Source organism: Pseudomonas sp. W4I3, assembly GCF_030816195.1.
GTDB lineage: Bacteria > Pseudomonadota > Gammaproteobacteria > Pseudomonadales > Pseudomonadaceae > Aquipseudomonas.
Window position 1 is genome coordinate 173,015 of record NZ_JAUSXS010000001.1, and the last position, 457,807, is coordinate 630,821.

A 457,807-nucleotide genomic window follows, 5' to 3' on the forward strand; every position below is an offset into this window, starting at 1 on the left:
GTGCAGTCGATGTTCGCCATCGCCGCTGGCCTGGTGTTCTTTATCAACCGCACCACCCGCTACACCCTGGCCACGGCGGCGATCACCTTGATGGTGCTGTTCTGCTTCAACCAGGTGGGCGATGGTTACGGGCTGTTCCTGCCACGTCTGTTCGATACCCTGCTTGGTAGCCTGATCGCGGGCCTGGCGGTGTTCCTGTTCCTGCCTGACTGGCAAGGTCGGCGCCTGAACAAGGTGCTGGCCAACACCCTGACCTGCAACAGCATCTACCTGCGCCAGATCATGCAGCAGTACGCCGCTGGCAAGAGCGACGACCTGGCCTACCGCCTGGCCCGGCGCAACGCGCATAACGCCGATGCGGCGCTGTCCACCACCCTGGCGAATATGCTGATGGAGCCTGGGCATTTCCGTAAGGAGGCGGATGTGGGCTTCCGGTTCCTGGTGTTGTCGCACACCCTGCTCAGCTATTTGTCGGGCCTTGGCGCGCACCGCGACACCCAGCTACCGGCCGAAGTGCGTGAGCAGTTGATCGAAGAAGCGGGCAACAGCCTGGCGGCGAGTATCGATGAAATCGCCACGGGTCTTGCCAACAAGCAGCCGATTGCGATCCAGAGTGATGACGAGGAAGCCCTGGCGGCGCAGCTTGAGCAGATGCCGGATGAGATCGATGAAGGCCAGCGGCTGGTGCAAACGCAATTGGCGTTGATCTGTCGGCAGTTGGGGCCATTGCGGACGTTGGCGGCGCATCTGATCAAGGATACCGGTGCGGCTTAGGCCGCTATCGAGGGCAAGCCCCCTCCCACATTGATCGCATTCCAATGTGGGAGGGGGCTTGCTCCCGATGAGGCCCACAAGAGCACTACATCCCATGCGCCTTGAGCAATTTCGCATAACTGCCATCCGCTTTCATCCCGGCGATCTCCCGATCAAAGTCGGCAACGATCTGCGCATGTTCCGGGTTTTTCAGGCTGACCAGGATATGCAGGCTGTTCTCGCTCAGCGGCTTGCCCAGAAACTCCACGGCATTGCGCACCCTGGGCGACTCTCGCGCCAGGTAGTAGCGCGCCACGTATTCATCCTCCAGCGTCAGCCGCACCCGCTTCGCCACCAGCATACGCACGGCCATGGCGAAGTTATGCACCGGGACTTTCTGTAACTGCGCATCCTGGTCGAACGCCGTCGAATAGGCATAACCGCGCACCACGGCGATGCTTTCATCCTGCAGCTGTTCCAGCGCCTGAAAATCGATAGCGTCGTCGCGACGCTTGATAAAGCGCACACGGTTGACCAAATACTGCGCGGAAAACTGGCCCAGCTGTGTGCGCGCGTCGTCGTACCAGGCGTTGACCAGCACATCGTAGTGACCGTCCCCCACGCCCTTCAGCGCCCGCGCCCAAGGCACTTGCTCAAAATCGCTGGCGTACCCCGCCCGAGCCAGCGCGGTGCTGACGATATCCGTGGCCAGCCCGCCGTTGACCAAGGTGATATCGGTAAACGGTGGCCAGCCATCCGCGACCAGACGCAAACGCTGCGCCCATACCGGTTGAGCCAGCAACAACACTGCAATCAAAGCAACGGCACGAGCATATCGCGGCATGCTTAAATTCCTTGGCGGCAGGCGATGGCCTGATAACAGTAGCTCATCAATGAGCCTGCATTGCTTATTACACAAAGAAGTCAGGCGCGCATGCACTCAATGATGGCAAATTGACGCCATTCACAAATTTTCCGGTTTTAGACAGCGGCGCCCGTCGCGCTTACTATCCCTGACAAGCCTTAAACAAGAGCGCACATCATGACGGTTGATTGGGTCTGCAAACACCACGACGACTTGGGCAAGGATCAGCTTTACGCCCTCCTGCGCCTGCGCGGCGAGGTGTTCGTCGTTGAACAGAAATGCGTTTACCAGGACATTGACGGGCAAGACCTGTCAGGCGATACCCACCACTTGATGGCCTGGCAAGACAATGAACTGGTGGCCTACCTGCGCCTGCTGGACCCGGAGTCACAGGGCGGCGATGTGGTGATCGGCCGGGTGATCGTCGCGCCATCGGCGCGCGGCACCGGCTTGGGACACCTGATGATGGAAGAGACCCTCAGGCAGATCGAGAAGATCTGGCCCGACACACCGATTTTTCTGTCGGCCCAGGCGCACTTGCAGGGATATTACGGGCGATATGGATTTGTAGTGGCCGGAGAGGAATACCTGGAAGACGATATTCCGCATATTGGTATGCGGCGGGCTTGAGGGCCTCATCGGGGGCAAGCCCCCTCCCACACTGTTGATTTGTGAACACCGTCAAATGTGGGAGGGGGCTTGCCCCCGATGGCGCCAGTCCAGCCAGCCCCTGCCTCAGGGATAACCCAACACCTGCTTGATCGCCGCAAGATTCGCCTCGATCCACCGCCGGTCAATCGCGCCCCAATCACGAATCCGATAACGCCCGGCATGGTTGCGCGCACCGTCTTGCTGCTCGAACTCACATAGGATATCCAGGTCGGCCAATGCCGCAATGGTGTCCTGCGCCGTGCGCCGGGGCATGCCGGTGGCATCGGTCAACGCCGGGACGCTGCTGGCCAGCCCGCTGTCGATCAAGTAGGCCACATACAGGCGGCGGTAAAAGCTGCTCTTGGTTTTGCTCACATCCATGGTCAATCGCCTTGTGATTAGGGCTTGCCCTGCAAATCGCGCCAGGTGAGGTACACCCGCAGGTCGAATTCCACCTGATGGTAGCCCGGCATCATGTGTTCGCAGAGTTTATAGAACGCCTTGTTGTGGTCCGATTCCTTGAAGTGCGCCAGCTCGTGCACCACGATCATGCGCAAAAACTCCGGGGCGGCTTCCTTGAACAGCGCGGCGATGCGGATCTCTTTCTTGGACTTGAGATTGCCGCCCTGCACCCGCGAAATCGTGGTGTGCAAACCCAGCGCGCGGTGGGTCAGGTCCAGGCGGTTATCGAACAGCACCTTGTCGATCGACGGCGCATTGCGCAGGTGCTCCTGCTTCAGGGCCAGGGCGTAGCTGTACAGCGCCTTGTCGCTCTGCACGGCGTGCCGTTCGGGATAGCGCTGCTCCAGGTAGGCGCCCAACTGGTCCTTGGCGATCAGTTGGCGCACTTGCTCCTGAAGCGCAGCGGGATAAGCCTGGAGGTATTTCAACGCGGTCATGGGATCTGCAACGTGGCTCGAACGGGCGCCAGTGTAGCGAATTCACAGCGCGTGAGGGTGCGACCAACCGACCACGTCCTCGGCCATCAGCGGTGCCGCCGCCCAGGCGCCCTGGATAAACGCGCAACCATTGGCCTTGAGCCACTGCGCCTGTTCAAAGGTTTGCACGCCCTCCGCGATCACCAGCACACCAAAATGCCCGCACAGTTCGATGATGCTGCGTGCCATCGCGGCATCCCGTGGCGAGCCTGGCAGGCGGGCCACCAACTGTGGATCAAGCTTGAGCGTGTCGAACGCCAGGTCGCGCAAATGGGCAAGGGAACAGCGACCGCAGCCAAAGTCATCCAGGGCGATACGCACTCCAAGTTCGCGCAGCAGCTTCAGTTGCTTGACCGATTCCTCAAGATTGCTCATCAGGCAATCTTCACCGATTTCCACTTCCAATTGCCGCCCCTGCAACCCGTGTCGTTCGAGTACGTCGCGCAGTTGGCTGGCCAGGTTAGGCATATTGAACTGGCTGCTGCTCAGGCTCACGCTCAGCACCAGCTCGTCATCGAAAGCCGCCTGCCAGGCCTGGCGCTGGGCAGCGACCTGCTGATAAATCCAGGAGCTTAACTGGTTGATCAACCGCGCCTCTTCCAGCAACGGCAGAAACAAACCCGGCGGCACGTCGCCAACGCTCGGATGCTGCCAGCGCAGCAGCGCCTCGACGCCGCGCAGGCGTCCATCCTCCAGCGACACCTGAGGCTGGTACACCAGGGTGAACTCCTTGTTCTGAATCGCGCTGCGCACGCTGTCTTCCAGCATCAGGCGTGAGCGGGCGCGACCGTTCATTTCCTGGTCGTAATAGCGATACTGCTGACGGCCAGCGCGCTTGGCTTCGTACATGGCGATGTCCGCCGCGCGCAGCAGGCCGTTGAGGTCCGAGCCACAGTCCGGGAAGGTCGCAATACCGATGCTGGCCCCCAGCATCACCTCCAAACCGTCGACCTGCTGGCACACAGACACCCGTTCGATCAGTTTTTCCGCGATCTTCGCCGCTTGCTCCGGAAACTCCAACTCCAGCAATGCGGTGAACTCATCCCCACCCATGCGCCCCAGCACGTCGTACGAACGCAAACACGCCTGCATCTGCTCAGACACCCAGCGCAGCACGCGATCACCGGCGTCGTGGCCCAAGGTGTCGTTGACGCGCTTGAAGCCATCCAGATCCAGGTACAGCAACACCAGCGACTGCTCATTACGCTCGCTGCGCAACAACATGTTCTCCACGGTCTGGTGGAAGCCGCGGCGATTCAGCAGCCCGGTCAACGGATCGGTCACCGCCTGGAACTCCAGCTGCTGGTGCAAATGACGCACCTCGGACATGTCCAGCACCGTCACCACCATTGCCTTCTGCTCGGCTGGCAGGGGCGCGCAGGACAACGCCACCGGCACCTGCTGACCGCGACTTGAGCGCAAAATGGCGTCGTGCAAACGCCATGTTTCACCTTTTCGATAGGCCTCATACATCGGAAATCCCAACCAGGCCGGCACATGGGGCTTTTGCAGGAAGCTCAGGAAACTCTCGCCCTGCAGCTCCGCCATCGTGGCATTGAGCAGCCTTGAAATAGCCGGGTTGGCGTACTCAATCACGCTGCCCTCGCCCACCACCAGGATGCCTTCGGCCGCGTTGTCCAACACCGACGCATTGAAGGCCCGGGCGAGCTCCAGGTCATGGCTCAGCCGTTGCAGGGCGCGGCGATTACGCTGGTGCTCCAGCAGCGCCTGCACTTTGGGCCTGAGGATATGCGGGTCGAAGGGCTTGAACAGATAGTCGATGGCACCGCTGGCATAGCCTTTGAGCACAGCGTCGGACGACTGCGCATCGGCCGTGAGAAAAATGATCGGCGTCATGCTCGTACGCTGGCTCCCGCGCATCAGGCGTGCCACCTCGAAGCCATCCATACCGGGCATCCGCACGTCCAGCAACACCAGGTCGACGTCGTGAACCAGCAACAGTTCCAGGGCTTCCAGGCCGGAAGCGGCGGTGATGACGCGCCAGTCTTCACGCTGCAACACTGCACACAGGCTGACGAGGTTTTCCGGGTAGTCGTCGACCACCAGGAGAACTGAACCGTCGCCGAGGTTTGGAGCGCAATCCATGCTACGTCTCTTCCTTAAGGAACTGCACCGGTCACTTCGGGTACTCAAAACCGGACAAATAATGAGGCTTCACTCTAGCCCCGGTTATAAAAAAGCAGAAGTAACCTAGATGCCATCATTGCGCCAAAGCCTGGGAAGCCGACTAACGGTCAGGCTCTGCAGCCCCCGCCCCACGGGCAATATGGCTTTTTGGCATTCTTCTGACGCCAATAAATTGCCAACCAGTATTTAACAATTTGGTTAACACCACCTATAAAGAACCTGTGCAGCCCTCGGGCTAAAGCTTTCACCCCTCGCCATAAGGCCAACACCATGATCGACCTTTCCACCTGGAACCTGAGCATTCCGGTCGGCTCCCCGCCCACGACCATCGAAACCCCCAAGCTGCTCAGCGGCTTCAATGACCAGTATTTCCAGGCCGAAGGCAGCGATGTGCAGTTCTGGACACCCGTGACCGGCACCCGCACCGAAAACGCCATCTACCCGCGCAGCGAATTGCGCGAAACTTACGCCGACGGACGCCTGCGCAACTGGACCTACCCCGAAGCCGACAACTTCCTGCGCGCCACCTTGACGGTCCACCAAGTGCCCTCCAGCGGCAAGATCGTGATCGGCCAGATCCACGCCTACGACAGCCAGAAACCGCTGATCAAGCTGGAATACCAATTCAAGGAGAAAACCCAGACCGGCAACATCGTCGCCAAAGTACGCATGCGCCCGGACGAATCCGAGAGCCAGGTGATCACCGTCGCCTCCAACGTGCCGCTGGAGAAGAGCTTCACCTATGTGATCAACCTCAACAAAGCCGGGCTACTGAGCGTGTATGCCGCAGACCGAGAGTGGAACGAACGCATCGGCGCGGCATGGGCCGACAAGCCGCTGTATTTCAAGGCGGGGGTGTATGTGCAGGACAACAGCGGGGACAGCAAGGAAGGCGCACGGGTGACGTTTGCGAAGCTGGATATTGATCACGAGTAAAATCGTGAGTAGGCAAGTTCCGATGAATGCCAGGACCGCTCCCACGCCTTGAACCCACGCAGTCCACCTGTGGGAGGGGGCTTGCTCCCGATAGCGGTGGGTCAGTTGCCCAAGTTGTAGCTGATACACCGCAATCGGGAGCAAGCCCCCTCCCACATTTTGAGCGTGCAGCGAAAATACGACCCGATATGCTTGCCGACGGTCGTCTTTGTTAAGGCGGCTGTGTGTGGGAGGCCTTCGGGTCTGCCGGGGCTTAACTCCTCGGTCTGCGAACCCGCGTAAAGCTGCCACCCCGTCGCTTCTATCCCTGCGCCGAAACCACCACTGACTACCCCATGCTGTTGTCGACAGCGACGCCCCTCTGCTCAATCTCCACGCCTGCCTGCGCGAGCGCCTCTACGCCGCCCTCGAGCATCTCAACCTGATTGCCTGCTCCAGCCTGCCGGATTTTGCCGAGCGCGACCTGAACAATGTGGCCAATACCGCACGCATTCTGGTGCAGGACGTAAGTGATGTGTTCCGAGTCATAGAGCACCGTGGTTTCGACACAACTCACTGATCATTCCCACGAGCACGAAAAAGCCCGTATCGCTGCGGGCTTCTTTTTAAACGCTTTAGGTTTAGCTCACCTTAGTGCTCAACTCACTTTCAACCAGGTGCCTTCCGGTGGCCAGATCCACGCCTACGACAGCTAGAAACCGCTGACTTCCAATGACCGCATCTTCTGGGCCATGCCAAGTTTGGTTTTGAATCTCTAAGGACAAATAAGCAAGTGAAAAACTTAGGTTTTCAATTTCTTCGGTGACCGCACCTCTTATTTCGAAATTAATAATGCGCACGACCTTGCAAATGCATCCTCAAGAGAAATATTTATTAAGTACCCAAGAAGTGTTTTGTAATACTATAATTTTTTTGCCTATGATAATTTTTTTACACATGGAGTAACAACTGAAAAATCGGCTCCGTAATAGACATTGTAGAAAGAAACGTGCCGTATTTATCCGACGCCAGTGACGTCTGATAAACACCCACGCTACTTTAGATAAATAGTTCAACACTTGACAGAACAATATTCCCGCAAAAAAATCGAATAAACAGTCAACTTTATTAAAACAAACCTTAATTTAAAACAGTCCTTAGCAAATACATACGCTCCCGTCGCTATAGAAAAAATCGCGCTAATGCTATTCCAAAAAACGATATAAAACTGTCAAAAGTAACAGAGCCCTAAAACAAAATCGTTTGATAAAATTTTTTACGGCGACGAAAGGAGTATTCCACGAAAGCCGCACTCAACTTTCACTTGGGAAAAATATCATGGCCAACCACGAACCCGCACTTGAAGCTAGCTACAAGTTCACAACTGATAGCCTAAATCAATACTCGATAAGGATTACGTTTGCTGATTACGATACAGGAAAAATTGAAGGAACCCTGGAACATGGCGGTTTTCCTTTTATATCAGCAAGCTTCCATAGAGAACGTGCACCCTCCACGAAATCCTCTTTGACCTTTAGAGTAAATTACGACCTATGGGATAGTGGAAAAGAGGATTTAACAGAACGGACCGGAACACTAAACCTTACCGCCGACGATCGCTCCTACAACAATCTTTATGGCACATTGACAGAGGACGGAGGCACACCAATAGAAGTAACCCTTTCAAAGCGGTAGCTTTGATGTTGATAAGAGTGTAGCCAAGCATCATGAATACAACGATGAGCGCTTCGGCGCCCGTCACCCGTTTTATAATGGCTGCGTGCGGGAGTCTTCGCGTCTGCGGGGCTCGTCGTATCCTTTGTTTGCGCCCCACATACGACTATCACCTAATTCGTTTCGCAGCGAATAGTGGAGCCCTTTGCAGATACGAGGAATACTTTCCATCCCCATCCCCTAACAACTACCACCCCGCCGCTCCAGCCCCTGCACGGAAACCGCCACCGACTACCCCGTGTTGTTAGTCGACAGAGACGCCCCTCTGCCCGATCTCCACGCCGACCTGGGCGAGCGCCTCAACGCCGCCCTTGAACACTCAAACTGATGGCCTGTTCCAGCCTGTCGGATTTTATCGAGCGCGACCTGAACAACGTGGCCAATACCGCACGCATTCTGGTGCAGAACTTGAGTGATGTGTTCCGAGTGATTGAACACCGTGGTTTCGACAAACCCATTGATCATCCCGTGACGCTTTACGCCATCTCGCGCAAGGCTTGAAACCGTTAGCGATAGCGGGACGCGGAGCGTCCCAGGCGGCATTCCCACGCAGAGCGTAGGAACGATCGCTCACGAAAAAGCCCGCATTGCTGCGGGCTTCTTTTTAAACGCTTTAGGCTCAGTTGACCTTTGCGTTCAACTCACCTTTCAAATACCGCTGATACATCGCTTCCAACGAGATCGGCTTGATCTTCGAAGCATTACCGGCAGTACCAAACGCTTCATAACGTGCAATACATACATCACGCATCGCGGTCACGGTGGCGCCGAAGAACTTGCGCGGATCGAACTCGCTCGGGTTGGTGGCCATCAGGCGACGCATCGCACCGGTGGAGGCCAGGCGCAGGTCGGTGTCGATGTTGACCTTGCGCACGCCGTGCTTGATGCCTTCGACGATTTCTTCAACCGGTACGCCGTAGGTTTCTTTGATGTCGCCGCCGTACTGGTTGATGATCGCCAGCCATTCCTGCGGTACCGAGGAAGAACCGTGCATCACCAGGTGGGTATTGGGGATGCGTTTGTGGATTTCCTTGATGCGGTCGATGGCCAGCACGTCACCGGTCGGTGGCTTGGTGAACTTGTAGGCGCCGTGGCTGGTGCCGATGGCGATGGCCAGGGCGTCCACTTGGGTCTTCTTGACGAAGTCGGCGGCTTCTTCCGGGTCGGTCAGCATCTGGCTGTGATCCAGAACGCCTTCGGCGCCGATGCCGTCTTCTTCGCCAGCCATGCCGGTTTCCAGGGAGCCCAGGCAGCCCAGTTCGCCTTCAACCGACACGCCGCAGGCGTGGGCCATGGCTACGGTTTGCTGGGTAACACGTACGTTGTATTCGTAGTCAGTCGGGGTCTTGCCGTCTTCGCCGAGGGAGCCGTCCATCATTACCGAGCTGAAGCCCAGCTGAATGGAGCGCTGGCACACGTCAGGGCTGGTGCCGTGGTCCTGGTGCATGCACACCGGGATGTGCGGGAATTCTTCGATGGCCGCGAGGATCAGGTGACGCAGGAACGGCGCGCCGGCGTATTTGCGGGCACCGGCCGACGCCTGGACGATCACTGGGGAGTCGGTCTTGTCAGCGGCTTCCATGATGGCGCGCATCTGCTCAAGGTTGTTGACGTTAAAGGCTGGGACGCCGTAGCCGAACTCGGCTGCGTGGTCCAGCATTTGACGCATGCTGATAAGTGCCATTGTGTTGTCTCTCCCGGTCGAGGGTCGTTAATCGTGCAAGCCTGCCGTAGCGGCGGCTGCTATTCAAGTTATTGCAGATCAAGGGGTTGAGCCTTGTGCTGCTGAATCGTTATTGCTGATGTAGGCGACTCAAATTCCAAGTTGAAACCGAATCAATGTGGGAGGGGACTTGCCCCCGATAGCAGTCATCCTGACACCTATGTGCCGGCTGACCCACTGCAATCGGGGGCAAGCCCCCTCCCACATTTGGATCTCATCTCATGACAGATCTCAGTTGGCCTTACAGCCACGCCCGATCAAATCATCCGTGGCCGTCCAGTAAATCAGGCCTTCCTCGCCTTTTGTGTGAAACGCCAATTGGTCGTTGGCATACAGCACACCCGAAGCGGCAACGTCCTGTTTAAGGCGATAAACCTGGTCCGAGCCGCCAAGGCGCACATCCACTTCAGTGCGGGCCGCATTGGCAAAGCGCCAGTTGACCTCGGCCTTGCTGTCGCAGGTCCAGGTGGTCCATTTACCTTCCGGCTCTGCCTTGTCGAACATGTTCATGCTGCTGCAACCGGCCAACAAGGCCAGTGCTGCCAGGGCGATAACGCCTTTCATTGCCAATCCTCGCAGGGCGACCTCGGGCCGCCGTTGCTGTGGGTTAGTGGATCAGACCCGTCAAGGGCAACCCTGTTCCTGACCGTTGGGCGCGGAGTCGTATTTCTCCAGCCGTTCGTTGCCAATGCGCTTGTTGATCACGGGCATGGTCTCGGCTTGCCAGTCAGCCTGGTAGCAGCTTTTTTTCAGCGGCGCCGAAGCTTTATCCGCCTCGGGCGCCGCTTTCGGCGTGCTGCCGCAGCCGGCCAGCAGGCCCACTGCAATCACCAGTGCCAACGACTTGATCATGGGATGCTCCTTTTTCCTGATCACGCGCGCCTTAACCTTTGGCTCGGGTTTCCAGCACTTCCACGGCCGGCAGTACCTTGCCCTCGACGAATTCGAGGAACGCACCGCCACCGGTAGAAATGTAGGAGATCTGGTCAGCAACGCCATATTTATCGATAGCCGCCAGGGTGTCGCCGCCGCCGGCGATGGAGAACGCCGAGCTTTCGGCGATGGCTTTGGCCAGCACTTTTGTACCGTTGCCGAACTGGTCGAACTCGAATACGCCGACCGGACCGTTCCACAGGATGGTCTGCGAAGCTTTCAGCAGCTCAGCGAAGTTGGCCGCGGTTTGCGGGCCGATATCCAGAATCATGTCGTCGGCGGCCACGTCAGCGATGAGCTTGACGGTGGCTGCGGCGCTTTCCGCGAATTCCTTGGCAACGACCACGTCCACCGGCAAGGGCACGCTGACTTTGGCGGCGATGGCGCGGGCGGTGTCGAGCAGGTCCGGCTCGTACAGGGACTTGCCCACCGGGTGGCCGGCTGCAGCCAGGAAGGTGTTGGCAATGCCGCCGCCAACGATCAACTGGTTGCAAATCTGGCTCAGGCTGTTGAGTACGTCCAGCTTGGTGGAAACCTTGGAACCGGCCACGATGGCCGCCATCGGTTGTGCCGGAGCGCCCAGGGCCTTGCCCAGTGCATCCAGCTCAGCCGCCAGCAGCGGACCGGCAGCGGCAACCTTGGCGAACTTGGCCACGCCATGGGTCGAGGCTTCGGCGCGGTGGGCGGTGCCAAAGGCGTCCATGACGAACACGTCGCACAGCGCAGCGTATTGCTGGGCCAGTTCGTCGCTGTTCTTCTTCTCGCCCTTGTTGAAGCGCACGTTTTCGAACAGCACGATGTCGCCGGCTTTCACCTCGACGCCGCCCAGGTAGTCAGCCACCAACGGCACTTCGCGGCCCAAGGCCTTGCTCAGGTATTCGGCCACCGGCTTGAGGCTGTTTTCAGCGGAGAACTCGCCTTCGGTCGGGCGACCCAGGTGGGAGCAGACCATCACGGCCGCGCCTTTTTCCAGGGCCAGCTTGATGGTCGGCAGCGAGGCCAGGATTCGCGCATCGCTGGTGACAACACCGTCCTTGACTGGGACGTTGAGGTCTTCGCGAATCAGTACGCGCTTACCTTGCAGATCGAGGTCGGACATCTTCAACACGGTCATGGGTCGCAGTTCCTGAATTACTGTTGAGGTTGTTTTGAAGCCACTTGCAGATAGTGTTCTGCAACGTCGAGCATTCGGTTGGCAAAGCCCCATTCGTTGTCGAACCAGGCCAGGATGTTCACCAGCCTCGGGCCGGAAACGCGGGTCTGGCTGGCATCGACAATTGCCGAATGCGGGTCATGGTTGAAATCGCAACTGGCGTGGGGCAATTCGGTGTAGGCCAGCAAGCCTTTGAGCGGGCCGCTGGTGGCAGCGTCGCGCAGGATCCGGTTGACCTCCACGGCATCGGTGTCGCTCACGGTTTGCATGGTGATGTCCAGACAGGACACGTTCACCGTCGGCACCCGTACCGCTTTGGCCTGGATTCGCCCGGCAAGTTCCGGCAGCAGGCGTTCGATGCCCCGCGCCAGACCGGTGGACACCGGAATTACTGACTGGAACGCCGAGCGCGTGCGGCGCAGGTCTTCGTGATGATAGGCGTCGATCACCGGCTGGTCGTTCATGGCCGAGTGAATCGTGGTGATCGATACGTAGTCCAGGCCGATTGCCTGATCCAGCAGGCGCAACAGCGGCACGCTGCAGTTGGTGGTGCAGGAGGCATTGGACACCAGCAGCTCGTCGCCGGTCAGGCAATCCTGATTGATGCCATAGACGATGGTGGCGTCGACATCCGCCTCGCTGGCCATCGGCTGGGAAAACAGCACACGCGGCGCGCCGGCGTCGAGAAAACGCAGGCCATCGGCACGGGTGTTATAGACACCGGAACATTCCAGCACCAGGTCGACGCCCAGTGCTTTCCAGTCGATGCCTTCTGGGGTGGCACTGCGCAAGACTTGCACGCAGTTGCCTTTAATATGCAGACAATCGCCTTCGACCCGCACTTCGCCGGGGAAACGGCCGTGGGTGGAGTCAAAACGTGTCAGGTACTCGATGCTGGCCATGTCCGCCAGATCGTTGATCGCAACAATTTCAAACCCGGCCGCCGCCCCTCGCTCGAACAGGGCACGCAAGACGCAACGACCAATGCGGCCGTAGCCGTTGAGTGCAACTTTGTAGCGACGCGGTTGGGGCATGGGGTTCTCGCAGTAGGGGCGACACAAACCACTGTAGGAGCGAGCTTGCTCGCGAAGAACTTGAGAGCGCCGCGTTAAACCAGAAACGCTGCGTTATCGTTAACGATCTTCGCGAGCAAGCTCGCTCCTACAGTAGAGGCGGTGGTCAGTGGGCCACCGCGTTAACGCCTTAGTCTTCCAGCAGCTCTTCAGCCTGGCCCAGGATGTTTTCCAGGGTGAAACCGAACTCTTCGAACAAGGCTGGCGCCGGCGCCGACTCACCGTAGGTGGTCATGCCGATCACGCGGCCTTCCAGGCCTACGTACTTGTACCAGTAGTCGGCGTGGGCCGCTTCGATGGCGATACGCGCGCTGACCTGCAACGGCAATACCGATTGCTTGTAACCGGCGTCCTGGGCTTCGAACACGCTGGTGCACGGCATGGACACAACGCGCACGTTGCGGCCTTGCTCGGTCAGCTTGTCGTAGGCCTGAACGGTCAGGCCCACTTCGGAACCGGTGGAGATCAGGATCAGCTCCGGCTCGCCGATGCAGTCCTTGAGCACGTAGCCGCCACGGCTGATGTCGGCGATCTGCGCGTCGGTACGCACCTGGTGCTGCAGGTTCTGACGCGAGAAGATCAGCGCCGAAGGGCCGTCCTTGCGCTCGATAGCGTGCTTCCAGGCCACGGCGGATTCCACCGCGTCGGCAGGGCGCCAGCAATCCAGGTTCGGCGTGGTACGCAGGCTGGTCAGTTGCTCGACCGGCTGGTGCGTCGGGCCGTCTTCGCCCAGGCCGATGGAGTCGTGGGTGTAGACATGGATCACGCGCTTCTTCATCAGCGCCGCCATACGTACCGCGTTACGTGCATATTCCATGAACATCAGGAAGGTCGCGCCGTAAGGCACCAGGCCGCCGTGCAGGGACACGCCGTTCATGATGGCGCTCATGCCGAACTCGCGCACGCCGTAGTACATGTAGTTGCCGCTGGCGTCTTCCGCCGACACGCCTTTGCAGCCTTTCCACAGGGTCAGGTTGGAACCGGCCAGGTCAGCCGAACCGCCAAGGAACTCAGGCAGCAATGGGCCGAAGGCGTTCAGGGTGTTCTGGCTGGCTTTGCGGCTGGCGATGGTCTCGCCCTTGGCCGCGACTTCGGCGATATAGGCCGAGGCTTTTTCCGAGAAATCGGCAGGCAGGTCACCGGCCAGACGACGCACCAGCTCGTTGGCCAGCTCAGGGAATTCGGCGGAATAGGCAGCGAAGCGCTGGTCCCACTCGGACTCGGCAGCCAGGCCTTTTTCCTTGGCGTCCCACTCGGCGTAGATGTCAGCCGGGATTTCGAACGGGCCGTGGTTCCACTTCAGCGCTTCGCGGGTCAGGGCGATTTCCGCATCACCCAGTGGGGCGCCGTGGCAGTCTTCCTTGCCTTGCTTGTTCGGCGAGCCGAAGCCGATGGTGGTCTTGCAGCAGATCAGGGTCGGCTGTGCGCTCTTGCGCGCGGTGTCGATGGCGATCTTGATCTCTTCCGGATCGTGGCCGTCGACGTTGCGGATCACCTGCCAGTTGTAGGCTTCGAAACGCTTGGGGGTGTCATCGGTGAACCAGCCTTCGACTTCGCCGTCGATGGAGATGCCGTTGTCATCGTAGAAGGCAATCAGCTTGCCCAGGCCCAGGGTGCCGGCCAGGGAGGCGACTTCGTGGGAAATGCCTTCCATCATGCAGCCATCGCCCAGGAAGACGTAGGTGTGGTGGTCGACGATGTCGTGGCCAGGGCGGTTGAACTGCGCGCCCAGGACTTTTTCAGCCAGCGCGAAGCCAACGGCGTTGGCCAGGCCTTGGCCCAGGGGACCGGTGGTGGTCTCGACGCCTGGGGTGTAGCCGAATTCCGGGTGGCCCGGGGTGCGGCTGTGCAACTGGCGGAAGCTCTTGAGGTCATCGATGGTGACGTCGTAGCCAGACAGGTGCAGCAGCGAATAGATCAGCATCGAGCCGTGGCCGTTGGACAGCACGAAGCGGTCACGGTCGGCGAACGACGGGTTGCTCGGGTTGTGCTTCAGGTAATCACGCCAAAGTACCTCGGCGATATCCGCCATGCCCATCGGGGCACCGGGATGGCCGCTGTTGGCTTTTTGCACGGCATCCATGCTGAGGGCACGAATGGCGTTGGCACGCTCACGACGGCTGGGCATCGCTGATCTCCTGGGGGCTTGAATAAAGAAACGGAAAAAAGGACCGGCATTTTCCCTCAGCCACCGCCTGCGGGCAATGACAGATAGTCACTTGAGCGGTTTTTCCTGTGGTTTGCGCGCCAATCCTTTGCAGAATGCCCACGCGGGTTCGTCTAAAGGTTATAGCGGCTGCTTATAACTGCCACTTATCGATCAATATCAAAACTTTTTGATATTGGCCTTGCGGCGATTCCCACCCGTCACTAGACTGCTGGCCTTATGAACCTACCCGTGCCCTCACTGCGTCCTGACGACGGCGATGAACTGGCAGCCCTTTGCAAGGCTGCGGGTGACCCGTTGCGTCTGAACGTATTGCGCGCACTGGCCAATGACTCTTTTGGTGTGCTGGAACTGGCGCAGATCTTCGCCATCGGCCAGTCCGGCATGAGCCATCACTTGAAGGTACTGGCCCAGGCCGACCTGGTGGCGACGCGCCGCGAAGGCAATGCGATTTTTTACCGTCGCGCCCTGCCCCACACCGAATTGCTTGGCGGCAAATTGCACGCCGCCCTGCTCGAAGAAGTGGACAACCTGGACTTGCCGAGCGACGTACAGTCGCGCGTCAGCCAGGTGCACGGGCAACGCGCCGCCGCCAGCCAGGATTTCTTCGCGCGGGTTGCCGAGAAATTTCGTGCCCAGCAAGACCTGATCGCCAGCCTGCCCCAGTACCGCGAAAGCGTGCTGGCACTGCTGGACAAGCTGAGCTTCAGTCAGGGGGCCACGGCCCTGGAAGTCGGCCCTGGCGACGGCGGTTTCCTGCCGGACCTGGCGCGACGCTTTGGCCAGGTCACCGCGCTGGACAACAGCCCTGCGATGCTTGAACTGGCGCGCCAGCTGTGCGAGCGCGAAGCGTTGGGCAACGTCCACCTGCAACTGGCCGACGCCCTGAGTGACACCAGCCTGCAGGCCGATTGCGTGGTGCTGAACATGGTCTTGCACCATTTTGCCGCTCCCGCCGACGCGCTCAAGCAAATGGCCGGGTTGCTGCATCCCGGCGGTAGCCTGCTGGTGACGGATTTATGCAGCCACAACCAGAATTGGGCCAAGGAGGCCTGCGGTGATCTCTGGTTGGGTTTTGAACAGGACGATTTGGCCCGTTGGGCCACCGCTGCGGGACTCGTTCCCGGGGAAAGCCTCTATGTAGGTTTACGTAATGGTTTCCAGATCCAGGTCCGCCATTTTCAGCGGCCGGCTGGCGACACTCACCATCGGTAAATATCAGGAAAACATCGAGATGAGCGAATACTCCCTTTTCACCTCCGAGTCCGTGTCTGAAGGGCATCCGGACAAAATCGCCGACCAGATTTCTGACGCGGTGCTGGACGCCATCATTGCTGAAGACAAGTTCGCCCGTGTGGCGTGCGAGACTCTGGTGAAAACGGGCGTGGCGATCATCGCCGGCGAAGTCACCACCACTGCCTGGGTCGACCTGGAGCAGATCGTACGTGACGTGATCACCGACATCGGCTACACCAGCTCCGACGTCGGCTTCGACGGCGCGACCTGCGGCGTGATGAACATCATCGGCAAGCAGTCCCCCGACATCAACCAGGGCGTCGACCGCGCCAAGCCTGAAGATCAAGGCGCTGGCGACCAGGGCCTGATGTTCGGCTACGCCAGCAACGAAACCGACGTGCTGATGCCAGCGCCGATCACCTTCTCTCACCAGCTGGTGCAGCGTCAGGCCGAAGCGCGTAAATCCGGGCTGCTGCCATGGCTGCGCCCGGACGCCAAGTCCCAGGTCACCTGCCGCTACGAAGGCGGCAAAGTGGTGGGTATCGACGCCGTTGTTCTGTCTACCCAGCACAACCCGGACGTCTCCAACAAAGACCTGCGCGAAGGCGTGATGGAGCTGATCGTCAAGCACGTGCTGCCTGCCGAACTGCTGAGCAAGGACACCCAGTTCCACATCAACCCGACTGGCCAGTTCATCATCGGCGGCCCGGTGGGCGACTGCGGCCTGACCGGCCGCAAGATCATCGTCGACAGCTACGGCGGCATGGCCCGGCACGGCGGTGGTGCGTTCTCCGGCAAGGACCCATCCAAGGTCGACCGTTCCGCCGCCTATGCCGGCCGTTACGTGGCCAAGAACATCGTCGCCGCCGGCCTGGCCGAGCGTTGCGAGATCCAGGTTTCCTACGCCATCGGCGTGGCCCAGCCTACTTCGATCTCGCTGAACACCTTCGGCACCGGCAAGATCAGCGATGACAAGATCGTCAAGCTGGTGCGTGAGATCTTCGACCTGCGCCCTTACGCGATCACCACCATGCTCGACCTGCTGCACCCGATGTACCAGGAAACCGCAGCCTACGGCCACTTCGGTCGTACCCCTGCGCAGAAGACTGTCGGCGACGACACCTTCACCACCTTCACCTGGGAAAAAACCGACCGCGCCGACGACCTGCGTATCGCTGCCGGTCTGTAATCGCTCGTGGCTTGAGAAGCCCCGCCGGGTTCGCTCGGCGGGGCTTTTTTACGCGTTGAATTCAAGCCAACAAAAGCTGCAACAAAATCGCTGAAACTCAAGCCGGAATCGACGCGCGCCAACAAAAACAGCAGCCCCAGGCTGAAAATCACGACGCGGTGAAAGCGTTGGGCAGTCAGTTCAAGCAAGCAGAAACACCTGGTAAAAAGCCCCGCTGAGTCGGGGCTGTTTTGTGGCGGTGCGGATCACTTAGGCTGAGCGCCCTTTCCGAGCAAGGACGCTCACGATGCGCTTGTTAATGGTTCTTCTGGTCGGCTTTCTCCCGTGCTGGGCCTGGGCCGAGGACTGCCCCGGTGATGCCCGATCGCAAATCGACACCTTGGCCAGGCAGGTCAGCCAGTGGGATGACACCTACCACCGACAGGGCCAATCCCCCGTCAGCGATGAACTTTACGACCAGGCCCACCGACGCCTGGCCCAGTGGCGCAAATGTGCGCGCCAACCCACACCCAAACCTGAAAACCCGCTGGCAAGCTCACGCGGCGCGCTTCGCCATCCGGTTTCGCATACCGGCCTGGAGAAGCTGCTGGATGCGTCCGAAGTAGGAGACTGGCTCAGCACCCGACAGGATGTCTGGATTCAGCCCAAGGTCGACGGGGTAGCCGTGACCCTGGTGTATCGTCGAGGCCAGTTGCACCAAGTCATCAGCCGTGGCGATGGTCTGCTCGGTCACGACTGGTCAGTTTCCGCGCGCAAGATTGCCGGTATCGTTCAGCAACTTCCGGAGCCCGTCGATGCGGTGCTGCAAGGCGAGCTCTACTGGCGGCTCGACGACCACGTACAGTCTGAAAACGGCGGGCTCAACGCACGCAGTAAAGTGGCCGGCTTGATGAACCGGCGGCAACTGAGCGATATCGAGGCCGGTGGCATCGGGCTGTTCGTCTGGGCGTGGCCCGAAGGCCCGGCGAGCTTCACCGAGCGCCTGGCCATCCTGGCGCGATGGGGTTTCATCGACAGCCAGCGCTATAGCCAGGCCGTCGGCAGCCTCAGCGAGGCCACGCATTGGCGAGCCCATTGGTACAGCCATCCGCTGCCATTCGCCAGCGATGGCGTGGTGCTTCACCAGGCTGCGCGCGCCCCCGCCAAACGCTGGCAAGCCAACGCACCTTACTGGGCGGTGGCCTGGAAATATCCGGCGACCAAAGCGCTGGCGCTGGTGCGCAAAGTGCAGTTCAGGATCGGGCGCACCGGGCGCATCACGCCGATTCTCGAACTGGACCCCGTCCGCCTGGATGACCGGCAAATCAGCCGTGTCAGCGCCGGCTCGCTGAAAAACTGGCAGCGCCTGGACATCCGTCCCGGCGATCAAGTGTCCATCAGCCTTGCCGGCCAGGTCATTCCTCGGCTCGACGAGGTGATCCTGCGCAACGAGACCCGCGTGGAGGTGGCCGTACCCGATTCCCGAGACTTTCACGCCTTGAGCTGTTGGCAACTGGACCCTGGCTGCGAGGAGCAATTGCTCTCGCGCCTTACCTGGCTGAGCAGCAACCAGGGCCTGGCCTTGCCACATATGGGCCGAGAAACCTGGAACGTATTGATCCAGGCCGGTCTAATCGCAGGCTTTCTCGATTGGTTAACCCTGGATGCGGCAGAGCTTGCTAACATTGATGGTTTCGGCGAACGCACCCGCGCGCGCGTGCTCGACAGTATTCAAAGCGCCCGGAAGCGCCCCTTTGCACAATGGCTGAAAGCATTGGGCGTGCCGCCCGCGGCGCGCAACAACCTGGAGGGCGACTGGCATACGCAGGTCGCCAAAGACACCCAAGCCTGGCTGGCCTCAGACGGTATCGGCCCGGGTCGTGCAGCGCAATTGAGCGCCTTTTTCCGCGACCCGCAGGTACAGGCCTTGGCTGAAACATTACGTGGCGCCGGCATAGACGGTTTTTGAACCCGGCCCCACCCTCTGATTGCTACTCTGGAGCCCGTATATGAAATTGCTTGCCCCTCTTGCCTTACTGACTTTCGCAAGCTTCATGGCCACGCCGCTGCTGGCCGCCGACGAAACATCACCACTGACAGGCTGCGCTGCCAAGCGTCAAGCCATCAGCACCCAGATCGAACAGGCCAAGGCCCATGGCAACAGCGCCCAACAAGCCGGCCTGGAAAAAGCCCTGAGCGAAGTCACCGCCAACTGCACTGACGCATCGCTGAAGAAAGAGCGCGAAAACAAGGTGCTGGACGCCAAGCACGAAGTCAGCCGCCGTCAGGCCGACCTCGACAAAGCCATGAAAAAAGGCGATGCGGACAAGATCAACAAGCGCAAGGACAAGCTCGCCGAATCGCGCAAGGAGTTGCAGGATGCGGTGGAAGAACTCGACCAGTAAAACCGGTCAGTGGTCCCGGAACTGCTTATGGCAAGCGCTGCAGGCATCTTCGACTTTCTGCATCGCAGGTTGAAGGTTGCTGGCCTTATAGGGCTGGGCCTGGCTGGCGATCACCAGTTCACCGGTGGCCGCCTCGAGGTCGCGGGCCATTTGCAGAAATTGCGCCTGCTTTTGCCACACCTCGTCCCGGGCACTGGTGTGGTCCTCTTCACGCACGCTCGGGAAGTGCTGCCAGGGTTGATGGGACAACGCGTCAAGCTTGACCGCGCCGTCGGCGAACCGGGCACCGTCGAAGGGGACGCGCCCGCGCAACATGCCGCCCAGGCCTTCACTGGTCTGGAGCATTTGCTTGAAGATCGCCTTACGCTGGCCCAAGGGGGAGTTGGGGTCGACACCGCCGCAGGCAGACAAGGCCAGGCAGGCCAGCATTACAACTGTCATATGTTTAAAAGTCATGGTGGCTCAGGGTCACGGAAAACGGTGGCCAGTATCCCCGCCTCGTCCGCAAAGACCAATAGCCCTATTAATAATAAGGGTTGCCCGAGCGCGTTTAGGCACGGGCGATCGCTTCAGGAATTACGTGCATGAATGTCAATTGGAAACCCTGGAGCCGCCTGGCGTGGGCTCTGCCGATGATCGCGCTGCTGGCCGGTTGCGACCTGGGCAAAGACGCTGGCAAAGAGACTGCCAAAGAAGAACCCGCCAAACCCCATGCCGTCGCCACCTACGTGAGCGCTCCATGGGAAGCGTTGCCAGCCGTTTCCGACAGCGACTTGCTGGCGGGTTTCGAATCCTGGCGCAGTGCCTGTCAGCGCCTCAAAGCCGATCCGATCTGGGGTGCGACCTGCGCTGCGGCAGCCAGCGTACCGGGCGATGCCTTGGCGGTGCGCGGGTTCCTTAAGGAGCGCCTGGATGTCTTCGGCCTGCGTTCAGCCGACAACACACCGAACGGCCTGATCACCGGCTACTACGAGCCGGTCTACCCTGGCAGCCTGACCGAAACCGCCACCGCCCATGTGCCGGTGTACGGCGTGCCGGATGATCTGATTATCGTCAACCTGGAAGCCATCTATCCGGAGCTCAAGGGCAAGCGCCTGCGCGGCCGCCTGGAGGGCCGCGTACTCAAGCCGTATGACGATGCCAGCACCATCAACGGCCAGGGCTCTACCGCCAAGCCGATCGCCTGGCTGACCGATCCAATGGACCTGCAGTTCCTGCAGATACAGGGCTCCGGGCGCATTCAACTGGCTGGTGGGCGTCAACTGCGCGTGGGTTATGGCGACCAGAACGGCTATCCCTACCGCCCTATCGGCCGCTGGCTGGTCGAGCAAGGCGAGCTGAAAAAAGAAGAGGTGAGCATGGGTGCCATCAGCGCCTGGGCCAAGGCACATCCGCAGCGCATTCCGGAACTGCTGGCGAGCAACCCCAGCTATGTGTTCTTCAGCGCCCGCCCCGACAGTAATGAAGGGCCGCGCGGCTCGCTGAACGTGCCGTTGACGGCGGGTTACAGCGTGGCGGTGGACCGCAAGGTGATTCCGCTGGGGAGTTTGTTGTGGCTGTCGACCACCAAGCCTGACGGCTCAGCGATCACAAGACCCGTCGCAGCCCAGGACACCGGGGGCGCAATCACCGGCGAAGTGCGCGCAGACTTGTTCTGGGGCACGGGCACCGCAGCGGGCGAGTTGGCGGGGAACATGAAGCAACAGGGGCAGATCTGGATGTTGTGGCCCAAGGGTACGGCGCTGCCGCAAGTGCCGGATGCACCCAGCGGAACCTGACAGACACTGAAGATCACATGTGGGAGGGGGGCTTGCCCCCTCCCACAGAGGTCTGCGTCAGGTTTCAGATCGAGACGAAGAAGAAGCTCGCAATCAGCGCCATCCCCACGGCCCAAACCAGCGAACGCAGCAGCGCCCAGTCCGCCAGGTAGCAAATGATGTACAGCAGGCGGCTGGTGATGAACAACACCGCCAGGACATTGATCGTCACCAACTCGGCCGTGCCGGCCAGGTGGGCGATGATCACCGCTGCCGCAAAGGCCGGGGTGACTTCAAAGCTGTTGAGTTGCGCATTGTGGGCGCGCTTGGCAACGCCCTCGACCGTTTCCAGGAACGCGCGCGGGTCATGGTTATTTCGCGGCCCGAACTTGCCTCCGCTGAACTTGGCCACACCGGTACACAGGTACGGCAGAAAAATTGCGATCAACACACACCAGAAAGCTACGGTCATCAGTCATTCCCTTTTAAGTTTTATCAAGGCAGTCAGAGCCTCACTACCCAAGTGCCGATCGGCGCGAACTCTCAAGCTATGAGCCGTCTTCGGCTGAAAGGTTCTTTCGCACAAGGGCACCTGTTTATACTAAACAATGTCTCGACGCACGCTGTGCGCCTACATTTCCCCGCCCCAAGGACCCCGGATGCTTGAGCTTGTCGCCGCCTTTATTTGCCTCACCACCCTACTCACTTATGTCAATTTCCGTTTTATCGGCCTGCCGCCCACCATCGGCGTAATGGTCACTGCGCTGTTGTTTTCGCTGATCCTGCAAGGCCTCAGTTTTATCGGCTACCCTGGTCTGGAAGAGCGCATCCAGCAGTTGATCGGCCAGATCGATTTCGGCGATTTGCTGATGAACTGGATGCTCTCGTTCCTGCTGTTCGCCGGCGCGTTGCACGTCAACTTGAGCGACCTGCGCAGCTACCGCTGGCCGATCGGCCTGCTGGCGACCTTTGGCGTATTGATCGCGACCGTGGTGATCGGCAGCCTGGCGTACTACATCTTCGCCCTGTTCGGCTGGCACGTGAGCTTCCTGTATTGCCTGCTGTTCGGCGCGCTGATCTCGCCGACCGACCCGATTGCGGTGCTTGGCGTGCTGCGTACCGCCAATGCCTCAAAACCGCTGAAAACCACCATCGTCGGTGAATCGCTGTTCAACGACGGCACGGCGGTAGTGGTATTTACCGTCCTGCTCGGCATCGCGCAGTTGGGTGAAACACCGACGGTGGGCGCCACGGCCATGCTGTTCGCCCATGAGGCGATTGGCGGCGTGGTGTTCGGTGGGCTGATCGGTTACCTCGTGTACCTGATGATCAAGAGCATCGAGCAATACCAGATCGAGGTCATGCTGACGCTGGCGCTGGTGATCGGCGGCTCGGCGATGGCGACCGAACTGCATGTCTCGGCACCGATCGCGATGGTGGTGGCCGGGCTGATCATCGGCAACCTGGGCCGCAAGCTGGCGATGAACGACATGACTCGGCGCTATCTGGACGGTTTCTGGGAGTTGCTCGACGACATGCTCAACGCCCTGCTGTTTGCGCTGATCGGCATGGAACTGCTGCTGTTGCCGTTCAACTGGCTGCACGTACTGGCAGCCAGCTTGCTCGCCGTGGCAATCCTGCTGTCGCGCCTGCTGACCGTGGCCCCGGCGATCCTGCTGCTGCGGCGCTGGCGCACGGTACCCCGTGGCACCATCCGCATCCTGACCTGGGGCGGTTTGCGCGGCGGCGTCTCAGTCGCGCTGGCGCTGGCGTTGCCCCTGGGCCCGGAACGCGATCTGCTGCTGAGCATCACCTATATCGTGGTGCTCTCGTCGATCCTGCTCCAGGGCTTGAGCATCGGCAGGTTGGTCAAGCGCGTGACCCAGGGCGAAACCGAGACCACGCCCGCGACTCACTGATTCTTTTCAACTTGCTGCGGATGCCTCGGGTCCGCAGCCTTCTTGCCCGGCAAGCTGCCCTCGCTGCGAATCTGCGCATGGCTGATCAACGCAAAGATGAAACTGCCACCGATGATATTGCCAGCCAGGGTCGGGCCGGCAAACACCAACCAGAAGTCATGCCAGGACAGTTCGCCAGCAAACACCAGGTATGACACTTCCGCCGAGCCCACCACGATGTGAGTGAAGTCGCCCAGGGCCATGAGGTAGGTGATCAGGATGATGATCCACATCTTGGCGCTTTCCATCGACGGGATCATCCATACCATGGTGGCGATCATCCAGCCGGAGACGATGCCCTTGGCAAACATCTGGCCGGCGTCGTTTTCCATGATCTTGCGCCCGATGTCGAGGAAGGCCATGTCGGTCTTGGTGTCGAAAATCGGCAGGTGCAGCATGACGTAGGCCACCAATAACGTGCCACACAGGTTGCCGACGAGCACTACCGTCCAGAGCCGCAACAGGCGCCCGGCATTGGCCAGGGTCGGTTTGCTCATCACCGGCAACACGGCGGTCAGGGTGTTTTCCGTAAACAGTTGCTGCCGCGCCAGGATCACCGCCAGGAAACCCGCGCAGTAGCCAAAGCTGGCGATGACCTTGAACGCTTCGCCGTCCGGCAAGCGCGAGTTGAGCAATCCCATGGCCATCAGCGACAAGCCCATGGTCAACCCGGCAGCCAGGGCCGACCACCACAGCGCCGCGACACTGCGCTCCAGCTCCTGGTCGCCCTGGGTTCGGATAATTTCATGCAGCACCGCCGCGCGGGGCGGCTGGTTCTTGTCTACGTCCTTCTGCTCTTCGTGCGACAGGTTGGGGGTTTTGCCTGCTTCTTCGGTGGCCATGATGATCCGGAGTCCAAGGGGGGCGTGTAGCTACGACACGCCGCCACAGTGGCTGTTCAGTGGCCAGGCAACTAAACATGCATCTTCCAGGCCTTGGCCATCTCCACCGTGGTTGACCTGCCCGGCTCGTCCCAGGGTTTGTTACGCGCCCTGTAGTGATCGCGCAGTGTGTCGAGCACCTGGTTGAACCGGGTGGGGGTGGTCGCCCAGGCCAGGTCCTGAGCCGCACGGTGCAACAGCTCAACGTTAGCACTGGGTTGGCCTGGCCGAAACAACGAGGGGTAGATCACTTCCCGTGTGAAGTTTTCCGCCCTCATCGCAACATCACGCACGTTCATTTCGCCAACCGCTGCGTCGATGACTCTGGACATCGGCGCTGCACCGCCGGCGATCTGCCTGGCCGCCGCCTGCAGCAACTGCTGAAAGTTGCGCTGGCCTGCTTCATTGAGGCGTCTGCCCAACCAGTCGACCTGCTCAGGCTGTTGTGCAAGGGCATCCAGATTGCGCAGTGCGGCTGAAATGGTCGGCGTGAACGCCAGCGTGTCCTGCGCCTGATTCACCTCGGTGATCGCGTCATTCAGGGCTTGCAACGCCTGCTGTGCGCTGCTTCTGAAGGCCAGCACCACGGCGGCGGCGGGGTCTGTTTGCAGCGCCGACTCTACGCTGGCGAGCAGTTGGTCACCCATGGCCAGCACGGCCTCATGCAGTGATTGAAATGAGTGGTGCTCAAGTGCCAAGGAGCGCCGCTCCAGGTGCGTTTCCACTGCTTGACGCGCCCTGGCCTGCACGTGTTGCTTTTGCTCATCCTGCATCGTGAAGTTGACGGTCCCGCTGAGCAGCCCACGAAAATCACCTTTTTCGGTATTGAGCGGCAATGTGACGATTTGATCAGCAAAGGCTTCGAGCCTTTTATCCTGAAACGCTTCTGCGGCCGAATGCGCAACGCCAGTGATGCGGTCAGCCAGGCTGCTGAGAAAGCGGCCACTTCGCACCGGTGTATCAGCGGCGCCGGACTCAAGCTTGACGATCAACGCCTCAGGCTTGTTCAAGGGGCTCTCGGGAAATGACCTCTGCACCACGGCCGGCGCCGGGGTATTGAGCAATAAGCCACCGTCCTTGAACGCGGTGGTTTCAGCCGACACCTGGAAACCATGACCTTGCTCCACCGGGCTTTTAAACACCACCGGCAATGCACCCGAGATATGCGCCGCCCGCGCGATGTCCATTTGCGGAGTCAAGCTGGCATTGAACACCACCAACTGCGGACGGCGAGCAAACAGACCGGTGCCGGTGACGGTCAATTGCTTGATCGCGGGAATATACCGGTGCAACACCTCAAGATCGCCGAACGTCGGTGCGCCGCCGGCACTCAGTTTGTCGGCAATGTTCATGACCTCCACGGTCCGTGTTTCTCGGGGGCTGTGTGCGATATGCGCAAGAATCGACCGGCGCGACTCGTTGCGGATCAGGTCCTCAAGGGGAACGGCCTCAGTTTGCAGGCGCGGCAGCAAGGTCATTAACAGCTGAGAAACATTGCCGATGGAGCCGGGGAGATGGCCGATGAGCTTGCCAAGTGTCGTACTGGCGTCCTGCATCCAAGCTGTCACCGCATCCCTGCTGTTGAGCAGGCTAGGCAGATCAATGCCGTCCGACAACTTGTCGAATGCTGCCGCCCCCATGCCACTGGCAATCAGCACCGCCGAAATCGCCCCCGCGGATGAGCCACACGCCAACTGGATGCCTTGCAGCTTTCCGGCGTCTTCAAGGGCCTGCACCACCCCTGAGAAAGCGATGCCTTTGGCCCCTCCGCCGCTGAGCACCAGGCTCGTGGCGGGCGGCGCCGATAGAATCACCTCCACTCGCCCCAGGTCATCGCGCAAAAGCGTCACGTTGCGCTCGCCCACCCCCTCCACCAGGGGCGTCTTCGCGCTGGCCGCGTGCAAAGACAGAACTTCGTTATTCAATGGGTGCTGAATCTGGGCGATCGCGTTAACCACTTTCATACACTGGCTCTCCATAGGGTGTGAGCTTGAGTGATGAAAGCGCCTCGCGACGATCCATGCGGAATGATTTGGTAAACCAATCACACCGCCACGTTGTTACTCGGGAAGGCTGTCGTCTTGAAATTGATCCTTCACGTACTTGATTTCGGTACGCCCATGAGGCGCCGGCAGACCATCTTCGCCGAGGTTGACGAAAACCATCTTCTCTACGGTCAGGATGCTTTTGCGGGTGATCTTGTTGCGCACTTCGCACGTCAGGGTGATGGAGGTGCGGCCGAACTCGGTGGCGGTGATGCCCAGTTCGATGATATCGCCCTGGCGCGAAGCGCTGACAAAGTTGATTTCGGAGATGTACTTGGTCACCACCCGCTGGTTGCCCAACTGGACAATCGCATAGATCGCCGCTTCTTCGTCGATCCAGCGCAGCAGGCTGCCACCGAACAGGGTGCCGTTGGGGTTGAGGTCTTCGGGTTTTACCCACTTACGGGTGTGGAAGTTCATGGTCACTCCAAAGCATGTTGCCCAATAATGGGCTTTATCATGGCAGAGCACGGGCCCAAGCTCTATGCGCCGTTGCCTATCGCCCCCATCAGCGATCTTCATGCAGCCGACAGAAAGGCTTGGGAAGTGCCGCATACACGGCTATAATCGCCTCCGCTTCAAAACGGTCATCTTCAGTTGATACCGTTCTCCCGCCACCTGTCCGAGGGGCGCTGCAGCAGGTTCAACCTGTCAGGCTCGGATGGGGCGTTGTCCGGCCCGGAACACCCGGCCTGATACTAAACGCACAACGGCGCCCATTCGCACACTACGAATGGAGGCTCTTCATGAGCGCTGTAATCACGCCTGCAGAATTCACCGACTACAAAGTCGCCGACATGTCCCTCGCTGCCTGGGGCCGTCGCGAAACCTTTATCGCCGAATCCGAAATGCCAGCCTTGATGGGCCTGCGTCGCAAATACGCCGCTGAGCAGCCGCTCAAGGGCGCGAAAATTCTCGGCTGCATCCACATGACCATCCAGACTGCCGTGCTGATCGAAACCCTGGTTGCCCTGGGTGCCGAAGTACGTTGGTCGTCCTGCAACATTTTCTCGACTCAAGACCAGGCCGCTGCCGCTATCGCTGCCGCCGGTATCCCGGTGTTCGCCTGGAAAGGCGAGACCGAAGAAGAGTACGAGTGGTGCCTGGAGCAAACCATCCTGAAAGATGGCGCGCCATGGGATGCCAACATGATCCTCGACGACGGCGGCGACCTGACCGAGCTGCTGCACAAGAAATACCCGCAGATCCTCGACCGCGTCCACGGCGTGACCGAAGAAACCACCACCGGCGTACACCGCCTGCTGGACATGCTGGCCAAGGGCGAGTTGAAAATCCCGGCCATCAACGTCAACGACTCGGTGACCAAGAGCAAGAACGACAACAAGTACGGCTGCCGTCACAGCCTGAACGATGCCATCAAGCGCGGCACCGACCACCTGCTGTCGGGCAAGCAAGCCCTGGTGATCGGCTACGGTGACGTGGGCAAGGGTTCGTCCCAGTCCCTGCGTCAGGAAGGCATGATCGTCAAAGTCTCCGAAGTTGACCCGATCTGCGCCATGCAAGCCTGCATGGACGGTTTCGAAGTGGTTTCGCCGTTCATCGACGGCATCAACGACGGCACCGAAGCGAGCATCGACAAAGCCTTGCTGGGCAAGATCGACCTGATCGTCACCACCACCGGTAACGTGAATGTGTGCGATGCGAACATGCTCAAGGCGCTGAAGAAACGCGCAGTGGTGTGCAACATCGGTCACTTCGATAACGAGATCGACACGGCTTTCATGCGCAAGAACTGGGCATGGGAAGAAGTGAAGCCACAGGTTCACAAGGTACACCGCACCGGTGCAGGTACTTTCGACCCGCAGAACGATGACTACCTGATCCTGCTGGCCGAAGGCCGCCTGGTGAACCTGGGTAACGCGACCGGCCACCCAAGCCGCATCATGGATGGCTCGTTCGCAAACCAGGTACTGGCGCAGATTTTCCTGTTCGAACAGAAGTACGCCGACCTGTCGCCTGCTCAGAAAGCCGAGCGCCTGACCGTGGAAGTACTGCCGAAGAAACTCGACGAAGAAGTGGCCCTGGAAATGGTCCGCGGCTTCGGCGGCGTGGTGACCCAACTGACCAAGACCCAGGCCGACTACATCGGCGTGACCGTTGAAGGTCCGTTCAAGCCGCACGCTTATCGCTACTAAGTAATCAGCTCAACCTGCTCTACTGTAGGAGCGAGCTTGCTCGCGAAAGACTTAAGGACACCGCGTACATCCTGTTTTTACGCGTTATCGTTGACGTTCTTCGCGAGCAAGCTCGCTCCTACAGTGCGGGTGGATTGCACAGTCGGCTTCTGAGTTTCCAAAGGTATTACCATGTCCCAAGACCGTCGCTACAGCTTCGAGTTCTTCCCGACCAAGACCGATGCTGGGCATGAAAAACTGATGGCCACTGCCAAGCAGTTGGCCGGCTATCAGCCCGACTTCTTTTCCTGCACCTACGGCGCCGGCGGTTCGACCCGTGACCGCACGATCAACACCGTGCTGCAGCTCGAAAGTGAAGTCAAAGTTCCCGCCGCTCCGCACTTGTCGTGCGTGGGCGACAGCAAAGCCGACCTGCGCGGCCTGCTGACCCAATACAAGGCCGCCGGCATCAAGCGCATCGTCGCCCTGCGTGGCGACCTGCCATCCGGCATGGGCATGGCCAGCGGTGAGCTGCGCTACGCCAACGATCTGGTGAGCTTCATCCGCGAAGAAAGCGGCGATCACTTCCATATCGAAGTGGCTGCTTATCCGGAGATGCACCCCCAGGCGCGCAATTTCGAAGACGATCTCAAAAATTTCGTGCGCAAGGCCAACGCCGGCGCCGACAGCGCGATCACCCAGTACTTCTTCAACGCCGACAGCTACTTCTACTTCGTCGAGCGGGTACGGGCCATGGGTGTGAACATCCCGATCGTGCCGGGCATCATGCCGATCACCAACTACAGCAAGCTGGCGCGCTTCTCCGACGCCTGCGGCGCCGAGATCCCACGCTGGGTGCGCAAGCAACTGGAAGCCTATGGCGATGACGTCAAAAGCATCCAGGCGTTCGGCGAGCAGGTCATCACCGAGATGTGTGAACAATTGTTGCAAGGTGGTGCGCCAGGGTTGCACTTCTATACCCTGAACCAGGCTGAACCCAGCCTTGCCATCTGGAACAACCTCAAGCTGCCACGCTAACGCTTGCCCGGTTGTGCCGAGGCCCTCGTTCAGACGAGGGCCTTTGTCGTTTTACATACCCACGGAACCCCGCCGTCCATGAATACAGTGTCTTCCACTTCCCGCCCGCAGTTGGTCTATCTCGTCTTCGGCGCCGAGACCTACCATCAGGAAGCGGTATTCAGCATCGCCAGTGCCTTGGCTTTCCTGCAGGACACCCCCGATGCCGCCGTGGACATTCAGGTATTCAGCGATAACCCCGAACCCTATCGCCTGCTGCCGGTGCGTGTGCGCCCGCTGGACGAGGCCACCCGCAAACGCTGGAGCGAGCCCCATGGTTATCACTTCCGCACCAAGCACGTGGTGCTGCGCCAGGTACTGGAAGAGTCGCCGGTAGCGCTGCTGATCGACACCGATACGTTTTTTCACCGTTCGCCCATGACTCTCTTCGAGCGCGTGCAGCCAGGCACCCTGCTGTGCAACGCCTTCTACACCAAATACGGCGACAACCACGAAAGCATCCTCTACACCGCCCTGCGCCAGCGCCTGCTGGACATGGGCGTAGCCGACGATGACATGATGACCCTCAACTCCGGCGTGATGGGCCTGGCCCAGCAGGATGCGCACATCCTCGACCGCTCGATCGAGCTGATGGATGAGCTGTTTCCCCATGCCCAGGGCGCCTACACCCTGGAAGAGTTCTGCCTGTCCATCGCCGCCTACCGCACCCTCAACGTGCGCGAGTGCCCGGACCTGATCCACCATTACTGGAGCCGCAAGCAGCTGTTCCGGGCCAAAGTCAAGGCGTGGATCGCCAAGCACGCCGCTGCGCCCACCAGTGCGCTCGCCCTGGCCGACACGCGCCAGGTCTCCGCCCACCTGCCGCGCCCGCCGCGCTTGCAGCGCACGTTGTACAAGCTGATCACCCTGCTGTTGCCCAAGCACCAGCAGCAGTTCATCCGCGAAATTCTCTACGGCTGCTATGAACACGAAAACGAGTTCGACCAGGCATGTGGCCCGGTTTGGTGGGACAAGGCCCGGCAAAACCAGGAAGAGCGCCAGAAACGCCCGATTGACGCGCACCAGCTCGAACACTGGTTCGCCAACCCGGTGGTGCGCCTGATTCTCGGCGAGCGGCGTGCCGCGATCCACGCCCACCTGATGGATGCGCCAGCAAAGTAAGACCCATCGCCAAAGCGCGTGCCAGAGCTTCTCTTTATGCCGGGAGCGTCGTAACCTCAGGGAATGCCCGTCATCTCCAAGTTGTTGATCGCTGTGCTTTTCACTTGCCTGAGCCTGTGCGCTTATGGCGAGAAACTGCGCATTGTCACCGAACCCTGGGCGCCCTACGTCTACGACGACAACGGCAGCATGCGTGGCCTGGACTATGAAACCACGGTAATCGTGTTCCAGCGCCTCGGTGTGGAGGTGCAATGGCAGTTCCTGCCCTGGAAGCGTTGCCTGGCCATGCTTGATCAAGGCCACGCCGACGGTGCGCTGGACATTTTCCACAGCCACGAGCGCGACGCTTTGCTGCTCTACCCCGCTGAACCCTTGTCGGCGGTCGAGTTCGTGCTGTTCTACGCCAACGAACGTGCGCACCCCGCCGAAACCCTTGACGACCTGCGCGGGCTGACCGTGGGCACCTCCCCGGGTTACCTGTATGGCGAAGCCTTCAGTGGGTCCACCGCCTTCACGCGTGAACCGGCCCCCAGCCACGAAGCCAACTTCGGCAAGCTCATGCTGGGGCGCGTTGATATGGTGGTCACCGATCGTCGCGTGGGGCAACACCTGATCAAGGAATTGGGACTTGAGGGCAAGGTCAGCCAGGCGCCGGTGGTGGTCAGCCGCCAGCAGCAGTTTCTCGCGGTGCGACGCGGTGCGGGCATGGACCTGCTGGTGCAGCGCTTTGCCGCCGAGCTCAAGCGCTTCAAGCAAGAGCCGGCCTATGCCGCGTTGAGCGCCAAATACGGCGGCAGCCATGTGCAAACGGGCGCTGTCAGCGCATCCGGATACACCGTTGAGCAGCAGGAAAGCAGCGCGCAGTGATTGCTCTGTTATACTCCGGCCTTTCCGCCAGGCTTACGCCCGGCCGCTGAGGTCTTGAAAAAGGCACCCAACCCCGCTACAGCGCAGCTTTGCAGCCCGCGCGAGCCGGTGGAGTGCCCGCCAGACGCAGCAGGACCGGACGGGATTACGCTCCCCTAAGCGCCATTCACGCCCGGCAAGATTATCCCTTTGGGCCAAGCCCTAACTAAAACAGGATTACTCATGTCCTTTGCTTCCCTCGGTCTCTCCGAGGCTTTAGTCCGCGCCATCGAGGCAGCGGGCTATACCGAGCCTACTCCGGTGCAACAGCGGGCCATTCCCGCCGTGTTGCAAGGTCGCGACCTGATGGTTGCGGCGCAGACAGGTACCGGTAAAACCGGTGGTTTCGCCCTCCCGATTCTGGAGCGGTTGTTCCCCAACGGTCACCCGGACAAATCCCAGCGTCACGGCCCGCGTCAACCGCGCGTACTGGTCCTGACCCCCACCCGCGAACTCGCCGCCCAGGTGCACGACAGCTTCAAGCTGTATGCCCGCGACCTGAAGTTCGTCAGCGCCTGCATCTTCGGCGGCGTCGGCATGAACCCTCAGGTTCAGGCCATGTCCCGCGGTGTTGACGTGCTGGTGGCGTGCCCGGGTCGTTTGCTCGACCTGTGCGGCCAAGGCAGCATCGATTTGTCCCACGTGGAAATCCTCGTGCTGGACGAAGCCGACCGCATGCTCGACATGGGCTTTGTCCATGACGTGAAAAAGGTCCTCGCCCGCCTGCCGGCCAAACGTCAGAACCTGTTGTTCTCGGCCACGTTCTCCCAGGACATCACTGCCCTGGCCGGCAAGCTGCTGCACAACCCGGAGCGCATCGAAGTCACGCCGCCCAACACCACGGTCGAGCGTATCGAGCAACGCGTATTCCGCCTGCCCGCCAGCCATAAACGCTCGCTGCTGGCGCACCTGATCACCCACGGTGCCTGGGAACAGGTGCTGGTGTTCACTCGCACCAAGCACGGTGCCAACCGCCTGGCCGAGTACCTGGACAAGCACGGCCTCACCGCCGTCGCCATCCACGGTAACAAGAGCCAGAACGCGCGCACCAAAGCCCTGGCCGACTTCAAGGCTGGCACTGTGCGCATCCTGGTCGCCACCGATATCGCCGCACGCGGCCTGGATATCGACCAATTGCCGCACGTGGTCAACTTCGAGCTGCCGAACGTCGACGAGGACTACGTGCACCGTATCGGCCGTACTGGCCGTGCCGGTCGTTCGGGCGAGGCCATTTCCCTGGTCGCACCGGACGAAGAAAAACTGCTGAAAAGCATCGAGCGCATGACCAAGCAGAAAATCGCCGACGGCGACCTGATGGGCTTCGATGCCAGCACCGTCGAGGCCGAGAAGCCTGAAGCGCGCGAGCGCCCGGACGTGCGCAACCCACGCAACCCACGCGGTCCGAAGGGCGATGGCCCGAACGGCGGCGGTGGCGGCGGTGGTCGTCGCGACAAGGGCAAGGACAAGGGCAAGGAAAAATCCGCGACCAGCAGCCGTGGCGAACGCCCGGCCCGTGAGCAGAAGCCCCGTGAAGGCACCCCGGCCCGCGAACAGCGCCAGCCGAGCCAGCCGCCACGCGCCGCCGCCGACCGTGCTCCGGACGAGTTCCTCGACGACGATGTGGATAACTTCGGTAACCGCGTCGACTACGTGCCCCAGGCCAAGCCGGCCCAGGGCCGTAGCCGTCGTCCGGGCGCCCCTGCACAGGGCGCTGGCGCCGCTACCCCACGTGGCGGCCAGCCACAGGGCGCGCGTCAGAACGGCCCGCGCAACAGCAGCGGCGGCACCACCGGTACGCCGCCAGCCAAGCGCAACGGCCCACGCAGTGGTGCACCGCGTGACGGCCAGGCCCGTCGCGAAGACTCGCGCAGCAACAGCCGCCGCCCGGCCCGTGACGAGCAGCCACGTTCGTCCGAGCCAGCGGTGCAAAACCCGCGCGGTGGTCCAGCGCCGAAGATCATCCACAAGGAGTCGAAAGCGGATCGCTTCCCGACACCCGAGCAGTTGGATCAACTGCCTGGCCGTCCTCGTGGTGAAAAGCCAGCGCTGCTGACCCGCAACCGCTGAGTTTCCAGACGCCATAAAAAATGCCCCGTATCCTTGGATGCGGGGCATTTTTTTTGGCTCGATCAGAGCAAATGTGGGAGGGGGCTTGCTCCCGATAGCAATAGATCAGCCAGCATTGCTAGGGCTGACACACCGCTATCGGGAGCAAGCCCCCTCCCACAAAGGTCCGCATTGTCAGGCGGACATTACTTCTGCTTCACGCCTTCCAGCGAAATATCCAGGTCCACGGTCTGCGAAGTCGGGCCTGGGCCTTTCACGCCGAAATCGTTCAGGTCGATCGTGGTCTTGGCGTTGAAGCCGGCACGTTCGCCACCCCATGGGTCCTTGCCTTCGCCGTTGAAGGTGGCCTTGAAAGTCACAGGCTTGGTCACACCGTGGAACGTCAGGTCGCCGGTCACGTCAGCGGTTTTGTCACCGGTGGATTTAACCGCGGTGGACACGAACTTGGCGTCGGCAAACTTGGCTACGTCAAGGAAGTCTTTGCTGGCGATGTGCTTGTCACGTTCAGCGTGGTTGGACCACAGGCTGGCGGTTTTCACGTCGACTGCGATTTTGCTGGCTTCAGGCTTGGCCGAATCCCAGCTGAAGGTGCCGTCCCAGTCCTTGAAGGTACCGTGGATGTAGCTGTAGCCCAGGTGGCTGATTTTCCAATCGATAAAGGCGTGCTGGCCTTCTTTGTCGATCTTGTAGTCAGCGGCCATCGCCGAACCTGCGGACAGCAGGGCAGAACCGATTGCCAGAGCGGCGAGTGTCTTCTTCAACATGCTTTCTATTCCTTGTGAGTCGAGGTTGAACATCAGGCTTTGCGCCCCAGCATTCGCGTCAGGGTCGCATCACGATCGATAAAGTGGTGTTTCAATGCCGCGACGCCGTGCAAGCCGGCGAATACAACCAACACCCAGGCCAGGTACAGGTGCACCCAGCCGGCGGTGTCTGCCTGGTCCGGTAGACCGGAAACCAGGGCAGGAATTTCAAACAGGCCAAACACCGGAATACCGACACCGTCTGCGGTGGAAATCAGGTATCCGGCAATCATCACGGCGAACAGCCCGAGATACAGGAACACATGGCCAAACTTGGCACCGATGCGGGTCAACCGGCTGTAGCTGGCCAACGGCGCGGGCGGCGGGCTGATCAGACGCCACACGATACGCACCAGCATGATCGCGAACAGCGTGATGCCGATGCTCTTGTGCAGGTCCGGCGCGTCTTTGCGCCAGGCGCTGTAGTAGTCGAGGCCGACCATCCACAGGCCCAGGGCGAACAATCCAAATACCACCAAGGCCACGCCCCAGTGCAAAACCATACTGACCCAACCATAGCTGGCCGGTGAATTGCGTAGCTGCATGTACTTAATCCCGTAAGAACTGTGCCCAAGACTAGCGCTTTACCTATCGAATTAAAGCGGAAAATTTCGCTTTGAAATATCGAGAAATGTGATGAAGAGGCTATGCATCATAAATTAACAAGGGATTAAGACTATTCCCTGGAAACGTGACAGACCGTCCTGCATTTACCGCGAATTTCCCCACAATGGCTTGTGACCCACGCCACCATTGCATAGGCTTGCGCGATTGTTTCGCCCGCGCAGGTTGCGGGACCGCTTCGAGGAGATCACCGATGGGCTTGAACAACCAGTGGATGCAACGCGACCTCGCGGTGCTGTGGCATCCCTGCACCCAGATGAAAGACCACCAGCAACTGCCCCTTGTGCCGATCAAGCGCGGTGAAGGCGTATGGCTGGAGGACTTCGAAGGCAAGCGTTACCTCGATGCGGTCAGTTCCTGGTGGGTCAACGTATTCGGCCACGCCAATCCGCGTATCAACCAGCGCATCAAGGACCAGGTCGACCAGTTGGAGCACGTGATCCTCGCCGGTTTCAGCCACCAGCCGGTGATCGAGTTGTCCGAGCGACTGGTCGCGATGACCCCCGAAGGCCTGACTCGCTGCTTTTATGCCGATAACGGTTCATCGTGTATCGAAGTCGCGCTGAAGATGAGCTTTCACTATTGGCTCAACCGTGGCCTGCCGAACAAGAAGCGCTTCGTCACCCTGACCAACAGCTACCACGGCGAAACCATCGCCGCGATGTCGGTGGGCGACGTGCCGCTGTTTACCGAGACCTACAAGGCGTTGCTGCTCGACACCCTCAAAGTGCCAAGCCCTGACTGCTACCTGCGCCCTGAGGGCGTGAGCTGGGAAGAACATTCACGCACGATGTTCCTGGCCATGGAGCAGACCCTGGCCGAGCACCATGACAGCGTCGCCGCCGTCATCGTCGAACCGCTGATCCAGGGTGCCGGTGGCATGCGCATGTATCACCCGGTGTACCTCAAGCTGCTGCGCGAAGCCTGCGACCGCTATGGCGTGCACTTGATCCACGACGAAATCGCCGTGGGCTTTGGCCGCACGGGCAGCATGTTCGCCTGTGAACAAGCCGGCATCCGCCCGGACTTCCTGTGCCTGTCCAAAGCCCTGACCGGCGGCTACCTGCCCCTGGCCGCCGTGGTCACCACCGACGACGTCTACAGCGCCTTCTACGACGACTACCCCACCCTGCGCGCCTTCCTGCACTCCCACAGCTACACCGGCAACCCGCTGGCCTGCGCGGCGGCCCTGGCCACCCTGGATATCTTCGAAGAAGACAACGTCATCGAAAACAACAAGGCGCTGGCCCAGCGCATGGCCAGCGCCACGGCGCACCTGGTGGACCACCCGCACGTCTCTGAAGTGCGCCAGACCGGCATGGTGCTGGCCATCGAAATGGTGCAGGACAAAGCCACCAAGGCCCCCTATCCCTGGCAGGAACGCCGTGGCCTGAAGGTATTCGAGCATGCCCTGGAGCGCGGCGCGCTGTTGCGTCCGCTGGGCAGCGTGGTGTACTTCCTGCCGCCGTACGTGATAACACCGGAGCAGATCGATTTTCTCGCCGAGGTCGCGAGTGAAGGCATCGATATCGCCACCAACAGCAAGGTCAGCGTTGCAGTGCCGAAGGATTTTCACCCAGGTTTTCGCGATCCGGGCTAGCGTCCAAACCCCCTGTAGGAGCGAGCTTGCTCGCGAAGGTATTCCAGGCACATCGCGGCGTCGGCTGTAGGTTTTTCGCGAGCAAGCTCGCTCCTACAGTAAGACAGAAGTGTGTATGCATAAATTTTCCAGAGAACCGCAATGAGACTGTCCCGTTTTTTCACCGACACCCCGCTGAGCCTCGGCGACCACGAGTTGCCTGAAGCCCAGGCGCATTACATCAGCAGGGTGTTGCGCATGGTCGAAGGCGACGCCGTGCAACTGTTCGACGGCTCGGGCCAGGAGTTTCTCGGGCAGTTGCTGGAAGTCGGCAAAAAACGCGTATCCGTGCAACTGACCGAAAGCTTCAAGGGCCAGACTGAATCGCCGCTGCATATTCATCTTGGCCAGGGCCTGTCGCGGGGCGAACGCATGGACTGGGCGATCCAGAAAGCCACCGAACTGGGCGTCAACGCCATCACGCCGATTTTCAGCGACCGCTGCGAAGTGCGCCTCAAAGACGAACGCGCCGACAAACGCCTGCTGCACTGGCGCCAGGTGGCGATCAGCGCGTGCGAGCAATGCGGGCGGTCGACGGTACCGGTGATTCACCCGCCGCTGTTGTTGGCGGATTGGCTCAAGCAAGCCGAGGCCGACTTGAAGCTGGTGTTGCACCCGGTGGCCGAGCCGATGGTCAGCCATGCCAAGCCTTCAAGCCTGGCCTTCCTGATCGGGCCGGAGGGTGGGCTGACCGACAACGAAGTCGAAACCGCCCAGGCCGCCGGCTTCCATGCCGCCCGCCTCGGCCCGCGGGTATTGCGCACCGAGACTGCACCGGTCGTGGCGCTGGCCGTCGCTCAACAACTCTGGGGTGACTTCTAACCACCCATGCAAACCCAATCAAAACTGTGGGAGGGGCAAGCCCCCTCCCACATTTGGTGTGTGGCGATCACTCCACCGGGTCGCTGATCGGCCTGGCGATAATCTGCTTCAGCTCAGTGGTCATCGGGAACTCCAGGTTCAACCCCTTAGGCGGAATCGGCTGCTCAAACCAGCGCTGGTAAATCCCATTGATCTCTCCACTGCGGTACAGCTCTGCGAGTGTCTCGTTGACCACTGCCAGAAACTGCGGGTCGTCCTTGCGTACCATGCAGCTGTAGATTTCCCGCGATTGCTCTTGCCCCACCACCACCCAGTTATGTGGGTCTTTTGCTTTGGCGCGCTCACCGTAGAGCAGCGCGTCATCCATATAGAAGGCCGCCGCGCGGCCAGTTTCGAGCATCTTGAACGCTTCGCCATGGTCCTTGGCGCTGATCACGAACATATCGGCCTTGTGCTCGGCGTTGTAGCGCTTGAGGAATCGCTCGTTGGTGGTGCCGGCGGTGGTCACCACGTTCTTGCCCTTGAGGTCGTCAAAGCCGTTGATCCCGCTGTCCCTGGCGGTCAGCAATTGGCCCTTCACGTAGATAAAACCGTAGGAGAACGCCACCTGCTGTTGCCGTTCAGCCGTCACGCCGGTAGAGCCGCACTCCAGATCCACCGTGCCGTTCTGCACCAGGGGAATACGGGTTTGAGAGGTCACCAGGTTGTAGTTCACCTTGAGGTCCGCCACCCCGGTTTTCTGCTGGATACGCGCCACGATCCTGTTCGCCAGGTCCACCGAATAGCCCATGGGTTTGCCACTGCTGTCGGCCACATAGGAAAACGGCACCGACGCATCGCGGTACCCCAGGGTGATGGACTTGGCGCTGGCGATCTTGCTCAAGGTGCCGTCGAGCGGCGCTTGCGTCGCCTGCGCCTGTGCGCCGAACAAAAGGCCCAGGGTGCAGCCGGTCAACAGGATTTTTTTCATTGTTATTCTCCGTTGGTTTCGGGTGGTAGAGATTCAAGCGGCGCGGGGCGCCAGGCCCTGCAGGTCGATGGAAGGCGCGCGCTGATCGATCAGCTCGGCCAGCAGTTGGCCGCTGCCGCACGCCAGCGTAAAGCCAAGGGCGCCGTGGCCGAGGTTCAGCCACAAGTTGCGGTAGCGGCTGGCGCCAATCAGCGGTACTCCGGTCGGCGTGGCCGGGCGCATGCCGGCCCATTCGAGCGCATGGGCGTAGTCGCCAGCCAGGGGAAATGTGTCCAGGGCCTGGCGCTTGATCAAGGCCAGGCGCTTGGGCTCAAGGCCCGCGTCGAAGCCGACGATATCCACCATCGCCGCGACGCGCAGTTGCTCGCCGATACGTGCGTAGACGATCTTGCGGTCATAGTCGGTAATGCTCAAGTTCGGCGCCCGGTGCTCGGCGCCAATCGGCACGCTCAGGCTGTAACCCTTGAGTGGATACAGCGGCAGCGCCAGCCCTGGCAAGCCCAACGCGGCGCTGCGGTGCCCGGCTGCCAGCACCACGTGTGTCACCGGCATCACCTCATGCCCCAGCTCGATGGCCTGTACGGCACCGTCGGCATGGCGCAGCCCGGTGACCTTGCGCCCCAGCATAAACGTGCAGCGCCCCGACGCCTCAAGCCGGGCCGCCAGCCGTTGGCAGAAGGCATGACAATCGGCGACTTCCTCGTTTGGCGTGTAGATACCGCCAACAAAATCCGCCGCCGCCAATGTCGGCTCCAGCCGCGCGCAATCGTGCGTCGACAGCACCTGTTGCTGCAAAACATCGGTGACCTTGCTGCGCGCATGCTCGAAGGTGGCGGCATTACGGAAGGTCACCAGCTTGCCGTTTCGGCGCCAATCGAAACCCTCCAGGCGGTCATCCACGCGCCAATGCTCCAACGTGGTCTGGCTCAAGGACGCGAGGCGCAATAAATGGGCGGCATTGCGCTTATTCACCGAACTCCGGCAGGCGGCCATGAAGGCGGCCATCCAGCGCCATTGTTGGGGGTCCAGCCGTGGGCGCAGCTTCAACGGCGAGTCACCGCGCAGCAACCAGCCAAGCGCCTGCAGCGGCACGCCGGCATCCGCCAACGGCGCCACATAGCGATAGGACAGCTGCCCGCCATTGGCGAAGCTGGTTTCGCTGGCCAAGCTGTCGCGGGCGTCGATCAGCGTCACTTCATGGCCGGCACGCACCAAGGCATAAGCGCTCGCCAAGCCGATGACTCCACCGCCGATGATACAAACCTGCCTGGCCATCCCCGCCTCCCGCCTTCGATTAAGAGCGCTCAGCGTAGAGCCAGGTGACAGGCCACCGACAATGAATAAAGATGGCTCACCTATAAACAAAGGTTATGGGACTCGCCATGCGCTTGCGTCATATCGAAATCTTCCAGGCCATCCGCCAGACCGGCTCGATCAGCGCCGCCGCGCAGTTGCTGCACGTCTCGCAACCGGCCGTGACCAAAGTGTTGCAGCACGCCGAACTGCAGCTGGGCTTTGCGTTGTTCCTGCGGGTACGTGGCAAATTGCAGCCCACGCCAGAAGCGCTGGCGCTGGAAAGCGAAGTCGAGAAAGTCAGCGCAAGCCTTCAAGGCGTGCGGCGCCTGGCCAACAGCTTGCGCCGCGAACCTGGGCAAAGCATCCGCATCGGCGCGATCCCCGCGTTGGCGCTGTCGCTGCTGCCGCCGTCGATCCTTCAATGGAAGCGCGATTACCCGGACGTCGCCTGCGAGCTGTCCAGCGACCATAGCCGCGAACTGGTGCAGAAGCTGCTGATGCGCGAGATCGACCTGGCGCTGACCCTCAGTTTCTCAGGGCATCCAGGGCTCACCACCCAGGTGCTGGCCAACGGTGTACTGGTGGCGCTGGCGTCAAAAGGCTATTGGCCGGACGCTGGACGGCACAAGCCCCTGCCGTTGGCCGAACTGGCCGGCGCGCCCCTGATCGGCCTGTCCAGCGCCGACCCGCTGGCGGCGAAGCTGGGCAGTTATCTGGAAAATGTCGAGCCCGCGCCACGGGTGACGATCTCGGTGCAAACCTATTCACTGGCCCGTGCGATGGTCGAATCCGGCGCGGGCCTGACCGTGATCGATCCGTTCACCGCGCTGGGGGCTTCGACGGCCACGACGGACATCCGCACGCTTACCCCGCCGCTGCCCATCACCCTCTACGCGCTGACCCGCGCCAACGAGCCACCGCCGCACATGCTGGCCCGGCTGCTGGAGATTGTCGGCAGTCGCGCCGGTGAGCTGCTGGAACGCCTTCAGTGACAGGCGGCTTGCCCTGATGCCAGTCAGTTAAGGCTTTTTGTAGGAGCGAGCTTGCTCGCGAAGAATTCAGGGCCCCCCGCGTTTATCCAGAATGAACGCGTTGCCTGGACGTTTTTCGCGAGCAAGCTCGCTCCTACAGTGAGCTCCCACATTCAAAGCACGTAATGCATGATCGCCACAAAATGCAGCAGGCTGCCGCCGATCACAAACAAGTGCCAGATCCCATGGGAATGGCGCAGGCGATCCTCCAGCGCAAAAAAGATAATGCCCACGGTGTACAACACCCCGCCCGACGCCAGCCACACAAACCCGGCCGTGCCCAACGCCGCGAGCAGCGGTTTGACCGCCACCAGCACGATCCAGCCCATCACCGCATAGATCACGATGGACAGGATGCGCGCCTCCGAGCGTGGCTTGATCTCCTGCAAAATGCCGATCACCGCCAGCCCCCACACAATCCCGAACAGCGTCCAGCCCCACGGCCCGCGCAGTGTCACCAGGCAAAACGGTGTGTAGCTGCCGGCGATCAGCAGGTAGATCGAAAAGTGATCGACCTTCTGCATGATCTCTTTTCGCCGCCCTCGCACGCTGTGATACACCGTCGAAGCGCTGTACAACACGATCAGCGTAAAACCATAAATCGCCACGCTGACGATCTTCCAGGGGCTGCCATCCATAGCCGCCACCACCAGCATCCACACCGCGCCGATACACGCCGCGACAGCGCCGAGCAAATGGCTCCACGCGTTGAAACGTTCCCCGTGATACATCTATCGTTGACCTCCCATCACCCTTGACGGCTGGCGGCAAGCCTCCAGCCTTGCGCATCAGAGTGCAAGCGCCGTGTGACGTTCCGGCGACGCCGCAAGGTTTTACGGGCACAATCGAGGGCATTCGAACAAGAGCCCCGGCCATGTTGATCGACGAAGAATTCACCCTCAAAAAGCTGGAAATCTTCCTGGCGTTCATGCGCACCGGCAACCTCGCCCGCGCCGCCGCCGAGTTGCAAACCAGCAATGTCAGCGTGCACCGCGCCATTCATTCGCTGGAAAATGCCCTGCGCTGCCCGCTGTTCAAACATGAAGGGCGCAACCTCACACCACTGGAAAGCGCCTACGTACTCGAAGAGCGCGCGCAGAAACTGGTGGCCGACGTCGTCGACAGCGTGCGCCTGACCCGCGAAGCCGCCGGTTTCTCCGCCGAGCGCTTCAAGCTGGGCTCGCTGTATTCGCTGACGGTCAAGACCGTGCCGCAACTGATCATGGGCCTGAAAATCCGCCGCAGCGAACTGAATATCGACTTGATTCTGGGCTCCAACTTCGACCTGCTCTACAAGCTCAAGAACATGGAAGTGGACGCGATCCTCATCTCCCTCGACGACCGCGCCAACGACCCGGACTGTGAGCAGATCGAGCTGTTCTGCGACGATATTTTCCTCGCCACCCCGGCCGACTCGCCCTTCGACCGCGAACAGCAGATCGACTTGGCCGAGGTGCGCGACGCGACTTTCATCACCCTCAGCCAAGGCTTCGCCACCCATCAGGACGGCAATCGGGTGTTCAAGCAGGCGGGGTTCGAGCCGAAGGTGGCGATGCAGGTCAACGACATCTTCACGCTGCTGAGCATGGTCAGTTCGGGGGTGGGTTATGCGTTGCTGCCGGGCCGGATCGCGGCGGTGTACGAGAACCGTGTGAAGCTGATACCGCTGCAGCCCAGGTATCGGCTGCAGCAGCATATCGGCGTGGTGTTCCTGAAGGCCAAGGAGCGTGACCCGAACCTGCTGGCGTTGCTGGCGGAGTGTCGGATGTATGCCAATCGCCAGGCGCCGCCCTGATCTGATCGTTCCCACGCTCCGCGTGGGAAACGCCTCTTGGGACGCTCCGCGTCCCGCCTTCAAGAGCGGACGCGGAGCGTCCAGAGCTGCATCCCCACGCAGAGCGTGGGAACGATCAAAGCCCCCAGTCAGCCCACCAAACCCCGCATCGCAAGAAACAGCAACGACGGCCCAAGCAAACACCCTAGGGCTGTATAGAACGCGGCCGTCAGGCAACCGTACGGCACCAGCTTCGGATCGGTCGCCGCCAAGCCGCCTGCCACACCGCTGGAAGTGCCCATCAATCCACCGAAAATCACCGCGCTGCGTGGGTTGTTCAGCCCGATCAGCGGCGCTACGAACGGTGTCATCACCATCACCAGAATCGCCTTGATCAACCCTGCGGCTATGGACAACGCCATGACCTCGGAACTGGCCCCGATCGCCGCGCCGGTCACCGGGCCGACGATGTAGGTCACGGCCCCGGCACCAATGGTGGTCAGGCTCACCGCATCGGTATAACCGAACGCCATGGCCACCCCGACGCCGGCAATAAACGACGAACCCACGCCGACAAACAGCGCAAGCACGCCCACATACCCGGCGCGCTTGAGCTCATCGACACTCACCCCAAAGGCCGTGGCGACAATGGCGAAATCGCGCAGCATGGCGCCGCCCAGCAGACCGATACCTGACAACAGCGGAATATCCACCACACCCTTCGAGCCGCCGGTGAACGCGCCGCCTACATACGACAGCAACAAGCCCAGCAGAATGGCGATGGCCGAGCCGTGCAGGCGGCCTTTGGTGAAGGTGTTGGAAATCCAATAGGAGACCCACATGGTCAGGCCGATCAGGGCAAAACCACTGATCAAGCCGTAGCCGGTGATCACTTTCATCAACGATTCGTACATGGCAATCACCCGGCTTCTTTGGTGGGAGCCGCCGCGACAGGCTCGCGGTTGCCGATGCGAACCAGCACCGGCACCAGGGCAAAGCCCAGTACCACTGCAACGGTCCCGGCCAGAATCGCCATGGGGCCACCACTGATAGCGCCATACACGTTTTGCTGAGCCGCCATCGCCACCACAATCGGGATATAGATCGCGGCCCAGAAGCTCACGCCCTGCTCCGACTTGCCGGTAAACAAACCGCGCTTGCCCAGATAACTGCCCAGGCCGATCAGCAGCAGCATGGCGATACCCACCCCGCCGACGTTGGCGGGAATGCCCATCCATTTACCCAGCAGTTCACCGACAAACAGGCCGGCCAACGTGCACAGCGCCAGAAACGCCACACCGTAGATAATCATTGTTGTTGTCCTCAAAGTGCTCGATCGAAATTGTTGTTGTTGTGCTTCGAAAGCCTTCAATGCTGCTTTATCGGTGGCGGCGCTCCTCCTCTTGCAGCAGGGCCTGCAAGGTGTCCAGGCGCGCGCCTTCGCAGGCGATCACCGTGCCTTGTTCGAAGACGCGGCGAGACAGGCCGGTGAGCACCGCGCCTGGGGGCAGTTCGATCTGCAGGCGCACGCCACGCTCGTAGGCGCTTTGCACGGTGCCGCGCCAGTCGACGACGCGGCACAGGTTGAAGGCCAGGTCATCGCGCAGTTGCTCGGGGTTATGGATGGGCCGCGCGCGGGTGCTGCTCAGGTAGGTGATGCGCGGCGTCTTGAGTGGGACGAAAGCCTCGGCGAGGCGCTGGGCGGGTTCGTTGAGCAGCGCGCAGTGGGACGGCACGCTGACGGCCAGGCGCCTGGCGATGCCGTTGCCCTTGATGCGCTCGGCGACAAGCTTCATGGCGGCATCGCTGCCGGCAATCACGGTCTGGTTATCGGCGTTGATGTTGGCTAGGTATACCGGCGTTTGCGGGCTGTGGATCTCGGCCAGCAAGGTTTCGACGGTGGATAACTCGGGGCCTATCAGCGCGGTCATGCCGTAGCCCTGTGGATAAGCCTGCTGCATCAACTCACCGCGCAGGCTGACCAGTCTGACCGCGTCGGCGAAATCCAGCGCGCCGGCGATGACAGCGGCGGGATAGGCGCCGATGGACAAGCCCGCAACGTAATCCGGGGTGTGCTGCAACGCTCGCGCATGGGCCACGCCCGCGACCAGCAGGCACAGTTGCACGGCGCGGGTGTTCGCCAGCGCCTGCGCCGAGTCGAGCAGGCGAACGTTCTCGCCCAAGGTGTCACTGGCTTCTTCGAGCACCGGTTCGGCGAGGTGCTGGAGCATGCCCGACCGTTGGGCGCCTTGCCCCGGAAACACCAGAAGGCTGCTCATGCCACGGCCTGCCAGGGGTCGAGCACAAGGTGCGCCCCGCTGACGGTTTTGAGCAGCACGCGGCGCGATGCACCGGCCCATTCACGCAAGGCAACAGCGCCAAACGGGGTTTGCAGTTGCAGGTCCACGGCGCACGGCGCGGCATCCAGTTTCGCCAGCAACGCCCGTGCCTCAAGGCGACCCAGCGGCTCGGGCGCCTGCAGAATCAAATCCAGGTCACTCAGGGCATGCAACGCTTCGACGCCACTTGCCAATTCAAACCCGGCACTGCCGCTGACGCCCCAGTCTTGCTGCGCCAGCACCGGCCGCAGTTGCTCGAGCGCGCGCAGCGCCGGTAAATCTCGAGATGATGTCTCCTCGCGCAACGCCTCGGGCGTCACCCGCCGTTGCACCGCCGCCACCGGCATCAGCGCGGCATACCGCTGCTCGCGCAAACGCCCACGCACGCCCACCGCCACCTGGCCCGGCGCGGCGATGGCGCGACGCACCACCACCGGATGACCGGCGCTGATGGCCTCCACCACCCAGGCGGGCGCATCGGCGGGCAAGTGCGCCGGCGTCATGCCCCAGAGCAAATCGTGAGCGTTCACCACTGCTCCCGCAGCAGCTGGCGCACGTGACTGGACGCCGCACGGTTGGCCGCGCCCAGGCGCCCGCTCAGATCGGAGGTGTGGATGTCCTTGATCGCGTGCACCAGGCAATCGCAGACCCGTGCCACATCGTCTGCCGTGGGCTGCTCAATCTGGCTGACGGTCAGCGTCTCCCAGAGCAAACCCAGGCTGGCATAACTGTCGATGTCGTACGCCATGGGCGGCACGCTGGCGGCCAGGGCTTCCAGCTCTTCGACGCTGCGCAAGGTGACCCGCGCCGCCGAGGCCTTGCCCATGGCATGCACCATCACGCCAGGGTCGCGCAGGGCAATCAGGCGATTGGCTTGGTACCCGTGAGCGAGGAAGGCGCCGGACATGGCCTTGCCGACCAGCAGCGCGATCACCGGATGCCCGGCCAGACGGGCGCGCGCGTAGCTGTCGGCGGCGGCGGCCAGGGCCTGATGGATACCCAGGGCCTCTTCGCGGCGGCCGTAGGCTTGGCTGGGCACATCGACAAGGGCGATCAGCGGGCGCTTATCGCCCAGTGCGATGGCCTCATCGACGGCCTTGGCCAGGCCCCAGCCTTCAAGCAAGCCAACTTCGCCATTGCGCGCGCGAGGGAAACGGTTGTTCGGGTCGGTGACCACGGCGATAAAGCGCACGCTCTGACCGTTCAATTGGCCATCGGCGACCTTGAGCGAGTCGGGCAGCCCTTGCACCGGCGTCGCGCCAGCGCTTAACGCGTTAAACCACTGCAAACCTCTCATGGGCGTTCTCCCTGATACAGCGCGCGCACGGTCGCCGGCTCGATCTGCGGCGTGGCGTCGAGTTCGGCCAGGCACGCCAGGTAGAACTCGGCACGACGGCTGCGTTGTTGGTGTGGCACGCCCTGTTGCAGCAGTGCGCTGACGGTCTGCTGGATCTGCGCCACGTCGTCTGCCACATAACGGTCGGCCAGGCCGCTGTTGAAGCGCTGCTCGCCGCCCGTAAGGCTCCAGATGAAGGGCCGGTCGCGCGAGTCGTATTCTTCCAGCCCGGCTTCCTGCTCGATGACTTGCGGGCCGTTCAGGCCCAGCCGTGCTTCGCGGGTGACCACCAGGTAGCTGCATAACCCGGCCGCGATGGACATGCCACCGAAGCAACCGACACTCCCCGCCACCACGCCGATCACCGGCTGGTATTGGCGCAGATCGACAATCGCCGCATGAATATCGGCAATCGCCGCCAGGCCCAGGTTGGCTTCCTGCAGACGCACGCCGCCGGTTTCCAGCAGCAGCACGGCGCGGGTTGGAATGCCGTTGCGGTTGTCTTCAGCCGCCAGCTCCAGGGCGCCAGCGATCTTGGCGCCGCCGACTTCACCGAGGCTGCCGCCCTGGAAGTTGCCTTCGATCGCAGCGATCACCACCGGCAGGCCTTCGACGGTGCCCTTGGCGATCACCACGCCGTCATCGGCCTGGGGCACCACGCCCTGGCGGCTGAGCCAGGGCGACATGACGCGTTGGAACGGGTCGATCAGTTCACGGTAAGTGCCAGCATCCAGCAACGCCTGGGTGCGCTGCCGTGCACCGAGCTCGACAAAGCTGTGTTTGGTGAGCAAGTCAGTCATGACCGATCTCCTCGAAACCTTGCTCCAGACGCAGACGCACCACGCCGGGGGTGGCGCCGAAATCGTGAATATCGATGTTCAGGGCCGGTGGCGTCTGCTCCTGGAAGATGCGCTCGAACAGGTGGCGCCAACGTTGCTCGGCGCCATTGACCGAGGTTTGCACCTGGATCGTCAGCGTGCCGGCGATGCCCGGTTCCAGCAGCACTTCAAGGTCGCCGGAGCCGACGCACCCTACCAGCGCACGGCCTGTTGGTGGCTGCCCGGCGGGGAATTCAAAGGATAAGGTTTCCATCACAACGCTCCGTCGAGGCGGTCGATAAACAGGCAGGCGGCCAGCAGGTCGGCGGCGCCACCGGGGGAGGCATTCAGCGCCAGCAGTTGCTGGTCCAGGGCGTGCAGTTGGCGGCGACCGGCAAGGGTCGCGCTGCCGCCGGCGTCGAGCACGGCCTGAGCGCCGCGCTGCATGGCCAAGAGGCCTTCGGGGCCGGCACGGTAGAGCACGCAGGTGTCGGCCAGATCAGTCATGATCGCGAGCAAGGCGTCGAGGCGGGCGTTCTGTTCTCCGGCGTTTTGCTGGCGACTCTTGTGCAGCTGCGGCAGGCCGCGTTGCGTCACCGAAGGAAAGCCCAATTGCGCTTCTTCACGGGCGCCGCGAGCGCCATAGCGCTGGGCGACCTGAGCACCATGGCTGAGCGTGGCTGGCGCGTAAGCGTCGTTGAGCAGGGCCAGTCTGGCAGCGTTCAGCGTTACGCCGCGTGGCGCAAGGGCCGCCGAGGCGGTGAGCAAACCAAGCGCCCAGATCGCGCCGCGATGGGTGTTCACGCCGCCCGTGGTCGCGAGCATCGCCTGCTCACCGTCACGACCGATTCGCCCGAGGGCCTCGCGCAAGGGCAAACCGATTTCACCGATCTCGAGGGCGGCTTCGGCCATTTCCTTGAACATCGGCCACAGCGACAGGGCCGAGGCGTGCATCAGGCCCAGGTGCAAATCGCTGTGCGCGCCATTGCCGCGACGGTCCACCAGGGCAGGTTTGGGCGACAAGTCCGCTTCATCGATCAACGCATCGACGGCCATATCGGCCAGACGATCCGCCAGGCTGAGTTCATGCAGTTTGAGGGCGCGCATTTACCAGCTCCTGAATTTGGCGGGTGGGTTGTACAGGCCGCCGGACCAGTCCACCAGGTCGGCCACGCTCTTGGCGGCCAACAGCTCGCGGGTTGCGTCGGTGCGGCGGATGCCCAAGTCCTCGGGCAAGGAAATCAGGCCTTCGCGGCGCATGCGTGCGGTGTCCTTGGGGTTGTGGCGCAAGCCGATGGCAGTTACCCCGGCGACCGCCGCAATCATCGCTTGGCGCTCCTCCAGCGAGCGGGCCTTGTACAGGTAGGCAATGCCTTCTTCGGTGAGCAGGTGGGTGACGTCGTCACCGTAGATCATGATCGGCGCCAGGGGCATGCCGCTTTTGCGCGCCACTTCCACCGCGTCGAGGGTCTCGACGAAGGTGGGCTTGCCGCCTTCCTGGAACGTCTCGACCATTTGCACGACGAGTTTTTTGCCGCGTTCGAGCAAGGCTTCCGGCGCGTCGTCGTGGCGCATGTCCAGCCAGGCCGGTGTGCCATGGCGGCGGCCGCGGGGGTCGTGGCCCATGTTCGGCGCGCCGCCAAAGCCGGCCAGGCGGCCACGGGTGACGGTGGAGGAATGCCCGTCGCCGTCCACCTGCAGGGTGGCGCCAATGAACAGGTCCACGGCGTACTGGCCGGCGAGTTGGCAGAACATGCGGTTGGAACGCATCGAACCGTCGCGGCCGGTGAAGAACACATCCGGGCGGGCGGCGATGTAGTTTTCCATGCCCAGCTCGGTGCCGAAGCAATGCACACTTTCGACCCAACCACTTTCAATCGCCGGGATCAGGGTGGGGTGCGGATTGAGGGTCCAGTTGCGGCAGATCTTGCCCTTCAGCCCCAGGGATTCGCCGTAGGTGGGCAGGATCAATTCGATGGCGGCGGTATTGAAGCCAATGCCGTGGTTGAGCGACTGCACATTGTGTTTTTCGTAGATGCCGCGGATCGCCATCATCGCCATGAGCACATGCACCGGTTTGATGTGACGCGGGTCGCGGGTGAACAGCGGCTCGATATAGAACGGCTTGTCGGCCACCACCACGAAATCGACCCAACTGGCGGGGATGTCGACGCGGGGCAAGTCCGTCACGTCATCCACCAACTGGTTGACCTGGACGATAACGATGCCATCGCTGAACGCGGCGGGCTCGATCAGCGCCGGCGTATCTTCGGTGCTGGCGCCGGTGTAAATATTGCCGGCGCGGTCGGCCATGAAACCGGCAGAGAGCACCACGTTGGGGATCAGGTCCACCACCAGCCGTGCGTAGAGTTCGATGTAAGTATGGATCGCGCCGATTTCCAGCAGGCCGTCTTCCAGCAACTGGCTGATGCGCAGGGATTGGGTGCCGGCGAAAGAGAAATCCAGCTTGCGGGCGATGCCTTTTTCAAACAGATCCAGGTGCTCGGAACGCCCGACACTGGGCATGATCATGTGCAAATCATGGAGCTTGGCCGGGTCGGCCTTGGCCAGGGAGCGCGAGAGGAAATCGGCCTGCTTCTGGTTGTTGCCTTCGAGCACCACACGGTCGCCGGGGAGGATTAAGGCTTCAAGGGCCTCGACAATCTTGTCACTGGGCAACACCGCCCCGTCCGCATACTTTTTGACCAGTCCGAGCCGCCGCTGCTTCTCGTCGCGCCGCCGCGTCCAGCGCGAGTCGGGGGTGATGGTTGCTGTCATGGTCGCTCCACGGGGTTTGCTGTTGTGGGGCTTACCTTAGGAGTGAATCTTGGGGCCATCAATCAAGCTGGGCAGCAAACCGTTACGCCTGGAGTAACGAAGACCAAAATGTGGGAGGGGGCTTGCCCCCGATATAGGTGGGTCAGCTAATAGATATGTGGCTGATACACCGCTATCGGGGGCGAGCCCCCTCCCACATTTGCTCAGTAGCGCCTGTTAGATAGCGGTCCCAAACAAGGACCGATCAGTCCCTATTTGGGACCGCTTTAAAATTCCGGCGAAGGACTGATTTGCTCCAGCGCTCTATCGACCAACAACTGCCCAAACTCTGCCATTTGCTGAATCCCGAGCATGATGGCGCGTTGGGAAGTGTCCAGATCGAAGGCCAGGGTGCAGGTAAGCGCGTTGAGGGAGGACAGGGTTTCGCTGGCGTTGACCAGCAGGGTTTCGGTATTTTGATGGGGGTTTACGGTGAAGAGGGGCGGATTGGGGGTAGGTTTGATCATAATGAACCTCCTAAACAGTCAGTAAGGAGCGCCACTGTTCGCTTGCACGCGAGTGAGGGTGGCGACCGTGCGCAGGTGTGCAAGACCGGGCCTGTTTAGGACACCCAGCAGGTCCGAAGACCTCCTGCGCGCAGCCGCCATAAAGCAGCGAGCACAAAAAACGCCCGTTAGTTGGCAGGGCGTTTGTACGCCTAAACAGTTTCGTCGGACTTGCACGTCCGTGTCACCGTTTTTTGCGATGACGGGACGAAGACTAGGCGCGTAGGCCTCTCATCATAAGTTCATGCACGGCCCAAAATCTTGCAGGAAAAATCCTAAGCCCACACCCACTGTCATCCTTCCGATAGGCAGCAAAGAATGCTCCGACAGGCTTTTCAGGTTGTTGCTCGGAACTCGCCTCTCTAGCCTTTTCCATCCGAATCGTGCCACGGGCAGAGATCATGAATCCGACCTTTAAACCCGATGCAAGGCCATTGATGCACTGGACCTACCCGGCTGGCGCTTCCATCGTTTGAAGGGAGACCTGATCGACTACTGGTCCGTCAGCATAAGTGGTAACTGGCGCATCATTTTTCGGATGTTCGACGATCAGGTCGAACTGGTCGACTATCTTGACTACCACTGAGTAGAGGCGTCGATATGGGTATGCACAACCCACCTCACCCAGGTGAGATCCTGCTTGAAGATGTGATCCCCGCCTTGGGCATCACCATCACCGAAATGGCGCGACGTCTTGGTTTCGCCCGTGAAACGTTTTCAAGGATCTTGCATGGCCACGCCCCGGTCAGCCCGGACCTCGCCGTCCGGTTGGAGCGGGCCGGTGTGAATACAGCCCAGTTATGGTTGTCGATGCAGAGTGCCTACGACTTGTGGCAGGCCGAGCATCGGGAGCAGCCGATGATTGAGCGGTTTACACGCATGGACTGAGGAAAACCAGACCGGACGCTCAACGCGCCATGACGTTAACCACCACATGCAAAATGAACGCTGGCCCGTAACAAGGTCTCCCCATCTCATCCTCTATCCTCCAGATTGAGGCCACCGTACAAGTCTCCCTGGGTGCTGCAAACTCCACACTGATATGCACGGGCTGGCCCGGCAGCGTATCGGCGATAAGAAGCTCACTGTGCAGGCTACGCAGATGGGTGTCCATCACTACCTCTAGCTGGCCTTGTGCTTCTGCGCGGCGGGCAATCACATACTCCCCATCAACACGCACCAGGCGTCGCCCGCGCCAGGGTCGTGTGCCCAGGTTCTGAATCTCCCAGGTTTTCTTGAAAACTTCCCCCGGCAATACGACGGTGTGATCAGGCGTGGTGACATCGGCATTGAACACCGCAACGTCCTCCAGATCGTCAAGACCTACGGCCCGATTGGTGGGGGCCATGGAGCACGCATTAGCGGGCGCGCCTGCCAAGTCAGCGAAGTAGCGAAACAGCAGCAAAGGAGAAACCTGCAATGCCTTCGCCAGCCTGATCAGCGTGCGTACCGAGGGGTCCTTGGACGCTCCACCCGCTAGACCGTACAGGTAGGTTCTGGAAATTTTCGCCTCCTTGGCCAGAATGGTCAGGGGCTTGCCCAACTCTCGGCTGCGCCGCGCAACCAATGACCTGAGGGTATCTCGCGTTCTTATATTCATACGGAGTCTGCAGTTCCCACTTTTAGGTGAACGTCATTTCTTTGTCCGCCAAAAAAGACACTCTGCCCGCCGCCACGTGTATTTGACCCTGCACACTTGCCGCCTGCTGGCGATGTTGTGAAGGACATGGATTGAGCCTTTTTAGTCGGCCATATCCAGTGTCGTAGTTTCTCGCATGCTTGCGAACCGAGTGTTTGTTGCATTCCTTTACATCTACCTTTGGATATAGCCATGAACCACATCAAAGCATGCTGTGCATCCATTGCTCGAACAGGCTTCGGCATCCTGCAGATATCGGAAGCGATGCTGGAGGATTACAAAAAAATTGTTGATGGATACTCCACAATATCTCCAGCCACCAAGGCCTCGTTTTCCTTCGCGAATGACACCGATGGATTTTTCCCCTTTGGCGCCGAGTACTCGAGCCTTGAGGATCAGCCAGACCTGTGTGAGCGATTTTGTTACTGGCCTGCGCATTCATCAAAACGCAAGGCTTTTGAATTTACACGAAGTGAGTTTTTTGCTGCCGTTGAGGCTTTTGAACAACGGGTCAGCGCGCTCGCCCAGGAACTGATGGACGGAGTTTGCGCAGAGTTCGGAGCTACTTCGTTGACCGCTTTGCGTGCAGCGTCCTATCTGCAACTTTGTGTCTACGGCGCCAGTTCCGGGCCGGGTGAGCGCCAGTTTGCTCAGGATCCTCACGAGGATGGCCATATGTTGTCGTTCATCAAGCCTACTCGGGATGGACTCGTTCTGGTTCGAGGCAGCTCACTGGAGCCGGTACGACTATTGGAGAACGAGGTTGCAATCTTGGCCGGGTCGCTACTGACTGAGCTCTCGGACTACGCGATTCCCGCTGCGTACCACGCGGTTCTGACTCCTCGGACACCAATGACGCGAAGCTCTCTTATTTACTTCGTAAACCCTGATCCGGAGCAGGCGCTGACAGGTTTTTTCCGACACCGACCGATCGACTTGAAAAGCGCCATCAACGCGCGCCACATCGGTTTCGGCAATCAACCTCTTCAATTGACCTGACACCTAGGCGGTCAAGCACTTCATGATTCCAGACTTTCATGCCTTTTATCTCGAAGGCCTGCTACTGGGCATCGGACTGTTCGCCGCTCCCGGACCGAAAGACACCCTGGTTATTCGCCAGGGTGTCAGCCGCGGACCTGTCTGGGGTGTGGTGGCGGTATGCGTGTTCGCCGATATCATCCTCATCGCTCTTGGGGTCGTGGGCTTGGGCTCGTTGCTCGGCACTCAGCCAGCCTGGGTGGCGTTCCTGCTGCTGTCTGGAGCGGCCTATCTGCTGTGGTTCGGCTGGCAGCGGTTAGTGGCTTGCGTGCGTAACCGGTCGATGCCAGACGCCCAAAACCTCACCTCACAACGAGGATTGCTGCGCACGGCGGTGATACTCGGTTTTGCCAATCCGTATGCCTGGCTGGATACCGTAGTGCTAATTGGCTCTATTGGTGCGGCAAAGCCCGTCAGCCAACAAGCGTTTTTTGCCGGCGGAGCAATGACCGCGTCGCTGGTGTGGTTTGTGGTTCTGGCGTTGGGATGCCAAAGGTTGACGGATTTGTTTCGTTCGGAAAAAGTCTGGCGTTTATTGGACGCGGGCGTGGCGATTTTGATGGTGTATCTGGCCGGTATGCTGATTGCTGATTTTCTTGTGCTGCAGCCTCTGTAGACAGGAACGTCCCTCACGAGTCTGGCACACCGCCATCGGGGTAAGCCCCCTCCCACAGTGGATCTTCGTAGGGCTCAGGCCAGGCCGGACTCGGCCAGCAAGGCTTCAAGCCCCATCAAATCCGGCACCTTCGCCACATGCTCACCCACCTGCACCGCCGCCAGCTCCAGCGGGCACAGCGGCACGTCCACGTAGCTCAATTCACTGTCCAGCTTGTACGAGCGCGGAATTCCCTGGATCACCAGCGCAATGAACTTCAACGTCGGCCGCCCGCCCAGTGCGTTGAGCACCACGATGCGTGAGCGTTCGCCGGTTACGCTGGCTTCGCCGCACACGGCTTCGAAGCTGATCAAGGGTATCTGCCGGTCCCTCCAGGTGACTTGCCGCAGGTACCACGGCGGCGCATCGCTGGCCGGTTCGCCGCGCTGGAAGTCGATCAACTCGGCCACCGCGACATTGGGCAGTATCAAGTGGCGGTCAGCCAACGGCAGCAGCAGCCCGGTGAGTTGGCTTGCGCGGTGGTCAAGCATGGGACTTGCTCCAATAAGCGATGCTTTCCAGCAGCACCGACTCCTGGTACGGCTTGCCCAGGTAGTCATTGACGCCGATGGCCATGGCGCGGTCGCGGTGTTTCTGGCCGGTGCGCGAGGTGATCATAATGATCGGCAGGCGCATCAGGCGCGGGTCGTTGCGCACCTGGATCGCCACTTCGAAGCCGTCCATGCGCGGCATCTCAATGTCGAGCAGCATCAGGTCCGGGGTATGTTCTTCGAGCACGGCCAGGGCGTCGACGCCGTCCTTGGCGGTCAGCACGTTCATGCCGTTGCGCTCCAGCAGACGGCTGGTGACTTTGCGCACGGTGACCGAGTCGTCCACCACCAGCACCAGCAGCGGGCGCTTTTTCAGTGGGTCGTTGAGGATCAGTGGCGCATCCACCGACTGCGCCGGCAACATCGGTTGTCGCGCGCGGATATGGGCCAGCAGGTCGATGATCAGCACCACGCGGCCGTCGCCCAGGATGGTCGCACCGGACAAGCCTTGCACACCGGCAAACTGCGGCCCCAGGCCCTTGACCACGATTTCGCGTGTCCCGGCCATGGCGTCCACGTGCACCGCCACATGCCGCTCGTTGCACTGCACCAGCAACACCGGCACCGGCTGGTATTGGCCGAGCAGTTTGGGGCGGCTGACGGTGTGCAGCAGGTCGCCGAGGTAAAACAGCTCGTACTGTTGCCCGGCATATTCGTAGCGTGGCGGATCTTGCTGGTAATGCCCCGCCAACTCATGAGGCAGCACACGCACTAGGCCTTCGATGGTGTTAAGCGGAATCGCATACTGATCGTCCGCGCACTGCACCATCAGGGCGCGATTGACCGACACGGTGAACGGCAGGCGAATCCGGAAATGCACACCCTCGCCCGGGATCGAGTCGATCACCATCGAACCGCCAAGCTGGCGCACTTCTTCGTGCACCACGTCCATGCCCACCCCGCGTCCGGAAATCTGGGTGATCTTTTCCGCAGTGGAAAAACCCGGTTGCAGGATGAACTGCAGCACGTCGCGGTCGCTGATCTCCTGATTGGGGGCGAGCAGGCCGCGTTTGATCGCCTTGCGGCGTACGGCTTCGAGGGGCACACCGGCGCCGTCGTCGCGCATGTCGAAGACGATATCGCCGCCTTCGTGGGTCAGGTCCAGGGTGATGCGTCCCTTCTCCGGCTTGCCCGCCTGCAGGCGCACCTCGCGGGACTCCAGTCCATGGTCGACGGCGTTGCGCAGCATGTGTTCCAGCGGCGCCGCCATACGCTCCAGCACGTTGCGGTCCATCTCGCCCTCGGCGTTGCCGACCACGAATTCCACGTCCTTGCCCAGCTCGCCGGCCACCTGGCGCACGATGCGCTTGAGGCGCGGCAGCATGCGCTCGAACGGCACCATGCGCGTGCGCATCAGGCCTTCCTGCAGCTGGGTGTTGATGCGCGCCTGTTGCTGCAACAGGTCATGGGCGTCCTGGTTGCGGCGCTCGAGGGTTTCCTTGAGGTCGAGTAGATCGGAGGCCGATTCGGACAGTGCGCGGGACAATTGCTGCAGCTGCGAATGGCGATCCATTTCCAGCGGGTCGAATTCCTCGTAGCCCAAGCGCTCGGCCTCGGCCTGTTGGCGGCTGAACAGACGGCTCTGGGTTTCAGTGTCGAGGCGGCGCAGTTGGTCGCGCATGCGCTCGATGGTGGTTTCCACTTCCGTGAGCGCCGTGCTTGCATCGTTGACCTGCTGCTCGATACGCCCACGGAAGATCGAGGTTTCGCCGGCCAGGTTGACCAGGTCATCGAGCAGTTCGGCGGAGATCTTCACCATGTCGGCGGCCGGATCGACCGCCGCTTCCGCCTTGCCCACCGGCAACACCACCGGTACTGCCGGCTCGTCGCTGGGGTGCACCAGGCTTTTGATGCGTTCGATCAGCTTGTCCACCGAGCCTACCGGCAAGCCGTCCGCCACCGCATCGATCATCTGCGCCAGTCGGTCGTGGCAGCCTTGCAGCAGCGCGAACAGTTCGGGCGACGGCGCGAGCTGACCCGCAGACAGGCCCTCGTAGAGAAACTCCAGCTCGTGGGCCAGGTCGCCAATCGGGCCGATCTCGACCATGCGTGCGCCGCCCTTGAGGGTGTGCAGGTCCCGCAGCAGGTTTTCCACTTCCTGGCGGTTGCCGGGCTCGGCTTGCCAGCGCAGCAACGCGCTGCCTGAGCTGTCGAGAATGTCGGCGGCTTCCTCAAGGAAAATATCCAGCAGTTCGGGGTCGGCGCTCGAGGCTTTGGGCGTCGCAACCGGGGCCGCCGAAGGGCTGCTGTGGCGCAGCTCGCGCAGTGTGGCGACCAGCTCGCTGCTGTCGCTCAAGGGCTGATGCCGGTGCAGTTCCTCCAGGTGCAAGGCCAAGCGCTCATGGCTGGCCATCAGTGCCTGGGACAATTGGGTGGAGTAGCTGTAGCGGCGATCTACCAGCCCCTCGTAGACGCATTCCAGCTCCTGGGCCAGATCGCCCACTGCGTCGATTTCGGCCATGCGCGCCCCCCCTTTGAGGGTGTGCAAATCCCGCTGCAAGGAGGACAACGGCGCCATGCCGTCGGGCTCCAGCAGCCAGCGCTTGAGGGACTGCCCGGCGCTGTCGAGGATATCCACGGCTTCTTCAAGAAAGATGTCGACGATCTCATCGTCAATCTCCGTTTGCTGGCTCAGTTGCTCGGTCGCAGCACCCAGCTCGGCGATACTCAGGGCGCGGCTTCCGTCACTTTTGATCAGGCCAGTGGCGGACGGATCAAGGGCATCATCCAGCAACTCGCGCAGGGCCTGTACCCGTGTCGGTGCCGGGCTGATTTCCTGCCCGGCCGCCAGTTGGTCGAGCATATTGATCAGCGCTTCATGGGCCTGCTCGGCCTCGTGGAAAAACCGCTCGCTGACCGCCAGGCTGCTCTCTTCCACCGCGCCGTAGAGGTCGAGCAACGCTTCGCATAATTCATCGATGGGATACAGGTCGGCAAGGTGCGCGCCCTCGCCCAGGGTGGTCAGTTCGTCCAGCAGCGCGGTCAGTTCCTGGCGCTCGCCGGGGTGTTGCTGCCAGCGGCGCAGCAAACTTTCGGCGTCGAGCAGGATGTCCATGCCCTGGGCGAGGAAGTTGCTGATCAATCGCGGATCGCGCTTGATGCGCAGGCCGGTGCCGGGGGCGTTGAGCAGGGCCTGGAGCTGTTGGTCCAACAGGCTTTGGGTGCGTTTGATCAAACCCGCCGCGCCCTGGATCGGCGCGAGGGGATCGCTGTCCAGATCCCGCAGCCCTTGTTGGAACAGGCCTTCGGCTTCGAGCAACAGCTCAACTTCATCCAGGTCCAGCGGCAGGCGGTGAGCCTTGTATTCGCGGGTCAGGTGGTCGAGCGGCCGCGCCAGCTCGGCAATCGGCAACACGCCGGCCATGTAGGCGCTGCCCTTGAGGGTGTGCAGGGCGCGCTGCAGTTCATCGCTGACCTGCAGTGGCATGTGTTCGGCGGCTTGTTGCAGGAAATGGTTGAGGCTGTCCAGGTGGCTCTGGGCTTCGTTGCGAAAGATCTCCAGCAACATCGGGTCGTGCGGTTCGCCAACCGCTGCCCGGACGCCGCTGGCCAACGCGTGGGCGCGGGCCGCGAGGGCGTCGACCTCATCGCGCTGACGCTGGTCGTTGGTGGCAAAGTCGGCGATCACTTCCGGCAACACCGCCACCGCTTCATCCAGCACCTGCTGCACCTCGGGGCCCATGGCGACGCTGCGCTCCAGCACGCGGTTCAGCAGGTTCTCCACGGCCCAGGCCAGCTCGGCCACTACCAGGGCGCGCACCATACGGCCGCTGCCTTTCAAGGTATGGAAGGCGCGGCGCATTTCGCTCTGGGCGGTTTTTTCCGTGCTATCGGGCAGGTAACGGTGCAGCACCTCGAGCACTTCATCGGTTTCCTCGAGGAAGACTTCGCGCAACTCATCGTCAACCGGCTCTTCATCAGGCGGGGGCGGCAGCAGGCTACCCGGGCGTTGCAGGGCCGGAGGGTTGAGGCGCGAAGTGGGGCTGGCCAGCGCATCGAATTGGGATTGGCTGGGCGCGGTGTCGCCGGACAGCGCACCGTCGGGTGCAACCAATGCCTGACGCCAGGGCTTCTCCACCGGCAGGTAGCCCAGCGCGCTCAGGCCCTGGGTGGCCAGCTCCAGCACCTTTTCCCCTGCGGCATCGGGGTCCTGGAGCATGCGTTCCAGGTAGTACTCCAGGCTGCTGATCACCTCGGCGAAATGCTCCAGCTGCACTTGGCTGGGCGCCGTATCGTTGACCATCAGCTGTTCATCGACGTAATCGGTGCAACCGCGCATCAGGCTCGCCGCGCGGGGCAGTGGAATCATCGCCAGGGCGCCGCGCACCTGGCTCAACAGCTCAGGCAGGGACTCCAGGCGCTGACGGTCCCAATCGGCCTCGATGCAATCGATCACCAATTCTTTGGCCTGGCGCAGGCACTGGCAGGATTCGCGGATCACCAACTGGTGGATCTGGGTCAGGTCGGTGGTTGGCAGACGGCTTTCTTCGCGGCGCTCCGGTTCCACCGTACCGACCATGCCGGCCAACGTCGCTTCGACGTAGAGCAATGCCCCGGCGACGTCCATCAATACGGCATCGCTCGGTTCGCGCTGCCCCTGGACCAGGCTCAGGACCACCGCGAGCTGGTCGATGATCACTTTGCGCGGCTGGCCGAAACCGAGCACCGCCAGGGTGTCGGCGATCTGGCGCAGCGGCGCCAGTAGCGGGTCAAGGTCCTGGGTGTGCTGACGGTCGCTGCGCACGAACAGGTCAAGGCGTTCCTTGACCCGTACCAACTCTTCGCACAAGGCGCCGAGCACCGAGCCCATGGCGTTGCGGTCCGGCCCGGCCAGGCGTGCACGTTCGGCATCGACCACGGCGCTGTCGGGCAGCGCCTCGTCCAGGCCGTAGCGCTCCTTAAGACTTTGCATGCGCGGCGTCGGGCGGGTGACTTTGGCGACGTAGAACAGCAGGCTTTTTAGCAGCTCATCCGGCGCCGGCTGGTTGATCCCGTCGATGCCCTGGGCCAGCAGGCGCTTGAGCTGCTTGCCACTGGCCTTGAGCAGGCTGCGCAGTGCCGGGCTGTTGGCGATCACCCCGGTGAGCATGCCTTCGACCAGCGCCGAAGTGACCTGCCACAACGGCAACAGCGGCGCGCCCTGGCACAGCGCTTCCAGGCGTGCGAAGACCCGCGCCATGTCTTCCAGATTGCTGGGGCCGTGGTCCTCGCGCAGCAAACCGGCCAAGGCCTGTTGCAGCAGCGAGTGCCACTGGCGCAGTTGCTCGTGCAGGTCCGGCGCAGTACGTTGGGCCAGCGCCTCCGCGGGCAGCGGCATGATCGTCAACAGTTGCGGACTGAACAGGCTGGTCTCCGACAGCAGGCTTTCACCGCGGGCGCTGCGCAGGTCGTTGAGCAGCGGCAACACCACCAGCGGCAGGTCGCGGCGGGCACTGTGTACGCGATCCAGGTACAGCGGCAATTGGCCGAGGGCCTGTTGCAGCAGGCGGATGCTTTCGTCGCGCTGGCTGACGTGCCCGGCCTGCAATGCCAGCGCCAGGGCTTCGATCTCTTCAGCCAGCAGGGCCGCGCCATAGAACTCGACCATCTGCAGCGCGCCGTGCACTTGGTGGATAGCCGTCAGACACTCGTTGATGGCGTCGGCGTCATGGGTGTCGACGTACGCATCCAGCGCCGAACGGGCCTGTTGCAGGGTTTCGGCAATGTCGCCCTTGACCCATTCGAGGGCCACGTAGTCGTGCCGGTCAACCATAACTGCTCCGCTTAGAATTCATGGGTTGCTGGTGATGCAGTTATCTCAAAACCAATGGAGATTAACTGTGGGAGGGGGCTTGCTCCCGATGGCGGTGGTTCAGCCGATGGATCAAGTGACTGATGCACCGCCATCGGGAGCAAGCCCCCTCCCACATTTGGACCGCATTTCAGTCATCTGTCTGCTTGGCGGCTGGCAAGGTAAAACCCGACACCGACCTGCGCAACTGGCTCGCCATCTTCGCCAGGTTACCAATGCTCTCGGCGGTCGCCGTGGAACCGGACGAGGTCTGCGTAGTGATCTGCTGAATCACATTCATGGTCAGCGAAATCTGCCCCGCCGACGAGGTTTGCTGCTGCGCCGCGTTGGAGATGCTCTGGATCAACGCGGCGAGGGTTTTCGATACGCCTTCAATCTCTTCCAGCGCCACCCCGGCGTCCTGGGCCAGTCGCGCGCCGCGCACCACTTCGGTGGTGGTCTGTTCCATGGAAATCACGGCTTCGTTGGTGTCGGCCTGGATTGCCCGCACCAGGGTTTCGATCTGCCGAGTGGCGGCCGACGAGCGTTCGGCCAGCCGTTGCACTTCATCGGCCACCACCGCGAACCCTCGCCCGGCATCCCCGGCCATGCTCGCCTGAATCGCGGCGTTCAGGGCGAGGATGTTGGTCTGGTCGGCGATATCGTCGATCAGGCTAACAATGTCGCCGATCTCCTGGGAGGACTCACCCAGGCGCTTGATGCGCTTGGCAGTGTCCTGTATCTGTTCGCGAATGTTGTCCATGCCATGGATGGTGTTGTGCACCACCTCGTTGCCCTTGTTAGCAATCTCCACCGAGCGTTCCGCCACCGCCGAGGACTCGGCGGCATTGGCCGAGACCTGGTCGATGGACTGGGCCATCTGGTTGATTGCGGTGGAGGCTTCGGCGATCTGCTGGGCCTGATGCTCCGAGGCCTGGGCCAGGTGCATGGCGGTGGCCTGGGTGTCCTGCACCGCGCCGGCGACTTGGCCGGCGGTGAGGTTGATGGTGGCCACCAGGTCGCGCAGTTGGTCCACCGAATAGTTGATCGAATCGGCGATGGTGCCGGTGAAATCTTCGGTGACCGAGGCCGTGACGGTGAGGTCGCCGTCGGCCAAGTCTTCGATTTCGTCCAGCAGGCGCATGATCGCGTTCTGATTGCGCTCATTCTTTTCAGCGGTTTCGTGCAGTTGGCGGTTGGTCTCACGCACCATCACCAGGCCGATCAGGATGATCGAGGCCAGCGCCAGCAACCCCAGCACGTAGCCGCCGAGGGTATCCAGGCTGCGCCCGCCGGCCAGGTTCTCGAAACCGGTGGCCAGGTGCGAGGCTTCATCGAGCAGGGTTTGCGACAGGTTGAAAATACGGCTCGCCGAAGCGCGTACCTGGAACAACTGCGGCGAGGTTTCGAGAATTTCATCCACGGAACCCGAGACGAATTCGAACAGTTCGGCAATTTCGCCCAACCGCGCACGGGCGTCGGGGTCTTCAACCTGGGTGATGCGCAGGCCTGGGTTGCCATTGAGCATGCCATTGAGCACCACGCCAAAGCGATTGGCGTCGCGACCAAAGGCATCGGCGGCCTGCACGGCGGTTTCATCGCCGGCAAGCACGGTGTTGACCGCGCCGAGGATGCGCTCGGCCAGCAATGACTGGCGCTGGGCCAGTGCCACCTGGCTCGCGGGGGCGCCGCGCTGGAGCAGAATGTCGACGACTTTTTCCGACTCTATCTGCAACTGCGGCACGGTTTCGGCCAGGGTGGCGGCCACTTGGTGCAACGACAGCACGGTCTGTTCGCTGGCCAGAATGGCGTCGGTGTTTTTCAGCAGGGCTTCCCAGTCGGTCTGCACCGCACGCATCTCAGCGCGCACGGCAGTGGGCGCGGCAGGCAGGCCGGTTTGCGGGTCGCCTTTTTTCAGGTAGCCCCAACGCTGCGCAAAGTCATTGCGCGCCTCGCCCAACAGTTTGAACGCGGCGGCCTTGCCGGCGGCGGCTTCGGTGGCGTTCTTGGCGATGCGCTGGGACAGCACCCGCAGCTCGCCGGCGTGGCCGATGTACTGTTTGTCGTAGGTGGACTGGGTGTTGAGGTAGGCGAAGTTGGCGAACAGCAGCATGATGAACACGATCAGTGCAATAAACAGCACGATGATCTGCGAACGGCTGCGCGAGGCGGCCTGGGGTTTGGGCGTGGTCACGGTGGTCATGCGGCGACATCCATGAAGCCTGGGGCCTGGGCCAGGGCGAAGGGGCTGAAGACCTGCCATTGCGGGTCGCCATCGAACTGGCCTTGGATAAACGGCGCGCCGCTGGTGGCACTCGCCACCCACGCGTCCAGTGCAAAATGTTGCATGCCCACCACCTCGTCCACCAGCAACCCGACAAACAGGTCGTTGAATTCCACCACCAGCACTCGCCGTTGCTTGCGCGCCTTGGACAATTGCTGACCAAGAAACCCGCCCAGGTCCAACACCGGCAGCAAGCGCCCGCGCAGGTTGGCCACGCCTTTGACCCAGGGTTTGACTCCAGGCATCAGGGTGCAGCGCGGCTCATGCAACACCTCGGCGACTTCGCCCATGGGCGCCACATACCAGTGCTGCCCCAGGCGAAAGCCAATCCCGCTCCAGCGTTGCAGGCGGGTTTCCTGGGACGGCAGGTCGGCGGCCAGCAGGCGGCAGCGGCGATCGATGTCCAGCAGCAGCTCAAAGGCGGTTTGCGACTCGGTCATGATGGCGTGCCGTCAGCCGGCCAGCACCTTGTTCAGCGTGGCGATCAGGGTTTCTTCATCGACCGGCTTGGTCAGGTAGTCCTTGGCACCCTGGCGTGCGCCCCAGATCTTGTCGGTCTCCTGATCCTTGGTGGTGATGATGATGATCGGGATGCCGTTGGTTTCCGGCTCCTTGGACAACTGGCGCGTGGCCTGAAAGCCGTTGAGGCCCGGCATCACGATGTCCATCAGTACGGCGTCGGGTTTTTCCTGGCGGGCCAGGGCCACGCCGTCCGCGCCATTTTCGGCTTTCAACACCTGGTGACCGTGCTTTTCCAGCATGCCGGTCAGTTTGTACATTTCGGTCGGCGAATCGTCGACGATCAGAACACGTGCCATGGTTTTCCCCGCTACATTGGTCGGCGCCGGCCCTCGGGGGCGGCGTCAGTGTGCTTGTTCTACTGCGGCGAAGGCAGGCACATAGGCCTTGATCGCACTCAGCAGTTCTTCCTTGCTGAAAGGCTTGGTCAAAAACTGATCGACACCCACGATACGCCCCTTGGCCTTGTCGAACAGGCCGTCCTTGGAAGACAGCATGATCACCGGGATCGACTTGAACGCCGGGTTGTTCTTCACCAGGGCGCAGGTCTGGTAGCCATCCAGGCGCGGCATCATGATGTCGACAAAGATAATGTGCGGGTGATGGTCCACGATTCGGGCCAGGGCATCGAAACCGTCGATGGCCGTGATGACCTCGCACCCCATGTTCTTCAACAGCGTCTCGGCGGTGCGGCGGATCGTTTTCGAGTCGTCGATCACCATCACTCTCAAGGCGTTGGAATGCTGTTCCATAGTTGCTCTACCATCGCCACAGCGAATCGGTTTTCGGTGTGTACTGCCTGATGTCTCACAGGATGAGCGCTGCAAGCCTTGGAATTCAAGGGCTGCTGCGCCGTGGCAGTCTTTTTAGCACAGTCTCCGGGCGCAATCTATCGAGGCGCCCGCCTGGTGGTTTTTCCTTGACCCACAACAGCCGCAGCGCCACTCTGACGCCACTTTTATGCGTCCTAATTTGCTAGAGGAAATCCCCCATGAGCGTTCGCGTCGGCATTGTCATGGACCCTATCGCCAGCATTTCCTATAAAAAGGACAGCTCGCTGGCCATGCTCCTGGCCGCTCAGGCCCGCGGTTGGACCCTGTTCTACATGGAGCAGCGCGACCTTTACCAGGGCGACGGCGAGGCCCGTGCGCGGATGCGCCCGCTGCAGGTATTCGCCAACCCTGAAAAGTGGTTCGAACTGCAGGATGAAATCGACAGCCCCCTGAGCGATCTGGACGTGATCCTGATGCGCAAGGACCCGCCGTTCGACATGGAATTCGTGTATTCCACCTACCTGCTGGAGCAGGCCGAACGCGCCGGCGTGTTGATCGTCAACAAGCCGCAAAGCCTGCGCGACTGCAACGAAAAGCTGTTCGCCACGCTGTTCCCGCAGTGCACGCCGCCGACCGTGGTCAGCCGCCGTGCCGACGTGCTGCGTGAATTCGCCGCCAAACACGGTGATGTGATCCTCAAGCCGCTGGACGGCATGGGCGGCACCTCGATCTTCCGTCATCGCGCCGGTGACCCCAACCTGTCGGTGATCCTGGAAACCCTGACTGCCCTGGGCACCCAGCAGATCATGGGCCAGGCCTACCTGCCGGCAATCAAGGACGGCGACAAACGCATCCTGATGATCGACGGCGAGCCGGTGGATTATTGCCTGGCGCGTATTCCGGCGGCCGGCGAGACCCGTGGCAACCTGGCGGCCGGTGGTCGTGGCGAGGCGCGGCCGCTGTCGGACAAGGACCGCTGGATCGCTGCTCAAGTCGGCCCGACCCTTCGCGAAAAAGGCCTGCTGTTCGTAGGACTTGACGTAATTGGCGAGAACCTCACCGAAATCAACGTCACCAGCCCGACCTGTATTCGCGAAATTGATAATGCTTTCGGCACCAATATCGGGGAAATGTTGATGGCTGTGATTGCCGAAAAGCTGCAAGTGGCAAGCTACAAGCCGCAAGCTTAAGGCAAACCGCGTTTAAGCCTGCAGCTTGCAGCTTGTAACTTGTAGCTTGAAGCTAAAAACCAACATTGCGCTATCATGCCGAACCCCGATACACGTGATGTTGGTTTTTATGCCTCTGCCGTCCGAACTGCCCCCCGAACTCTCCCATAGCGGCGTGCGCCCGGCTGATCGGCTCGGATTTACCCTGTTTCTGGCGGCACTGATTCACCTGGCACTGATCCTCGGCCTGGGCTTTACCATGGTCGAACCCAAGCAAATCACCAAAACCCTGGAAATCACGCTGGCCACCTTCAAGAGCGATAAAAAGCCCGAGAAGGCCGACTTTCTTGCCCAGGAAAACCAGCAAGGCAGCGGCACCCTCGACAAGAAGGCCGTGCCCAAGACCACCGAAGTGGCGCCGTTCCAGGACAACAAGGTCAACAAAGTCACCCCGCCGCCGGCACCCAAGCCGCAAGTCAAACAGGCCACGCCCAAGGCTGCCGTGACCACGGTTGCGCCCAAACCGCAAAAAGCCCCGACCCAGCGCGAAAAGACCAAGACCGAACCCACACCCGAGCCCGTCAAACCGGCGCCAACGTTCGACAGCTCGACGCTCTCCGACGAAATTTCCAGCCTGGAAGCCGAACTGGCCCACGAGCAACAGCTCTACGCCAAACGGCCGCGCATCTACCGCTTGAACGCCGCCTCCACCATGCGCGACAAAGGCGCTTGGTATAAGGATGAGTGGCGCAAGAAAGTCGAGCGCATCGGCAACCTCAACTATCCGGAGGAGGCACGTCGCCAGCAGATCTACGGCAATTTGCGCTTGCTGGTGTCGATCAACCGCGACGGTTCGCTCTATGAAGTGCAGGTATTGGAGTCGTCCGGCCAGCCATTGCTGGACCAGGCCGCGCAGCGCATCGTGCGCCTGGCCGCGCCCTTTGCGCCGTTTACCGGCGATTTGAACGACGTGGACCGCCTGGAAATCATCCGCACCTGGAAATTTGCCAGGGGTGATCGGCTTTCCAGTAACTGAATCGCCTCGCCTCCTGTAGGAGCGAGCTTGCCCGCGAAAAATTCAAGACCAACGCGTCCATTCAGAACGAGCGCATAATCGTTGACGATCTTCGCGAGCAAGCTCGCTCCTACACTTGTCAGTTCGCCCCTCCAACGCCACACTAGTGGGCATGAAAAATGTCAGCCCGACCTACCTCAAGCACCACTTCCTGATCGCCATGCCCCATATGGCCGACCCGAACTTTGCGCAGACCTTGACCTATATCGTCGAGCACACAGCCAATGGTGCCATGGGGCTGGTGGTGAACCGCCCGCAGGAGCTGAGCCTGGCCGATATCCTTGAGCAACTGCGCCCGGAAATCGATCCTCCCGCCAGCTGCCAGGGCGTACCGATCTACATCGGCGGGCCGGTGCAGACCGAGCGCGGTTTCGTGTTGCACCCCAGCGGGCCGAAATTCCAGGCCACGGTCGACCTTGAAGGTGTCTCACTGTCCACGTCCCAGGACGTGTTGTTCGCGATTGCCGACGGCGTCGGCCCCGAGCAAAGTGTGATCACCCTGGGCTATGCCGGTTGGGAAGCCGGGCAACTGGAGGCCGAACTGGCCAGCAATGCCTGGCTGACATGCCCGTTCGACGCCGACATCCTGTTCAACACCGCCAGTGAACTGCGCCTGGAGGCCGCCGCCGCCAAGCTGCGGGTCAACCTCAGCCTGTTGACCAGCCAGGCGGGGCACGCCTGATGGCCTTGCGTCTGATCCTGGGGTTTGACTACGGCACCAAGCAGATCGGCGTGGCGGTAGGCCAGGTGATTACCGGCCAGGCCCGCGAGCTGTGCACACTGAAGGCCCAGAACGGCGTGCCAGACTGGAATCAGGTAGAAGCGCTGATCAAGGAGTGGAAGCCCGATGCAGTCGTGGTCGGCCTGCCCCTGAACATGGACGGCACACCCAGCGAGATGTGCCTGCGCGCGGAAAAGTTCGCGCGCCGCCTCAATGGCCGCTACAACCTGCCCTTCTATACCCACGATGAGCGCCTGACCACCTTTGAAGCCAAGGGTGAGCGCCGTGACCGTGGCGGCCAGAAAGGCAGCTACCGCGACAACCCCGTGGACGCCATCGCCGCCGCCCTGTTGTTACAGGGCTGGCTGGATGAAAACACCGCTTTATTTGAATCCTGACCCGCCGCGATCCTGTGGGAGCGGGCTTGCCCGCGAAGAACGTTAACGATACCGCGTGAAGGCTGGATGAACGCGGTGCCCATGAGTTTTTCGCGAGCAAGCTCGCTCCTACACACTTAATAAGGAGCCACCATGAGCTTGCCCAATCCCGCCGAACTGATCAGCCAGATGGCGACCCGCCTCAAGGCGCACCTGGAACACCGTGGCATCCGCGAACCGCGCTTTATCGGCATCCGCACCGGCGGTGTGTGGGTCGCCCAGGCACTGCTGCAAGAGCTGGGCAGCGATACGCTCCTGGGCACGCTGGATGTGTCCTTCTACCGTGACGATTTCAGCCAGAACGGCCTGCATCCGCAAGTGCGTCCCTCGGAGCTGCCGTTCGAGATCGAAGGCCAGCACCTGGTGCTGATCGACGACGTACTGATGAGCGGGCGCACCATCCGCGCGGCCATGAATGAGCTGTTCGACTACGGCCGCCCGGCCAGTATTACCCTGGTGTGCCTGCTCGACCTGGATGCTGGCGAATTGCCGATCAGCCCGGATGTCGTCGGTGCAACACTGTCTTTGCAAGCCCACCAGCGGGTAAAATTGTCCGGTCCCACGCCGCTCGAACTCGAACTGCAAGACCTTGCCCTTTAAACCGCCTTGTAAAGAGTCCCCGCGATGACGCCTCTAGATGCCAAGCGCCCGCTGCAGCTCAATGCTCAGGGCCAGTTGCAACACTTTCTGTCCCTCGATGGTTTGCCCCGCGAACTGCTCACCGAAATTCTCGACACCGCCGACTCGTTCCTCGAAGTCGGCGGCCGGGCAGTGAAGAAAGTCCCGCTGCTGCGCGGCAAGACCATCTGCAACGTGTTCTTCGAGAACTCCACGCGCACCCGCACCACCTTTGAACTGGCGGCTCAGCGACTGTCCGCCGACGTGATCACGCTGAACGTGTCCACCTCGTCGGCCAGCAAAGGCGAGACCCTGCTCGACACCCTGCGCAACCTGGAGGCCATGGCCGCCGACATGTTCGTGGTACGCCACGGCGACTCCGGTGCCGCGCACTTCATCGCCGAACACGTTTGCCCGAATGTGGCGATCATCAACGGCGGCGATGGCCGCCACGCCCACCCGACCCAGGGCATGCTCGACATGCTCACCATCCGTCGGCACAAGGGCAGCTTTGAAAACCTCTCGGTGGCCATCGTTGGCGACATCCTGCACTCGCGGGTCGCGCGCTCGAACATGCTGGCCCTCAAGACCCTCGGCTGCCCGGACATTCGCGTGATCGCACCGAAAACCCTGCTGCCCATCGGTATCGAGCAGTACGGGGTGAAGGTCTACACCGACATGGCCGAAGGCCTCAAGGGTGTCGACGTGGTGATCATGCTGCGCCTGCAACGCGAGCGCATGGCCGGTGGCCTGCTGCCGAGCGAGGGCGAGTTCTACCGCCTGTTCGGCCTGACCACTGCACGCCTGGCCGGTGCCAAGCCGGATGCCATCGTGATGCACCCCGGCCCGATCAACCGCGGGGTGGAAATCGAGTCGGCGGTGGCCGACGGTCCGCAGTCGGTGATTCTCAACCAGGTGACCTACGGCATCGCCATCCGCATGGCCGTGCTGTCCATGGCCATGAGCGGGCAAACCGCCCAACGTCAATTCGAGCAGGAGAACGCCCAGTGAAGCTCAGCATTCTCGGCGCCCGAGTCATCGATCCGGCCAGCGGCCTGGATCACGTTACCGACCTTCACCTGGACGCCGGCAAGATCATCGCCATTGGCGCCGCGCCCGCAGGCTTCAGCGCCGTTGAGAGTATCGACGCCAAAGGCCTGATCGCCGCGCCTGGGCTGGTGGACCTCAACGTCGCCCTGCGCGAGCCGGGCTACAGCCGCAAGGGCAACATCACCAGCGAAACCCGCGCCGCCGCCGCCGGCGGCGTGACCAGCCTGTGCTGCCCGCCGAACACCAAGCCGATCCTGGACACCTCGGCGGTCACCGAGTTGATCCTCGACCGCGCCCGTGAAGCGGGTAACTGCAAGGTGTTCCCGGTCGGCGCGCTGAGCAAAGGCCTGGACGGCGAGCAACTGGCTGAACTGATCGCCTTGCGCGATGCCGGTTGCGTAGCGTTCAGTAACGGCCTGGAAAGCTTTCGCAGCACCCGTACCTTGTGCCGCGCCCTGGAATACGCGGCCACCTTCGACCTGACGGTGATCTTTCATTCCCAGGACCGCGACCTGGCTGAAGGTGGCCTGGCCCATGAAGGCGCAGTGGCCAGCTTCCTCGGCTTGCCGGGCATCCCGGAAACCGCGGAAACCGTGGCCCTGGCCCGTGACCTGTTGCTGGTGGAGCAAAGCGGCGTACGCGCGCATTTCAGCCAGCTGACCAGCGCCCGCGGCGTCGCCCTGATCGCTCAGGCCCAGGCCCGCGGTTTGCCGGTGACGGCGGACGTGGCGCTGTATCAGTTGATCCTGACCGATGAGGCGCTGATCGACTTCTCCAGCCTGTACCACGTGCAGCCACCACTGCGCACCCTGGCCGATCGCGAAGGTTTACGTGCAGCGGTGAAGTCGGGCGTGGTCTCGGCGATTTCCAGCCACCACCAGCCCCACGAGCGCGATGCCAAGCTGGCGCCGTTCGGTGCCACCGAGCCAGGCATCAGCAGCGTCGAACTGCTGCTGCCGCTGGCGATGACATTGGTGGAAGATGGCTTGCTGGACCTGCCGACGCTGTTGGCACGCCTGAGCACCGGCCCAGCCGAGGCACTGCGCCTGCCGGCGGGTAAGTTGGCGGTAGGTTCGGCGGCGGACCTGGTGCTGTTTGACCCGGCCAGTTCAACGGTGGCCGGGGAGCATTGGCTGTCCAAGGGCGAGAACTGCCCGTTCATCGGCCACAGCCTGCCGGCCACGGTGCGCTACACGCTGATGGATGGGCGGATCAGCTACCAGGCTTGAAGCGCGCACGGTGAAAAAATGTGGGAGGGGGCTTGCTCCCGATTGCGGTGGGTCAGCTACAGATAAACTGACTGATCCATCGCTATCGGGAGAAAGCCCCCTGCCACATTTTGGTCTTCAGCAGACTTAAAGATCAGCGTCCAGCATTACGCTCGGCATTGCGGATCGAAATCTGGGTGTTCAACGTCCAGAAGTCATACAGCACACCAATCAGGAACAAGCCACCGGTCAGCAGGTAGATCAGGCCGGTGATCCATTTGCCCTGGTACATCCGGTGCACACCGAACACGCCCAAAAATGCCAACAGGATCCAGGCCACGTTGTATTCGATGGGCCCGGCGGTAAAACGCAGGTCGGCTTCGCGGTCCATGGCCGGGATCAGGAACAGGTCGATCAGCCAGCCAATACCCAGCAGGCCAAAGGTGAAAAACCAGATTGTTCCGGTGACCGGCTTGCCGTAATAGAAGCGATGGGCTCCGGTAAAACCGAAAATCCACAGCAGGTAACCGATCACCTTGCTGTGGGTGTCTTGCTGCGAACCAACCTGTTGATAGGTGTTCATGGAATACCTCTTTTCACTCGATAGATAAATTTGTTCATTTTTTTTGTGACTTTTTTACGGGCGCCCGACGCACGGTAAATGCTATCTTCCTCGCCTCAAAGCCTTATACCGCCTGGCTTGTGTAGGACAATTGCGACGAATCGTCGCGTTTTTCCTGAATTTGACCCCAAGGTTCAGTCGACAAACGGCCTGGGAACGTCACAAAAACCTGTTATAAAGTTGCGCGCAAACCCATAAGAGCCACGCCTAATGCGACCATTTTTCAAGACATGGCTAACCATTTGCCTATTAATGCCACTGGCCGCCCACGCCACCAATCGTGAGCAACGTCTTCCAAACGTTAACGGTTTCACCCCTAAAGTTCATAGCACGCCCAGCACCGCAAAATCGGTAAAGCCGACCGTCAGCCGCCCGACTCAACTGAGCAAGGCCCACGGTAAAACGCTTTCCACCCAGCTGGCCGTCAATACCAAGCAAAGCAGCAACGTCCTCAGCCGCGCCGTCAACGTGCTCGGTACTCCTTATCGTTGGGGCGGCAGCAGCCCAAGTAAAGGGTTCGACTGCAGCGGCTTGGTGAAATATGCTTTCAACGACGTCAAGGCAGTGGATTTGCCACGCACGTCCAACGCCATGGCGGCCGGCCACGGCTTGAAAGTTGATCGCAAAGACCTCAAGCCAGGCGACTTGCTGTTCTTCAAGCTCAAGAGCCGCCAGGTCAACCACGTTGCCATTTACCTGGGCAACGACCGCTTTATCCACGCGCCGCGGCGCGGCAAGTCGGTGAGCATCGACACGTTGAAAAAACCGTTCTGGGACAAGAACTATGTGATCGCCAAGCGGGTGCTGCCAAAAGAGCAGAACAATAACCTGCGGATCGTGCAGCGCTGAGCTTCAGCTGAATACAGTTAAACAATGTGGGAGGGGGCTTGCCCCCGATGGCAGCGTGTCAGTCACCGGATTCGTTGGCTGATCCACCGCTATCGGGGGCAAGCCCCCTCCCACATTTGTTTTGTGTTGCCCCGGCGATCTAGATGTCCGTAGGCACCCTCGCCTTTTCGCGGGCATCCTCTCGACTGACCACACCCTCCCCGACCAGCGCCTTCAAGCTCATATCCAGCGTCTTCATGCCCAACGCCCCACCGGTCTGGATGGCCGAGACCATCTGCGCCACCTTGTCTTCGCGGATCAGATTGCGAATGGCCGGCGTCGCCAGCATGATTTCGTGAGCCGCTACGCGTCCGCCGCTGGTCTTCTTCACCAACACCTGGGAGACCACCGCCTGCAGGGACTCCGCCAGCATCGAGCGGACCATGGACTTTTCCACCGCCGGGAACACGTCCACCAGCCTGTCTACCGTCTTTGCCGCCGAGGTGGTGTGCAAGGTGCCAAATACCAGATGCCCGGTCTCAGCGGCCGTCAGCGCCAGGCGAATGGTTTCCAGGTCACGCAGTTCACCCACCAGAATCACATCCGGGTCTTCGCGTAATGCCGAGCGCAGGGCCACCGAGAAGCTGTGGGTATCACGATGCACCTGGCGCTGGTTGATCAACGCCAGTTTCGGCCGGTGGATAAATTCAATCGGGTCTTCCAGCGTGAGGATGTGCTGGCGACGATGGCAATTCAGATAATCGATCATCGCCGCCAACGTGGTGGATTTGCCGGAGCCGGTGGGGCCCGTCACCAGCACCAGGCCACGCGGCAACTGCGCGATACGCTGGAACACCTCGCCCAGGCCGAGGCTTTCCAGGCTCTGAACTTCCTTGGGAATCGTGCGAAACACCGCCCCCACACCCCGCTCCTGCTGGAACACATTGGCGCGAAAGCGTGCGACGCCGGGCAGCTCGAAGGCGAAATCCGTTTCAAGAGATGTTTCGAAATCCTTTTGTTGGTATTGGTTGAGCAAAGGGCTCAATAAATCCGCAACCTGGGACCCGACCAGTACCGGGCTTTCCAGCGGCCAGACCTCGCCATCGATGCGCAGCATCGGTGCCAGGCCGGCCGACAGATGCAGGTCGGAGGCGCCACGTTGCACGCTGGCGGTCAGTAATTCAGTGATATCCATAGGGCTTTCCATTTCCAGTAGAATGCCGCGGACTCCATATCCACGGGCGCAACTTGAATGTCGACGATAGCAGACAACATCGGCCTGGTTAGCCAGCGCATCCGCGCCGCCGCCGACGCCGTGCAGCGTGACGCAAGCGGCATCCACCTGCTGGCCGTGAGCAAGACCAAACCGGCGCACGCCGTGCGCGAAGCGTTTGCCGCCGGCTTGCATGACTTTGGCGAAAACTACCTGCAGGAAGCCCTGGGCAAACAGGCCGAATTAACCGACCTGCCCTTGAGTTGGCACTTCATCGGCCCCATTCAATCGAACAAGACTCGCGCCATCGCCGAGAACTTCGCTTGGGTGCATTCCGTGGACCGCCTGAAAATCGCACAACGCCTGTCCGAACAACGCCCTGCCGACCTGCCTGCATTGAATATCTGCATCCAGGTCAACGTCAGTGGCGAAGCCAGCAAGTCCGGCTGCACACCCGCCGACCTGCCGGCCCTGGCCAACGCCATCAGCGCCCTGCCGCGCCTGAAGCTGCGCGGTTTGATGGCGATCCCCGAGCCCACTGAAGACCGCGCGGCGCAGGATGCGGCGTTCGCCACTGTGCGTGAGCTGCAAGCCAGCCTGAACCTGCCACTGGACACACTTTCCATGGGCATGAGCCACGATCTCGAGTCGGCCATCGCTCAAGGCGCCACTTGGGTGCGGATCGGTACCGCACTGTTTGGTGCCCGCGACTACAGCCAGCCGTGAAATGGCTGACGTTCATTTAGCTAAGGACCTGTCATGAAAGACACGCGTATTGCCTTTATCGGCGCCGGTAACATGGCGGCCAGCCTGATCGGCGGCCTGCGGGCCAAGGGCCTGGAAGCCACGCAGATCCGCGCCAGCGACCCGGGCGCCGAAACCCGCGCCCGCGTCAGCGCCGAACACGGCATCGAGACTTTTGCCGACAACGCCGAGGCCATCCAGGGCGTCGACGTGATCGTACTTGCGGTCAAGCCCCAGGCCATGAAGGCGGTGTGCGAGAGCCTGCGCCCGAGCCTGCAGGCCCATCAACTGGTGGTGTCGATCGCCGCCGGCATTACCTGCGCCAGCATGACCAACTGGCTCGGCGCCCAGCCGATCGTGCGCTGCATGCCCAATACCCCGTCCTTGCTGCGCCAGGGCGTGAGCGGTTTGTACGCCACCGCCGAAGTCAGCGCCGCACAGCGTGAGCAGGCTCAGCAATTGTTATCCGCCGTGGGCATCGCCCTGTGGCTGGAGCAGGAGCAGCAACTGGACGCGGTCACCGCCGTGTCCGGCAGCGGCCCGGCGTACTTTTTCCTGTTGATCGAAGCCATGACCGCTGCCGGCGTGAAACTGGGCCTGCCTGCCGACGTTGCCGAGCAACTGGCCGAACAAACCGCCTTGGGCGCCGCGAAAATGGCGGTGTCCAGCGATGTGGACGCGGCCGAGCTGCGCCGTCGCGTGACGTCTCCGGGCGGCACCACGCAAGCGGCCATCGAATCGTTCCAGGCCGGCGGCTTCGAAGCCCTGGTGGAAAAAGCACTGGGTGCTGCGGCACATCGTTCGGCCGAGATGGCCGAACAACTGGGTAAATAGTCGTCCCTTACCAAGGTAATCAAACATGCTCGGAATCAATGACGCTGCCGTTTTCATCATCCAGACCCTGGGCAGCCTGTACCTGCTGATCGTGCTGATGCGCTTTATCCTGCAACTGGTGCGGGCGAACTTCTACAACCCACTGTGCCAGTTCGTGGTCAAGGCCACCCAACCGCTGCTCAAGCCGCTGCGTCGGGTGATCCCGAGCCTGTTTGGGCTGGACATGTCGTCGCTGGTGCTGGCACTGCTGCTGCAGATCCTGCTGTTTGTAGTGATCCTGATGCTCAACGGCTACCAAGCCTTCACGGTGCTGCTGTTGCCGTGGGCGCTGATCGGCATTTTCTCGCTGTTTTTGAAGATCATTTTCTGGTCGATGATCATCAGCGTGATCCTGTCGTGGGTCGCACCCGGCAGCCGCAGCCCGGGCGCCGAGCTGGTCTACCAGATCACTGAACCGGTGCTGGCGCCGTTCCGTCGCCTGATTCCCAACCTGGGCGGCCTGGATATTTCGCCGATCTTCGCGTTTATCGCGATCCAACTGATCCAGAGCTGGGTGATCCCGCGCCTGGCGTTCTATGCGTTCATGCCCAAAGAGCTGTTCGGCCTGATCTGAATAGCTCAAACACGCTAGACAATGTGGGAGGGGGCTTGCCCCCGATTGCGGTGGATCAGTCAAATAGAGGTCGACTGACACGCTGTCATCGGGAGCAAGCCCCCTCCCACATTTTGTATCTGTGTACGGGTGCAGGCCTTTGCTTGCCGCTGGGGTTCGCGCTCTTTAGACTTACGCCTCATTTAAACGAGAGCAGGGTCGATGCCAACTGCCTTCCCCCCCGATTCCGTTGGACTGGTCGTGCCCCAAGTGGCGCACTTTAGCGAACCACTGGCCCTGGCCTGCGGCCGCTCGCTGCCTGCCTACGACCTGATCTACGAAACCTACGGCCAACTGAACGCCACCGCGAGCAACGCCGTGCTGATTTGCCACGCCTTGTCCGGCCACCATCATGCGGCAGGCTTCCACAGCGTTGACGAGCGCAAGCCCGGCTGGTGGGACAGCTGCATCGGCCCAGGCAAGCCCATCGACACCAACAAATTCTTTGTGGTCAGCCTGAACAACCTCGGCGGCTGCAACGGCTCCACCGGCCCCCAGCAGCCTGAACCCGGAAACCGGCAAGCCGTTCGGCGCCGACTTCCCGGTGTTGACAGTGGAAGACTGGGTGCACAGCCAGGCGCGCCTTGCCGACCGGCTGGGCATCGACCAATGGGCGGCCGTGATCGGTGGCAGCCTGGGCGGCATGCAGGCCCTGCAATGGACCATCACCTACCCGGACCGCGTGCGCCACTGCCTGGCCATCGCCTCGGCGCCCAAGCTGTCTGCGCAAAACATTGCCTTCAACGAAGTGGCGCGCCAAGCCATCCTCACCGACCCCGAGTTCCACGGTGGTTCGTTCCAGGAAGCCGGCGTGATCCCCAAGCGTGGCCTGATGCTGGCGCGGATGGTCGGGCACATCACCTACCTGTCCGATGATTCCATGGGCGAAAAATTCGGCCGTGGCCTCAAGAGCGAGAAGCTCAACTACGACTTCCACAGCGTCGAGTTCCAGGTCGAAAGCTACCTGCGGTATCAGGGCGAGGAGTTCTCCGGGCGTTTCGACGCCAACACCTACCTGCTGATGACCAAGGCGCTGGACTACTTCGACCCGGCGGCGAACCACGACGACGATCTGGCGAAAACCTTCGAGCACGCCACGGCCAAGTTCTGCGTGATGTCGTTCACCACCGACTGGCGTTTCTCCCCGGCGCGCTCTCGTGAGCTGGTGGATGCGCTGATGGCTGCGCGCAAAGACGTCTGCTACCTGGAGATCGATGCTCCGCAAGGCCACGACGCCTTCCTGATTCCGATTCCCCGTTATCTGCAGGCGTTCAGTAACTACATGAACCGTATAGCACTGTGAGAACGCCATGAGAGCCGACCTGGAAATCATCCAAGACTGGATCCCCGCCGGCAGCCGCGTGCTCGACCTGGGCTGCGGCGATGGCGAGCTGCTGAGCTGGCTGCGCGACAACAAGCAAGTCACCGGCTACGGCCTGGAAAACGATCCGGACAACATCGCCCAGTGCGTGGCCAAAGGCATCAACGTGATCGAGCAGGACCTGGACAAGGGCCTGGGCAACTTTGCCAGCAACAGCTTTGACATCGTGGTGATGACCCAGGCCCTGCAAGCGGTGCACTACCCGGACCGTATCCTCGACGAAATGCTGCGCGTCGGCCGCCAATGCATCATCACCTTCCCCAATTTCGGACACTGGCGCTGCCGCTGGTACCTGGCCACCAAGGGCCGCATGCCGGTGTCGGACTTCCTGCCGTACACCTGGTACAACACGCCGAACATCCACTTCTGCACCTTCGAAGACTTCGAAGCCCTGTGTGGCGAGCGTGAGGCCAAGGTGATCAACCGCCTTGCCGTCGATCAACAGCACCGCCACGGCTGGGCGAGTAAGCTATGGCCCAACCTGTTGGGCGAAATCGGCATCTACCGGGTCAGCAGTCCTGGCCTGATCGACCACAAGATTGCCGTCTAATTACTTTCACGAGGGACGCTCATGAGTCGTTTGGCTATTTTTCTATTGACCGCCTGCCTGGGCGCCAGCGCCGTGGCCGCCGACGCTATCGACGCTAACCGCAAGAAAGACTTCGGCGATATCACCGTTCACTACAACACCTTCACCTCAAGCTTCCTGTCTCCGGAAACCGCCCAGAACGTCGGCGTGGTGCGCAGCAAGGAGAAGGGTTTGATCAATGTAACCGTGATCAAGGGCGTGACCCCCGTCCCGGCCCAAGTGACCGGCACCATCAAGGACCTGGGCGGCAAAAGCGAGATCTTGACGTTCAAGCAAATCGAAGAGAAAGGCGGGGTCAGCTACCTCGCGCCTTACTCCGTGACCCAGCGCGAATACAAGACGTTTACCATCAACGTTGAAACCGGCGGCAAGGCCCATGGTTTCCAATTCAACCAAGAACTGTTTCCGGCCGAATGATGAACCTGACTCAACTCGTACTGGCCAGCCATAACGCCGGCAAACTCAAAGAATTGCAGGCCATGCTCGGCGACGCCGTGCAACTGCGCTCGATCGGTGAGTTCAGCCAGGTGGAGCCGGAAGAAACCGGCCTGTCATTCGTCGAAAACGCCATCCTCAAGGCACGCAACGCCGCACGCCTCTCCGGCCTGCCGGCCTTGGCGGATGACTCGGGCCTGGCGGTGGACTACCTCGGTGGCGCACCCGGCATCTATTCGGCGCGCTACGCCGACGGCAAGGGCGATGCGGCCAACAACGCCAAGCTACTGGACGCGCTCAAGGACGTACCGGATGCGATGCGCGGTGCGCAGTTCGTCTGCGTGCTGGCGTTGGTGCGTCACGCTGACGACCCGCTGCCGATCCTCTGCGAAGGCTTGTGGCACGGGCGCATCCTGCATGCCGCCAGCGGTGAGCACGGCTTTGGCTACGATCCACTGTTCTGGGTGCCGGAGCGCAACGTCTCCAGCGCCGAACTGAGCCCGGCCGACAAGAACCAGATCAGCCACCGCGCCCGCGCAATGGATTTGCTGCGCCAACGCCTGAGCCTGAAATGACCCACGACACCCAGGCGCTGCCACTGATCCACGGTGGCGCGCAAACCCCTCGGGCGGCGCTGCCTGTGCTGCCGCCCCTGGCGCTGTACATCCATATCCCCTGGTGCGTGCGCAAGTGCCCTTATTGCGACTTCAACTCCCACACCGCCAGCAACGTGTTGCCGGAAGAAGAGTATGTGGACGCATTGCTGGCGGACCTGGACCTGGACCTGCATGCCGTCTATGGCCGCAAGCTGAGCTCGATCTTCTTTGGCGGCGGCACCCCGAGCCTGTTCAGCGCCGCGGCATTGGGGCGGCTGCTCAAAGGCGTGCAAGCGCGCATCCCGTTTGCCGACGATATCGAAATCACCCTGGAAGCCAATCCCGGCACCTTTGAGCAAGAGAAGTTCGTGGCGTATCGCGCGCTGGGGATCAATCGCCTGTCCATCGGCATCCAGAGCTTCCAGCAGGCAAAGCTCGAAGCCCTGGGTCGCATCCACAACGGCGATGAAGCCATACGCGCCGCAGATATGGCGCGCCAGGCCGGATTCGACAACTTCAACCTGGACCTGATGCACGGCTTGCCCGATCAATCCCTGGACGACGCGCTGGCCGACCTGCGCCAAGCGATCGCACTCAAGCCGACGCACTTGTCCTGGTACCAACTGACCCTGGAACCCAACACCGTGTTCTGGAACCAGCCACCCGCGCTGCCGGAAGACGACACCCTGTGGGACATCCAGGAAGCCGGTCAGGCGCTGCTCGCCGAGCACGGTTACGCGCAATATGAAGTGTCGGCCTACGCCCAACCGGGTCGCCCGGCGCGGCATAACCTCAATTACTGGAGCTTCGGCGACTTCATCGGTATCGGCGCGGGTGCCCACGGCAAGCTCAGCCATCCGGACGGGCGCATCGTACGCACCTGGAAAACCCGCGCACCGAAAGACTACCTCAACCCGGCCAAAAGCTTTCAGGCCGGAGCGAAAGAGTTGACCAATGAAGAGCTGCCGTTCGAGTTCCTGATGAACGCCCTGCGCCTCACTGAAGGCGTTGAGGCCAAGCTCTACGCCGAGCGTACCGGCCTTGAGCTGGCGAGCCTCGAAGAAGGCCGCCGCGAGGCAGAACAAAGCGGCTTAATGCAGGTCGAACCGTCACGCCTGGCGGCGACCGACCGCGGGCAACTCTTTCTCAATGACCTGCTGCAGACGTTTTTGAGCTGATCGCTCTTAAGGAAATCGAATGGATTTGGTACTCGACCTGCTCGCCACCGTGTCCCGCTGGAGCCGCAGCAACCTGTCGGAAATCTCCCTGGCCCTGGTCGGCTGTTTGCTGGTGCTGTTCGGCGCCGACATCAAGGGCTGGGTCGAAGCACGCCTGGGCAGCATCGCCGGCGCCCTGCGCGTCCCGTTGATGGCCCTGCTGTGCATGATCGGCAGCGGCGCAGCGCTGATCTACGCCACGCCGTGGATTGTGCGCGGGCTGAGTCAGTTCAATAACTACAGCCTGGCGCCGGTGCTGGTGGTGGTGCTGGTGTTGATTGGCGTCGTCGCGGATCGCCGCTGACCTCAAACCCAACACAAAAAAATGTGGGAGGGGGCAAGCCCCCTCCCACATTTTTACTGCATTTCAACGTTGCAGGCGGGTTAGGCCAGCTTTTCGAACTTCAAATCCCACACCCCATGTCCCAACCGCTCGCCGCGGCGTTCGAACTTGGTGATCGGACGCTCTGCCGGGCGTGGCACGCATTGGCCGTCTTCGGCGAGGTTGCGGTAGCCAGGCGCGACATTCATCACTTCCAGCATGTATTCGGCATACGGTTCCCAGTCGGTGGCCATGTGCAGGATGCCGCCAACCTTGAGCTTGCTGCGCACCAGCTCCGCGAAGGAGGCCTGGACGATGCGGCGCTTGTGGTGACGAGCCTTGTGCCATGGGTCGGGGAAGAACAGCATCAGGCGGTCGAGGCTGTTGTCGGCGATGCAGCGGTTGAGCACTTCAATCGCGTCGCAGTCATACACCCGCAGGTTGGTCAGGCCCTGGGTCAGCACGCCGTTAAGCAGCGCACCGACACCTGGACGGTGCACTTCCACACCGATGAAATCCTGGTCCGGCGCGGCCGCCGCCATCTCCAGCAGGGAATGCCCCATGCCGAAGCCGATTTCCAGGGAACGCGGGGCCGAACGACCGAACACCTGGTCGTAGTCCACCGGCGCGTCGGCCAGGGGCAACACGAACAGTGGCGTGCCCTGCTCCAGGCCCTTTTGCTGGCCTTCGGTCATGCGACCGGCGCGCATCACGAAGCTCTTGATGCGGCGATGCTTGGACTCGTCGCCCGCTTCCACGGTGTTCGGCGTTTCGTTTGATTCAGTCATCAATAGCTCTTACTTGATCAGGCCATCCAGCGGCGAAGAGGCGCTGGCATAGAGTTTTTTCGGCATGCGCCCGGCGAGGTAGGCCAGGCGGCCCGCGACGATCGCGTGTTGCATGGCTTGGGCCATCATGATCGGTTGCTGGGCATGGGCAATGGCCGAGTTCATCAGCACCGCGTCGCAGCCCAGCTCCATGGCGATGGTTGCGTCGGAGGCCGTGCCCACGCCCGCATCCACCAGCACCGGGATCTTGGCTTCTTCAAGGATGATCTGCAGGTTGTAGGGGTTGCAGATACCCAGGCCGGAGCCGATCAGACCCGCCAGCGGCATCACCGCGATGCAGCCGATTTCCGCCAGCTGGCGAGCGATGATCGGGTCATCGCTGGTGTAGACCATCACGTCAAAGCCTTCCTTGACCAAGGTCTCGGCGGCCTTGAGGGTTTCGATCACGTTGGGGAACAGGGTTTTCTGGTCGGCCAGCACTTCCAGCTTCACCAGGTTGTGGCCGTCGAGCAGCTCACGAGCCAGGCGGCAGGTGCGCACGGCTTCGATGGCGTCATAGCAGCCGGCGGTGTTCGGCAGGAAGGTGTAGCGGTCCGGCGACAGCACTTCGAGCAGGTTCGGCTCGCCCTCGATCTGGCCGAGGTTGGTGCGACGTACGGCGAAGGTCACGATTTCGGCGCCCGAGGCTTCGATGGCCAGACGGGTTTCTTCCATGTCGCGGTACTTGCCGGTGCCGACCAGCAGACGGGACTGGTAGGTATGGCCGGCCAGGACGAAGGGCTTGTCGCTACGAACAATGCTCATGGGAATTCTCGTAATGGGGTGAGGTTTCGCAGAATGCATAAGGCCGGGGGTGACTAGCCACCGCCGATGGCGTGGACCACTTCGACCTGGTCACCTTCGCTGAGCGCGGTGCTTTCGTGCAGGCTGCGCGGGACGATATCCAGGTTGAGCTCCACTGCGACACGACGCCCGGTGAGGTCCAGGCGGGTCAGCAGGGCCGCGACGGTTTCACCGTCGGGCAATTCAAAGGGTTCGCCGTTCAACTGAATGCGCATGCCGCAGGCCGCCATCGTTTTTAGGGGCCGGCATTCTAACGCGATTGGGACTGAAGGTCAGCTCCAAGCGTCAAGCGGTCAGTTGCAGGCGCCAGGCGAGCAAGCCGAGGAAAAACCAGCCCAACAGGAACGCCAGGCCGCCGAACGGGGTGATGATCCCGAGTTTGCTGATGCCGGTCAGGGTCAACAGATACAGGCTACCGGAGAACAAAAGGATCCCGACTGCAAATGAAATGCCCGCCCAGGTGACCAGTCGTCCGGGAATGTGCGCAGCCAGCAGCGCCACGCCAAACAACGCCAGGGTGTGCACCAGCTGATAAGTCACGCCGGTGTGGAAGATTGTCAGGTATTCGGCGCTCAGGCGGTTCTTCAGACCGTGGGCGGCGAAGGCACCGAGGGCCACACCGGTGAAACCGAAAAAGGCAGCCAGCATCAGAAAGCTACGCAGCATGAGGAACTCCAGTCAGACTCATCGGGCAGGGTCTGTATAATGGCCCGCTCAACGGGTTCGGCCAAGCCATCTCTATGCTGCGTATCCTCTTCAACCGCTTTCTCAACGTCCTGAAATGGTTCGCCATCGGCAGTGTGCTGCTGGTGCTGCTGTTTCGTGTCGTGCCGCCGCCGTTCACTGCGCTGATGGTGGAGCGCAAGGTCGAATCATGGATCGACGGCGAGCCTATCGACCTGCAGCGTAGCTGGGTGCCGTGGGACGAGATCTCCGATGACCTCAAACTGGCGGTGATGGCCGGTGAAGACCAGCGCTTCCCGCAGCACTGGGGTTTTGACTTTGGTGCGATCCAGGCGGCAATCGTGCATAACGAGCGCGGCGGCTCGATCCGGGGCGCCAGTACGTTGAGCCAGCAGGTGTCGAAGAACTTGTTCCTGTGGGCCGGCCGCAGTTATCTGCGCAAAGGCCTGGAGGCCTGGTTTACCGGGTTGATCGAAGTGTTGTGGCCCAAGCAGCGCATTCTTGAGGTCTACCTCAACAGCGTGGAGTGGGATGACGGCGTGTTCGGGGCAGAGGCGGCGGCGCGGCACCATTTCGGGGTGAGTGCCAAGGGGCTATCGCGACAGCAGGCCAGCTACCTGGCGGCCGTGTTGCCGAATCCACGGGTGTGGAGTGCCAGTCATCCGACAGCGTATGTGGCGCGGCGCGCAGCGTGGATTCGCCAGCAGATGAGTCAGCTCGGCGGGGATGGCTACCTGGCGGAGCTCAACAACTCCCGCAAGGCCCCCTGGTCCGACTGACACAACACAGAAACAAATGTGGGAGGGGGCTTGCCCCCCTCCCACAGTTTTAGGCAGCGATCGACAGCTTCAGCTTGTTCATCGCGCTTTTCTCAAGCTGACGAATCCGCTCGGCCGACACGTTGTACTTCTGCGCCAGGTCGTGCAGCGTGGCTTTTTCTTCTGCCAGCCAGCGCTGGTAAAGAATGTCACGGCTGCGGTCGTCCAGCACTTCGAGCGCTTCGTGCAGGTTGTGGTTGGAGTTGTCGCTCCAGTCCGCATCCTCCAGTTGACGCGCCGGGTCGTACCGGTGGTCTTCCAGGTAGTTGGCCGGCGATTGGAAAGCGCTGTCGTCGTCTGCTTCGGCAGCCGGGTCGAAGGCCATGTCATGGCCGGTCAGGCGGCTTTCCATCTCGCGCACTTCACGGGGCTCCACACCGAGGCTTTCGGCCACGCGGTGGACTTCCTCGTTGTTCAGCCACGCCAGGCGTTTCTTCTGGCTGCGCAGGTTGAAGAACAGCTTGCGCTGGGCCTTGGTGGTCGCGACTTTCACGATGCGCCAGTTGCGCAGGATGAACTCGTGAATTTCCGCCTTGATCCAGTGCACAGCAAACGACACCAGGCGCACGCCCATTTCCGGGTTGAAGCGCTTGACCGCCTTCATCAGGCCGACGTTGCCTTCCTGAATCAGGTCAGCCTGGGCCAGGCCGTAGCCGCTATAGCTACGGGCGATATGTACGACAAAACGCAGGTGGGCGAGCACCATCTGCCGAGCCGCCCCCAAATCCTGCTCATAGTAGAGACTCTCGGCCAGTTCACGCTCCTGCTCGGGCGTCAGCAATGGAATGCTGTTGACCGTGTGCACATAGGCTTCCAGGTTCGCACCCGGGACCAAGGCATAAGCAGGTTGCAAAGAAGTGGTCATACGAAAAAACCTCCGACTCACATAACTCGTGCAGTTCAGCACTGCGAAAATTGACCGGGAACCGTAGGACAAGTTCCCTAAACCACTGATACGGTCAATACAAACGAAACCACATTACCCTGACATTAACTACTTCGGTGCCAGCTCACGTAAATGCCGTGCGACCGCAATCCACGCACCGATATACCCCAACAAGACCGCGCCGAGCAAGAGGCTCAGACCATCCGCTACGGGCACGCCGGCCAGGGCGAAATCGCTGCCGTACAAGCCGGCAAGCCCGATAACCGCGTCGTTCAGCCAGTCAAGGCCAAACGCCAGCACGCCCCAGGATAAAACCCCGGCACCAAAGCCATAAAGCGCGCCCATGTACAGAAAAGGACGACGCACATAGCTGTCCGTGCCGCCGACCAGTTTAATCACTTCTATCTCAGTGCGACGGTTTTCAATATGAAGACGAATGGTATTACCTATCACCAAAAGTAATGCAGACACCAACAACACTGTCAAACCGAATACAAAGCGATCGCCCAGCTTGAGAATCGCGGCCAGGCGCTCTACCCAGACTAGATCAAGTTGAGCCTGTTGCACCTTGGGCATCTCTGCGAGTTTTTGTCGCAGGGCTTCCAGGGCCGGCTTGTCCACTTCATTTGGCGTTACCAGAACCACGCCCGGTAGCGGGTTCTGCGGCAGCTCCTTGAGCGCTTCACCCAGGCCGGATTGCTGCTGGAACTCCTCAAGCGCCTGATCGCGGCTGATGTACTCGGCATCCGCTACGCCGGGCAGATTCTTGATGTCGTCGCGCAGCCCCTCGCCATCCTTGGTGCTGGCGTCGAGGTTGAGGTACAGCGAAATCTGCGCCGCGCGCTGCCAGGAACCGCCCAGGCGCTCCACATTATTGAGCAGCAACGACAAACCCATCGGCAGGCTCAGGGCCACGGCCATCACCAGGCAGGTGAAAAAGCTGCCGATCGGCTGCTTGCCCAGGCGGCGCAGGCTGTCGAGCAGGCTGGCGCGATGGCTTTCGATCCAGGCACGCAACAGCGTGCCGAAGTCCGGGCCGTCGTCTTCGTCGTGTTTTTTCTTTTTCGGTTGCGGATCGGCCGGTTTCGGCGCCACGCGTTCGGATACTTTAGGACTGCGTGTTGCACTCATACGCCAGCCTCCCCGTCACCGATCAGACGACCGCGTTGCAGGGTCAGCATGCGATGGCGCATGCGAGCAATCAGCGCCAGGTCGTGACTGGCGATCAACACGCTGGTGCCCAGCCGGTTGATGTCTTCGAACACCCCCATGATCTCGGCCGCCAGGCGCGGGTCGAGGTTACCGGTGGGCTCATCCGCCAGCAGCAAGGCCGGGCGGTGGACGATGGCGCGAGCGATACCGACGCGCTGTTGCTGGCCGGTGGACAGGTCGCCGGGGTACAGGTCGGTCTTGTCCGACAGCGCCACGCGCTCCAAAGCCGAATCCACCCGCTTGACGATTTCGGCCTTGGACAGCCCGAGAATCTGCAGGGGCAAGGCAATGTTGTTGAACACCGTACGATCGAACAGCAACTGGTGGTTCTGAAACACCACGCCGATCTGGCGGCGCAGGAACGGGATCTGCGCGTTGCTGATGGTGGCCAGGTCCTGGCCCGCCAGCAGCAGCTTGCCGGTGGTCGGGCGTTCCATGGCCAGCAACAGGCGCAACAAGGTACTTTTACCGGCGCCGGAGTGGCCGGTGACGAACAAGAACTCGCCGCGCCGTACTCGAAAGCTCAGCTCATGCAAGCCCACATGCCCGTTGGCGTAGCGTTTACCGACCTGTTCGAATCGAATCATGAACGCTCCCGCTCGGCAAACAGTGCCTCTACAAAGGGTTCGGCTTCAAAGGTGCGCAGGTCGTCGATGCCTTCACCGACGCCGATATAACGAATCGGCAACCCGAACTGTTTGGCCAGCGCGAAAATCACACCGCCCTTGGCCGTGCCGTCGAGCTTAGTCAATGCCAGGCCGGTCAGTTGTACCGTCTGGTTGAATTGCTTGGCCTGGCTGATGGCGTTCTGCCCGGTGCCGGCGTCCAGCACCAGCAGCACTTCATGGGGAGCGTCGGCGTCGAGCTTGCCGATCACGCGGCGGACTTTCTTCAGCTCTTCCATCAAATTGTCTTTGGTGTGCAGGCGACCGGCGGTATCGGCGATCAGCACATCGATGTTACGGGCCTTGGCGGCCTGCACGGCGTCGAAGATCACCGAAGCGGAGTCGGCACCGGTGTGCTGGGCGATCACCGGGATCTTGTTGCGCTCGCCCCACACTTGCAGTTGCTCGACGGCAGCGGCACGGAAGGTGTCGCCGGCGGCCAGCATGACTTTCTTGCCTTCGGACTGCAGCTTCTTGGCCAGCTTGCCGATGGTGGTGGTCTTGCCGGCGCCATTGACGCCGACGACCAGGATCACGAACGGTTTTTTCGGGGTGATCACCAGCGGTGCTTCAACGGGCTTGAGCATGGCGGCCAGCTCGGCCTGCAAAGACTTGTACAGCGCGTCGGCGTCGGTCAGCTGCTTGCGTGCGACCTTCTGGGTCAGGCTCTGGATGATCACGGCGGTGGCTTCGACGCCCACGTCTGCGGTGAGCAGGCGGGTTTCGATGTCTTCAAGCAACTCGTCATCGATGGTTTTCTTGCCCAGGAACAGGCTGGCCATGCCTTCGCCGATACTGGCGCTGGTTTTGCTCAAACCTTGTTTGAGGCGGGCGAAAAAGCCGGTTTTGCTGGTTTCAGCGGCCGGTTCTTCAACAACGGCAGGCGCGGCAACCACGGCAGGCACAGGGGCTTCAAGAACTGGTGGCGCCTGGACGACGGCCTCTACGGGCTCAATCACAGCGGGAATCGGCGGCGTTACGTGCTCAACCTGCACATCCTCAACCAGCGCCACCGGCTCTTCAGCCACCGGCAGTTCCGGCCACGGCTTGTGCTCTGGCTCTGGCTCTGGCTCTGGCTCTGGCTCTGGCTCTGGCTCGACAGCAGGCTGCAGCACCGGCTCGGCCATCGGCAACACCGTCGGCGCCGGTGTCTCGGCAACCGGTTCAGCTTCTACTATAGGCTCGGGGATGGATTCAGGTTGGACCTGCGGCTGTTCGACGACGGTTTCCTGCGGCTTTTTGCGCAGCCATCCGAACAGGCCTTTTTTCTCGCCAGCCGCAGCTGGGGTCTTCTTGTCGTCGTTGGAACCAAACATGGAGACGGCTATCTCAAGGTAGCGACGCGCCAAGCGGCACATCGGTAAATAAAATTCGATGCGTAACAGACTGTTTTTTAGCCAGCTCGTTCATGCGCAACATTTTGTAAGGCCAAAATAGGGCCTTAACAAGACAGCCACAGTGGCCGTCCCTAGGTCGGATCAGTATCCTAGCACCTCCTCGCCCGCCGACGCTAAGACCAAGCGGGCAGTCCAACAGGTTTAAAAACGAATGAATGCTCTAGCCCGCCGCGCCGCAGGCCTGCTGTTCGGTACAGTTTGTCTGCCTCTTTCAGCCCTGGCTGCCGATCCACAACCCACCCATGAGTTCACGCTGGACAACGGCCTCAAAGTCGTCGTGCGTGAAGATCATCGCGCGCCCGTGGTGGTTTCCCAGGTCTGGTACAAGGTGGGTTCGAGCTACGAAACCCCGGGCCAGACCGGTTTGTCCCATGCTCTGGAACACATGATGTTCAAGGGCAGCGCCAAGGTCGGCCCCGGCGAAGCCTCGCTGATCCTGCGCGACCTGGGCGCCGAAGAAAATGCCTTCACCAGTGACGACTACACCGCTTACTACCAGGTGCTGGCCCGCGATCGCCTGGGCGTGGCCTTTGAGCTGGAAGCCGACCGCATGGCCAGCCTGCGCCTGCCGGCCGATGAGTTCAGCCGCGAAATCGAGGTGATCAAGGAAGAGCGCCGCCTGCGCACCGACGATAACCCGATGTCCAAGGCCTACGAGCGCTTCAAGGCCATGGCCTTCCCGGCCAGCGGCTATCACACGCCAACCATCGGCTGGATGGCCGACCTGGAACGCATGAAGGTCGAGGAACTGCGCCATTGGTACCAGGCCTGGTACGTGCCGAACAACGCAACCCTGGTGGTTGTCGGCGACGTCACCCCAGACGAGGTGAAGACCCTGGCCCAGCGCTACTTCGGCCCGATCCCCAAGCGCGACGTACCGCCCGCCAAGGTCCCGATGGAGCTGGCCGAGCCCGGCGAGCGCCTGCTGACCCTGCACGTGCAAACCCAGCTGCCCAGCGTATTCCTGGGCTTCAACGTGCCCGGCCTGGCCACGGCCGAGGACAAGCGCTCGGTACAGGCCCTGCGCCTGATCTCGGCCTTGCTCGACGGCGGTTACAGCGCGCGCATCTCCGAGCAGTTGGAGCGTGGTGAAGAACTGGTCTCCGCCGCTTCCACCGATTACGACGCCTATACCCGCGGCGACACCCTGTTCATGCTGACCGCCACGCCCAACCAGCAGAAGAAAAAGACCGTCGCCCAAGCCGAAGCCGGCCTGTGGCGCCTGCTGGAAGAGCTCAAAGCCAAGCCGCCAACCGCTGAAGAGCTGGAGCGGATCCGCGCCCAAGTGATTGCCGGCGTGGTCTACCAGCGTGACTCCATCACCAGCCAGGCCACATCCATCGGCTCGCTGGAAACCGTCGGCCTGTCCTGGAAGCTGATGGACACCGAGCTTGCCGACCTGCAAAGCGTGACCCCGGAAGATATCCAAAAGGCTGCGCGCACCTATTTCACCCGCGAACGTCTGAGCGTCGCCCATGTTTTGCCTGAGGAGACCGCTCATGAGTGACCGCAAAAGCAATCGCCTGATTCTGCCCGGCCTGATCGCCGTTACCCTGGCTGCGGCCAGCGCCGTGTACCTGTTGCGCCCAAGCGAGTCGGTCGCCAGCCAGGCCCTGGACAAGGCCCAATCGACCAGCAAGCTGCAATCGCTGGCGGAGCTGGACGGCAAGGCCCCCACCAACCGCAAGCTCGATGTGCAAACCTGGACCACCGCCGAAGGCGCCAAGGTGCTGTTCGTCGAAGCCCATGAGCTGCCGATGTTCGACGTACGCATCCTGTTCGCCGCCGGCAGCAGCCAGGACGGCAACGTACCGGGCTTGGCCTTGATGACCAACGCCATGCTCAACGAAGGCGTGCCGGGCAAGGACGTCAGCCAGATCGCCAGTGGCTTTGAAGGCCTGGGCGCCGATTTCGGTAATGGCGCCTACCGCGATATGGCGCTGGTGTCCCTGCGCAGCCTGAGCGACAGCGACAAACGCGATGCCGCACTTGCACTGTTCGATGACGTGATCGGCAAGCCAACATTCCCGGCAGACTCACTGGCACGTATCAAGAACCAGATCCTGGCCGGCTTCGAATACCAGAAACAGAACCCCGCTAAGCTTGCGAGCATCGAGCTGTTCAAGCGCCTGTACGGCGACCACCCCTATGCCCACCCAAGCGAAGGCACGCCTGAAAGCGTTCCGGCCATTACCGTGCAACAGATGCAGGCGTTCCACGCCAAGGCTTACGCAGCCGGCAATGCCGTGATCGCGGTGGTGGGCGACCTGACCCGTGCCGAAGCCGAAGCCATGACCGCCAAGGTCTCCGCCGCGCTGCCCAAGGGCCCGGCCCTGGCGAAAATTGCCCAGCCAACCGAGCCAAAGGCCGGCCTGAGCCGCATTGAGTTTCCTTCCAAGCAGACTCACCTGCTGTTCGCGCAGTTGGGCATCGATCGCGCCGACCCGGACTACGCGGCACTGTCGCTGGGCAACCAGATTCTGGGCGGTGGCGGCTTCGGTACGCGGCTGATGAGTGAAGTGCGCGAAAAACGCGGCCTTACCTACGGCGTGTACTCCGGTTTCTCGCCGATGCAGGTGCGTGGCCCGTTCATGATCAACCTGCAGACCCGCGCCGAAATGAGCGGCGGTACGCTGCGTCTGGTCGAAGACGTCGTGGCTGACTACCTCAAGACCGGCCCCACCCAGAAAGAGCTGGATGATGCCAAGCGCGAACTGGCCGGCAGCTTCCCGCTGTCCACCGCCAGCAACGCCGATATCGTCGGGCAACTGGGCGCCATGGGTTTCTATAACCTGCCGCTGAGCTATCTGGAAGATTTCATGAAACAATCCCAGGCCCTGACCGTAGAGCAGGTCAAGGCGGCCATGAACAAACACTTGAGCGCCGACAAAATGGTCATCGTGACCGCCGGCCCGACGATTGCGCAAAAGCCACTACCGCCCCCCACTGATAAACCCGCCGAGCAGCCGCTCGGGGTTCCGGAGCATTAATGGCCAGTTCATCTCGCCCGAAAAAACCTGTCCACAACGTACATAACGGTGTGGGCCAACTGCGCATCATTGGCGGTGAATGGGGCAGCCGCAAGCTGAGTTTCCCCGATGTCGTGGGCCTGCGCCCGACGCCGGATCGCGTGCGCGAAACCCTGTTCAATTGGCTTGCGCCGTACATCGGTGGCGCCAAAGTGCTCGACCCGTTTGCGGGCAGTGGCGCGTTGTTCCTGGAGGCGCTGTCCCGTGGCGCCTCCCAGGCACAGGCGCTGGACGCGAGCAACGTGGCGGTGTCCAGCCTCAAGGAACACCTGGGCACGCTGCGTTGCACCAACGGCCAGGTGCAGACCGCCGACGCCTTGCGCTACCTGGAAACCCAGGCAGCCAGCGAATATGACGTGGTGTTCCTCGACCCGCCGTTCAACCAGAACCTGCTGCCAACCGTGTGTGCGTTGCTGGAAGAACGCCAATGGCTGGCACCGGATGCGTGGATCTACACTGAAAGCGAGACGGCGCCATCCACCCTCGGCCTGCCGGGAAGCTGGCGCTTGCACCGTGAGCAGAAGTCCGGGCGGGTCTATTACGCGTTGTGGCACCGCACCCTGTAGGAGCGAGCTTGCTCGCGAAGGTCGGACAGGCGACATGGGCTAGCTGATAGCGCTGCGTCATCGTTAACGTTTTTCGCGAGCAAGCTCGCTCCTACTGGAGCCGGGGAGCGAGTATTTCATGACTGCACCTGTGGACCGCTTCAAACCCGCCTTTGGCCTGGGCAACCCCCATCTGCAAACGCTGTGGGGGCCGCTATGGCGTCCCACCACTCATATCGAGCGTCAACGCGAACGCCTGTGGCTGGAAGACGGCGACTTTCTGGACCTCGACTGGCACGGTCCCCATGACGCGCAAGCGCCTCTGGTGCTGGTGCTGCACGGGCTGACCGGTTCCTCCAACTCGCCCTACGTGGCCGGCCTGCAAAAAGTCCTTGCCGCGCAAGGCTGGGCCAGCGTGGCATTGAACTGGCGCGGTTGTTCGGGCGAGCCGAACCTGTTGGCCCGCAGCTACCACTCGGGGGCCAGCGAAGATCTGGCCGAAACGATTGCCCATCTGCGTGCCAAGCGACCGTTGGCGCCGTTGTATGCGGTGGGTTATTCCCTGGGCGGCAACGTGCTGCTCAAGCACCTGGGGGAAACCGGTGAAGCCTCTGGGCTGCACGGTGCGGCGGCGGTGTCGGTACCGTTTCGTCTGGATCAATGCGCGGACCGGATCGGTTTGGGCTTTTCGCGGATCTATCAGAAGCACTTCATGCGCGAGATGCTGGCCTATATCCGCATCAAGCAGCGCCAATTTTTGCAGGACGGCCGGCAAGACGGGCTCAACACCCTGGAAGCGTTAGGCTCACTGGAGAAAATGCGCACATTCTGGGACTTCGACGGCCGAGTCACCGCGCCGCTGCACGGTTTCCTCAACGCTGAGGATTACTACCGCCGTGCCTCGAGTCGCTATTACCTGGGCGCGATTCGCACGCCAGCCCTGATTATCCAGGCGGCGGATGACCCGTTCGTATTTGCCCATAGCCTGCCCGAAGCCAGTGAGCTATCAGACTGTACCGAGTTCGAGCTGACGGCCAAGGGCGGGCATGTCGGGTTTGTCGATGGCTCATTGAAGCACCCAAGCTACTATCTGGAACGCCGCATTCCCCAATGGCTACTGACACAACACGGTTAAAAAATGTGGGAGGGGGCTTGCTCCCGATATAGGTGGCTCAGCTAAAGATAAGCCGGCTGATCCACCGCTATCGGGAGCAAGCCCCCTCCCACATTTTGATTGGGTTCACAAGCCGATTGCTCAGTCGCCTGTGGCCACTTCCCGCTTGGGATCTGTAATCCACTCGCTCCACGAGCCCGCATACAACTTGCCCAACGGGTACCCCGCCAAACTCAGGGCAAACAAGTTATGGCACGCCGTCACACCCGAACCGCAATACGCCACCAGCTCATCCGGCGATCGCCCTTGCAATTGCGCGGCAAACCGCTGCTTAAGCTGTTCAGCCGGCAAAAAGCGGCCATCGCTGCCCAGGTTTTCATTGAATGCCGCACATTGCGCGCCGGGTATATGCCCGGCAACTGGATCGATCGGCTCCACATCGCCACGAAACCGCGCCTGGGCGCGAGCGTCGATCAAGGTCATGCCCGGTTCGCCCAGGCGTTTTTGCAACTGCTCGGCCTCCAGCACCAACTGATCATCCGGTGCACCCGCAAAAGTGCCGGGTTCGACCACCGGCGCATCCAGGCTCAAGGGAAAGCCCGCCGCATGCCAGGCTTTGAGGCCGCCATCCAGAATGAACACGCCGTCGCGTTTGCCGAGCCAGGCCAGCAGCCACCATGCCCGCGCCGCAAAGGCCCCTGGCCCATCGTCATACAGCACCACATCGGTGTCTGCGCTGATGCCCCACGCCTGCAATTGCTCGATGAGTGCATCCGCTGCCGGCAGTGGGTGACGGCCCGTCGCGCCCTTGATCACCGGGCCGCTGAGATGACGTTCCAGGTCGGCATATTGCGCCCCTTCGATATGCCCTTCGGCATAGCTGCACAGCCCGTAGTCCGGGTCTTCAAGGGCAAAGCGGCAATCGAGAATCACCAGCCCGGCCGCTTTCTGACGCTCGGCTAATGACGGGGGGGTGATCAGTTGGGCAAGCGGCATGACTGACTCCTGTGAACGCAAAGGGGAAAGGTCTTACTTCACTTCATCCAGTGCCTGGTTCAACGGCACGTAAAACTCTTTGAACAACGCATCCACCGCCGCTTTTGCCTGAGGCGTGACAAACCCCGCCTCCAGCACCAGCACCTGATACACACCGCGCTTTATGGCTTCGGCGCTCAAATGGGTGGAGTTTTCATTGGTGGTGCACAGAAAACGCACCCACGAGGTGAGGATGATCCAGGCATTGAGGGTCAGGGCCTCGGTTTGCACCGGGTCCATGCTGAGAATGCCGGCGTCGACAAAGCCCTGGTAAATCGCCCCGCCCTGGGTCAGGCAGCGCTGGGAGAAGCGCCGATAGCCAGTGGCCAGCTCCGGGTCACTTTCCAACAAATGCTCAAGGTCGCGATGCAGGAAGCGGTAGCGCCACATGCCGGCCAATACGGCCTGCAGGTAAAAGCGCTTGTCTGCGACGACCATCGCTCGCCCTTGAGGCGGGCGTAGGAAATTATCCACCAGCGCTTCGTATTCGCGGAACAGCACGGCGATAATCGCCTGCTTGTTGGGGAAGTGGTAGTACAGGTTGCCCGGGGAAATTTCCATGTGGGCGGCAATATGGTTGGTGCTGACACTGCGCTCACCCTGCTGGTTAAAAAGCTCCAGGCTGGTTTGCACAATGCGCTCGCTGGTCTTTACTCGTGGTGCCATAGGGATCAGCTTCCAAACACGGGATGGGGCATCTTACGGCCTATCCGGGCCCGGATAAATCTGGATGTTACTGCAATGTTATTTGACAATTTAGAGTAATGACTCTAAAAATCCAGGCAGACCTATAACAACCGGGATCGCGCCATGTCTGCCAATGTTGCTTACCTGCAAGAATCCCAGGCGCTGGACCAGCTCCAGGACCTGTTCGAAGCGCAACGTCGTGCCTATGCCGCCAACCCGATGCCGCCGTCCGCGCAACGTCAGCAATGCGCTCAAGGCCTTGCGTGATCTGCTCAGCGCTGAACGCCAGGCGCTGATCAACGCCATCAGCCAGGACTTCAGCCATCGCAGCGCCGACGAAACCCTGTTTGCCGAACTGATGCCCAGCCTGCATGGCATTGATTACGCCAGCAACCACCTCAAAGGCTGGATGAAGCCTTCCCGGCGCGCTGTCGGCATTGCCTTTCAGCCCGCGTCAGCCAAAGTCATTTATCAACCGCTGGGTGTCGTCGGCGTGATCGTGCCGTGGAACTACCCACTGTACCTGGCCATCGGCCCGCTGGTCGGGGCCCTGGCCGCCGGCAACCGGGTGATGCTCAAGCTCAGTGAGTCCACACCGGCCACCGGTGAACTGCTCAAGGCACTGCTGGCGAAGATCTTTCCCGAGGATCTGGTGTGCGTGGTGCTCGGCGAAGCTGACGTCGGCATGGCGTTTTCCAAGCTACGTTTCGATCATCTGCTGTTCACCGGGGCCACCAGCATCGGCAAGCATGTGATGCGGGCGGCCGCTGAACATCTCACGCCGGTCACCTTGGAGCTGGGCGGCAAATCGCCGGCGATTGTCTCGGCTGACGTGCCGCTCAAGGACGCCGCCGAGCGCATCGCCTTCGGCAAGTCTCTGAACGCCGGGCAAACCTGCGTGGCACCCGACTATGTGCTGGTGCCGGAAGACCGTGTGGACGGTTTTGTCGAGGCGTACTCCAACGCCATTCGCGGGTTTTATCCGACCCTGGCCGACAACCCCGACTACACCGCCATCATCAACGAGCGCCAACTGGCCAGGCTCAATGCCTACGCCAAGGACGCCACCGACAAGGGCGCCACCCTGATTCCCTTGTACGACCAGGGCCAGGCACGGCGCATGGCCCACAGCCTGCTGCTGAATGTGAACGACGACATGACGGTCATGCAGGATGAGATCTTTGGTCCGCTGTTACCGATCGTGCCCTATCGCGGCATCGACCAGGCGTTTGCCTACATCAACCAGCGCCCTCGCCCACTGGCCCTGTATTACTTCGGTTACAACAAAAGTGAACAGAACCGCGTGCTGCACGAGACCCACTCCGGCGGCGTGTGCCTGAACGACACCCTGCTGCATGTGGCCCAGGACGACATGCCGTTTGGCGGCATCGGCCCCTCCGGCATGGGCCACTACCACGGTCACGAAGGCTTTCTGACCTTCAGCAAGGCCAAGGGGGTGCTGGTTAAACAGCGCCTGAACGCGGCGAAGCTGATCTACCCGCCCTACGGAAAAACCATCCAGACGCTGATCCAGAAGCTGTTTATCCGCTGATAACGCCACCTTTGGGACAATAAAAACAATGAACCCCAGCCTGACTGAAACACCTGCGCTGTCGCGGCGCGGCGTCTTGAAAATCGGTCTGTGCGCCAGCGCCTTCCTGGCGACTGCCGGGCTGGGCGCCAGCCTCAGCGGTTGCTCGAGCAGCACGCCGGCCAGCGGCTTTGCGCTGTTGCGAAGCAGCGACTTACCATTCCTGCGCGCGGTCATTCCGGTACTGCTGGAAGGCGCGGCCAGCGCCCAGGCCGTGAGCGCAGGAATTGAAGACACCCTGAAAAAGCTCGACTACAGCCTGCGGCACCTGTCGCCGGAGATGTTCAAGCTCACCCAGCAATTGTTCGATGTGCTCGGCATGGGCATTACCCGAGGCCCATTAACCGGTATCTGGGGCAGTTGGGAAAACGCCAGCAGCGAGCAGATCCGCAGCTTCTTGCACCGCTGGGAGAACAGCTACCTGAACCTGCTGCGCATGGGCCAGGGCTCACTGCTCAAGCTGGTGATCATGGCTTGGTACTTTCGCCCCGAGTCCTGGGCTCATTGCGGCTACCCCGGCCCGCCGAACATCTGATTTGCATCCCCGACAATAAAAACAAGAGACGAACCTGATGCCCGTACCCGATCTGTTCCGCGATGGCCTGGCCCGTGGCTGGAAAACCCACAACGGCGCCACCCTCGACAACGACCTGACCCTGGAAGCCGACGTGGCCATCATCGGCAGCGGTGCCGGCGGCGGCACCACGGCGGAAATCCTCAGCGCCGCTGGCTACAAGGTGCTGCTGATCGAAGAAGGCCCACTCAAGACCAGCAGCGACTTCAAGCTCCTGGAAGACGAAGCCTATGCCAGCCTGTACCAGGAAGGGATAGGGCGCATGAGCAAAGACGGTGCGATTACCATCCTGCAGGGCCGTGCGGTGGGCGGTACCACGTTGATCAACTGGACCTCAAGCTTCCGCACGCCGGACGCCACCCTCGCCCACTGGGCCAGTGAATACGCGGTGAAGGGCCATAGCAGCGCCGAAATGGCGCCGTGGTTCGAGAGCATGGAACAGCGCCTGGGCATCGCGCCATGGGCGCTGCCGCCCAATGCCAACAATGACGTGATCCGCAAAGGCTGCGAAAAGCTCGGCTACAGCTGGCACGTGATCCCGCGCAATGTGCGCGGTTGTTTCAACCTGGGCTATTGCGGCATGGGCTGCCCGGTCAACGCCAAGCAATCGATGCTGGTGACCACCATCCCGTCCACCCTGGAGAAGGGTGGCGAACTGCTCTACCTCGCCCGTGCCGAGCGCCTCACGTACAGCGGCGATACGATCAGCAGCCTGGAATGCGTGGCCATGGACGCGCGCTGCGTGGCGCCTACCGGGCGCAAGATCACCGTGAAGGCCAGGCATTACGTACTCGCGGGCGGCGGCATCAACAGCCCGGCACTGCTGATGCGCTCGGACGCGCCCGATCCGCATTCACGCCTGGGCAAGCGCACCTTCCTGCACTTGGTGAATTTCTCCGCGGGGTTGTTCGACGAGGTCATCAACCCGTTCTACGGGGCGCCGCAGTCGATCTATTCCGACCATTTCCAGTGGCAGGACGGCACTACCGGCAAAATGTCCTACAAGCTGGAAGCGCCGCCCTTGCATCCAGGGTTGGCAAGCACCTTGTTTGGCGGCTACGGCACGCAGAACGCCCTGGACATGAGCCGGTTGCCCCATACCCACGCCATGCTCGCGTTATTGCGCGACGGCTTTCACCCCGACAGCCCTGGCGGTGCCGTGGAATTGCGCGGTGACGGTACGCCGGTGCTCGATTACCAGGTTTCGCCCTATGCCTGGGATGGCCTGCGCCGGGCCTTTCACAGCATGGCCGAGATCCAGTTCGCGGCGGGCGCCAAATCGGTCAAGCCCCTGCATCACGACGCCCGGTACGTGAACAGCCTGGCAGAGGCACGTAGCGTCATTGACGGTTTGAACCTCGAGTTGCACCGGACCACCCTGGGCAGCGCCCATGTGATGGGCGGTTGCGCGATGGGTGAAGACCCCAAAAACGCAGTGGCCGACAGCCTCGGTCGCCATCACCAATTGCGTAACCTGTCGATCCATGACGGCTCGCTGTTTCCCACCAGCATTGGGGCAAACCCCCAGTTGTCGGTGTATGGATTGACCGCGCAACTGGCGTCAGCCTTGTGCGAACGTCTGAAAACAGCGTGAAAAAGCGTTCGATTCACGGCATCTATCTACGTAAGTCGACTTGGCCGACCGGGATGGCTGCGATACCATCCGGTTCCCCAACGGACTCCGCCAGGACGACGCGATGAACCGAGTGTTGTACCCAGGAACCTTCGACCCGATTACCAAAGGCCATGGCGATCTGGTCGAACGCGCCTCTCGCCTGTTCGACCACGTGATCATCGCGGTTGCCGCCAGCCCGAAGAAAAACCCGCTGTTCCCGCTGGAACAACGCGTGGAACTGGCGCGTGAGGTCACCAAGCACCTGCCTAACGTGGAAGTGGTGGGCTTTTCGACCTTGCTGGCGCACTTTGCCAAGGAGCAGAACGCCAATGTGTTCCTGCGTGGCCTGCGCGCGGTGTCGGATTTCGAATACGAATTCCAGCTGGCCAACATGAACCGCCAACTGGCGCCGGACGTGGAAAGCCTGTTCCTCACGCCGTCGGAACGTTATTCGTTCATTTCTTCGACGTTAGTCCGTGAAATCGCGGCGTTAGGCGGAGATATCACCAAGTTCGTGCACCCAGCCGTTGCCGACGCGCTGACGCTTCGCTTCAAGAAGTAAGACCGCTTGATCGGCGCCCGCTCGCACTGCGGGCGCCAATGCGGCACAATTGCGCGCATTAGTTTCCAGATGCCTTGGCTGACAGCCCTGGCAGGAGTTTTCATGTCCCTGATCATCACCGACGATTGCATCAATTGCGACGTCTGCGAACCCGAGTGCCCGAACGCTGCGATTTCCCAGGGTGAAGAGATCTACGTGATCGACCCCAACCTGTGCACCCAGTGTGTCGGCCACTACGACGAACCCCAGTGCCAGCAGGTGTGCCCGGTGGATTGCATTCCGCTGGATGAAGCCCATCCTGAGACTGAAGCGCAGTTGATGGACAAGTACCGGAAGATTACCGGGAAGGCCTGAAGCTATTCAGCGCCTGTGAGGGCCGATCGGGGGCAAGCCCCCTCCCACATTTGGAACGCATTTCAATGTGGGAGGGGGCTTGCCCCCGATGGCGCTATCAGCCATCACACAGCAATCAGCTCTGGCACCTGGGGCAAAACACACTCGCCCGCTGCCCCAGCACCACATTGCGCAACTCGGTCCCGCACACCTTGCACGCCTGGCCCCCACGGCCGTAGACGAACAGTTCCTGCTGGAAATACCCCGGTTGCCCGTCACCACCGATAAAGTCGCGCAACGTGGTACCGCCGCGCTCGATGGCAGCCGCCAGCACGCGCTTGATCTCGACCGAGAGCTTCAAATACCGCGCACGGGAAATGCCGCCGGCCGCACGACGCGGATCGATCCCGGCCGCAAACAGCGCTTCCGTCGCATAGATATTGCCCACGCCCACCACCACCGCGTTGTCCATGATGAACGGCTTGACCGCCATCGATCGGCCCCGCGACAGTTGAAACAGCCGCTCGCCATCGAACAGCTCGGTCAACGGCTCCGGCCCCAGGCGAATCAGCAGCTCGTGGTTGTGCGGGTCCTGGCTCCAGAGCATCGCGCCAAAACGCCGGGGGTCGGTGTAGCGCAGGGCAAGGCCGGACTCAAGCTCGATATCCACGTGCTCATGCTTGGCCGCCGGCATGCCGACTTCCACCAGGCGCAGGTTGCCCGACATGCCCAGGTGGCTGATCAAGGTGCCCACTTCGGCGTTGATCAACAGGTACTTGGCGCGCCGTTCCACCAACACGATGCGCTGCCCGGACAGGCGCACATCGAGGTCTTCCGGGATTGGCCAGCGCAGACGGCGCTCACGCACCACCACACGGCTGACGCGCTGGCCCTCCAGGTGCGGGGCAATCCCGCGCCGGGTGGTTTCGACTTCTGGTAACTCAGGCATGTGTACCTCGGGAAGAAAGGCTCAGTGCGCGCCCAATTCGCGGATCGACAACTTCATGCTTTCGAAGTCGTAGTCCGACAGGCCCACGTAATCCAGCACCAGGTGGCCGATCGCATCCCATTCACGGTCGACGCTCTGGTTGCCCAGGACCCGATAGGACGAACAGATGTGCTCGGCCATTTTCAGGATCGCCAGCAGGTTTTTAAGCACCGGATTGCGCGACGTCTCGTCGCTGAAAATCGCCAGGGCATTGTGGTGATTGGCGATGGCGTCGGTCACATGCTCCGGCAGGCGCCAGGACTTGGCGGTGTAGTAGCCCACCACCGCATGGTTAGTGTTGAACGCGTTGTTCTCGGTGTCGACCACCCGGCAATCCGGGCCGGCGTTGGCGTAGGCCTGCTCCAGGACCGTCATGTAGTTCGGGAATCGCTTGAGCATCAGCGGTACGCCACAGTCATGGAACAGGCCCAGGGCATAGGCTTCGTCAACTGCCTGGGAGCCGGTGCGCTTGGCCAGGGTCAGGCAGGTCATGGCCACATCCTGGGCGGTGTCCCAGAAGCGGTTGAGCGTGACGATGGTGTCGTCGCTCATCTCGCCTTTGATCGACAAGGCGTTGATCAGGTTGATCACCGAGCGGCTGCCCAGCAGGTTCACCGCGCGCTGGATCGAGGCAATCTTGTTGCTCAGGCCGTAATACGGCGAGTTGACGATTTTCAGCAACGCACCGGACAAGCCCGGGTCCTGGGCGATCAGCCGGGCGATCACTTCCAGGTCCGGGTCGGGCATGTACTGCTCCATCTGCAAATCCACCATGATTTGCGGCTGGGGCGGCACGCTGATGCCTTGCAGGACCTGCTGAATCTGTTCGGCGGAAAGCTCTTGGGACATAAGTACACACTCTGGGCTAGGCGGGAATTCTACCCCTTATGCAGACGTGCCCGACACCCACAAACCGAACTGAAACCGGATCAAATGTGGGAGGGGCTTGCTCCCGATAGCAGCGGATCAATCAGCTCATCTGTTTCTGACATACCGCTATCGGGAGCAAGCCCCCTCCCACATGTCCGGCGGCGCGTTCAGTACCTACACAACAGGGTATACTCCCGCTCTTTTTTCCGGAGCGACGTCATGTCCCTGCCAAGCCTGCGTCTCAAAGCCAACGCCGATCGTCGTTTGCGCAACGGCCACCTGTGGGTCTACAGCAACGAAATCGACGTGGCCGCCACCCCACTCCACGGCTTCCAGGCAGGTGACCAGGCTATCCTGGAAGCAGCCGGCGGCAAGACCCTGGGCATCGTGGCCATGAGCCCGAACAACCTGATCTGCGCCCGCCTGCTGTCGCGCGACATCAAGTTGCCGCTGGACAAATCGCTGCTGGTGCACCGCATCAACGTGGCCCTGTCCCTGCGCGATCGCCTGTTCGACAAGCCGTTCTACCGCCTGGTCTACGGTGATTCCGACCTGCTGCCGGGCCTGGTGGTCGACCGTTTCGGAGACATCCTCGTCGTGCAGATCGCCTCGGCGACCATGGAAGCCCATAAGGAAGACGTGATCGCCGCGCTGACCCAAGTGCTCAAGCCGAGCGGCATCCTGTTCAAGAACGACTCCGCCGCGCGCGACGCCGAAGGCCTCAACCGCTACGTCGAAACCGTGTTCGGCCTGGTGCCGGAGTGGGTGGCGCTGGAAGAAAACGGCGTGAAATTCGAAGCCCCGGTGATCCAGGGCCAGAAAACTGGCTGGTTCTACGACCACCGCATGAACCGCGCCCGCCTGGCGCCATATGCCAAGGGCAAGCGCGTCCTCGACCTGTACAGCTACATCGGCGGCTGGGGCGTGCAAGCCGCCGCATTCGGCGCCAGTGAAGTGTTCTGCGTCGACGCCTCCGCCTTCGCCCTCGATGGCGTCGAGCGCAACGCCGCGCTGAACGGCGTCGCCGAGAAAATGACCTGCATCGAAGGCGACGTGTTCGAAGCACTCAAGGAACTCAAAGCCAGCGAAGAACGCTTCGACGTGATCGTCGCCGACCCACCGGCCTTCATCAAACGCAAGAAAGACATGAAGAACGGCGAAGGCGCCTACCGCCGCCTGAACGAGCAAGCCATGCGCCTGCTCAGCAAGGACGGCATCCTAGTCAGCGCCTCGTGCTCCATGCACCTGCCCGAAGACGACCTGCAAAACATCCTCCTGACCAGCGCCCGCCACCTGGACCGCAACATCCAGATGCTCGAACGCGGCGGCCAGGGCCCGGACCACCCGGTGCACCCGGCGATTGCCGAGACGCGATATATCAAGAGCATTACGTGCCGGTTGTTGCCCAATAGCTAACGCCACGCACCGATAAACATGTGGGGGTTTGCCCAAAGTCAAAATGGTTCATTGTAGGAGCGAGCTTGCTCGCGAAAAACGCATCGGCGCCACGGGCTGCCTGATAGCGCTGCGTTATCGTTAACGATTTTCGCGAGCAAGCTCGCTCCTACAATGGAAGGCGTGTCATAGCCAGATGGCATCCCACAGCGGGTATTGACCAATGTGCTCGACCAAACCTGCACGCAAAGGGTTGGCGACGATATAACGGGCCATTGCCTTCAAATCCTCCTCACGACGCAATGCCCGATCGAAATAGCCTTTCTGCCAAAGCGTCCCGCAAGAGCATCTCGCACTGTTGATCGCGCGGGCACTTCGCGACTTGGTGATTCGCATCAGTCTGGGCAAGTCGCCATTGTGCAACTCCACCAGCCAGTGGAAGTGGTCAGGCATGACCACCCAAGCCAGCGAAGTCGCCTCACCCTCTTCCTGAGCTTTCCTGAATTCGCTGACGAGCAGGCGACCCATGCGCCAGTCCTGAAAAATTGACTGCCGTTGGTGGGTAACCGCGGTGATCAGGTAGATACGACCCGATTCTGAATAGCGCCCAGTGCGCAGCCGATGAGCATTTTGCTGGGTGGACATTCCTTCGTCCTCTTCTGTGATTGGAAGAGAAACGGTAGGAGCCGAAGCGTCGACTAGCCTGTAAACAATAGTTCTGAATATGTCTTACCCCTGTAGGAGCGAGGCGGGCGGCTAGCCCTTGCTCGCGAAAAACCAACAGGCGATGCGCGCTGCCTGATAGCGCTGCGTTATCGTTGACGTTTTTCGCGAGCAAGCTCGCTCCTACAGGAAGACGGTGTAGAATCAGCCCTATTCATCGCCAGTCATCCCCGGCGGGTTTATGAGCTCGAGGCCCAAGCAAGCGGCGATCCCGCGACGCGAGTGGCAACTTCCGGACACACGGCCATTTTCTGAGTGTTCCAGACGTCAATAGAAGCTCACTCCCCTTTGATACCGATTAGCCGCCCGGAGTGCTCCATGCCAGATTACCGCTCGAAAACATCCACCCACGGCCGCAACATGGCCGGCGCGCGCGCACTGTGGCGTGCCACGGGGATGAAAGATGACGACTTCAAAAAGCCGATCATCGCGATTGCCAACTCCTTCACCCAGTTCGTCCCCGGCCACGTCCACCTCAAGGACCTGGGCCAACTGGTCGCCCGCGAGATCGAACGCGCTGGCGGCGTGGCAAAGGAATTCAACACCATCGCCGTTGACGACGGCATCGCCATGGGCCATGACGGCATGCTGTATTCCCTGCCGAGCCGCGAGATCATCGCCGACTCCGTGGAGTACATGGTCAACGCCCACTGCGCCGACGCCATCGTGTGCATTTCCAACTGCGACAAGATCACCCCCGGCATGCTGATGGCCGCCCTGCGCCTGAACATCCCGGTGATTTTCGTTTCCGGCGGCCCGATGGAAGCCGGCAAGACCAAGCTGGCCTCCCACGGCCTCGACCTGGTCGACGCCATGGTCATCGCCGCCGATTCCAGCGCTTCTGACGAGAAGGTCGCGGAATACGAGCGCAGCGCCTGCCCGACCTGCGGTTCGTGCTCCGGCATGTTCACCGCCAACTCGATGAACTGCCTGGTCGAAGCCCTGGGCCTGGCCTTGCCGGGCAACGGCTCGACGCTGGCCACCCACAGCGACCGCGAGCAGCTGTTCCTGCAGGCCGGCCGCACCATCGTCGAGCTGTGCAAGCGCTACTACGGCGACAACGATGAGTCGGTGTTGCCGCGCAACATCGCCAACTTCAAGGCGTTCGAGAACGCCATGACCCTGGACATCGCCATGGGCGGTTCCACCAACACCATCCTGCACTTGCTGGCTGCCGCCCAGGAAGCCGAGATCGATTTCGACCTGCGCGACATCGACCGCCTGTCCCGTCACGTGCCGCAGCTGTGCAAGGTCGCGCCGAACATCCAGAAGTACCACATGGAAGATGTGCACCGCGCCGGCGGGATCTTCTCGATCCTCGGTTCCCTGGCCCGTGGCGGCCTGCTGCACACCGACCTGCCGACCGTGCACAGCACGTCCATCGCTGAAGGCATCGCCAAGTGGGACATCACCCAGACTGACGACGAAGCCGTGCACACCTTCTTCAAGGCGGGCCCGGCCGGCATCCCGACGCAGACTGCGTTCAGCCAGTCGACCCGTTGGGACACCCTGGACGACGACCGCGAAAACGGCTGCATCCGCAGTGTCGAGCACGCCTATTCGCAAGAAGGCGGCCTGGCCGTGCTGTACGGCAACATCGCCCTCGACGGTTGCGTGGTGAAGACTGCCGGTGTGGACGAGTCCATCCACGTCTTCGAAGGCCGCGCCAAGATCTACGAGAGCCAGGACAGCTCGGTGCGCGGCATCCTGGCTGACGAAGTCAAGGAAGGCGACATCGTGATCATCCGCTACGAAGGCCCCAAAGGCGGCCCGGGTATGCAAGAGATGCTCTACCCGACGTCGTACCTAAAATCCAAGGGCCTGGGCAAAGCCTGCGCCTTGCTCACCGACGGCCGTTTCTCCGGCGGCACCTCGGGCCTGTCCATCGGCCATGCTTCGCCGGAAGCCGCTGCCGGTGGCGCGATTGGCCTGGTGCAGGATGGCGACAAGGTGCTGATCGACATCCCGAACCGCTCGATCAACCTGTTGATCAGCGATGAAGAACTGGCCGCGCGCAGGGTTGAGCAGGACAAGAAAGGCTGGAAGCCGGTAGAGAAGCGTCCACGTAAAGTGACGACCGCGCTGAAAGCCTACGCCTTGCTGGCCACCAGCGCCGACAAGGGCGCCGTTCGCAACAAGGCAATGCTCGACGGCCTGTAAGCCCCGCCCATGAAAATGCCCCCGCACTTGGCGGGGGCATTTTTTTGCCTCGCGATAATCCCAAGACAATGAAGATCCAATGTGGGAGGGGGCTTGCCCCCGATATCGGTGTGTCAGCTAAAGATGAGCTGACTGAACGACCGCTATCGGGGGCAAGCCCCCTCCCACATTTTTTAACCGCGTTCAGCCTGTTACTGGATGTCCTCCGGCTTGACGATCACCCAGTTCTTGTCCGCCGTTACCGGCAAGCCCTCCTTGGCCTGCGCTGCCGCGTGTTTGGCCATCATGCCGTTGAGCTGGGTCATGTATTTGTCTTTGCGGTTGATCCACAGGTGGATGCCGCCCTTGGCCACGTCCACGTCATGAAACAGCATGTAGCCATCGCTGGTCGGGGTGTCGCCGCCGACGATCACCGGTTTTTTCCATTCGTCGATGTAGGTGAGGATCGCCGCGTGCTTGCCGGCCATCCAGGTGGCTGGGGTCCACAGGTAAGGCGTGAGTTCCAGGCCGAGGTTGGCCTTCTCGTCATACTTGCCGGCGGCGATCTGTTTGCGCGCGGTGGTCAGCTCGCCGGTTTTGCGGTCCTTGAGCAACGTACTCACGCCGATGACGTTCTCGGGTTTGACGTTGTAGCCGTACTTCGGATCGGCAGCGACCATGCGCACCAGTTCCTCCGAGGCAGCCGTCATCACATACACCTCGATGCCGTTTTCCATCAACTTGTTGTACAGCTCGGCTTGCCCGGTGAAGACTTTCGGTGGCTGCACTTCGGACTGTTTCACCGTGTCGCCTTCAAAATAGCTGACCGGAACGGGTTTGCCCGAAGCCATCAGCTCGTCGACCTGGACCTTGAGTTCCTTGAGGGTGAAACCGGAAAACACCTGGGCCACCCACGGGTAGCACACCATGTCGTCCACTTCGCAGAGGCGATAGTAGTAACTGAAGAGGCTTTCCTTGTGCTCGGCGGTGTCTTTGAACGGCATCAGCTTGAGCGAAGGGTCGAGGCTGTCGCGGGTGATCAGGCCCTTGTTTTCCATGTAGGGCAGCAGGGACTCTTCAAGGTCGTAGCGGTAGCTGGTGTTGTCCATGTCAAACACCGCGAAGTTGCCCTTGTTGGCGTTGGCGGCGATCATCTCATTCAATTGTTTGGCGGCAGGCGCCGGCCAGTGTTTCAACTCGGTGGCGGCAAACGCCTGGCTGGCAAGTCCCAGGCAAAGAGCGGCGGCAAGCAATTTCGGCGCGAGCTTCATAAGCGTTTACTTCCTGAGTGAAAGACATCGACGCTAACAAATCTGTGTGACAGTCCTCGCGTTGAGCGCGACGGCCTGCATCCTGATTCCGCCACGGCCATACGCCAGAGCGTCAAACCCTTATTCCAAAAACGACAGTCGCCATTCCATATTGGTATTAAATCAATATATTTCAAGCTGTTAGGCTTCCCGGTTCGCAATCGCAGGCTCACGCGATTGGCTGCCTTCTCAACGGAGCTTCAATGAATCTTCCACTGATTCTCAACTTACTGGTGTTCGTGGCCCTGCTGCTGGGCCTGGCACAAACCGGCCGTACCCACTGGAGCCTCGCCAAGAAGGTGCTGTTCGCCCTGGTGCTGGGCGTGGTGTTCGGTGTGGTGCTGCACGCTATCTATGGTGCTGGCCACCCGGTGCTCAAGGCCTCCATCGGCTGGTTCGACCTGGTCGGCAACGGTTATGTGCAGTTGCTGCAAATGATCGTGATCCCGCTGGTGTTCGCCTCGATCCTCAGCGCCGTGGCGCGTCTGCACAACGCCTCGTCGCTGGGCAAGATCAGTTTCCTGACCATCGGCACCCTGCTGTTCACCACCGCGATTGCCGCGCTGATCGGTATCGGCCTGACCAACCTGTTCGGCCTCACCGCCGAAGGCCTGGTCGCCGGCACTCAGGAAATGGCGCGCCTGCAAGTCATCCAGAACGACTACGCGGGTAAGGTTGCCGACCTGAATATCCCGCAGTTGCTGCTGTCGTTCGTGCCGGCCAACCCGTTCGCCGACCTGGCTCGGGCCAAACCGACGTCGATCATCAGCGTGGTGATTTTTGCTGCGTTCCTGGGGGTTGCCGCCTTGCAACTGCTCAAGGATGACGTGGAAAAAGGCCAGAAAGTGCTCAACGCCATCGACACCCTGCAAGCCTGGGTGATGCGCCTGGTGCGCCTGGTCATGAAGCTGACCCCGTACGGCGTACTGGCGCTGATGACCAAGGTGGTCGCCAGTTCCAACCTGCAGGACATCATCAAGCTCGGCAGTTTCGTCGTGGTGTCGTACCTGGCCCTGGGCCTGATGTTCGTGGTGCACGGCCTGCTGCTGTCGCTGGCCGGCGTCAACCCGCTGCGCTTCTTCCGCAAGGTGTGGCCGGTGCTGACGTTTGCCTTCACCAGCCGCTCCAGCGCCGCCTCGATTCCTTTGAGCATCGAAGCGCAGACACGCCGCCTGGGCATCCCGCAGTCAATCGCCGGTTTTGCTGCTTCGTTCGGTGCGACCATCGGCCAGAACGGCTGTGCCGGGCTCTATCCAGCGATGTTGGCGGTGATGGTTGCGCCGACGGTCGGCATCAACCCGCTGGACCCGCTGTGGATCGCGACACTGGTAGCGATTGTGACCCTGAGTTCGGCCGGTGTGGCAGGCGTGGGCGGTGGGGCCACCTTCGCCGCACTGATCGTGCTGCCGGCCATGGGGCTGCCGGTGTCGCTGGTGGCGCTGCTGATTTCCGTGGAGCCGCTGATTGATATGGGCCGCACGGCATTGAACGTGAATGGTTCGATGACGGCGGGGGCGATTACCAGCCAGATCATGGGGCAGACGGATAAAGCGTTGCTTGATGCCGATGAGCATGGGCAGCTGGTCAGCTGATCTGCAAGTTATCAGCCTCAAGCTGCAAGAAAGAGCACCGCGCTTTTACTTGCAGCTTGTAGCTTAAAACTAGTAGCTGCTCCTCTCCCAGACTTCGAAGTTGTAAGCCGGCTTATCGCCTTCGGCCGGGTTTTCCACATTCGACACCAGCTTCCACTGGCTCGCATCGAACTGCGGAAACCACGCATCCCCTTCCGGGCTCAACGCCACCCGCGTCAGGTACAGACGATCCGCATACTCCAGCCCCTGCGCATACAACTGCGCGCCGCCGATCAGCATCAGCTCGTCGGCGCCCTGCTCCAGTGCCCACGCCTCGGCGCGTTCAACCGCAGCCTCCAGTGACGCAAATACTTGCGCACCTTCAAGCACCAGGTCGGCTTGACGGCTGACCACGATGTTCAGGCGCCCCGGCAACGGTCGGCCCAGGGAATCCCAGGTCTTGCGCCCCATGATGATCGGCTTGCCAAGGGTGGTGGCCTTGAAATATTTGAAATCCCCCGGCAAGTGCCAGGGCATGCTGTTGTCGACGCCGATCACACGGTTTTCACCGAGGGCTGCGATCAGGCTTAAAGGGAGAGTCTTTTTCATGGCGACGAGAATACCAGAGCTGCGAGTCAGCGGTTATGCTCCAACCTCACGAACACAACAGGATGGCGCGTGACTGCACTGAACCCGCTGCACACACTTTGGCTGACCGAAACCGTGCGCCTGCGCGAAGAACACGCCGGCCCCCTGGAAGACCTCGAAGCCAATCGCCTGGCCCGTGCGGCCGGTGGCGACCTGCCAACGCGCATCGCACAGCGTGCCCTGCACCTGGCCGAACGCGATGGCCTGACCGGCGCCCTCAGTCGCTGGCTGCAAGGCGCGCGCCTGGCCGCGGTGCTGCTGGCGATCGTCGCGGTGGTCAGCGGCGCCGGCCTGGCGTTTGCCGCGCTGGGCAACGGCCTGGCCCCGGTCAACGTGTTCTGGGCCCTGGGCAGTTTGCTCGGCCTGAACCTGATCCTGCTGCTCAGTTGGGCCCTGGGCCTGGTGTTTGCCGGCGAACACAGTGCCAGCCTCGGTCGCCTGTGGCTGTGGCTCAGCGAAAAACTCGCGCGCGATGCCAAGGCCGCGCAGCTGGCACCGGCCCTGCTGCTGTTGCTGCAACGCCAGAAACTCAACCGCTGGGCCGTCGGTGTGCTGGTCAACAGCCTGTGGTTGCTGGCGTTGCTCAGCGCCCTGCTGGTTCTGCTGATGCTGCTCGCCACCCGGCGTTACGGCTTTGTGTGGGAAACCACCATCCTCGGTGCGGACACCTTCATTAACGTCACCCAGGCCCTCGGCACCCTGCCCGCCCTGCTCGGCTTCACTGTACCGACGGTGGAGATGATCCGCGCCAGTGGCGACTCCGCGCTGAATATCGAAAGCGCCCGCCAGGCCTGGGCCGCGTGGTTGGTGGGGGTGTTGCTGGTCTACGGCCTGCTACCCCGGCTGATACTCGCGCTGCTGTGCCTATGGCGCTGGAAACGCGGGCGTGCGGCCTTGCGCCTGGACCTCAACCTGCCCGGCTATGCCCAGTTGCGCGAGCGCCTGATGCCGAGCAGCGAGCGGCTGGGAGTCAACGATGCGGCACCGGAACAATTGCACCAGGCAACTGGCGGCGTCAGTGAATTGCAAAGCGACGGCGCACTGCTGGTGGCCATCGAACTGGACGACCAACGCCCCTGGCCACCCAAACTCCCCGGTACGGTCAAGGATGCCGGCATCCTCGACAGCCGGGAATCGCGCCACAAACTGCTGGAGCAACTCACACGCTTCCCGCCTGCACGCCTGGCCATTGCCTGCGACCCGCGGCGCTCGCCCGACCGTGGCAGCCTGGCGCTGATCGCCGAGCTGGCGCGCAGTGCGGCGGCGACGCGGGTGTGGCTGCTGCAAGCGCCGCCCGGCCAGGCGCTGGACGCCGAACGCCTGGGCGACTGGCACAGCGCGCTGCAGCAGCTTGAGCTGCCCTTCGCCGACTGTGCACCGTTGAACTGGCTGGAGAGCGGTCATGACTAAACCCCTCAAGCTCGCCGTGGTCGGCCATACCAATGTGGGCAAGACCTCATTGCTGCGCACCCTGACCCGCGATGTCGGCTTTGGCGAAGTGTCCCATCGCCCCAGCACCACGCGGCATGTCGAAGGGGCGCGCTTGTCGGTGGACGGCGAAGCCTTGCTGGAGCTGTACGACACCCCCGGCCTGGAAGATGCCATCGCCCTGCTCGATTACCTGGAACGCCTGGACCGCCCCGGCGAACGCCTGGATGGCCCGGCGCGCCTGACGCGCTTTCTGGAAGGCAGCGAGGCGCGCCAACGCTTCGAACAGGAAGCCAAGGTGCTGCGCCAACTGCTGGCCTCGGATGCCGGCCTGTACGTGATTGATGCCCGCGAGCCGGTGCTGGCCAAGTACCGCGACGAGCTGCAAGTGCTGGCCAGCTGCGGCAAGCCCTTGCTGCCGGTGCTCAATTTCGTCAGCAGCAGTGACCACCGCGAACCCGACTGGCGCGAGGCCCTGGCTCGCCTCGGCCTGCATGCGCTGGTGCGTTTTGACAGCGTGGCGCCGCCGGAAGATGGCGAGCGTCGGTTGTATGAAAGCCTGGCCCTGTTGCTGGAAAACGCGCGGCCGCAGCTGGAGCGGCTGATCCTCGATCAGCAAGCCCAACGCCAGGCCCGCCAGCAAAGCGCTGCGCGTTTGATCGCCGAACTGTTGATCGACTGTGCCGCGTGCCGGCGCAGCGTGGTGACCGAGGATGAGCCACAGGCCATCAGCGACTTGCGCAAGGCCGTGCGCCAGCGCGAACAAAAGTGCGTGGAAGCCCTGCTCAAGCTGTTCGGCTTCCGCCCCCAGGACGCCGCCGCCAGCGATTTGCCGCTGCTGGATGGACGCTGGGGTGACGACCTGTTCAACCCTGAAACCCTCAAGCAACTCGGCGTGCGTGTGGGCGGCGGGATTGCCGCGGGCGCCGCGGCCGGGGCCGGTGTCGACCTGCTGGTCGGCGGTTTGACCCTGGGCGCTGCCGCGCTGGCCGGCGCGATTGCCGGCGGCGCCCTGCAAACCGCGCGCAGCTATGGCAGCCGCCTGATGGGCAAGATCAAGGGCCAGCGCGAACTGACTGTGGACGACAGCGTGCTGCGCCTGCTCGCCCTGCGCCAACGTCAGTTGCTCAAAGCGTTGAACCTGCGCGGGCATGCGGCGATGCACAGCATCAAGGTCGACACGCCCCAGGACAAGACCTGGCGCGAAGGCAAGCTGCCGGACGCGCTGAACAAGGCGCGTGCCTATCCGCAATGGTCGTCCCTCAACCCGCACCCCAAGTTGAGTCAGGCCGAGCGCCAGGAGCAAGTCGAGGCGCTGGCTCAGCGCCTGGACGACGCCTGATCGGCCAGTAACTGCAAGGCCTTGGCCTTGAGCACTTCAAGGTCGAGCAACGAGACGTGCAGGTCTTTGGCCTGCTCATCCCAGTGACGCAGGCGCAGGCTGATGTCACAAAGCGGGTGCTGCTCGAAGGCCTGCGCCTCCTGCGCGCTCATCACGCCCCCCTGGTACTCCAGCGTACGCCGGCTGGCCTCGCTCAACCGGGCGAAATAGTCCGGCTGGGCGAAGGTGAGGTATCGCTTGGCCTGCACGTGGTACTCCACCAATGTCGCCATGCGTTCGCCAAAGCCCGCACGGCGCAGGTAATCGGCGCCCAACCGCTCGTGGCTGACCACGCCATAACCGCCCATGTTCGCTTCGCCCTGACCACACAGGTGGCCGATATCATGGAAGAACGCCGCCAACACCACTTCATCGTCAAAGCCTTCGGCCATCGCCTGCTGCGCGGCCTGGGACATGTGCTCGATCTGCGACACCGGCTCGCCGATGTAATCCGCCGTGCCATGCCGCTCGTACAGGCCGAACACCTCGGCCACCACACGCTCGCGACTCATGACGCCGGCCCCCACAATGCCGTGATGTTTCCCTCGGCCATCGCCGGCCCCACGCTCATGCCCACACCGGTGTGCATCAGCGCAATACTCATCCCCGCAGCCACCTGCACAAACGAAAACGGCCCAGGCCCACGCGAGCCATACACGCCCTGCCAACGCTCCACCACCTGGATCTGGCAGCCCAGGGTCTGCTCGGTCAGTTGTATCAGCCAGTTGTCGACCTGCTCGGCATTGAATGGCGAGGCATCGCTGCCGTAGTCGTGGGAGTCGCCGATGATCAAATCGCCGTGGGGCGTAGGGCTGATCAGCAGGTGAATGCCGTGGGCATGCAGGTGCGGTGCTTCGCGCAGGATCTGCGCCTGTACCGGTGCGGCTTGCGGCAGGTCGGCAAACGCGCCGTAATGCACGCAACTCAGGCCCGTCAGCAACGCGTGTTGCAGGTTCAGCGCCCGTGCGGGCCGCGCACGCAGCATCTGCAGGCGACAGATTTGCGGGTTGAGCGGGGCGATCGATTCGGCCAGCAGGGTTTGGTAATCGTGCCCGGAGCAGACGATGATCTGCTCCGCGCGAAAGCTGCCCGCTGTGCTGTGCAACCGGCCTGGTTCGACGTCGCGCACCAGGGTGGAAAAATGAAACTCCACGCCCAGTTCCTGGGCCAGGTAGTTGATCAGCGCCGGGATCGCTTCTCGCGAATACAGTTGCTGGTCATCCTTGCCATGCAGCGCGGCACGGTGATGGCGGAACTGGCCGGCGTACAGGTCGTTCAACGCCGCGCCTTGCAGCAGCTCGACGTTGTAACCGTGCTCGCGGGCACGCCCGACGCAGAAGGCTTCGAGCAGGTGCTCTTCGGCTTCGGTACGCGCGAACAGGTAGGAGCCATTGCGCTTGAGCTGAAGGCCGGCGACCTGCGCCCAGTGCCCCCAGATATCGCGGCTTTGCCGTGCCAGGTCGAGCATCGGCCCCGGCGGCTGGCCGGTGACCAGCGCCTGGCCGAAGTTGCGCACCGAGGCGCCCAGCGGAGTGGCGCTGCGCTCGAAGACCTTGACCTTCAGCCCGCGCCTGGCGGCGGCGTAGGCGTGGGAGAGGCCGAGGATGCCCGCGCCGACAATTAACAGATCGTTGTGGTGTGTCATTTGGTGATGTCCTGTTTTCGAGACCGCTATCGGGGGCAAGCCCCCTCCCACATTTGACTGTGTTCGCTATCAAATTGTGGGAGGGGGTTTGCCCCCCGATAAGGCCATCAGCCCTAACGAAAAGCCTACTGACCCGTCACCTTCTCCGACTTGCCGTCATAGCGCTTGCGCCATTGCGCCAGGATGCTGTCGCGGTTCTTCGACGCCCAGGCAAAGTCGTTCTTGATCAGCCGCTGCTCATAATCTGCGGGCAATTCGGTCTGTGGCTTGGCAATCCCTGGCTGGGCCAGCACTGCGAAGTTGTCCTTGTACAGCTCCATCGCCGCCGGGCTGGCGGAGAAGTCCGCAAGTTTTCTAGCGGCATCGGCGTGGCTTGTGCCCTTGATCACCGCCGTGGCTTCGATGTCCCAGCCCAGGCCTTCCTTCGGCAGGATGATGTCCAGCGGAGCCCCCTGGCGCTTCAACTGTACGGCTGGGTATTCAAACGAAATACCAATCGGAAACTCCCCGGACGCCGCCAGCTTGCACGGTTTGGAGCCGGAGTGAACGTACTGCCCGATGTTCTGGTGCAGGTCGTCCATGTACTGCCAGCCTTGTTTCTCGCCAAAGGTTTGCAACCAGGCGCTCACGTCCAGAAAGCCGGTGCCCGAGGACGCCGGGTTGGGCATGACGATCTTGCCCTTGTATTCCGGCTTGGTCAGGTCCTGCCAACTCACCGGTTTGCTCAGGCCCTGTTTCTCGGCTTCGACGGTGTTGAAGCAAATGGTCGCGGCCCACACGTCCATGCCGACCCAGGCCGGTGGGTTGGCGGCGTCGCGGTAGTTCTTGCCGATCTTGTCCAGGTCTTTCGGGGCATAGCTGTCGAGCATGCCTTGTTGATCGAGAATCGCCAGGCTGGAGGCGGCCAGACCCCACACCACATCGGCCTGCGGCCGGTCTTTTTCAGCCAGCAGCTTGGCGGTGATGATCCCGGTGGAGTCGCGCACCCACTTGATCTCGACGTCCGGGTTGGCCTGCTCGAAGGCCTTTTTGTAGGTTTTCAATTGCTCGGCTTCGAGGGCCGTGTACACGGTCAGTTCGGTCTTGGCGAAGGCATTCAGGCTGAATGCAGTGAGTACGGCAGCGACCAGCGCCAGTGGCTTGAACATCGAATACCTCCTTTGAAGAGTCATTGCCCGGGCGCGGTCTGGCGCCAGGCTTGAGAGCGGCGCAAGGCGCCACGTGAGGCCCACGCCAGCAACAGCGAGACGCTGCCTGAGGTGAACAGAATCAGGGTCGACATGGCCGCCGCGCCGCCCACATTGCCGGCGTCGTCCATGTTCAACACGGCGACGGCGGCGAGGATGGTGTCGGGACTGTAGAGGAAGATCGCGGCGGAGACGGTGGTCATGGCCGACACGAACAAGTACCGCAGAATATCCAGCAGCGCGGGCAGGCAGATCGGCACCGTCACTTTCAGGTAATGGCGGTAGAGCGGCGCCTTGAGGGACAGTGCGGCGGCTTCGAACTCGACGTCCAATTGGCGCAGCGCGGTGGTGGCGGTCATCTGCGCGGTGGTCAAATAATGCGCAATGGTGCACACCACCAATAGCGCCATGCTGCCGTAGAACACGTGCAGCGGGTTGCCGCTGAGGTTGAAAAAGAACACGTAGCCCAGGCCCAACACCAGGCCCGGTACGGCCATCGGCACAAAACTGAGCAGGCGCAGGGCCAGGTTCAGGCCCTGTTGACCCCTAGTTTTCTCCATCAGGTAGGCGCCGGTGAAGATCAGCACACTGCCAATCAGCGCCGTGCACAACGCCAGGGTCAGGCTGTTGCGGTAGGCCAGCCAGCCCCCGCCGGCGGTGTCTTCGAACTGGTAGTGGTTCAACGACAGCGACAGGTTGTAGGGCCAGAATTTGACCAGTGAGGAGTACACCGCCATGCCGAACACCAGCAGCAGTGCCGCGCAGATCAGCAGCACGATCGCCAGGTAGCAGCCATCCCTTGATCGCGACGCCAGCGGTTGAAACACCTGGGCGCGGCCGCTCATGGCGTCACCCTGACGGCGCCGCAACCACGCATCCACGCCAAAGCTGAACAGCGCCGGCAACAGCAGCACCATGCCGATCAACGCGCCACGGCCGAACTGTTGCTGGCCGACCACCGCCTTGTAGGCCTCCAGCGCCAGCACCTGATAGTCCCCACCGACCACCACGGGCACGCCAAAGTCGGTGATGGTCAGGGTGAACACCAGGCAGAACGCCGCGAACACCGCCTGGCGCGTGGCCGGCCAGGTGATGCTGCGAAACGCCCGGGCGGGGCTGGCGCCCATGCTGGAGGCGGCGTCGAACAAGCGCGCATCCGCCAGCGACAAGGCAGACAGCAGAATCATCAAGGCATGCGGGAAGGTGTAAATCACTTCGCCCAGCACAATGCCCCAGAAGCCGTAGATATTGTCCGAGAGCAGGCCGCGCAACAGCCCCTGGTTGCCGAACAGGTACACTAGCGCGATGCCCGGCAACATCGAGGGCGCCATCAACGGCAGCAGCGACACGCCGCGCCAGATCACCTTGCCGGGAATCAAAGTGCGCTGCAGCGCGTAGGCAAACAGATAGGCCAGCGGTACGACGATGGCCGCAACGCTCAGGGAAACTTTCAGGCTGTTGCCCAGCAACCAGTGGAAGTTGGCACTGGTCAGCAGTTCCCGTGCGGCTACCAGGCCGCCGCCCTGCCCGGCTTCGCTGCTGAAGCCGCGCCAGAAAATCGCCAGCAGCGGCAGCAACACCGCCACGACCAACAGGCCCAGCCAGAGTACTTTACCGCCGACCACGAACAGGCGGTCGCCCATTTCAGCTCGGGAGGGAGTGCGCGGTAGCGTCAATGCGCTGTCCACGGCCATCTCAGGCAAACACCTGCAAGCTGCGCGGCGGCAAGGCCACCAGAATGTCCCGGGCACCCAGGCGCGGCATGGCTTCCGGTGCCAGCTCGGCCAGCAGCGGGTGGCCCGGCAGCTGTTCCAGCTCGAAACTCATGCGGCAGCGGTTGCCCAGAAAGGTGATCTCGCGGACTTTGGCCGGGAACAGGTTTTCCTCATGCACGGGTGGGTTCACGCTGATCGCTTCCGGGCGGCAGAACAGGCGACCGGAGGTGGCCTGGCCGGCGTCGTCGGCCAGGCGCAGATTCATGCCGCCGACCTGGGCATGGCTGGCGCTGTTGCGACTGAACGGCAGCCAGTTGCCCTGGCCGACGAACTCGGCCACGAACGGTGTAGCCGGGCGATCATAGATTTCCTGCGGCGTGGCGTACTGCTCCACCTTGCCGTTGTTCATCACCGCGATGCGGTCGGCCATCAACATCGCTTCGTCCTGGTTGTGGGTGACCATCAGCGTGGTGATGCCCAGGCGGCGTTGGAGTTGGCGCAGCTCGGTACATAGATGCTCGCGAACCCGCGCGTCGAGGGCCGACATGGGTTCATCGAGCAGCAATAACGACGGCGCCGGGGCCAGGGCCCGCGCCAGGGCGACACGTTGTTGCTGGCCACCGGAGAGTTGGCCGGGGTATTTCTTTTCGCTGCCGAGCAGGCCGACCAGTTCGAGCATTTGCCCGACGCGCGTGCGCACTTCATCACGACCGCAGCCGGTGAGGCCGTAGCCGATGTTCGCTTCAACGGTCAGGTTGGGAAACAGCGCGTAGGACTGGAACAAAATGCCGTAGTCCCGCGCCTGGGGTGGCAGCGCGGAAACATCGCGCTCACCCAGGTAAAGCTCGCCGCTGTCCTGGCGCTCAAGGCCGGCGATGCAACGCAGCAAGGTGGTCTTGCCGCAGCCGGACGGGCCCAGCAGGCACACCAGTTCGCCGGCGGCGACGTCCAGGGACACGTTGTCCAACGCGGTAAAGGCGCCGAAACGTTTCTGGATACCGCGCACCTTCATCGGCGCGCCGGGCTGGGTCAGGGCTGTGTTCATGCTAGGCACCTCATCGAACGGATGAAGGCCATGGTAGGGAGGGAATGCGTCGCTGATGTGGCAGGAAGGCAAAAGGGGGTGATAGTAGTATTGGTATTTTTTGTAGGAGCGAGGCGGGCGGCTAGCCCTTGCTCGCGAAGAACTTGAGAACAACGCGGGCTGCCTGATAGCGCTGCGTTATCGTTGGAGTTTTTCGCGAGCAAGCTCGCTCCTACAAGGGCGACATTTCCTGGGCCAGGCCAAGGAAAGCCGCCGGCAGGCGTGCGGCTTTTCGCTCCTTGAGGCAGTACAGGTACTCCGGAATCTGCGGCGCGTTCTCGAGGGTCAGCACTCGCAATTGCGGATCATGGGGCACCTCCTGGCGCGCAATGATGCTGATGCCGATATTGCGCAGCACCGCCTCGCGGATCGACTCACGACTGCCAATCTCCAGCAGCGGCCCATAACTGACGCCCGCGCCCTGCAGCATCTCTTCCGTCAGCCGGCGGGTGGTGGAACCCGCTTCACGCATCAACAGCGTGTGCCCGGCCAGCGCCGTCAAGGGCACATGGTCGAGCTTGGCCAGCGGATGGTTGCGATGCACCGCCAGCACCAGAGGATCAGTACCCAGCACGCGGCGGACCAGACGGGCGTCTTCCAGCAATTGCGACGAGGCGGCGACGTCGACGCGGTAGTCATCCAGCGCTTCGAGCACCTGCTGGGAATTGCCGATTTCCACCGACACCTCCACTTGCGGCAGGCGTTCGCGAAAGGCTTTGACCAGATCCAGAATGTAGTAAGGCGCGGTGGCGGCAATCCGCAAGGCGCCTTGGACCTGCCCGTTGTTGCGCAGGAAAAACTCGATATCCGCTTCCTGCTGCAACAGCGCCTTGACCATCGGCAACAGCCGCGCGCCTTCATCGCTGACAGTCAGGCGGCGGCCGCCACGGTAGAACAGTTCAACGCCGTATTGGCTTTCCAGGTTGCGGATCTGGGTGGTGACCGTAGGCTGGCTCAGGCCGAGTTTCTTCGCCGCCTGGGTAATGCTGCCCAGGCGAGCAACCATGAAAAACGCCTTCAGCTCAGCACTCAGCACGCCACCCTCTCATCGTCTATTTGCGCAACAGGCGCAGGCCATTGAACACCACCAGCAGGCTGACGCCCATGTCGGCGAATACCGCCATCCACATCGTCGCCATGCCCAAGAAGGTGACCGCCAGGAAGATGGCCTTGATCACCAGCGCCAGGGCGATGTTCTGCTTGAGGATACTCGACGTTTGCCTGGAGAGCCGAATGAATGCCGGAATCTTGCGCAGGTCATCGTCCATCAGCGCCACGTCGGCGGTTTCGATGGCGGTGTCGGTGCCTGCCGCGGCCATGGCGAAGCCGATTTCGGCGCGGGCCAGGGCCGGGGCGTCATTGATGCCGTCGCCGACCATGCCGACGCGGCGGCCTTGGCCGTAGAGCGTTTCGATGGCTTGCAGTTTATCGGTGGGCAGCAAGTCGCCCTGGGCCTGGTCGATACCGACCTGAGCGGCAATCGCCTGGGCGGTGTGGGTGTTGTCACCGGTAAGCATCAGGGTCTTGACGCCCAGGTCGTGCAGTTGCTGGATGGCTTCGCGGCTGCTGTCCTTGACGGTGTCGGCCACCGCGAACAGTGCCAGCGGACCCGACTTGTCCAGCAGCAACACCACCGACTTGCCCTGTTTTTCCAGGGCGAAGAGTTTTTCTTCCAGCGCAGGCGAGCAGAGCCCTAGGTCTTCCACCAGACGGTGGTTGCCCAGGTGGTAGGTTTCGCCGTTTATTTCACCGCGCACACCACGGCCGGCCAACGCCGCGAAGTTATCCACAACGTGGGACGGCAGGTTTTTATCCGCCGCCGCGTTGGCGATTGCCAGGGAAACCGGGTGGTCGGAGCGGCCCGCCAAACTCGCCGCCAAGGCCGGCGCGCTGTCCTGCACGGTGGCGAACAGTGGCAAGTAGTCGGTTTGCACCGGCTTGCCGTGGGTGATGGTGCCGGTCTTGTCCAGGGCGAGGTAGTCCAGCTTGTAACCGCCCTCCAGGTACACGCCGCCCTTGATCAGAATGCCTTTGCGCGCCGCCGCCGCGAGGCCGCTGACAATGGTCACCGGGGTGGAAATCACCAGGGCGCACGGGCAGGCCACCACCAGCAACACCAGGGCGCGGTAGATCCAGTCGAACCAGACCCCCGCCATGAACAACGGCGGTATGAGCGCCACGCCCAGGGCAAACACAAACACAGCGGGCGTATAGACCTTGGAGAAGCTGTCGACAAAACGCTGGGTCGGTGCCCGGGCGCCCTGGGCCTGTTCTACCGCGTGAATGATCCGCGCCAGGGTGGAATTGTCGGCCGCAGCCGTCACCTTGTATTCCAGGGAACCGGCCTGGTTGATCGTACCGGCGAAGACCTTATCGCCCACGGTCTTTTCGATCGGCAGGCTTTCACCGGTGATCGGCGCCTGGTCGATGGTGGATTGCCCGGCGGTGACTTCGCCGTCCAGGCCGATGCGCTCGCCGGGTTTTACCCGCACGATGGCCGCGAGATCAATGCTTTTGACTTCCTGCTCCAACCAGGAGCCATCGGCCTGCCGCACCGTGGCCTGTTCCGGGGTCATTTGCATCAGGCCGCTGATGGCATTGCGCGCCCGGTCCAGGGACTTGGCCTCGATCAGCTCAGCCACGGTAAACAGAAACATTACCATCGCCGCTTCCGGCCATTGGCCGATCAGCACGGCGCCGGTCACCGCGATGCTCATCAGCGCGTTGATGTTCAGGTTCAGGTTTTTCAGGGCAATCCAGCCCTTTTTGTAGGTGGTGAGGCCACCGCTGAGGATCGACACCAGCGCCACCAGGGCGATCACCCAGGTCGGTGCCACGCCAGTGAAATGCAGGACTTCGGCGCCCAACGCACCGACGCCCGATACGGCCAGCGGCCACCAATGCTTCTTGGCAGGCGGCGCGGCGGCAGGGGCGCCTTCTTCGATGGGGTCGGCCTGCATGCCGATGGATTTGATCGCGTCGATGATCGGCGCCGTGCTCGGCAAGTCGTGGGTAACGCCGAGGATGCGGTTGATCAGGTTGAATTCCAGCTGCTGCACACCGGCGAGCTTACCCAGCTTGTTCTGGATCAGCGTCTGTTCGGTGGGGCAGTCCATCGCTTCGATGCGAAAGGTGCTCAGGCGCGAACCGGCGGTGGCGGTCTCGCTCAGCTTTACCGTTGCCGGCGCCGGGGTGCCGGAGCAGCAGGCCCCGCCGTGGTCATGCACCGGTTTGAGCTTTTGCTCGCCGTGATCGTGGTCGTGCTTATGCGGGGTGTGGAGGGAATCGCTCATGGTGTCGCGTCCGAAGAAGTGCCTGTTGCCAAGTAAAGACCCTGTAGCCACTATAGGGTCAAGCACCCATTTGGAGATTGCTGCGATGAAGATCGGCGAACTGGCCAAACTGACTGATTGCCCCGTGGAAACCATCCGCTATTACGAGAAGGAAGGCCTGCTGCCACCCCCGGCGCGCACCGATGGTAACTACCGGGTGTACACCCAGGCACACACCGAGCGGCTGATCTTTATCCGCAACTGCCGCAGCCTGGACATGACCCTGGAAGAAATCCGCAGCCTGCTCAGCCTGCGTGACAGCCCCCAGGACCAATGCGAAAGCGTGAATGCGTTGATCGACGAGCATATCCACCATGTGAAAGCGCGCATCGATGGGCTGCTGGGGTTGCAGGCGCAATTGCTGGACTTGCGCCAGCGCTGTGGCGGTGGGGAGCAGTGCGGGATCTTGCAGCGGCTGGAAGTCAGCGGGAGTGTGCAGGCCAGCGAGGCGGAGCCCTCACACGTAGGCAGAAGCCACGGGCATTGAATGTGGGAGGGGGCTTGCTCCCGATAGCGGTGGATCAGCCAGCATTTCCATGACTGACACACCGTAATCGGGAGCAAGCCCCCTCCCATATTTCTTGGCTCAGGGCAGCCTGTCAGATCGCGACGTCGGCCTTGATGCTTGGGTCAGCGTCGTAGCCGACGATTTCGAAGTCTTCGAACTTGTAGTCGTAGATCGACGCCGGCTTGCGCTTGATCACCAGCTCCGGCAGCTTCTTCGGCGTGCGCGCCAGCTGGGTCTGGATCTGTTCCATGTGGTTGCTGTAGGCGTGGGTGTCGCCGGTGGTGACGATGATCTCGTGAGGGATCAGGTCGCACTGCTGCGCCAGCATATGGGTGAGCAACGCCAGGGCGGCGGTGTTGTAGGGCAGGCCGAGGAATACATCGGAGCTGCGGATGTATAGCTGCATCGACAGATGGCCGTCGTGCACAAAAGCCTGGTACAGCAGGTGGCACGGTGGCAAGGCCTGCTTGCCGTTGCGCGCGTTTTCCTGGGGGCTCTTGGTTTCGTCCGGCAGGTATTCGACGTTCCAGCCGTGGAACAGGATGCGGCGGCTGTTGGGGTTGGTCTTCAACGTCTCGACCATGTAGTCGATCTGGTTGATCTTGCCGCCGTCCTTGGTCGGCCACGCGGTCCACTGTTCGCCGTACACCGGGCCCAGGTCGCCGTCTTCGGTGGCCCATTCATCCCAGATGCGCACGCCGTTTTCGTTGAGCCACTTGATGTTGGTGTTGCCGCTCAACATCCAGATCAGCTCGTTGGCGATGCTTTTGAAATGCAGCTTCTTGGTGGTCAGCAGCGGGAAGCCGTCGGCCAGGTTGTGCCGATACTGGCGGGCGAACACGGCCTTGGTGCCGGTGCCGGTACGATCGCCCTTGGTCAGGCCATTGGTCACGACGTCGTGCAGGAGTTCGAGGTATTGCTTCATGTGATTACCCGTATCGTTGAAGCCAAGACCTCCTGGTCTTGGCATTCGAATTTAAAGCGTGGCGTTCTTCAGCGGTTGCGGACGGTTGTATGCCCACCACAACAGGCCCAGGCCCGCCAGGATCATCGGGATGCTGAGGACCTGCCCCATGGTCAGCCAGCCCCACGCCAGGTAGCCCAACTGCGCATCCGGCACCCGCACAAACTCGACGATGAAGCGGAAGATGCCGTAGAACAGCGCGAACATCCCGGACACCGCCATGGTCGGCCGTGGTTTGCGCGAGAACAGATAAAGGATGAGGAACAATGCCACACCTTCCAGGGCGAACTGGTACAGCTGCGACGGATGGCGCGGCAGCTGCGCCGGGTCGCTGAACGGCGGGAACACCATGGCCCATGGCACGTCGGTGGGCTTGCCCCACAATTCGGCGTTGATGAAGTTACCGATGCGCCCGGCACCCAGGCCGATGGGCACGAACGGGGCGACGAAGTCCATCAACTGGAAGAACGACTTGCCGTTGCGCCGGCCGAACCACCAGGCGGCGATCATCACGCCGACAAAGCCGCCATGGAATGCCATGCCGCCCTTCCACACTTCGAAGATCAGCGTCGGGTTGGCGATATACGCCGGCAGATCGTAAAACAGCACATACCCCAGGCGCCCGCCGACGATCACCCCCATCGACATCCAGAACACCATGTCGGAGAGCTTCTCCTTGGTCCAGGTCGGGTCGAAACGGTTAAGGCGCCGGGACGCCAGCAGCCAGGCACCGCCGATGCCGATCAGGTACATCAACCCGTACCAATGGATTTTCAGCGGACCGATGGCCAGGGCCACCGGGTCGATCTGCGGGTAAGGCAGCATTGCGACTCCTCGTTAAAACATTTAGTCATGACGCACCGGACCATGCCGATGCGCGATTAAGCCTGCGTTACAGCTGCGAGATCAAATTAAGAAGTTCACCTACACCAAACAGCCCGGCATGTTAACGGATGGAAGGTGCGCGGCCCAACTTCGTTGCGATGGAACGCCTGCGGTTCTATGGGTAGAGTGAGGAAAACACACAAGGGATCACCCGATGTGCCTGATTGTTTTCGCCTGGCGGCCGGGCCATGCCCAACCGCTGATCGTCGCGGCCAACCGCGATGAGTTCTACGCCCGGCCCAGCCTGCCGCTGGCTCAGTGGCCGGATGCACCGCAGGTCTACGCGGGCCGCGATCAGGAAGCGGGCGGCACCTGGCTTGGGGTTAACGCCGATGGGCGCTTTGCCGCGCTGACCAACATCCGCGCCCCGCACCAGCCACCGTCACGCAAGTCCCGTGGCGAGCTGGTGGCGCGTTTTCTCAGTGGTTCGCTGCCGATTGACGAGTACTTGGCGGACGTTAACGGACGCTCGATTGAATATGCCGGGTTTAACCTGTTAGTGGGCACGCCGGACGAGCTCTGGCATTACAACGCCAATGAGACCGAGCCGACGCGATTGAAGCCGGGGGTCTATGGCTTGTCCAATGCCGGGCTGGATACGCCGTGGCCCAAGTTGGTCAAGGCCAGGACGGCGCTGAGCGAGATGCTGCACGATCCGCAGCCAGAGGCCTTGCTGGGGATTTTGAGCGATCCGCAGACCGCACCGTTCGCTGAACTGCCAGACACTGGCGTCGGCTTGGCGACGGAGAGCTTGCTGTCGAGTGTGTTTATCGCCAGCCCCAGTTACGGAACACGGGCGAGCATGGCGTTGATCGTCAATGCCGACGGTACGCGGCGGATGGTGGAGCGCAGTTTCGGCCCTCAGGGCGGCAGGCTGGGCGAGATCGAACTCAATCTCTAACCTCACCAAAAATCAAATGTGGGAGGGGGCTTGCCCCCGATTACGGTGTGTCAGTCAGAATATCGGGTACTGATACACCGCTATCGGGAGCAAGCCCCCTCCCACAGTTGGCTGTTGGTTGACAGGTCTAAAGGGTTTTGGCGGAAGCCGGGTTGATCATCCGCGTCAGCCCCAGGTTCTTCAGCGCCAATTGCAGCGAGCTGTGGATAACTTGCGGGTTGTCGATGGTCATCAGCTCGGCCAGCAGATCCTTGGCCATGCTCAATTCAACCTGGCGCAGCATCCACTTCACTTTAGGCAGGTTGGTGGCGTTCATCGACAGGCTGTCAAAGCCCATTGCCATCAACAGCACCGCCGCCGCCGGGTCGCCGGCCATTTCACCGCAGATGCTCACCGGCTTGCCTTCGGCATGGGCGTCGCGCACCACGTGCTGCAGCGCTTGCAGCACCGCCGGGTGCAGGTAGTCGTAAAGGTCGGCCACCCGTGGGTTGTTACGGTCCACGGCCAGCAGGTACTGGGTCAGGTCGTTGGAGCCTACCGACAGGAAGTCCACCTGGCGCGCCAGTTCCTTGGCCTGGTACACCGCCGCCGGGATTTCGATCATCACGCCAATCGGCGGCATCGGCACGTCGGCGCCTTCGTCGCGCACTTCGCCCCAGGCACGGTGGATCAGGTGCAAGGCTTCTTCCAGCTCATGGGTGCCGGAGATCATCGGCAGCAGGATGCGCAGGTTGTTCAGGCCTTCGCTGGCCTTGAGCATGGCGCGGGTCTGCACCAGGAAAATTTCAGGATGGTCGAGGGTGACGCGAATGCCGCGCCAGCCGAGGAAGGGGTTGTCTTCCTTGATTGGGAAATACGACAGTGACTTGTCGCCGCCAATATCCAGGCTGCGCATGGTCACCGGCAACGGGTGGAAGGCCTGCAGTTGCTCACGATAAATCGCCAGCTGCTCCTTCTCACTCGGGAAACGCTGGTTGATCATGAACGGCACTTCGGTGCGGTACAGCCCCACCCCTTCGGCGCCGCGCTGTTGCGCACGGGCCACATCGGCCAGCAGGCCGGTATTCACCAGCAACGGCACGCGGTGACCATCGAGGGTTACGCATGGCAGTTCGCGCAACGAGTCGAGGCCCAGCGCCAGTTGCTTCTCTTCCTCAACCACTTCGGCGTACTGCTTGCGCAGTAATTCGCTGGGGTTGGTAAAGACTTCGCCGCGATGGCCATCGACGATCATGTCGATGCCGTCCACCTTGGAATACGGCAGGTCCACCAGGCCCATCACCGTTGGAATGCCCATGGCCCGAGCCAGGATCGCCACGTGGGAGTTACCCGAGCCCAATACCGAGACCAGGCCCACCAACTTGCCCTCAGGCACTTCGCCGAGCATGGTGGCGGTCAGTTCTTCGCTGATCAAGATGGTGTTGTCGGGGTAGACCAGGTTGGTGCTGCGGTCTTCCTGCAGGTAGGCCAGCAGACGGCGACCGAGGTCACGCACATCCGAGGCACGCTCGCGCAGGTAGGCGTCGTCCATCATCTCGAAACGGTTGACGTGATCGGTGACCACCTGGCGCAGCGCGCCTTGGGCCCACTGGCCGGTCTTGATCACGGTTTTGACTTCGTTACCGAGGGACGCGTCGTCCAGCATCATCTGGTAGACGTCGAACAGCGCACGCTCTTCGGGGCGCAACTGGGTGGCCAGCTTGGTCGACAGGTTGCGCATGTCGGCGCGCACGCCTTCCAGGGCAGTCTTGAACAGTTTGATTTCAGCGTCGATGTCATCGACGCTCTTGTCCGGCACCACGTCGAGGTCGGCCGGTGGCAGCATGACCACGGCGGTACCGACGGCGGCACCCGGCGAACCCGGCACGCCGACGAACTTGGCTTCCTGGATGCCCTTGCCCTGGCGACCCAGGCCGCGAATCGAACCCGTGGCTTCGGCGTGGGCGATAACCCCGGCGAGCTGTGCGCTCATGGTCACCAGGAAGGCTTCTTCCCCTTCGTCGAACTGGCGGCGCTCTTTCTGCTGGATGACCAGTACGCCGACGACGCGGCGGTGGTGAATGATCGGTGCGCCGAGAAACGAGGCGTAACGCTCTTCGCCGGTTTCGGCGAAGTAGCGATAACGCGGGTGATCGGCCGCGTTTTCAAGGTTCAGGGGTTCTTCACGCGTCCCCACCAGGCCCACCAGACCTTCATTGGGCGCCATGCTGACCTTGCCGATGGAGCGCTTGTTCAAGCCCTCGGTCGCCATCAGCACAAAACGGTTGGTCTCGGGGTCCAGCAGGTAAACCGAGCAGACCTGGCTGCCCATGGCTTCCTTGACGCGCAACACAATAATCCCCAACGCCGCCTTGAGATCCTTGGCGGAGTTAACTTCCTGGACGATCTTGCGCAGCGTATTGAGCATGGCTCGGGGTCGAACTCCGTCGTCAGTCGCGCGCTAAAAGGCGCGGGGCAAGCTCTTTGAGAGCGCGACGATAAACCTCGCGCTTGAATGTCACCACCTGGCCCAACGGATACCAATAACTGACCCAGCGCCAGCCATCGAACTCCGGTTTACCGGTCAAATCCATCCGCACCCGCTGCTCGTTGGAGATCAGGCGCAGGAGAAACCATTTCTGCTTCTGGCCGATACACAGCGGTTGGCTGTGGGTTCGCACCAGGCGTTGCGGCAAACGATAGCGCAACCAGCCACGGGTACAGGCCAGAATTTGCACATCTTCGCGCTCAAGGCCGACTTCTTCGTTCAACTCACGGTACAAGGCGTCTTCAGGGGTTTCGTCGGGGTTGATCCCACCTTGAGGAAACTGCCAGGCATCTTGGTTGATTCGGCGAGCCCATAGCACCTGTCCGGCATCATTCGTAAGAATAATCCCGACATTAGGACGGAAACCATCGGGGTCGATCACGGCAACAACCTCGCAAACGCATGTCGCCGCATTGTTCCACAAAGCTTCATCCAGCGGCAACGAGGCTTCTTACCTTATGTGCACTCTTGTGAAAAGACCGTATTCTGGACGCCTTTTTACAGACTTTTCAGCGAGTAACTGCAATGCGCCTGGCTTTATTCGACTTGGACAACACCCTTCTTGGCGGTGACAGCGATCACGCCTGGGGCGATTACCTGTGTGAGCGCGGGATTCTCGACCCGATCGCCTACAAGGCGCGCAACGACGAGTTCTACCAGGACTACCTGGCCGGCAAGCTGGACAACGCCGCGTACCTGAACTTCAGCCTGGAAATCCTCGGCCGTACCGAGATGGCTCAACTGGAGGAGTGGCACAACGACTTCATGCGCGACTGCATCGACCCGTTAATGCTGCCCCTGGCGGCCCAATTGCTGGCCAAGCACCGCGCCGCCGGTGACAAGCTGGTGATCATCACCGCCACCAACCGTTTCGTCACCGCGCCGATTGCCGCACGCCTGGGCGTCGAAACCCTGATCGCCACCGAATGCGAGATGGAAAATGGCCGCTACACTGGGCGCAGCACCGATGTGCCGTGCTTCCGTGAGGGCAAGGTGACGCGGTTGACGCGTTGGCTGGAAGAGACTGGGCACAGCCTGGAAGACAGCTACTTTTATAGCGACTCGATGAATGACTTGCCGCTGCTGGAGCAGGTGACTCACCCGGTGGCGGTGGATCCGGACCCGAATCTGCGGGCTGAAGCCGAGAAGCGTGGCTGGCCGGTGATTACGCTGCGCGGGTGATAAAGCTATCGGGGGCAAGCCCCCTCCCACATTTGAAATGCATTCCAAGTGTGGGAGGGGGCTTGCTCCCGATGCAGGCAACTCGGTCTCAAGCCTTAAACCGGCTTGGCCCCCATGAGCCCGGCAATCGCCACAAACCCCACCAAACTGACCACCGCCAGCACCAGGGTGAAATTCACGCTACCGCCCTCGCCCTTGCGCAGCCGATTGAGCCGCGCCACCAGCCAGAACCAGGCCAACGCCGCGACGGTGTAGAGAATACTGGAACCCAGAATCCAGGTCTGCCCCAGCGGCCAGCCCACCAGGTGCACCATCCACCAACCGGTAAACGGCATGCTCACCAGGCAAACCCCCATCAGCAGCCAAACGAACGCCCACGGGCGTTGCACGGTTACCGCAGGGCCGGTGCTGCGCTTGCGCCAGGCCAGTACCGCCAGGCCGAGGCCGCTGAGCAGCAGCAACACCGTGGCGATGACGTGGATGACTTTGAGGGTGGTCAGCGTTTCCATTGTCTCGATTCCTTGAAGGCCGCTCAGTCAGCGTAGTCGCTCAACCGAGGAACAACTGGTAGGCCGGGTTTTCGCTTTCATCCCAATACGGGTAGCCGATCTCGGCCAGCGCAGCCGGGACCAGGTGGCGCTCGTCCGCCGGCACTTGCAGGCCAGCGACCACACGGCCGTCGGCTGCACCGTGGTTGCGGTAGTGGAACATCGAGATATTCCAGCGCCCGCCCAGCTTGTTGAGGAAGTTGAACAGTGCCCCCGGCCGTTCCGGGAACTCAAACCGAAACACCAGCTCGTCGCTGACCTTGGCCGCATGCCCACCCACCATATGGCGGATGTGCAACTTGGCCAGTTCGTTTTCGGTCAGGTCCAGCACCGGGAAACCCTGCTCGGTGAGGCTGGCGATCAACGCACTGCGCGGGTCGTTTTCCGGGTGGGTCTGCACGCCGACGAAAATGTGCGCTTCGCTGCCGGTGTGATAGCGGTAGTTGAACTCGGTGATCTGGCGCTTGCCCACCGCCTCGCAGAATGCCTTGAAGCTGCCCGGCTTCTCGGGAATGGTCACGGCGATGATGGCTTCGCGGCCCTCGCCCAGCTCGGCACGTTCGGCCACGTGGCGCAGGCGGTCAAAGTTGACGTTGGCGCCGGAGTCGATGGCGACGAAGGTCTGGCCACTGACGCCACGGGTCTCGACGTACTTCTTGATCCCGGCCACGCCCAATGCGCCTGCCGGCTCGGTGATCGAGCGCGTGTCGTCGTAGATATCCTTGATCGCCGCACAGATTTCATCGGTGCTGACGGTGATTACTTCATCCACGTAGTCCTTGCAGATCTCGAAGGTGTAATGGCCGATCTGCGCCACTGCCACGCCATCGGCGAAGATGCCGACGGTCGGCAACACCACGCGCTCACCCGCCGCCATCGCAGCCTGCAGGCAGTTGGAGTCGTCCGGCTCGACGCCGATGATCTTGGTCTCCGGGCGCAGGTATTTCACGTACGCTGCAATACCGGCGATCAGCCCGCCGCCGCCCACCGGTACGAAGATCGCGTCCAGGGGCCCAGGGTGCTGGCGCAGAATCTCCATCGCCACGGTGCCCTGCCCGGCAATGGTGTGCGGATCATCGTAGGGGTGAATGTAGACGTAGCCTTTTTCATCGACCAGCTTCAGCGAGTAGGCCAGGGCTTCCGGGAAAGAATCACCGTGCAGCACCACTTTGCCGCCACGCGAGCGCACACCTTCGACCTTGATCTCCGGGGTGGTCTTGGGCATCACGATCGTTGCCTTGACCCCCAGCACCTTGGCCGCCAGGGCCAGGCCCTGGGCATGGTTGCCCGCCGAGGCGGTGACCACGCCACGCGCGCGCTCCTCGGCGCTGAGCTGGGTCAGCTTGTTGTAGGCGCCGCGAATCTTGAACGAGAACACTGGCTGCAAGTCTTCGCGCTTGAGCCAAATCTGGTTGCCCAGCCGCTCGGAAAGCTGGCGGGCAGTCTGCAGGGGTGTCTCTACGGCGATGTCGTAAACGCGCGAGGTGAGGATCTTTTTGACGTAGTGTTCAAGCATCGGCAGGCATCTACTTCAGGGGCTGGGCAGGACCAAGGAGTCTAACCCGGCTTTTGGCCGGGAGACCACACGAATCCCAAGGTTTGTTGGGGTATACTCGCCGCCCTCGATAACTCCCCGCCCGTTCCGGAGCCCGCATGACCCAGGATCAACTCAAACAGGCAGTGGCCCAGGCCGCTGTCGATTTAATCCTTCCCAAACTCGACGACAAGAGCATCGTCGGCGTCGGCACCGGCTCCACCGCCAACTGCTTCATCGATGCACTGGCCCTGCACAAGGGCGCGTTCGATGGCGCGGTAGCCAGCTCCGAAGCGACCGCCGCCCGCCTTAAAGGCCATGGCATTCCGGTGTACGAGCTCAACACCGTGAGCGACCTGGAGTTCTACATCGACGGCGCGGACGAAAGCGACGAGCACCTGAACCTGATCAAGGGCGGCGGCGCAGCCCTGACCCGCGAGAAGATCGTCGCGGCCGTGGCCAAGACCTTCATCTGCATTGCCGACGCCAGCAAGCTGGTGCCGGTGCTCGGTGCATTCCCACTGCCGGTGGAAGTGATCCCGATGGCCCGCAGCCACGTGGCCCGCGAGCTGGTGAAACTGGGCGGCGACCCGGTGTACCGCGAAGGCGTGTTGACCGATAACGGCAACATCATCCTCGATGTGTACAACATGCAGATCACCAACCCGGTGGAACTGGAAACCCGGATCAACGCCATCGTCGGCGTGGTCACCAATGGGCTGTTCGCCGCGCGTCCAGCGGATGTGTTGCTGTTGGGCACCTCGGAAGGCGTGAAAACCCTCAAAGCTTAATAACACCGCAGTTCAAATGTGGGAGAGGGCAAGCCCCCTCCCACATTCAAAAAGCAAAAACGCTACCTTTCGCAGCACTCCTCGCCAAAACCGTGCGCTCTGTCACGGCACACCAGGTCCCGTCTGGTATCCAATCCGTTACAAATTACAACCAGGCGACCCACGCGTTTAACAATGCGCCAATTCGCAGCCGCCCACGGAATGAGGCGCGCATTGTGCAAAGCGTATGGGCTGAACCGACCATCACCTCAAGGAAGACCCTGTGATAAAGCCCCTAGCCTTCGCGATCAGCGTCGCCGGCACTCTGCTGTCTACGCACCTTCAGGCCTACGACTACGGCCAGCACGCCAATACCACCCTGGAAAAACTGATCAACGACTACCCCGGCCGTTATCGCGGCACCGCCAATTTCGCCGGGGCAGCCGACTGGATGCAGAGCCAGATGGGCACGGCCTACAGCATCAGTCGCCAAAACTTCACCTGGAACAACGGCAGTCGCGCCTCGCAAAACGTGGTGGCCTACGCCGCCGGGACTAAACCGCAATACGTGGTGATCGGCGCACACTTCGACACCTACTTCGGCCGCCCTGCCCTGCAAGGCCTGGACGACAACGGTTCCGGCGCCAGCGTGCTCACCGAGGTGGCGAAGAACCTGGGCGGGTTGCAACTGGAAAATGGCCTGCAGGTGGTGGGCTTCGGTGCGGAGGAAGAAGGCTTGCGCGGTTCCAAGGCCTTCGTCGACTCCCTGAGCGCGAGCCAGCGCGCCAATATGCTTGCGATGATCAACCTCGACAGCCTGATCACCGGCGACATGATGTATGCCCACGCCGGCCAGAACAGCGCGACCAACCCCAGCCTGGCGGCGCTGCGCGAGCACACCTTCCAGATTGCCCGGGAACTGAATATCCCGCTGTTCACCAACCCCGGCCTGGACCCGCAGTACCCCAAGGGCACCGGTTGCTGCAGCGATGGCGAACCGTTCGAACCGCTGAACATCCCGATCCTGTACATCGAGGCCACCAATTGGGAGCTGGGCGACCTGGATGGCTACACCCAGACCAACAACCCGAAAATTCCCGGCGGCTCGACCTGGCACGACCCGAACGAAGACAACAAAGCCGTGCTCACCGATGCGTTCGGCCAGGCGCGCATCGACCAGCGCCTGCGCGACTATTCGCGCCTGCTCAGCCGCCTGGTGCTGGAGCTGACCAACGCCGATTTGATGGCTTCGACCGCCTCGGGCGGCGCCGTCGCGCGCAACATGCAGGACAACCTGCAGCGCCAGCACCAGGCCGCCGTGCGCCTGCACGACCGCCGCTGGCTGACCTTGCAGTCGGCCAGCCGCGAAGTGGGCAGCTTCGATGGCGAGATCGGCGTGGATGGCGAATACAACCCGGACAGCGGCTTCGACCGCGCGCCCAGCCCAGAGGCTCGGCAACTGGGCCTGCATGCGCTGGGCGACTATCAGCTCAGTTCAGCCCTCAACATCGGCGCCAGCCTGAGCTACCGCAACGGCCGCGATGCGTTGGAGCACCGCGGCAAGCTCGACAGCGACACCTGGCAGGCCGCCGTCTACGCCCTGCTCAATGATGGTGGTCCGAGCTGGCTGGCCGGCGACCTGAGCGTCGGCCATACGCGCTTTGATTCCAAACGCAACCTGCTGATCCAGGCCAACGGCGGGCCGGTGCTGCTCGACCAGCAACTGACCGGCAAGACAGACGCGTTGTCCTTGGGCGCACGGGTGCTGGGCGGCTATGACTTCGATTTCGGCGCCCTCCAGAGCGGACCCTTTGCCGGGCTCGATTACAGCCACTACCGCATCGATCAGTTCAACGAAAAGCAGAACCTGCGCACCGCGCTGGACTACGAAGAACAGTCGTTCGATTCCCTGGAAGCCAGCCTGGGCTGGCGCGTGCGCGGTGCGCTCGCCCTGCCTTACGGCCTGAGCCTGATGCCTTACGGCAATATCGCGTGGGTCAAGGAACTGGCCGATGGGCGTCTGGACGACCTGCAGTTGACCGCCCGCGCCGATGGCCAGGCCCGCACCGCCAAACTGGGCTCAGTCGACAAAAGTTTCGGTCGCGCGCAGCTCGGCAGCCAACTGGCGATTACCCCGCAACTGGGGGTGTACGCGGAGGTCAATGGTCGGCTCGGCCATGCCGAGGGCAGCCAGACCGGCTACTCGCTGGGCGTGCAGTGGATGTTCTGATCAGGGTTTCTTGAACACGTAGAACAGGTTCGGCTCGCTGACGAGGTACAAAGTGCCCTCGTCATCCATGGCGATCCCTTCGGCCTGAGGCACACGTTTTTTCAGGCCATGGCGCCCGTTGAGCAGCGACAGACTGCTCAATGGGCGACCGTCGATATCCAGTTCCAGCACCAGAAACGACTCATCCGACAGTGCCAGCAAATGGCCGCTGCGTTCGTCGTATTGCAGGCTAGACAGGTCGCGCACGAACAAGCCGGCATCGCGCTTGGGGTTGTTGATCACGTGCACCGAGTAGGTTTTTTCCGCTTTGAAATGGGGAAAGCCGTGAACCTCATAAATCACCATCGGGTCGCGTTCCTTGGCGACAAACAGGCGCTTGCCCACCGAGTCATAAGCCAGGCCTTCGAAGCCCTTGTTGCTGCCGATATGCACGCCCAGGGTCATTTGCTCCGCATCGGCGGCGTCGAGAAACTGGGTGTCGTCGTCCACGTGCACTTTGATCAGCCGCTGCTGGCGCTCGTCGCTGATGACGTAAATGTTATCGCTGATGAACTCAACCGCCTCGGCATCGCCAAAACCCACCAGCGGAATGCGCCGCAGAATCTTGCCCTGCAGGGACAGCTCGACCAGCTCGGCGTTCTTGTTGGTGACGGTAAACAGGCTTTTGCGCACCGGATCGAAAGTCAGGGCCGACACATCGTCGTCGAGCCCTTCGATCACCTGGCCTTCCAGGACGACGCGGTAATCCGCCAGGCCTATGCCGCGCTCATCCGCTGGCTGGTGCCACACCTGCCAGTTGAACCAGGCGCGTTCGAACAGACGGAACTGCTGCGCAACGATCGCGCCAGCAACCAACGCCATGCAAAGCAGGATTAAAAAAGCAGGTTTGGGACGGGCAAGTCGACGCATCGTGGCGGGCTCAGAGAAAAACTGGCGAATAGATATCAAGGTCGCCTGAATTTAAACTTAAACGCAACGTGCTGTCTGGTGGATGCCGCCCTTTTGGGAAAAGTCTGAAGTAAAACCTGCGTTATTTCTGCTTTTCAAACCGATAGAACAGGTTCGGCTCACTGACGATGTACAGCGTACCGCTCTCGTCCATGGTCACGCCTTCGGCACGCGGGATGGTGCCCTTGAGGCCGTTGAAACCGCCCAGCAGGGTCATGAAGCTGACTTGCTCACCCGTTTCATCCAGTTCCAACAGCAGATGGGAGTCAGCCGACAGCACCAGCAAATGCCCGGTACGTGGGTCGATGGCCAAGGCGGAAAGGTTGCGCACGTCCAGTTCGGTGCTGGCCCGTTTCTGTTTGTCGCCGGTCAGCGCCTGGCTACCGTCGCTCTTCCAGGTAAACAGGGCCGGCGGGCGCTCTTCGCCCAGCACCAGTTGCTGGTTGCGCTTGTCCCAGGTGATCGCTTCAAAGGCCTTGTTCTGGTCTTTGGACGGGCCCAGGTCATAGCTGGGGAAATCGGCCTTGTTCAACGCGGTGGTGCTGGCGTCAACCTTGACGATGGTCAGGCTGTGTTCGCGCTCGTCGACCACGGCCAACAGGCCATTTTCCATCACCGTCACGCCTTCCGGATTGTTCCAGCCATTGAGCGGCATCTTGCGCAGCACGTCGCCTTGCAGACTCAGTTCCACCAGGAACGGGTTCTTGCCCATCACGGAAAACAGGGTTTTGGTATGGGGGTTGTAGGACAGGTCCGAGGCCTCATCCTTTTCCATACCCGGCAGCAGCTTGGCATCGATGACCGCGTGATAGTCCGGCAGCCACACACTCTCCCGGCGTTCGGCCGGGCTTTCGAAACGCTCCAGCACCCACAACACACCGCGATCATCCCAGTGCATGGCCCAGGCGATGCCATACAGGATGGCACCGGCCAGAAACACCCAGGAATACCAGCGCATGGTCAAACGTGAGCGAAGCGTAGGTTTGGAAGTGGGCAGAGGCACGGCCATTGAGGGCTTTTTCCGGAAGTCAGCTGTAGGGAATAGCACAGGACCCAAAGGCCTGCGTGCAAGAAGCTGGAATTATGCGGATGGCGTGTGAAAAAAATGCAAAACCAAGAATGTACACAGAACTCATGTGGGAGGGGGCTTGCCCCCTCCCACATTTTTAATGTCACTTAGCGAACAACGCTCTCGAAGCGATTCACGCCCGACAACTCCAGCACCAGCTCATCACCGACATTCAGCGGCCCTACGCCAGCCGGCGTGCCGGTCAGGATCACGTCACCCGCCTGCAGCGAGAAGCAACCGGCCATGTGCTGGATCATCGGCACGATCGGGTTGAGCATCTGCGCGCTGTTGCCGTCCTGACGGACTTCGCCGTTGATGGTCAGGCGAATGCCGATATCAGTCACGTCCGCAAAGGTGCTGCCGACCACGAAAGGTGCGATCACCGCAGCGCCGTCGAACGACTTGGCGATCTCCCACGGCAGGCCCTTGGCTTTCAACTCGGCCTGTTTGTCGCGCAGAGTCAGGTCCAGGGCCGGCGCGAAGCCGGAGATGGCGTCCAACACTTCTTCACGACTTGGCTTGTTCGACAACGGCTTGCCGATCAACACGGCGATTTCCGCTTCGTAATGCACCGAACCGCGCTCGACAGGAATGCTGAAACCGCCTTCCAGCGGCACCACGCAACTGCCCGGCTTGATGAACAGCAACGGCTCGGTCGGCACCGGGTTGTCCAGTTCCTTGGCGTGTTCGGCGTAGTTACGCCCGATACACACCACTTTACCCACTGGAAAGTGGATGTTGGTGCCGTCGACATACTTGTGCTGGTAGCTCATGGAACGACTCCTTAAAAAGCGTCCTTAAACAGCGAAGATCTTGCCTGGGTTCATGATCCCGTTAGGGTCGAACACCGCTTTCACGGCCTTCATGTATTCGATTTCAACCGGCGAGCGGCTGTAGGTCAGGTAATCGCGCTTGGTCATGCCCACGCCGTGTTCGGCGGAGATCGAGCCGTTGTATTTGGCCACGGTCTCGAACACCCACTTGTTCACGGTGGCGCACTTGGCGAAGAACTCGTCCTTGCTCAGGGTCTCCGGCTTGAGGATGTTCAGGTGCAGGTTACCGTCGCCAATGTGGCCGAACCAGACGATTTCGAAATCCGGGTAGTGCTCGCCGACGATCGCGTCAATCTCGCTCAGGAATGCCGGCACTTTGGAAACTGTTACCGAAATATCGTTCTTGTACGGGGTCCAGTGGGAAATCGTCTCGGAGATGTACTCGCGCAGCTTCCACAGGTTGTGCAGCTGGGTCTCGCTCTGGCTCATCACGCCGTCCAGCACCCAGCCTTGCTCGACGCAGTGCTCAAAGGTTTCCAGGGCGTGATTGGCGACTTCCTCGGTGGTGGCTTCGAATTCCAGCAGTGCGTAGAACGGACAGTCGGTTTCGAACGGCGCCGGCACATCGCCACGACCGAGAACTTTGGCCAGGGCCTTGTCGGAAAAGAACTCGAACGCGGTCAGGTCCAGCTTGCTCTGGAAGGCGTGCAGCACCGGCATGATCGAATCGAAGTCGGTGGTACCGAGCACCATGGCGGTCAGGTTTTTCGGCGCGCGGTCCAGGCGCATGGTGGCTTCCACCACGAAGCCCAGGGTGCCTTCGGCGCCGATGAACAGCTGACGCATGTCGTAGCCGGTGGCGTTCTTGATCAGGTCGCGGTTCAGTTCCAGCACATCGCCCTTGCCGGTAACAACCTTCATCCCGGCCACCCAGTTACGGGTCATGCCGTAGCGAATCACCTTGATCCCGCCGGCATTGGTGCCGATGTTGCCGCCAATCTGGCTGGAACCGGACGATGCGAAGTCCACCGGGTAGTACAACCCGTTTTCTTCGGCGACGTTCTGCAATTGCTTGGTGACCACGCCCGGCTGGCACACCGCGGTGCGGTCGGTGAGGTTCACGTCGAGGATCTGGTTCATATAGTCGAACGACACCACCACTTCGCCATTTGCCGCCACCGCCGCCGCTGACAGGCCTGTGCGACCACCGGATGGCACCAACGCCACCTTGTGTGTATTGGCCCAACGGACGATGGCCTGCACCTGCTCGGTGGTCTTGGGGAAGACAATGGCGGTGGGCGCCGGAGCGAAGTGCTTGGTCCAATCCTTGCCGTAAGTCTCCAGGGAGTCGGCGTCGGTCAGCACTTTGCCGGGCTCAACCAGGGTCTTCAGCTCATCAATCAGGGCAGGATGGGTCATCGACAGAACTCTCGAACAATTCATGGTCATCCTGAGAACGCTTCACGTCGCAGGAATAGGTGTTTAGCGGGGCGCGTATGCTAGCATACCGCCCCCGCAGGACAGAGCCCAAGGGCGTTTCTGCGGTGACGGCTTTCCTGCCGTCCGGGTCAGCTTAAGTGATCCGACTCCCTGCCATTTTTCTCCGGGATACAGGTTTACGCAGATGAGCAAGACTTCTCTCGATAAGAGCAAGATCAAGTTCCTTCTTCTGGAAGGCGTCCACCCATCGGCTGTCGACGTTCTGAAAGCCGCCGGGTACACCAGCATTGAGTACATCACCAGTTCTCTGCCGGAAGCCCAGCTCAAGGAAAAGATCGCCGACGCGCACTTTATCGGCATTCGCTCCCGCACTCAGCTGACCGAAGAGATCTTCGACCACGCCAAGAAACTCGTGGCGGTCGGCTGCTTCTGCATCGGCACCAACCAGGTCGACCTCAACGCAGCGCGCGAGCGCGGCATCGCGGTGTTCAACGCACCGTACTCCAACACCCGTTCCGTCGCGGAGCTGGTGCTGGCCGAGGCCATCCTGCTGCTGCGCGGTATCCCGGAGAAGAACGCGTCCTGCCACCGTGGCGGCTGGATCAAGAGCGCAGCCAATTCCTTCGAAATCCGTGGCAAGAAGCTGGGTATCGTCGGTTACGGTTCGATCGGCACGCAGCTGTCGGTACTGGCTGAAGGCCTGGGCATGCAGGTGTTCTTCTACGACACCCTGACCAAGCTGCCATTGGGCAACGCCACCCAGGTGTCGAGCCTGACCGAACTGCTGGGCATGTCCGATATCGTCACCCTGCACGTTCCGGAAACCGCTGAGACCCAGTGGATGATCGGCGAGAAGGAAATCCGCGCCATCAAGAAGGGCGGGATCCTGATCAACGCCGCGCGCGGTACCGTGGTCGAGCTGGACGCCCTGGCCGACGCGATCAAGGACAAGCACCTGATCGGCGCCGCCATCGACGTGTTCCCGGTAGAGCCACGCTCCAACGACGACATCTTCGAAAGCCCGCTGCGCGGCCTGGACAACGTGATCCTGACCCCGCACATCGGCGGCTCCACCGCTGAAGCCCAGGCGAACATTGGCCTGGAAGTGTCGGAAAAGCTGGTCAAGTACAGCGACAACGGTACCTCGGTATCGTCGGTGAACTTCCCGGAAGTGGCCCTGCCGGCTCACCCTGGCAAGCACCGTCTGCTGCACATCCACCAGAACATTCCGGGTGTGATGATGGAGATCAACAAGGTCTTCGCGGAAAACGGCATCAACATCTCCGGTCAGTTCCTGCAGACCAACGAGAAGGTCGGCTACGTGGTGATCGACGTCGACGCCGAGTACTCGGACCTGGCGCAAGAGAAGCTGCAGCACATCAACGGCACTATCCGTAGCCGGGTGTTGTTTTAAGAGCAGTTGTAAGCGGCAAGTTGCAAGCGGCAAGATAAAAGCTGTCGCTTGCAGCTTGTAACTTGAAGCTTGCAGCAAAAAAAACGGGAGCCCCGCAAGGGACTCCCGTTTTTTTATTTCACATTAACCGTGATGACTTTCGAGGCTACAGTCGGGTCGAACTGCATGTGCAGCTTGTCACCGGCCACCAGTTGCAAGGTGTGCTTGCCGGGCGTCAGGGTCAATTCGGTTTCGGTCTGGGCCTTGCCGTAGTGGATAACGGTGTCGGTGGCCGGAATCGGCAGTTTCGCATCCGGCAAGTCTTTCTGGTCGATCAGCAGGTGGTGGTGGCCGGTGCCCGCCGTCTGGTCGGTGGCCGGCGCCAGTTTCAGGCCTTCCATGCCGAATTTCACGGTGAAGGTCTTGTCGACGGTCGCGCCATCTTTAGGCGAGACGATAAACACTTTCGCACCTTCAGGTGGAGCGCTGCGCGGGATGCCATCGGCGGCTGTGGCCAACATCGAAGCACCCAGCATCAAGGAGGCCAGGGTTGCACGGGACAAAAGGGCTTTCATTCGCTTCTCCAGTTTTTTGTGAAATCTGTAGGGTTCTGACAACTTCGCGACAAATTGCTGTCCAAGGCACTCGACACCATAGCAAAGCAATGCTGAACGGCGTCTCGCCGGTACGAATTCTTTAGGAGTGACCATGCGCTTTTCGCCTGGGCTGTTACTGTTGCTTCCCCTACTAAGCTCGCTGGCTCACGCCGAGCTGATCGATGACGTCAACGATCGCGGTGAGCTGCGCATTGCCCTTGAAGCCAACACCCCGCCCTACAATTTCAAGGAAGGCGAGAAACTCACCGGCTTTGAAGTCGAACTGGGTGAACTGCTGGCCAAGGAAATGGACGTGCGTTCCTCGTTTATCACCACCGATGACGCCGACCTGCTGCCTGGCGTGGCGACCGGCAAATATGACGTGGCGATTAACCATATCGCTATGACTGCCGAGCTTGAGGATCAGTTCGATGTCAGCGCGGCTTATCACCACAAGCCTGAGCTGGTGATTCCGTTCCAGAAGGGCAACCCGGCATTCAAGACGAGCCTGGACGGTGCGTTGAAGCGGGTGAAGGATGATGGCCGATTGAAGGCGTTGGAACAGAAGTGGTTTGAAGGCAATGCACCGCAGTGACCAATGTGGGAGGGGGCAAGCCCCCTCTCACACTTTTTGCTCCAGCGTCTCTCAATAGGTTAAAACGGCTCGTTGCCACGCCGGCGGAACCAGCCGGTCAGGGACAGGCGCTCACGCGTGGCAGGCAGAACTTCGTGGGGCACTTCGCCCGAGAGGAACACCACCAGGCTACCGCCGGTGGGCACCACGTCGTGTTCGAGGCCACCCTTGAGGTACATGCGCAACTGGCCGCCGTGTTCAGGCAGCCACGCATCGTTCAGATAGATCACGGCCGAGACCATGCGCCGGTCATCGTCGCGAAAACGATCGACATGCTTGAGGTAGAACGCCCCGGGCGGGTACATCGCAAAGTGGCTTTCGAAGTCTTCCAGGCCGAGAAACAGGCCACGGTTCATGGCCAGGCGCAGGCTGTCCATTACCGCCATGTAGGTGTCGCAGACGGCGGCATCGCCCTCTTCCAGCCATTGAATGTGATCGCCGCGAATCCCCTCGCGAATTTCCTGGGCCGGCCCGCGCCCCACCGCTGCCGGTGCCAGTTCACCTTGCGCCGCACGTTTACGGCACTCAGTCGCCAGCTCCAGGGTCAGAGCCTGGGGCAGGAAAGCATTCTGCTGCGACCAGCCTTTTTCGGCCAAGTCGTCGACAATGCGTTGCAGCAGCGGGTGATCGAGGGGTATTTGCATGGCGCGCATAGTATCCATACGCCTGTGAATCCGACAGCGCCGTCGAGCGTCTGAATACACTTTAGTCAGGTGACTGATAGGACTTCTCGACAAATCCTACGCCCGACACGGACAATAGTGGCCGACTGACAGGAGTCCTTATGCGTCGTTTGTTTTTTTCCTTGCTGATGTTCTGCGTTTTGCCCGCCTGGGCAGACGGCCATGATCAGTTGTACAAGGTCGCCGGCTGGGCCGAACAACGTGCGCATTTCAATGACGCCCTCGCCGCCGCCCAACAGCGTTATCGCAACAGCCTGCCGCCGGCGGTGTACCAGGCGCTGGTGGACAACAGCAGCAAACGCTTCGCGGCCCAGGCCATGGACCAGCGTGCCGAGGCCCAACTGCGCAAACACCTGGCGGACCCGAAACCGGCCCTGGCTTTTTTCCAGTCGCCCCTGGGGCGCAAGATTGTCGCCGCCGAATTGCTCGCCACGCGTCGCGACCAGTTGGCGAAAAACGCTCAGGGCCTGCCGAAACTTCAAGCCGACGCCACCCGCAGCCTGATCATCGGTCATCTGGCCCAGGCCCTGCCCGCCCGCGAAGCCGGCGCCGAAGTCAGCCTGGCGATTGCCGGCGTGGCGGCCGACAGCCTGAGCCAGATGATCCCCGGCCTGTTGGGCGGCGGTCAGGCCCAGGGCATGCTGAACGGGCAGCGCGAGCGACTGATGCAGCAGATCGACAAGGACCTGAATAACACGCTGCTGTACGTCTACCGGGATTTGTCTGACCCGGAGCTGGAAGAATTCGCAACGTTCGCCGAATCGCCCGAAGGCAAGGCGTATTACCAGGCGGCACTCGCCGCCATCCGCGCAGGGCTGGCTGTCGGCCAAAGCACCTCGAGCCTGGCGCAGTAGAACATGTGGGAGGGGGCTTGCTCCCGATGGCGGTGTGTCAGCTACACATAAGTTGACTGGCACACCGCCATCGGGAGCAAGCCCCCTCCCACATTGGGCTGTGTTACTTCAGTTGGTCCGTGAGAAAACTGAAATATTCTTCGCGAATCTCCGGAATTTCGTTCGCTAGGTGATGCCGCCCACGCTTGAGCATCAACACCTCGGGCTGATCGAACTTGCTGCGTAGCACCTGCAAGTTGTGCTGCCAATCCACCGTCATATCCTCTTCGCCCTGCACGATCACCGGCCGCCGTGAGCTAGGTGGCGCCGCTTCGATGCGCTTGATCCAGCGCGCCAGGGCGCCTACCCAGGCAGTGGGCAGTTGGCGCGGTTGCAGCGGGTCGGCTTCGAGAAAAGGTTTGAAGGCCGGGTCGTTGGAGTTGTCGCTGAACCGTCGCGCAATGCCTTTGACGAAAGGGCGCAGCAGGTAATAGCTGAGCTGGGACCAGCCCCAGGCACGCGGACGTACCAGCGGCGAGAGCAGAAAGGTCTTGCCTTGGGCCGGGCTTTCGGCGCCGTGGTTGAGCAAATGATCCACCACAATGGCCCCGCCCGTGCTTTGCCCGAACAGGTGCCAGGGCTGCGGCAGTTGCAGCGCCTGGGCCTCGACAAACAACGCCTGCACGACATCCTGGTACACCGCAAACTCATCAATGCTGGCGCGCGCGCCGCTGGACAAGCCATGACCCGGCAGGTCGCAGGCGATCACCACGAAGCCCTGGTCCAACGCCCATTCCACTACGTGGCGGTACAGCCCCATGTGGTCGTAGAAACCGTGGAACATGAACATTGTCGCCACGGGCACGGGCGGCCACCACACCTGGGCCACCACCTCGAACCCGTCCACTTCCAAGCGCCCCAGACGGCTCACGGCCGGCACCTTGCGTGCGCCCAGGTCGAGGCCGTAGAAACGTTGATAGACCCTCGCCTCGGCTGACAAAGGCTGCGCATCCACCAGCGGCCGCAAGCTCTCGCGCAGATGATCAGGGTCAAAGGTGACGGGCATAAAGGCTTCCAGACTGACGGTGAAGATGAATATCGAGCTGCGATATTCATCTGTCAGGACAAGCATGGCAAGCTACGCGACCCGCGAGGATACATCTGAATGCGACAGCCCTACCGCACCGCCTTGTTCGCCAGCCTGGTGCTGATTATCTGCGCCGGCGTGCTGTGGGCCGCGTATGACTGGTTCCAGGGCCGTTACCTGCGGGCCTTCAGCGAGCACACGGCGGTGTTCTCCGGCGACGCGCTGCAACTGCCCGCCGCACTGCGCGGTCCCGGCCCGATTCGCCTGGTGCACTTCTGGGACCCGGCCTGCCCGTGCAATGTCGGCAACCAGCAACACCTGGGCGAGCTGGTCGAGCAATACGCGCCGCAAGGTGTCGAGTTCTATGCGCTGCAGAAAGCCGGCAGCCACGGCGTGCTGCCGGACAACCTGGGCCAGATGAAAACCCTCGACGCCCTGCCCGGCGCCGATCAGGTACCGGCAAGCCCGGCCGTGGGCATTTGGGACCGTACCGGCAAGCTGGCGTATTTCGGCCCCTACAGCGAAGGGTTGACCTGCAATTCCAGCAACAGCTTTATCGAGCCCATCCTCAAGGCCCTGCAAGCCGGGCGTGAAGTGAATGCCACCCACACCCTGGCGGTGGGCTGCTATTGTTCGTGGCCTAAGCAACCGTAGTCCGTCCATCTGGTTAAGGAAAGTCGATGAAGCGTGTGTTGCAGGCTCTCGTGGTGCTGGTTGTGCTGGTCGCCGTCGGCACCGGCTGGTACGTCTACAGCAAGCAACCGACCCGCCAGGGCACGGTCACGCTGGCGCACCTGCAAGGCTCGGTCACGGTGCGCTACGACGATCGGGGCGTGCCGCATATCCGTGCCGGCAACGAGGCCGACCTGTACCGCGCCCTGGGCTATGTGCACGCCCAGGACCGGCTGTTCCAGATGGAGATCATGCGCCGCCTGGCCCGTGGCGAACTGGCCGAGGTGCTGGGACCCAAGCTGCTGGAGACCGATAAGCTGTTTCGCAGCCTGCAGATCCGCGAGCGCGCCTTGAGCTATGTTGAGCACATGGACCCCGAGTCGGCCTCCTCGAAGGCCCTGCAAGCCTATCTGGACGGGATCAACCAATATCAGGCCAGCCACGCCAGCCCGATGGAGTTTGACGTGCTGGGCATCCCCAAGCGCCCGTTCACCGCCGAGGACTCCATCAGTGTCGCCGGGTATATGGCCTACAGTTTTGCTGCGGCCTTTCGTACCGAACCTCTGCTGACTTACGTACGCGACCAATTGGGCAGCGACTACCTCAAGGTCTTCGACCTCGACTGGCAACCCAAAGGCGCGCTCAACCTGGCGGCCGGCGACTGGAAGACCCTGGGCGCCCTCGCCAACCTGACTGAGCAAGCCCTGGCTGACAACGGCCTGCCGCAATTCGAAGGCAGCAATGCCTGGGCCATCAGCGGCAGCCGTACCCAGAGCGGCAAGCCATTGCTGGCGGGCGACCCGCATATTCGTTTCTCGGTACCGTCGGTGTGGTACGAAGCGCAGCTGTCGGCGCCTGGCTTTGAGCTGTATGGCTACCACAACGCGCTGGTGCCGGTGGCCTTCCTGGGGCACAACCTGGATTTCGGCTGGAGCCTGACCATGTTCCAGAACGACGACCTCGACCTGATCGCCGAGAAGGTCAACCCGGCGAACCCCAACCAAGTCTGGTATCACGGCCAGTGGGTCGACATGAGCAGCAGCGAACAGCAGATCCAGGTCAAGGGGCAGGCTCCGGTCACCCTCACCCTGCGCCGCTCGCCCCACGGCCCGATCGTCAATGACGTACTCGGTGAAAACGCCGGCACCACGCCCATCGCCATGTGGTGGGCGTTTCTCGACAGCGAAAACCCGATCCTCGAAGGTTTCTACCAGCTCAACCGGGCCGATTCCCTGGTCAAGGCGCGTGCTGCGGCGTCCAAGGTATCGGCGCCGGGGCTGAACATCGTGTGGGCCAATGCCAAGGGCGATATCGGCTGGTGGGCGGCGGCGCAGTTGCCGATACGCCCGGCCGGCGTCAACCCGGCGTTCATCCTCGACGGCAGCACCGCCCAGGCCGACAAGCTGGGCTTCTACCCTTTCAGTGCCAACCCCCAGGAAGAAAACCCGGCGCGCGGCTATGTGGTATCGGCCAATGCCCAGCCAGCCTCGCCCACCGGCATGGAGATCCCCGGCTATTACAACCTGGCCGACCGTGGCCAGCAGTTGAACGCGCAGTTGAGCGACAACAGCGTGAAGTGGAATGTGAACAACAGCCAGGCCCTGCAACTGGGCACCACCACCGCCTTCGGCCCGCGTCTGCTGGCGCCGCTGTTGCCGGTGTTGCGTGAGGTGGTCACAGACCCGGCGCAGCTCAAGCTGGTGGAGCAATTGGCAAACTGGAAAGGCGACTACCCGCTGGACTCCACCAGCGCCACCCTGTTCAACCAGTTGCTGTTCAACCTCGCTGACGCGACCTTTCACCCGAAGCTGGGCGACGCCCTGTTCAAGACCCTGCTCGGCACCCGCGTGATCGACGCAGCCTTGCCACGCCTCGCGGCCTCGCCGGATTCACCGTGGTGGAACGGCACGCGAGCGGCCACCGTCAAGCTGGCCTGGGACAACAGCCTGGCGCACCTGAGAACCACCTTCGGCGATGACCCGTCCCAGTGGCAGTGGGGCAAAGCGCACACCCTGACCCACGGCCACCCGCTGGGCATGCAGAAGCCGCTGGACAGGCTATTCAACGTGGGGCCCTTCGCCGCACCGGGCAGCCACGAAGTGCCGAACAACCAGACCGCCATGATCGGCCCGGCTCCCTGGCCGGTGACCTATGGCCCCTCGACACGTCGCCTGATCGACTTTGCCGACGCGGCCCACGCCTTGACCATCAACCCGGTGGGGCAAAGCGGCGTGCCCTTCGATACGCACTACAGTGACCAGGCGCAAACCTATATCGAAGGCGGCTACGAACAGGCGCATTTCAATGAAGAGGAAATCACGGCCAATACCCGTGGCACCTTGAAACTGCTGCCTGCCAGATAGCTATGGTTCACATTTAGTTATCGCTAAACGGGCGCTGCAAAATTGAGCCTGAACTGCTGCGGCGTCACGCCCAGCCGACGGTTGAACACACTGCGCATGTGCTGGGCGTCGCGAAACCCGCACTGGTAGGCCACCGTTTTGAGCGGCGCGTGCGTGCTTTCGAGCATGACCCGCGCCGCGTCCACCCGCGCCCTTTCCACAAACTCCGCAGGCGTGATCCGCGCTTCTCTGGCAAACACCCGCGAGAAATTGCGCGCGCTCATGTTCGCCGCCCTGGCCAGGTCGGCAATGCCCAGGTCCCCGGTCAGGTTCGCCAGTACGTACAACTGCACCTGCGCCACCGCCGAGGTGGTTTCGGCATGGGGCGTGAGGAACGGGCTGAACTGCGACTGCCCGCCCGAGCGCTGGGTGAACACCACCAGGCGCTTGGCCACGCTCAACGCCACTTCCGGGCCGTGGTCCTGGGCCAGCAGGTAGAGCGACAGGTCGATCCCCGCCGTGACCCCGGCCGAGGTGTAGAGGTTGCCGTCCTGCACATACAGACGGTCGGCTTCGACGCGGGCCGAGGGGCACAACCGGGCCAGGTCGGCGGCGTCACCCCAGTGAGTGGTGACGGTTTTACCGTCGAGCAGACCGGCGCGGGCCAGCATGAAGGCGCCATTGCAGATCGAGCCGAAGCGCTGCGCCCGGGCGGCGGCGGCGCGCAGCCAGTCATCGAAGGCCGGGCCGAAATCCTCGAACGGCAACTGCGGGCCTCCGGCGACCAGCAACAGGTCATAGGCATGCAGGGCCTGGCTGTAGTGCTTATGAGCCTGTAACGACAAACCGTTGGAACACGCCATGCTGCCGTGAGCAAAGCCGATAACCTCCAGTTGGTAGTGGTCTTCGGGCGCAAGGAAACGGTTCGCCTCGCAGAACACATCCATAGGCCCGGTCACATCCAGCGACTGGACGCCGGGGAAGATCAGGATCGCAACGGTTTTGCCCATGAACACACACCTTTCTAACAGGAAAAACACAGAACCCTGTGGGAGGGGGCTTGCTCCCGATAGCGGCGGGCCAGTCACCTAAGTACTGACTGACACTCCCTCATCGGGAGCAAGCCCCCTCCCACATTTGGATTTTCACAGGTTTGGAGAATGATATCGCCCGCTACACCCTAGCCGATTTTGCCTTGGCACGATGTGTCGGCACATTGGCCGGGATCGCGCCCTCGCCGCGATGGCCCCTTGGCGAGGGTGCGACCAGACTGAATGCTTTCCAGAGGAGAGCCACCATGAGCACCACCATCGCCGGCATCAAGATCCCCGACAGCGCCCTGGCCAGGGCCACCACGGAATATATCCGCGACATCGAGTCCGACCTGCTCTACCACCATTCCCGCCGGGTATTCCTGTTCGGTGCATTGAGCGGCGAGCGCAAGCAGTTGGCGTACAACCCCGAGTTGCTGTACGTCGGCGCGATGTTCCACGACCTGGGCCTGGTGGAAGGCCACCGCAGCGACAACGAGCGCTTCGAAGTGGACGGCGCCAACGCGGCGGCGGCCTTCCTCAAGCCTTATGGGCTCAGTGATGACGATATAGAACAGGTGTGGCTGTCGATTGCCCTGCACACCACACCGGGTGTGCCGCAGCATCTGCGCCCGACCGTGGCGCTGGTGACAGCAGGGGTGGAAATGGACGTGCTGGGCATGGACTACGCCGCCTTCAGCAGCGTGCAGCGCGAGGCTGTGGTGCATGCGCATCCACGGGGCGAGGGGTTCAAGGAGTGCATCATCTGCGCCTTCGCCGACGGCTTGCGCCATCGCCCGCAGACTACGTTTGGCAACGTGAAGACCGATGTGCTGGTGGATCAGGAGCCGGGGTTCAAGCCGATGAACTTTGTGGAGGTGATTCGTACCTCACCCTGGACTTGAAATGCAATCAACTGTGGGAGGGGGCTTGCTCCCGATGGCGGTGTGTCAGTATCAGCTGTGCTGAATGACACACTGCTATCGGGGCAAGCCCCCTCCCACATTTGGACCTCACCAGGCTTCAGACCGGCGCAGGCGCCCGGCGCTTGTCCGGCTGCTGCCAGCCATCGGCAGCGGCTTCTTCGATGGCTTGCTGAATGGCCTTCTTGCGATGCTCCTCGGCCCGACGGCTGAAGAACCACACCAGGAAGGTCACCAGCGACACCGCCAGCAGAATCAGGCTGGCCACCGCGTTGATCTCAGGTTTAACCCCAAGGCGCACAGCGGAGAACACTTCCATCGGCAAGGTGGTCGAGCCCGGGCCGGACACGAAGCTGGCCAGTACCAGGTCATCCAGCGACAGCGCGAAGGACATCATGCCGCCCGCCGCCAGGGAGGGCGCGATCATCGGGATGGTGATCAAGAAGAACACCTTCCACGGCCGCGCTCCCAGGTCCATCGCCGCTTCTTCGATCGACAGGTCCAGCTCACGCAAGCGTGCCGACACCACCACCGCCACGTACGCCGCACAGAAGGTGGTATGGGCGATCCAGATGGTGACGATGCCACGTTCCTGGGGCCAACCGATCATCTGCGCCATGGCCACGAACAGCAGCAACAGCGACAGACCGGTGATCACTTCCGGCATCACCAACGGCGCCGTGACCAGGCCGCCGAACAGGGTGCGTCCCTTGAACTGGCTGATGCGCGTCAGCACGAATGCCGCCAGCGTACCCAGCGCCACTGCGGCCACCGCCGTGTAGCAGGCAATTTCCAGGGAACGCGCCACCGAGCCCATCAACTGGGTGTTGTCCAGCAGACCCACGTACCACTTGATCGACCAACCGCCCCACACCGTCACCAGTTTGGATTCGTTGAACGAGTAGATCACCAGAATCAGCATCGGCAGGTAGATGAACAGCAACCCCACCACCAGCATGAAGCTTGAAAAGCTGAAGCGCTTCATATCTTGCCCTCCAACTCTTTGGCTTGGCTGCGGTTGAACAGGATGATCGGCACGATCAGGATCGCCAGCATCACCACGGCCAATGCGGAGGCCACCGGCCAGTCACGGTTGTTGAAGAATTCCTGCCACAGCACCTTACCGATCATCAGGGTTTCCGGGCCGCCGAGCAGTTCAGGAATCACGAACTCGCCCACCACCGGGATAAACACCAGCATGCAGCCGGCGATGATGCCGTTCTTGGACAACGGCACGGTGATCTTCCAGAAGCTGTTGAAGGTGCTCGAGCCCAAGTCCGATGCCGCTTCCAGCAGGCTCTGATCATGCTTCACCAGGTTGGCGTACAGCGGCAGGATCATGAACGGCAGGTACGAATAGACCACGCCGATGTATACCGCGATGTTGGTGTTGAGAATCTGCAGCGGTTCGTTGATCAGCCCCATGGACATCAGGAAGCCGTTGAGCAAGCCGTTGTTGCTGAGGATGCCCATCCACGCATAGACGCGGATCAGGATCGCGGTCCAGGTCGGCATCATGATCAGCAGCACCAGCACCGTTTGCATTTCCTTGCGCGCGGTGGCGATGGCGTAGGCCATCGGGTAGCCGATCAGCAGGCACAGCAGCGTGCTGAAAAAGGCCATCTTCAGCGAGCCCAGGTACGCGGCGATGTAGAGCTCATCGCCCGCCAGCAGGCTGTAGTTGGCCAGGTTGAGCACCACTTGCAGCTTCTGCTCAACGTAGGTGTAGATCTCGGTGTAGGGCGGGATCGCCACATCGGCTTCGGCAAAGCTGATTTTCAATACGATGAAAAACGGCAATGCGAAAAACAGGAACAGCCACAGGAAGGGAATCCCGATGACCACCTGCTTGCCACTGGGCACGATGCGATCCAAGCGCCGCTTGAATTTCTTCATGTTCATGAGCGAAGTACCACGCCGCTGTCGTCTTCCCACCATACGTACACCTGGTCACCCCAGGTTGGGCGCTGGCCACGACGTTCGGCGTTGGCCACGAAGGACTGCACCAGCTTGCCGCTCGGCAGCTCCACGTAGAACACCGAGTGGCCGCCCAGGTAGGCAATGTCGTGCACCTTGCCGCTGGACCAGTTGTGCTCGCAGGTCGGCATTTGGGTGGTGACCAGCAGTTTTTCCGGGCGGATGGCGTAGGTCACCGACTTGTCTTCCACCGAAGTGGCAATGCCGTAGCCCACGTAGATGTCGCGGTCCAGGTCCGGGCACTTGAGCACGGCGTGGCCTTCGGCGTCGTCCACCACTTGGGTGTCGAAGATATTGACGTTGCCGATGAACTCACACACCAGGCGGCTGGTAGGCGTTTCGTAGATGTCGATCGGGCTGCCGATCTGGGCGATCCAACCCAGGTGCATGATCGCGATGCGCTCGGCCATGGTCATGGCCTCTTCCTGATCGTGGGTCACCATCACACAGGTCACGCCCACACGTTCGATGATCTCGACCAGCTCCAGCTGCATCTGCGAGCGCAGCTTTTTGTCGAGGGCGCCCATCGGTTCATCGAGCAGCAGCAGTTTCGGACGCTTGGCCAGAGAACGGGCTAATGCCACACGCTGGCGCTGGCCGCCGGACAGCTGATGCGGCTTACGCTTGGCGTACTGGCTCATCTGCACCAGCTTGAGCATCTCGGCCACGCGGGCGTCGACTTCCGCCTTGGGAATCTTGTCCTGCTGCAGGCCGAAGGCGATGTTCTGCGCCACGGTCATGTGCGGGAACAAGGCGTAGGACTGGAACATCATGTTGATCGGCCGCTCATAGGGCGGCATGTCGGTGATGTCCACGCCATCCAGGTAGATGCGGCCTTCAGTCGGGCGTTCGAAGCCTGCGAGCATGCGCAGCAGGGTGGACTTGCCCGAACCCGAACCGCCGAGCAAGGCGAAGATCTCGCCTTTCTTGATTTCCAGGGACACATCGTCCACCGCAATCGTCTCGTCGAACTTCTTCGTGACCCGGTCGATTTTGACCAGCACCTTTTTCGGTGTCTGGTCGCCCTCGAGGGCTTTCTTATAGGCGCCGGAGGCAACTGCCATTTACGAAACTCCCAAAAAAAAGAGTGCAGTCCACCTGATGCAGGCGAACCTTGATAGTTTGAGCCTTACTTGCCCGTCTTGACCTTGGTCCAGCTACGGGTCATTAAACGTTGCACCTTCGGGGGTAGCTCGAAGTTGACGAAGGTCCGATCGAGAACCGCCTGCGGTGGGTAAACCGCTGCGTCGGTGCGTATCGATTGCTCCATCAGTTTGTCCGCCCCAGGGTTAGGGTTGGCATAACCGACGTAATCACTGACCTGAGCGATCACTTCAGGTTGCAGCAAATAGTTGATGAAGGCGTGCGCCTGCTTGACGTTGGTGGCGTCCTTGGGGATCGCCAGCACGTCAAACCACAGGTTGCCGCCTTCCTTGGGAATCGCGTAGGCGATGTTCACGCCCTTGCCCGCCTCGCTTGCGCGGGCCTTGGCCTGGAACACATCGCCGGAGAAACCGGCCGCTACGCAGATATTGCCGTTGGCCAGGTCCGAGATGTACTTGGAGGAATGGAAGTAGGTCACGTAGGGGCGAACCTTGAGCAGCTTTTCCTCGGCCTTCTTGTAGTCGGCCTCGTTGGTGCTGTTAGGGTCCAGGCCCATATAGTTGAGCACCGCCGGCAGCATTTCATCCGCCGAGTCCATGAACGAAACACCGCAGGTGGCGAGCTTCTTCATGTTTTCCGGTTCGAACAGCACCGCCCACGAGTCGATCTTGTCGACGCCCAGCACTTCTTTCACTTTGTCGACGTTGTAACCGATGCCATTGGTGCCCCACAGGTACGGCACAGCGTAGGCATTGCCCGGATCATTTTTCTCGAGGCGCTTGAGCAGTGCCGGGTCGAGGTTGGCGTAGTTCGTCAGCAGCGACTTATCCAGCTTCTGGAACGCCCCGGCTTTGATCTGCTTGCCCAAAAAGTGGTTGGACGGCACTACCACGTCGTAGCCGGTACGCCCCGCGAGCAGCTTGCCTTCCAGGGTTTCGTTGGAATCGAACACGTCATACACGGGCTTGATGCCGGTGGCCTTTTCGAAATTGGCCAGGGTGTCGGGGCCGATGTAGTCCGACCAGTTATAAACATGCACGGTCGATGCGGCCTGCACGCTGACAGCCAGCGTGATACCTGCACCCACCAGCAAAGCTTTGCGAAATAAAGAAATTGGCAAGTGGAGGTCCTCTTAAATAGTTGGGCCCAAAGTTGTTGCCCGGCAACAAAACCGGCGCGCAACTTACCCTCGATAAACCGATCCGGCAAAACTTTCTGTCATTTATTTTCTGTACGGCTGCCGCTCTTTGTAGGAGCGAGGCGGGCGGCTAGCCCTTGCTCGCGAAGAACTCACAGGCAACGCGGGCGACCAGAGGCGCTGCGTTATCGTTGACGATTTTCGCGAGCAAGCTCGCTCCTACAGGTTTTAAGGCTTATTTACCGGACTTGATTTTAGTCCAGCTGCGCGTCATTTCACGCTGGGTTGCCGCCGGCAAGTCGGCAATCGCGTAGAGCTTGGCCTGCACTTCGGCCGACGGGTAGATGCCCGGGTCGCTGGTGATGTCTTTGTCGACCAGCGCAGTGGCTTTCTCGTTGCCGTTCGGGAAACGCACGCTGTTAGTGATCGACGCCATTACTTCCGGCTTGAGCAGGTAGTTCATGAAGGTGTAGGCGGCCTCGACGTTTTCAGCGTCTTTCGGAATGGCGACCATGTCGAAGAAGCTGCCAGCACCTTCTTTCGGAATGTCGTAGGCCACTTTGACTTTGCCACCGGCTTCAGCCGCGCGGGACTTGGCCTGCTGGATGTCACCCGAGTAACCCACGGCTACGCAGATGTTGCCGTTGGCCAGGTCAGAGATGTACTTGGACGAGTGGAAGTAGCCAATCGAAGGACGGATTTTCAGGAACAGGTCTTCGGCCTGCTTGAGGTCGGCCTTCTTCTGGGTGTCGGTCGGCAGGCCCAGGTAATGCAGCGCGATCGGCAGCATTTCGGTCGGCGAGTCGAGGAAGCTCACGCCGCAGCTTTTCAGCTTGGCGATGTTTTCCGGCTTGAGCAGCACGTCCCAGGACTCGATCTTGTCCACGCCCAGCGCGGCCTTGACCTTCTCCGGGTTGTAACCGATGCCAATCGAGCCCCACATGTACGGGAACGCGTGCTTGTTGTCCGGGTCGCTGATCGACACGGCCTTAAGCAGGGATTTGTTCAGGTTGCTGTAGTTAGGCAGCTTGGAGGTGTCCAGCTCCTGGTAGACGCCGGCCTTGATCTGCTTGGCGAGGAAGTTGTTCGACGGCACGACGATGTCGTAGCCGGACTTGCCCGCCAGCAACTTGGCTTCCAGGGTCTCGTTGCTGTCGAACACGTCGTACACCACCTTGATGCCCGACTCTTTTTCAAAGTTGGCGATGGTGTCCGGTGCAATGTAGTCGGACCAGTTGTACACATGCAGCACTTTATCGTCGGCCTGGGCCGCGCCCGCCATTGCGCCCATCAGGGACAAGGCGAGGAGGGTCTTGCCAGCGTTCTTCAAACCTAATGCCTTCATTTAGTGATGCTCCGATTTTTCTTTTTTGGGCCGCAAGTTGTAGGTGTTTCGGGCCCAGCCAAAGGGCAACAAAACAGGACGACAGTCTGGCAAGTTCGGGGGCCCGCTTTCAACCGGCCCCCACATTTATCTACACAGTCGCAGCCACCGAAAGCCGCTGCGCACTGAGCCTAGCACTTAGCCCTGCAATGCCGCCAAAGTCAGGTCCAGGCACTGGCGGGCCTTGGACACCAGTTCGTCGATTTCTGCCTGGCTGATCACCAGCGGCGGCGAAATGATCATGGTGTCGCCCACGGCGCGCATGATCAGGCCATTCTCGAAGCAGAACGTGCGGCAGATCATGCCGGCGCCCTTCCCTTCGTAACGCTTGCGCGTGGCCTTGTCCTGCACCAGCTCGATCGCACCGAGCATGCCCACACCGCGTACTTCACCCACCAGCGGATGGTCCGCCAGTTCCCGCAGACGTTTCTGCAAATACGGTGCCGTTTCGTCGTGTACACGGCTAACGATTTTTTCTTCGCGCAGGATGCGGATGTTTTCCAGGGCCACCGCTGCTGCCACCGGGTGCCCGGAGTAGGTGAAACCGTGGTTGAAATCGCCGCCTTCGTTGAGCACAGCCACCACTTCGTCGCGCACGATCAGGCCGCCCATGGGCACGTAGCCCGAGGTCAGGCCCTTGGCGATGGTCATCATGTGTGGCTTGAGGTCGTAGAAGTCGCTGCCGAACCACTCGCCGGTACGGCCGAAACCGCAGATCACTTCGTCGGCGACAAACAGGATGTCGTACTTGGCGAGGATTTCCTTGATGCGCGGCCAGTAGCTGTCGGGCGGCACGATCACACCACCCGCGCCCTGGATCGGCTCGGCAATAAAGGCACCGACGTTGTCCACGCCCAGTTCCAGGATCTTCTCTTCCAGCTGGTTGGCGGCCCAGACACCGAATTCTTCGGGGCTCATGTCGCCGCCTTCGCCAAACCAGTAAGGCTGGGCGATGTGGGTGATGCCCGGAATCGGCAAATCGCCCTGCTCGTGCATATAGGTCATGCCGCCCAGGCTGGCGCCGGCCACGGTGGAGCCGTGGTAGCCATTCTTGCGGCTGATGATGGTTTTCTTGTTCGGCTGGCCTTTGATCGCCCAGTAGTGGCGGACCATGCGCAACATGGTGTCGTTGCCTTCGGAGCCGGAACCGGTGAAGAACACGTGGTTCATGCCAGCGGGTGCGACGTCGGAAATGACTTTGGCCAGTTCGAGTACCGGCGGGTGAGCGGTCTGGAAGAACAGGTTGTAGTACGGCAGTTCTTTCATCTGCTTGGCGGCGGCGTCAGCCAGTTCATCGCGACCGTAACCGATCGCCACGCACCACAGGCCGGCCATGCCGTCGAGGATCTTGTTGCCTTCGCTGTCCCACAAGTAAACGCCGTGGGCTTTGGTGATGATCCTTGGGCCTTTCTCTTTCAATTGCTTGAAATCGCTGAACGGCGCCAGGTGGTGATCATTGCTCAAGGCTTGCCATTCACGGGTTTGCGGGTTGTTGCTGGACATACCGATCTCCTAGACTTTTTCGGTGAGGGCGCGCCGTGTGAAAGACGCGCCCGGCGCATCAGACGGCGAAGAGCAGGAATTCCCGCTCCCACGAACTGATCACGCGCTTGAAGTTTTCATGCTCGGCCCGCTTGACCGCGACATAGCCTGTGATGAATTTCTGCCCCAGGTATTTCTCGATGGTCTTGCTGTTTTCCATGCGTTCCAGCGCGTCCTCGATGGTCAACGGCAGGCGCAGATTGCGTCGCTCGTAGCCACGACCTACCACGGGGGCGCTCGGGTTATGGCCTTCGACCATGCCGATGTAGCCACACAGCAGGCTGGCGGCAATCGCCAGGTACGGGTTGGCATCGGCCCCTGGCAAGCGGTTCTCCACGCGGCGGTTCTGCGGGCCGGCATCCGGTACGCGCAGGCCCACGGTGCGGTTTTCTTCGCCCCACTCTACGTTCACCGGCGCCGAGGTGTCGGGCAGGAAGCGGCGGAATGAATTCACGTTGGGGGCGAATAAAGGCAGCAATTCGGGGATGAACTTCTGCAGTCCGCCAATGTGGTTAAGGAACAGTTGGCTCATGGTCCCGTCTTCATTGGAGAAGACGTTCTTGCCGGTGGCGATGTCGATAATGCTCTGGTGCAGGTGCATCGCACTGCCGGGCTCGCCGGTCATCGGTTTGGCCATGAAGGTGGCAGCCACGTTGTGCTTGAGCGCGGCCTCACGCATGGTGCGCTTGAACACCAGGATCTGGTCGGCCAGGGACAGTGCATCGCCGTGACGGAAATTGATTTCCATCTGTGCGGTGCCGTCTTCGTGGATCAGCGTGTCGAGGTCCAGCTCCTGCAGTTCGCACCAGTCATAGACGTCTTCGAACAGCGGGTCGAATTCGTTGGCGGCTTCTATAGAGAACGACTGGCGACCAGTCTCAGGGCGGCCGGAGCGGCCAATCGGCGGTTGCAGCGGGAAGTCCGGGTCTTCGCAGCGTTTGGTCAGGTAGAACTCCATCTCCGGCGCCACGATGGGCTGCCAGCCGCGGTCGGCATAGAGCTTGAGGACTTTCTTGAGCACGTTGCGCGGCGACAGCTCAATCGGGTTGCCTTGCTTGTCGTAGGTGTCGTGGATCACCTGGGCGGTCGGCTCGATGGCCCAAGGCACCAGAAATACCGCGTTTTGGTCGGGGCGGCAGATCATGTCGATGTCGGCCGGGTCGAGCAATTCGTAATAGATGTCGTCTTCGACATAGTCGCCGGTTACGGTCTGCAGCAGCACGCTTTCGGGCAGGCGCATGCCTTTTTCGGCGATGAACTTGTTGGTCGGCGAGATCTTGCCCCGGGTGATGCCGGTGAGGTCGCCAATCATGCATTCGACTTCTGTGATCTTGTGGTCTTTCAACCAATCGGTGAGCTGGTCGAGGTTGTTACTCATAAATGCCTCTGGGCTGGGTTTCCTGGCATCCATTAAAAAGCCAGGCGTTGGTTGACGCAGCATCCGCGTCGTTTGTTCACTCAGGGTAGGAGCTTACCTGCCATTTGCCCAAGGGTTGCATTCCTCACGCCAAACTTGTGCAGAATCATGAGCAGCACCCCGCATCGGCGCGGCGCAGCTGCACATTCGAGACAAACAGAGGGGGAAAAAGAAGGGCGGCCCAAGCGTCAAGAATATTGGCCGGTTTGCAGGCATGCACGCTGCAAGGAGAAACGGATGACACAGCCTGACAGAAGCAGGCCAAGACGCCGGATGGCGGCAGGCGAGACATGAAGCACCCCGGTATTATTGCTGTTATGGGTTTGAATCGAGCTTAGCCTTGTTCATTTTTTTACACAACACCCCCGTAAAAAATACAACACGGCCCGCTCAAGCCTGCAGGTCCCAAGACCCTCAAACCCAAAAAACCGCCCCAAAAAGCCCCAAAAAAGGCGCCGCGGCGCTTTTTTAGGGCAAAAAAGGCCTCGCTTGACTTCGGCATGCCGTTCGGGTTGACTGAAACCAGAAAAGATCAATGATTGATATTTTTAACAACAAAGGTGTTGCATCATGTCGGTACCCCCGCGTGCCGTTCAGCTTAACGAAGCGAACGCGTTCCTTAAGGATCATCCTGAGGTTCTGTACGTAGACCTTCTAATTGCGGATATGAATGGTGTGGTGCGCGGCAAGCGCATCGAACGCACCAGCCTCCACAAGGTTTACGAGAAGGGCATTAACCTGCCTGCCTCTCTATTTGCCCTGGATATCAACGGCTCTACGGTGGAAAGCACCGGCCTGGGCCTGGATATCGGTGATGCTGACCGAATCTGCTATCCAATCCCCGACACCCTGTGCAATGAGCCCTGGCAAAAGCGCCCAACCGCGCAACTGCTGATGACCATGCACGAACTGGAAGGTGAGCCGTTCTTCGCCGATCCTCGCGAAGTGCTGCGACAAGTCGTGAGCAAGTTCGACGACATGGGCCTGACCATCTGCGCCGCCTTCGAGCTTGAGTTCTACCTGATCGACCAGGAGAACGTGAACGGCCGGCCGCAACCGCCCCGCTCGCCGATTTCCGGCAAGCGCCCGCATTCGACACAGGTCTACCTGATCGACGACCTCGACGAATACGTCGACTGCCTCCAGGACATTCTGGAAGGTGCCAAAGAGCAAGGCATTCCGGCCGACGCCATCGTCAAGGAAAGTGCCCCGGCGCAGTTCGAAGTGAACCTGCACCACGTCGCCGACCCGATCAAGGCATGCGATTACGCGGTACTGCTCAAGCGCCTGATCAAGAACATCGCCTACGACCATGAGATGGACACCACCTTCATGGCCAAGCCTTACCCAGGCCAGGCAGGCAACGGTTTGCACGTACACATCTCCATTCTGGACAAGGACGGCAAGAACATCTTTGCCAGCGAGGATCCCGAGCAGAACGCCGCATTGCGTCACGCGATCGGCGGTGTGCTCGAGACCCTGCCCGCCCAAATGGCGTTCCTGTGCCCCAACGTCAACTCCTACCGTCGTTTCGGCGCACAGTTCTACGTGCCGAACTCGCCGTGCTGGGGCCTGGACAACCGCACCGTGGCGATCCGCGTACCGACCGGCTCGTCCGATGCGGTGCGTATCGAACACCGCGTGGCCGGCGCCGATGCCAACCCTTACCTGCTGATGGCTTCGGTCCTGGCGGGTGTGCACCACGGTCTGACCAACAAGATCGAACCGGGTGCGCCAGTGGAAGGCAACAGCTACGAGCAGAACGAACAGAGCTTGCCGAACAACCTGCGCGATGCCCTGCGCGAGTTGGATGACAGCGAGGTGATGGCCAAGTACATCGATCCTAAATACATCGATATCTTCGTCGCCTGTAAGGAAAGTGAGCTGGAGGAGTTCGAACACTCCATCTCCGACCTTGAGTACAACTGGTACCTGCATACCGTTTAAGCGGGTGCTGCAAAAAAGAACGCCGCAGGCCTTATAGGCTGCGGCGTTTTTTTATGGAGTTCTTCTGAGGGACCGAGTCGGCAGCATCGGGAGCAAGCCCCCTCCCACACTGACCGCGTTGCAAATGTGGAATGCAATCAACTGTGGGAGAGGGCTTGCCCCCGATGGTGCTGGGCAGACAACACACCCTCCTGCTCATACAATGCCCGCTGCCCTGTAGGAGACTTCCATGCCGCCCCGCCCCGCCGCCCCTCGCAAACCACGTGCCCGCAGCCAAGCCCGGATCGACGCGATCCTGGACGCCGCCCGTGCCTTGCTGGCAACCGAAGGCGTGGCCGGTTTGTCGATTTACAGCGTGGCCGAACGCGCGCAGATTCCGCCATCGTCGGTGTACCACTTTTTCGCCAGCGTGCCGGCGTTGCTGCAAGCCTTGACCGCTGATGTGCACGCGGCCTTTCGTGCGGCCATCCAGGCGCCCATCGAGCACGATTCACTCCAGACCTGGCGCGACCTGTCCTGCATCGTCGAGCAGCGCATGCTCAGCATCTACAGCAACGATGCCGCCGCCCGCCAATTGATCCTGGCCCAGCATGGGCTGACCGAAGTCACCCAGGCGGATCGCCAGCATGACCTGGAACTGGGGGTGCTGATGCTGGAGGTGTTCAACCGTCACTTCGACGTGCCAAGCCTACCCAACGATGTGGATGTATTTGCCCTGGCACTGGAGTTGAGCGACCGCGTGTATGCGCGCTCGGTGCATCAGCATGGGCAGATTACGCCGCGTATGGCGCAGGAAGGGATGCGGGTGTTTGATGCGTATGTGGGGCTTTATTTGCCGGTGTATTTGCCCAAGCGGTGAGTCTTGTGTTGGCTGGGCCGGCCTCATCGGGGGCAAGCCCCCTCCCACCTTTGGATCTGTGAATACATTCAAAGTGTGGGAGGGGGCTTGCCCCCGATGACGACCTCAAGAGCGACGTCCATTACAACTTGGCAATCGACACCTCAGTCGACTTCACAAAGGCAATCACTTCGCTGCCAATCACCAGTTCCAGCTCTTTGACCGAGCGCGTGGTGATCACTGAAGTGACGATGCCCGAGGCGGTCTGCACGTCGATTTCCGACAACACGTCGCCCACCACGATTTCCTTGATGGTGCCTTTGAACTGGTTACGCACGTTGATGGCTTTGATAGTCATGGTTTTTCCTCTGCGAGTTATTGAGCCCAACGCAATTGCGTCGGCAGCGGTGAAACAGGTTCGGGTTCCGGCGGTGAGCCGGGCAGCGACAGCACGCGGTTGAGCACTTCGGCTTCCAGCGCAGCCAGGCGATGTGAGCCACGGGCGCGGGGGCGTGGCAGGTCGACGCTGAGGTCCAGGCCGATTTCGCCGTCCTCGATCAGGATGACCCGATCGGCGATCGCCACGGCTTCACTGACGTCATGGGTGACCAGCAGCACGGTAAAGCCGTGTTTCTGCCAAAGGTTCTCGATCAGTTGCTGCATCTCGATCCGTGTCAGGGCATCCAGCGCTCCCAGCGGTTCGTCGAGCAGCAACAGACGCGGCTGGTGAATCAAGGCGCGGGCCAGGGCGACGCGCTGCTTCTGGCCGCCGGACAACGCCGCCGGCCACTCATCGGCGCGCTCGGCCAGGCCGACGGCCTCCAACGCCTCCAAGGCCTTGGGACGCCAGTTGCCCTTGAGGCCCAGGCCGACGTTGTCGATGATCTTTTTCCACGGCAGCAGGCGCGCTTCCTGAAACATCAACCGCGTGTCTTCGATCGCCTCATGCAGCGGCGCGGAGCCCGCCAGCAGCTCGCCGCCACTGGCTTTGTCCAAACCCGCCAGCAGGCGCAGCAAGGTACTTTTGCCACAGCCGCTGCGGCCGACCACGGCCACGAACTGGCCGGCCGGGATATGCAGGTCGATTTCCTTGAGCACTTCGCGAGCGCCGAAAGACTTGCGCAACTTGCGCACCGCCAGGGGGATGCCCTTGAGCAGGCGCGGGGGTTGTTGAGCCGTCATGCCGCACCTCCCTTATTCACTTGATACGCCGGGTGCCAGCGCAGCCACACCCGCTCCAGGCCGCGCGCCGCCAGGTCGGCCAGCTTGCCGAGGATCGCGTACATCACGATGGCCAGCACCACCACGTCGGTTTGCAGAAACTCGCGGGCATTCATCGCCAGGTAACCAATGCCGGAACTGGCCGAGATGGTTTCCGCCACGATCAGCGTCAACCACATGAAACCCAAGGCAAAGCGCACGCCCACCAGGATCGACGGCAACGCGCCCGGCAGGATCACCTGCCAGAACAGGCTGAAGCCGGACAACCCGTAGCTGCGCGACATTTCCACCAGCGCCGGGTCGACGTTGCGAATGCCGTGGTAAGTGTTCAGGTAGATCGGGAACAGCGTGCCGAGGGCCACTAGAAATATCTTCGCGGTCTCGTCAATCCCGAACCACAGGATCACCAGGGGAATCAGCGCCAGGTGCGGCACGTTGCGGATCATCTGCACCGAGCTGTCCAGCAAACGCTCGCCCCACTTCGACAGGCCGGTGATAAAGCCCAGCGCCAGGCCGATGCTGCCACCGATCACAAAGCCCAGGCCCGCGCGCCAGCCACTGATCGCCAGGTGCGTCCAGATTTCGCCGCTGCGGATCAGGTTGATGCCGGCCTCGATGACCGCGCTGGGCGCCGGCAGAATACGCGTCGACAACCAACCTGCCGTCACCGACAGCTGCCACACCGCCAGCAGTAGGATCGGCAGCACCCAGGGCGCCACGCGATGACTGAATTTTTCCAGGTTCATAGCGCCGCCTCAGCTCTGTGATGCAGCTTTGGGAAGAATGTCGTTGGCCACCATCTCGCCGAATGGGCTGACGTAGCCGGCGCCTTTGGGCAGCTCAGGACGTTCGATATCCAGGTGAGGGAACAGCAGCTCGGCAACCCGATACGACTCTTCCAGGTGTGGGTAACCCGAGAAGATAAAGGTGTCGATGCCCAGGTCCGCGTATTCCTTGACCCGCGCCGCAACCGTTGGGCCATCGCCCACCAGTGCAGTCCCCGCGCCGCCGCGCACCAGGCCGACCCCAGCCCACAGGTTGGGGCTGACTTCCAGGTTGTCGCGGCTGCCGCCATGCAAGGCCGCCATGCGCTGCTGGCCCACCGAATCGAAGCGCGCCAGGGACGCCTGGGCGCGAGCGATGGTGTCGTCGTCCAAGTGGGAGATGAGTTTATCGGCGGCTTTCCAGGCCTCCTCATTGGTTTCACGCACGATCACATGCAGGCGAATGCCGAAGCGCAGGGTGCGTCCGAGCTTCGCGGCTTTGGCCCGCACCTGTTCGATCTTCTCGGCCACCGCTGCCGGTGGCTCGCCCCAGGTCAGCACCATTTCCACTTGCTCGGCTGCCAAGTCCTGGGCGGCTTCGGAGGAGCCGCCGAAGTACAGCGGCGGGCGCGGCTGCTGAACCGGCGGGTAGAGCAACTTGGCGCCTTTGACGCTGATGTGCTCACCGTCGTAATCCACGGTCTCGCCTTCGAGCACGCGACGCCAGATGCGGGTGAATTCCACCGACGCCTGATAGCGCTCTTCGTGGCTCAGGAACAAGCCGTCGCCGGCCAGTTCTTCCGGGTCACCGCCGGTCACCAGGTTGAACAGCGCACGGCCACCGGAGAGGCGGTCCAGGGTCGCCGCCTGGCGCGCGGCCACCGTCGGGGAAATGATCCCGGGGCGCAGCGCGACGAGGAATTTCAAACGCTGGGTCACGGGAATCAGCGAGGCGGCCACCAACCAGGAGTCTTCGCAGGAGCGCCCGGTAGGGATCAACACCCCACCGAAGCCCAGGCGATCAGCGGCCTGGGCCACTTGTTGCAGGTAACCGTGATCGACGGCGCGAGCGCCTTCGGCGGTGCCAAGGTAATGACCGTCGCCGTGGGTAGGCAGGAACCAGAAAATATTGAGGCTCATGGAGTTGTCTCCTGAAGAAGTCGGATTACGGCGCTTTGGCAACAGCGGCGGGTGGGGTCCAGATCACGTCCTTGATACTCAAGGGCTTGGGAATCAATTTGAGTTGGTAGAAGCTGTCGGCGATTTTCTGCTGGGCAGCGACCACTTCAGGCGTCAGGAACAGTGCGCCGTAGCCCTGGCGTTTCACCGAGGTCAGGGTGATGTCCGCCGGCAGGCCGAGCAGCGGCGCGACCTGGTCAGTCACTTCCTGCGGGTTGGCCTTGGACCATTCGCCCACGGCGCGCACTTCTTCCACCAGCGCCTTGATCACTTCGGGGTGCTGTTCGGCGTAGGGCTTGGTGGCCAGGTAGAACTGATGGTTGTCGGCGATGCCGGTGCCGTCGCGCAGGGTGCGCGCTTGCAGTTGTTTCTCGGCGGCGGCCTGGTACGGGTCCCAGATCACCCAGGCGTCCACACTGCCGCGCTCGAAAGCGGCGCGAGCATCGGCGGGCGGCAGGAACACGGTTTTCACGTCGGTGTAGGCAAGGCCGGCATCTTCCAGCGCACGCACCAGCAGGTAGTGCACGTTGGAGCCTTTGTTCAGCACGATTTTCTTGCCCTTGAGCTCGGCCACCGATTTGATCGTCGAATCCTTCGGCACCAGGATCGCTTCACTGGTCGGCGCGGGCGGCTCATACGCCACGTACAGCAAGTCGGCACCGGCGGCCTGGGCAAATACGGGTGGGGTTTCGCCGGTGACGCCAAAATCGATGGAGCCGACGTTCAGGCCCTCCAGCAATTGCGGGCCACCGGGGAATTCGGTCCATTGCACTTGCACGCCCTGGGCAGCCAGGCGTTTTTCCAGGGTGCCCTTGGCCTTGAGCAGCACCAGCGTGCCGTATTTCTGATAACCGATCCGCAGGGTTTCGGCGGCGTGGGCTTGAACGATGGCGCCGAAGGACACAGCCGCAGCAAACAGTGCGACCAGACCGCGACGCAAAATGACAGTGCGCATGGCGCTCTCTCCAAATATGCGATTAGGGTTTTGGCTGCACCTGCTTGGCCGTTGGCGGCTGAGTAAGGTGAGTGTTTCCAGATGTCGGGGTAAGGCTTAAATGCTCCAGCGAGCACTCAACAAGCGTTCATTCAACACATGCGGGTCCAGCGGTTTCGGGCGGCGGGCCATGGCGCTGTAGAACTGCTCCAAGGCCTCGTGCAAACGCTGTTCAAGCACCGGCACCAATTGCGCCTGGGCACTGCCTTCGCCATAGGCGATCTGGCTGTCTTCGGCAAAAATGCCATGCAGCAATTCCTGCGCCTTCAGCGCCGACAACACCGGTTTAAGGGCGTAATCCACCGCCAGCATGTGCGCGATGCTACCGCCGGTGGCCATCGGCAAGACCACCTTGTGGGCCAGGGCGCGCTCGGGCAGCAGGTCGAGGACCGTCTTCAAGGCACCGGAGAACGACGCCTTGTACACCGGCGTGGCGATCACCAGGCCATCGGCATTCGCCACTTGCTGCAACAGGTCAATGACCTTGGGGCTGTCGAAGCGCGCATGCAGCAGGTCTTCGGCCGGGAAGTCGCGGATCTGGTAACTCACCACTTCCACGCCCTGGGCCTGCAGCCATTGACGGGTTTTCTCCAGCAACACCCCGGAGCGGGAACGCTGACTGGGGCTGCCTCCAAGTGTTACGACCAGCATGCAAGTATTCCTTGAGCAAGTGTCGGCGGTTCGCTGTGTAACGATGACGCCAAGATGGAACAGACCTTAGCAGCAGATTTATATATCTTTAAATCTTATTTATTCATTTGTTTATTCTTTAAATGCATATGTGGATTGTGAATCGGCAGACGAAAAAAAAGGCCGTAAAAACGGCCTGAAAAACCCCTGCGGTGTGAACTGTGAAATGTGGGAGGGGGCTTGCCCCCTCCCACATGGGTAATGTGTTAACGATTGGGCTGTGGCGTAAGCCGCAGGTAGGGTTTGACTGCCCGATAGCCCTTCGGAAAGCGTTTCTTGATCTCTTCCTCATCCTTGAGCGACGGCACGATTACCACTTCATCGCCGTCCTGCCAGTTGGCCGGCGTGGCGACCTTATGGTTGTCGGTCAACTGCAACGAGTCGATCACCCGCAGGATTTCATGGAAGTTACGCCCGGTACTGGCCGGGTAGGTAATGGTCAGACGGATCTTCTTGTTCGGGTCGATCACGAACAAGGAGCGCACAGTGAGAGTGTCGCTGGCGTTGGGGTGGATCAGGTCGTAGAGGTCTGACACCTTGCGATCGGCATCGGCCAGGATCGGGAAGTTGACCACGGTGTTCTGGGTTTCGTTGATGTCTTCGATCCACTTGTGGTGCGAGTCCACCGGGTCAACCGACAAGGCGATGGCCTTGACGCCACGCTGGGCGAACTCGTCCTTGAGCTTGGCGGTAAAGCCCAGCTCTGTGGTGCACACCGGGGTGAAGTCCGCCGGATGGGAAAACAGCACACCCCAGCTATCGCCCAGCCATTCGTGGAAACGAATCTTGCCGGCGCTGGAATCCTGTTCGAAGTCGGGGGCGATGTCGCCCAGTCTTAGGCTCATGGTGTGGCTCCTGATGAGTGCTTATGGAGCCCACTGTGCATGGATCGTGGATAATTTAAAAAGAATAAATATCGATTTATCTAGACGATAAAGGAATATTAAAAATCTGTTCATTGGACTTGGGGACGAGCGAGGATCAACATCGTTTTCAAGGTTCGAGAAGGCCTTGAGACGCTGTAAAAAAGAGGGTTCAGGAAGGGCTTGCGGGGGGTTGAGCCCGACTTGAAAAGCAACACACCTTGCCCGGCATTGCGCCGGGCAAGGTTTTAAGCAGTTACTTGAACGCGTAGGTGTAGCTGACGATTACACGGTTTTCGTCCTGATCGCGCGCGGCAGCAACATCGTTGCGCCACATTGCGTTTTTCCAGGCAACACCGACGTTTTTGAACACGCCCTCTGGAACAACGTAAGCAACAGTAATGTCACGTTCCCACTCGGACTGGCCGGTGAACTCGGCACGGCTGCCGTTGACGGTGTCGATGTCGGTACCTTTGAGGTACACAACACCAGCGGTCAGGCCAGGCACGCCAACCTTGGCGAAGTCGTAGGAGTAGCGAGCTTGCCAGGTACGTTCGCCAGCACGGGCGAACTTGGCGATTTGCATGTCAGTGGTCAGGTAAGCCGACGAGCCGTCACCCTGGTTCAACCAAGGGAAATCGCTGCTGCCGTTGCTCACCTGGTAACCACCACCGAAGGTGTGACCGGCGACGGTGTAGAGGAACAGACCGCTGTACAGGTTGTTATCAACCTTGCCACGACCGGAGTTCACACCGCTGTAGTTGCCCGAGGAGAAGTAAGCGGACTCGTGGCCGTTCTTGCCGTCATCCGAGCTGTTGAAGTAACGCAGGTCGGACTTCAGTACGCCAGGACCGATGGCCCAGTTATGGGTCAGGCCCAGGAAGTGCTGCTTGTAGAAGTCTTCCAGATTGCCGTAGTAGTACTGGGCAGTCAGGTCTTTGGTGATCTTGTAGTCACCACCGGCGTAGTAGAACTTGTTGCTGTCACGCCAGTTTGCGCCACGGGAGTTGGCACCAGAGATCGACAGGTTGTCGACGTTGCTGGAGTTCCGGCCCTTGGCTTTTTCGATCTGACCGGCAACCAGCGTCAGGTCTTTGTTGAGATCGTTAGTGGTGATCTGGCCGCCCTGGAAGGTCTGCGGCAGCAGACGACCGTCGTTGGTCACGATAACCGGCAGCTTAGGCTGCAAGGTACCCAGCTTCAGTTCAGTCTGGGAGATCTTGGCTTTGGCAGTCAGGCCCAGGCTCGAGTAGTTATCAACGGCTTCGCCATTGGACTTGCTCGGGAACACGGTGCCACCGTAGGAGCTAGCCGTGGCGCCGTTGGTGCCGCCGCCGGAATCCAGGCGAACACCCAGCAGGCCGATAGCGTCCAGACCGAAACCTACGGTGCCTTGGGTGTAACCGGAGATGAAGCGCAGGTCAAAGCCCTGGCCCCATTCTTCTTGCTTGTTTTGTACACCGGCGCGCTTGTTGGCTGCAGTACCTGCGGCCGAGTCGCGGTTGTCGGTGTTGATGTAGAAGTTACGCAGACCCAGCGTTACCTTACTGTCATCGATGAAACCGGCAGCGCCTGCTTGCTGGGCGATTGCGCCCAACGCTACAGCCACAGCCAAGGTGGACTTCTTCATGTACCGCTCCTCTCATTTCTAATTTTTGTATTTCTTTGGTCTCGGGTCTGACGCCCTTGATCCACAGATGCGCGATTAGCGCCAGATAGTGACTACCAAGTCAATCGTAACCTTGTATGTCTACTACCTTCGTCTAAGCGCAGTTGATTTGGTCCCTGCAGGGTAATGAGTTTTTCATACACCCAAAAAGAATTGTTTCATTCTTTTTCATACCATTCAGGAATAAGAGCATTCGCGAAACGGGCTGGCCAGGTTAGACGAACCGTTCCATAAGCTAATTCCTAAAGGGTATTTACTGATGCTTTTTTAGATCGTTTAGTGTTGACGTTCGGTTGCATACGTCACTCACGATCAAAAAGGCGACGCCATCATGGCCAAACGCACATCCTCCCGTCAATTTGTTACAGTTTTTGTATCGGTATTACTTTCTTTTGGTGTCAACGCGGCTGACCTGACGGTCGGCTACCAGACCGGCATCGATCCCAGCAAAGTCCCACAGGCCGACGGCCTTTACGAAAAAGCCATCGGCGAAAAGATCGATTGGCGCCGGTTCAACAGCGGCCCGGAAGTGGTCAGAGCCATAGCCTCCGGCGATGTGCAAATCGGCAACCTCGGCTCCAGCCCCCTCGCGGCGGCCGCTTCACGCAACTTACCCATTGTGGCTTTTATCGTATCGGCACAAATCAACGCTTCTGAAGCCCTGGTGGTGCGCAACGGCAGCGGTATCGACAAACCCGCCGACCTGATCGGCAAAACCATCGCCACGCCGTTCGTCTCGACCTCTCATTACAGCCTGCTGGGCGCACTCAAGCATTGGGGGCTGGACACCAAGCAAGTCAAAGTCGTGAACCTGCAACCGGCCGAAATCGCAGCCGCGTGGAAACGTGGCGATATCGACGGCGCGTTCGTGTGGTCACCGGCCCTGGGCGAAATCCGCAAGACCGGCAAAACCCTGACAGACGCGGCGCAGGTGGGTCAGTGGGGTGCGCCCACTTTCGAGGTATGGGTGGCGCGCAAGGATTTCGCGGAAAAACATCCTGACGTAGTGGCCAAGTTTGCCAAGGTGACGCTGGACGCTTTTGCCGACTACGCCGCGCATAAGGACAGCTGGACGGTGGATTCAGAGCCGGTACAGAAAATCGCCAAATTGACAGGCGCGAACGCCACCGACATTCCTGAATTGCTGGCTGGCAGCACCTTTCCGGATGCACAGGCGCAACAGACCGAAGCACTGCTCAAGGGCGGCACGGCGAAGGCGATTGGGGAGACGGCGACGTTCTTGAAGGAGCAGGGCAAGGTCGAAACGGTGTTGCCGGACTATTCAGCGTATGTGACCGACAAATTCATCAAAGACTGATGCGGTCAAATGTGGGAGGGGGCTTGCCCCCGATTGCGGTCTGTCAGCGACTTATTAGTTAACTGACCCACTGCTATCGGGGGCAAGCCCCCTCCCACATTTGGACAGATGTGGATTAAGGACTATAAGGCCTTCTCGAAAATCTTCGAGTTGCGCTGATAGTTGTACAGCGACGCCCGCGCCGACGGCAGGCGGTCCACGCTGCTGGGCACAAAGCCGCGCTCACGGAACCAGTGCGCGGTGCGGGTGGTGAGGACAAACAAGGTCTTCAGGCCTTGGGCCCGGGCGCGGGTCTGGATGCGTTCGAGCAGCACATCGCCACGGGCGCCATGGCGGTATTCCGGGTTCACTGCCAGGCACGCCAACTCACCCGCATCCGAATCGGCGATCTGATACAACGCCGCACAGGCGATGATCATGCCTTCACGCTCAACCACGCTGAACTGCTCGATCTCACGTTCGAGCACTTCGCGGGAGCGACGCACCAGGATGCCCTGCTCTTCCAGCGGGCTGATCAGGTCGAGCAAACCGCCGACGTCTTCAATCGCCGCTTCGCGCACCTGTTCGAATTGTTCCTGGGCGACCAACGTACCGCCGCCGTCGCGGGTGAACAGTTCGGTGAGCAAGGCGCCGTCTTCGGCGTAGCTGACAATATGGCTGCGCCCTACGCCACCACGGCAGGCTTCGGCGGCGGCATCGAGCAGCTCTGCCTGATAGTTGCTGCCCAGGCGCTGCAGGTGCGCCGGTACTTGTTGCGGACGCAACTCACGCACCAGTCGACCGTTCTCATCGATCAGGCCCAGGTCGGCACCGAACAGCAGCAATTTGTCGGCGCCCAGGTCGATGGCGGCACGGGTGGCGACGTCTTCGCAGGCCAGGTTGAAAATCTCACCGGTGGGCGAATACCCCAATGGCGACAGCAAGACGATGGAACGCTCATCCAGCAAGCGGTTGATGCCCTTGCGGTCGACCCGGCGTACTTCGCCGGTGTGGTGATAGTCCACGCCTTCGAGCACACCGATTGGCCGCGCGGTCACCAGGTTGCCGCTGGCCACCCGCAGGCGCGAGCCCTGCATGGGCGACGAGGCCATGTCCATGGAAAGGCGCGCTTCGATGGCGATACGCAAATGCCCCACCGCATCAATCACGCACTCGAGCGTCGGAGCATCGGTAATGCGCAAGCCTTCGTGATAAGCCGGGGTCAGGCCGCGCGCTTCAAGGCGCGCTTCAATTTGCGGACGCGAGCCGTGCACCAGCACCAGGCGCACCCCCAGGCTGTGCAGCAGCACCAGGTCGTGAACGATATTGCCGAAGTTGGGGTGTTCCACACCATCGCCGGGCAGCATGACCACAAAGGTGCAGTCGCGGTGAGCGTTGATGTAGGGCGAAGCGTGACGAAGCCAATTAACGTATTCGGGCATAACACCTGGGCCTGTAATAAAAAGCAGCCGAAAAAAGGATCAATCTTGAAAGCGCACAGCGGGCTGATGGTTATCGTCGGAACAGGCTTGGCGACACGCTCACTCTCCTTTGTATGTACGAACAGGCAGGGGTTAATTTATGCAGGTTTCAGGCAGTAATGTTCGATCAGTTCCCGCAGTAGACGCACTGTAGGCTCCAAGCGTGACATTTCGAGGTATTCGCCTGGCTGGTGCGCACACGCGATATCGCCAGGGCCGAGCACCAGGGTTTCACAACCAAGGCGCTGAAGATAAGGCGCTTCGGTGCCGAACGCCACTGCTTCGGCACGATGGCCAGTCAAACGTTCCGCCACCCGCACTAACTCGGCGTCTTCGGGTTGCTCGAAGGGCGGCACTTCCGGAAACAGCGGTGCGTAATCGATCTTGACCTTGTGCCGCTCGGCCAAAGGCTTGAGTTTTTGCCGAATGGCGGCGCGCAGCACCTCGGGGTCCATGCCCGGCAAAGGTCGCAGGTCAAACTCCAGGGAGCATTGGCCGCAGATGCGGTTGGGGTTGTCGCCGCCATGGATGCAGCCGAAGTTCAGGGTCGGCTGTGGAACGCTGAATTGCGGGTTGCGGTATTCGCGCTGCCAGGCAAGGCGCAGGCCGCGAAGTTCGCCGATGGCGTCGTGCATGGCTTCGAGGGCGCTATGGCCCAGGCTTGGGTCCGACGAGTGGCCGCTGCGGCCAAGGATGTCGATGCGTTCCATCATCACGCCTTTGTGCAGACGGACCGGCTTGAGCCCGGTGGGTTCACCAATCACCGCCGCCCGGCCCAACGGCCGCCCTGCTTCGGCCAATGCGCGAGCGCCGGACATGGAGCTTTCTTCATCGCAGGTGGCGAGGATGAGCAACGGTTGCTTGAACGGTTGGTCGAGCAGCGGCAGCACCGCTTCTATCGCCAGCGCAAAAAAACCTTTCATGTCGCAACTGCCCAATCCTACCCAGCGGCCGTCGACTTCCGTCAGCTTGAGCGGATCGGTTTTCCACAGCGCCGCGTCGTAGGGCACCGTGTCGCTATGGCCAGCCAGCACCAGGCCACCAGGGCCACTGCCAAAACTTGCCAGCAGGTTGAACTTGCCGGGGCTAACCTGCTGGATGTCGATGGAGAAGCCCAGGTCGCCCAGCCAGGTGGCGAGCAGGTCGATCACCGGGCGGTTGGTCTGGTCGAGCGACGCTTGGGTGCAACTGACCGACGGCGCGGCAATCAGCGCGGCGAACTGCTCTTTCATGGACGGTAACGGCATGCGCGGTCTCCAACTTCCCGGATGAACCCCACTATAGAGCCATCTGCACGACACAATAAACCGTTGCGGCACGTTGCCGGGCTCAGTCCTGTACACTGCACGACCTTGGCAGCCACACTTTTCCCCGGCTGCGCTCCCGATCCTGGATTTTCCGGCCATGCAGAAAGAAACCGAAATCAAGCTACGCGTCAGCCGCGAAACACTCGCCGCGCTGCGTGAGCACCCGCTACTGAAAAAACGCAACAAAAGTGGCTGGGAACGCCGTGAGTTGATGAACCAATACTTCGACACCCCCGAACGCGACCTGGCCCAGGCCAAAGTCGCCCTGCGCTTGCGCAAGGACGGTGACGACATCATTCAGACCCTCAAGACCCGTGGCCAGAGCGTCGCCGGCTTGTCGGAACGTAACGAATACAACTGGGAACTGCCCAAAGCCAAGCTCGACGTGAAGAAACTCGACGGCGAATGCTGGCCCGAGCAACTGGCCGAGCTGGACAAAAAGACCCTCAAGCCGATCTTCACCACCGACTTCGTGCGCGAACGCGCCGAAATCGCCTGGGGTCGCGGCAAGGCCAAGGTGGTAATCGAAGCCGCCCTGGACCTGGGCCATGTGGTGGTCGGCAAGCAGAAGGAAGAAATCTGCGAGCTGGAACTGGAACTGCGCGAAGGCGAACCGGCAGCTCTGCTGGAACTGGCCGCCGAGCTGGCTGCGACCCTGGCACTGATGCCGTGCGATATCAGTAAGGCCGAGCGTGGCTATCGCCTGTATGACGCCAGCAGCTATTCCTTGAGCTTGCCGGCACCGCAGATCCACGCCGAAATGCCGTTGGACGATGCCTTCGCCGCGATCATGTGGCACCTGCTGGGCAGCAGCCAGCGCCTGGCCGAACAATATCGCTTCAGTGGCCACTGGCGTCTGCTGCAGGACTGGGTCGAGACCCTTGGCGAGCTGCGCGCCCTGATCGGCAGCCTCGGCCAGGCCGCGCCGCGTCAGTCCACCAGCCAATTGCGCAGTGCCCTGGATGCGTTGCTGGAAGACTGGCGTCCGCTGGTCCAGGCCGGTGACGACGATGAAGACATTCGCAAAGCCGCACCTGAACAGTTCGTTGAAGAACTGCAGGACGTGCGCTGGGGCCTGTTCTCCCTGAACACCTCACGCTGGCTGTTGGCCCGCGCCTGGACCGTCGAGCGCAACGTGCGTGGCAACCGCCAGGGTGGCGCGCAGATCACCAACTGGCTGCCGCGCCTGCTGGCCGACGACGCCGTCGCCCTGCAACTGCAGCGCTACCAGCAACAGCCGGAAGACCTGGCCGAGCAACTGCCGCGCATCGAGCGCATCCAGGCCTGGCTGCACCATGCGCGTCAGGTGGTGGACATCCCGGAACTGGACCGTTTGTACGGCGAACTGAACAAGCTGGCGCATCTGGCTAACCAGCCGATTACCGATGAGTCGCTGGATGCGCGGATGCATCAGGCGATTGCGGTTTATCAGAATCGTGCCTGGAAGACTTTGCTGCGTCTGTAATAGCGCTATCGGGAGCAAGCCCCCTCCCACAGTGACTGCATTCCAGAGTAGGAACTTGGTCAAGTGTGGGAGGGGGCTTGCCCCCGATTAGGCCGGGCCTGCTAGCGCAACACTGGCAGGCTGGTGGTAGATTTGATCTCAGACAAGGCCACAATCGAATTGACCTCCTGAATCCCCGGCACCATCGACAACTTGTCGAAGAAAAACCGCTCGTACGCCTCGATGTCTGACGCAACAATGCGCAACAGAAAGTCCACCGCCCCCATCAGCACGTAACACTCCAACACTTCCGGAAAGCCACGAATCGCTTCGGTGAACTCGGTGAAGTTGGACCGCCCGTGGGCGTTGAGTTTGACCTCGGCGAAAATCTGCGTGTTGAGACCGATTTTCTTGCGGTCCAGCAACGTGACTTGTCCACGGATCACCCCCTCCTCCTTGAGCCGCTGAATACGCCGCCAGCACGGTGACTGCGAGAGGCCGACCTGCTCGGCAATCTGTGCGCTGGAGAGCGAAGCGTCCTCCTGCAGCAGCGCCAGGATGCGGCGGTCGTATACGTCCAGCTCGCTGTGCATAGAAAAACCTCTTAACTTAGCCAAGTTGAATTATATGATTCGATTATTCGCCAAATTAGCGGGTTTTAGATAAGAAATCTCGCGTACCGAATGTAAAAATTTCTCCAGTCAAATTTGGAGATTGAGCATGCACGCCGTCGAAACCGTTCACTGTATTGCCCGCGTCGATGCATGGGCCGCCGATTGCCTTCACTGTGAGACCCAGTATCAGATCATTGCGGAGGCGGAACCGGACGTGCTGTGTCGAGTGCTGAATTACTTCGCACTGCAATTGCTCACGCCCAAACAAGTAAGCGTGAACAGGCAAGACGACCTGTTTTGCATCGATATCGTGATTGATAGCCTGAGCTGGCACCGCGCCCAGGTAATCGGTGAAAAATTTCGAAACCTGATCAGCGTGTGCTCCGTGGAGTTGTGGCCGGCGGGTGGCGCGCGGTCTCAAGCCGTGGGGGCAACGTCCAGGTAAAAGCCTGCAACACAGATGCACGGAGGATTTTCAGAGGCTGGCTAGGCTGGGATTACACCCGACGCCACCAGGAAACCCTCATGTCCGCCATCCCGCAAGATCACCCCCTGGAACTGCATCAACTGCTGCCCGCATTGGTCGAGCAGGAAGTGATCACGGCAGAGTTGGCGCAGCGCTTGTCGTCCGCGCCTCCCAGCACCCAGCATCCCCTGGAACGTATCGCCGCCGAAGGCCCGTGCCTGGAAACGTTGACTCAGTGGCTGGCCCGGCAGGCCGATCAGCCCTACCTACGCATCGACCCGTTGAAGATCGACGTTACAGCGGTGGTGCCGTTGATGTCTCACGCCTTCGCCCAGCGCCATGCCATCCTTGCAGTGGCCGTGGATGCCCGCAGCGTCACGGTGGCCAGCGCGCAGCCCCATGTCACTGGCTGGGAAGCCGGGCTTTCCCAGGTGCTCAAACGCTCGATCAAGCGCGTGGTGGCCAACCCCCAAGCCATCCAGCGCTGTATCAATGAGTTTTATCGGTTGGCCAAGTCAGTCAGCGGCGCCGATCAGAAAATCGCGGCACCCGGTAATGTCGAACTGCTCAGCCTTGGCGCCAGCGACAGGGAGCCGGACGCCAATGACGCGCATATCGTCAACATAGTCGACTGGCTCTTGCAGTACGCCTTCGGTCAGCGTGCCAGTGATATCCATGTCGAACCGTGCCGGGATCAGGGCCGTGTGCGCTTCCGCATCGATGGGCTGCTGCATGACGTCTACCAGTTTCCGCCTCAGGTCACCACCGCCGTGGTCAGCCGCCTGAAAAGCCTTGGGCGAATGAATGTGGCCGAGAAACGCAAACCCCAGGACGGCCGCATCAAGACCCGAACCCCGGCGGGCGCCGAAGTGGAGCTGCGCCTTTCGACCTTGCCCACCGCCTTTGGCGAAAAGTTGGTCATGCGTATTTTTGATCCCCAGGTGCTGCTCAAGAGTTTCGACGAGCTGGGTTTGTCTGCCGACGATCAACAGCGCTGGCAGGCCATGACCCGGCAGGCCAACGGCATCATTCTAGTCACCGGCCCGACCGGCTCGGGCAAGACCAGCACGCTCTACACCTCCCTCAAGCAACTGGCGACCCGCGAGGTCAACCTATGCACAGTGGAGGACCCGATCGAAATGGTCGAGCCAGCGTTCAACCAGATGCAGGTGCAGCACAACATCGACCTGACCTTCGCCAGCGGTATCCGCGCGTTGCTGCGCCAAGACCCGGACATCATCATGATCGGCGAGATTCGTGACCAGGAAACTGCCGAAATGGCGATCCAGGCCGCGCTGACCGGGCACCTGGTGCTGTCGACCCTGCACACCAACGATGCGCCGAGCGCGATCAGCCGCTTGCAGGAACTGGGTATCGCTCATTATTTAATCAAGGCAACTCTTATAGGCGTGATGGCACAACGCTTGGTGCGCGTGCTGTGCCCCCATTGCAAACGCGCCGTGGCTGAAGCCTACGAAGCCGTCGGCTGCGTGGAGTGCCGCGACAGTGGCTATCGAGGCAGAGCCGGACTCTACGAAATCATGAGCCTGGACGAAACCCTCAAGGCGCTGATCACCCCCGGCGCGGACGTGCAGGCCTTGCGTCATGCGGCCCTTGGGCAAGGCATGCATAGCCTGCGGATGGCCGGCCTGCAAAAGGTTAAGGCTGGGCTGACGACGATGGCCGAAGTACTCAGGGTTACCCCTGGGGATTCAGTAACAAATCCTTTGTTTGTTGGGCACTGAAACCGTTCTTATCCGTGACGAGGCCGTTACAATCGGCCGAACGACGTATCACTGACATCATCAGATAGGGAATCGCTATGCAGATCGGAACCGTACTGCTTCTTTTCGTGGGTTTGGCCATTGCCATCCTGTTCATGGGTTTTAAAGTAGTGCCCCAGGGTTACCAGTGGACAGTTGAACGTTTCGGCCGCTATACCAACACCCTCAAGCCCGGCCTCAATATCATCATCCCGGTCATGGACCGAATCGGCCGCAAGATCAACGTGATGGAAAGCGTGCTGGATATCCCACCTCAAGAAGTGATCACCGCTGACAACGCCACCGTGCAGATCGACGCCGTGTGCTTCTTCCAGGTGGTCAACACTGCCCAGGCCGCGTACGAGGTGAACAACCTCGAGCATGCCATCCGCAATTTGCTGCAAACCAATATCCGTACGGTACTTGGCTCCATGGAGCTGGATGCCATGCTCAGCCAGCGCGACGGTATCAACGAAAAACTGCTGCGCACCGTCGACGAAGCCACGGCGCCGTGGGGCATCAAGATCACCCGTATCGAAATCAAGGACATCAGCCCGCCCGCCGACCTGATGGCGGCCATGTCCGGGCAGATGAAAGCCGAGCGGATCAAGCGTGCCCAGATCCTGGAAGCCGAAGGCCTGCGCGCCTCGGCGATCCTCACCGCCGAAGGCAAGAAGCAGGCGCAGATCCTCGAGGCCGAAGGTAGCCGCCAGGCCGCCTTCCTTGAGTCCGAAGCGCGTGAGCGTCAGGCCGAGGCTGAAGCCCGCGCAACCCAGGTGGTGTCGGAAGCGATCGCATCGGGCAACGTGCAGGCGGTAAATTACTTCGTCGCGCAGAAATACATCGATGCGTTGGGCAAGCTCGCGTCAGCGAACAACAGCAAAGTGATCCTGATGCCGCTGGAGGCCAGCCAGGTGATTGGTGCCGTGGGCGGTATCGGCGAGATCGTCAAAGCGACTTTCGACAGCAAGAAAGGCTGAGGCCGCCGCCATGTGGGATTTCCTTCAGCATCTTTCGTTCTGGGACTGGCTGGCGCTGGGCACCGTGTTGTTGATTCTCGAGGTATTCGGGGCCGGAGGCTACCTGTTGTGGATGGGTATCGCCGCAGCCGCCGTGGGGGTGATCAAGTTTATCGTTCCGCCCCTGGGGCTTGAGTGGCAACTGTTACTGTTCGCCCTGTTGTCGATATTGACGGCGGTGTATTGGTGGAAACGCCAACGCAGCAGCACCAAGGCCAGCGACCAACCCGGCTTGAACGAGCGCGGTTCAGAGCTGATCGGGCGCACCTTCGTGGTGCATCAAGCGATTGTGGACGGCCGGGGTAAGGTCAAAGTCGGCGATGGGGTTTGGATGGTAACCGGTGCCGATGCGCCTGTAGGCGCTCAAGTCCGCGTGGTTAGCCAGGATGGAGTGGTTTTGAAGGTTGAAACTGTTTAGTCAGTGATGGAACTGGATCAGGTTAACTACAATCAAAACGTACAGATAACCCACCGGAGTCACCCATCATGCGTCTTAAATATGCTGTCGCAACCCTCGCTGTGCTTTCCCTCCCTGTCGGTTCAGCCATGGCCGACAGCTTCTGGCGTAATGTCATCTCGTCGGGCGCCACCACCGGCTCGACTTACCTGACCTTCAAGGACCACAAGCTGGTGGTCGCGGCTCAGGACGACGCGGGCAGCTTCGTTGCCAGCGACGGCGGCATTCGCGGCCCGTACCTGGAAGCAGCCATGCAGAAAGTACGCGCCGACAACCCTGGCCTCCAGGCCACGGATATGGAGCTGGCCAACGCCATCCTCGCGAAGAACGCTGTTACCGAGTAACAACTGCACGTTAAAAAATGCCGCTTTTTCAAGCGGCATTTTTTTGTCTGCAACGTGACGAATCGTTCACGGGCGACAGGCTATATTCAGTCGAGCCATGCAACCATGCAGGACTCACACGTCCATTACTTATCGCCTAACTGAAACGGATGCCTTCTTCGTCATGAGCCAACTGCCCTTCCTGCCGTTCTCCAAACCTACCATTGATGAAGCCACCATCTCGGCGGTCGGCGATGTGCTGCGCTCGGGCTGGATCACCAGCGGACCGAAGGTGCAGGCGTTCGAAGCGCAGTTGTCGGAATACTTTGGCGGCCGTCCGGTACGCACCTTCAACTCCGGCACTTGCACCATGGAGATTGCCCTGCGCGTTGCCGGTATCGGGCCGGGGGATGAAGTCATCACCACACCGATTTCCTGGGTTGCCACGGCCAACGTCATCCTCGAAGTGGGCGCCACCCCGGTGTTCGCCGATATCGACCCGGTGACCCGCAACATCGACCTGGCCCAGGTTGAAGCCGCGATTACCCCACGCACCAAGGCGATCATCCCTGTCTACCTGGCCGGCTTGCCCCTGGACATGCCGATGCTTTATGCACTGGCCAACAAGTACAACCTGCGGATCGTCGAGGATGCCGCCCAGGCGCTGGGGTCCAGCTGGGACGGGGAGCGCATCGGCGCGACCGGTGACTTCGTGTCGTTCAGCTTCCAGGCGAACAAAAACATCACCTCATCGGAAGGTGGTTGCCTGGTGCTCAACAGCGCCGAAGAAGCCCGCCTGGCCGAGAAATACCGCCTGCAGGGCGTTACCCGCAGCGGCTTTGATGGCCTGGATGTGGACGTGTTGGGCGGCAAATTCAACATGACTGATATCGCGGCCACCATCGGCCTGGGCCAATTTGCCCACATCGAGAAGATCACTGCCCATCGCCAGAACCTGGCACGGCACTACTTCGAATGCTTCGGCAGCGATTTCGAAGAGCAGTACGGCGCGCAACTGCCGCCGGCGGACTTCGAGAACAGCAACTGGCACTTGTTCCAACTGGTATTGCCGGAGCGTCAGGACGGTTTGCCTGCCCGCGCCACCTTTATGGAGCAGATGCAGGCCCACGGCGTCGGCATTGGCTATCACTACCCGCCGATCCACCTGCTGAGCCTGTATCGGGCACAGGGGTTCAAGGAAGGCATGTTCCCGGTTGCGGAGAAAGTGGGGCGTTTGATCGTGTCGTTGCCGATGTTTACGGCGATGACAGAGGCGGATGTGGAGCGGGCCGTGGCGGCGGTCAAAGCAGTATTGAAAGCAGACTGATCACCCAATGTGGGAGGGGGCTTGCCCCCGATGACGGAGTGTCAGCCAATGCATCTTTGACTGAACCACCGCTATCGGGAGCAAGCCCCCTCCCACATGGGCCTTGCGTTTACTCGCCGATGGCCGCTTTATAGCCGGCGGAGTCGAGCAGTTTTTCCAGATCAGCCGGGTTGCTTGGCTTGAGCTTGAAGATCCAGGCGCCGTACGGATCAGAGTTCAACAGCTCAGGACTACCACTCAACTCTTCGTTGACGGCAATCACTTCGCCAGCCACCGGCGCATAGATATCCGAAGCTGCCTTCACCGACTCAACCACACCCGCCTGCGCTTCTGCGTCAAATTTGGCGCCGACCTCAGCCAGTTCAACAAACACCACATCACCCAAGGCTTCCTGTGCATGGTCGGAGATCCCGACAGTCACGGTGCCGTCGGCTTCCAGACGGGCCCACTCGTGACTTTCGGCAAAACGCAGGTCGGCAGGGATATTGCTCATAGTCTGTGTCCTCAAGAAGAAATGTCAGCGGCCATTGGCCTGCCGGAAAATTAGTTAGATCAGGGTTTTGCCATGGCGCACGAAGGTCGGCTTGACCACTCGGACCGGGTACCACTTACCGCGGATTTCCACTTCGGCCCGGTCGCCAGTCGCCGTCGGCACGCGTGCCAGTGCAATGGATTTGCTAAGCGTAGGTGAGAAACTACCACTGGTGATCTCCCCTTCGCCAACATTGGCGATACGAACCACCTGGTGAGCGCGCAAAACCCCACGTTCTTCCAGGACCAGCCCCACCAGTTTGAACTGCACACCGGCGGCTTTTTCCGCTTCCAGCGCGGCGCGGCCGATGAAATTGCGCGAGGCCGGTTCCCAGGCGATGCTCCAGGCCATGTTGGCGGCCAGGGGTGACACCTGCTGATGGATGTCCTGGCCATACAGGTTCATGCCGGCCTCCAGGCGCAAGGTATCGCGGGCACCGAGGCCAATGGGGGAAATACCGGCGCCCACCAGGTCGTTGAAAAACCCCGGCGCCTGGTCGGCAGGCAGGACAATTTCCAGGCCGTCTTCGCCGGTGTAACCGGTGCGGGCAATAAACCAGTCGCCGTCGGCCTGGCCCTCGAACGGTTTGAGCTGATGGATTAGGGTGCCACGGGACTGGGTCACCAGTTCGGCGATCTTCTGCCGCGCATGGGGACCTTGAATGGCGAGCATAGCCAGCTCCGAACGCTCCTGGAGCTGCACTTGATAATGCCCCAGTTGCGCCTGCATCCAGGCCATGTCCTGGTCACGGGTGGCGGCGTTGACCACCAGCCGGTAACCGGTTTCGGTACGGTAGACGATCATGTCGTCCACCACTCCGCCCTGCTCGTTGAGCATGGCGCTATACAACGCACGGCCGCAGCCGTGCAATCGATCGACATCATTGGCCAGCAGGTGCTGGAGCCATTCCTTGGCCTGAGGGCCGCTGACATCGATCACGGTCATATGAGATACATCGAACACCCCGCAGTCGCGCCGCACTTGATGGTGCTCCTCGACCTGCGAGCCGTAATGCAAAGGCATATCCCAACCGCCAAAATCGACCATTTTCGCGCCGAGGGCGAGATGCAGGTCGTACAGAGGCGTACGCTGTCCCATGGGTTTCTCCTTCCGGGCTTGGCGAAGGTGTGCAGAGCCACCGCTAGTGCCGGACGCCTTGAATGACAAGGCCTGCAGACACCTGTGGCAACCCATCTCGAAAGACGCGGCACACCGAATGCCGCGCATTGTAGCCGCAAGCTGTAGGACTGGCACCTAACCGATTTGTCGTGCGGAGCGTCGGATCAGTCCGATGACCGGCAACAACCCGACCAGCACCAGGGTCAGCGCCGGCAGCGAGGCCCGCGCCCATTCTCCTTCACTGGTCATTTCGAAGATCCGTACCGCCAGGGTGTCCCAGCCAAACGGGCGCATCAGCAAGGTGGCGGGCATTTCCTTGAGCACATCGACAAACACCAGCAGTGCCGCGCTCAGGGTTCCGGGCAGCAACAGCGGCAGATACACCTTGCAAAACAGTCGTGGTCCACTCACGCCCAGACTTCGTGCGGCCTCGGGCAACGATGGTCGGATACGCGCCAGGCTGTTTTCCAGGGGCCCATAGGCCACCGCCAGAAAGCGCACCAGATACGCCAGCACCAGCGCCGACAGGCTGCCCAACAGCAACGGTTTGCCCGCGCCGCCCAGCCAGCCCGACAGCGGCACCACCAGTTCACGGTCCAGGTAGCTGAAGGCCAGCATGATCGACACCGCCAGCACCGAGCCGGGCAAGGCATAACCGACATTGGCCAGGCTGATGCCGGAGCGAATCACCCGCGTCGGCGCCAGGCGGTTGGCGAAAGCCAGTACCAGCGCCACGCTGACCGTTATCAGCGCCGCGATGCCGCCCAGGTACAGGGTGTGCACGATCAGGCCGGTGTAGCGTTCATCCAGATCGAACCGGCCGCGCTGCCAGAACCAAACCACCAGTTGCAGCATGGGGATTACAAACGCGCAGGCAAACACCACGCCACACCAGGCACTGGCCGCTGCCGCCTTGAACCCCCGCAGGTGATACAACGCCTTGCCTCGCGGGCGCTCGTTGCCGGGCCGGCTCGCTCCGCGCGCGCGCCGCTCGCCATACAGCACCAGCATCACCACCAGCAGCAACAGGCTGGCCAGTTGCGCCGCACTGGACAGGCTGAAAAAGCCGTACCAGGTTTTGTAGATGGCGGTGGTGAACGTGTCGAAATTGAACACCGAGACCGCGCCAAAATCCGCCAGGGTTTCCATCAAGGCCAAGGCGACACCAGCCCCAATCGCCGGGCGAGCCATCGGCAGCGCCACGCGCCAGAACGCTTGCCAGGGCGATTGGCCCAGCACCCGTGCCGCCTCCATCAAGCCCTTGCCCTGGGCCAGGAAAGCCGAGCGCGCCAGCAGGTAGACGTAGGGGTAGAACACCAGCACCAATACGATGATCACACCGCTGGTGGTACGCACACGCGGCAGGCGCAGCCCTGCCCCGAACCACTCGCGCAGCAGGGTTTGCACAGGGCCTGCGAAATCCAGCAGCCCCACGAACACGAAGGCCAACACATAGGCCGGAATCGCGAAGGGCAGCATCAGCGCCCAATCCAGCCAGCGGCGCCCGGGGAACTCGCAGAGACTGGTCAGCCAGGCCAGGCTCACGCCCAGCAACGTCACACCAAGACCGACGCCGAGCACCAGCGTCAAGGTGTTGCCCAGCAAACGGGGCATCTGGGTGTCCCACAGGTGGGACCAGATCTGCTGGTCGATACTTTGCCAGGACAGCAACAGCACGCTCAGCGGCAGCAGCACCAGGGCGGCGACGCTGAAGACCGGCAGGTACCAGCGGCGTTGGGCGGGATGGGCCAAGAGCAAATTCCCTGGGAAAGGACTATCTGAAAGCAGACATAAAACACTGTGGGAGGGGGCTTGCCCCCGATGAGGGAGTATCAGTCACGGGTGATTAGACTGACACTCCGCCATCGGGGGCAAGCCCCCTCCCACATTTTGATCTGCGCGATTTACAGGATCAGTTCCAGCCGGCGCGGTCCATCAAGCGGATAGCCTCGGCCTGGCGCTTGCCCGCCACTTCCACCGGCAAGGTATCGGCAACAAATTTGCCCCAGCTCGCCACTTCGGCCGACGGCGGTACCGCCGGGTTGGCTGGGAACTCCTGGTTCACGTCGGCGAAGATTTTCTGCGCTTCAGCCGTGGTCATCCACTCCACCAAAGCCTTGGCCGCCTCTGGGTGTGGCGCGTGCTTGGTCAAGCCAATACCCGACAGGTTGACGTGCACACCACGGTCGCCCTGGTTCGGCCAGAACAGCTTCACCGCCAGGTCCGGCTTCTGCTTGTGCAGGCGGCCGTAATAGTAGGTGTTGACGATACCCACATCGCATTGCCCGGCATTAATCGCCTCCAACACCGCGATATCGTCGGAGAACACATCGGTGGACAGGTTATTCACCCAGCCTTTGACGATTTCTTCAGTTTTGCTCGCGCCGTGGGTTTCGATCAGCGTGGCGGTGAGTGACTGGTTGTAGACCTTTTTCGCCGTGCGCAGGCACAAGCGGCCTTCCCACTGTTTGCCGGCCAGGGCTTCGTAGGTGGTCAGGTCGCCCGGTTTTACCCGGTCGGTGGAATAGGCGATGGTGCGGGCGCGCAGGCTTAAACCGGTCCAGGCGTGGGCCGAGGAGCGGTATTGCAGCGGAATGTTCTTGTTGATCACCTCGGAGGTGAACGGTTGCAGAATGCCCATCTGCTCGGCCTGCCAAAGGTTGCCGGCATCGACGGTGAGCAGCAGGTCGGCGGTGGCGTTTTCGCCCTCGGCCTTGATGCGCTGCATCAGCGGGGCTTCCTTGTCGGTGATGAATTTGACCTGCACACCGGTTTTCTGGGTGTAGGCGTCGAACACCGGTTTGATCAGTTCATCGATGCGCGACGAGTAGACCACCACTTCGTCGGCGGCCTGCACGGTGGTGCTGCCGATCAGGGTAAGTGCCAGGGCAGTCAGGAGGCGCTTGGGTGCCAACATGGGTGCGGTCGCTCATTTGCAAAAAGAGGGCAAATGATAAGGACTCACATTTGGTAACGCATGGTGGAGCCGTTACCAGATGTTGCACAGACCAGTTATAGGCTTGTGGGAGCGCGCGACGTCAGGGTTTGGCGAGTTCCGGAAGGTCACCGCTCAAGCCCAGGGCCTGGCGCACAAACACCGCCTTGGCTTCCGGCATCTGATCCACCATCTTCAACCCGGCATTGCGCAACCAGCGCAACGGCAGTTGATCGGCCTGGAACAAGCGCTCGAAGCCTTCCATGGCCGCCATCAGCGCCAGATTATGCGGCATGCGCCGACGCTCGTAGCGGCTCAGCACCTTCACATCCGCCAGGCGCTCGCCACGTTCGCTGGCCGCCAGCAGCACTTCGGCCAGCACCGCGGCATCGAGGAAACCCAGGTTCACGCCTTGCCCCGCCAACGGATGGATGACGTGGGCTGCATCGCCAATCAATGCAAGGCCCTCGGCCACATAGCGTTTGGCGTGGCGCTGACGCAACGGCACGCAGATGCGCGGGTCGCCGCTGATCACGTTGCCCAGGCGCCCTTCAAAGGCACGCTCCAGCTCGCGACAAAAGCGCTCGTCATCCAGCGCCATCAGGCGCTCGGACTCTGCCGGCGTGGTCGACCAGACAATCGAGCACCAGTCTTCTTGCCCGTCCCGCACCAGCGGCAGGAACGCCAGCGGGCCGGTGTCGGTAAAGCGTTGCCACGCCGTGCGCTGGTGCGGCTGGCTGCTGCGCACGCTGGTCACGATGGCGTTGTGCAGGTAATCCCATTCACGGGTGGGGGTGCCGGTCAGGCGGCGCACCGCGGAGTTGGCACCGTCGGCGGCGACCACCAGCGGCGCGCGCAGCTTGCGGCCATCGGCCAGGGTCAGCAGCCAGTCATCGCCGGAGCGGCGCATCTGCTCCAGGCGCGCATTGGCCAGCAGCCCCAGGTCGCAATCATGCAGGCGGTCCAGCAAGGCGTCCTGGACCACGCGGTTTTCGACGATGTGCCCCAACACCTCGGCATGCACGCTGGCCGCCGAGAAGTGGATCTGCCCGGTGCCGCTGCCGTCCCACACTTGCATCTGGCCATACGGGCTGGCGCGACGCTGGGCAATGCCATCCCACACGCCAAGGCGCTGCAGAATGCGCTGGCTGGCGGCGGACAACGCACTCACCCGCGGTTCAAACGCCGCGGCCGGCTCGAACGGCTTGACGCTCAGCGGGCTGCCGTCAAGCAGCAATACCTGCAGGCCACTGCCCTGCAACGCCAGCGCCAGGGCGCTTCCGACCATTCCGGCCCCGACGATCAGCACATCTGCGCGCATGTCCATAGTCAAGCCTGTCTCGCTGGCGGCTTGCGCCGCACGTAAAGGGTTTTGTCGACTCGCGCCACCAGGGTGCCGGAGCCGTCATGAATCTGGACCTTGAGGCGAGGCAAATATTTCTCGCCATCGGCGGTCTGTCGGCGCACCTCATCGAGCAAGGTGTCGTCGATGGAAAACTCGGCATACACCGGGCCTTTGCCCGGCGCGATGAAGTCGATGCTGGCGGCCTTGTCCCACACGATGTAGTCGCGACCCAGGTTCTCCATCAGCATCAGCATGTAGAACGGGTCGACCATCGAATACAGACTGCCGCCGAACTGCGTGCCCACATAATTGCGGTTATACCAGCCCAGGCCCATGCGCACTTTGACGTGACGAAAGTCAGCGCTCATCTGCTGCACGCTGACACCGGCGCCCAGATACGGCGGATAGAGCGTCATCACCCAACGCAGCAGCCGCGCCTTGCCCAGCCGCTCGATCAGCCATTTACGCATCGGAGCGCGTGCCCAGGCCCATGGCCTGGCGGGCGAACCAGCGTTTGGCCGGCGGCAGCAGATCCAGGCCGAGCAGGCCCATGTTGCGCCCCAGCGCAACCAACGGTTGCCCGCTGCCAAACAGGCGCGTGACCTGGTCGGAGAAACCCACGGTCAATTGCTGGTCCAGGCGCTGGCGCTCGCGATAGCGTTGCAGCGTTGCCAGGTCTCCGGGCACTTGCGGCCCTGCCAGCAAGGCTTCGGCCAGGGCATTGGCATCGCGCAAGGACAGGTTGAAGCCCTGCCCGGCAATCGGGTGCAGGCTATGCGCCGCATTGCCCAGCACTACCAGGTGCGAGCGCACTTGTTCTTCGGCTTCCACCAGGGTCAACGGATAAAGATGTCGCGCGCCCACTTGTTTCAGGGTGCCCAGTCGATAGCCGAACACGTCCTGCAATTGGCTCAGGAAACTGCGCTCATCGAGGTTGGCCAGGCGCTGGGCGTCCATGCCGATGCGGGTCCAGACCAGCGCGCAGCGATTGTCGGGCAGCGGTAGCAGGGCCATCGGGCCGTCATCGGTAAAACGCTCGAACGCTTCGCCATCGTGGGCTTCGCTCGGGGTGATATTGGCGATCAACGCGCTCTGGTTGTAAGGCCGGGTTTTCACGCCGATGCCAAGCTGCTCACGCAGACCGGAGCGACCGCCATCGGCCAACACCGCCAGGTCGCACTCCAGCACGGTTTCGTCATTGAGGGTCAGCCGATAGCCGCCCTCCAGTGGCTCCATGCGTGTGACCTCAGCCGGGCAGCGCCAGCTCACCACGTCCTTGTCCATGCCTTGCCACAGGCACTGGCCGAGCCAGGCGTTTTCCACCACGTACCCCAGGGCCGGCACGCCTTCTTCCAGGGCAGACAAGCGTGCGGTGGAGAACCGTCCGCGGTCCGACACATGAATCTGTTTGATCGGCTCGGCGCGCTGGGAAATCGCTTGCCACAGGCCCAGGCGCTGATAAATCTGGCGGGCGCCGAAGGACAACGCCGAAGACCGCGCATCGTAGCTCGGCTGATAGCTGTCACCCGGAGCGAAGGGCTCGATCAGGGCGATGGTCCACCCGCGCGCCTTGGCCCCGGCCTGCAACGCCAGTGCCAGGCTGGCGCCTACCAGGCCGCCACCGATGATCGCCAGGTTGACCCGGCTCATCGGGCAGCCGCCATCAGCGCTTCGATCTCGGCCACCGTCTTGGGCACCGCGCCGGTCAGGATTTCACAGCCTTGCTTGGTCACTATCACGTCGTCCTCGATGCGTACGCCAATGCCACGCCACTTCTTCGCTACGTTCTGGTTGTTCGGTGAAATATAGATCCCCGGCTCCACAGTCAAGGCCATGCCGACTTCCAGCACGCGCCATTCACCGCCTACTTTGTACTCGCCCACATCATGTACATCCATACCGAGCCAGTGACCGGCGCGGTGCATGTAGAAGGCGCGATAGGCTTCACTGGCGATCAGCTCGTCAACGTCGCCTTGCAGCAGCCCCAGCTTGACCAGCCCGGCAGTGATGACCTGCACGGTCGCCTCATGCGCCTGGTTCCAGTGTTTGTTCGGCGCGATCTGCTGGAAGGCGGCCTCCTGGGAGGCCAGCACAATTTCATAGATCGCCTTTTGCTCGGGCGAGAACTTGCCGTTGACCGGCCAGGTACGCGTGATGTCGCTGGCGTAGCAGTCGATCTCGCAACCGGCATCGATCAGCACCAGGTCGCCGTCCTTGAGCAACGCGTCATTCTGCTGGTAATGCAGGATGCAGGTATTACGCCCGGCGGCAACGATGGAGCCATAGGCCGGCATTTTCGCGCCACCTTTGCGAAATTCGTAGTCCAGCTCGGCCTCCAGACTGAACTCATGCAGGCCGGCACGGCTGGCCTGCATCGCCCGCACATGGGCCGCGCAGGAAATTCGCGCAGCCTCGCGCATCACCTTCAGTTCCGCCGCCGATTTATACAGGCGCATGTCGTGAAGCAAATGATCCAGGGCAACGAATTCGTTCGGCGGCTGGGCGCCCAGGTGCGCTTTGGAGCGGATCACGTTGATCCACTCCATCAGGTGCCGGTCGAATTCGGCATTGCTGCCCATGGCCGAATACACCCGGTCGCGGCCTTCGATCAGGCCGGGCAGGATGTCGTCGATATCGGTGATGGGAAACGCATCGTCCGCCCCGAAATCACGGATCGCGCCTTCAGTGCCGGCGCGCAGGCCATCCCACAATTCGCGTTCGGCGTTGCGCTCGCGGCAGAACAGCACGTACTCGCCATGCTGGCGACCGGGCATAAGCACGATCACCGCCTGCGGTTCGGGGAAACCGCTCAGGTACTGGAAGTCGCTGTCCTGGCGGTAGACATGTTCCACATCGCGATTGCGGATCGCCACGGCGGCGGCGGGCAGGATGGCGATGCTGTTGGGTTCCATCTGCGCCATGAGCGCCTTGCGGCGACGGGTGTATTCCGCTTTGGGGATATGGATCATGGGCAGATGGGTTTCCTCTCTTAGTGCAGCGACGGCTTGGGCGCCGCCGGTTCAGCGGACTTGCGGGTCTCGGTGAACAGCAGCAATGGCGCGACGCGCAGGTATTCCATGACTTCCATGTAGTCGCCCTCGCCGTCCTCGGACTCTTCCAAGGCGTCTTGCACCTGGGAGATGGCTGCCAGGTCCTGCAGCACTTCCTTGGCGTCGGTGCTCAGTTCCAGGCCACCGGCGTTCACGCCGAAACCGTGGAGGAAGCCCTGGCACCATTGGCCCAGTGCAGCGGCGCGTTCGGCAAGCGGTGCGTCGTCGGTCGGCAGCAGCAGGACCACGGTGACGTCATCACCGGTCAGCTCGCCCTTGACCATCTCTTGCAGGCCGATCAACGCGTTGCGCACGTTATCTTCAGGTTCCTTTTCAAGCAGCTCGGCCACATCGGCCAACCAGTTGTCGGCATCGAAGCCGACACCGGTGCAGCTGCGGCCCAACAGCACGCCGTGCAGTTCGGCAGGCGAGCAGGGATGACCGCTGGTGCTCAGCAGTTTGGAAAAAGCGTCGTACGGGGAGTTCTGAATGGGCATGGTGAGCTAGGCGCCAGACGGCGCAATGTCTAGAATGGAGCGCTGTATCCTAGCACCGGCAGACGTACCAAGACTATCGAGGGCGTCAGATCGTTTATCCTGCAGTTGCCATTCATCAGACAAATCCAGTGGAACCCAATGGAAGACACCGACCTGCAAGCGCTGATGGCCAGACTCGAACTGCTAATTGATCGGGTCGAGCAACTTAAGAGTCAAAACGGACTCCTACAAGCTCAGGAAAAGACCTGGCGCGAGGAACGCGCTCACCTCATTGAAAAAAACGAAATCGCCCGGCGTAAGGTCGAATCGATGATTTCGCGCCTGAAGGCCCTGGAGCAAGACTCATGAGTTCAAGCAATAGCGTTACCGTGCAGATCCTAGACAAAGAATATTCGATCATCTGCCCCCAGGAAGAGCGCAGCAACCTGGTGAGCGCTGCCCGCTACCTGGACGGCAAGATGCGTGAGATCCGCAGCAGTGGCAAAGTGATCGGCGCCGACCGCATCGCCGTGATGGCCGCCCTGAACATTACCCACGACCTGCTGCACAAGCAGGAGCGCCCTGATGTGCAGGCCAGCGGTTCGACCCGCGAGCAAGTGCGCGACCTGCTCGAACGCGTTGATCTGGCGCTCTCCACCGATTCAGAAGCACCCAAGGGCTGATTGCCGAGTCTGTTTAAGGTATACTCGCCTCACTCCCTGGCGTGTTTGCCAGTCGGCGATGTCCCGGAGCCGATTCGCACTACCCTGGAAGTTGCACGTTGGGCTGGTGTGCATGTCCGCTAGACGGAAAGCCTTAAAGCCTACTGCTTCTTCCACCTTGAACTTTCGGGTTCAAGGGCTTAGTCGACAGCGGCTCTGCCGGGGAGCCTGAATTCCCAAACTCAATGCCAGTCCCAGGACTGGCATTGTTTTATGAGCCGAAAAGCCATGACCGAACCTGCGCCACTTTCCCGTCCGCAACTTCGACGCATGTTGCGCAAGGCCCGCCGCGCACTCACCCCCAGCGAGCAGCGTCAGGCCGCTTTGGGGCTGTATCGACAACTGGCACAGCATCCGCTGTTTCGCCGGGCCAAACATATTTCTTTATATCTACCGACGGACGGTGAAATCGATCCGCGTCTGCTGCTGCGCGTTGCTCAGCGCCAGGGCAAGGCCACTTACCTGCCCGTACTGAGTGCGTGGCCGCGAACCAAGATGGTGTTCCAGCGCGTGCGGCCTGGGGATAAGTTGCTGCCCAACCGCTTTCGCATTCTTGAGCCACGGCCCAATGCCCAACGCCAACGCAAGGTGTGGGCGCTGGACCTGGTGCTGCTGCCGCTGGTGGGGTTCGATAATGAGGGCGGGCGATTGGGCATGGGTGGCGGTTTCTATGACCGCAGCCTGGCTTACCTCGCCCGGCGCAAAAGCTGGCGCAAGCCGACGTTGCTTGGGCTGGCCCATGAGTGTCAGCAAGTGGATCGCTTGGCGCAGGCGAGTTGGGACGTGCCGTTGGCGGGCACTGTCACCGATAAGCAGTGGTATGTCGCAGAAGCGCCGCTGGAACCAGCGACGCCTTAAGTCGTGTTAACGCTTGAATTGCTGTTGCACAGGCGAGAGTTCAACCGGTGCATCGGTCTTGTTCGACCACAGGCTCTGGGCATACCCGGTGGTCACGACGCCCAGACCAAACAAAATAACCAATATCCATAGTAAATCCGGTTTACGTTGCATCGATTGCCCCCCTTCAGGCACCTCGTACACGATGACAACAACGTTCCAAAGTAGTCCGTTGCAGCTGCGCCAAGCTTAAAAGCCGGCATTCTGCGGTAACGTGAACCAACACGCAAACCTTGACGCCAACCGACTGTCGGTTTGTCACGGCATTGCCCGACAACTTGCCCAATGCCTTTTTCAGGAGCCCAAAAATGGCCTACTGGCTGATGAAATCCGAGCCTGACGAACTGTCCATCCATGACCTGGAAAAGCTCGGCAAAGCGCGCTGGGACGGGGTGCGCAATTACCAGGCGCGCAATTTCTTGAGCGCCATGGCGGTTGGCGATGAATTCTTCTTCTACCACTCCAGCTGCCCGGAGCCGGGCATTGCCGGCGTCGGCACAATCATCGAGGCCGCCTATCCCGACCCGACCGCACTTGAGCCGGACAGCCACTATTTCGACGCCAAGGCCACCCTTGAGAAAAACCCGTGGAGCGCAATCGACGTCGCGCATGGGCAGACGTTTGCAAAGGTGCTGGGCCTGGGCTACCTGAAGCAGCAGACCGCGCTGGCCGAACTGCCTTTGGTGCAAAAAGGCAGCCGGCTCTCGGTGATGCCGGTCACTGCCGAGCAGTGGACGGCGGTCATGGGTTTGCGTTGAGCCGTTACTGGATGATCAGGTTGTTGAACAACAAGTCTTCGACCACCGGCTTGCCAGTTTCATCGTTCATCACTTGCTGGGTTTGCTTCAACGCTTCCTGACGCAGCTTTTCCTTACCTTCTAACGCTGCTCATGGTTTCGTTGGTCTGCTGGGTAAACAGCGCCACCAGTTGGTTGCGAATCAACGCATCGTTGGCTTTGACCGCTGCGGCGGCTTCGGTACCGGTCACGCGCAGGGCGATGTCGGCCTTGAATACCTTGAGCTTGGCCGTACCATCGAGCCCGTAGTTGCCCACGAACGGCGGGGTAAGGCTGATGTAGCTGACTTTCGGCGCCTCGCCCTCTTTGGCTTCTTCGGCCTGGGCTGCCATCGGCAAGGTCAGGGCCAGCATCAACAGGATCCACGCTTTCACAGTTCATTCCTCGAATTCGGTTGCCGGGTAGCATAACGCTAGCAAGGCTGAGCACAAGCTTATGGGGGCTTATCAGGCGCGGGCATGCTCATTGACCCACGGGTGTACCCTCCTACACTTATCGGCCACGACGCCAAAAGGAATAGTCCGATGAAAGCTGTGCTGTGCAAAGCCTTCGGTCCTGCCGAAACCCTGGTGCTGGAAGAGATCGCCAGCCCCACGATCAAGAAGAACGAAATCCTGCTGGACGTGCACGCGGCCGGGGTGAATTTCCCGGACACCCTGATCATCGAAGGCAAATACCAGTTCAAGCCGCCCTTCCCGTTTTCACCGGGTGGCGAAGCGGCGGGCGTGGTAAGCGATGTCGGAGAGAAGGTCAGCCACTTGAAAGTCGGCGATCGCGTGATGGCCCTCACCGGCTGGGGCAGCTTTGCCGAGCAGGTTGCGGTGCCGGGCTACAACGTGCTGCCGATCCCGCCAAGCATGGACTTCAACACCGCCGCCGCCTTCAGCATGACCTACGGCACCTCGATGCACGCGCTGAAACAGCGCGCCCACCTGCAACCCGGCGAAACCCTGTTGGTACTCGGCGCTTCCGGTGGCGTGGGCCTGGCCGCCGTGGAAATCGGCAAGGCCATGGGCGCCCGGGTGATCGCTGCCGCCAGTAGCGCCGACAAACTGGCGGTGGCCAAGGCGGCCGGCGCCGATGAGCTGATCAACTACAGCGAAGCCAGCCTCAAGGACGAGGTCAAGCGCCTGACCGACGGCAACGGCGCCGACGTGATCTACGACCCGGTGGGTGGTGACCTGTTTGACCAAGCCATCCGCTCAATCGCCTGGAACGGCCGTTTGCTGGTGGTGGGCTTCGCCAGCGGGCGCATTCCGGAACTGCCGGTGAACCTCGCGCTGCTCAAGGGCGCGGCAGTGGTGGGCGTGTTCTGGGGTTCGTTTGCCCAGCGTCAGCCGCAGGACAATGCGGCGAACTTTCAGCAGCTGTTCACTTGGTACGGTGAGGGCAAGCTCAAGCCGTTGGTGTCGCAGGTGTATCCGCTGGATCAGGCTGCCCAGGCAATCAATGACCTGGGGCAGCGCAAGGCGGTGGGCAAGGTGGTCGTCCAGACCCGCTGACCGGTATGAAATGCATTCAAATGTGGGAGGGGGCTTGCTCCCGATGGCGTTGTGTCAGTCACCTGATGTATCAACTGACCCACCGCTATCGGGAGCAAGCCCCCTCCCACAAGTGGATCTCCCGTGTCTGCAGAATCCATTTACGACCGCAACTTATCTATTAGCGACATGTTCATAAAAGAACATGCAATTGCTCCGTTTTCCTGTGTTTGCAGATAAGAGGCGATGCTATTTTCGGTAACGAAACTGTAACATTCGCATCCGCAGTCAAAACAAGAAATTTGGAGCTCTTGAATGTTTGCTTTCTTTCGACCTGCCGCACACCAGGCGCCCCTGCCTGAGGAAAAAATAGACAGTACCTACCGACGTCTGCGCTGGCAGATCTTCGCCGGTATTTTCTTCGGTTACGCCGGCTACTACCTGCTGCGCAAAAACTTCTCCCTGGCCATGCCCTACCTGATCGACGAGGGTTACACCCGTGGTGAGCTGGGCCTGGCGATGTCGGCCATCGCGATCGCCTACGGCCTGTCCAAGTTCCTCATGGGCCTGGTGTCCGACCGCTCAAACCCGCGCTACTTCCTACCCTTCGGCCTGCTGGTTTCAGCCGGGGTGATGTTCATTTTCGGTTTCGCACCCTGGGCAACGTCCAGCGTGACCATGATGTTCATTTTGCTGTTCATCAACGGTTGGGCCCAGGGCATGGGCTGGCCGCCAAGTGGGCGGACCATGGTGCACTGGTGGTCGCAAAAGGAACGCGGCGGCGTGGTGTCGGTATGGAACGTGGCGCATAACGTCGGCGGCGGCCTGATCGGCCCGCTGTTCCTGTTGGGCATGGCCTGGTTCAACGACTGGCATGCGGCCTTTTATGTGCCGGCGACCGTGGCGTTGCTGGTGGCGGCGTTTGCCTTCATCACCATGCGTGACACCCCGCAGTCGGTAGGCCTGCCGCCTATCGAGAAGTACAAGAACGACTACCCGGAAGGCTACGACGCCAGCCACGAAGACGAATTCAGCGCCAAGGAAATCTTCGTCAAGTACGTACTGCGCAACAAAATGCTGTGGTACATCGCGTTCGCCAACGTGTTCGTCTACCTGCTGCGCTACGGCGTACTGGACTGGGCGCCGACCTACCTGAAAGAAGCCAAGCATTTCACGGTCGACAAATCGTCGTGGGCGTATTTCTTTTACGAGTGGGCAGGTATCCCGGGCACGCTGCTGTGCGGCTGGATGTCGGACAAGATCTTCCGTGGCAATCGCGGCCTGACCGGCATCGTGTTCATGGCGCTGGTGACCGTGGCGACCCTGGTTTACTGGCTCAATCCGCCGGGCAATCCAACGGTCGACATGATCGCGCTGTTCTCCATCGGCTTCTTGATCTACGGCCCGGTGATGCTGATCGGCCTGCAGGCGCTGGAACTGGCACCGAAGAAAGCCGCCGGTACGGCTGCGGGCTTCACCGGCCTGTTCGGCTACCTGGGCGGTTCGGTGGCGGCGAGTGCGGCGATGGGCTACACCGTGGACCACTTCGGTTGGGACGGTGGTTTCGTGCTGCTGATCGGCGCGTGCATCCTGGCGATTGCCTTCCTGATCCCAACGCTGTGGCACACCAACAGCGTCAGCTCGGCGCGCTAGCCGCCTGAGCAATCCTTTGCACAACGCTTGAGCCGCGCCTCCAGGTTTTTATCTGGCATGGCGTGGCTACGCAGGGCGTTCACGGTCTGCTCGACATAATCGCGAGTGGTGCCGTAACGCCCGCAAGCGCTTTGCAGCACGTGATTGAGCACGATATCAGGCAAGTTGCCGGCGTAGCTGGGCAAGTGCCGTTCCAGCACAAACCCCAACGCCTGTACCTGACTGCCATCCTCCAGCCGGCAACTGAGCCAGTGCGGTCGATAGGACGGGTAAGGCATCTCGCGTTGCCACAACGCATAAAGCGACGCCTCCAACTGATCTTCCGGCAAGCGGTAAGCAAACCCGCTGCACGACCCGCCACGATCCAGCCCAAACACTAGGCCCGGCAACTCCGGCGTACCGCGGTGCTCGTGAGACCAGAGGTACAGGCCCCGGTGATAGCCGTGGACCCGTGCGCGCACCCGCTCGGTGGACGAACATTCCGGGCGCCAGATCAGCGAACCATACGCAAATAGCCAGACCGGCCCACCCTTGTGCCGACCCATGGTGGCCTGCATCGAGCTCATCAATTGTTCGTGAGTGAGTTGCGGCCCCAGATCGAGCCGCGGAGGGTAAGCCAACTGCAAAAGATCGGTTTCAATGGCGGTCATGGCGAAAAGCAGTGCGCCTCCTATGTATTACCAGTTGTAAGCGACTTTACCGTAATAAAACGCGCCGCTGTAACCGTACGGCGAAAAAGTGCTATAGGCGAGATTGCCGCCACTGCTGGCGTAGGCATTGACCTTCTCGGGGTATTTGTCGGTGACGTTGTCGCCGCCCAAGGTGAAGGTCCAGTTCTTCAGTTTGTAATCCGCCGACAGGTCCAGCACCCAGGCTGCCTTGAAGGTCTGGTCGTTGACCTTGTCCGCCTGGTAGCTGGTGAACTCACCATAGCGCACCAGGTTGCTGTGCAGCGCCCACTGGCCGAAGGTGAAATCGTTGCCCAGGCTCAGCTTGTGCTGGGGCGTGGTGTCACCGAGCAAACCAATGCGCTCGCGACGGTCCACCCGCACCAGGTTGGCGCCCAAGCTGTCGAGGACCGCCGGGTTGGCCTTCACGTCGGTGACTTTGGTGTGGTTGTAGTTGTAGCCCACGGTGCTGTTCCAGCGGATACCGTTATCGAACTGATAGCGATAGTTGGCCACCAGGTCGACGCCGTCGGTGCTGGTGTCGGTGGCGTTGGTAAAATAACGCGCCGTGGTGTAGTTGATATTGCCGACCCCGTTGGCTTGCAGGTAGGCAACCGTCGCCGGGTTGAGCGAGAGGTTGGACGACAGGCTGATGCGGTCGCGTATGTCGATGCGATACACATCCAGCGTCACCGTCAGGTCGTCGGCAGGCTCCAGCACCAGGCCAAGGCTGTAGTTGCGCGACTTTTCGGCCTTGAGGTCTTCGGCACCGAGCAGTCGCGCCACCTGGCTGTTGGCCGGGAACGTGCCGGCCTCCTGGATCGTATTACCGATCAACTGCGACGAGGTATAGGCGAAATTCTGCTGAGCCAGGGACGGCGCGCGAAAGCCGTTGGAAATACTGCCGCGCAACGCCACTTGCGGGGTGAAGTCGTAACGGGCCGACAGCGAACCGCTGAGGTTGGAACCAAAATCGCTGTAGTCCTCATGCCGCACCGCAGCCGAGGCGCTGAGCTTTTCGGTGAAGTTGGTTTCCAGGTCCAGATACTGCGCCCAGTTGTGCCGGGTGCTGGTGCCGGCATCGGCATCGCGAAAACCGCCGAGGCCCGAGCTGCCGGTCTGGTAGTAGGAGGCGGGCTCCCCTGCTTCGATTTCATAGCCTTGATGCAGGTATTCACCGCCGAACGCCACGGAAACCGGGTATGGCAGCAACCCCAGGTCAAACTCACGGGACAGGTCCAGGCTGACTTGCTTCTGATCGTTGTTCAAGGTGCCATTGTTGAATTTGCGCGGCGTGCTCAGGCCCAGAGACGTATTGATGGTTTCAGTGCCCAGCTCATACTGGTTCTTGCCGTAGTTGGCCGACAAATCGTAATGCCAGTCGTAAGCCAGCAGACCGCGCAAGCCGACCACCAGGGAGGTGTCTTCCAGGTTGCCCTTGATCAGCGGCAGGTAGCCGTTGGGGTTGAGCGCCGCAATGTTGTTGGACGCATTGCTCGCTCGATAGAACGCCGCCGTCTCGCCGCGTCGCTTGCTGTAGCCGCCAAAGGTGTAGAACTCGGCCGCATCGTTGAAGGCATATTCAGAGTTGAACTGGAACTTGCCTTCGTTGGTGGCCGGCTCGCCCTGACGGAACACACGCTGACCGTAGGTGGTGGAGCCGATGCTGCCGGGGCGGTAATCATTGCCGGCGCGGTTGGTGTAATCGTTATCGGCGCCTTCGCCCGAGAGGTTGATAAAGCCGTTATCACCCAATGCCAGGCCGGTGTTGCCACTGATATTGCGCTGGATCCCGTCACCCTTCTTGTACTCACCGAACTTGGTGGAGACCGAGCCGCCATGATCGGTGTGCTTGAGAATCACGTTGATCACCCCTGCGATCGCGTCTGAGCCGTAACGAGCAGAGGCGCCATCACGCAACACTTCGATGTGGTCGACCGCCGACAGCGGGATCGCATTCAAGTCTGCCGGTGCCGAACCACGGCCCACCGCTCCGCCGAGATTGACGAAGGCACTGGTGTGACGGCGCTTGCCGTTGACCAGCACCAGCACCTGGTCCGGCGACAGGCCGCGCAACTGCGCCGGGCGCACCAGTTCAGCGCCATCGACCAGGCTTGGCCGGGGAAAGTTGATCGATGGAATCAGGCGCGCCAACACGGCGCCCAACTCGTCGGAGCCGGTGCTGCGCAGGGTTTCGCCGGAGATTACGTCGATAGGCGACAACGAAGCGCTGGCAGTGCGCTCCTGGGCGCGGGTACCGGTGACGATCACGGTGTCCAGCCTGGGCGCTTCGGCGGCAGGCGTTTCGTCTGCCAGGACGGGATTGAAGCCCACAGCGGTCAGCAAATTGGCCGACAAAATCGCTGAGTACAGCGCGTGTTTCTTGTAACTCCCCATACCGCTCCCCTTGAATCAAGAATCAGAACTTCACTGCTCTGAATTCGTACGATCGGTCCGGCTGGCGGGCGGTGGCGGTCAGTGTGCTGGTGACTGAAAGAAGATCGGTAGTCCGTTGAGATATAGCTTAATGATATTTATGTAACAAACTAAATACCTTTAAAGAATAAGCAAAAGCATAAGCAAGCAGGCCCGCCCGTCAGGATTGAGGGCAACAATCCCGCTACTTTCAGCCCCGGTTCAGCCTGGGAATACGCCAAACCGTCAAAATGGCGCGTACAGAACGACCCACTTAGCCGCCCTTCAAACCGACTATCGAGGTCGCACCCCATGAAGAAATTCCGCTTGCCTGGCCTGTTGTTCCTCGCCCAGGCCACCACGGCACTGGCTGGCGAAACGCTGGCTACCGAGGACGACAAAGGCTTCTGGTACGCCCAGACCAGCGTCTACACCCGGCACTTCGCGCCTGACCCGGAGCACAACAATAACCAGGACCTGATCGGCCTGGAGCGCAACGAAGCCTCGGGTTTTGTGTACGGCGGGGCGACGTTTCGCAATTCGTTCCGCCAGCGTTCGTACTATGCCTATGCGGGTAAGCGCTATGACATGGCCGAGTACCCGGTGTACCTGAAGGTCACGGGCGGGGCGATCCAGGGTTATCGCGGCAAGTACCGCGATAAGATCCCGCTGAACCGTTACGGCGTGGCGCCAGTGATCATTCCCTCCGTAGGCACGCATTACGGGCCGGTGGCGGCGGAAGTGGTGCTGCTGGGGTTCAATGCGGCAATGGTGACGACGGGGTTGCGGTTCTGAGCGGGCACAGGCCAACGCGCAGGGGTTTGCTCACATAGGCACTGTGTCAGTCGACCTATGTGTAAATCGATCCATCGCAATCGCGGGCAAGCCCACTCCCACCATTTGATCGGCGTTTAACCCTGATGTTTTTGCTCTGCTCAGGGCCGGGGGGCGTAGGCGAATACGTCGGCGCGCATCTGGTGTGCGTCCATCCCGGCGTCGACCAATGCGTCCAGCGTGCCGTAGATCATCGCCGGTGATCCACTGGCGTACACATGCACGGCCGTCAGGTCGGTAATGTCCTCGCACACAGCTTCATGCAGCAAGCCGCAACGCCCTTCCCAGCCGCACAAGTCACTCACAACCTTGTGCAGGAACAGGTTGGGCAGTTGCTGCCACTGCTCCCAGTGTTCGATCTCGTAGAAGTCTTCCGGACGACGCACGCCCCAATACAGGTGCACAGGGTGCTTGAAACCGGAAGCCCGGCAATGCTCGATCAGGCTGTGCATCTGGGCCATGCCCGTGCCGGCGGCGATCAGCACCAGCGGCCCGTCCGGCAACTCGGCCAGGTGGGTGTCACCAAACGGCAGTTCAATACGCGCCATCTGATTGCGCTGGAGCTGGTCCAGCAGGTTGCGTGCGCTGTCTTCACGGGCCAGCACGTGCAATTCCAGCTCACGTCCGGAGTGAGGCGCCGACGCCAGGGAAAACGCCGACTTCTCGCCGCTCTCACGCTCGATCATCAAGTATTGCCCCGCGTGGTAACGCACCGCCTTGCCCGCCGGAGCTCGCAGGCGCACGCGCCACACATCGCCACCGGCTTCCACGCATTCGCTCAATTGGCACGACAACTTGCGCAACGGCAACTCTCCCGGCGCCAGCACGCCATCCCACAACACAATGCAATCTTCCAGCGGCTCTGCGATACAGGTAAAGAACTCACCGTGGTCACGTACTTCGCCAGCCTGCTGCACGCGGCCCTCCACCAGCAGCGCCGCGCACACGTGGCATACGCCGTTGCGACAGGCCTGCGGGCACTCGTAGCCGAGGCGACGTGCGCCGTCGAGGATTCGTTCGCCAGGGTCCAGCTCCAGTACCGCGCCGGAAGGTTGCAGGGTTACACGCATCAATCTATTCCCAATTCTTTCCAGATTGCATCGACGCGAGCCGTCACTGCGTCATCCTTGACGATTACCCGGCCCCACTCACGAGTGGTTTCGCCCGGCCATTTGTGCGTGGCATCCAGGCCCATCTTCGATCCAAGGCCCGACACCGGCGAGGCGAAATCAAGGTAGTCGATCGGCGTGTTGTCGATCATTACCGTGTCGCGCTTGGGGTCCATACGCGTGGTAATGGCCCAGATCACGTCATTCCAGTCGCGAGCGTTGATGTCGTCGTCGGTGACAATAACGAACTTGGTGTACATGAATTGTCGTAAAAACGACCAGACGCCCAGCATTACCCGCTTGGCATGGCCTGGATACGACTTCTTCATGGTGACGATGGCCATGCGGTACGAGCAACCTTCCGGCGGCAGGTAGAAGTCGGTGATTTCCGGGAACTGCTTTTGCAGGATCGGCACGAACACTTCGTTCAGCGCCACGCCGAGGATGGCCGGCTCGTCCGGTGGCCGGCCGGTGTAGGTGCTGTGGTAGATCGGTTTGATCCGATGGGTGATGCGCTCGACGGTGAACACCGGAAAACTGTCGACTTCGTTGTAATAACCGGTGTGGTCGCCGTAAGGCCCTTCATCAGCCATTTCTCCGGGGTGAATCACGCCCTCGAGAATGATTTCGGCGGTGGCCGGCACCTGCAGGTCGTTACCGCGGCACTTCACCAGTTCGGTGCGGTTGCCGCGCAGCAGGCCAGCAAAGGCGTATTCGGACAGGCTGTCCGGCACCGGCGTCACGGCGCCCAGGATGGTGGCCGGGTCGGCGCCCAGCGCCACGGAGACCGGGAACGGCTTACCCGGGTGCTTTTCGCACCACTCACGGAAGTCCAGGGCGCCGCCACGGTGGCTCAGCCAGCGCATGATCACCTTGTTACGGCCGATCACTTGCTGACGGTAGATGCCGAGGTTCTGGCGGTCCTTGTTCGGACCTTTGGTAACGGTCAGGCCCCAGGTGATCAGCGGGCCGACATCGCCGGGCCAGCAGGTCTGCACCGGGAGCATGGCTAGGTCGACGTCATCGCCTTCGATGACCACTTCCTGACACACCGCGTCCTTGACCACCTTGGGCGCCATGGCAATGATCTTGCGAAAGATCGGCAGCTTCGACCAAGCGTCCTTCAAGCCTTTGGGCGGCTCGGGCTCCTTGAGGAAAGCCAGCAACTTGCCGATCTCGCGCAACTCGCTGACCGACTCGGCGCCCATGCCAAAGGCGACGCGCTTGGGCGTGCCGAACAGGTTGCCGAGCACCGGGATGTCATAGCCGGTCGGGTTCTCGAACAGCAGCGCCGGGCCCTTGTTGCGCAAGGTGCGGTCACAAATCTCAGTCATTTCCAGTACCGGTGAAATCGGCATCTGGATACGTTTCAACTCTCCGCGCTGCTCAAGTTGCTGCACGAAATCCCGAAGATCCTTGAATTTCATTAACCATGCCACCCGTAAAATAGGCGTACATCCTACCTGCTCTAGAGGCGGCTGGCAGCTTAATTGGCCGTCAATCCCCGTGATTGCAGCGAACTGAACAACGGCTCCAGGAAGGCCTCGATATGCCGCGCGCCCACATCGGAAAGGTGGTTATCGTCGGTATACAGCGCCCGGCCGTTGAGTTCCACCCGACACAACCCGTCGGTGCCGCACAGCAACGGCGCGGGATCCAGCACCCTGACGCCACTGTCAGCAGCCGCCAGTTCGTCGAACAACTGGGTGATAAAGGCCTGGCGCTTCACATGCTCGGCGACGGCGAGCCCTTCACCATCCACCGGTCGATTCATCATCGCCAGGCGACTGAGGCGGTAAGGCACGATGATTTCCTGCAGCGGCACCTCTTTGACCAACCAGACCTTATGCCCGGCAGCGCGCAGTGCCTGGATGCGCTCGCGCAGGCCCTGGGCAAAGCGCTGCTCGGCGACAGCGCGCACATACTTGCCGGTGCTCGGGTCCTTGAGCGCATGCTCCTTGTCACCGGACATTTGCCCATAGACATACAGGCTCCAGCGCGCGGCCAGCACCACGTCGCTGAATTTCTTCTCGGCCATCGCCTTCTCGACGCGATGGTTGAAATGCGCGCAGCGGGTGATGTTCTCCAGACCATCCAGCGGAATACAGCCTGCGAAACTGGCTTCAACCAGGCTGATGTCGTGGCGATCAGCGCCCACCTTGAGCGCTGGGATCAGCGCGGTGGCATGGCTGTCGCCCCATACCAGCGCCGAGACGGACTGGGTTTGCGGACCGAAATGGCAGAACAACCGTTCATCGGGCGTGTCCTTGTCAGCCATGCACGCCAGCAGCTCCGGGCTCCACTTCTTCGCCTGGGCGAAACGCAGCGCCTGTTCGGACAACCGTGAAGGCACACCGTCGAACTCGCGTATCGCAAGGCCCGTAAAGCCCAGCCCCAGAATGCCGACCATGGCTGCCGCCAGAATCGTCTTGCGGGTGGCCAGCAAGCGTTTTTCCCGGAACGGCGTTTCCACGAAGCGCCATGACAGATAGCCCAGCACCAGCGAAAGCAGCATCAGCCCGCTCAGCTCCAGGGCGCTCAGGCCATCCACCGCCGCGTACTTGGCGTACACGAACACCGGCCAGTGCCAGAGGTACCAGGAATAGGAAATCAGCCCGATGCCGACCATTACCCGCGTGCTCAACAGGCGCGCGACCCAGGTGTGTTGCTGGCCGTTGGCCCAGATCAAGCCGACGACACCCAGCACAGGCAACAGCGCGGTTGCGCCGGGGAACGGTGTTTTCGCGTCGTAACCCAATACGGCGATCAGGATCAGCCCCAGCGAAGCCAGGCTGACCCCTTGCGCCAGGGCGGGCGAGGCGCGCCACTCGTATTTGGGCAGCACCGCCAGCATCGCGCCGGCCAGCAACTCCCAAGCCCGCAGGTGCAACAGGAAGAAGGCTTTCTGCGGCTCATGCTGAACCGCCCACACACTCATGCCAAACGAGCCCAGCAACACCGCGAACAGCGCCAGGCGCCAGTGTTTCAGGCGACTTGAGAGCAACGTGAGCAGCAGCGGGAAAAAGATGTAGAACTGCTCTTCGACCGCCAGCGACCAGGTATGCAGCAGGGGCTTGATGTCCGAAGAGGCATCGAAGTAGCCATGCTGGCGCGAGAACAGCAGATTGGAGGTAAAGGTCACCTGATAGTGCGCAGACCGCCCCAGCTCTTCGTAGTCCTTGGGCGCCAACAGAAACCAGCCCACCGCCAGTGTCGCGGCAATCATTACAAATAGCGCCGGCAGAATACGTCGTGCGCGCCGGGCCCAGAAGTCGATGAAGCTGAAACGCCCGGCCTGACGCTCGCGCCAGATAATGGAAGTGATCAGAAAGCCGGAAATGACGAAGAACACATCAACGCCAACGAAACCGCCGGTGATGCCAGGTACGCCGAAGTGAAACAACACGACTGAAAGGACAGCGATGGCACGCAGTCCGTCGATGTCTCTGCGGTAAGCAAGAGTGGTCATAAGAATTGTGGTCAGTCAGTGACGAAAGGAGTGAGCGTAGTCGCGAGTACAATTTTTGTTACTTAACGGACACTTATGCCACAAAACACGATAAATCTCGACGCAAAAAAAAATGGCGCCCCATTTGGGGCGCCATTTTTCGGACCTGAAACGCCGTATTACTTGCGTTTCATCGACAGGAAGAACTCGTCGTTGGTCTTGGTGGTTTTCAGCTTGTCGATCAGGAACTCGATGGCGGCGACTTCGTCCATCGGGTGCAGCAGCTTGCGCAGGATCCACATGCGCTGCAGTTCGTCGTCGGCGGTCAGCAACTCTTCGCGGCGGGTGCCGGAGCGGTTGATGTTGATGGCCGGGAACACACGCTTTTCAGCGATACGACGGTCCAGGGGCAATTCCATGTTGCCGGTACCCTTGAACTCTTCGTAGATCACTTCGTCCATTTTCGAGCCGGTTTCAACCAGCGCGGTGGCGATAATGGTCAGCGAGCCGCCTTCTTCGATGTTGCGCGCGGCGCCGAAGAAACGCTTTGGCTTCTCGAGGGCGTGGGCATCGACACCACCGGTCAGTACCTTGCCGGAGCTCGGGATCACGGTGTTGTAGGCACGGGCCAGACGGGTGATGGAGTCGAGCAGAATCACAACGTCTTTCTTGTGCTCGACCAGGCGTTTGGCCTTCTCGATCACCATTTCAGCAACCTGCACGTGGCGGGTTGGCGGCTCATCGAACGTCGAAGCAACCACTTCGCCACGCACGGTGCGCTGCATTTCGGTCACTTCTTCCGGACGCTCGTCGATCAACAGCACGATCAGGTGAACTTCAGGATTGTTGCGTGCGATGTTTGCTGCGATGTTCTGCAGCATGATCGTTTTACCGGCTTTCGGCGGCGCTACGATCAGGCCACGCTGGCCCTTGCCGATGGGGGCGCACAGGTCGATCACACGACCGGTCAAATCTTCGGTGGAACCGTTACCGGCTTCCATCTTCATGCGCACGGTCGGGAACAGCGGGGTCAGGTTCTCGAAGAGAATCTTGTTTTTCGCGTTCTCTGGACGATCGAAGTTGATCGTGTCGACCTTGAGCAGGGCGAAGTAACGCTCGCCTTCCTTCGGAGGGCGGATCTTGCCAACGATGGTGTCGCCGGTGCGCAAGTTGAAGCGACGGATCTGGCTCGGCGAGACGTAGATATCGTCTGGGCCGGCGAGATAGGAAGCGTCTGCGGAGCGGAGGAAGCCGAAGCCGTCCTGGAGAATCTCCAGCACGCCATCACCGGAGATTTCCTCGCCGCTTTTCGCGTGCTTCTTGAGCAGGGAGAAAATCACGTCCTGCTTGCGCGAACGGGCCATATTTTCTATGCCCATTTCTTCGGCCAGTTGGAGCAGGTCGGTAATCGGCTTTTGCTTGAGTTCAGTCAGATTCATATAGGAATGACGTAATCATTTATGGAGGGGGGAAAATTAAGCTTTTGGCTTAATGAGGCCGCGCCGCAGAGAAGGCGACAGGATCGCGTACTAATCGAAAAGGAATGCGTCGGCGACGGCTTGCAGGGGGCAGTGGAGAAACCAGTGCGGGGCCGAATGTACCACCTGAATTTCGGAGCGTCTAGCCCTGTTCTACGAAAAAGCCCCGAGATTTTCGGGGCTTTTTTGGCGACGCTTAGATGTTGGCGTCGAGGAAAGCTTGCAGCTGGGACTTCGACAGCGCGCCGACTTTAGTGGCTTCGACGTTACCGTTCTTGAACAGCATCAACGTTGGGATACCACGCACGCCGTGCTTGGCCGGGGTTTCCTGGTTGTCGTCGATGTTCAGCTTGGCAATGGTCAATTTGCCTTCGTACGTGGTTGCAATGTCGTCCAGGACCGGAGCGATCATTTTGCAAGGGCCACACCATTCAGCCCAGTAGTCAACCAGCACCGGGCCCTGAGCCTTGAGTACTTCGGCCTCAAAGGTCGCGTCGGTGACGTGCTTGATAAGATCGTTGCTCATGGATGTCTCCGGATTGTAAGCAAAAAAAACGTTGCCCATCATAGCCGCCCTTCCCCCGTTCAGGAAGCCGCCTCTGATTGAGTCTTGCTATGGTGACGCACGAGTTTGGGTATCGCCTGCTCAAGGCGAGACGGGCGTAACGAAGGCAATGCCCGTGCGCAACGCTGCATTACGTACATGTTCCTGCATGGTTTTCTGCGCTGGCCCACTGGTGCGTCGGGCCAGGGCGCGCAGGATCCTGCGATGTTCCTGCCAGGTTTCCATGGCGCGTTCCGGCCGGATGAACGGTAGTTTCTGACTTTCCAGGAACACCTCGGCGCTGGCACTCAGAATGCTCACCATCGCCTGATTGCCGCTGGCCAGCAGGATGCGCTGGTGGAACTCGAAGTCCAGCCGGGCGGCGGCGTCAAAGTCACCGGCTTTGAGCACCTTGCGCATCGCCTCGACATTGTCTTGCAGGCTGTCGAGCTCATCGGTGGTCAATGTGACCGCGGCCAAACCTGCAGCGAAGCCTTCAAGGGCGTAACGCAGTTGGAAGATATCCAGCGGCGTGGCCTGAGCCGCAAACGGCCAGGCGGGTTCGGCCGCCGGCTGCGGCGCCTGCACGAACACACCCTTGCCTGGCTGCACACTGACCACACCCAAGGCGCTCAAGGACGACAACGCCTCACGCAACGACGCCCGACTCACGCCCAACCGCACCGCCAGATCGCGCTGAGAGGGCAACGCATCGCCCGGCCCGAAGCCCTGTTCCTTGATCAGTTTGCGGATGGCCTGCAGGGCCGCTTCCGGTACGGCTTGGGCGATGGAATTCATAGAAAACTCAAGGTTCCAGTCAACTGAACGGCTAGTTGTAAAGCTATTCGCGTCTGTCGGCAAGCCACGCCCCAAAGGGGCTCGCGCGCTTTTCAAGGCGCTCGAAAAGGGTGCGAAAAGCTCAACGACTGTTCAGACCAGTAAGACCATCTCACCTCAACGGATCCGTGCGTTTCAGGCATTTCCAGGAGGGCTGGCATGGGCTGTGCACTGGGCAAACTCAGAAAATCCCTTCGCCCTTCTCGGAGAGTTGCCATGACCAAGCGCTACAGCGCCCTGCTCACTGCCTTGTTTGCCAGCCTGATGCTGAGCCAGGCACCCGCCCAGGCCAACGGTCTGGACGATATCGTCGCCCGTGGCACCCTCAAGGTCGCCGTGCCTCAGGACTTTCCGCCGTTCGGGTCGGTAGGCCCGGACATGCAGCCCCGCGGCCTGGACATCGACACCGCCAAGTTGCTGGCCGACCAGCTCAAGGTCAAGCTGGAGCTGACGCCAGTCAATAGCACCAACCGCATCCCGTTTCTCACCACCGGCAAGGTCGACCTGGTGATCTCCAGCCTGGGCAAGAACCCCGAGCGCGAAAAGGTCATCGACTTCTCCAAGGCCTACGCACCGTTCTACCTCGCCGTGTTCGGCCCGCCTGACGCGGCGATCAGCACCACCGACGACCTCAAGGGCAAGACCATCAGCGTTACCCGGGGCGCCATCGAGGACATCGAGCTGACAGCGGTCGCGCCCAAAGAGGCGACCATCAAGCGCTTTGAAGACAACAACTCGACCATCGCCGCCTACCTGGCCGGCCAGGTCGACCTGATCGCCAGCGGCAACGTTGTGATGGTGGCGATCAGCGAGCGCAACCCGAAACGCGTACCGGCGCTGAAAGTGAAGCTCAAGGACTCGCCGGTCTACGTGGGAGTGAACAAGAACGAACCGGCGTTGCTGGAGAAGGTTAACCAGATACTGGTCGCGGCGAAGGCCGATGGCAGCCTGGAAAAGAATGCCATGCAGTGGCTTAAAGAGCCGCTGCCGGCTGATCTGTGACGCGACGGAGCTGACTGATGGCGTATCAATTCGACTTTGTACCGGTATTGGCCAACACCGACCTGTTGTTGCGCGGCGCCCTGTTTACGCTTGAGCTGACCGCTATTGGCGCGATTCTGGGAGTGGCTCTGGGCACCATCGGCGCGGTAGTGCGGGCGTGGAAGATCCAGCCGTTTGCCTGGTGCTTTGGCGTGTACGTCGAGTTGATCCGCAACACGCCATTTCTGGTGCAGCTGTTCTTCATCTTCTTCGGCCTGCCGTCCCTGGGTTTGAAAATCACTGAGTGGCAAGCTGCCGTGCTGGCAATGGTGATCAACCTGGGCGCCTATTCCACCGAGATCATCCGCGCCGGCATCCAGGCCATACCGCGCGGGCAACTGGAAGCGGCGGCGGCCTTGGCAATGACGCGGTTCGAAGCGTTTCGCCACGTGGTACTGCTGCCGGCACTGGGTAAGGTGTGGCCGGCCCTGAGCAGTCAGATCATCATCGTGATGCTCGGCTCGGCCGTCTGTTCGCAGATCGCCACCGAAGAGCTGAGCTTTGCCGCCAACTTCATTCAGTCGCGCAATTTCCGCGCCTTTGAAACCTATGCCCTGACCACCCTCGTGTACCTGTGCATGGCGCTGATGATTCGCCAGTTGCTCAATTGGATCGGCCGCCGCTACGTGATGAGGAACAGCCGATGAGTGATTTTTCCTTCTGGGACATCGTGCGCAACCTGCTCACCGGACTGCAATGGACGCTGTTGTTGTCGCTGGTGGCATTTGTCGGCGGCGGTGTGATCGGCCTGCTGGTGATGGCGATGCGTATCAGCCATAAGGCATTCCCGCGCAACGTTGCCCGAACCTACATCGAACTGTTCCAGGGCACGCCGTTGCTGATGCAACTGTTCCTGGTGTTTTTCGGTGTTGCACTGCTCGGGGTGGATATTTCGCCCTGGCTGGCGGCGGCCATTGCCCTGACCCTGTTTACCAGCGCCTACCTGGCCGAGATCTGGCGCGGCTGCGTTGACTCAATAGCCCCTGGGCAATGGGAGGCCTCCGCCAGCCTGGCGCTCAACCCCCTTGAGCAACTGCGCTACGTGATCCTGCCCCAAGCGCTGCGCATTGCCGTAGCACCGACCGTGGGGTTTTCGGTGCAAGTGGTCAAAGGCACCGCCGTGACCTCAATCATTGGCTTTACCGAACTGACCAAGACCGGCGGCATGCTCGCCAACGCCACCTTCGAACCCTTCATGGTCTACGGCTTGGTAGCCCTCGGCTATTTCCTGCTTTGCTACCCCTTGTCCCTCAGTGCGCGCTACCTGGAAAGGAGACTGCATGCCTCTGCTTAGAATTTCCGCCCTGCATAAATATTACGGCGATCACCACGTACTCAAGGGCATCGACCTGACCGTTGAAGAAGGCCAGGTAGTGGCGATCATCGGCCGCAGTGGCTCGGGTAAATCCACCTTGCTGCGTACCCTCAATGGCCTGGAATCCATCAACGACGGCGTGATCGAAGTCGATGGCGAATACCTCGACGCCGCCCGCGCCGACCTGCGCAGTCTGCGGCAGAAGGTCGGGATGGTGTTCCAGCAATTCAACCTGTTCCCGCACCTCACTGTCGGCGAGAACGTCATGCTCGCCCCGCAAGTGGTACAAAAGGTGCCCAAGGCCAAGGCGGCGCAGTTAGCCAAACAGATGTTGGAACGGGTCGGTCTGGGGGAAAAGTTCGACGCTTTCCCGGACCGGCTTTCCGGTGGCCAGCAACAGCGTGTCGCCATTGCCCGTGCCCTGGCCATGTCACCCAAGGTGCTGCTGTGCGACGAAATCACCTCGGCCCTGGACCCGGAACTGGTCAATGAAGTACTCAGCGTGGTGCGCCAACTGGCCAAAGATGGCATGACCCTGATCATGGTGACCCACGAAATGCGCTTTGCCCGCGAAGTCGGTGACAAGCTGGTGTTCATGCACCAAGGCAAAGTGCATGAAGTGGGCGACCCCAAGGTTGTGTTTGCGAACCCGCAGACACCTGAACTCGCCAACTTCATCGGTTCTGTGGAACAGCCGGGCTGACCAGCTCAAAACTACCCTGCCCCTCCCATACCGTCTGGCTGCGTACCTGCAGGGCGTCGACCGGCAGGTCGGCGTCAATGTCGACCTGGGCCGTCAGACGCTGACCCGTCACCGGCATCCCTGCGGCGCGTGCCACCAGGACCTGGCCGGGCAGTAACTGCCCACCCGCGCCACCACCGGGCTCGCTCCCCCTTACCCACTCAACGGCACGCCCATCGAGCTGGGAATGCCTGAGGCTAAGACGCAAACGCCCCTGCTGGCCGAAGCGGAACGCTTGCCCATCGGCGGCACCGACAAACCGCAACGCGATCGCCGACGGCTCGACGCACAACACGTTGAGCAGCAGCGTGCGCGTAGCGAGCCTCACCGTAGCGCTTTCGACCAGTGCCTCCCTGCGAATCACTCCGTAGTCGATACGCGGCTGGCTCACGGACAATCGGCAGTTTTCGGCTCGTGCCCCTTGAGCCAACAGCACCGTACAGCACAATGCACAGCCGATACTTTTGAGCTTACCGACCATGGCACACCGCCGCTGTCGTTTCGTAGAACGTGTCATCGCCAGGCTTCCCCTCGGCAGAAATGCTCAGCAGGCAACTGGCAGAGCCCGGTAATGAAACCCTCAGGTTTTGAATGTCGTTCACGTCGTTCAGAAAAATCATGCCCTCACCCACCACGCTGGTCAGAAAACGATCGCCCTTGCCGAATACCGCTGACCCCTGGGGCAGTGGCCGTCCTTGATCATCGCTGGCGTTGACCAGCATGCGGCGCACCTTCACCACATCGAATGCCACGGTGTTGACGGAACCGCGACCTGCGCTGAGTACTCGGGTGCCGTTCTTCAAATCAACACGTTTTGGCAAGGACTGGGTTTGTACTTCGATATGACTGCTGGTGTAGGCAGGCAAGCCTGGAAGCACCGCCTGCCCGGTAAAGTCGGTCCACACCGGGCCTTGTGGGGTATCGATCCTGGCAGAGGCAACGTCTCCCACCGACGCAATCCCAAACGTGTCCTGTACCGCGTAAGGCGAGAAGGTAATCCCACCTTCGTGAGCAACCACGCCACCCTGCAATTGCCCGGTGTAACTGGTGCCCAAGGGGTCGCGACTCACGCCCAGACCGACTCGGGTGTAGCGCGGCGTGAGGTCTACCTGAGCGCGCATCGATTGCTGCTTCGCACTGAGATCGCGCTCGACACCGACGTCATAGTTCACATACTCATTGACCCGTTCAGTGAGCGCGGTACCGGTCCGGGATTGCCCCCCACGGCGGCTGACGTAGCTGTTCACGCGACGGTCACCGCCCAAGGGCACGCTGACCTGCAATCGCAAGGACAGGTCACCGTCGAGGTTGGTGTCGTGCCGGTTTCTATCCCGCGTGGTATCACGGCGCGCCTGAGTGCTGCCTATCTGCGAATCGGCAATCAACGCGACATCGGCATAGCGCAACGATTTGTTCCATGACGCGAATACGTGTTCGCTCGACTGCCCATCAAATTGAGCGCCACGGGAATAGCTCAGGGAAAACGCCCCCAGGGTGGGGTCGACCCATGTCACACCCGCCGTGTACTGGTTCTTGAAGCGCGAGTCCAACACGTCGGCCGAGCTCGAGCGGCCGACGTCAATCACCTCGCGATAGCCACGAGTCTGGCTGGTTGCGCTGAGGCTGAGGTCGATGTTGGCGGATACCGGACTGCTCACTGATACGTGACTGCGTGCACCGGAAACCTGATCACGGCTGTCGCGGGAAAGGTTATGGCGAGCGCCCACCGAGACCCGCTGGAAGAATACGCTGCTCAACGTGCCACCTGCCGACCAGTACTCCTCGGTACTCAGCAAGCCGAAACCGGCAGATGAGTCACGCCCCAGGCCCCACGTGCCGCTGCCCATGGCGACGACCGGGGAGAGCCCCTCACCGAGCGCGTCCTCACGTAGCTTGCCAAGGGACAAATAATAGCCAGGGACCGCCGGGGCGGCACCGGCGAAGGACGCCGCCGGCACCGCGAAGCTGCGTCGGGCCCCGCGTACGTCGATCACACTCACCTCAAGGTCACTCGTGCCATTGAGCAGTGGCAAGCCGGTCAGCCGGAACGGCCCTTCGGGCACCAGCGTGCTGTGGATCAGAACGCCGGACTGGCGCACCTCGATCCGCGATTGGCTCTGCGCCAGGCCTTCCACCACTGCATTGTTATTGCCGGCCGGCCGGCGCGACTGGCCGTCGGGGGAGAACTGCACACCCGAGAGTTGGATGCCGCCAAACAGTGGATTGTTGCTGGAAAGCTGGCCGGCCTGGAAAGTCGACTGCAATGCAGCGATATCGCGCTGCACATAGGCATACAGGTGTTCGTTGTGTGTCACTCCGTTATCGGCGACATGGATTTGACGGCTGCGAACAATCCAATCGCCCAGGTTGAAACCCGCTTCGGTGTAGGCCGACACGAACCGGTTGTTCCCACTGCGCGAATGGCTGTCGAAACCTTGCACGTCATAGTTGAACAATGCGGCCATGCCCCCCCGGGCGAACTCTCCGGACTCCCACTGCGGCTCACGCAATGATGAGGTTGGCACTACCAGCGACACCTCATCGTTGCCAGGACGCAGGCGCACCATAGTCGTAGGGAACTGCCCCAAAAAGTCATGGCATGCCTGGCCGGCAGTGGTGCCCTTGCGCACGATACTCCCGGTTTTTACCAGCCCAGCTTTTTCCAGCAATGCCGGGGTAAAACACAATTGCCCATTGGCATCGAACTGCGCGTCCACCAGCCCGAGCGGGTTACCGTTGACTTTCAGCCCCACCACCTGGGTGCCCTCGCGAAAGCGCGCCGCGGTGCGGAAATAATCTGAGACTTTCGGATCAATCCCATGCGTGTTCAATGCCGCCAGGTCAAAGCCCTCGCCCAACTCCAATGCAGGGACAACGCCAGGCAGACTCCACAGTGTCGCGACGCCCATGAGCAGCGTAGGTCGCCGGGTCCATAAGAAAGCGGCGGCTCGGTGACTCGACAGGTTTGTCATGAGTCGATCAACCCCCATCGGTGCTGATCGGGGCCCGGTAGTTTTCTACCGAAAAGCCGTAGATCGTGGCCGGCTGAATTTCGATGCCAGTCAATCCTTCCAGAGAGCCGTCAACGTTCACCGCCAGGGCTTCGCCGGGCAAAATGTAGCTTCGCGGCAGCGTAGCTGGGGTTCCCTGCGGCAGTAACCGAACCTGTGGTGCCATGCGCACCACATAAGCGCTGTCGTTATGCACCGTCACACGTTGCCCCGCACGTCGCCATTTCAGCAGCTCCCAAGGCGTGTGATGAACCGGCAGACCTTGGGGATGCAGGATCAGCGGCAAATTCTGCCGCAGGGTGATACCAATGGTCGCACCGCCCCCAGCGCGCGCTTGGGGGATGCCTTCGAAAGACACTCGCTTGAGCCGCTGAGTTTTCAAGGGCTCCTTCAACGTACTGATGAAACGCACCAGTTGCGTTTCGCCGCCCTCCACGCGTGCAATAGGCGGCGTCACGATCAAGAGCGGCTCCACATCTTCCGGTACATTCTCTATCACCGAATGCAGTAGCGCTGGCGCTGCGTCGGTGTTCTTGATGTTTATCGTCGCTTCACCCTGTTCTTCATTCAGTACAATAACCGTGGTTTCCGGCAACATACCGTCAGCAACCGCAACACCAACAAGACACAGAACCAACATTACACATAACAACCATTTACTCTTTTTTATTGGACAACTAAGCACTCTGTGTTCCCCACGATCTTGAAGCTGACTATTGATAGCCGGGCGCGCCTATAAAACAGCCGACCAGAACTACAAAACTTTCTGATCGGCTGTCGCTATGTCGCTTAGATGTAGCTCAATTCAAGCGTTGCGCGTCCATCAAGGGTAACGTCGCGACTCAGGTCCAAGTCCTGGCCTCTATTGATAACCGCGCGCACAGCAATCGTCCCGGTCAACTGGGAGATAGAGGCGGGTGTAACGGCCGTACTACTGCGCCAGGAATATTGGTTAGGCGATTGTGCGACTTTGCCATCACTGTTCTGCCAGGCGCCGGTGCTGACTCGCATGATCGGAGACAGTGTTGCGGTCGGTGAGCGCAGGTCCCTGAGGGTCACGGCGAAGCCACCGGTCTTGCGGCCGGCCACAGTCCCCAGCCCATAGTTGTGCGCCTCGGTGTAGCCACTCCCAAGTGCAGCAAGGATGCCCGGCACCTTGCTGGCGGCCTGCAAGTCGACAAATTTGAGTCCGAACTTACCTGGCGTAGTGCCACAGTTGATGGTGATAGGCGTGGTTTTTTCGGTCAGCGGGTTGAACGCCGTCTGGGACAACTGGCCCGAAGGGATGTCGCCATAGTTGATAATGCCACCGCCGCTCATGCTGAGGTTACAGGCAGCGGGCTTGATGACCCCCCTGACGATCAGTTCGGCGCTGGTGGCAGCATGTGCGCCGATGTTTGCCGTCAGGCAAGCGAGACCCAGGGTCAATCCAACAATTTTTTTCATATTCGACCTGTCACATAGAAGTTATCAGGCGCTCTCTATTTTCGTCTTGGCGGCTCCATCACCAAATAACTTATCTTCCTGAATATCCGCAACGACATATAAATAACACCCAGGCAAAATTGCCGAGTGACAGTGTGTCGCTTTGGCGCTTCGTTAAAGAATCAGACAAGACTCCAGTTAATGTAAGAGCCGTAAAAGCTGCCGGTCATTTAAAGCCAATTTAAAAGTAGGCTAAAACAAGATAACCAATGACACATCCATACGCGCACTGTAGGAAAATTCAAATTTAGCCTTACAACACTCGAAGTTAAAAATTACCTACACAATCAAGTTATTACTCATCGGCCGCCATGGGATCCCAACCTACACATCTCACAAAATATCCCCATAGACAGCCTGAGAAAAATTACCGGAGCACAACGCGTTGGCTCCAGCGGTCGATCGTGGCACGATGGCGAGGTTATCGACCGAGACCCCAAACCATGCCGCAATCCCAAGCCAAGAATCTGTCCCTGATCGCTGCCATCGACCTGGGCTCCAACAGCTTTCACATGGTCGTGGCCAAGGCCCAGAACGGTGAAATCCGCATCCTTGAGCGGCTCGGCGAAAAAGTGCAACTGGCTGCCGGGATCAATGACGAACGTCAGCTCAATGAAGAATCCATGCAGCGCGGGCTCGACTGCCTCAAACGCTTTGCGCAACTGATCAACGGCATGCCGCCTGGCGCTGTGCGAATAGTGGGCACCAACGCCCTGCGTGAAGCGCGTAACCGCAACGAATTCATCCATCGCGCCGAGGAAATCCTCGGGCATCCGGTGGAGGTTATTTCCGGTCGCGAAGAGGCGCGCCTGATCTACCTCGGGGTTTCCCATACGCTGGCCGACACCCCGGGCAAACGCCTGGTGGCGGACATTGGCGGTGGCAGCACCGAATTCATCATCGGCCAGCGTTTCGAACCGCTGCTGCGCGAAAGCCTGCAGATGGGCTGCGTCAGCTACACCCAGCGTTATTTCAAGGACGGCAAGATCACGCCGGCGCGCTACGCCCAGGCCTACACGGCGGCGCGGCTTGAGATCATGAGTATCGAACACGCCCTGCACCGCCTGAGCTGGGATGAAGCCATCGGCTCTTCCGGCACTATCCGGGCCATCGGCCTGGCGCTCAAGGCCGGCGGCCATGGCACCGGCGAGGTAAATGCCGAAGGCCTGGCGTGGCTCAAGCGCAAGCTGTTCAAGCTGGGGGATGCCGAAAAAATCGACTTCGACGGCATCAAGCCTGACCGCCGCGCTATCTTCCCAGCCGGCCTGGCGATTCTTGAAGCCATCTTCGATGCCCTCGAGCTGCAACGCATGGACCACTGTGACGGCGCCCTGCGTGAAGGCGTGCTCTATGACCTGCTTGGCCGTCATCATCATGAAGATGTGCGTGAGCGCACCCTCAGTTCGCTGATGGAGCGTTATCACGTAGACCTGGAGCAAGCCGCGCGCGTCGAGCGCAAAGCGCTGCATGCCTTCGACCAAGTGGCCGACGACTGGGACCTGCAAAACGGTGTATGGCGCGAACTGCTGGGCTGGGCCGCCAAGGTGCACGAAGTGGGCCTGGACATTGCCCACTACCATTACCACAAGCATGGCGCTTACCTGATCGAGCACTCGGACCTGGCCGGGTTCTCACGCGAAGATCAGCAGATGCTCGCGCTGCTGGTGCGCGGCCATCGCCGCAATATTCCCAAAGACAAGTTTGCCGAGTTCGGCAAGGACGGCATCAAGCTGATTCGCCTGTGCGCGTTGTTGCGCTTTGCCATCCTGTTCCACCACATCCGCGGCACCCAGGAAATGCCCCAGGTGAAACTGCGCGCCGACGGCGACAGCCTGGAAGTGATGTTCCCGAAAGGCTGGCTGGACGAAAACCAGCTGACCCAGGCGGACTTTGCCCAGGAAGCGGAGTGGCTGACGCGGGTGGGGTTCAGCCTGAACGTGCGCTAACGCCCAGCGCAAAACAACTGTGGGAGGGGGCTTGCTCCCGATCGCGGTGTGTCAGTCAGTTGATACATTGACTGAGACACCGCCATCGGGGGCAAGCCCCCTCCCACATTTTTTGACGCGCGGACGGTCAGTTCACGGTCAGGATCGGGCTACCCAGCTTCTCCAGCAGCGTCGCCTGCGCACTGCGCGGGTTCTGATTGCCAGTCGGGGTGTTGCGCACGTACCGGCCGTCCGACTGCAGGCTCCAGCTGTGGGTGTTGTCGGTCAGGTAGCTTTCCAGTTCCTTCTTGACCCGCATGATCAGCTTCTTGCCCTCCACCGGGAAGCAGGTCTCCACACGCTTGTCGAGGTTGCGCTCCATCCAGTCGGCGCTGGAGAGGAACATCTGCTCTTCGCCACCGTTGAGGAAATAGAACACCCGCGTGTGCTCCAGGAAGCGGCCGATGATCGAGCGCACATGGATGTTATGCGAGACGCCGACAATGCCCGGGCGCAGGCAGCACATGCCACGTACCACCAGGTCGATGCGCACCCCGGACTGGCTGGCCTTGTACAGCGCGCGGATGATCTTCGGATCGGTCAGCGAGTTGAATTTGGCGATGATATGCGCCGGCTTGCCATCGAGGGCGAACTGGGTCTCGCGGGCAATCATGTCGAGCATGCCCTTCTTCAGCGTGAACGGCGCGTGCAGCAGCTTCTTCATGCGCAACGTCTTGCCCATGCCGATGAGCTGGCTGAACAACTTGCCGACGTCTTCGCACAAGGCGTCGTCGGACGTCAGCAGGCTGTAGTCGGTGTAGAGCTTCGCGTTACCGGCGTGGTAGTTGCCAGTGCCCAGATGCGCATAACGCACGATCTCACCGGCTTCGCGGCGCAGGATCAACATCATCTTGGCGTGGGTCTTGAAGCCGACCACGCCGTAGATCACTACCGCACCGGCCGCTTGCAGGCGGCTGGCCAGTTGCAGGTTGGACTCCTCATCGAAACGCGCCCGCAGCTCGATGACCGCGGTGACTTCCTTGCCGTTACGCGCAGCGTCGACCAGTGCATCGACGATTTCCGAGTTGGCGCCAGAACGATACAGCGTCTGGCGCACGGCCAGAACGTGTGGGTCTTTGGCGGCCTGGCGCAACAGGTCGACCACCGGGGTGAACGACTCGAACGGGTGCAGCAGCAAAATGTCCTGCTTGCTTACCACGCTGAAGATGTTCTCGCTGTTTTGCAGCAGTTTCGGGATTTGCGGGGTGAACGGCTTGTATTGCAGCTCCGGGTGACTGTCCAGGCCAGTGATGCTGAACAGACGCGTCAGGTTGACCGGGCCATTGACCTGGTACAACTCGGACTCGGCCAGGTTGAACTGCTTGAGCAGGTAGTCCGACAAGTGTTTGGGGCAGGTGTCGGCCACTTCCAGGCGCACTGCATCGCCGTAGCGCCGCGAGAACAGCTCGCCGCGCAGGGCACGGGCCAGGTCTTCGACGTCTTCGGAGTCCAACGCCAGGTCGGCGTTACGCGTCAGGCGGAACTGGTAACAGCCCTTGACCTTCATGCCCTGGAACAGGTCATCGGCGTGCGCATGGATCATCGACGAAAGGAATACATAGTTATCGCCAGCCCCCCCTACCTCTTCGGGTACCTTGATGATCCTTGGCAACAGACGCGGCGCCGGGATGATCGCCAGGCCAGAGTCGCGGCCGAAGGCGTCGATGCCTTCGAGCTCCACGATGAAGTTGAGGCTCTTGTTCACCAGCAACGGGAACGGGTGCGTGGGGTCGAGGCCGATCGGGGTGATGATCGGTGAAATCTCGTCACGGAAATAACGGCGCACCCAGGTCTTGATCTTGGTGGTCCAGTGACGGCGACGGATGAATCGGACCTGATGTTTTTCCAGTTCCGGCAGCAGGATGTCGTTGAGGATCGCGTACTGGCGGTCCACATGGCCGTGCACCAGCTCGCTGATGCGCGCCAGGGCCTGATGCGGTTGCAGGCCGTCGGCACCGGCTTGTTCACGGGCGAAGGTGATCTGCTTCTTGAGCCCTGCGACCCGGATCTCGAAGAACTCGTCGAGGTTGCTCGAGAAGATCAGCAGGAATTTGAGCCGCTCCAGCAACGGGTAGGACTCATCCAGCGCCTGCTCCAGCACGCGGATGTTGAATTGCAGTTGGGACAGCTCGCGGTGGATGTACAGGCTGCTGTCATCCAGGTTGGTGACCACGGCCACTGGCGCTGGGGCCGGTGCTTCGGCGGCCACCACAGGCGGAGCAGGCTCCAGCTCCGGCGGGGTCTCGGCGATTTGTTCAACCACTGGATGAGCGTCTTTTACGGCAACTTCTTTAAGTCCTTCGGTATTCATCGAGTGTTCCTGTGAGGGCTATTGTTGCTCTCTAAGCAATTGGGCAGCGCGGGCGGCGAAGTAGGTCAGAATGCCATCAGCGCCGGCACGTTTAAAGGCTGTCAGGGATTCGAGGATCACCCCTTCACTCAACCAACCATTCTGGATTGCGGCCATGTGCATGGCGTATTCACCGCTGACCTGATAGACAAAGGTCGGCACTTTGAATTCCTCTTTGACCCGGCAAAGGATGTCCAGGTAAGGCATTCCGGGCTTGACCATCACCATGTCGGCGCCTTCGGCCAGGTCGGCCGCTACTTCGTGCAAGGCTTCCTGACTGTTGGCCGGGTCCATCTGGTACGAAGCCTTGTTGGCCTTGCCCAGGTTCAGCGCCGAACCCACTGCATCGCGGAATGGGCCGTAATAGGCGCTGGCGTACTTGGCCGAGTAGGCCATGATTCGCACATTGACATGCCCGGCCAGCTCAAGGGCTTCGCGAATCGCCTGGATGCGACCGTCCATCATGTCCGACGGCGCCACCACCTGGGCACCTGCCGCCGCGTGGGACAAGGCCTGCTTGACCAGCGCATCGACGGTAATGTCGTTCTCGACGTAGCCGGCCTGGTCGAGAATGCCATCCTGGCCGTGTGTGGTGAACGGGTCCAGGGCCACGTCGGTGATCACCCCAAGCTGCGGGAAACGCTCGCGCAAGGCCCGAGTGGCGCGCTGGGCGATGCCTTGCGGGTTCCAGGCTTCGGCGGCGTCGAGGGACTTGAGCTCATTGGGCGTTACCGGGAACAGCGCCAGCGCCGGGATTCCCAGCTCAACCCAATGGGCGGCCTCTTCCAGCAGCAAATCGATGCTCAAGCGCTCCACCCCTGGCATCGATGCCACCGCTTCCCGACGTTTTTCACCGTCCAGCACGAATACCGGCAGGATCAGATCGTTCGTTGTCAGCACATTTTCACGTACCAGACGACGAGAAAAATCATCACGACGGTTACGACGCAGACGAGTGGCGGGGAATAGCCGATTGGCGGGGGTAAAGCTCACGACAGACTCCTGAGCCCGCGTTTACGGGCGAGCGGTGCAGTTATAAGCGGCCATTATGACGAAGGAATGACAGTTGTGCTTATCGATGCGACCTGTAGCCGCATTCGTCATTTATGTAGGAATTGTTCACTTCATGACACATCTCGATACTTTCATGAATCTTCGTGAAGGCGTAGGCTGCGCGTTCATTTCGCCAGCACCCTAGACCATGCTTCAACAATTTCTGCATGACTTCGGCTACTTTGCCCTCTTCCTCGGCACATTCTTCGAAGGCGAGACCATCCTCGTACTCGCAGGCTTCCTGGCGTTCCGTGGATACATGGATATCAACCTGGTGGTGGTCGTTGCCTTCTTTGGCAGCTACGCCGGCGACCAGCTTTGGTACTACATGGGGCGCAAACACGGCCGCAAGTTGCTGGCACGCAAGCCGCGCTGGCAATTGATGGGCGACAAGGCGCTGGAACATATCCGCAAGCATCCAGATATCTGGGTACTGAGCTTTCGCTTCGTCTACGGTTTGCGCACGGTGATGCCCGTGGCAATCGGCCTGTCCGGCTACCCTCCCCTGCGCTATCTGATCCTTAACGGTATCGGTGCGGCAATATGGGCGGCTGCGCTGGGGGCTGCGGCCTATCATTTCGGCGCAGTCCTGGAAGGCATGCTTGGCAGCGTCAAGAAATACGAGCTGTGGGTGCTGGGTGCCTTGCTGGTGCTGGGTTTTGGCCTATGGCTGCGGCGCCGCTTCAAGAATGCCCGCATCGCCCGCGAGGCGTGTGCGGCCAAGGCTCGGCTCGCTGCCGAACCCGCCCCGGTCGAAACACCTAAGACGCCAAGCGAGTAAACCGGCCTCTGCAGCAGTAAAGGCCGATCACGCTGAGCAAGCTGTAGCTCACCAGGGCCAGCCACCCAAGATGGCTGGCGGGCCACAACCCGATCCACGGGGCCAGCCCTACCAAAGGCACATTCAGCCCCAGGCGCACGCATTCCGCCTTGAGCGCCCACGGGCGACTTTCCAGCGCGACGCCCAGCGTGAACAGCCCCAGCGCCATCGCCCCCCAGCCCAGGATCAGCGCCGCCGTCGGCAGACGTTCGCCGAAGTTCATCAAATAGCTGCCAAACCCTACGTAAACCGCAAATTGCAAAGCGACGTAAATCTGCTGGCGCGTATCCAGCGGCACTTCGAATTTGCGGAACTGGGTCAAGTCCGGCTTGGCCATCGGGTACTTGGCTTTCACGTCTGCGGGGCGCCAGCCCGTGCGCATGAACCAGATGCGCAGCTTGTCCCAAAGGCTTTCAGTACGGCGGGCATCGTTCCACAACTGCGCATAAAACTGCAGGTTCGCCCACAGCGGATTCCAGCTGGCCAGGGGCGTGGTCACGCCGAAGACCACCGGCTCGTTGTCGTCCTCCTCCTGGAACGTGCCGAATAGCCGATCCCAAAAAATGAACACCCCGCCGTAGTTGCGATCCATGTAGAGGGCGTTCTGTGCGTGGTGGGCCCGATGATTGGAGGGTGTGACGAAAAACCATTCGAACCAGCCGAGCTTGGGCACGTGACGGGTATGTACCCAAAATTGATACAACAGGTTGAGCGACGCCACGCTGATGAACACCACCAATGGCACACCGAGCACGGCCAGCGGCAGGTAGAAGATCCAGCTCAGCAGGAAGCCAGTGCTGGTCTGACGCAACGCAGTGGTGAGGTTGTAGTCCTCGCTCTGGTGGTGCACTGAATGCGCGGCCCAGAGGATATTGCGCTCATGACCCAGACGATGCAGCCAGTAGTAGCAGAAGTCGTAGAACACAAAAGCGAATAGCCATGTCCCCACGCTCTGGGACGACAACTCGATCAGCGCCAGGTGCTTGAGGGCGAACGCATAGGTCAGCAGGCCCACACCTTTGGTCAGCAACCCCGTGGTAGTGGACAGCACGCCGGTGCTGAGGCTGTTGATCGCATCGGCCACTCGATAGTTGCGCGCACCGCGCCAACGATCGGCCAGCAGCTCAACCACGATCAAGGCAATGAAAAACGGCACTGCGTAAGGCACGAAGTCCATGGGCTAGTCCGGTCTATTTTTGTTACATCAGATTAGGTGCACTTGCGTGAGATCCCATTGGCAACAGGTTACAAATTAGTAGACATTTAACGCCATGAATCAGGAGAAATGCCCATGAGCAAAAAGATTGCAGTGATCCTTTCCGGCTGTGGCGTGTACGACGGTGCAGAAATTCATGAAAGCGTGATCACGCTGCTGCGCCTGGATCAGCGCGGCGCGCAGGTTGAGTGCTTCGCGCCGGATATTGCGCAGCTGCACGTGATCAACCACCTCACCGGCGAAGAAATGCCTGAGTCGCGCAATGTATTGGTGGAGTCAGCGCGCATCGCCCGCGGCGCGGTGAAGGCCATCAGTGAGGCCAACGCTGCAGACTTCGATGCGCTGATCGTGCCGGGCGGGTTTGGCGCGGCGAAGAACCTGTCCAACTTCGCCGTGGAAGGCGCTAGCTGCAGCGTCAACCCACAGGTCCTGGAATTGGCAGAAGCCTTCGCCGCAGCCGGCAAGCCCGTGGGGCTGATCTGCATATCCCCTGCCCTGGCCGCAAAAATCTACGGCCCAGGGGTCACCTGCACCATCGGCAACGATACCGACACCGCAGCGGCGTTGAACAAAATGGGCGCTACCCACCAGGAGTGCACGGTGGAGGAGATCGTCGAGGACAAAGCGCGCAAGTTGGTGAGCACACCGGCGTATATGCTGGGTAAAAACATCAGTGAGGTGGCGTCGGGCATCAACAAGCTCGTAGACCGGGTGTTGGAGCTGACCCACGAGAACGACTAACGTCCTCTTTCTGTAGGAGCGAGCTTGCTCGTGAAAAACCTGAGAACGCCGTGTTCATCCGAAGTGCCCGCGTCATCGTTGACTTTCTTCGCGAGCAAGCTCGCTCCTACAAAGGTTTCATCAAGCGCGTGAGGATTCGGTCGAGCGCGTTGGCAAACGCCTGCTTGTCCTTCTCGCTGTGCGGCGGCGGCCCGCCGCCCATCTGGCCTTGCTCGCGCAAGTCGGTGAACAGGTTGCGCACCGCCAGCCGCTCACTCATGTTCGCCGGGCTGAACTCCTTGCCGCGCGGGTCGAGGGCCGTGACGCCCTTCTTGACCAGGCGGTCGGCCAAGGGCACGTCGCTGCAGACCACCAGTTCGCCGGGCACGGCGTGCTCCACCAGATAGTCATCCGCCGCATCGGGGCCGCTGGGTACCACGATCAGCTTCACACAGGCAAAGCTGGGCTTGATCTGGCTCTGGCCCGCCACCAGCACAACTTCAAATTGGCGCTTGAGGGCAAATTTAACCACCTGATCCTTGGCGGCCCGAGGGCAGGCGTCCGCGTCGATCCAGACCCGCATACCTATACTGCCACTCGCTGCTTCTCGGCTAAGCGACTGCGCCCATACAGCACCACAATCGCCAGGATCGCCACGGCCTGCGCACTCAATGAATACGCATCGGCGTGGATACCCAGCCAGTCGAAGTCAAAGAACGCCACCGGCCGCGTGCCGAAGATGCCTGCCTCTTGCAGCGCCTTGACGCCATGCCCGGCGAACACCACCGACAGCGCACACAGCAGCGCAGCGTTGATGCCGAAGAACAGCGCCAGCGGCAATTTCGCCGAGCCGCGCAGAATCACCCAGGCCAGGCCCACCAGCAGCACCAAGGCGGTAGCGCCACCGGCCAGAACTGCGTTGTGCCCGGCCGGGCCGGCTTGCAGCCAGAGGGTTTCGTAGAACAGGATCACTTCGAACAGCTCGCGGTACACCGAGAAGAAGGCCAGCAGCGCAAAACCAAAGCGCCCGCCGCCGCCCACCAGGCTGCTCTTGATGTAGTCCTGCCAGGCTGCCGCGTGACGCCGGTCGTGCATCCACACACCGAGCCACAGCACCATCACGCTGGCAAACAGCGCCGTGCAGCCTTCAAGCAGTTCACGCTGGGCACCGCTGACGTCAATCACGTAGGCCGCCAACGCCCAGGTGGCCAAGCCGGCCAACAGTGCCAGGCCCCAGCCGACGTTGACGCTGCGCACTGCCGATTGCTGGCCAGTGTTACGCAGGAAGGCCAGGATCGCAGCCAGTACCAGGATCGCCTCCAGGCCTTCGCGCAGCAGGATCAGCAAGCCTGAGATGTAGCTCAACGACCAGCTCAGGCCATCGCTGCCGAGTAACCCGGCGGACTCGCCGAGCTTGCCCTTGGCCACGTCCAGGCGTTGCTGCACTTGGTCGATCGGCAGACCGTCCTGCAACGACTGCCGGTAGGCCATCAGCGCCTTCTCGGTGTCTTTGCGCACATTGGCGTCGACGTTATCCAGCGAGCTTTCCACCAGCTCGAAGCCTTCCAGATAGGCGGCTACAGACAGGTCATAGGCTTGTTCGTGGTCGCCGTTGCGGAACGCGGCCAGGCTTTTGTCCAGGGTGGCGGCGGTGTAATCAAGCAACTGCGCCGGGCCACGCTTGACCTGCGGCGGTTGCGCGCGCTGGGTGCGAAAGGTCGCTGCCGCCGCCGCGCCGTCTGCGGCCAGCACTTCGTTGGGCGTCTGGCGTGCCAGGTCAGCCAGGTTGAAGGCGTGTTCGCTTTTGGCTGCTGCCGGGTCAGTCGTGAAACTTGCGATGTAGGTAGCGAGGTCCCAGCGCTGGCGATCATCCAACTGGTCGGCGAAAGACGGCATGTCGGTGCCTTCGACACCCAGGCCCAGGGTGTTGTAGATCGCATAGAGGCTCAGGCGATCCAGACGCGAGGCATCGCGCAGGTTGGCCGGCGGCGGGGTCATGCCCATGCCCGCAGGGCCATCGCCGGCGCCCGCCGTGCCGTGGCACACGGAGCAGTGCTGGGCATACAGCGGCGCACCACGCGTTGGATCGGGGGTGATCGCTGGCGCCTGGCTGACTTCATACGCCACCGCCAGCTTGGCGCCCAGCTGACGAGCCTGACGGGCGACGCTTGCGCCGTCTGCATGGGCGGTGACTGCGGTGAGCAACTCAGCGACGCCCTTGATCAACTCGGCGCGCTCGGGCTTTTCCGGCAGCTGCGCAACCAACCCCTGCAACACACCGAGGAATTCCACCTGTTCGCGAAATTCCGACTCGTCCACCACCTTGCCCGCCTCCACTGTGGGTGGATAATCGGCGCCAATATAGTCCAACAGATGCAGGGCCTGGGGTGCGCCTTCGGCCGTCGCGGCCAACAGATTAAAGCTGCACGACATCAACGCCGGCAGCATCAGCCAGGCGAGAAAACGCAAGGAGGCAGTCATGAATGAATCTCAAGTGGAAATACGAAGTAACACTATTGTTGAGCTTTAACGGATTTGACTCAAGGTGTTATTTCGTCACGCCACAAAACCAATGTGGGAGGGGGCTTGCTCCCGATAGCAGGGTATCAGTCAGCTCATCTCTAGCTGAACCACCGCTATCGGGAGCAAGCCCCCTCCCACATTTTGATCCGGTTTCCTCAATTACGCCGTGGCGCGGTGCAGGCTGGCGAGGAACCCGGCAGCACCGACGAACAACCCGGCAAACGTGCGGTTGACACGCTTCTGCTGTTTGGGCGAGCGCAACAGGCGCAGGACTTTCGAGGCCAACCCCGTGTAACCGGCCATCACGATCATATCGACGCTGATCATCGTCGCCCCAATGATCAGGTACTGGATCGCCAACGGTGCCTGCGGGTTCACAAACTGCGGCAGCACCGCGAGCATGAACACCAACGCTTTGGGGTTACTGGCGTTGACCAGGAAACCGCGGAACATCATCGCCATCGGTTTGCCGATCGGACGTATTGCGGCCTCATCGGTCATGTCCATAGGCAACGCGCGCCATTGCTTGACGGCCAGGTATATCAGGTACGCCACACCAAACCATTTGATCGCATAGAACGCGGTTGACGATGCCGCCAGGATCGCACCCAGGCCGCCCGCCACCACCGCAATCTGCATCGCCAGACCCAGTTGCAGGCCAATGGCGTTCCAGTAACCGCGCACAAAACCGTACTGCAGCCCGCTGGACATCGAGGCGATGGCGCCGGCACCGGGGGAAAGGGAGATGATCCAACTGGCCAGGAAAAAGGCCAGCCACGTGTCGAGTGCCATTGCACACCTCAGGAAGGAGTTTTTGGTTGTGCCTTAAGCTAACGCCGCCGACCGGAGGCTGGCTATAAATTTTTACAGGATGTGATTTCTAACGGTCGCCAGGGAATACATGCGTACCGGGCCAACGTCGAACCGAGCGCTGGAAGAACAGGCTGTTGGGCACTTGCACCATCGCGCTGTCGGTGCCGGCTTCCTGCACCTCGATCAGCGTGGTGTAGAGCAGATTGATCGCCACGACGCGCCCTTTCACACCGGGTTTGTCGACAGTGTCCACCAGCTCGACGATGTCACCGAGGCGAAACGGCCCCACGGTGAAGATCAAAATGGCGCACAACAAATTGGACAATACGGACCACATGGCGAAGAACGCCACCGCCGCCACCGCCACAAACCCTGACAGCGCCGTCCACAGCACCGTGGCCGATACGCCCAGGCGACCCAATACGAAGATCAGCGCGCTGCCCATGATCAGCCAGCGCAGACCACCGCGCAGCGGCATCAGCAATTGTGGCGGGAACGGATAGCGCTCACCCAGACGGGTCAGGCCTTTGGCGACAAAACGCTGGGCAAGGTAGCCGGCCAGCAGGATCAGCAGGATTTGCACGCCGATCCACACAGGCTCGATCCATTGCGCCGGCAAGGGCAGTTGCAACGCTTCCATCAGGACAGCGCCTCCAGCTCCGCTTGCAGGGTTTCAAGCAGCTCGAGGGCCTCCATCCAGGTTTCCTCCAGTTGCCCTTCACGCACCTTGAGCTTGGCCTGCTCGGCCAGCAGGTCGCGCAGTTCATCCTTTCGCGCTGCCTCATACACGGCGCTGTCGCCCAGGCTGGTTTCGATCTTGGCCAGGCGCTCATGCACCTTGCCCAGCTCGGCCTCCAGCTTGTCGGCTTCGCGCTTGTGCGGCGCCAACTGCTGACGCAGTGCGGCGGCGGCCTGGCGCTGGGCCTTCTTGTCGGTCTTATCCGGGTTGACCGGCGTGTTACTGACCGGCGCATTGCGCAGACGGTAGTCGGTCAGCCAGCGCGCATAGTCGTCCAGGTCGCCGTCGAACTCTTCAACCTTGCCATCAGCCACCAGCAGGAAGTTATCGGTGGTGCTTTTGAGCAAGTGGCGATCGTGAGACACCACCAGTACCGCGCCACTGAACTCCTGCAGGGCCATGGTCAGCGCCAGGCGCATTTCCAGGTCCAGGTGGTTGGTCGGTTCGTCGAGCAGCAGCAGGTTCGGGCGGTCCCAGGCGATCAGGGCCAAGGCCAGGCGTGCCTTTTCACCACCGGAAAAATTCAGCACCGGCTCATCTATACGTGCGCCACGGAAGTCGAAACCACCGAGAAAATCACGCAGGGTCTGTTCGCGCTCGGTGGGTGCCAGGCGTTGCAGGTGCAGCAGCGGGCTGGCCTTGGAATCCAGCGAGTCCAACTGATGCTGGGCGAAGTAGCCGACCACGGTGTTCTCGCCGCGGGTCAGGCGACCGGCCAAGGGCTCCAGCTCACCTGAGAGGTTCTTGATCAGCGTCGACTTGCCCGCGCCGTTAGGGCCTAACAAACCGATCCGCGCGCCAGGTGTGAGCTGCAGCTTGACCTTCTCCAGGATCGTCTTGTCGCCGTAACCCAGGCGTGCATCCGACAGATCGAGCAAGGGGCTGGAGATCTTCACCGACTCACGGAACACGAAGTCGAACGGCGAATCAACATGGGCCGCTGACAGCTCTTCCATGCGCTCCAGCGCTTTGATCCGGCTCTGGGCCTGACGGGCCTTGGTGGCCTGGGCCTTGAACCGGGCGATGTAGCTTTCCATGTGCGCACGCTGCGCCTGCTGCTTCTCAAACGCCTGTTGCTGCTGGGCCAGGCGTTCGGCACGGGCGCGCTCGAAGGCGGTGTAGCCGCCACGATAGAGCATGATTTTCTTCTGTTCGACATGGGCAATGTTGTCGACCACGGCGTCGAGGAAATCCCGGTCGTGGGAAATCAGCAACAGGGTGCCCTGATAATTCTTGAGGAAGTCTTCCAGCCACAGGATCGCATCGAGATCCAGGTGGTTGGTCGGCTCGTCGAGCAGCAACAGGTCGGAAGGACACATCAGCGCCTGCGCCAGGTTCAGGCGCATGCGCCAGCCACCGGAGAAGTCGGCGACCGGGCGGTCCATCTGTTCGTTGGTAAAGCCCAGGCCGGCGAGCATCTTGCGAGCGCGGGCGTCAGCGGTGTAGCCGTCGGCGCTGTCCAGCTCCGAATGCAGGCGGGCTTGGGCGGCGCCGTCCTGGGCTTGTTCAGCAGCGGCGAGGTCGTGTTGTACCTGGCGCAGGCGCAGGTCGCCATCGAGCACGTAGTCGATGGCGATGCGGTCCAGGGTGTCGATCTCCTGGCGCATATGGGCGATGCGCCAGTCGGCCGGCAGCAGGCAGTCGCCCGAATCCGGGGTCAGCTCACCCAGCAACAGGGCGAACAACGTGGATTTGCCGGCGCCATTGGCACCGATCAGGCCGGCTTTGTGACCGGCGTGCAGGGTCAGCTCGGCATCTTCAAGAAGACGTTGCGGGCCACGCTGTAATGTTAGGCTTTGAAGTCGGATCATAATGGCGGCGGAGTCTACCAGCTTCGTTGGCCGCTGGCTTGGGTGTGAATATGTGCGCTGACCTGTGGAGCTTTGCCCTCTCGACTTATGCCCGCCCCGGTGTGGAGGCGGCGTGCCTGCGGTTGCAGGAGCAAGGAGCGGATGTGTGCCTGTTGCTGTGTGGCGCGTGGCTGGAGCAACGTGGTGTGGCGCGATTACCTGAACGCGTTGTGGCACTGCAACAGCTTGCGCGGCCGTGGCGCATGGACGTGGTTGAACCCTTGCGCAAGATACGCAGGCGATGGCGGGTGATGGCGCAGCAGGATGTGCAACTGGCAGCGTTACGGGAACAGCTCAAGGCAATGGAGCTGCAAGCCGAGCGAACCTTGCTGACACGCCTGGAAGCGCTGGCTCAGACCTGGCCGATCAACGAAGTAAATGGGCAATACGAATGGCTTGAAGGCCTGACGAGCGAAACCGTCGACCTTGACCACGACGCGCTGCAGCAGCTGCGCGTCGTGATCACCCGCACTTAGGAAGCGCTGGTTGGGGTGACGCTTGGCGCTACCGGTGCAGAAGTGCTGCTGGCCGATGCGGTTGGAGCGGAGGATGCAGTCGGAGTAGCGACAGGTGCTGCGGGAGTGGCTGGCTTTGCAGGTGCTGGTTTTGCGGCGGCTGGTTTTGCAGCAGCTGGCTTGGCAGCTGGTTTCGCAGCAGCAGGTTTGGCAGCTGGCTTGGCGGCTGGTTTTGCGGCTGGTTTTGCGGCAGCGGTTTTAGCAGCTGGTTTGGCGGCAGGTTTCGCAGCAGCGGTTTTTGCAGCTGGCTTGGTGGCTGGTTTCGCAGCAGCAGTTTTAGCAGCTGGTTTGGCGGCAGGTTTTGCAGCAGCAGTTTTAGCAGCTGGCTTGGCGGCGGGTTTTGCGGCAGCGGTTTTTGCAGCTGGCTTGGCGGCAGGTTTCGCAGCAGCGGTTTTTGCAGCTGGTTTGGCGGCAGGTTTCGCAGCAGCGGTTTTTGCAGCTGGCTTAGCGGCCGGTTTTGCAGCAGCGATTTTTGCAGCTGGCTTGGCGGCTGGTTTTGCAGCAGCAGTTTTAGCTGCTGGCTTGGCGGCTGGTTTTGCAGCAGCGGTTTTTGCAGCTGGCTTGGCGGTCGGTTTCGCAGCAGCAGTTTTAGCTGCTGGCTTGGCGGCTGGTTTCGCAGCGGCCGTTTTAGCAACTGGCTTAGCGGCAGCTTTAGCCGGCGCCTTCGCTGCAACAGCTTTGCTCGCTGGCTTCTTGGCTGCGACGACTTTTGCCGGAGTACGAGCACCCAGTGCCTTGGCTACGGCTTCCTTCACACGACCAACACCCTGGGCCAGTTTCAGGCTTTCCTGAGCGTCTTTTTTGAGTTGGGAGATGTAACTGCGGGTTTCAGCCTGGCGGTCCTTGAGAGCGTCCAGCAGGTCTTCAAGTTCTTTGACAGCGTCTTTGGCTTTGGCTTGTGCCTTGGCCTTGCCGGCAGTGGCAGCGTCTTGCAGTTTGGTACGGGATTTGTGCAGCTTCTCTTGCGCTTTGCCGCGTTGTTTTTCGAGTTTGGCGAGCAGTTTTTCTGCATCGGCCAAGGCCTGAGAACAAGCGCTTTCCAGATGTTCGAGCAAGCTGCCCGACAATTGTTGGAGTAAGTGCAACGGGGTATTTACAGGCTTCTGTTTGGCCGACATGGTTTACCTCCTGGCTGACGTGGGTGCGGCTCATACTAGCCCTCTGCTCTTACCGCCGCTAGGGCATGTTGACAGTATCAATTGCGTTGCGTTGCAACGTACGAAAATTCTTATCGATATAACAGAAAACTACGCCACTGCTCAGCCACTCACGCTGGCATAATCCGTCGCACTTTCGGCGGGAGGACACCCATGTCGCGTTACCTTTTCCTAGTGCTCGGCCTGGCGATTTTCACCGCCGATGCAAGCGAAACATCTCCTCCAAAAACAGCTGCCCAGGATCAACATGACCTCGCCTACAGCCTGGGCGCCAGCCTCGGTGAGCGCCTGCGTCAGGAAGTCCCGGACCTGCAGATCCAGGCCCTGATCGACGGACTCAAACAAGCCTACCAAGGCAAACCATTGGCGCTCGATAACACACGCATCGAACAGATTCTTGCACAGCACGAAGCACAGAACGCCACCGACACCCAAGCACCGCAGAGTGAAAAAGCACTCGCCGCCGAACAGCAATTTCTGTCCAGGGAAAAAGCGGCAAAGGGAGTACGTGAATTGGCGGACGGTATCTTGGTCACCGAGTTGACGCCGGGCACCGGCAACAAGCCGCTGGCGAATGATGAGGTGCAGGTGAAATACGTAGGGCAACTGCCCGGCGGAACCGTTTTCGATAAAAGCACGCAGCCGCAATGGTTTCGCCTGGACAGTGTGATCAGCGGCTGGGCCAGCGCATTGCAACAGATGCCAGTCGGTGCGAAATGGCGCCTGGTGATTCCTTCAGCGCAGGCTTATGGCGCGGACGGCGCGGGCGAATTGATTCCACCTTACACGCCCTTGGTCTTCGAAATCGAATTGCTCGGGACTCGCCACTGACCCCATAAAAAACGGTGCGACATGCGCACCGTTTTTTAATCGTGTTTCAACGCTTCATGCCTGAGTTGCAGGCTCTTCTTTATGAGCGTTGTGCAGCACTTCAATCAGGCAATCTTCCAGTTCAAAGCGCTCATGCAAGAGTGCGCCCAACTCCTTGAATTTTTCAGCAACACACTTCCCCGCATCGCACAGGTCAGTGAACGCCAGCAGCTTTTCGGTGATGACATCGATGCGTGGGTAAATGGTCTCTGCCAAGTCCAGGCCACGCTGATCATCGAAAGCCTCTGCCTCTTTGGTCAGTTGCTCATAGACACCGAAATGACCTGCAGACACATAGTCCACCAGCACCCCGCAGAAATCTTGCAGCGGCTCGCGCTTCTCAGCCAGTGCCTCGGGCTTGGCACCGAGAGCATCAAAGGCCCGAACCAGTTCGTGACGTGCTTTCAACCAGCTGTCGATCAGCTTGTGCACCCCACCCCAGCGTTCCTGAGCATTCTGACAACTTTCCAGCATGATGATCTCTCTTCCCTATAAGGGACGCTGCAGCCCTGCGCCTGCATAACACTTCAAGGTGAAAGCGGCGGCCGGGCAAGGCCGCGTCTGACAAGCGGTTTCGATAACGCGTGCGGGCCAGATTATGCCCGCATCACTATGGCTTCAAGGTACGCACGAGAGAAAGTTCATACAAGCGTTTAATCCCGTCCTACAACATGAAGCGTATTTTCCTCGCTTCGCGATACGTAACGTCGGCCAAGCAACAACCGACAAAGCGGCATACCCCCCAGAATCAGAACCGCCACGAAAAAAAGCAGGCTCCACTCCGGAAGGCTGAGGTCAAACAACGTCCAATTGATTTCGACGCAATCCACAGTCCCCTTGAAAGCCGACCGCACAGCCTGCCAGAACGACAGGTTTTCAATCATGTAATCAAGGGTCGGCCAGCAGTTCGGTATCTGGTCTGAAGGAGCGTTCTGCAACAGCACTTGGCGCCCGGCGGTGACGGCGCCAAACAATGCACACCCCATGCTCGCCAACCCGTACAGGCACGCGCCGGAGCGGCCGGGGTTGTGTAGGGCGGCGATCAGGTTGATCAGTACAAAGGCGGCAAGAACCAACCGTTGTACCTGGCACAGAAAGCATGGCTGTAACAGTGCGCCATATTCCAGATAGAAAGACACGCCCAACGTCAGCGCACCGGCCATGAACGCCAGGAAAAACAAGGAGCGTAAGGGGGCCAAAGACATTGTTTATCCGCAACGCAAGAGATAGGTCGCTACGGTAGAGGAAAGGCCCGACCGCTTTCAATACGCCTTGGAGCAGACAATTCCGCGAAAACACAGGGAGATCCCGCCAACGCGCTGGGGAAATCGTCCTCCAGGGCGTAAGAATTGATGACGGACCCGCTTAAGCCGAGCATTTACATAGGGTTATAGGATTGGCTTGACGATCCGTCTGAGCCAATCCTTTCGTCCTTTCCTACTTCAAGCTTGCGCAGGGGCTGGCAACGGTGCGGCCAGCAGACGATTGTCGAGTAGCCCCAGGCCTTCCTGGAACAATTGGTTGCTGCGCTCGGTATCACCCAACTGAGCCAGCAAACGGGCCAATTCAGCACAGGCTTCGGGATTGCGCTGCACCTGCAGGCTGCTTTCCAGATAATCCCGTGCCTTGCCCCACAGACTGTTCTGCAGGCAGAGACGTCCCAGCGTCAACAACAGGCTGGCGTCGCCTGGATGATCCTTCAACCAACCCTCGGCAAACTTCAACTGACGGGCTGGGTCGTTGCCGCGCACTAGGCCATAGAGCCGAATGAGATGGCTGTCATAACTGCGCTTGATCGCACCGCGCAGGGCTTCCTCGGCCTTGGCATCGGCGCCCAGTCGACGCAGTTGGTCAGCATAAGCCAACACCAGCTGCGGCTCCTGGCGCTGGGCTGAAGTCAGCTGCTCCCATGCGCGCTCAAGGGACCGCAAGCCAGCCTCGCCCGGCTCTTCACGTTGTGCGGCCAGGCTAAGGTTTTCTCCCCACGCCCGGCGCTCCAATTCAGCCAGCTCACTGGCCGGCAGTACCTTGTCCTTGCGCAGCTCAGGCATCAGGCGAATCACCGATGACCAGTCGCCACGCTGCTGGTGCAGTCGCTGCAGCTGTCGCAGCACCTGGGCATTGTGAGGATGGCGCTCATGCATCGCCTGCAGGGTGACCAGTGCGCCTTCCGTATCGCCACGGTCCATCTGCAACTGCGCGTGGCTCAAGGCAACGGCCAGTTCCGCCTGGGGCTGGCGCGCCAGAGCACGCTCCAGCAAAGCATCCGACTCTTCGTAACGACCCAGCTCATTGGCCGCGCGTGCCGCGCCAAGGTAATACAGCAGTGGTTGGCGCTCTGCTTCAGCGGCGCGGTGCAAGTGGCGCTCGGCGCTGGCCCAGCGGCCTTCAGCCAGGTCCATCTGGCCTTGCTCGATTGCGATCTGCACACGCCGGCTGCGATTGCGCCGCGACCAGGGGTTGACCACGCCGCCAGAGGCAGTGACCAGACTCAGCAAGACGCGGATCAGGTAGATCGCAAGGCCGATGGCAAACACGGCCACCAATGTGGCCCACAAGCTCGACTCGTAATGCAGCAGATGGGGATAGGTAATCAGCACGTAGCCGGTGTGCTTTGAAATACCCACTGCCAATGCCAGGGCAATCGCGATTGCCAGCACCAGGATCACATAGAAACGCTTCATCGGCTCTACTCCTGGGTCGCAGGCTTGGCAGCCGAAGCCTTGGCTTCGTCGGCAGACAAATGACGACGCTCAAGGTAAGCCTGCACAGCCGCAAGGCTCGCGGCCAGGTCAGGAGTCACCACCGACACGGCCTTGGGCTCAAGCTCGGCGATACGCGCCAGCATCGCCTTGCTCTGTGGGTTGTCCTGATTGAAGTTATCTTGCAAGACGCTGCGCGCTTCACCCAGCGAACGGCTATACACCGCCGATTCGCCGTTGAGCGCTGCCCACTGTGCTTGCTCGAGCGCCAGGCTCAAGGCCAGACGCACCTGGTTCAACCCTTGGCCCGCCAGCAGCGGACGAATGTTGTCATCGGGGTTGAAGTCGATACGGAAATAACGCGATATCTGTTCCCACCATTGGCTCAACTGGTTACCCGTGTCGCTGGTGGGGCGCCCTTGGGAAGTGGGCTCCGTGAGCTGGTACTCCGGGGCGATCGCCGCCAGTTGCACCACCTGGTCGCGCAACGCTGCCAACTGCAAGTACAACCCGGTGCGGTCCGGCTGTTCGGTGCTGCGCAACGCCGCGAGGCTCTTGGCCAGTTGCTCGCGCGCCGCGAATGCGCCTGGGTCGCTCTGCTCACGAAGAATCTCGTCGGCACCCTGAACGAGCGACTGGGCGCTGTTGATGTCCTGCAAGGCGGATAAACGCAAACTGGCCAGACGAATCAGATGCTCGGCTTCAGCCAGGCGCCAATCCTTGCGGCTGGCGCCCAGCACGGTTTCCAGACGCTGACTCAGGCGTTGCTGATCGCCCTGCAACTGGGCGACCAGGCGTCGGCGCTCTTCCAGCTCATCGGCGCCTGGCAGCTGCGCAAGGCGGGCAGCCAACTGCTGCTGGCCCTGCTTGAGGCCCTGGGATTGGTCATCCAGAGTCTGTACCTGGCCCAGTTGCTGCTGGCTGCTGGCTTGCAGGGCCCGCACCTGCCAGATCCCCCAGCCACCGGCAGCAACGCCTGCAGCCCCCAGCAGCAAAGCGACGACGGCCAGGCCATTGCCACGGCGTGGCGCGGCGACCGGCGTTCCGACCGGCGCATCGAGCGCGGGCTGAGCTTCATCTTTAGGCAAGGCTGTTTCGCTCACGTATCCGTCCTTTGCGTATCAGAGAGTGGGAACGGGATTGCTCCCTAACGCCACTAACAAAGCCGCGGCACTCGCGCCGCGACAATCCACAACTTTTTCTGCGCCCGCGGCCCGCGCCATTTCATAGACGCGCGGACTGGGCACGAACAACGGCAGCTGTGCCACCTCAGGCCAATCGGAGCCGGCCAAGGCCTGCAAGTGTAGAAAACCTTGCCCACTGCTGACCACCAGGCCGTTCAAGCGTTCCAACTGGATGCGCTGCGCCAGTGCGCCCGTGCCATGGGCTGGAAGCAAACGGCGATACAACTCCAGGTAGTCGACACTAACACCTTGCTCGCGCAAACGTTCCGCGAGTAACCCCCGACCGCCCTCGCCGCGCACGATCAATACCCGGGCGCCCGGCAGTGCGATAGCCTCGCGCAACGCTGGTAATTGAAGCAATGCCTCGCTGTCGTCACCCGTCGGCGGATAGTGCACGTCCAAGCAGTGATCGGCCAGTATCTGTGCCGTAGCGGCGCCGACACTGAACCACGGCATTCGCGGCAAGGGCTCGATCAATTGTTGCAATGCAAGACGCGCCGCCGGCTTGCTCACCACGATCACGGCGCAATAGCGCTGCAGCGCCGCAAAGGTCGCCTGCTGTTCAGGCGTGACCGGTAACGCTTCAATCTCCAGCAAGGGCAACGTGCTGCTGAAAACGCCAGCCTCGGCCAAGGTCGCCGCCAAGGCTGTCGACTCCTCGGCAGGCCGTGTCAGCAGCAATCGCCAAGGGCTCACTGCGGGCCGGCCTCGCCGTAGACTTTTTTCAGAATGGCACCGGCGCCCTTGCCCAACAATTCCTCGGCAACCTGGATGCCCAAGGCCGTGGCCTCACGTTGTGGGCCGCGCACTTCGGCGGTCAGCAGCGTGCCGCCGTCCGGGTCCCCGACAAGGCCACGCAACCACAGGTTTTCACCTTCGAGCACGGCATAGCAGGCGATCGGTACCTGGCACCCACCGTTGAGGTGTTTGTTCAAGGCACGCTCGGCCGTGACGCGAACTTCGGTGTCCGCGTGATCAAGCGGTTTGAGCAGCGCGTGAATTTCGCTGTCGGCGGTACGGCATTCGATCCCGACCGCGCCCTGCCCTCCCGCGGGCAAGCTGTCCTCGACACTCATAGCGCTGGTGATGCGATCTTCGAAGCCCAGGCGAATCAGGCCGGCGGCGGCGAGAATGATCGCGTCATACTCGCCCGCATCCAGCTTGGCCAGGCGCGTGTTGACGTTGCCGCGCAGGAAGCGGATCTGCAGGTCGGGGCGACGAGTCAGCAGTTGGGCCTGGCGACGCAGGCTGGAAGTTCCCACGATGCTGCCCAGGGGCAATTCATCCAGGGACGCGTAGGTGTTGGAAACGAAGGCATCGCGCGGGTCTTCGCGCTCGCAGATGCAAAAAAGGCCCAAACCTTCAGGGAAGTCCATGGGCACGTCTTTCATCGAATGCACAGCGATGTCGGCTTCATTCTCCAGCAGCGCGGTTTCAAGCTCCTTGACGAACAGACCCTTGCCGCCAATTTTCGACAGCGGCGAGTCCAGCAGCTTGTCGCCGCGACTGACCATGGGCACCAAGGTCACCCGGAGACCAGGGTGGGCCTGTTCAAGACGTGCTTTGACGTATTCGGCCTGCCATAAGGCCAGGGCGCTTTTACGGGTGGCGATGCGGATTTCGCGAGAAGACATGGATCAATCCGTACTGAATAGATACGGCAGATAATAACAGCTCAGGCAAATACGCTTTGATTTGTATCAGCAAGTGCGGGGCCTCCCTGGCCACGTCGCACCGGGATAAGGACTGCAGGACTCGCCACAGCCCCTTGGCTAAAGCTGTTGCATCATCTTGCGCACGCCAGCGACATGGCGCCGACTGACGATCAAGGCATCACCATTGAGCCCCTTCAGGAAAAGCTGAAAGTGCCCCAGAGGCGTGCGTTGCAAGCGCTCGATTCGCTCTCGGGCCACCAGCGCATTGCGATGGATGCGCACGAAACGGTCACCGAACTCATCTTCAAGGGCCTTGAGCGGCTCATCGAGCAGCACTTCGCCCGCTTCGTGACGCAAGGTCACGTATTTGTGATCGGCGATAAAGTAGACCACCTGAGCGAGGGGAATCAGTTCTATGCCCTTGCGGGTTCGTGCACTGATATGGCTGCGGGGGCCATTTCCACTTTGGGCGGCAGGCTGGGTCAAGGCGGCAAGCTGAACGCGGCTGGGCCGCTCGGCCTTCTTCAACGCCTTGAGCAAGCTTTCGGTAGCCACCGGCTTGACGAGGAAACTGACACCGCTGTCTTCCAGCGTCTGTGCAGAAAACTCTTCCTGGGCCGCGCATAACACCACGGCAGGTGGAGACTCGCGCTCGCTCAGGCGGGCAGCGACTTGCAGGCCATCGAGGCCCGGCATACGGATGTCGAGCAACACCACATCCGGCTTGAGGCTGTCGATCAGCGTCAACGCCTCCTCACCGCTGGTGGCACTCGGCTCAAGGACTGTATAACCCTCGAGTTCACTGACCAGACGGCTCAGTCGCTCGCGGGCTTGGGGTTCGTCATCAACGATCAGGACATTCATATTGCGCTGGATTCCTGCGTGAGTCTCGCACAAGGATAACGTAGACAGGTGCGGTGACTTGCGTCACAGCGATCCACGCTAAGACTAGCGCGAGCGGCAAAAAGTGCCCCGAGAGCGGCACCCAAATTTACCCGGACCTGTTCAATAGCGCCCAAAACCTGCCGCCTTAGCGCATCGTTGTAGGGTTTGCTGATACACAATCCGAATACCCCCCTTTTTTAATGGATAGTCTGGGCTCTGACCGCATCACCCGACTTTGGTGCATTCACACACTATCAGTCCAACTGTAGACGCTCGCCGAGACGATATTGCTCAATCGTCAAATATCGTTTCAATAAGTACCTGTTGCCAGTCTCGTCCTGGATGCGGTCGGCGGCAAGGCACTTAGCCATCCTTCGTACAAAAAAAATTGCCGCCCACCCACAGCATCGCGTCCGCGGACAACCCTGTTATTATCGCCGGCACACCTTCACGCCTCTTTTAAGCAGATCACGAGCGAATCCATGAGCACCGACAAGACCAACCAGTCCTGGGGCGGCCGCTTCAGTGAACCCGTCGACGCCTTCGTCGCGCGCTTCACCGCCTCCGTTTCCTTCGACCAGCGCCTGTACCGCCACGACATCATGGGCTCCATCGCCCATGCCACGATGCTGGCCAAGGTCGGCGTACTGACCGACGCCGAGCGCGACAGCATCATCGATGGCCTGACCACCATCCGTGGCGAGATCGAAGCCGGTACGTTCGACTGGCGCGTCGACCTGGAAGACGTGCACATGAACATCGAGGCTCGCCTCACTGATCGCATCGGTGTAACTGGCAAGAAGCTGCACACCGGTCGCAGCCGTAACGACCAGGTGGCCACCGATATCCGCCTGTGGCTACGCGATGAAATCGATCTGATCCTGGCTGAAATCACCCGCTTGCAGAAGGGTTTGCTGGAGCAGGCTGAGCGTGAATCGGACACCATCATGCCCGGCTTCACCCACCTGCAGACCGCTCAGCCCGTGACCTTCGGCCACCACCTGCTGGCCTGGTTCGAAATGCTCAGCCGCGATTACGAGCGCCTGGTGGATTGCCGCAAGCGCGCCAACCGCATGCCGTTGGGCAGCGCCGCGCTGGCGGGCACCACGTATCCGATCGACCGTGAGTACACCGCGCAGCTGCTGGGTTTCGACGCTGTCGGCGGCAACTCTCTGGACGGCGTGTCGGACCGTGATTTCGCCATCGAATTCTGCGCCGCCGCGAGCATTGCGATGATGCACCTGTCGCGCTTCTCCGAAGAGCTGGTGCTCTGGACCAGCGCGCAATTCCAGTTCATCGACCTGCCGGACCGGTTCTGCACCGGCAGCTCGATCATGCCGCAAAAGAAAAACCCCGACGTGCCCGAGCTGGTGCGTGGCAAGAGCGGCCGCGTATTCGGCGCACTGATGGGCCTGCTGACCCTGATGAAAGGCCAGCCGCTGGCCTACAACAAGGACAACCAGGAAGACAAGGAGCCGCTGTTCGACGCCGCCGACACCCTGCGCGACTCACTGCGTGCGTTCGCCGACATGATCCCGGCGATCAAGCCCAAGCACGCGATCATGCGTGAAGCAGCCTTGCGGGGTTTCTCCACCGCGACCGACCTGGCCGACTACCTGGTGCGTCGCGGCCTGCCATTTCGTGACTGCCATGAAATCGTTGGTCATGCCGTGAAATACGGTGTGGATAACGGCAAGGACCTGGCTGAAATGAGCCTGGAAGAACTGCGCCAGTTCAGCGACCAGATCGAGCAGGACGTATTCGCCGTGCTGACCCTGGAAGGCTCGGTGAATGCCCGCAACCATGTCGGCGGTACTGCGCCGGCGCAGGTCAAGGCAGCGGTCGTACGTGGTCAGGCCCTGCTGACCAGCCGCTGAATAAAATGTGGGAGGGGGCTTGCCCCTGCTGGCAGAGTGTCAGGCTCACCGCTATCGGGGGCAAGCCCCCTCCCACATTGGATTACTTTTTGGCCGCAATCATCGCCATAAAACCCGGCATGGCCGCCTGTCTGTCCGCCTCTACCTTTTGTGCATTGGGCATCGCATTCAAACGCTCCAGCAACGCCTTCGCCTTCGGCAACTCAGCCAACAGGTCCAGCCCAAACAGCTTCTCGCCCACACCCACGGCCAGGTTCAAGCTGTACATGAAATACAGATCGGCAATCGTGAAGCTCTCTCCCGCCACGTAAGGCGCAAACTGCCCGTGCCGACCTAGCGCACCGACACCAAGCAACAATTCAGCCCTGGATTTCTCCTTGATCGCCTTCGGCACCGTCATGCCAAAAAAGGCTTCGGCAAAGCACGCTCGCGCGGGCAGTTCGATGTACAGCTCAATCTCGCGGCACAACGCCAGCACCTGCGCGCGTTGAAACGGGTCGGCCGGAAGCAGTGCCGGCCCTTCCTGAGTCTGCTCGATGTATTCGAGGATCACGCTGGTTTCGTTGATAAAGCCTTGCTTAACGCCAAGCACCGGCACTTTGCCTCGCGGACTCACCGCCAAGGCTTCAGGCGTTTGACCCGCATAAAAAGGCACTTCTTCGAAAGGCAATCCTTTCTCCATCAGCGCCAGCTTGACCATGTTGTAGTAGTTGCTGACAGCAAAACCGTAGAGCTTGAGCATTGCGAGTGCCTCCGGGCCGGGTGTGGGGTTGGCTGCAAGCGTTATAGACGCTGAGGCGTGGCCTGACCAGCAGCATCACCTGCCTGAATGGAGTTAGACTGGCGCCCTTTCCTTGAGGAGCCTGCCATGAGCGAGCCGACCGATATCGACAACGACGAAGAAGAATTCACCGAAAACACACTGATCGAAGCGATTGAAAACCAGATCGAAAGCGACAACCCGCCAGCGGCCAAGGCGACTTTCAACAAACTGACGCTGGTCGGTTATGAGCGCGACGAGATCCTGAATCTCATGGCTCATGTGCTGGCCTTCGAGATTGATGCAATGCTGGATGAAGACCGCGCCTTTGATACCCAATGGTATGAAACCGCGCTGCGAGCACTGCCTGAGTTGCCGCCGGAAAAAGAATAACCCTCGGGCGCGCAGCAACACGCTGGACAGTTCGGCAAAGTACGTTCACCTTATGGCCTGCTAGCCTCTAATAAATTTAGAAAGTCTGGAGTCCTTATGTCGTATACCCCTGAGTTGGTTGCCGAACTGGAAATCCTTGTACTCTTTCCCCTGGACAGCACCCAGGAAGGTCTGAAAGTCCATCAGACCGCTGCTCCCACTGCCATCGCCGCTGCCAAGCGCCTCCATGCCAAAGGCCTTATCGACCAGCCGGACGGAGGCTACCTGACCAGCCTTGGCCGGGACGCCGCTGAGCAAGCCCAGACCCTGCTGACTATCTTGACCACCGCGTCGACCAAAGAAGCCGCCTGATACCTGATCCCGCCCATGGAGTCCGCCCCTCTGCGGACTCCGAGGGCGTTGTTGCACCATTCACAAAAATCCAACGCCAACACCATTTCCCGCTAAACCTCCTACGCTACTGCCTGTAAACTCTTACACGGCCGCCCACGTCGGGCCCTGCGAGCCACCGAATTCGACATGACCCGCACCCATGAAATCCGCCCCGACCTGGACGAAGGCATCGACCGTAAGGTGCTGACCCAGTTGCGCGCGCGTTTCCTGGCCCTCAATGAAGGCCGCATGGCCCGTGCCGTGGAAGGGCTGACCCCGCGCCAACAAAGCGTGCTGACCTTGTTGCCGCTGTTTTTCCACGTGAATCACCCACTGCTGCCAGGTTATGTCTCCAGCACCACACCGGCCGGGCTGTCGAATTTCGAACCCGACGCACAGGCCCTGGCTGAAGCCCAGCGCCTGACGCGCTCGTTCTCCTACAAGCCGCGCCATGGCAACCCGCCCCGCCCGATCCACGGCCTGTTCCTGATGGGCAGCCTGGGTACGCTAGCGCAGGCGGATCAGAGCGATATGGACGTGTGGGTGTGCCACGCTCCCGACCTGAATGAAAACGAGCTGGCCGAGCTGCGCAAAAAGTGCCAACTGTTGGAGGCCTGGGCCCAGACCATGGGAGCCGAGGCACATTTTTTCCTGATCGAACCGACGCGCTTTGTACTCGGTGAGCGGGACACGCAACTGAGCTCCGACGATTGCGGCACCACTCAGCACTATTTGCTGCTGGACGAGTTCTACCGCACCGCTATCTGGCTGGCCGGACGCACGCCGATCTGGTGGCTGGTGCCGGTGTATGAAGAACGCCGCTATGCCGAGTTCACCCACACGCTGATTTCCAAACGCTTCATTCGCGCCGACGAGACCCTCGATCTCGGCCATCTGGCACGCATTCCCCCGGGGGAATTCATCGGCGCCGGCCTGTGGCAACTGTTCAAGGGCATCGAGTCGCCTTATAAATCGGTGCTTAAGCTGCTGCTGACCGAGGTCTACGCCAGCGAGCACCCCAACGTGCATTGCCTGAGCCTGCGGTTCAAGCGCGCAGTGTTCGCCAATCAGATGGACCTGGATGAGCTGGACCCTTACATCGTGGTCTACCGCCGCATCGAGGAATACCTCAAGGCCCGCAATGAGCCCGAGCGCCTGGAACTGGTGCGACGCAGCCTGTACCTGAAGGTCAACCGCAAGCTCAGCGCCGGCCAACGCACCGCCAGTTGGCAACGCCTGCTGCTCGAACGCCTGGCCCAAGAGTGGGGATGGGACCAGCGCCAACTGGCCCTGCTGGACAGCCGCAGCCAATGGAAGGTGCGCCAGGTCGCCTCCGAGCGCCGTGCCCTGGTCAACGAGCTGAACTACAGCTATCGCTTCCTCACCCAGTTCGCCCGCGCGGAACAAACCGTCAGCCTGATCAACAAGCGTGACCTCAATGTGCTGGGCCGTCGCTTGTACGCCGCCTTTGAACGCAAGGCCGGCAAGGTCGAGTTCATCAACCCCGGTATCGCTCCGGACCTGGCCGAAGACACCCTGACCCTGGTGCATTCACCCAACCGCAAGGAACCGGGCCAGCATCATTGGGGCCTGTATAACGGCAATCTCACGGCTTTGGAGTGGGAGCACTTCGCGCCCATCAAACGCAGCCGCGACCTGCTGGAAATGCTCACCTGGTGCCATCGCAACGGTGTGATCGACAGCAGTACGCGCCTGGCGCTGCACCCAGGCGCCAGCGACATGACCGAATTCGAGCTGTTCAACCTGTTGGGCAGCCTGCAACAGACCATCGCCCTGCCCTTGGCCAGCGTCGATGAAGTTCGCTTGTTGCGTTCGGCGGTGCCGGAAGAAGTGCTGTTGCTGATCAACGTCGGGGTTGATCCACTCAAGCACCACCGCGACCTGAATATTCTGATGACCACCGAACGCACCGACTCCCTGAGTTATGCCGGCGTACGTGAAAACCTGGTACTGACCCTGGACCAAGTCACGCTCAATAGCTGGAACGAGGTGATGGTCAGCCGCTACGACGGCCCCCACGCGCTGCTCGATTGCCTGCGCGATTACCTCAACCAACTACCCTCGGATCATTTGCCACGGTTGCGGGTGCGCTGCTTCTGTCACAACCGGGCGCAGTTCATTGCCCAGCGCGTGGAAGAGGTATTCGACACCGCACAGAACCTGCTGCTCGGCCAAAGCAATCACCGCTACCTGCTCCAGGTGCAGCAGCACTATCACGTCGTGGAGCTGACCCCCGGCCAAGCCACCCATGTGGCGCTGCCGACCCAGGACGCATTGATCGCCTACCTCAGCGAAGAGCTGGCCAGCTACAGCCCGCTGCATCTGGACGCCATGGCGCTGGAAGACCATGACCTGGCACTTGTGCTGCCCATGGGGCTGGCCGATTGCATACAGGTGTTCTACCGAGCCAATGAAGGCTTCGCCGAGCTGTATGTGCTCGACGAATTCAATGCGCTCTGGCAGCAACGCCTGCCGTTCCATGATGAACAAAGCCTGTTCGCACCGCTGCAGCGCTTCCTGCTTTCGATCATCTATCGCCGCGAAGCGCTAGCACCGCTGGACACACAGCAGCCGTTGGGCGAAGTACAAACCCTGTACTACCAGCTCTTGCCATCGGGCAGTGCTCGCGCGCGCGTTGTGGAGCCAAGGCCGGCGCCGCAGAACCCAGCCAACAAGCCGTTTTATGACGTGCAGGCGATTATCGGCAAGGCGGCGCCTGGCAAGGTGAGCATCACGCTGTACTGCAATCAGCGGGAGTTTTCCGAACTGGAGTTTGGCGACCAGCTGTTTACGGTGGTCGCCCGGGAGATCGTCGGGCAACGTCGGGAGCCCGAGCGTTACCGCTGCTACATTACCGATCTGGATTTGTCGGGCCTGCTGGGCGACGTGCAAAGCCCGAGCAATCTGTACCTGCGCTACAAGGCCGAGCTGGAGCTCGCGCTCAATCAAGCGCTGAGCCAGATTTAAAGAGAGAAGGGACCGCCGTCTTTGGGCTGGCCTTCAACACTCAGCAGCTCGAGCTTGAGGGTCTTGCCGCCCGGTGCAGGCCAGTCGATGTGCTGGCCCACTTGCAGGCCCAGCAAAGCGCTGCCGACCGGCGCCAAAATCGAGATTTTGCCCTCGTCGGCATTCGCGTCCTTCGGGTAAACCAGGGTCAGGTGATAGTCCTTGCCACTGCCTTGCTCACGGCAATGCACGCTGGAGTTCATGGTCACGACACCCGCAGGCACTTCATCGTGACCGACCACGTCTTCGGCGCGGTCGAGTTCGGCCTGCAACGCTTCGACACCGGGAAACTCGTCGCCCAAGCGGTCGATCAGTTGCTCCAGACGCTGCACGTCAAGACGGGTAAGAATGATGGACGGTGCGGTGGTCATGATTCAGGCAGACTCCTTTTTTCTGCACAAAAAAGCAAAACCCCGCCAGAAAAAGGCGGGGTTCTCACGGACCTCGATGAGTTGAGGTGTATCCGGACACTAACACAGCGTCACAAATAAACAAGACAGCTCAGGCGTGGGCCCGGCGCTGCTCGGCCTCGGCGCAGATCACTCGACGCCGCGCATCGTCGGCAGAGCGCCATTCACGGATGTCTTCGACGTGACGGAAGCAGCCGAGGCAGACTTTTTGCTCGTCCAGGCGACACAAACTGATACAAGGTGACGGCACTGCCGGGCTGACATTGCTGAACAGCGGCTTGGGCGGGCGTACGGGTGCAGGCTGGGTCACGGTCAGATCTCGTCAAAATCCAGGTCGGCGCCGGTATATTCGTGGACCAGGCGCGCGAGCATTTCTCCCAACAGCTCTTCACTCTTGTCGCACTGCCATTTGCCGCTTTCTTCGTCGTAGTCGAAGTGAACACCACCGGAGCGCGCTGCCAACCAGAGCTGACGCAGCGGCTCCTGGCGGCTGAAGATCAACTGCTGGCCGCTCTCGAACTTGACCGTCAGCACGCCGGCCGAGTTTTCCAGGTCCACGTCCAGGTCGCTGTCGTCGAAAATATCTTCCAACTTCTCCTGGGCGGCATCCACCAAGTCGTGAAAACGGGCTTCGGTCAAACTCATTGTGGCAACCTCAAAAGTGTCTGGTTCTGCTCAAGCGCCGCACGATACGGACGCGCCCTGCCGATTGCAAAGGATACCGATTTCATCACAGATGGCGGTACGAAATATCCTCAGCTAGCGTAGCCCGCTTCCCGACCGTCTCGGCAAACCCCCGCCGGACGGGTATTCCAGCGCATAGGCAAGCTGGCGGGTGGTCGGTATACTCGGGCGCAATTAATGCATATTCAAGGATTTCGCCATGAAGCGCCTGATCTCTTCCCTTGCTGCGCTCGTCGCGGTCGCTTGCCTCGTTAGTGCCTGTGGTCAAAAAGGCCCGCTGTACCTGCCCGACGACAGCAAAGACCCGAATGAACAGGCGCAGTCGTCGCAAAAGCCATCCAAAGCGCACAAGCACGACACTTACTAAGGGACCCTCATGGACGCTTTTAACTACCGGGACGGCGAGCTGTTCGCGGAAGGCGTGGCGCTGTCCGCGATTGCCGAGCGCTTTGGCACCCCGACCTATGTGTATTCGCGTGCACACATCGAAGCGCAATACCGCTCGTTCACCGACCCGCTGGAAGGCGTGCCACACTTGGTGTGCTACGCGGTGAAAGCCAACTCCAACCTGGGTGTGCTCAATGTCCTGGCGCGCCTTGGCGCCGGTTTCGACATTGTGTCCCGTGGCGAACTCGAACGTGTATTGGCCGCCGGTGGCCAGGCCGACAAGATCGTGTTCTCCGGCGTCGGCAAGAGCCGCGAAGACATGCGCCGCGCCCTGGAAGTGGGCGTGCACTGCTTCAACATCGAGTCCACCGACGAGCTGGAGCGCCTGCAGGTCGTGGCCGCCGAGATGGGCGTTCGCGCGCCGATCTCCCTGCGCGTCAACCCGGACGTCGATGCCGGTACTCACCCGTACATTTCCACCGGTCTCAAAGAGAACAAGTTCGGCATCGCCATTGCCGACGCCGAAGACGTTTACATCCGCGCCGCCCAATTGCCGAACCTGGACGTGTTGGGCGTCGATTGCCATATCGGCTCGCAACTGACCACCCTGCCGCCGTTCCTGGATGCGCTCGACCGCCTGCTGGCGCTGATCGACCGCCTCGGCGACTGCGGCATCTACCTGCACCACATCGACCTCGGTGGTGGCGTGGGCGTGCGTTATCGCGATGAAGAACCGCCGTTGATCGCCGACTACATCAAGGCCGTGCGCGAGCGTATCGAAGGTCGCGACCTGACGCTGATGTTCGAGCCGGGCCGCTACATCGTGGCCAATGCCGGTTTGCTGCTGACCCAGGTCGAGTACCTCAAGCACACCGAGCACAAGGACTTTGCCATTGTCGACGCGGCAATGAACGACCTGATCCGCCCGGCGCTGTACCAGGCCTGGATGAACGTCACCGCCGTGGCACCTCGCAACAGCGAAGCACGCGCGTATGACATCGTCGGCCCGATCTGTGAGACCGGCGACTTCCTGGCCAAGGATCGTCAATTGGCCCTGGAGGAAGGCGACCTGCTGGCCGTGCATTCGGCCGGTGCCTATGGGTTTGTCATGAGTTCCAACTACAACACTCGCGGCCGTGCGGCCGAGGTGCTGGTGGACGGTGATCAAGCGTTTGAAGTGCGTCGCCGCGAGACGGTAGCCGAGTTGTATGCTGGCGAAAGCCTGCTGCCGGAGTAAGCCATGCTGCTGCGTTTTACCAAAATGCACGGGCTGGGCAATGACTTCATGGTCCTCGACCTGGTCAGCCAGCACGCGCACATCCTGCCCAAGCACGCCAAGCAATGGGGCGACCGGCATACCGGTGTCGGCTTCGACCAACTGTTGCTGGTGGAAGCGCCGACCAACCCGGACGTGGACTTCCGTTATCGGATCTTCAATTCCGATGGCTCTGAAGTGGAGCAGTGCGGCAACGGCGCACGCTGCTTTGCGCGCTTTGTGCTGGACAAGCGCTTGACCGCCAAGCGCCAGATTCGCGTCGAGACCAAGGGCGGCGTGATCGAACTGGATGTGCGCAGTGACGGCCAGATCAGCGTCAACATGGGCGCGCCACGCCTGGTGCCGGCGGACATTCCGTTCCAGGCGCCGGAGCAGGCCCTCAGTTACGCACTGGATGTGGACGGCAACACCGTGGACATCGCCGCGGTGTCGATGGGCAACCCCCATGCGGTGCTGCGGGTCAATGACATCAACAACGCGCCGGTGCATGAACTGGGGCCGAAGATCGAACATCACCCGCGCTTTCCAGCGCGGGTCAACGTGGGCTTCCTGCAGGTGATCGACCGCTCCCGCGCGCAATTGCGCGTGTGGGAGCGCGGCGCCGGCGAAACCCAGGCCTGCGGCACCGGTGCTTGCGCCGCTGCCGTGGCCGCGATCAGCCAGGGGTGGATGGATTCGCCACTGCTGATCGACCTGCCCGGTGGGCGCTTGTCCATCGAATGGGCAGGCCCAGGCCACCCGGTGATAATGACCGGGCCGGCCTCGCGTGTATACGAAGGACAGGTCCGTCTATGAGTGAGCCAAGCCAATGACCGATAAGCCTCAAGTACCCGCACACGTCACCCCAAGTGAAAGCCTGGAGGCCGCTGCAGTCGCGGCGTACCTTGAGGCTCATCCGGACTTCTTCGTCGAGCACGATGAATTGCTTCCGGCATTGCGCATCCCTCACCAGCGTGGCGATACCGTGTCGTTGGTGGAGCGGCAGATGAAAATCCTGCGTGAGCGCAATATCGAAATGCGCCACCGGCTTTCGCACCTGATGGATGTGGCGCGCGACAACGATCGCCTGTTCGACAAGACCCGTCGCCTGATCCTGACCCTGATGGACGCCGCCAGCCTGGAAGAAACAGTGATGGCCGTGGAAGACAGCCTGCGCCAGGACTTCCAGGTGCCATTTGTCAGCCTGATCCTGTTCAGCGACAACCCGATGCCGGTGGGTCGCTGGGTCAGTGGCAGCGAAGCGCAAACGGCCATCGGCGGCCTGCTGTCGGAAGGCAAGACCATCAGCGGCACCCTGCGCGAGCACGAACTGGACTTCCTGTTTGGTGCCGAACAGCGCAAACAGATCGGCTCGACTGCCGTAGTAGCCATCAGCCACCAAGGCCTGCACGGCGTGCTGGCCATTGCCAGCCGCGATCCTGCGCACTACAAGAGCTCGGTGGGCACGTTGTTCCTGACCTACATCGCCGAAGTGCTGGGCCGCGTCTTGCCGCGTTACACCACTGCCCTGCGCGCGGTGCGCTAGCCATGGAACGGCAACTGGACGCTTACTGCGCTCACCTGCGCAACGAGCGCCAGGTGTCGCCTCATACCCTGGAGGCCTATCGGCGGGACCTGAACAAGGTGCTGGCCTACTGCGAAAAACAGCAGGTTGCCGGCTGGAAAGCCCTGGATATCCAAAGCCTGCGCAGCCTGGTCGCTCGGCTGCACCAGCAAGGCCAGTCTTCGCGCAGCCTGTCGCGCCTGCTGTCGGCGGTGCGCGGCCTCTATCACTACCTGAACCGCGAAGGCCTGTGCGACCACGACCCGGCCAACGGCCTGTCACCGCCCAAAGGCGAGCGACGCCTGCCCAAGACCCTGGACACCGACCGCGCCCTGCAACTGCTGGACGGTGCGGTCGAGGATGACTTCCTGGCGCACCGCGACCAGGCGATCCTCGAACTGTTCTATTCCTCGGGCCTGCGCCTGTCAGAACTGACCGGCCTGAATCTCGACCAGCTCGACCTGGCGGACGGACTGGTGCAGGTGCTGGGTAAGGGCAGCAAGACGCGCGTACTGCCGGTCGGCCGCAAAGCCCGTGAAGCCTTGCAATTGTGGTTGCCGTTGCGCGCACTGGCCAACCCGCAAGACGACGCCGTATTTATCAGCCAACAAGGTCGGCGCCTGGGGCCACGAGCCATTCAGTTGCGGGTAAAGGCCGCGGGCGAACGTGAACTGGGGCAAAACCTGCACCCGCATATGCTCCGGCACTCCTTCGCCAGCCATATGCTCGAGTCGTCCCAAGACCTGCGCGCGGTACAGGAGCTGCTCGGCCACTCTGATATCAAGACCACGCAAATCTACACCCACCTCGACTTCCAACACCTGGCAACGGTGTACGACAGCGCCCATCCACGGGCCAAACGCATCAAGGGCGACGACTCATGAGCATCAAGCTGATCACCTTCGACCTGGACGACACGCTCTGGGACAACGTACCCGTCATCATCAGCGCCGAAGCGTCAATGCGCGAATGGTTGGCGCTCAACGCCTCCAAGGTGGGCGATTTACCTCTGGAACATTTCGCCAGCCTGCGCCAGCAAGTGCTGCAGCGTCACCCTGAACTCAAACACCGCATCAGCCTCCTGCGCCACCGCGTATTGCTGCAGGCATTCGAAGAGGCCGGCTACCCACAGCCTGAAGCTTCAGAGATGGCCGATGTGTGTTTTGAGGCGTTCATACATGCGCGACACCAGCTCAGCGTATTCCCCGAAGCCGAGCCGATGCTCAAGGCGCTGCGCCAGCACTTTCTGCTCGGGGTTATCACCAATGGCAATGCCGACGTGCAGCGCGTGGGCCTGGCGGATTACTTCCACTTTGCCCTGCGCGCCGAAGATATCGGTATCGCCAAGCCGGATGCGCGATTGTTCCAAGAGGCATTGCAGCGCGGCGGTGTGGAGGCCGGGGCGGCGGTGCACGTTGGCGATCATCCAGGGGATGACATTGCGGGTGCGCAGCAGGCGGGGCTGCGAGCGGTGTGGTTCAACCCGACGGGCAAGGTGTGGGAAGGGGAAGAACTCCCGGATGCGCAGATTCGCAGCCTGACGGAGCTCCCCGTATTGCTCCGCAATTGGCAGTAACACCTGAGATCCAAATGTGGGAGGGGGCTTGCCCCCGATAGCGGTGTACCAGTCACCAGATGTACTGGCTGACCCACCGCCATCGGGGGCAAGCCCCCTCCCACATTGAATCGCCCCAGGCTCATAAATAGCAGACATGAAAAAACCCGCAGCGACGGCGGGTTCTTTCTTACAAGCAGTCAGCTGACCTCAGATAGGACGGCTGCCGTACTTGTTGTCAGGCTTCTTTGGTGGATCAGCAACCACATTAGGCTCGACCTCGACCACTTTGCCGCCTTTGGCGAGGAATTCCTCCATCGCACGGGCCAGCGCATCGCGCTCCTTGTTCTTGGCTTCGACGCTGGGCAACTCGTCTACCGAGACAGCAGCCTTGGCCTTGCCTTTGGCTTTGGGGGCGGCATCATCGCCAGCACTGTCATCAAGGTCTTCAGCAACGTCATCCGCCGTCGCTTCAAGACTTTCCTCAGTGTCGTCTTCTTCACCTACTTCGAGGTCGTCGTTTTCCAGATCATCGTCGCTCATGTTCTACCTCATGACTTGCGAAAAGCAGATTAGTTATAGCCCAGCTTCACCCTCTGTCGAGGTCGCCGGAAAAAATCAACGTCCACTGGATCACCAGTGGCTTATGCCTCTTCACCGTGCAAGGTGGCGAGGACTTTACGGGCACCGCCATGATCACGGTGCTCGCCCAGATAAACACCTTGCCAGGTCCCCATCGCCAAGCGGCCGGCCTTCACCGGCAAACTCAGCTGGCAACCCAGGAGACTGGCCTTGAAGTGCGCCGGCAGATCATCCGGACCTTCGTCGTTGTGTTCGAACCCTGCATGGCCCTGCGGCACCAGCCTGTTGAAGAAACGCTCGAAGTCACGGCGAACCGCCGGATCGGCATTCTCGTTGACCGTCAACGAGGCCGAGGTGTGCTGCAGCCACAGATGCAACAGACCCACGCGACACGCCTTCAATTCAGGCAAGCCGGCAAGCAACTCGTCGGTCACCAGGTGAAAGCCCCGGGGCTTGGCCCGCAGGGTAATCAGGGTCTGTTGCCACATACAGTTCTCCGCCCATCGGCGCGCATTCTAGCGCGCTCTGGAAAAAAACAAAGTGCCGAATACGCCTACATGCCTGTAAGACATTCGCACCCTCAAAAGTGCCGTGTGGATCCCATCACAAAGTCGACAGAAAACCCATACCACTTATAGCCAAAGACAAACGCCAGACAAAAAAATGCCCGGCAAGCCGGGCATCTTTTTTTCGCGTACTTACAAGTTGTAGCCGCGCTCGTTGTGTTGCGCAAGGTCGAGGCCGACCGCCTCTTCCTCTTCGGTGACACGCAGGCCCATGACCATGTCCAGCACCTTGAGGATCACATAGGTGACGATCGCCGTGTAGAGCACGGTGAAACCGACGCCTTTGCACTGGATCCATACCTGGGCGGCAATGTCGGTGGTAGCGGCGTTGAAGCCACCCATCGATGGGGCCGCAAACACGCCGGTCAGGATCGCGCCGAGGATACCGCCGATACCGTGCACGCCGAAGGCGTCCAGGGAGTCGTCGTAGCCCAGCTTGCGCTTGAGGGTCGTGGCGCAGAAGAAGCACACCACGCCCGCCGCCAGGCCGATGACCAGGGCGCCCATCGGGCCGACGGTGCCAGCAGCCGGAGTGATGGCGACAAGGCCAGCCACCACACCCGAGGCGATACCCAGGGCGCTCGGCTTACCGTGAGCGATCCACTCGGCTAACATCCAGCCCAGCGCGGCAGCAGCAGTGGCAATCTGGGTAACCAGCATTGCCATGCCGGCCGTACCGTTGGCCGCCGCAGCCGAACCGGCGTTGAAGCCGAACCAACCGATCCACAGCATCGCCGCGCCGATCAAGGTGTAACCCAGGTTGTGCGGTGCCATCGGGGTGGTCGGGAAGCCTTTACGCTTGCCAAGTACCAGACACGCCACCAGGCCAGCCACACCGGCGTTGATGTGCACCACGGTGCCACCGGCGAAGTCCAGCACGCCCCAGTCCCACATCAGGCCGCCGTTGCCGCTCCAGACCATGTGCGCAATCGGCGCATAGACCAGGGTGAACCAGATGCCCATGAAAATCAGCATCGCGGAGAACTTCATGCGCTCGGCGAAGGCACCGACGATCAGCGCCGGGGTGATGATGGCGAATGTCATCTGGAAGGTGATGAACACCGCTTCCGGGAACAGCGCCGCAGGCCCGGTGATGCTGGCTGGCGTGACGCCCGCCAGGAACGCCTTGCCCATGCCGCCGAAGAAGGAGTTGAAGTTGACTACGCCCTGCTCCATACCGGTGGTATCGAACGCAATGCTGTAACCGTAGACGACCCAGAGGATGCTGATCAGGCCAGTGATGGCAAAGCATTGCATCATCACCGACAGAATATTCTTGGAACGGACCATGCCGCCGTAGAACAGCGCCAGGCCAGGAATAGTCATGAACAGCACCAGTGCGGTGGCGGTCAGCATCCAGGCAGTGTCGCCGGAGTTGAGGACTGGAGCCGCCACTTCATCTGCCGCCATTGCAAGGCTTGGCATTACGATGGACAACAGGGCTCCGAGCCCTGCGAATTTACGCAGAGTCATAGTGTTTTTCTCCTGGGGCGTTGGGGTTTGGCGGCTTAGATTGCGTCGGTATCGGTTTCGCCGGTACGGATGCGAATAGCCTGTTCCAGATTGACCACGAAGATCTTGCCGTCACCGATCTTGCCAGTGTTGGCGGCCTTGGTTATCGCCTCGATAACCCGGTCAAGATCCTTGTCGTCAATGGCGACATCAATCTTCACCTTCGGCAGGAAATCAACCACGTATTCCGCACCGCGATACAGCTCGGTATGACCCTTCTGCCGACCGAAGCCCTTGACCTCAGTAACGGTAATGCCCTGCACGCCGATCTCGGACAGTGACTCGCGTACGTCGTCCAACTTGAACGGCTTGATGATGGCAGTGACTAGCTTCATGAAAACTCTCTCCCGAATTGGTGGACTTGCCCCAGGAAAACAAACCCGTCTCAAGTCTAAGCGCAGTGCCTGGCTTTGTAACGCATCGTCGCCTCGGCATTTACCGTGGCGACGCCAGCGAACACTGGTGACGAAAAACCTGTACCCCTGATCCATCGGCGCACTGCATTCGTCACAGCGACTGCATCAGTGCATGGGTCATGTTCGTCTAAGCAGAAACCTTGCCAGCTCCGTAAAAATCACTGAAATCAGTCCGTTGCCCGCTCATGCCCACCCGCCGGGCGTTCCGGCAGTGGCCAAGCGCATCAAAACAGTGCGCGACCGTCCATCCCGATGCGCGAAAAGCGTGCGCGCCAGGCCGTGGAAAGACTATAGAGGCTGCGTGATACACTGCCGGCCAATTGTTTTCCGGAATATTTCCCATGCTCGCGCCCAAAGACTTCCTTGATGCCCTGAGCGGCCACGCCTCTCGCCTCTTCAGCGGCGACACTGCGCTGCCCCGCAATGAGATCGAAAGCCAGTTCAAGGCCCTGTTGCAAAGCGGCTTCAGCAAGCTCGACCTGGTGAGCCGTGAAGAATTCGACAGCCAGATGGTGGTGTTGGCCCGCACGCGTGCGCGGCTTGAGAGCCTGGAGGCGAAAGTCGCGGAACTGGAAGCGCGGATGACGCCAGCCTCTGCTGAATAACCGCGATGAGTGATGGGGGGTTACCCCTCAGCCTTAAAAACGGCAGAAGCGCGAAGTCACCTGTGGCGAGGGAGCTTGCTCCCTCGCCACAGGTACGGTGTTCGCCTTAACTGCCTGGCATTAGGGTTTTTCCCCCACAGTTGTTGTCTGGATACGTTCTGTAAAACCTCCCCGCGTTGCTTTTCCCACCCTCGTCTACCCTTGAATAATCCGCAGGAAGCGGCCTCCCATTCAAGGATCGAGCATGTCCCTCGCCATCGTCCACAGCCGCGCCCAGATCGGCGTTGAAGCCCCCGTCGTCACGGTTGAAGTGCATATGGCCAATGGCTTGCCATCCCTGACCCTGGTGGGCTTGCCGGAAACCGCAGTAAAGGAAAGCAAGGACCGCGTACGCAGCGCCATTCTCAACTCGGCCCTGCAATATCCGCCGCGGCGCATCACGCTCAATCTCGCGCCCGCCGACCTGCCCAAGGACGGCGGGCGTTTTGATCTGGCGATTGCCCTGGGGATCCTCGCGGCCAGCGTGCAGGTGCCAGCATTGATGCTCGATGACGTCGAGTGCCTGGGCGAGTTGGCGCTGTCCGGCGAGGTGCGTGCGGTCAAAGGTGTGTTGCCGGCCGCCTTGGCGGCGCGCAAGGCCGGGCGCACCTTGATAGTGCCCAGGGCGAACGCTGAGGAAGCGTGCCTGGCATCAGGGCTGAAGGTGATTGCTGTGGATCATCTGCTGCAGGTAGTTGCGCACTTGAATGGGCATGTACCGATCGAGCCCTACACGTCAGACGGCTTGCTGTACTTGAACAAACCTTACCCGGACCTCAGTGAAGTACAGGGCCAGTTGGCCGCCAAGCGCGCCTTGCTGATTGCCGCAGCGGGGGCACACAACCTGTTATTCAGCGGGCCGCCCGGCACCGGCAAAACCTTGCTCGCCAGCCGCCTGCCGGGGTTGCTGCCACCGCTCAGCGAGCAGGAAGCGCTGGAGGTCGCGGCGATTCAATCCGTGGTCAGCCTGGCACCGTTGAGCCATTGGCCGCACCGGCCGTTCCGCCAGCCGCACCACTCGGCGTCAGGCCCGGCGCTGGTCGGCGGAGGATCGAAGCCGCAGCCGGGGGAAATCACCCTGGCTCATCACGGCGTGTTGTTCCTAGACGAATTGCCAGAGTTCGACCGCAAAGTGCTGGAGGTACTGCGCGAGCCGCTCGAGTCGGGACATATTGTGATTTCCCGCGCCCGTGACCGGGTGAGTTTCCCGGCGCGCTTCCAACTGGTCGCGGCGATGAACCCCTGCCCTTGCGGTTATCTGGGCGAACCCAGCGGCCGTTGTCGTTGCACGCCGGAACAGATTCAACGCTATCGCAACAAGCTCTCGGGGCCACTGCTGGACCGGATCGATTTGCACCTGACGGTGGCGCGCGAAGCCACGGCACTGAGCCCGGCCCAACAGACCGGCGACAACACCGCGAAAACCGCGGCCCTGGTGGCCGACGCGCGGGAACGCCAGCAACAGCGCCAGGGCTGCGCCAACGCGTTCCTCGATCTACCGGGGCTGCGCGAGTACTGCACGCTGGCGAAGGCCGATGAAGGCTGGCTGGAAAGCGCATGCGAGCGACTGACGCTGTCGTTGCGGGCGGCTCATCGGCTGCTCAAGGTGGCGCGCACTTTGGCCGACCTTGAACAAACGGAAGACATCGCTCGCCACCATCTGCAAGAAGCCTTGCAGTACCGTCCGGCGGCGATCAATTGACCCGTTCGCCCCTGTGTTCGGAACGCGGTCGCTTAGCGGAACCGATCCACTTCATGCCGCAAGCCCGCCGCCAACGTCTCCAGTTCCTTGGCGGTGATCGCCAGGTTCGACACCACTTCACGCTGCTCACTGTTAGCCAGCGCAATACTCTGCAGGTTGCTGCTGAGCAAGGTCGCGGTGCTGCTTTGCTCTTGCGTGGCCGTGGTGATTGCGGCGAACTGCTGGCCAGCCGAACGGCTTTGCTCATCGATGCGTGCCAGCGCCGAGGCCACGTCGGCGTTACGTGACAGGCCTTCCTGCATCAGCACATTGCCGTGTTCCATGGTGCTGATGGCATTACCGGTTTCCTGCTGGATGCTCTGGATCATGCCGGAAATTTCATCGGTGGCCTGGCGAGTGCGCGAGGCCAGGTTACGCACTTCATCGGCAACCACGGCAAAGCCACGGCCTTGCTCGCCCGCGCGGGCGGCTTCGATGGCCGCATTCAGCGCCAGCAGGTTGGTCTGTTCCGCAATCGACGTAATCACGCCGACGATGCCGCCGATCTCTTGGGAACGCTGGCCCAAGGTGTTGATCACCGTAGCCGTGCTGTTCAGAGCGGTGGCGATATGTTCCAGGGACGACGACGCGTCTTGCATCGAGGTACGGCCGATGCGGGTCTGCTGGGCATTTTCCTGGGCCAGACGCTCGGTGTTGCCCATGTTGTCGGCGATATTCAGCGAAGTGGCGCTGAATTCTTCCACCGCGCCCGCCATGCTGGTGATCTCGCCGGACTGCTGCTCCATGCCTTCATAGGCACCGCCAGACAAACCCGACAACGCCTGGGCACGGCTGTTGACCTCTTCAGCCGCCTTGCGGATATGCGAAACCATGGTCGACAGCGCTTCGCCCATCTGGTTGAAGCTGCGCGCCAACTGGCCGATCTCGTCATGGCTGGAGACGTTGAGGCGCGCACTGAGATCGCCCGCACCCAGCGCTTCTGCCTGGCGAACCAAGTCACTCAACGGCGCGAGCTTGCTGCGCAACAGCCACACCGTGGCGCCCACCGCCAGCAGCATTGCCAGCACGCTGCCGATCACCAGGCGCAGGCCGACGTCCCAGGTCACTGCACGAATTTCAGCCTTGGGCATGCTCGCTACTACCGCCCAGGGGCCACCCTCGAACGGTACCGAGACGCTGTAGAAATCTTCGTTCTTGTCGCTCCAGAAGCGGCCTTCACCCGGCTTCTTCGCCAAGTCGAGCATCACTGGAATGGCTTGATCCAGGGCTTGTACACCGGCCGGCGGCACCAGCCAATGCTTCTGCTCATCCAGCAGCGAAAGGGAGCCGGTCTGGCCGATACGGAAACGCTTGAGGTTGTCGAACTGAGCTTTCTGCTCGTCGGTGTAGTCGAAACCGATGAACAACACTGCGATGACCTTGCCGCTTGCGTCACGCACCGGGCTGTACTGCGTCATATAGGAGCGATCGAACAACACGGCCCGACCGATGTAGGCCTGCCCGCTGAACACACGTTGGTAGGCCGGCCCCTGGCGATCGAGCACGGTGCCGATGGCGCGATTGCCGTCCTGCTTGGTCAGGGACGTGCTGATGCGGATGAAGTCATCGCCGCTGCGCACGAATACCGTGGCCACGCCGCCGGACATGTCCTTGAATTCGTCCACTTCACTAAAGTTGTTGTTCAGCACCTGATTGCCCAGGTAGAGGCTGGGCGTCTGCACACCGGCCACAGCAACTGGCTGGTCTGCGCGCACGCTCAAGCCTGCGCCAAAGCGCTTTTCAAACAGCCCGCTCAAACGCTGGGTGCTCTCGCGCAAGGTGCTGTGAAAGGTGTTGAGTTGGTCGGCGAGCAGGCGCGCCTCGCTGGCCAGATGTTCCTCGCGTGTGGCGAGGTTGGCAGTGTCGAGGGAGCGTAAGGCAAAAACGGTACTGCCGCTGATGACGACAGCCAGAATCACGGCCAATGCGAGGCCTAACTGGGAAGCGATCCGAGCGCGAGGTTGAGACATGACAGCTCCTGAGCCGAGGCCAGGATCATCCTGATCTCTTAGCGCTGCTCGGCGAATTATCTAGTGGGAAACGATTGTGCACGAGGGTTCCAACACCTTACTTCGGCGCGGTTCTGCAATACTTGAGCAATTCACAGGGGCATCACGCAAACGATTGCACTGCACAAGCCAAACCCTTCATTCGAAGCGTTCCACAGCGGGCAAAACCATCGCTTGGACCTCGCCCTGAAGAAATTCCGCCAAGCGCCGCAAGCGCTCGCCACCGGGCCGGGTTTTCGGCCACACCAGGTAGTAGCTTTCGCCACTCGCTACGGCCGTTGGCCAAGGCAGGCTCAAGCGCTTCTGGGCGACGTCCTCGGCTACCATCAGCAAGTCGCCCATGGACACGCCATAACCCCGCGCCGCAGCGATCATGCCCAACTCGAGCGTGTCGAACACCTGCCCACCCTTGAGCGAAACCCGCGACGCCAGCCCCATGCGCTCCAGCCAGTAACGCCAGTCGCGACGGTCCGGGGTCGGATGCAGTAACTCAGCCGTCGCCAACCGCGCCACATCCCAGGGCCCGTCATCCAATAAGTTGGGCGCCCCCACCGGAATGAGCATTTCGGCAAACAGGTAACTGGCCTCCCAGTCCGCTGGAAAGTGCCCGTTGCTGAGCAATACCGCGCAATCGAACGGTTCCTGATTGAAGTCCACCTCATCGATGCTCATCCACGCGCTGGTGAGTTGCACCTCATTGCCAGGCTGCAGGGCCCGAAAGCGACTCAACCGTGCCAGCAGCCAGCGCATGGTCAGGGTGGAAGGCGCTTTCATGCGCAGAATGTCATCTTCGGCATTCAGGGTATGGCAGGCACGCTCCAGGGCGGAGAAACCTTCGCGCACGCCGGGCAATAGCAAGCGCGCCGCTTCGGTGAGCTGCAAAGTGCGGCCGCTGCGTTGGAAAAGGCGGCAGGCGAAATGCTCTTCGAGGGTACGAATATGCCGGCTGACCGCACTCTGGGTAATCGACAGCTCCTGCGCCGCGCGGGTAAAGGAATGGTGGCGTGACGCGGCTTCAAATGCGCGCAAGGCGTAAAGCGGAGGAAGACGACGAGACATTCTGAAAGCTCCGACAGTGCTATCAGCAGACCCTACCAGAACAAACCAGGCATGAGTTTTAATCATGCGAATGATCGCATTTATCCTTTTGTGCAATACGCGCAAAGCGCCGAGAATCAACCCTTTCCCCCCTTCTGACTTTTCGAGAGTGATGATCATGCAGCATCCCAGCACGCACCGAACTCTGGGCCATTCTGCGGCTGTCGGGGCCGTTGATTGCCTCACAGTTGGCGCACATGCTGATGGTGCTGACCGACACCCTGATGATGGCCCGCCTGAGCCCCGAAGCCCTGGCCGGCGGTGGCTTGGGCGCGGCGAGCTATTCGTTCGTGGCGATATTCTGTATCGGTGTGATTGCGGCAGTGGGTACCCTGGTGGCTATCCGTCACGGCGCGGGCGATATCGAAGGCGCCACCCGCCTGACCCAGGCCGGGCTGTGGCTCGCGTGGTTGATGGCCCTGGCGGCGGCGCTGCTGCTGTGGAACCTCAAGCCGCTGCTGCTGATATTCGGTCAGACCGAAACCAACGTGCAGGCCGCCGGGCAATTCCTTACCCTCCTGCCCTTCGCCCTGCCCGGCTACCTCAGCTTCATGGCGCTGCGCGGCTTCACCAGCGCCATCGGCAAAGCCACCCCGGTGATGGTGATCAGCCTGTGCGGCACGGTGGTCAACTACCTGCTCAACCATGCGCTGATCGAAGGCATGTTCGGCCTGCCGAAGCTCGGGTTGATGGGCATTGGCCTGGTCACGGCGATCGTGGCTAATAGCATGGCGCTGGCGCTGATGTGGTACATCCGCAGCAACCGGACCTACGCCGCCTATCCATTGAGTACAGGCCTGCTGCGCCTCAATACCCAATATTTGCGCGAGCTGTGGCGCCTGGGCCTGCCGATTGGCGGCACCTACGCGGTAGAGGTCGGGCTATTTGCGTTTGCGGCACTGTGCATGGGCACCATGGGCAGCACGCAGTTGGCAGCGCACCAGATCGCCCTGCAAATCGTCTCGGTGGCGTTCATGGTCCCCGCGGGGATGTCCTACGCAGTCACCATGCGTATCGGCCAGCATTATGGCGCCGGACAGTTATTGAGCGCGCGCCTGGCCGGACGGGTCGGCATGGGGTTTGGCGCTCTGGTCATGCTAGGATTTGCCGTGGTGTTCTGGCTGTTTTCCGACCCGCTGATCGGGCTGTTCCTGGACCATGACGACCCGGCCTTTCACGAAGTGATCGTACTTGCCGTCAGCCTGCTGGCCGTCGCGGCCTGGTTCGAGTTGTTCGACGGCGTGCAGACCATTGCCATGGGCTGCATCCGTGGCCTCAAGGACGCCAAGACCACGTTCCTGGTGGGGCTCGGTTGCTATTGGCTGATCGGCGCGCCATCGGCCTGGTTGATGGCGTTCACCTTGGGCTGGGGGCCGACCGGCGTGTGGTGGGGCCTGGCGCTAGGCCTTGCTTGTGCTGCGGTGAGCCTGACCTGGGCGTTCGAAGCGAAAATGAAACGCATGATCCGGCGAGAGCCACAAACACACACTGCTTTCGAGGCCGCACAGACGCACTAAGGCCCTACTCGATTACAAATGTGGGAGGGGGCTTGCTCCCGATGGCGGTTGTCAGCCCCAGGATGTGTTGACTGATACACCGTTATCGGGAGCAAGCCCCCTCCCACATTTTGGATTGGGTTTACAAGGCTGGCATGTTTAGCTCAACAACGCCTGCTGGCTCTGGCCAAACGTCAGGTATTCCACCAGCTCGGCCAGTGGCAACGGTTTACTGATCAAATAACCCTGGGCTTGATCGCAACCAAACAGTCTCAAAAGCTCAAGCTGCTCGGCGGTCTCCACACCTTCGGCCACCACTTCCAGGTTGAGGTTGTGGGCCAGGTTGATCATGGCGTGCACCAGCTTGCGATTCTCTTCGCGCTCTTCCATGCCGCCGACGAAGCTCTTGTCGATCTTCAACAGGGCAATCGGCAGGCTGTTGAGGTGCACGAACGATGAGAAACCGGTGCCGAAGTCATCCAGGGAAAACCGCACGCCGAGGCGGCCAAGGGCGTCCATGGTCTGCTTGACCAGGTCGCTGCGACGCATCACGGCGGTTTCGGTCAACTCAAACTCCAGCCATTGCGCTTCTACACCGCGCTCGGCAATCAGCCGGCTGAGGGTCGAGAGCAACTGGCTGTCCTGAAACTGGCGAAACGACAGGTTGACCGCCATGTGCAAGGCCGGCAGGCCGCGCTCGCGCAGGTCCTGCATGTCGCGCAGGGCCCGGGAAATCACCCAGTAGCCCAACGGCACGATCAAGCCGCTCTGCTCGGCCAAGGGTACGAATTCGCTCGGTGGCAACAGGCCACGCTCGCCATGACGCCAGCGCACCAGGGCTTCCAGGCCGACGATATGCCCGTCATCCAGGTCCAGGCGCGGCTGGTAATGCAGTTCCAGCTCATCGCGGCGCAAGGCACGGCGCAATTCGCTTTCCAGGTCGGCCAGGCTGCGCGCGTTGCGGTTGATGCGTTCGTTGAAGATATGAAAGGTACAGCCCTGGGTGCTTTTGGCCTGCTGCATGGCGATATGAGCGTGCCACATCAACGGATCGGCCCCGGCCCGCGCGCGGGCATGCGCCACCCCCAGGCTGCAGCCGATCAGCAGGCTTTCGCCGTCCACCCAGTACGGCTCGGCCATCACTTGGGTGATGCGCTCGGCCATCCACTCGGCGCGCTGGGGCGCACGGCGGGTGTCGATCAGCAGCGCGAACTCATCGCTGCCCAGCCGCGCCAATTGATCACCGGCTTCCAGCTGGCTCTTGAGCCGTGATACGACCTGCAGGATCAAGCGGTCGCCGGCCTGGTGGCCGAGGGCATCGTTGGCGTGACGGAAATTGTCCAGGTCCAGATGCCCGAGGGCCAGGCCACGGCCTTCGTTATCCGCCAGCCGCGCCGCCAGCAAGGTCTGGAAACCCTGGCGGTTGGCGATACCGGTGAGCGGATCCTGTTCGGCCAGGCGCTGCAACGTAGTCTCCAGCACGCCACGCTCGCGCACGTGGCGCAGGCAGCGGCGCAAGGTATCGGCATCCAGCGCGCAATGGATCAGCCAATCACTGACACCCAGCGGTGCAACCAGCGGTTCCTGCTCCAGCAGCAATACACACGGCAAGCTGCAACGGCCGGGACCGGGTTGCAGATTGGGCGTGGTCAACAGCACCGCACCGTGGTCGTCGTCGAACAGACGACTCACCGAGTCCCAATTGGGCGCACTGATCAGCACAGCCCCATCGCCCATCGGCGCCAGGCACTCGCGCAACAACGCTGCCCACTCAGGCTCATCGGCCAACAGCAGCAAACGCAAGGGTTCGACAGGCGTAGACAAGCTAGCTCCCTAGACTCTGCAATAATTCGTTGGCGGCGGGCATTATGACGTGCGGCCTGACAATGACAAATGCATGACAAATGATAGGTGTTATCAAACACGCAAACTGTGAAAAATAGTCGCGATACCCCCCACATCCTGCGGCAAAGTAGCAAAACCGGCAAATTTAGATCGAGTGGTACGTCACACCGTCGTTCTAAGGCAGCAGAATCTTGCCAGCCTGTTAAAATGCCCGCCCTTTTGAACAACGACTCCCCGAACTCTGTATGTCCCGACTCAATCCCCGGCAGCAAGAAGCCGTGAACTACGTCGGCGGCCCTCTATTGGTGCTCGCCGGTGCTGGCTCCGGCAAGACCAGCGTGATTACCCGCAAGATCGCGCACCTGATCCAGAACTGCGGCATCCGCGCCCAGTACATCGTCGCCATGACCTTTACCAACAAGGCGGCGCGAGAAATGAAAGAGCGCGTCGGCACCCTGCTCAAGGGTGGCGAAGGCCGTGGCCTCACCGTGTGCACCTTCCACAACCTTGGGCTCAACATCATCCGCAAGGAACATGTACGGCTGGGCTACAAGCCGGGTTTCTCGATCTTCGACGAGACCGACGTCAAGGCCCTGATGACCGACATCATGCAGAAGGAATACGCGGGCGACGACGGCGTCGACGAGATCAAGAACATGATCGGGTCCTGGAAAAACGACCTGATCCTGCCCGCCGAAGCGCTCGAAGCCGCGCGCAACCCCAAGGAGCAGACCGCCGCCATCGTCTACACCCACTACCAGCGCACGCTCAAAGCGTTCAACGCGGTGGACTTCGACGACCTGATCCTGCTGCCGGTCAAACTGTTCCAGGAACACAAGGACATCCTGGAAAAGTGGCAGAACAAGGTACGCTACCTGCTGGTGGACGAATACCAGGACACCAACGCCAGCCAATACCTGCTGGTGAAGCTGCTGATCGGTACTCGCAACCAGTTCACCGTGGTGGGCGACGACGACCAGTCGATCTACGCCTGGCGCGGTGCCCGCCCGGAAAACCTGATGCTGCTCAAGGACGACTACCCGTCCCTGAAAGTGGTGATGCTGGAGCAGAACTACCGCTCCACCAGCCGCATCCTGCGCTGTGCCAACGTGCTGATCTCCAACAACCCCCACGAGTTTGAAAAACAACTGTGGAGCGAGATGGGCCATGGCGACGAAATTCGCGTGATCCGCTGCCGCAACGAAGACGCCGAAGCCGAGCGCGTGGCTGTGGAAATCCTCAGCCTGCACCTGCGCACCGACCGGCCTTACAGCGATTTCGCGATCCTGTATCGCGGTAACTACCAGGCCAAGCTGATCGAGCTGAAACTGCAGCACCACCAGGTGCCGTATCGCCTGTCAGGCGGCAACAGCTTTTTCGGGCGCCAGGAAGTGAAAGACCTGATGGCCTACTTCCGCCTGATCGTAAACCCGGATGACGACAACGCCTTCCTGCGGGTGATCAACGTCCCACGCCGGGAAATCGGTTCGACGACCCTGGAAAAACTCGGCAACTACGCCACCGAACGCAAGATCTCGATGTACGCCGCCACCGACGAAATCGGCCTGGGCGAACACCTGGACACGCGCTTCACCGACCGTCTGTCGCGCTTCAAGCGCTTCATGGACAAGGTGCGCGAACAGTGCGCCGGCGAAGACCCGATCAGCGCACTGCGCAGCATGGTCATGGACATCGACTATGAAAACTGGCTGCGCACCAACAGTTCCAGCGACAAGGCCGCGGACTACCGCATGGGCAACGTCTGGTTCCTGATCGAAGCCCTGAAGAACACCCTGGAAAAAGACGAAGACGGTGAAATGACCGTCGAGGACGCCATCGGCAAACTGGTGCTGCGCGACATGCTCGAACGCCAGCAGGAAGAGGAAGATGGCGCCGAAGGCGTGCAGATGATGACCCTGCATGCGTCCAAGGGCCTGGAATTTCCCTACGTGTTCATCATGGGCATGGAAGAGGAAATCCTCCCGCATCGCTCCAGCATCGAAGCCGACACCATCGAGGAAGAACGGCGCCTGGCCTACGTGGGCATTACCCGTGCGCGTCAGACCCTGGCCTTCACCTTTGCCGCCAAGCGCAAGCAATACGGCGAAATCATCGATTGTGCCCCCAGCCGGTTCCTGGATGAGCTGCCGCCGGATGACCTCGCCTGGGAAGGCAACGACGACACACCGACCGAGGTGAAGGCCGTTCGCGGCAACAGCGCCTTGGCTGATATACGCGCGATGTTAAAGCGCTAGAATCGACTACTTTTTAATCTACTTTCGGCGCCTGTTGCGCCACCAGAGGAAGCTTTCCGTGGAAGCACTGCACAAGAAAATTCGCGAAGAAGGCATCGTGCTTTCCGATCAGGTACTCAAGGTTGACGCCTTTTTGAACCACCAGATCGATCCGGCGCTGATGAAACTGATCGGCGACGAATTCGCCGCGCTGTTCAAGGACTCGGGTATCACCAAGATCGTCACCATCGAAGCCTCCGGCATCGCCCCGGCGATCATGACCGGCCTGAACCTCGGCGTACCAGTGATCTTCGCACGTAAGCAGCAGTCCCTGACGCTGACCGAAAACCTGCTGTCGGCGACGGTGTATTCCTTCACCAAGAAAACCGAAAGCACCGTGGCGATCTCCCCGCGCCACCTGACCAGCAGCGACCGCGTGCTAGTCATCGATGACTTCCTGGCCAACGGCAAGGCGTCCCAGGCGCTGATTTCGATCATCAAGCAAGCGGGTGCGACCGTGGCCGGCCTGGGCATCGTTATCGAGAAGTCGTTCCAGGGTGGCCGTGCGGAGCTGGATGCGCAGGGTTACCGGGTTGAATCGCTGGCGCGGGTGAAGTCGCTGGCGGGTGGGGTTGTGACCTTCATCTGAGCCAACGCAGCTCAAAATGTGGGAGGGGGCTTGCTCCCGATCGCGGTGTATCAGTCACCAACAGGTTGGCTGACCCACTGCTATCGGGAGCAAGCCCCTTCCCACATTTTGTCTTGTGTTGGCTTTTAGTGTGCGGTGGCCTGTAGGCCGGCCAGTAACAGACGCTGATACAGATCCTCCTTCAACCCCTGCGGCTTATCCAGCCCCATCCGCTTCAGATGCTCGGGAAACGCTTCCGGCTCCGGCGCATCCAGCGCCGCCTTGCCCAGTTCCAGCATCTCGGTCAGTTTGAATTTGCTCTTGAGCCAGTTCAGCGCGCGTAACAGATCCCGCTCCTGCTCCGTGAAATCACTGCCCAGCGGGTACTCGGGGAACAGGCGTCGATGCTTGGCTTGAATCGCCTGGAGCCGTTGCGGTGTGTTGTCGGCAAAACGCGGCGCCAGCTTGAAATCATTGGGTAACTTGCCAGCCTTTTGTGCCTGTTCGATCAGGCCATCCTGAAAACGGGAGTCGGTGATATTGAGCAACGCCTCAATCACCTTGGCATCGGTCTGACCGCGCAAATCGGCAATTCCGTACTCGGTGATGACGATATCCCGCAGGTGTCGGGGAATGGTGCAATGGCCATACTCCCAGACGATATTCGAACTGACTTCCCCCGCCGACTCGCGCCAGCTGCGCAGGATCAGGATCGAACGCGCGCCCTCCAACGCATGGCCCTGGGCAACGAAGTTGTACTGCCCGCCCACGCCGCTGAGCACGCGGCCATCTTCCAGTTGGTCGGCCACACCGGCACCGAGCAAGCTGACCATGATCGCGCTGTTGATAAACCGCGCATCCTGACGCTGCAAACGCTTGAGCTCTTCCTGGCCGTACAGCTCGTTGATATAGCTGATGCCGGTCATGTTGAATTCCAGCCGCTTGGCGTGGCTCATCTCCTGTAAGCGCTGGTAGAAACTGCGCGGGCCGAGGAAGAAACCACCATGAATCGAGATGCCATCGGGCTGCGCCGCATCGTCGAGCAGCCCGGCATTGGCCTGTTGCTGGGTCGCCACGTCCGGGTACACCTTGCGCCGGATGATCCCGGCATCGGCCAGTACCAGCAGGCCGTTGACGAACATTTCGCTACAACCGTAAAGGCCACGGGCGAACGGCTCAACGCCACCCTCACGGCTGATCAGGGGCGCCCACTGATACACATCCAGGTCGGTGAGCAGCAATCGATAGGCTTCGTTATCGGCCTGACGTGCCAGCAGCGCGGCAGTCAGCGCATCGCCCATGGAGCCGATGCCGATCTGCAAGGTGCCTCCGTCGCGCACAAGGGTGCTGGCATGCAGGCCGATAAAGTGGTCCTGGAACCCCACCGGCATGTTTGGCGTGGAGAACAACGTGGTGCTGTCTTTCTCATCGAGCAGGTAGTCGAAGGCGTCCATGCCCAACTCGGCATCGCCGGGCATGTAGGGCAAGTCGCTGTGGACCTGGCCGACGATCAGGATGGTCTCACCCGCCGCGCGCCGCTTGGCGATCATTGGCAGCAGGTCGAGGGTGATGTCCGGGTTGCAGCTCAAGCTCAGGCGGTCGGGATGCTCGGCGCTGCTGGCAACCAGTTGCGCCACCAGGTTCAGGCCGGCGGCATTGATGTCCCGCGCTGCATGGCTGTAGTTACTGCTGACGTAATCCTGCTGGGCGGCGGCACTGTGGAGCAGGCTGCCGGGCTGCATGAAGAATTGCTGCACGCGGATATTCTTCGGCAGGCTGTCTTTGTGCAGGTCGGCGAGAAAATCCAGCTCGGGATAATCGCCAAACACACGCTCGATAAAGGGTTCGAGAAAGCGCTTCTGCAAACCGTCGCCGAGGGTGGGCCGACCCAGGCTCAGCGCGGTGTAGATCGTCAGCGCCCGCTCGGGCAACTGTGCGATGCGCCGGTACAGCGCGTTGACGAACAGATTGGGCTTGCCCAGCCCCAGCGGCATGCCCATGTGGATATGCGCCGGCAAACGGGCCAGTACGTCGTCAACTGCTTGCTCGATTGAACACAACTGCACCATCCGACTGCTCCCGAACATTCCATGAATTGGGGGTTGGACAGAGAGTGGCGGGTCTTTGCTGCAAAGAACAGTGGTGAAACACAAATCTCGGGCACAAAAAAGCCGCCAGTAAGCGGCTTTTTTGACGAAAATCGGTTTATTTCAAGCCGGACATCTTCTCGATTGCACCCTTTAGCTCATCATCCGAGCAGTCGGCGCAGGTGCCTTTAGGCGGCATGGCGTTGATGCCAGTGATGGCCTTGGCAAGCAGCCCGTCGAGGCCACCCTGCTCTTTGGCACGTTTACCCCAGTCTGCCGCATCACCGATTTTCGGCGCATTCAGCAGGCCCGTGCCATGGCATGCGTTGCAATGTTTGGCGATCACTTCATCCGGCGTCTTGGCACCGCCGCCGCCACCCGCCGCCACAGCGACCTCCATGCCTTTGCATTCCTGGCCCTGGACGCAGACCTGGCCCACAGGCTCCAGGCGCTTGGCGATGTCGTCGTTGGTCGCAGCTTGAGCGCTGACAGCCCAAAGGGCCAGTACGGTTGCTGGTGCAGCCAGCATTTTCATAATTAGGTTCACGCGTTCACCCTCAATGGTGGCTATTCACGCCTGCGGCCACGGTTTCGCAGGCGGCGAAAGTATAGCGGTTAGCCCGACCAGCCGAAACAACCCTATTAAATAAAGGGAGATTCGACCTCGCGGTGTACGGCCGCGGGAACCTCTGCAACGCTGGCAGGGCGCCTCTTTTTCAGAAGTTCGCGGGTGTGGCTGCGCTGATTAGTCGCGCCGGCACGTCAAACGGATTGCGAAAACGATGGGGCTTACTACTTTCAAAGTAGTAGCTATCGCCAGCCTCAAGCACAAAAGTTTCAAGACCGACCACCAGCTCCAGGCGCCCTTCCACCAGAATCCCGGTTTCTTCGCCTTCATGGGTGAGCATTTCCTCGCCCGTGTCGGCGCCTGGCGGGTAGATTTCGTTGAGAAACGCGATGGCTCGGCTGGGGTGCGCTCGGCCTACCAGCTTCATGGTGACGGCACCGTCGGAAATGTCGATCAGCTCATTGGCTTTATAGACGATCTGCGTCGGTATTTCCTGGAGGATCTCTTCGGAAAAGAACTCGACCATGGACATGGGAATGCCACCCAGCACCTTGCGCAGGGAACTGATCGAGGGGCTGACGCTGTTTTTCTCGATCATCGAAATGGTGCTGTTGGTGACGCCCGCGCGCTTGGCAAGCTCGCGCTGGGAAAGGCCTTTGAGTTTACGGATGGATTGCAGTCGTTCGCCGACGTCCAATGCAGGAGCCTCCTAGGATTCAGGCTTTGTTGTAATTGAGCGTTATCATGGCGACAGCGTTCAGTATTTACAACACTTGGGCCTAAATCCCGAGCGGCGGCATTCGTATCGGGCGATCAAGCCCCGCAATAGAGCCTTGGCACCCGGCGCAGGTTGCAGAAGATCTGGTAGGGGATGGTCTCAGCTGCGGCCGCGACGTCGCTGGCGAGGATATTCTTGCCCCACAACTCCACCGTGGAACCCAGGCCCGCCTGAGGCACATCCGTCAGGTCGACACACAGCATGTCCATGGACACCCGGCCCAGTAACTGGCTGCGCTGGCCGGCGACCAGCACCGGTGTGCCAGTGGGGGCGTGACGCGGGTAGCCATCGGCATACCCCATGGCCACCACGCCGATACGCATCGGCTTGGGCGTGACGAACTTGGCACCGTAGCCTACTGGCTCACCCGTCGGCAGTTCGCGGACGCAAATGATCTTGGACTCCAGGGTCATCACGGGCTGCAAACGTGCAGCGATGGCCTGGTCTTCGCCAAAGGGCGTAGCGCCGTAGAGCATGATGCCTGGGCGCACCCAGTCGCTGGTCACACTCGGCCACCCCAATACAGACGGTGAATTGCGCAGGCTGACCTCAGCCGCCAGACCCTGACGAGCCGCTTCGAATACCGCCACTTGTTCGTTGCTGCTCACGCAATCGAGCTCGTCGGCGCGGGCGAAATGGCTCATCAGCACGATCTTCGCGACTTTGCCGCTGGCCAGCAGGCGCTTGTAAGCGTCCTGGTAATCCTTGGGATGCAGGCCGACACGGTGCATGCCCGAGTCCAGCTTGAGCCAGATGGTCAACGGCTTGCTCAGCGCGGTCTGCTCGATAGCCTCCAGTTGCCACAGCGAATGCACCACGCACCACAGGTCCTGCTCGATGATCAGCGGAAGTTCATCGGCTTCGAAAAATCCTTCCAACAGCAGCACCGGCGCACGTATCCCGGCGGCGCGCAGCTCCAAGGCCTCTTCAATGCACGCCACCGCGAACCCATCGGCCTGGGCTTCCAGCGCCTGGGCGACAGCTACCGCGCCATGGCCGTAGGCATCCGCCTTGATCACGGCAAGGGCCTTGGCCCCGGTGACTTCACGGGCCAATTGGTAATTGTGGCGCAGGGCTTGGAGGTCGATCAGGGCACGGGCAGGACGCATGGCGGCGGGCTTCTAGGCGGCGAGTGAAAAAAACCGGCGCTGACCAACAACATCGGCGCCGGGAGAGGGATGCTTATTTAAGGCAGCGCGGCCACGACGGACAGCTCTACCAGGATTTGCGGTTCACACAGTTTGGCTTCAACCGTGGCGCGAGCCGGCGCGACGCCCTTGGGCAGCCACGTGTCCCACACCGCATTCATGCCGGCGAAGTCGGCATCGATGTCTTTCAGATAGATCGTCACCGACAGCAACCGGGTCTTGTCGGTGCCAGCTAGGTCCAGCAAACGCTCGATGTTGACCAGGGTTTCGCGGGTTTGTTGTTCAATGCCGGCATTCATGTCGTCGCCGACCTGGCCTGCCAGATACACGGTACCGCTGTGAACAACGATCTGGCTCATGCGCTCATTGGTGAGCTGGCGCTGGATTGACATGTCGTGCGGACTCCTGGTGGTTGCCATAACGGGAAATAGCGAGGCCTTCGGCGCTGATCTGCGGGGTTTTCTTCGCCATCAGGTCGGCCAGCAAACGACCGGAGCCGCAGGCCATGGTCCAGCCGAGAGTGCCGTGGCCGGTATTCAGGAACAGGTTCTTGAATGGGGTGCCGCCGACAATCGGTGTGCCATCGGGTGTGGTCGGGCGCAGGCCGGTCCAGAAACTGGCCTGGGCCAGATCGCCGCCCTGAGGATAAAGGTCGTTGACGATCATCTCCAGGGTTTCACGCCGCCGCGGGTTAAGCGACAGGTCAAAACCGGCTATCTCAGCCATGCCACCGACGCGAATGCGGTTGTCGAAACGGGTGATCGCGACTTTGTAGGTTTCGTCCAGGATGGTCGAGGTCGGCGCCATCGCCGGGTTGGTGATCGGCACGGTCAGCGAATAGCCCTTGAGCGGGTACACCGGCGCCTTGATCCCCAGCGGCTTGAGCAGCTTCGGCGAGTAACTGCCGAGGGCCAGCACATAGCGGTCGGCGGTTTCCAACTGGCCGTCGATCCACACGCCGTTGATGCGGTCGCCTGCGTAATCGAGGCGCTGGATGTCCTGTTCGAAACGAAACTCCACGCCCAGCTGCTTGCACATCTCCACCAGGCGGGTGGTGAACATTTGGCAGTCGCCGGTCTGGTCGTTGGGCAGGCGCAGGGCGCCGGCTAGAATATCGGTGACGCTGGCCAGGGCCGGCTCGACCCGGGCGATGCCGGCACGGTCCAGCAGTTCGAACGGCACGCCGGACTCCTGCAACACGGCAATGTCCTTGGCCGCGCCATCGAGCTGGGCCTGGGTGCGGAACAGTTGGGTGGTGCCCAGGCTGCGCCCTTCGTAGGCAATCCCGGTTTCAGCGCGCAGTTCGTCGAGGCAGTCACGGCTGTACTCGGACAGGCGGACCATGCGCTCCTTGTTCACCGCATACCGGCTGGCGGTGCAATTGCGCAGCATCTGCGCCATCCACAGGTATTGGTCGATATCGGCGGTGGCCTTGATCGCCAGCGGCGCATGGCGCTGCAGCAGCCATTTGATCGCCTTGAGCGGCACGCCCGGCGCGGCCCATGGCGACGCGTAGCCTGGGGATACCTGGCCGGCGTTGGCGAAACTGGTCTCCATGGCGGCGGCCGGTTGACGGTCGACCACTACGACGTCAAAGCCGGCCCGAGCCAAATAATAGGCACTGGTCACGCCAATGACGCCGCTACCCAAGACCAGAACGCGCATTTTTATATCCTCATCGCGGCCAAGCCGCTGACGTGTGTTATTGGAGCAATGATGAGCGCAGTGTAAAAAACAATCGCCAGTGCATTTCACTATATAAATGCCTATATTTGGCGACAATTCTCGGCACAAATGCTTTTTACAGAGGCGTATCCCCTATGCGTACCAACACCCAGACCAAGGCGGGAGCTGGACAAGATCGACCGCAATATCCTGCGCATCCTGCAAACCGACGGGCGCATTTCGTTCACTGAGCTGGGAGAAAAGGTCGGGCTGTCGACGACGCCGTGTACCGAGCGGGTGCGCCGCCTGGAGCGCGAAGGGATCATCATGGGCTACAACGCTCGGCTCAACCCGCAGCATCTGAAAGGAAGTTTGCTGGTATTTGTCGAGATCAGCCTGGATTACAAGTCCGGCGACACGTTTGAAGAGTTCCGCCGCGCCGTGCTCAAACTGCCGCATGTGCTGGAATGTCACCTGGTGTCCGGGGACTTCGACTACCTGGTGAAAGCACGGATTTCCGAGATGGCCTCGTACCGCAAATTACTCGGCGACATCCTGCTCAAGTTGCCCCATGTGCGCGAATCCAAGAGCTATATCGTGATGGAAGAAGTGAAGGAAAGCCTGAACCTGCCGATCCCCGACTGACTGACACACCTCCCTCATGTCAGACCAGCACTTGCCGGGTGCTCGCCATGTATTCATGGATCTGCTTTTCCACCCGAGGGTGTATCAGCTCCACCGGCCGCCGACCGTTGGGGCATGGCAGGGTCTGGGTGGTGCCAAACAGCCTGCAGATAAGCGGACGCTCATCGTAAACCGTGCAGCCGTTGGGCCCCAGGTGCACGCAATTCAACTCGTCCATGGCAGCGTCCTGCTCGGCAGCGGTCTTGCGTGGCAGGCGTGACATTTCCTCAGGCGAAGTGGTCACCGGCCCACAGCAGTCATGGCAACCAGGGACACACTCGAACGAAGGAATCTGCCTGCGCAAGGCGCTGACTTTCTGACTGTTGCAACTCATGCAAATCCACACCCAACCGCGACTAGACCGGGATTCTGCCGTAAAACGCCCCGCGCAGACAGCTTCGTCCGACCGCTGTATCCTGCGTCAAATTTTCCAAACAGGGAGCTCCCCATGACCGCCAGCGCCCGGCACACCGCGTCCTACTACGCTGCCAGCAGCGTGCCGCACCCCGATTACCCGGCGTTGACCGGTGAGGTGCGCGCCGATGTCTGCGTGATTGGCGGCGGGTATTCCGGGCTCAACACCGCCCTGGAGCTGGCCGAGCGCGGGTTCAGCGTGGTGCTGCTGGAGGCGCGCAAGATCGGCTGGGGCGCCAGCGGGCGTAACGGCGGGCAGCTGATTCGCGGCGTCGGCCATGGCCTTGACCAGTTCGCCAAGGTGATCGGCACCGACGGCGTGCGCCAGATGAAGCTGATGGGCCTGGAAGCCGTGGAGATCGTGCGCGAACGTGTCGAACGCTTCCAGATCGCCTGCGACCTGACTTGGGGTTACTGCGACCTGGCCAACAAACCCCGCGACCTTGAGGGCCTCGCCGAAGACGCCGAAGAGCTGCGCAGCCTGGGTTATCGCCATCCAGTCCGCCTGCTGCAAGCCAGCGAGATGGGCAGCGTGATCGGCTCCGACCGCTATGTGGGCGGGATGATCGACATGGGCTCCGGACACCTGCATCCGTTGAACCTCGCCCTGGGTGAAGCCGCCGCCGCGCAGCAGTTGGGCGTGAAGTTGTTCGAGCAGTCTGAAGTGACGCGCATCGACTACGGCTCGCAGGTCAAGGTGTACACCGCCCAGGGCCAGGTGCTCGCCAATACCCTGGTACTTGCCTGCAACGCGTACATCAACGGCCTCAACCCACACCTGAGCGGCAAAATATTGCCCGCCGGCAGCTACATCATCGCCACCGAACCCCTGAGTGAAGCGCAAGCCGCCAGCCTGTTGCCGCAGAACATGGCGGTGTGTGACCAGCGGGTAACGGTGGACTATTTCCGCCTGTCCGCCGACCGCCGCCTGTTGTTCGGCGGCGCCTGCCATTATTCCGGGCGCGACCCGAAAGACATCGGCGCCTATATGCGGCCAAAAATGCTGCAGGTGTTCCCGCAGTTGGCCAACGTGAAGATCGACTACCAATGGGGCGGCATGATTGGCATCGGCGCCAATCGGTTTGCCGCAGATCGGACGCCTGGCCGATCACCCCAATGTGTATTACGCCCAGGCCTACGCTGGCCACGGCCTGAACGCCACCCACCTGGCGGGCAGGTTGCTGGCCGAAGCCATCAGCGGCCAGCAGCAAGGACGCTTCGACCTGTTCGCCCAAGTGCCGCACATTACCTTCCCTGGCGGTAAACACCTGCGCTCGCCGCTGCTGGCCCTAGGAATGCTCTGGCACCGCCTCAAGGAACTGGTCTGATCAATCGCGCCAGAATGGCTTCAAGCCTTCGTGGCGCGCCTGTTCTGCCGTCAGGCCTACGTCGAGCAATTGCTCCCGGGTCAGCGTGAGCAAGGCCTTGCGTGTATGACGGCGGCGCCAGAACAGGCTCCAGCGGTTGTCGCCGGGCATAGACAACGTCCGCTCCTGGGCTGCTTCCAGTTCCTGGCTGTGTAATGCCAGCCGCACATCGCTCATGCCGTTCATTTTGTTATCCCTCGTTAGCTTGCTGCCTTAAGTGACTAGAATGAACGGGTGCGCAAAACCAATACAGATTCAACCTGCCTTTATTAAATCCATACAGATACTGCCTATGAACGGCTGAATCCTGTATTTTCTGCCTATCTGTATTGGTCCCCTGGGAGTGACCGCCGTGACCCTCTACGTCAACCTCGCCGAATTGCTGGGCACCCGCATCGAACAAGGCTTCTATCGCCCCGGCGATCGTCTGCCCTCGGTGCGAGCGTTGAGCGTGGAACATGGGGTCAGCCTGAGCACGGTGCAGCAGGCCTATCGACTGCTGGAGGACAACGGCCTGGCGATGCCCAAGCCCAAGTCCGGCTATTTTGTGCCGGTGGGCCGTGAACTGCCGGCGCTACCCGAGGTGGGCCGCCCCGCCCAGCGGCCGGTGGAAATTTCCCAGTGGGATCAGGTGCTGGAGTTGATTCGGGCGGTGCCGCGCAAGGACGTCATACAGCTGGGCCGTGGCATGCCGGATGTATTGTCGCCGACCATCAAGCCATTGCTGCGCAGCCTGGCCCGCATCAGCCGCCGCCAGGATCTGCCGGGACTGCATTACGACACCATCCTTGGCTGTATGGAGTTGCGCGAGCAAATTGCGCGACTGTCATTGGATTCCGGTTGCCAACTGGCTGCCGACGACATCGTCATCACCACCGGCTGCCACGAGGCCCTTTCCACCAGCATCCGCGCCATTTGTGAACCCGGCGATATCGTTGCGGTGGACTCGCCAAGTTTCCACGGTGCCATGCAGACCCTCAAGGGTCTGGGCATGAAAGCCCTGGAAATCCCCACCGACCCGATCACCGGCATCAGCCTTGAAGCATTGGAACTGGCGCTGGAGCAGTGGCCGATCAAAGTCATCCAGCTCACCCCGAACTGCAACAACCCATTGGGCTACATCATGCCGGAGGCGCGCAAACGCGCACTGCTGACATTGGCCCAGCGCTTTGACGTGGCGATCATCGAAGACGATGTATATGGCGAGCTGGCCTACAGCTACCCGCGCCCGCGCACCATCAAATCCTTCGACGAAGATGGCCGGGTGCTGCTGTGCAGTTCGTTCTCGAAGACCCTGGCGCCCGGCCTGCGCATTGGCTGGGTTGCGCCGGGGCGCTACCTGGACCGGGTGCTGCACATGAAATACATCAGCACGGGCTCTACGGCCACGCAGCCGCAGATCGCGATAGCGGAATTTCTCAAGGGCGGCTATTTCGAACCTCATTTGCGCAGGATGCGCACCCAATACCAGCGCAATCGCGACCTGATGCTCGACTGGGTCAGCCGCTACTTCCCTGCCGGCACGCGCGCCAGCCGGCCCCAAGGCAGTTTCATGCTGTGGGTGGAATTGCCGGAAGGCTTCGACACCCTCAAGCTCAACCGCGCGCTGATGGAACAAGGCGTACAGGTGGCGGTAGGCAGCATTTTTTCTGCCTCCGGCAAGTACCGTAACTGCCTGCGCATGAACTACGCTGCCAAACCGACGCCGCAGATCGAAGAGGCGGTGCGCAAGGTCGGTGCCGCTGCGCGCAAAATGCTGGAAGAATCGGCGGACTGACCTTTTCCGAGCAATTGCCGTCATATGCCGACAACCGCCCTGACCTGGATGCCGCCTCCTTGATGATTCAACGGCTTTTACCGTTTTTCCTGCTGGGAGCGCTGGCACTGGGTGGCTGCGCGACGGCGCACACACCGCGCGAACCCAGTGACGCGCTGCCGGCGGCACAGTCTTCCTTTGGCCGCTCGATCCAGGCCCAGGCGGCACCGTATCAGGGCCGCTCGGGCTTTCGTTTGCTGCCCAACAGCAGCGAAGCCTTCATGGCCCGCGCCGAGTTGATCCGCAACGCCCAGACCAGCCTCGACCTTCAGTACTACATCGTGCATGACGGCATCAGCACGCGCATGCTCGTGGATGAACTGCTCAAGGCCGCCGACCGTGGCGTGCGCGTGCGCATTTTGCTCGACGACACCACCAGCGACGGGCTCGACCAGATCATCGCCACCCTGGCCGCTCACCCCAACATCGACATCCGCCTGTTCAACCCGCTGCACCTGGGGCGCAGCACGGGCGTAACGCGCGCCATGGGCCGCCTGTTCAACCTGTCGCTGCAACACCGGCGCATGCATAACAAGCTGTGGCTGGCCGACAACAGCGTGGCGATCGTGGGTGGCCGCAACCTGGGGGATGAATATTTCGATGCCGAACCCAACCTGAATTTCACCGATATCGACATGCTCAGCGTCGGGCCGGTGGCTGAGCAGTTGGGTCACAGCTTCGACCAGTACTGGAACAGCGCGCTGAGCAAGCCTATCGATGAGTTTGTCTCAAGCATGCCATCCAAGGTCGACCTCGCGGTGGCGCGTGCGCGCCTTGAGGCCTCGCTGGCTCAATCGCGCCAGCAGAACCACGCCCTGTATAACCGCTTGCGTACCTATCAGACCCAGCCGCGCATGGACATCTGGCGTCGCGAGTTGATCTGGGCCTGGAACCAGGCGCTGTGGGACGCCCCGAGCAAGGTGCTGGCCAAGGCCGACCCGGATCCGCAATTGCTGCTCACCACCCAACTGGCGCCGGAGCTGCAAGGGGTCAGCCATGAGCTGATCATGATTTCGGCGTACTTCGTTCCGGGGCCGCCCGGGCTGGTTTACCTGACGGGCCGTGCCGATGCGGGCGTGTCGGTGAGCCTGTTGACCAATTCCCTCGAAGCCACTGATGTACCGGCCGTGCACGGCGGCTATGCGCCCTATCGCAAGGCGCTGCTGGAGCATGGCGTGAAACTCTATGAGCTGCGTCGCCAACCGGGCGACCCCAGTGTAAACAGCGGCCCGCACCTGTTTCGTCGAGGCAGTTTCCGCGGCTCCGACTCTAGCCTGCACAGTAAGGCGATGATTTTCGATCGGGAAAAGTCGTTTATCGGCTCGTTCAATTTCGATCCACGCTCGGTGCTGTGGAACACCGAAGTCGGCGTGCTGGTGGACAGCCCGGAACTGGCGGAGCACGTGCGCAACCTGGCGCTGCAAGGCATGGCGCCAGCGTTGAGCTACGAGGCGAAACTGCAGGACGGGCAGATCGTGTGGGTGACCGAAGATAACGGCCAGTTGCACATCCTGACCCAGGAGCCGGGCAACTGGTGGCGCCGGTTCAACGCCTGGTTCGCCACCTCGGTGGGCCTGGAACGCATGCTTTGAAAACGCAGGGCTGCTCAGGCCGGTTGCGCTGCGCCAAATGCACCCTGGCGCAATAACAGTAGCACCAGCCCCAGGGCCCCAGCCGCCATCAATAGCGGCAGCGCGTGGCCACTGATCCATTGGCTGCCTGCGCCCGCCACCAGCGGACCAATCAAGCAACCGACACCCCACAGCTGCGCAATGTGCGCGTTGGCGCGCACCAACGCATCGTCGCGGTAGCGCTCGCCGATCAGGATCAGCGACAAGGTAAACAACCCGCCCGCGCTGGCGCCGAACAGCACCCAGAGCGGCCAGATCAGCAGCGTGTGCATCAACAGTGGAATCGCCAGGCTTGAGGCCAGCAACAGCAACGCGCAGCCGAGAAACAAGGTGCGCCGTGGCAGGTAATCCGCCAGCGCGCCGATGGGCAACTGCAGCAGCGCATCACCGACCACCACCGTACCGACCATCGCCAGAGCGATTTCGGCGGTGAAGCCTTGTTGCAGGCAATACACCGGCAGCAACGTCAGGATCATCGCTTCGAACGCAGCGAACAGCGCAACCGCCCAGGCAATCGCCGGCAGGCTCAGGCAGAAACGCCAGAGGTCGGCAAAGGTCACGCTGAACGATTCGGCGCTGGGCGCGCCGGAGCGACCGAGCAAGGCCAGTGGAGCCACCAGAAGCAGGCCAACACCCACCCAGAAACCGTAATCGTGGTCGGTGCCGATCACGCCCAGCAGCAAAGGGCCTGATAGCTGGCTCAGTGCATAAGTGCAGCCGTACAACGCCACCAATCGGCCACGCCACTGCTCCACCACCAACTGGTTGATCCAGCTTTCTCCCAGGATAAACACGATGGTCAGGATCACCCCGATCATCAGCCGCAGTAGCAGCCAAACCGGATAACTGGGCAGGATCGCCAGCAAACCGATGGACAGCGCACCGCCCCAAAGGCACAGGCGCATCAGGTTGGCGGTACCAAGCCAGGAGGCCATGCGGCTGGAAACCTTGGCGCCCAGCAGCACGCCAAACGCGGGCATCGCAGCCATCACGCCAATGGCGAAACTGCCGTAACCCCAGCCCTCCAGACGCAGCGACACCAACGGCATGCTCACACCCAGCGCCAGCCCGACGCTGAGTACCGAGGCCAGGACGGCGAAATAGGTCGCCCAACGCATGTCCACGCTCCTGTGGATAATTTTCAGGGTTGTAAACGAACTGTAGGAGCGAGCTTGCTCGCGAAAAACTCAAAGACACCGCGTTCAACCAGACAGCACGCTTTATCGTTGGCGTTTTTCGCGAGCAAGCTCGCTCCTACAGGGGCCCTGCGGTGTAACGTAACTTAGAGCTTGATCCAGGTCGCTTTCAGCTCGGTGTATTTATCGAACGCATGCAGCGATTTATCGCGACCGTTACCCGACTGCTTGAAGCCACCGAACGGAGCGGTCATGTCGCCGCCATCGTACTGATTGACCCACACACTGCCCGCACGCAGGGCTTTGGCCGTCAGGTGTGCCTTGGAGATATCCGCCGTCCACACCGCCGCGGCGAGGCCATATTGGGTGTCGTTGGCGATGGCGATGGCTTCTTCGGCGCTGTCGAACGTGATCACCGACAGGACCGGGCCGAAGATCTCTTCCTGGGCAATCTTCATGGCGTTGGTCACACCGTCGAAGATGGTCGGCTCAACGTAGGTGCCACCGGTTTCTTCCAGCGTGCGCTTACCACCAGCGACCAGCTTGGCGCCGTCGGCATGGCCCGCTTCGATGTAGGACAGCACATTGTTCATCTGCTGGGTGTCCACCAATGCACCCACGTTAGTGGCAGGGTCCAGCGGGTTACCCGGCTTCCACCCCTTGAGCGCCTCGATCACCAACGGCAGGAATGTGTCCTTGATCGAACGCTCCACCAGCAGGCGCGAACCGGCGGTGCAGACTTCGCCCTGGTTGAAGGCGATGGCACTGGCGGCAGATTCGGCGGCGGTTTGCAGGTTCGGCGCATCAGCGAACACAATGTTGGGACTCTTGCCGCCGGCTTCCAGCCACACGCGCTTCATGTTCGATTCGCCGGAACGAATCAACAGTTGCTTGGCGATTTTGGTGGAGCCGGTAAACACCAGGGTGTCCACGTCCATGTGCACCGCCAGCGCGTTACCCACGGTGTGGCCGTAGCCTGGCAGCACGTTGAACACGCCTTTGGGAATGCCGGCTTCAACGGCCAGGGCGGCGATGCGGATGGCGGTCAGCGGGGATTTTTCGGACGGCTTTAGAATCACCGAGTTACCGGTCGACAGCGCCGGGCCGAGCTTCCAGCAGGCCATCATCAGCGGGAAGTTCCACGGTACGATCGCACCGACCACGCCAACCGGCTCACGGGTCACCAGACCCAGTTGGTCATGGGGCGTGGCCGCCACTTCATCATAAATCTTGTCGATTGCCTCACCGCTCCAGCTCAGCGCTTGCGCCGCGCCGGGTACGTCGATGTTCAGGGAGTCACTGATCGGCTTGCCCATGTCCAGGGTTTCAAGCAGGGCCAGCTCTTCGGCATTGGCCTTGAGCAGCGCGGCGAAACGGATCATGACGGACTTGCGCTTGGCCGGCGCCAGGCGCGACCACACGCCGGAATTGAACACGGCACGGGCGTTTTCCACGGCGCGCTGGGCGTCGGCGGCGTCACAGCTGGCCACGCTGGCAAGCAGACGGCCATCGACTGGGCTGATGCATTCGAAGGTGTCACCGGACGCGGCGGCGGTGTATTCGCCATTGATGTAGGCGCGGCCTTCAATCTTCAGGTCCTTGGCGCGTTGTTCCCAGTCAGCATGGGTCAGGGTGGTCATGCAAGTGTCCTCCTCTTATTGGATACAAGCGCCTGGGGGATTGGTCCCGGCGCCTCCACGAATTCTTGCCTGGCCAGCCTGCTGTTCGGCTCAAGGCAGCTGCCACCCTAAACCAGCGGCTGGGGATGTTTCAATATATTTGACACAAGGGCGGTAAACGCCCTTGCGATGTTCATTTTAATAAACATAGACTTTGGCCTCTCCAACCGCAGGCCAGACGGGACAAGCACATGAGCATCCAGGACATCGTCGATTTCAGCCAAGCCAACACCGCCCCCGACCGCTATCGCCCTGCCGCCGAAAAAATCCTCAAGGGTGACCCCGAACAGACGATCTACAACCATTACAACAGCCCATGCGGACAAATGAACGCGGGCGTCTGGGAAGGCGAAGTCGGGCAGTGGACAGTCAATTACACCGAGCACGAGTACTGCGAAATCGTGCAGGGGGTCTCCGTACTGCGCGATGCCGAGGGGAATGCCAAAACCTTGCGCGCTGGCGACCGCTTCGTAATTCCCGCCGGCTTCAGCGGCACCTGGGAAGTGCTGGAAGCGTGCCGCAAGATCTACGTGGTGTTTGAACAGAAGGCCTGATCAGCAGATCGCAGGCAAAAAAAAGCCCGTATCGTGAGATACGGGCTTTTTTTCACAAGGAAGGAAATCAATTACTTGATTTTGCCTTCTTTGTAGATCACGTGCTTGCGAACGCGCGGGTCGAACATTTTCTTTTCGAGCTTGTCCGGGGTAGTACGCTTGTTCTTGTCGGTAGTGTAGAAGTGACCAGTACCGGCGCTAGAGATCATTCGAATCAATTCACGCATGATAGAGCTCCTTAGATCTTGCCGGCGGCGCGGATTTCGGCCAGCACGACAGTGATGCCACGCTTGTCGATGATACGCATGCCTTTGGCAGATACACGCAGGCGAACAAAACGTTTCTCTTCTTCAACCCAGAAGCGGTGATGCTGCAGGTTCGGCAGGAAACGACGACGGGTTTTGTTATTTGCGTGGGAAATGTTATTCCCAGTCACCGGACCCTTACCGGTAACTTGACAGACTCTCGACATGCCTCAGCCCTCTAAAACCACATGCCCAACCCGGCATGGGTTGGCCGCTTAATCTCTCAGTCATTTGGCGCCAGGCGCCGCGTTTCTTTAGGGTCTTACCGGCTACACCTACAAGCGAAGGAACCGGGCCCCTAGAAAAGAGCGCTGCTTTATACCAGAAAGACCCAGGTGCAACAACAGCGAGTGTGTTTTTACCTGGGCAAATCTCGGCCATTGGCGCCTGAACCGTTGCCAGGAGGGGCCGCTACAACAGCCGACCGCTCGTCGCACAGAATGATTTTCAGCGCTCGCAAGTACTCGGACCTGCAGGATGAAACGCGCTGGGCCGTCATCAAAACAGCATTTGACCCAAAAGCACAGGCAAAAATAGGCTAGTCATTTAACCAACAGGTCACTACGGTAGGCCTTTTCCAGACTGCACTCGCAGATGGGCCTTGGATCTGCACAGGAAACCGAATATGCGCCTCGCTGCCCTACCCCTACTGCTAGCCCCCCTTTTTATCGCGCCGATGGCCGTTGCCGCCACCAACCTGAGCGTTTGCACCGAAGCCAGCCCCGAAGGCTTTGACGTGGTGCAGTACAACTCGTTGACCACCACCAACGCCTCGGCGGACGTGCTGATGAACCGCCTGGTGGACTACGACGCAACCGCCGGAAAACTGGTCCCGAGCCTGGCCGACAGTTGGGACGTCTCGCCAGATGGTCTGACGTACACGTTCAAGTTGCACCCGAACGTGAAATTCCATCGCACCGAATATTTCACCCCAAGCCGCACCCTGACGGCCGAAGATGTGCGCTTCAGCTTCGAACGCATGCTCGACCCCGCCAACCCGTGGCACAAGATCGCCCAGAGCGGCTTTCCCCACGCGCAATCGCTGCAATTGCCCACGCTGGTCAAGAAGATCGACGCCCTCGACCCACTGACCGTGCGCTTCACCCTTGACCACGCCGACTCCACGTTTCTTGCCGCGCTGAGCATGGGCTTTGCCTCGATCTACCCGGCGGAATATGCCGACAAACTGCTCAAGGCCGGCACGCCGGAAAAACTCAACAGCCAGCCCATCGGCACCGGTCCGTTCGTTTTCGTACGTTTCCAGAAGGATGCGGTGGTGCGCTACAAGGCCAACTCGGACTACTTCGCCGGCAAACCGGCGGTGGATAACCTGATCTTTGCCATCACGCCGGATGCCAATGTGCGCCTGCAGAAACTGCACCGCGACGAATGCCAGATCGCCCTGTCGCCCAAACCGCTGGACGTGGGCGAAGCGGAAAAAGACCCGGCCCTGAGGGTGGAAAAAACCGCCGCCTTTATGACCGCCTTCGTCGCCATCAACAGCCAGCACCCGCCACTGGACAAGCCCGAAGTCCGCCAGGCGATCAACCTGGCCTTTGACAAGGGCAGTTACCTCAAGGCCGTATTCGAAGGCACCGCTGAAGCGGCCAACGGCGTTTACCCACCCAACACCTGGAGCTACGCCAAGGACCTGCCGGGTTATCCACAGGATCTGGCCAAAGCCAAGGCACTGCTGAACCGCGCCGGCCTCAAGGACGGCTTCAAAACCACTATCTGGACCCGCCCTACCGGCAGCCTGCTCAACCCCAACCCGAATCTTGGCGCTCAGCTGTTGCAAGCGGATCTGGCCAAGGTCGGCATCCAGGCCGAGATCCGTGTGATCGAATGGGGCGAGTTGATTCGTCGCGCCAAAGCCGGCGAGCACGACCTGCTCTTCATGGGCTGGGCCGGTGACAACGGTGACCCGGATAACTTCCTGACTCCGCAATTCTCCTGCGCGGCAGTCAAGTCCGGCACCAACTTCGCCCGTTACTGCGACCCGGCACTGGACAAGCTGATCAGCGCCGGCAAAACCACCAGCGAACAGGGCGTACGCAGCAAGCTCTACCAGCAGGCCCAGGCGCAGATCCAGCAACAAGCTTTGTGGTTGCCCTTGGCCCACCCCACTGCGTTTGCCCTGACACGCAAGAATGTAGAGGGCTACCAGGTGAGCCCGTTTGGCCGCCAGGATTATTCCAAGGTCAGCGTCAAGCCTTAAGCTGCAAGCTGCAAGCCCACTTGCGGCTTGCAGCTGCCTTCTACATCCATCCATATTCCGCCATCGACAACGGATCACCATCGCCCACGATGATGTGATCCAGCACCCGTACGTCCACCATTTCCAAGGCCTTTTGCAATACCTTGGTCAGTTTTCGATCAGCAGCGCTTGGGTCCGCGCTGCCCGAGGGATGGTTGTGGCACAGGATCAAGGCCGCCGCGTTGTAGGCCAGCGCACGCTTGACCACTTGCCGAGGATAGACCAGAGCGGCATCGATGGTGCCCTCGGACAGCGCCTCGAAACCCAGCACCCGATGCTTGGAGTCGAGAAACAGGCAACCAAACACCTCATGCGACTCATGACGCAGCAGCGCCTTGAGGTATTCGCGCACGGCCAGGGGACTTTCCAGCACCGAATCGTTGCGCAGGCGCTCGGCCATGTGGCGCCGCGACATTTCCAGCACCGCCTGCAACTGGGCGAACTTCGCCGGCCCCAGGCCCAACTGCTGATTGAACCGTATCTGGCTGGCTTCCAGCAGCGGGCGCAGGCCGCCAAACTGCGCCAGCAGATGGCGCGCCAGGTCCACGGCGCTCCTGCCGGACACCCCGGTGCGCAGGAAGATTGCCAGCAATTCGGCATCGGACAGACTGGCCGCCCCCCACTCCAACAGCTTCTCTCGCGGCCGCTCGGCAGCAGGCCAATCGCGAATGCTCATCTCACCTCCTCTCCATGATGTACGCCGTATGCGCCGCTGTTGCCGGGCGGTCGCTGTGTTATCGTAGGCCCTCTTTTTTGCATGCGATTTCACCTGGGGAGGGGTCATCGCAGGCGTCACTGAACTGGCTTCACTGAACTGGAAAGGCAAACCAATGCAGCGTCTGTATCGGAAACGCATCGTTCTCGGCGTCGGCGGCGGCATTGCCGCCTACAAGAGCGCAGAGCTGGTTCGCAGGCTCCTCGACCAAGGCGCCGAAGTGCGCGTGGTCATGACCCGTGGTGGCAGTGAGTTCATCACCCCGCTGACCATGCAGGCCTTGTCCGGCCACCCGGTTCATCTGGACCTGCTGGACCCGGCGGCCGAAGCCGCCATGGGCCATATCGAACTGGCCAAATGGGCCGACCTGGTGCTGATCGCGCCGGCCACCGCCGACCTGATCGCGCGCCTGGCCCAGGGCATCGCCGATGACCTGCTGACCACCCTGGTACTGGCCACCGACGCCACCGTCGCCATCGCCCCGGCGATGAACCAGGCCATGTGGCGCGACCCGGCCACCCAGGCCAACACCCAGCTGCTGCAAAGCCGTGGCCTCAAGGTCTTCGGCCCGGCGTCCGGCAGCCAGGCCTGCGGCGACGTCGGCATGGGCCGCATGCTCGAAGCCACCGACCTGGCACTGTGTGCCGCCGAGTGCTTCCAGCACCTGGCCCTGACCGGCAAACACGTGCTGATCACCGCAGGCCCGACTCAGGAAAACATCGACCCGGTGCGCTACATCACCAACCATAGCTCAGGAAAAATGGGCTTTGCCCTGGCTGAAGCCGCGGTTGAGGCAGGCGCGCGTGTCACCCTGATCACCGGCCCGGTGCATTTGCCAACGCCTGATCGTGTGACGCGAATCGACGTAGTCAGCGCCCGAGACATGCTGGCGGCCTGTGAGGCCGCCATTCCGTGCGACCTGTTCATCGCCTCGGCAGCGGTTGCGGACTACCGACCGGAAGTCGTTGCACCGCAAAAGCTCAAGAAAGACCCTACAAGCGGCGATGGCCTGCTCCTGCAAATGGTGCGCAACCCGGACATCCTGGCCACCATCGCCACGCGCCCGGACCGTCCGTTCAGCGTCGGCTTCGCCGCCGAGACCGAACATTTGCTGGACTACGCCGCACGCAAATTGAAAGACAAAAACCTCGACCTGATCGTTGCCAATGATGTCGCCAACCCGAGCATCGGCTTCAACAGCGAGGAAAACGCCTGCAGCGTGATCGACCGCGAGCTGCACGCCACTCTTTTCGCCCAGACCAGCAAGGGCAAGATCGCCCGTCAACTGATCTCTTTTATCGCCCAACGGCTGAACCAGGTTTAATGTCCATGCACGCTTTGCAAGCCAAGATCCTCGACCCCCGCATCGGTAGCGAATTCCCGCTTCCGGCCTACGCCACCCCAGGCTCCGCCGGCCTGGACCTGCGCGCCATGCTCAAGCAAGACACCGTGCTTGAGCCAGGCCAGACGATCCTGATCCCCACCGGCCTGTCGATCTACGTCGGCGACCCGGGCCTCGCAGCGCTGATCCTGCCCCGCTCCGGCCTGGGCCATAAACACGGCATCGTGCTGGGCAATCTGGTGGGCCTGATCGACTCCGACTACCAGGGCGAGTTGATGGTGTCGTGCTGGAACCGTGGCCAGACCGCATTCAACATTGCGGTCGGCGAGCGTATCGCCCAACTGGTGCTGGTGCCGGTGGTACAGGCGCATTTCGAACTGGTGCAGGAATTCGACGAAACCCAGCGCGGCGCAGGCGGTTTCGGGCATTCCGGCAGCCACTGACTAAGCTGAACCTGGCCGGACGCAATTGTTCGGCCAGACGCCACCGCCCGGCTTTTCAGGATGAAGAATGCGCGAACGGGATCAGCAAGATTTCTACAATGAAATCAAACGGTTATGCAGGTCCCGACACGGCGCAGAGGCGCCGATGGCACTTTTACACCACGAACTCTCTGCCGAAAACGCCGTCATACCCTTCAGTTTGAGTCTGCCGGCCAGCCACACCAGGCCAGCCTTGCCCCCTTTCAGATGGAGTTCCTCCCGCGATGAGTACCGCAGCCCGCGTAGCCCCGACTTTTCCCGACAGCATCTTTCGCGCCTATGACATTCGTGGCGTGGTGCCCAAGACCCTGACCGCCGAAACCGCCTACTGGATCGGCCGCGCCATCGGCTCGCAGAGCCTGGCTCAGGGCGAGCCGAATGTTTCGGTAGGCCGTGACGGCCGCCTGTCCGGCCCGGAGCTGGTGGAGCAGTTGATCCAGGGCCTGGCGGACAGCGGTTGCCATGTCAGCGACGTCGGGCTGGTGCCCACGCCCGCGCTGTATTACGCCGCCAACGTGCTGGCCGGCAAGTCGGGCGTGATGCTTACCGGCAGCCACAACCCGTCGGACTACAACGGGTTCAAGATCGTCATCGCCGGCGATACCCTCGCCAACGAGCAGATCCAGGCCCTGCACGCGCGCCTGAAAACCAACGACCTGACCAGCGGCACCGGCAGCATCACCAAGGTCGACATCCTGCAGCGCTACTCCGACGAAATCACCCGTGACGTCAAGCTCGCCCGCCGCCTGAAAGTGGTGGTGGATTGCGGCAACGGTGCGGCCGGCGTGATCGCTCCGCAATTGCTCGAAGCGCTGAACTGCGAAGTGATCCCGCTGTTCTGCGACGTTGACGGCAACTTCCCCAACCATCACCCGGACCCAGGCAAGCCTGAAAACCTGGTGGACCTGATCGCCAAGGTCAAGGAAGTGGGCGCAGACCTAGGCCTGGCCTTCGACGGCGACGGCGACCGCGTAGGTGTGGTGACCGAAACCGGCGAGATCGTGTACCCGGACCGCCTGTTGATGCTGTTCGCCCGTGACGTGGTGGCGCGCAATGCCAACGCTGAAATCATCTTCGACGTTAAATGCACCCGTCGCCTCACCCCGCTGATCAAGGAGTACGGCGGTCGCCCACTAATGTGGAAGACCGGTCACTCGTTGATCAAAAAGAAAATGAAGGAGACCGGCGCCCTGCTGGCCGGCGAAATGAGCGGTCATGTGTTCTTCAAGGAGCGCTGGTTCGGTTTTGACGATGGCATTTACAGCGCGGCGCGCCTGCTGGAGATCCTCAGCAAGGAGAAATCCACGGCAGAGGAGCTGTTTCAGACCTTCCCGAACGATATTTCTACGCCAGAAATCAATATCCATGTGACCGAAGAGAGCAAATTCAGCATCATTGACGCACTGCACGATGCGCAATGGGGCGAAGGCGCCAACCTGACCACCATTGATGGTGTGCGAGTCGATTACGCCAAAGGCTGGGGCCTGGTGCGCGCGTCCAACACCACACCGGTGCTGGTGCTGCGCTTCGAGGCGGATACCGAGGCTGAGTTGCAGCGCATCAAGGACGTCTTCCACGTCCAGTTGAAACGTGTTGCCCCTGATCTCCAATTACCGTTCTGATTTTTTACCGGAGCCCTGAATGACCCTCGAACGCGAAGCCGCTGCCAACACCGCCAAGGTCCTGTCCGAAGCGTTGCCCTACATTCGACGCTATGTCGGCAAGACGCTGGTGATCAAGTACGGCGGCAATGCCATGGAGAGCGACGAGCTGAAAACCGGCTTTGCCCGCGACATCGTGCTGATGAAGGCCGTGGGGATCAACCCGGTGGTCGTCCACGGCGGCGGGCCGCAAATCGGCGATCTGCTCAAGCGTTTGTCGATCGAGAGTCACTTCATCGATGGCATGCGCGTCACTGACGCGCAGACCATGGACGTGGTGGAGATGGTGCTCGGTGGCCAGGTCAACAAGGACATCGTCAACCTGATCAACCGCCACGGCGGCAGCGCCATTGGCCTGACCGGCAAGGACGCGGAACTGATCCGCGCGAAAAAACTGACCGTGACCCGCCAGACGCCGGAAATGACCCAACCGGAAATCATCGACATCGGCCAGGTGGGCGAAGTGATCGGCATCAACACCGATCTGCTCAACCTGCTGGTCAAGGGTGACTTCATTCCGGTGATCGCGCCAATCGGCGTGGGCGCCAACGGTGAGTCCTACAACATCAACGCCGACCTGGTGGCGGGCAAAGTGGCTGAAGCACTGAAGGCTGAAAAGCTGATGTTGCTGACCAACATTGCTGGCTTGATGGACAAGGAAGGCCAGGTGTTGACCGGCCTGACCACTCAGCAGGTGGACGAACTGATTGCCGACGGCACGATCTACGGCGGCATGCTGCCCAAGATCCGTTGCGCGCTGGAAGCGGTTCAAGGCGGCGTCGGTAGCTCGCTGATCCTAGATGGCCGTGTGCCGAATGCGATCCTCCTGGAAATCTTCACCGACACCGGTGTGGGCACGCTGATCAGCAATCGCAAGCGTCCTTAAACACAAAAAGCCCCACCTCCCTGTAGGAGCGAGCTTGCTCGCGAAGAACGTCAACGATGACGCGTTTATTCTGGATAAACGCGGCGCCTTCAAGTTTTTCGCGAGCAAGCTCGCTCCTACAGGAGGGTGGGGCTTTTTGCTGTGCGGCGTTTATTGAACGCCGAACTGCTCGCGGTATGCCTTGACCGCCGGCAAATGCTGCTTGAGCTGCGGATCATCTTCCAGGAACTGCAGCACCTGGTTCAACGACACAATGCTCACCACCGGAATGCCGAAGTCGCGCTCCACTTCCTGGATCGCCGACAACTCACCGTTGCCGCGCTCCTGGCGGTTCAGCGCAATCAGCACACCCGCCGCCTTGGCGCCGTCCTGGGAAGCGATGATCTGCATCACTTCACGGATGGCGGTGCCGGCGGTGATCACGTCGTCGATGATCAGCACGTCGCCCGTCAGCGGCGCGCCCACCAGGCTGCCCCCTTCGCCGTGAGCCTTGGCTTCCTTGCGGTTGAAGCACCACGGCAGGTCCCGCCCATGATGTTCCGCCAGGGCCACCGCGGTAGCTGCGGCCAGGGGAATGCCCTTGTAGGCCGGGCCAAACAGAACGTCGAAGGAAATACCGCTCTCAACAATGGCCGCGGCGTAGAAACGCCCCAGCTGGGCCAGGGCCGAACCCGAGTTGAACAAGCCAGCATTGAAGAAATACGGGCTGGTACGCCCGGACTTGAGGGTGAACTCACCGAAGCGCAAAACCCCGCGATCGATGGCAAAACGAATGAAATCGCGTTGATACGCCTGCATGAAAAAAGCCTCAGATACCACGGATTTAGCTAATTAGGTAGACGGCGTGTATCATACACGCACGCGATTTTTGGGGCCATTTATGCGGATCATCAGTGTGAACGTTAATGGTATTCAGGCTGCAGTCGAGCGTGGTTTGCTCAGTTGGCTGCAAGCTCAGAATGCCGACGTCATCTGCCTGCAGGACACCCGCGCCTCCGCCTTTGAACTGGACGACCCAGCCTTCCAACTGGATGGCTACTTCCTTTATGCCTGCGATGCCGAAGTGCCCACCCAAGGTGGCGTGGCTTTGTACTCGCGGTTGCAACCCAAGGCGGTCATCAGCGGCCTCGGCTTCGAGACAGCCGACCGCTACGGGCGCTACCTGCAAGCCGATTTCGACAAGGTCAGCATCGCGACCTTGCTGCTTCCTTCGGGGCAGAACGGCGATGAAGACTTGAACCAGAAATTCAAGCTAATGGACGATTTCGCCCGTTATCTGGATAAACAGCGACGCAAACGTCGCGAGTACATTTATTGTGGCTCGCTGTACGTGGCGCAACAGAAGCTGGATATCAAGAACTGGCGCGACAGCCAGCAATCCCCGGGCTTCCTGGCGCCGGAACGGGCCTGGATGGACGAGATTGTCGGCAACATGGGCTATGTCGATGCCCTTCGCGAAGTCAGCCGCGAAGGCGACCAGTACAGCTGGTGGCCGGATAACGAACAGGCCGAGATGCTCAACCTGGGTTGGCGTTTCGACTATCAGCTGCTGACCCCGGGTCTGCGCCGGTTCGTGCGCAGCGCACGCCTGCCGCGCCAGCCGCGCTTCTCGCAGCACGCGCCACTGATCGTGGACTACGACTGGACCTTGACCATCTGAGGTCTTTTTCCAGGCACAAAAAAACCGACAGCGATGTCGGTTTTTTTGTGGGTGGCTATTATTTGACCAGGCGCCAGGTCAGAGGATAGCGATAGGCAATCCCCTTATTGGCCTTGATACTGCCGATGATGGTCAGCACCACCGTGGCAATCGCCAGGGCAAACATCAGGAAAAAGCCAATCACTGCGAAGGCCAGCACGATGCAAGCGATCCAGGCAATGGCGACGGTGATCTGGAAATTCAGGGCTTCCTTGCCCTGATCGTCGATAAACGCATCCTGCTCCTTCTTCATCTGCCACAGGATCAGTGGCCCCACAACGCTGCCGAGGGGGAACACGAACCCCAGAAACGCCGCGAGATGGCACAACATCGCCGCCTGCCGCACTTCGTAGGAAGGCGCAGGCACCGGCGTTTGGCTGTTGTCATTCATGGCGTTTCTCCTTGAGACCGGCTCAGTCAGCCAGTGCGGCGTTTTGCAGTTCGAAAATTTCGCTCATGCCTTTCTGGGCCAAGGCCAGCATGGCGTTCAGCTCGGCCGGCTGGAATGGCGCGCCTTCGGCGGTGCCCTGCACTTCGATGAAACCACCGGTGCTGGTCATGACCACGTTCAGGTCGGTCTCGGCGGCCGAGTCTTCCAGGTAGTCCAGGTCCAGCACAGGCTCGCCCTGATACATACCAACCGAGACGGCAGCGATCATCTGCTTGAGCGGGTCACCGCCCTTGAGGCCGCCACGCTTCTTGATCACTTTGAGTGCATCAACCAGGGCCACCATGGCGCCGGTGATCGACGCGGTGCGGGTGCCGCCATCGGCCTGGATCACGTCGCAATCGACGTACAGGGTCACATCACCCAGCTTGGACATGTCCAGGGCGGCGCGCAGGGAGCGGCCGATCAGGCGCTGGATTTCCAGGGTCCGCCCGCCTTGCTTCCCACGGCTGGCTTCACGCTGGTTACGCTCGCCCGTGGCGCGCGGCAGCATGCCGTACTCAGCGGTCAACCAACCCTGGCCCTGACCCTTGAGGAACCGCGGCACGCCATTCTCGACGCTGACGGTGCAGATCACCTTGGTATCGCCAAACTCGACCAGTACGGATCCCTCGGCGTGTTTGGTGTAGTTGCGGGTGATGCGGATCGAGCGGAGCTGATCGGCGGCGCGACCACTTGGACGTTTCATAGGGGATACCTGTACTGAGGACAAAAACTGCCGAGCATTATAGAGCCGCCAGCCGATTCGGGGCACTTCTTAAAATCCGCTTACGAATATGCGGTCTATCGCCCATTGTTTGGGCGCACCCGCCCCACTGCGCTACACTCCTGCGCCTTCGCAGCCTGTCGGCTCCCATTTCATCATCATCCCGTATTTGCGGGACTGCATTGCGAGGTACCTCCATGGTGCACAGCATGACCGCCTTCGCCCGCGTCGAAAAAGCCGGCGCCCAAGGCACCCTCAGCTGGGAATTGCGCTCGGTCAACAGCCGTTACCTGGAGCCACACCTGCGCCTGCCCGAGTCTTTCCGCGACCTCGAAGGCGCCGTGCGTGAAGCGCTGCGCCAGGGCATCTCCCGCGGCAAGCTGGAATGCACCCTGCGCTTTACCGAAGAAACCACCGGTAAACCGTTACAGGTCGACCGCGACCGCGCCGCGCAACTGGTCGCCGCCGCCGAAACCATCGCCGGCCTGATCAAGCAGCCCGCCGCGCTGAACCCTCTGGAAGTGCTGGCCTGGCCAGGCGTGCTGGTGGCCGATGCCACCGACCCGCAGGCCTTGAACGCCGAAGCGCTGGCCCTCTTCACCCAAGGCTTGCACGAACTCAAGGCCGGCCGCGAGCGCGAAGGCGCCGAACTGGCGCGTCTGATCAACGAACGCCTGACCTCGATCGAGGCAGACGTCGTCACTCTGCGTGAACTCGTACCGCAGATGCTCGCCACCCAGCGCCAGAAGGTGCTGGACCGCTTCGCCGACATGAAGGCCGACCTCGATCCCGTTCGCCTTGAGCAGGAAATGGTGCTGCTGGCGCAAAAGAGTGACGTCGCCGAAGAACTCGACCGCCTGAGCACCCACATTCTCGAAGTGCGCCGCGTGCTCAAGTCCGGCGGTGCCGCCGGTCGGCGCCTGGACTTCCTGATGCAGGAACTCAACCGCGAAGCCAATACACTGGGCTCCAAAGCGTTCGACCCGCGCAGCACTACCGCTGCGGTCAACCTCAAAGTGTTGATCGAGCAAATGCGCGAACAAGTACAGAATATTGAGTAAGGCAACCTCCATGACCCACAGCACCGGCACCCTTTACATCATTTCCGCCCCCTCGGGCGCGGGCAAAAGCAGCCTGGTCAAGGCCCTGACCGACGCTGACGAGCAGATCCGCATCTCGGTTTCCCACACCACTCGCGCCATGCGCCCGGGTGAAGTGAACGGCGTGCACTATCACTTCGTCGAGCGAACCGAGTTCGTCAAAATGATCGAGCACGGTGACTTCCTGGAGCGCGCCGAAGTGTTCGGCAACCTCTACGGCACCTCCCAAAGCCACCTGCAGCAGACGCTGGATGAAGGCCATGACCTGATTCTGGAAATCGACTGGCAGGGCGCCGAACAAGTACGCCAACTGATGCCCAAGGCGCGCTCGATCTTCATCCTGCCGCCTTCACTTGAAGCCTTGCATCAGCGCCTGACCAACCGTGGCCAGGACAGCGATGAGATCATCGAAGGCCGCATGCGTGAAGCCGTCAGCGAAATGAGCCACTACGTCGACTACGACTACCTGATCATCAACGACGATTTTGCCCACGCACTGGATGATTTGAAGGCGATTTTCCGCGCCAACCAGTTGCAGCAAAAGCGCCAACAGCAGCGTTTCGGCAAATTACTCGCCGAACTGCTTGGCTGATTGGCCCTTCCCAAAACCGCCGCAAGGGCTTTACATTGGCACTTGTAGCGGTTTTGCGAGGGCCTGTGAAAAATCAGCGCTTCCCTTAACGCTGGTGATTTTTTAAACTGCTCAGTCCGCTCGCCCAACCGGGCAGCGCGCATCTTGCATTCGCTCCGAGGAATACCATGGCCCGCGTAACCGTTGAAGACTGCCTAGAACACGTGGATAACCGCTTTGAGCTGGTCATGCTCTCTACCAAGCGTGCCCGTCAACTGGCCACTGGCGGCAAAGAGCCCCTGGTCCAGTGGGAAAACGACAAGCCTACCGTTGTAGCCCTGCGTGAAATCGCAGAAGGCCTGATGAGCTACGAGTTCATCGCCAACGCTGAAATCGTTGAAGACGAACCGCTGTTTGCAGCGTTCGAGGACGAGTCCAACGAGGCCGTCTAAGCCTATGCCTGGTCGACGTAGCACGGCGCGGGGTCACAGCCTTCGGCAGGAGTTCATACTTTGCCGAGCATAGACGCCCTCGCCGATCGCTTATCGGCCTACCTCGGCCCCGACCAGGTCAACCTGGTCCGCCGAGCGTATTTCTACGCCGAACAGGCTCACGACGGCCAACGCCGTCGTAGCGGTGAGGCGTACGTCACCCATCCTCTTGCGGTGGCCAATATCCTGGCCGACATGCACATGGACCATCAGAGCCTGATGGCCGCGATGCTGCATGACGTGATCGAAGACACCGGCATCGCCAAGGAAGCGCTCAGCGCGCAGTTTGGCGAAACCGTGGCCGAACTGGTCGACGGGGTCAGCAAACTGACCCAGATGAACTTCGAGACCAAGGCCGAAGCCCAGGCGGAAAACTTCCAGAAGATGGCCATGGCCATGGCCCGCGATATCCGCGTGATCCTGGTCAAGCTGGCCGACCGGCTGCACAACATGCGCACGCTGGAAGTGCTCTCCGGCGAAAAGCGCCGGCGAATCGCCAAGGAAACCCTGGAAATCTACGCGCCCATCGCCAACCGGCTGGGCATGCACGCCATTCGCATCGAATTCGAAGACCTCGGCTTCAAGGCCATGCACCCGATGCGCTCGGCGCGCATCTACCAGGCGGTCAAGCGCGCCCGGGGCAACCGCAAGGAAATCGTCAACAAGATCGAAGAGTCCCTGAGCCATTGCCTGGCGGTCGACGAGATCGAAGGCGAAGTCAGCGGAAGGCAGAAACACATCTACGGCATCTACAAGAAGATGCGCGGCAAACGTCGGGCCTTCAACGAGATCATGGACGTGTATGCGTTCCGGATCATCGTCGACAAGGTCGACACCTGCTACCGCGTGCTGGGCGCTGTACATAATTTGTACAAACCCCTGCCGGGGCGCTTCAAGGACTACATCGCGATTCCCAAGGCCAACGGCTACCAGTCGCTGCATACCACGCTGTTCGGTATGCACGGTGTGCCGATCGAGATCCAGATCCGCACCCGCGAAATGGAAGAGATGGCCAACAACGGCATCGCGGCGCACTGGCTGTACAAGTCCAGCGGCGACGAGCAGCCAAAAGGCACCCATGCCCGTGCCCGCCAGTGGGTCAAGGGCGTGCTGGAAATGCAGCAACGTGCCGGCAACTCCCTGGAATTCATTGAAAGCGTGAAGATCGACCTGTTCCCGGACGAGGTCTACGTGTTCACGCCCAAGGGCCGGATCATGGAGCTGCCCAAAGGCTCCACGGCGGTGGACTTTGCCTACGCGGTGCACACCGATGTGGGCAACAGCTGCATCGCCTGCCGCATCAACCGTCGCCTGGCCCCGCTGTCGGAGCCACTGCAGAGCGGCTCCACGGTGGAGATCGTCAGCGCACCGGGCGCGCGGCCAAATCCGGCCTGGCTCAACTTTGTGGTCACCGGCAAGGCGCGTACGCATATCCGCCACGCCCTGAAACTGCAGCGTCGTTCCGAATCCATCAGCCTGGGCGAACGCCTGCTGAACAAGGTGCTCAACGGTTTCGACAGTGCCCTGGACAAGATCCCGCAGGAGCGCGTGAACGCGATGCTCCACGAGTATCGCCAGGAAACCATTGAAGACCTGCTCGAAGATATCGGCCTGGGCAACCGCATGGCCTACGTGGTTGCGCGTCGCCTGCTCGGCGAAGGCGAACAGCTGCCAAGCCCCGAAGGCCCGCTGGCGATTCGCGGCACCGAGGGCCTGGTGCTCAGCTATGCCAAATGCTGCACACCGATCCCGGGCGACCCGATTGTCGGCCACCTGTCGGCGGGCAAAGGCATGGTGGTGCACCTGGACAACTGCCGCAATATCACCGAAATCCGCCACAACCCGGAAAAATGCATCCAGCTTTCGTGGGCCAAGGATGTCACCGGCGAATTCAATGTCGAGCTGCGCGTGGAGCTCGAACACCAACGCGGCTTGATCGCCCTGCTGGCCAGCAGCGTCAACGCGGCCGACGGCAACATCGAGAAAATCAGCATGGACGAACGCGATGGGCGCATCAGCGTGGTCCAGCTGGTGGTCAGCGTGCACGACCGCGTGCACCTGGCCCGCGTGATCAAGAAGCTGCGTGCGTTGACCGGGGTGATCCGCATCACCCGCATGCGCGCGTAGCTCTTCAAATAAGCCATCGCCCATTACAAGGAGTCATTCATGACCAAGACAGTAATCACCAGCGACAAAGCCCCGGCCGCCATCGGTACTTATTCCCAGGCGATCAAGGCGGGCAACACCGTATACATGTCCGGCCAGATCCCGCTGGACCCAAAGACGATGGAACTGGTGGAAGGCTTCGAAGCACAGACCGTACAGGTCTTCGAAAACCTCAAGTCCGTGGCTGAAGCAGCCGGCGGTTCGTTCAAGGACATCGTCAAGCTGAACATCTTCCTCACCGACCTGAGCCACTTCGCCAAGGTCAACGAGATCATGGGCAAGTACTTCGAACAACCCTACCCAGCCCGCGCCGCCATCGGCGTTGCCGCCCTGCCAAAGGGTGCGCAGGTTGAAATGGACGCGATTCTGGTCATCGAGTAAAACACCCGGCGCAGCCTCAACCGCTGCGCCGACTTCGTTTCAGAAGGATTTAGTCATGCGCAAAGCGCTTGTAGCCTCTTCGTTGTTCGCCCTGCTGCTCGGCGGCTGTGCCAGCAACCCTGCCGATCTGGATGTGAGCGGTACCTGGATCAACCAGGCCGCCATTGATGCGGCAGCCAAGGGCGGCGCTTTGCGTGAAGCCTTGCAGACCTTTGGCCCGAACCTGGAATGGGAGGTCAACACCAAGGCCTTGCAGGCCCGCTACTACAACGGTTTTGAAGTCGCGGAAGGCAAGCTGCTGAGCGAAAAGCCCGGCGCCTGGAGCGTGGACTTTTACGGCAGCTCCGCCACCGAGCTCAAGCGTAAGGGCAAGAAGCTGCTGCAACTGGCCAACGACAATGAGCCTGAGCAACTGTTCGCCCGTGCGCAGGAACCGGCCCCGGAGGGCGCGCCCCTGGGCGCCAACTTCGAGCGGGCGCTCTACGCCGCCTACATGGGCGGAGACTGGAAGATCACCGACGGCGTCGGCAATGGCGCCACCGTACAGTTTCAAGCCAACGGCAAAGTCGCTGGCCTGCCTGGCGCGGACCAGTATTCCCTGTGCCTGGCCGGGGATTGCGCCTCCATGAGCGGCGGTTACGACAGCCTCTGGCTGCAGGAAAATGGCGTGGGCAACCCATGGATCTTTGCGCGCAAAGGCAAGCAACTGGAGATTTTCCAGGCGGTCAACACTGCCCAAGCGGATGAAGTGCCTTCTTTCACGCCTGGCCAGCGCCAGTGGTTGCTTGAAAAGCAATAACCCCCGCGACATAGATCAAAATGTGGGAGGGGGCTTGCCCCCTCCCACATTTTGATCGAGTTCAGCCCTTCAGGATCGCCGCATAACCTTCGCGGTAAGTCGGATACGTTGGCACCCACCCCAGCGCCTTGATGCGCGCATTGCTGCACTGCTTACTGCCCGCACGCCGCACACTGGCGTCCTCGGACCACTCTGTCACGCCCAGATACTCGCGCAACCAGCCCACCACCTCAGCCAACGGCGCCGGCGCGTCGTCAACGCCGATATAAACCTTGTCCAGCGAACCACCCTGCTCCACATGGCGCAGCAAAAACGCCAGCAAGCCCGCCGCGTCATCCGCGTGAATCCGGTTGCCATATAAAGGCGGGTCAATCGCCACGCGGTAACCCTGGCGCACCTGGGTCAGCAGCCACTCACGGCCTGGGCCGTAAATACCGGTCAAGCGCACAATGCTCGCCGGGATGCCACTGTTGAGCGCGACCTGCTCGGCTTCGAGCATGACCTGCCCGGAATACCCCTTCGCCTGGGTTTCAGAGGTTTCGTCGACCCATTCGCCGTTCTGTTGGCCATAGACACTGCTGCTGGACACAAACAACAGATGCTTGGGCTCCTGGCCATAATCCTGCAGCCACTCCAGTACATGCTTCAAACCCTGCACGTACGCCGCACGATAGCCGGCCTCATCGTGGTCGGTCGCCGCAGCGCAATACACCAGGTAATCCACGCCGCCAATCGGCCAGGTGTCGGGGCAGTCCTTATTGAACAGGTCGCCAGCGATGCCAATCACGCCGTGAGGAAGGCGTGAAATATCGCGGCGCAGGCCATGAACCTCCCATCCTCCGGCCAGCAATTGGCTAGCCAGCCGACTACCCACATCGCCGCAACCGGCAATCACAACAGAAGGCGCAGACATCATAAAACTCCATTCTCAAAGGCGCAGATTAGCCGCGCGAGAGGATCAACGGCCAGTAAAAAGCGAAATAAAGTAACAGTGCCACTTTAGTTAACAAGAATTACTTGCAATAATAACCACCCATTTGTCCTCGACCCTCAAGGGTCTGGCAGGACGATCACCCATTATTTTCTCTCAGGTCCGGCCAGCATGACACGTCATACAAACCCCGCTTCGCCAACCAAGCCTCACAGCCCATCCCGCGCCTGGCGTGCGATTGCTGCGATGCTGTTCAGCGTACTGCTGGCGCCGACCGCCGCGTTCGCTGACGCCACCGCACCGGCCGCGCCCGCCGCTGCCGAACAGAATGTCACTGCCCCGTCCGCCGCGCCAGCCGCCACCGACCCGGCCCAGGCTGCGGCCCCTGCCGAAGAAAACGGCGCCGTGCTGGAAGAAGACAACACCCTCGGCATGGCACACGACCTCTCCCCATGGGGCATGTACCAGAACGCTGACGTGGTGGTGAAAGCCGTGATGATCGGCCTGGCCATCGCCTCGATCATTACCTGGACCATCTGGATCGCCAAAGGCTTCGAGCTGCTGGGCGCCAAGCGTCGTCTGCGTACCGAAATCGTCCACCTGAAAAAGGCCACCACCCTCAAGGAAGCGAGTGAAACCGCGACCAAGAAGGGCACCCTGGCCAACCTGCTGGTGCATGACGCTCTTGAAGAAATGCGCCTGTCTGCCAACACCCGCGAAAAAGAAGGCATCAAGGAACGTGTCAGCTTCCGCCTGGAGCGCCTGGTGGCGGCTTGCGGTCGCAACATGAGCAGTGGCACCGGCGTACTGGCGACCATCGGTTCCACGGCCCCCTTCGTCGGCTTGTTCGGTACCGTGTGGGGCATCATGAACAGCTTCATCGGCATCGCCAAAACCCAGACCACCAACCTCGCCGTGGTGGCCCCCGGCATCGCAGAAGCATTGCTGGCTACCGCGCTGGGCCTGGTTGCCGCGATTCCTGCGGTGGTGATCTACAACGTCTTCGCCCGTTCGATCGCCGGCTACAAGGCCCAGGTGTCGGATGCGTCGGCAGAAGTCCTGCTGCTGGTCAGCCGCGACCTCGATCACCTGCCTACCGAGCGCAGCTCGCAACCGCACATGGTGAAAGTGGGGTAATCGGCCATGGGGCTGCATTTGAATCAAGGCGACGATGAACTCGTCGAGAACCACGAAATCAACGTCACGCCGTTTATCGACGTGATGCTGGTGCTGCTGATCATCTTCATGGTGGCGGCACCGTTGGCCACCGTGGACATCAAGGTTGACCTTCCCGCGTCCAGCGCCAAGCCGGCGCCGCGGCCGGAGAAGCCGATTTTCCTCAGCGTGAAGGCGGACCAACGTCTGTTCCTGGGCGAAGAAGAAGTCAAGGCTGAAACCCTGGGGCCGGTGCTCGACGCCAAGACCCAAGGCAAGAAAGACACGACGATCTTCTTCCAGGCCGACAAGGGCGTGGACTACGGCGACTTGATGAGCGTGATGGATGCCCTGCGGGCAGCCGGCTACCTCAAGGTAGGCCTGGTCGGACTCGAGACGGCAGCCAAGAAATGATCACGACGCGCCACAAACTGACGCGTTATGGCACCAGCCTCGCAGTCGTGCTGGGCGTGCATGCCGTCGCGATCATCATCGCCCTTCAATGGTCCGCGCCGCAGGCGATCCCGCTGCCGCCGGCCGCGATGGTCATCGACCTGGCGCCGCTGCCGGCGCCACCGCCGCCTCCGGCACCGCCCAAGGTCGTGGCACCACCACCGCCACCGGTCGAAGAGCTGCCTTTGCCGAAACTGGCCGAGGCGCCCAAGCCGACGATCCAGGTGCCCAAGCCGGTCAAGCCCAAACCCAAGCCGCAACCGCCCAAGCCGGTGGAGAAGAAGCCCGATCCGCCCAAGGAAAAACCTTCCGAGGAGCCACCGAGCGACACACCGCCGAGCAACGCACCTGCGCAAAAGTCCGCACAGCCTGCTCCCGGTCCATCGGCGCAACAGCTGGCTGCCCAGGCATCCTGGCAAAGCACCCTGCTGGCCCACTTGCAGAAGTACAAGAAGTACCCGCCGGGCGCCCAGCAGCGCGGCAAGGAAGGCATGAACCGCTTGCGCTTCGTGGTTGATGGCGAAGGCAATGTGCTGTCTTACGAACTGGAAGGCCGCTCCGGCAACGCCGACCTGGACCGTGCGACGCTGGAGATGATCCGCAAGGCGCAACCCTTGCCCAAGCCACCCGCCGACCTGTTGAAAAACGGCAGCGTGGAGCTCGTCGCACCGTTCGTTTACAACATCGACAAGCGTCGCCGTTAGCCGGGCAATGTGGGAGGGGCCCGTTCCCTCCCACCTACACCTGCGGCGAATAAGCAAAATTACCGACACTCTCCGCTCAATCCCCAACAAAGTTCTGATAACGTGCGTCTATCGATTGCAGCCGGTATGCTTGGCCCGCAACCTCATGGACGCCCGCTATGACTCTTACAGAATTACGCTACATCGTGACCCTCGCCCAAGAACAGCACTTCGGCCACGCGGCCGAGCGTTGCCACGTCAGCCAGCCGACGCTGTCGGTGGGCGTGAAAAAGCTTGAAGACGAACTCGGTGTGCTGATTTTCGAGCGCAGCAAGAGCGCCGTGCGCCTCACTCCCGTGGGCGAAGGCATCGTTGCCCAGGCCCAGAAGGTACTGGAACAAGCGCAGAGCATTCGCGAACTGGCCCAGGCCGGCAAGAACCAGCTGACCGCGCCGCTCAAGGTCGGCGCCATCTACACCGTCGGGCCCTACCTGTTCCCGCACCTGATCCCGCAACTGCACCGCGTTGCGCCGCAGATGCCACTGTATATCGAAGAAAACTTCACCCACGTGCTGCGCGACAAACTGCGCAACGGTGAGCTGGACGCGATCATCATCGCCCTGCCGTTCAACGAGGCGGACGTACTGACCCTGCCGCTCTACGACGAACCGTTCTACGTACTGATGCCGGCCTCGCACCCGTGGACCAAGAAGGACACCATCGATGCCGGCCTGCTCAATGACAAGAGCCTGCTGCTACTCGGTGAAGGCCATTGCTTCCGCGACCAGGTACTGGAAGCCTGCCCGACCCTGACCAAGGGCAACGACGGCGCCAAGCACACCACGGTGGAATCCAGCTCCCTGGAGACCATTCGCCATATGGTCGCGTCCGGCCTGGGTATTTCGATCCTGCCGTTGTCGGCGGTAGACAGCCATCACTACGCCCCTGGCGTGATTGAAGTGCGCCCACTCACGCCACCGGTGCCCTTCCGCACTGTGGCCATCGCCTGGCGCGCCAGCTTTCCGCGGCCAAAAGCGATTGAGATCCTCGCCGACTCGATACGCCTGTGCTCGGTGGCCAAACCGCCTGCTGCGAGCTAAGTAACGGTATGACAGAGCTGTCGCAGGTGTCGGTGACCGCACTCAAGGGTGTCGGTGAGGCCATGGCCGAGAAACTGGCCAAGGTCGGCCTGGAAAACCTTCAGGACGTGCTGTTCCACCTGCCGCTGCGCTACCAGGACCGCACCCGCGTCGTGCCCATCGGCCAGTTGCGACCCGGCCAGGACGCGGTGATCGAAGGCACCGTCAGCGGCGCCGACGTGGTGATGGGCAAGCGCCGCAGCCTGGTGGTGCGCCTGCAGGACGGCACCGGTGGCCTGAGCCTGCGCTTTTACCATTTCAGCAATGCGCAGAAAGACGGCCTCAAGCGCGGCACCCGCGTGCGTTGCTACGGTGAAGCCCGCCCTGGCGCCTCGGGCCTGGAGATCTACCATCCGGAGTACCGCGCCATTACCGGCGACGAACCGCCACCGGTGGACACCACCCTCACGCCGATTTACCCGCTGACCGAAGGCCTTACCCAGCAGCGCCTGCGCCAGTTGTGCATGCAAACCCTGACGATGCTCGGCCCGCAGAGCCTGCCCGACTGGCTGCCGCTGGAGCTGGCGCGGGACTATCAGCTGGCGCCGCTGGCGGATGCGATTCGCTACCTGCATCACCCGCCTGCCGACGCCGATGTCGACGAACTCGCCCTCGGTCATCACTGGGCGCAGCATCGCCTGGCCTTCGAAGAATTGCTCACCCATCAACTGTCCCAGCAGCGCCTGCGCGAAAGCATGCGCTCGCTGCGCGCACCCGCCATGCCCAAAGCCACGCGTCTGCCCGCGCAGTACCTGGCCAACCTGGGCTTCGCACCCACCGGCGCGCAACAACGTGTCGGCAACGAAATCGCCTACGACCTCAGCCAGCAGGAACCGATGCTGCGCCTGATCCAAGGCGATGTGGGCGCGGGCAAGACCGTGGTCGCCGCCCTCGCCGCCTTGCAGGCTCTGGAAGCCGGTTACCAGGTAGCACTGATGGCGCCGACGGAAATTCTCGCGGAACAGCACTTCATCACCTTCAAGCGCTGGCTCGAACCGCTGGGGCTGGAAGTGGCGTGGCTGGCCGGCAAGCTCAAGGGCAAGAACCGTGCGGCCGCGCTGGAGCAGATCGCTGCCGGCGCGCCCATGGTGGTGGGCACCCATGCGCTGTTCCAGGACGAAGTGCAATTCAAGAACCTGGCGCTGGTGATCATCGACGAACAGCACCGCTTCGGCGTGCAACAGCGCCTGGCCCTGCGCCAGAAAGGCGTGGGCGGGCGCATGAACCCGCACCAGTTGATCATGACCGCCACACCCATCCCGCGCACGCTTGCAATGAGCGCCTACGCCGACCTCGACACCTCGATCCTCGACGAACTGCCCCCCGGCCGTACCCCGGTCAACACCGTACTGGTCACCGACACGCGACGCGTCGAAGTGATCGAGCGTGTGCGCGGTGCCTGCGCCGAAGGCCGCCAGGCTTACTGGGTGTGTACGCTGATCGAAGAGTCTGAAGAACTGACCTGCCAGGCCGCTGAAACCACCTATGAAGACCTCACCAGCGCACTTGGCGAGCTCAAGGTCGGGCTGATCCACGGCCGTATGAAACCCGCCGAAAAAGCCGCGGTGATGGCCGATTTCAAGGCCGGCAACCTGCAACTGCTGGTGGCCACCACGGTGATCGAAGTCGGCGTGGACGTGCCCAACGCCAGCCTGATGATCATTGAAAACCCCGAACGCCTGGGCCTGGCCCAACTGCACCAATTGCGCGGCCGCGTCGGTCGGGGCAGCGCCGCCAGCCATTGCGTGCTGCTGTATCACCCGCCGCTGTCGCAGATTGGCCGCCAACGGCTGGGCATCATGCGCGAAACCAACGACGGCTTTGTCATCGCCGAAAAAGACCTGGAGCTGCGCGGCCCGGGGGAAATGCTCGGCACTCGTCAAACCGGTTTGCTGCAATTCAAGGTCGCCGACCTGATGCGCGACGCCGACCTGTTGCCCGCTGTGCGCGATGCGGCGCAAGCGCTGCTGGAACGCTGGCCTGAGCATGTCAGCCCATTGCTCAACCGCTGGCTGCGGCACGGGCAGCAATATGGCCAAGTGTGACGCCGGACTCACTTATCCGACCTACACCTGTATCAAGCTGGTTATACTCCAATGAATGTAAGAAATTGGATCCGGCCATGTCAGAAGTTGCCCTCGCTACAGTCCCACTGACCGCCCCACCGGTCATTCGGGCACTGCTCGCAAAGCTCGCCATTCCCTACACGGAAGTCATCGAACAGACTGGCCTGAACCCTGCGCGAAAGGTCCAGGCGGTACTGCTCGAAGATGCCGTTGGCGCGCTCATGGTGCTGTTCCCTCAGAGCCAGTTGCTCGACCTCAACCGCCTCACCGAGCTGACCGGTCGCCGACTCACGGCCGTGTCTCCGGAGCGCGTCGAGCGCATGCTGAGCAAACATGACCTGAGCCTGCTGCCGGGCCTGCCGCCACTCACCAGCTCGCCCTGTCTGTACGAAGGCAGTCTGCTCAACGAGCCGAGTCTATGGGTGCATTCGGGCGAAGCCGGGTTGCTGCTGGAAATCGCCAGCGAGCACTTCAAGGCCCTGCTGACCAAGGCCAGTGCTGCGCAGTTCGGCGAGCCGCTGAGCAACATTCGCCCTAACCTCGACCGCCCCAATGATGACCGTGAGGAAATCACCCAGGCGATGCAGGCATTCACTGCCCGCCGAATCCAGCAACGCCTGGAAGCGACCATCGAAATCCCGCCGCTGGCCGACACCGCGCAGAAGATCATCAAACTGCGCGTCGACCCCAACGCCACCATCGACGACATCACCGGCGTGGTGGAAACCGACCCGGCCCTGGCCGCCCAAGTGGTGAGCTGGGCGGCGTCGCCCTATTACGCGTCGCCGGGCAAGATCCGCTCGGTGGAAGACGCCATCGTGCGCGTGCTGGGCTTCGATCTGGTGATCAACCTGGCACTGGGCCTGGCCCTGGGCAAAACCCTGAGCCTGCCCAAGGACCGCCCGCACCAGTCCACGCCGTACTGGCACCAGTCGATCTACACCGCCGCCGTGATCGAAGGCCTGACCCGCGCCATGCCCCGCGCCCAGCGCCCGGAAGCCGGCCTGACCTACCTTGCAGGCCTGCTGCACAACTTTGGCTACCTGCTGCTGGCCCATGTGTTCCCGCCGCACTTCTCGCTGATCTGCCGCCACCTTGAGGTCAATCCGCACCTGTGCCACAGCTACGTGGAACAACACCTGCTGGGCATCAGCCGCGAGCAGATCGGCGCCTGGCTGATGCGCTACTGGGACATGCCGGACGAACTGTCCACCGCGCTGCGCTTCCAGCACGATCCGACCTATGACGGGCAATACGCCGAGTACCCGAACCTGGTGTGCCTGGCCGTGCGCCTGTTGCGCAGCCGAGGCATCGGCTCCGGGCCGGATGAAACCATCCCGGATGCGCTGCTCGAGCGCCTGGGCTTGAGCCGTGAGAAGGCTGAGGAAGTGGTCGGCAAGGTGCTGGATGCCGAAGTGCTGTTGCGCGAGCTGGCGTCGCAATTCACCCAGCCTTGAATGTGTAGCCTGTCAGACTGCAATCGGGGGCAAGCCCCCTCCCACATTCGACCGCATTCCAAAGCTGGAATGCGGTTAAGTGTGGGAGGGGGCTTGCCCCCGATAAATCCACCTCGGTTTAACTGAACGCCTACTTCTTTTTCTTCGGCTTCAAATACTTGGTCAACCCCTGAAACCAGATCACCAGCGCCGGGTTGCCCTTGATCTGAATCGACTTGTCCTGAATTCCCGTCATGAACGCCAGTTGCTTGTTCTTGGCCTGCATCGTGGCGAAGCCGTAGGCGGCATCCTTGAACGCAATCGCAAACGCCGGCGCCGGGTGTACACCCGAGCGGCTGGTGATGCGCTGGTCTTTGACGATGAAGTGACGGGCAACCTTGCCGTCGAGGGTCTGCAACTGGAAGGCCAGGTCTTTGTCACCTAGCTGCTGCTGGAAGGCGGGATTGGTGCGGCTGGCTTTGCCCATCATCAGGCCCAGCACCCACAGGAGAAGACGAAATTTCATGCACACGGCCTCGGTGTAATTATTGAGTGGCCGCAGCAGTGTAACGATTTGCAGGCAGAACGCCACCGATCTCGCGCTTTAGCGGGAGATCGGTTGGCGTTTAACGCTTATAGCAGCATGTTGCTTAAACGTTAGGGCAAGGCACCGGTGCCCAGTCGGCCAGGTTCGGATCGCGGCAGGTGCCTTCGATCTGAGTCTTGCCCGCAGTAACGACCTGCTTGCTTTCAGCTTGCTTGGCCTGCACGGTCTGGATGCTCCGCTCGGTGGTCACCGCTTCTTTCGGCACGGTCGGGAGCACTTGCTTCTTCGCCGGCTTGACGGCTTTCTTGCCTTTGGCCGGAGCGACCACTGGCGTGGTGTCGGCGGTGGCCACGGTGACGACGTCGCTACGCTGCACGCCAACCTGCTGCAGGTCTTTCTCGTAGGCCTGGGTGTAGTTGTTCAGGTCTTCGCTGGCTTTGCCGTTGACCGCAACGATCAGGTCATTGGACTCTTTGAGGCCCGCGACGATTTCCGCCAGGCGCTTGCGGCCTTCGGTGTCGTTGACGGTCTTGGCTTTGCGGTCTGTCACCAGCTTGGTGAATGCGCTCTGGTAGCACTGCTGCGATGCCTTGGCATAGGCGGTGCTGCGGTCGATGTCCGACGCACTTTTGTTGAAGTCGGTGGAGTAGGAAGCGATGCGCTGGTTGTCATCGCTGATCTGCTTCTGACGCTCGGTGTAGTAGCCCGCTGCGCCACCCGCCAAGGCACCGCCCGCTGCGCCAATCGCGGCGTTACGGCCGCGCTTTTCCTTGTCGCCGGTCAGGGCGCCCAGCAGTGCACCGCCGGCTGCGCCGATGGCGGCACCGGTCACGACCGACTTGGTCATGTTCGAGTCGGTAGCGCGCAGGTGCTGCACGGGCTCGTAGCAGTTGGGGTAGTACTCAACTTTGGTGCTCGACGCGACCTTGGACGCAGGCGACGTAGCGCAACCGGTCAACACGGTGCTGAAACCGGCCGCGATCAGCAGCAGGTGACGCTTGGAAACCGACTTACGGGAAAAAAGCATAGGTGTGATCTCGATTAAGTTTGACTTGCCCAGCACGGCCCACCGCCGCCTGAGTCCCTTCCAAGCTCGCTAGACAGCCAACGATCAAGACCGCTGACCGCTCGCTGCGAGCAATTCCTTCAAGATCGTTGCCGGGTCGGCCCGCTGTTGCTTGCGGTAGTTGCCGACATGGCGAACGAACAGTGTCGCGCGCGTCACCAGGCTCTTGCCGAGCACTGGCTTGCGATCCAACTCTTCCTTGATTCGTTGAAACTGTGCCTGGATCACCGCATCGGTGTAGCGCGTGCCGGTGGCCAGGTTGTCGATATAAATCGCCACGGCGCCGTCCAGCGCACTGCGCCCGTTGGCAATCGCCATGTCGAACAACTGCGCGCTGGCCTGATCCTTGTTGTCCACGGCCTGCTGGCGACTCTTTTGCAGGTTGGCCAGGCGGATGTTGTAGTTGCTGATGGTCTCGGCCACCAGCGCGGCGGACTGGATCAGGTTGCCCGCCGCTTCTTCGCGCTGCTGGGCGATCAGCGAAACGTTGCGCTTGAGCTCTTCGTTGACCAGCCCCAGCTCAGCTTGCAGCTTGGGGTCGACGCTGGCGGCGATGATGCTGTCCAGGCGCTTGGTCGGGTCCTGGGCGTCGTCGATGGCGTCGGTCAGCGACGCCAGGCGGCCTTCTTTCTGCCACTGCGCAAACAGCTCCTTGTAGCGTGAGCGCGGCGCCGACAGCGCGCCAATCGCGACGCGAAAGCCGGTGGTTTCGTTGCTTTGCTCGGTGCCATCGGCGGCAAACAGCGGGTACTCGCGGCGCATGCCGGTGAATAACGTGCCTTCGCCCTCCAGGTAGTTGCCGCCCTTGACCACGAAGCCGCCATAGGTGCCTTGGCGGCGCCCGGCGTGAACGAGTTGGAAGGATTCCTGAACCATTTCCGCGGCATTGCCAATCACATCGAACATACCAATCGGGTTGGGCAGCTTGGTGCCGATGGGCATCAGCCGCGCGGCCTGGCCAGTGCCGCCGGCGACCTGGTTGAACACCGCGTAATCGCCCAGGGGCCCGTCGCTTTCGCTGCCTTCGACGCGGCGTGGGAACAGGCGCCCTTCCAGGTCCTGGCGGCTCACCGCCTGGCCACCGCGCGCGGCGAACTCCCATTCCACTTCGGTAGGCAGGCGCACAAAGCCCAGGCCGCCGTCTTCGGCCGAGGCACCGCGACCACTCACCGGCAGCAACTCGCGGTGGTATTTCATCAGCCAGGCGCTGTACACCGCAGAGAAGCGCTCGGCCTCAAAGCGTGACAGTTTCACTTTCGGCAAGCGCCCGGCCATGCCGGTGGGCGCATCACAGGCCGGCGCCGGCTCGCCGCTGGCCAGCGACTGCGCCTGGGACATCACCTGGGCGTACTGGCGGGCGGTCACTTCGTACTTGCCGATGAAGTACAGCATGGGCTTGAGCGGGGTCTTGGCGTCCGTCTTCGGCATCAGCGGCGCGATCACGCTGCTCCAGTCCTTGGGCAGGTCCTTGAGGGTGAACTGGCCGTTGATGAAGTCGCGCCGGTAACCGGAGATGAACGATTGCTGATAGCCCGCTTCGCCTTCGGCAAAGGGATAGCCGAGGTTGACCTCACGGTCGTCCAGGGTGCCCTGGGCCAGCACGTAGGCGTAGCGGAACACCATGTTGCCTTCGCACGGCAGCGGCAGGCTCACGTCATCCGGCAACGGCTTGGGGTTGTCGAGCTTGTCGCTTGCCTCATCGGCCCAGGCCAGCGAGGCCAGGCTCAGCGCCACACAGGCGCCCACTAACTTAAACATCTCTGATTCCTTCAGAAGCCTGAATACGCGCCACTCGCCAACCGCCACAGGCCGCCGCCACGGCGCTGACGCCGAGGACAGCCGCCAGAGCCAGGCCGTAGTGACGCGCCAACAGATGGCTGGCGTGTTCGCCCGGCACCTGCACGAATAATCGGTTCAAACCCGCCTCGGCCAAGCCGTACAGCCCGGCACTGAGCACGGCGGCAACACTCGCGCTGTACAGCGCCTGCATCACCACGAACAACAGCAGCGCGGCCGTGGAAAAGCCCAACAAGCGCAACACTGACAACTCTCGACGCTTGCGCGCCACCGCCGCCAACGCCCCGGCGAAGGTCGCCGCGAACGCACCGGCCAACGCCAACCCGCAGATGATCCAAAATACGATCGACAGGTTGCGACTCAACGACTGCACCTGGGCGATGGTTTGCGCCTGGGTCGAGACCAGCACCTGCTGCCCGGCGAAGTACAACCGCAGCGGTTCCACGTCGGTGAGCGTGCGCGCGTACAAGCGAAACGCCGGATACACTCGCTGCTCGCCCACGCCGACCGCTTCACCCTCCCATTGCAACGCAGGCACCGCGCGGCCATCGCGATAATCCTCCACCGCCTCCAGCAACGCCAGGTCAGCAAACAGCCCGTCACGGGCAAAGGCCTCCAGCGGCAATACCGCCAGCACCTGCACCCGCGTGCGCTGCGCCTCGACGCGCCCTGCCAGTTGCCGCGCAAAGCGGGTCTCCAGCCAGTCGCCGGGCCGCGCCGCAAGCTTCTCGGCGGCGGTATGGCTGAGCACGATCTGGTCCAGGCCCTTGGGCATCGGCAAGCCAGCCAGCAACGGGTCGCCCGGCGCGGTGGGCAGCATTTCCAATACCAACGCGCCCACCTGCGCGGTCGCCGCGATCTGCCGCGTACGCGGTATGGCAAACGCCACATCGCTGCGCTGGCTCAGCTGCTCGACCCAGGCACTGCTGAATCGACCACCGCCCAGCGGAATGATTTCACGGGTAGCGGGGTCGGTCTCCAAGCGTTCGGTCAAACTGCTAACCAGTCCAAATTTCAGCCCAAATAACACCAGCAATGGCGCGATAACGGCCACCAGCGCCAGCACCGAGCAGGCCGACAGCCACGCATCGTTGCGGTAGTCCTGCCAGGCGAGCGACGCAACCAGGCTGATGCGCATCAGCACGCCTCCCCGAGCGTCGCGGTGACGCCGCCATCCGCATCGCGACGGCAGCCGATGCGGCGCACCTGCAAGCCACTGGCGCGAGCCAGGGGTTCATCATGCGTGGCAATCACACAGGCGGCGCGGTGTTCGCGAGCCTGGGCCAGCAACGTCTGCATCACGCGTTCGGCATTGAGCGGGTCGAGGGACGCGGTCGGCTCGTCGGCCAGCACCAGTTGCGGTGCGTGGGCCAGGGCGCGGGCGCAGCTCACGCGTTGGCGCTGGCCCACCGACAACGCGGCTGGGGGCTTGTCCAACTGGTCGCTGATTTCCAATTGCGCGGCCAGGCGCGCCACGCTGCCGTCGTCCTTCAAGCCCAGCAATTGGCGGGACAAGGCAATGTTGCCACGCACATCGAGAAACCCCAGCAGCCCGCCGGTTTGCAGCACATAGCCCAGATGCCGGCTGCGCAACCGGGCCAGGGCGCTTTGCCCATCCGCGCGCCAGAGCGCGCCGATATCGACCTGGTTGAACTCGAACTGCCCGCTCCGATCCGGCGCCAACACCAGCGCCAGCATATCCAGCAAGGTGCTCTTGCCGCAGCCGCTGGGCCCGACAATCGCCAGTTGCTCACCGGCACGCAGCTGCAGCGCCGGAATCACCAGGCTGTAGCGCTGGCTGCCGACGCCCCGGCTCTTGTGCACCGCGTTCAGGCTCAGCATCACGGCAACGTCGACAACGGCACGCGGTACAACGCATCGCCCGGTTCGGCATCGCCGAAACGCACCCAGTTGGCCACGTCATTGTGGAAGGTTTCGTAGAGGCGGATTTTCGAATCCAGCTCGTCGATAAAGTCTTCCTGCTCGGCCACGCTCAACGACAACCACAGGTCCTGGGTCATGTTCAGCGACTTGCTGCGATACGGCAGGCCCTCCAGGTATTCGCCCAGCAGGCCGCCGTCGGCCAGGTTGCCGCCCTTGCGCAAGGCTTGCGGGTCGCGGCTCATGTACGCCGAGGCGCTGGCGATTTCCTGGAAGAAATCCTTGGGCGAGCTTTGGGTTTTGCGCGCTGCGTCGACGATCAGTTTCAGCGACTGCTGCAGGTCGTTCAGTTGCAGCTTGGTCAGCATCACGCACACCTGGAACGCCGGCAGCGCCGGGTTGGTCAGGTCGCGGTCGGCGGTCCAGGCGCTGACCAGTTGCGGCGCCTGGCTCGCGGTTTTGCGGCCAAGAAAGTCCATGTGCATCGCATAACCGACCGCTGCGGACTTATCCGCCAGGCTCGGCGCGGCACTGAGCAGCGGCACCGGCTGCGGCGTGTTGCTGCGCACCTGATGCACGAGGTTGGCGAACACTGTGCCGATCTCGTCGACCCGCTCACCCAGCTTGCGCACATCACCACCGGGCACCGGTGTGTACAGGTCGCCGATCTGCGGGTTGGCGTCGGCGGTCAAGGTGCGGTACTGACTTTCGGCGCCGGCATGGGTTTTCTTGCCGGCGTCGGTGCGCAGATGCAACGCGTAGATCTTGATCTGCTTACCCAGCGCCGCTTGGCGCACTTCGGCTTCGTTCATCTGGGTGGCGGCGAACGGATCGTTCTTGCGCAACGCGCCGGCATCGGAAACCAGCAGGATGATGCGCCCGCCGTAGCCAGACCAATCCATACCGTCCACTGCCTGCATCACGCCGGCAAACGCGTCTTCGTTGAACGAATGGCTGGACACCGTCGACGCCTTGACCTGCCGCGCCATGTCCAGGAAGCGTTGCGGGTCGCGGCCCTGGTCGAGGGTGATCAGGGTCTTGGCCACGTATTCCAGGCCGGGGGTTTTCTTGATGCTGTTGCGAAAGCCCACCAGCCCGAAGCTGACACTGTCCAGTTCACCGCGCTCGGCGATACGGGTTTGCAGTTCGTGCACCACGTCGCGCACCTGATCGATATACGGCTGCATCGACACGGTGGTGTCCACCACCAACACCACCGCCGTGCGGAAGGCGTCGGCATTGGCGCTAGCCACGGCGGCCGCCGGCTTGGCAATGGCGCTGCTGCCAGGGTCGATGGAGGCGACATTGAGCAACTGCACGGGCTGGCCGTTTTCGTCGAAGCTCTCTTTGGCGTCGAAGATCGGCAACAGGTAGAACTGGTTCTGCGGCACCGCGCTGGCGGTGGGTTCCAGGGCCAGGACTTGCTGGTTGTCCTCGCGGTTGTTCTGCGCCTTGGCCAACACACTTTTCGCCGCTGCAGGGTCGGCCAGCAGTTTTTCCACCTCAGCGGGCTGGCGCAGGAACATCACCGGCGCCCGGCCTGAGCGCTCGGTGAACTTGAGCACCAGGCTTTGCTTCCAGTCACTGACCTGCGAGGCCGGCAGCCAACCGTCACTGCGACCATCGGTGGCCGCGCCGACACGCACCCAGGGGCTGCCGTCGACCTCCTTGCGCTGGTACACGTAGAGCACGGAAAACGCCGGCAAGGCTTTGTCCGGCGCACTGCCCGCTTCGTTGGAAAGCTTCGCGCCGGGCTTGCTCAGCACACGCTGGAACAGGGTCTTCTTGCCGGCCATCAGCAGCGGACGCTGGCCATTCTCGGCAACCGCCACCGCCCCCGTCGCCGCCACTGCCGCAGGTGGCTTGGCTTGAGGCACCACGGCAGCCGGCGGCTTGACCGGTTCATCGGTGCCGCTCAACCACCAATAACTGGCGCCACCGATGGCCAGGGCGACCGCCACGGCAACCGCCGCCAGCGCCAATACCGGCCCGCGGCGCTGCTCGCTGTGTTGCATCGGCGCCACCACCGGCTGACGTACCGGTTGCGGCTTGCCCGTCGGTATTTCAATCGACTCCGGCGTGATCCCCGCCAGGTCAAAACTGAGTGGAATCGGCAGCGGCCGCACCAAGGTGGCCTCTGGCGACTCCGCCGGCAGTTGTTCCAGCGCCAGCAGCAACGCCGCCGCATCCGGATAACGCTCTGCCGGGTCCTTGGCCAGCAACTTGCGCAGCACACCCTGGTAACGACCGTGGTGCACCGGCAGCTCCGGCAACGGCTCGGTCAGGTGGGCCAACGCGGTGGAGAGCGCATCGGTGCCGCTGTAAGGCAGCTTGCCCACCAGGATTTCATAGAGCACCACGCCCAGCGCATACAAGTCGGCGCGACCGTCGATCTCCTGGCCGCGCGCCTGTTCCGGGCTCATGTAGCTCGGTGTGCCCACGGCAAAACCGGCCTGGGTGAACTGGGTGCGGTCGTCCAGGGACTTGGCGATGCCGAAGTCCGACAACACCGCCGTGCCGTCGGCGCGGAACAGAATGTTCGCCGGCTTGACGTCGCGGTGCACCAGGCCCTGGGCGTGGGCATAACCGAGTGCCGAGGCAATCTGGCGGATCAGCGTCACGCCTTGCTCCGGGGTCAGCCCGGCAGCGATGCGCTCTTTGAGTGTGCCGTTGGGCAAGTATTCCATGGCCATGTAATACAGCTCACCGACATTGCCGATGTCATGGATGGTCACCGTGTGCGGGTGCGACAAGCGCGCCAGGGTCTTGCCCTCGCGCAGGAAGCGTTCGCAGAAGCTCGGGTCGGCCGCCAGCGCCGCCGCCATCACCTTGAGCGCCACCTTGCGCTCCAGCGAACGCTGGGTCGCCAGGTACACATTGGCCATGGCGCCTTCGCCGATTTCGCCTTCGATGTCATAGCCGGGGATGACGATGTTCATGGCGACACCTTCACGACGATGGTGGTGATGTTGTCCGGCGCGCCGCGATTGAGCCCCAGGTGCACCAGGCTGCGTACGATTTCATCAGGAGCATCATGGCCGAGCACTTCACGGATTTCGTGATCCTCGACGGTTTTGGTCAGGCCGTCGCTGCACAGCAGGTAGCTGTCGCCGGGGGCGATCAACAGGTCGACCGAGGCCACGTCCAGTTGCGCTTCCACGCCCACTGCGCGGGTCACGATGTTGGCGCGCGGATGCACACGGGCGTCGGCTTCGCTGAGCAGGCCGCTGTCTTGCAGGTCCTGCACGTAGCTGTGGTCGCGGGAAATACTGTGCAGCTCACCATCGCGCAGACGGTACAGGCGACTGTCTCCGGCCCACAGGCACACCCCGCGCAAGCCACGCGCCGCCAGCACCACGACGGTGCTGCCCATCATGGTCACGCCACGGTTGGCGGTTTCTTCACGGACCGCCGCATTGATGCGGATCAGGTCGTTGCGCAAGGCGGCCGCGTATTCCTCAAGGGAGCGCCCCACCGGCACATTGCGCAGGCTGTCGACGATCAGGCTGCTGACATAATCCCCCGCCGCGTGCCCACCCATGCCATCGGCCACCACCCACAGGCGGTTTTGCGGCAGGTCCAGGCACGCGTCTTCATTGACCTGGCGCACCATGCCCACATGGCTTTTGCTCGCGGATACATACGTCGCGCCCATCTACATCACACCTTCTTGTCCGAGCAAAAACTGCGCAAAATCGTTGGCGGCAGGCAAGCCCTGACACCGTAATAAACCGGGGGGAAATACGCTGCGAACCTCGGCCCCACCAGAGGCTGGCACCTTCGCAGGCCTGTTCGGCAAGCGCCGTCATGCGCCCGTGGGGCACAGTGGCGGCCACGCGTTGCAAGCCGGCAAAACGGCTGTCGACCGCACGCGGCTCCGTCGCCGGCAGGCCAAGGTGGTCCAGGCCAGCATTGAAGGCTTCAAACGTGGCACCGGTGTCCAGGGTGCCGAGCAGCAGCTCCTCGGCCTGCTCGAACCAGGCGTCAGGCCCGCCCACCAGAGAGGCCGGATTGGTGTCGTGATCGAGCAACGCCACCACCGCCAACGGAAAATAGCGCCCGACCCGATCGATGCTTGGCATGACCACACCCGCCGCCGCGTCTGGTCCGCACACGCCTGGCGCGAGCACAAAGCGCCACAGCGGGCTGACCAGATAAGCGTTGAGCCAGTCACCGCCCAGGCTGTTCTGACTGGCCAGCAAACCCGCCGCCAGCCAGCTGTCCCAGGGGCCGATAAAACTCTGGGGCAAGGCGCGGCTGACAAAATCACCGCGACTGGCCAGCTTGCCGTAGAAACCCAGCGTCGTCATAGCCGCTCCGGCAGGCTGAAGCCGCTGAGCACCCGGCTCTTGAACGGATTGAAGGCGCTGTTGGCGCGCAGCTCGTAGGCGATGCTTGCGCCGTCGACCCGCAGGCGCAGGTTGAAGCGGTCCGGCGAGTTGCCGGCGGTAAGGTCCGATTGCTCCAGCAGGCGGAACCAGGCCCACGGGCCGTCAAGGGTTACGCCGGAGCGCCCGCTGGCCGACGGCGGCATGATCGACAGCCGCACCACGCCACTGCTGCCGGGGTTCGGCCATTGCATCGCCACCGGACGGCTCGGGCCGTGGTCGTAGCTCAGTTGCTGGCCGTCGAGGTCGAGCAGGAACTGGGTGATGGTCGGGTCCATCGACACCGGCTTGAGTTCGAAGCGCACGATGGGTTGCGTGCCGCCGGACCTGAAGAACGCGTCCCGAATCGTCGCCGCACGCTGGAAGGTTTGCAGCACGCCTGGCGCAATGCCGAGCTTCTGCGCCGCGCCCGGCTGCCAGCGCCAGGTCTGGGCCGAGGTGTCTACGTAGGGCTGCAGGTACTTGCGAAAGTAGTTATCCATTACCCCGCCGACGCCGAAAAACTGGCCGAAGTCATCCAGGGTGGCGTCCCGCGCACTGCCCGGCGACATCGGGTAACGGCCGGCCAGGGACTGGCGATACACATTGACCACTTCACTGACCCAGGCCGCGTTCAACTGGTTACGCACCCCGCCCATCATGCTGTTGGTGGTGGAATTGACCACCGACTTGACCATGCCCTGCACCAGCGGCGGCTGGCGTTCGGCATTCAGGCTGACCCGCGTGGCCGCAGCCGCCGCCTGGTTCTTCGCCTCGCCCAGCAAGGCATCACCGCTCGCCCCGACCATGGCACTGACCTGCACATACAGCGCGTTCATGTCCGACAGCAGGCCGTCGATGGCCGCCGGCTCGCCTTCGTTCTTACTGACAATGCTGTTGAGTTCGGCAAAATGCGCGGTGACCGGGTCATCCGCAGCTGCGGGCGCGCTGGCGCTCGGCTGCTCCTGGCCGAGCAGGCTGCCCAGGCGTTCCTTGAGCTTGTCGACGCCGCCCTCCACTGGCACGCCTTTGGCCGCCAATTGGCGCTCTTCGGCTTGCAGGTCGGTTTCCTTGGCCACCGCCACCAGCAGCTTTTTCAATGGCGAGGTCGGCCCCGAGATCACCCGCAGCACATCGGCCGCCTGGGCCACGCTGGTGATCGGCACAAAGTCGATGTCTGCCAGCAACGCATCCCACTGGCGCTGATAATCCTGGAAGTACAGGCGGCGCACATCGGCGGCCAGGCTCACCACGTTCTGCTGGTCGGCCTGTTCCTGGCCGAGCACCCATTGCTCTTCCGCCAGGGTGCCGGTCTGGTTCAGGCTGCTCAGCAAAAACCCTTGGCGATAGCCCTTGGCGGTGAAAAACCCGCTCAGCGGTTCGCCCAACGGCTTGCCGCTCTTGCGGCTGAACACCAGCGCGGCGTCACGGCCGGCGGCTTCATTGATGCGAAAGTCCGGGATGCCTTCAGGCAGTTTCTGACGCTTGACCCGGTCGTAGACGCGCTGTGCCACCGGCAGCTGCTGCAGTTGGCGACGCAGGTCATCGATCAGGCGTGGGTCGAGGCGCGCATTCGGTGGGTGGCGGTCAAACAGCGCCTGCAAATGCCCGGTCAACGCCTGGCGCTGATCGGCCGGCAGGTCACGTGGCAGGTTGCGGTCCCAGTCGAGGGCGATCCAGGCCTTGATGAAGTCCGGGTCGTAATGCTCGATGTCGGCCAGCATCAGGTAGGCCTTTAAGCCTTCGTAGAGAAAATCCGAATTGCCGCCGCCGTGCAGTTGCTCTTCGATGCGCGTGACCAGGCGCGGCGCAAAGACCGCGATCAGCAACTTGCGATAAACGCTCGCCGACTCGGCTTCGAGCATGTCGCCCTGGTAAAGCCCCAGCCCTTCGGACCAGTTGGGCGAATCTCCCGCCAGATGCTTCACCGCGTTGAGCAACGGCAGCACGGCCAACACATCACGCTGCGCCGGGCTCAGGGTTTGCACGGCCTGGCCCAGGGGCGCGACCTTTTGATCGACCTGGGCGATATACGCCTGGTTGGCGCGATAACTCACCCACCACAGGCCGCTGACCACCACCACCACGGCCACGGTAGCGGCCAGTACACCTCGGGCGATCCACTTGCGACGGCGCTCGACTTTCGGGTTTACCCCCACCAGGCCACGCTCGGCAAAGGCCACGGCGGTGAACAGTTTTTCGATGAAGTAACTGCGTCCAGTGCCGCTCTGGCGCGCCAGGTGCTGACGGTCCAGGTTCATGCTCTGGGCCATGGCGCCGATCAGGCGGTCAATCGGGCTGCCTTCCTGGGTGCCGCTGGTGAAATACACGCCGCGCAACAGCACGCGCTCTTCGAAGGCGTTGGGTTTGAACACGCCCTCGAGGAAGCTCTGCAGGCAATCTTTCAACGCACCGAACTGCTGCGGGAAACCGTAGATCAAGTCGCGGCGCGCCGGGTCACGCTCCTGTTGCAGACGTTCCACCAAGCGCTCGTTGAGGCGTTGCTCCAGACCGGCGAATTCGCTTTGCAGGTGCGCCAGCGGGCTGTCGCTGTGTTTGCCGTCATCCAGGGCGAAGGTCATGCCCCACACCTGGGCGCGCTCTTCCTTGCTCAGGTTGTCGAAGAACTCCATGAAGCCCGGCACCAGGTCGAGCTTGGTCAGCATCAGGTAGATCGGAAAGCGCACGCCCAACTGGGTGTACAGCTCCTGAATACGCAGACGGATCGCAGCGGCATGGGCGGCGCGTTCGGCGTCGGTGCCGAGCAGCAGGTCCGACAGGCTGATGGCAATGAAGGCCCCGTCGATCGGGCGGCGCGAACGCTGCTTTTTCAACAGGTCGAGAAAGCCCAGCCAAGCGGCTTTATCCACCGTGGAGTTGCTGTCCTGGGTGGTGTAGCGCCCGGCGGTGTCGAGCAACACGGCTTGATCGGTAAACCACCAGTCGCAGTTACGCGTGCCGCCGACGCCACGCACTGCCCCGGCGCCCAACTGCGCGGCCAATGGGAAGTGCAGGCCGGAATTGACCAGCGCAGTGGTCTTGCCCGAACCCGGCGGGCCGATGATCACGTACCACGGCAGTTCGTAAAGGTTGCGGCGCTCGTCGCCACCCAGCTTGGCCTTTTTCAGCAGCGTCAGGGCTTCGTCCATGCGCTGGCGCAGGGTGCTGAGCTCTTCGGCGGTGGCGACGCTGTTGGGGTCGGCCGGGGTCTCCGCGGCCAGGCTGCGCATGACTTCGGCGGCCTGACGGCGCGCCTGGATGATGCGGAACACTCGGTAGGCAATCCACAGCGCGAACACCAGGATGATCAGCGCCCAGCGGCGCCCTTCGGGTACAAGCATGTCGAGCAACGGCCCGACGAACCAGATGATCAAGCTCAGGGCGATCAACCCCAGCACAGGGATCACCCAGCGAATCATGAAACTGAAAAACGCCTTCACTCGACGCCCTCCGCCAATACGGTGATTTCAACCCGACGATTGCGGGCACGGCCTTCGGCAGTACTGTTGGTCGCCAACGGCTCGGTGTCGCTGCGGCCCTCGGCGCTGAAGCGCTCGGCCTGGCCAGTCTTGGCGGCAAGGATGTCCAGTACCGACTTGGCCCGCGCTTCGGACAGCGCCCAGTTCGACGGGAAGCGCAGCGTGGCAATCGGGCGATTGTCGCTGTGGCCGGTCACTCGGACCTGGCCCTTGACCTTGCGGATCGCGTCGGCGATACGCAGCATCAGCGGCTGGTAGTCATCGACGATGCTGGAGCTGGCGGACGCGAACAGTTCGTCACCCCGAATGGTCACGACAGAACGGTCGACCTTGTCCTCCACCGCGACGCGGCCGGCCTTGATGTCCTCGGCCAGGAACCCGGCCAGGCGCGGCCGCTCGATGACTTTCGGCTGCGCCACCGGACGGTCGATGGCCTGCACCGGGATCTCGCCCAGGGCATGGATATTCTTGAACACCGGTTCGGCATCCGACGCCAGCTTCATGCGCAAGCCAAACAGCAACGCCAGCAGCAGCGCCAGGCCGATCGCCACGGCGATCCACGGCGGCATGAACTGCGCCAGGCGATCGCGCGCCACGGTGACGCCGCGCCAGTGTGGCGACAGCTCCCGCTCATGCTCGCCGCGAGCGTTGCGAATCGCCGCTGCGGTGCGCTCGCGCAAGGCTTCCAGCTGGCTGCGCCCGTCGGTCATCACGCGGTAGCGCCCTTCGAAACCCAGGCACATGCACAGGTACAGCAGCTCCAGCAGGTACAGACGTTCTCGCGGGCTTTGCAGGCAGTGGTCGAGTAACTGGAAAACCTTCTCGCCGCCCCAGGCCTCGTTGTGCACGGTGATCAACAAGCTCTGCTTGCCCCAGTCACTGGTGCTGCCCCACGGCGTGCTCAACACGGCTTCATCCAGGGCGGTGCACAGCGCGTAACGGGCCAGCAGCACTTCGTTGCGCGCCACACCGGCGGCTTCGGCGCGCTCTTCAAATTGACGCAGATAGGCCAGCAATTGTGCGCGCAGGCTAGCCGGCGCCGGGTGCGCGATGGTGTTGCGCAACCGCGTCAGCAAGGCCAGCAGCGGGCCGGCGGCGCTTTCCAGCGGGTTGAGGCCCTGGCTCTTGCCGGTGAGCATCGGCGCGGCCGGCATCGACAAAGGCGCCGGCTCCGCACGCGCAGGTTCCGGCGCACGGCCGCCTGGGCGCGGCATGAACTGAGTGCGGTCATCATCATTGGGGTGCATCGCGGATTATCCTCGGATCGCCCAGAAGGCCAGGTTCAAGCCCGGGAACTGCCCGGCGATGTGGAAGGCGAAACCGCCGGAATTGCTCAGCTGCTGCCAGTGCTCGCTGCCCCGGTCCAGCTCGTAATAGGTGCTGCCGGCGTGGTATGGCAGTTGGCGTGGCGCCACCGGCAACGGCAGCAGGCCGATGCCCGGCAACTGCAGGTTGACCATGTCGCGAATGTGCTCCACCGAACCGACTTTGCTTTGCTGCCCGAAGCGCGCACGCAGGGTTTCGCCAGGCACATCGGCACGCACCACCAGAATGAAGCTGGCGCTGTCGAGCAGGGTCTTGTCGGCCAGCATAGCCACGTGGATGCCGTAAGCCTTCTCCACAATCGGGATCGGCGTGGCCTTGCTGTCGATCAACATCGACAGCGCCTCGCGCAGCGCCGCCATCACCGGGGCGTAGCTCAGGGCCAGGTCGTCGTGCTGGTACTGCGGGTATTCCAGGGGGCGCCGGCCTGAGGTGGAAAACGTCGAAAACTCACCGGCCAGGCTGACCAGCTCGCTGAAGAAGCGCTCCGGGTGCAGCGGGCTCAACTGGCTGAAATGCTGGAGCAGCGGCTGCGCGCGGTTGACCAGTTGCAGCAGCATGAAGTCGGCGATTTCCGACGCGCCACCGGCACCCGACGCCACCACACGGCCAGCCAGGGCTTCGCCACGCTGGTGCAGCAGGCCGAGCAGTTCGCTGCGAAATGCGCTCAGCGGCTTGCTCGCGGCCACGTCCAGCACCGGAGGGATGTAGCTGTCATCCAGCACCAGTGCGCGGTCGGCACGTTTTTCCTTGATGCGCACCAGGCCAATAGCCGCGTAGTCACTGATGCCGTCCTGGGCCGTCAGCAAACGCAACGCCCGCGAGCCCACGGCCACCGGCGCGCGGTTTTCGAAGGGCGCGTTGTCGTCGCGCACTTCACGCACCTGGCTGACGTAACGCGCCGCTTCCAGGGCTTCGCCTGCGTCCACGGTGTCGCGCGCGCCTGCTCGCTTGAGCGGCAGGGCCAGGTAGACCAGGCCATCGCGCAGGTTGTCGTCGATATTCAGCGGGCTCGGTGCCAGGTCGTCGTGAGGGATATTGAACGGCGTGCCGTCAGGCAGCAGGCCCCGCGCCGACACGATTGCCAGTTTGCCCTGGGCGAGCAGGCCCTGGTCGATCAGCAACTCGGAGAACCCCCAGGCGCCAGCAGACAAAGGACGGCTGCGGGCGTCGATCAGGTTTTCCAGGTAACGGTCATGCTGCTGGAAGTGCTGCGTTCCGATGAACATGCCTTCCGACCAGACCACGCGATTGTTCCAGGACATGGGGGCTCCGATTGCTGTTATTGGGCTGGGCTGGAGGGAGTGGCCACGACGTCTGCGCGCACGGCACGCACGTCCAGGCTGATCTGATATTCGGTGTATTGGCGAGGCGGCACTTCGATGACCGTGCGCCATTGCGCCCGGTCCAGTTCGCGATAGCCCACCAGCAGGCCGATCTGACGCGTGGACGGGTCGAGATCGCGCTGGATGCTCAATTGCTGGCCGGGCTGGATCACCACTTCGTCCTGGTCGAGCAGGTCCAGGCCAAGCGTGGATTGCGCCCGATCCGCCAGGGCGAAGTAATCGGAGCGCGCAAACGTGGCGGCATTTTTCAGCTCGAAAATGCGCACCCGTACCGGGGCGGCCTGGCCGCTGGCACCGGGGTTGAGCCCGGCGATCGCATGAAAGTGCAACTCGACGGCGGCCGTGTCCGCTTCAGCCTCGGCGGCGGCTTCGGGTTTGACCGCGTCTTTGGCACACGCCGTCAGCAGCAGCGCGGTGGCGGCTGCGAGTAAAAACCTGGGAATCATCCTGCGTCCTCAATGACGTGTTTAGCTATCCGTTTTGTCCATCACTGCGACGCGGTTCAGCGTCGCTGTCGTGCGCTGTGCTCTTCGTAGGCCCGGCTGAATTCGCGGCCGAACAGGTCCTGGAAATCATCCTGGGCCTCGCGGGAAATATTGTTATAGAGCTCGGTGAACTGCTGCCAGTACTGGGCCTGGCGCGAGCCGTTGAAAATGCTCGAGAGGCCACCGGGCTTGCCCATGCGTTCTTCCAACTGTGCCGGTTCAAAGCGCAGGAGCAAATGCTTGATCGCCGCTTCCACGCCGGCCATCACCGCCAATTGGTGAGCGCGCAAGTCGTCGAAACTGTCACGTACCGCGACATCAGGCGCCATAAACGCCTGGTTGCCGTGACGCAGCAGCAGCAGTAACGCTTCGTCGGCATTCGGAGCAAATTTCAACGGATTGTTTTCAGCGGGGCGGATCATGGTTTGCTGCATGCGGAATTCACCCTTGAGGCTGGCGCGGGCACGCAATACGTCGATCAGGCCCTCCACCATCAGCCGGTAGCTGCGGCCAATGCTTTCCATCTGGGCGCAGGCATCGGCCTTGTCCAGGCGCAACTGATCAAGGCCCGCACCGCGCAGGAAGGCTTGCAGCAGGTCGGGTTGCTGCTGGGCATCGCCGACGGGGAGCGCAACCGGCTCGACCACAGGTGGCGGCGCAATAACCGGTGCCGGTGGCGGCGCAACACTGGCGACCGGCGCAGGCGCCTCGCCCAGCAGGTCCCAGTCTTCGGGAATCACCGAGCCTTGCACCACGGGTGTTGCTGCGACCGGCACGGCAACCGGCGCCGGCGGGCGGAAATCGTGTTGCTCGGACGGCACATGGTCCGCCACGGTCGGCGGTGGCACGGCAGTGGGGCTGAGGAAGTCGAACAGGTCCGGCAGGGTTTCCATCGACGAGGCGCCCTGGAACTGCGGCGCGATCATGGGGATCGGCGCGGGTGTGCTTGCCACCGCGCCCATCAGCGCTTCAAAGCTGTTCGGCGAATCACCGGCAAACGGCTGGCTGTCGAGGGCCTGCACGTTGAAGTCGATGCGCGCCTGGATTTCGTAATCGCCGATACGGATCAGCTCGCCATCCTGCAGCGGCTCGCTGTTACCCCGGCGCAAACGGACACCGGCGTTAACCAACTCCACACCGTTGGTGCTGTTATCGGTTAAGTAGTAACGGCCATCTTTGTATTGAATAACGCAATGTTGAGAGGAGACGAGACGCTCGGGGTCGGGCAATACCCAGTCATTTTCCGAACTGCGGCCGATCGCCATCGAGCCCTGGTTCATGGACTTTTCGGAGCACTGCCCAGGGGTAATCTTGTGATAACTAGTGATAGTCAAACACAGCGACATCTTGCCTCCTTGCTGATACATCGCGCGCGGACTATCCGGGGCTACGCGTGCCCGGATATCTCCGCCAGGTCGTGGAAACGACCGCCTGAATCTGTATTTGCCAGCATGATCGCTGATCTTATCCGGCTTGCATGACAAAAATCCTCTACGACGGGCACCGTTCGACCCACCAGTCGCGCAGGTTGTTAAACACCGCACATCTGTCACAGAGGGCGAATAGCTTACCTTGACAAGGCATAAGTACTACACCAAAAATGCACAACTTCTTGAACATCAGTGATGGCACAGTAGTGGCACCCTGAAAGTATGACCAAGAAAACATGCAAAGTTCACCGCGCAACTAAAGCATGCAGCGCCCGGCATCTAACGGGCTGATAGGGAGATCGAATTCAGTGGATGTGCCGTTGCTGCTCACCGCCGTGTCCGCGTCCTCGCCCTGTGGCGATGACATGGAATATGACGCGCAATTTCTGCAATTGGAACGTGATGCCAAGGGCCAACCCGAGCGCAGCATGGGCGACTCGATCTTGCCCGCTGAGCCGCCCGAATGGCGCAGCATCCAGCAGCAGAGCCTGGACTTGCTGCAGCGCAGCAAAGACCTGCGCATCACCCATTTCCTGCTGCAAAGCTCGCTTGCCCTGCAAGGCGTGGCCGGGCTGGCCGAAACCCTCACACTGATCGACGCGTTACTGCGCCAGTACTGGGCCGACCTGCACCCGCGCCTGGATGCCGATGACGACAACGACCCCACCGTGCGTATCAACGCGCTGTCCGGCCTGACGAGCGACACGACGATTCGCCTGCTGCGCGAAAGTATCCTCACGCGCTCGCGCACCTTCGGCCCCGTGAGCCTGCGCGCCGCACTGAACGCCAGCGGCCTGCTGAGTTTCCCCGACGAACAATTGGGTGCCCAGCAACTCAACGCGGCGTTCCTCGACAGCGATCCGCAACACTTGCAAGCCACCCGCGACGCCTTGAGCGCTGCGCGCGCCGCCTGCGAAGCCATCGAACAACAGGTCAACGAGCAGGTCGGTTCCGCCCAGGGCGTGGACCTCAGCGCGTTGAAACAGCCGCTCAAACAGGCCCTGCAACTGCTCAATCAAGCCGTACCCGGCAGCGACAGCAGCAGCGAACCCGAGGCTGTCAGTGAAGACAGTGCCCCCTCGGTGGATTACGCCGCCGCGCCCGCAGCACCGCGCCCTGTCGGCGATATCGCGAGCCGCGATGACGTGCTGCGCAGCCTCGACAAAATCCTTGCGTATTACACCCGGCACGAGCCTTCGAGCCCGCTGCCGGTGCTGTTGAACCGCGCGAAGAATCTGGTGCACGCCGACTTCGCGGCCATCGTGCGCAATCTGATTCCCGACGGCATGTCCCAATTTGAAAACCTGCGCGGCCCAGACAGCGAATAAGCCGCCGGACCGTGCAGTAACAACACCGTCGCTCAAGCGACCAGGAGCAGCAACGTGGCGAAGCAAAGTTCTCAGAAATTCATCGCGCGCAACCGTGCGCCTCGAGTGCAGATCGAGTACGACGTCGAGCTCTACGGCGCCGAGAAAAAGGTCCAGCTGCCCTTCGTCATGGGTGTGATGGCCGACCTCGCCGGCAAGCCTGCCGAGCCGCTGGCACCCGTGGCCGACCGCAAGTTCCTTGAAGTGGACGTCGACAACTTCGACTCCCGCCTCAAGGCCATGCAGCCACGCGTGGCGTTCCATGTACCCAATGAGCTGACCGGCGAAGGCAACCTGAGCCTGGACATCACCTTCGAAAGCATGGACGACTTCAGCCCGGCCGCCGTGGCGCGCAAGGTCGATTCGTTGAATCAGTTGCTCGAAGCCCGCACCCAGTTGGCCAACCTGCTGACCTACATGGACGGCAAGACCGGCGCTGAAGAAATCATCATGAAGGCGATCAAGGACCCGGCACTGCTCCAGGCACTTGCCAGTGCGCCTAAGCCTGCAGGGGACCAGTAATCATGACTGACAATACCGTCCGCGAAGGCAGCCAGATCCTGGGTGCCACCGAAGAAGCCAGCGAGTTTGCCAACCTGCTGCTGCAGGAATTCAAACCCAAGACCGAGCGCGCCCGCGAAGCCGTGGAAACCGCGGTGCGCACCCTGGCCGAACAGGCCCTGGCGCAAACCGACCTGGTGTCCAACGACGCGATCAAGTCGATCGAATCGATCATCGCCGCCATCGACGCCAAGCTCACCGCCCAGGTCAACCAGATCATCCACCACCAGGATTTCCAACAGCTGGAAAGCGCCTGGCGTGGCCTGCACTACCTGGTCAACAACACCGAGAGCGATGAGCAGCTGAAGATTCGCGTGCTCAACATCTCCAAGCCGGACCTGCACAAGACCTTGAAGAAATTCAAGGGCACGGCGTGGGACCAGAGCCCAATCTTCAAGAAGATGTACGAAGAAGAATACGGCCAGTTTGGCGGCGAACCCTACGGCTGCCTGGTGGGCGACTACTACTTCGACCAGTCGCCTCCCGACGTGGAACTGCTGGGCGAGCTGTCGAAAGTCTGCGCCGCCATGCACTCCCCGTTCATCGCTGCCGCGTCGCCAACCGTGATGGGCATGGGCTCGTGGCAGGAACTGTCGAACCCGCGCGACCTGACCAAGATCTTCACCACCCCGGAATACGCCGGCTGGCGCTCGCTGCGTGAATCGGAAGACTCGCGCTACATCGGCCTGACCATGCCGCGCTTCCTGGCGCGCCTGCCATACGGCGCCAAGACCGACCCGGTGGAAGCCTTCGCCTTCGAAGAAAACACCGACGGCGCCGACAGCTCCAAGTACACCTGGGCCAACGCCGCCTACGCGATGGCAGTGAACATCAACCGTTCGTTCAAGCACTACGGCTGGTGCTCGCGCATCCGTGGCATCGAGTCCGGCGGTGAAGTGGAAAACCTGCCGGCCCACACGTTCCCGACCGATGACGGTGGCGTGGACATGAAGTGCCCGACCGAAATCGCCATCAGCGACCGCCGTGAAGCGGAACTGGCGAAGAACGGTTTCATGCCGCTGCTGCACAAGAAAAACACCGACTTCGCCGCGTTCATCGGCGCCCAGTCGCTGCAGAAACCGGCCGAGTACGACGACCCGGACGCCACCGCCAACGCCAACCTGGCCGCGCGCCTGCCGTACCTGTTCGCCACCTGCCGCTTCGCGCACTACTTGAAGTGCATCGTGCGCGACAAGATCGGTTCCTTCAAAGAGAAGGACGAGATGCAGCGCTGGTTGCAGGACTGGATCCTCAACTACGTCGACGGTGATCCGGCGCACTCCACCGAAACCACCAAGGCCCAGCATCCATTGGCAGCCGCTGAAGTGATCGTGGAAGAAGTGGAAGGCAACCCGGGTTACTACAACTCCAAGTTCTACCTGCGCCCGCACTACCAGCTCGAAGGGCTGACGGTGTCGTTGCGCCTGGTGTCGAAGCTGCCGTCTGCAAAAAGCGCGTAAAAAAGTCGGGACTGGCTCGCTCCCTGTAGGAGCGAGCTTGCTCGCGAAAAACTTGAAGGCGCTGCGTTCATCCAGAATGCCCGCGTCACCGTTGACGACCTTCGCGAGCAAGCTCGCTCCTACAGGGGTCGGCGGCGTTAAAAAATATTGTGGCTTGGGCCACACAGGGAGAAAACATGGCTGTTGATATTTTCATCAAGATCGGCGACATCAAGGGCGAGTCCATGGACAAGGCCCACAAGGACGAAATCGACGTGTTGAACTGGAGCTGGGGCATGGCCCAGTCCGGCAACATGCACGTTGGCGGTGGCGGCGGCGCGGGCAAGGTGAATATCCAGGACCTGTCGCTGACCAAGTACGTCGACAAGGCTTCGCCGAACCTGATGATGCACTGCGCCAGCGGCAAGCACATCGACAAGGTCAAGCTGACCGTGCGCAAGGCCGGTGGCGAAAGCCAGGTCGAGTACATGGTGATCAACCTGGAAGAAGTCCTGGTGACCTCCCTGAGCACCGGCGGTTCGGGCACCGATGACCGCCTGACCGAGAACGTCACGCTGAACTTCGCCCAAGTGATGGTCGACTACCAGCCGCAGAAAGCCGACGGCACCAAAGACGGTGGCGCGATCAAGTTTGGCTGGAACATCCGTTCCAACACCAAGCGCTGATACGCCTCTCTCTCGCTCCGTCTTAGCAGCTGAGGAGCGAAGCGAGAATGTGGGAGGGGGCTTGCTCCCGATTACGGTCGGTCAGTTGATAAAGTCGATACTGGTCCACCGCCATCGGGAGCAAGCCCCCTCCCACAGCCTCGCTTCGCTCGGTAGCTGCTGCGGGGTTTTCTTATCTCAATATTGTCCGTGGAGCTGCTTTGGTGGTAACTGAAATCGCTTCCCGCGACCGTCTGCAACCGTCCTTGCTGGACCGGTTGACCGACGATGACCCAACCAATCCCAAGGAAAGCGCCGACAAACGCGTGCTGTCCCTGACCCAATTGAAAGCCTCGGTATTGCGTGACCTGGCGTGGCTGCTCAACACCACGTCGTTGCTCGATGCCGATGCCACGCTGCACACACCGGCCGGTACCTCGGTGGTCAATTACGGCCTGCCGGCGCTGGCGGGCAACAGCGTTTCCAGCGTCGACATCAAGGCCCTGGAAGCGCTGATCTACCAGGCCATCGCAACGTTCGAACCGCGCATTCTGCGCCACACGCTGCGCGTCAAAGCTCGTGTCGGCCAGGGTGAAATGAACCACAACGCCCTGAGTTTCGAGATCGAAGGTGACCTGTGGGCACAGCCGGTGCCGTTGCGCCTGCTGCTGCAAACCGACCTGGACCTTGAGTCCGGCCATGTGCGCGTGGTGAACGCAGACCAACGGAGGCGCCCATGAACCCGCGCCTGCTGGAGCTGTACAACCAGGAACTGCACCATGTGCGCGAAAGCGCCGCCGAGTTCGCCAAGGAATACCCGAAGATCGCCAGTCGGCTGACCCTGTCCGGTATGGACTGCGCCGACCCGTACGTCGAACGCCTGCTCGAAGGCTTTGCCTACCTCACCGCCCGCGTGCAGTTAAAGCTCGACGCCGAGTACCCGACCTTCACCCACAACCTGCTGGAAATCGCCTACCCGCATTACCTGGCGCCCACCCCGTCGATGACCGTCGTGCAACTGCAGACCGACCCCGACGAAGGCTCTCTGGCCAGCGGCTTCCCCCTGCCCCGCGACACGGTGCTGCGCGCCGCGCTGGGCCGTGAAACCCAGACCTGCTGCGAGTACCGCACCGCGCACCCGGTGACGCTGTGGCCGCTGCAGGTAAGCAATGCCGAGTACTTCGGCAACCCTGCCGCCGTGCTCGGGCGCCTGGCCGCCAGCGAGCCGAAAGCCAAGGCCGGTTTGCGCCTGACCCTGCGCACCGGCGCCGAATTGCCGTTCAACAGCCTCGACCTGGATAACCTGCCGCTCTACCTCAGCGGCGCCGATGAGCAACCGTTCCGCCTCTACGAACAATTGCTGGGCAATGCCTGCGCGGTGTTCGCGCGCAAACCGGGGGGCGATTGGGTTGAGCGTTTGCCTCAGGACGCGTTGCGCTCTCGGGGTTTTGACGATGCCGACGCGGCCATGCCGGTGGTCGCGCGGGCCTTCCAGGGCTATCGGTTGCTGCAGGAATACTTCGCCCTGCCCCACCGCTTCCTGTTCGTCGAATTCGCCGAACTGAACCGTGCGGTAAAACGCTGCGACGGCCAGGAGCTGGAACTGATCGTGCTGTTCGACCGCCACGAGCCAAGCCTGGAAGGCAGCGTCGGCGCGGCGCAGTTCCTGCCGTTCTGCACGCCGGCGATCAACCTGTTCCCCAAGCGCGTGGACCGCATCCACCTGTCCGACCGGGTCAACGAACACCATGTGATTGCCGACCGCACACGACCGATGGATTTCGAGATCCACTCTCTGAGCGGCATTACCGGCCATGGCACCGGGCCGGAGCAGCCGTTCCTGCCGTTTTACGCCGTGCGTGATCCCTCTCGCTATGGGCGCGACCAGGCGTATTACACGGTGCGCCGCGAACCGCGCGTGCTGTCCAGCGATCAGCGCCGTAACGGCCCGCGCTCCACCTACGTGGGCAGCGAAACCTTCGTCAGCCTGGTGGACAGCCGACAGGCGCCATACCGCCATGATCTGCGCCAGTTGGGCGTCACAGCGCTGTGCACCAACCGCGACCTGCCACTGTTCATGAGCGTAGGCAACGGCAAGACCGACTTCACCCTGGCCGACAGCGCCCCGGTGCTCTCGGTGCGCTGCGTCGCAGGCCCCAGCCGCCCCCGCGCCAGCCATGCCCACGACGCCAAGGCCTGGCGCCTGATCAGCCAGTTGTCACTCAATTACCTGTCGCTGAGCGAACAGGGCCAGGGCGCCGGCGCCTTGCGTGAACTGTTGCGCCTGTATGGCGACAGCAACGACGCCGCCCTGCAATTGCAGATCGAAGGCCTGCGTGAAGTCAGCAGCAAAGCGGTGACCCGACGCCTGCCGATGCCCGGCCCGATTGTGTTTGGCCGCGGCCTGGAAATTACCCTGGAGTTCGATGAAAACGCGTTTCGCGGCACCGGCGTGTTCCTGCTCGGTGCGGTGCTGGAACGCTTCCTGGCACGCTACGTGTCGATCAACAGTTTTACCGAGACGGTGATCCGTACCACCGAACGCGGCGAGATCATGCGATGGAAAGCCAAGCCCGGACGTCGTCCGACCCTGTGAGTACCCTGGACGCGATGCACCAGGAGCCCTGGGAATATGACTTCTTCCAGGCGCTGCGGCGTATCGAGTGCGAATCGCCGGACCTGCCGCGCCTGGGCCACTCCCTGCGCCTGGCCGATGACCCGCTGCGCCTGGGGCAACAGGCCGATTGCACCTTCGCCCCGGCCACACTGGCCTCGGTCGACCCCGGTGGCGAGGGTAAACCGGCGCGTCTGGAGCAGTTCTTCTTCGGCCTCGGCGGCCCCAACGGCCCGCTGCCGCTGCATATCACCGAGTACGTGCGCGAGCGCCAGCGCAACAACGCCGACAGCACCAGCAAGCAGTTCCTGGATGTGTTCCACCATCGCCTACTGACCTTGTTCTACCGCGCCTGGGCCGAGGCGCGACCGACGGTCAGTCATGACCGCCCGGACGATGACTACTGGTCCGCACGCCTCGCCGCCTTGAGTGGCCGCGGCATGCCGAGCCTGCTCAACCAGGGGCTTATCCCGGATACGGCGAAGCTGCATTACAGCGGTCACTTGTCGGCACAAACCCGTTACCCGGATGGCTTGAAGGCCATCCTCAGTGAGTACTTCGGCTTGCCGGTGGCGATCGAAGAATACGTCGGCCAATGGCTGGAATTGCCCGAGCGTAGCCGCGTCGGCGTGAGCGCCAACCGGCTGGGCGTGGATTTTTGCCTGGGCAGCCATGTATGGGACCGCCAGCACAAATTCCGTATCCGCCTAGGGCCGCTGAAACTCGACGACTACATGGGCATGCTGCCCGGCCAGCAGCCGTTCAACGAACTGGTGGCCTGGGTCGCCGAGTACCTGGGCCATGAATTGGACTGGGATCTGAACCTGGTTTTGCAACAACCCGAAGTTCCGGCGCTGCAACTCAACGGCCAGTTCCGCCTGGGCTTCAATACCTGGCTCGGCCGACCTGCGGTTGATGCCAACGACCTAATCCTGGCGCGGCATTACGCCGATCACGCCACCACCTCAAGGAATCCAGAGCATGGGTGAAATCAGTCGCGCCGCACTGTTCGGCAAACTCAACAGCGTGGCCTACAAGGCCATCGAAGCCGCCACCGTGTTTTGCAAATTGCGGGGCAACCCGTATGTGGAACTGGCCCACTGGTTTCACCAGTTGCTGCAACTGCAGGACTCGGACCTGCACCGCATTATCCGCCAGTTCAACGTCGAACCGGCGCGCCTGGCCCGTGACCTCACCGAAGCCCTGGACCGCCTGCCGCGCGGCTCCACATCGATCACCGACCTGTCATCCCACGTGGAAGAAGCGGTGGAACGCGGTTGGGTGTACGGCAGCCTGATGTTTGGCGAAAGCCAGGTGCGCACCGGTTATTTGGTGCTGGGCATCCTCAAAACGCCAAGCCTGCGCCATGCGTTACTGGGCTTGTCGTCCGAGTTCGACAAGATCAAGCCCGAGGCCCTGAGCGAGCGCTTTGATGAATACGTGGGCGACTCGCCCGAGAACGCCCTCAGCGCCAGCGACGGGTTCAATGCCGGGGTTCCCGGCGAAGCCAGCGGCGCCATGGCCCCCAGCGCGATGGGCAAGCAGGAAGCCCTCAAGCGGTTTACCGTCGACCTGACCGAACAGGCGCGCAGCGGCAAGCTCGACCCTATCGTGGGGCGTGATGAAGAGATTCGCCAACTGGTGGATATCCTCATGCGTCGTCGCCAGAACAACCCGATCCTCACCGGCGAAGCCGGGGTGGGCAAGACGGCCGTGGTCGAAGGCTTTGCCCTGCGCATCGTCGCCGGCGATGTACCGCCTGCGCTCAAGGACGTGGAACTGCGCAGCCTCGACGTGGGCCTGCTGCAAGCCGGCGCGAGCATGAAAGGCGAGTTCGAACAGCGCCTGCGCCAGGTCATCGAAGACGTGCAGGCCTCGCCCAAGCCGATCATCCTGTTTATCGACGAAGCCCACACCCTGGTCGGTGCCGGCGGCGCGGCGGGCACGGGCGACGCGGCCAACCTGCTCAAGCCCGCCCTGGCCCGTGGCACCTTGCGTACCGTGGCCGCGACGACCTGGGCCGAGTACAAGAAACACATCGAAAAAGACCCGGCCCTGACCCGCCGCTTCCAGGTGGTGCAAGTCGCCGAGCCGTCGGAAGACAAGGCGCTGCTAATGATGCGCGGCGTGGCCTCGACCATGGAGAAACACCACCAGGTGCAGGTGCTCGACGAAGCGCTGGAAGCTTCGGTGAAGCTGTCCCACCGCTACATTCCGGCGCGTCAGTTGCCGGACAAATCCGTGAGCCTGCTGGACACCGCCTGCGCCCGCGTCGCGATCAGCCTGCACGCGGTGCCGGCCGAGGTAGACGACAGCCGCCGCCGTATCGAAGCGCTGGAAACCGAGCTGCAGATCATCGCCCGTGAACATGCGATCGGCATCGCCATTGGTGCGCGTCAGACCAACAGCGAAGCCTTGCTGAGCGCCGAGCGTGAGCGTCTGGCCAGCCTGGAAAGCCGTTGGGCCGAAGAGAAAGCCCTGGTGGATGAGCTGCTCGCCACCCGCGCGACGCTGCGTGAAAAGGTCGGCGAAGTCGACAGCGGCAACGACCAATTGCGTGCCCAGCTGGTGGACCTGCAACAACGCCTCAGCGCCCTGCAAGGCGAAACCCCGTTGATCCTGCCTACCGTGGATTACCAGGCCGTGGCGTCGGTCGTCGCGGACTGGACCGGTATCCCGGTGGGCCGCATGGCGCGCAACGAACTGGAAACGGTGCTCAACCTCGACCAGCACCTGAAAAAACGCATCATCGGCCAGGACCATGCCCTGCAGATGATCGCCAAGCGCATCCAGACCTCCCGCGCCGGCCTCGACAACCCGAGCAAACCGATTGGCGTATTCATGCTCGCCGGCACCTCGGGTGTGGGCAAGACCGAGACCGCCCTGGCCCTGGCCGAAGCCATGTATGGCGGCGAGCAGAACGTGATCACCATCAACATGAGCGAATTTCAGGAAGCCCATACCGTGTCGACCCTCAAGGGCGCGCCACCGGGCTATATCGGTTATGGCGAGGGCGGCGTGCTGACCGAAGCGGTGCGGCGCAAGCCCTACAGCGTGGTACTGCTGGACGAGGTGGAAAAAGCCCACCCGGACGTGCATGAAATCTTCTTCCAGGTATTCGATAAAGGCGTGATGGAAGACGGCGAAGGCCGCGTGATCGACTTCAAGAACACGCTGATCCTGCTGACCACCAACGCCGGCACCGAGCTGATTTCCCAAGTATGCAAGGACCCGGCGAACATCCCAGAGCCTGAGGAAATCGCCAAGGCCCTGCGCCAGCCGCTGCTGGAGATCTTCCCACCCGCGCTGCTCGGCCGTCTGGTGACGATCCCGTACTACCCGCTGAGCGACGAGATGCTCAAGGCAATCACCCGCCTGCAGCTGGGCCGCATCAAGAAGCGCGTGGAAAATACCCACAAGGTCGCCTTCGACTACGACGACGCGGTGGTCGATCTGATCGTCTCGCGCTGCACCGAAACCGAAAGCGGCGGACGCATGATCGACACCATCCTCACCAACAGCCTGCTGCCGGACATGAGCCGTGAATTCCTCACGCGCATGCTCGAAGGCAAGGCGCTGGCGGGGGTGCGCATCAGCAGTCGAGATAACGAATTGCACTACGACTTCAGCGATGCGGCATAAACGTCGCCATGCCTGACACCTGTAGGAGCGAGCTCGCTCGCGAAGAACCCGAGATCGCCGCGCTCATTCTGAATGCCCGCGTCATCGTTGACGACCTTCGCGAGCAAGCTCGCTCCTACAGTTGAAATTGACGGATGAAATGATGCTATTCAACCAAGCCTCACGCCTGGCCAAGATCACCAGCCCCCTCGGGCCGGATGTGCTGCTGCTCAATGAAATGGGCGGCGGTGAAGAGCTGGGCAGGCTGTTCAACTATGAGCTGCAACTGACGTCCCTGGACGCCAACATCGACCTCAACCAGCTGCTGGGCAAGCCGATGAGCGTGGGCCTGCAACTGGCGGACGGTGGCGAGCGGCACTTCCATGGCATCGTCGCGCGCTGCAGCCAGAACATCGACCAGGGCCAGTTCGCCAGTTACCAGGTGACCCTGCGCCCCTGGCTGTGGCTGCTCAGCCGCACCTCCGATTGCCGGATTTTCCAGAACCTGAGCATCCCGCAGATCATCAAGCAGGTGTTTCGCGACCTGGGTTTTTCCGACTTTGAAGACGCGCTGAGCCGGCCGTATCGCGAGTGGGAATACTGCGTGCAGTACCGCGAGACCAGCTTCGATTTCGTCAGCCGCTTGATGGAACAGGAAGGCATCTACTACTTCTTCCGTCACGAACAGGACCGCCACGTGCTGGTGCTGGCCGACGCCTACGGTGCCCACACCACCGTGCCCGGCTATGGGTCGATCCCGTATTACCCGAAGGACGAGCAGCAGCGCGAACGCGACCATATGCACAACTGGCACCTGGCGCAGGAAGTGCAGCCGGGTTCGCTGGAGCTCAACGACTACGACTTCCAGCGCCCCAGCGCCAGCATCGACGTGCGCTCGGCGATGCCGCGCCCGCACACCGCCGGTGACTACCCGCTGTACGACTACCCGGGCACCTACGTGCAAAGCGCCGACGGCGAGCACTATGCGCGCACCCGCATCGAAGCCCTGCAAACCCTGCACGAACAGATCGAGTTCGCTGGCAATGCCCGTGGCCTGGGTTCGGGCCACCTGTTCAGCCTCACCGGCTTCAGCCGCCAGGACCAGAACCGCGAATACCTGATCGTCGGCTGTCGCTACTACATCGTGCAGGAAAGCCTGGAAAGCGGTGGTGGCGCGGGCGGAGCGCAATTTGAAAGCAGCCTGACCTGCATCGACGCCCAGCAAAGCTTCCGCCCGCTGGCCAGCACCCATCGCCCTATCGTCAAAGGTCCGCAGACCGCCCTGGTGGTGGGCCCCAAAGGCGAAGAGATCTGGACCGACCAATACGGCCGCGTGAAGGTGCACTTCTACTGGGACCGCCACGACCAGTCCAACGAGAACAGCTCCTGCTGGATTCGCGTGTCGCAATCCTGGGCCGGCAAGAACTGGGGCTCGATGCAGATTCCACGGATAGGCCAGGAAGTGATCGTCAGCTTCCTCGAAGGCGACCCGGACCGGCCGATCATCACCGGGCGGGTGTACAACGCCGAGCAGACCGTGCCCTACGACCTGCCGGAAAACGCCACCCAGAGCGGCATGAAAAGCCGATCCAGCAAAGGCGGCACGCCGGCCAACTTCAATGAAATCCGCATGGAGGACAAGAAGGGGCTGGAGCAGTTGTATATCCACGCCGAGCGTAATCAGGACATCGTGGTGGAGGTGGACGAGAGCCATTCGGTGGGGCATGACCGTAATAAAAGCATTGGGCATAACGAGACGGTAACCATCGGCAATAACCGTCTGCGCATCGTCAAGCAGGAAGACATCCTCTCGGTGGGCCAGCGCAAGACCGACAGCATCAGCCAGAGCTACGTGATTGAAGTGGGCGAGAACCTGCGCCTGGTCTGTGGCGAAAGCATCTTGGAGCTGAACGCCAGCGGGCAGATCAACCTGACCGGTGTGCAGATCAGTTTCTACGCCAGCGGCGACGCCGAGTTCAATACCGGCGGTGTCCTGCACCTGAATAACGGTGGCGGCGCGGGCGCCACGCCTGATGGCCAGGGCGTTAAAGCCAGCATCGACGCCAACATCAAAGCCGCGTTCCCCACGCCTAAAAGCTCCTGACGAGACCTGTTTCCATGACGTATCGAATCAATGAATTCCAGTTCCAGTTACCTGCCGGCGAGCTGCAGGATGCGACGATCAACATCCTTAAGTTTCCCGAACTGGGCACCTCGCTGATCGTCAGCCGTAGCCTGCTCACCGAAGGCGAAACCCTGCACAGCAACTTCAACGACCAGCTCCAGCGCCTGGAAAAACAGGTGCAGGACCTGCGCTATCAACCCGGCGTCGATGTGCGCTTGGGTGCGAATCAAGAGGTGGAAGGCATCGAGCTGCGCAGCCAGTTCAACAAGGGTAACGACAAGGTGTTCCAGTATCAGCTGGCGTTGGTGATTCCGGGCACGCGCAAGATGCTTGCGTTGAGTTATGTGAAGGCCGACAAGCTCGGGGATGCCGAAGCTGCGCATTGGGCATTGATCAAGAATTCGCTGTCGTTCGACGCTGTTTCTTGATGAGCAACTTGTATGTCTGACGCTCTGTGGGCGGCCCGGATGGGCGATGCGCTCTCGCACACGTCGATGATGGCCGACATCCTCGGCGGGGTGCTGGAGGTGGCGGCGAACATCGCGATCACCGCCGTGGCGACGTTTGCCGTGGTCGCGGCTACCGGCATTACCGTCGCTACCGGGGGGTTGGGATGCATTCTGCTGGGCGCGGTGGTGGGCACGATAGTCGGCCTTCTCATGAGCAAGAGCGGGGCGGACAAAGGGCTGACCAAATTATGCGATGCCTTCAGTAACGCCCTGTTCCCCCCCACGGTGCAGGCAAACATCCTCACCGGCTCCACCGACACGCTCACCAACAATATTCCCGCCGCCCGCGCTGCGGGGGCGATCAGCTCCCACGTTGCACCGGCGGGTACCGAGTTGGAAGCCCCCGAGCCGGAACCCGAAGCCAGCTACCTGGACATGGCCGAAAGTTTTTTCTCGCAGATGTGGCGCCCGACCGTCGCCACACCGGCGCCCGGTGCCGTGCCCAAGCCATTGGACCTGGTCGTGTGCATGAAGCACCCGCCGATGCCGCCGCAGTTTCTGGCCGAGGGCTCAGACAAAGTCACGATCAACGGCCAGCCGGCGGTGCGCAGCGGTGATCGCAGCACCTGCGATGCGACCGTGGTGTCTTCCGGGCTGATTTCCTCCAACGTGACCATCGGCGGCGGCACAGTGGTGGTGCGCGAGATTCGCAGCGGCAAGACGCCGGGGGTGGGGCTTGCGGTTACGGCGCTGCTGATGCTCAAGGGCGGCAAGGGCAAGTTCTTCAGCAAGCTGCCATGCATGCTGATTGGTGGGGCCACCTCGATGGCCGTCAGCAGTGCGATGGGCGCGTTGGCCAATGCGGCAACGGGTTCGTCGAACCCGGTGCATGCCGCGACTGGCGCCAAAGTGCTGGGCGACGATGAAGAGCTGGATTTTGCACTGCCCGGCATCTTGCCGATTGACTGGCAACGCTTCTACAACAGCCGTGACGAGCGCACCGGCAGCCTGTTCGGCGCGGGCTGGAGCGTGCCGTATGAGGTGTGCGTCGAGGTCCGTCCTCATCCCGAAGGCGGCGAAACGCTGGTGTACACCGACGAGCAGGGGCGCCCTATCGACATGGGTTCCATTCCCCTGGGTGGAGCAGTGTTCAGCGCCGGTGAAGGCCTTGCCGTACGGCGGCACCTCAACGGGCAGTTGTTGATCGAAAGTGATGACGGCCTGTACCGCTTGTTTGAACCCACGCCGACCCATGCTGCGCTGTTGCGCCTGGTTCAGTTGGGTGATCGCAACGACAACCGCATTCATGTCGACTATGACCCAGCCGGGCGCCTGCTGCGGCTGCGCGATACGTTCGATCTGGTGCAGGTTGAGCTGATCCGCGACCTCGATGCCTTGACCCGGATCGAACGCCTGTACCCCGATCAACGCCGCGAGGTGCTGGTCAGCTATGAGTATGACGTGGCCGGTCAGTTGGCTGTGGTTCGCGATGCCACCGGGCAGGTTCAACGGCGCTTCGCCTACGATGCCGGACGCCGGATGGTGGAGCATCAGTTACCCACTGGATTGCGCTGTTTCTATGAGTGGACCTTGGTTGAAGGCCTGGAATGGCGAGTCGTGCGTCACTGGACCGATGAGGGCGACACGTACCAGTTCGACTATGACTTGCAGGCCGGCCTCACCCGCATCACCGACGGTTTGCAGCGCGTCAGTACGCGCCTGTGGAACACCCAGCACCAGATCATTCGCTACAGCGACAACCTTGGGCAAACCTGGCTGTTCGACTGGGATGACGAACGCCAATTGCTCAGCGCCACCGACCCGTTGGGAGGCCGCTACGAATACAGCTACGACGAGTCCGGCAACCTTATCGGTGAAACCGACCCGCTGGGCCGCAGCGACTCCACCCTGTGGCTGGAGCATTGGGCGCTACCGCTGGTGGAAACCGACGCCGCCGGCAACAGCTGGCAGTACCGCTACGACCAACGCGGCAACTGCATTGCCGAAACAGATCCACTGGGCTACGTCACCCGTTACGGCTATGACGCCCAAGGGCAGGTCGTGGAAATCATCGACGCTAGCGGCAAGAGCAAGAAGCTGCGCTGGAACCCGTTCGGGCAATTGGTTGAACATATCGACTGCTCAGGTTATCCGACACGGTTCAGCTACGACGAACGCGGCTTTTTGCAGGCCATCACCGACGCCCTCGGCGAGCGCACTCAATTTCGCTATGACGCTCAGGGCCGCTTGCTCAGCAGCCAGTTGCCGGACGGTCGTACCGAACAGTTCCAACGCGACATCAACGGCCAACTGCTGGGCTACACCGACCCCGCCGGGCACACCACGCTCTACCAGCACAACCGGCGTGGCCAGGTCAGCCAGCGCACCGACGCCCATGGCCGACAGGTGCAGTTTGCCTATGACAGCTACGGGCGCCTGCAAGCGCTGGTCAACGAGAACGGCGAACGTTATCGGTTTGCCTGGGATGCCGGGGATCGGTTGGCTGAGCAGCAAGACCTCGATGGCAGTGCCAAACGCTACGATTACGACCGGCTGGACAACATCACCACGGTGACCGCCATCCCGGCACCGTTTGGCAACGGACTGGCGATTGTTCCTGAAACGCCGCCCGCCCCCCTCATTCATCGGCTGGCGCGCGATGCGGTCGGCCGACTGGTTACTAAAACCACCGACGATGGTCGTACCGACTACAGCTACGATGAAGTGGATCAGCTGACGGCCGTCACCTTCACCGATCTGCAAGGCAATACCCAGGCCTTGGGGTTCAGTTACGATCCGCTCGGCCAGTTGCTTGCCGAACAAAGCCCGGCAGGCAGCCTGCAACACCACTACGACGAACTCGGCAACCTGATCCAGACCCAATTGCCGGACGGCCGTTGGCTCAATCGCCTGTACTACGGCAGCGGCCACCTGCACCAGATCAACCTTGATGGCCAAGTGATCAGCGACTTCGAACGCGACCGCCTGCACCGCGAAGTCCTGCGCACCCAAGGCCAACTCAGCACCCGCAGCGATTACGACCGCAGCGGCCGACTGCGCTCACGCCAGCGCCGCCTGGCGAGTCAGCCCTCGCTGATGCCGGCCGCCGCGCAAAAGCAGTTCGAGTACGACCCCGCCGACAACCTGATCGGCAAACTCGACCAACAGCCCGCCGCACAGCACCGCCAGCTGCTGCATTACGACGCCACCGGCCGCATCATCGCCAGCCAGGACAGCTTGCATGGCCAGCGCGAAACCTTCGCCTACGACGCCGCCGCCAACCTGCTCGACGGCCCGCAGGCAGGTGCCGGGTTGGTGGTGCACAACAAGCTGCTGACCTATCAGGACAAGCGTTATCGCTATGACGCCTTTGGCCGGATGATTGAAAAACGCAGCGCTAAACGGGGTGTGCAGCGGTTTGCGTATGACGCTGAAAGCCGATTGGTTGAAGTGCGTAATGACGATGGCAGCGTGGTCAGGATGGCTTATGACCCACTGGGGCGCAGGGTTGAGAAAACCGAGCATGGCAGCGATGGTTATCCGCTGGGGCAAACGCGGTTTACCTGGGATGGTTTGCGGTTGTTGCAGGAGCATAAGCACAGTCAGACGAGTCTTTATGTGTATCAGGACGAAGGCTACGAGCCCTTGGCCCGCGTCGACGGAAGCGGGCCGCTGCAGAAAATTCGTTATTACCACAATGATCTGAATGGGCTGCCGGAACAGCTGACCGAAGCAGACGGACACAACGTCTGGCGGGCGACCTATCGGGTGTGGGGTAATACGCTGGAAGAGGTGCGCGAGCCTTATTACATTGAAGAGCAGAATTTGCGGTTCCAGGGGCAGTACCTGGACCGGGAGACGGGGCTGCATTTCAATACGTTCAGGTTTTATGATCCGGATGTGGGGCGGTTTACCACGCCGGATCCGATTGGGTTGGCGGGGGGAATCAATCTATATGCGTATGCAGCCAACCCGTACGGCTGGATCGATCCGCTGGGCTGGAGCTGTACGTCATCCATCAACCGACGTATTGGACGCCTGAAAAAACAGGGTTATCAAGACCATCACATATTGAGCGATAAGCACGCCAGTACGAAGAACCACCCGCTGCTTAAATTGGCTGGGTTTGACTTACAAAGTCGGCAAAACAAAATATTCCTGCCCAACAAAACACGTGCTTTGACTGATGGGAGCCGTTCGATACATCAAGGCCGCCACGCAGCTCGGGTCAACCAAAACCTTGGAAGCAAAATGGACCAAGTGCATAAGGTAGGCAAACGTGAAAACTGGAATCAGGCCCAATACCGCAAAGCGCTGGATAAAATCGTATCCGATGAGCGTAAATTACTCCGCTCCGGCGAGAGGCAATTGAATAAAAATGCGCGTCCGGGCGCGCATTACAATTAGGAATTTCGAAATGATTTTAAGCTGGAAAGCGCCTATTTATCACAACGAAAAATTGCTGGGCTCATACGACGCCGAAAGCGGTTCCTATGAGACGGCAGGGTCGAATTTTGAATATTTATCGCTACTGTCGGGAAAAACTTTCCCTGCCGACATGGATAGTCCCAAAATATTTTTCCCCTGCTCAAAGAAAAAGCTAACGGCTTACGACTGCTTATGGTTGTTGGGTGACATACCTTTGGTTAGCCAGCGGTTAGCGAATTTCCTCGCACAGAAAGCCGGTGCTCATGTCCAGTTACTGAAACCCATAAGCATTGCTGCCAACGGAGAAGAAGTGGCTGAGGACTATTACATAGTCAACGCTGCTCAAACGATAAGCGCTGTTGATCAGAGTAAATCGGTAGCGGAGCTCTCAGACAGTGGTTCAATACTCTATTTTAATGAAATCTGGTTTCATGATAGTGCCTCGGGAATGGGAGAGATTGCACGCGAGCAGGACTCTGGAGATCTTTTGATTTCTCAGGAGCTGGCTGACGCCATGATAGAGAACAAGTTCAATGGCGACAAAGGCCTAGGCTTCTACATCGCTAACCGATCATTCACACCATATAAAGACCATGCATGATGGAGGGCTTCAGGCAGCCTAAACTCCACATCGACCGTCAGGTATTCAGCGACTTCTAGCGCGACCGTCTGCACCGCGAAGTGCTGCACTATGACGCCACCGGTCGCATCATCGCCAGCCAGGACAGCCTGCATGGCCAGCGCGAAACCTTCGCCTACGACGCCGCCGCCAACCTGCTCGACGGCCCGCAGGCAGGTGTCGGGTTAGTGGTGCACAACAAGCTGCTGACCTATCAGGACAAGCGTTATCGCTATGACGCCTTTGGCCGGATGATTGAAAAACGCAGCGCTAAACGGGGTGTGCAGCGGTTTGCGTATGACGCTGAAAGCCGATTGGTTGAAGTGCGTAATGACGATGGCAGCGTGGTCAGGATGGCTTATGACCCACTGGGGCGCAGGGTTGAGAAAACCGAGCATGGCAGCGATGGTTATCCGCTGGGGCAAACGCGGTTTACCTGGGATGGTTTGCGGTTGTTGCAGGAGCATAAGCACAGTCAGACAAGTCTTTATGTGTATCAAGACGAAGGCTACGAGCCCTTGGCCCGCGTCGACGGAAGCGGGCCGCTGCAGAAAATTCGTTATTACCACAATGATCTGAATGGGCTGCCGGAACAGTTGACCGAGGCCGACGGGCACAACGTCTGGCGGGCGACCTATCGGGTGTGGGGTAACACGCTGGAAGAGGTGCGCGAGCCTTATTACATTGAAGAGCAGAATTTGCGGTTCCAGGGGCAGTACCTGGACCGGGAGACGGGGCTGCATTACAACCTGTTCCGATATTACGATCCAGACATAGGTCGTTTTACTACCCCGGACCCCATAGATCTGGAGGGCGGGCTCAATCTGTACCAATATGCGCCTAACCCTTTTACCTGGATTGATCCGTGGGGTCTCAAAACCTGCTATCACAAGAGAACAAAGGGTGAAATCAAAAAAATCCGAGCTAACTTTGGCAAGAAAGGCGGAGCCAAAGAGAAGTACCTGAAGAAGATGGCAAAAGACCCAAGCTCAGTTCAAAAATACGGTCAGGCGGGGGTTGATAGAATGAAAAAAGGCCAAGTTCCAGAGGGTTTTGACGTACACCATAAAAAGCCAATATTCCGAGGCGGTAATAACCGCCAAAGTAACTTGGTACTCATGGACAAGGGGTACCATAAAGCGAATAGCAAGGCCCTACATTGGTATCCAGAGGGGGAGAATCCATATGGACTCAATTAATGACGCATGCTGTCAGGTCTGTCACAAAACTTTTGGACTTGATGCACAACAGTTGAAGCTTGTCGAACCGATGGTCGCGAAGGGCCAACGCTTCATCATGATCGAATGTCCGAAGTGTGGTTCCTCTACTCAATACGTTAAAGCTGAGGACCCTGTCGCAACCTCCCATCCCGCTCAAAACTATCGATGCCCAGTTACTCAATGCGTAGGCTGGGTCGATCTGATAGATGAGAAGGCTCGGCCTTTCTGGGGTTGCGGAGAATGCGGTAGTGTCTGGTACGAAGAGAAAAATCTACAAAAAGAAATTACAGGCATTGTTGCACTGCATCCTTACAGAGCGCGGAGTTACAAACAACAGAACGGAAAGTGGATTCCGGGGGATCTAAATGCAGAGCCTGATGATTATGAGGAGATGGTTGGTAAAGAACCAACTGACGAGCATGATGGGCTGGTCAGGGGATAACAGCCGCTACCAAATCACATAGACCGAAGCAGCTGTCTTACAAAAAAATGGGCACCCAACCCAGTTGGCGTGCCCATTTTTTATACCCGCCCGCCTCCCTTCAGGCGGTACCGCCTTTTACGGGTTGACGCTGTCTTTGAGCGACTTGCCCGGTTTGAACGCTACGGTGTTGCTCGCCTTGATCTTCACAGGCTCGCCGGTTTGCGGGTTTTTGCCGGTGCGGGCGCCGCGGTGGCGTTGCAGGAAGGTGCCGAAGCCGACCAGGGTGACGCTGTCCTTGCGGTGCAGGGCGCCGGTGATTTCTTCGAGAACGGCGTTGAGTACGCGGTTGGCCTGTTCTTTGGTGAGATCGGCTTTTTCCGCGATGGCGGCGGCGAGATCTGGTTTACGCATGTGTGAAGCCTCTTTGACGGTTTTTTGTTGTTATGTCCGTGCTGCTCTCTGGTGGAGCAGCGCCAAGGCGCCGCAGGCTCTACTCTGCGGCAGACGGGAGTGAGGATGGCATGCCCTCGCACGCTCCGCCAGTCTCGCCGCGACCTTTCTAAGGGTAAGAAGGGGCTTATTCCGACAGAACGACCGGCATTTACGCCAGCAGCGGCGGAAGTTCCTTGTTCAATGCCAGTTTTTCCATGACCGCGGTGCCGGTCAGTGCGTAGCCCAGCAGGCGGCCGCTGGCGTCGCGGCACAGGGCCTTGATGTCGGCGCCCTCGCCTTCGACGCTCCACACGCCTTCGCTACCGCGTGGCGGTGGCGAGACCACCAGCGGACAGATCGGAGTTTTCACGGTAATCGGCATCGGCCCGTAGCTGACGGCCGTGGCGTTGCCAGCCAGGGTCTGGGCCAAGGCGCGGGCGCAGCTCATGAGTGGCATCACGTACAGCAGGTTCAAGCCGTCGACTTCGGCGCAGTCGCCCAAAGCGTAGATATTGGCGTGAGAGGTCTTGAGATGACGGTCCACCATGATGCCTCGGTTGACTTGCAGGCCGGCTGCCGCCGCCAGGTCGATACGCGGGCGCAGGCCGATGGCGGAAACCACCAGGTCGCAATGGATCACTTCACCGTCGGACAGATGGGCTTCGAGGCCGTTAGCACTGCGCTGTAGACGGTTGAGCACCGGCCCCAGGTGGAAACGTGCGCCAATCCCTTGCAGCCCGGCTTGCACCGCAGCCGCAGCCGACGGGTGCAGCAGGGTCGGCATGACTTGCTCACACGGCGCGACCAGGTCGACCTCATAACCACCCAGGATCAGGTCGTTGGCAAATTCGCAGCCGATCAGGCCGGCGCCCAGCACCAGCACGCGGCGTTTGCCGGCAGCCGCGGCGCGGAAGCGGGCGTAGTCTTCGAGATCGTTGATCGGGAAAATCAGTTCGGCGCCATCGCCTTCGACCGGTACGCGGACGGTCTCTGCGCCCCACGCCAGGATCAGGTCACGGTAGACCACCGATTCCTCGCCGATCCACAGGCGCTTGTGGCCTGGGTCAATGCCGCTGATACGCGTGTGGGTGCGCACTTGCGCCTTGAGTTGCTCGGCCATGGCGCCAGGTTCAGCCATGCTCAGGCCATCGGCTTCCTTGTTCTTGCCAAAACCGGTGGAGAGCATGGGCTTGGAGTAGGAGCGCCCATCATCTGCGGTGATCAGCAGCAATGGGGTGTCGCTGTCGAGCTTGCGAAACTCCCGGGCTACGTTGTAACCGGCCAATCCTGTGCCGATGATCACGACAGGTGAGTTCATTCCTTTCTCCTTGTAGTACGTTTCGTAAACTTCAAATTAGCCGATTTCGATCATTTCGAAATCCATCTTGCCCACGCCGCAGTCTGGGCACAGCCAGTCTTCGGGGACATCTTCCCAACGGGTGCCGGGCACAATTCCGTCATCCGGCCAGCCATCTGCTTCGTTGTAGATCAGGCCACAGACGATACATTGCCACTTCTTCATTACGTGCTTCCTCAGGGTCCAGGCATCTTGGCCGACGGTCGATAACCTGCGCTGCCGCTCGGCTCAGGGCGTTTTGTACTGATCGCAGCCGGCAGATGCAAGCACGATCGGCGTAAACGGCCGGTTCAGCCCGGCAAAAGTTCAGGTCGCCATGGTAAGCTCGCCGCCTCTTTTGCTGCCAAAATTGACTCGCCGTGCCGCACTCAATCGCCCCTTCCGCTGCTTGCCAATGGCTGTCCCAGAGCCGTCTGAGCCCAATGCCTGCGCCCTTGACCCTCGATTGGCTGTTCGATGAGGGCTCGCTGACGCGGCGGCTGACCGGGCTGTCCAACGACGGCTTCAGCGTGACGCCACTGCTCGAAGGCTGGCAGCCGTTGCGTGACGATGAATGTGCGGCGCTGGACCTGCCTCGAGCGAGCATCGGCTGGGTGCGCGAGGTGTATTTGCGTGGGCGTGACCAGCCTTGGGTATTTGCCCGCAGTGTCGCGTCACGCAGCGCCTTGCAGGGCGATGGTTTGCATATGGATGAGCTGGGCAGCCGGTCGCTGGGCGAGTTGTTGTTCTGCGACCGCGCCTTTACCCGCCAGCCCATCGAGGTGTGCCATTACCCAGAGCAATGGCTGCCCACGGCGGACCAGGCCGACGGGCTGTGGGCGCGCCGCTCGCGCTTTGATCGCGGATCGTTGAGCGTGCTGGTGGCGGAAGTCTTCCTGCCGAGTTTCTGGCATGCGCTGCATGACCATCCGGAGAACCGCTGATGTACCAACGTGCACTCAAATCCTTGAATCGCCTGAACCCCAGGGCCTGGGATTTCATTCAACTGACGCGCATGGACAAGCCTATCGGCATCTACCTGCTGCTGTGGCCGACGCTATGGGCGCTGTGGATCGCCGGCAAGGGCTCGCCGTCGCTGCTCAATATCATGATTTTCGTGCTGGGCGTGGTGCTGACCCGCGCCGGCGGCTGTGTGATCAATGACTGGGCCGACCGCAAGGTCGACGGCCATGTGAAGCGCACCGAGCAGCGTCCGCTGGTCAGCGGCAAGATCAGTTCGAAAGAGGCGCTGGTGTTTTTCGCGCTGCTGATGGGCATCAGCTTCCTGCTGGTGCTGCTGACCAACGCCAGCACCATCCTGCTGTCCCTTGGCGGGCTGGCGCTGGCGGCGAGCTACCCGTTCATGAAGCGCTACACCTATTACCCGCAGGTGGTGTTGGGCGCGGCGTTTTCGTGGGGCATGCCGATGGCGTTCACGGCCGAGACCGGTCATCTGCCGGCCGAGGCGTGGCTGCTGTACATCGCCAACCTGTTGTGGACGGTGGGCTACGACACTTATTACGCGATGACCGACCGCGACGACGACGTGAAGATCGGCGTGAAGTCCACCGCGATCCTGTTCGGTGATGCTGACCGGGTGATCATCCTCACGCTGCAGGGCCTGGCGCTGGTGTGTCTGTTGCTCGCGGGGGCCCGGTTCGAGCTGGGCGGCTGGTTCCACCTCGGGTTGCTGGCGGCAGCGGGCTGTTTTGTCTGGGAGTTCTGGTACACCCGCGACAGGGACCGCATGAAGTGCTTCAAGGCGTTTTTGCACAACCATTGGGCGGGGTTGGCGATTTTCGTGGGGATTGTGGCTGACTACGCGTTGCGATGAGAGGCTGGCGGCGACTGTTCTGACGCTATCGGGGGCAAGCCCCCTCCCACATTTGAAAGCGTACACACATCAATTGTGGGAGGGGGCTTGCCCCCGATGGCTTCAGCAGCGCAGAGCAATCAAGGCTTGATGATGTGCCAAGCCCCACCCTTGCCATCACCGGTCTTGTCTCCGGCCTTCTTGTCATCCTTGTAGGTGTAGACCGGCTTGCCGTCGTAGGCCCACTGACTGGTCTGGTCGTCGCGGGTGATGACCGTCCATTTACCCGCTGACTTGTCGGTAGACTCAGCCTTCAACGGCGGCCAATTGGTCGCGCACTGGTCTTTGCACACGGACTTGCCGGCGGCATCCTTGTCGAAGGTGTAGAGGGTCAAGCCCTTGTGATCGACCAGCATCCCGTCTTTCGTCATCGCAGGTTCTGCGGCAAAGGCCAGGCCCGGCAGCGTCAACGCGGCCGTTACCAGCAGGGCTTTCCAGGAAATCGTGCTGTAAGTCATCGGAACCTACCTTTTGTGGTTGTCAGGATTCGGACCCAAAGGGTAGTCCAGAGTGCCGTGATTTGCCCAAGCGACTAAATTACTGTCACACGACTGCAATAATTCCGTTATCTAATGCGGCGCAAGACAGTTAAATGACAAGAGGATTTTGAGCATGGTTGGCAGGAGCATTCTGATTGTTGACGACGAAGCGCCCATTCGCGAGATGATCGCCGTTGCGTTGGAAATGGCCGGCTACGACTGCCTGGAGGCGGAAAATTCCCAGCAGGCCCATGCCATCATCGTCGACCGCAAGCCGGACCTGATCCTGCTCGACTGGATGCTGCCCGGCACCTCCGGGATCGAGCTGGCGCGGCGTCTCAAGCGTGACGAGCTGACCGGAGATATCCCGATCATCATGCTCACCGCCAAGGGCGAAGAGGACAACAAGATCCAGGGCCTGGAAGTCGGCGCCGATGACTACATTACCAAGCCTTTTTCCCCGCGCGAACTGGTCGCGCGCCTCAAAGCCGTACTGCGCCGGGCCGGCCCGACCGATGGCGAAGCCCCTATCGAAGTCGACGGCCTGATTCTGGACCCGATCAGCCACCGCGTGACCATCGACGGCAAGCCCGCTGAAATGGGCCCGACCGAATACCGTCTGCTGCAGTTCTTCATGACCCACCAGGAACGCGCCTACACCCGCGGCCAACTGCTGGACCAAGTGTGGGGCGGCAATGTGTACGTGGAGGAGCGCACCGTGGACGTGCATATCCGCCGCCTGCGCAAAGCCTTGGGCGATGCCTATGAGAATCTGGTACAAACCGTGCGCGGTACGGGCTATCGGTTTTCAACCAAAGGTTGAGCTACAAGCAATTAGCCACACGCCGCAAGTTCAAAGCGGGACTGCTTTAGCTTGGAGCTTGCAGCTTGAAACTTGAAACTGCTCCGAAGGACGCACCTTGAACCAAAACTGGCATGGCACCCTGATACGCCACATGCTCCTGCTGGTCACCGGTTGCCTGCTGGTCGGGCTGATCAGCGGTTATTACGGCTGGAGCCTGGCCATCGGCATCGCGCTGTACCTGGGCTGGACCCTCAAACAGTTGCTGCGTTTGCATGAATGGCTGCGCCAGCACCAACCCGACGAAGCACCACCCGACGGTTACGGCCTGTGGGGCGAGGTATTCGACAGCATCTACCACCTGCAACGCCGCGACCAACGGGTACGCGGGCGCCTGCAAGCGGTGATCGACCGGGTGCAAGAGTCGACTGCCGCGCTCAAAGACGCAGTGATCATGCTCGACAGCGACGGCAACCTGGAATGGTGGAACCGCGCCGCCGAGACCCTGCTTGGCCTCAAGACGCCCCAGGACAGCGGCCAGCCGGTGACTAACCTGGTACGCCACCCGCGCTTCAAGGAATACTTTGAGCAAGACAATTACGAAGAAGCCCTGGAAATCCCCTCGCCCACCAACGACCGCGTGCGTATCCAGCTGTACCTGACGCGCTACGGCAACAACGAGCACTTGATGCTGGTGCGCGACGTGACCCGCATCCATCAGCTGGAACAAATGCGCAAGGACTTCGTCGCCAACGTCTCCCACGAACTGCGCACGCCATTGACAGTGATCTGTGGCTATCTGGAGACGCTGCTGGACAACGTGGAGGAGATCAACCCGCGCTGGAGCCGCGCCCTGCAGCAAATGCAGCAGCAAGGCTCACGCATGCAAACCCTGCTCAACGACCTGTTGCTCCTGGCCAAGCTGGAGGCCACTGATTATCCGTCGGATAACCACCCCGTGGCCGTACAAAGCCTGCTGCAGACCATCAAGAATGATGCCCAGGCCCTGTCCGGCGAGCGTGGCCAGCACATCACCCTGGAAGCCGACCCGCTGGTACTGCTCAAGGGCAGCGAGGGCGAGTTGCGCAGTGCATTCTCCAACTTGGTGTTCAACGCGGTGAAATACACCCAGGACAAAGGCAATATCCGCATTCGCTGGTGGGCTGACGGACACGGTGCGCACCTGAGCGTGCAGGACTCCGGCATCGGCATCGACGCCAAGCACCTCCCGCGCCTGACCGAGCGCTTCTACCGCGTCGATTCCAGCCGCAACTCCAACACTGGCGGCACCGGGCTGGGCCTGGCGATCGTCAAGCATGTGCTGCTGCGCCATCGCGCCCGCCTGGAGATCAGCAGCGTGCTGGGGCATGGCAGCACGTTTACCTGCCACTTTCCGCCGGCGCAGGTGACCCGTTCGCGGGCGATTGGCACAGACGAATAACTCAAATGCAGCACACATTTAAATGTGGGAGGGGGCTTGCCCCCGATTGCGGTGTATCAGTATCAGATGTGCTGACTGACACACTGTTATCGGGGGCAAGCCCCCTCCCACATTATATTTGCATCGTTCTGCAGGGTGTATTCCACACTCCGCCCGGCAGTGAGTACTAGGCAAGCGCCCCGCCAGCCGCTACATTGGCCGACCTGTGCCTGCCTTTCAGGCCCACCTGTCCCCTATTGAACACACGGAACCTGCAAAACCCCATCATGGACCCTTCCCCTGGTATCACCCTCGCGACACTCTTTGCCGATTTCGGCATGATTCTTTTTGCACTGGTCCTGGTACTGCTCAACGGTTTCTTCGTTGCGGCGGAATTTGCCATGGTCAAATTGCGCTCGACCCGAGTCGAGGCCATTGCTCACATCAACGGCTGGCGCGGGCAGATCCTGCGCACCGTGCACAGCCAGCTCGACGCTTACCTGTCGGCCTGCCAGCTGGGTATCACCCTCGCCTCGCTGGGCCTGGGCTGGGTCGGTGAGCCGGCCTTTGCGCATATCCTCGAACCGTTGCTGGGCGCCGTGGGCGTCGAGTCGCCGGAAGTGATCAAGGGCGTGTCGTTCTTTGCCGCCTTCTTCGTGATTTCCTACCTGCACATTGTGGTCGGCGAGCTGGCACCCAAATCCTGGGCCATTCGCAAACCCGAATTGCTGTCGCTGTGGACCGCCGTGCCGCTTTACCTGTTCTACTGGGCGATGTACCCGGCGATCTACCTGCTCAACGCCAGCGCCAATGCCATCCTGCGCATCGCCGGCCAAGGCGAGCCTGGCCCGCACCACGAACACCATTACAGCCGCGAAGAGCTCAAGCTGATCCTGCACTCCAGCCGTGGCCAGGACCCCAGCGACCAAGGCATGCGCGTACTCGCCTCCGCCGTGGAAATGGGCGAACTGGAAGTGGTGGACTGGGCCAACTCCCGTGAAGACCTGGTCACCCTGGACTTCAACGCCCCGCTCAAGGAAATCCTCGCACTGTTCCGTCGCCACAAATTCAGCCGCTACCCGGTGTATGACGCGCAGCGCAACGAGTTCGTGGGCCTGCTGCACATCAAGGATTTGCTGCTGGAACTGGCGGCCCTGGACCATATCCCCGAGTCGTTCAACCTGGCCGAACTGACCCGCCCGCTTGAGCGCGTGTCGCGCCACATGCCGTTGTCGCAGTTGCTGGAGCAGTTTCGTAAAGGCGGCGCGCACTTCGCCCTGGTGGAGGAAGCCGACGGCAAGATCATCGGCTACCTGACCATGGAAGACGTGCTGGAAGTGCTGGTGGGCGATATTCAGGACGAACACCGCAAGGCCGAACGCGGCATTCTCGCCTACCAGCCGGGCAAGCTGCTGGTGCGTGGCGACACCCCGCTGTTCAAGGTAGAACGCCTGCTCGGCATCGACCTGGACCACATCGAAGCCGAAACCCTGGCTGGCCTGATCTACGACACCCTCAAACGGGTGCCGGAAGAGGAAGAAGTGCTGGAGGTTGAAGGCTTGCGGATCATCATCAAGAAGATGAAAGGGCCGAAGATCGTGCTGGCCAAGGTGTTGATGCTGGACTGACAGCAGGCATGGTCTCAATGTGAGAGCGGCTCATTGTAGGAGCGAGCTTGCTCGCGAAAAACGCCCAGGCAACGCGTTCATTCTGGATAAACGCGCAGGGCCTGAGTTCTTCGCGAGCAAGCTCGCTCCTACAAAAAGCCTTAACTGACAGACATTAGGGCAAGCCCACTACCTGGATTACGCACCCGGCACGAAATGCTTCTGTGCGGTGCCACGCGCGATCAGGCGGGAGATGTAGTCCAGCTTCTGCGCATCCTGGTCGATAAAGCGGAAGGTCAGCTGCAGCCAGTCGCTGTCGGGCTTGGGCTCGTAGGCAACGATTGCATGCAAGTAGCCATTGAGACGCGCCACTTCAGCGTTCTCGCCTTGTTCAAGGTCGAGCACGGCGCTTTCCAGCACCTGAGGCAGTACATCCCCACGCCGCACCACCAACAACGCTTCCTTGATGCTCAGCGCCTTGATCACGCATTGCTGGGTGCCGCTGGACAGGCGCAACTGACCCTGACCACGACCGCCGGCAGGCGCAGCGGACGCAGCAGCGGCGACCGGCGCGCTGTTGAGCAGGCCTTTGCTCGGGGCTGCCGCCACTGTCGCCGCTGCAGGCTTGACCGCTTCAGGCTTGCCACCGGTCAGCGCGCTCAGGGAGTCGTTGCCGAAGGCCGAGTTCATCTTGGTCGGCGCGCTGGCGATCAACGCGTCGAGGCGGCCGATCTTGTGCAGGGCCTGCTTGACCTTGTTCAGCAACTGTTCGTTGGTGAACGGTTTGCTGACGTAACCGGACACACCGGCCTGAATCGCCTGCACCACGTTTTCCTTGTCGCCACGGCTGGTCACCATCACGAACGGCATGGCCTTCAGATGGGCTTGCTCGCGACACCAGGTCAACAGCTCAATCCCGGACATCTCCGGCATTTCCCAGTCGCACAGCACCAGGTCGAAGGTCTCGCGCATCAGAATGGATTGCGCCTTCTTGCCGTTCACCGCATCTTCGATCTTGATCCCGGGGAAGTAATTGCGCAGGCACTTCTTCACCAGGTCGCGAATAAACGAGGCGTCATCCACCACCAACACACTGACTTTACTCATCGACCCTTCATCCTATAAAACCTTGGCTGGCAGTACGCCTGACTGATGGCATTTTGCCAAAACTCTGCAGTCACGTTAGGACTTATTTCGCCCTACCCGCAATAAAATTCGGCTCGCCCACAAACGAAAACGCCCGGCCAATGGCCGGGCGTTAATTTCTCGGGCAACCTTACTTATCGTCAGATTCGCCCGGAACATTAGGGATAAGATCAGCGTTGCCTTCAACTTCGGCTTTCATGCGTTTGAGGCCCATGTGTCGCACGTCCGTGCCGCGCACCAGGTAAATCACCAATTCCGAGATATTGCGCGCGTGATCGCCGATGCGCTCCAGCGAGCGCAGCACCCAGATAATGCTCAATACCCGCGAGATAGAGCGCGGGTCTTCCATCATGTAGGTGGCCAGCTCACGCAAGGCAGTCTTGTACTCACGGTCGATGACTTTGTCGTACTGGGCCACTGACAGCGCCAGGTCCGCATCAAAACGCGCAAAGGCGTCGAGGGCATCGCGCACCATGTTGCGCACCTGGTCGCCGATATGGCGCACTTCCACGTAACCACGCGGCGCTTCGCCTTCTTCGCACAGCTGGATGGCGCGGCGGGCGATCTTGGTGGCTTCGTCGCCGATACGCTCCAGGTCGATCACCGATTTGGAGATGCTGATGATCAAGCGCAGGTCGGACGCCGCCGGCTGGCGACGGGCCAGGATGCGCAAGCACTCCTCATCGATGTTGCGTTCCATCTGGTTGATCTGGTCGTCGATCTCACGCACTTGCTGGGCCAGGCCCGAGTCGGCCTCGATCAGCGCGGTGACCGCATCGTTGACTTGCTTCTCCACCAGGCCGCCCATCGCCAGGAGGTGGCTGCGCACTTCCTCAAGCTCGGCGTTGAACTGCGCGGAGATGTGGTGGGTAAGGCCTTCTTTGCTAATCATGGGTTTGCTCCGCAAACGCTGTAAGCCGCAAGCTACAAGCTGCAAGCTGATTTGTGTCGTTGATCAAACTGCTTTTACTTGCCGCTTGAACCTTGCGGCTTGCAGCTGGGGCTAGCCATAACGACCGGTGATGTAGTCTTCGGTCTGCTTCTTCGCCGGATTGGTGAACAGGGTGTCGGTGTCGCCAAACTCCACCAGCTTGCCCATGTACATGAACGCGGTGTAGTCGGAAACCCGCGCCGCCTGCTGCATGTTGTGGGTCACGATGACGATGGTGAACTTGGATTTGAGCTCGTAGATCAGCTCTTCGACTTTCAGCGTCGAGATCGGGTCGAGGGCCGAACACGGCTCGTCGAGCAGCAATACCTCCGGCTCCACGGCAATGGTGCGTGCGATCACCAGACGCTGCTGCTGACCACCGGACAAGCCCAGGGCGGACTCGTGCAGGCGATCCTTGACCTCATCCCACAGCGCGGCACCCTTGAGCGCCCACTCCACGGCTTCGTCGAGGATGCGCTTTTTGTTGATGCCCTGGATGCGCAGGCCATAGACCACGTTTTCATAGATGGTCTTGGGGAACGGGTTGGGCTTCTGGAACACCATGCCCACACGGCGACGCAGCTCGGCCACGTCTTCGCCCTTGCGGTAGATGTTGGTGCCGTAGAGGTTGATGGCGCCTTCCACACGGCAACCGTCCACCAGGTCGTTCATGCGGTTGAAGGTGCGCAGCAGCGTGGACTTGCCGCAGCCCGACGGGCCGATGAAGGCAGTCACGCGCTGCTTGGGGATGTTCATGCTGACGTCGAACAACGCCTGCTTTTCACCGTAGTAGAGGCTCAGGCCCGGCACTTCGATGGCCACGGTTTCCTGGGCCAGGCTCAGGCTCTGCTTGTCGCGGCCCAGGGCAGACATGTTGATGCCGTGGGAATGGGTTTCGTGTTGCATGGGATGCTCCCTGTGCTGTTGTGTGGGAGGGGGCTTGCTCCCGATAGCGGTGTATCAGGAACATGTGTGCTGGCTGGCACACCGCAATCGGGAGCAAGCCCCCTCCCACAAATAAGTTCGCGTTCGATTCAGATCAGCTGTCCAGCGCCTTGTACTTCTCGCGCAGATGGTTACGTATCCACACCGCCGACAGGTTGAGCGTGGCGATCACCAGTACCAGCAGCAGCGCGGTGGCGTATACCAGCGGGCGCGCCGCTTCGACGTTGGGGCTCTGGAAACCGACATCATAGATATGAAAACCCAGGTGCATGATCTTCTGGTCCAGGTGCAGGTACGGGTAGTTGCCGTCCAGCGGCAGCGACGGGGCCAGCTTGACCACGCCGACCAGCATCAGCGGCGCCACTTCACCGGCGGCACGGGCCACGGCGAGGATCATGCCGGTCATCATCGCCGGGCTGGCCATCGGCAGCACGATCTTCCACAGCGTCTCCGCTTTGGTCGCGCCCAGTGCCAGGGAACCTTCGCGCACGGTGCGAGGAATCCGCGCCAGGCCTTCTTCGGTCGCCACGATCACCACCGGCACCGCCAGCAGCGCCAGCGTCAGCGAGGCCCAGAGCAGGCCCGGGGTGCCGAAGGTCGGTGCCGGCAAGGCTTCGGCGAAGAACAGCCGGTCCACCGAGCCACCCAGTACATACACGAAGAAGCCGAGGCCAAACACGCCGTAAACGATGGCCGGTACACCCGCCAGATTGTTGACCGCGATGCGGATAATCCGCGTCAGGGCGTTCTGCTTGGCGTATTCACGCAAGTACACCGCCGCCAGCACGCCGAATGGCGTCACGATCATCGCCATGATCAGCGTCATCATCACGGTGCCAAAGATCGCCGGGAAGATCCCGCCTTCGGTGTTGGCTTCCCGCGGGTCGTCGCTCAAGAACTCCCAGACCTTGCTGAAGTAGAAGCCGATCTTGGTCAGGGTGCCCATGGCGTTCGGCTGGTAGGCGTGCACCACCTTGCCGATGCCGATTTCGATTTCCTTGCCATTGCCGTCGCGGGCCGTCAGCGCGTCGCGGTTGAACTGGGCGTGCAGGTCGGCCAGGCGCGCTTCGATGTCCTGATAGCGGGCGTTCAGTTCGGCGCGGTCGGCGTCCATGTCGGCTTGGGCGGCAGCGTCGAGCTTGCCTTCCAGTTCCAGCTTGCGACCGTGCAGGCGGATGCGCTCCAGCCCGGCGTTGATCGCGCCGATATCGGTTTTTTCCAGGCTCTTGAGCTGGGCGGCGAGCTTGTTGACGCGATCCACACGAGCCTGCAGCTCCGGCCACGCGGCCTCGCCTTCGGCGATGATCTTGCCGTCCTGCTTGACGTTGACCAGGGTGCCGTAGAAGTTGCCCCACTCACGCCGCTCGATGGCCATCAACTGCACCGGCTTGGTCTGGTCCTTCAACCATTCGCCGACGATCCAGGTGAAGTCATTGCCGTTCAAGTCGCGGTTGCCGACCTTGATCAGCTCGCGAGTCATGAACTCCGGGCCCTCATCGGGCACCGGCAGGCCAGCACTTTTCAGGCGCTCGCGGGGGACTTCTTCCTTCTGCACCACTTCGCCGATGACGATATGGTTGGCCTGGCCCGGTACGTTGTAGTTGGCCTGGATCAGGTCAGCCGGCCAGAAGTGGCCCAGGCCGCGCACCGCAATCACGGCCAGCAAACCAATGGTCATGATGACCGCGATGGACACCGCGCCACCGCTGATCCAGACGCCGGGGGCGCCGCTCTTGAACCATCCATTCAGGGAGTTCTGTTTCACAGACTTCTACCTTTCTTAAAGCGACGAGTATTTCTTGCGCAGACGCTGACGAATCAGCTCGGCGAGGGTGTTCATGATGAACGTGAACAGCAGCAGCACCAGCGCCGAGAGGAACAGCACGCGGTAGTGACTGCCGCCCACTTCCGACTCGGGCATTTCCACCGCGACGTTGGCCGCCAGGGTGCGCAGGCCTTCGAACAGGTTCATCTCCATCACCGGCGTGTTACCCGTGGCCATCAGCACGATCATGGTCTCGCCCACGGCGCGGCCCATGCCGATCATCAGTGCGGAGAAGATGCCCGGGCTGGCGGTCAGGATGACTACGCGGGTCATGGTCTGCCAGGGCGTGGCGCCCAGGGCCAGGGAACCCAGGGTGAGGCCGCGCGGCACACTGAACACGGCGTCTTCGGCGATGGAGTAGATGTTCGGGATCACCGCGAAACCCATCGCCAGGCCTACAACCAGGGCGTTGCGCTGGTCGTAGGTGATGCCCAGGTCGTGGGAGATCCACATGCGCATGTCGCCGCCGAAGAACCAGGTTTCCAGGTACGGGCTCATGTACAGCGAGAGCCAGCCCACAAACAGGATCACCGGGATCAGGATCGCGCTTTCCCAGCCATCGGGAACGCGCAGGCGGATCGACTCAGGCAAGCGGCTGAACACAAAACCGGCCACCAGGATGCCAATCGGCAGCAGCATCAGCAGGCTGAAAATCCCCGGCAAATGCCCTTCCACATAGGGCGCCAGGAACAGGCCGGCGAAGAAGCCGAGGATCACCGTGGGCATCGCTTCCATCAGCTCGATCACCGGCTTGACCTTGCGGCGCAGGCTCGGGGCCATGAAGTAGGCGGTGTAGATCGCGGCAGCGACAGCCAGTGGCGCGGCGAGCAGCATGGCGTAGAACGCAGCTTTGAGCGTACCGAAGGTCAGCGGCGCCAGGCTCATTTTAGGTTCGAAGTCGGTGTTGGCGGCGGTCGATTGCCAGACATACTTAGGCTCGTCGTAGTTCTCGTACCAGACCTTGCTCCACAGCGCGCTCCAGGATACTTCCGGGTGCGGATTGTCGAGCAGCAACGGTTGCAGCTTGCCACCGGCCTCGACGATCACGCGGTTGGCCCGTGGTGACAGGCCGAACACACCTTGGCCGTCGACCACCGGGTCGACCAGCAAAGTGCGGTGCGCGGTGCTGTGGAATACGCCGAACTGGCCGGAAGCGTCGAGGGCGGTAAAGCCTTTGCGACGCTCCTCAGCGGTGATTTCCACAATCGGCGCGGTGCCCATCTGGAAGGTACGGATTTGCTTGAGGCGCTGCTCGCCATCCGGGTCGCGGGCCATGAACCACTGGGCCAGGCCACCCTTGGAGTTACCGATGATCAGCGAGATGCCGCCCACCAGTTGAGTGCTGGCGGTGACTTCGGCGTTGCCGTCTTCAAGCAGTTTGTAGCGACCGTTGAGGCTCTTGTCGCGCAGGCTGAACACATCGGCCTGGGCGCGACCGTTGATCACATACAGCCACTGCTGGCGCGGGTCGATGAAGATCGCCTTCACCGGTTCGGTCATTTGCGGCAGTTCGACACGCTTCTGCTCGCTGGTGACTTCGCCGGTCATCATGTTTTCTTCGCGACTCAGGGTCAGCACATTCAAGTGCGCACCGGCCGAGCCGGCCACCACCAGGGATGTATCGGTGGCATTGAGCGCGACATGCTCCAGCGGGCGGCCGGCCTCATCCAACGCGATCGGCATTTCGCCATACGGGTATTCGATCGCAGGGCTGATGGTTTTCTTGCCGTCCGGGTAGGACACCTTGTAGGTGTGGCGGAACACCATGGACTGGCCGTTGGACAAGCCCAGGATCACCAGCGGGCTGCCCGGCTGGTCTTCACCAATGGACACGACCTGGGTACCGGCCGGCAGCGGCAGGTCGACACGCTTGAGTTCAGCGCCGGTGTCGACTTCAAAGAACAGCGCCTGGCCCTTGTCGGAAACCCGCATGGCGACCTGGTTCTGTTCCTCAAGCGAGATCAATAACGGCTTGCCGGCGTCCTGCATCCAGGCGGGCGTCAGCGCCTCTTCCTTGGTCAGCGAGGCGCCGTGGAACAGCGGCGCAACGACATAGGCGAGGAAGAAGAAAATCAGGGTAATGGCGGCCAGCACGGCGAGGCCGCCGACCAGTACATACCAACGGGTGAAGCGATCCTTCAGCGCGCGAATGCGGCGCTTGCGTTGCAGCTCAGGCGTATTGAAATCAATGCGCTTGGGAGGGGAAGTCGTCGTCATGGTGGAATTGGCCAGATCATTCATGCGCACACCCTAGCGATCCTGTATGACAGAAAGATGACAATGCAGTGACGCAAGAAATCCGCCGCGTAGCAAAGCTGGCAGCGGACAAAAAAATGAGGGGTGCAGGGAGCTCGTGTGGGAGCCAATTGGCTTGTTCCCACAAGGCTCGCTGCTACACCAGGCTTAGTTGCCTTCTTTCAAACCCAGGTCAGCCAGGGCCTTGGCGGCAACTTTGGCTGGCAGTGGGATGTAGCCGTCCTTGACTACAACTTCCTGGCCCTGCTTGGACAGCACCAGTTTCACGAACTCGGCTTCCAGCGGGGCCAGAGGCTTGTTCGGGGCTTTGTTGACGTACACGTAGAGGAAACGCGACAGCGGGTACTTGCCGTTCAGGGCGTTTTCTTCGGTGTCTTCGATGAAGTCAGTGCTGCCTTTCTTGGCCAATGGCACAGTCTTCACGCTGGCGGTCTTGTAGCCGATGCCCGAATAACCGATGCCGTTCAGCGAGGAGCTGATCGACTGCACGACCGACGCCGAGCCCGGCTGTTCGTTCACGTTAGGCTTGTAGTCGCCTTTGCACAGGGCTTCTTCCTTGAAGTAGCCGTAGGTGCCGGATACCGAGTTACGACCGAACAGTTGCACTGGCTTGTTGGCCAGGTCGCCGGTCACGCCCAGGTCGCCCCAGGTTTTCACGTCGGCTTTGCTACCGCACAGGCGCGTCGAGGAGAAGATCGCGTCGACCTGTTCCATGGTCAGGTGCTGGATCGGGTTGTCCTTGTGCACGAACACCGCCAGGGCATCCACGGCAACCGGGATAGCGGTTGGCTTGTAACCGTACTTCTGCTCGAAGGCCGCCAGTTCGGTGTCCTTCATCTTGCGGCTCATCGGGCCCAGGTTGGAGGTGCCTTCAGTCAGCGCAGGTGGTGCGGTGGCGGAACCGGCAGCTTGAATCTGGATATTGACGTTCGGGTATTCCTTTTTGTAACCCTCGGCCCACAGGGTCATCAGGTTGGCCAGGGTATCGGAACCGACGCTGGACAAGTTGCCCGACACACCAGTGGTCTTCACGTAAGCCGGGATAGCCGGGTCAACACCAGCAGCCACCGCGTTGGCAGTTGCAACGCCAGCAGCGACAAACGTCATTGCCGCCATCAAACGCTTCAGTTTCATGCCTTACTCCTAGCAGATAGGGATAGTTGGATCGGGGCCAAGTATCGGTAGGCCGTGTGAACACTCTATGTCTGGAATGTGACAATTAGATGAAAGGCCAGCATGGGCAGCGAAGGCTTATGAGCAGGGGAAGGCTTGGAAACGCGGGGGTGACACGCAGGAATACGTTAATTCAGAAACACACTGTAATCATTGGTTAAGCACATTCGTTGTGGCGAGGGAGCTTGCTCCCTCGCCACGAACGGATCTGTTTACCGACCGCGTTTCCACAGGTAGCCACCGACCACCATGCCCATCACGCACAGTACGGCGACATAGTAAGCCGGCCCCATCGGGCTCTCCTTCATCAGCAGCGACACCGCCAGCGGCGTCAGTCCGCCGAACACGGCGTAGGCCACGTTGTAGGAAAACGACAAGCCACTGAAGCGCACCACCGGCGGGAATGCCTTGACCATCACGTACGGCACGACACCGATGGTGCCGACAAACAGGCCGGTCAGGGCGTACAGCGGGAACAGCCAGTCCGGATGGGCGATCAGGCTGTGATACAGCGTCCAGGACGTCGCCAGCAACAATGCGCAACCGGTGATCAGCACCCGGCCGGCACCGAAGCGGTCAGCCAGTGCGCCGGAGGCGATGCAACCCAGGCTCAGGGTGACGATGGCCAGGCTGTTGGCCTGCAACGCCACGGTGGGGCTGAAGTGGTAGACGGTCTGCAGCACGGTCGGGGTCATCAGGATGACCACCACGACACCGGCCGACAGCAGCCAGGTCAGCAGCATCGACAACACGATAGCGCCACGGTGATCGCGCAGTACCGCACGCAATGGCAACTCGGCGGCCAGGGTCTTGCGCTGCTGCATTTCGGCGAAGATCGGCGTTTCATGCAGCCAGCGGCGCAGGTACACAGACAGCAAACCGAACACACCGCCAAGCAGGAACGGAATCCGCCAGGCGAAATCCGACACCTGCTCCGGGCTGTAGATCGAGTTGATAGCGGTGGCCACCAGCGAACCCAGCAGGATGCCGGCGGTGAGGCCGCTGGTCAGGGTGCCGCAGGCGTAGCCGATATGCCGTGGCGGAACGTGTTCGGAGACGAATACCCAGGCGCCGGGCACCTCGCCGCCAATCGCCGCGCCCTGGATGATGCGCATCAGCAGCAGCAAAAGCGGCGCCCACAGGCCGATCTGTGCGTAAGTCGGCAACAGGCCCATGATCAGGGTCGGCACGGCCATCATGAAGATGCTCAGGGTGAACATTTTCTTGCGGCCCAGCAGGTCGCCAAAGTGCGCCATGATGATGCCGCCGAGCGGGCGGGCCAGGTAGCCGGCGGCGAAAATGCCGAACGTTTGCATCATGCGCAGCCATTCGGGCATGTCGACGGGGAAGAACAGTTTTCCGACCACGGTGGCGAAAAACACGAAAATAATGAAGTCATAGAACTCCAGCGCCCCGCCCAAGGCAGACAGCGACAGGGTCTTGTAGTCGTTGCGGGTCAGCGGGCGCGACGGTTGCGCGCTGCTTGCGGGCACGGAGGACATGGCAAGGCTTCTCTTATAGTAGTCATCGTAAAGGACTGCACGCCCGTGACTTGCGGCGGGCTTGGCAAGATAGCAAATCGCTTGAAAAAGCACAGCGCCATGAGCACAGTTGCGCACAAAAGCCCAGATACAGCCTCTATTTACCGACCAAATGAGCCTCAGGTGGTCGTCGTCGCGCCAGCGTCCCGATATACTCGCCCGTGCAAGCGCAAGAACCCCAAGCTTGAGGGGCTGCTGTGCCAAAACGCTGTTGGGCGCCATCCAGCCGATTTGGCAGAGTTTCCCTTTAGTTCGCCTTACGAGAAACGCATCGAGCGGTGTATGTTGGTGCTGAAACGTTTTTCCTGAAGACGGCTATCCACTTGAAATACCCATGAAGCGTCACGGGTCAGAGGCACCCTCGGCATGATCGAACTCGAACAAGAAGATCCAATCCCGCAAGGCGATCTCGCCCTGCAAATCACTGCGCTTCCGCGCGAAACCAACGGTTTTGGCGATATCTTCGGTGGCTGGCTGGTCGCGCAGATGGACCTGGCCGGCACGGCCATGGCCAGCAAGGTCGCGGGCGGGCGTGTGGCAACCGTAGCCATTGATCGCATGGCCTTCCTGGTACCGGTCGCGGTGGGCGCGCAGCTGTCCTTCTATACCCAGGCCCTGGAAATCGGCCGCAGCTCGATCCAGATGATGGTCGAAGTGTGGAGCGACGACCCGCTGTCCAGCGAATGGCGCAAGGTGACCGAGGCCGTATTCGTGTTCGTCGCCATCGATGGCAGCGGCCGCACGCGCTCGGTTCCGTCGCGCGCGCGTTAAACCTCACCGGGTTTTGACGGTCAATTGCCCCATTGCCTGCCATTGAGAGTGCTTTGTTATGCCGACGCCCCACGTTGAAACCGTGAAAATCGACGAGCTGGACTGCTGGCGCATCCGCCACAACGGCGCTGAATTGATGGTGGCCCAACAGGGCGCGCATATCTTCAGCTACCAGCGCGACGGCGAGCAGCCGCTGATCTGGCCGAACCCTGCAGCGGTGTTCAAGCGAGGCAAAGGCATCCGTACCGGCGTACCGATTTGCTGGCCATGGTTTGGGGTATTCGACCGCAACCCGCACAGTGTCCAAGCGATGCGCCAGAGCGATCAACCGGCCGGGGCTCATGGTTTTGTGCGTACGGCGCTGTGGGACTTGGCCGCGACCGAACTCGAAGGCCAAGCGTTGCGCGTTGACCTGGTATTGCCGGTACCGCCGGGTGGTTTCCCTGGCTGGCCTCATGAAGTCGACCTGAAACTGAGCCTGCTCCTGGACGATCAGCTGCATATTCGCTTGACCAGCCATAACCATGGCACTGACACCGTAACGCTCAGCCAGGCACTGCACACCTACTTCGCCGTCAGCGATGTGCGCAACGTGCAGGTCGAAGGGCTGGACGGGTCGGCTTATATCGACACGGCCGACGGCTGGGCCGAGAAGACCCAATCAGGCCTGCTGCATTTCACTGCCGAGACCGATCGCATCTACCTGGATACGCCGGCTCAACTGAGCATTGTCGATCAAGACTGGCAGCGCCGCATCCAGCTCACTGCAGAGGGCTCGAAATCCACCGTGATCTGGAACCCCTGGACCGAACGCGCCAAGGCTTTCGACGACATGGCCGACGATGGTTGGCAGGGGATGCTGTGCATCGAGACGGCGAATGTGCTGGACGATGTAGTGGTGTTGGCGCCGGGTGAAAGCCACACGCTGCAGGTCAGTATCACTGCCATACCCTCCTGAACTTCATGGCTGGCCTCCCTGATTCGTTCAAGCCGCCAGCCTCGACGTGTTGGCCTTAGTGATGAGTATGGGTCAGGCACGCTGACCCATTGGTACGTTGGTTGGTACGTTGGGTTACGACATACTTATGTAAGACCTCATGCTTAAGCAGCCTCGTTATGGTGCCGAAACCGCATCCATGGCAGGCATCAACATGACCCCCTCTCCCCAAGAAGTCGCGCAGCAAACACCCTCAGACATAGCCCAACTCGCATCCCAGTGGAATGACACGCTCAGTGAGACCGTTCGTGATCAGCCCTCAATGGCCTTTTGCGCAGATAAGCTGATATTGGGGGCATTTACCGAATTGTTTGATCGGCACGCAACGCTACATATCTACTTGAAGAACCCAGAGGACTCGTTGGCCGATCCGCCCACTGAAATGGACAGGGCGTTGATAACGCTGGTGAACGACGCTCTCCACACCTGTCGGATTCCGGCGTATTACACGCTACGCAGCGACTTCTATTTCTATAAAAACAACGCATTTACCCGACTGGACGACGCGAGCCATATAGCAATCCGAGCCCTCATAGGCAAATTGCTGGGGCCTGAGTCCTATTTGAATCAACTCAATCAGTTCTGGAACTCCAATCACAGCGCAACCCAGCAACCTCGTCGAAGCGTTATAGCTCAAGCCGTCGCGCTTTTGATCCAGTGCGAGGCGTCATTGCGATTCGAAACGGCTTCACTCGAGCCCGCCAGCGTCGCGCTGGTGCGGCAACTGAGTTCAGACCCGCCGCCAGAAACGCTGAATGTCTTTCATCTCAGCCTACAAGACACAACACACACTGATGAAATGGCGTTGGTCGGTGCATTCGCCATAAGCACCTGGCCACCGGGCGAACAGCGAACACTCAACCCCACAGTGCTCTACCTGCCAGGCCAACGCCTGGCCGAGTTCACCAGCCCGACAGCACTGAAGACAGATCTGGTGAATCTCTTAAACACGGCGCATAAGCGTCAACGTCTAATGGCCTGCATTGCTCATCGTCAACATTCGGCGTTTGAACGTTTGACGCCCAGGACGCGTGTCAACCTGGTACCTGTCACTGCCGTCGAGAGTTTTTTCAACCATCAGGTCAGCCTGCTTATTGCCAAGCAGCGCCAGGATATCGAGCACCACTGGGCCATTAGCCGCAACACCCCAGTGGACGTAATCAAGGCAATCGACCAGGCGGTCAGCCTTGCACCGTTGCTGAACTTCGACGAGGCCATCGAGCGATACGCCGGCAAACTCTTGACCCTCCGCGCGCAACGCAGAAAGACGGCCTCCGCTGTTCAGCAACGGCTGATACAGCTGAAAACCGACCGTTCAATGGATTTCACTGGCTTGCTGGCACAATTGAAAACCCTTCAAGCACAGGCTGCGCCGCAACCCCTGGCACACCAGTTCTTTGCACCTCATCACCAGTCACCGCTGTACCAGGCCTGCCGGCGGGCAGTGGAGGTGTTGAAGAAGCTCAGGGCTGACACCGATTTCGCAGCCTGGCTGAGCACGCGGTCGAGCGAGACCCAGGGTGATTGGTCGTTTTGGGACACACTCGGGAAGCTCGTCAGTACCCTGCCGGCTATTGTGGATTCGCCGCTGACTCGCTTTACCATCCAGGGCGTGCTGCTACCCCTGAGCGAGGTGCCAACCTATTGGAATCATGACGTCCAAGTTCTGATAGCGGCGCGGCGCGAGGTGGGTGATGGTATTCGAGAAGACGGTACTGTTCGGCTTGATCTTGCACTCAAGTTCTATGGTGTCCACATCGCCACCAATAGCCCGCCCCCGCTAGTGATTGAGCGGCTGCAAGAGCGCGCCGCCGAGCTATCCCTGGATATGGATGAAGGCAGGTTGCCTTTTGATGACGTCATTGACGCGCAAGGAGATGCCAGCCTGCAAAGTCGCCTTATTCAACGTCAATTGCCCGGTAACCGCTCGATATTCACGCAACTGACCGAATACTTCATGACGCCAGAACGCGAAGCAACGGCCTTGAAGACGCCGACGGTGGTGCTCGAAGAATGGCTCAATACCCGACAATGCCTTGAGTTTGGCAAGCAATTGGTCAAGGCACTGGATTGGTATACAACCGAAGATGAAACACCACCGGTAAAAGTGCTGCGCGACTTAGTCTGGCGGACACTTTGGCTACATCTTGAGCGCCCGAGGGACAATGCTCGATTGACCGTCGCGGGCAAAGAAATAGCGACGCCACTGCACTGGGGCCGCCGCTATAGCTATATACGCCAACAAATCGAGAATTCCTTGGTCCAGAACCACCAACTCACTCCCGGCGGTGTGCAAATGGTCATGCGCCTGCAGCAGCAGGCTTCTACTGCGGAAATCTGGGTGAAGGACATTCCCGACGACCTGCATTACGCCAGCTCCATCACCTGGGTGAATTTCAAGGCTGGCGTGATACTTGCGCAAGCCATTGCACCCGACGCTGCGCAACACATGACATTCCAGGAATTGCTCGGGTTAGTGGCGACAGCAAGCCAGAAAGCGACACCCGAACAACACGTGGTCCTCTCGCTGGCCAGAATGGGGCCAACGCTGGAATGGGCCACAGCCAACGGTGTACTGACGACCGAAAAAACCGAGCTCCTGCCTGAACAGATCCAATTGGCCGTGGAAGCCTTGGAGCAACAAGAACGCGACATCATCCAGGCAACCGAAACAATTTCTAAAGCACCACCTGGCCGTTGGCGCTTCCCCACGGATGATGAATTCAACCGGGGGTTCAGTGATTACCTGAGCAGTGTCAAAGCCGCCTACCCCACCTTGATCCGAGCCTTGCTGCCCAACCTTCCGGTAGCTGATCGTCGCGCCATCGAAAACGGCCAGGTAACGCTCTATGCCCTGCGTCAGGAGCTTCGCGACCTGCAGGTCGGACAAGAAACCCCGGAGAACACCGCTGCCGTCAGAGGACGCCAGGGCTTTATCATCCAGGCCCAAGTGGAGCAGAGCACTACCTATTATGAGGTGTTCCCTCGGGCCGCAATCATCCGCGCGCGTCCAGATATTCAAGCGCTGAAAATCGATGGCGATGTTGTTGTAAAAAACACAGGCGGCACAAGCCGTTCGAGCAAGGGAACCTTTCGAATGGCGACCTCCCTGCCTTTCGACTGGGAAGCGTATCAACTCGGCCACCGCCCTCGGGACGGCGTGTCCAGCCTGGTGATCGCCGAGCAGATCGGCCACGTTTTACCCGCGACGGCACCGGCCCCTTCAGAGTCCATGCGGGCGGCGCAATCATGGTCTTCAGTACGCAGTCGACAGTTGGCGGCTATCGTTGCCGATGATCTATTTCACACGGATGAATCTCAGCTCAAATCGGCCGCTCAGCGCAACACTTCCCTATACGAGGTGGTAAAGGAAACGATTGATGACTTTCTCTTCTACGCCAAAATGTTGGTGCCCTTTTGGGGCGGTGTCGAGGACATCGCCTCGGGAGATCCGCAACGCGTGGAGCGCGGAGGGTTGTCGTTGTTCACCGACTTGATCTCCTTCGCGACTCCCATTGGTAAATACATTGGCGGTTCGGGACGCTTACTTGCACAAGCCGGGAACATCAGTTTTCAGGTGGCGCTGCCGAGGTTCGCAACACTCACCAAACAGTTTTTGCTGGGCGCCTTTAAAGAGTTAAACCCACTGGAAGCAGTGCCCGTTCTGCTCAAGCTCGGTGGCTTGAGTTTATTGCGGCTCAGCCTGACCACGGTGCGTCAGGTGGACGCAGGCCTGGAGTTGTTCAGAAAGGCCCTGAACAAATCAACAAACGTACCCACTGGCCGGACGCTACGGTCGGTAGATCCGCAAACCTGGAAACCCCTTGAAACGCATGACAGTCTGTTTACCGTGGCAGGCATCGAGCATATTCCCATGCGCAGTGTCGGCACCGATCTGTTGCCTGAGTATCGCCTGATCGATCCACTGACCAATTCAGTGTTCGGCCCCCGGTACATTCCATTGGGCGAAGGGAGTCTGCAACGCATCCCCGATCTTGACGACTACGTCGCGCCCGTTACGTATGAGCAAACCCTGGAGTTCAGCCGGCGGGCCAACGGTGTCTATGATGGAAAGAACCAGCAGAGCTATGTGCGTGCCCGCGGCCAATGGTACGCCGTTGAAACCCGCTACAGCCTCACAGGCGACACTGAGTTCTATATCGTTCACCCCCACGACAAAACACGCCCTGCTCGCCGCATGGTCAAGAGGGAGGGGGTGTGGACGCCGGTGGGCGAAGGGGGGCATGCGGGGGGGAGACGGCTCAAAGAGCTTCAAAAAGCCAACGCTGAACAGGCTGCTCGTACAGGGCAAGCCCAAGAGACGATGGTTATCGCTACAGCCCTGCTGGATCAGGCCACTCAATCCAGCGAATTCAATACGATTCACCTGCTGTTTGATAAATATAAGCTACACAGAGAGGCCGTCGACGAACTAGGCCTGATACACACAAAACACACAGACTTGCCCATATTCGAGCCTAAAGATTTCACTACCACGCCGGACTTCGGCAGGGCGCGGTTGATCAATAACATTGAAGTGGCTAACAACCTCAGCCCGCGTTACGCGGCAGTCGTTGATAACCTGGAAGGCTATTTGGAGGCTCAGCAAAACAGTCTTCAACGGCTGACCGGGCCTGACAGCTCCATGCAGAACCTACCCATCGCTGAACGGCTCAAAGCCTTTGTGGACGGTAAACGCAAGGCCATTAACATCATCATTGAACAGACCAAGGTGTTGAAGTCATTACTGGACGATGAGCTGGAACGAATGCTGGGTCACCTGGAAAGACTTCCGGCACAAAAAGCCGGACCATCACGCGCCCCATCACAACCTGGCACGTCGCAAGCACCGCCCACCAAACCCCTGCCGCCGGCCGCCCCAAAACCTGCGCCAAAAAATCGCATCTCAATACTGATCGCCGGCGACCAGCCCCGCAGCACTAAAACCCTACTCGCCAAGCCCAGAGCCGAGAATAGCGATGTGGCGGACGTCCTTGACAGCCGTGGTCAGCGCATCGACACCTATTACAACCCCGGCGAGGGCAAACTCTGGATCAAATCCTCTATCCAAATCAAAGAGCCCACTACGACAGCCATTCCCAACCAGGCGAATCTCACCCGGGAGCTGAACGTCGCCACCGAAAAAATGCAGGATTTGATTAAGGAATATGATGACCTGACCGCGTTTTATACAAAAAAACCGTCTTCCGAACCCGCTGGTGCCGAAGCGCTTATCAGGTCCGGCGCGACGAAACTCAACCAGGGAGCCGATGACCTTGAGGCAGCCTGTATTGCCGTCACCGATGAGGCAACCCGGCAAGGTCTGATTGCGCAAGTGCGCCACTTCAGGGAGAACGCTGCACGGATTAATGCAATGGCGAAACGGGTACGGCGGGACCTGATTTCCATGCAAGCCCCCACTGGCAATGCTCTGGAGTTCCTGCACAGCCAACCAGACACCCTACGCATCCGCAAAACCCTGGACCGATCAGCGGGCACCCGTCCGATACGAAAGACTGGCACTAACCGTTGGGTAAAAGTCCCGGACTTTCTGGACGAGTTCGAGATTAAAATCGGGGACAACGTGTGGGCCTATTGTCACATGCACTTTGAACAAGCCTCCCACACCGTTCCCGCCAAAATCCATCTCAAGACGCCGGCACAGCGAGCACTGGGCGTAAGTGCTCAAGCCGACGCCGCTCGCGAAGGCCTGCGCTTGGATATCCACCGCGCAGAGATCTATTGGCCACAGGCCAGGCGGGTGTTCTACCCCGAGTTGGCAGGATGACTCAGCGCGTACGTCTTGCGCATGGATGCGGGTCGGAAATGAGTTAAAGGTCCGACTCTTTCACCGCCCGCACCTTCCCCGCATCCAGCGCATACGCTGCATCCGCCAGGTCGTTGTTCACCTTCTCCACCTTCAACGTGCCAGTAACCCACAGCGGCGTGTAGATATCGTCCAGCTTCAACCCCTTGGGGTAACGCACCAGCACCAACTGGTTGGGCGGTGGTGGCGGCACATGGATGCAGGCGCCTGGGTAGGGCACCAGGAAAAACAGCGTGCTGCGGCCCTTGGCGTCGGTTTCCAACGGCACCGGATAGCCGCCGATACGGATGTTCTTGCCGTTCATGGCCGCCACGGTCTTGGTGGAGTACATCACCGCCGGCAAGCCTTTGCTCTGCTTCAGGCCGCCCTTGTCGGTAAAGGTGCCTTGGGCTTCGGGGGAGTCGTGGTCGATCTCGGGCATGGCCTCGAGGGCTTTCTGATCCGACAGTGGCATCAGCTCAAGCCAGTCGGTTTCCGGCAGTTCGCCAGCGTGGGCCAGGCTTGAGCCCAGCAAGAGGAGAGTCAATAAAAGACGGCGCATGCAAAGGCTCGGCAAGTTCAGGTGGCGAGCATTCTAGCCCTCTGCGCCTGCGCAGCGCAGAGGACTTTGTCGGCTGATTACTTCCTTTTGATCAGGCCGTAGATCACCAGCAGCACAATGGCACCGACCAGCGCACCGATGAAGCCTGCGCCTTGACCGGCCTGGTAGATCCCCAGGGCCTGGCCACCGTAGGTCGCAGCCAGGGAGCCGGCGATACCCAGCAGGATGGTCATGATCCAGCCCATGCTGTCGTCGCCGGGCTTGAGGAACCGCGCCAGCAAGCCGACGATCAAGCCGATAAAGATGGTTCCGATGATACCCATGGCATTTCCCTCTGATTGGTGTGAGTCATGCCAAAGCCTAGTCAGACTTTGGCATCCTGCAATCAGAGGGACATGGAGCCTCAATGGTTCCCGCAGCGATCCGGCTTATTGCTCGGCGATCAGGGCTTCGACCTTGAGGATCTGCGCCTGGAGGGTCGCGCGATCCTTGCAACGCAGGTTGGCGTGACCCACCTTGCGCCCGGCCTTGAAGGCCTTGCCGTAGTGATGCACATGGCAATCGTCGATCGCCATTACCCGCTCAACCGGCGGCACCACGCCGATGAAGTTGAGCATGGCGCTCTCGCCAACCTTGGCCGTGGAGCCCAGCGGCAAGCCCGCCACCGCCCGCAGGTGGTTTTCGAACTGACTGCACTCGGCGCCTTCAGTGGTCCAGTGCCCGGAGTTGTGCACACGCGGGGCGATCTCGTTGGCCTTGAGGCCACCATCGACTTCAAAGAACTCGAACGCCATCACGCCGACATAATCCAGCTGCTTGAGCACACGGCTGGAATAGTCTTCGGCCAGCGCCTGCAGCGGGTGGTCGGTGCTGGCCACGGAGAGCTTGAGGATGCCGTTGACGTGGGTGTTGTGCACCAACGGGTAGAAGCGGGTTTCGCCGTCACGGGCACGTACGGCGATCAGCGAGACTTCGCCGGTGAACGGCACAAAGCCTTCCAGCAGGCAGGCGACACTGCCCAGCTCAGCGAAAGTACCGACCACATCGGCAGCGCTACGCAGCACCTTCTGGCCTTTGCCGTCATACCCCAGGGTGCGGGTTTTCAGCACGGCCGGCAGGCCAATGCTGGCGACGGCGGCGTCCAGGTCCGCCTGGGACTGGATATCGGCGAAGGCCGGCGTCGGGATGCCAAGGTCCTTGAACATGCTCTTTTCGAACCAGCGATCGCGGGCGATGCGCAGGGCTTCGGCACTCGGGTACACCGGGACGAACTGCGACAGGAAGGCCACGGTTTCGGCCGGGACACTTTCGAACTCGAAGGTCACCAGGTCGACTTCGTCGGCCAATTGGCGCAGGTGGTCCGGGTCGCTGTAGTCAGCGCGCAGGTGTTCACCCAAAGCTGCCGCGCAAGCGTCCGGCGCCGGGTCCAGAAAAGCGAAATTCATCCCCAGCGGGGTTCCCGCCAGCGCCAGCATGCGGCCCAACTGGCCGCCACCGATTACACCGATTTTCATCGTCAACAACCTCAGGCGATACGTGGGTCTGGATTGTCCAGCACGCTGTCTGTCTGCTCAGCACGGAATTTTTTCAGCACCGCATGAAACTGCGGATGCTTGGCGCCCAGGATGCTGGCGGACAGCAATGCGGCGTTGATCGCGCCGGCCTTGCCGATCGCCAGGGTCGCCACCGGGATGCCGGCAGGCATCTGCACGATGGACAACAGCGAATCCACGCCCGAGAGCATCGAAGACTGCACTGGCACACCCAGTACCGGCAGGTGAGTCTTGGCCGCGCACATGCCTGGCAAATGCGCCGCACCGCCGGCACCGGCGATTATCACCTCGATGCCACGGGATTCTGCTTCATCGGCATACTGGAACAGCAAGTCCGGGGTGCGGTGGGCGGAGACCACCTTCACTTCGTACGGAATGCCGAGTTTTTCCAGCATATCGGCGGTGTGGCTAAGGGTGGACCAATCGGACTTGGAGCCCATGATCACGCCAACCAATGCACTCATCGTCGTGCCTCTTCTCTCTGGGCGCCCGCAGGCGCGTCAAAAAACAACAAGCCACGCGGGAAATCCGGCGTGGCTTGGTGTACGAATTAAGGCCGGTTGGACCGGCCGAAGGCCGCGCAGTATACCGTAATAATGCAGATAAACAGCCCCTGGAATGACCATCTGTCTAGCAGCGCAAAGTGGCGGTTTTATTGACTTCCAAGTCAGCCAAATCACTACAAAACTCTGTGGGAGGGGGCTTGCTCCCGATAGCGGTGTATCAGGCACTGATAGGTCGCTGAGCCACCGCTATCGGGAGCAAGCCCCCTCCCACATTTGAGCTGTGTTCGGCTCAGGTACTCTGCGCCGCTCCGCCTTCCAGCTTGCGCCACAGCAAGCGCACGTTAGCCTTGCGCACCAGTGCGCAGCGGTACAGCCGAATCTCCAGCGGCACGTGCCACTGCGGTCCGCCACACACCACCAATTCGCCCCGGGCCAGTTCCGCCCGCACGCTCAGTTGTGGCACCCAGGCAATGCCCAACCCTTCCAGCGCCATGCTCTTGAGGCTGTCGGCCATGGCCGTTTCGTACACGGTGGTGAAGCGCAAGGCGCGCTGGCGCAGCAAGAGGTTCACCGAACGCCCCAGGAACGCACCCGCACTGTAGGCCAGCAACGGCACGCTGCCCTCGCCTTCCAGGTCGAACAGCGGCTTGCCGTCGGCATCGGCGGCGCACACCGGGAGCATTTCGGTGTTGCCCAGGTGCAGCGAAGGGAAGATCTCGGCGTCCATCTGCATCGCCGCGTCCGGGTCGTAGAACGCCAGCATCAGGTCGCAGCCGCCTTCGCGCAGCGCATGAACGGCGTCACCCACGTTGGTGGCGACCAGCCGCGTGGCGATGTTCAGGCCCTCGTTGCGCAGCTGGGCGATCCAGCGCGGGAAGAAGCCCAGCGCCAGGGAGTGCGCCGCTGCCACTTGCATGACTTCGCCCTGCCCGCCTTCCAAGTGATGCAGGTGGCGCAGCACTTCGCCCAACTGTTCGACCACGGTACGCGCGGTGACCAGGAACAACTGGCCCGCCGCCGTAAGCTCCACCGGTGTGCGCGAGCGATTGACCAAGGTCAGCCCCAGCGCCGCTTCCAGGCTGCGAATACGTCGGCTGAACGCCGGCTGAGTGACAAAGCGCCGCTCCGCCGCCTGGGAAAAACTGCGCGTCGCCGCCAGGGCGCTGAAGTCTTCCAGCCATTTGCTTTCAAGGTTCATCACTGCCTCCCACGCCGAATGCACCATTTTGGCACACACGCCCGTCATGGTAACCGGGTCACATCAACATTATGCCGTTTGTGCATAGGCCAGTGTTTAACAGCATTGGCCCAAAAACTTCCACACGCCTAGCATTCGCAGCGTTCCGGCCAGTTCCGGGTCCATATCGAGATGATTTCCGTCATGTCCTCCGCTGCATCATTCCGCACAGAAAAAGACCTGCTTGGCGTACTTGAAGTACCGGCTCAAGCGTATTACGGCATCCAGACCCTGCGAGCGGTGAACAACTTCCGCCTCTCGGGCGTTCCGATTTCGCATTACCCGAAATTGGTGGTCGGCCTGGCAATGGTCAAGCAAGCCGCTGCTGACGCCAACCGCGAGTTGGGCCAGCTCAGCGAAGCCAAGCACGCTGCTATCAGCGAAGCCTGTGCCCGCCTGATCCGCGGCGATTTCCACGAAGAGTTCGTGGTGGACATGATTCAAGGCGGCGCCGGCACTTCAACCAACATGAATGCCAACGAAGTCATCGCCAACATCGCGTTGGAGGCCATGGGCCACAACAAGGGCGAATACCAGTACCTGCACCCCAACAACGACGTGAACATGGCGCAGTCGACCAACGACGCCTACCCGACCGCGATCCGTTTGGGTCTGCTGCTGGGCCATGACGCGCTGCTGGCCAGCCTCGACAGCCTGATCCAGGCATTCGCCGCCAAAGGCGTCGAGTTCGGGCATGTGCTGAAAATGGGTCGCACCCAATTGCAAGACGCCGTGCCGATGACCCTCGGCCAGGAATTCCGCGCCTTCGCCACCACCCTCGGTGAAGACCTGGCCCGCCTGAAAACATTGGCGCCGGAACTGTTGACCGAAGTGAACCTGGGCGGCACCGCCATCGGCACCGGCATCAATGCCGATCCGCGCTACCAGGCCCTGGCTGTCCAGCGCCTGGCCCTGATCAGCGGCCAGCCGCTGGTACCGGCTGCCGACTTGATCGAAGCCACCTCCGACATGGGCGCCTTCGTGCTGTTCTCCGGCATGCTCAAGCGTACCGCGGTGAAGCTGTCGAAGATCTGCAACGACCTGCGCCTGCTGTCCAGCGGCCCACGCACCGGCATCAACGAGATCAACCTGCCGGCCCGCCAGCCAGGCAGCTCGATCATGCCCGGCAAGGTCAACCCGGTCATCCCGGAAGCGGTAAACCAGGTCGCGTTCCAGGTCATCGGCAACGACCTGGCCCTGACCATGGCAGCCGAAGGCGGCCAGCTGCAACTGAACGTGATGGAGCCGCTGATCGCTTTCAAGATCTTCGACTCGATCCGTCTGCTGCAACGCGCCATGGACATGCTGCGCGAACACTGCATCGTTGGCATCACCGCCAACGAAGCGCGCTGCCGCGAACTGGTGGAACACTCCATCGGCCTGGTTACCGCGCTGAACCCTTACATCGGCTATGAAAACGCCACCCGCATCGCGCGCATCGCCCTTGAAAGCGGCCGCGGCGTGCTGGAACTGGTGCGTGAAGAAGGCTTGCTCGACGACGCCATGCTCGACGACATCCTGCGCCCCGAAAACATGATCGCTCCACGTTTGGTCCCGTTGAAGGCCTAAGCGTTTGTTGCACCGCTCACCAGGTTGAGGGACTAGACACCTCTCACCTTTTGAGGGCCTGAAGGCTCGTTCTTCAGGCCCTTTTTTTTACCTGTAGGAGCGAGCTTGCTCGCGAAAAACTACTGGGCACCGCGTTCATCCAGGAGGAACACATCACCGTTACATTTTCACGGCAAGAGCTAGGCGCCCCCCTCGCTCCTACAAACCTTTAATCAGCCCGAGCAGACGGATCACGTTCGCCTAGGTATAGTGCCGCCCCTCTCGCGTCTGCGGCCGTCGGTAACGAGGCCCGGGGACCACGCGAAACCGCATGAATAACAACACCCGCAAAAGGATCGGGGTCGAAACGTTGTGCACTGCCTGGTGCCATACGACGCGTCGGACCGTCCTGCGTTTGCCATTAGAAAAATCAGCGAGGAACACTCCATGCTCGAAGTCATCAACGACTTCCTCTCAGGGAAAGTACTGATCGTGCTCATTGTCGGGCTCGGTGGTTATTTCACGATTCGCTCGCGTTTCGTTCAGTTGCGCCACTTTTTCCACATGTTCTCGGTGTTTAAAGACAGCCTCAAGAGCAGCTCCGGTCAACTCAGTTCGTTCCAGGCGCTGATGCTCAGCCTGGCGGGCCGCGTCGGCGCCGGTAACATCGCAGGCGTCGGCATTGCCGTGACCCTGGGTGGCCCGGGTGCCGTGTTCTGGATGTGGGTCACCGCGCTGGTGGGCATGTCTTCGAGCTTCATCGAGTGCTCCCTCGGCCAGTTGTACAAGCGTACCGATGCCGAAGGCACCTACCGTGGCGGCCCGGCGTATTACATCCAGCACGGCCTGCACAAGCGCTGGCTGGGTATGGTCATGGCGTTCCTGCTGCTGGTGACCTTCGGCTTTGCCTTCAACGGCTTGCAAGCCCACGCGGTAACGCACTCGCTCAATAACGCCTTCGGCCTCGACACCACCTACACCGGCCTTGCGCTGGCCGTGTTGCTGGGCCTGGTGTTCATCGGCGGGATCAAGCGTATCGCCTCGATCGCCGACCTGCTGGTACCGGTCAAGACCCTGGTCTACATCGCGGTGACCCTGTACGTGATCGTGCTGCAGTTCGACCACGTTCCGGCCATGCTCGCCACCATCGTCAAGAGCGCCTTTGGCCTCGACCAGGCCTTCGGTGGCCTGGTGGGCAGCGCGATCATCATGGGCGTGAAACGCGGCGTGTTCGCCAACGAAGCCGGCCTTGGCAGTGCGCCTAACGTGGCAGCCGTGGCATCGGTGGAACACCCGATCGCCCAGGGCGTGGTGCAGGCGTTCAGCGTGTTCCTCGACACCTTCGTGATCTGCACCTGCACCGCCTTGCTGATCCTGCTCTCCGGTTTCTACACCCCAGGCTTTGAAGGCGACGGCATTGCCCTGACCCAGAACTCCCTGGCGGCGGTAGTCGGTGACTGGGGCCGCATGTTTATCTCGGTGGCCCTGGCGTTGTTCGTGTTTACCTCGATCATGTACAACTACTACTTGGGCGAGAGCAACCTGCGCTTCCTGGTCGGCAACAACCGCAAGGTGCTGATGGGCTACCGCGCACTGGTGCTGGTGCTGATTTTCTGGGGTTCCATCGAGAACCTGGGCACCGTGTTCGCCTTCGCCGACATCACCATGACCATGCTGGCGTTCGTCAACCTGTTCGCCCTGGCGTTCCTGTTCAAGATCGCCATGCGCATCCTGAATGACTACGACAACCAGCGCGCCGCCGGCATCAAGACCCCGGTATTCGACTCCAGCCAATTTCCTGACCTGGACCTGGACCGCAAGGCCTGGCCGGCGAATCCGGTGAAGCCGGACCCTGCCGTGCAGGCCGCTGCTGAACTCAACGTTCAAGCGCAACGCTAAGCAGATGACACGCCGCGAGGCCTTGGGCATGCTCAGGGCCTCGCGGCGTTTTTCGTTCAGGAGAATCAAATGACCCAACCCGCCCAGAACGTCATGGTGCTCTACACCGGCGGCACCATCGGCATGCAGGCCAGCGCCAACGGCCTGGCGCCCGCTTCGGGCTTTGAAGCGCGGATGAGCGACTACCTCGCCAGCCAACCACAACTGCGCGTGCCAGCGTGGCGCTTTCGCGAAATGGCGCCGCTGATCGACAGCGCCAACATGACCCCGGCTTACTGGCAACGCTTGCGTGTGGCGGTGGTCGAGGCGGTCGAGGCCGGCTGCGATGCGGTGCTGATCCTGCACGGTACCGACACCCTGGCCTACAGCGCCGCCGCCATGAGCTTCCAACTGCTGGGCTTGCCGGCGCCGGTAGTGTTTACCGGCTCGATGCTGCCAGCCGGCGTACCGGACAGCGACGCCTGGGAAAACCTCGGCGGCGCCCTCGTGGCACTCGGTGAAGGCCTGTCGTCGGGGGTACACCTGTACTTCCACGGTGAGCTGCTGGCGCCGACCCGCTGCGCAAAGATCCGCAGCTTCGGCCGCAAGCCGTTCGCCACCCTGCAGCGTCAAGGCGGCGTGGCCCGTGCCGAATCGGTGCCGGGCACGCTGGATTATCGCCAGGACAAAGCGCCAGCCTGCATCGGCGTACTGCCCTTGGTGCCGGGCATCACGCCCGCGCAACTCGACGGCTTGCTCGGCAGCGGCATTCAGGCGCTGGTGCTTGAGTGTTTCGGCAGCGGCACCGGGCCGAGCGACAACCCCGAGTTTCTCGCCAGCCTCGAACGGGCACGGGACGCCGGCATCGTGGTGGTGGCGGTCACCCAATGCCATGAAGGTGGTGTGGAGCTGGATGTGTACGAAGCAGGCAGCCGCCTGCGCAGCGCAGGAGTTGTCTCGGGCGCGGGCATGACCCGGGAAACGGCGTTGGGCAAACTCAACGCGCTGATCGGCGCGGGTCTTGCGGCGGACGTGATCCGCCAGCTGCTGGCCGTCAACCTGTGCGGCGAACTGGACTGACACCGGGATACTTAAGCACCACCCCTTCTGATGGAGCGCTTTCTAGCATGGTGACACCCGAGGCCTGGCCCCGGGTTGTTTTCCTCGCCGCGCCCATCAGGACTCATCATGACCTCGACCACCGCAGTAAAAACCACCCGCGATCCTACGGTCGCCCTGCTGAACCTGCTGTCCCTTGGCCCCTCATTTCGCGAAGTTGCCGCCGCCCTGTTGCGAGAGCAACTACGAGCACGTTATCCCAACGTAGACATCGACCCTGACATCGCCATGATCGGCACGCCCCAGCGGGACATTGTCGGTGAGCAGATTGTCACCCAAGCCGTCGAGTACCAGACACTGGCCGGCATCCTGGCCAGGCAGGCCGTGCAGGCCATCCCGGCCCTGTATATCGAGGGTGAACATTTCCTCACCCAGCAGCCGATCACCGAACCGCCCGTGCATTTACCGGTGCGCGTCGATGAGATTGCCAACATCATCAACTACCTCGCGCCCGTGATGCTGCGTGGCTACCAGGCCCTGCAATTGGATTTCTGGAATCAGCCCAAAGGCAATACCGGTCCGAATTGGCGCGGGCTGTCCAACGCATTGCGCGACGTCTGGAATGTCGACACGGTACCCGGCTGGAGCCATGCCGATTGCGTCATGGCACGCAAGCTGTACCACGCGACCGACCTGAGCGATCGCAGTGTCGATGACCGCCACGACACCCATGCGTATGTGCTGGATATCGACCAAGTCAATGAGGACGGCACCACAACACACGTCAACGACATCCTCCTCGCGGTGCTGATCGGCAAACAGAACGGTAGCGAGGTTGTGCTCACCTACTCATTGCTACACGGCTACGAGAGATATACCTCTCGCGAGCAGTTCGGCCAGGCGGTTCCGGCATTGCTCGACGCCTCCATCCCGCGCAAGAAAGTCCAGTGGCGGCTGTTCGAGCCCGAGGGCAACTTTTTTGACTGGCAAGCCTGTGAGTTGATTTCGATGCAGATCGAAGCCATCGGCACCCTCGATTTCTCGGACCTACGAGGCACACAGGCGCCTATGCCCACGCGTCCACGCGGGCGAGACCACGGGCCAGGCGCCTAACATGGCCTGGCTTGAACACGCGCTGCCCGACTGGCTGCAAAAAGCCAACGCTGCGGACCTTGACGCCTATTCCCGGCGCCTCAAAGAACTTTCTGCGCTGCACAGCCTCAACGCCGGCAAGTCCTACCAGGACGGCATCGCCACCCTCGAACAATTCGCCCTCGATAAGCTGAAGACCGAGATGCTCAACGACGGTCACGCCAACGCTGCCACGCTGTCGCTTGACACCTTCGAAATCGAAGTACAGAGCCAAGTGATCTGGGGCACCTTCACCGTGCCGGGTCAGGTCGAAACCACCTCTTTCAGCCTGGCGCAACTGGCGCTGCAAAACCTGATTGCCCTGCCGCTGGGCAACAAGACCCTGCGTCAACGCAATGGCCGGCCCGTTCCCGACTGGTTGACGGTCAGCTACGTGCAAGAGTTGATTACCCGCATCGATATCGGCAGCACCTACCCTGCCCTGGTCAACAGCATGCTGCTTGGCGACCAGCAGGAGTCAGCCCGACGCCAGCAGTTGTACGCCAGCCACCTGCGTATTCAACTGCCATTACTGGCGCTGCAACTCAAGATACGCAACGAGGCTGGCCTGGATGAGCGCGGCTACCGGTATGTCGCCGCCGTGATGGCGCGTGAGGAAAACGATCGTCAAGTCGAGGGGCAGGCCATTGTTATCCGTCCACTGGCGTTTTTCCCCAAGCGCCGCACCGACGCGTCCCAGGACGTAGTGGCGAATATGTTTGTCATCGGCCCCCGGGACATGAGCGCAGGTCCCTGCTTGCTGTACCGTCCCCTGCTCGACCAGCCACTGGCGCAGTACCCTTCGCCGGCGAACCTGCTGTATTCGATCCAGCAGTCCGCGAGCCTGCGGGACTCGGTGCTGGCCTGGCTGCCCGATGACGTGCGCGATGACTACGCCCACTACGTATTTCCAGGCTCCCTGCCATCGCCCTGGGCGGTTGTCGAGTTTCTGGTGGATCCGTCGAAACTGCTGACCCTGAGCGGGCCGATGTCGCTGGGCGAGGGCACCTTGACTGGCGACCCGTTCGAAGCATTGTTCAACGCTAATGCCAATGCACTGGTGACGCTGGCGGACCGCCAATCCGTATCCAACGCCGAGGCGCGGTGGGCAACGCTCAAGCACGCCGGCTGGCTGATCTTCAATGCAGCCCTGCCGTTTCTCGGCAGTGCCGTCGGCGCCGGGGCGTGGATATGGCAATTGATGGATCAACTGCAGGCGATCGTTGACGCTCAGGATCATGCCGATACGCAGGCCACCTGGGAACGCTTCGCCGACCTGCTGCTGAATCTGGGCCTGGCCGTTGCGTTGCACAGCCTTACCCGCGGCACCTCGCGCGGTCGCCCGGCAGAGCAAGAAACCGAACCAGAGCAGGTCTCGCCGCCCAAAGCCATCCCCCCCAAGGCGCCGCCGCCGTTGGTGAGTGAAGCGGCCGACATTCGCGACGAGCAGTGGCCCGTCGATCATTCCCAGTCGCTGCATACCAGTGGCGCATTGAATCAGCTTCCGAAGCACCTGGACGCCATGCTGGACAAATTGAAGCTCACCAAACCCGCTGAACTGGGTGAGCCCATCAGTGAGGCCGGCCCCTACAGGCACCTCTACCAAGCCGATGAAAAATACTACGCCCCAGTGGGCACGCGCTGGTTCGAGGTGCGGGTGGACGAGGATGAGCGCGTCGTTGTTGTCGACCCGTATCAACCCGGACGTAGCGGGCCACCGTTGGTTGCCAATCGCCAGGGCAACTGGTTCGTCGATACCCGTCTGGGCCTGCGCGGCGGCGGCCCCATGGTTATGGCCCGTAAAGCGCAGACACGCGCCCAACAGCGCGCCGAGGCATTGCGCAAGCAACTGAGCGAATTCGAGAAGGCCAAGAAAACCGCACAGGGCGACCTGCAGAAAGCCCGCCAAGAGATGGACCAGGCCGCTTCCACCTCGGCACAAGCGCGGCGACAAGACTACCTGCACACCCTGCGAAGCCAACGCCAGGACTATGAAACCGCGCTGCAGCGTCTCAAGGAGCTGCACCTCCATGCGCCGACTCCCGACTATGCGCCAAGGGCTATCGGCTACGTCAAAGCCCAACTGGACCTTGAGGCGGCCAGCCTTCGGGAAGCCCAGACCGAGTTCCACCCCGTGTTCGAGGAGTTTTTGGCGCATATCAAGCAGGAGCCCGCTTCGTCTCGGCAGCGGCCGATTGAAACGGCTCGGAAAATAACGGACCTCAGTCCGCAGATCATCCAGCACCTGGACTACATCGACACGCGCTTCAGCCAATTGCGGACGCTGTCTATCGAGGGGTTGGAACTGATCCGGAATACCAAGCGCCTGCTGCCCGCCTACACCAGCGATATGCTCAAGGCATTGAACGTCACAGTCGCCCGCGACTTGTGCCTGGATCCGAGAACCGTCGCCACGACGCCGATGGCCTGGGCGGCGATCGACAGTATCGTCGACCGCGCCGTTCTGGCCATCCAATGCTTGCAGGACACTCTGGAGGAGCGCAGCGAGTCACGTCTGGACGAACGGATCGATAGCCTGATCAGCCTGATCGAGCAGTTCAAGCTTGTCGACGAGCGCCTGCAGGACTTTCCCGAAGAGTTCAGTGACGAAGCGCTCATTGAGCCGATTCAGCGCCTACGCGAGCAAATCAAAGCCTTCAACAAACAGAGCAGTCATAACCTGGCGTTGCTCACGAACGAACGCAACATGTTGCGAACCCGTGCGACGCCACCGCCAACCCCGCCACGACCGAAGAAAAAATTCATCAGTACCCGCTACTACGGGGTCATGATCGGGGAACAGCGTCTGACTCCGATTGGCCTGGAAACCGACTGGGTGGACATCCGCTCACCGCTGACGGAAAAGATTGTCGCCACCTTCCACGAGAAAACCCCCGGCGTCTGGGTTGAGCACCTGCCTCCCACCTCAACGTCCGTCTCTGGCGTCGATCTGCAAACCAGCATCAATGCCGGCCAGACGCTGCTCGACCAGTTGCCCGCCTTCGAGCTGCGCGCCACCGCCCATGCCAACAAACCGTCACGCACCGCCATAGGCGTGGAGCAGATGTTTCATCAGCATGCCAGGCGGCTGGAACAGGCGAGCGCCGATATCGATGAGGCACTCACCGCCAGCAACGCCACCGAAAGCAACACGCTGTCCGCCGCCACAGTCAACAAGGCGCTCAATGACGAGATAAATAGTCTCAATCGACAGGCCAAGGAGCATCGACTAAGAATCAGCAAACTCAGCCCTCCCACGATGACGGCCCTGGAGTGGCTGGTGCGCAACGGGCAACTCACGATAAAGAAAACCGTCAACCGTCGCCGCATCAAAGGCGAAACCCCCGACTACCTGGATGAATACGCCATCAGTGAGCGCGGCTCCCACCAAGTCCTCTGGTATGCGCATTTTCACTACAGCACCCACTGGACGCCGAACAAGTCATTCATCAGCGCTCGCCTGAAAACCGTAGCGGAACAACGCCTGGGAGCGGCGGCTGATTCCGTCAAAGGCCTGGATGAGACGCAAAGGGTAGCGTTCTACAGCAGCGAGATCAGCCTGGCGCAGGCCCAGCGGGTATTTTTCCCATAAGTTGATCTGGCCGGGCAACGGCACACAACTTGCTGCCTGGCGGTGGTCTCTGTCGTGGAAACCCCTATGCTCCATTCACACCTGACCACCCTCAATGCCGTGTCCCTGATCCTCACCACCTTTGAGGCGCAGGGCCTGGCCGATGAGCATCTGCTGGCCGGCAGCGGCATCTGCGCGGCGGACCTGAGCCGCGCCGACACACGCATCACGACTCACCAGGAGATGCAGGTGTGCGCCAATGCCGTGGCCCTGCGAAGGGACATCGGCCTGGAACTGGGCCGGCGCATGCATGTTTCGTCCTATGGTTTACTCGGCTATGCGCTGCTCACCAGTGCCACCTTCGGTGACGCTTTGCGCCTGGCGCTGCGTTATCCGGCGCTGTTGGGAACACTTTTCGAGCTGAACCTTGAAGAAGACGGCGAGCGGATCTGGTTCACCGCCAGCGACTATCGGGAAAACCCGGCGCTGGCGGCGTTCAATGTCGAGTTCTGCCTGGTGTCGCTCAAGGTCATCTGCAACGACCTATTAGGGTGCCCACTCCCGTTGCTCGGCGCACGTTTCGAGCACGCTGCGCCCGAGTACTGGCGGCGCTATGCCGACCCCTTCGACTGCCCGCTGCAATTCAACGGGCGCAGCAACGCCTTCGCCTTCGACAAGCACTGGCTCGCTCGACCCTTGCCTTTGGCCGACCCGGTCACCCACCGGGCCATGGCCGAGCGCTGCCGCAAACAGAACCTGGAGTTCACCGGGCGCCAGGCATGGCTGGGCCGCGTGCGCCAGTTGCTCGCGGCGCAGTTGCACGCCGCGCCGGGCCTGGAAGGGTTGGCTGAGCAAATGAACTGTTCGGCGCGCACCTTGCGTCGACATTTGCATGACCTTGGCTGCAGCTACCAGGAAATGCTCGATGAACTGCGCTTCGACCGGGCCAAACAGTTGCTGGGACAAGACGGGCTGACGATCCATCGGATTGCCGAGCAGTTGGGCTTCAGCGAAACCGCAAGCTTTCGCCACGCCTTCGTGCGCTGGAGCGGCGTGACGCCGAGTCAGTTCCGCGCCTGATGAGCGAATAATGGACAGACTCTTTGGCCATATCGATCCCCTTTTGGCCGCTGCGACCGTTCTCCCGTGCCGCTTCTGCCTCGACACTGCAAGGCATTCCTGAGCCTGCGGAGAACACTGATGCTGACGATCTATTCAGACGATCACCACCTGCACCACGGCCGTTGTGAGCTGATGGACGGGCAACTGATGCCATGCTTCGAAATGCCTTCGCGTGCGGATCACGTGCTGCAACGGGTCAACGACCGCGCACTCGGCCCGGTGCAGCCGCCTCGCGATTTCGGCCTGGGGCCGCTGGAACGCGTCCACAGCGCGGACTACCTGGCGTTCTTCAAGGGGGCCTGGGAGCGTTGGACCGCTTTCGGCCAGGACGGCGACTTGCTGCCTTACACCTGGCCCGCCCGCACCCTGCGCCAGATCCTGCCCACCAGTCTGCACGGCCAGTTGGGCTACTACAGCTTTGACGGCGGCGCGCCGATCACTGCCGGCACCTGGCAGGCCGCCTACAGTGCCGCGCAAGTGGCGCTGACCGCTCAAGCGGCGATCCAGCAAGGCGCCCACAGTGCCTTTGCGCTGTGCCGGCCACCGGGGCATCACGCCGCCAGCGACTTGATGGGTGGCTATTGCTACCTCAACAACGCCGCTATTGCCGCCCAGGCCTTTGTCGATCAGGGCCGGCGCAAGGTGGCGATCCTTGATGTGGATTACCACCATGGCAACGGCACGCAATCGATTTTCTATGAACGCAGCGATGTGCTGTTCACCTCCATCCACGGCCATCCGGAAGCGGAATTTCCATTTTTCCTGGGCTATGCCGATGAGCGCGGCGTCGATGCGGGCGAAGGTTTCAACTTCAACTACCCACTGCCCGCCGGTTCGGCCTGGGACACCTGGAGTGCCGCGCTGGAAGAGGCCTGCCAAGAAATCGACAGCTATGGCGCCGACGTCATCGTGGTGTCGCTGGGCGTGGACACGTTCAAAGACGACCCGATCTCGCAGTTCAAGCTCGACAGTCCGGATTACCTGGCCATGGGCCGCCGCATCGCACGCCTGGGCAAGCCCACGCTGTTCGTGATGGAAGGCGGCTACGCGGTGGAAGAAATCGGCATCAATGCCGTCAACGTACTTGAAGGCTTCGAACTAGAGGTAGCGGCCCAATGAACACGCTCACATCCCTGGCCTTGTGCACGGCCCTGCTGGCCGGTGCCGTGCAGGCCGACGAAAAAACCCTGAAGGTTTACAACTGGTTCGACTACATCACGCCTAAGGCGCTTGAGGATTTCAAGGCGCAGAATCCGGCCATCAAGCTGGTCTACGACATCTTCGACACCAACGAAGCCCTGGAAGCCAAGCTGCTGACCGGCAACGCCGGCTATGACGTTGTGGTGCCGTCCAACGTGTTCCTCGCCAAGCAGATCGAGGCTGGCGTCTTCCAGCCGCTGGATCGCAGCCAACTGCCCAATTGGAACCACCTCGATCCCAAATTGATGAAGCTGATCGAAGCCAACGATCCCGGCAATAAATTCGCCGTGCCTTACATGTACGGCACCATTCTCATCGGCTTCAACCCGGCCAAGGTCAAGGCCGCGCTGGGCGACAGTGCGCCCGTGGACAGTTGGGACCTGATCTTCAAGGAAGAGAACATCAGCAAGCTCAAGCAGTGCGGCGTGGCACTATTGGACTCGCCCTCGGAAATCCTGCCGCTGGCCCTGCAGCACCTGGGCCTGGACCCCAACAGCAGCAACCCCAAGGACTACGCCAAGGCCGAAGCGTTGCTGATGAAGATCCGCCCATACATCACCTATTTCCATTCGTCCAAGTACATGGCCGATATCGCCAACGGCGACATCTGTGTGGCGGTGGGCTATTCAGGCAGCTTCTCCCAGGCTGCCAACCGGGCCAAGGAAGCCAAGAATGGCGTGACCGTCGACATGCGCCTGCCCAAGGAAGGCGCGCCGATCTGGTTCGATATGCTCGCCATCCCCAAAGGCGCGCAGAATCCGCAGGACGCCTACACCTTCATCAACTACCTGCTGCAACCCCAGGTGATCGCCCCCATCAGCGACTTTGTCGGCTACCCCAACCCGAACAAAGACGCGACCGAACACGTGGACCCGGCGATTCGCAACAACCCGAACCTGTACCCCACCGACGCGGCCATGGCCACGCTCTACACCCTCAAGCCCCTTGGCCGGGAAGCGGAGCGGGCCAGGACGCGGGCGTGGAGCAAGATCAAATCGGGACGCTGAGACGCAGCGCTCAGTCCGCCCAGGCCTGGCGTAAACGCGCCAACGCCTGAGCGATAGCCGCAGGCGGCACGGCGGCGAAGCCCAGCACCAGGCCAGCCTGGGCGTCCGTCGGGCCGTTGGGGCCGGGCAACCAGTAGCGGCTCAGGGCGTTGACCTCAACGCCCACCGCTTCAGCCTTGGCCACCAAGGCCTGCTCACGCTCGAGGCTGTCGACCTTGACCATCAAATGCAGCCCCGCCGTCATTGCCGGCAAGCTCCCAAGGCCAGCTACGTTCTGCGGCCAGCCCGCCAGCACCGCGTCCCGGCGAGTCGACGCCGCGCGGCGCATGCGCCGGATATGCCGCTGGAAATGCCCGGCCGCCATGAACTCGGCCATTACCGCCTGGGTGCTGATCTCCGAATGCCGCACATCCACTGCCCGCCGCTGGGCAAACGCCTGCATCAGGCCCGCTGGCAGCACCAGGTAACCCAGACGCAGGGCCGGGAACACCACCTTGCCGAACGTGCCCACATACAGCACGCGCCCACTGCGGTCCAACGCGGCCAAAGGGGCCAACGGCGCGCCGCTGTAGCGGTACTCGCCATCGTAATCATCTTCGACGATCCACCCATCGTTACGCTCGGCCCACGCCAGCAGCTCCAGGCGCCGAGCCAGGCTCATCACCACCCCGGTCGGGTATTGGTGGGATGGCGTGACATAGGCCAGGCGGCAGCCCTTCAATTGCGACAGTGCATCGCAATCGAGGCCCTCGGCATTCACCGACACGCCCTGCAGGTTTGCCCCGGCGATGGCGAAGGCGTGTCCAGCCGCGCGATAGCCTGGGTCTTCAACCGCCACGCCGTCGCCCGGCTCCACCAACAGCTGTGCACAAAGGCTGATGGCCTGCTGCGCGCCACTGGTGATCACAATTTGCTCAGCGCCGCACTGCAAGCCCCGGGCGCTGCGCAAGTAAGCTGCGATCAACCCGCGCAGACGCCAGTCACCCGCCGGGTCGCCGTAACAGAGGTGCTGCAGGTCTGGCCGACGCCAGAATGCCGCATTCAGCTTGGCCCACAGCGCAAAGGGAAACAGATCGAAGGCCGGCACGCCCACCCTGAACGCCCGTGGCGGGCCGCTGGGAGGAGTGGACAAATGGTGCTGGTCCAGGCGCTCCAACGCCGAGCTGTGGATAACTTTACGGTTTGAAAAGCCGGCTGAATCTGGCGATTTTGTGGATAAACCTGGGGATAAGCTTGTTGATAACCCTGTGGATGGTTTTGTGGATAATTTTCCACTGCGTGCCGGGTTTTGCGGCAAGTGCGCAACGTAAGTACCGTCACCTACGCGCGCCTCGATAAACCCCTCGGCGTACAGTTGGTCATAGGCGCGCACCACGCTGTTGCGGGAAATCGCCATGGCAGCGGCCAGGTCGCGACTGGCGGGCAACCGCGTGCCACCGACCAGTCGCCCGTCCAGCACACGCTCGCGCAATGCCTGGTACAGCTGGCGTGTCAGCCCGTGGCGACGATCCAGTTCAATGCCGGCGGGGTTGAAAGACAACGGTGGTTCTATCGGCGACATGAAAATTGGACCTATGAAATTGACCCTAGATGGCTCTTACATCGAGCCATTAGCCTGCCTAGGATGCTGGCATTCGCCAAGGAAAATATTCATGTACACACCCAGCGCCTTTGCTCTCGACGATTTGCCCGAACTGCAGCAACTGATCCAGCACACTCGCCTGGCGCAGTTGGTGACCATGGGTGAACAGGGCTTGCAAGCCAGCCACCTGCCCCTGCTGCTCAACCCGAACGAAGGCCCGAACGGCACGCTCTACGGGCACCTGGCCAAGGCCAATCGGCAGTGGCAGGAGCTGCGCAACGGCAGCGATGCCCTGGTGATCTTCGCGGGTGCCGAGGCCTATATCAGCCCGGCGTACTACCCGACCAAGGCCGAGCACGGCAAAGTGGTGCCGACCTGGAACTACCTGGCGGTGCACGCCTACGGCAAGGCCGAGGTGTTCACCGACGCCGAGCGCCTGCTTGGGGTAGTCAGTGCGCTCACTGATCGCCATGAAAGCGGGCGCGACCGGCCGTGGAAAGTCAGTGACGCGCCGGCCGACTATATTGACGGCATGCTCAAGGCCATCGTCGGCTTCGCGTTGCCCATCGATCGCCTGATCGGCAAACGCAAGCTCAGTCAGAACCGCAGCCCGGCAGACATCGCTGGCGTGCGCAGTGGCCTGGCCACCAGCGTGGATGTTCGTGACCAGACCCTCGCCCGTTTTATTCGCCAAGGAGCCCAAGAATGAGCCCGATCGATATCCGCCCGGTCAGCGCCGCCGACCACGCCGCCTGGTTGCCGCTGTGGCAAGCGTATCTGACGTTCTACAACACCCAATTGCCGGACGCGGTCAGCCAAAGCACGTGGCAACGCCTGATCGATGCCAGCGAGCCGACCCATTCCGCCTTGGCCTGGCAGGACGGCAAGGCGGTGGGCATGGTCAACTTCATCTACCATCGCTCCAACTGGAGCATCGAGAACTCCTGCTACTTGCAGGACCTGCTGGTGGACCCGGCCCAACGCGATACCGGTGTCGGTCGTAAACTGATTGAATTCGTCTACGCCACCGCCAAGGCAGACGGTTGCGGCAAAGTGCACTGGCTGACCCATGAAACCAACGCCACCGCGATCCAGCTCTATGAGCGCATCGCCGAACGCCCAGGCTTCATTCAATTTCGCAAAGCCCTTTAAGGAGCGCAGCATGACCACCTCCCTCGCTGATTGGAACGGCGTTCCGGCGCCCACGGCTCAAGTGCTCGAAGGGCGCTTTATCCGCCTGGTGAAACTCGATCCCACGCGCGACGCCGATCAACTGTGGCAGGCCCTCGCAGGCCCCGGCTCCGACCCCAAGCTGTGGGACTACCTGCCTTATGGACCGTTTGCCGATCGCGCCGCATTCGGTGCCTGGCTGAACAAACACGCCGCCAACACCGACCCGTATTTGTTCAGTGTGGTCGACCGCGCCAACGATCAGGTGCAGGGCATCCTCAGTTTGATGTCCATCGTCCCAGCCCAGGGCCGTATCGAGATCGGCCATGTCACCTTTGGCGCGCCGATGCAGCGCTCACCGAAAAGCACCGAGGCGGTCTACCTGCTGGCCAAATATGCGTTCGACCTGGGCTACCGCCGCCTGGAATGGAAGTGCAACAACGACAATGCCCGGTCTCGGTACGCAGCCGAGCGCCTGGGTTTCAGTTTTGAGGGGGTGTTCCGTCAGCACATGGTGGTCAAGGGTCAGAACCGCGATACGGCGTGGTTCTCAATGCTGGATTCGGAATGGCCGGCGATCGATGCGGGGTTTGAACAGTGGCTATCGGACGCTAACCAGACCGGCTCCGGACAGCTGAAATCGCTGGCCGAGTGCAGAAATTGAATCGCTGACAGGGAGAGAAGGCCCTGTAGGAGCGAGCTTGCTCGCGAAAAACCTCCAGGCAACACGTTCATCCTGGATAAACGTGAAGGCCCCCGAGTTCTTCGCGAGCAAGCTCGCTCCTACAAAAAAACCTTAACTGTTGGGGGTAAGGTGCTTGGCCAGCACTGAAATATGCTCCGGCCCGATCCCGCAGCAGCCGCCCAGGTGGCTGGCACCGCGGGCCTGCCAATCGGCCGCCCAATGCAGATAGCCGGGCGGGTCGAGGTCGTCGCGCAGCGGGTCGAGGCCATCGTTGGCCGTGGCTTCCTTGGGCTGCGGCGGGAACGCGTTGGCGTAGGCACCGATCTGGATCGCCACGCCAAGGCGCTCGAAGGTCTGGCGAGCAGCGTCAATCGCTGCGCCGATCACTTCGGGCTGGCTGCAGTTGAACAGCAGCACCTCAACGCCCAACAGCGCCGCCGCTTCGGCCGCGTCCGCCACCGGTTCGCCTGAGCGCAGGCGTGGCACTTCGTCCGTGTCCTCATCCTTCAAGGTAAAAGACAGCCAAAACGGTTTGCCGTCCTTCGGCAGCCCGGCCTGGATCGCCCGCGCCTCGGCGATGGAACTCTGGGTTTCCGCCAGCCACAGGTCGACATGGGGTGCCAGGCCGTTCACCAGCGGCGTCAGCAATTCACTCACTCGCCCAGCCTCGAACAGATCCGGCCGATAAGAACCGAACAGCGGCGGTAATGAACCGGCCACCCGTACTGCTTGGTCAGAAGCCTCTACCGCGCGGCGGGCCAATTCACCGGCGAGTGCCGCCAGGGCCTGGCCTTCGGCGGCGAACCGCGCCTCACCGATATGAAAGGGCACAACGGCGTAGCTGTTACTCGTAATCACGTTGGCGCCGCTGTGGATATAGGCCGCGTGCACCGCCTCCACCGCCTGCGGTGCTTCGCTCAACGCCAGCGCCGACCACTCCGGCTGCCGGAACGGCGCGCCACGGCGTTGCAGCTCACGGCCCATGCCGCCATCGAGAATTACTGTACGGTGTGCGCTCATATAGCTTTTACTCATATTCTTATGAAAATAACTCACTATGAGAGTCGTTCTTATAACTATTTAATACGCACCAACCGGTTCATAACAACTCTTTTTTATTCAGGTGTCTGCCTTGAAACTTAAACCGCTATTGGCCCTGGGCCTGACAATGCTCGCTGCCTCCACCCAGGCCTTCGGCGGTGCGACCCTGGACCGGATCGAGCAAAAGAAAGAGCTGGTGGGTGTGCTGATGGAAAGCTATCCGCCGTTTTCGTTTCTCAACGAGCAAAACCAGCTCGACGGCTTTGACGTCGATGTGGCCAAGGCCGTGGCGCAGAAACTGGGCGTGAAACTTCGTCTGGAAACCCCTTCATGGGACGTGATCGCCGCCGGCCGCTGGAGCGGGCGCTACGACATCTGCATCTGCTCCATGACCCCAAGCAAGGCCCGCGCCGAAGTGTTTGATTTCCCGGTGGAGTACTACGCCTCGCCTGCGGTGATCGTGGTCAACGCCAAGGATGACCGCATCCACGGCGCCAAGGACCTGAGCGGCAAGAAAGTCGGCCTGACCAGCGCGTCGAGCTACGAGAGCTACCTGAACAAGAACCTGGTGATCGAAGGCGCCGAAGACACGCAACTGCAGTACCCGTTCGAGGACGTGCAGATTGCCCCGTATGACACCGACAACGTGGCCTTCCAGGACCTGGGCCTGGGCGCCGGCGTGCGCCTGGATGCGATCCTCACCAACCTGGTCACCGCGCAGCCGCGCCTGACCGCCGACAAGCGTTTCAAGCTGGCCGGCGAGCCGCTCTACTCGGAGCCCAACTCGGTCGCCATCGAAAAAGGCGACCCCCAGTGGGACAGCAAAGTGCGTGAGGTCTTCGCCCAGCTCAAACAGGACGGCACCTTGAGCAAGCTGTCGCAAAAATGGATCGGCGCCGACATCAGCCAATGACTGCGTTCCCGACCCCGCCCCAACCACCGGTAACTGCGTCGCGGCTGCGGCGGCTGTTGGGCTTTCGTACGCGGCTGTACCTGACCTGGGCCGCACTGCTCTGCCTGTTTGCGAGCTTCTTTCTGAGCTTTGACCTGAAGTTCTCGATCATCCTCGACAAGCTGCCCAACTTGGTCGGCGTGCACCTGGCGCCGAACGGCTTTCTGCAAGGCGCGGCGCTGACGCTGTTTTTGTGCGTGTGCTCGATCGGGGTCTCGTCGGTGCTGGGTTTTGTCACTGCATTGGGGCGCTTGTCGAAAAGCGCCGTGGCCTTCGGCATCGCCACGTTCTACGCGTCGTTCTTTCGCGGTACGCCGCTGCTGATCCAGATCCTGCTGATTTACTTGGGCCTGCCGCAACTGGGTTTGGTACCGGGTGCAATCGTCGCCGGGATCATCGCGCTGTCGCTCAACTACGGCGCGTACCTGAGCGAAATCTTCCGCGCCGGCATCCTCGGCGTGCCCCACGGCCAACGGGAAGCCGCACTGGCCCTGGGCATGCATGACAGCGCGATCTTCTGGCACGTCACCCTGCCCCAGGCGATGCGCACCATCGTCCCGCCGGCCACCAACCAGTTCATCTCGATGCTCAAGGACTCGTCGCTGATCTCGGTGATGGGGGTGTGGGAAGTGATGTTCCTCGCGCAATCCTACGGCCGCTCGAGCTACCGCTATATCGAGATGCTCACCACCGCCGCGATCATCTACTGGGTGATGTCACTCGGCCTGGAACTGATCCAGGCGCGCATGGAGCGCCATTACGGCAAGGGCTATGTACGGCGCGGTTGAGCCTTAGTGGACATTGCGCTGAACCTGGAACGGGTTTCCATGAAAGACAGACCCGCCAGCACGCGCCTCGTTTTTTATCGCGCCGCAGAAGAGACATGTCCCGCACAGCAGTGACCCGCGACCTGACAGTTATCGCGGGGTCATCTCGCTAAATTTTCGGCCTCGTCAATCAGAGGTTGGAATCACATGTCATTTCTACAAAAACCAAGCGTGATGGCAGTCGCGCTGCTCGTTGCGCTCGCCACTACTCAAGACGTGCTCGCTCGAGGGGATATGCCACCTGAGCAACCCTACTCCAGTTTCAAGCCCTACTACCCGCAGCTCCCAGGGTTTGAGCTGGCCCCACGAGATTACGCGCCGTCGGCCCCTATCCCTGTCCCAAGCCATTTCTATTTGGCATCCGGGGCTACGTCGTACAATGGCCTGCAGTTTGCCCAAGGCATCGACACCCAGTTGGCAGCGCTGCGCGACTCCGGTGGCTTGACCATCGAACAGCAAAACCAGCTGCGTGAACTTCAATTGCTGCTGGCCAGCCAGCCCAGCGGCGAACTCGGCGCCGCCCTGGAGCAACTGGCCGGCAGTCAGAACGCTAATCTGGCTGCTGCCACGCAAAAGAGCAGCGGGCAGGTCAGCGCCGGCCTGCTGTCGGCGCTGCGTGGAATGCCAGACCAGGAGCAGGGCCGTTTCTGGGTCCAGGGCTTGGGGCACGGTAGCAACCTCGCGGGGCTGGAGGGTAGCCAGGGTATGAAACAAGGCCTGCGCGGCTTACTGATAGGCGCAGACTGGTCGCTGGATTCGGCCTGGCGGATGGGCGTGGTGGGTGGCCGCTCCTCAAGCACCCTGGACTCGCGACGCTTCGAGGCCGCGCTGGACAGTTGGCATCTGGGCGGTTACGCGGTGCGCCAGGATGGCCCACTGGCCTTGCGACTGGGAGCGATCCACAGCCGTCATGATGGCAACACTCAGCGCAACATCGACATCGCCTTCCTTGACTACCAGCAGCACCTCAAAGGACGCTACCGCGCCCAGAGCCAGCATGCATTCGCCGAAGCGGGTTACACGGTTGGCAATGACACCTTCCACGCCGAGCCGTTTGCCAGCGTCGGTTACCAGCGTTATCAGCGTAACGGTTTCAAGGAAACCGGTGGCGAGGCGGCGCTGAACGTCGGTGCGCAAACCCAGGAGAACTTCAACAGCACCCTAGGCGTGCGCCTGGCAACGGTGCATCGCTTCGACAATCAGATGAGCCTGACGCCGCACCTGAGCGCCCAATGGAAACACGTCTATGGCGACGTGAGCAGCCGCGTTCACCAATCCTCACGGCTGATCGGCCTGGACGGCACGGACGGTCTCGACAGCCAGTTCACTGTCCGGGGCACCGCGCTGGACCGCAACAGCCTGGGGCTGAACGCCGGCCTGGATCTGGCGCTTTCGAGCCAACACACCGTAGGCCTCACGTATACCGGCGAGGCCGGCAGCAGTAGCCGCAGCCAGGGTTTGACAGGCCAATGGCGGATGGAATTCTAATGCCACCCCGCTGAAATCCGCGCAGCACTGGCCTGATCGATAAATTGCAGGCAAAAAAAAGGAGGGCACCTGCCCCCCCGAGGATTAAGCGGTAATGTCGAAGGCTGAATCAGCCTTCGATTTCAATCAGGATTTCGCCAGGGTTCACCCGGTCGCCCTTGGCCACGTGCACGGCGCTTACCTTGCCGGCAATTGCGGCCTGCACTTCGGTTTCCATCTTCATGGCTTCAGTGATCAGCACGGCCTGGCCGGCCTTGACCACGTCGCCTTCCTTGACCAGCACGTCGACGATATTGCCCGGCATCGCCGTGCTGACATGGCCAGGCTCGGTGGCGTGCTTGCGCTTGCTGCCGCCGCTGCTGACAAACTCATTGAGCGGTTCGAACACCACTTCTTCCGGCATGCCATCGATGGACAGGTAGAAGTGACGCTTGCCTTCGGCTTTCACACCGACACCGGTGATGTCGACGCGGTAGCTTTCACCGTGCACATCGATGACGAATTCGGTCGGCACGCCTTCGCCACCGGCACGGGCCACGCCGCCGGCTTCCGGGATCGGCAGCAGCACTTCGGGCGCCAGGGTGCCGGCGTCGCGTTCTTCGAGGAACTTGCGGCCAATGTCCGGAAACATGGCGTAGGTCAGCACGTCTTCTTCGGACTTGGCCAACGCACCGATTTCACCGCGCAGCTTGGTCATTTCCGGCTTGAGCAGGTCGGCCGGACGCACGTCGATCACCTCTTCGCTGCCGATGGCCTGGCGCCGCAGCTTCTCGTTCACAGTGCCTGGCGCTTTGCCGTAGCCGCCTTGCAGGTAAAGCTTCACTTCGTTGGTGATGGTCTTGTAGCGCTCACCGGCCAGCACGTTGAAGAACGCCTGGGTGCCGACGATCTGCGAGGTCGGGGTGACCAGTGGCGGGAAACCGAGGTCTTCACGCACGCGGGGGATTTCGGCGAGCACTTCGCTCATGCGGTTGAGCGCGCCCTGCTCTTTCAACTGGTTGGCCAGGTTGGAAATCATCCCGCCCGGTACCTGGTTGACTTGCACGCGGGTGTCGACGGCGGTGAATTCACTTTCGAATTGGTGGTATTTCTTACGCACCGCGTAGAAGTACAGGCCGATTTCCTGCAGCAGCTCCAGGTCCAGGCCGGTGTCGAACTCGCTGCCCTTGAGGGCGGCAACCATCGACTCGGTGCCAGGGTGGCTGGTGCCCCAGGCGAAGCTGGAGATGGCGGTGTCGATGTGGTCGGCGCCATTTTCGATGGCCTTGAGTTGGCACATCGCGGCCAGCCCGGCGGTGTCGTGGGAGTGGATGAAAATCGGCAGGCTCTGCTCGGCTTTCAGGGCCTTGACCAGCTCGCCGGTGGCATAAGGTGTCAGCAGGCCGGCCATGTCCTTGATCGCGATGGAGTCGCAGCCCATGGATTCAAGCTGCTTGGCCTGGGCCACAAAGGCCTCGACGGTGTGCACCGGGCTGGTGGTGTAGGCGATGGTGCCCTGGGCGTGCTTGCCGGCAGCTTTGACCGCTTCGATGGCCACGCGCAGGTTACGCACGTCATTCATGGCATCGAAGATGCGGAACACATCGATACCGTTGACGGCGGCCTTGGCGACAAACGCTTTGACCACGTCGTCGCTGTAGTGGCGGTAGCCCAGCAGGTTCTGGCCGCGCAGCAGCATTTGCAGACGGGTGTTGGGCAACGCGGCGCGCAGTTGGCGCAGGCGTTCCCACGGATCTTCCTTGAGGAAGCGCACGCAGGCGTCGAAGGTCGCGCCGCCCCACACTTCCAGGGACCAGTAGCCGACTTTGTCGAGCTTGTCGCAGATCGGCAGCATGTCGTCGGTGCGCATGCGGGTCGCCAACAACGATTGGTGAGCGTCGCGCAGGATGGTGTCGGTAACAAAGATCTTCTTGCTCATTCTTATAATCCTCACAGGCCTGCGTGGGCGGCGATGGCGGCAGCGATGGCCAGGGCCAGCTCTTCGGGTTTGCGCTTGATCGAGTAGTTGGTCAGCTCAGGGTGGCTTTCCACAAAGCTTGTATTGAACTGCCCGCTGCGGAATTCCGGGTTGCGCAGGATTTCCTGATAGTAGGCGGCGGTGGTCTTCACGCCTTGCAGGCGCATGTCGTCCAGGGCACGCAGGCCGCGGTCCATGGCTTCTTCCCAGGTCAACGCCCACACGACCAGCTTCAGGCACATGGAGTCGTAGAACGGTGGAATGGTGTAGCCGGTATAGATCGCCGTGTCGGTGCGCACGCCGGGGCCGCCGGGGGCGTAGTAACGGGTGATCTTGCCGAAACTTGGCAGGAAGTTGTTCTTCGGGTCTTCGGCGTTGATACGAAACTGCAACGCGAAGCCACGGTGCTGGATATCTTCCTGCTTGACCGACAGCGGCAGGCCCGAGGCGATGCGGATCTGCTCGCGGACGATGTCGATCCCGGTGATTTCCTCGGTGATGGTGTGTTCCACCTGCACCCGAGTGTTCATCTCCATGAAGTACACCTCGCCTTCGGCGAGCAGGAACTCCACGGTACCGGCGTTCTCGTAGCCCACGGCCTTGGCCGCGCGCACCGACAGATCACCGATATAGGCGCGCTGTTCCGGGGTGAGCTGAGGGCTTGGCGCGATTTCGATGAGCTTCTGGTTGCGACGCTGGATCGAGCAATCGCGTTCGAACAGGTGCACCACGTTGCCAAAGCTGTCACCGAGGATCTGCGCTTCGATGTGCTTGGGATTGACGATGCATTTTTCCAGGAACACTTCCGCCGAACCGAAGGCCTTGGTGGCTTCGGAAATAACGCGGGGAAAGGCTTGCTCGAGTTCTTCGCGGCTGTTGCAACGACGAATACCGCGCCCGCCACCACCGGACGTGGCCTTGAGCATCACCGGGTAACCGATACGGTCGCCTTCGGTGAGGGCTTCGTGGATGTCGGCGACGTTGCCCTCGGTGCCCGGCGTGACCGGCACGCCGGCCTTGATCATGCTACGACGGGCCTCGGTCTTGTCGCCCATGCGGCGAATCACTTCCGCCGACGGGCCAATGAACTTGATCCCACGTTCGGCACAGATATCCGCCAATTCGGCATTTTCCGACAGGAAGCCATAGCCGGGGTGCAGCGCATCGCAACCGGTTTCCACGGCCAGGTTCACCAGCTTGCGCGGGTTGAGGTAACCGGCCAGGGGCTCGGCACCGATGCTATGGGCTTCGTCGGCACGCTTGACGTGCAACGCGTGGCGGTCGGCGTCCGAGTAAACCGCGACCGAGCGAATGCCCATCTCGGCGCAGGCACGCACGATTCGTACGGCAATTTCACCACGGTTGGCGATCAGGATCTTTTTTATCACTTGGAAATTCCCTTGAGCCGATTGCTGCGTTCTTCGACCCCATGTAGCCGGGTCGGCGCGTGACCAAATGTTTCATGACAGTCGCGAGACACACACTATGCGCACGGGAGGATTAACAAAAATCAATAATTATTGGGTTGTGTATAAGTAAAGACTTATAGTTGGCCGGACGAATACCGGCGCGAGGGGTTATTTAATGCGTAAGTCATTGATGCGTATGACATTGCGTCAGCTGCAGATCTTCAATGAAGTGTGTGATTTGCGCTCCTACAGCCGCGCAGCCGAGGAAATGTCCCTCACCCAACCTGCCGTCAGCCTGCAAATTCGCCAGCTCGAAGAGCTGCTCGGGCAGCCGCTGTTCGACTATGTCGGCAAAAAGCTCTACATGACTGAGGCCGCCGAAGCCCTGCAGCGGGCCAGCCGGGATATTTTCGGGCGTCTGGAAAACCTCGATATGCAGCTGTCGGACATGCAGGGCTCACTGCAAGGCCAGTTGAAGCTGGCGGTGGAGTCCAGCGCCAAGTACTTCGTGCCGCACCTGTTCGCCGCCTTCAAGCGCCAGCACCCGGAGGTGCAATTGCACCTGACCGTGGTTAACCGCGCCCAGGTGATCCGTCGGCTTTCGGACAACCGCGACGACCTGGTGATCATGTCCATGGTGCCTCAGGACATGGGCCTGGAATTTCTGCCATTCCTGAACAACCCGATTGTCGCCGTGGCACTCCCGGACCATCCCTTGAGCCTGCAAGGGGCGCTGCGCCTGCAGGATCTGGAGCCTTACACACTGCTGATCCGCGAACCGGGATCCGGCACACGGCTGGCCTGCGAAGAGTACTTCAAGGAAAAACGCGTGCACTTCACCCAGACGGTGGAAGTGGCCTCGGCCGAGGCGCAGCGTGAGTGCGTGGTCGCAGGTTTGGGCGTGGCCCTGCTGACGCGCCACGCCTTGAACCTGGAACTGGCCACCGGCGGACTCAAGGAGTTGCCGGTGGAAGAGCTGCCGCTGTACCGCAGTTGGTGCCTGGTGCAAGCCAAAGCCAAGCGATTGTCACCGGTGGCCCATGCGTTCCTGGGCTTTATCCGCAGCGAACGGGTGCAGATCAGCGCGCTGGCTGAGCGCTTCGCTGGGCAGCCAAGGGTGCCTGCCAATGCAGTTCCGGGTAGTCACTGATGCTCTGCTGCAGTTGGCGCTGGTCGCAGCGGTCTTCGATTGCGCGACGGAACGCCATGCGGCGCTGGTCTTCCTGCTGACGACGGGTCTTGACGGTGCTGTTGCTGTCTTCGTAGGGCCGGGCCATTTGGAGTCTCCCAATGCAAGTACGGGGAGTACAGAATGGGCGCGAGGGATGACGGGGCGATGACAGTGGGATGAAGATTCTGGACACACAAAAGATGCAAATGTGGGAGGGGGCTTGCTCCCGATGGCGGAGTGTCAGTCACCAGATTTATTGACTGGCCTATAGCTATCCGGAGCAAGCCCCTCCCACATTTAGATCTGTGTACAGTTCAGTCGTCGAGGGCTTTGACGGATTTTGGCGAGAGACGAAGGCTGCGCAAACTGCGCTTTACGCTCTTGAGGTGATTGACCAGGCTTGGCCCGCGCGCCATGGCGACACCCATCGCCAGTACGTCGATTACCACCAGGTGCGCAATGCGCGAGGTCAGCGGCGTGTAGATCTCGGTGTCTTCGTGTACGTCGATCGCCAGGTTCACCGTGGACAATTCCGCCAACGGCGTCTGGCTCGGGCACAGGGTGATCAGCGAAGCGCCGCTTTCACGCACCAGGTTGGCCGTGATGAGCAGGTCTTTGGAGCGACCGGACTGGGAAATACAGATGGCCACGTCGGTGGGCTTCAAGGTCACCGCCGACATCGCCTGCATGTGCGGATCGCTGTAGGCCGCAGCGGTAAGCAGCAGTCGGAAGAATTTGTGCTGGGCGTCGGCCGCTACTGCGCCAGAAGCACCAAAGCCATAGAACTCGACGCGCTGGGCCTGGGACATCGCGGTCACGGCCTTTTGCAACTCAACCGGGTCGAGCTTCTCGCGCACTTCCATCAGGGTATGCAAGGTGGTGTCGAAGATTTTCAGGCTGTAATCGGCGACCGAATCGTCTTCATGGATCGCAAACTGGCCGAAGCTCGCACCGGCGGCCAGGCTTTGCGCCAACTTGAGTTTCAAGTCCTGAAACCCGGAGCAACCGATGGCGCGACAGAAACGCACGATGGTCGGCTCGCTGATACCCACGCTGTGGGCCAGGTCGGCCATGGAACTGTGCATCACGGCCGCAGGATCAAGCAGCACGTGATCGGCAACCTTGAGTTCCGATTTGCGTAACAGGTGGCGCGACTGGGCGATATGTTGCAACAGGTTCAAAGGGCAGGACTCTTGTTATTGGCAGACGCCAGGGATGTAGCAAGCTTGTAGTTATACTACAAGAATTACCGTTTTGCCCGCCTGATGCAGCACTAAATCGCCCCGCCCCCCTCTGAAATTAAGGGCAGAGGCTTTGTAGCCACAGGGACGCCCATCGAGTCGTTAAGGAAAATCCGGATTTGTTCGTAACAAATCCGCGAGCCCCTCCGCGGGCATCGGCCGGCTGATCAGATAGCCCTGCACCTCGTCGCAACCCTCGGCCCGCAGGAAATCCAGCTGCTGCTGGTCCTCCACGCCTTCGGCCACTACTTTGAGCGCCAGACCGTGGGCCATGGCAATGATCGCTCGGGTGATGGCGGCATCCTCACGGCCCTGGCCGAGACCACGGATAAAGGTCTGGTCGATCTTCACGTAGTCCACCGGAATACGTTTGAGGTAGCTGAGAGACGAATAGCCGGTGCCAAAATCGTCAATGGCCAGCTTCACGCCCAGGTCGCGTAACTGCCGGAAGGTGACGATGATGTGCTCGACGCTGTCGAGCAGTTGGCTTTCGGTCAGTTCCAACTCGAGGTATTGCGGGTCCAGCCCGGTCTCGTCCAACACCTGGCGTACCAGGCTGACCAGCTTGCCTTGGCGCAACTGATGCACCGACAGGTTCACCGACACCCGAATCGGCTCCAACCCCTGACGCTGCCATTCACAGGCCTGCCAGCACGCTTGGCGCAACACCAACTCACCCAGCGGCACGATCAGGCCGGTTTCTTCGGCCAGGCCGATAAAGTCCCCCGGCGGCACCAGGCCCCACTGCGGATGGTCCCAACGCACCAATGCTTCGACTGCATTGAGCTTACCGCTGGCCAGGCACAACTTGGGTTGGTAGAACACCGTGAGCTGGCGCTCGTCGATGGCTTTGCGCAGGTGGTTTTCCAGCTGCAATCGCTCCAGGGTGCTGGCTTGCAAGCTGTCGGTGTAGAACTGGAAATTATTTCCGCCCAGGTGCTTGGCGTGCTGCATCGCCATATTCGATTGGCTGACCAGCGCGGAAATTTCCCGCGCATTGTCCGGCAGCAGGCTGACGCCCATGGAGGCGCTCACCACCAGCTCATGCCCCTCCACCGTAACCGGCACGCGCAGCTTTGCCAGTAGCCGAGTCGCCACACGCGCCAGGCTCGACAAGTTGCCGTAGGCGTCGAACAGCACGGCGAATTCATCACCGGACAGCCGCGCAATGGTGTCGGCTTCCGGCAGTGCGTTGATCAAGCGCCGCGCCATTTTCTGCAGCAGTTGGTCGGCCACTTCATGCCCAAGGCTGTCATTGAGCAGCTTGAAACGGTCGAGGTTGATGTGCAGCAGCGCCAGGCTGCGCCCACCCTGGCGCACGCGCTGATGAGCTTCGCGCAGCCGTTCGCGAAACAGCGAACGGTTGGCCAGGCCCGTCAACTCGTCGTAATGGGTGAGGTAGCGCATGCGCTCCTCGGACTCGCGTCGCGCGGATAAATCGGCGAAAAAGCCAACAATATGGCTGACATTGCCGCGAACATCGCGCACCACGCTCAGTTGCAGCCACTGCGGATACAACTCGCCGTTCTTGCGCGTTTCCACCAATTCACCCTGCCAGGTGCCGTTGCTGAGCAGCGCCTGGTGAATCACCGGGAAGTGACGCCGGGCATCGCGACTGCAGGGCAGCTCCACCACATTGCGACCAAGCATGTCGTCGATGTCAAAACCGGTGACACGGCTGAACGCCTGGTTGACGGCGATCAGCACGTAGTTAGGGTCGAGAATCACGATGCCTTCGCTGGCGGCCTCGAACACCGTCGAGGCGAGCCGTTGCTGTTCCTCCACGGCCTTGCCAGCACTGATGTCGCGGCGTGTGCCGAGCATCCGGATAACCCGCCCGCTGGGCGAACGCTCTACTGCACGCCCACGGTCTTCGATCCACACCCAATGCCCGTCGCCATGGCGTATTCGGTATTCCACCTGATAGTCGTCGCTGCGGCCTTTGAGATGCTCCACCAGCGCATGCTTGAGCAGCGGCAGGTCGTCGGGGTGCAGGCGCGGCTTGAGGTGCCTGAGCATCGCGGTGACATATTCGGGCTCCAGGCCGAACAGTTCCTTGAGCTGGGTGTGGTGCACCTCATCGGTTTGCAGGTTCCAGTCCCACAGGCCCAGTTCACTGGCCTGCAGTGCCATGGCCAGGCGCGCCTCGCTTTTATTCAGGGCGAGGCTGGCGGCGTCCAGCTCCTGGCTGCGCAGCGCCACACGGTCTTGCAGGCCGACTTGGGCTTCCCGCAACTCCTGTTCGACCTGACGGCGCTGCTCGACTTCGCGCATCAGTTCCTGATTCAACTGCTCGCTGCGTTGCTGCGCCTGCTGCAGATGCTCGATCAAGGCCTGGTTCTGGAAACTTCGCAGCAGCCCGCGCTGGATCAGACGGTTGACCTGCCACGCCACCACACTCAAGGACGCCAGCAGGATTAGACCGAGTACGCCCCAACCCTGCTGCTGCGAGGTGCCGTTCCAGAACAGATAAATGATCGCCGGCAACAGGCACGGCAAGGCGAAGGACAGAAAGGCCCAGAGGCTGACGGCATACGCCACGCTGGCCGACAACGTCGCCGCGCCGATCAGGCCGAACACCCAGGCTTGTTGCATAAAGCTGTCGGTCGGTACCAAGGCAATGGCGGCGATCGACAGGGTCAAACCGCTGACCGCCGAACCGAGCATGAACATACGGCGCCACACGGGCTGGGCCTGACGGCTGGGCATCGCCGAATCAAAGGCCGCCACCTGGATGACTCGCATCGCCACCAGCGCCAGCAACCAGACCAGCCAGATGCTGTCGAGCAGGTACTGCTTGGGGTTCCACAACAGCCAGGCACAGACCAAACCATTGACCAGCATCAACAGGGTCGGCAGCAACGAGCCCTGATACAGCAGACGTGTGCGCTCGACCGCTATCTGGGTGGCGTAATGTTTACGGATAACCTGCGCGGGCGCCGCCGAAGGGCCGAACAGGTCAGTGTTAAAGGTCATAGGCAGTGTTCTTATAATGGTGAGCCCGAAACGTCGACGGAGCATACACAAGCAAACGCTCGGACCAAACCGCTCCTGGTCATAAAAAAACCCCGTCAGCTGAGCGCAAAGCGTTGTGCCAGACGGCTTGAACGAGACGCCACGCGGGCTCTGGCGCATGACTAACCGGTCATCCGCGCCCAGCGCAATGTTTGCCGCCGAGTGGTTTTATGTCGACCACCCGGCATTGGGATTTGCCCGTCTTCCCCCGGCACCCTAGAATGCGCCGATGCGCGATGATCTCTCCCTTTTGCTGAACTCCCTCAACGATGCCCAACGCCAGGCCGTAGCGGCCCCCGTTGGCCGTCAGTTGGTCCTGGCCGGTGCTGGCTCCGGTAAAACCCGAGTGCTGGTGCACCGTATCGCCTGGTTGATCCAGGTCGAGAACGCGTCCCCCCATTCCATCCTGTCGGTGACCTTCACCAACAAGGCGGCTGCCGAAATGCGCCATCGCATCGAGCAGTTGATGGGCATCAGCCCGGCCGGCATGTGGGTGGGCACCTTCCACGGCCTGGCGCACCGCCTGTTGCGAGCCCATTGGCAGGAAGCGGGGCTGAGCCAGACGTTCCAGATCCTCGACAGCGACGACCAGCAACGTCTGGTCAAGCGAGTGATACGCGAGCTGGGGCTGGATGAACAGCGCTGGCCGGCCCGCCAGGCCCAGTGGTTCATCAACGGCCAGAAAGACGAAGGCCTGCGCCCGCAGCATATTCAGGCCAGCGGTGACCTGTTCCTGGCCACCATGCGCAGCATCTATGAAGCCTACGAGGCCGCCTGCCTGCGCGCCGGCGTGATCGACTTCTCCGAGCTGCTGTTGCGCGCCCTCGACCTGTGGCGCGACAACCCCGGCTTGCTGGCCCATTACCAGAAGCGCTTCCGGCACATTCTGGTGGACGAGTTCCAGGACACCAACGCCGTGCAGTACGCCTGGTTGCGCCTGCTGGCCAAGGGCGGCGACAGCCTGATGGTGGTGGGCGACGACGACCAGTCGATCTACGGCTGGCGCGGCGCGAAAATCGAGAACATCTACCAGTACTCCGAAGACTTCCCGGACGCGCAAACCATCCGCCTCGAGCAGAACTACCGCTCCACCGCCGGGATCCTGAAGGCCGCCAACGCCTTGATCGCCAACAACACCGGGCGCCTGGGCAAAGAGCTGTGGACCGACGGCGGCGAAGGCGAAGCGATCAACCTGTACGCTGCGTTCAACGAGCACGATGAAGCGCGCTACGTGGTGGAAACCATCGAAAGCGCGCTGAAAACCGGCCTGGCGCGCAGTGATATCGCTATTCTTTACCGCTCCAACGCCCAATCGCGGGTATTGGAAGAAGCCTTGTTGCGCGAGCGCATCCCTTATCGCATCTACGGCGGCCAGCGCTTCTTCGAGCGTGCGGAAATCAAGAACGCCATGGCCTACCTGCGCTTGCTGGAAGGTCGCGGCAACGATGCGGCGCTGGAGCGGGTCATTAATGTGCCGGCCCGTGGCATCGGGGAAAAAACTGTCGAGGCCATTCGCGAACACGCCCGCCATGCCGATGTGTCGATGTGGGAGGCCATGCGCCTGCTTATCGCCAATAAAGGCCTGACGGGCCGCGCGGCCGGCGCGTTGGGCGTGTTTGTCGAATTGATCGAGAACCTTGCGGCCAAATGCGCGGAAATGCCCCTGCACTTGATGACCCAGACCGTGATCGAGCAGTCCGGCCTGATCGCCTACCACGAGGCGGAGAAAGGCGAGAAAGGCCAGGCCCGGGTAGAAAACCTTGAGGAACTGGTCAGCGCCGCCCGCGCCTTCGAGAACACCGATGAAGATGAAGAGCTGACCCCGCTCGCCGCCTTCCTTGGCCATGCGTCGCTGGAGGCCGGCGATACCCAGGCCGACGAGCATGAAGACAGCATCCAGCTGATGACCTTGCACAGTGCCAAGGGCCTGGAATTCCCGTATGTGTTCCTGGTAGGCATGGAAGAAGGCCTGTTCCCCCACAAGATGAGCCTGGAAGAACCTGGCCGCCTTGAGGAAGAACGCCGCCTGGCTTACGTGGGCATTACCCGGGCCATGCAGAACCTGGTGATGACCTATGCCGAGACCCGACGCCTGTACGGCAGCGAGACCTACAACAAGGTGTCGCGCTTCGTACGTGAAGTGCCGAAGGGGCTGATCCAGGAAGTGCGCCTGTCCAACAGCGTCAGCCGCCCGTTCGGCGGCGGCCAGCAGCAGAACTCCAGCACCCTGTTTGCCGGCTCCGCGATTCCGGAAACCGCCTTCAGCCTGGGCCAGCAGGTCCGGCATGCCATCTTTGGGGAAGGCGTGATCCTCAACTTCGAAGGCGCCGGTGCCCAGGCACGGGTGCAGGTCAACTTTGCCGAAGGCAGCAAGTGGCTGATGATGGGCTACGCGAAGCTTGAGGCGGTCTGAAATGACGGTAGGTAGCGAGGGAGCAAGCTCCCTCGCCACGTCAAGCCACCCCATGAAACACCGCGTAACATGAAGATTATAAGCTCACCCTTGTTTTAGACGAGCGCGGGCCAATATCTGTAATACGTCTTACAGACCGCTCTGAATCGGTCCTACGCAAAAGCCCGAAACATTATGCCGCTAGCCACTGTCACGACACCTGTGCAACATGGCGCGCGTGCAATCCACAAATGGGAATTCCCTTTATGAAACGTTTTCTTAGCATCGCCATGGCGTTGTGCATCGGCTTGACGATGAGCCTCGACGCCAACGCCAAACGCTTCGGTGGCGGCAAGAGCATGGGCTCGGCACCGACTCACCAGACCAGCCAGATGGCTCCATCCGCCGGTGCCGGCGGTGCTGCAGCTACCGCAGGCGCAGCCGGTGCCGCGGGCGCTGCTGCCAAGGCCGGCGGTGCTTCGCGCTGGTTGGGCCCGCTGGCCGGCATCGCCGCCGGTGGCTTGCTCGCGTCCATGTTCATGGGCGGCGGCTTCCAGGGCATGCAGATCTTCGACATCCTGATCCTGGCGGTTATCGCCTTTGTGATCTTCCGCTTCATCGCCGCCCGTCGCCGCAAGCAGCAGGAGCACCTGGCTCCGGCCGGCGCGCCGATGCAGCGTGAAGTGTTTGAGCAAAAGCCAGCCATGGGTTCGATCTTCGGCGGTTCGGCAGCCCCCGCCGCCGCCCGTCCGGTGATCAACGCACCAGCCTGGTTCAACGAAGAGCGTTTCGTGGAAGCGGCCCGCAACCACTTCCAGTCCCTGCAGCAGCACTGGGACGCCAACGAAATGGACAAGATCGCCGAGTTCGTGACCCCGCAACTGCTGGACTTCCTCAAGCGCGAACGCGCCGACCTGGGTGACGGTTTCCAGTCGACCTATATCGACGACCTGCGCGTACAGCTGGAAGGCGTGGATGATCGCGCCGACAAGACCATCGCCACCCTGACCTTCAGCGGCGTGTCGAAGACCTCGCGTTTCGACCAGGGCGAAGTGTTCAGCGAAAGCTGGAACATGGAGCGCGCCCAGGGCGACAACCAGCCATGGCTGGTCGCTGGTATCCGCCAGAACGGCTGAGACCTGAACGCCTGAACAAGCGGTAACGAAAACCCCGGACATGTCCGGGGTTTTCTATTTCACGGTTGCACTTATAGCGAGCTACTGTATAAAACGCCCCTATAAACCGCGCCATCTAGCAAGAGGATCCCGGCCGTGGAAGAAATCATCGAACAACTGCGTGAAGCCAACGAACCGGTCCCGGTTCCTTTGGAGCTGCCTGACGAAGACCAACTGGTGGAAATCGAGGAACAACTGTTCATCGACATCCCATTTGTGTTCCGCGAATTCCTGCTGACCGTCAGCGACGTGGTCTACGGCAGTCTTGAGCCGGTGACTGTCACCGACCCGCAATCCCACACTTATCTGCCGGACGTTGCCGCCAACGCCTGGGATGCCGGTGTAGACCGCAGCCTGATCCCGATCTGCCAGGACGGCGATGACTACTACTGCGTCGAAGAAGACGGCACCGTGGTGCTGTGGTCCGCCGAGGAAGAGCTGGTCCAGGAAGAAACCTGGGAATCGGTGTGGCACTGGGCACGGGACGTCTGGCTGGAAAGCTGAGGCCTGTGTAGGCGTCGAGCTTGCTCGCGCGAAACCTGAGGGCGCCACTGGGTGTCAGGTTTCCCGCGTTATCGTTAACGATCTTCGCGAACAAGCTCGCTCCTACTGCGTATCCTTGTGGTTATCCAGCGTTTCCAGCAAGGCAACCTGCATCCGCGTATGCACGCGGATGAACCAGCGCCAGAGCACAGCCGCCACCGCCGCGGTAACCACCGCGATGAGCACCAGCAACTTGTTGGTCGGTAAAATACTGGCCGACAAGGCTGCCAGCAGCAGGAAGATCACCAACAGCGACAGAATGGGGATCAGCTCTGCAATCACCCGTCGCACGCGGTGGGTATGCCGTCCCGCCATTTCCGGCTTAACGCTCATCTCGGCCAACAACATCGACAACGCCTTGAGCTTGCGATACGCCGCAATCAGAAACGGCAGCGACAACAGCAACGCCCCCGCCCCAGATCAATGCCTTCTGCCAGCTTTGATCGCTGATCCACCCTTCCAGATACCCTCCGATGCGCGCCGCGAAAAAGCTTCCGGCGAAGAAGATCGCGATCACCAGCGCCAGGTTCACCCCCACTTGCAGAACGATCTTGCGGATCATCGCCGCCAGCATGGCGCCTTCGCCTTGAGGCTGGATACTGCGCAGCCACTCGCCATACATCCCGAATACCCGGCTCATGCGCTGGGGCATCACAGCGGCAATTTTCAATGACAGCGGGTCGGCACCACGGATCAGGTAAGGGGTGAGCAACGTCGTGATGGCCGAAACCGCCACCGCCACCGGGTACAGAAAATCGCTGGTGACCTGCAGGGTCATTCCCAGCGCCGCGATGATGAAAGAGAATTCGCCAATCTGTGACAGCCCCATGCCCACCCGCAGCGAGGTGCGGCCATCGTTGCCGGCGATAAACGCGCCGAGCCCGCAAGACAGCATCTTGCCCAGCACCACGGCAACGGTAATCACCGCAATCGGCCAGGCGTACTGCAGCAGGATCTGCGGGTCGATCATCAACCCAATGGCAACAAAGAAGATCGCACTGAACATGTCGCGAACCGGCTCGATCAGGCGCTCGATCTTAATCAGTTGGCGTGATTCGGCCATGATCGCGCCGATCAGGAAAGCCCCCAGCACCATGCTGTATTCTAGCTTGACCACCAGCAGGCAGAAGCCGAAACACAGACCCAGTACGGTGATCAGAAGCACCTCATTACTTTCGAACTTGGCGACATAAGCCAGCAAGCGCGGTACCAGCAGAATGCCAATCACCAGGGCAACAATCATGAACAGCGACAGCTTGCCCACGGTGGAAAACACCTCGCCGGAACTGACCGTACCACTGACGGCAATGCTCGACAGCAGGGCAATGATGCCGATCCCCAGGATGTCCTCGACGATCAGTACGCCGAATATCAGCTGGGCGAAACGCTGGTTCTTCATCTTCAGGTCATTGAGCGCCTTGACGATGATGGTGGTGGAGGAGATCGCCAGGATCGCGCCGAGGAACAGTGAATCCATGGTGTTCCAGTCGAACCACTGGCCAATCTCGTAGCCGATCCAGATCATCAGGATGATTTCCAGGAACGCCGCGATAAACGCCGTGGCGCCGACCTTGAATAGCTTGCGCAGGCTGAATTCCAGGCCCAGGCAGAACATCAGGAAGATCACCCCCAGTTCAGCCAGGGTCTTGATCGTGTCTTCATCGTGAATCAGGCCGAACGGCGGCGTGTGGGGGCCGATAATGAAGCCGGCGACGATATAGCCCAGCACCACCGGCTGCTTGAGGCGATGGAACAGAATGGTGACCACCCCCGCCACCAGCATGATCACGGCCAAGTCCTGGATAAAGCTGATGGCGTGCATGGCGAGGGGCTCCTTGAAATAGCTGGCGCTTTTCTCACTTCCCGCGTGCGCTAGCGCTGAAAGAAAAGTCTGCCGTGATCGTGAGAAATGCCCCGAGATGGGCTTTTGAAGGTTAACACCGCGACTTCCGCCGGAAAGCCGGTGCAATATATGGAAACAGATCGGCCCAAGCGTGACGGCAAGCCGCCCGCCGGCGTCCCGTTAAGGATGGCGCTGCAAAGACCCCAGCACCCGCAGAGGTGCCCTCCCCCAACCAATGCCTACAACCCGTGAGTGTGCTATGGAACCCGGAAACGCCCAGCTGTCGATGACGGTATTGATGACCCCTGACATGGCCAACTTCTCAGGCAATGTCCACGGCGGCACACTGCTCAAGTACCTCGACGAAGTGGCGTACGCGTGCGCCAGCCGTTATGCCGGTCGTTATGTGGTCACGCTGTCGGTGGACCAGGTGATTTTCCGCGAGCCGATCCATGTCGGCGAGCTGGTGACCTTTCTCGCGTCGGTCAACTACACCGGCAACACCTCGATGGAAGTGGGCATCAAGGTGGTGACCGAGAACATCCGTGAACGCTCGGTGCGTCATACCAACAGTTGCTTTTTCACCATGGTGGCGGTGGATGACCAGCGCAAACCGGCCGCCGTACCGCCCTTGCAGCCGCAGAACAGCGAAGACAAGCGCCGCTTCGTGCAGGCCCAGCAGCGTCGGCAGATTCGCCAGGAACTGGAAAAGCGCTACCAGGAAATCAAGGCCGACGCGCCCTGACTTAAGCTCTGCAAACCCAGTCAAATGTGGGAGGGGGCTTGCTCCCGATAGCGGTGTTTCAGCCAAAGAGATGGCGGCTGATATATCGCAATCGGGGGCAAGCCCCCTCCCACATTGGGTTCTGTGTGCTTACAGGCTGATCGGCGTGGCTTCGAAACGCACGCGGGGGTGGGCGATACGATCCTGCGCCCGCACCAGTTCCAGTTCGTAACTGGCGCAGGCCTGGGTCTCCAGCAGCACCTCGTGCACCGCCGCTGCGGTGAACTCGAAAGCCGCCACCAGGCTATCGCCCAATAGCACCCGCGCCAGGAACAACCCCGACGTCAGGTCACCCACGCCCACCGGCTGGCGCGGGAATGCCAGCAGCGGTCGACGCAAATGCCAACTGCCATCGGCCGTCACCAGCAACATCTCGAAGCCGTCCGGCAATTTGCCCGGGTAATCCAGGTGCTTGACCAACACCGCCTTCGGCCCGCGCGTCAGTAATGCCTTGGCCATCGCGAGGCAATCGAGCAGCGATTGCGGTTTGCGCCCGGCAAAGCTGTCCAGCTCCAGTTGGTTAGGGCACAGGAAATCGGCCACGGCCGCCGCCTCGTTCAGCAGGAAATCACTGACTTCCTGCGGCACGATGCAGCCCTTTTCCGGATGGCCCATCACCGGGTCGCACAGGTACATGACCTTGGGGTTGAGCGCCTTGATGCGCGCCACACCGCTAAGAATTGCACGCCCCTGGTCCGCACTGCCGAGGTAGCCCGACAGCACCGCATCGCAGTTACCCAGCTCGCCGATCGCCGCGATCCCTTCCACCAGTGCCGGAATTTGCTGCGGGGCCAGCACTTCGCCCGCCCAGTGACCATACTGTGTGTGGTTGGAGAACTGCACCGTGTTGAGCGGCCATACATTCACCCCGACCCGCTGCATGGGGAACACGGCGGCGCTGTTTCCGGCGTGGCCAAAGACCACATGAGACTGGATCGCAAGCAGATGGGGTGTACGTTTCATGCAGGAGATTTCCATAAAGCCGTTGAAATTCTGGCCGCGCAGTATGCGACTAAACGCAGCCTGTACGACAGACCGGCGACACAGTTAAGCTGCGCTCACTTTGTTGGAGTTCATGGAATGCTGACCCTGGGAAACATCTTCGTCTTGATGCTGCTGGCGACCGGCGCGGCTTGGGTCTGGCATAACCATGGCCTGCGCGAGCGGGCGCTGGAGCGGGTCAAGCAGCACTGCGCCAAGCTCGACATCGAACTGCTCGACGGCGCGGTGGCCTTGAAACGCATCGGTTTCGTGAAAGATGCCAAGGGTCGGCGACGATTGGCCCGCGTCTACAATTTCGAGTTCACCGTGACGGGCGAGGCTCGCCACAGCGGGACCATCACCCAGTTTGGCGCCCACAGCGCGCAGATTGAACTGGCGCCCTACCCGTTCGAAGCCAAGGAGCCGCTGCCCAGCGCCGAGGTCATCGAACTGAGCCAGTGGCGCCAGGACCACGCAACCAAGAACCGTCAGTAACGGCAGGCCGCCAGTGCGGCCTGCAATGCCGCCACGTCCTGGAGCGCGCTGAAGATCAGTTCGATGCGTGAATCACGACGCCATTCGCTGGGCTGCCAGACCGGCAGGCTGTTATCCACAGCGTTGGCGGACACCCAGGCGTTACGGCTGTGGATAACCAGCTTGGCGCGACGCCAGTGCAGACTTTTCAGCCACTGACTCAAGCGCTCCTGGTCAAATTGCTGGCTCGGATGCCAGCGCCAACCGACGCTCCAGCCGCCCTCCTGGGCCTGGCTCAGGCAGATGGGCAGTGTGGGGTCGTGCCATACCGTCGGCATTGGCGCCGAACCAGTGGGCACTGCAAAGTTATCCACAACCCCGCCAGCCTGAGCTTTCAAGCCAGGTAGCTGTTCAATGGGCAACTGCGCCTGGCGCGTCCAATACAGTGCGTAACCCGATAACTGCTGCTCGATGGCCTGGCGTTGCAGCGCATCCAGTGCCTCATCCTTGTTCAATACCAGCAGGCCGGCACTGGCCAGCGCTTCCTGCTGTGCTTGCGGCAAGGGTTTGCCCGCTGCCAGACCCTGGGCGTCCAGCACCAGCACGCACGGCTGAACCGCCAGCACGCCTTGCCATGGCGCTTGCCCCAATTGTTTGAGTAACTGCGCCGGATGGCCCAAGCCCGACGGCTCGATAAACAGTCGATCCGGCCCGGCCTTGCGCAATAACCGGCCCAGGCCCACCTGGAACGGCGCGCCGTTCACACAACACAGGCAGCCTCCCGCCACTTCACCCAAGGCAATGCCATCGTCATCTTGAGTGAGCAAGGCAGCGTCCAAGCCGATCTGGCCGAACTCGTTGATCAGCACCGCCCAGCGCTCACTTGCCGGACGTTGGGAAAGCAGATGTTTGATCAGGCTGGTCTTGCCGACGCCCAAGGGCCCGGCAATCACGTGAGTGGGAATGTTCTGCAGCATGGGTGGCATCATTCAGACGGTCTGGAGTGCTTGATCCTACGCGTTTATGCCAGCCAATCCAGCGTGAGGATCAAGCGACGCTCACTCGCTTTCAGTGCGGGCGAGCGATGAATGAGGCCATGGTTTTCATTGCCGTGCCATTTCGTGCCCTTGAGCAGGGCTACTTCACCACACAGGATTTGCTCAATACGCTCAGTGGGTTCCGCGTCAGGCTGGCCCAACCGGCGGCGGTCCATGACGCCTTCGCGCAGCCACTGACTGCCGACGCCGGCATAGGTGGTGATCAGCCGCACAGGCACATGGTCGACATGAAAGCGCGGGCACATGGCCTTGTCCAGCAGGCGCAAACGCACGCCGATGCGCTTGGCGCCAAGCAGGCAGGCGAACGCGCTGACCAGCCAGGACACATCGGCGATAAAGCCATCATAGCCTTCCAGATCGCGGCAACCGGACGCCAGACCCTGCAGGTTCGGCGCGCTGTCTTCGCTGTCCAACTCGATGACCAACGCTTCGGCCAGCGGCTCGTCGAGCGCTACCATCAGGGCGCCGAACTCGGCGATATGCAACGGCAATTGGCGCTGCCACAGCGCCAGGTTCACGCCGTCGTCGAGTATGTCAGACAACGCCAGCGGGCTTTCGCCACGGGTCTGGCGAATCACGGGGCGCAGGGGACTAACCGAGGCCAGCATCAGGCGACTGCCTCTTCATACCAGGGGCCAAAAGGGTCTACCCATTGACGCCAACTTTCGACGCCCAGGGCCATTTCCGCGTCTGTGAGCAGGCACTGGTCCAGCTCGGCGCGCATCGTGGCGAAGTCGATGTTCTGCCCGATAAACACCAGTTCCTGACGGCAATCACCGGTGCTCAGTTGCCAGTTATCCATAATCGCCGCGACACTTTCCGGGTCTTGCGGCCATTCGCTTTTTGGCACGAAACGCCACCAGCGCCCGGCGAAACCATGGCGCATCAAACCACCGGCCTGAGACCAGCTGCCGGCATCCTGATGTTTGCTGGCCAGCCAGAAGAAGCCTTTGGAACGCAACAGCTTGCCGTTCACCCAGGGGCGGTCGATGAAGTCAAAAAACCGCTGCGGGTGAAAGGGACGGCGCGCACGGTAAGCGGTAGAGGCAATGCCATATTCTTCGGACTCCGGCACGTGTTCGCCGCGCATCTCCTGTAACCAGCCCGGGGCCTGGGCGGCGCGCTCGAAATCAAAGCGACCGGTGTTGAGGATCTTGTCCAGCGGCACTTGGCCCATGACCATCGGGATGATTTGCGCCTGGGCGTTGAGGCGCTCAAGGATCGCCATCAGCTCTTCGCGCTCGTGGCTGCTGATCAGGTCGATCTTGCTGATCAAAATCACGTCGGCAAATTCGATCTGTTCGATCAGCAGGTCGGTGATCGAGCGCTCATCCTCTTCGCCCAGGGTTTGCCCACGTGAGGCCAGGCTATCTGCGGCCTGGTAGTCGAGCAGAAAATTCATGCCGTCGACCACCGTAACCATAGTGTCCAGGCGCGCAATGTCCGCCAGACTCTGCTCGTTTTCATCGCGAAAGGTGAAGGTTTCGGCGACCGGCAGCGGTTCGGAGATGCCGGTGGATTCGATCAGCAGGTAATCGAACCGACCTTCCCTGGCGAGCTTGCCGACCTCTTCGAGCAAGTCCTCGCGCAGGGTGCAGCAGATGCAGCCGTTGCTCATCTCCACCAGTTTTTCTTCGGCGCGATTGAGCGTGACGTCGCGCTGGACTTCGCTGCCGTCGATGTTGATTTCGCTCATGTCGTTGACAATTACCGCGACCCGCAGGTTTTCGCGGTTGCGCAGCACATAGTTGAGCAGCGTGCTTTTACCGGCGCCGAGAAAGCCGGACAACACGGTAACGGGTAGACGATTGGGCATCAGGTCGATCTCATCTGGCTGCCCGGTCAAGCCAGGCTTTGTTTTATGTTATAGTATAACAATGCAAGCAAGCCAACCCCTCTTGTTCCTGGCGACGAAGGGCGCAATGCTTGATCACCTTCCAGCCCTGAGAAACCCGATGAAACGCCTTTGCTACGTCCTGTTATTGGCAGCGGCAGGACCTGCCTGTGCGCAAACCCCAAGCCTGTTGGCCAACTGCACGCGCAGCGCCAACCTGCTGGCCTGCGTGGACCCGTTGGGCAATGCCTACAGCGTGGCGACCGTGGGCAGCACCACGTATCTGCGCGGGTTCGAGGTGGTCGGCAAACGCTACTGGGCACAGACCAACAGCCGTTATGGACAACTGACGTTCTTTACCGGGCTGGCGTCGGATGGTGAGGCCTGGGTCGGCTACACCCGGCGCGTGGGCTGGACCACCCTTAACCGGTTCTCCAGTTCAGGTGGAGCCAGCGCCACGTTCACCTGCAGCCGAATCACCGGCTGTTAGACCTGGCCGTTCTTCTGCTCCTGCACCCAGGCCATGTAGCTGTTCATCGGCGGGTTTTTCTCGAAGTATTTTTTCAGCCCGTCGAACAAGCCATCCGCCACCGCCTGTTGATGACGCGCCGTCACCAACCGCTGGGCGTCCTGGGTATTGGAGATAAACCCGGTCTCGACCAGGATCGACGGCACGTCCGGCGATTTGAGCACTGCGAAGCCGGCCTGTTCCACGCGTTTCTGATGCAGGCTGGTGATGTTTTGCAGGCTGCCCAATACCGAGCTGCCCAGTTGCAGGCTGGAGGCGATGGTGGCGTTCATCGACATGTCGAGAATCACCCCCGCGAGCATCGGGTCCTTGTCCTTCAGGTTGAGCAACGTCGTGGCGCCCAGCAGATCCGCGCCGTTTTCACGCTGCGCCATGAAACGCGCGGTCGCGGAAGTAGCGCCGCCCTCGGACAACGCATACACCGAGGCACCCGACGCGGTGAGCCTGGGGGCGGCGTCGGCATGTACCGAGATGAACATGTCGGCTTTGTGCTGGCGGGCGATGTCCACGCGCTTGCGTAACGGCACGAAGAAGTCATCGTTGCGCACCAGTTTTACGTCGAAGCCTTTTTCGCGCTTGAGCCGCTTGGCCAGCAATTGAGCAACCGACAGCACCACGTCTTTTTCTCGCTGGCCCTTGGAGCCGATGGCGCCGGGGTCCTTGCCGCCGTGGCCAGGGTCGACCACCACAATGATGTCGCGCTTGGGGTGGGCCTTATCCACCGGCGCGATCAATGGCGCAGGCTCGGCGGCGATCTGACGAGGCGCGTGTGTGGCGCTGCTCAGGTCAAGCACCAGGCGATGGCCCTGACCGTCCTGGGGCGGTAACAGAAAACTGTTGAGCTGCATCGGCGCAGCCAGGTCCAGCACGATGCGGGTGTCGTTTTTGCCGAAATGGCCGGAGCGAATCGAGGTAATCCCGCTGTTCTTCAGCACCAACTGAGAGAAGTCACCACTGAGCCCGGCGCCGCTCAGGTCGATGATCACGCGTTCCGGGGCGGCCAGCGAAAACGTCTTGTATTGCACCGGGCCGCTGAGATCGAACACCAGCCGCAGCTTATCGTCCGAACGCCACAGCCGCGCATTGCGAATCTGCGTGGCGTACGCCCCCAGCGGCAAGGCGAACAAGGGGCTGACCAGCAGCAGGTTGAGGAGTTGACGTCTGTGCATGACCTATACCGCAAATAAGGGAGCGTCCCTGCTCGACGTGACTGAAGAAAGGCTGGAGCAGAAATTTCATCGTGGAATAGATTGTTATACTATAACATGTCTAATTATTTCCAACGATGGACCAGCTTATGAATGCGCTGACTCTGCCGGATATCGCCGCGCAAGCTTCACGCCAGGCCTTGCCGCTGGATTGGGTAGGCATGTGCGGCATTGCCTTGCCTGTCTTGTTCGATGGCCAACGTCTGCCCGCCACCGCCGATGCGGGCGTGAGCCTGGACGATGGCTCGGCCCGTGGCATTCATATGTCACGCCTGTACCTGGCGCTGGAGATGTTCGACCAGCAACCGCTAACGCTTGCACTTCTGCGTAATGTACTGCAGCGCTTTCTCGACACACATGAAGATTTATCTAACAACGCCTACCTGCGTATTCACACCCAATTACTGCTTAAACGGCCTGCTCTGGTCAGCGCTTTGGACGGTTGGAAGCGTTACCCGGTGAGTATCGAGGCGCGTCTGGAAAATCAGATGTTCCACGTGGAACTAAAAATTGACGTTACTTATTCCTCAACCTGCCCTTGCTCCGCTGCCCTTGCCAGGCAGTTGATTCAGCAGCAGTTTCTCGCCGACTTCGCTAACAAACCGTTGCAGCATGCCGAGGTACTGACCTGGCTCGGCAGCGCCGACGGCATCGTTGCCACGCCCCACAGCCAGCGCAGCAGTGCGCAGTTACACGTGCAGATTCAAGGTGACGAACTGCCAATACTTGAATTGATCAACGATGCCGAAGCCGCGCTCGGCACCGCCGTGCAAACCGCGGTGAAACGCGCGGACGAACAAGCCTTCGCCCTGGCCAACGGGCAGAACTTGATGTTCTGCGAAGACGCCGCGCGCCGCCTGAACCTCGCCTTGAAACGCTCGGATGCGGTCAACGCCTTCCATCTCAAAGTGATCCACGCCGAAAGCCTGCACGCGCACGATGCCGTGGCTGAAAGCCGCTGGACGAGACCTGCCACATGATCACCTGCAACGCATTGCGCTGGGGCGCTCCGGGCCAACCGCTCACTCCCGCCGTGGATTTCACCCTGGAAAAAGGCAGCCTCACCGGCGTCATCGGCCCCAACGGCTGTGGCAAGAGCAGCCTGCTCAAAGTCATCGCCGGCCTGCAAAAGCCGCTGGCTGGGAAAGTCAGCGTCGATGTGCCACGCCGCGGCGGCCTGGCGTTCCTCCCCCAGCAACAACACTTGGATCGCCAGTTTCCCATCAGCCTGCAAGAACTGGTCGCCGCCGGATTCTGGGGCACCAGGCTCACACCGCAGCAACGCAGCGAACGCCTGCACGCCGTGCTGGAAGACTGGTGCCTCGGCGGCCTGGAGCAGCGCCCGTTGATGGCCTTGTCCGGCGGCCAACTGCAACGCGCCCTGCTCGCACGAATGAACCTGGCCGACTCACCGGTGCTGCTGCTCGACGAACCCCACGCGGCCCTCGACGAAGAAGGCCAGGCGCTGTGCTGGAAACACATTCACGCCTGGCATGACGAAGGCCGCACGCTGATGGTGGTCTGCCACGACCTGGCGTCGGTGCGCCATCACACCCAACACGTGCTGCACATCAAAAGCACGGGCTGCGCACTGGGCCTGAGCAAAGAGCTGATCCGCCCCCAACCGCAATTGCAGGTGGCCTGATGCACTTCGCCGCGCACTTGTGGATGCCCTTTGTCGATTTCGTCTTCATGCGCCGCGCGCTGATCGGTGGCCTGGTACTCGCCTGCAGCACCGCGCCGCTGGGCGTGTTTTTGATCCTGCGACGCATGAGCCTGATTGGTGATGCCGTGGCCCACGGCATCCTGCCCGGTGCCGCCCTGGGCTTCTGGTTCGCCGGGTTGAGCCTGCCGGCGCTGACCATCGGCGGCCTGGGCGCGGGCCTGAGCATGGCCGGGCTGTCCGCCTGGATCACCCGCCGCACCGGCCTGCGTGAAGACGCCAGCCTCGCCGCCATCTACCCCATCTCCCTCGCCGCCGGCGTGTTGATCCTCGGCATCGCCGGCAAGCGTCTGGACCTGTTGCACTTGCTGTTCGGCTCCGCCCTGGCGGTGGATGAAACCACCCTCACCGGCATGCTCTGGGTCTCCGGTTTCAGCCTGATCGCCATGGCGCTGATCTACAAACCGCTGCTGCTCGACACCCTCGATCCACTGTTCCTGCAAACCGTCAGCCGCCTCGGCCCGCTCGCCCACGGACTGTTCCTGACGCTGGTGGTGCTGAACCTGGTCATCGGTTTCCAGGCCATCGGCGCCTTGATGGTGGTGGGCTTGATGATGCTGCCGGCCATCGCTTCGCGCTTCTGGAGCCGGCGCCTGCCGGTGTTGATCGCGGTATCGGCAGTGCTGGGATGCCTGTCGGTGTGGCTGGGCTTGTTGCTGTCGTTCTATTACTCACTGCCCAGCGGCCCGGCCATCGTGCTGGTGGCGGGCGGCGGGTATTTGCTGTCCGTGGTCTTCGGTCCGGTGCACGGCTTGCTGCGCCGCCCGCCCTTGCTTACATCCCAATGAGGTGTCTCCCGATGCGCGCTCTACTCGTGCTGTTCAGTCTGCTGTTGCCGCTGTCGATGGCGCAGGCCGCCGATAAGCTCCAGGTGGTTACCAGCTTCAGTATTCTCGATGACATCACCCACCAGATCGGTGGCGACCACATCCAAATCAGCAACATGGTCGGCCCGGACGCCGACGCTCACACCTACGAACCCACACCGGACGACGCCAAGGCGTTGCTCAAGGCCAAGCTCATCATCAAGAACGGCCTGGGCTTCGAGCCCTGGCTGGACCGCCTGGTAACCAGCACTGAAACCAAGGCCACGGTGGTCACTGCCAGCAAAGGCGTGATCTCCCACACCATGGACGAGGACGGCGAAACCATCCCTGACCCACACGCCTGGCACAACCTGGCCAACGCCGAGATCTACGTTAACAACATCACCAAAGCGCTGGTCACCGCCGACCCGGCCAACCAGGCTGACTACCTGCGCAACAGCCAGGCCTACCTCAAGGAAATCCACCGCGTGCTGGCCGAAGCCAAGACCAAGTTCGGCGCACTGCCCGCAGGCAATCGCCGCATCGTGACTTCCCATGACGCCTTCGGTTACCTGGGCCAGGCCTATGGCATTCAGTTTCTTGCGCCTCAGGGCTTGTCCACTGAGCGCGAGCCGTCAGCCGCCGAAGTGGCCGCGCTGATCACTCAAATCCGCAAGGACAAGGTCAAGGCCGTGTTCATGGAGAACATCAAGGACTCGCGCCTGCTCAAGCAAATCGCCGACGAAAGCGGCGCGCAGATTGGCGGCACGCTGTACTCCGACGCCCTCGCCGCCGAAGGCCCGGCCAGCACCTTTATCGGACTGTTTGAATACAACCTCAACACCTTGTGCGCAGCGTTGAGCAAACTATGATCCGCAAGAATCCTTCCGGCGACCTGCCGGTGATCGCCGAATCGGCATACGTCGATAAAACCGCGATCATCTGCGGCAAGGTGATCATCGGCGAGAACGTATTTGTGGGCCCCTACGCGGTGATCCGCGCCGATGAAGTCAACGCCAGCGGCGCCATGGACCCGATCACCATCGGTGCCAACTCCAATATCCAGGACGGTGTGGTGATCCATTCCAAGTCCGGCGCCGCCGTGACCATTGGCGAGTTCACCTCCATCGCACACCGTTCCATCGTCCACGGCCCCTGCACCGTGGGCGACCGCGTGTTTATCGGTTTCAATAGCGTGCTGTTCAACTGCGCGGTAGGCGACGGCTCGGTGGTGCGGCACAACTCGGTCGTGGACGGGCGCGACCTGCCCGCTGCTTTCTACGTCCCCTCCACTACCCGCATCGGGCCCACCACCGACTTGTCGCAGTTCGCGCCGGTGAGCGTCAGCGCCTCGGAGTTTTCCGAGGACGTGGCACGCACCAATGTCGACCTGGTGCGCGGCTACAAAGCCCTGCAAAACGAGTTCTGAAGTATGAGCCGCCTATTGATTCGCAATGCCAGACTGGTCAATGAGGGCCGGGAGTTCGACGCGGATGTGCTGGTGGTCAGTGGCCGTATCGAAAAGATTGCTGGCAGCATTGAACACGCAAACGAACCGGTGGAGATCGACGCTCAAGGCCAATGGTTGTTGCCAGGGATGATCGATGACCAAGTGCATTTTCGCGAGCCCGGCGCACCGGACAAAGGCAGCTTCTACAGCGAGTCCCGCGCAGCGGTGGCCGGTGGCATCACCAGCTTCATGGACATGCCCAACACCCAACCGGCCACGCTGAGCCTGGACGCCCTGGCCGATAAAAAGCGCCGCGCCGCGTTGCACTCGGTGGCCAACTACGGCTTTCACTTTGGCGTGAGTCACGCCAACCTCGACACCGTCGCGGCCCTCGACCCGCGCGACGTGGCAGGGGTCAAAGTGTTCATGGGCGCGTCCACCGGCAATATGCTGGTGGACGATCCGCAGACGCTGGAGCGCCTGTTTGCCGAAGTGCCGACGATCCTGCTGGCTCACTGCGAACACACGCCGAGCATCCAGGCCAACGAACTGCGCCTGCGCGACCGCTTCGGCGAGCGCATTCGCGCCGTGGCCCATGCGCTGATCCGTGATGCCGAGGCGTGCTATCGCTCCTCATCGTTTGCCGTGGAATTGGCCAAACGCCATGGCACGCGCTTGCACGTGTTGCACCTGACCAGCGCGCGGGAATTGGCCTTGTTCGAAGACAAGCCGCTGAACGAAAAGCACATCACCGCCGAAGTCTGCCTGCACCACTTGCTGTTCGACGACCGCGACTACCAGCGCCTCGGCCACCAGATCAAATGCAACCCGGCGATCAAGACCCGCGCCGACCGCGACGCGCTGCGCCTGGCTTTATTGAGTAATCGTCTGGATGTGATTGGCAGTGACCATGCGCCGCATACCTGGGCACAAAAGCAGTTGGACTATCGCCAGGCGCCGGCCGGTCTGCCCTTGGTGCAACATGCGTTGCCGGCGCTGCTGGAACTGGTGGCGGACGGGTTGCTACCGCTGACCACGCTGGTGGCGAAAACCAGTCATCGCGTCGCCGACCTGTTTGCCATTCCTGATCGAGGTTATCTGCGCGAGGGGTATTGGGCCGACCTGGTGCTGATCAAGCCAGAACCCGCGGGCAAACCCGTGAGCAGCCAACCGATCCTGGCCCGTTGCGGCTGGACGCCTTTTGCCGAGCGCAGCTTTGCGTCACAGTGTCAGTACAACCCTGGTGTCGGGCCACTTGGCGTGGCACAACGGCCAAGTGGTCGACAGCTGCCAGGGCCTGCCCCTGCATTTCCTGCGTTAAGCGCGGGGTTTGACGGTACCGCAGTTGTTACCCAGCCACTGCGCGTGGGTGTCCAGGCTGCCCTTTTGCTGGACGCCGGTGGCATTGAAGGTGCCGTTGACGGTGGTGGTGAATTCCTTCTGGCTCTGGAAGGTCGCCACGCCCGTGCCTTGGGCTTTCGGGCAGCTGAAACGGAATTTCCACTGGTTGCCGGTCTTGTCGGTCACTTCCTGTTTGCAACCCGATTGCGGGTCAGTCAGGGGAATGGAGTCGGAAGCGACCTGGGCTGGCGTGAGGCACACCTGCACGCCTTTACCGGCCATGGTGATGCCCTGTTTTTCCAGCATGGCGCGCTGTTCAGGGGTCATCTGTTGCTTGAGCTGACCCAGGATCAGCGACAAGTCCGGCAGGTCCTGGTTGTCGACTTTCATATTGCTGGTAGTCAACTCCCACAAGCCCGGCGCCAACATCTGCGCATGTGCCGCTAGCGGCAGCGACAAACCAACAACCATGGACAAACACAGCAGACGAGCATTCATCGGGTAACTCCTGGGCAATAGTGGGCGTTAGACGCCGCAAAGGCGCCAGTGTTGCACGGCAAATAAAATAGCGACATTCACGGTGGAACATGGTCTGTTACGCACTGGACTGCCCGGAGTGATGTCGTTCATGGATTTTTTTGGCCCGCACCTGCTCGCCTACTTCATTGCCACGCTGCATTTTCTCGGGAGCCTCGCCGCCATCCATGCCGTACTGACCGTCAGGACCGCCCAAGGCTCGATTGCCTGGGCGCTGTCGCTGATGTTCATGCCTTATCTCACGCTGATTCCCTATCTGATTTTTGGCCGCAGCACCTTCGACGCCTACATCCAGGCGCGGCGCCAGGCCAACCAGGAAATGCACAGGGCCATCGCCGAATTGAACTGGCGCCCCTGGGTCGAGGAAGCACTCGCCGCGCGCAACTCCAGTGCCTACGCCTCGTTGCGCGCCATGCCCAAACTGGGCCGCATGCCCTGCCTTGCCAATAACCAGGTGCAGTTGCTGATCAATGGCGATGCCACCTTCAGCGCCATCTTCGAAGCCATCGGCAACGCGAAAACCGCCGTGCTGTTCCAGTTTTTCATCATTCACGACGATGACCTCGGCCGCCAACTGCACAGGTTGCTCACCGCAAAAGCGGCCGAAGGCGTGGACATTTACGTGCTCTACGACCGCATCGGCAGCCACGCCCTGCCCCATCACTACGTGCAATCGCTGCGCGACGCCGGGGTCAAGGTCAAAGCCTTCGCCACCCGCAGCGGCTGGCTGAACCGCTTCCAGGTCAACTTCCGCAACCACCGCAAGATCGTGGTGGTGGACGGCATCACCGGGTTCGTTGGCGGGCATAACGTGGGCGATGAGTACCTGGGCAAGAAACCGCCGTTGGCGCCGTGGCGCGATACGCACGTACAGGTCACCGGCCCGGTGGTCGCCTGCTTGCAGGAGTCATTCGCCGAGGATTGGTTCTGGGCTGCGCGGGAATTGCCGCCGCTGATCCTGCCGGACGCTTACCCGGAAGACGGCGTGCTCTGCCAATTGCTCGCCAGCGGCCCGGCGGACCCGTATGAAACCTGCTCGCTGTTTTTTGTCGAGGCCATTCACGCCGCGACCGAACGCGTGTGGATCACCAGCCCGTATTTCATCCCGGACGAAGCGGTGTTTGCCGCCCTGCGCCTGGCCGTCCTGCGCGGCGTGGACGTGCGTGTTCTGCTGCCCTCGCGACCGGACCACCGCATCGTGTATGCCGCCTCCAGCCTCTATGCCATCGAAGCGGTACGCGCCGGCGTGCGGGTGTTCCGCTACACGCCCGGGTTTGTGCACCAAAAGGTGGTGTTGGTGGACAGCGAAATCAGCGCCATCGGCAGCGCCAACATGGACAACCGTTCATTCCGGCTGAATTTTGAAGTGATGTTGCTGACGGTCGACGAGGCCTTCGCCAAACAGGTGGAGCAGATGCTGCTGGACGACTTCGCCCTGGCCCATGAAGTCAGCCAGGAAGAGAGCCGTGAAACCCGGCGCTTGCAGCAGCTGGGCATGCGCGTGGCGCGCTTGATTTCACCGATTCTCTAACAGACGGCAAGCCCTGGCTTCACTGTAGGAGCGAGCTTGCTCGCGAAAAACGTCCAGGCAACGTGTTCATCCTGAATAAACTTGCAGCCCAGAGTTCTTCGCGAACAAGCTCGCTCCTACAAAAAGCCGGGCGAGCCTCCTCTATCATCAAGCGGTTTCAGCGGTAGATATCTTCCCGCGTCCACGGCAGTTCATGGCCGCCATCGGCATGGGGTTTCACCGCCAGAATCTGGTGCAGGTTGATCCAGCCCCGCGCGAAGGCGTAGGCGCAACCCGCCAGGTACAGCCGCCAGATACGCAAGGCATGCTCCGGCACCATTTTCGCCGCGGCTTCGAGGTTGTCCTCCAGCCGCTCGCTCCAATGGTCCAGCGTACGGGCGTAGTGCAGGCGCAAGCTCTCAACGTCCACCACTTCCAACCCGACTTCGCTGATTTCGGCGGCCATCATCGCCAGGTGCGGCAGCTCGCCGTTGGGGAAGACATAGCGCTCGATAAAGTCGCCTGCGCCACGGCCCACGGGACGCCCGTCAGTGTGTTTGGCGGTGATGCCATGGTTCATCACCAGGCCGCCTTCACGCACGGCGCCGTTAAGAATCTGACAGTACTGCGCCAGGTTGGCGTGGCCGACGTGTTCAAACATGCCCACGCTGACCACTTTGTCGAAACGACCGTCCTGAGGCAGGTCGCGGTAGTCGAGCAGTTGCAGGTCGACCTGGTCTTCCAGGCCTTCGGCTATCACCCGCTCCTTGGCCAGGGCCAGCTGTTCCTTGCTCAAGGTAATCCCGAACACCTTGACCCCGAATTCCCGCGCGCCGCAAACCGCGCAAGCCCGCCCCACCCGCACCCCACATCGAGCAAATACTCACCCGGCTGCAGCCGCAATTTGCGGCACAGATGGCGAAATTTGTCTTGTTGGGCCTGGTCGATGGACTCGCTGCCCGTCTCGAAATAACCGCAGGAATACACCATGTCCTGGTCCAGCCAGAGCTGATAGAACTCGTTGGACAGGTCGTAATGGTAGGAAATGGCTGCCGCGTCGGTCGCCTTGTCGTGGATCGAGCGCACCGGACGAGGACCGTCGTCGTCTTCGATCAAGGCGTGACTGAGCTCGTCACATACCCTGATCACCTCGGCGATGGAGCCTTCCAGCTCCAGCTTGCCCTCGACGAAGGCTTCGCCCAGTGAGTCAAGCGTGGGATGGGTCAGCTGTGTGACGACCGTAGGGTCCTTCACCACGATGGTCACACTGGGCTCGGGGCCCAGGTTGAATTCATGGCCGTCCCAGAGTCGAAGACGCAGCGGTAGCTGAAGATTCTGTAAGGCCGGTGGAAGTTGCGCGAGCATGAGTAGTCCCCCCTTGTTTCAGACGTCTGCTGTGAGGGTAGACCATCCCAAATAAAGTAGGTAGCTATCGATTAAATAGCAGCCTGCTGCGAAGCCCGACGCTCGAGCAACCCGTCCTGGATCCACTGTTTCAACCATGTGGCCGCTTGCAGTGGTGCACCCTCTCCATAAGTGACTGCCAACTCGATGCACAGTTCTGAAAAGTTCCAGCCGGTGGCGACCATGCCCGCCAGCGCGTGGGCTTCAGCAGACTCCAGACTGCGGTACTGACACAGGTTCTGATGCCGCCACACCAGGCAAACCTGCGCCGACTCCAGCGCCTGGCTGCCGGGAAAGTCCGATTCATCCTTATGGGCCCGCCAGAGGCTCACCGTATTGAAACGGCACAGTACGTTCTGCACGGAAGGCACCAGCGATACGCGTAATTCCGGCCAGTCCTCAGGCGCCAGTTGCGCCATGTGATCGAGGCTCAGCGGTTCGCCCGCAGGCGCGTCGAATGCGAGGGTGAATGCCCACTCCAACTGCGCCAGTTCCACCAGCGGCGCGCTTTGTTCGGCCACCAGATACTCAAGGATAAAAGAGGCGAATCGCTCACCCAGCCAACGCAGGCTGTAATGCGCCGAGGGATAACGACGTATATACGCCTGGCTCAGCAAGGCAAATTCATCGTCGCCCAGCCAGTACCGGACGGCGCCGAAGTCATGCCGTAGCACGTCCTGTAATCGGAGCCTGTAGGCGTTGTGATAGATCGCCAGGCCCGTGTCGACATTCAGCGTGGGGCCGCCGAGCAAGGAGGCGGCAAAGCCACTGTTGGCGGCGCAGTTTTCCGACAACAGGTGCGCCTCGAAGGCCAGTTGCCAGTCGATCAGACGCATAACGCCCTCCTGGCCAATGCCGTGGCCCCCAGTTCCCGGGCTTTGCCCAATTCGCTCAGCAGCTCTTCAAATGGCGGAAAGTGATCGTCGCGCTCCAGCAGCGTCGACACCGGCCCCACCTGCTCCAGCGTGCGCTGATAGAGCGCCCACACCGGATCGCACACCGGGTGATCGTGGGTATCGACCACATAGTCGCCATAGTCCATATGCCCCGCCAGATGCAGTTGGCGAATGCTCTTGGGCGGCAGGTTCTGGATAAACGTCCAGGCGTCAAACCCGTGATTACGCGAGCTGACGTACACATTGTTCACGTCCAGCAGCAATTGACATCCCGTCAGATGCGTCAGGGCATTGAGGAATTGCCACTCGGTGAATTCATCGGCCTTGGAGCGCACATAGCTGGAGACGTTTTCCAGCACCAGCGGGCGTTGCAACACGTCTTGCACCTGACGCACACGAGCGGCCACGTGGTACAGGCTTTCTTCGGTGTACGGCAGGGGCAGCAGGTCATGCAACTGATGTGCGCTGCCACGGCTCCAGCACAGGTGATCGGAAATCCACGCCGGCTGGATGCGCTCGGCAAGCTGTCTGATCTGTTTGAGATAGTCGGTATCGATGGCATGGGGGCCGCCGATCGACAGGGACACGCCGTGCATCACCAGGGGGTAGCGTTCGGCAATCGCGTCCAGGTAGTACAAGGCTTTGCCGCCTTGCACCAGATAATTTTCGGAGATCACTTCGAACCAATCCACCGCAGGGGATTGCGCAAGGATCTGCTCGTAGTATTCGTTGCGTAGTCCCAGGCCGTAACCCAGGGAGGGGAAAGAATGGGCCATGATGCGCTCCTGGAAAGTGTCCGCAGCGGCGCAAGGCCCGCTGCGGTTGCACTCGCGTGTCGGTTACTCGCCGACTTTGCCACCGGCCGTGTCGCACTCAGCCTGGGTCATGGATTTGAAGCCGTGGCCCTTGCACACCGCTTGGCCTTTGCAGGCGTTTTCAGCGGTCTTGCAATCGTTCATGCCTTTGCAGGAGGTTACGCCGTAGCAATGAACCGGAGCGTCGGCGGCCTGTACCTGGGTGGCGACGCCAGCGAACATGGAAGCGGCAGCGATAGCCAGGGCAGCACCGGAAACGGCTTTTTTGATATTCATTGTGTAGTCCTCAACAGTCAGTGGGATGTCGGTCTGAACGGATTGCCCAGTCTCGACACACCACTAGAGTGAGGCGCCCTTTTAGCGTTACAGCCCTGTACAAAGATTTCTGAAAATTATTCGTCCAACTTCAACAGCGGCTCCTGAAAGCGCAGCAACCGCCCGGCGTTCCCCAGGACCAGCAAGGTGCTGAGGTTGTGCAACACCGCAGCGATCATTGCCCCGGCCGCGCCCAGCCAGCCGAAGGCGGCGAACACCACGATAGCCAGCGTCCAGCCCAGGCCGATGATCACATTGACCTGCAAGGTGTGCCGGCACTGACGACTCAGGCGCACGCAGGTGCCCAGGCGGCGCAGGTCGCTGCCGATCAGCACCACGTCTGCCGAGGCCAGGGCAATATCGGCACCGCCCGCGCCCATTGCCACGCCGACCACACCGGCTTTAAGCGCCAGCGAATCATTGATCCCATCCCCTACCACCATTGGCCGGAAACCGCTGCCGATCTCCCCCAGCACACGGTTGAGTTTGTCTTCCGGCAACGCCTGGGCCTGGACCTCAGCGATGCCCACGTTCACGGCCAGGCTGTCGGCCACGCTCTGACGGTCGCCGGTGAGCAGCAGTTGGCGGCCCAGCCCCAGGTCGCGCAACTCTTGCAGGGCCTGGCGAGCCTCCGGTTTGACGCTATCGGCCAACAGCAGCCAGGCCAGGAACTGTCCGTTCAGCGCCAGCCCGGCAATCGGGCCGTCGTGATGAGGGACGGCGGCGGTGACAATACCCAGTTGCTCGAACAGTTCGGGGCGACCCAACGCCGCCTCGCCCTGTTCAGTGTGCGCCACCACACCCAGCCCCTGGCGCTCGCGGATATCGGTGAGCGCCACGCGCTGTTCCTGTGTCGCCAGCCCCGCCAGCGCACGGCTGACCGGGTGGCTGCTGGCCGAACCGAGGCTGGCGGCAAGGTTAAGCAAAGCCTGGCGATCGGTAGATGCGGCTTCGATGGACTGCAGGCGCAAGGTGCCGAAGGTCAAGGTACCGGTCTTGTCGACCACCAGCGAGGTCAGGTCCGCCAGCTCCTCCAGAAACGCCGAGCTGCGAATCAGAATCCCATGCCGTGCCGCCACCGCGATCCCGGCAATCGCCGTGGCCGGTGCCGACAACACCAACGCGCACGGGCACGCCGCCACCAGCACCGCAAGCATCGCCTGGGCGTCGTTGGTGACAAACCAGGTGACCGCCGCCAGCAACAGCACCAGCACCATGTAGCTACCGGCATAGCGCTCCAGCAACCGGGTGATCGGCGGCTTGGAGCGCTCGGCGTTCTGCATCAGCGCGATCACCTTGCCAAGGGTCGACTCATTGCCCGTGCGCGTCACTTTAAGGCGCAGCAGGCCGTCCAGGTTGATCGCCCCGCCAAACACCTGAACGCCCGCGCTGGCTTCCAACGGCACCGACTCACCGGTGATGGGCGCCGTGTCCAGGCTGGCCTGGCCCGCCAGCACCACGCCGTCGGCCGGCACGCGGTCGCCGGCGCGCACTTCGACCACATCGCCGGTGTTCAGCGTACTGTTATCCACTTCTACAATGCTGCCGTCGGCCTGCACCAGGCGTGCGTGGCTGCGCGTGAGCTTGCCCAGCGCATGGATCGCTTCCTGGGAGCCGATCACGCTGCGCTCTTCGAGCACGTGCCCGAAAATCATGATGATCGGCAGCAACGCCGCGGTGAGCAGATCACCCGTGGCCCAGGCACCGATCATCGCCAGCGCGATCAATTGGTCAGTGATGCCATGCAGGCTCGGGTAGCGCAGGCTGTACCAGGCCGACCGCATGACCGGCACGGCCACCAGCAGCGAGGCCACACCGAGCAGCAGTTGGCTGACCCCGCCCTGGTCCGCCGCCAGCCAGCGCCACACCAGGCCCAACAGCAGTAAACCCAGGGCCAGCATGGCCAGGGTCAGTTGCCGGGCGGCGCTGCGCTGCTCGGCGGAGGTCAGCATGGGTGCGCTCATTGTTCGGCTCCCTGAATGATCAAACGGGAGTCGTCTTTCGGATCGACCGTGGTCACCGAGCCGGCCTGGCCCAGAATCTTCGGCAGGCGCTCACGGTACAGGCGCAGCAGCAAGCCGGGGTCGTTGACTTGCGCCAGGCTGGCGACGGTGGCGGTTTGCGCCTGGGCGCTGGCCAGACGCTCACTGGCCTGGGCATGGGCGACCTGCACCTGGCGGTCAGCCTCCTGGTTGGCGGTTTGGGTGAGTTTTTCCGCATCGGTACGTGCGTTCGCCACCGCTTTGTCGGCTTGCTGGCTGGCGGTAAGTACCGCATTGAAGGCATTCACCGCCGGGCCCGGCAGGCTCGACTGCACATCGACCCGCGTCACTTCGATGCCCAGCCCCAGCCCGCTGGCGGTCAGCTGCGCCAAGCGCTGGTTGATTCCTTGCACCAAATCGCCGCGCAGCCGTTCGCGGCGCTCGGCGGCGCCGTTGTCAGTGCCGATCAGCTCGGGGCGCGCCACCAGGATGGTGTCCAGGTCCCGCGCCGCCGTCAGTGCAACGGCACTGCGGGTCACCAGGCGGTCCAGCGCGGGCAGCACATGCTCGCCCTGCAACACAAAGGCATAGGGCTCGGTGACCTTGTAGAACACCCGCACATCCAGCTGCACGATCCCAGCATCACCGGTCAGCAAGTAGCCGGAACCGGCCAGCGTGTCGCTCAACGGTGTGGCGAAACTGGCCACGCGGTCGGCCTGCACGGCTGCCTCTGAGCGCAACAGGTTCTCCACCCGACGCTCGATTACCCGGTCTGCCGCCGGCAACAACACCACCTGTTCGAACGGTTGCGGCCAGGCCAGCAGCAGCCCGGCATTCTGGATGCGGTCCAGGGCGCCGAAGTGCAGCACCATGGCGCGGTTCTGCGGGTCGATCTGGCGCACATTGGAAAACGCCCAGGCCAACGCCGCCAACACGGTGACCGCGTACAGCGCCAGGAAGGTCAGGCGTCCGGCCTGGATCCATGGGCTGTCCGGGCTGTCACGCTCGCTCATGGTTGAACATCCTTGGGCCCATCCACCAGCGCGCGAAACGGTGCAGCATCGGTGCGCAGGATGATCTTGGTGCCGGGCGTCACCACCGTGCCCAGGGTATCCAAGGAGCGCAGCAGGTTGTACAGCTGCGGATTACCCGCGTAGGCACGTCCATAAATCTGCGCCGCTTCAACCCGCGACTGGGCTTCGATATCAGCGGCTTTCACCGTGGCGTCGGCTTGCACAATGCGTGCGTCACGTTCGGCCGCCGAGCGGATCTGCGCCGCCTCGCGCTTGCCCACGGCGGTGCGTTCGGTGGCGATGGTTTCACGCTCGGCACGCATGCGGTCGACCGTGGCGGTGAGGGTCACCGAGGGTAATGTCAGCCGTTCAATACCCACTTGGGCCACACGTACGCCATAGGTGGCGAGCAATTGCTGATCGATCTGCTGGCGCAGTTGAGCTTCGAACTCGGCGATGCGCACCTGGCTGGCGTCGGTGTTGATCAAGCTGGACAGGTCGAAACTGGCCGCCGTGGTTTCCAGCGCCGAGCCGACGAAGGTGCGGATCTGCCGCGCCGCTTCATCCGGCTGGTTCTGCACCGCGCGCATGAAGCGCTGCACGTTGTCGGTATCGCCCTGCACCTGCCACGCCACGTAGGCCTGCACGATGATCCGCAGGCCATCGCGTGTGCCCACGTCCTGCAAACCGCTGGAGGTGGTGCGCAGGCGCAGATCAACCGGGATCGCCGCTTCAAACGGCGCCGGCCAGCGCCAGCCCAGGCCCGGTTCCAACAGCACGCGCACCGGGTTGCCGAAGCGGGTAATCACCGTGGCCTCGCCGGAGCGCACCTGCACCAGGCTCGCCGCCGCGATGGCAAACAGCACAAGCACTAACGCCCAGGACATTCGCCGCCAGGGAAAAGGGCTTTCGACCTGTTCGTCACCATGATGGTGATGGTGACCGTGATGATGGTGATGACCGTGATCGTGAGAATGAGCGCTCAACAGACAGACTCCTTATTGAACGGCTTTACGCGGCACCGAGGGATCGGCCGGCAAGGTAAAAGATCGCAGATCGATCGTCGGCGCGCTGTCGGCGCCCAGGCGATGATCCAGAATAAGCAGTTTGGCGTGGGCCAGGCCCTGGCTGAGTTGGCCCAGGTACTGCTCCAGCACGAAGGCGCGGCCCGCTGCGGCATAGGCTTTTTGTTCGGCAACGAACCGCAGGTTCGCCGCTTGGGCACCGGCATTCACTTCGCGAGCGGTGGCCTGGGCCTGGTCGCGGGCCGTGCTGGCTTGCAGCAACGCCTGGTTAGTCTGCTCGCTGGCCGCGCCGCGCTCGCGAGCGATCAACGCCTGGGCGCCGATCTGCGCAGCTTGCACGCCGTGGTAGGCATTGGCGGCGCCGGCCGGTGGGTGGATCGCTTCGACGACCGTGGCGAGGATTTCCACACCGCTGTCGAGCTTTTGCAGGTCCGCTTGCACGCTGCGGCCAATTTCATCGGCAAGGCTGGTGCGCTGTTCGCCAAGTAGCTCATCGAGGGTGCGCGAGGCAAAGTCGTGCACCAGAATCCGGCTGGCGGTGCTGCGGATCAGGGCCGGCACATCGGCGCTGTTGTAGGTGGCGGCCAGCGCGGCGTGGTCCGTCAGGCCAATGCGGTAGACGAAGCGCACGTCCATGTTGACGATCTGGAAGCTCTGCTTGTCGCCGCTGCTGCTGGCGATGACCTGGGACTTGTCATTCACGTGGCTGGCGTCCCACAGGCGGTTGGCGATCGACGGCGCCGGGCCTTCGGCACTGGCCAGCTCGGTAGCGGCACCTTCGCTGATGCTGGTCGCCAGCTCATGCACCACGCCGTTCTCCACATTCAGCACGCGGCCCAGCGGCCAGGGCAACCCAGCGTGCAGGCCCGGTCCGAACACTTCGACCGGTTTGCCGAAACGCTCATAAATCCCACGGCCCTGCAGCGGAACTTCATGCACGCCGGTCAGCGCCCAGCCCACCGCGAGCACCACCAGCAGCACCGGCAGGAACGCGCGGCGCATGTAGGTAAATGCCCAGATCTGGCGCAGGTCGATGCCGAAGCGGTTGTGCAGCTCATGCTGCAAGGCCTGCAAGGGTTGCGGCGGCCAACGCAGCAGGCCGGCGACAAAACTCTGCGCCATCAGGCGTGGTTCAACACGCGGCTGGCGTGGGCTGAACAGTGACAGTACGCCACGCAGCAGAAACTCCAGCGCCACCAGCGCAGGCAACAGGCCGATGAGTGTCGCTAGCCGCAGCGGCCACACCGATTGGGCGCCGGCAAACAACAGGCACACCGCGCTGACCACCAGGCAGATGATTGTTACCCGGCTCAACTGCGCCAGTTGCGAGGCTTCCGGCCATTGCGCGAGAGTTTCCTGGGCCATGCGCCGCTCGAACACCAGCAAGGCAAACGCCAGCGCCAACCCCAGCGCCGCGCCGATGCTGGCGGATTGACCGACGGCCGCAGCAGGGAGCGCCAGGTTCCAGAATTGGACGACGCTGACCAGCGCCAGCAATGACCAACCGCACAGCCACAACACGGGCGCGCCGATCTGCTTGCTGAGGCGCTCCGCCAGACGCGCGTAGCGGCCTGTGTCGGCCACCGGCACTTCAACCGCCGGTTCTTCCAACGCCTGGGCACGCCAATCGGCGACCCACCACGCCGATTGCAACCCGGCGACCAGCACGAACAAGGCCGACGAGCAGTTGACCAACACCACCGGCCAGATCGATTCAGGTGCAAACAGCGCCACAAAGAGCGCCAGCACCCAACCGGTAATGGCCAGGGCCGTCAGGCTGATGCCGGCTTGCCTCAATCGGCGGGCATGGAACAGCCCCTGCTGAAAACGCGGCAGGCCTTCAACCGAAGCGCCGTCAGCTTCTAGATCCACTTGCATCCACTCAACGCCCGCTTGTACATAATTCGTTACGATATAACACGGAGCGTGAAATTTTTGTTCTTTAAACACCGCGAATCCCTTGTGGGAGGGGGCTTGCTCCCGATAGCGGTGGGTCAGTGAGTGGATGTGCTGGCGGGTCTGCCTATATCGGGAGCAAGCCCCCTCCCACACTTGATTTTCTTTGTGTCCAAGACCGTGATTAAACCCCCATAAACACGAGACATCACTGGTGTGCGCCAGAATTAATCGGCACACTCCAGAACAGTTTTTCGCGGCTCCACGGACAAGGAAGCGTCACCCTTCATGATCTCCATCTATCAGCTCAAACCGCGCTTTCAAAACCTGCTGCGCCCCCTCGTGCAGCGCCTCTATGACAACGGCACCACCGCCAACCAGATCACCGTGCTGGCCGGCGTGATTTCCGTGCTGGTGGGCCTGCTGATCGCCGGCTTCGCTCAGCACCTGTGGCTGTTTGCGCTGATCCCGCTGTGGATGATTGCGCGCATGGCCCTCAATGCCATCGACGGCATGCTCGCGCGGGAATTCGGTCAGCAATCGCGCCTGGGCGCCTACCTCAATGAACTGTGCGATGTGATCGCCGACAGCGCGCTGATTCTGCCGTTTGCGCTGATCCCCGGCGTGAGCCTGGCGCCCGTACTGTTGGTGACGCTGCTGGCGGTGTTCAGCGAGTACGCCGGCGTGCTGGGGCCGATGGTGGGTGCATCGCGCCGCTACGACGGGCCGATGGGCAAAAGCGATCGGGCGTTCGTGCTCGGCGTGCTGGCCACCGGCGTGGCGCTGGGCTGGCTCGGTGCCAGCTGGGTCGACACGGTGATGTGGCTGGTCGCCGCGCTGCTGGCGTACACCCTGGTCAACCGGGTGCGTCAGGGCCTCAAGGAACACTCAGAAACCTCACCGATTGCATAAGGATTCTTGCGATGCGCGAACAGCAACAGCACACCTTCAGCACCCATGACGGCGTCGAGCTTTTTTACCGGCATTGGCCGGCCACGGCAGGCGCCGGGCCGCGCAAGGCTGTTGTGTTGTTCCACCGCGGTCATGAGCACTCAGGGCGTATCGCGCACCTGGTGGATGAACTGGGCCTGCCCGATTTTGACTTCTTCGCCTGGGACGCCCGTGGCCACGGCCAATCCCCGGGCGCGCGCGGTGACAGCCCCAGCTTTGCCACCAGCGCCCGCGACGTGCAGACCTTCCACGATCACATAGGCGCCACCTACGCGATCGCAGAGGACAACATTGCCGTGGTCGCCCAGAGCGTCGGCGCGGTGATCGCGGCCACCTGGGTGCATGATTACGCACCGAAGATCCGCGCCCTGGTGCTCGCCTCCCCAGCCTTCAAGGTCAAGCTGTACGTGCCTTTCGCCCGCCCGGGCCTGGCACTGATGCGCAGGTTTCGCGGCAATTTTTTCGTCAACAGCTACGTCAAGGCCAAGTTCCTCAGCCATGACCCGGAGCGTGTGGCGTCCTACGACAGCGATCCGCTGATCACCAAAGCCATCTCGGTCAATGTGCTGCTGGGCCTGTACGAAGCGGCGGACCGAGTGGTCGCCGACGCCCAGGCGATTCAGGTGCCGACGCAATTGCTGATCTCCGGCTCCGACTTCGTGGTGCACCGTAAACCCCAGCAGCAATTTTTCGACCGACTCGGCAGCCTGAAAAAAGAGCTGCATATCCTCCCCGGTTTCTTTCACGACACCCTCGGCGAACGTGACCGCGTGCTGGCCGTCAACAGCGCCAGGCGCTTTATCCTGCAGAACTTCGAGCAGCCGCTGGACCGTGCCTCGCTGCTGGACGCCGACAAACTGGGCGCCACCTGCGCCGAATCCGAAGCCCTCGCCGCACCGCTGCCGCGCAACTCCCTGCGCGACCTGTACTGGCGCATGACCCGCGCCAGCATGGGCCTGGGCAAGAACCTGTCGGAAGGGGTGAAACTGGGCTTCGACACCGGTTTCGATTCCGGCAGCACCCTGGATTACGTGTATCGCAACACCCCCACGGGCAAAGGCGCGCTGGGACGGATGATCGACACCAACTACCTCAACTCCATCGGCTGGCGCGGTATTCGTCAGCGCAAGCTGAACGTCGAAGAACTGCTGCGCCTGGCCATGGCCACGTTGCGCGCGGACGAGCGCGAAGTGCGTATTGTGGATATTGCGGCCGGCCATGGCCGTTACATCCTGGAGGCGTTGCAGGGTGTATCGCCGTTGCCGGAATCGATCCTGCTGCGCGACTACAGCGACATCAACGTGCGCGACGGTGGTGCCTTGATCCGTGAAAAAGGCTTGGGAGATATCGCCCAGTTCGTCAAAGGCGATGCATTTGATCGGGATAACCTGGCAGCGCTGGAGCCGAAACCGACGCTGGCGGTGGTGTCCGGCCTCTATGAGCTGTTTGCCGATAACGCCATGGTCGGCGGTTCGTTGGCAGGCCTGGCCGAAGCGGTGGAGCCCGGCGGTTATCTGGTCTATACCGGCCAACCGTGGCACCCGCAGCTGGAACTGATCGCCCGCGCCTTGACCAGCCACCGCCAGGGCCAGGCCTGGGTGATGCGTCGGCGCAGCCAGGCGGAAATGGACCAGTTGGTGCAGGCGGCCGGCTTTCGCAAGATCACCCAGCGCGTGGATGAATGGGGCATTTTCACGGTGTCCCTGGCGCAGAAGATCTGAGCATGCGCGAACCCGGCCTGTTCAAACCCGCGCTGCTGTGGCTGCTGCTGTTGGCGCCGCTGTTTTTCAGCACCTACGGCCTCGCCACCTGGGTGACCAACCAGCGCAGCGATGTGGGCACGCTGGTGTTTGGCTGGGAAACCCACATGCCGTTCTGGGCCTGGACCATCGTGCCCTATTGGTCCATCGACCTGCTCTACGGCTTTTCCCTGTTACTGCCCAACACCCGCCACGAACTCAAGCAACACGCCCTGCGCCTGCTGACGGCCCAAATGATTGCCGTCAGTTGCTTCCTGATCTGGCCGCTGCGCTTCACCTTCGAACGGCCGGAGCTGGATGGCGTGTTCGGCTGGTTGTTCGCCGTGCTGGCCGGCTTCGACAAGCCGTTCAACCAAGCGCCTTCCCTGCATATCGCGCTGCTGGTGATCCTGTGGGTCATGTACCAGCGCCATACCCAGGGTTTCTGGCGCTGGGTGGTACACGGCTGGTTTGCGCTGATCGGTGTTTCGGTACTGACCACTTATCAACATCACTTTATCGACTTACCCACAGGCGCCCTCGCGGGGTGGCTGTGTGTGTGGCTATGGCCGCTGGAACACGCGAGCCCGCTGCTCAATGCGCGACTGACGCGGGAGCGCAAACGCGGTTGGCTGGGCGCACGCTATGGCTTGGGCGCGGTGGCGTTGGTGATACTGGCGCTGACCCTGGGCGGCTGGGGGCTGTGGCTGCTATGGCCGGCGGTATCCCTCGCGCTGGTGGCAGCCAATTACTGGCTGCTGGGCGCCGAGGGCTTTCAGAAACGCGACGATGGCCAACTGACGCCGGCAGCGCGCTGGCTGTATGCGCCCTACCTCGCCGCCGCCTGGATCAATTCGCGGCTGTGGACGCGGCGCCATCCACAGCCCGACCTGATTGTGGATAACGTCTGGCTAGGGCGAATTCCTGCGCAGAGCGAGCAGCAGACTTTCAAGGGCATCGTCGATCTCTGCGCCGAATTGCCGATTAATCCACAGGGCCGTGCCTATCAATGCATACCTGTGCTGGACCTGATTGCGCCCACCTCCGCCGAATGCCTGCAGGCCGCCGAAGCCATCGAACGCTTGCGCTCGAACGGCCCGTTGCTGGTGTGCTGCGCCCTGGGCTACTCGCGCAGCGCCACGGCCATCGCGGCCTGGCTGTTGCACAGTGGGCGCGCGACGACGGTGGATCAGGCGCTGGCTATTATTCGTACAGCACGAGCCCGTGTGGTCCTGCATCCCGCACACCGTGTAGCTTTGGAGGGTTTGTCCCATGCCCGCTGATATGGAACTGCAAGTGGTCGCCAGCCTGCTGCGCCGTGGACGTTCGCTGGACCAGTTATCCACAGGCCTGACATTGGTCGGCGTGCTGTTCGGTCTTATCCAGCTGTTGATGCCAAGTGTTTCAATCATCTGCCTGCTGCTTGCCTTGTGGATGATCATCCTCGGGCTTTTGCAGAAATACTGGGCGCTACGTGTTGCGTTCGACGCCGACTTGTTTGCCCTGCTGGCCCGCGACACCGAGCGTACGGCCGACCTCGACCAAGCCCTGCAAACCCTTGGCCTGCAATCGGCCAAGCGCGCCGGCAGGCCGTGGGCCGAACGCCGTCGTGGTGCACTTAAACTGCTGCGCAAGCAAGCCTGGTTACTCGGCGCCCAAGCGCTGCTGACCCTGGGCGTGATCCTTGCCAGCCCTTGGCTACCTTTCGCCGGATAAGGAATTCCCATGTTCGAACCCGTGGTCGCCACGCTGATTACCTCCATGGCCCGCACCGTCACCGGTGCCCGCAGCCTGTGGCTGGGTTGCGCTCCCGTGCCGGTGCAACGCATCTACTTCGCCAATCACAGCAGTCACGGCGACTTTGTGCTGGTGTGGGCCTCATTGCCGCAGAACCTGCGCAAATTCACCCGCCCCGTGGCCGGCAGTGATTACTGGAACAAGAGCGCGCTGCGCCGCTACATCATCAATCGCGTGTTCAACGGCGTGCTGATTGACCGCGAGCGCAAAGAGCCTGTGGATAACCCCCTGCAGCCGATGCTGGCCGCGCTGGAAGGCGGCGATTCGCTGATTATCTTTCCTGAAGGGACGCGCAATCTGGAGGATGGCTTGCTGCCGTTCAAAAGCGGCCTGTACCACTTGGCAAAAAGTTACCCACAGGCGGAGCTGATCCCGGTGTGGATAGCCAATCTCAACCGCGTCATGCCCAAAGGCCGCGTCCTGCCATTGCCCTTGTTATGCACCACCAGCTTCGGCGCTCCACTGCACTTGGAAGAAGGCGAAGACAAAACCGCGTTCCTTGCCCGCACCCGAGACGCCCTGCTCGCCCTCGCCCCGGAGCATTCCTGAGATGGATAGCCAAACCTTGATGTTATTCGGCGGGATCGGCGCGATTCTGGTGACCGCCTCACTGATCGGCCTGATCCTCAAGCTGCGCACCCGTGGCACACCCAATGCAGTGATCGACAACCTCAACGCCCGCATCAACGCCTGGTGGGTGATGGTGGTGGTGATCGGTATCGCCTTCTGGCTTGGCACCGGCGCGGTGATCCTGCTGTTCTATGCGGTGTCGTTCTATGCCTTGCGCGAATTCCTCACCCTCACGCCGACCCGGCGCAGCGACTACCCGGCGCTGGTAGCAGCGTTCTACCTCGCCCTGCCTCTGCAGTACGTGCTGATCTACGCCGATTGGTACGGGCTGTTCTCGATCTTCATCCCGGTCTACGTGTTCCTGCTGCTACCGATACTCGCCTCGCTGGGCGGCGACAGCACCCACTTCCTGGAGCGCGCATCGAAGGTGCAGTGGGGGCTGATGATCGCCGTGTTCTGCGTGTCGTTCGTCCCGGCTTTACTGACCTTGGACATCCCGGGCTATGAGGGCCGCAACCTGCTGCTGATCGCCTACCTGGTGATCGTGGTGCAGCTGTCGGACGTGCTGCAGTACGTGTGCGGCAAGCTGTTCGGCAAACACAAAATCGCGCCCAACCTCTCGCCGTCCAAAACCGTGGAAGGTTTTGTCGGCGGGATCCTGTTGTCGTCCCTGATCGGTGCAGCGTTGTGGTGGACCACACCGTTCAACCCCTGGCAGTCGTTCTTGATCGCGCTGTTGATCAACCTGCTGGGGTTTGCCGGTGGGATCGTGATGTCGGCGATCAAGCGCGATCGAGGCGTGAAGGATTGGGGACATATGATCGAAGGCCACGGCGGCATGCTGGACCGACTGGATTCAGTGTGCTTCGCGGCGCCGATCTTCTTCCACCTCGTGCGTTACTGGTGGACCTGATCTCAGCCCTCTCAAGACCAACGAAGCACAAAATGTGGGAGGGGGCTTGCCCCCTCCCACCTTGGTTTTGTGGTGCCTCCCAAGTTTAGGCAAGTCTGAAAACCGCTGCTTCTTGATCACCTAATCACTTGAAACACAGTTCATAAACCGTGCTTTCACGCTTGGCATATTGCGGCGGGGTTCGGTTGATCTCAGGATTCAGCCAGCCCCCTCATGGAGTCGAATCATGTTCGCTGGTTTCCAGAAACAACAGCGCCAGGTCAATGGCCTGAACATCAGCTACCGCATCGGTGGCACCGGTCCGGCGCTGTTGCTTTTGCACGGCCATCCTCAGACCCACGTCATCTGGCACAAGGTCGCCGAACGGTTGGCCGCTGAATTTACCGTGGTCGCCGCTGACTTGCGTGGCTATGGCGATAGCGGCAGGCCGGTTGCCGATGCGGAGCATTCAAATTATTCAAAGCGTGAGATGGCGCTTGATAGTGTTGAGTTGATGAAGTCGCTGGGCTTTGAGCAGTTCAGCGTTCTTGCCCATGATCGTGGGGCGAGAGTGGCGCATCGCTTGGCCCTCGACCATCCCCGCGTGATCAAGCAAATCGTGCTGCTGGATATCGCCCCCACCCTGGCGATGTACACGCAAACGAACGAAGCCTTCGCCCGTGCCTACTGGCACTGGTTTTTCCTCATCCGGCCGGCGCCGTTGCCGGAGAGCCTTATCGAGGCCAACCCCGAGCTCTATCTGCGCAGTGTGGTGGGCAGCCGCAGCGCTGGCCTGCAGCCCTTTACCGCAGAAGCATTCGGCGAGTACCTGCGTTGCCTGCAACTGCCCGGCAGCGCACGGGGCATTTGCGAGGATTACCGCGCCTCGGCCGGTATCGATCTGGAACATGATCGCGTGGATATCAACGCCGGCAATCAGCTAACGCAGCCGCTGTTGGTGCTATGGGGCGCCGAAGGCACCGTGGGGCGCTGTTTCGATCCATTAACGGAATGGCAGCAGGTAGCGACTGATGTACGCGGCAAAGCCTTGCCTTGCGGCCATTACATCGCTGAGGAAGTACCAGAACTATTGCTTGAAGAAGTGCTGAGCTTTTTCGCAAGACCGATGTAGCCAAGCCACTGGAAAAACCGCCTCGCAGGCACAGCCAGTGCCTTCGAGCGCTTTTGCTCGCCCGAAAAAAGCCTGGAGATAATAACAATGACAATAAGAAAACTGCTGGGAACGCTCTATGTACAGGTGATTATCGCCATTGCCCTGGGCATTGCCGTTGGTCATTACTGGCCCCAGGTGGGGGTCGACCTCAAACCCCTGGGTGACGGTTTTATCAAACTCATCAAAATGATCATTGGCCCGATCATTTTTTGTACGGTGGTATCGGGTATCACCAGCATGCACGACGTCAAGCAGGTGGGTCGCGTCGGCGGCAAGGCGCTGCTGTACTTTGAGGTGGTGTCCACCGTAGCGTTGATGATCGGGCTGCTCGCTGCGCATCTGATACGCCCCGGCGCGGGGTTCAATATCGATGTAAACACCCTCGACAGCTCGGCGATTGCCGGCTTTGTGGGGCAGGCCGAACATGGCGAAGGCATTGTCGGTTTTCTACTCCATGTGATCCCTACGACCTTCTTCAACGCCTTTGCGCAGGGCGAAATACTGCCGGTACTGTTCGTTTCAATCCTCTTCGGTGTGGCGCTGGTCATTGTTGGCGAGAAAGCGCGTCCGCTGGTGAACGTGGTTCACCAGGCCAGTGAGGTGTTCTTTCGTATTGTCGGCATGATCAGTCGCGTTGCGCCCATTGGTGCCTTCGGGGCTATCGCGTTCACCATCGGCAAATACGGATTGGGCGCACTGCTGCCGCTGCTGAAACTGGTGGGCACTTTTTACATCGCAGGCCTGTTCTTTGTGGTGGTTGTACTGGGCAGCATCGCTCGCTGTGCCGGGGTAAATATCTTCAAGCTGCTGGGCTACATCAAGGCTGAACTACTGATCGTGCTGGGCACCAGTTCCTCGGAATCGGCGCTGCCGCAGATCATTCAGAAACTGGAAAGCCTGGGCGCTTCCAAGGGCGTCGTGGGCATCGTGGTGCCCACCGGGTATACGTTCAACCTGGACGGCACCAACATTTACATGACGCTCGCCGTGCTGTTTCTGGCTCAGGCCACCAACACCGATTTGAGTCTGGAGCAGCAGCTCACCTTGTTGGCGGTGGCGATGCTGACGTCCAAAGGCGCAGGGGCGGTGGTCGGTGCGGGCTTCGTAGCGCTAGCTGCCAGCCTGGCCGTAGTGCCTACCGTGCCAGTGGCTGCCATGGTGCTGATTCTGGGCGTTGACCGTTTCATGGCTGAGTGCCGCTCACTGACCAACATCATTGGCAACGCAGTAGCGGCGCTGGTGATCGCCGCTTGGGAAGGAGAACTGGACCGGCGCCTGCTCGCGCCAGTGGCGACAAAGCGCAGCGTGCCCGCTGCGCTGAATCAGCCGGAGCACGCCGCCGCCGACTAAGCGCATGAATGGGCGCAACAACCGTCCCTCCATGCGATGTTATCCTCGCGGTTCACGCCGCCACGCAGCTCTTTTGATGATCTACAAGAAAGACTCGATGCCCCTTCCCGAAGACCTGCGGGTGTTCCTGACCGTGATCCGCAAGGCCAGCTTTGCCGCGGCCGCCGATGAGCTTGGCTTGTCGGCGGCTTACGTCAGCAAGCGTATCCAGATCCTCGAAAATACCCTGGCGACACGTTTGCTGCACCGTACCAGCCGACGTGTCACGCTGACCGACGATGGCGAGCGGGTAAAGGACTGGGCGGCGCGCATTCTGGAGGACTTCCAGCATCTGGCCGATGAGTTGGTCGATGCCCATGACAGCCCGCGTGGCCGACTGCATATCTGCAGCAGCTTCGGCTTCGGCCGCAATCACGTGGCGCCTGCCCTGGCGTTGCTGGCCGATCGTTATCCCGAGCTGGAAATCCGCCTGGACCTGTTCGATCGGGTGGTGGATATCGTCAGCGAAGGGTTCGACCTGGAAATTCGTGTCGGCGACGACATCCCCGGCCAGCACATCGGCCGTCAACTGGTCAGCAACCGCCGCATCTTGTGCGCCGCTCCCAGCTACCTGGAACGCCACGGGACACCCGCGCAGCTGAGTGACCTGGAGCGCCATGAATGCCTGGTCTTGAAGGAGCGCGACAACGCCTTCGGCGTCTGGGTATTGGAGCGCGACGGCAAGCAGGAGAGCGTGCGGGTGGGAGGGCCGTTGTCATCCAACAGCGGCGAGATCGTCTTGCAGTGGGCGCTGCACGGGCGGGGGGTGCTGCTGCGTTCGCTGTGGGATGCCAAACCGTTGCTCGAACAGGGCGAGCTGGTTCAGGTACTGCATGACTATGGGCAAAGCGCCAATGTGTGGGCCGTCTACCCCACGCGTCTTGCTCACTCGGGAAAGCTGCGGGCCTGTGTCGAATTTCTGCAGGCGCACTTTGCGGGGTTGTCGATTTGAGCCAAGCAAGGCGCACAGGATTGTGCGCCAGCCAGCGCGGCTATCGAGACAGCCGTCTGGTCACGACAGCCATGGGTTAGCGGCCAGATGGTCGCGCTCGAACGCTCGAATTTCATCGCTGCGCTGCAGGGTACTGCCAATGGCATCCAGGCCGAGTAACAGCGCGGTTTTGCGCAGGGTATCGATCTGGAAGGGAACCACTTCGCCGTCGTGCAGCAGGATGGTTTGTTCGTTCAGGTCGATTGAAATCTCAGCCGTCTGTGGCTGCCCGACGATCTCGCCGATGCGCTGCACTGTGGCCACTTCAAGGCTGATCAGCAGCACGCCGTTACGCTGGCAGTTGTCGTAAAAAATACCGGCGAAGCTGCTGCCGATCAGCGCGCGAATGCCCCTTTGCTTGAGGCCCCAAACCGCATGCTCGCGACTGGAACCGCAGCCAAAGTTGGGGCCCACCACCAAAAAGCATGCGCTCTGCCAGGGGGGCATATTGAGCACAAAGGCAGGGTCTGGCTGCCCTGAGGGCAAAAAGCGCACGTCATGAAACAGCCCCTGTTCCAGGCCATTGCGGTCAATGCCTTTGAGGAACTGCTTGGGCATGATCACGTCGGTGTCGATATTGGCCGCCAACATCGGCGCCGCTGTGCCGGTGACGTGGGTAAAGGAATGGTTGCTCATACGCGCTCCCCGATTTGCCGAACATCCGTCAGATGCCCGCTTATTGCAGCGGCTGCCACCATTGCCGGGCTCATCAGGTGCGTACGTGCCCCGGCGCCCTGGCGGCCTTCGAAATTGCGGTTGGTGCTGGAGGCGCAACGGTCTCCCGGCGCGAGCACGTCGTCGTTCATGGCCAGGCACATGGAACAGCCCGATTGACGCCATTCGAACCCCGCGTCCCGAAAAATAGCGGCCAAGCCCTCAGCCTCGGCCTGATCGCGAACTTCGGTGGAGCCCGGCACGACCATCGCACGCACATGCGGGGCCACGCGTCTGCCGCCGATTACGCGGGCGGCATCGCGCAGGTCTTCGATACGGGCGTTGGTGCACGACCCGATGAACGCATGGCTGATCACCACTTCATTTAACGGCTCGCCCGCCTTGAGCCCCATGTAAGTCAGGGCACGTTGCATGTCCCGGCGCAGGATCAGGTCGCTGACCTGCAGCGGATCTGGAACCTGCCCGTCAATAGCGACGACCTGATCAGGACTCGTGCCCCATGTGACCATCGGCAGCAGCCTGCTGACGTCCAGCGTAACCTCATGATCGAACACGGCACCCTCGTCGCTGTGCAAGTTGCGCCACACGGCCACTGCTCGGCGCCATTGCTCGCCTTTGGGCGCACGCGGCTTACCCTCGAGGTAGTCGAACACCTTCTGGTCTGGCGCCATGAACGCGCCACGCGCGCCGGCTTCAACAGCCATGTTGCACATGGTCATGCGCGCCTCGACGCTCAGGGCATCAATGGTTGAACCGACAAATTCGATAGCGAACCCCGTGGCCCCGGAGGCGCCGATTTGACCGATCAGGGCCATGATGACGTCCTTGGATGTCAGGCCCGGCGACAACGCGCCCACGACCCTGACCCGCATGGTTTTCAGGCGTTTGTAAACCAGGGTTTGCGAGGCCAGCAGGTGCTCGATTTCTGAGGTGCCGATGCCAAACCCGAAGGCACCGAGGGCGCCATACGTAGTGGTGTGACTGTCACCCGCCGCAATCACCATCCCCGGAAGGATAAACCCCTGTTCGGGCGCGATAACGTGTTCGATACCCTGACGCTTATCCAGGATATCCAAGAGTTCGATACCGAAATCCTGACAATTGCGCGACAGATAGGAGACTTGCCGCGCACCACCGGCATCGGGCATCACGGCGGTACGTTCAGGCGCGGTGGGGTTCACGTGATCGACGACCGCCAACGCCGTTCCAGGACGCCATACCTGGCGCCCGGCTTCACGCAGACCGCTGAACGCCTGCGGGCTGGTGTATTCGTTGATGACCTGACGATCGATGTACAACAGGACATGGCCCTGCTCGTCCAGCGAGCAGACCGTGTGCGAATCGATGTGCTTTTGATAGAGGGTTTTGGGGCTGCTCATTCAAGAATTCTCTGAGGGTGGACACTCACGCGGACACCTTCAACAGAATAGGGACCGGGGTGTTGCCATCAAGAGCAGCTTCGGAATACATGGATCTACAGTTCGTGTATGACCGGCGAGCCGATGACTCGCACGGCAGCCCGGCGCAAGCCCTCGCCTATCGGCCCGTCACGATCCCAGGCGACGGTTTACCATCTCGGTCAAGCGTTCGCCTACGCGTTCAATCCCTTTGTTTTGCGCCACCACCTGGGCACCTTCCATGAGCAGGGTCAGCTCCTGGGCGACCTGTTCCGGCTCGTTCAGTGCCATGTCTGTGCAGAGGGCAAGCAGTCGAGCGAATTGCCGTTGCTTGTGCAGCTGAATCAGCGTGCGGGCGGGATGATCAGCCTCTGGCAGCTCGGCCAGGGTATTGGTGAACGGGCAGCCACGGTAATCCGAGCCGTCCAGGTCATTGACGATGAACTCAAGAAACCCCAGCAGTTGCTCGCGCGGTGAGTGCGGATACTGCGCTGCCAGGCGGTCGAAGACATCGGCATAGCTGTCAGTTAGTTGCTCAAGCCATTCCAGCACCAGCGCGTCCTTGTTCTCGAAATGCCGGTACGCGGTCATTTTCGTCGAGGCAGCCCGCTCGGCGATGGCGTCCATGCTGACTCGCGTGATCCCTTGCTCCCGGAACAGCGTCCCGGCCGCATCAATGATGCGTTCTCTGGGCGGCAGCTGGGGGATCGATTGTGAGCGCATGAATATTTCCTCTTGACAGCGATACCGGAAAGTATCGCATGATACCGAACGGTATCGTTGGATACCGAGCAGTATCGATCATACTAAAATGGGGAATGTCATGCATCTGTCCGACTACGCTATCCATGATGCTACGGGCCTGAGTCAACTGATCAAGGCCAGACAGGTCAGCGCATCCGAGGTGCGTGCTGCGGCCTTGCAAGCCATTGAGGCACTCAACCCGCAGGTTAACGCACTGGTTGAAACCTGGGATGACGAGCCTGCGCCCCAGGCGGGCGCGTTTTTAGGCGTGCCTGTTCTGCTCAAGGACCTGGGTATCACGGCCAAGGGGCGTCGCAACGAACTGGGCAGTGCGCTGGCGCTCGGTTGCACGGCTGAAGGAGATTCGCAGCTCATGAGTCGCTTGCGTGTTGCCGGATTTGTGCCGCTTGGCAGGACCACAACACCGGAATTCGCCGCGAGCACCACCACCGAAAGCCGACTCTGTGGCCCCACTCGTAATCCCTGGGATGTCCAACGAAGCGCCGGAGGCTCAAGTGGCGGTTCTGCAGCAGCAGTCGCAGCCGGCATGGTACCCATCGCGCACGCAACCGATGGCGGCGGGTCCATCCGCGTACCGGCGTCAATGTGTGGCCTGTTCGGCTTGAAGCCCAGCCGCGGGCGGGTGCCCATGGGGCCGGATGTCGATGAAGTCTGGAGCGGTCTTGCAGTACATGGCGTGCTGACGCGCTCGGTGCGTGACAGTGCTGCCGTGCTGGACGCGGTGCAGGGCAGCGCAACAGGTGACCCGTTCCACATTGCGCCGCCGCTGACCAGCTTTCTGGAGCAATCCCGGCGTGAGCCCAACCCATTGCGTATTGGCGTGCAAACTCGCCCGCTTGATGGCCAAGCGCTGCACCCCGCGGTGAGAACGGCGTTGGCGCAGACGATGCGACATCTTGAGGCGCTTGGGCACAAGGTCGAAGAAATCGAGCCGGATATAGGATTGAGCTGGGAGGCTTTCGTTGAGCTGAATGGGCGCTTCTGGTCATCCAATACCGCCGCCTGGATCGACGCCATTGCAGCCGCAACCGGGCGTAGTATCGATGCTGAACACCTTGAGCCCGCTACCTTGGCGCTGTACCGATACGGCAAGACCCTCAGTGCCACCGAGCTGCTGGGTGCATTGTACGAGCGCAATATTGTCGCCCGAAAGCTCGGCGGTTTTTTTGAGCATTACGATCTGCTGCTTTCACCGACCTTGCCAGGCTTGGCACCGATGATCGGCCATTACAACGCTCAGCAGGAGCAGCTCGACGGGCGAGGCTGGATGAGCCACGTGTTCAGCCAGTCACCGTTCACAGCACTGGCGAATGTTACCGGGGCCCCGGCCATGTCGGTCCCGCTGGCACACGACCCGCAGACCGGTTTGCCTATCGGCATGCAGTTCATGGGTAAGTTTGGCGCTGAGGGCGTGTTGCTGGGGTTGGCAGGGCAGCTGGAACGGGCAGTTCCGTGGGACGGACGTCGTCCGGGCGTGTGGGCGGGTAACCTCTGCAAATGAGAATCACGCCAAACTCGACGCCTTAGCGTAGCGATTTATGTGTTGGTTTAACAGCAGACCTATGCCGCTTAAGACGATGAAACTCAGTGCCAGGGTAATTTGCAGGTTGTTGGTGCTGAGGTTGACTAGGGCACTGATCAATCCGCCTGAGATAAAAATTAGCGTATTGCCTGCCGAGGCCGAGGCACCAGCGTTATCCGGGAATAGCTCCATAGCTTTGGACGTGGCTGCAGGCCGCGTTATGGTAGTGCCAGCGGTACAGATAATCATTGGGACCAGCATGGTGAAGACGGACAGGCCAAATTGGTTCCATAATAGAAGCATCACTAACCCCGCAACGAAAATCAGTAATAGTCCTATAACAATTTGTGTACCCGCCTCCATATGCTTATTCATCACGCCTGCAAGGATACCGCCTGTCACGTAGGCTGCTCCGTACAACAGCAGCGTCTGAGAAAACTCATAGCTGCTTAGTTGCAACTGCTCCATGAATATTAGGGGCGATATGACGATGAATGAGAAATGGCAAGCAAAAACAATTGCAGCGATTAGCCAGTAGGCCACGAAACTGGAGTTACTGCAGATTCGCCGGTAGGCTCTCAAGATACTGATACGCGGCCCCGTGTTGTTGATAGGCAGGTTTTCCAGCGATACCAAAGCCTTCACGAATACCAAAGCGGCAATCACTGCGAAGACATAGAAACTACCTTGCCAATCCATCAGTTCCTGCAACAAGCTTCCGGCCAGGGGAGAGACCGAAATGAAGATTCCACTGGCGGTTACCATCAGAATTCGTAAACGATCTCGCTCTTTGCCGATAAATAGATCCTGAACCAATGCCTGGGACAGTACGAAACAGCCACACCCTACTGCCTGGATCACACGGAATAACAAAAAAGACTCATAGTTCGTGGCCCATACGCAACCCAAGGCGCCAGCCATGGATACTGCCATGCCAACCAGTAACAACGTTTTACGGCCGAGTATGTCCGACAAAGGGCCAATCAGTAACTGAGATAACGAGATACCGATGGCAAAAAAGCTGATCGACAAGGCGATCTCGGACGTTGTGGTGCTGAAGTGCTGCGATAACGAAGGAAACGAAGGCAGAAGCACGTCCACCGGAAACACGCCCAGCATGACCATTGCCATAAGTAGTACGGTTGCGCCGACTTTCCTGGCCTTGGCAACGGAGTGATCCTTTAATTCAAGCATCAATGAGCCCTGATTGGCTGAATAATTCCCGGTGAGCTTGCAACTCAAAGAAACCGGCGCGCGTCATCGCTTGAAGCGTGCCCATGGCAATAGAGCGTGCTCGCTGTGTGCGTACATCCAGCGCCTGTAGTGCTTGGACTATTCTAGTGGCTTCGAACAAAGGGATGCCAACACCCGTCAGGCTAGCGCTCAACCAAGGCTCGTCCACTTCAGCAAAGATAAAAATAACTTTAATCAATAGGCTCGCGGAGTGTTCTTGCTGGGCAAGAGACAACTTCGGCCATAGGTAATGGAACACTTCGGAAAAATAGCGACTATGTCGGGCTTCATCTTCCAGATGCTCTCGAAACATTTGATATACCGTACAGATTAGCGTGTCGCCGGTTATGCTCAATAACTCCTTGGCGATGATAGTCTCAGAGACAAAGCCGAAAAAAAACCAAGCCAGTGGACGATGTTCGTCCAAAGTCGCGTCCATCAGCTCGAGTAGCAGATTGATACGTTCAGGTGGATCTTCCCAGGTTGGCATGTCATAAAAATTTGCCACCTGTTCCGCGATCTTAAAGGAGAAGAGGGCGTGATAACCCTCGTCAGTGTAAAGCTGCAAGGCGGTAAGTTTCATCGCTTGTGGCAAATCAATTCCCAGCTCTTCATGAATCAGGGTTTCAACCGAACGGTTAACGATCTTATGCTCCAAGATCGTCGTATATCTAAGAAAATAGACCAAATGATTCGCAGCCAGTCGATGCTGGATATGCTCACCCGACCTCTGGATGGTGTTGTCGTTGAAGTATGGAATAAAGGATTGAGGAAACCATTTCCTCGTCTGTAATTGCAAATGAATCTCCGCATCCGCTGGAAGCAAGAAGGTACTATTCTTACTGCGCACGGCCGAACGATTGTCCCAATCACCCAGTGTATATTGGCGGATCTCGTTAGATGTAAAGACGAATGTATTTGGAACTGACATTATTACCCTCGCTCTCGACTCTCTATCAAGGTCCTGAGTTCCTTGCATTGCACCTGCCCATCGCCATATCCGCCGCCTACGAAGAACAGCGGTTGCTCTGCAGACTCTTCCAAGCCTAATAACAGCTCTACTCGCTCATCACTCAACGCGCCAGTCAACCAGGTAGCCAACCCTAGCGCAGTTGCAACGAGCTGAAAGGTTTGAGAGATATGTCCGGCTTCGACGTAAGCCATGCGGTAGGCACGCGAGTGCTCGTATTTCCACCATAATTTGTCAAAACGTGACGTTATAAACAGTCCCATAGGAAGTTCGTTGATAAAGTGTTGTCCGGCGAGCAGTAATCCTAAAGGCTCGTTGGGAAGCGAGTGAACTTGCCTTAAAGCATGAAGGTCTGGGTGGTAGTAATAGATACCGGGCTCCAGCCCCAATATCCTGGCAGCATAGACGTAGCCTTCGCATGCATTCAGCCCGCCACCGGAAGGGCTGCTGCGTCTCGCCCTGAGTGTTTCAGGAATTGTGTCTTCGGCTCCGGCTTCGCGCTCTTTGAGGTAACCTAAGGACAGATAGAGTAGTGAGCTTAAGTCGTCCAGAGTAACGGCCTGGTCTGAAAATGAACGCGACGTTTTTCGCTCGAACAGAGTCGTTGTAAGGGAGCTAGTTTGTTTTTCCGAGTTGGGAGCAGGTAGCGAGATCAACCCCTCACGGGAGTGATTGGAAAAACGGTCTATCGGTGCTGGGGTATCAAGGACTTGTTCACAGTGATCCAAGTATAGAGAGGCCCACTCGTGAACATCGTTCGGTAGTTGTTCGATGGGTAGATTTTTAGTCCCAATATGAAAAATTTTCGACAGATCGTCCCACCCCCATTCATTCTGGTGGGATATATCCGTCAGCAACAGTCCCGCAGCGAGAAATGCCGCATCTATTTCGCTTGTACTATCGAATCTAGAGGGATCTTCCACAAGTTGTATAAGACGAGTGGAGTAAACCAAGTCAAGTTCAAACTGAGTGTGATTTTTGTAGTCCCAGATGACGATGACGGGTGTGCGAGCCAGCATGAAAACATTTGGATTTATTAGCATTTTTTAACTCTGCACTAGGTTAATGATGAGACTGGGTAGCCGGCACTCCCCAGCTCATCAACTACTCAGCTCAGCAATCAGCGGGATTTGGCCGCTGCAAGGCAAGCCAAGTTAGCGATTTTTTTCGATTCCAAAGAAATAGATTTCATAGGTATTACTCCTAATTTTGAGTGAATGTCACTTTCCTAAGTGACGTTGAAAGGCTAGCCCAAAATAAAAATATGTAAAATTAAAAAATCAATATTAAATGTAAGACATTTCGTTCTAGCGTGTAGGAGATTACCGATTCTATATTCGTGCCCGACGTGCACATCAATCTGCTCTGCCATGACGACTATCTGTTGCTGCCGCCTGAAACTTGACCCAGATGCTCAACCGTTTCTGCTCACTTTTTGAGCAGTAAAACACTGGGGTGATCAGCATGGAAAGGTTTGCCCTCGGCGAGGCGTTTCAATTTGACTAGAGCGAAGAGAGCATGCCAGCCGGTTAACTGGTTGAAATGGCCAAGGTGATTGTAGACCGCTCGCTGGACTGCATTGCTTCAGCAGACGTGAGCGCATAGCGTCGTAGCAGCGCGCTTGCTGGCGAGGGACGTAACGCGCACAGATTGGTGCCAGGTGGCGTTCTCAGGTTTTTCGCGAGCAAGCTCGCTCCTACAGTAAATGCGGTGCAGCCTAACCCTGAACTACGGGCTCTTTAAGCAGTGATCTCGACGTAGTTAGACTCTCCGCCTCCTATCGCTCCCGACAGCCAGCCCCAAACAAAACTCAACGTCGTGCGCCCGGCGTGATCAACGCCAACCGTGCCACGTGACCAGCCAGCAAGCAGTTCTCCTTCTAGGGTCAGGCACTGGTACAGGAGCTCGATGGTATCTGGACCGGTCACTCGTCCGACTTGAGTGCCCAGGCGAATTCGGCCCCCCTGGTAAGTGCTCGAAATCGCGTCATCTTCGACTCGGTAGTGAAATACGGTGCCGGTGCCGGACAGTCCCTGAGCGTTGTCGGCGACCACAAACCGGCGATTGTGCAGACGTACGTAGACAGTAGGATTTTGCATCAGTCGGCATCCTTGAATTGAGCGAATTCAAAACGTAAAAAAAGGGGCTGTTGAAAACAGCCCCTTTTTTGGGTACGTCAGTGAGGCTTACTCCACCGTGACCGACTTCGCCAGGTTGCGCGGCTGGTCGACGTCGGTGCCTTTAAGCACGGCGACATAGTACGACAGCAACTGCAGCGGAATGGTGTAGAGGATCGGCGACAGGGTGTCGTGAATGTGCGGCATGTTGATCACGTGAGTGCCTTCACCGTTGGTCATGCCGGCCTTTTCGTCGGCAAACACGATCAACTGGCCGCCACGGGCGCGTACTTCCTGCAGGTTGGATTTGAGCTTTTCCAGCAGCTCGTTGTTCGGCGCCACGGTGACCACTGGCATGTCGTCATCCACCAGGGCCAACGGGCCGTGTTTCAGCTCGCCGGCAGGGTAGGCTTCGGCGTGGATGTAGGAGATTTCCTTGAGTTTCAGCGAACCTTCCATTGCCACCGGGTACTGAGCGCCACGGCCAAGGAACAGGGTGTGGTTTTTGTCGGCAAACAGCTCGGCGACTTTTTCCACGGTGCTGTCCATGGCCAGGGCTTCACCCAGGCGGGTCGGCAGGCGGCGCAGCTCTTCCACCAGGGTGGCTTCGACGCCTTCGGCCAGGGTGCCGCGCACTTGGCCAAGGGACAAGGTCAGCAGCAACAGGCCGACCAGCTGGGTGGTGAAGGCTTTGGTCGAGGCTACACCGATTTCACGGCCAGCCTGGGTCAGCAGGGTCAGGTCGGATTCACGCACCAGGGAGCTGATGCTCACGTTGCAGATCGCCAGGCTGCCGAGGAAGCCCAGCTCCTTGGCGTTACGCAAAGCGGCCAGGGTGTCGGCGGTTTCGCCGGACTGGGAGATGGTCACGAACAGGGTGTCGGGCTGCACCACCACCTTGCGGTAGCGGAATTCGCTGGCGACTTCGACCTGGCACGGGATGCCGGCCAGTTCTTCCAACCAGTAACGCGCAACCATGCCGGCGTGGTAGCTGGTGCCGCAGGCGACGATTTGCACGTTGCGCACTTTAGCGAAGAGCTCGGCGGCTTGTGGGCCGAAGGCGTTGACCAACACCTGGTTCTGGCTCAGGCGACCTTCCAGGGTGCGCTGCACCACGGACGGCTGCTCGTGGATTTCCTTGAGCATGAAGTGGCGGAACTCGCCTTTGTCAGCGGCTTCGGCACCGTCGCGGTATTGCACGGCTTCGCGCTCGACGGACTGACCGTTCACGTCCCAGATCTGTACGCTTTCACGGCGGATGTCGGCAATGTCGCCTTCTTCCAGGTACATGAAGCGGTCGGTGACCTGGCGCAGGGCGAGTTGGTCGGAGGCGAGGAAGTTTTCCCCCAGGCCCAGGCCAATCACCAACGGGCTGCCACTGCGTGCGGCAACCAGGCGGTCAGGTTGGCTGGCGCTGATCACGGCCAGGCCGTAGGCGCCGTGCAGTTCCTTGACCGTGGCCTTGAGGGCGGTGGTCAGGTCGCTGTGGTCCTTGAGCTTGTGGTTGAGTAGGTGGGCGATGACTTCGGTGTCGGTGTCCGAGGTGAACACATAGCCCAGACCCTTGAGCTGTTCGCGCAGCACTTCGTGGTTTTCGATGATGCCGTTGTGCACCACCGCCAGGTCGCCCGAGAAATGCGGATGAGCGTTGCGCTCGCACGGCGCACCGTGGGTGGCCCAACGAGTGTGGGCGATACCCAGGCGGCCAACCAGCGGCTCGCCGGCCAGGGCCTGGTCCAACTCGCTGACTTTACCCGGACGACGCGTACGCTCCAGCTTGCCAGCGTTGGTGAAGACGGCCACACCGGCGCTGTCGTAGCCACGGTATTCCAGGCGCTTGAGGCCTTCGATCAGGATGGCGGTTACATTACGTTCGGCGACTGCGCCAACAATTCCACACATGGTATTTCTCCTAGATGATTGCCGCGCATATCAGCGTAATGCCGCGGGCTTGGATCTGGTCGCGGGCCTCAAGCGGCAGGCGATCATCGGTGATAAGGGTATGGACGCTGCTCCAAGGCAGTTCCAGGTTGGGAATCTTGCGGCCGATCTTGTCGGATTCGACCATCACCACCACTTCGCGGGCGACTTCGGCCATGACGCGGCTCAGGCCCAACAACTCGTTGAAGGTGGTGGTACCGCGCTGCAAATCGATGCCGTCGGCGCCGATGAACAGTTGATCAAAGTCGTAGGAGCGCAGCACCTGCTCCGCGACCTGGCCCTGGAACGAATCCGAATGCGGGTCCCAGGTGCCGCCGGTCATCAGCAGCACCGGTTCATGCTCCAACTCGCTTAAGGCGCGGGCCACGTTCAGGGAATTGGTCATGACCACCAGGCCGGGCTGGTGGCCCAGCTCAGGAATCATTGCCGCGGTGGTGCTGCCGCTGTCGATGATGATGCGTGCGTGTTCACGCAAGCGCACCACGGCCGCACGGGCGATGGCGCGCTTGTAGGCCGAGACCGGTTGGGCCGCATCGCCCACCAGTTCCTGCGGCATGGTGATTGCGCCACCGTAGCGGCGCAGGAGCAGGCCGTTACTTTCGAGCGCGGCCAAGTCCTTGCGGATGGTGACTTCCGATGTTTCGAAACGCTTGGCCAGTTCATCCACACTGACTTCGCCCTGTTCATTGAGCAAGGTCAGGATATTGTGGCGACGTTGGGGGGTATTTCGTTTCGACATGGTGATGATAAGTTTCGTTTCGAAAGATAACGAAGGCAATCAAAACCCATTGGCGAAAGATCGTCAAGCGGTACACCCCATTTTTTAAGCTGTACACAAACAATTGTGGGAGGGGGCTTGCTCCCGATGGCGGAAGATCAGTCAGCTTTTACGTCGACTGGACCACCGCTATCGGGGGCAAGCCCCCTCCCACATTTGGATACCACCGTTTTTGAAACTGTGGATAACTTAGGTCTTTTTGATTTTGACTGGGCGTTTCCAGCCGTCGATGTTGCGTTGGCGGGCACGGGCGACCGCCAGTTGAGACTTATCCACATCCTGGTTAATGGTCGAGCCGGCCGCGGTGTTGGAACCATCGCCGATAGTGACGGGTGCGACCAGTGAGTTGTTGGAGCCGATGAACACGTCTTCACCAATGGTCGTCTGGTATTTGTTGGCACCATCGTAGTTGCAGGTGATTGCGCCTGCGCCAATGTTGCTGCGGGCACCGATCACCGCATCACCGAGGTAAGCCAGGTGGCCAGCTTTGGCCTCGTCGCCCATGCGTGCGTTTTTCAGTTCAACAAAATTCCCCACGTGTGCCCTGGCGCCCAGCACCGTACCAGGACGCAACCGCGCAAACGGACCGGCATCGCTGCCCTCGCCCATCACCGCGCCGTCGATGTGGGTATTGGCCTTGACCACCACACCTTTGCGCAGGATGCTGTCCTTGATCACGCAATTGGGGCCAATCACCACGTCATCTTCGATGATTACTCGGCCTTCAAGGATCACGTTGATGTCGATCAGCACATCGCGGCCCACGGTCACCTCGCCACGCACATCGAAACGCGCCGGGTCGCGCAAGGTGACGCCCTGGGCCATCAGGCGGCGGCCCTCACGCAGCTGATAGTGACGCTCCAACTCGGCCAGTTGCTTACGGTCGTTGGCGCCCTGCACTTCCATCGGGTCGTGGGGCTGTTCGGTGGCGACCACGAGGCCATCACTGACCGCCATCTCGATGACGTCAGTCAGGTAGTACTCGCCTTGGGCGTTGTTGTTGGACAGACGGCTCATCCAGTCGGCCAGGCGATCGGCAGGCACCGCGAGAATACCGGTGTTGCCTTCGGTGATGGCGCGCTGGACTTCACTGGCGTCCTTGTGTTCGACAATGGCCGCTACCTTGCCCTCGGCGTCACGCACGATGCGTCCGTAGCCGGTGGGGTCGTCCAGCTCAACGGTGAGCAGGCCCATCTGGCCAGGCACCACGTGCTTGAGCAGGCGCTGCAGGGTTTCCACCTCGATCAGCGGCACGTCACCGTACAGGATCAGCACGGTGTCAGCGGTAATGAACGGCACCGCTTGGGCGGTGGCGTGGCCGGTGCCCAGTTGCTTGTCCTGCAATACGAAATTCAAGTCGTCTGCGGCCAGACGCTCGCGGACCACATCGGCACCGTGCCCGATGACGACGTGAATGCGCTGTGGGTCCAGCTGTCGGGCACTGTGGATAACATGGCCCAGCATGGAATTGCCTGCGACCGGGTGCAGCACCTTGGGCAGGGCCGAGCGCATGCGGGTGCCCTGGCCTGCGGCGAGAATTACGATTTCAAGAGACATGAATGGCTACCAATCCTGGGCGGTCCGGCTTCAGACCAAAGAAGTGTTTTGCGAAAAAAAGAAAAAGGGTAGCCGAGGCTACCCTTTTTAATCAATCACGCGTGAAGCGCAACGGCCAGGCCGTTTACTTCTTGCGGATCTGCTGGAGCGTCCGCAGCTGGGCTGCGGCTTCGGCCAGACGGACTGCAGCAGCGCTGTAGTCGAAGTCTGCGCCTTTTTCATTCAGCGCCTTCTCGGCAGCCTTTACGGCTTCCTGAGCGGAGGCTTCATCCAGGTCGCCAGCACGTTGCACAGTGTCGGCAAGTACCTTGACCATGTTCGGCTGAACCTCGAGGAAACCACCAGAGATGTAAAACACCTCCTTTTCCCCGCCTTGCTTGGTCAGAGTGATCGGACCTGGCTTCAAGCTGGTGATCAACGGCGCGTGGCCCATGGCAATACCCAGGTCACCGAGTTCGCCGTGTGCAATCACCATTTCTACCAGACCGGAGAAGATTTCCCCTTCCGCGCTGACGATATCGCAATGGACTGTCATAGCCATCTGATTGCCTCAACCTGATGAGCGCCCGTTTCCGGGCGCCAGGATTACAGTTTCTTGGCTTTCTCGATCGCTTCTTCGATGCCGCCGACCATGTAGAACGCTTGTTCTGGCAGGTGGTCGTAGTCACCGTTGAGGATGCCTTTGAAGCCAGCAATGGTGTCTTTCAGGGAAACGTATTTACCCGAGGCACCGGTGAAGACTTCAGCCACGAAGAACGGCTGCGACAAGAAACGCTGGATCTTACGAGCACGGTTTACCAACTGCTTGTCGGCTTCCGACAGCTCGTCCATACCCAGGATCGCAATGATGTCCTTCAGTTCTTTGTAGCGCTGCAGCACGTACTGAACGCCGCGAGCGGTGTCGTAGTGCTCCTGGCCGATCACGTTCGGGTCCAGCTGACGCGAAGTCGAGTCGAGTGGATCAACCGCTGGGTAGATACCCAGGGAAGCGATGTCACGGGACAGAACGACGGTGGCGTCCAAGTGGGCGAAGGTGGTAGCTGGCGACGGGTCGGTCAAGTCATCCGCAGGTACGTATACCGCTTGGATCGAGGTGATCGAACCTTCCTTGGTCGAAGTGATACGTTCTTGCAGAACGCCCATCTCTTCAGCCAGGGTCGGCTGGTAACCTACTGCAGAAGGCATACGGCCCAGCAGTGCGGATACTTCGGTACCGGCCAGGGTGTAACGGTAGATGTTGTCGACGAACAGCAGAACGTCGTTACCTTCGTCACGGAACTTCTCGGCCATGGTCAGGCCGGTCAGTGCTACGCGCAGACGGTTTCCCGGCGGCTCGTTCATCTGACCGTAAACCAGTGCCACTTTGTCCAGAACGTTGGAGTCCTTCATCTCGTGGTAGAAGTCGTTACCCTCACGAGTACGCTCACCCACACCGGCGAACACGGAATAACCGCTGTGCTCGATGGCGATGTTACGGATCAGTTCCATCATGTTTACGGTCTTGCCTACACCGGCACCACCGAACAGACCGACTTTACCGCCCTTGGCGAACGGGCAAACCAGGTCGATAACCTTGATGCCGGTTTCCAGCAGGTCGTTGCCGCCCGCTTGCTCAGCGAAGGATGGCGCAGGACGGTGAATGCCCCAGCGTTCTTCGGTCGCGATCGGGCCAGCTTCGTCGATTGGGTTGCCCAGTACGTCCATGATCCGGCCCAGGGTCGCTTTACCGACCGGTACGGAGATGGCTGCGCCAGTGTCGACAACGTCCAGACCGCGCTTCAAGCCTTCGGTGGAACCCATCGCAATGGTACGAACTACGCCGTCGCCCAGCTGCTGCTGAACTTCCAGAGTAGTTTCCGCGCCTTGTACTTTCAGCGCGTTGTAGATGCTCGGTACGCTGTCGCGTGGGAATTCCACGTCGATAACGGCGCCGATGATTTGAACGATACGTCCGCTACTCATAGCTGGATCCTCTGAATATTTGAACCGTTAAACCGCGGCAGCGCCGCCGACGATTTCCGAGATCTCTTGGGTGATCGCAGCCTGACGCGCCTTGTTGTAGATCAGCTGCAAATCGCTGATCAGATCACCGGCGTTATCGGTAGCGTTTTTCATCGCGATCATCCGCGCCGCTTGTTCAGCTGCGTTGTTCTCGACCACCGCCTGGTACACCTGCGACTCCACGTAGCGCACCATCAAGCCGTCAAGCAGCTCTTTGGCGTCTGGTTCGTAGAGGTAGTCCCAGTGGTGCTTGAGTTCCTGATCCGGAGTCGCCACCAGTGGGATCAATTGCTCCACGGTTGGCTGCTGGGTCATGGTGTTGATGAACTTGTTGGATACCACGGACAGGCGGTCAATCCGGCCTTCCAGGTACGCATCCAGCATCACCTTCACACTGCCGATCAAATCATTGATCGACGGCTCTTCACCCAGGTGGCTGATAGCTGCAACGACGTTACCGCCGAAGTTACGGAAAAAGGCCGCACCCTTGCTACCCACAACACACAGATCGATCTCGACGCCCTTTTCGCGGTTTACCGCCATGTCCTTGACCAGGGCCTTGAACAGGTTGGTATTCAGACCACCGCACAAACCACGGTCACTGCTCACTACCACATAACCCACACGCTTGACTTCGCGGTCGATCATGAACGGGTGGCGGTATTCCGGGTTGGCGTTGGCCAGATGCCCAATTACCTGGCGGATACGCTCCGCATAAGGACGGCTAGCAGCCATGCGCATTTGTGCCTTGCGCATTTTGCTGACCGCCACTTTTTCCATGGCGCTGGTAATCTTTTGCGTGCTTTTGATGCTCGCAATCTTACTGCGAATCTCTTTTGCGCCTGCCATGTAACACCTATCAGGTTAGCAAGCGGGAGCCTTGCGGCTCCCGCTGCGGCTTACCAGGTTTGGGTGGCCTTGAACTTCTCGATACCGGCTTTCATGCCAGCGTCGATATCGTCATTGAAGTCACCCTTCACGTTGATCTTCGCCATCAGTTCGGCGTGATCGCGGTTGAAGTAAGCAATCAGCGCTTGTTCAAAGCTGCCGACCTTGGCGATTTCAACGTCGGTCAGGAACCCACGCTCAGCGGCATACAGCGACAACGCCATGTCAGCGATCGACATCGGGGCGTATTGCTTCTGCTTCATCAGCTCGGTAACGCGCTGACCATGCTCAAGTTGCTTGCGGGTCGCTTCGTCCAGGTCAGAAGCGAACTGGGCGAATGCCGCCAGTTCACGGTACTGAGCCAGAGCGGTACGGATACCACCGGAGAGCTTCTTGATGATCTTGGTCTGAGCGGCACCACCCACACGGGATACCGAAACACCGGCGTTCACTGCAGGACGGATGCCTGAGTTGAACATGGCCGATTCCAGGAAGATCTGACCGTCGGTGATCGAGATCACGTTGGTCGGAACGAACGCGGAAACGTCGCCAGCCTGGGTTTCGATGATCGGCAGTGCGGTCAGGGAACCGGTTTTGCCGGTCACTGCGCCGTTGGTGAACTTCTCTACGTACTCTTCGGAAACGCGGGATGCACGCTCCAGCAGACGGGAGTGGAGATAGAACACGTCGCCTGGGTAGGCTTCACGGCCTGGTGGACGGCGCAGCAGCAGGGAAATCTGGCGGTAAGCCACTGCTTGCTTGGACAGATCGTCATAAACGATCAGCGCGTCTTCACCGCGGTCGCGGAAGAATTCACCCATGGTGCAACCGGAGTACGGTGCCAGGAATTGCAGCGCAGGAGATTCCGAAGCACTGGCAGCCACGATGATCGTGTTGGCCAGGGCGCCGTTTTCTTCCAGCTTGCGAACCACGTTGGCGATGGTCGATTGCTTCTGACCGATGGCTACGTAGACGCAGAAAATGCCGCTGTTCTTCTGGTTGATGATCGCGTCGATCGCCAGAGCGGTTTTACCGATCTGACGGTCACCGATGATCAGCTCACGCTGGCCACGGCCGACCGGGATCATGGCATCGACAGCCTTGTAGCCAGTCTGTACAGGCTGGTCTACCGACTTACGCCAGATCACGCCTGGAGCAACTTTCTCGACCGCGTCGGTCTCGGTGTTGCCCAGTGGACCTTTGCCGTCAACAGGGTTACCCAGTGCGTCGACTACGCGACCCAGCAGTTCCTTACCCACCGGAACTTCCAGGATGCGGCCTGTGCACTTGGCGCTCATGCCTTCAGCCAGACTGGTGTACGCGCCCAATACAACGGCACCTACGGAGTCTTGCTCCAGGTTGAGGGCCATACCGTAGACGCCGCCCGGAAACTCGATCATCTCGCCGTACATAACGTCGGCCAGACCGTGAATCCGCACGATGCCGTCAGATACGCTGACGACAGTGCCTTCGTTACGGGCTTGGGAGGTCACATCGAGCTTGTCGATGCGGCCCTTGATAATTTCACTTATTTCGGAAGGATTGAGTTGCTGCATTGCTCTGCTGCCCCTTCAAACTCAAGATTTCAATGCTTCGGCAAGTTTCGCGATTTTGCCGCGAATCGAGCCATCGATAACCAGGTCGCCGGCACGGATAACAACACCACCAATCAGGGATGCGTCCTCCGAAGCTTGCAGGCGCACTTCCCGATTGAGTCGTGCACTGAGAACCTTGGCGAGTTTGTCTTGCTGTTCTTGGTTCAATGCAAAAGCACTGGTCACTTCAACGTCTACCGATTTCTCTGCTTCGGCCTTGTACAGGTCGAACAGAGCGGCGATCTCCGGCAATAGCGGGAGACGGTCGTTTTCGGCAATGACGTGAATGAAGTTCTGCACTTTCACATCAAACTTGTCGCCGCACACTTCAATAAAAGTGGCGGCCTTGTCTGCGCTCGTCAGGCGCGGGGCCTTGAGCACGCGCTGCATGGTGTCGTCTTGCGACACTGCTGCAGCCAGGCCGAGCATGGCTGACCAAGAGGCCAGTTGCTGGTGGGCCTGGGCGTGCTCGAAGGCTGCCTTAGCGTAAGGTCGGGCCAACGTGGTCAGTTCTGCCATGATCGCCCTCGCTTAAATTTCAGCAGCCAGTTTGTTAACCAGCTCCGCGTGCGCGTTTTGATCGATTGTGGCACCGAGGATCTTCTCAGCACCGCCGACCGCCAGAGCACCCAGTTGGGCACGCAGCGCGTCTTTGACGCCGTTCAGTTCCTGTTCGATCTCGGCATGAGCCGAAGCCTTCACACGGTCAGCTTCGACGCGGGCTTTTTCAACAGCCTCTTCGACGATCTGGTTACCGCGCTTCTTGGCTTGCTCAATGATCTCAGCTGCCTGTGCTTTAGCTTCGCGCAGTTGATGACCCACTTTCTCTTGGGCCAACTCCAGGTCGCGAGCTGCACGGCTGGCAGCGTCCAAACCATCCGCGATCTTCTTCTGACGTTCGTGCAAAGCCGCGATGACCGGAGGCCACACGAACTTCATGCAAAACACTACAAAAATGAAGAACGCAACGGATTGGCCAATCAGGGTTGCATTAATGTTCACGCCAACACCTCGCTCATTCGTTGTCCATCACCCTAATCACTCGAAAAGTCGAGTGATTAGCCAGCGAGTTGACCAACGAAGGGGTTCGCGAAGGTGAAGAACAGGGCGATACCAACGCCGATCATGGTCACGGCGTCGAGCAGGCCGGCAACGATGAACATTTTAACTTGCAGCATTGGAACCATTTCTGGTTGACGCGCTGCGCCTTCCAGGAATTTGCCGCCCAGCAGGCCGAAACCAATGGCAGTACCCAGGGCGCCCAGGCCGATCAACAGTGCAACAGCGATAGCGGTTAGACCAACTACAGTTTCCATCTTTCCTCCCGACTTTTACGTCGTATGGTTTAGGTTTTTTAGATTTTAAAGCGGTAAAACAAATCGTTTCATAGCCCTGAAGGGCCACCTTCCCGTTTCACCGGGAAGGACATCAGACTAGTCGAGACTGGTCTTAATGGTTCTCTTCGTGCGCCATCGACAGGTAGACGATGGTCAGCATCATGAAGATGAAGGCCTGCAGGGTGATGATCAGGATGTGGAACACAGCCCACGCCCACTGCAGAACGATGCCCAGGCCGCTAAGCCAGAGCAGACCGCTGCCGAACATCACAGCGATCAGAATGAACACCAGCTCGCCGGCATACATGTTGCCGAACAGTCGCAAGGCCAGGGAAATCGGCTTGGCAACCAGGGTCACGAATTCCAGCAGGAAGTTCACCGGGATCAGCAAAGCTTGAACGAAGATGTTCTTGCTGCCGAACGGGTGCAGGGTCAGTTCGCCAATGAAACCGCCGATGCCCTTGACCTTGATGCTGTAGAAAATGATCAACGCGAATACCGACAGGGCCATGCCCAGGGTAGCGTTCGGGTCAGTGGTCGATACGGCACGGAATGGAATGTGCGGATCGCCAGAGATCGCCATGGCCAGCTGAGGAATCCAGTCAACCGGGATCAGGTCGACAGCATTCATCAGGAACACCCAGACGAAGATGGTCAGTGCCAGCGGTGCGATCACCGGGCTGCGGCCATGGAAGCTGTCTTTCACGCTGCCATCGACGAATTCGACCAATACTTCAACGAAGTTCTGCAAAGCACCTGGCTGACCGGACGTCGCCTTCTTTGCCGCCATGCGGAAAATCAGGACAAAGATCAGGCCCAATGCGACCGACCAACCCAGAGTATCCAGGTGGAAAGCCCAGAAGCCCATTTCCTTGGCTTCTGCTGCGGTGTGGGCGAAGCCCCAGCCGCCGTTGGGAAGCTGACCGAAGGTCAGGTTCTGCAAGTGGTGCTGGATATAGCCCGAAGCGGTTGTTTCTGCCATGGTTGCCTCAAACGCCCTAAGGTTTCGAAAGTCTTGTTTTCATTAGCAGGGGAGCGAACCAGCTGACCAGTTGGGTCAGCACGAAGACGCCGAATACAGCCAGCGGCGCCAATGGCTTCACACCTGCAAAGGTCAGTGCGAACAGCACTGCCGTCAAAATCAGTTTCCCCGCCTCGCCGGCATAAAAGGACCGGACGATAGCCTGGGCTGCTCGGGCGCCGGAAAACCGAAAGGCCCTGTGAGCAAAATACATATTGGGTAGCAAGGCTATCAGGCCTCCGCAGAGTCCGGAATATCCGGCTACGACTCCATGCCAATACCAAAGCGCCAATGCGGCGATCAGCAAAATGACAAGTTGAGCCAATAAAACCGGAAAAACGGCCAAGCGATGGAACGGCAACGTGTTTGGCGTGCGGGTTTCCATCACTCTTGCTCCTCAATGGTCGGCTGCCGGAAATCAATAACTTGGCATACTTTGTGCCGACAAAATGCGCGCAGAGTATAGGGGCGGTTCTGCCCCTATTCAACTGCTGGGTAGTGATTTCCGATCACGCGCTACATGAGTAAATGTTTCAGCGATTGTTTCAACGGATGTGGGCAAGGACGCCTTGAAGCTCGTCGAGGGAGTTATAGCCGATGACCAATTGCCCTTTGCCTTTCTTGCCATGGCGGATTTGCACCGCAGAGCCTAGGCGCTCGGCCAGGCGCTGCTCGAGACGGGCGATATCCGGATCAGGTTTGACGGCTTCAACCGGTGCAGGCTTGCCACTCAACCATTGGCGAACCAAGGCTTCGGTCTGACGAACGGTAAGCCCTCGTGCGACAACGTGTCGCGCCCCTTCAACCTGTTGATTTTCCGGCAAACCGAGCAAAGCACGGGCATGACCCATTTCCAGGTCGCCATGGGACAACATGGTCTTGATGACTTCCGGCAGCGCGATCAAGCGCAGCAAGTTGGACACGGTCACGCGGGATTTGCCCACGGCCTCGGCGACTTGTTGCTGGGTCAGCTGGAACTCCTGCTGCAAACGTTGCAGCGCGATCGCTTCCTCGATCGGATTGAGGTCTTCACGTTGAATGTTTTCGATCAACGCCATCGCGATAGCGGTTTCATCCGGCACATCGCGCACCATCGCCGGAATGGTTTCCTTGCCGGCCTGCTGACTGGCGCGCCAGCGGCGCTCGCCGGCGATGATTTCAAAGCGGCCACCGCCGATCGGGCGCACCACGATCGGTTGCATCACGCCCTGGGCCTTGATCGAGTTGGCCAGCTCTTCGAGTGCCTGCGGGTCCATGTCCCGGCGCGGCTGGTACTTGCCGCGCTGGATCAGGTCCAGGGGCAGATGCTGCAGCTCACGTTCATCGGCCTGCACCGCTTGTTCTTCCAGCGAAGTGACGGTCGGACCACTCAGGAGTGCATCCAGTCCACGTCCGAGACCTCGTTTTTTGACGGCCATGGGGATTCCTTAAGTTGGCTGGGCAGCAGCGGTGCGTGAATTGCGACGTTGGCGACGCACCATCTCGCCGGCCAGCGCCAGGTAAGCAATGGCGCCACGGGACGATTTGTCGTAGGCCAGCGCCGGCATGCCGTAGCTTGGCGCTTCGGCCAGGCGAATATTGCGTGGAATCACCGTGTCGTAGAGCTGGTCGCCGAAGTGTTCCTTGAGCTGCGCGGAAACATCGTTCATCAGGCTCAGGCGCGGATCGAACATGGTCCGCAGCAAACCTTCGATCTGCAGCTTCGGGTTGAGCAGTTCGGCGATGCGCTTGATGTTATCCACAAGGTCGCTCAAGCCTTCCAATGCGTAGTACTCGCACTGCATGGGGATAATCACCCCATCGGCGGCCACCAGCGCGTTGAGCGTCAGCATCGACAGTGACGGCGGGCAGTCGATCAGGATGTAGTCGTAGTTCTCACGGATCGGCGCCAGGGCGCTGCGCAGACGGCTTTCTTTCATCTGCATTTCCAGCAACACCACTTCCGCCGCGGTCAGGTCGCGGTTGGCCGGCAGCAGTTGATAACCGCCGTGCTCGGAATAGTGCATGGCCTGGGCCAGGTCGCACTCGCCGATCAGCAAGTCGTAGACCGAGTTTTCCAGGCCGTGTTTATCCACACCGCTACCCATGGTGGCGTTGCCCTGTGGATCGAGATCGATCAACAGCACCCGGCGCTTGGTCGCGACCAGGGATGCTGCGAGGTTGATGCAGGTGGTGGTTTTGCCCACGCCACCTTTCTGGTTCGCAATCGCGAATACCTTAGCCATTCTTGCTTGTGTTCCCAATCATGCCGTGCGGCGCAGTATCAGCAGATGGCGTTGGCCTTGGCAACCGGGTACGGCCAAGGCGTGTTCGCTATCGAGGTGGAAGTCTGCCGGCAATGCTAACAGCTCGTCGCTTGGATGGACGCCCTTCATTGCCAGCCAGCGGGTGTCGCGGTCGCCCAGGTGGCGTGTCCAGTTGCTGAAGTTCTCCATGCTGCTGAACGCCCGGGAAACAATTCCGTTGAAGGGCTGCTCAGGCGTAAAGCTTTCGACGCGACTGTGGATAACGTGCAGGTTGTCCAGCTTGAGTTCGAGTTTGACCTGGGTCAGGAAGCGGGTTTTCTTGCCGTTGCTGTCCAGGCAAGTGACCTGCGATTCTGGGAACAGGATGGCGAGTGGAATGCCAGGCATGCCGCCGCCACTGCCGACGTCCAGCCAGCGACCGTTCTCGATAAACGGCATCACGCTCAAGCTGTCGAGCAAATGGCGCGAAACCATTTCGTCCGGATCGCGCACTGCCGTCAGGTTGTAAGCCTTGTTCCACTTGATCAACAGGGCCAGGTAGCCCATCAGCAAGGCGTGCTGGGCTTCGGTCAGGTCGACGCCCAACTGGCGTGCACCTGTGGATAACTCTTCGGCGTGTTGCGAGGTGACCAACGAACTCAAGCGCTTTGCTCCAACTGACGGCCCGCGCCGCGTTTTTTCAAATGAATCATCAACAGCGAAATAGCTGCCGGAGTGACACCCGGTATACGCGAAGCCTGGCCTAGCGTTTCCGGCCGAGTTATCCCCAGCTTGCTCTGAATTTCCTTCGACAGCCCGGAAATCCCGGTGTAGTCGATATCCACAGGCAGCTTGGTATCTTCACTGGCGCGCAGGCGAGCGATCTCGTCCTGCTGACGGTCGATGTAACCGGCGTACTTGGTCTTGATTTCGACCTGCTCGGCGACTTGCGGATCTTCCGCACCACCACCGGACACTTCGACCAGGCCGGCGTAGTCAATTTCCGGACGGGAGAGCAAGTTCAGCAAGTTGTATTCGTGAGTCAGCGGCGTGCCGAATTTTTCGGCGATCGCATCACCCTGCTCTGTGCCAGGGCGGACCCAGGTGCTTTTCAGGCGCTGCTCTTCGAGCGTGATGCTCTCGCGTTTTTTGCAGAAGGCCGCCCAGCGGGCGTCATCGACCAATCCCAGCTCGCGACCTTTTTCGGTCAAGCGCAGATCGGCATTGTCTTCGCGCAGGATCAGACGGTATTCCGCCCTCGACGTGAACATCCGGTACGGTTCCTGGGTACCCAGGGTGATCAGGTCGTCGACCAATACGCCGATGTATGCCTCATCGCGACGCGGGCACCAGCTGTCTTTGCCCTGTGCACGCAATGCCGCGTTGGTACCGGCCAGCAAACCTTGGGCGCCGGCTTCTTCGTACCCGGTGGTGCCGTTGATTTGCCCGGCGAAGAAAAGACCGCCGATCACTTTGGTTTCCAGGCTGTACTTCAGGTCGCGTGGATCGAAGTAGTCGTACTCGATGGCGTAGCCAGGGCGGACGATATGCGCATTTTCCATGCCGCGAATCGACTGCACGATCTGGATTTGCACGTCGAACGGCAGGGAAGTGGAAATCCCGTTCGGGTACAGCTCATGGGTCGTCAAACCTTCGGGCTCGATGAAGACCTGATGGCTTTCCTTGTCGGCAAAGCGATGGATCTTGTCTTCAATCGACGGGCAATAACGCGGGCCGATGCCTTCGATTACCCCGGAATACATCGGCGAACGGTCGAGGTTCGCGGCGATGATTTCGTGGG

The 457,807-nt window shown here is 61.1% G+C and carries 412 protein-coding genes, 1 other RNA gene, 15 pseudogenes and 1 riboswitch (2 of these 429 cut by a window edge); of the genes and pseudogenes, 194 read left to right on the forward strand and 234 right to left on the reverse strand.

Going from position 1 to position 457,807, the window contains the following annotated elements; translation table 11 throughout:
* Positions 1-774, forward strand: the 3' portion of a protein-coding gene (gene yccS, locus QF045_RS00765; protein ID WP_306490668.1) for a YccS family putative transporter. 1,410 nt of this gene lie to the left of the window's left edge; 774 of the gene's 2,184 nt are visible here — the last part of the coding sequence; its start codon lies off the left edge, out of view; the stop codon is at positions 772-774.
* An 85-nt stretch (positions 775-859) separates the two neighbouring features.
* On the opposite strand, the gene QF045_RS00770 is transcribed toward yccS, so the two are convergent.
* Positions 860-1,597 carry an ABC transporter substrate-binding protein gene (locus QF045_RS00770; RefSeq protein ID WP_306490669.1) on the reverse strand — a complete coding sequence of 246 codons (738 nt, stop codon included), beginning with the start codon at positions 1,595-1,597 and terminating at the stop codon, positions 860-862.
* Positions 1,598-1,795: 198 nt separating this feature from the next.
* On the opposite strand from QF045_RS00770, the gene QF045_RS00775 reads away from it, so the two are divergent.
* A complete protein-coding gene (locus QF045_RS00775; RefSeq protein ID WP_306490670.1) occupies positions 1,796-2,248 on the forward strand; it encodes a GNAT family N-acetyltransferase in 453 nt (150 codons plus the stop codon).
* A 105-nt stretch (positions 2,249-2,353) separates the two neighbouring features.
* Here QF045_RS00775 and QF045_RS00780 read toward each other — a convergent pair whose 3' ends face one another.
* Genes QF045_RS00780 through QF045_RS00790 form a run of 3 tightly spaced genes read right to left on the reverse strand, consistent with a single transcriptional unit; the run spans position 2,354 to position 5,313 of the window.
* Positions 2,354-2,650 carry a winged helix-turn-helix domain-containing protein gene (locus tag QF045_RS00780; protein ID WP_306490671.1) on the reverse strand — a complete coding sequence of 99 codons (297 nt, stop codon included), beginning with the start codon at positions 2,648-2,650 and terminating at the stop codon, positions 2,354-2,356.
* Between the two features lie 17 nt (positions 2,651-2,667).
* A complete protein-coding gene (locus QF045_RS00785) occupies positions 2,668-3,168 on the reverse strand; it encodes a M48 family metallopeptidase (RefSeq protein WP_306490672.1) in 501 nt (166 codons plus the stop codon).
* Between the two features lie 42 nt (positions 3,169-3,210).
* Positions 3,211-5,313, reverse strand: a complete 2,103-nt coding sequence (locus tag QF045_RS00790; protein WP_306490673.1) for a bifunctional diguanylate cyclase/phosphodiesterase — start codon at positions 5,311-5,313, stop codon at positions 3,211-3,213.
* A gap of 312 nt (positions 5,314-5,625) precedes the next feature.
* On the opposite strand from QF045_RS00790, the gene QF045_RS00795 reads away from it, so the two are divergent.
* The 4 genes and pseudogenes from QF045_RS00795 to QF045_RS00810 all read left to right on the forward strand — a co-directional run.
* Positions 5,626-6,291, forward strand: coding sequence for a polysaccharide lyase family 7 protein (locus QF045_RS00795; protein WP_306490674.1), 666 nt, complete (start codon positions 5,626-5,628; stop codon positions 6,289-6,291).
* A gap of 266 nt (positions 6,292-6,557) precedes the next feature.
* Positions 6,558-6,850: pseudogene (locus QF045_RS00800) on the forward strand (fructose-bisphosphate aldolase).
* Positions 6,851-7,608: 758 nt separating this feature from the next.
* Entirely contained in the window at positions 7,609-7,965 is a 357-nt protein-coding gene (locus tag QF045_RS00805; RefSeq protein WP_306490675.1) for a hypothetical protein, read from the forward strand.
* 223 nt (positions 7,966-8,188) lie between these two features.
* A pseudogene (locus QF045_RS00810) lies at positions 8,189-8,505 on the forward strand (hypothetical protein); the annotation flags it as partial.
* 118 nt (positions 8,506-8,623) lie between these two features.
* On the opposite strand, the gene fba reads toward QF045_RS00810, so the two are convergent.
* From fba to tkt, 6 genes are all read right to left on the reverse strand, one after another.
* Complete coding sequence (fba, locus tag QF045_RS00815) at positions 8,624-9,688, reverse strand: class II fructose-bisphosphate aldolase (protein WP_003234513.1); 1,065 nt, start codon at positions 9,686-9,688, stop codon at positions 8,624-8,626.
* A 270-nt stretch (positions 9,689-9,958) separates the two neighbouring features.
* A complete protein-coding gene (locus QF045_RS00820; RefSeq protein WP_306490676.1) occupies positions 9,959-10,291 on the reverse strand; it encodes an MliC family protein in 333 nt (110 codons plus the stop codon).
* Positions 10,292-10,351: 60 nt separating this feature from the next.
* A complete protein-coding gene (locus tag QF045_RS00825; RefSeq protein WP_306490677.1) occupies positions 10,352-10,579 on the reverse strand; it encodes a hypothetical protein in 228 nt (75 codons plus the stop codon).
* A gap of 31 nt (positions 10,580-10,610) precedes the next feature.
* Positions 10,611-11,774 (reverse strand): phosphoglycerate kinase, encoded by a 1,164-nt coding sequence (locus QF045_RS00830; RefSeq protein ID WP_306490678.1) that lies wholly within the window; start codon positions 11,772-11,774, stop codon positions 10,611-10,613.
* 17 nt (positions 11,775-11,791) lie between these two features.
* Positions 11,792-12,847 (reverse strand): erythrose-4-phosphate dehydrogenase, encoded by a 1,056-nt coding sequence (gene epd / locus QF045_RS00835; protein ID WP_306490679.1) that lies wholly within the window; start codon positions 12,845-12,847, stop codon positions 11,792-11,794.
* Positions 12,848-13,016: 169 nt separating this feature from the next.
* Positions 13,017-15,014: a transketolase gene (gene tkt / locus QF045_RS00840; protein ID WP_306490680.1), complete on the reverse strand. Its 1,998-nt coding sequence runs from the start codon at positions 15,012-15,014 to the stop codon at positions 13,017-13,019.
* A gap of 258 nt (positions 15,015-15,272) precedes the next feature.
* Between tkt and QF045_RS00845 the strand changes: the two genes are divergently transcribed.
* The 4 genes from QF045_RS00845 (at position 15,273) to QF045_RS00860 (ending at position 19,862) form a co-directional block, all read left to right on the forward strand.
* Positions 15,273-16,268, forward strand: a complete 996-nt coding sequence (locus QF045_RS00845) for a metalloregulator ArsR/SmtB family transcription factor (protein WP_306490681.1) — start codon at positions 15,273-15,275, stop codon at positions 16,266-16,268.
* A gap of 19 nt (positions 16,269-16,287) precedes the next feature.
* A complete protein-coding gene (metK, locus tag QF045_RS00850; RefSeq protein WP_306490682.1) occupies positions 16,288-17,478 on the forward strand; it encodes a methionine adenosyltransferase in 1,191 nt (396 codons plus the stop codon).
* 286 nt (positions 17,479-17,764) lie between these two features.
* Complete coding sequence (ligB, locus tag QF045_RS00855) at positions 17,765-19,426, forward strand: NAD-dependent DNA ligase LigB (protein ID WP_306490683.1); 1,662 nt, start codon at positions 17,765-17,767, stop codon at positions 19,424-19,426.
* Positions 19,427-19,466: 40 nt separating this feature from the next.
* On the forward strand, positions 19,467-19,862 hold the full coding sequence (locus QF045_RS00860; protein ID WP_306490684.1) for a DUF1090 domain-containing protein: 396 nt from the start codon (positions 19,467-19,469) through the stop codon (positions 19,860-19,862).
* A gap of 6 nt (positions 19,863-19,868) precedes the next feature.
* Here the strand turns inward: QF045_RS00860 and QF045_RS00865 are convergent, their stop codons facing one another.
* On the reverse strand, positions 19,869-20,318 hold the full coding sequence (locus QF045_RS00865; protein WP_306490685.1) for a cytochrome c: 450 nt from the start codon (positions 20,316-20,318) through the stop codon (positions 19,869-19,871).
* Positions 20,319-20,446: 128 nt separating this feature from the next.
* On the opposite strand from QF045_RS00865, the gene QF045_RS00870 reads away from it, so the two are divergent.
* On the forward strand, positions 20,447-21,640 hold the full coding sequence (locus tag QF045_RS00870; RefSeq protein WP_306490686.1) for a murein transglycosylase A: 1,194 nt from the start codon (positions 20,447-20,449) through the stop codon (positions 21,638-21,640).
* Between the two features lie 64 nt (positions 21,641-21,704).
* Here the strand turns inward: QF045_RS00870 and QF045_RS00875 are convergent, their stop codons facing one another.
* Positions 21,705-22,091 (reverse strand): MAPEG family protein, encoded by a 387-nt coding sequence (locus QF045_RS00875; protein WP_306490687.1) that lies wholly within the window; start codon positions 22,089-22,091, stop codon positions 21,705-21,707.
* A gap of 187 nt (positions 22,092-22,278) precedes the next feature.
* Between QF045_RS00875 and QF045_RS00880 the strand changes: the two genes are divergently transcribed.
* Positions 22,279-23,538 carry a sodium:proton antiporter gene (locus QF045_RS00880; protein ID WP_306490688.1) on the forward strand — a complete coding sequence of 420 codons (1,260 nt, stop codon included), beginning with the start codon at positions 22,279-22,281 and terminating at the stop codon, positions 23,536-23,538.
* Here QF045_RS00880 and QF045_RS00885 read toward each other — a convergent pair.
* The 3 genes from QF045_RS00885 to QF045_RS00895 all read right to left on the reverse strand — a co-directional run bounded on the left by QF045_RS00885 (position 23,532) and on the right by QF045_RS00895 (position 26,923).
* Positions 23,532-24,419, reverse strand: coding sequence for a formate/nitrite transporter family protein (locus QF045_RS00885; protein WP_306490689.1), 888 nt, complete (start codon positions 24,417-24,419; stop codon positions 23,532-23,534). The two genes, QF045_RS00880 and QF045_RS00885, sit on opposite strands and share 7 nt — an antisense overlap.
* A gap of 71 nt (positions 24,420-24,490) precedes the next feature.
* Positions 24,491-26,422: a patatin-like phospholipase family protein gene (locus QF045_RS00890; RefSeq protein ID WP_306490690.1), complete on the reverse strand. Its 1,932-nt coding sequence runs from the start codon at positions 26,420-26,422 to the stop codon at positions 24,491-24,493.
* Positions 26,423-26,518: 96 nt separating this feature from the next.
* Positions 26,519-26,923 (reverse strand): acyl-CoA thioesterase, encoded by a 405-nt coding sequence (locus QF045_RS00895; RefSeq protein ID WP_065871910.1) that lies wholly within the window; start codon positions 26,921-26,923, stop codon positions 26,519-26,521.
* Positions 26,924-27,121: 198 nt separating this feature from the next.
* A riboswitch (S-adenosyl-L-homocysteine riboswitch) is annotated at positions 27,122-27,228 on the forward strand.
* Between the two features lie 21 nt (positions 27,229-27,249).
* Between QF045_RS00895 and ahcY the strand changes: the two genes are divergently transcribed.
* The 5 genes from ahcY (at position 27,250) to QF045_RS00920 (ending at position 33,810) form a co-directional block, all read left to right on the forward strand.
* Positions 27,250-28,659, forward strand: a complete 1,410-nt coding sequence (gene ahcY / locus QF045_RS00900) for an adenosylhomocysteinase (protein ID WP_306490691.1) — start codon at positions 27,250-27,252, stop codon at positions 28,657-28,659.
* Positions 28,660-28,830: 171 nt separating this feature from the next.
* Positions 28,831-29,676 carry a methylenetetrahydrofolate reductase [NAD(P)H] gene (gene metF, locus QF045_RS00905; protein WP_124388562.1) on the forward strand — a complete coding sequence of 282 codons (846 nt, stop codon included), beginning with the start codon at positions 28,831-28,833 and terminating at the stop codon, positions 29,674-29,676.
* Positions 29,677-29,754: 78 nt separating this feature from the next.
* Positions 29,755-30,837 carry a hypothetical protein gene (locus QF045_RS00910; protein ID WP_306490692.1) on the forward strand — a complete coding sequence of 361 codons (1,083 nt, stop codon included), beginning with the start codon at positions 29,755-29,757 and terminating at the stop codon, positions 30,835-30,837.
* Between the two features lie 63 nt (positions 30,838-30,900).
* The gene (locus tag QF045_RS00915; RefSeq protein WP_306490693.1) at positions 30,901-31,704 is read left to right on the forward strand and encodes an ABC transporter substrate-binding protein; all 804 of its coding nucleotides are present in this window, start codon (positions 30,901-30,903) and stop codon (positions 31,702-31,704) included.
* Positions 31,705-31,926: 222 nt separating this feature from the next.
* A complete protein-coding gene (locus QF045_RS00920; RefSeq protein ID WP_306490694.1) occupies positions 31,927-33,810 on the forward strand; it encodes a DEAD/DEAH box helicase in 1,884 nt (627 codons plus the stop codon).
* Between the two features lie 185 nt (positions 33,811-33,995).
* On the opposite strand, the gene QF045_RS00925 is transcribed toward QF045_RS00920, so the two are convergent.
* The gene (locus QF045_RS00925; protein ID WP_306490695.1) at positions 33,996-34,574 is read right to left on the reverse strand and encodes a YceI family protein; all 579 of its coding nucleotides are present in this window, start codon (positions 34,572-34,574) and stop codon (positions 33,996-33,998) included.
* Between the two features lie 32 nt (positions 34,575-34,606).
* The gene (locus QF045_RS00930) at positions 34,607-35,158 is read right to left on the reverse strand and encodes a cytochrome b (protein ID WP_306490696.1); all 552 of its coding nucleotides are present in this window, start codon (positions 35,156-35,158) and stop codon (positions 34,607-34,609) included.
* 272 nt (positions 35,159-35,430) lie between these two features.
* On the opposite strand from QF045_RS00930, the gene QF045_RS00935 reads away from it, so the two are divergent.
* Together QF045_RS00935 and QF045_RS00940 are read left to right on the forward strand one after the other, a co-directional pair.
* Positions 35,431-36,837, forward strand: a complete 1,407-nt coding sequence (locus tag QF045_RS00935; RefSeq protein ID WP_306490697.1) for an adenosylmethionine--8-amino-7-oxononanoate transaminase — start codon at positions 35,431-35,433, stop codon at positions 36,835-36,837.
* Between the two features lie 141 nt (positions 36,838-36,978).
* Positions 36,979-37,698 carry a 16S rRNA (uracil(1498)-N(3))-methyltransferase gene (locus tag QF045_RS00940; RefSeq protein WP_306490698.1) on the forward strand — a complete coding sequence of 240 codons (720 nt, stop codon included), beginning with the start codon at positions 36,979-36,981 and terminating at the stop codon, positions 37,696-37,698.
* 67 nt (positions 37,699-37,765) lie between these two features.
* On the opposite strand, the gene QF045_RS00945 is transcribed toward QF045_RS00940, so the two are convergent.
* On the reverse strand, positions 37,766-38,668 hold the full coding sequence (locus QF045_RS00945; RefSeq protein ID WP_306490699.1) for a transporter substrate-binding domain-containing protein: 903 nt from the start codon (positions 38,666-38,668) through the stop codon (positions 37,766-37,768).
* A gap of 33 nt (positions 38,669-38,701) precedes the next feature.
* Positions 38,702-39,976 (reverse strand): D-amino acid dehydrogenase, encoded by a 1,275-nt coding sequence (locus QF045_RS00950; protein WP_306494834.1) that lies wholly within the window; start codon positions 39,974-39,976, stop codon positions 38,702-38,704.
* Between the two features lie 74 nt (positions 39,977-40,050).
* Here QF045_RS00950 and QF045_RS00955 point away from each other — a divergent pair, with 74 nt between their 5' ends.
* Positions 40,051-40,956: a LysR family transcriptional regulator gene (locus tag QF045_RS00955; protein WP_306490700.1), complete on the forward strand. Its 906-nt coding sequence runs from the start codon at positions 40,051-40,053 to the stop codon at positions 40,954-40,956.
* 152 nt (positions 40,957-41,108) lie between these two features.
* Here QF045_RS00955 and QF045_RS00960 read toward each other — a convergent pair whose 3' ends face one another.
* Positions 41,109-41,726, reverse strand: a complete 618-nt coding sequence (locus QF045_RS00960; protein ID WP_306490701.1) for a hemolysin III family protein — start codon at positions 41,724-41,726, stop codon at positions 41,109-41,111.
* A gap of 143 nt (positions 41,727-41,869) precedes the next feature.
* Between QF045_RS00960 and QF045_RS00965 the strand changes: the two genes are divergently transcribed.
* Positions 41,870-42,790, forward strand: coding sequence for a LysR substrate-binding domain-containing protein (locus QF045_RS00965; protein WP_306490702.1), 921 nt, complete (start codon positions 41,870-41,872; stop codon positions 42,788-42,790).
* A 128-nt stretch (positions 42,791-42,918) separates the two neighbouring features.
* On the opposite strand, the gene madM is transcribed toward QF045_RS00965, so the two are convergent.
* From madM to QF045_RS01015, 10 genes are all read right to left on the reverse strand, one after another.
* Positions 42,919-43,683 carry a malonate transporter subunit MadM gene (madM, locus tag QF045_RS00970; RefSeq protein WP_306490703.1) on the reverse strand — a complete coding sequence of 255 codons (765 nt, stop codon included), beginning with the start codon at positions 43,681-43,683 and terminating at the stop codon, positions 42,919-42,921.
* A gap of 5 nt (positions 43,684-43,688) precedes the next feature.
* Entirely contained in the window at positions 43,689-44,081 is a 393-nt protein-coding gene (madL, locus tag QF045_RS00975) for a malonate transporter subunit MadL (RefSeq protein WP_306490704.1), read from the reverse strand.
* Positions 44,082-44,148: 67 nt separating this feature from the next.
* Positions 44,149-45,048, reverse strand: a complete 900-nt coding sequence (gene mdcH / locus QF045_RS00980; RefSeq protein WP_306490705.1) for a malonate decarboxylase subunit epsilon — start codon at positions 45,046-45,048, stop codon at positions 44,149-44,151.
* Complete coding sequence (locus QF045_RS00985) at positions 45,045-45,641, reverse strand: malonate decarboxylase holo-ACP synthase (RefSeq protein ID WP_306490706.1); 597 nt, start codon at positions 45,639-45,641, stop codon at positions 45,045-45,047. The genes mdcH and QF045_RS00985 overlap by 4 nt, the downstream gene beginning before the upstream one ends.
* Positions 45,635-46,405 (reverse strand): biotin-independent malonate decarboxylase subunit gamma, encoded by a 771-nt coding sequence (gene mdcE, locus QF045_RS00990; protein WP_306490707.1) that lies wholly within the window; start codon positions 46,403-46,405, stop codon positions 45,635-45,637. Before mdcE ends, QF045_RS00985 begins: the two co-directional genes overlap by 7 nt.
* Positions 46,402-47,244, reverse strand: a complete 843-nt coding sequence (locus QF045_RS00995; protein ID WP_306490709.1) for a biotin-independent malonate decarboxylase subunit beta — start codon at positions 47,242-47,244, stop codon at positions 46,402-46,404. The genes mdcE and QF045_RS00995 overlap by 4 nt, the downstream gene beginning before the upstream one ends.
* Positions 47,237-47,536 carry a malonate decarboxylase subunit delta gene (locus QF045_RS01000; RefSeq protein WP_124388580.1) on the reverse strand — a complete coding sequence of 100 codons (300 nt, stop codon included), beginning with the start codon at positions 47,534-47,536 and terminating at the stop codon, positions 47,237-47,239. Before QF045_RS01000 ends, QF045_RS00995 begins: the two co-directional genes overlap by 8 nt.
* Complete coding sequence (locus QF045_RS01005; RefSeq protein WP_306490710.1) at positions 47,536-48,369, reverse strand: triphosphoribosyl-dephospho-CoA synthase; 834 nt, start codon at positions 48,367-48,369, stop codon at positions 47,536-47,538. Before QF045_RS01005 ends, QF045_RS01000 begins: the two co-directional genes overlap by 1 nt.
* Positions 48,370-50,040: a malonate decarboxylase subunit alpha gene (gene mdcA, locus QF045_RS01010; protein ID WP_306490711.1), complete on the reverse strand. Its 1,671-nt coding sequence runs from the start codon at positions 50,038-50,040 to the stop codon at positions 48,370-48,372.
* A 266-nt stretch (positions 50,041-50,306) separates the two neighbouring features.
* Entirely contained in the window at positions 50,307-50,546 is a 240-nt protein-coding gene (locus QF045_RS01015) for a DUF6124 family protein (protein ID WP_306490712.1), read from the reverse strand.
* 475 nt (positions 50,547-51,021) lie between these two features.
* On the opposite strand from QF045_RS01015, the pseudogene QF045_RS01020 reads away from it, so the two are divergent.
* Positions 51,022-51,171 (forward strand): annotated as a pseudogene (locus QF045_RS01020) (type II toxin-antitoxin system RelE/ParE family toxin); the annotation flags it as partial.
* Positions 51,172-51,185: 14 nt separating this feature from the next.
* Positions 51,186-51,473, forward strand: a complete 288-nt coding sequence (locus QF045_RS01025) for a HigA family addiction module antitoxin (RefSeq protein WP_306490713.1) — start codon at positions 51,186-51,188, stop codon at positions 51,471-51,473.
* Positions 51,474-51,492: 19 nt separating this feature from the next.
* On the opposite strand, the gene QF045_RS01030 is transcribed toward QF045_RS01025, so the two are convergent.
* Positions 51,493-52,128, reverse strand: coding sequence for an NBR1-Ig-like domain-containing protein (locus QF045_RS01030; RefSeq protein ID WP_306490714.1), 636 nt, complete (start codon positions 52,126-52,128; stop codon positions 51,493-51,495).
* A gap of 288 nt (positions 52,129-52,416) precedes the next feature.
* Between QF045_RS01030 and QF045_RS01035 the strand changes: the two genes are divergently transcribed.
* Positions 52,417-53,223 carry a 2OG-Fe(II) oxygenase gene (locus tag QF045_RS01035; RefSeq protein WP_306490715.1) on the forward strand — a complete coding sequence of 269 codons (807 nt, stop codon included), beginning with the start codon at positions 52,417-52,419 and terminating at the stop codon, positions 53,221-53,223.
* 22 nt (positions 53,224-53,245) lie between these two features.
* Positions 53,246-53,878: a LysE/ArgO family amino acid transporter gene (locus QF045_RS01040; protein WP_306490716.1), complete on the forward strand. Its 633-nt coding sequence runs from the start codon at positions 53,246-53,248 to the stop codon at positions 53,876-53,878.
* Positions 53,879-53,952: 74 nt separating this feature from the next.
* Here the strand turns inward: QF045_RS01040 and QF045_RS01045 are convergent, their stop codons facing one another.
* From QF045_RS01045 to pilG, 6 genes are all read right to left on the reverse strand, one after another.
* A complete protein-coding gene (locus QF045_RS01045; RefSeq protein WP_124388584.1) occupies positions 53,953-54,408 on the reverse strand; it encodes a chemotaxis protein CheW in 456 nt (151 codons plus the stop codon).
* Positions 54,401-60,220: an Hpt domain-containing protein gene (locus QF045_RS01050; protein ID WP_306490717.1), complete on the reverse strand. Its 5,820-nt coding sequence runs from the start codon at positions 60,218-60,220 to the stop codon at positions 54,401-54,403. Before QF045_RS01050 ends, QF045_RS01045 begins: the two co-directional genes overlap by 8 nt.
* 169 nt (positions 60,221-60,389) lie before the next feature.
* Positions 60,390-62,441 (reverse strand): methyl-accepting chemotaxis protein, encoded by a 2,052-nt coding sequence (locus QF045_RS01055; protein ID WP_306490718.1) that lies wholly within the window; start codon positions 62,439-62,441, stop codon positions 60,390-60,392.
* The gene (locus QF045_RS01060; protein ID WP_306490719.1) at positions 62,438-62,962 is read right to left on the reverse strand and encodes a chemotaxis protein CheW; all 525 of its coding nucleotides are present in this window, start codon (positions 62,960-62,962) and stop codon (positions 62,438-62,440) included. Before QF045_RS01060 ends, QF045_RS01055 begins: the two co-directional genes overlap by 4 nt.
* Before the next feature lie 12 nt (positions 62,963-62,974).
* The gene (gene pilH, locus QF045_RS01065) at positions 62,975-63,340 is read right to left on the reverse strand and encodes a twitching motility response regulator PilH (RefSeq protein ID WP_014720320.1); all 366 of its coding nucleotides are present in this window, start codon (positions 63,338-63,340) and stop codon (positions 62,975-62,977) included.
* Between the two features lie 45 nt (positions 63,341-63,385).
* Positions 63,386-63,793, reverse strand: coding sequence for a twitching motility response regulator PilG (pilG, locus tag QF045_RS01070; protein ID WP_124388588.1), 408 nt, complete (start codon positions 63,791-63,793; stop codon positions 63,386-63,388).
* Between the two features lie 239 nt (positions 63,794-64,032).
* Between pilG and gshB the strand changes: the two genes are divergently transcribed.
* The 7 genes from gshB (at position 64,033) to QF045_RS01105 (ending at position 70,113) form a co-directional block, all read left to right on the forward strand.
* Complete coding sequence (gene gshB, locus QF045_RS01075) at positions 64,033-65,004, forward strand: glutathione synthase (protein ID WP_306490720.1); 972 nt, start codon at positions 64,033-64,035, stop codon at positions 65,002-65,004.
* Positions 65,005-65,113: 109 nt separating this feature from the next.
* The gene (locus QF045_RS01080; RefSeq protein WP_306490721.1) at positions 65,114-66,019 is read left to right on the forward strand and encodes an energy transducer TonB; all 906 of its coding nucleotides are present in this window, start codon (positions 65,114-65,116) and stop codon (positions 66,017-66,019) included.
* A gap of 151 nt (positions 66,020-66,170) precedes the next feature.
* A complete protein-coding gene (locus tag QF045_RS01085; RefSeq protein ID WP_306490722.1) occupies positions 66,171-66,740 on the forward strand; it encodes a YqgE/AlgH family protein in 570 nt (189 codons plus the stop codon).
* A complete protein-coding gene (gene ruvX, locus QF045_RS01090) occupies positions 66,740-67,177 on the forward strand; it encodes a Holliday junction resolvase RuvX (RefSeq protein WP_003213744.1) in 438 nt (145 codons plus the stop codon). Before QF045_RS01085 ends, ruvX begins: the two co-directional genes overlap by 1 nt.
* A 132-nt stretch (positions 67,178-67,309) precedes the next feature.
* On the forward strand, positions 67,310-67,816 hold the full coding sequence (gene pyrR / locus QF045_RS01095; protein WP_306490723.1) for a bifunctional pyr operon transcriptional regulator/uracil phosphoribosyltransferase PyrR: 507 nt from the start codon (positions 67,310-67,312) through the stop codon (positions 67,814-67,816).
* Between the two features lie 24 nt (positions 67,817-67,840).
* Positions 67,841-68,845: an aspartate carbamoyltransferase catalytic subunit gene (locus tag QF045_RS01100; protein ID WP_306490724.1), complete on the forward strand. Its 1,005-nt coding sequence runs from the start codon at positions 67,841-67,843 to the stop codon at positions 68,843-68,845.
* Positions 68,842-70,113, forward strand: a complete 1,272-nt coding sequence (locus QF045_RS01105; protein WP_306490725.1) for a dihydroorotase — start codon at positions 68,842-68,844, stop codon at positions 70,111-70,113. The genes QF045_RS01100 and QF045_RS01105 overlap by 4 nt, the downstream gene beginning before the upstream one ends.
* Before the next feature lie 133 nt (positions 70,114-70,246).
* Here QF045_RS01105 and QF045_RS01110 read toward each other — a convergent pair whose 3' ends face one another.
* Positions 70,247-70,675, reverse strand: coding sequence for a TM2 domain-containing protein (locus QF045_RS01110; protein WP_306490726.1), 429 nt, complete (start codon positions 70,673-70,675; stop codon positions 70,247-70,249).
* 249 nt (positions 70,676-70,924) lie between these two features.
* On the opposite strand from QF045_RS01110, the gene QF045_RS01115 reads away from it, so the two are divergent.
* On the forward strand, positions 70,925-71,563 hold the full coding sequence (locus tag QF045_RS01115) for a C40 family peptidase (protein WP_306490727.1): 639 nt from the start codon (positions 70,925-70,927) through the stop codon (positions 71,561-71,563).
* 139 nt (positions 71,564-71,702) lie between these two features.
* On the opposite strand, the gene QF045_RS01120 is transcribed toward QF045_RS01115, so the two are convergent.
* Positions 71,703-72,737 carry a type IV pilus twitching motility protein PilT gene (locus QF045_RS01120; RefSeq protein WP_306490728.1) on the reverse strand — a complete coding sequence of 345 codons (1,035 nt, stop codon included), beginning with the start codon at positions 72,735-72,737 and terminating at the stop codon, positions 71,703-71,705.
* A 57-nt stretch (positions 72,738-72,794) separates the two neighbouring features.
* Here QF045_RS01120 and QF045_RS01125 point away from each other — a divergent pair, with 57 nt between their 5' ends.
* From QF045_RS01125 to QF045_RS01165, 9 genes and pseudogenes are all read left to right on the forward strand, one after another.
* Positions 72,795-73,481, forward strand: coding sequence for a YggS family pyridoxal phosphate-dependent enzyme (locus QF045_RS01125; protein ID WP_306490729.1), 687 nt, complete (start codon positions 72,795-72,797; stop codon positions 73,479-73,481).
* Positions 73,482-73,514: 33 nt separating this feature from the next.
* Complete coding sequence (gene proC / locus QF045_RS01130; protein ID WP_306490730.1) at positions 73,515-74,333, forward strand: pyrroline-5-carboxylate reductase; 819 nt, start codon at positions 73,515-73,517, stop codon at positions 74,331-74,333.
* Between the two features lie 25 nt (positions 74,334-74,358).
* A complete protein-coding gene (locus QF045_RS01135; protein ID WP_057723513.1) occupies positions 74,359-74,946 on the forward strand; it encodes a YggT family protein in 588 nt (195 codons plus the stop codon).
* 201 nt (positions 74,947-75,147) lie between these two features.
* Positions 75,148-76,288: pseudogene (locus QF045_RS01140) on the forward strand (homoserine O-acetyltransferase).
* Positions 76,289-76,295: 7 nt separating this feature from the next.
* Entirely contained in the window at positions 76,296-76,916 is a 621-nt protein-coding gene (gene metW, locus QF045_RS01145; RefSeq protein ID WP_306490731.1) for a methionine biosynthesis protein MetW, read from the forward strand.
* A gap of 21 nt (positions 76,917-76,937) precedes the next feature.
* The gene (locus tag QF045_RS01150) at positions 76,938-77,372 is read left to right on the forward strand and encodes a DUF4426 domain-containing protein (protein ID WP_306490732.1); all 435 of its coding nucleotides are present in this window, start codon (positions 76,938-76,940) and stop codon (positions 77,370-77,372) included.
* Positions 77,369-77,965, forward strand: coding sequence for an RdgB/HAM1 family non-canonical purine NTP pyrophosphatase (rdgB, locus tag QF045_RS01155; protein WP_306490733.1), 597 nt, complete (start codon positions 77,369-77,371; stop codon positions 77,963-77,965). Before QF045_RS01150 ends, rdgB begins: the two co-directional genes overlap by 4 nt.
* Positions 77,962-79,164 carry a radical SAM family heme chaperone HemW gene (gene hemW / locus QF045_RS01160; protein ID WP_306490734.1) on the forward strand — a complete coding sequence of 401 codons (1,203 nt, stop codon included), beginning with the start codon at positions 77,962-77,964 and terminating at the stop codon, positions 79,162-79,164. Before rdgB ends, hemW begins: the two co-directional genes overlap by 4 nt.
* 19 nt (positions 79,165-79,183) lie before the next feature.
* Positions 79,184-79,507, forward strand: a complete 324-nt coding sequence (locus QF045_RS01165) for a DUF3392 domain-containing protein (RefSeq protein WP_003176691.1) — start codon at positions 79,184-79,186, stop codon at positions 79,505-79,507.
* A gap of 80 nt (positions 79,508-79,587) precedes the next feature.
* Here the strand turns inward: QF045_RS01165 and trmB are convergent, their stop codons facing one another.
* From trmB to QF045_RS01185, 4 genes are all read right to left on the reverse strand, one after another.
* A complete protein-coding gene (gene trmB, locus QF045_RS01170; protein ID WP_306490735.1) occupies positions 79,588-80,313 on the reverse strand; it encodes a tRNA (guanosine(46)-N7)-methyltransferase TrmB in 726 nt (241 codons plus the stop codon).
* A 9-nt stretch (positions 80,314-80,322) separates the two neighbouring features.
* Entirely contained in the window at positions 80,323-81,117 is a 795-nt protein-coding gene (locus QF045_RS01175) for a thiazole synthase (RefSeq protein ID WP_124388605.1), read from the reverse strand.
* 53 nt (positions 81,118-81,170) lie between these two features.
* Complete coding sequence (thiS, locus tag QF045_RS01180) at positions 81,171-81,371, reverse strand: sulfur carrier protein ThiS (protein WP_306490736.1); 201 nt, start codon at positions 81,369-81,371, stop codon at positions 81,171-81,173.
* A gap of 70 nt (positions 81,372-81,441) precedes the next feature.
* Positions 81,442-81,822, reverse strand: a complete 381-nt coding sequence (locus QF045_RS01185) for a DUF423 domain-containing protein (protein ID WP_306490737.1) — start codon at positions 81,820-81,822, stop codon at positions 81,442-81,444.
* Between the two features lie 74 nt (positions 81,823-81,896).
* On the opposite strand from QF045_RS01185, the gene mtgA reads away from it, so the two are divergent.
* Positions 81,897-82,619 (forward strand): monofunctional biosynthetic peptidoglycan transglycosylase, encoded by a 723-nt coding sequence (mtgA, locus tag QF045_RS01190; RefSeq protein ID WP_306490738.1) that lies wholly within the window; start codon positions 81,897-81,899, stop codon positions 82,617-82,619.
* A 49-nt stretch (positions 82,620-82,668) separates the two neighbouring features.
* Here the strand turns inward: mtgA and rpoH are convergent, their stop codons facing one another.
* From rpoH to ftsY, 4 genes are all read right to left on the reverse strand, one after another.
* A complete protein-coding gene (rpoH, locus tag QF045_RS01195; protein WP_003176698.1) occupies positions 82,669-83,523 on the reverse strand; it encodes an RNA polymerase sigma factor RpoH in 855 nt (284 codons plus the stop codon).
* A 129-nt stretch (positions 83,524-83,652) separates the two neighbouring features.
* On the reverse strand, positions 83,653-84,675 hold the full coding sequence (ftsX, locus tag QF045_RS01200; protein ID WP_306490739.1) for a permease-like cell division protein FtsX: 1,023 nt from the start codon (positions 84,673-84,675) through the stop codon (positions 83,653-83,655).
* Positions 84,672-85,343: a cell division ATP-binding protein FtsE gene (gene ftsE / locus QF045_RS01205; protein WP_003213784.1), complete on the reverse strand. Its 672-nt coding sequence runs from the start codon at positions 85,341-85,343 to the stop codon at positions 84,672-84,674. Before ftsE ends, ftsX begins: the two co-directional genes overlap by 4 nt.
* Positions 85,340-86,737: a signal recognition particle-docking protein FtsY gene (ftsY, locus tag QF045_RS01210; protein ID WP_306490740.1), complete on the reverse strand. Its 1,398-nt coding sequence runs from the start codon at positions 86,735-86,737 to the stop codon at positions 85,340-85,342. The genes ftsE and ftsY overlap by 4 nt, the downstream gene beginning before the upstream one ends.
* Positions 86,738-86,969: 232 nt before the next feature.
* Here ftsY and QF045_RS01215 point away from each other — a divergent pair, with 232 nt between their 5' ends.
* The 4 genes from QF045_RS01215 (at position 86,970) to QF045_RS01230 (ending at position 91,527) form a co-directional block, all read left to right on the forward strand.
* The gene (locus QF045_RS01215; protein WP_124388611.1) at positions 86,970-88,325 is read left to right on the forward strand and encodes a pitrilysin family protein; all 1,356 of its coding nucleotides are present in this window, start codon (positions 86,970-86,972) and stop codon (positions 88,323-88,325) included.
* A complete protein-coding gene (locus QF045_RS01220) occupies positions 88,318-89,808 on the forward strand; it encodes a pitrilysin family protein (RefSeq protein WP_306490741.1) in 1,491 nt (496 codons plus the stop codon). Before QF045_RS01215 ends, QF045_RS01220 begins: the two co-directional genes overlap by 8 nt.
* Entirely contained in the window at positions 89,808-90,413 is a 606-nt protein-coding gene (gene rsmD / locus QF045_RS01225; RefSeq protein WP_306490742.1) for a 16S rRNA (guanine(966)-N(2))-methyltransferase RsmD, read from the forward strand. Before QF045_RS01220 ends, rsmD begins: the two co-directional genes overlap by 1 nt.
* A gap of 118 nt (positions 90,414-90,531) precedes the next feature.
* Positions 90,532-91,527 carry a hydrolase gene (locus QF045_RS01230; protein ID WP_306490743.1) on the forward strand — a complete coding sequence of 332 codons (996 nt, stop codon included), beginning with the start codon at positions 90,532-90,534 and terminating at the stop codon, positions 91,525-91,527.
* Between the two features lie 120 nt (positions 91,528-91,647).
* Here the strand turns inward: QF045_RS01230 and QF045_RS01235 are convergent, their stop codons facing one another.
* Together QF045_RS01235 and QF045_RS01240 are read right to left on the reverse strand one after the other, a co-directional pair.
* Positions 91,648-92,502, reverse strand: coding sequence for a sulfurtransferase (locus QF045_RS01235; protein WP_306490744.1), 855 nt, complete (start codon positions 92,500-92,502; stop codon positions 91,648-91,650).
* Positions 92,503-92,535: 33 nt separating this feature from the next.
* The gene (locus QF045_RS01240; protein WP_306490745.1) at positions 92,536-93,207 is read right to left on the reverse strand and encodes a TetR/AcrR family transcriptional regulator; all 672 of its coding nucleotides are present in this window, start codon (positions 93,205-93,207) and stop codon (positions 92,536-92,538) included.
* A gap of 144 nt (positions 93,208-93,351) precedes the next feature.
* Here QF045_RS01240 and QF045_RS01245 point away from each other — a divergent pair.
* From QF045_RS01245 to QF045_RS01265, 5 genes and pseudogenes are all read left to right on the forward strand, one after another.
* Positions 93,352-94,780 (forward strand): annotated as a pseudogene (locus tag QF045_RS01245) (coniferyl aldehyde dehydrogenase).
* A 28-nt stretch (positions 94,781-94,808) separates the two neighbouring features.
* Positions 94,809-95,354, forward strand: a complete 546-nt coding sequence (locus tag QF045_RS01250; RefSeq protein WP_306490746.1) for a twin-arginine translocation pathway signal protein — start codon at positions 94,809-94,811, stop codon at positions 95,352-95,354.
* 37 nt (positions 95,355-95,391) lie between these two features.
* Entirely contained in the window at positions 95,392-96,987 is a 1,596-nt protein-coding gene (locus QF045_RS01255) for a GMC family oxidoreductase (protein WP_306490747.1), read from the forward strand.
* A gap of 103 nt (positions 96,988-97,090) precedes the next feature.
* Entirely contained in the window at positions 97,091-97,570 is a 480-nt protein-coding gene (coaD, locus tag QF045_RS01260; RefSeq protein WP_003176711.1) for a pantetheine-phosphate adenylyltransferase, read from the forward strand.
* A 102-nt stretch (positions 97,571-97,672) separates the two neighbouring features.
* Entirely contained in the window at positions 97,673-97,924 is a 252-nt protein-coding gene (locus QF045_RS01265) for a YfhL family 4Fe-4S dicluster ferredoxin (protein ID WP_306490748.1), read from the forward strand.
* A 115-nt stretch (positions 97,925-98,039) separates the two neighbouring features.
* On the opposite strand, the gene mutM is transcribed toward QF045_RS01265, so the two are convergent.
* Positions 98,040-98,852 carry a bifunctional DNA-formamidopyrimidine glycosylase/DNA-(apurinic or apyrimidinic site) lyase gene (mutM, locus tag QF045_RS01270; RefSeq protein WP_124388621.1) on the reverse strand — a complete coding sequence of 271 codons (813 nt, stop codon included), beginning with the start codon at positions 98,850-98,852 and terminating at the stop codon, positions 98,040-98,042.
* 21 nt (positions 98,853-98,873) lie between these two features.
* Positions 98,874-99,686, reverse strand: a complete 813-nt coding sequence (locus tag QF045_RS01275) for an HDOD domain-containing protein (RefSeq protein ID WP_306494835.1) — start codon at positions 99,684-99,686, stop codon at positions 98,874-98,876.
* A gap of 294 nt (positions 99,687-99,980) precedes the next feature.
* Here QF045_RS01275 and QF045_RS01280 point away from each other — a divergent pair, with 294 nt between their 5' ends.
* Complete coding sequence (locus QF045_RS01280; protein WP_003213799.1) at positions 99,981-101,177, forward strand: class I SAM-dependent rRNA methyltransferase; 1,197 nt, start codon at positions 99,981-99,983, stop codon at positions 101,175-101,177.
* A gap of 165 nt (positions 101,178-101,342) precedes the next feature.
* On the opposite strand, the gene QF045_RS01285 is transcribed toward QF045_RS01280, so the two are convergent.
* Positions 101,343-101,801, reverse strand: a complete 459-nt coding sequence (locus tag QF045_RS01285; protein WP_306490749.1) for a transposase — start codon at positions 101,799-101,801, stop codon at positions 101,343-101,345.
* Positions 101,802-102,197: 396 nt separating this feature from the next.
* Here QF045_RS01285 and ilvD point away from each other — a divergent pair, with 396 nt between their 5' ends.
* On the forward strand, positions 102,198-104,039 hold the full coding sequence (ilvD, locus tag QF045_RS01290; RefSeq protein ID WP_306490750.1) for a dihydroxy-acid dehydratase: 1,842 nt from the start codon (positions 102,198-102,200) through the stop codon (positions 104,037-104,039).
* A gap of 191 nt (positions 104,040-104,230) precedes the next feature.
* On the opposite strand, the gene QF045_RS01295 is transcribed toward ilvD, so the two are convergent.
* On the reverse strand, positions 104,231-105,289 hold the full coding sequence (locus tag QF045_RS01295) for a haloacid dehalogenase-like hydrolase (protein WP_306490751.1): 1,059 nt from the start codon (positions 105,287-105,289) through the stop codon (positions 104,231-104,233).
* Between the two features lie 242 nt (positions 105,290-105,531).
* Between QF045_RS01295 and QF045_RS01300 the strand changes: the two genes are divergently transcribed.
* Positions 105,532-106,920: an L-cystine transporter gene (locus tag QF045_RS01300; protein ID WP_306490752.1), complete on the forward strand. Its 1,389-nt coding sequence runs from the start codon at positions 105,532-105,534 to the stop codon at positions 106,918-106,920.
* 69 nt (positions 106,921-106,989) lie between these two features.
* Here the strand turns inward: QF045_RS01300 and QF045_RS01305 are convergent, their stop codons facing one another.
* Positions 106,990-107,508: a dihydrofolate reductase gene (locus QF045_RS01305; protein ID WP_306490753.1), complete on the reverse strand. Its 519-nt coding sequence runs from the start codon at positions 107,506-107,508 to the stop codon at positions 106,990-106,992.
* Between the two features lie 69 nt (positions 107,509-107,577).
* Between QF045_RS01305 and QF045_RS01310 the strand changes: the two genes are divergently transcribed.
* On the forward strand, positions 107,578-108,957 hold the full coding sequence (locus QF045_RS01310) for a DUF2868 domain-containing protein (protein WP_306490754.1): 1,380 nt from the start codon (positions 107,578-107,580) through the stop codon (positions 108,955-108,957).
* Complete coding sequence (locus QF045_RS01315; protein WP_306490755.1) at positions 108,950-110,317, forward strand: DUF3482 domain-containing protein; 1,368 nt, start codon at positions 108,950-108,952, stop codon at positions 110,315-110,317. The genes QF045_RS01310 and QF045_RS01315 overlap by 8 nt, the downstream gene beginning before the upstream one ends.
* Here QF045_RS01315 and QF045_RS01320 read toward each other — a convergent pair.
* The 7 genes from QF045_RS01320 to QF045_RS01350 form a co-directional block, all read right to left on the reverse strand.
* Positions 110,296-110,868 (reverse strand): phosphonate degradation HD-domain oxygenase, encoded by a 573-nt coding sequence (locus tag QF045_RS01320; protein ID WP_306490756.1) that lies wholly within the window; start codon positions 110,866-110,868, stop codon positions 110,296-110,298. The two genes, QF045_RS01315 and QF045_RS01320, sit on opposite strands and share 22 nt — an antisense overlap.
* Entirely contained in the window at positions 110,865-112,001 is a 1,137-nt protein-coding gene (locus QF045_RS01325) for a TIGR03364 family FAD-dependent oxidoreductase (protein ID WP_306490757.1), read from the reverse strand. The genes QF045_RS01320 and QF045_RS01325 overlap by 4 nt, the downstream gene beginning before the upstream one ends.
* Positions 112,002-112,126: 125 nt before the next feature.
* The gene (locus QF045_RS01330) at positions 112,127-113,149 is read right to left on the reverse strand and encodes a putative 2-aminoethylphosphonate ABC transporter substrate-binding protein (RefSeq protein WP_306490758.1); all 1,023 of its coding nucleotides are present in this window, start codon (positions 113,147-113,149) and stop codon (positions 112,127-112,129) included.
* Between the two features lie 20 nt (positions 113,150-113,169).
* On the reverse strand, positions 113,170-114,882 hold the full coding sequence (locus QF045_RS01335) for a putative 2-aminoethylphosphonate ABC transporter permease subunit (RefSeq protein ID WP_306490759.1): 1,713 nt from the start codon (positions 114,880-114,882) through the stop codon (positions 113,170-113,172).
* 1 nt (position 114,883) lies between these two features.
* Positions 114,884-115,948, reverse strand: coding sequence for a putative 2-aminoethylphosphonate ABC transporter ATP-binding protein (locus QF045_RS01340; protein ID WP_306490760.1), 1,065 nt, complete (start codon positions 115,946-115,948; stop codon positions 114,884-114,886).
* Positions 115,949-116,159: 211 nt separating this feature from the next.
* The gene (locus tag QF045_RS01345) at positions 116,160-117,023 is read right to left on the reverse strand and encodes a LysR family transcriptional regulator (protein ID WP_306490761.1); all 864 of its coding nucleotides are present in this window, start codon (positions 117,021-117,023) and stop codon (positions 116,160-116,162) included.
* A 16-nt stretch (positions 117,024-117,039) separates the two neighbouring features.
* A complete protein-coding gene (locus QF045_RS01350) occupies positions 117,040-119,280 on the reverse strand; it encodes a heavy metal translocating P-type ATPase (protein WP_306490762.1) in 2,241 nt (746 codons plus the stop codon).
* 85 nt (positions 119,281-119,365) lie between these two features.
* On the opposite strand from QF045_RS01350, the gene cadR reads away from it, so the two are divergent.
* Positions 119,366-119,806: a Cd(II)/Pb(II)-responsive transcriptional regulator gene (gene cadR / locus QF045_RS01355; RefSeq protein ID WP_306490763.1), complete on the forward strand. Its 441-nt coding sequence runs from the start codon at positions 119,366-119,368 to the stop codon at positions 119,804-119,806.
* Positions 119,807-119,918: 112 nt separating this feature from the next.
* Here the strand turns inward: cadR and QF045_RS01360 are convergent, their stop codons facing one another.
* Both QF045_RS01360 and lgt read right to left on the reverse strand, forming a co-directional pair.
* Positions 119,919-120,752 carry a thymidylate synthase gene (locus tag QF045_RS01360; RefSeq protein WP_124364845.1) on the reverse strand — a complete coding sequence of 278 codons (834 nt, stop codon included), beginning with the start codon at positions 120,750-120,752 and terminating at the stop codon, positions 119,919-119,921.
* A gap of 51 nt (positions 120,753-120,803) precedes the next feature.
* Complete coding sequence (lgt, locus tag QF045_RS01365) at positions 120,804-121,616, reverse strand: prolipoprotein diacylglyceryl transferase (protein ID WP_306490764.1); 813 nt, start codon at positions 121,614-121,616, stop codon at positions 120,804-120,806.
* A 214-nt stretch (positions 121,617-121,830) separates the two neighbouring features.
* Between lgt and QF045_RS01370 the strand changes: the two genes are divergently transcribed.
* On the forward strand, positions 121,831-122,577 hold the full coding sequence (locus QF045_RS01370; protein ID WP_306490765.1) for an NRDE family protein: 747 nt from the start codon (positions 121,831-121,833) through the stop codon (positions 122,575-122,577).
* A gap of 127 nt (positions 122,578-122,704) precedes the next feature.
* Here the strand turns inward: QF045_RS01370 and ptsP are convergent, their stop codons facing one another.
* Together ptsP and QF045_RS01380 are read right to left on the reverse strand one after the other, a co-directional pair.
* Positions 122,705-124,984: a phosphoenolpyruvate--protein phosphotransferase gene (ptsP, locus tag QF045_RS01375; protein ID WP_124388640.1), complete on the reverse strand. Its 2,280-nt coding sequence runs from the start codon at positions 124,982-124,984 to the stop codon at positions 122,705-122,707.
* A 22-nt stretch (positions 124,985-125,006) separates the two neighbouring features.
* Positions 125,007-125,486 (reverse strand): RNA pyrophosphohydrolase, encoded by a 480-nt coding sequence (locus tag QF045_RS01380; protein ID WP_003176750.1) that lies wholly within the window; start codon positions 125,484-125,486, stop codon positions 125,007-125,009.
* A gap of 143 nt (positions 125,487-125,629) precedes the next feature.
* Here QF045_RS01380 and QF045_RS01385 point away from each other — a divergent pair, with 143 nt between their 5' ends.
* A complete protein-coding gene (locus QF045_RS01385) occupies positions 125,630-126,286 on the forward strand; it encodes an HAD family phosphatase (protein WP_306490766.1) in 657 nt (218 codons plus the stop codon).
* A 95-nt stretch (positions 126,287-126,381) separates the two neighbouring features.
* Here QF045_RS01385 and QF045_RS01390 read toward each other — a convergent pair whose 3' ends face one another.
* Both QF045_RS01390 and ilvA read right to left on the reverse strand, forming a co-directional pair.
* On the reverse strand, positions 126,382-126,795 hold the full coding sequence (locus tag QF045_RS01390) for a DUF2269 family protein (protein ID WP_306490767.1): 414 nt from the start codon (positions 126,793-126,795) through the stop codon (positions 126,382-126,384).
* A 40-nt stretch (positions 126,796-126,835) separates the two neighbouring features.
* Positions 126,836-128,350: a threonine ammonia-lyase, biosynthetic gene (gene ilvA, locus QF045_RS01395; protein ID WP_306490768.1), complete on the reverse strand. Its 1,515-nt coding sequence runs from the start codon at positions 128,348-128,350 to the stop codon at positions 126,836-126,838.
* A gap of 137 nt (positions 128,351-128,487) precedes the next feature.
* Between ilvA and rpiA the strand changes: the two genes are divergently transcribed.
* Both rpiA and QF045_RS01405 read left to right on the forward strand, forming a co-directional pair.
* The gene (gene rpiA, locus QF045_RS01400; RefSeq protein WP_306490769.1) at positions 128,488-129,159 is read left to right on the forward strand and encodes a ribose-5-phosphate isomerase RpiA; all 672 of its coding nucleotides are present in this window, start codon (positions 128,488-128,490) and stop codon (positions 129,157-129,159) included.
* Between the two features lie 262 nt (positions 129,160-129,421).
* On the forward strand, positions 129,422-131,368 hold the full coding sequence (locus QF045_RS01405) for an autotransporter domain-containing protein (protein WP_306490770.1): 1,947 nt from the start codon (positions 129,422-129,424) through the stop codon (positions 131,366-131,368).
* On the opposite strand, the gene QF045_RS01410 is transcribed toward QF045_RS01405, so the two are convergent.
* From QF045_RS01410 to QF045_RS01425, 4 genes are all read right to left on the reverse strand, one after another.
* Positions 131,369-132,277 (reverse strand): SdiA-regulated domain-containing protein, encoded by a 909-nt coding sequence (locus tag QF045_RS01410; RefSeq protein ID WP_306490771.1) that lies wholly within the window; start codon positions 132,275-132,277, stop codon positions 131,369-131,371. It lies immediately after the preceding gene.
* Positions 132,278-132,398: 121 nt separating this feature from the next.
* Positions 132,399-133,325, reverse strand: a complete 927-nt coding sequence (locus tag QF045_RS01415; RefSeq protein ID WP_306490772.1) for an SdiA-regulated domain-containing protein — start codon at positions 133,323-133,325, stop codon at positions 132,399-132,401.
* 167 nt (positions 133,326-133,492) lie between these two features.
* Positions 133,493-134,158 (reverse strand): fumarylacetoacetate hydrolase family protein, encoded by a 666-nt coding sequence (locus tag QF045_RS01420; RefSeq protein ID WP_306490773.1) that lies wholly within the window; start codon positions 134,156-134,158, stop codon positions 133,493-133,495.
* Between the two features lie 24 nt (positions 134,159-134,182).
* Positions 134,183-135,577, reverse strand: a complete 1,395-nt coding sequence (locus QF045_RS01425; protein ID WP_306490774.1) for an FAD-binding oxidoreductase — start codon at positions 135,575-135,577, stop codon at positions 134,183-134,185.
* Between the two features lie 205 nt (positions 135,578-135,782).
* On the opposite strand from QF045_RS01425, the gene serA reads away from it, so the two are divergent.
* Positions 135,783-137,012 (forward strand): phosphoglycerate dehydrogenase, encoded by a 1,230-nt coding sequence (serA, locus tag QF045_RS01430; protein WP_003176761.1) that lies wholly within the window; start codon positions 135,783-135,785, stop codon positions 137,010-137,012.
* Between the two features lie 113 nt (positions 137,013-137,125).
* On the opposite strand, the gene QF045_RS01435 is transcribed toward serA, so the two are convergent.
* Positions 137,126-137,566 (reverse strand): DUF4399 domain-containing protein, encoded by a 441-nt coding sequence (locus QF045_RS01435; protein ID WP_306490775.1) that lies wholly within the window; start codon positions 137,564-137,566, stop codon positions 137,126-137,128.
* Positions 137,567-137,699: 133 nt separating this feature from the next.
* Here QF045_RS01435 and QF045_RS01440 point away from each other — a divergent pair, with 133 nt between their 5' ends.
* Positions 137,700-138,182 (forward strand): transporter substrate-binding domain-containing protein, encoded by a 483-nt coding sequence (locus tag QF045_RS01440; RefSeq protein WP_306490776.1) that lies wholly within the window; start codon positions 137,700-137,702, stop codon positions 138,180-138,182.
* 59 nt (positions 138,183-138,241) lie between these two features.
* Here QF045_RS01440 and QF045_RS01445 read toward each other — a convergent pair whose 3' ends face one another.
* Positions 138,242-138,874, reverse strand: a complete 633-nt coding sequence (locus QF045_RS01445) for a 2OG-Fe(II) oxygenase (protein WP_306494836.1) — start codon at positions 138,872-138,874, stop codon at positions 138,242-138,244.
* A 131-nt stretch (positions 138,875-139,005) separates the two neighbouring features.
* Here QF045_RS01445 and QF045_RS01450 point away from each other — a divergent pair, with 131 nt between their 5' ends.
* Complete coding sequence (locus QF045_RS01450) at positions 139,006-139,758, forward strand: DUF2059 domain-containing protein (protein WP_306490777.1); 753 nt, start codon at positions 139,006-139,008, stop codon at positions 139,756-139,758.
* Between the two features lie 103 nt (positions 139,759-139,861).
* Here the strand turns inward: QF045_RS01450 and QF045_RS01455 are convergent, their stop codons facing one another.
* Positions 139,862-140,803, reverse strand: coding sequence for an alpha/beta hydrolase (locus tag QF045_RS01455; protein WP_306494837.1), 942 nt, complete (start codon positions 140,801-140,803; stop codon positions 139,862-139,864).
* A gap of 99 nt (positions 140,804-140,902) precedes the next feature.
* Between QF045_RS01455 and QF045_RS01460 the strand changes: the two genes are divergently transcribed.
* Positions 140,903-141,478 (forward strand): DUF6436 domain-containing protein, encoded by a 576-nt coding sequence (locus QF045_RS01460; protein ID WP_306490778.1) that lies wholly within the window; start codon positions 140,903-140,905, stop codon positions 141,476-141,478.
* Positions 141,479-141,504: 26 nt separating this feature from the next.
* The gene (locus QF045_RS01465; RefSeq protein ID WP_306490779.1) at positions 141,505-143,859 is read left to right on the forward strand and encodes a penicillin acylase family protein; all 2,355 of its coding nucleotides are present in this window, start codon (positions 141,505-141,507) and stop codon (positions 143,857-143,859) included.
* Positions 143,860-143,882: 23 nt separating this feature from the next.
* Here QF045_RS01465 and QF045_RS01470 read toward each other — a convergent pair whose 3' ends face one another.
* Complete coding sequence (locus QF045_RS01470; protein WP_306490780.1) at positions 143,883-144,848, reverse strand: GlxA family transcriptional regulator; 966 nt, start codon at positions 144,846-144,848, stop codon at positions 143,883-143,885.
* A 287-nt stretch (positions 144,849-145,135) separates the two neighbouring features.
* Here QF045_RS01470 and QF045_RS01475 point away from each other — a divergent pair, with 287 nt between their 5' ends.
* A complete protein-coding gene (locus tag QF045_RS01475) occupies positions 145,136-145,774 on the forward strand; it encodes an HD domain-containing protein (RefSeq protein ID WP_306490781.1) in 639 nt (212 codons plus the stop codon).
* A gap of 118 nt (positions 145,775-145,892) precedes the next feature.
* Here the strand turns inward: QF045_RS01475 and QF045_RS01480 are convergent, their stop codons facing one another.
* The 7 genes from QF045_RS01480 to QF045_RS01510 all read right to left on the reverse strand — a co-directional run bounded on the left by QF045_RS01480 (position 145,893) and on the right by QF045_RS01510 (position 154,315).
* Positions 145,893-146,777, reverse strand: coding sequence for an ABC transporter permease subunit (locus tag QF045_RS01480; RefSeq protein ID WP_306490782.1), 885 nt, complete (start codon positions 146,775-146,777; stop codon positions 145,893-145,895).
* Entirely contained in the window at positions 146,774-147,694 is a 921-nt protein-coding gene (locus tag QF045_RS01485) for an ABC transporter permease subunit (RefSeq protein WP_057014223.1), read from the reverse strand. Before QF045_RS01485 ends, QF045_RS01480 begins: the two co-directional genes overlap by 4 nt.
* Positions 147,691-148,833, reverse strand: a complete 1,143-nt coding sequence (locus tag QF045_RS01490) for an ABC transporter ATP-binding protein (RefSeq protein ID WP_057723416.1) — start codon at positions 148,831-148,833, stop codon at positions 147,691-147,693. The genes QF045_RS01485 and QF045_RS01490 overlap by 4 nt, the downstream gene beginning before the upstream one ends.
* 65 nt (positions 148,834-148,898) lie before the next feature.
* Positions 148,899-149,993, reverse strand: coding sequence for a polyamine ABC transporter substrate-binding protein (locus QF045_RS01495; RefSeq protein WP_124388658.1), 1,095 nt, complete (start codon positions 149,991-149,993; stop codon positions 148,899-148,901).
* A gap of 253 nt (positions 149,994-150,246) precedes the next feature.
* Positions 150,247-151,341, reverse strand: a complete 1,095-nt coding sequence (locus tag QF045_RS01500) for a polyamine ABC transporter substrate-binding protein (protein ID WP_306494838.1) — start codon at positions 151,339-151,341, stop codon at positions 150,247-150,249.
* Between the two features lie 192 nt (positions 151,342-151,533).
* The gene (locus QF045_RS01505; protein ID WP_306490783.1) at positions 151,534-152,898 is read right to left on the reverse strand and encodes an aspartate aminotransferase family protein; all 1,365 of its coding nucleotides are present in this window, start codon (positions 152,896-152,898) and stop codon (positions 151,534-151,536) included.
* Positions 152,899-152,956: 58 nt separating this feature from the next.
* The gene (locus QF045_RS01510; protein ID WP_057014226.1) at positions 152,957-154,315 is read right to left on the reverse strand and encodes a glutamine synthetase family protein; all 1,359 of its coding nucleotides are present in this window, start codon (positions 154,313-154,315) and stop codon (positions 152,957-152,959) included.
* 609 nt (positions 154,316-154,924) lie between these two features.
* Here QF045_RS01510 and QF045_RS01515 point away from each other — a divergent pair.
* Both QF045_RS01515 and QF045_RS01520 read left to right on the forward strand, forming a co-directional pair.
* Positions 154,925-156,301, forward strand: coding sequence for a glutamine synthetase family protein (locus QF045_RS01515; protein WP_003176781.1), 1,377 nt, complete (start codon positions 154,925-154,927; stop codon positions 156,299-156,301).
* A gap of 229 nt (positions 156,302-156,530) precedes the next feature.
* Positions 156,531-157,160: a TetR/AcrR family transcriptional regulator gene (locus tag QF045_RS01520; protein ID WP_306490784.1), complete on the forward strand. Its 630-nt coding sequence runs from the start codon at positions 156,531-156,533 to the stop codon at positions 157,158-157,160.
* Between the two features lie 121 nt (positions 157,161-157,281).
* Here the strand turns inward: QF045_RS01520 and QF045_RS01525 are convergent, their stop codons facing one another.
* The 8 genes from QF045_RS01525 to QF045_RS01560 form a co-directional block, all read right to left on the reverse strand.
* A complete protein-coding gene (locus tag QF045_RS01525; protein ID WP_003176783.1) occupies positions 157,282-157,497 on the reverse strand; it encodes a molybdopterin-binding protein in 216 nt (71 codons plus the stop codon).
* A 17-nt stretch (positions 157,498-157,514) separates the two neighbouring features.
* Positions 157,515-158,321 (reverse strand): aliphatic sulfonates ABC transporter ATP-binding protein, encoded by an 807-nt coding sequence (gene ssuB, locus QF045_RS01530; RefSeq protein WP_306490785.1) that lies wholly within the window; start codon positions 158,319-158,321, stop codon positions 157,515-157,517.
* On the reverse strand, positions 158,318-159,106 hold the full coding sequence (gene ssuC, locus QF045_RS01535) for an aliphatic sulfonate ABC transporter permease SsuC (protein ID WP_124388663.1): 789 nt from the start codon (positions 159,104-159,106) through the stop codon (positions 158,318-158,320). The genes ssuB and ssuC overlap by 4 nt, the downstream gene beginning before the upstream one ends.
* Positions 159,107-159,115: 9 nt before the next feature.
* Positions 159,116-160,264 carry an FMNH2-dependent alkanesulfonate monooxygenase gene (ssuD, locus tag QF045_RS01540; protein WP_124388664.1) on the reverse strand — a complete coding sequence of 383 codons (1,149 nt, stop codon included), beginning with the start codon at positions 160,262-160,264 and terminating at the stop codon, positions 159,116-159,118.
* A 25-nt stretch (positions 160,265-160,289) separates the two neighbouring features.
* Positions 160,290-161,258 carry a sulfonate ABC transporter substrate-binding protein gene (locus QF045_RS01545; RefSeq protein ID WP_124388665.1) on the reverse strand — a complete coding sequence of 323 codons (969 nt, stop codon included), beginning with the start codon at positions 161,256-161,258 and terminating at the stop codon, positions 160,290-160,292.
* Between the two features lie 96 nt (positions 161,259-161,354).
* Entirely contained in the window at positions 161,355-161,948 is a 594-nt protein-coding gene (gene ssuE, locus QF045_RS01550) for an NADPH-dependent FMN reductase (protein WP_306490786.1), read from the reverse strand.
* Positions 161,949-162,193: 245 nt separating this feature from the next.
* Complete coding sequence (locus tag QF045_RS01555) at positions 162,194-162,832, reverse strand: peroxiredoxin (RefSeq protein WP_015886425.1); 639 nt, start codon at positions 162,830-162,832, stop codon at positions 162,194-162,196.
* Positions 162,833-163,106: 274 nt separating this feature from the next.
* Positions 163,107-164,480 (reverse strand): OprD family porin, encoded by a 1,374-nt coding sequence (locus QF045_RS01560; RefSeq protein WP_306490787.1) that lies wholly within the window; start codon positions 164,478-164,480, stop codon positions 163,107-163,109.
* Between the two features lie 370 nt (positions 164,481-164,850).
* Here QF045_RS01560 and tauA point away from each other — a divergent pair, with 370 nt between their 5' ends.
* Positions 164,851-165,837: a taurine ABC transporter substrate-binding protein gene (gene tauA / locus QF045_RS01565; protein ID WP_306490789.1), complete on the forward strand. Its 987-nt coding sequence runs from the start codon at positions 164,851-164,853 to the stop codon at positions 165,835-165,837.
* 122 nt (positions 165,838-165,959) lie between these two features.
* Here tauA and argA read toward each other — a convergent pair whose 3' ends face one another.
* Both argA and argE read right to left on the reverse strand, forming a co-directional pair.
* Positions 165,960-167,258: an amino-acid N-acetyltransferase gene (gene argA, locus QF045_RS01570; protein WP_306490790.1), complete on the reverse strand. Its 1,299-nt coding sequence runs from the start codon at positions 167,256-167,258 to the stop codon at positions 165,960-165,962.
* A 137-nt stretch (positions 167,259-167,395) separates the two neighbouring features.
* Positions 167,396-168,544 (reverse strand): acetylornithine deacetylase, encoded by a 1,149-nt coding sequence (argE, locus tag QF045_RS01575; RefSeq protein ID WP_306490791.1) that lies wholly within the window; start codon positions 168,542-168,544, stop codon positions 167,396-167,398.
* 157 nt (positions 168,545-168,701) lie between these two features.
* On the opposite strand from argE, the gene QF045_RS01580 reads away from it, so the two are divergent.
* Positions 168,702-170,069: an inorganic triphosphatase gene (locus QF045_RS01580; RefSeq protein ID WP_306490792.1), complete on the forward strand. Its 1,368-nt coding sequence runs from the start codon at positions 168,702-168,704 to the stop codon at positions 170,067-170,069.
* A 101-nt stretch (positions 170,070-170,170) separates the two neighbouring features.
* Here QF045_RS01580 and QF045_RS01585 read toward each other — a convergent pair whose 3' ends face one another.
* A complete protein-coding gene (locus QF045_RS01585) occupies positions 170,171-170,641 on the reverse strand; it encodes an Lrp/AsnC family transcriptional regulator (RefSeq protein WP_043046970.1) in 471 nt (156 codons plus the stop codon).
* A gap of 127 nt (positions 170,642-170,768) precedes the next feature.
* Between QF045_RS01585 and QF045_RS01590 the strand changes: the two genes are divergently transcribed.
* The 6 genes from QF045_RS01590 (at position 170,769) to QF045_RS01615 (ending at position 176,017) form a co-directional block, all read left to right on the forward strand.
* Positions 170,769-171,107, forward strand: a complete 339-nt coding sequence (locus QF045_RS01590; RefSeq protein WP_306490793.1) for a hypothetical protein — start codon at positions 170,769-170,771, stop codon at positions 171,105-171,107.
* An 80-nt stretch (positions 171,108-171,187) separates the two neighbouring features.
* Positions 171,188-172,873, forward strand: a complete 1,686-nt coding sequence (locus QF045_RS01595; RefSeq protein WP_306490795.1) for a GspE/PulE family protein — start codon at positions 171,188-171,190, stop codon at positions 172,871-172,873.
* A 77-nt stretch (positions 172,874-172,950) separates the two neighbouring features.
* The gene (locus QF045_RS01600; RefSeq protein WP_122485113.1) at positions 172,951-173,871 is read left to right on the forward strand and encodes an SPFH domain-containing protein; all 921 of its coding nucleotides are present in this window, start codon (positions 172,951-172,953) and stop codon (positions 173,869-173,871) included.
* 10 nt (positions 173,872-173,881) lie between these two features.
* Entirely contained in the window at positions 173,882-174,328 is a 447-nt protein-coding gene (locus QF045_RS01605) for an NfeD family protein (RefSeq protein ID WP_306490796.1), read from the forward strand.
* A 68-nt stretch (positions 174,329-174,396) separates the two neighbouring features.
* Complete coding sequence (locus QF045_RS01610; protein WP_003176799.1) at positions 174,397-174,711, forward strand: DUF2388 domain-containing protein; 315 nt, start codon at positions 174,397-174,399, stop codon at positions 174,709-174,711.
* A 163-nt stretch (positions 174,712-174,874) separates the two neighbouring features.
* Positions 174,875-176,017 (forward strand): DegT/DnrJ/EryC1/StrS aminotransferase family protein, encoded by a 1,143-nt coding sequence (locus tag QF045_RS01615; protein ID WP_306490797.1) that lies wholly within the window; start codon positions 174,875-174,877, stop codon positions 176,015-176,017.
* 109 nt (positions 176,018-176,126) lie between these two features.
* Here QF045_RS01615 and gcvH read toward each other — a convergent pair whose 3' ends face one another.
* The 9 genes from gcvH to QF045_RS01660 all read right to left on the reverse strand — a co-directional run bounded on the left by gcvH (position 176,127) and on the right by QF045_RS01660 (position 185,495).
* A complete protein-coding gene (gene gcvH, locus QF045_RS01620; protein WP_306490798.1) occupies positions 176,127-176,510 on the reverse strand; it encodes a glycine cleavage system protein GcvH in 384 nt (127 codons plus the stop codon).
* A gap of 54 nt (positions 176,511-176,564) precedes the next feature.
* Complete coding sequence (gene gcvT, locus QF045_RS01625) at positions 176,565-177,647, reverse strand: glycine cleavage system aminomethyltransferase GcvT (RefSeq protein ID WP_306490799.1); 1,083 nt, start codon at positions 177,645-177,647, stop codon at positions 176,565-176,567.
* A gap of 156 nt (positions 177,648-177,803) precedes the next feature.
* Positions 177,804-179,420: an iron ABC transporter permease gene (locus QF045_RS01630; RefSeq protein ID WP_306490800.1), complete on the reverse strand. Its 1,617-nt coding sequence runs from the start codon at positions 179,418-179,420 to the stop codon at positions 177,804-177,806.
* 160 nt (positions 179,421-179,580) lie between these two features.
* Entirely contained in the window at positions 179,581-180,585 is a 1,005-nt protein-coding gene (locus QF045_RS01635) for an extracellular solute-binding protein (RefSeq protein ID WP_306490801.1), read from the reverse strand.
* A 121-nt stretch (positions 180,586-180,706) separates the two neighbouring features.
* A complete protein-coding gene (locus tag QF045_RS01640; protein ID WP_306494839.1) occupies positions 180,707-181,924 on the reverse strand; it encodes a 2-octaprenyl-3-methyl-6-methoxy-1,4-benzoquinol hydroxylase in 1,218 nt (405 codons plus the stop codon).
* Between the two features lie 8 nt (positions 181,925-181,932).
* Positions 181,933-182,418, reverse strand: a complete 486-nt coding sequence (locus QF045_RS01645; RefSeq protein WP_306490802.1) for a DUF4442 domain-containing protein — start codon at positions 182,416-182,418, stop codon at positions 181,933-181,935.
* Complete coding sequence (gene ubiH / locus QF045_RS01650) at positions 182,411-183,598, reverse strand: 2-octaprenyl-6-methoxyphenyl hydroxylase (RefSeq protein ID WP_306490803.1); 1,188 nt, start codon at positions 183,596-183,598, stop codon at positions 182,411-182,413. The genes QF045_RS01645 and ubiH overlap by 8 nt, the downstream gene beginning before the upstream one ends.
* Positions 183,595-184,917: a Xaa-Pro aminopeptidase gene (pepP, locus tag QF045_RS01655; protein WP_306490804.1), complete on the reverse strand. Its 1,323-nt coding sequence runs from the start codon at positions 184,915-184,917 to the stop codon at positions 183,595-183,597. Before pepP ends, ubiH begins: the two co-directional genes overlap by 4 nt.
* 20 nt (positions 184,918-184,937) lie before the next feature.
* Complete coding sequence (locus tag QF045_RS01660; RefSeq protein ID WP_306490805.1) at positions 184,938-185,495, reverse strand: YecA family protein; 558 nt, start codon at positions 185,493-185,495, stop codon at positions 184,938-184,940.
* Positions 185,496-185,633: 138 nt separating this feature from the next.
* On the opposite strand from QF045_RS01660, the gene QF045_RS01665 reads away from it, so the two are divergent.
* The 4 genes from QF045_RS01665 to QF045_RS01680 all read left to right on the forward strand — a co-directional run bounded on the left by QF045_RS01665 (position 185,634) and on the right by QF045_RS01680 (position 187,054).
* Positions 185,634-185,843 carry a TIGR02449 family protein gene (locus tag QF045_RS01665; RefSeq protein WP_306490806.1) on the forward strand — a complete coding sequence of 70 codons (210 nt, stop codon included), beginning with the start codon at positions 185,634-185,636 and terminating at the stop codon, positions 185,841-185,843.
* A complete protein-coding gene (locus QF045_RS01670; RefSeq protein ID WP_306490807.1) occupies positions 185,840-186,157 on the forward strand; it encodes a cell division protein ZapA in 318 nt (105 codons plus the stop codon). Before QF045_RS01665 ends, QF045_RS01670 begins: the two co-directional genes overlap by 4 nt.
* Positions 186,158-186,187: 30 nt before the next feature.
* Positions 186,188-186,366, forward strand: a non-coding RNA gene (gene ssrS / locus QF045_RS01675) — 6S RNA.
* Between the two features lie 58 nt (positions 186,367-186,424).
* The gene (locus tag QF045_RS01680) at positions 186,425-187,054 is read left to right on the forward strand and encodes a 5-formyltetrahydrofolate cyclo-ligase (RefSeq protein ID WP_306494840.1); all 630 of its coding nucleotides are present in this window, start codon (positions 186,425-186,427) and stop codon (positions 187,052-187,054) included.
* Between the two features lie 6 nt (positions 187,055-187,060).
* Here the strand turns inward: QF045_RS01680 and QF045_RS01685 are convergent, their stop codons facing one another.
* The gene (locus QF045_RS01685) at positions 187,061-187,207 is read right to left on the reverse strand and encodes a hypothetical protein (protein ID WP_015886446.1); all 147 of its coding nucleotides are present in this window, start codon (positions 187,205-187,207) and stop codon (positions 187,061-187,063) included.
* A gap of 194 nt (positions 187,208-187,401) precedes the next feature.
* Between QF045_RS01685 and QF045_RS01690 the strand changes: the two genes are divergently transcribed.
* Positions 187,402-187,851, forward strand: coding sequence for an EVE domain-containing protein (locus tag QF045_RS01690; protein WP_306490808.1), 450 nt, complete (start codon positions 187,402-187,404; stop codon positions 187,849-187,851).
* Between the two features lie 4 nt (positions 187,852-187,855).
* On the opposite strand, the pseudogene QF045_RS01695 reads toward QF045_RS01690, so the two are convergent.
* Positions 187,856-188,264: pseudogene (locus QF045_RS01695) on the reverse strand (flagellar basal body-associated protein FliL).
* Positions 188,265-188,414: 150 nt separating this feature from the next.
* Between QF045_RS01695 and QF045_RS01700 the strand changes: the two are divergent.
* Complete coding sequence (locus QF045_RS01700; RefSeq protein WP_306490809.1) at positions 188,415-189,392, forward strand: NADPH:quinone oxidoreductase family protein; 978 nt, start codon at positions 188,415-188,417, stop codon at positions 189,390-189,392.
* 294 nt (positions 189,393-189,686) lie between these two features.
* Positions 189,687-191,024: a glycerol-3-phosphate transporter gene (gene glpT, locus QF045_RS01705; RefSeq protein ID WP_306490810.1), complete on the forward strand. Its 1,338-nt coding sequence runs from the start codon at positions 189,687-189,689 to the stop codon at positions 191,022-191,024.
* On the opposite strand, the gene QF045_RS01710 is transcribed toward glpT, so the two are convergent.
* On the reverse strand, positions 191,021-191,674 hold the full coding sequence (locus QF045_RS01710) for a gamma-glutamylcyclotransferase (RefSeq protein ID WP_124388689.1): 654 nt from the start codon (positions 191,672-191,674) through the stop codon (positions 191,021-191,023). The genes glpT and QF045_RS01710 overlap by 4 nt on opposite strands.
* 27 nt (positions 191,675-191,701) lie before the next feature.
* The gene (locus QF045_RS01715; protein ID WP_306490811.1) at positions 191,702-194,089 is read right to left on the reverse strand and encodes a TonB-dependent siderophore receptor; all 2,388 of its coding nucleotides are present in this window, start codon (positions 194,087-194,089) and stop codon (positions 191,702-191,704) included.
* Between the two features lie 330 nt (positions 194,090-194,419).
* On the opposite strand from QF045_RS01715, the gene QF045_RS01720 reads away from it, so the two are divergent.
* Positions 194,420-194,902 carry a sn-glycerol-3-phosphate transporter gene (locus tag QF045_RS01720; protein ID WP_306490812.1) on the forward strand — a complete coding sequence of 161 codons (483 nt, stop codon included), beginning with the start codon at positions 194,420-194,422 and terminating at the stop codon, positions 194,900-194,902.
* A 140-nt stretch (positions 194,903-195,042) separates the two neighbouring features.
* On the opposite strand, the gene QF045_RS01725 is transcribed toward QF045_RS01720, so the two are convergent.
* From QF045_RS01725 to QF045_RS01750, 6 genes are all read right to left on the reverse strand, one after another.
* Positions 195,043-196,011 carry a CDP-6-deoxy-delta-3,4-glucoseen reductase gene (locus QF045_RS01725; protein WP_306490813.1) on the reverse strand — a complete coding sequence of 323 codons (969 nt, stop codon included), beginning with the start codon at positions 196,009-196,011 and terminating at the stop codon, positions 195,043-195,045.
* Positions 196,011-197,477, reverse strand: a complete 1,467-nt coding sequence (gene ubiD, locus QF045_RS01730) for a 4-hydroxy-3-polyprenylbenzoate decarboxylase (protein WP_306490814.1) — start codon at positions 197,475-197,477, stop codon at positions 196,011-196,013. Before ubiD ends, QF045_RS01725 begins: the two co-directional genes overlap by 1 nt.
* Positions 197,478-197,536: 59 nt before the next feature.
* Positions 197,537-199,519, reverse strand: coding sequence for an acyltransferase family protein (locus QF045_RS01735; protein ID WP_306490815.1), 1,983 nt, complete (start codon positions 199,517-199,519; stop codon positions 197,537-197,539).
* A gap of 158 nt (positions 199,520-199,677) precedes the next feature.
* A complete protein-coding gene (gene rho / locus QF045_RS01740; protein ID WP_003176825.1) occupies positions 199,678-200,937 on the reverse strand; it encodes a transcription termination factor Rho in 1,260 nt (419 codons plus the stop codon).
* A 235-nt stretch (positions 200,938-201,172) separates the two neighbouring features.
* Entirely contained in the window at positions 201,173-201,502 is a 330-nt protein-coding gene (trxA, locus tag QF045_RS01745) for a thioredoxin TrxA (protein WP_003213989.1), read from the reverse strand.
* 120 nt (positions 201,503-201,622) lie between these two features.
* A complete protein-coding gene (locus QF045_RS01750; RefSeq protein WP_306490816.1) occupies positions 201,623-202,318 on the reverse strand; it encodes a FadR/GntR family transcriptional regulator in 696 nt (231 codons plus the stop codon).
* Positions 202,319-202,573: 255 nt separating this feature from the next.
* On the opposite strand from QF045_RS01750, the gene QF045_RS01755 reads away from it, so the two are divergent.
* Genes QF045_RS01755 through QF045_RS01770 form a run of 4 tightly spaced genes read left to right on the forward strand, consistent with a single transcriptional unit; the run spans position 202,574 to position 205,416 of the window.
* Positions 202,574-203,359, forward strand: a complete 786-nt coding sequence (locus QF045_RS01755) for a transporter substrate-binding domain-containing protein (RefSeq protein WP_306490817.1) — start codon at positions 202,574-202,576, stop codon at positions 203,357-203,359.
* A gap of 17 nt (positions 203,360-203,376) precedes the next feature.
* Complete coding sequence (locus QF045_RS01760) at positions 203,377-204,045, forward strand: amino acid ABC transporter permease (protein ID WP_306490818.1); 669 nt, start codon at positions 203,377-203,379, stop codon at positions 204,043-204,045.
* Positions 204,042-204,692, forward strand: coding sequence for an amino acid ABC transporter permease (locus QF045_RS01765; protein WP_306490819.1), 651 nt, complete (start codon positions 204,042-204,044; stop codon positions 204,690-204,692). Before QF045_RS01760 ends, QF045_RS01765 begins: the two co-directional genes overlap by 4 nt.
* Entirely contained in the window at positions 204,679-205,416 is a 738-nt protein-coding gene (locus QF045_RS01770) for an amino acid ABC transporter ATP-binding protein (protein ID WP_065887006.1), read from the forward strand. The genes QF045_RS01765 and QF045_RS01770 overlap by 14 nt, the downstream gene beginning before the upstream one ends.
* On the opposite strand, the gene QF045_RS01775 is transcribed toward QF045_RS01770, so the two are convergent.
* The 4 genes from QF045_RS01775 to QF045_RS01790 form a co-directional block, all read right to left on the reverse strand.
* Positions 205,388-205,936 (reverse strand): hypothetical protein, encoded by a 549-nt coding sequence (locus tag QF045_RS01775; RefSeq protein ID WP_306490820.1) that lies wholly within the window; start codon positions 205,934-205,936, stop codon positions 205,388-205,390. The genes QF045_RS01770 and QF045_RS01775 overlap by 29 nt on opposite strands.
* A complete protein-coding gene (locus QF045_RS01780) occupies positions 205,926-208,427 on the reverse strand; it encodes a fimbria/pilus outer membrane usher protein (RefSeq protein WP_373424384.1) in 2,502 nt (833 codons plus the stop codon). Before QF045_RS01780 ends, QF045_RS01775 begins: the two co-directional genes overlap by 11 nt.
* A gap of 7 nt (positions 208,428-208,434) precedes the next feature.
* Positions 208,435-209,106: a fimbria/pilus chaperone family protein gene (locus QF045_RS01785; protein WP_306490822.1), complete on the reverse strand. Its 672-nt coding sequence runs from the start codon at positions 209,104-209,106 to the stop codon at positions 208,435-208,437.
* Between the two features lie 149 nt (positions 209,107-209,255).
* On the reverse strand, positions 209,256-209,912 hold the full coding sequence (locus QF045_RS01790) for a DUF1120 domain-containing protein (protein ID WP_306490823.1): 657 nt from the start codon (positions 209,910-209,912) through the stop codon (positions 209,256-209,258).
* Positions 209,913-210,394: 482 nt separating this feature from the next.
* On the opposite strand from QF045_RS01790, the gene ppx reads away from it, so the two are divergent.
* Complete coding sequence (gene ppx / locus QF045_RS01795; protein ID WP_306490824.1) at positions 210,395-211,897, forward strand: exopolyphosphatase; 1,503 nt, start codon at positions 210,395-210,397, stop codon at positions 211,895-211,897.
* A gap of 127 nt (positions 211,898-212,024) precedes the next feature.
* On the opposite strand, the gene ppk1 is transcribed toward ppx, so the two are convergent.
* Complete coding sequence (gene ppk1, locus QF045_RS01800; protein WP_306490825.1) at positions 212,025-214,247, reverse strand: polyphosphate kinase 1; 2,223 nt, start codon at positions 214,245-214,247, stop codon at positions 212,025-212,027.
* A gap of 18 nt (positions 214,248-214,265) precedes the next feature.
* Positions 214,266-215,279, reverse strand: a complete 1,014-nt coding sequence (gene hemB, locus QF045_RS01805; protein ID WP_306490826.1) for a porphobilinogen synthase — start codon at positions 215,277-215,279, stop codon at positions 214,266-214,268.
* Between the two features lie 208 nt (positions 215,280-215,487).
* On the opposite strand from hemB, the gene QF045_RS01810 reads away from it, so the two are divergent.
* Entirely contained in the window at positions 215,488-216,120 is a 633-nt protein-coding gene (locus QF045_RS01810) for a DedA family protein (RefSeq protein ID WP_306490827.1), read from the forward strand.
* On the opposite strand, the gene QF045_RS01815 is transcribed toward QF045_RS01810, so the two are convergent.
* Positions 216,101-217,336: a sterol desaturase family protein gene (locus QF045_RS01815; RefSeq protein WP_306490828.1), complete on the reverse strand. Its 1,236-nt coding sequence runs from the start codon at positions 217,334-217,336 to the stop codon at positions 216,101-216,103. The two genes, QF045_RS01810 and QF045_RS01815, sit on opposite strands and share 20 nt — an antisense overlap.
* Positions 217,337-217,450: 114 nt before the next feature.
* Between QF045_RS01815 and elbB the strand changes: the two genes are divergently transcribed.
* Entirely contained in the window at positions 217,451-218,116 is a 666-nt protein-coding gene (gene elbB, locus QF045_RS01820) for an isoprenoid biosynthesis glyoxalase ElbB (protein WP_306490829.1), read from the forward strand.
* Positions 218,117-218,222: 106 nt separating this feature from the next.
* Here elbB and QF045_RS01825 read toward each other — a convergent pair whose 3' ends face one another.
* From QF045_RS01825 to QF045_RS01845, 5 genes are all read right to left on the reverse strand, one after another.
* The gene (locus QF045_RS01825) at positions 218,223-218,678 is read right to left on the reverse strand and encodes a YaiI/YqxD family protein (protein ID WP_306490830.1); all 456 of its coding nucleotides are present in this window, start codon (positions 218,676-218,678) and stop codon (positions 218,223-218,225) included.
* A 2-nt stretch (positions 218,679-218,680) separates the two neighbouring features.
* Positions 218,681-220,576: a cytochrome c/FTR1 family iron permease gene (locus tag QF045_RS01830; protein ID WP_306490831.1), complete on the reverse strand. Its 1,896-nt coding sequence runs from the start codon at positions 220,574-220,576 to the stop codon at positions 218,681-218,683.
* A gap of 201 nt (positions 220,577-220,777) precedes the next feature.
* Positions 220,778-221,410 carry a LysE family transporter gene (locus QF045_RS01835; protein WP_306490832.1) on the reverse strand — a complete coding sequence of 211 codons (633 nt, stop codon included), beginning with the start codon at positions 221,408-221,410 and terminating at the stop codon, positions 220,778-220,780.
* 88 nt (positions 221,411-221,498) lie between these two features.
* The gene (locus QF045_RS01840) at positions 221,499-222,071 is read right to left on the reverse strand and encodes a mechanosensitive ion channel family protein (RefSeq protein WP_057723361.1); all 573 of its coding nucleotides are present in this window, start codon (positions 222,069-222,071) and stop codon (positions 221,499-221,501) included.
* The gene (locus tag QF045_RS01845) at positions 222,071-223,981 is read right to left on the reverse strand and encodes an ATP-binding cassette domain-containing protein (RefSeq protein ID WP_306490833.1); all 1,911 of its coding nucleotides are present in this window, start codon (positions 223,979-223,981) and stop codon (positions 222,071-222,073) included. Before QF045_RS01845 ends, QF045_RS01840 begins: the two co-directional genes overlap by 1 nt.
* Positions 223,982-224,031: 50 nt before the next feature.
* On the opposite strand from QF045_RS01845, the gene QF045_RS01850 reads away from it, so the two are divergent.
* Positions 224,032-224,496, forward strand: a complete 465-nt coding sequence (locus QF045_RS01850; protein ID WP_306490834.1) for a TIGR02444 family protein — start codon at positions 224,032-224,034, stop codon at positions 224,494-224,496.
* On the opposite strand, the gene QF045_RS01855 is transcribed toward QF045_RS01850, so the two are convergent.
* A complete protein-coding gene (locus tag QF045_RS01855) occupies positions 224,493-225,653 on the reverse strand; it encodes an AlgP family protein (protein WP_306490835.1) in 1,161 nt (386 codons plus the stop codon). The genes QF045_RS01850 and QF045_RS01855 overlap by 4 nt on opposite strands.
* Positions 225,654-225,845: 192 nt before the next feature.
* Between QF045_RS01855 and QF045_RS01860 the strand changes: the two genes are divergently transcribed.
* Positions 225,846-226,523, forward strand: a complete 678-nt coding sequence (locus tag QF045_RS01860) for an FKBP-type peptidyl-prolyl cis-trans isomerase (RefSeq protein WP_306490836.1) — start codon at positions 225,846-225,848, stop codon at positions 226,521-226,523.
* 54 nt (positions 226,524-226,577) lie between these two features.
* Here QF045_RS01860 and rsd read toward each other — a convergent pair whose 3' ends face one another.
* From rsd to QF045_RS01895, 7 genes are all read right to left on the reverse strand, one after another.
* Positions 226,578-227,036: a sigma D regulator gene (gene rsd, locus QF045_RS01865; protein ID WP_306490837.1), complete on the reverse strand. Its 459-nt coding sequence runs from the start codon at positions 227,034-227,036 to the stop codon at positions 226,578-226,580.
* Between the two features lie 179 nt (positions 227,037-227,215).
* Positions 227,216-227,767, reverse strand: coding sequence for a disulfide bond formation protein B (locus QF045_RS01870; RefSeq protein WP_306490838.1), 552 nt, complete (start codon positions 227,765-227,767; stop codon positions 227,216-227,218).
* Between the two features lie 237 nt (positions 227,768-228,004).
* Positions 228,005-229,246, reverse strand: coding sequence for a heme biosynthesis protein HemY (locus tag QF045_RS01875; RefSeq protein WP_306490839.1), 1,242 nt, complete (start codon positions 229,244-229,246; stop codon positions 228,005-228,007).
* Between the two features lie 5 nt (positions 229,247-229,251).
* The gene (locus QF045_RS01880) at positions 229,252-230,367 is read right to left on the reverse strand and encodes a uroporphyrinogen-III C-methyltransferase (protein WP_306490840.1); all 1,116 of its coding nucleotides are present in this window, start codon (positions 230,365-230,367) and stop codon (positions 229,252-229,254) included.
* 18 nt (positions 230,368-230,385) lie between these two features.
* Positions 230,386-231,144, reverse strand: a complete 759-nt coding sequence (locus QF045_RS01885) for a uroporphyrinogen-III synthase (RefSeq protein ID WP_306490841.1) — start codon at positions 231,142-231,144, stop codon at positions 230,386-230,388.
* Entirely contained in the window at positions 231,141-232,082 is a 942-nt protein-coding gene (gene hemC, locus QF045_RS01890) for a hydroxymethylbilane synthase (RefSeq protein WP_306490842.1), read from the reverse strand. The genes QF045_RS01885 and hemC overlap by 4 nt, the downstream gene beginning before the upstream one ends.
* Before the next feature lie 138 nt (positions 232,083-232,220).
* Positions 232,221-232,967 (reverse strand): LytTR family DNA-binding domain-containing protein, encoded by a 747-nt coding sequence (locus QF045_RS01895; protein WP_306490843.1) that lies wholly within the window; start codon positions 232,965-232,967, stop codon positions 232,221-232,223.
* Between the two features lie 503 nt (positions 232,968-233,470).
* Between QF045_RS01895 and argH the strand changes: the two genes are divergently transcribed.
* Positions 233,471-234,865: an argininosuccinate lyase gene (argH, locus tag QF045_RS01900; RefSeq protein WP_306490844.1), complete on the forward strand. Its 1,395-nt coding sequence runs from the start codon at positions 233,471-233,473 to the stop codon at positions 234,863-234,865.
* A gap of 82 nt (positions 234,866-234,947) precedes the next feature.
* Here argH and QF045_RS01905 read toward each other — a convergent pair whose 3' ends face one another.
* Entirely contained in the window at positions 234,948-235,607 is a 660-nt protein-coding gene (locus QF045_RS01905) for a glutathione S-transferase family protein (RefSeq protein ID WP_306490845.1), read from the reverse strand.
* Positions 235,608-235,733: 126 nt separating this feature from the next.
* Here QF045_RS01905 and QF045_RS01910 point away from each other — a divergent pair, with 126 nt between their 5' ends.
* The 3 genes from QF045_RS01910 (at position 235,734) to QF045_RS01920 (ending at position 239,378) form a co-directional block, all read left to right on the forward strand.
* Positions 235,734-236,018 carry a hypothetical protein gene (locus tag QF045_RS01910; RefSeq protein ID WP_306490846.1) on the forward strand — a complete coding sequence of 95 codons (285 nt, stop codon included), beginning with the start codon at positions 235,734-235,736 and terminating at the stop codon, positions 236,016-236,018.
* A 96-nt stretch (positions 236,019-236,114) separates the two neighbouring features.
* Positions 236,115-236,369 carry a TIGR02647 family protein gene (locus QF045_RS01915; RefSeq protein ID WP_306490847.1) on the forward strand — a complete coding sequence of 85 codons (255 nt, stop codon included), beginning with the start codon at positions 236,115-236,117 and terminating at the stop codon, positions 236,367-236,369.
* A 168-nt stretch (positions 236,370-236,537) separates the two neighbouring features.
* Entirely contained in the window at positions 236,538-239,378 is a 2,841-nt protein-coding gene (locus QF045_RS01920; protein WP_306490848.1) for a class I adenylate cyclase, read from the forward strand.
* On the opposite strand, the gene rnk is transcribed toward QF045_RS01920, so the two are convergent.
* The 3 genes from rnk to cyaY form a co-directional block, all read right to left on the reverse strand.
* A complete protein-coding gene (gene rnk, locus QF045_RS01925; protein ID WP_306490849.1) occupies positions 239,375-239,788 on the reverse strand; it encodes a nucleoside diphosphate kinase regulator in 414 nt (137 codons plus the stop codon). The genes QF045_RS01920 and rnk overlap by 4 nt on opposite strands.
* A gap of 130 nt (positions 239,789-239,918) precedes the next feature.
* Positions 239,919-240,137 (reverse strand): DUF1289 domain-containing protein, encoded by a 219-nt coding sequence (locus QF045_RS01930; protein WP_015886498.1) that lies wholly within the window; start codon positions 240,135-240,137, stop codon positions 239,919-239,921.
* A gap of 2 nt (positions 240,138-240,139) precedes the next feature.
* Positions 240,140-240,472, reverse strand: coding sequence for an iron donor protein CyaY (gene cyaY / locus QF045_RS01935; RefSeq protein WP_306490850.1), 333 nt, complete (start codon positions 240,470-240,472; stop codon positions 240,140-240,142).
* A 238-nt stretch (positions 240,473-240,710) separates the two neighbouring features.
* Between cyaY and QF045_RS01940 the strand changes: the two genes are divergently transcribed.
* The 6 genes from QF045_RS01940 to QF045_RS01965 are packed head-to-tail and all read left to right on the forward strand — an operon-like array spanning position 240,711 to position 245,293.
* On the forward strand, positions 240,711-240,878 hold the full coding sequence (locus tag QF045_RS01940) for a lipoprotein (protein ID WP_003195417.1): 168 nt from the start codon (positions 240,711-240,713) through the stop codon (positions 240,876-240,878).
* 9 nt (positions 240,879-240,887) lie between these two features.
* Entirely contained in the window at positions 240,888-242,135 is a 1,248-nt protein-coding gene (gene lysA / locus QF045_RS01945; protein ID WP_306490851.1) for a diaminopimelate decarboxylase, read from the forward strand.
* A gap of 3 nt (positions 242,136-242,138) precedes the next feature.
* Complete coding sequence (dapF, locus tag QF045_RS01950; RefSeq protein WP_306490852.1) at positions 242,139-242,969, forward strand: diaminopimelate epimerase; 831 nt, start codon at positions 242,139-242,141, stop codon at positions 242,967-242,969.
* Between the two features lie 13 nt (positions 242,970-242,982).
* The gene (locus tag QF045_RS01955) at positions 242,983-243,699 is read left to right on the forward strand and encodes a DUF484 family protein (RefSeq protein ID WP_306490853.1); all 717 of its coding nucleotides are present in this window, start codon (positions 242,983-242,985) and stop codon (positions 243,697-243,699) included.
* A gap of 2 nt (positions 243,700-243,701) precedes the next feature.
* Positions 243,702-244,601 carry a tyrosine recombinase XerC gene (gene xerC / locus QF045_RS01960; protein ID WP_306490854.1) on the forward strand — a complete coding sequence of 300 codons (900 nt, stop codon included), beginning with the start codon at positions 243,702-243,704 and terminating at the stop codon, positions 244,599-244,601.
* A complete protein-coding gene (locus QF045_RS01965) occupies positions 244,598-245,293 on the forward strand; it encodes an HAD family hydrolase (RefSeq protein WP_306490855.1) in 696 nt (231 codons plus the stop codon). The genes xerC and QF045_RS01965 overlap by 4 nt, the downstream gene beginning before the upstream one ends.
* A 189-nt stretch (positions 245,294-245,482) precedes the next feature.
* Here the strand turns inward: QF045_RS01965 and sutA are convergent, their stop codons facing one another.
* The 4 genes from sutA to glnK form a co-directional block, all read right to left on the reverse strand.
* Positions 245,483-245,815: a transcriptional regulator SutA gene (gene sutA / locus QF045_RS01970; RefSeq protein ID WP_306490856.1), complete on the reverse strand. Its 333-nt coding sequence runs from the start codon at positions 245,813-245,815 to the stop codon at positions 245,483-245,485.
* Between the two features lie 101 nt (positions 245,816-245,916).
* Positions 245,917-246,342, reverse strand: a complete 426-nt coding sequence (locus QF045_RS01975) for a secondary thiamine-phosphate synthase enzyme YjbQ (RefSeq protein ID WP_306490857.1) — start codon at positions 246,340-246,342, stop codon at positions 245,917-245,919.
* 210 nt (positions 246,343-246,552) lie between these two features.
* Positions 246,553-247,893, reverse strand: coding sequence for an ammonium transporter (locus tag QF045_RS01980; protein WP_306490858.1), 1,341 nt, complete (start codon positions 247,891-247,893; stop codon positions 246,553-246,555).
* 35 nt (positions 247,894-247,928) lie between these two features.
* Positions 247,929-248,267 carry a P-II family nitrogen regulator gene (gene glnK, locus QF045_RS01985; protein ID WP_002555808.1) on the reverse strand — a complete coding sequence of 113 codons (339 nt, stop codon included), beginning with the start codon at positions 248,265-248,267 and terminating at the stop codon, positions 247,929-247,931.
* 422 nt (positions 248,268-248,689) lie between these two features.
* On the opposite strand from glnK, the gene QF045_RS01990 reads away from it, so the two are divergent.
* Both QF045_RS01990 and QF045_RS01995 read left to right on the forward strand, forming a co-directional pair.
* The gene (locus QF045_RS01990; protein WP_306490859.1) at positions 248,690-248,953 is read left to right on the forward strand and encodes an accessory factor UbiK family protein; all 264 of its coding nucleotides are present in this window, start codon (positions 248,690-248,692) and stop codon (positions 248,951-248,953) included.
* 244 nt (positions 248,954-249,197) lie between these two features.
* Positions 249,198-250,694, forward strand: a complete 1,497-nt coding sequence (locus QF045_RS01995; protein ID WP_306490860.1) for a YifB family Mg chelatase-like AAA ATPase — start codon at positions 249,198-249,200, stop codon at positions 250,692-250,694.
* A gap of 32 nt (positions 250,695-250,726) precedes the next feature.
* On the opposite strand, the gene QF045_RS02000 is transcribed toward QF045_RS01995, so the two are convergent.
* Positions 250,727-252,703 carry a methyl-accepting chemotaxis protein gene (locus tag QF045_RS02000; RefSeq protein WP_306490861.1) on the reverse strand — a complete coding sequence of 659 codons (1,977 nt, stop codon included), beginning with the start codon at positions 252,701-252,703 and terminating at the stop codon, positions 250,727-250,729.
* A 177-nt stretch (positions 252,704-252,880) separates the two neighbouring features.
* Positions 252,881-253,801: a LysR substrate-binding domain-containing protein gene (locus QF045_RS02005; RefSeq protein ID WP_306490862.1), complete on the reverse strand. Its 921-nt coding sequence runs from the start codon at positions 253,799-253,801 to the stop codon at positions 252,881-252,883.
* Between the two features lie 151 nt (positions 253,802-253,952).
* Here QF045_RS02005 and QF045_RS02010 point away from each other — a divergent pair.
* A pseudogene (locus QF045_RS02010) lies at positions 253,953-255,357 on the forward strand (NorM family multidrug efflux MATE transporter).
* A gap of 138 nt (positions 255,358-255,495) precedes the next feature.
* Here QF045_RS02010 and QF045_RS02015 read toward each other — a convergent pair.
* The gene (locus tag QF045_RS02015; RefSeq protein WP_306490863.1) at positions 255,496-257,160 is read right to left on the reverse strand and encodes a bifunctional diguanylate cyclase/phosphodiesterase; all 1,665 of its coding nucleotides are present in this window, start codon (positions 257,158-257,160) and stop codon (positions 255,496-255,498) included.
* Between the two features lie 266 nt (positions 257,161-257,426).
* Between QF045_RS02015 and rep the strand changes: the two genes are divergently transcribed.
* A complete protein-coding gene (gene rep / locus QF045_RS02020; RefSeq protein ID WP_306490864.1) occupies positions 257,427-259,436 on the forward strand; it encodes a DNA helicase Rep in 2,010 nt (669 codons plus the stop codon).
* Between the two features lie 58 nt (positions 259,437-259,494).
* Positions 259,495-260,064 carry a xanthine phosphoribosyltransferase gene (locus QF045_RS02025; RefSeq protein ID WP_003176890.1) on the forward strand — a complete coding sequence of 190 codons (570 nt, stop codon included), beginning with the start codon at positions 259,495-259,497 and terminating at the stop codon, positions 260,062-260,064.
* 125 nt (positions 260,065-260,189) lie between these two features.
* On the opposite strand, the gene QF045_RS02030 is transcribed toward QF045_RS02025, so the two are convergent.
* The 6 genes from QF045_RS02030 to dadA form a co-directional block, all read right to left on the reverse strand.
* Complete coding sequence (locus QF045_RS02030; RefSeq protein WP_306490865.1) at positions 260,190-262,112, reverse strand: acetyl-CoA hydrolase/transferase C-terminal domain-containing protein; 1,923 nt, start codon at positions 262,110-262,112, stop codon at positions 260,190-260,192.
* A gap of 136 nt (positions 262,113-262,248) precedes the next feature.
* A complete protein-coding gene (locus QF045_RS02035) occupies positions 262,249-262,665 on the reverse strand; it encodes a cytochrome c5 family protein (protein WP_306494841.1) in 417 nt (138 codons plus the stop codon).
* A gap of 181 nt (positions 262,666-262,846) precedes the next feature.
* Positions 262,847-263,395 (reverse strand): cupin domain-containing protein, encoded by a 549-nt coding sequence (locus QF045_RS02040; protein WP_065879259.1) that lies wholly within the window; start codon positions 263,393-263,395, stop codon positions 262,847-262,849.
* 116 nt (positions 263,396-263,511) lie between these two features.
* Positions 263,512-264,585 (reverse strand): alanine racemase, encoded by a 1,074-nt coding sequence (gene alr / locus QF045_RS02045; protein ID WP_306490866.1) that lies wholly within the window; start codon positions 264,583-264,585, stop codon positions 263,512-263,514.
* Between the two features lie 77 nt (positions 264,586-264,662).
* The gene (locus QF045_RS02050; RefSeq protein ID WP_306490867.1) at positions 264,663-265,016 is read right to left on the reverse strand and encodes a RidA family protein; all 354 of its coding nucleotides are present in this window, start codon (positions 265,014-265,016) and stop codon (positions 264,663-264,665) included.
* Positions 264,988-266,289, reverse strand: coding sequence for a D-amino acid dehydrogenase (dadA, locus tag QF045_RS02055; protein ID WP_306490868.1), 1,302 nt, complete (start codon positions 266,287-266,289; stop codon positions 264,988-264,990). Before dadA ends, QF045_RS02050 begins: the two co-directional genes overlap by 29 nt.
* Before the next feature lie 155 nt (positions 266,290-266,444).
* On the opposite strand from dadA, the pseudogene QF045_RS02060 reads away from it, so the two are divergent.
* Positions 266,445-266,934 (forward strand): annotated as a pseudogene (locus QF045_RS02060) (Lrp/AsnC ligand binding domain-containing protein).
* Positions 266,935-266,953: 19 nt separating this feature from the next.
* Here QF045_RS02060 and QF045_RS02065 read toward each other — a convergent pair.
* Entirely contained in the window at positions 266,954-267,307 is a 354-nt protein-coding gene (locus tag QF045_RS02065) for a YkgJ family cysteine cluster protein (protein WP_306490870.1), read from the reverse strand.
* A gap of 114 nt (positions 267,308-267,421) precedes the next feature.
* On the opposite strand from QF045_RS02065, the pseudogene QF045_RS02070 reads away from it, so the two are divergent.
* A pseudogene (locus QF045_RS02070) lies at positions 267,422-268,715 on the forward strand (NAD(P)/FAD-dependent oxidoreductase).
* Here QF045_RS02070 and QF045_RS02075 read toward each other — a convergent pair.
* The gene (locus tag QF045_RS02075; protein ID WP_306490871.1) at positions 268,716-268,940 is read right to left on the reverse strand and encodes a DUF1127 domain-containing protein; all 225 of its coding nucleotides are present in this window, start codon (positions 268,938-268,940) and stop codon (positions 268,716-268,718) included.
* A 166-nt stretch (positions 268,941-269,106) separates the two neighbouring features.
* Between QF045_RS02075 and QF045_RS02080 the strand changes: the two genes are divergently transcribed.
* Entirely contained in the window at positions 269,107-270,531 is a 1,425-nt protein-coding gene (locus QF045_RS02080) for a PLP-dependent aminotransferase family protein (protein WP_306490872.1), read from the forward strand.
* A 62-nt stretch (positions 270,532-270,593) separates the two neighbouring features.
* Positions 270,594-272,162 (forward strand): phospholipase D family protein, encoded by a 1,569-nt coding sequence (locus QF045_RS02085; protein WP_306490873.1) that lies wholly within the window; start codon positions 270,594-270,596, stop codon positions 272,160-272,162.
* Positions 272,163-272,176: 14 nt separating this feature from the next.
* On the opposite strand, the gene QF045_RS02090 is transcribed toward QF045_RS02085, so the two are convergent.
* The gene (locus tag QF045_RS02090) at positions 272,177-273,319 is read right to left on the reverse strand and encodes an MFS transporter (RefSeq protein WP_306490874.1); all 1,143 of its coding nucleotides are present in this window, start codon (positions 273,317-273,319) and stop codon (positions 272,177-272,179) included.
* Between the two features lie 164 nt (positions 273,320-273,483).
* Positions 273,484-274,977 carry an aldehyde dehydrogenase gene (locus QF045_RS02095; RefSeq protein ID WP_306490875.1) on the reverse strand — a complete coding sequence of 498 codons (1,494 nt, stop codon included), beginning with the start codon at positions 274,975-274,977 and terminating at the stop codon, positions 273,484-273,486.
* A 230-nt stretch (positions 274,978-275,207) separates the two neighbouring features.
* Here QF045_RS02095 and QF045_RS02100 point away from each other — a divergent pair, with 230 nt between their 5' ends.
* Positions 275,208-275,570, forward strand: coding sequence for a cupin domain-containing protein (locus QF045_RS02100; protein WP_300627374.1), 363 nt, complete (start codon positions 275,208-275,210; stop codon positions 275,568-275,570).
* 71 nt (positions 275,571-275,641) lie between these two features.
* Here QF045_RS02100 and rpmG read toward each other — a convergent pair whose 3' ends face one another.
* Together rpmG and rpmB are read right to left on the reverse strand one after the other, a co-directional pair.
* Entirely contained in the window at positions 275,642-275,797 is a 156-nt protein-coding gene (rpmG, locus tag QF045_RS02105; protein WP_003176906.1) for a 50S ribosomal protein L33, read from the reverse strand.
* 11 nt (positions 275,798-275,808) lie between these two features.
* Complete coding sequence (rpmB, locus tag QF045_RS02110; RefSeq protein WP_003176907.1) at positions 275,809-276,042, reverse strand: 50S ribosomal protein L28; 234 nt, start codon at positions 276,040-276,042, stop codon at positions 275,809-275,811.
* 458 nt (positions 276,043-276,500) lie between these two features.
* Here rpmB and QF045_RS02115 point away from each other — a divergent pair, with 458 nt between their 5' ends.
* The gene (locus QF045_RS02115) at positions 276,501-278,093 is read left to right on the forward strand and encodes an ABC transporter substrate-binding protein (protein WP_306490876.1); all 1,593 of its coding nucleotides are present in this window, start codon (positions 276,501-276,503) and stop codon (positions 278,091-278,093) included.
* A 40-nt stretch (positions 278,094-278,133) separates the two neighbouring features.
* Here QF045_RS02115 and radC read toward each other — a convergent pair whose 3' ends face one another.
* A complete protein-coding gene (gene radC, locus QF045_RS02120) occupies positions 278,134-278,808 on the reverse strand; it encodes a DNA repair protein RadC (RefSeq protein ID WP_306490877.1) in 675 nt (224 codons plus the stop codon).
* 154 nt (positions 278,809-278,962) lie between these two features.
* On the opposite strand from radC, the gene coaBC reads away from it, so the two are divergent.
* The 5 genes and pseudogenes from coaBC (at position 278,963) to QF045_RS02145 (ending at position 283,375) form a co-directional block, all read left to right on the forward strand.
* Complete coding sequence (gene coaBC / locus QF045_RS02125; protein ID WP_015886530.1) at positions 278,963-280,171, forward strand: bifunctional phosphopantothenoylcysteine decarboxylase/phosphopantothenate--cysteine ligase CoaBC; 1,209 nt, start codon at positions 278,963-278,965, stop codon at positions 280,169-280,171.
* Between the two features lie 5 nt (positions 280,172-280,176).
* Entirely contained in the window at positions 280,177-280,632 is a 456-nt protein-coding gene (gene dut, locus QF045_RS02130; RefSeq protein ID WP_124388758.1) for a dUTP diphosphatase, read from the forward strand.
* A gap of 257 nt (positions 280,633-280,889) precedes the next feature.
* Positions 280,890-282,293 (forward strand): annotated as a pseudogene (locus tag QF045_RS02135) (phosphomannomutase/phosphoglucomutase); the annotation flags it as partial.
* A 19-nt stretch (positions 282,294-282,312) separates the two neighbouring features.
* Positions 282,313-283,218: an acetylglutamate kinase gene (argB, locus tag QF045_RS02140; RefSeq protein ID WP_065893973.1), complete on the forward strand. Its 906-nt coding sequence runs from the start codon at positions 282,313-282,315 to the stop codon at positions 283,216-283,218.
* Positions 283,219-283,252: 34 nt separating this feature from the next.
* Positions 283,253-283,375: a hypothetical protein gene (locus QF045_RS02145; RefSeq protein WP_256657615.1), complete on the forward strand. Its 123-nt coding sequence runs from the start codon at positions 283,253-283,255 to the stop codon at positions 283,373-283,375.
* Here QF045_RS02145 and pyrE read toward each other — a convergent pair.
* Positions 283,369-284,016: an orotate phosphoribosyltransferase gene (pyrE, locus tag QF045_RS02150; RefSeq protein WP_027608288.1), complete on the reverse strand. Its 648-nt coding sequence runs from the start codon at positions 284,014-284,016 to the stop codon at positions 283,369-283,371. The two genes, QF045_RS02145 and pyrE, sit on opposite strands and share 7 nt — an antisense overlap.
* Before the next feature lie 82 nt (positions 284,017-284,098).
* Between pyrE and QF045_RS02155 the strand changes: the two genes are divergently transcribed.
* The gene (locus QF045_RS02155; protein ID WP_003195493.1) at positions 284,099-284,878 is read left to right on the forward strand and encodes an exodeoxyribonuclease III; all 780 of its coding nucleotides are present in this window, start codon (positions 284,099-284,101) and stop codon (positions 284,876-284,878) included.
* A 58-nt stretch (positions 284,879-284,936) separates the two neighbouring features.
* Here QF045_RS02155 and QF045_RS02160 read toward each other — a convergent pair whose 3' ends face one another.
* Both QF045_RS02160 and rph read right to left on the reverse strand, forming a co-directional pair.
* Positions 284,937-285,308, reverse strand: a complete 372-nt coding sequence (locus tag QF045_RS02160; RefSeq protein ID WP_306490878.1) for a DUF4870 domain-containing protein — start codon at positions 285,306-285,308, stop codon at positions 284,937-284,939.
* Positions 285,309-285,330: 22 nt separating this feature from the next.
* Positions 285,331-286,053, reverse strand: coding sequence for a ribonuclease PH (rph, locus tag QF045_RS02165; RefSeq protein WP_124388763.1), 723 nt, complete (start codon positions 286,051-286,053; stop codon positions 285,331-285,333).
* Positions 286,054-286,268: 215 nt separating this feature from the next.
* Between rph and QF045_RS02170 the strand changes: the two genes are divergently transcribed.
* The 6 genes from QF045_RS02170 (at position 286,269) to QF045_RS02195 (ending at position 291,579) form a co-directional block, all read left to right on the forward strand.
* Positions 286,269-287,132: a YicC/YloC family endoribonuclease gene (locus QF045_RS02170; RefSeq protein WP_124388764.1), complete on the forward strand. Its 864-nt coding sequence runs from the start codon at positions 286,269-286,271 to the stop codon at positions 287,130-287,132.
* A gap of 10 nt (positions 287,133-287,142) precedes the next feature.
* Positions 287,143-287,763: a guanylate kinase gene (gene gmk, locus QF045_RS02175; RefSeq protein ID WP_003213284.1), complete on the forward strand. Its 621-nt coding sequence runs from the start codon at positions 287,143-287,145 to the stop codon at positions 287,761-287,763.
* Between the two features lie 167 nt (positions 287,764-287,930).
* The gene (gene rpoZ / locus QF045_RS02180) at positions 287,931-288,194 is read left to right on the forward strand and encodes a DNA-directed RNA polymerase subunit omega (protein WP_003176920.1); all 264 of its coding nucleotides are present in this window, start codon (positions 287,931-287,933) and stop codon (positions 288,192-288,194) included.
* Between the two features lie 60 nt (positions 288,195-288,254).
* A complete protein-coding gene (gene spoT / locus QF045_RS02185; RefSeq protein WP_306490879.1) occupies positions 288,255-290,360 on the forward strand; it encodes a bifunctional GTP diphosphokinase/guanosine-3',5'-bis pyrophosphate 3'-pyrophosphohydrolase in 2,106 nt (701 codons plus the stop codon).
* Positions 290,361-290,399: 39 nt separating this feature from the next.
* Positions 290,400-290,780: a RidA family protein gene (locus QF045_RS02190; protein WP_003176922.1), complete on the forward strand. Its 381-nt coding sequence runs from the start codon at positions 290,400-290,402 to the stop codon at positions 290,778-290,780.
* Between the two features lie 55 nt (positions 290,781-290,835).
* The gene (locus QF045_RS02195; protein ID WP_306490880.1) at positions 290,836-291,579 is read left to right on the forward strand and encodes a hypothetical protein; all 744 of its coding nucleotides are present in this window, start codon (positions 290,836-290,838) and stop codon (positions 291,577-291,579) included.
* Positions 291,580-291,640: 61 nt separating this feature from the next.
* On the opposite strand, the gene QF045_RS02200 is transcribed toward QF045_RS02195, so the two are convergent.
* Complete coding sequence (locus QF045_RS02200) at positions 291,641-292,492, reverse strand: SDR family oxidoreductase (protein WP_306490881.1); 852 nt, start codon at positions 292,490-292,492, stop codon at positions 291,641-291,643.
* A 189-nt stretch (positions 292,493-292,681) separates the two neighbouring features.
* Here QF045_RS02200 and exbB point away from each other — a divergent pair, with 189 nt between their 5' ends.
* The 6 genes from exbB (at position 292,682) to QF045_RS02230 (ending at position 299,463) form a co-directional block, all read left to right on the forward strand.
* Positions 292,682-293,647, forward strand: coding sequence for a tonB-system energizer ExbB (gene exbB / locus QF045_RS02205; RefSeq protein ID WP_306490882.1), 966 nt, complete (start codon positions 292,682-292,684; stop codon positions 293,645-293,647).
* A 6-nt stretch (positions 293,648-293,653) separates the two neighbouring features.
* Positions 293,654-294,079: a TonB system transport protein ExbD gene (gene exbD, locus QF045_RS02210; RefSeq protein ID WP_003195519.1), complete on the forward strand. Its 426-nt coding sequence runs from the start codon at positions 293,654-293,656 to the stop codon at positions 294,077-294,079.
* Positions 294,076-294,822 (forward strand): energy transducer TonB, encoded by a 747-nt coding sequence (locus QF045_RS02215; protein ID WP_306490883.1) that lies wholly within the window; start codon positions 294,076-294,078, stop codon positions 294,820-294,822. The genes exbD and QF045_RS02215 overlap by 4 nt, the downstream gene beginning before the upstream one ends.
* Positions 294,823-294,980: 158 nt before the next feature.
* Positions 294,981-295,901 carry a hydrogen peroxide-inducible genes activator gene (locus QF045_RS02220; RefSeq protein ID WP_124388772.1) on the forward strand — a complete coding sequence of 307 codons (921 nt, stop codon included), beginning with the start codon at positions 294,981-294,983 and terminating at the stop codon, positions 295,899-295,901.
* Between the two features lie 8 nt (positions 295,902-295,909).
* Positions 295,910-297,985, forward strand: a complete 2,076-nt coding sequence (recG, locus tag QF045_RS02225) for an ATP-dependent DNA helicase RecG (RefSeq protein WP_306490884.1) — start codon at positions 295,910-295,912, stop codon at positions 297,983-297,985.
* A gap of 77 nt (positions 297,986-298,062) precedes the next feature.
* Positions 298,063-299,463, forward strand: a complete 1,401-nt coding sequence (locus tag QF045_RS02230) for an aminoacyl-tRNA deacylase and HDOD domain-containing protein (RefSeq protein ID WP_306490885.1) — start codon at positions 298,063-298,065, stop codon at positions 299,461-299,463.
* A 130-nt stretch (positions 299,464-299,593) separates the two neighbouring features.
* Here the strand turns inward: QF045_RS02230 and QF045_RS02235 are convergent, their stop codons facing one another.
* The 13 genes and pseudogenes from QF045_RS02235 to tagH form a co-directional block, all read right to left on the reverse strand.
* The gene (locus QF045_RS02235) at positions 299,594-299,968 is read right to left on the reverse strand and encodes a hypothetical protein (RefSeq protein WP_003195530.1); all 375 of its coding nucleotides are present in this window, start codon (positions 299,966-299,968) and stop codon (positions 299,594-299,596) included.
* 124 nt (positions 299,969-300,092) lie between these two features.
* Positions 300,093-301,016: a type VI secretion system-associated lipoprotein TagQ gene (gene tagQ, locus QF045_RS02240; RefSeq protein WP_306490886.1), complete on the reverse strand. Its 924-nt coding sequence runs from the start codon at positions 301,014-301,016 to the stop codon at positions 300,093-300,095.
* 84 nt (positions 301,017-301,100) lie between these two features.
* Positions 301,101-302,813, reverse strand: coding sequence for an SUMF1/EgtB/PvdO family nonheme iron enzyme (locus tag QF045_RS02245; protein WP_306490887.1), 1,713 nt, complete (start codon positions 302,811-302,813; stop codon positions 301,101-301,103).
* Entirely contained in the window at positions 302,806-303,990 is a 1,185-nt protein-coding gene (locus tag QF045_RS02250) for an ABC transporter permease (protein WP_306490888.1), read from the reverse strand. Before QF045_RS02250 ends, QF045_RS02245 begins: the two co-directional genes overlap by 8 nt.
* Positions 303,990-304,694: an ABC transporter ATP-binding protein gene (locus QF045_RS02255; RefSeq protein ID WP_306490889.1), complete on the reverse strand. Its 705-nt coding sequence runs from the start codon at positions 304,692-304,694 to the stop codon at positions 303,990-303,992. Before QF045_RS02255 ends, QF045_RS02250 begins: the two co-directional genes overlap by 1 nt.
* Entirely contained in the window at positions 304,694-307,672 is a 2,979-nt protein-coding gene (locus tag QF045_RS02260; protein ID WP_306490890.1) for a serine/threonine-protein kinase, read from the reverse strand. Before QF045_RS02260 ends, QF045_RS02255 begins: the two co-directional genes overlap by 1 nt.
* Positions 307,669-308,388, reverse strand: coding sequence for a PP2C family serine/threonine-protein phosphatase (locus QF045_RS02265; protein WP_124388780.1), 720 nt, complete (start codon positions 308,386-308,388; stop codon positions 307,669-307,671). Before QF045_RS02265 ends, QF045_RS02260 begins: the two co-directional genes overlap by 4 nt.
* Positions 308,389-309,043, reverse strand: a pseudogene (tagF, locus tag QF045_RS02270) (type VI secretion system-associated protein TagF).
* The gene (gene tssM / locus QF045_RS02275; protein ID WP_306490891.1) at positions 309,040-312,540 is read right to left on the reverse strand and encodes a type VI secretion system membrane subunit TssM; all 3,501 of its coding nucleotides are present in this window, start codon (positions 312,538-312,540) and stop codon (positions 309,040-309,042) included. The pseudogene tagF and the gene tssM overlap by 4 nt, the downstream one beginning before the upstream one ends.
* Positions 312,537-313,826, reverse strand: coding sequence for a DotU family type VI secretion system protein (locus tag QF045_RS02280; RefSeq protein ID WP_124388783.1), 1,290 nt, complete (start codon positions 313,824-313,826; stop codon positions 312,537-312,539). Before QF045_RS02280 ends, tssM begins: the two co-directional genes overlap by 4 nt.
* Positions 313,827-313,832: 6 nt before the next feature.
* Complete coding sequence (gene tssK, locus QF045_RS02285; RefSeq protein ID WP_306490892.1) at positions 313,833-315,167, reverse strand: type VI secretion system baseplate subunit TssK; 1,335 nt, start codon at positions 315,165-315,167, stop codon at positions 313,833-313,835.
* Positions 315,168-315,184: 17 nt separating this feature from the next.
* On the reverse strand, positions 315,185-315,694 hold the full coding sequence (tssJ, locus tag QF045_RS02290; protein WP_306490893.1) for a type VI secretion system lipoprotein TssJ: 510 nt from the start codon (positions 315,692-315,694) through the stop codon (positions 315,185-315,187).
* A gap of 56 nt (positions 315,695-315,750) precedes the next feature.
* Positions 315,751-317,079 (reverse strand): type VI secretion system-associated FHA domain protein TagH, encoded by a 1,329-nt coding sequence (tagH, locus tag QF045_RS02295; RefSeq protein ID WP_306490894.1) that lies wholly within the window; start codon positions 317,077-317,079, stop codon positions 315,751-315,753.
* Between the two features lie 392 nt (positions 317,080-317,471).
* Here tagH and tssA point away from each other — a divergent pair, with 392 nt between their 5' ends.
* From tssA to QF045_RS02365, 14 genes and pseudogenes are all read left to right on the forward strand, one after another.
* Positions 317,472-318,491, forward strand: a complete 1,020-nt coding sequence (tssA, locus tag QF045_RS02300) for a type VI secretion system protein TssA (RefSeq protein WP_306490895.1) — start codon at positions 317,472-317,474, stop codon at positions 318,489-318,491.
* A gap of 54 nt (positions 318,492-318,545) precedes the next feature.
* A complete protein-coding gene (gene tssB, locus QF045_RS02305; RefSeq protein ID WP_010207547.1) occupies positions 318,546-319,052 on the forward strand; it encodes a type VI secretion system contractile sheath small subunit in 507 nt (168 codons plus the stop codon).
* A gap of 2 nt (positions 319,053-319,054) precedes the next feature.
* The gene (tssC, locus tag QF045_RS02310; protein WP_306490896.1) at positions 319,055-320,551 is read left to right on the forward strand and encodes a type VI secretion system contractile sheath large subunit; all 1,497 of its coding nucleotides are present in this window, start codon (positions 319,055-319,057) and stop codon (positions 320,549-320,551) included.
* A 176-nt stretch (positions 320,552-320,727) separates the two neighbouring features.
* Positions 320,728-321,216, forward strand: a complete 489-nt coding sequence (locus QF045_RS02315; RefSeq protein ID WP_005792512.1) for a type VI secretion system tube protein Hcp — start codon at positions 320,728-320,730, stop codon at positions 321,214-321,216.
* A gap of 203 nt (positions 321,217-321,419) precedes the next feature.
* Positions 321,420-321,935 carry a type VI secretion system baseplate subunit TssE gene (gene tssE / locus QF045_RS02320; protein ID WP_042945974.1) on the forward strand — a complete coding sequence of 172 codons (516 nt, stop codon included), beginning with the start codon at positions 321,420-321,422 and terminating at the stop codon, positions 321,933-321,935.
* On the forward strand, positions 321,932-323,791 hold the full coding sequence (gene tssF, locus QF045_RS02325; protein WP_306490897.1) for a type VI secretion system baseplate subunit TssF: 1,860 nt from the start codon (positions 321,932-321,934) through the stop codon (positions 323,789-323,791). Before tssE ends, tssF begins: the two co-directional genes overlap by 4 nt.
* Positions 323,755-324,798, forward strand: a complete 1,044-nt coding sequence (tssG, locus tag QF045_RS02330) for a type VI secretion system baseplate subunit TssG (protein ID WP_306490898.1) — start codon at positions 323,755-323,757, stop codon at positions 324,796-324,798. Before tssF ends, tssG begins: the two co-directional genes overlap by 37 nt.
* The gene (gene tssH / locus QF045_RS02335; protein WP_306490899.1) at positions 324,791-327,451 is read left to right on the forward strand and encodes a type VI secretion system ATPase TssH; all 2,661 of its coding nucleotides are present in this window, start codon (positions 324,791-324,793) and stop codon (positions 327,449-327,451) included. Before tssG ends, tssH begins: the two co-directional genes overlap by 8 nt.
* Before the next feature lie 142 nt (positions 327,452-327,593).
* Positions 327,594-329,534 (forward strand): type VI secretion system Vgr family protein, encoded by a 1,941-nt coding sequence (locus tag QF045_RS02340; protein ID WP_306490900.1) that lies wholly within the window; start codon positions 327,594-327,596, stop codon positions 329,532-329,534.
* Between the two features lie 14 nt (positions 329,535-329,548).
* Positions 329,549-329,983, forward strand: a complete 435-nt coding sequence (locus QF045_RS02345; RefSeq protein ID WP_306490901.1) for a DcrB-related protein — start codon at positions 329,549-329,551, stop codon at positions 329,981-329,983.
* A gap of 12 nt (positions 329,984-329,995) precedes the next feature.
* Positions 329,996-334,411: an RHS repeat-associated core domain-containing protein gene (locus QF045_RS02350; protein ID WP_306490902.1), complete on the forward strand. Its 4,416-nt coding sequence runs from the start codon at positions 329,996-329,998 to the stop codon at positions 334,409-334,411.
* Positions 334,412-334,421: 10 nt separating this feature from the next.
* Positions 334,422-335,033 (forward strand): imm11 family protein, encoded by a 612-nt coding sequence (locus QF045_RS02355; protein ID WP_306490903.1) that lies wholly within the window; start codon positions 334,422-334,424, stop codon positions 335,031-335,033.
* A 74-nt stretch (positions 335,034-335,107) separates the two neighbouring features.
* Positions 335,108-335,926: pseudogene (locus tag QF045_RS02360) on the forward strand (RHS repeat domain-containing protein); the annotation flags it as partial.
* Positions 335,927-336,236: 310 nt separating this feature from the next.
* Positions 336,237-336,713, forward strand: coding sequence for a hypothetical protein (locus QF045_RS02365; RefSeq protein WP_306490904.1), 477 nt, complete (start codon positions 336,237-336,239; stop codon positions 336,711-336,713).
* Positions 336,714-336,830: 117 nt separating this feature from the next.
* Here the strand turns inward: QF045_RS02365 and QF045_RS02370 are convergent, their stop codons facing one another.
* The 3 genes from QF045_RS02370 to QF045_RS02380 all read right to left on the reverse strand — a co-directional run bounded on the left by QF045_RS02370 (position 336,831) and on the right by QF045_RS02380 (position 338,649).
* Positions 336,831-337,106, reverse strand: a complete 276-nt coding sequence (locus QF045_RS02370; protein ID WP_003195589.1) for an HU family DNA-binding protein — start codon at positions 337,104-337,106, stop codon at positions 336,831-336,833.
* A 190-nt stretch (positions 337,107-337,296) separates the two neighbouring features.
* The gene (locus QF045_RS02375) at positions 337,297-338,445 is read right to left on the reverse strand and encodes an NAD(P)/FAD-dependent oxidoreductase (RefSeq protein ID WP_306490905.1); all 1,149 of its coding nucleotides are present in this window, start codon (positions 338,443-338,445) and stop codon (positions 337,297-337,299) included.
* A 36-nt stretch (positions 338,446-338,481) separates the two neighbouring features.
* On the reverse strand, positions 338,482-338,649 hold the full coding sequence (locus QF045_RS02380) for a rubredoxin (RefSeq protein ID WP_065953270.1): 168 nt from the start codon (positions 338,647-338,649) through the stop codon (positions 338,482-338,484).
* Between the two features lie 194 nt (positions 338,650-338,843).
* Here QF045_RS02380 and QF045_RS02385 point away from each other — a divergent pair, with 194 nt between their 5' ends.
* Positions 338,844-339,407 carry a chorismate lyase gene (locus tag QF045_RS02385; RefSeq protein WP_306490906.1) on the forward strand — a complete coding sequence of 188 codons (564 nt, stop codon included), beginning with the start codon at positions 338,844-338,846 and terminating at the stop codon, positions 339,405-339,407.
* Entirely contained in the window at positions 339,407-340,297 is an 891-nt protein-coding gene (gene ubiA, locus QF045_RS02390) for a 4-hydroxybenzoate octaprenyltransferase (protein ID WP_306490907.1), read from the forward strand. The genes QF045_RS02385 and ubiA overlap by 1 nt, the downstream gene beginning before the upstream one ends.
* A 119-nt stretch (positions 340,298-340,416) precedes the next feature.
* On the opposite strand, the gene QF045_RS02395 is transcribed toward ubiA, so the two are convergent.
* Complete coding sequence (locus QF045_RS02395; RefSeq protein WP_306490908.1) at positions 340,417-340,794, reverse strand: hypothetical protein; 378 nt, start codon at positions 340,792-340,794, stop codon at positions 340,417-340,419.
* A 154-nt stretch (positions 340,795-340,948) separates the two neighbouring features.
* On the opposite strand from QF045_RS02395, the gene phoB reads away from it, so the two are divergent.
* The 3 genes from phoB (at position 340,949) to QF045_RS02410 (ending at position 344,665) form a co-directional block, all read left to right on the forward strand.
* A complete protein-coding gene (gene phoB / locus QF045_RS02400; RefSeq protein WP_003195617.1) occupies positions 340,949-341,638 on the forward strand; it encodes a phosphate regulon transcriptional regulator PhoB in 690 nt (229 codons plus the stop codon).
* 133 nt (positions 341,639-341,771) lie between these two features.
* Positions 341,772-343,058, forward strand: coding sequence for a phosphate regulon sensor histidine kinase PhoR (gene phoR, locus QF045_RS02405; RefSeq protein ID WP_306494842.1), 1,287 nt, complete (start codon positions 341,772-341,774; stop codon positions 343,056-343,058).
* Between the two features lie 266 nt (positions 343,059-343,324).
* Positions 343,325-344,665, forward strand: coding sequence for a hemolysin family protein (locus QF045_RS02410; protein WP_306490909.1), 1,341 nt, complete (start codon positions 343,325-343,327; stop codon positions 344,663-344,665).
* Between the two features lie 177 nt (positions 344,666-344,842).
* On the opposite strand, the gene QF045_RS02415 is transcribed toward QF045_RS02410, so the two are convergent.
* From QF045_RS02415 to QF045_RS02445, 7 genes are all read right to left on the reverse strand, one after another.
* A complete protein-coding gene (locus tag QF045_RS02415; RefSeq protein WP_306490910.1) occupies positions 344,843-345,751 on the reverse strand; it encodes a response regulator in 909 nt (302 codons plus the stop codon).
* A 169-nt stretch (positions 345,752-345,920) separates the two neighbouring features.
* A complete protein-coding gene (gene phoU / locus QF045_RS02420; RefSeq protein ID WP_065953276.1) occupies positions 345,921-346,682 on the reverse strand; it encodes a phosphate signaling complex protein PhoU in 762 nt (253 codons plus the stop codon).
* Between the two features lie 111 nt (positions 346,683-346,793).
* A complete protein-coding gene (gene pstB / locus QF045_RS02425; protein ID WP_048723523.1) occupies positions 346,794-347,627 on the reverse strand; it encodes a phosphate ABC transporter ATP-binding protein PstB in 834 nt (277 codons plus the stop codon).
* A 133-nt stretch (positions 347,628-347,760) separates the two neighbouring features.
* Positions 347,761-349,431: a phosphate ABC transporter permease PstA gene (pstA, locus tag QF045_RS02430; protein WP_306490911.1), complete on the reverse strand. Its 1,671-nt coding sequence runs from the start codon at positions 349,429-349,431 to the stop codon at positions 347,761-347,763.
* A 15-nt stretch (positions 349,432-349,446) separates the two neighbouring features.
* The gene (locus tag QF045_RS02435) at positions 349,447-351,480 is read right to left on the reverse strand and encodes an ABC transporter permease subunit (RefSeq protein WP_306494843.1); all 2,034 of its coding nucleotides are present in this window, start codon (positions 351,478-351,480) and stop codon (positions 349,447-349,449) included.
* A gap of 414 nt (positions 351,481-351,894) precedes the next feature.
* A complete protein-coding gene (locus QF045_RS02440) occupies positions 351,895-352,881 on the reverse strand; it encodes a phosphate ABC transporter substrate-binding protein PstS (RefSeq protein ID WP_306490912.1) in 987 nt (328 codons plus the stop codon).
* Between the two features lie 251 nt (positions 352,882-353,132).
* Positions 353,133-354,422 (reverse strand): MFS transporter, encoded by a 1,290-nt coding sequence (locus QF045_RS02445; RefSeq protein WP_306490913.1) that lies wholly within the window; start codon positions 354,420-354,422, stop codon positions 353,133-353,135.
* A gap of 405 nt (positions 354,423-354,827) precedes the next feature.
* On the opposite strand from QF045_RS02445, the gene QF045_RS02450 reads away from it, so the two are divergent.
* The 3 genes from QF045_RS02450 to QF045_RS02460 all read left to right on the forward strand — a co-directional run bounded on the left by QF045_RS02450 (position 354,828) and on the right by QF045_RS02460 (position 362,017).
* Positions 354,828-355,232 (forward strand): acyl-CoA thioesterase, encoded by a 405-nt coding sequence (locus tag QF045_RS02450; RefSeq protein ID WP_003176975.1) that lies wholly within the window; start codon positions 354,828-354,830, stop codon positions 355,230-355,232.
* Positions 355,233-355,290: 58 nt separating this feature from the next.
* Positions 355,291-356,190: a D-hexose-6-phosphate mutarotase gene (locus QF045_RS02455; protein ID WP_306490914.1), complete on the forward strand. Its 900-nt coding sequence runs from the start codon at positions 355,291-355,293 to the stop codon at positions 356,188-356,190.
* Between the two features lie 139 nt (positions 356,191-356,329).
* Positions 356,330-362,017, forward strand: coding sequence for a hypothetical protein (locus tag QF045_RS02460; RefSeq protein ID WP_306490915.1), 5,688 nt, complete (start codon positions 356,330-356,332; stop codon positions 362,015-362,017).
* A 43-nt stretch (positions 362,018-362,060) separates the two neighbouring features.
* Here the strand turns inward: QF045_RS02460 and QF045_RS02465 are convergent, their stop codons facing one another.
* The 5 genes from QF045_RS02465 to QF045_RS02485 form a co-directional block, all read right to left on the reverse strand.
* On the reverse strand, positions 362,061-362,597 hold the full coding sequence (locus tag QF045_RS02465; protein ID WP_306490916.1) for a DUF3299 domain-containing protein: 537 nt from the start codon (positions 362,595-362,597) through the stop codon (positions 362,061-362,063).
* Between the two features lie 77 nt (positions 362,598-362,674).
* Positions 362,675-362,920, reverse strand: coding sequence for a GlsB/YeaQ/YmgE family stress response membrane protein (locus QF045_RS02470; protein ID WP_057006311.1), 246 nt, complete (start codon positions 362,918-362,920; stop codon positions 362,675-362,677).
* A gap of 105 nt (positions 362,921-363,025) precedes the next feature.
* Positions 363,026-364,111 (reverse strand): 5-(carboxyamino)imidazole ribonucleotide synthase, encoded by a 1,086-nt coding sequence (locus QF045_RS02475; RefSeq protein ID WP_306490917.1) that lies wholly within the window; start codon positions 364,109-364,111, stop codon positions 363,026-363,028.
* Positions 364,112-364,122: 11 nt separating this feature from the next.
* The gene (purE, locus tag QF045_RS02480; RefSeq protein ID WP_003195648.1) at positions 364,123-364,614 is read right to left on the reverse strand and encodes a 5-(carboxyamino)imidazole ribonucleotide mutase; all 492 of its coding nucleotides are present in this window, start codon (positions 364,612-364,614) and stop codon (positions 364,123-364,125) included.
* A 331-nt stretch (positions 364,615-364,945) separates the two neighbouring features.
* Positions 364,946-365,854 (reverse strand): LysR substrate-binding domain-containing protein, encoded by a 909-nt coding sequence (locus tag QF045_RS02485; protein WP_306490918.1) that lies wholly within the window; start codon positions 365,852-365,854, stop codon positions 364,946-364,948.
* A gap of 183 nt (positions 365,855-366,037) precedes the next feature.
* Here QF045_RS02485 and aspA point away from each other — a divergent pair, with 183 nt between their 5' ends.
* From aspA to QF045_RS02525, 8 genes are all read left to right on the forward strand, one after another.
* Complete coding sequence (aspA, locus tag QF045_RS02490) at positions 366,038-367,462, forward strand: aspartate ammonia-lyase (RefSeq protein ID WP_017135792.1); 1,425 nt, start codon at positions 366,038-366,040, stop codon at positions 367,460-367,462.
* A 426-nt stretch (positions 367,463-367,888) separates the two neighbouring features.
* Positions 367,889-369,340 carry a sodium:alanine symporter family protein gene (locus QF045_RS02495; RefSeq protein WP_306490919.1) on the forward strand — a complete coding sequence of 484 codons (1,452 nt, stop codon included), beginning with the start codon at positions 367,889-367,891 and terminating at the stop codon, positions 369,338-369,340.
* 69 nt (positions 369,341-369,409) lie between these two features.
* On the forward strand, positions 369,410-370,399 hold the full coding sequence (locus QF045_RS02500) for an asparaginase (protein ID WP_306490920.1): 990 nt from the start codon (positions 369,410-369,412) through the stop codon (positions 370,397-370,399).
* Between the two features lie 108 nt (positions 370,400-370,507).
* Positions 370,508-371,491, forward strand: coding sequence for a hypothetical protein (locus tag QF045_RS02505; RefSeq protein ID WP_306490921.1), 984 nt, complete (start codon positions 370,508-370,510; stop codon positions 371,489-371,491).
* A gap of 1 nt (position 371,492) precedes the next feature.
* Positions 371,493-375,101, forward strand: coding sequence for a dermonecrotic toxin domain-containing protein (locus tag QF045_RS02510; protein ID WP_306490922.1), 3,609 nt, complete (start codon positions 371,493-371,495; stop codon positions 375,099-375,101).
* A 66-nt stretch (positions 375,102-375,167) separates the two neighbouring features.
* Positions 375,168-376,160 carry an AraC family transcriptional regulator gene (locus QF045_RS02515; protein WP_306490923.1) on the forward strand — a complete coding sequence of 331 codons (993 nt, stop codon included), beginning with the start codon at positions 375,168-375,170 and terminating at the stop codon, positions 376,158-376,160.
* Between the two features lie 120 nt (positions 376,161-376,280).
* On the forward strand, positions 376,281-377,321 hold the full coding sequence (locus QF045_RS02520; RefSeq protein ID WP_306490924.1) for a histone deacetylase family protein: 1,041 nt from the start codon (positions 376,281-376,283) through the stop codon (positions 377,319-377,321).
* Positions 377,318-378,409, forward strand: coding sequence for a polyamine ABC transporter substrate-binding protein (locus QF045_RS02525; RefSeq protein WP_306490925.1), 1,092 nt, complete (start codon positions 377,318-377,320; stop codon positions 378,407-378,409). Before QF045_RS02520 ends, QF045_RS02525 begins: the two co-directional genes overlap by 4 nt.
* 10 nt (positions 378,410-378,419) lie before the next feature.
* On the opposite strand, the gene QF045_RS02530 is transcribed toward QF045_RS02525, so the two are convergent.
* On the reverse strand, positions 378,420-379,970 hold the full coding sequence (locus QF045_RS02530) for a PLP-dependent aminotransferase family protein (RefSeq protein WP_306490926.1): 1,551 nt from the start codon (positions 379,968-379,970) through the stop codon (positions 378,420-378,422).
* A gap of 91 nt (positions 379,971-380,061) precedes the next feature.
* Between QF045_RS02530 and QF045_RS02535 the strand changes: the two genes are divergently transcribed.
* The 3 genes from QF045_RS02535 to QF045_RS02545 are packed head-to-tail and all read left to right on the forward strand — an operon-like array spanning position 380,062 to position 381,825.
* On the forward strand, positions 380,062-380,700 hold the full coding sequence (locus tag QF045_RS02535) for an FMN-binding negative transcriptional regulator (RefSeq protein WP_306490927.1): 639 nt from the start codon (positions 380,062-380,064) through the stop codon (positions 380,698-380,700).
* A complete protein-coding gene (locus QF045_RS02540) occupies positions 380,697-381,143 on the forward strand; it encodes a GNAT family N-acetyltransferase (RefSeq protein WP_306490929.1) in 447 nt (148 codons plus the stop codon). The genes QF045_RS02535 and QF045_RS02540 overlap by 4 nt, the downstream gene beginning before the upstream one ends.
* Positions 381,144-381,153: 10 nt before the next feature.
* Positions 381,154-381,825, forward strand: a complete 672-nt coding sequence (locus QF045_RS02545; protein WP_306490930.1) for a GNAT family N-acetyltransferase — start codon at positions 381,154-381,156, stop codon at positions 381,823-381,825.
* A 132-nt stretch (positions 381,826-381,957) separates the two neighbouring features.
* Here the strand turns inward: QF045_RS02545 and QF045_RS02550 are convergent, their stop codons facing one another.
* Positions 381,958-382,866, reverse strand: a complete 909-nt coding sequence (locus QF045_RS02550) for a homocysteine S-methyltransferase family protein (protein ID WP_306490931.1) — start codon at positions 382,864-382,866, stop codon at positions 381,958-381,960.
* Positions 382,867-382,978: 112 nt separating this feature from the next.
* On the opposite strand from QF045_RS02550, the gene QF045_RS02555 reads away from it, so the two are divergent.
* The 3 genes from QF045_RS02555 (at position 382,979) to QF045_RS02565 (ending at position 386,154) form a co-directional block, all read left to right on the forward strand.
* The gene (locus QF045_RS02555) at positions 382,979-383,800 is read left to right on the forward strand and encodes an ABC transporter substrate-binding protein (protein WP_306490932.1); all 822 of its coding nucleotides are present in this window, start codon (positions 382,979-382,981) and stop codon (positions 383,798-383,800) included.
* Positions 383,797-384,627 (forward strand): amino acid ABC transporter permease, encoded by an 831-nt coding sequence (locus tag QF045_RS02560; RefSeq protein ID WP_306490933.1) that lies wholly within the window; start codon positions 383,797-383,799, stop codon positions 384,625-384,627. Before QF045_RS02555 ends, QF045_RS02560 begins: the two co-directional genes overlap by 4 nt.
* A gap of 186 nt (positions 384,628-384,813) precedes the next feature.
* Positions 384,814-386,154, forward strand: coding sequence for an autotransporter domain-containing protein (locus QF045_RS02565; RefSeq protein ID WP_306490934.1), 1,341 nt, complete (start codon positions 384,814-384,816; stop codon positions 386,152-386,154).
* Positions 386,155-386,263: 109 nt separating this feature from the next.
* Here QF045_RS02565 and oadA read toward each other — a convergent pair whose 3' ends face one another.
* Complete coding sequence (gene oadA / locus QF045_RS02570; protein ID WP_306490935.1) at positions 386,264-388,072, reverse strand: sodium-extruding oxaloacetate decarboxylase subunit alpha; 1,809 nt, start codon at positions 388,070-388,072, stop codon at positions 386,264-386,266.
* An 11-nt stretch (positions 388,073-388,083) separates the two neighbouring features.
* Entirely contained in the window at positions 388,084-389,499 is a 1,416-nt protein-coding gene (locus QF045_RS02575; protein ID WP_003195732.1) for an acetyl-CoA carboxylase biotin carboxylase subunit, read from the reverse strand.
* Positions 389,500-389,695: 196 nt separating this feature from the next.
* Here QF045_RS02575 and QF045_RS02580 point away from each other — a divergent pair, with 196 nt between their 5' ends.
* The gene (locus QF045_RS02580; protein ID WP_306490936.1) at positions 389,696-390,670 is read left to right on the forward strand and encodes a LysR family transcriptional regulator; all 975 of its coding nucleotides are present in this window, start codon (positions 389,696-389,698) and stop codon (positions 390,668-390,670) included.
* Here the strand turns inward: QF045_RS02580 and QF045_RS02585 are convergent.
* The 3 genes from QF045_RS02585 to QF045_RS02595 all read right to left on the reverse strand — a co-directional run bounded on the left by QF045_RS02585 (position 390,600) and on the right by QF045_RS02595 (position 394,908).
* On the reverse strand, positions 390,600-390,797 hold the full coding sequence (locus tag QF045_RS02585; protein WP_124388828.1) for a PA3496 family putative envelope integrity protein: 198 nt from the start codon (positions 390,795-390,797) through the stop codon (positions 390,600-390,602). The genes QF045_RS02580 and QF045_RS02585 overlap by 71 nt on opposite strands.
* Before the next feature lie 208 nt (positions 390,798-391,005).
* A complete protein-coding gene (gene hexR / locus QF045_RS02590; protein ID WP_003177007.1) occupies positions 391,006-391,872 on the reverse strand; it encodes a transcriptional regulator HexR in 867 nt (288 codons plus the stop codon).
* A 162-nt stretch (positions 391,873-392,034) separates the two neighbouring features.
* The gene (locus tag QF045_RS02595) at positions 392,035-394,908 is read right to left on the reverse strand and encodes an EAL domain-containing protein (protein WP_306490937.1); all 2,874 of its coding nucleotides are present in this window, start codon (positions 394,906-394,908) and stop codon (positions 392,035-392,037) included.
* A gap of 268 nt (positions 394,909-395,176) precedes the next feature.
* On the opposite strand from QF045_RS02595, the gene uvrD reads away from it, so the two are divergent.
* The 3 genes from uvrD to QF045_RS02610 all read left to right on the forward strand — a co-directional run bounded on the left by uvrD (position 395,177) and on the right by QF045_RS02610 (position 399,018).
* Positions 395,177-397,360, forward strand: coding sequence for a DNA helicase II (uvrD, locus tag QF045_RS02600; protein ID WP_306490938.1), 2,184 nt, complete (start codon positions 395,177-395,179; stop codon positions 397,358-397,360).
* 245 nt (positions 397,361-397,605) lie between these two features.
* Positions 397,606-398,475: a Tim44 domain-containing protein gene (locus QF045_RS02605; protein ID WP_124388831.1), complete on the forward strand. Its 870-nt coding sequence runs from the start codon at positions 397,606-397,608 to the stop codon at positions 398,473-398,475.
* A gap of 135 nt (positions 398,476-398,610) precedes the next feature.
* The gene (locus QF045_RS02610; protein ID WP_003195742.1) at positions 398,611-399,018 is read left to right on the forward strand and encodes an SMI1/KNR4 family protein; all 408 of its coding nucleotides are present in this window, start codon (positions 398,611-398,613) and stop codon (positions 399,016-399,018) included.
* 102 nt (positions 399,019-399,120) lie between these two features.
* On the opposite strand, the pseudogene QF045_RS02620 reads toward QF045_RS02610, so the two are convergent.
* Positions 399,121-400,879: pseudogene (locus QF045_RS02620) on the reverse strand (cation:proton antiporter).
* Positions 400,880-401,159: 280 nt separating this feature from the next.
* Between QF045_RS02620 and QF045_RS02625 the strand changes: the two are divergent.
* Positions 401,160-401,645, forward strand: a complete 486-nt coding sequence (locus tag QF045_RS02625) for an acyl-CoA thioesterase (protein WP_053258732.1) — start codon at positions 401,160-401,162, stop codon at positions 401,643-401,645.
* Positions 401,646-401,774: 129 nt separating this feature from the next.
* Here the strand turns inward: QF045_RS02625 and pdxY are convergent, their stop codons facing one another.
* Positions 401,775-402,647 (reverse strand): pyridoxal kinase PdxY, encoded by an 873-nt coding sequence (pdxY, locus tag QF045_RS02630; RefSeq protein ID WP_306490939.1) that lies wholly within the window; start codon positions 402,645-402,647, stop codon positions 401,775-401,777.
* A gap of 117 nt (positions 402,648-402,764) precedes the next feature.
* On the opposite strand from pdxY, the gene QF045_RS02635 reads away from it, so the two are divergent.
* Positions 402,765-403,160 (forward strand): DUF3301 domain-containing protein, encoded by a 396-nt coding sequence (locus tag QF045_RS02635; protein WP_124388834.1) that lies wholly within the window; start codon positions 402,765-402,767, stop codon positions 403,158-403,160.
* Here QF045_RS02635 and QF045_RS02640 read toward each other — a convergent pair.
* Genes QF045_RS02640 through zigA form a run of 3 tightly spaced genes read right to left on the reverse strand, consistent with a single transcriptional unit; the run spans position 403,154 to position 406,013 of the window.
* Complete coding sequence (locus tag QF045_RS02640) at positions 403,154-404,116, reverse strand: GTP-binding protein (RefSeq protein ID WP_306490940.1); 963 nt, start codon at positions 404,114-404,116, stop codon at positions 403,154-403,156. The genes QF045_RS02635 and QF045_RS02640 overlap by 7 nt on opposite strands.
* A gap of 44 nt (positions 404,117-404,160) precedes the next feature.
* Positions 404,161-404,805 (reverse strand): DUF1826 domain-containing protein, encoded by a 645-nt coding sequence (locus QF045_RS02645; RefSeq protein WP_306490941.1) that lies wholly within the window; start codon positions 404,803-404,805, stop codon positions 404,161-404,163.
* Positions 404,805-406,013 (reverse strand): zinc metallochaperone GTPase ZigA, encoded by a 1,209-nt coding sequence (gene zigA / locus QF045_RS02650; RefSeq protein WP_306490942.1) that lies wholly within the window; start codon positions 406,011-406,013, stop codon positions 404,805-404,807. Before zigA ends, QF045_RS02645 begins: the two co-directional genes overlap by 1 nt.
* A 139-nt stretch (positions 406,014-406,152) precedes the next feature.
* On the opposite strand from zigA, the gene QF045_RS02655 reads away from it, so the two are divergent.
* Positions 406,153-406,521, forward strand: a complete 369-nt coding sequence (locus QF045_RS02655) for a glutamine synthetase (RefSeq protein ID WP_306490943.1) — start codon at positions 406,153-406,155, stop codon at positions 406,519-406,521.
* On the opposite strand, the gene QF045_RS02660 is transcribed toward QF045_RS02655, so the two are convergent.
* Entirely contained in the window at positions 406,518-407,729 is a 1,212-nt protein-coding gene (locus QF045_RS02660; protein WP_306490944.1) for an N-acetylmuramoyl-L-alanine amidase, read from the reverse strand. The genes QF045_RS02655 and QF045_RS02660 overlap by 4 nt on opposite strands.
* Before the next feature lie 128 nt (positions 407,730-407,857).
* On the opposite strand from QF045_RS02660, the gene folE2 reads away from it, so the two are divergent.
* From folE2 to QF045_RS02690, 6 genes and pseudogenes are all read left to right on the forward strand, one after another.
* The gene (gene folE2, locus QF045_RS02665) at positions 407,858-408,748 is read left to right on the forward strand and encodes a GTP cyclohydrolase FolE2 (RefSeq protein ID WP_306490945.1); all 891 of its coding nucleotides are present in this window, start codon (positions 407,858-407,860) and stop codon (positions 408,746-408,748) included.
* Positions 408,745-409,413 carry a metal ABC transporter ATP-binding protein gene (locus QF045_RS02670; protein WP_306490946.1) on the forward strand — a complete coding sequence of 223 codons (669 nt, stop codon included), beginning with the start codon at positions 408,745-408,747 and terminating at the stop codon, positions 409,411-409,413. The genes folE2 and QF045_RS02670 overlap by 4 nt, the downstream gene beginning before the upstream one ends.
* Positions 409,413-410,279: a metal ABC transporter permease gene (locus QF045_RS02675; RefSeq protein WP_306490947.1), complete on the forward strand. Its 867-nt coding sequence runs from the start codon at positions 409,413-409,415 to the stop codon at positions 410,277-410,279. The genes QF045_RS02670 and QF045_RS02675 overlap by 1 nt, the downstream gene beginning before the upstream one ends.
* An 11-nt stretch (positions 410,280-410,290) precedes the next feature.
* A complete protein-coding gene (locus QF045_RS02680) occupies positions 410,291-411,169 on the forward strand; it encodes a metal ABC transporter substrate-binding protein (RefSeq protein WP_306490948.1) in 879 nt (292 codons plus the stop codon).
* Positions 411,166-411,726: a DapH/DapD/GlmU-related protein gene (locus QF045_RS02685; RefSeq protein WP_306490949.1), complete on the forward strand. Its 561-nt coding sequence runs from the start codon at positions 411,166-411,168 to the stop codon at positions 411,724-411,726. The genes QF045_RS02680 and QF045_RS02685 overlap by 4 nt, the downstream gene beginning before the upstream one ends.
* 3 nt (positions 411,727-411,729) lie before the next feature.
* A pseudogene (locus QF045_RS02690) lies at positions 411,730-413,068 on the forward strand (dihydroorotase).
* Here QF045_RS02690 and QF045_RS02695 read toward each other — a convergent pair.
* On the reverse strand, positions 413,065-413,586 hold the full coding sequence (locus QF045_RS02695; protein WP_306490950.1) for a DUF3617 domain-containing protein: 522 nt from the start codon (positions 413,584-413,586) through the stop codon (positions 413,065-413,067). The pseudogene QF045_RS02690 and the gene QF045_RS02695 sit on opposite strands and share 4 nt — an antisense overlap.
* 130 nt (positions 413,587-413,716) lie before the next feature.
* On the opposite strand from QF045_RS02695, the gene cls reads away from it, so the two are divergent.
* Entirely contained in the window at positions 413,717-415,156 is a 1,440-nt protein-coding gene (gene cls / locus QF045_RS02700) for a cardiolipin synthase (RefSeq protein ID WP_306490951.1), read from the forward strand.
* A gap of 157 nt (positions 415,157-415,313) precedes the next feature.
* On the opposite strand, the pseudogene cfaB reads toward cls, so the two are convergent.
* The 8 genes and pseudogenes from cfaB to hflK (QF045_RS02740) form a co-directional block, all read right to left on the reverse strand.
* A pseudogene (gene cfaB / locus QF045_RS02705) lies at positions 415,314-416,500 on the reverse strand (C17 cyclopropane fatty acid synthase CfaB).
* Positions 416,501-416,571: 71 nt separating this feature from the next.
* Positions 416,572-417,375 carry a DNA-binding domain-containing protein gene (locus QF045_RS02710; protein WP_306490952.1) on the reverse strand — a complete coding sequence of 268 codons (804 nt, stop codon included), beginning with the start codon at positions 417,373-417,375 and terminating at the stop codon, positions 416,572-416,574.
* Positions 417,366-418,211 (reverse strand): DUF692 domain-containing protein, encoded by an 846-nt coding sequence (locus tag QF045_RS02715; protein ID WP_306490953.1) that lies wholly within the window; start codon positions 418,209-418,211, stop codon positions 417,366-417,368. Before QF045_RS02715 ends, QF045_RS02710 begins: the two co-directional genes overlap by 10 nt.
* Positions 418,212-418,274: 63 nt before the next feature.
* Entirely contained in the window at positions 418,275-418,526 is a 252-nt protein-coding gene (locus tag QF045_RS02720) for a hypothetical protein (RefSeq protein ID WP_306490954.1), read from the reverse strand.
* A 116-nt stretch (positions 418,527-418,642) separates the two neighbouring features.
* Positions 418,643-420,529 carry a cation-translocating P-type ATPase gene (locus tag QF045_RS02725; protein WP_306490955.1) on the reverse strand — a complete coding sequence of 629 codons (1,887 nt, stop codon included), beginning with the start codon at positions 420,527-420,529 and terminating at the stop codon, positions 418,643-418,645.
* On the reverse strand, positions 420,526-421,560 hold the full coding sequence (gene hflK, locus QF045_RS02730) for a protease modulator HflK (RefSeq protein WP_306490956.1): 1,035 nt from the start codon (positions 421,558-421,560) through the stop codon (positions 420,526-420,528). The genes QF045_RS02725 and hflK (QF045_RS02730) overlap by 4 nt, the downstream gene beginning before the upstream one ends.
* Positions 421,557-422,549, reverse strand: a complete 993-nt coding sequence (hflC, locus tag QF045_RS02735; RefSeq protein ID WP_306494844.1) for a protease modulator HflC — start codon at positions 422,547-422,549, stop codon at positions 421,557-421,559. The genes hflK (QF045_RS02730) and hflC overlap by 4 nt, the downstream gene beginning before the upstream one ends.
* A gap of 9 nt (positions 422,550-422,558) precedes the next feature.
* The gene (hflK, locus tag QF045_RS02740) at positions 422,559-424,463 is read right to left on the reverse strand and encodes a protease modulator HflK (protein WP_306490957.1); all 1,905 of its coding nucleotides are present in this window, start codon (positions 424,461-424,463) and stop codon (positions 422,559-422,561) included.
* A gap of 306 nt (positions 424,464-424,769) precedes the next feature.
* Between hflK (QF045_RS02740) and QF045_RS02745 the strand changes: the two genes are divergently transcribed.
* From QF045_RS02745 to QF045_RS02785, 9 genes are all read left to right on the forward strand, one after another.
* The gene (locus QF045_RS02745; RefSeq protein ID WP_306490958.1) at positions 424,770-425,393 is read left to right on the forward strand and encodes a CDP-alcohol phosphatidyltransferase family protein; all 624 of its coding nucleotides are present in this window, start codon (positions 424,770-424,772) and stop codon (positions 425,391-425,393) included.
* A gap of 11 nt (positions 425,394-425,404) precedes the next feature.
* Entirely contained in the window at positions 425,405-427,153 is a 1,749-nt protein-coding gene (locus QF045_RS02750) for a bifunctional alpha/beta hydrolase/class I SAM-dependent methyltransferase (protein ID WP_306490959.1), read from the forward strand.
* Between the two features lie 2 nt (positions 427,154-427,155).
* On the forward strand, positions 427,156-428,454 hold the full coding sequence (locus QF045_RS02755; RefSeq protein ID WP_306490960.1) for a phosphatase PAP2/dual specificity phosphatase family protein: 1,299 nt from the start codon (positions 427,156-427,158) through the stop codon (positions 428,452-428,454).
* The gene (locus tag QF045_RS02760; protein WP_306490961.1) at positions 428,444-428,887 is read left to right on the forward strand and encodes a hypothetical protein; all 444 of its coding nucleotides are present in this window, start codon (positions 428,444-428,446) and stop codon (positions 428,885-428,887) included. Before QF045_RS02755 ends, QF045_RS02760 begins: the two co-directional genes overlap by 11 nt.
* A 9-nt stretch (positions 428,888-428,896) precedes the next feature.
* Positions 428,897-429,517: a 1-acyl-sn-glycerol-3-phosphate acyltransferase gene (locus tag QF045_RS02765; protein ID WP_306490962.1), complete on the forward strand. Its 621-nt coding sequence runs from the start codon at positions 428,897-428,899 to the stop codon at positions 429,515-429,517.
* Position 429,518: 1 nt separating this feature from the next.
* On the forward strand, positions 429,519-430,451 hold the full coding sequence (locus QF045_RS02770; RefSeq protein ID WP_300633419.1) for a phosphatidate cytidylyltransferase: 933 nt from the start codon (positions 429,519-429,521) through the stop codon (positions 430,449-430,451).
* 226 nt (positions 430,452-430,677) lie between these two features.
* On the forward strand, positions 430,678-431,562 hold the full coding sequence (locus tag QF045_RS02775; RefSeq protein ID WP_306490963.1) for an alpha/beta fold hydrolase: 885 nt from the start codon (positions 430,678-430,680) through the stop codon (positions 431,560-431,562).
* Positions 431,563-431,649: 87 nt separating this feature from the next.
* Positions 431,650-432,954, forward strand: a complete 1,305-nt coding sequence (locus QF045_RS02780) for a dicarboxylate/amino acid:cation symporter (RefSeq protein ID WP_306490964.1) — start codon at positions 431,650-431,652, stop codon at positions 432,952-432,954.
* Between the two features lie 76 nt (positions 432,955-433,030).
* Entirely contained in the window at positions 433,031-433,945 is a 915-nt protein-coding gene (locus tag QF045_RS02785) for a LysR substrate-binding domain-containing protein (RefSeq protein ID WP_306490965.1), read from the forward strand.
* A 60-nt stretch (positions 433,946-434,005) separates the two neighbouring features.
* On the opposite strand, the gene leuD is transcribed toward QF045_RS02785, so the two are convergent.
* The 3 genes from leuD to QF045_RS02800 all read right to left on the reverse strand — a co-directional run bounded on the left by leuD (position 434,006) and on the right by QF045_RS02800 (position 436,779).
* Positions 434,006-434,620: a 3-isopropylmalate dehydratase small subunit gene (gene leuD, locus QF045_RS02790; protein WP_306490966.1), complete on the reverse strand. Its 615-nt coding sequence runs from the start codon at positions 434,618-434,620 to the stop codon at positions 434,006-434,008.
* Positions 434,617-436,038, reverse strand: a complete 1,422-nt coding sequence (leuC, locus tag QF045_RS02795; protein WP_306490967.1) for a 3-isopropylmalate dehydratase large subunit — start codon at positions 436,036-436,038, stop codon at positions 434,617-434,619. Before leuC ends, leuD begins: the two co-directional genes overlap by 4 nt.
* Before the next feature lie 168 nt (positions 436,039-436,206).
* The gene (locus QF045_RS02800) at positions 436,207-436,779 is read right to left on the reverse strand and encodes a TetR/AcrR family transcriptional regulator (protein WP_306490968.1); all 573 of its coding nucleotides are present in this window, start codon (positions 436,777-436,779) and stop codon (positions 436,207-436,209) included.
* A gap of 100 nt (positions 436,780-436,879) precedes the next feature.
* On the opposite strand from QF045_RS02800, the gene QF045_RS02805 reads away from it, so the two are divergent.
* Positions 436,880-438,322, forward strand: a complete 1,443-nt coding sequence (locus tag QF045_RS02805) for an amidase (RefSeq protein ID WP_306490969.1) — start codon at positions 436,880-436,882, stop codon at positions 438,320-438,322.
* Positions 438,323-438,325: 3 nt separating this feature from the next.
* On the opposite strand, the gene QF045_RS02810 is transcribed toward QF045_RS02805, so the two are convergent.
* From QF045_RS02810 to mnmG, 20 genes are all read right to left on the reverse strand, one after another.
* On the reverse strand, positions 438,326-439,537 hold the full coding sequence (locus QF045_RS02810; protein ID WP_306490970.1) for a multidrug effflux MFS transporter: 1,212 nt from the start codon (positions 439,535-439,537) through the stop codon (positions 438,326-438,328).
* Positions 439,530-440,507, reverse strand: coding sequence for a diiron oxygenase (locus QF045_RS02815; RefSeq protein WP_306490971.1), 978 nt, complete (start codon positions 440,505-440,507; stop codon positions 439,530-439,532). The genes QF045_RS02810 and QF045_RS02815 overlap by 8 nt, the downstream gene beginning before the upstream one ends.
* 2 nt (positions 440,508-440,509) lie before the next feature.
* The gene (locus QF045_RS02820) at positions 440,510-441,589 is read right to left on the reverse strand and encodes a SagB/ThcOx family dehydrogenase (RefSeq protein ID WP_306490972.1); all 1,080 of its coding nucleotides are present in this window, start codon (positions 441,587-441,589) and stop codon (positions 440,510-440,512) included.
* Positions 441,590-442,285: 696 nt separating this feature from the next.
* On the reverse strand, positions 442,286-442,645 hold the full coding sequence (locus QF045_RS02825) for a hypothetical protein (protein WP_306490973.1): 360 nt from the start codon (positions 442,643-442,645) through the stop codon (positions 442,286-442,288).
* 87 nt (positions 442,646-442,732) lie between these two features.
* Positions 442,733-444,565: a glutamine--fructose-6-phosphate transaminase (isomerizing) gene (gene glmS / locus QF045_RS02830; RefSeq protein WP_306490974.1), complete on the reverse strand. Its 1,833-nt coding sequence runs from the start codon at positions 444,563-444,565 to the stop codon at positions 442,733-442,735.
* Between the two features lie 10 nt (positions 444,566-444,575).
* Positions 444,576-445,343, reverse strand: a complete 768-nt coding sequence (locus QF045_RS02835; RefSeq protein ID WP_306490975.1) for a DeoR/GlpR family DNA-binding transcription regulator — start codon at positions 445,341-445,343, stop codon at positions 444,576-444,578.
* A 228-nt stretch (positions 445,344-445,571) separates the two neighbouring features.
* Positions 445,572-446,939: a bifunctional UDP-N-acetylglucosamine diphosphorylase/glucosamine-1-phosphate N-acetyltransferase GlmU gene (glmU, locus tag QF045_RS02840; protein ID WP_306490976.1), complete on the reverse strand. Its 1,368-nt coding sequence runs from the start codon at positions 446,937-446,939 to the stop codon at positions 445,572-445,574.
* Positions 446,940-447,063: 124 nt separating this feature from the next.
* Entirely contained in the window at positions 447,064-447,480 is a 417-nt protein-coding gene (locus tag QF045_RS02845) for a F0F1 ATP synthase subunit epsilon (protein ID WP_003177061.1), read from the reverse strand.
* Between the two features lie 44 nt (positions 447,481-447,524).
* Positions 447,525-448,901, reverse strand: a complete 1,377-nt coding sequence (atpD, locus tag QF045_RS02850; protein ID WP_032857187.1) for a F0F1 ATP synthase subunit beta — start codon at positions 448,899-448,901, stop codon at positions 447,525-447,527.
* A 27-nt stretch (positions 448,902-448,928) separates the two neighbouring features.
* Positions 448,929-449,789 carry a F0F1 ATP synthase subunit gamma gene (gene atpG, locus QF045_RS02855; RefSeq protein WP_010207685.1) on the reverse strand — a complete coding sequence of 287 codons (861 nt, stop codon included), beginning with the start codon at positions 449,787-449,789 and terminating at the stop codon, positions 448,929-448,931.
* 50 nt (positions 449,790-449,839) lie between these two features.
* Positions 449,840-451,384 carry a F0F1 ATP synthase subunit alpha gene (gene atpA / locus QF045_RS02860; RefSeq protein ID WP_003177064.1) on the reverse strand — a complete coding sequence of 515 codons (1,545 nt, stop codon included), beginning with the start codon at positions 451,382-451,384 and terminating at the stop codon, positions 449,840-449,842.
* Positions 451,385-451,405: 21 nt separating this feature from the next.
* Positions 451,406-451,942: a F0F1 ATP synthase subunit delta gene (locus QF045_RS02865; RefSeq protein WP_003195833.1), complete on the reverse strand. Its 537-nt coding sequence runs from the start codon at positions 451,940-451,942 to the stop codon at positions 451,406-451,408.
* Positions 451,943-451,954: 12 nt separating this feature from the next.
* Positions 451,955-452,425, reverse strand: a complete 471-nt coding sequence (locus tag QF045_RS02870) for a F0F1 ATP synthase subunit B (RefSeq protein ID WP_003177066.1) — start codon at positions 452,423-452,425, stop codon at positions 451,955-451,957.
* A gap of 56 nt (positions 452,426-452,481) precedes the next feature.
* A complete protein-coding gene (gene atpE, locus QF045_RS02875) occupies positions 452,482-452,739 on the reverse strand; it encodes a F0F1 ATP synthase subunit C (protein WP_002555987.1) in 258 nt (85 codons plus the stop codon).
* 133 nt (positions 452,740-452,872) lie between these two features.
* Positions 452,873-453,742, reverse strand: coding sequence for a F0F1 ATP synthase subunit A (atpB, locus tag QF045_RS02880; protein ID WP_124388887.1), 870 nt, complete (start codon positions 453,740-453,742; stop codon positions 452,873-452,875).
* Positions 453,743-453,758: 16 nt separating this feature from the next.
* Positions 453,759-454,166: a F0F1 ATP synthase subunit I gene (locus tag QF045_RS02885; RefSeq protein ID WP_043048220.1), complete on the reverse strand. Its 408-nt coding sequence runs from the start codon at positions 454,164-454,166 to the stop codon at positions 453,759-453,761.
* Positions 454,167-454,326: 160 nt separating this feature from the next.
* Positions 454,327-455,199 carry a ParB/RepB/Spo0J family partition protein gene (locus QF045_RS02890; RefSeq protein ID WP_306490977.1) on the reverse strand — a complete coding sequence of 291 codons (873 nt, stop codon included), beginning with the start codon at positions 455,197-455,199 and terminating at the stop codon, positions 454,327-454,329.
* Between the two features lie 9 nt (positions 455,200-455,208).
* On the reverse strand, positions 455,209-456,006 hold the full coding sequence (locus tag QF045_RS02895) for a ParA family protein (RefSeq protein ID WP_124388889.1): 798 nt from the start codon (positions 456,004-456,006) through the stop codon (positions 455,209-455,211).
* A gap of 18 nt (positions 456,007-456,024) precedes the next feature.
* On the reverse strand, positions 456,025-456,669 hold the full coding sequence (rsmG, locus tag QF045_RS02900) for a 16S rRNA (guanine(527)-N(7))-methyltransferase RsmG (protein WP_306490978.1): 645 nt from the start codon (positions 456,667-456,669) through the stop codon (positions 456,025-456,027).
* Positions 456,666-457,807, reverse strand: partial view of a tRNA uridine-5-carboxymethylaminomethyl(34) synthesis enzyme MnmG gene (gene mnmG, locus QF045_RS02905; RefSeq protein ID WP_306490979.1) — the 3' portion only. Its footprint extends 751 nt past the window's final position; only the last 1,142 of its 1,893 coding nucleotides appear in the window; the start codon falls outside the window, past its right edge; it ends in the stop codon at positions 456,666-456,668. Before mnmG ends, rsmG begins: the two co-directional genes overlap by 4 nt.

Bases quoted from the DNA above. Each gene is read 5' to 3' on its own strand.
- QF045_RS02715 (WP_306490953.1), bottom strand. From the start codon at position 418,211: ATGGCCCATTCTTTCCCCTCCCTGGGTTACGGCCTGGGACTACGCAAC.
- QF045_RS00785 (WP_306490672.1), bottom strand. From the start codon at position 3,168: ATGACCGCGTTGAAATACCTCCAGGCTTATCCCGCTGCGCTTCAGGAG.
- QF045_RS02685 (WP_306490949.1), top strand. From the start codon at position 411,166: ATGATCCGCAAGAATCCTTCCGGCGACCTGCCGGTGATCGCCGAATCG.
- QF045_RS02545 (WP_306490930.1), top strand. From the start codon at position 381,154: ATGACCACCTCCCTCGCTGATTGGAACGGCGTTCCGGCGCCCACGGCT.
- QF045_RS02090 (WP_306490874.1), bottom strand. From the start codon at position 273,319: ATGCGTTGGGCGACCTATTTCGCCGTCCTGGCCTCGGTACTCAGCGTC.
- QF045_RS02720 (WP_306490954.1), bottom strand. From the start codon at position 418,526: ATGAATATCAAAAAAGCCGTTTCCGGTGCTGCCCTGGCTATCGCTGCC.
- argB (WP_065893973.1), top strand. From the start codon at position 282,313: ATGACCCTCGAACGCGAAGCCGCTGCCAACACCGCCAAGGTCCTGTCC.
- QF045_RS02670 (WP_306490946.1), top strand. From the start codon at position 408,745: ATGATCACCTGCAACGCATTGCGCTGGGGCGCTCCGGGCCAACCGCTC.
- QF045_RS01110 (WP_306490726.1), bottom strand. From the start codon at position 70,675: ATGAACACCTATCAACAGGTTGGTTCGCAGCAAGACACCCACAGCAAG.
- QF045_RS01755 (WP_306490817.1), top strand. From the start codon at position 202,574: ATGACCAAGCGCTACAGCGCCCTGCTCACTGCCTTGTTTGCCAGCCTG.
- QF045_RS02475 (WP_306490917.1), bottom strand. From the start codon at position 364,111: ATGAAAATCGGTGTAATCGGTGGCGGCCAGTTGGGCCGCATGCTGGCG.
- QF045_RS02845 (WP_003177061.1), bottom strand. From the start codon at position 447,480: ATGGCTATGACAGTCCATTGCGATATCGTCAGCGCGGAAGGGGAAATC.
- QF045_RS00960 (WP_306490701.1), bottom strand. From the start codon at position 41,726: ATGTATCACGGGGAACGTTTCAACGCGTGGAGCCATTTGCTCGGCGCT.
- ftsE (WP_003213784.1), bottom strand. From the start codon at position 85,343: ATGATTCGATTCGAACAGGTCGGTAAACGCTACGCCAACGGGCATGTG.
- QF045_RS01585 (WP_043046970.1), bottom strand. From the start codon at position 170,641: ATGCACAGCGAGCTGGACGTATACGACCGCCGCATCCTGGCGCTGCTG.
- ptsP (WP_124388640.1), bottom strand. From the start codon at position 124,984: ATGCTCAATACGCTGCGCAAGATCGTCCAGGAAGTTAACTCCGCCAAG.
- QF045_RS02810 (WP_306490970.1), bottom strand. From the start codon at position 439,537: ATGCTTGAATTAAAGGATCACTCCGTTGCCAAGGCCAGGAAAGTCGGC.
- QF045_RS01015 (WP_306490712.1), bottom strand. From the start codon at position 50,546: ATGATCAAACCTACCCCCAATCCGCCCCTCTTCACCGTAAACCCCCAT.
- zigA (WP_306490942.1), bottom strand. From the start codon at position 406,013: ATGCCCAATCGTCTACCCGTTACCGTGTTGTCCGGCTTTCTCGGCGCC.
- QF045_RS01765 (WP_306490819.1), top strand. From the start codon at position 204,042: ATGAGTGATTTTTCCTTCTGGGACATCGTGCGCAACCTGCTCACCGGA.
- metW (WP_306490731.1), top strand. From the start codon at position 76,296: ATGAGAGCCGACCTGGAAATCATCCAAGACTGGATCCCCGCCGGCAGC.
- QF045_RS01615 (WP_306490797.1), top strand. From the start codon at position 174,875: ATGAGCCAACTGCCCTTCCTGCCGTTCTCCAAACCTACCATTGATGAA.
- QF045_RS01750 (WP_306490816.1), bottom strand. From the start codon at position 202,318: ATGAATTCCATCGCCCAAGCCGTACCGGAAGCGGCCCTGCAGGCCATC.
- rnk (WP_306490849.1), bottom strand. From the start codon at position 239,788: ATGACCACCGCACCGTCCATCATTCTTACCCGTCTTGACGTGCAGCGT.
- QF045_RS01685 (WP_015886446.1), bottom strand. From the start codon at position 187,207: ATGCAACGTAAACCGGATTTACTATGGATATTGGTTATTTTGTTTGGT.
- QF045_RS01610 (WP_003176799.1), top strand. From the start codon at position 174,397: ATGCGTCTTAAATATGCTGTCGCAACCCTCGCTGTGCTTTCCCTCCCT.
- QF045_RS01810 (WP_306490827.1), top strand. From the start codon at position 215,488: ATGCTTCAACAATTTCTGCATGACTTCGGCTACTTTGCCCTCTTCCTC.
- QF045_RS02220 (WP_124388772.1), top strand. From the start codon at position 294,981: ATGACTCTTACAGAATTACGCTACATCGTGACCCTCGCCCAAGAACAG.
- QF045_RS02710 (WP_306490952.1), bottom strand. From the start codon at position 417,375: ATGCGTCTGATCGACTGGCAACTGGCCTTCGAGGCGCACCTGTTGTCG.
- QF045_RS01780 (WP_373424384.1), bottom strand. From the start codon at position 208,427: ATGACAAACCTGTCGAGTCACCGAGCCGCCGCTTTCTTATGGACCCGG.
- QF045_RS01995 (WP_306490860.1), top strand. From the start codon at position 249,198: ATGTCCCTCGCCATCGTCCACAGCCGCGCCCAGATCGGCGTTGAAGCC.
- QF045_RS01000 (WP_124388580.1), bottom strand. From the start codon at position 47,536: ATGGAAACCTTATCCTTTGAATTCCCCGCCGGGCAGCCACCAACAGGC.
- tssC (WP_306490896.1), top strand. From the start codon at position 319,055: ATGACTGACAATACCGTCCGCGAAGGCAGCCAGATCCTGGGTGCCACC.
- QF045_RS01990 (WP_306490859.1), top strand. From the start codon at position 248,690: ATGCTCGCGCCCAAAGACTTCCTTGATGCCCTGAGCGGCCACGCCTCT.
- QF045_RS02775 (WP_306490963.1), top strand. From the start codon at position 430,678: ATGTTCGCTGGTTTCCAGAAACAACAGCGCCAGGTCAATGGCCTGAAC.
- QF045_RS01150 (WP_306490732.1), top strand. From the start codon at position 76,938: ATGAGTCGTTTGGCTATTTTTCTATTGACCGCCTGCCTGGGCGCCAGC.
- pepP (WP_306490804.1), bottom strand. From the start codon at position 184,917: ATGATCCATATCCCCAAAGCGGAATACACCCGTCGCCGCAAGGCGCTC.
- QF045_RS00780 (WP_306490671.1), bottom strand. From the start codon at position 2,650: ATGGATGTGAGCAAAACCAAGAGCAGCTTTTACCGCCGCCTGTATGTG.
- QF045_RS01955 (WP_306490853.1), top strand. From the start codon at position 242,983: ATGACCGATAAGCCTCAAGTACCCGCACACGTCACCCCAAGTGAAAGC.
- dapF (WP_306490852.1), top strand. From the start codon at position 242,139: ATGCTGCTGCGTTTTACCAAAATGCACGGGCTGGGCAATGACTTCATG.
- QF045_RS00790 (WP_306490673.1), bottom strand. From the start codon at position 5,313: ATGGATTGCGCTCCAAACCTCGGCGACGGTTCAGTTCTCCTGGTGGTC.
- QF045_RS01385 (WP_306490766.1), top strand. From the start codon at position 125,630: ATGCGCCTGGCTTTATTCGACTTGGACAACACCCTTCTTGGCGGTGAC.
- QF045_RS02035 (WP_306494841.1), bottom strand. From the start codon at position 262,665: ATGAAAATGCTGGCTGCACCAGCAACCGTACTGGCCCTTTGGGCTGTC.
- hemW (WP_306490734.1), top strand. From the start codon at position 77,962: ATGACCCACGACACCCAGGCGCTGCCACTGATCCACGGTGGCGCGCAA.
- QF045_RS01560 (WP_306490787.1), bottom strand. From the start codon at position 164,480: ATGAAGAAGTCCACCTTGGCTGTGGCTGTAGCGTTGGGCGCAATCGCC.
- QF045_RS01590 (WP_306490793.1), top strand. From the start codon at position 170,769: ATGCACGCCGTCGAAACCGTTCACTGTATTGCCCGCGTCGATGCATGG.
- rph (WP_124388763.1), bottom strand. From the start codon at position 286,053: ATGAAACGTCCAAGTGGTCGCGCCGCCGATCAGCTCCGCTCGATCCGC.
- QF045_RS01475 (WP_306490781.1), top strand. From the start codon at position 145,136: ATGAGCACCACCATCGCCGGCATCAAGATCCCCGACAGCGCCCTGGCC.
- rho (WP_003176825.1), bottom strand. From the start codon at position 200,937: ATGAATCTGACTGAACTCAAGCAAAAGCCGATTACCGACCTGCTCCAA.
- QF045_RS02370 (WP_003195589.1), bottom strand. From the start codon at position 337,106: ATGCGTAAACCAGATCTCGCCGCCGCCATCGCGGAAAAAGCCGATCTC.
- leuC (WP_306490967.1), bottom strand. From the start codon at position 436,038: ATGAGCAGCCCCAAAACCCTCTATCAAAAGCACATCGATTCGCACACG.
- QF045_RS00820 (WP_306490676.1), bottom strand. From the start codon at position 10,291: ATGAAAGGCGTTATCGCCCTGGCAGCACTGGCCTTGTTGGCCGGTTGC.
- QF045_RS02655 (WP_306490943.1), top strand. From the start codon at position 406,153: ATGAAACGCCTTTGCTACGTCCTGTTATTGGCAGCGGCAGGACCTGCC.
- QF045_RS01215 (WP_124388611.1), top strand. From the start codon at position 86,970: ATGAATGCTCTAGCCCGCCGCGCCGCAGGCCTGCTGTTCGGTACAGTT.
- QF045_RS01520 (WP_306490784.1), top strand. From the start codon at position 156,531: ATGCCGCCCCGCCCCGCCGCCCCTCGCAAACCACGTGCCCGCAGCCAA.
- atpB (WP_124388887.1), bottom strand. From the start codon at position 453,742: ATGGCAGAAACAACCGCTTCGGGCTATATCCAGCACCACTTGCAGAAC.
- QF045_RS00925 (WP_306490695.1), bottom strand. From the start codon at position 34,574: ATGTTGAAGAAGACACTCGCCGCTCTGGCAATCGGTTCTGCCCTGCTG.
- QF045_RS02675 (WP_306490947.1), top strand. From the start codon at position 409,413: ATGCACTTCGCCGCGCACTTGTGGATGCCCTTTGTCGATTTCGTCTTC.
- QF045_RS01255 (WP_306490747.1), top strand. From the start codon at position 95,392: ATGCCCGTACCCGATCTGTTCCGCGATGGCCTGGCCCGTGGCTGGAAA.
- mdcA (WP_306490711.1), bottom strand. From the start codon at position 50,040: ATGACAGCAACCATCACCCCCGACTCGCGCTGGACGCGGCGGCGCGAC.
- coaBC (WP_015886530.1), top strand. From the start codon at position 278,963: ATGCAGCGTCTGTATCGGAAACGCATCGTTCTCGGCGTCGGCGGCGGC.
- QF045_RS02695 (WP_306490950.1), bottom strand. From the start codon at position 413,586: ATGAATGCTCGTCTGCTGTGTTTGTCCATGGTTGTTGGTTTGTCGCTG.
- rsd (WP_306490837.1), bottom strand. From the start codon at position 227,036: ATGCTGGAAAGTTGTCAGAATGCTCAGGAACGCTGGGGTGGGGTGCAC.
- QF045_RS02155 (WP_003195493.1), top strand. From the start codon at position 284,099: ATGCGGATCATCAGTGTGAACGTTAATGGTATTCAGGCTGCAGTCGAG.
- tauA (WP_306490789.1), top strand. From the start codon at position 164,851: ATGGCCAAACGCACATCCTCCCGTCAATTTGTTACAGTTTTTGTATCG.
- QF045_RS01325 (WP_306490757.1), bottom strand. From the start codon at position 112,001: ATGACACACCACAACGATCTGTTAATTGTCGGCGCGGGCATCCTCGGC.
- argA (WP_306490790.1), bottom strand. From the start codon at position 167,258: ATGCCCGAATACGTTAATTGGCTTCGTCACGCTTCGCCCTACATCAAC.
- rpoH (WP_003176698.1), bottom strand. From the start codon at position 83,523: ATGACCACTTCTTTGCAACCTGCTTATGCCTTGGTCCCGGGTGCGAAC.
- QF045_RS02095 (WP_306490875.1), bottom strand. From the start codon at position 274,977: ATGACCACCCTGACCCATGCTGACTGGGAACAACGCGCCAAGGACCTG.
- atpA (WP_003177064.1), bottom strand. From the start codon at position 451,384: ATGCAGCAACTCAATCCTTCCGAAATAAGTGAAATTATCAAGGGCCGC.
- QF045_RS02770 (WP_300633419.1), top strand. From the start codon at position 429,519: ATGGATAGCCAAACCTTGATGTTATTCGGCGGGATCGGCGCGATTCTG.
- QF045_RS02825 (WP_306490973.1), bottom strand. From the start codon at position 442,645: ATGCAAAATCCTACTGTCTACGTACGTCTGCACAATCGCCGGTTTGTG.
- QF045_RS01600 (WP_122485113.1), top strand. From the start codon at position 172,951: ATGCAGATCGGAACCGTACTGCTTCTTTTCGTGGGTTTGGCCATTGCC.
- QF045_RS02725 (WP_306490955.1), bottom strand. From the start codon at position 420,529: ATGAGCGCACCCATGCTGACCTCCGCCGAGCAGCGCAGCGCCGCCCGG.
- lysA (WP_306490851.1), top strand. From the start codon at position 240,888: ATGGACGCTTTTAACTACCGGGACGGCGAGCTGTTCGCGGAAGGCGTG.
- QF045_RS01860 (WP_306490836.1), top strand. From the start codon at position 225,846: ATGTCGCGTTACCTTTTCCTAGTGCTCGGCCTGGCGATTTTCACCGCC.
- phoR (WP_306494842.1), top strand. From the start codon at position 341,772: ATGCTCCTGCTGGTCACCGGTTGCCTGCTGGTCGGGCTGATCAGCGGT.
- tagH (WP_306490894.1), bottom strand. From the start codon at position 317,079: ATGTCGCTGTGTTTGACTATCACTAGTTATCACAAGATTACCCCTGGG.
- QF045_RS01660 (WP_306490805.1), bottom strand. From the start codon at position 185,495: ATGCCCATTCAGAACTCCCCGTACGACGCTTTTTCCAAACTGCTGAGC.
- exbD (WP_003195519.1), top strand. From the start codon at position 293,654: ATGGGGCTGCATTTGAATCAAGGCGACGATGAACTCGTCGAGAACCAC.
- QF045_RS00955 (WP_306490700.1), top strand. From the start codon at position 40,051: ATGCGCTTGCGTCATATCGAAATCTTCCAGGCCATCCGCCAGACCGGC.
- ssuB (WP_306490785.1), bottom strand. From the start codon at position 158,321: ATGACGGCTCAACAACCCCCGCGCCTGCTCAAGGGCATCCCCCTGGCG.
- QF045_RS02525 (WP_306490925.1), top strand. From the start codon at position 377,318: ATGAACACGCTCACATCCCTGGCCTTGTGCACGGCCCTGCTGGCCGGT.
- hflK (WP_306490956.1), bottom strand. From the start codon at position 421,560: ATGAGCGAGCGTGACAGCCCGGACAGCCCATGGATCCAGGCCGGACGC.
- QF045_RS01735 (WP_306490815.1), bottom strand. From the start codon at position 199,519: ATGACCACTCTTGCTTACCGCAGAGACATCGACGGACTGCGTGCCATC.
- glmS (WP_306490974.1), bottom strand. From the start codon at position 444,565: ATGTGTGGAATTGTTGGCGCAGTCGCCGAACGTAATGTAACCGCCATC.
- QF045_RS02760 (WP_306490961.1), top strand. From the start codon at position 428,444: ATGCCCGCTGATATGGAACTGCAAGTGGTCGCCAGCCTGCTGCGCCGT.
- QF045_RS02250 (WP_306490888.1), bottom strand. From the start codon at position 303,990: ATGCGCATCAGCCTGGTTGCGTCGCTCGCCTGGCAGGACTACCGCAAC.
- QF045_RS00860 (WP_306490684.1), top strand. From the start codon at position 19,467: ATGAAATTGCTTGCCCCTCTTGCCTTACTGACTTTCGCAAGCTTCATG.
- QF045_RS01680 (WP_306494840.1), top strand. From the start codon at position 186,425: ATGACCGAACCTGCGCCACTTTCCCGTCCGCAACTTCGACGCATGTTG.
- ssuD (WP_124388664.1), bottom strand. From the start codon at position 160,264: ATGAGCCTCAATATTTTCTGGTTCCTGCCTACCCACGGCGACGGTCAT.
- QF045_RS01510 (WP_057014226.1), bottom strand. From the start codon at position 154,315: ATGAGTAACAACCTCGACCAGCTCACCGATTGGTTGAAAGACCACAAG.
- QF045_RS02605 (WP_124388831.1), top strand. From the start codon at position 397,606: ATGAAACGTTTTCTTAGCATCGCCATGGCGTTGTGCATCGGCTTGACG.
- folE2 (WP_306490945.1), top strand. From the start codon at position 407,858: ATGAATGCGCTGACTCTGCCGGATATCGCCGCGCAAGCTTCACGCCAG.
- rpoZ (WP_003176920.1), top strand. From the start codon at position 287,931: ATGGCCCGCGTAACCGTTGAAGACTGCCTAGAACACGTGGATAACCGC.
- QF045_RS02560 (WP_306490933.1), top strand. From the start codon at position 383,797: ATGACTGCGTTCCCGACCCCGCCCCAACCACCGGTAACTGCGTCGCGG.
- QF045_RS01295 (WP_306490751.1), bottom strand. From the start codon at position 105,289: ATGAAGCTCGCGCCGAAATTGCTTGCCGCCGCTCTTTGCCTGGGACTT.
- hflK (WP_306490957.1), bottom strand. From the start codon at position 424,463: ATGCAAGTGGATCTAGAAGCTGACGGCGCTTCGGTTGAAGGCCTGCCG.
- QF045_RS01445 (WP_306494836.1), bottom strand. From the start codon at position 138,874: ATGCGCGCCATGCAAATACCCCTCGATCACCCGCTGCTGCAACGCATT.
- QF045_RS00895 (WP_065871910.1), bottom strand. From the start codon at position 26,923: ATGAACTTCCACACCCGTAAGTGGGTAAAACCCGAAGACCTCAACCCC.
- QF045_RS00775 (WP_306490670.1), top strand. From the start codon at position 1,796: ATGACGGTTGATTGGGTCTGCAAACACCACGACGACTTGGGCAAGGAT.
- QF045_RS01825 (WP_306490830.1), bottom strand. From the start codon at position 218,678: ATGCGGGTCTGGATCGACGCGGACGCCTGCCCTCGGGCCGCCAAGGAT.
- QF045_RS02755 (WP_306490960.1), top strand. From the start codon at position 427,156: ATGCGCGAACCCGGCCTGTTCAAACCCGCGCTGCTGTGGCTGCTGCTG.
- QF045_RS01125 (WP_306490729.1), top strand. From the start codon at position 72,795: ATGTCGACGATAGCAGACAACATCGGCCTGGTTAGCCAGCGCATCCGC.
- thiS (WP_306490736.1), bottom strand. From the start codon at position 81,371: ATGCGCATTCAGTTGAACGGCGAACCCTTTGAATTGCCCGACGGTGAA.
- QF045_RS01120 (WP_306490728.1), bottom strand. From the start codon at position 72,737: ATGGATATCACTGAATTACTGACCGCCAGCGTGCAACGTGGCGCCTCC.
- pyrR (WP_306490723.1), top strand. From the start codon at position 67,310: ATGAGCTTGCCCAATCCCGCCGAACTGATCAGCCAGATGGCGACCCGC.
- QF045_RS02885 (WP_043048220.1), bottom strand. From the start codon at position 454,166: ATGGAAACCCGCACGCCAAACACGTTGCCGTTCCATCGCTTGGCCGTT.
- madL (WP_306490704.1), bottom strand. From the start codon at position 44,081: ATGATTATCTACGGTGTGGCGTTTCTGGCGCTGTGCACGTTGGCCGGC.
- QF045_RS02085 (WP_306490873.1), top strand. From the start codon at position 270,594: ATGATTCAACGGCTTTTACCGTTTTTCCTGCTGGGAGCGCTGGCACTG.
- QF045_RS01285 (WP_306490749.1), bottom strand. From the start codon at position 101,801: ATGTCCACCCAGCAAAATGCTCATCGGCTGCGCACTGGGCGCTATTCA.
- ppk1 (WP_306490825.1), bottom strand. From the start codon at position 214,247: ATGAATACCGAAGGACTTAAAGAAGTTGCCGTAAAAGACGCTCATCCA.
- QF045_RS01435 (WP_306490775.1), bottom strand. From the start codon at position 137,566: ATGAAAGCCCTTTTGTCCCGTGCAACCCTGGCCTCCTTGATGCTGGGT.
- QF045_RS02170 (WP_124388764.1), top strand. From the start codon at position 286,269: ATGGTGCACAGCATGACCGCCTTCGCCCGCGTCGAAAAAGCCGGCGCC.
- QF045_RS00940 (WP_306490698.1), top strand. From the start codon at position 36,979: ATGAGACTGTCCCGTTTTTTCACCGACACCCCGCTGAGCCTCGGCGAC.
- QF045_RS01965 (WP_306490855.1), top strand. From the start codon at position 244,598: ATGAGCATCAAGCTGATCACCTTCGACCTGGACGACACGCTCTGGGAC.
- QF045_RS02645 (WP_306490941.1), bottom strand. From the start codon at position 404,805: ATGCTGGCCTCGGTTAGTCCCCTGCGCCCCGTGATTCGCCAGACCCGT.
- QF045_RS01480 (WP_306490782.1), bottom strand. From the start codon at position 146,777: ATGAAGCGCTTCAGCTTTTCAAGCTTCATGCTGGTGGTGGGGTTGCTG.
- QF045_RS01165 (WP_003176691.1), top strand. From the start codon at position 79,184: ATGGATTTGGTACTCGACCTGCTCGCCACCGTGTCCCGCTGGAGCCGC.
- QF045_RS02200 (WP_306490881.1), bottom strand. From the start codon at position 292,492: ATGTCTGCGCCTTCTGTTGTGATTGCCGGTTGCGGCGATGTGGGTAGT.
- QF045_RS02450 (WP_003176975.1), top strand. From the start codon at position 354,828: ATGATCGAACTCGAACAAGAAGATCCAATCCCGCAAGGCGATCTCGCC.
- QF045_RS01060 (WP_306490719.1), bottom strand. From the start codon at position 62,962: ATGACCGAGTCGCAAACCGCCTTTGAGCTGCTGCTGGACATCGATCGC.
- QF045_RS02485 (WP_306490918.1), bottom strand. From the start codon at position 365,854: ATGAACCTTGAAAGCAAATGGCTGGAAGACTTCAGCGCCCTGGCGGCG.
- QF045_RS02500 (WP_306490920.1), top strand. From the start codon at position 369,410: ATGACCCAACCCGCCCAGAACGTCATGGTGCTCTACACCGGCGGCACC.
- QF045_RS00945 (WP_306490699.1), bottom strand. From the start codon at position 38,668: ATGAAAAAAATCCTGTTGACCGGCTGCACCCTGGGCCTTTTGTTCGGC.
- QF045_RS02000 (WP_306490861.1), bottom strand. From the start codon at position 252,703: ATGTCTCAACCTCGCGCTCGGATCGCTTCCCAGTTAGGCCTCGCATTG.
- argH (WP_306490844.1), top strand. From the start codon at position 233,471: ATGAGCACCGACAAGACCAACCAGTCCTGGGGCGGCCGCTTCAGTGAA.
- QF045_RS01645 (WP_306490802.1), bottom strand. From the start codon at position 182,418: ATGCGTAAATGGCTGATCGAGCGGCTGGGCAAGGCGCGGCTGCTGCGT.
- QF045_RS02355 (WP_306490903.1), top strand. From the start codon at position 334,422: ATGATTTTAAGCTGGAAAGCGCCTATTTATCACAACGAAAAATTGCTG.
- QF045_RS01920 (WP_306490848.1), top strand. From the start codon at position 236,538: ATGACCCGCACCCATGAAATCCGCCCCGACCTGGACGAAGGCATCGAC.
- metK (WP_306490682.1), top strand. From the start codon at position 16,288: ATGAGCGAATACTCCCTTTTCACCTCCGAGTCCGTGTCTGAAGGGCAT.
- QF045_RS02445 (WP_306490913.1), bottom strand. From the start codon at position 354,422: ATGTCCTCCGTGCCCGCAAGCAGCGCGCAACCGTCGCGCCCGCTGACC.
- QF045_RS00865 (WP_306490685.1), bottom strand. From the start codon at position 20,318: ATGACTTTTAAACATATGACAGTTGTAATGCTGGCCTGCCTGGCCTTG.
- QF045_RS00825 (WP_306490677.1), bottom strand. From the start codon at position 10,579: ATGATCAAGTCGTTGGCACTGGTGATTGCAGTGGGCCTGCTGGCCGGC.
- QF045_RS00875 (WP_306490687.1), bottom strand. From the start codon at position 22,091: ATGACCGTAGCTTTCTGGTGTGTGTTGATCGCAATTTTTCTGCCGTAC.
- ruvX (WP_003213744.1), top strand. From the start codon at position 66,740: ATGGCCTTGCGTCTGATCCTGGGGTTTGACTACGGCACCAAGCAGATC.
- QF045_RS01280 (WP_003213799.1), top strand. From the start codon at position 99,981: ATGTCCCTGCCAAGCCTGCGTCTCAAAGCCAACGCCGATCGTCGTTTG.
- QF045_RS01460 (WP_306490778.1), top strand. From the start codon at position 140,903: ATGCGACAGCCCTACCGCACCGCCTTGTTCGCCAGCCTGGTGCTGATT.
- dadA (WP_306490868.1), bottom strand. From the start codon at position 266,289: ATGCGCGTTCTGGTCTTGGGTAGCGGCGTCATTGGCGTGACCAGTGCC.
- QF045_RS00880 (WP_306490688.1), top strand. From the start codon at position 22,279: ATGCTTGAGCTTGTCGCCGCCTTTATTTGCCTCACCACCCTACTCACT.
- QF045_RS01710 (WP_124388689.1), bottom strand. From the start codon at position 191,674: ATGACCGCCATTGAAACCGATCTTTTGCAGTTGGCTTACCCTCCGCGG.
- QF045_RS01785 (WP_306490822.1), bottom strand. From the start codon at position 209,106: ATGTTGGTTCTGTGTCTTGTTGGTGTTGCGGTTGCTGACGGTATGTTG.
- hemC (WP_306490842.1), bottom strand. From the start codon at position 232,082: ATGTCTTCTCGCGAAATCCGCATCGCCACCCGTAAAAGCGCCCTGGCC.
- QF045_RS01050 (WP_306490717.1), bottom strand. From the start codon at position 60,220: ATGGTTGACCGGCACGACTACGTGGCCCTCGAATGGGTCAAGGGCGAC.
- QF045_RS01760 (WP_306490818.1), top strand. From the start codon at position 203,377: ATGGCGTATCAATTCGACTTTGTACCGGTATTGGCCAACACCGACCTG.
- QF045_RS02550 (WP_306490931.1), bottom strand. From the start codon at position 382,866: ATGAGCGCACACCGTACAGTAATTCTCGATGGCGGCATGGGCCGTGAG.
- QF045_RS02585 (WP_124388828.1), bottom strand. From the start codon at position 390,797: ATGGCCCGGCCCTACGAAGACAGCAACAGCACCGTCAAGACCCGTCGT.
- QF045_RS02160 (WP_306490878.1), bottom strand. From the start codon at position 285,308: ATGAATGACAACAGCCAAACGCCGGTGCCTGCGCCTTCCTACGAAGTG.
- QF045_RS01910 (WP_306490846.1), top strand. From the start codon at position 235,734: ATGAGCGAGCCGACCGATATCGACAACGACGAAGAAGAATTCACCGAA.
- alr (WP_306490866.1), bottom strand. From the start codon at position 264,585: ATGCGTCCTGCCCGTGCCCTGATCGACCTCCAAGCCCTGCGCCACAAT.
- QF045_RS02345 (WP_306490901.1), top strand. From the start codon at position 329,549: ATGACGTATCGAATCAATGAATTCCAGTTCCAGTTACCTGCCGGCGAG.
- QF045_RS01265 (WP_306490748.1), top strand. From the start codon at position 97,673: ATGTCCCTGATCATCACCGACGATTGCATCAATTGCGACGTCTGCGAA.
- QF045_RS02820 (WP_306490972.1), bottom strand. From the start codon at position 441,589: ATGCTAATAAATCCAAATGTTTTCATGCTGGCTCGCACACCCGTCATC.
- atpD (WP_032857187.1), bottom strand. From the start codon at position 448,901: ATGAGTAGCGGACGTATCGTTCAAATCATCGGCGCCGTTATCGACGTG.
- pilG (WP_124388588.1), bottom strand. From the start codon at position 63,793: ATGGAACAGCATTCCAACGCCTTGAGAGTGATGGTGATCGACGACTCG.
- QF045_RS01525 (WP_003176783.1), bottom strand. From the start codon at position 157,497: ATGACTATCAAAGCCATCAACGTGCGTAACCAGTTCAAAGGCACCATC.
- QF045_RS01725 (WP_306490813.1), bottom strand. From the start codon at position 196,011: ATGCGTGTAACCCTGCAACCTTCCGGCGCGGTACTGGAGCTGGACCCT.
- argE (WP_306490791.1), bottom strand. From the start codon at position 168,544: ATGCCGTTACCGTCCATGAAAGAGCAGTTCGCCGCGCTGATTGCCGCG.
- QF045_RS02625 (WP_053258732.1), top strand. From the start codon at position 401,160: ATGGAACCCGGAAACGCCCAGCTGTCGATGACGGTATTGATGACCCCT.
- QF045_RS02800 (WP_306490968.1), bottom strand. From the start codon at position 436,779: ATGCGCTCACAATCGATCCCCCAGCTGCCGCCCAGAGAACGCATCATT.
- QF045_RS02780 (WP_306490964.1), top strand. From the start codon at position 431,650: ATGACAATAAGAAAACTGCTGGGAACGCTCTATGTACAGGTGATTATC.
- QF045_RS00935 (WP_306490697.1), top strand. From the start codon at position 35,431: ATGGGCTTGAACAACCAGTGGATGCAACGCGACCTCGCGGTGCTGTGG.
- mtgA (WP_306490738.1), top strand. From the start codon at position 81,897: ATGCTGCGTATCCTCTTCAACCGCTTTCTCAACGTCCTGAAATGGTTC.
- mdcH (WP_306490705.1), bottom strand. From the start codon at position 45,048: ATGAGCAGCCTTCTGGTGTTTCCGGGGCAAGGCGCCCAACGGTCGGGC.
- proC (WP_306490730.1), top strand. From the start codon at position 73,515: ATGAAAGACACGCGTATTGCCTTTATCGGCGCCGGTAACATGGCGGCC.
- tssK (WP_306490892.1), bottom strand. From the start codon at position 315,167: ATGTCCTGGAACAATCGCGTGGTCTGGTCGGAAGGCATGTTCATCGGA.
- QF045_RS01360 (WP_124364845.1), bottom strand. From the start codon at position 120,752: ATGAAGCAATACCTCGAACTCCTGCACGACGTCGTGACCAATGGCCTG.
- QF045_RS01635 (WP_306490801.1), bottom strand. From the start codon at position 180,585: ATGTTGGCACCCAAGCGCCTCCTGACTGCCCTGGCACTTACCCTGATC.
- aspA (WP_017135792.1), top strand. From the start codon at position 366,038: ATGTCCTCCGCTGCATCATTCCGCACAGAAAAAGACCTGCTTGGCGTA.
- QF045_RS01775 (WP_306490820.1), bottom strand. From the start codon at position 205,936: ATGGTCGGTAAGCTCAAAAGTATCGGCTGTGCATTGTGCTGTACGGTG.
- ubiA (WP_306490907.1), top strand. From the start codon at position 339,407: ATGTACCAACGTGCACTCAAATCCTTGAATCGCCTGAACCCCAGGGCC.
- QF045_RS01350 (WP_306490762.1), bottom strand. From the start codon at position 119,280: ATGAGCGATTCCCTCCACACCCCGCATAAGCACGACCACGATCACGGC.
- QF045_RS01240 (WP_306490745.1), bottom strand. From the start codon at position 93,207: ATGGCACCACGAGTAAAGACCAGCGAGCGCATTGTGCAAACCAGCCTG.
- sutA (WP_306490856.1), bottom strand. From the start codon at position 245,815: ATGAGCGACGATGATCTGGAAAACGACGACCTCGAAGTAGGTGAAGAA.
- QF045_RS00995 (WP_306490709.1), bottom strand. From the start codon at position 47,244: ATGACTGACTTGCTCACCAAACACAGCTTTGTCGAGCTCGGTGCACGG.
- rpmB (WP_003176907.1), bottom strand. From the start codon at position 276,042: ATGTCGAGAGTCTGTCAAGTTACCGGTAAGGGTCCGGTGACTGGGAAT.
- QF045_RS01505 (WP_306490783.1), bottom strand. From the start codon at position 152,898: ATGTCCAGCAACAACCCGCAAACCCGTGAATGGCAAGCCTTGAGCAAT.
- QF045_RS01425 (WP_306490774.1), bottom strand. From the start codon at position 135,577: ATGACCCATCCTGCCCTGATTGATGAGCTGAAGACCCTGGTTGAGCCC.
- pdxY (WP_306490939.1), bottom strand. From the start codon at position 402,647: ATGAAACGTACACCCCATCTGCTTGCGATCCAGTCTCATGTGGTCTTT.
- QF045_RS02745 (WP_306490958.1), top strand. From the start codon at position 424,770: ATGATCTCCATCTATCAGCTCAAACCGCGCTTTCAAAACCTGCTGCGC.
- lgt (WP_306490764.1), bottom strand. From the start codon at position 121,616: ATGCTGCCTTACCCGCAGATCGACCCGGTGGCCCTGGCCATCGGTCCG.
- QF045_RS01305 (WP_306490753.1), bottom strand. From the start codon at position 107,508: ATGAAAAAGACTCTCCCTTTAAGCCTGATCGCAGCCCTCGGTGAAAAC.
- QF045_RS00930 (WP_306490696.1), bottom strand. From the start codon at position 35,158: ATGCAGCTACGCAATTCACCGGCCAGCTATGGTTGGGTCAGTATGGTT.
- tkt (WP_306490680.1), bottom strand. From the start codon at position 15,014: ATGCCCAGCCGTCGTGAGCGTGCCAACGCCATTCGTGCCCTCAGCATG.
- QF045_RS02215 (WP_306490883.1), top strand. From the start codon at position 294,076: ATGATCACGACGCGCCACAAACTGACGCGTTATGGCACCAGCCTCGCA.
- pyrE (WP_027608288.1), bottom strand. From the start codon at position 284,016: ATGCAGGCGTATCAACGCGATTTCATTCGTTTTGCCATCGATCGCGGG.
- QF045_RS01720 (WP_306490812.1), top strand. From the start codon at position 194,420: ATGAAGAAATTCCGCTTGCCTGGCCTGTTGTTCCTCGCCCAGGCCACC.
- tssG (WP_306490898.1), top strand. From the start codon at position 323,755: ATGGAAAGCCAAGCCCGGACGTCGTCCGACCCTGTGAGTACCCTGGAC.
- QF045_RS01175 (WP_124388605.1), bottom strand. From the start codon at position 81,117: ATGAGCATTGTTCGTAGCGACAAGCCCTTCGTCCTGGCCGGCCATACC.
- QF045_RS02530 (WP_306490926.1), bottom strand. From the start codon at position 379,970: ATGTCGCCGATAGAACCACCGTTGTCTTTCAACCCCGCCGGCATTGAA.
- QF045_RS01895 (WP_306490843.1), bottom strand. From the start codon at position 232,967: ATGAATGTCCTGATCGTTGATGACGAACCCCAAGCCCGCGAGCGACTG.
- QF045_RS01840 (WP_057723361.1), bottom strand. From the start codon at position 222,071: ATGGAAGCGTTGCAACTGCCCTTGCCGGCGCAATGGATCGAGCCTGTG.
- QF045_RS01715 (WP_306490811.1), bottom strand. From the start codon at position 194,089: ATGGGGAGTTACAAGAAACACGCGCTGTACTCAGCGATTTTGTCGGCC.
- QF045_RS01855 (WP_306490835.1), bottom strand. From the start codon at position 225,653: ATGTCGGCCAAACAGAAGCCTGTAAATACCCCGTTGCACTTACTCCAA.
- QF045_RS02540 (WP_306490929.1), top strand. From the start codon at position 380,697: ATGAGCCCGATCGATATCCGCCCGGTCAGCGCCGCCGACCACGCCGCC.
- tssH (WP_306490899.1), top strand. From the start codon at position 324,791: ATGGGTGAAATCAGTCGCGCCGCACTGTTCGGCAAACTCAACAGCGTG.
- QF045_RS02365 (WP_306490904.1), top strand. From the start codon at position 336,237: ATGGACTCAATTAATGACGCATGCTGTCAGGTCTGTCACAAAACTTTT.
- QF045_RS02075 (WP_306490871.1), bottom strand. From the start codon at position 268,940: ATGAACGGCATGAGCGATGTGCGGCTGGCATTACACAGCCAGGAACTG.
- QF045_RS02315 (WP_005792512.1), top strand. From the start codon at position 320,728: ATGGCTGTTGATATTTTCATCAAGATCGGCGACATCAAGGGCGAGTCC.
- QF045_RS00920 (WP_306490694.1), top strand. From the start codon at position 31,927: ATGTCCTTTGCTTCCCTCGGTCTCTCCGAGGCTTTAGTCCGCGCCATC.
- tssJ (WP_306490893.1), bottom strand. From the start codon at position 315,694: ATGATTCCCAGGTTTTTACTCGCAGCCGCCACCGCGCTGCTGCTGACG.
- QF045_RS01605 (WP_306490796.1), top strand. From the start codon at position 173,882: ATGTGGGATTTCCTTCAGCATCTTTCGTTCTGGGACTGGCTGGCGCTG.
- QF045_RS01415 (WP_306490772.1), bottom strand. From the start codon at position 133,325: ATGGCCGTGCCTCTGCCCACTTCCAAACCTACGCTTCGCTCACGTTTG.
- QF045_RS02065 (WP_306490870.1), bottom strand. From the start codon at position 267,307: ATGAGTTGCAACAGTCAGAAAGTCAGCGCCTTGCGCAGGCAGATTCCT.
- tssF (WP_306490897.1), top strand. From the start codon at position 321,932: ATGAACCCGCGCCTGCTGGAGCTGTACAACCAGGAACTGCACCATGTG.
- QF045_RS01250 (WP_306490746.1), top strand. From the start codon at position 94,809: ATGAACCCCAGCCTGACTGAAACACCTGCGCTGTCGCGGCGCGGCGTC.
- QF045_RS02580 (WP_306490936.1), top strand. From the start codon at position 389,696: ATGCGTAAGTCATTGATGCGTATGACATTGCGTCAGCTGCAGATCTTC.
- QF045_RS01185 (WP_306490737.1), bottom strand. From the start codon at position 81,822: ATGCTGCGTAGCTTTCTGATGCTGGCTGCCTTTTTCGGTTTCACCGGT.
- QF045_RS02115 (WP_306490876.1), top strand. From the start codon at position 276,501: ATGCGCCTCGCTGCCCTACCCCTACTGCTAGCCCCCCTTTTTATCGCG.
- QF045_RS01220 (WP_306490741.1), top strand. From the start codon at position 88,318: ATGAGTGACCGCAAAAGCAATCGCCTGATTCTGCCCGGCCTGATCGCC.
- QF045_RS00845 (WP_306490681.1), top strand. From the start codon at position 15,273: ATGAACCTACCCGTGCCCTCACTGCGTCCTGACGACGGCGATGAACTG.
- exbB (WP_306490882.1), top strand. From the start codon at position 292,682: ATGACACGTCATACAAACCCCGCTTCGCCAACCAAGCCTCACAGCCCA.
- QF045_RS02375 (WP_306490905.1), bottom strand. From the start codon at position 338,445: ATGAACTCACCTGTCGTGATCATCGGCACAGGATTGGCCGGTTACAAC.
- QF045_RS01420 (WP_306490773.1), bottom strand. From the start codon at position 134,158: ATGAGCTACCAGCACAAGTATGTCGACGGCACCAACATCCACTTTCCA.
- QF045_RS02520 (WP_306490924.1), top strand. From the start codon at position 376,281: ATGCTGACGATCTATTCAGACGATCACCACCTGCACCACGGCCGTTGT.
- mdcE (WP_306490707.1), bottom strand. From the start codon at position 46,405: ATGAGAGGTTTGCAGTGGTTTAACGCGTTAAGCGCTGGCGCGACGCCG.
- recG (WP_306490884.1), top strand. From the start codon at position 295,910: ATGACAGAGCTGTCGCAGGTGTCGGTGACCGCACTCAAGGGTGTCGGT.
- QF045_RS01940 (WP_003195417.1), top strand. From the start codon at position 240,711: ATGAAGCGCCTGATCTCTTCCCTTGCTGCGCTCGTCGCGGTCGCTTGC.
- QF045_RS02565 (WP_306490934.1), top strand. From the start codon at position 384,814: ATGTCATTTCTACAAAAACCAAGCGTGATGGCAGTCGCGCTGCTCGTT.
- QF045_RS02895 (WP_124388889.1), bottom strand. From the start codon at position 456,006: ATGGCTAAGGTATTCGCGATTGCGAACCAGAAAGGTGGCGTGGGCAAA.
- QF045_RS02395 (WP_306490908.1), bottom strand. From the start codon at position 340,794: ATGACTTACAGCACGATTTCCTGGAAAGCCCTGCTGGTAACGGCCGCG.
- QF045_RS01370 (WP_306490765.1), top strand. From the start codon at position 121,831: ATGTGCCTGATTGTTTTCGCCTGGCGGCCGGGCCATGCCCAACCGCTG.
- QF045_RS01410 (WP_306490771.1), bottom strand. From the start codon at position 132,277: ATGCGTCGACTTGCCCGTCCCAAACCTGCTTTTTTAATCCTGCTTTGC.
- QF045_RS00870 (WP_306490686.1), top strand. From the start codon at position 20,447: ATGAATGTCAATTGGAAACCCTGGAGCCGCCTGGCGTGGGCTCTGCCG.
- QF045_RS02245 (WP_306490887.1), bottom strand. From the start codon at position 302,813: ATGTTTAAGTTAGTGGGCGCCTGTGTGGCGCTGAGCCTGGCCTCGCTG.
- QF045_RS01905 (WP_306490845.1), bottom strand. From the start codon at position 235,607: ATGCTCAAGCTCTACGGTTTTGCTGTCAGCAACTACTACAACATGGTC.
- QF045_RS02505 (WP_306490921.1), top strand. From the start codon at position 370,508: ATGACCTCGACCACCGCAGTAAAAACCACCCGCGATCCTACGGTCGCC.
- QF045_RS01235 (WP_306490744.1), bottom strand. From the start codon at position 92,502: ATGCCGCTTGCCCAACTGATCACCCCCCCGTCATTAGCCGAGCGTCAG.
- QF045_RS01040 (WP_306490716.1), top strand. From the start codon at position 53,246: ATGATTCCAGACTTTCATGCCTTTTATCTCGAAGGCCTGCTACTGGGC.
- QF045_RS01640 (WP_306494839.1), bottom strand. From the start codon at position 181,924: ATGCGCGCAGATGTGCTGATCGTCGGGGCCGGAATGGTCGGAAGCGCC.
- QF045_RS02440 (WP_306490912.1), bottom strand. From the start codon at position 352,881: ATGAAACTGAAGCGTTTGATGGCGGCAATGACGTTTGTCGCTGCTGGC.
- QF045_RS01100 (WP_306490724.1), top strand. From the start codon at position 67,841: ATGACGCCTCTAGATGCCAAGCGCCCGCTGCAGCTCAATGCTCAGGGC.
- cadR (WP_306490763.1), top strand. From the start codon at position 119,366: ATGAAGATCGGCGAACTGGCCAAACTGACTGATTGCCCCGTGGAAACC.
- QF045_RS01320 (WP_306490756.1), bottom strand. From the start codon at position 110,868: ATGAGTCGCGAGCGTGTGGTGGCCGAGGTGTTCGGCCTGTACGAGCGG.
- QF045_RS01515 (WP_003176781.1), top strand. From the start codon at position 154,925: ATGTCGGTACCCCCGCGTGCCGTTCAGCTTAACGAAGCGAACGCGTTC.
- QF045_RS01580 (WP_306490792.1), top strand. From the start codon at position 168,702: ATGCAGAAAGAAACCGAAATCAAGCTACGCGTCAGCCGCGAAACACTC.
- atpE (WP_002555987.1), bottom strand. From the start codon at position 452,739: ATGGAAACTGTAGTTGGTCTAACCGCTATCGCTGTTGCACTGTTGATC.
- QF045_RS01330 (WP_306490758.1), bottom strand. From the start codon at position 113,149: ATGTTCAAGCCACTGGCGCTGGTCGCTGCCGTACTCACTGCATTCAGC.
- dut (WP_124388758.1), top strand. From the start codon at position 280,177: ATGCACGCTTTGCAAGCCAAGATCCTCGACCCCCGCATCGGTAGCGAA.
- madM (WP_306490703.1), bottom strand. From the start codon at position 43,683: ATGTACGAATCGTTGATGAAAGTGATCACCGGCTACGGCTTGATCAGT.
- QF045_RS01315 (WP_306490755.1), top strand. From the start codon at position 108,950: ATGACTAAACCCCTCAAGCTCGCCGTGGTCGGCCATACCAATGTGGGC.
- QF045_RS00890 (WP_306490690.1), bottom strand. From the start codon at position 26,422: ATGAAAGTGGTTAACGCGATCGCCCAGATTCAGCACCCATTGAATAAC.
- QF045_RS01830 (WP_306490831.1), bottom strand. From the start codon at position 220,576: ATGACTGCCTCCTTGCGTTTTCTCGCCTGGCTGATGCTGCCGGCGTTG.
- QF045_RS02535 (WP_306490927.1), top strand. From the start codon at position 380,062: ATGTACACACCCAGCGCCTTTGCTCTCGACGATTTGCCCGAACTGCAG.
- QF045_RS01700 (WP_306490809.1), top strand. From the start codon at position 188,415: ATGAAAGCTGTGCTGTGCAAAGCCTTCGGTCCTGCCGAAACCCTGGTG.
- QF045_RS02005 (WP_306490862.1), bottom strand. From the start codon at position 253,801: ATGTCTCGTCGTCTTCCTCCGCTTTACGCCTTGCGCGCATTTGAAGCC.
- QF045_RS00885 (WP_306490689.1), bottom strand. From the start codon at position 24,419: ATGGCCACCGAAGAAGCAGGCAAAACCCCCAACCTGTCGCACGAAGAG.
- QF045_RS02640 (WP_306490940.1), bottom strand. From the start codon at position 404,116: ATGCTGCAGAACATTCCCACTCACGTGATTGCCGGGCCCTTGGGCGTC.
- QF045_RS01770 (WP_065887006.1), top strand. From the start codon at position 204,679: ATGCCTCTGCTTAGAATTTCCGCCCTGCATAAATATTACGGCGATCAC.
- QF045_RS01555 (WP_015886425.1), bottom strand. From the start codon at position 162,832: ATGAGCCTAAGACTGGGCGACATCGCCCCCGACTTCGAACAGGATTCC.
- QF045_RS01005 (WP_306490710.1), bottom strand. From the start codon at position 48,369: ATGCGCGCCCTCAAACTGCATGAACTCAGCCTGGCGGATCGTCTGGCC.
- QF045_RS01440 (WP_306490776.1), top strand. From the start codon at position 137,700: ATGCGCTTTTCGCCTGGGCTGTTACTGTTGCTTCCCCTACTAAGCTCG.
- QF045_RS02835 (WP_306490975.1), bottom strand. From the start codon at position 445,343: ATGTCGAAACGAAATACCCCCCAACGTCGCCACAATATCCTGACCTTG.
- QF045_RS02750 (WP_306490959.1), top strand. From the start codon at position 425,405: ATGCGCGAACAGCAACAGCACACCTTCAGCACCCATGACGGCGTCGAG.
- ubiD (WP_306490814.1), bottom strand. From the start codon at position 197,477: ATGAAATTCAAGGATCTTCGGGATTTCGTGCAGCAACTTGAGCAGCGC.
- QF045_RS01025 (WP_306490713.1), top strand. From the start codon at position 51,186: ATGGGTATGCACAACCCACCTCACCCAGGTGAGATCCTGCTTGAAGAT.
- gshB (WP_306490720.1), top strand. From the start codon at position 64,033: ATGAGCGTTCGCGTCGGCATTGTCATGGACCCTATCGCCAGCATTTCC.
- purE (WP_003195648.1), bottom strand. From the start codon at position 364,614: ATGAGTGCATTGGTTGGCGTGATCATGGGCTCCAAGTCCGATTGGTCC.
- ahcY (WP_306490691.1), top strand. From the start codon at position 27,250: ATGAGCGCTGTAATCACGCCTGCAGAATTCACCGACTACAAAGTCGCC.
- QF045_RS02230 (WP_306490885.1), top strand. From the start codon at position 298,063: ATGTCAGAAGTTGCCCTCGCTACAGTCCCACTGACCGCCCCACCGGTC.
- QF045_RS01850 (WP_306490834.1), top strand. From the start codon at position 224,032: ATGTGCGCTGACCTGTGGAGCTTTGCCCTCTCGACTTATGCCCGCCCC.
- ftsY (WP_306490740.1), bottom strand. From the start codon at position 86,737: ATGTTTGGTTCCAACGACGACAAGAAGACCCCAGCTGCGGCTGGCGAG.
- QF045_RS02190 (WP_003176922.1), top strand. From the start codon at position 290,400: ATGACCAAGACAGTAATCACCAGCGACAAAGCCCCGGCCGCCATCGGT.
- QF045_RS02415 (WP_306490910.1), bottom strand. From the start codon at position 345,751: ATGAGTAAAGTCAGTGTGTTGGTGGTGGATGACGCCTCGTTTATTCGC.
- QF045_RS01485 (WP_057014223.1), bottom strand. From the start codon at position 147,694: ATGAACATGAAGAAATTCAAGCGGCGCTTGGATCGCATCGTGCCCAGT.
- QF045_RS02510 (WP_306490922.1), top strand. From the start codon at position 371,493: ATGGCCTGGCTTGAACACGCGCTGCCCGACTGGCTGCAAAAAGCCAAC.
- QF045_RS01980 (WP_306490858.1), bottom strand. From the start codon at position 247,893: ATGACTCTGCGTAAATTCGCAGGGCTCGGAGCCCTGTTGTCCATCGTA.
- fba (WP_003234513.1), bottom strand. From the start codon at position 9,688: ATGGCACTTATCAGCATGCGTCAAATGCTGGACCACGCAGCCGAGTTC.
- QF045_RS02265 (WP_124388780.1), bottom strand. From the start codon at position 308,388: ATGGGCGCGACGTATGTATCCGCGAGCAAAAGCCATGTGGGCATGGTG.
- ilvA (WP_306490768.1), bottom strand. From the start codon at position 128,350: ATGCTTGAACACTACGTCAAAAAGATCCTCACCTCGCGCGTTTACGAC.
- rep (WP_306490864.1), top strand. From the start codon at position 257,427: ATGTCCCGACTCAATCCCCGGCAGCAAGAAGCCGTGAACTACGTCGGC.
- ubiH (WP_306490803.1), bottom strand. From the start codon at position 183,598: ATGAGCCGGGTCAACCTGGCGATCATCGGTGGCGGCCTGGTAGGCGCC.
- QF045_RS00830 (WP_306490678.1), bottom strand. From the start codon at position 11,774: ATGACCGTGTTGAAGATGTCCGACCTCGATCTGCAAGGTAAGCGCGTA.
- QF045_RS02470 (WP_057006311.1), bottom strand. From the start codon at position 362,920: ATGGGTATCATCGGAACCATCTTTATCGGCTTGATCGTCGGCTTGCTG.
- metF (WP_124388562.1), top strand. From the start codon at position 28,831: ATGTCCCAAGACCGTCGCTACAGCTTCGAGTTCTTCCCGACCAAGACC.
- QF045_RS01670 (WP_306490807.1), top strand. From the start codon at position 185,840: ATGAGTTCAAGCAATAGCGTTACCGTGCAGATCCTAGACAAAGAATAT.
- QF045_RS00910 (WP_306490692.1), top strand. From the start codon at position 29,755: ATGAATACAGTGTCTTCCACTTCCCGCCCGCAGTTGGTCTATCTCGTC.
- elbB (WP_306490829.1), top strand. From the start codon at position 217,451: ATGAGCAAAAAGATTGCAGTGATCCTTTCCGGCTGTGGCGTGTACGAC.
- QF045_RS01470 (WP_306490780.1), bottom strand. From the start codon at position 144,848: ATGGGCAAAACCGTTGCGATCCTGATCTTCCCCGGCGTCCAGTCGCTG.
- rdgB (WP_306490733.1), top strand. From the start codon at position 77,369: ATGATGAACCTGACTCAACTCGTACTGGCCAGCCATAACGCCGGCAAA.
- gcvT (WP_306490799.1), bottom strand. From the start codon at position 177,647: ATGGGACAGCGTACGCCTCTGTACGACCTGCATCTCGCCCTCGGCGCG.
- mutM (WP_124388621.1), bottom strand. From the start codon at position 98,852: ATGCCTGAGTTACCAGAAGTCGAAACCACCCGGCGCGGGATTGCCCCG.
- QF045_RS01335 (WP_306490759.1), bottom strand. From the start codon at position 114,882: ATGGCCGTGGACAGCGCATTGACGCTACCGCGCACTCCCTCCCGAGCT.
- QF045_RS01875 (WP_306490839.1), bottom strand. From the start codon at position 229,246: ATGAAGCGTTTCTATGTGATCCTGGTGCTGGCAATCGCGATTGCCCTG.
- QF045_RS02340 (WP_306490900.1), top strand. From the start codon at position 327,594: ATGCTATTCAACCAAGCCTCACGCCTGGCCAAGATCACCAGCCCCCTC.
- QF045_RS02680 (WP_306490948.1), top strand. From the start codon at position 410,291: ATGCGCGCTCTACTCGTGCTGTTCAGTCTGCTGTTGCCGCTGTCGATG.
- QF045_RS01845 (WP_306490833.1), bottom strand. From the start codon at position 223,981: ATGATCCGACTTCAAAGCCTAACATTACAGCGTGGCCCGCAACGTCTT.
- cls (WP_306490951.1), top strand. From the start codon at position 413,717: ATGGATTTTTTTGGCCCGCACCTGCTCGCCTACTTCATTGCCACGCTG.
- QF045_RS01080 (WP_306490721.1), top strand. From the start codon at position 65,114: ATGCCTCTGCCGTCCGAACTGCCCCCCGAACTCTCCCATAGCGGCGTG.
- QF045_RS01455 (WP_306494837.1), bottom strand. From the start codon at position 140,803: ATGCCCGTCACCTTTGACCCTGATCATCTGCGCGAGAGCTTGCGGCCG.
- QF045_RS02890 (WP_306490977.1), bottom strand. From the start codon at position 455,199: ATGGCCGTCAAAAAACGAGGTCTCGGACGTGGACTGGATGCACTCCTG.
- QF045_RS01045 (WP_124388584.1), bottom strand. From the start codon at position 54,408: ATGCTTGACCACCGCGCAAGCCAACTCACCGGGCTGCTGCTGCCGTTG.
- QF045_RS02280 (WP_124388783.1), bottom strand. From the start codon at position 313,826: ATGCACCCCAATGATGATGACCGCACTCAGTTCATGCCGCGCCCAGGC.
- gmk (WP_003213284.1), top strand. From the start codon at position 287,143: ATGACCCACAGCACCGGCACCCTTTACATCATTTCCGCCCCCTCGGGC.
- QF045_RS01085 (WP_306490722.1), top strand. From the start codon at position 66,171: ATGAAAAATGTCAGCCCGACCTACCTCAAGCACCACTTCCTGATCGCC.
- QF045_RS02765 (WP_306490962.1), top strand. From the start codon at position 428,897: ATGTTCGAACCCGTGGTCGCCACGCTGATTACCTCCATGGCCCGCACC.
- QF045_RS01115 (WP_306490727.1), top strand. From the start codon at position 70,925: ATGCGACCATTTTTCAAGACATGGCTAACCATTTGCCTATTAATGCCA.
- QF045_RS01300 (WP_306490752.1), top strand. From the start codon at position 105,532: ATGAATCTTCCACTGATTCTCAACTTACTGGTGTTCGTGGCCCTGCTG.
- QF045_RS02495 (WP_306490919.1), top strand. From the start codon at position 367,889: ATGCTCGAAGTCATCAACGACTTCCTCTCAGGGAAAGTACTGATCGTG.
- phoB (WP_003195617.1), top strand. From the start codon at position 340,949: ATGGTTGGCAGGAGCATTCTGATTGTTGACGACGAAGCGCCCATTCGC.
- leuD (WP_306490966.1), bottom strand. From the start codon at position 434,620: ATGAGCAACCATTCCTTTACCCACGTCACCGGCACAGCGGCGCCGATG.
- QF045_RS00965 (WP_306490702.1), top strand. From the start codon at position 41,870: ATGTTGATCGACGAAGAATTCACCCTCAAAAAGCTGGAAATCTTCCTG.
- QF045_RS02865 (WP_003195833.1), bottom strand. From the start codon at position 451,942: ATGGCAGAACTGACCACGTTGGCCCGACCTTACGCTAAGGCAGCCTTC.
- QF045_RS01055 (WP_306490718.1), bottom strand. From the start codon at position 62,441: ATGACCACCGTGACCACGCCCAAACCCCAGGCCGCCTCGCGCAGCCGT.
- QF045_RS01545 (WP_124388665.1), bottom strand. From the start codon at position 161,258: ATGCGCACTGTCATTTTGCGTCGCGGTCTGGTCGCACTGTTTGCTGCG.
- QF045_RS01915 (WP_306490847.1), top strand. From the start codon at position 236,115: ATGTCGTATACCCCTGAGTTGGTTGCCGAACTGGAAATCCTTGTACTC.
- QF045_RS02595 (WP_306490937.1), bottom strand. From the start codon at position 394,908: ATGACCTTTAACACTGACCTGTTCGGCCCTTCGGCGGCGCCCGCGCAG.
- QF045_RS01035 (WP_306490715.1), top strand. From the start codon at position 52,417: ATGAACCACATCAAAGCATGCTGTGCATCCATTGCTCGAACAGGCTTC.
- radC (WP_306490877.1), bottom strand. From the start codon at position 278,808: ATGAGCATTCGCGATTGGCCTGCTGCCGAGCGGCCGCGAGAGAAGCTG.
- QF045_RS01975 (WP_306490857.1), bottom strand. From the start codon at position 246,342: ATGTGGCAACAGACCCTGATTACCCTGCGGGCCAAGCCCCGGGGCTTT.
- gcvH (WP_306490798.1), bottom strand. From the start codon at position 176,510: ATGAGCAATATCCCTGCCGACCTGCGTTTTGCCGAAAGTCACGAGTGG.
- ssuC (WP_124388663.1), bottom strand. From the start codon at position 159,106: ATGAACCTGGAAAAATTCAGTCATCGCGTGGCGCCCTGGGTGCTGCCG.
- QF045_RS01835 (WP_306490832.1), bottom strand. From the start codon at position 221,410: ATGGCACTCGACACGTGGCTGGCCTTTTTCCTGGCCAGTTGGATCATC.
- pstB (WP_048723523.1), bottom strand. From the start codon at position 347,627: ATGCAACACGAAACCCATTCCCACGGCATCAACATGTCTGCCCTGGGC.
- QF045_RS01135 (WP_057723513.1), top strand. From the start codon at position 74,359: ATGCTCGGAATCAATGACGCTGCCGTTTTCATCATCCAGACCCTGGGC.
- QF045_RS02455 (WP_306490914.1), top strand. From the start codon at position 355,291: ATGCCGACGCCCCACGTTGAAACCGTGAAAATCGACGAGCTGGACTGC.
- QF045_RS02660 (WP_306490944.1), bottom strand. From the start codon at position 407,729: ATGCACAGACGTCAACTCCTCAACCTGCTGCTGGTCAGCCCCTTGTTC.
- QF045_RS01595 (WP_306490795.1), top strand. From the start codon at position 171,188: ATGTCCGCCATCCCGCAAGATCACCCCCTGGAACTGCATCAACTGCTG.
- QF045_RS02350 (WP_306490902.1), top strand. From the start codon at position 329,996: ATGTCTGACGCTCTGTGGGCGGCCCGGATGGGCGATGCGCTCTCGCAC.
- uvrD (WP_306490938.1), top strand. From the start codon at position 395,177: ATGCGCGATGATCTCTCCCTTTTGCTGAACTCCCTCAACGATGCCCAA.
- QF045_RS02815 (WP_306490971.1), bottom strand. From the start codon at position 440,507: ATGTCAGTTCCAAATACATTCGTCTTTACATCTAACGAGATCCGCCAA.
- oadA (WP_306490935.1), bottom strand. From the start codon at position 388,072: ATGAGCAAGAAGATCTTTGTTACCGACACCATCCTGCGCGACGCTCAC.
- ssuE (WP_306490786.1), bottom strand. From the start codon at position 161,948: ATGCTGGTCGTAACACTTGGAGGCAGCCCCAGTCAGCGTTCCCGCTCC.
- QF045_RS01665 (WP_306490806.1), top strand. From the start codon at position 185,634: ATGGAAGACACCGACCTGCAAGCGCTGATGGCCAGACTCGAACTGCTA.
- phoU (WP_065953276.1), bottom strand. From the start codon at position 346,682: ATGATTAGCAAAGAAGGCCTTACCCACCACATCTCCGCGCAGTTCAAC.
- rsmD (WP_306490742.1), top strand. From the start codon at position 89,808: ATGGCCAGTTCATCTCGCCCGAAAAAACCTGTCCACAACGTACATAAC.
- QF045_RS01490 (WP_057723416.1), bottom strand. From the start codon at position 148,833: ATGGCAGTTGCCTCCGGCGCCTATAAGAAAGCCCTCGAGGGCGACCAG.
- QF045_RS01340 (WP_306490760.1), bottom strand. From the start codon at position 115,948: ATGAACACAGCCCTGACCCAGCCCGGCGCGCCGATGAAGGTGCGCGGT.
- QF045_RS02260 (WP_306490890.1), bottom strand. From the start codon at position 307,672: ATGAACATCGTCATCCCCGGCTATGACATCGAAGGCGAAATCGGCGAA.
- QF045_RS02100 (WP_300627374.1), top strand. From the start codon at position 275,208: ATGAGCATCCAGGACATCGTCGATTTCAGCCAAGCCAACACCGCCCCC.
- ppx (WP_306490824.1), top strand. From the start codon at position 210,395: ATGCCGCAATCCCAAGCCAAGAATCTGTCCCTGATCGCTGCCATCGAC.
- trxA (WP_003213989.1), bottom strand. From the start codon at position 201,502: ATGAGCAACGATCTTATCAAGCACGTCACCGACGCGACCTTTGAGGCC.
- cyaY (WP_306490850.1), bottom strand. From the start codon at position 240,472: ATGAGTTTGACCGAAGCCCGTTTTCACGACTTGGTGGATGCCGCCCAG.
- QF045_RS02255 (WP_306490889.1), bottom strand. From the start codon at position 304,694: ATGCTGAGCCTGAACGCGGTGCACAAGAGCCGGGGCGTCGGCAGCCAG.
- QF045_RS02465 (WP_306490916.1), bottom strand. From the start codon at position 362,597: ATGCGCCGTCTTTTATTGACTCTCCTCTTGCTGGGCTCAAGCCTGGCC.
- QF045_RS01690 (WP_306490808.1), top strand. From the start codon at position 187,402: ATGGCCTACTGGCTGATGAAATCCGAGCCTGACGAACTGTCCATCCAT.
- QF045_RS01815 (WP_306490828.1), bottom strand. From the start codon at position 217,336: ATGGACTTCGTGCCTTACGCAGTGCCGTTTTTCATTGCCTTGATCGTG.
- tagQ (WP_306490886.1), bottom strand. From the start codon at position 301,016: ATGCTTTTTTCCCGTAAGTCGGTTTCCAAGCGTCACCTGCTGCTGATC.
- QF045_RS01790 (WP_306490823.1), bottom strand. From the start codon at position 209,912: ATGAAAAAAATTGTTGGATTGACCCTGGGTCTCGCTTGCCTGACGGCA.
- pilH (WP_014720320.1), bottom strand. From the start codon at position 63,340: ATGGCACGTGTTCTGATCGTCGACGATTCGCCGACCGAAATGTACAAA.
- QF045_RS01870 (WP_306490838.1), bottom strand. From the start codon at position 227,767: ATGTCTTTGGCCCCCTTACGCTCCTTGTTTTTCCTGGCGTTCATGGCC.
- xerC (WP_306490854.1), top strand. From the start codon at position 243,702: ATGGAACGGCAACTGGACGCTTACTGCGCTCACCTGCGCAACGAGCGC.
- atpG (WP_010207685.1), bottom strand. From the start codon at position 449,789: ATGGCAGGCGCAAAAGAGATTCGCAGTAAGATTGCGAGCATCAAAAGC.
- QF045_RS01230 (WP_306490743.1), top strand. From the start codon at position 90,532: ATGACTGCACCTGTGGACCGCTTCAAACCCGCCTTTGGCCTGGGCAAC.
- epd (WP_306490679.1), bottom strand. From the start codon at position 12,847: ATGCCCCAACCGCGTCGCTACAAAGTTGCACTCAACGGCTACGGCCGC.
- ilvD (WP_306490750.1), top strand. From the start codon at position 102,198: ATGCCAGATTACCGCTCGAAAACATCCACCCACGGCCGCAACATGGCC.
- QF045_RS01390 (WP_306490767.1), bottom strand. From the start codon at position 126,795: ATGGAAACGCTGACCACCCTCAAAGTCATCCACGTCATCGCCACGGTG.
- ftsX (WP_306490739.1), bottom strand. From the start codon at position 84,675: ATGAGTGCAACACGCAGTCCTAAAGTATCCGAACGCGTGGCGCCGAAA.
- QF045_RS02050 (WP_306490867.1), bottom strand. From the start codon at position 265,016: ATGTCAATCCAGCGCCAGCTCACCAATGAGCGCATGAGCCAGATCGTT.
- QF045_RS01465 (WP_306490779.1), top strand. From the start codon at position 141,505: ATGAAGCGTGTGTTGCAGGCTCTCGTGGTGCTGGTTGTGCTGGTCGCC.
- coaD (WP_003176711.1), top strand. From the start codon at position 97,091: ATGAACCGAGTGTTGTACCCAGGAACCTTCGACCCGATTACCAAAGGC.
- glmU (WP_306490976.1), bottom strand. From the start codon at position 446,939: ATGTCTCTTGAAATCGTAATTCTCGCCGCAGGCCAGGGCACCCGCATG.
- QF045_RS02410 (WP_306490909.1), top strand. From the start codon at position 343,325: ATGGACCCTTCCCCTGGTATCACCCTCGCGACACTCTTTGCCGATTTC.
- ligB (WP_306490683.1), top strand. From the start codon at position 17,765: ATGCGCTTGTTAATGGTTCTTCTGGTCGGCTTTCTCCCGTGCTGGGCC.
- QF045_RS00795 (WP_306490674.1), top strand. From the start codon at position 5,626: ATGATCGACCTTTCCACCTGGAACCTGAGCATTCCGGTCGGCTCCCCG.
- QF045_RS02635 (WP_124388834.1), top strand. From the start codon at position 402,765: ATGCTGACCCTGGGAAACATCTTCGTCTTGATGCTGCTGGCGACCGGC.
- serA (WP_003176761.1), top strand. From the start codon at position 135,783: ATGAGCAAGACTTCTCTCGATAAGAGCAAGATCAAGTTCCTTCTTCTG.
- QF045_RS00805 (WP_306490675.1), top strand. From the start codon at position 7,609: ATGGCCAACCACGAACCCGCACTTGAAGCTAGCTACAAGTTCACAACT.
- trmB (WP_306490735.1), bottom strand. From the start codon at position 80,313: ATGACTGAATCAAACGAAACGCCGAACACCGTGGAAGCGGGCGACGAG.
- QF045_RS02030 (WP_306490865.1), bottom strand. From the start codon at position 262,112: ATGGTGCAGTTGTGTTCAATCGAGCAAGCAGTTGACGACGTACTGGCC.
- QF045_RS02805 (WP_306490969.1), top strand. From the start codon at position 436,880: ATGCATCTGTCCGACTACGCTATCCATGATGCTACGGGCCTGAGTCAA.
- glnK (WP_002555808.1), bottom strand. From the start codon at position 248,267: ATGAAGCTAGTCACTGCCATCATCAAGCCGTTCAAGTTGGACGACGTA.
- QF045_RS00915 (WP_306490693.1), top strand. From the start codon at position 30,901: ATGCCCGTCATCTCCAAGTTGTTGATCGCTGTGCTTTTCACTTGCCTG.
- QF045_RS02785 (WP_306490965.1), top strand. From the start codon at position 433,031: ATGATCTACAAGAAAGACTCGATGCCCCTTCCCGAAGACCTGCGGGTG.
- QF045_RS02435 (WP_306494843.1), bottom strand. From the start codon at position 351,480: ATGCAGGACGCCGGCAAGCCGTTATTGATCTCGCTTGAGGAACAGAAC.
- QF045_RS02235 (WP_003195530.1), bottom strand. From the start codon at position 299,968: ATGAAATTTCGTCTTCTCCTGTGGGTGCTGGGCCTGATGATGGGCAAA.
- rpmG (WP_003176906.1), bottom strand. From the start codon at position 275,797: ATGCGTGAATTGATTCGAATGATCTCTAGCGCCGGTACTGGTCACTTC.
- QF045_RS01450 (WP_306490777.1), top strand. From the start codon at position 139,006: ATGCGTCGTTTGTTTTTTTCCTTGCTGATGTTCTGCGTTTTGCCCGCC.
- glpT (WP_306490810.1), top strand. From the start codon at position 189,687: ATGTTTGCTTTCTTTCGACCTGCCGCACACCAGGCGCCCCTGCCTGAG.
- rpiA (WP_306490769.1), top strand. From the start codon at position 128,488: ATGACCCAGGATCAACTCAAACAGGCAGTGGCCCAGGCCGCTGTCGAT.
- QF045_RS02460 (WP_306490915.1), top strand. From the start codon at position 356,330: ATGCTTAAGCAGCCTCGTTATGGTGCCGAAACCGCATCCATGGCAGGC.
- QF045_RS02380 (WP_065953270.1), bottom strand. From the start codon at position 338,649: ATGAAGAAGTGGCAATGTATCGTCTGTGGCCTGATCTACAACGAAGCA.
- QF045_RS00770 (WP_306490669.1), bottom strand. From the start codon at position 1,597: ATGCCGCGATATGCTCGTGCCGTTGCTTTGATTGCAGTGTTGTTGCTG.
- QF045_RS02515 (WP_306490923.1), top strand. From the start codon at position 375,168: ATGCTCCATTCACACCTGACCACCCTCAATGCCGTGTCCCTGATCCTC.
- QF045_RS02195 (WP_306490880.1), top strand. From the start codon at position 290,836: ATGCGCAAAGCGCTTGTAGCCTCTTCGTTGTTCGCCCTGCTGCTCGGC.